Raw genomic sequence first — 331780 nt, 5'->3', positions numbered from 1 at the left:
GTCCACGTTCGATGACGCTGGTCGGATGACCAAGCGGGCGTCACCGAACTACCAAGGCTAACATCAGATCCCATCTGTACGGCGGACCGCAGGGGTGGAATCCTCATCTCTTGCGGATGTATTCGTACTCCCTCTGGGGTACATAACCCCTTTGGATCGGAACCATCCAGGCTGGCGGAGTGCACCACGCACGCCGCCTCCTTCTTCGTATATAATCACAATCGCTGATTACTACTTAAGGCCTACGAACCAGAGGTCCAAAGATAGGTAGTAACACACAACGACAGGACAGTATTGTCATCTCAATTGTAGCGATTGCAAGCCTACCCCTGTTGGACGCTACTGAAGGAATATTCGTCCGACTCTATCTTTTCGTAGATTTATTGCTAACAGCGTTACGTCCCCCTATAGTTTGTCCAATTCCGTCGTTCTAAACTGGAGATGGGTAGAGAAACAGACGATCGGATGACTAATTTCTCGGCCAATAGTCATCAAATATCATAGTCGCGAAGCCAATAAGGTCATGGGCCCTGACGGATTCGAACCATCGACCACTCGGTTATGAGCCGAGCGCTCTAACCAGACTGAGCTAAGGGCCCGTCAATCGGGAAAAATCGTGCGTGCTAATTAACGTTTGCTGTCCGGTCCGCTCGAGAAAACGGACGGACGACGCCTATGCAGTCAGCGCCTCACGCTCCTCCTCACTCAGTTCGGCTTCGAGTTCGGCCTCGCTGTGAGATTTGAGGACATCCTCGCGCTCCTCGGCCTCGAGGTCGGAGACGGATTCGAAGTGGTGGCACATAGCGTTCGGAATAACGCGCTCGCGTTCAATGAAGGCTGGCACAGGCGATCTGACTGGTCGCATTACTGTCTCGAAGCGCTCGATGTGCGGACCTGAGATCGGCTCGTATCGATGCTTACTCCTCCTGATACTCCGCGAGCGTCTGATCTGTCGTTCCGGTCCGGTGACGCGTCGCCAGTCCCGCGAGGTGTGGCGTCTCGGGGACGATCAGCTCCTCGCAGGCGGTTTGGCAGGCGCTTTTGCTCCCGGGCAGGCAGAAAACGGGCGTATCGACGGCGATTCCTGCCGTCGCGCGCGAGGCCATCGCTCGCGTTCCGACTTCGTCCCAAGAGAGCGAGCGGAACAACTCGCCGAAGCCCGGCAGCTCCCGCTCGAACAGGGATGATGTTGCCTCGGGGGAGACGTCGTCGACGGTGACACCGGTACCGCCGGTGGTACAGACGACGTCGATATCCTGACGCGCGACGAGACCCCTGACGGCGGTCCGGATGGCCGAATAGTCATCCCGGACCAGTGATCGCTCCCGAACCTCGTGGCCCGCGGCCTCGAAACAGTTCTGAATGGTATCCCCGCCCGGATCGTCCGGGTCGTCTTCGCCCGCGCGCGAGCTCGAGACGGTGACGATCCCGACGTAGAGCGGATCGATGATGTCGTGACCGTGATCGTCGGTACTCCGTCGATCGTCGCTATCGCTGGTCATGCATTCACGTCACTGGCGGAGCACGATAATCCCTCCCCCGACTGGCCGAGAGAGACGCGGCGATTCCGCCCGGCCGTCGTCAATCGCGGACCGAAGGTAACTATGACTGCAGGCTGCCCTCGGGTCGTCTACATATTCGGGCTGCAAAGGATACTACGAGTAGTATATTACTTCTGGTACCGTAAATCAGGAAGAAGCGCCGAAGCCAGGACTCGAACCTGGGACAACCTCGTTAACAGCGAGGTGCTCTACCATCTGAGCTACTTCGGCTCATCCTCTGGTAGTCGGGTGTATTTAATAGGACTTTCGTTTTGCCTGCATCGGGTTCGATACTCTTTCACGCACTGCTCGAGTACGCACACCCAATGAGCGAGGAGGAGGGCGACGGCGTTGACCGCAGTTCCACGAGCAGTCAGCGCAGGTCCCGCGCTGACGAGGGTGACGAGTTCGACGAGCGAGACGGTGATCGCGACTTCGAGCGGGTTGTCACCGAGATTCGCGATCGCGTCGATCCGGACGAAGACGAACGGACGCGGCTCCGCGAGGTCGCCGAGCGGCTCATGGACCGGGCCGAAACGGTGGCGAGGGAGCTGTGTTCCGACGCCGACGTCTTGCAGGTCGGCTCGACCGCCCGCGACACGTGGATCAGCGGCGACCGTGATATCGACATCTTCGTTCGCTTTCCGCCGGCGCTCGACCGCGAAACGTTAGAGGAGTACGGCCTCGAGGTCGGTCACGCGACGCTGCCCGAGGGCCACGAGGAGTACGCCGAACATCCCTACGTCAAAGGCGAAATCGAGGGGTTCGACATCGACATCGTGCCCTGTTTTCGGCTCGAGTCGGCCACCGAGATTCGATCGGCAGTCGATCGCACGCCGTTTCACACCCAGTACCTCAAACAACGACTCGACGACGACCTCACCGAAGAGGTTCGCGTCACCAAGCAGTTCCTCAAGGGAATCGGCGTCTACGGCAGCGACCTCCGGACGCGAGGGTTCAGCGGCTATCTGACCGAACTGCTCGTCTGCGAGTACGGCGGCTTCCGGCCGCTGCTCGAGGCCGCGGCCGACTGGCGGCCACCGGTCGAAATCGATCCCGAGGATCACGCGCATGGACACAAATCGGCAGAAGCGTCTCGAGACACAGCGGTCGGCGACGCCGACCTCCCGTTCGACGATCCGCTGATCGTCATCGACCCGACAGACCCTGAGCGAAACGTCGCCGCCGTCTGTTCGCGGGCGAACGTCGCCCGCTTCCAGCACTACGCTCGGGAACTCCTCGAGTCACCCCGGGTCGATCCCTTCGAACCGGACGAGCCGGAACCGCTGACCGAATCGGAGCTCCGTGCGCACCTCGAGCGCCGGGCCACTACCCCCGTGGCCGTCCGGTTCGAGGCCCCCGATCTCGTCGAGGATCAGCTCTACCCGCAACTCCAGAAATCGCTCGAGGGAATCACCCAGGGGCTGGACGATCGCGGCTTCGATGTCTTTCGAGCGACGGCGATCGCCGGCGAGACCGCCGTCGTCTTCGCCGAGCTCGCTGTCAGCGAGCGCCCCGCAGTCGAGCGTCACGAGGGACCGCCGGTCCACGTCCGCGACCATGCGAACGGATTCTACGACGCGTACGCGGACGACCCCGACGCCTATGGTCCCTTCATCGAGGGCGACCGTTACGTCACCGAGCGCGACCGAGAATTCACCAGTGCACGCGAGTTCCTCGAGAGCGATCGGCTCTTCGACGTAGGGCTCGGTGCGCACGTCGAAACGACGCTCGAGGACGGCTACGAGGTGCTGGTCGATGACGAAGTCACTGTCCTGCTCGAGGAGTTCGGACGGGAACTCGGGGACTACTTCGCGCCGCGCCCCTGAGGCCGGTTCCGACGGCGTCTAGAAATCGTCCGGAGTGACGTCGAGGTCGTGTGCGTCGATAACGTCCTCGAGTGCCGACGCCGCTTCGTCGCCGGGTTCGTCGTCGGGTTCGATCGGTTCGCGGCCGTCGAAGGTCTCGTGAACGAGCGCGACGCTGTCGGCGAGAACGTCCAGCCCGTAGCCGCCCTCGAGAACGAACGCCAGTGCGGCGTCGGTGTCCGCGGCGAGCGATCGGACCCGATCGCTCATCAGGGCGTAGGCCTCCGTCGAGAGGCGGATCCGGGAAATCGGGTCGTGGCGGTGGGCGTCGAAGCCGGCGCTGATCAGCAGCAGATCCGGATCGAAATCGGTGAGCGCGGCGGTGATCGGTCCCTCGAGCGCGGCCAGATACTCGCGGTCGTCCGTTCCGGCCGGCATCGGGATGTTCATCGTCGTGCCTTCGCCCTCGCCCTCGCCGATTTCGTCGACGTCGCCGGTGCCGGGATAGAGTCCCTGTTCGTGAAGCGAGACGAAGAAGACGTCGCCCCTGTCGTAGAAGATGTCCTGCGTGCCGTTGCCGTGGTGGACGTCCCAGTCGAGGATCGCGACTCGATCGACGTCGAACGCGTCGTGGTCGAGCGCGTGCTGGGCCGCGACGGCCGCGTTATTGACGAAACAGAACCCCATCGCGTTGTCGTAGACGGCGTGGTGCCCCGGAGGGCGCCCGATCGAGAACGGCGTGTCGCGACCGGTCGCGCCCTCCAGAGCTTCCTCGGCGGCCCAGCAGGCGAGCCCGGCGCTCCGGCGGGCCGCCTCCCACGTTTCCTCGACGGCGGCCGTATCGGGGTCCCAGCTGCCGCCGCCGTCGGCACAGAACTCGCGGACCGACTCGAGGTACTCGCGCTCGTGGACGGCCGCCATCCGGTCGAGGTCGCAGGGATCGGCCTCGACGTACTCGACGCCGTGTTTCTTCTTCAGTCGCTTCCGGATCGCTCGTAGCCGGTCCGGCGACTCTGGATGGCGCGAACCGGGGTCGTGTGCGAGACAGAGCTCGCTGTAGCCGAACTGCATCTGCTCACTCGAACAACGAGAAGTACGTCTCGATGTCGTCCTCGGTGATCGTTCGCCGGTCGGCGTGGTGTGCGAGGATCGCGGCCGCCTGCGCGACGTTGTCCGCGTAGTCCTCGAGGATGTCGGCCAACGCGACGCGGGCGTCCATCGAAACGCGGTAGCGATCGTCGATCTCCAGCCTGGCGATGCGATCGACCGGGGCGACGGGCAACTCGAGGTCGTCCTTGTCGACGACCCTCTCGACGCCGAAATCCTGGGCCATGAGCGTCTTTCGGCCGTCTGCCGTGGCCTCTTCGGCGGCGTCGATCGCGAGTTCGCTCCCGTGTTCCTGAATCCGCGTTGCGAGTTCCTTCGACGCGTCGGCACTCACCCGAAGATCGCCCGCGTTTCGCCGGATGATCGTATCCACCGGGGCGAACGGGAGTTCGACGTTCATATCATGATAGGCGGAGCTAACTCCCTTAACGCTTTTCCTAGGCGGACGATGCGGTTGCTCGCGACCTCAGAATACGTCGTTTGCCTCGAGGCGGCCGTTACGGACGACCCCTCGGGCGGTTACCTCCTCGCCGAGACCGACGTCGACGTCGGTCGCGACGCTCATCGTCGTCTCGCCGTCGTCGAGAACGACCGGATCGCCCGCCTGAACGACGACGCCCGTGAACTCGACCTCCTCGCCGTCGGTGGGGTCGTCCGAGCCGGCGTCCGCGCTGGCAGCGTCGTCCGCCTCGGTCGCGGCCCCGCCAGTTCCGCCGGCCGAATTCGCAGAGCTGCTTCGACCGGTGCCGTCCGTCGCCGTCGCCTCATCCGCTCCGTCTCCGTCGTCGGCGAAGGCCGAAAGCCCGGCGTTCTCGTCGCTCGAGCCGTCCCCATCGTCCGCGCCAGCGCCGGACCCCGACGAGTCGGATTCCAAAACCGTGACCGTCGACTGCCAGCCCGCGGAGGCCTCGAGGTCGTCCTGCCAGCCGTCCTGGATCTCGACGTCACCCAGCGCGACCTCGTCGCCCGGCCCCACGTCGAGGTCGGCCTTGTCGCCCCAGAGGGCGACGCGGATGTCGTCGGTCGCGTCCTGAACGCGGATGTTGCGGACCTGTCCCTCCGAGCCGTCATCGCGGTCGAACGTCCGCTTGGGATCGGCCGAGCGGACGACGCCCGCGATGTCGACCACCTGGTCGATTTCGACGTCTTCGATCGGCGTGCTCTCGGGGACGTACTCGACCTCTTCGTCGACTTCCTCGACGGCACCGCGGTTGCCGACGTGGAGTTCGAGGCTGCCGTCGCGCTCCTTGACGTAGCCGTCGATCACCTCGACGGTCGTCCCGGCCTCGAGTTCCGTCGCGAGGTCCGCCTGCTCGTCCCAGAGCGTGACGCGAATGCGGCCGGTCGAATCGCCGAGGACGAGATTCGAGACCTTGCCCTCGGAGCCGTCGTCGCGGTCGAACGTGCGGACGCTGTCGGTATCCAGAAGCAGGCCGACGAGATTGACGTTCGAGAGGCCGAGCGAGAGATCCTCGACGGTATAGGTATCCGAGACTTGGACATCGATCTCGGTGTCCGGATCGGGTTCGACGTTATCGACGCTGATCTCGACGCCGGAAAAGCCCTCCTTGGGTCGGCCCTTGATCCGCAGGACTTGTCCCTCTTCGAGTTCCTCGATGGCGGCTTCGGCGTGGTCGTCCCAGAACGCCGCTCGCACCGATCCAGTCTCGTCCGCGACCTCGACGTTGACGACCTGTCCGTCCTCGTCTTCGTCGTCGCGCTCGAAGGTCCGTTTCTCGCCGATCGAGAGCACCTTGGCGACGAACTTGGCCTCTTCCATTCCGGGTTCGATGTCGGCGATGCCGCCGACCTCGCTCTCGCCGACTTCGTGAGCGACGAGCATCGCCGCCGTCTCCTCGTCCGCGAGTCCCCCCATCTGCTCGACTTTCGCCTCGACGGCCTCGCGAAACTCCTCGAGAGGAACGTCGGCCTCGAGGTCTTCATATACGCCCTCGATGTCGCTCATTCTATGCTCGTGCATGGTCAGCCCGCGCATAAGCGTTATCCATTCGGTGTCTCAGCATCCGGACGGGATCGGCTGAGAGCGGCCACGTCAACGTCGTATTGGGCCGGTTCAGCCCTGCGGAAACGAGCCGTCTCGACCGCGCTTCGCCGGGGCTCGAGCGGGAACTCATACGCCACGTTGGCCGCCCGATAGTATATAAACGTCAGGAGGGTACCGTGCGCCGTCGGGACCGGCGGTCACGAGGCGTAGCGGAATCGGAAAGCGGCGTCCGCAAACCTGTCGGACGGCTGCACCGAACCCCCGTGCCGGCGGGCGTCTTTCGAAAGGGCTTTAATGTTCACCGGGGTATGAAGAGATGAGTCCTGATAGGGTAGTGGACTATCCTCTTGGCTTGCGGAGCCAGGGACCGGAGTTCAAATCTCCGTCAGGACGCTTTTCCAAACGCAACGATGACGAGCCTCGCGTGTCACGTTCGCGCCACGGAATAGCGAACGACGAATCCGTGAGCGTAGCGAGTCGTCCGTGTCTGGAAAACGGGTCGGAGATTTGAGCAGACGAGTCACAGTCCGGGAGCGAACGCAGTGAGCGACCCGGAACGTCTCGGCGTGTTCGAATCTCCGTCAGGACACTCACTCCTTACGAGTGCTTCACGGTGTTCAGCACTCGCTGCATCGTTCGGTCCTGACGTGCCTTACACTCGGTAACACTCGCGTAAGACTCCGTCAGGACGCAGTTTCGATATGAGCTCTCTGAGAAACTCGAGCACCGTGAGGGATCTGATTGCGAGAGGATCCTCGAGTCGGGACGCAAACGCGGTCGAGACTCCGATCGGTTATCGGGCGGGCTCGATCGGGACATCGGTTTCCGAGATCGTCGAAAACAGCGGTTCGACGGCCTCGAGGTCTGTATCTTCGATCACGCCGCGGTCCGGATCGTAGTCGATCACGTTCGCGTCCGCGAGCATGGGAAGGTGGACGTGGAGCAAAGAGAGGTACACCCGTTTCACGTCCTCGGACGGGACGTCGGGGAGCGGCGCGGCGTATTCTCGAGCGACGACCTCGTTGCTGACGTCTCGCACCGTCATGGTCGTCTCGGTCGTTCCGAGCGCGGTGAGGGCAGATCGGCGATAGGAGTGGCTCAGAACGCGGCAGGCCAGATCGGTTGAACTGTGGGACACGAGTACTCTTTTTAGGCTCCTACAGCGGTTCACTCGAGTGTCTGTATATACACGGGTATAAGTACCCCATTCGAGTCAGCACGAGCGGATATATGCCGAAATGAAGTGGGAGAGTGCCCATGCGAGTCATCGACGCCGAGACGGGTCGATCGCTCGGGGCTCGGGTTCGCGAGCACCCGCGAACCGTCCGTGATCGGATGCCGGCGCGAGTCAGTCCTCGAGCGGCGGTTCCTCGGACGGTGGTGTGACGGCCAGCGCATGCTGGATGAGGCTGTCGTAGCCGCGCTGGAGGCGGCGAGACAGCGACTGCTGGCTGATCCCGAGGCTGTCCGCGACGTCCGTGAGCGAGACGTCGGACGACCCGTAGTAGCCCATCTCCCAGGCGGTCACGAGGGCATCGTGTTGCTTCTCCGTGAGTCCGTACTGGCCGCCCGCACGCGGGTGAGCGTGTTCGTACAGCTTGTTGAGGCGGAAGGGGATGTCGTGGTCGTTGCAGTACTCTCGGAACTGATCGAGTCGCTCCCGATTGTTGAACCGCATACTGAGTTCCCACTCCTTGTGTTGGGCGGAGGCTTCGAGAATGGTCGCCCCGACCGCCGTATAGGCGAACACGATGGACTCGACGTTCTCCGTCCACTCGGCACGGTAGAGGGCCGCGCGATCGACGTCGTCGATGTGACGGAGGTTCCGGACCGACGGGTCGTTCGCAGCGACGTCCTCGAAGCGCGCCCCGTCCTCGCCGGAGACCCAGAAGTACGGCGTGAGGATCTCGTCCGTCGCGACGACGCGCTCGGTTTCGATGACGAGGTCGGGGGCCGCCTCGAGCGTGTCGGCGAGCGCGAAGGCCTCGGCGGGAACGTGAAACTCTCCGAAGAGGGTCATCTACTCAACTCGTGGGTGCGCGTGAAACGGTCGGCGATCACAGTTAGTCCAGTAATTGCTGTCGCCCGGAACTGCGGTCGTGATCCGACTCGGACGGTGTGGCGTTCTCGACGGTAATCGCTTGCTCCTCCGCAGCGACGAGCGTGACTCGACAGCCGGCGTACGTGAACTCGATTCGCCCGCCCCGTTCGGTACCGGTCGTCGTCGGTGCGAACAGCGCCTCGAGGGCCTCCGGATCGACGGTTTCGTACAGTGGCTGCAGATCCAGCGGGTCGGCCCCTTTCCGGGCCGCGACTGCCTCGACGATCTGGGCGGTCACCGGCTGGGAACTGGCGACGTCATACTGAGTAGGCATACCCGGGGTACCCACTCAGTCGGTAAAAGCTTCACTCACAGTATAAAAACGCTGCATTTTTCGAACTCAGCAGTGGTGATAGAACGCCCCCGATAGCCCCGAGCCGTGACTCACTGGCCGTTCCTGTCCAGCCGAAACTCCTCGAACGGCTTGGAGGCGTGATCGCGAATGAGGTATTCGTCGTTGACCTCGAGACCGAGACCGTCGAGATCGTACGCGAGTTGCGTGATATCGTCCTTCTGGGACCCGGCACCGAGCACGTACACGTTTTTCGTGCCGGTCATGAGCGCCAACACCTCGACAACGGCGGGTAGCTGGCGAGCCTCGTCGACGAGGTGTTCCCGTTCGCTGACGCGGGCCGAACAGACGAAGACGTAGTAGTGTTGAACGCCGGCTCGATCGTAATCGATATCGACGTTGTAGCCCCTGATGACGCCGTCGTCTTCCATCGCCTGTATCCGGTTGCGCACCGTATTATCCGCCATGTTCACTGCGTCGGCGATGTCCGTAATCGGCTTCCGAGCGTTCCGTTGGAGGTGATACAGGATCGCTCGATCGACGGCGTCGAGGGCAGCATCTTCCATATTCGGTCCACGCCGTTGAGTTCCTTAATAACGGGGGCGGCGAGCGAACCCGAGAGGCCGAAGCGATCGCGGCGATCGTTCGTGGAAATGGATCGGGTGATCGAATGATGGCGTTGGGACTCGCGGACGAAAACTGGGTGAGAGGAGTAAGCCCCCTTCTGTTCGGCCCGGCATTCGGCTGAGCGTCCGCGCCGTCCGCGGCGGGGCCGCGGGACGTTCGGGCTACCACGGCGCGGACTTGCACCGGTGAGGGTTCGCCGTTCCATCGATCCTCGGCCGTCCATGTGCGGTCGGTCGTGACGGTGCGTTCGACGGCTCGCGCCGCCTCACAGCTCACGGCTCTCGTGCCAGAGGCACGCCGAACCGCGCACACGACCTGTGGTTTCGAACCACATATCTGCAACCGCCATCCTCTGCGGGTCAACTCCCCTTCCTCTCGGTCGGGTTCGCACGCATCATCGGTCTGGCCGAGACGTGTCGTTTCTGTTCCAGAGCCAGCGGTCTCCCGCTCCGGACTTGCGTCCGGTCACCCGCCCGAACGGGTGGGGGGACTTTCCTCGCGGGCGTTGCGCGACTCGAAGAGTCGGGCAACGTTGTGTGGTCCCACCGTCGCCGGCGGGACCATCGCGGCAGCCGGGCTCTCTCTCCCATTCGTTATAGGTGCGTGGGGCGAATAAGTCCCCCGATCAGGACTCAAAAAGAGCCGCGTGGCGAATAGAAGCGTTTTAGGACGACTATCCCCTTGTCCATCTGTATGTCCCAGCGACAGGGCGCTGACCTCTCCTACGAAGACGGGGCTCGCGCGGTCGAACTCGCGCGCGAATCCGTCGAATCTTACGTACAACACGGGCAACGAGAACAACCGGGCAGCATGCGCGAAGCCTTCTACGAGCGAACCGGGGCGTTCGTCCGCCTCGAGTCGACCCGCGGTCGGGGGAGCCTGCGGGGCTGTGCGGGCGGCTACCGCTCGGACGACCAGCTCGGCCACGTCATCGTGGACGCGGCGATCGAGGCCGCCAGCGAGGACTCCTGTGGCTCCGAAGTGAGTCCCTCAGAGCTGCCGAACCTCACGGTCTCAGTCTGTACCGTCAAGAACGTCCTGCTGACCGACGATCCGCTGGCCGACCTCGAGCTCGGCACCCACGGCGTCGCCATTGACGGCGGCGAGGGCGGGTGGCTCTATCCGACGGTGCCGGTCCAGAACGACTGGAGCGCACGGGAGTACCTCGATCGGACCTGCCGGAAAGCGAAACTCGCACCGGGGGCCTGGCAGGACGACGACGTCGTCGTCACCCTGTTCGAAGGGCAGGTCTTCCGCGAGCGCGACGCCGACGGGAGCATCGAGGAAGTGTAGACGGACGGCCACCAGTTTCTGGCGATCGATAGTTACGAACGGCGAGCGGCGCGGTTTCCACACCCAGCGGATCAGTCGTCCGATCGCGACGGTCGGTCGAGTTCGTCGAGTTTTACCTCGAGCAGGTCGTTCAGCGCAGCGAACACGTAGTGGACGGTCATCCAGAGGGCGATCAGATCGACGACGAGGACGAGCGGAAGCGATAGGGCGGAGGGCCACGGAAGCAGAAGCCACGTACAGAACCCGGCGACCGCGAAGATGAGGACGAGGCGGATCGCCAACTGGGTGGCGATTTCGGAGTGGGGATCAGGGAGCGGGACCGGTGTACTCATCGGTGAGACCGCTTCGTTCCGACGGCAAAAATGTTCAACGGTCCTAGGCGTTAGTCGGCTGAACCGACCGTCCCCTCCTCGAAGTCTTCCGCGATATTACGCCGTCGATCCGTCGAAACCGACCGCGTCGGCGTCCTCGAGACATCGTTCGGTCGCGTCCTGGAGATCGAACTCCCGAACGATCTCGCCGTCGCGGACGAGCGGCTCGAGCAGGGAGTCGCCCTCGGCGGGTCCCTCGCCGTCGGCGAGCGCGACGTGGTGGCCGCCCTCGGGCGTTCGGTAGGCGTCCTTGACTCCCGACAACTTGCCCCGCTTCGAGATCGGTTCGCCCTCTATTTCGACGATGTCGAGGCTGAAGTCCACCGAGTCAGCGCCGGTGATGTGACTGCCGACGCCAAAGCCGTCGGCGACGTCGCGCAGGTTCCGGATCGAGTCGGGCTCGAGCCCGCCGCTGCAGAAGATGTCGACGTCCTCGTGACCGCGGGCGTCGAGCTCCCAGCGGACCTCGCGGATGATGTGTCGGAAGTCCCCGCGGCGGGAACTCGTCGTGTCGATGCGGACGCCGTCGAGATCGTCACCGAGCGTCTCGGCGGCCAGCAGGCTCTCGCTCTTCTCGTCCCAGAAGGTATCGACGAGCGCGATTCGGGGCACGTCCGCGTCGACGGCCTCGTCGAACGCCGTCCAGGCGTCGGCCTGATTCCCCTCGCCGAAGCAGAACATGAGCGCGTGGGGCATCGTCCCGCCGGCCTCCCGGCCCAGGATCTTGCCCGCCGCGACGTGAGAGAAGCCGTCCAGCCCGGCGAGCAGCGCGGCGCGTTCGACCGTCGATGCGATCGAGGGGTGGACGTGACGCGCGCCGAAGGAGAGCACGAGCGAGTCGGGCGCAGCCAGTCGGGCCTCGAGCGCGGCCGTCGCGAAGCCGCTGGGCTGTGACAGAAAGCCCAGCAGCGAGGTCTCGAGTTCGGCGAATTCGAGGTACGAGCCCTCGATTCGGAGGACGGGCCCGCCGTCGAACAGGTGGCCGTCGGGGAGCGCGTCGACGTCGACGTCCCGTCCCTCGAACAGCGTCGCGACGTCTTCCACGCCGGTGAAGACGTCGAAGCCGCCGGTCGGGAACTGATCGGCCGTCACTTCGGCGACGACGTGGGGATTCTTGCCCGCGTGCTCGAGCGTGGCCCGCGTGCGCTCGAAGTAGGCGTCCGTGGCTTCCCCCTCGAGAATCGCTTCCGGGGGAACGGTTCCGAACGGATTTGACATATCGCCGGTTTCCCGTGGGAGGCAAAAAAACTACCCGTCTACCGACGAGCGCGGCGGTTGTGGGACGCGCTCGGCGCCGGTGGGGGCAGCAGTCGGTGCCGGCGACGCAGCGGTCGCTTCCGACTACGGAGCGACAGTCGCCGCCGGAGCGGCAGCGGGAGCCGGCTCGAGAGCGGCCGCAGTCTCGGGCGACGGCGTCGAACCGGGGTCTGCGGCGTGAATCGCTGCGAGGTCGTCGACGATCGGTGCGCCGACGATCTCGACCGTCGTTCCGGTACCCGAGACGCGATACGCGCCGGCGAAGGGGTCGCCGTCCGGAATCCGGTAGACGCCGCTGCCGGCCGAGCCGACCCGCTCGGCTCCGCGGGTCTCGAGGAGTCGGCGGTACGCGTCGGCGAACTCGTTCGCGTCCGCCCGGCTCTCCCACTCGAGCCGCCAGACGTGGCCGGTCCGGGTCGGCTCGTCCGCGCTCCGGTAGACCCGAATGCTGTCACCGGCCCAGCCCTCGGTCGCGGGGTGAGAGTAGTTGTACCGTGCATCGTCGGTCGCGCCCTCGGTGAGCGGGCGATCGATCGCGCCGTTGGTCCAGAGCGTCGCGAACAGCGTCGCCTCGCCGATCGTCTCCGTTCGGGGCTCCTCGTCGCCGGTTCCGTCGCTGTCCCCCTCGCCACTGCCCCCGTCCTCGCCGTCCGTGATGGGCCGCCAGTCGTCGCTCGAGCGGTCCGCGATAGCGACGTCGACCGGACGGGTGTCGGGATAGCGGTCGGGATGGATCAGCTGTGCAGTGCTCCGGGGCGGCTCGTCGTGGGCGCGGTCGACGGCGTCCCAGCCGCCGCGCTCGTGGAGGTCGGCGACGAACGGCGGCCCCTCGGCGTAGGGGACGTAGATCGAGAGGAAGAGCCCGACGTTGAACGGGCGCTCGGCGAGACCCTCGCCCGAAGACGCCGGCGGCCGGGAGTCGGAGAGACACTGCCACTCGGTCCCGCAGCGACGATCGTACCGCTGGGGAACGTAGCCCGCTTCGCCCTCGAGCAGCCCGTTTTCGGCGCGGAGACCGTCGATCGTCTCGCTCTCGCGTCCGATGCCGAAGTGCTGGTCCTGTAACGCGTGCGTGAGCTCGTGGACCAGGGTCCGACGATCGATCCGAACGTCGTCGACGTCGTCTGCGATGATAACGATCCGGTCGTTCGTATAGTAGCCCTGAACCGAATCGCCGTAGAGATCGTCGAACGCCTGCTCGACGTCCGTCTCGCCGTCGACGACGAACGCGCCCCGCCAGATCTCGTTCTCGAACGCCGACGCGTTTCCGGTCCCGCCCGCCCGCCGGTCGCGATACTCGGCTCGGCCCACGATCTCGAGGGAGACGTCGCGTTCGTACTTCAGCCCGCGGACGACCTCGATACGAGCCATCGAGCGGTACTTCACCGCCTCGAGTTGCGCCTCGGTGAGCCCGTCGCTCGCGTCGAACTCGAAGGTGTCGTCGTGGGCGTAGTCGCCGACGTGGCCGAGGTCGCGGTCGGTATCGAACCCGCTCTGGCTCCCGGGGAGTGCACAGCCCGAGAGAACGACCAGCGCGAGCACCGCGAACAGCCGGAGCCGGCTCATTAGCTCATTGTTCGCCGAGACGGTGAAATGGGCGTCGATCGGTCGCGTCGCTGCGGTCAGTCGCGATCGCGGCGGCCGACGACGAGCCGGGCCCCCGTTCCGAGCAGGGCGATCGCGATCGCGCTCACCGCGGCCGCCGGACCGAAGCCGGGAACGGTATCGCTCTCACTCAGGTCGACGATTTCGAGGGTGTCCTCGCCCTCGGGCGCGGCACCGGCCTCGACGTTCGACAGTTCGTCGACGGAGGGCGCGCGAACGATCGTCAGCGTCGCTCCGGAGCGATTGAGATAGTACGCGCCGGAATAGCCGCCGTCTTCGATCACGTAGGTATCCTGCCGACCGTCGACGGCGTCGGCACCGTGATTCTCGAGCAGTCGGAGATAGCCGTTGACGAACTGCTGGGTGTCAGTCCCGGACTGCCACTGGGTCCGCCAGACGTAGCCGGCGCGGCCAGCCGCCTCGGTCGGATCGTTCGCGGCGTCGGCCTCGTCGTTCGTGTAGACGACCAGCTCGTCGCCGGCCCAGCCGTTCGTATACGAGTGGTTGTAGTTGTAGCTCTCCGTCCCCTCGAAGAGGTCCGCGGTTTCGATCACCGAGGGTACGTCCTGGTCGAGCGCGTCGGCGGCGAACATTGCGACCATGCCCGCTTCGCCGACGGTATCGTTCGCGACCTCGCCGTCGGCCCGGAGCTGTCGCCAGTCTTCGCTCGAGCGATCGGGGACGGAGACGTTCGCGGGCTCGCGCTCCGAGCCGGGGTGGATCACCGCCGAGGTCGTCCGCGGCGGATCGTCGTAGGCCGCGTTGACCGCGGCCCAGCCCTCGCCCTGCTGGCGCAGGTAGTTGACGTAGGCGGGCCCGTCGCTGTAGGGCTGATAGACGCTGAAGTAGATGCCCCAGTTGATGTCGAGGGGCTGGTCTCGGTCGCCGTCGGCGGGCGCGAGGCAGTCCCACTCGCGACCACAGGTCCCCTCGTACTCGCGTTCGACGCGGCTCGCGTCGCCTTCGATCAGCCCATTCATGGCGGTCTCCTCGTCCTGGGTCGTCCCCTCGAATCGCGACAGGTTGAAGTGTTGATCCTGTAGCGCGTGGACGAGTTCGTGGCCGAGCGTGACCTCGTCTAACTCGGGGTTGTCGGGGTTCTCGGAGACGATGACGATCTCGTCGGTCTCGGGGTCGTAGTAGCCGCCGACGGCACCGCCGTAGACCGTCTCGGTCGCGTCGGCCGCCTCAGTCTCCCGGTCGACCATGAACAGCGCCTCGTAGCCGACGTTCGCCTCGAGGCGGTTCTCCGAGGTGATGTTCGCGAAGCGGTCGCCGTTGGTCTCCCGGTACTCCGCGCGGGAGATGACGTCGACTGCGACCTCGTCGTCGAACGTGAGGTTGCGGATCCGTTCGACGCGGGCCATCGATCGGTAGACGACGGGATCGAGTTCGTCCTCGTCGACGACCGCGTCGGACTGGTCGTCGACGGGCAACTCGTCGTCGTACCAGTAGCCCTCGACGTAGCCGATGGTATCCTCGGTCGAGGGATCTTCGGGGCGGGCGTCCTGGACGGACGCGGCCGCCGTGCTCGAGCTAATCGCACTCGAGGCAGTCATGCTCGAGGCCGTCGTCGATTCGAGGAGTGGTCCAGCAGTCGCGTTTGCGGTCTGAACGTCGGGACCGGTCTGGCCCGCGGCCGGGCTCGCTGCGAGCACCGGGCCGGCGAGCCCGCCGGTGACCAGTATCGCCGCGAGCACTACTGCGAGGAGGGCGACGGACGTGCGGGTGCGCATCGATCTCATCTGAATCGGATAACTATTCGTAAGGAGAGGGATGTAAAAAGGACGACGATTACATCGGTCGCCACCGTCACTCTGGCTTCGCCGAACGGCGATGAACCGTCGCCTACTCGGACTCGAGCCCAGCGCGAACGTTTTGACGATCGCCTTCGTACCACCGCATAGACATGCACCTCGAGCCAGACAGCACGGCAGTGGTGGTCGTCGACATGCAAAACGGGTTCTGTCACCCGGACGGCTCGCTGTACGCGCCGGGCAGCGAGGAGGTCATCGAACCGATCGCAGACCTCGTCGACCGCGCCCGCGAGGCGGGAGCGCGGCTGCTCTTCACCCGCGACGTCCACCCACCGGAACAGTTCGACGACGCCCACTACTACGACGAGTTCGAGCAGTGGGGCGAGCACGTCCTCGAGGGGTCCTGGGAGGCCGAAATCGTCGACGAGCTTCCCGTCGAGGCAGCAGACAACGTCGTCGAGAAACACACCTACGACGCCTTCTACAACACGGAACTCGAGGGCTGGTTGAACGCCCGTGGGATCGACGATCTGGTGATCTGTGGCACCCTCGCGAACGTCTGCGTGCTCCACACCGGCGGGAGCGCGGGGCTGCGTGACTTCCGACCGATCATGGTCGAGGACTGTATCGGCGCGATCGAGGACGACCACCGCGAGTACGCCCTCGATCACGCCGCGTGGCTGTTCGGCGAGGTCGAACCCAGCGACGACATCGAGTTCGCGTGAGCGGCCGGCGACGCGTCGGTACCTTCGCTTTTTCACGGCATCGGTCCAACGAGCGGGTATGACGACCGAGTCACGACTCGCAGAATCGGCGGAGAAGTCACGCCTCGAGCGCCCGAGCGACGGTGAGAGCGAATGAACAGACAGCAGTTGCGACCGGTCTATCTGGTGGGAATCGCGCTGAACGCGATCGCGTTCGCGTACGCGGTTACGAACGGGACGTGGCTGTACGCCGGCGCGTTCGCGTTCGTGGCGGTCTATCTCGTCGTGCGCCTTCGAATGCTGTCCGCCGACACCTAGGTCGCCGCCGAGGGTTGGACTCGAGGACGGCGGCCGGCGTGACGGCCGAGAGCGCGGCGCTCGCTCCGGTTGCCAGTGAGTAGCTTTTACTGTCGTCCAACCGACGGGCGGATATGAACGGGATTCGACCGGGGTGCGCGGTGTCGACGGGGAGACCGCGACTCGGCGCGGGGACGGGGGGAGCCGTCGAATGAACGAACGACGGTTGCGACCGGTGTATCTGATCGGAATCGCGGGCTGTGCGTACGCCTTCTGGTACTTCCTCTCGTTCGGTGCGGACCTGACCGCCGCCGCGTTCGGCGCCGCGACGGTGGTCCTCGTGGTTCGGCTCCGGACGGTGATCGGCGACTCTTGACGGTCACAGCCGTCGCCGCCTGACGGCGACCGCCGCGAGCGCGATGGGGCCGACGATCCAGGCGACGAGCGCGCCGACCAGCGCGCCCGTCGACAGCCCCGCCTCGGCGAGTACAGCGGCGAACCCGGCGTCGCCGCCCGCGCCGAGCGCCCCGAGGACGAGCCCCCGGAAGACGGCGGTCGGATTGGCGAGGACCATCGCCGAGACCGCGAGGTCCGGGAGCGAAAACGCCGCGATTACGCCGAGCGCGAGCAGGTCGTGGACGAGGACGAACCAGGCCCACGCGAGCAGCGCCAGCCCCAGCGCGTGCGTCTTCTCTCGAGCCAGCGTCGACAGGCAGACGCCGATCGCGAGGAAGACCAGCCCGAGGGCGACCGCCCCCAGCAGGAAGCCGACGTACGACTCGAAGCCGCCGAACCCGTACTCGAGCAGGAGGAGGAGTCCGGCGACCCCGAAGCCGATGACGGTCGCGCTCGCGAGGACGGTCGCGCGGCCCACCGCGGTCCCGAGGACGACCCGCGACCGCGAGACGGGCAGCGAGAACAGTGCCTGCAGCCAGCCGCTCTCCTCGCGGCCGACGACGGCATCGTAGCTGAACGCGAGCGCGACCAGCGGCACGAGGTAGACGACGAGCGCGGCCAGGCTCGCGACGATGCGTTCGAAGCCGGCGGGGCTCGTGTCCGAGCCGCTGAACGTCGCCATTCCGAGGCCGAAGACGGCGAAGATCGCGGTGAGCGCGACCGCCCAGCGGCTCCGCACCGCCAGCCGATACTCCGTCTCGGCGACGACGAACAGCTGCCCGAGGCGCGTGCCGGAGTCGCCGCTGTGAGCCATCGCCGCGGCCGTCTCGTACCCCCCGTCCGGTTTCGGTTCGGCGGCGTTCGAGTCACCCGTCGGTTCGGCGTCGGCCGCCGCTTTTGCGACCGACTCTCCGTCGCGACCGCCACGTCGACGATCGGCGGTCATGCCGACACCTCCGCGTCGTCGGTCTCTCCCTCGAGCGCGTCGTGGAACGCCGCCTCGAGGCCCGGTTCGCGCACTTCGAAGCCGTCGACGAGGTCCCGCTGCTCGCCGAGCGCGGCGACGAGGTCGAACGCGGCCTCCCGCTCGCAGTCGATCTCGATTTCCTCGCCGGTGTCGGTGACGTCGCCCCGGCCCTGGACGGCCTCGAGCAGCGCCGCGCGGTCGTCGGCGGGCCGACAGACGACGGTCACGCGGTCGCCGGCCGCCCGTCGCAGCTCGTCGATGGGGCCGTCGGCCCGCAGCCGACCGTCCTGGAGGACGGCCACCTCGTCACAGAGGCGTTCGATCTCGCCCAGGACGTGCGAGGAGATGACGACCGTGGCGTCGGTCTCGCGGTCGATCCGTTCGATGATCCGGTGAAACGCCGCGACGCCGCGCGGGTCCAGTCCCGCGGTCGGCTCGTCGAGGACGAGCACGGGCGGACGGGAGAGCAGGACGGATGCGAGGCCGAGCCGTCGGGCCATCCCGTTCGAGTAGCCCGAGACGGCCCGGTCGGCGGCGTCGGAGAGGCCGACGAGCTCGAGACACTCCGCGATCCGTTCGTGACGATCGGTGAGCCCGCGGATCCGGGCGTGGACGTCGAGGACCTCTCGACCGGTCATTGACGGCGGGAAGCCGCTGTGCTCGGGCAGGAAGCCGACGCGCTCGCGGACGCGATGGCCCGCCGCCTCGACGTCGAGACCGCCGACCTCGATGCGCCCCGCGTCAGGGCTGTCGTGCCCAACGAGGAGTTTGAACAGCGTCGTCTTTCCCGCTCCGTTCGTGCCGAGGACGCCGAATGTCGACCCCGACGGCACCTCGAAGGAGGGCCCGTCGAGGGCGACGACGTCGCCGTACCGTTTGTGAACGTCAGTTATCGTGATCTTCATAGTAGGTCCTCCAGTGGTCGTGGGGCGAGTCGGCGAGCGGTCGGTGGTCGACGATCCCCGGCGTCTCGAGGACGGGGAACGAACTCTCCGCCAGTTTGACGGCGTCGAAGGCCGGACTCTCGGCGAAGACGGCCGCCTGGGGCTTCTCGTGGACCAGTCGCTCGACGGTGCCGGCGGGCCGATGGCGGTTCTCGCTGATCCCGTCGCCGTCGAGGTCGGCGACGCGGGCGTCCGACCAGTAGTTGCCGCGGTCGGTCGCGTTCCAGTGGGCCTGCGAGTTGGTCTCCGCGAACGCCGCCTCGCCGTTCCGGACGAAGCTGTTGCCCGAGACGGTCTCACCGCTGCTTCCCCCGGTGATGTGGACGCCGATATCGTTCGCGAGCACGAGGTTCGACTCGAGGCGGTTGTCCTGAGAGTTGTGGACGTAGAGCCCGTTGCCGTTGCCGACGAGGTCGTTGCCGACGACCTCGCTGTCTTCGACGTCCTTGAGGAGGACGCCGTGGCCGCTCGTCCCGTCGTTGTTCGCCGCGGTGTTGTTCTGCAACGTCAGCCGCTTCGAGACCATCAGCGCGAAGCCGACGTCGTTGTCGAAGGCGACGTTGTCCTCGAGGTGGTTATCGTTCGAGTACATGTAGTGGACGCCGTAGCGCATGTCCCACATCGTGTTCCCCTCGGCGACGACTCCCTCCGCCCACTGGTAGTAGATGCCGTCGCGGACGGTCGTGACGGAGTTGTTCCGCACCTCGGCGTCGGTCGCCTCCCAGAGGTGGATGCCGTTCCCTCGTTCGGCCAGCGGCACGTCCTCGCGGCCGGCGACGATGGAGTCCGCGACGGTCACGTCGTCGACGCTGCCGATCCAGATCCCGAACTGGATCTCGGTCAGTCGGAGCGCTGACAGCGTCGCGTTCGAGCCGTTGACGACGACGCCGCTGTCAGTGTCCTGCCGGTCGAAGCCCGAGTTCCGGATCCAGACGTTCTCGAGGGTGACGTTTTCGGCCTCGATCACGACGACCTGTCCCTCGCCGCCGCCGTCGATCACCGCGCCGTCGCGTTCGGCGGCCGCGATCGTCACGTCCGGCGTGTCGACGAGGACGCGTTCGTCGAACCGACCCTCGAGGCGGACGGTGTCGCCCGGTTCGGCGGCATCGACCGCCCCCTGGACCGAATCGAACTCCTGATCGCCGATCGTCGCGACGCCGTCGGACTGGGGTTCCGCGACGTCGTGGACGTTCGGAACGTCGGCCCGCCAGCCGTCGACGCTCTCGTCGTCGGCCGACCCGCCCATCGCGGCGACGGCCGCTCCGGCCAGCGAACAGACGAGGATCACCGCGGCGGCGACGGCGAAGGTGCCCTCCCTCACGGCGGATCACCGTCAGTTCGGGGTCGCGGACGGTCGTTCGCGGCCGGTCTCTCGCCGGATTCGCCGGCCGGGTCGGTTCCTCGAGCGGTCCCCCCGTGAGCGGAGTCGTCGTCGGTTCCGCGACGGGAGATCCGGTCTCGAACGCGGGTTCCGCGATCCCGTAAGCGGTCCCATCCGGTGCGGACGAACCGGGGAACGTCGGTGACCGTCGCCGGCGAGTCCCGGAGGACGAACGCGACGGCCAGCAGCGCGACGGCGGCGGCCATCATGTAGCCGCCGGGGCCGAACCACGCGGTGCCGCTGATGTTCGCGACCTCGTAGGTGCCGGCCAGCGGCGGTGTAAAGCCCTCGACGCCGTTGAGCGGGGCGTCCGGATCCAGCGAGTGACCGGCCTGGTAGAGGCGGTACTGGATCAGGGCGCCCATCGTCCCGAAGATCACGACGGAGCCGGCGAACAGCGCGGTCAGCCCGCGCCGGAGCCTGTCGGTCGGCAGGGCCGCGACGACGACCGAGGCCGCGGCCATGCCGACGAACACGACCGGGCCGAGGATCCACTCGGGGACGTCGATCGCCTTCTCGTGGGGCTCGTAGTTGGGATCGACGTAGACCGGGTCCGGGTAGTAGAACCCGACGTACTTGTTGAGCCCGCGGACTTCCTGCCAGTCACCCCCGATCTTCGGGTGGGCGTAGAGCTCCACGACGAGCGGGTCGACGTACTGCGGCGCCGTCAGCGTGATCCGCCACACCGGAACGCGCAGGGCGAGCACGAACAACACGGCCGCGACGAGCGGGAGGACCCGTCTGAGTTCGAACAGCCGAGTGAGGCGGGATCGAGTCATCGTGAGGTCACTCCGCGGGTTCGACGATCAGTCGCGAGCGCATCTCGAGGTGCAGTGCGCTACAGAAGAACGCACAGTACATCCAGTAGACACCCGGTTCGTCGGCCGTGAAGGTCACTTCGCGCGTCTCCTGTGGCGCGAGCTTCATGTTGATGTCGTGTTCGGGGATGGCCAGCGAGTGGAGGATGTCGGGCGTCTGCTCGATGTTGGTGACGGTCATCGTCACCTCGTCGCCCTCCGTAACGGTGACCTCCTCGAACCCGAACTCGTTGCGCGTCGAGTACATCTGGACGTGGACGCGGCCGTCCTCGCGGGAGATATCGACGTCCTCGTGACCGACGAACTCCTCGTCGTAGTCCTCGGGGTCGTAGACCTTCGCGGGGTCGAGCTTCTCCGCGCTGACGATCGAGGCGTCGTGGGGCTCGGCGTAGGAGGGCGTGTCCTTGACGAGGGACATTCCCTCTTCGTCGTCGCCGATGTAGATCAGCTGGTCGTTCTCGGGGTGCATCGGCCCGACCGGGAGGAACCGATCCTTCGAGAGCTTGTTCAGCGAGATCAGCCAGTCGCCCTGTGGATCGGCCGTGTACGACTCCGCGGCGATCAGGTGACCCGGGTTGTAGTGGACGTCGATCTTCTCGACCACCGGGTCCGTCGACTCTTCGCTGGCCTCGACGGCGGCATCGATGTCCCACTTGACGACCTGCGAGTCGATGAACAGGGTCGTGTAGGCGTGGCCGCGGCCGTCGTAGGCAGTGTGCAGCGGCCCCATGCCGAGTCGCGGGCGACCCACGATCGACTCGTTGGGGTCGTCGGTCTCGGCGAGCGTCTCGATATCGATAACCGTCGCCGTCGGATCGAGTTTCCCGCTGGCGATCGCGTACTGCCCGTCGGGCGTGACGCTGACGCCGTGGGGGCTCTTCGAGACGTCGACGTAGCGGACGATGGGGCGATCGCCCTCGTTCAGCGAACTGTCGCGGGTGCCGTCGACGACCGGAACGCCGCCGATCTCCTCGTACTCGCCGGCCTCGACGGCCTCCTCGATGGCGGGCACGTCGAAGGCCTTCACCCAGTCGGTGTCCGTCGAGGACATCTCGCTCTCGGTGGTGGCGTGTTCGCTGTTGTAGCCGGTCGCGAAGAACCAGCGGCCCTCCTTGCCGCCGTCGCCGTTGTCCATGTTCCCGTCGACCAACACTTCCCACTCGACGTTCATCGTCTCCGGGTTGATGGCGGCGATCGTGGAGGTGTAGTTCTCCGGATCGGTGAGATCCTGCCCCTCGTTTGGCATCGGCACGCGGAACTCACCGACGCCGAAGACGTACTTCGTATCCGGCAGCAGACAGCAGGCGCCGTGAGTCCCCTGCTGGTTCGGGATGTCGACGATGGCGTCCGTCTCGAAGTACTTCAGGTTGATCCGGGCCATCCGACCGTTCGCCTTGTCGTTGACGAACGCCCAGCGGCCGTCGTAGTCGTTGTCCGTCTGGCTCACGCGGGGGTGGTGTGCATCACCCCAGGTGTAGCCGCCCGCGTCCTCGAGCATCTCGCTCGTGCGGTCGTCGTAGCCGTAGCCGCGCGCGCTCTCGGGCTGGAACACCGGGATCCGCATCAGCTGTCGCATCGACGGCAGTCCGTAAACGCGAATCTCGCCCGTGTGTCCGCCCGAGAGGAACGCGTAATAGTCGTCGTGTTCGCCGGGATTGACGTCGGTCTTGACGTCCTCGAGGGATACCGAGTCGTCGCTGCCGAGCAGGCCCGTACAGCCGGCCAGTGAACTCATCGCACCCGCTGCAGCCCCCGCCTTCATGAAATCCCGTCTGGGAATGCGGTCGAACAGCGGGTCGCGCTCCGAATTGCGCTCGGTCTCGATCGCTGGTTCGGTCGAGCGGCTCGTGTCAGTGGATTCGTCGTCGGAATCGTGGGTTTGGGTCATTGTCCTTCAGGGTGCGGCTCGAGGCCGCGGTGATACTCGCGTCCGCGTACCGGGCGTGACGCGGTGGTACGCGGGTGGCCGGAACCGGTCCGCCACCCCGCTCGTCACAGTTCACCCTCGGGAGTCCACCCTAATAGGCGAACGACGAATTCCTACGGAGTGGAAAATAGACGGAACCTGTTCGGGTCGATCTAGTCGTTCGCTACTCGCCCGACATAATCGTGCGTTCGAAAATATCGAAAGCTTCGTTGCGCCCCGCTGCTCGAGCGGCCGTCGACCGCGAGCGCGGCGAGGCACTGCGGACCGCGAGAACGGAGCGAGGGCCGAACCCCCACCGGACGGCTAATCGGATCGGAACACGCGGTACGCGCCCTGTCCGATCGCGACGGGTTTAGTCTCCCCGTCGTGGGTCGTGCTCTCGACGGTGATCTCGCTGACGCCGACGCTGCCGCCGACTCGGATCACGTCCGCGGTCGCGACGAGGTCGCTCGTCGCCGGGCGGAGGTAGTTGACGTTCAAGTTGATCGTCGCGATCCGCGTTCCGAAGGGGTCGTCCATGGCCGTCCGCAGCGAGAGGCCACCGACGGTGTCGATGAGCGTGGCCGCGACGCCGCCGTGGAGATCGCCCCGCTCGTCGGGTGCGGCGTTCGGCCGCGTGTTCGTCAGTTTGTCGTCGTAAGGGATCGACATCGTCATCGTCCCGTCGCCGACGTCGTCGACGGTCGTCCCGAGCCACGAGAGGAACTCCTGGTTCTCGTCGAGGAAGTACTGGAGCATCCCCTCGAGGTCCTCGAACTCGTCGAGCGCGTCCATCGTCGGCGTCTCCTCGGTCATGGCCACCCGTCCGCCCGCGACGGTCTTGACAGCTACGTTTCCCGACGTGCCCGTTGTCAAGGGTTGATTTGCCTCGCCGCCGTACCGCGCACGTGACCGACGACGCCGACCCCGACGACGGTCCCGAGTACGATATCGATTTCCGCGCCGATCCCGACGCGTACGAGATCGGTCGCGGCGAGGAAGGGGTGTTCAAAGTCGAACCCTACAAGAGTGAGCTGCTCCCGCTGTGGTCGTACAGGGACGAAGCGGCCGCCGAGGAAGCCGCCGAAGCGATCTACGAGCGGTACGAACGCTATCGGACGAACGACGAGTTTCCGGGGATGGACATGGCTCGCAAGTACCTACAGATGGGGTACACCCGGGCGATGCGATACGCGAAGTATCCGGGCGGTCGGAAGTACGACGACGACGGAACCGAGCGCGAGCCCCAGGAGTGGGCCGACCCTGACAAACGAGCGGCCGCGCTCGTCTTCGCGGAGTACTGGGAACGGGTTCGCGAGGACGCTGCCTACCAGCGGGCGAAGGCGCGCCACCGCGAGCGAACCGACTGATGCCGGCGAAACCCCGACGAGTCAGCCGACGCGGCCGTCTCGCCGGTCGTCGCTCGAGCGAACGCGCACCCGAACGCGCTCGCCGCTCCGGAACTCGCGATCCGGACAGATCAGCTTCGCACCGAAGTCGCCGTCTCGAGCGCAGAACAGCGAGAGCCCGGTGATCGCCTCGCCGTCGGCCGTGACGGTCACGTCGTCCCACGCGATCGTGCGACCGTCGGCGACGCCGAGGCGGTCGCCGTTCAGCGAGACGACGGGGTTGCGGTCGCGGTCCACGTCGAGCGATCCGCGGGGCTCGAGCAGTCCGCCGCCGTCGTAATGGGGAATCCCGCCGTCGAGGACGCCGCCGCCGTCGGCTCGTACGCCGACGAACTCCGCGCCCGGATCGGGGTGGGTCGGCGCGTCGAGGACCGCGTAGGTGTCGCCGGTCGAGACGACCCGGCCGGTACCGTCCCACTCGAGCGGGCGCACCGGAACATCGAGTTCGATCGGGAGCGAGCCCGACGCCCGGTACGGGTTCTGATCCGGGCCGCGAAACCCGACGTGGAGGTGGTTGTCGACCCAGGGCGCGAAAAAGCCCGCGCGGACGAGTCGACCCAGCGAGTCGCCCCGGTCGACGCGGTCGCCGGCCGCGACCGACGGCTCGACGTGGAGGACGCGGACCGTCAGCCCGGCGAACGGGCCGGAGTCCGCCGGCTCGAGCAGGATCAGGTGGTCGTGGTCGGGCGCGTAGGGTTTCGGCGGCGCGCGGACGGTCCGGGTCTCGCGGACCGTGCCGGCGACCGGACTCGGCGCGACGGTCGTCCGCCCGTCGACCAGGGTCCCGGGATAGCAATCGATCGCGCAGCCGCCGTCGTGGGCGGGGTACGGCGAGTTGTACAGCGAGAAGCGCTCGTAGCGCGCCAGCACGGCCTCGGGGAGCGTGACGGCCATCGTCGTCCCACTCTGGGCGGCGTGAACGTTTAGATGCACCGGGTGGAACGGCCGGTATGCGCGTGTTTCGCGGACGAGCGGACTCCATCGCGGCCGATCGAGACGCGAGTCAACGACTGCTCTCGGCGGCCGCCGACGGCGAGCCGGCCGTCCGCGTCTGGACGCCCCACCGACAGGTCGCCTTCGGCCGCCGGGACGCCCGCCTCGAGGGGTACGACCGCGCCCGCGAGGCGGCCGCGGAGCGCGGATATCCGCCGGTCGAGCGCGACGTCGGCGGGCGGGCCGTCGCCTACGACGGCGAGACGACGCTGGCCTTCGCGCGCGCCGAACCCGTCGCCGACCTCCGCGCCGGCACGACAGAGCGATACGACCGCGCCACGGCCGCCCTCGAGCGGGCGCTGCGGACGCTCGACCTCGAGCCGATGCGGGGCGAGCCCGACGACTCGTTCTGCCCCGGGACGCACTCGCTGTCGGTCGCGGACGCGAGCGCCGACGGCCGCCGGCGGAAGCTCGTCGGCATCGCCCAGCGCGTTCGGAGCGACGCCGCCCTCGTCGCGGGCATCGTACTCGTGACCGGACGCGCGGCGCTCGCGGGCGTGCTCGAGGCGGTCTACGAGGCGCTCGGGGTCCCGTTCGATCCGGCGTCGGTCGGGACCGTCGCGGACGCGGGCGGACCGTCGGATCCCGATGCCGTTCGAACGGCGCTCGAGGAGGCCCTGATCGGCGAGGCGAGCGACGTGTCGATCGAACGCATCGGCGGCGGACGGTAACGGTCGTCCGGTCTGCAACGAGACAGAGACCTCGCACTGACGCCGCCCTCGACGTAACCGAGAGGGTTTTCGACGCGCGGGCCGGTGGTGTAGCATGGGAGAGAGATACGACAGGGAACGGGAACTCGCCGCGTTCGCCGAGTTCGTCGCGGACGCCGACCGAGAGCCGGTGGTCGTCGTCGCGGGCTGTGGCGCGGGTGCGACCGTCGAGGCGCTGCGCGAGTACGATGTGGCGGCCTACGGCTTCGATGCGTCACGGTCGATACTGGAGACGGCACCACCCTCGACGCGAGAGCGGCTGCTCGAGGCGGATATTCGTGACGAGGGGCTCGTCGCCTCGCTACGCGAGGCGTTCGAAATCGACGAGATCGACGTCTTCGTCACCGAATGCATGCTCTCGTTCCTGACCGTCGACGAGGCGACGGCCGCGCTGGGCCGGCTCCGAGAGACGACCGGTGTCGGGGCCGTGCTCCACCTGATTCGGATAGACCCGCCGGTAGCGGCCCAGGAGGGGGATATCGACGCGACGATCCTGCTACCGGCGGAGTGGCGGGCGGCGTGTGACCCCGACGGCGCGGATATCTGGCGTGACGCGATGGAACGGCTCGACCTGCCGCCGTCGGAACCGGGAGACGACGGCGGGACGTAGACGACACCGTTCGCGAGCGAGCGTGTCTCTCGAGGGCAGTAGGCGTCGAGACCGAGATCCCGATCCCGACCGTCTCGAGCCGAGAGTGAGGTAACGTTTTTTCGTTCCGCGTCCTCGGCCTCGAGTATGACGACGCGAACGCGACCGGAGGGGCCCGATGACGGGTGACGAGTCGGAGGCGGCGGACGAGACAGAGCCGGCAGACGAATCAGGGGCAAACGAGCCGGAGACGGCAAACGAATCGGCGACACCTGACGGCGCCGAGTTGACGGGGCCGCTGTGGGAGGAACTCCTCGCGGACGCGAGCGACATCGCCGCGGAGTACCGCGATGAGGGCTGGGACGCCGTCGTCCTCGAGCCGGCCGACGTCTCGCCGGTCGATCGGGACGAACGGGTCGGATTCGACGTGACGGTCAGCGACGAGGAGTACGAGATCGTCGAAGAGCTCGTCGAGGAGGGGGCGGTCGCGATCACCGCGGCCGACGTCTACTACCGGCCGCACGCGGACGAGGGGAGCGACCGACGAGTCGCGCTGACGGTCGAACGGGACGAAGCGAGCGAGACGGCGATCTTCGTCCCGCTCGCGTACGATATCTCCGCCTCTCGGGACGTCTTCGAAACGGCGCTCGTGGCGGAGGAACTCCTGACCCACGTGACGGCCGCGTCGACGGACCGATGGGTTAGCTTCTCCCACGACGACCCGTCGCTCTTTCTCGAGGAATCCGACGTTCGGGCGTGGAGCCCGGACGGCGGGTGAGGACGGTCACTCCCCGGTCCGGAAGGACAGATCCAGCGACGGTGCCGAGTGGGTGAGTGATCCCATCGAGATCACGTCGACGCCGGTCGCGGCGTAGTCGGGAACGTCCGCGACGGTGATTCCGCCGCTGGCTTCGGCCAGGACGCCCGCGTAGTCGGCGAGTTCCGCGACGGCCGCCCGCGTCTCCTCGGGCGTCATGTTGTCGAGCAGGACGACGTCCGCACCGGCCTCGGCCGCCCGCGGTGCGTCGTCGACGGTCTCGACTTCCACGTCGATCTTGGTCGCGAACGACGTCTGTTCCTGAAAGTGTGCGATAGCGTCCTCGAGCCCCATCTCCGCGATGTGGTTGTCCTTGACCATGACCATGTGCGAGAGGTCGAGCCGGTGGGTGTCGCCGCCGCCCGCGACGACCGCGCGCTTCTCGAGGCCACGCAGGCCGGGCGTCGTCTTGCGGGTCGCGGCGACGCGGACGTTCTCGCTCTCAGCGCGGGCGGCGTCGACGGCGCGGCGCGTCCGCGTGGCGATCCCCGAGGCGTGGCCCGCGAGATTGACCGCGACGCGCTCGCCCCGGAGGACCTCGCGTGCGGGTCCCTCGACGCGGAGGACATCGTCGCCGGGTTCGACGGCGGTGCCGTCCGCGAGCGCCTCGCGGACCGCGACGTCGAGGTAGTCGAAGACGGCCGTCGCGGCCTCGAGGCCGGCGGCGACGCCCGACTCCTTCGCGACGAGACGGCCCGTCGTCTCGCCGGGAACCCGATTCGTCACGTCGTGATGGCCGACGTCCTCGCGGAGCCAGCGTTCGACCTGTGCGTTCGTGATCATCTCAGTCGTCCGCCGGCGGTTCGGCCGTCGGGTCGTCGGCCGCGGTCGCGACGTAGTGACAGCCGACCGATTCGGTGTTCTCGCCCGCCGCCCGCGCGATCAACAGCGCGACGACGCTGGCGTTTCGCAGTTCGTAGAGGTCCCGCGCCGTCCGCGTCCGGATGTAGGCGTCGACCTCGCCCTTGAGCCGCCGCAGGACGCTGCTCGCGCGAGCGATCTCGTCGGGATCGCGCTCGAGGCCGAGGTACTCGTCCATCGTCTGCGTCAGTCGAGTGAACTTCTCGGCGGCGAAGCGCTCGGGGAGGGCGGGGTCCCGATTCAGGAGTTCGGGAGCCTCGACGGCTTCGGGGTCGCGCTCCGCGGTTTCACCGCTTCGCATCGAGGTGCGTCGCACCTCGCCCGCCGCGTCTTCGCCCGCTCGGAGTCCCCAGACGAGTCCCTCGAGCAGGCTCGTACTGGCCAGCCGGTTCGCGCCGTGGACGCCGGTGCGGGCGCACTCGCCGACGGCGTAGAGCCGATCGAGCGAGGTCCGTCCGTTCTCGTCGACGTCGATCCCGCCACAGAGGAAGTGCTCGCAGGGCGCGACGGGGATCTCGTCGCCATCGATGCCCCGCTCGCGGCACTTCTCGGCGATGGCGGGGTACTCCGCCTCGAACTCGAGGGGGCTCACGTCCAGGACGACCCCGCCGGTCTCTTCGCGTTCGGTGGCGACCGCGCGGGCGACGACGTCGCGGGGCGCGAGATCACCCTGCGAGTGGTAGTCCTCCATAAACCGCTCGCCATCGCCGTTACGGAGAACGGCGCCCTCGCCGCGCAGGGCTTCGGAGAGCAGGAACGGGTCCTCGCCGGCGTAGGCCGTGGGGTGGAACTGGACGTACTCCATGTCCTCGACGTCCGCGCCCGCGAGCGCGGCCATGGCGATGCCGTCGCCGGTCGCGTCGTCCGGATTGGTCGACCGGCCGTAGAGCGCGCCGACCCCGCCGGTCGCGAGGATCGTCGCGCCGGCGTAGATCGGGTGCCCGTCCGGTTCTTCGTCGCTCACCACGCCGTGGACGCGCCCCTCGGCGGTGACCAGCTCGAGCGCGGCGGTGTCCTGTCGGACTTCGATCCGCTCGTGGTCGTCGACGTAGCGCAGGAACGGCCGCAGGATGTGCGTCCCCGTTGCGGCGTCGACGTGGAGGATGCGGTGTTCCGAGTGGGCCGCCTCGCGCGTGTAGTCGAACGCGCCGTCGTCGCCCTCGTCGAAGTCGACCTCGAGGGTGTCGACGAGCACGTCCTCGACGGCGTCGTCGGCGTTCTCGACGAGCGCGTCGACGGCGTCGGGATCGGCGGTGCCGTCGCTGGCCTCGATGATGTCCGTCTTGAGCGACTCGGGGTCGTCCCGCGTCGTCGAGATGCCGCCCTGCGCCCAGTCCGTGCTGGCGTCGTCGGGTTTCGTCGCCTTCGTCAGGAGAAGCACGTCCGCGCCCTCTCTGGCCGCCGCGAGTGCGGCCGCACAGCCCGCGATACCGCTGCCGACGACGAGCACGTCCGTCGTTTCACCGTCGGTCGTCGTTTCCGTCCCGGTGTCTGTTTCGGTCATGATCAGATCTCGAGCATGCGATCGAGCGCGACTTCCGCGAGTTCCTTCTCCTCGGGCGCGACCTCGATCACGTTGTGTTCGCGGCCCTCGGCGAGTTCCTCGAGCACCCAGGCCAGATAGTTGGGGTCGATCTGGCGCATGGCGTTGCAGTCCATGCAGGCGTCGCCACAGAGCGGGACGACGTTCACGTCGGGATGCCAACGCTGGAGGTGGTTCGTGAGGTGGATCTCGGTACCGATGGCCCAGGTGTCGCCGGAATCGGCGTTCGCGACGGTCTCGCAGATCGTACTGGTCGACCCGGCCACGTCGGCGGCCTCGACGACCTCGCGCCGACATTCGGGGTGGACGATCACGTTGGCGTCCGGATTCTCCGTCCGAATCTGTTCGATGTGGTCCTCGCGGAACCGCTCGTGGACCTGACAGTAGCCGTCCCAGAGGATGATGTCGCTCTCCGCGACTTCGTCGGCGTCCTTACCCTCGGGATCCCAGGGGTCCCACTCGGCGATCTCGTCTTCCATGCCGAGCCGGTGAGCGGTGTTCTCCCCGAGGTGTTTGTCGGGGAGGAAGAGGACCTTGTCTCCCTTATCGAAGGCGTACTCGAACGCTTTGTGGGCGTTCGACGAGGTACAGACGAGTCCCCCCTGGCTCGCACAGAAGGCCTTCAGATCCGCGTAGGAGTTCATGTAGGTAATCGGAACGATATTGGCGTCGGGGGCAGCAGCCGTGATCTCGGCCCACGCGCTGTCGACCTGCAGGGCCTCGGCCATCCCCGCCATCGGACACGACGCCTCCATACTCGGCAGGATCACCGACTGGTCGTCGTCCGTGATGATGTCCGCGCTCTCGGCCATGAACGTCACGCCGCCGAAGATCACGTACTCCGCGTCCGCGTTGGCGGCCTCCTTCGAGAGCTGGTAGGAGTCGCCGATGAAGTCGGCGTGTTCGACGATCTCCCGCCGCTGATAGTTGTGCCCCAGAATCACGACGTCGTCGCCGAGTTCCTCGAGCGCCGCCTCGATGCGTTCGGTCCGTTCTCCCTCCTCGAGCTCCCGGTATCGCGGTGGGAGTTGCTCGAGATTATCGTATTTGAACAGACTCAAATCGGTTTCCAGCTCTGCCGTTTCCATTTTGACCATCTTACGTCACCAGTGGCTGTTTGCATATCAGTGGCGGCTATTGAATAACTTTTTCCTTCGAAATCTGATTCCGGGGGAATACCACCGACGTATGTTGTGTTCGAAAACCCATTATCGGTTTTTCGTCGAGGGAGACAGATTTCGAGCGCTGACAGTCAGGGCTCCATTCAGTGTGACCCTTTTCGTTGCGGGCCGTAGAACGAGTATGGCGCTCGAGGACGCGTTCGCGAACTTCACGCGGCGGGACTGGGAGCGCGAATCGGTCGCGGGAACGGTCCGACTCGCGGTCATCGGTATCGGCGGCTTCGCACGTCAGCGCGCGTTGCCCGCGATCGACGAAGGAACGTACTGCGAGACGACGGTCCTGGTCACGAGTTCGCCGGACCAAGCGGCGGACGTCGCCGAGACGTACGACGTCCCGCACGTCATCGACTACGACGAATTCCTCGCGGGGGAGCGCACGGAGGCATACGACGGGATCTACGTCGCGGCACCGAACGCCTTCCACGGCGAATACGCGACCGCGGCGGCAGCGTTCGGGAAGCACGTCCTCTGTGAGAAACCCCTCGAGATCACCGCCGAGCGCGCTCGGGAGATCGTCGACGCCTGCGCCGATGCCGGCGTGACGCTGATGACGGCCTATCGGCTCCAGACTGAACCGACGGTTCGTCGCACACGGGAACTCGTCCGCGAGGGCGTGATCGGCAACGTCGTCCAGGTCCACGGCGGTTTCTCGAATCCGCTGCTCGAACACGCGAGTTCCGATACGTGGCGGCTCGACCCCGATCTCGCCGGCGGCGGCGCACTGGTCGATCTCGGGGTCTATCCGCTCAACACGATCCGATTCCTCCTCGACTGCGAACCGACGGAGGTGTACGCGACCACCCGCTCGAGCGGCGAGGCGTTCGACGCAGTCGAGGAACAGATCGCGTTTCAACTCGAGTTCGAGACCGGCGCGACGGCCTCGTGTACGGCGAGTCTCGACGCTCACGCCCGGAGCGCGCTCGAGTTGGTCGGCACCGAGGGTATGATCGACATCGAGTCGCCCTTCGGCGGCGTCGTCCCCCAGGAGATGGTCGTCGAGAGCGGCGACGTTCGCATGGAGTACACCGGCCCACCGGTCGACGAGGTCCGCGAGGAGTTCGACTACTTCAGCTACTGCGTGCTGACGGGTACCGATCCCGAACCCGACGGCGAGGACGGCCTCGCGGACCTGCAGGCCATCGAGGCCGCCTACGAGTCGGCCGAGACGGGCTGTCGGATCGAGTTCGAGTGAGCGCGACTGTCGTCGAGAGAACGAGTCTCGGTCGGGCGCGAACGATCCCGATCGGCGGATCGCCGTCCGGTCAGTGACGATCCGTCTCCCCGTCGACGACTCGATTCCGTTCGCGGGCGGCACGCGCTTCGTCGATCGAATCGGCCGCGACGAGCCGGTCGACCTTCCGTTCGAACTCCGCCTCGGTGAGCTCGCCCGCGACGTACCGCTGTTTCAGATCGGCGAGCGCCTCCTCGGCTCGTTCGTCCGCCGACGGCTCCGGCGGCGACAGGAACTCGGAGAGCCCGAGGAGCCGAAGCGGCGCGTACTCGCGCTCGAGCCGCTCGGCGAGCGTCGCCACCCGCTCGCTCCGCGGCAGCGACGCGTTCTGGACGAGCACCCACAGGACGCCGACGGTCGAGACCGCGAGGAGGCCGACCAGGAGCGCGACGGTCACGAGAACGGGCACCGCGATCTCGAGCAGTCGCGTCACGATCGGCGTCCCGCTGACGAGCCCCGAATAGACGAGTACGCCGAGGTAGCCGACGACGGCGAGGAGCAGTCCGCCGGAGACGAGGACGCCCAGAGCGGACAGCCATAGCCACTTGTTCCTGAGAAGTCCCATCGTCGACCACTAGGGAGAGCGACGTCATATATCCAACGCGACTCGAGCCGCCGAGAGACCGGCGGGTGACCCACGGTGAGGAGATGACAACGATAATAAATTAATGGCCGAAAGCAGTGCGTATGTCGCACCGCTCTCGCGGGGATCGCACTCAGTCCGGACGTGTCGGCCGACCGCCACCCTCGCAGCCGTCCGGTGACCCGAATGGGTGAGTGCGAGGTAAGCCGCGTTCTCCGGGCACCGGTCTCGGACGTGAAGTCGCTCCTGACGCCCGACGTGATCGTCAGGGGGGGGAGGGATCGCACATCCCTCGAGAGATCGTCGAGGGACCTGACCGGACCGTCGTGACGGCGTGGCCGAACGGTCGTCCCTTCGAACCGAAGTACGTCTTCGAGACCAACGACGACCACATCAGATACCGACGAGACGGGGCCATACCGCCGCTCGTGGCCATCGAGACGACGCTCGAGTGGACGGGATGCGGCGAGGAAACCGAACTCCGGCTGCGATCAGTGGTCGAACCGACTCCGCTGGTCCCGTTTCTCGGCCGGTACGTCGCCTGGCGTCGGCGGCGGACGCTCGAGCGACTCGCCGATCGGCTCGCGACCGAACTCGGGCCGGCGGACCGACGACGTGTGGGTAGAACCGGTCGTTCGAGGGTGTTGCTGCTCGGATTTGGACCCGTGCCCCCATCGTACGCGGGATAGCGGCCGTGAGTTCGTGTTCGTTGCGCGCTCGAGTCCATTGAAACGGAGTTCCCCCTCTCGAGGCTCGTATTTCGTTTCGAGCGCCGCATCCGATGACATCGGTGTAACCTGGTTAGGCGAGCGTTCGCTGAACTATAGTACGATCTCCTTCTATGACCGACTGTGATGATGTGACCGCAATTGCGGGAGCTCATCTCGGAATCGTGTGACAGCTATCAGCGAACCCAACTACAGAATGAACGTACTGCTACTCGGTGCGAGCGGACGAATCGGACGGCGAACAGCCACTGAACTCCTCGACCGCGGCCACGCCGTCACCGGCGTCTCCCGGCACGGAACGGTCGACGGGATCGACGACGACAAATTCGTCGCCGTCGCCGGAGACGCGACCGACTCCGATGACATTACGAAGCTCGCGACCGGTCACGACGCCGTGGTGTCGGCGCTCGGCCCGAGCGACGACGAGTCGCCTGAGGTTCTCACGGAGATGATGGACGCCGTGATCGACGGGCTGCGCCGCGCAGACGTCGACCGGCTCGTCTGGACCGGCGGCGCTGGCGGGCTCGAGGTCGGTCCGGAGACGATGTTGATCGAAACGGAGGACTTCCCCGAAGAGTGGGAGCCGGTCGCCCGCGCGGCCATCGACGCGTACGATATCCTCAGCGAGGCCGACGACCTGGCGTGGACGTACCTCGCGCCCGCTGCGCTGATCGAACCCGGCGAGCGAACCGGCGAGTACCGGACCGCCGACCGCAAACTCGTGACCGACGACGAGGGAGACAGCTACATTTCGATGGAGGACTTCGCCATCGCCCTCGTCGACGAACTCGAGGCCGAAAACGCCGTCCACACCTATCTCGGAACCGGGCACTGACCGCGGTCGGGTTTCGAATTTCTCACCGGTTTCGGTACGGTCGCGACGGTCGTACTTGTTGTCCTTGCCTACTATACTGACTGTCTGTCCATCTCTGCTGCATCGAGGGCGGACCTGAGAGAACGCTATCGCTCGAAAGACGAACCGAAAACCTGACGCGGAGAACGGAAACCGGAAAGAGCCTAGGCCGGGATTTGAACCCGGGCTCTCGTCCTTACCAAGGACGCGCTTTACCGCTAAGCTACCCAGGCGCGTACTTCTTCGTTGACCGGAGATGTCTTTATGGGTTTCGATTCGATCGGGCCGTGCGCCGGATTGTCGCGGTCCCGTCCCGCGGTCGCCGGCGACATCACGGATCCGTCGCAGACGTGGCTCGATCGGTCGGGTGGTCCTCGAGGGACTGCTCGCGAGCCGAGGGCTCGAGGTCGCCGAGGGACTCCTCGACCGGCGGGAACGAGGCTCCGGCGGCGTCGGCGAGCGTCTCGACGATGGCCAGCAGACGCGGCGACGGCGTCTCGCCGACGGCAACGGCCCCGGTGAGGGCGGCGAGTTCGAGCACGTCCCGCTCGAGGTTGGTGTCGAGGTCGGACGGCGTCGGATCGAGGTCGCCGGCGTCGGCCGCGAGGTCTGTACGGCGGGTCTGGTCGCGACCGAACGATTGGACGGTCCGGACCGCTTTGGTGGCGGCGTCGGTGCGAGCCAGCAGGTAGAAGCCGCGGGCGACGAGGATGTCGGCCGCGAGGATCGCGAGATCGCCGTCGCTCGCGTCGGCCTCGGTCGCCGTCCAGGGCTCGTCGTGGGCGAGCGATCTGGTCAGGCGCAGTCCCTCGTAGATGAGCTGGACGCCGGCCGCGTGGGTGACGACGCCGTCGGTGTCGTCCGCCCGGTCGCGTCCTCCCTCGGCGGCGAGGGACTGGTCGTACTCGTCTCCGACGGCGTGTCCCTCGGACGCCATCATCGCGGCGCTCTCGAGGGTGAGCGTTCCGGGCACCATCGACGCACGCTCGAGGGTCGCTTCGATGAAGTCGTGTAGCTGTGGTGGTTCGACGTCCGCGACGGCCTCGGCGGCGGCACGCCGACAGCTGTCGGCCTTCTCCATTAGCGGGGGGTTACGACGGGGGAGGCAAAGACCTTTGGAAACGCCCGATCGACTGCTGCCATGATCGATGTTGAAACGAACGGGTCGATACGAACCATCACGATCGACCGCCCCGAGGCGCGCAACGCGCTCACGGTCGACGGACTCGAAGCGCTGGAAACGGCGGTCGACGACGCCGACGAGCCGGTGATTTTTCTCCGCGGGCGCGGCCCGGCCTTCTCCGCGGGAGCCGACCTGAACGAGGTCGCGGCGCTCGAGGGGGACCGCGATCGCGCGGCCGAGTTCGCGCGCTTGGGCCAGCGCGTCGCGCGGACGATCGAGGACTCGCCCGCGGTCGTCGTGGCGGGCGTCGACGGCCCCGCACGCGGGGGCGGACTCGAGTTGGCGCTGGCCTGTGACGTGCGAGTCGGCACGCCCGAGTCGACCTACGGCGAACCGGGGGTCAGCTTCGGCCTGTTCGGTGCCTGGGGCGGAACCGTTCGGCTGCCCCGCGTCATGGGCGAGGGCGACGCCCTCGAGTTCGCGCTCTCGGGCCGGTCGGTCGACGCCGAGGAGGCGCTACGAATGGGATTGATCTCGCGCATCGAGGACGACCCCCGCTCGGTCGCCGCTGAAATCGCGGCCAACGCCGACGACGCGCTCGCCGCGCTGAAGCGCCGGATTCGGGACGACGGCGAGCGCGCTACGCAGGAGCGACGCGAAGCCGAGGCGTTCGCCGACCTCGTCGCCGCCCACGCCGACGACATCGACGCCCTGCTTGAGTAGCGGACTCGAGCGACCGGCCCGAACGCGGTCCGGGGAAAATAATTTAATCGATTACATGTACCGCGTGAGTATGCCCGGCCCGGTGTTTCTGGACGGCGAGTGCGTGACGCTGCGACCGATCGAAGCGGACGATCTCGAGTTTCTGCAGACCCAGGTCAACGATCCGCGAATCCGGCGGCCGATCGGTCGATCCAGACCCGTCAACCGCGAGCAGGAGCGCGAGTTTTTCGAGAACGACGTCTGTAGCGACGACACCGTGGTCCTCCTGATCGTCACCGACGCGACGCCGGTCGGCATCGTCGGCCTCCACGAGTTCGACTGGGAGGCCCGGAGCGCCGAACTCGGCTACTGGGTCGCACCTGACCACCACGAGCGGGGGTACGGCACCGAGGCGGCGTCGCTCCTCGTCGGACACGGCTTCGACCAGCTCGGCCTCCACCGGATCGCCGCCCGCGTCTTCGAGTGCAACGAGCCGTCGGCCCGGCTCCTCGAGTCGCTCGGGTTCGCGCGGGAGGGCGTCCATCGCGACGCCGAATTCGTCGACGGCGAGTGGCGGGACGTCTACTGGTACGGCCTGCTGGAGGACGAGTGGCGGTCGGACTGAGGTCCCGGCGGAGTCCGCCTCAGGCGGGCAGCGTGAACGAGAACGTCGCGCCCTCGCCGGGGTCGGAGTCGACCCAGATGTCACCGCCGTGGCGTTCGACGATGCGCTCACAGAGCGCGAGCCCGATGCCCGTCCCATCGTACTCCGTCCGACTGTGAAGCCGGTCGAAGATCGAGAAGACGCGCTCTTGATCGGCCGGATCGATCCCGATCCCCTCGTCGCGGACCGAGATCACCCACTCTCCGTCCCGTCGCCGGGCACCGACGTGAACGCGCGGCGGCTCGTCCCCCGAGTACGTGATCGCGTTGTTCACCAGGTTCTGGAGGACCTGCCGCAACTGGCTGGCGTCGCCCTCGACGCGGGGGAGTTCCGTCGTCGTGATCTCCGCGTCGGTCTCGTCGATACGAAGTTGGAGGTCCTCGAGTACCTCCTCGAGAAGCGCGTTCAGGTCCGTCGGCTCGAACGGGTTCCCGCGCGCTTCGACCCGAGAGTACTCGAGGAGGCCGTCGATCATCGCGCGCATCCGCTCGGCGCCGTCGACGGCGTACGCGAGGAACTCTTCCCCGTCCTCGTCGAAGGCGTCGCCGTATCGCTTCTCGATGAGCTGGAGATAGCTCGTGACCATCCGCAGCGGTTCCTGCAGGTCGTGTGAGGCCGCGTAAGCGAACTGTTCGAGGCGTTCGTTCGATTCCTCGAGCCGTCGCCGATACTCCCGCCGTTCCGTGATGTCCTGTACGACGACCATTCCGGCGAATATCTCGTCGGCGGCGTTCCTGACCGGGAGCGTGTGAGCGTACAGGTGGCGGCCGTAGAATTCGATCTCGAAGGCGTTCGTCTCGCCCTCGAGCGCCGCGTGAAAGTACGGTTCGACCTCCTCGACCACCCGCTCCGGATAGATATCGGAGACGCTGTTTCCGACGCGATCGGCCGTGGCGATGCCGACCTCGTCGTGGAGTTGGCCGCCAACGGCCGTGTACTCCAGATTCTCGTCGAACAGTCCGACTGCGCCCTCGGGGAAGTTCTCCACGAGGGTGCGGTAGCGGCGCTCGGACTCCTCGAGCCGACGCTCGTACTCGCGGCGCTCGGTGATGTCCTGGGACATTCCCAGCGCGGCGAACACCTCGCCGTCGCCGTCGCGGACCGGAACGACGTGGAAGTCATAGACGCGTCCGTCGAACGTCGTCTCGAACGCGCTGGACTCCCCCTCCATTGCGGTCTCGTAGCGCGGAACGAGTTCGTCTGCCAGTTCCGACGGCAGGGCCTCCTCGACCGGGACCCCCTGGATTTCGTCGGCTGTGACGTCGGCCACGTCGTCGGGGCTGCCCCCGACGGTCTGGTAGCGCAGGTCCTCGTCCACGAGAGCAACGGCACCGTTCGGGAACTGTTCGACCAGCGTCCGGTAGCGGCGTTCGCTCTCCTCGAGTTCGGATTCCAGGCGCTTGCGGTCGGTGATGTCGGCGATGATCCCTTCGATATCGACGAGCGCGCCGTCGTCGTCGAAGACGCCGCGGCCGTAATCTCTGACCCACCGCCGGTCGCCGTCGGCGGTCTCGATGCGGTAGGTCTCCGAGAACGTCGCTCCCTCGCCGGCCTCCCGCTGGACCGTTTCCCAGAGCATCTCGCGGTCTTCCTGAACCATGACGTCCGCACCCCATTCGATATCGCCGTTTTCGAGGGCCTCGGGGTCGTAGCCGGTCAGCTCCTCGCAGGCGTCGCTGACGAACTCCATCGGCCACCCGCGTTCGTTCCGACACCGGTAGACCATCCCCGGCACGTTGTCCATGAGCGTCGCGAGTTGGCGCTCGCGTTCCTTGCGCTCGGTGACGTCGCGATCCGAGACGATGACCGACACGACGTCGCCCGCGTCGTTCGTCACGGGTCTGAAGGCGCCCTCGAGCGTGTACCGCTCGCCGTCCGGTCGGGTGAGATCCGCTTCGAACTCGACGTACTCCCCGTCAGCGGCTCGGTCGACCCACCGCTCGACGTCGGCCCGCACCTCGTCGCCCTCGCCCCACCACGGAGTCTTCCAGAACGGCTCGCCGGTCACCGCTTCGAGGTCGGCGTCGACGTACTCCATCGCCGTCCCGTTGATGTCCAGGACCGTCCCGTCGGGCTCGAGCAGGCCGACGAGGATGTTCGGGTCCTCGAAGATCGCTTCGAAGCGACGCTCCGTCCGCTCGAGGGCTCGCTCGCGTTCTTTTCGGTCGGCGATGTCCCGAACGACGCCGACGCGCCGCGTCTCTTCGTCGTCGTTCGACAGCATCGCAAACGTCGCCTCCGCCGGGACCCGATCGCCGTCCGCCGTCTCCAGTTCCGCCTCGACCGGGGACACGTTCGCATCTCCGTCCCGCATCGCGGTCTCCGCCCGTCGCGCCCGGTCTCTCACGTCCTCGTCGACGACCAGCGAGACGGGCTCGCCGACCAGTTCCTCGCGGTCGTAGCCGACCATCGCCGCGTACGCGTCGTTGACCATCGCGAACCGCCCGTCGTCGACCACGTAGACGCCGTCGTTGACGGCCTCGACGATGGTCTCGTACTGCCTGAGTTCCCGCTCGCGCTCCCTGCGCTCGGTGATATCGACCAGATATCCCAGGTAGTGTGTGATGTCGCCGCTTTCGTCGCGGACGATTTTCGTGGTGTCTTTCACCCACCGGACGTCGCCGTCGCTGGTCTCGACGCGGTACGGCTCGTGGCTGAACCGTTCCGTCGTCTCGTCGCTGTTCTCGTCGACCTCGCGAGCGATTCGCTCGATCTCCTCCTCGAGGAGCAGGTCGGTGTACGGCACGTCCCCGGACTCGAGCGCCGCCGGCGCGTAGCCGAGCACGTCTTCGACGTTCTCGGAGACGTACTCGACCGGCCAGCCGTCTTCGGCCCGCCATCTGAAGACGATCGCGGGTCCCTCGGCGAACATATCGCGCTCGTCCGCGAGTCGCTGTTGGGCCCGTTTGCGCTCGGTGATATCCGAGACGATTCCCTCGACCCGGACGAGGTCGCCCGCCTCGTCGAAGACGCCGCGGCCGTAATCTCTGACCCACCGCCGGTCGCCGTCGGCGGTCTCGATGCGGTAGGTCTCCGAGAACGTCGCTCCCTCGCCGGCCTCCCGCTGGATCGTCTCCCAGAGGGTCTCGCGATCCGCGTCGACCATAACGTCCGTTCCCCAGCCGACCGCCCCGCTCTCGAGGGCCTCGGGGTCGTAGCCGGTCAGCTCCTCGCAGGAATCGCTGACGAACTCCATCGGCCAGCCGCGCTCGTTCCGGCAGCGATACACCATCCCCGGGACGTTATCGATCAGCGTCGAGAGCCGGCGCTCCCGTTCCTCGAGTCGGCGCTCGCGTTCCCCGCACTCGGTCGCCGCTCGACGGTCGTCGATCGCCGATCCGAGGACGGACGCGACGCGCTGAACGAAACCGACAGCGGGCTCCGCGAACGCTCGCTGGTCGCTCGTGTACAGCTCCAGTACCCCCCACGGATCGTCGCTCGAGCCGACCACGACGCCGATTCCGCTGCGAACGTCGTCCGTGCCGCATCCCTCGAGGGCGGAGAATCGATCGTCGGTTCGCAGGTCCTCGACGATGACCGGTTCGGAGGTCCGGAGCGCGGTCCCCGCCAGCGAGTCTCGAGGGATCGCTACCGTCGCCGATCCGACGGCACCCGCTTCCCGGCCGACACCGTGTCGTAGAATCCCCGCGTTCTCGTCCGGCAGCAGTTCGAGCACGTGACAGCGCTCTGCGTTCATCGTCTCGCTGACGGCCGCTACTGCGTCGCGAAGGAGGCGGTCGATATCGTCCGTCTCCAGGGCCTGCTGGCTGAGGTCGCTGATAACCTCCTGTCGCCGGACCCGAGTCCGAAGGTCCGCATCCGTGGGCGAAGACGCTCCCATTCTATCCGAGTACAGAAGCACGGAGGGTAAAATAGCTCGGTCCGGTCCGAATCGAAATCGACGACACCGGGGGCCGATCCGGGCTCGGTCGTGTTATCCGGCTTCAGAACCGCTCGAGACGGCTCACTCGAGCGGCTCCGGTGCCGGCGGTGCCGTTCGCTTGTGCTCACTGCGTTCGTACAGTCCGCGGACGCGCTCGACCGTTTCCTCGTCGACCTCGAGCAGTCGGGCGGTCGCGGCGACCGACAGCGGGCCGTCGATATGCGTCGCCAGAACGGAGTCGAGGACGTCGTAGCTGATCCCCAGTTCGTCCTCGTCGGTCTGGTCGGCCCACAGCTCCGCGGTCGCGGTCTTAGCCGCCAGTTCCTCGGGGACGCCGACGTGGCGAGCGAGCTGGCGGACCTGCCCCTTGTAGAGGTTCCCGATCGGATGGCAGTCGACGGCTCCGTCGCCGTACTTGGTGAAGTAGCCGACCGCGGCCTCGCTGCGGTTGCCGGTCCCGAGGACCAGCCGGCTCTCGTGGTTGGCGACGAGGTAGTTCAGCACCGCTCGAGCGCGAGCGCGCGCGTTCCCGACCGCCTCGCGGTCGCCCTCGGCCTCCGGATAGGCCGCCAGCAGCGAGTCGACGATCGGTTCGACCTCGATCACGTCGTAGGTGATCTCTAAGTCCTGAGCGACCCACTCCGCGTCGCTCATGTTCTCCTCGCTGCTGACCGTCGCCGGGAGGACGAGCCCGTGGACGTTCTCGGCCCCGAGCGCCTCGACGGCGAGCGTCCCCGTCAGCGTGCTATCGATCCCGCCCGAGAGCCCGAGCACTGCACCGTCTGCCCCCGCGGCGTCGACCCGGTCGCGAATGAACTCCGTGATGTGTTCGCGTCGCTGCTCGAGTTCCGCCTCCGAAAAGCGAAGGTCGATCATGTGGCCGGATACGGACGGCATGACCTAATAGCCTCCCCTCCCCGGAAAAAACTGACCGGGCGTCCGATTTCGGCGGTCGATCGCGGTCCGGCGTGCCGATCGGCTGTCGTGTGTCCATCGCGAAAACGGGGACCGAAGGTCCGGGTGCGAGAATCGAACTGCGCGTCTCAGCCTCCACGGGCTGAAGGATTACCACTACCCCAACCCGGACACACTGCGTCTTGCCGCGATTATCGCTACCACGCTCGATACGTAATAAGTACGGATAGTACTCAGAAACTGCAACTCGAGGCCGGCTTCTTGATCGCCGACGGCCGTTGGTTCCGCTCGAGAGCGCTACGTTGAAGTGGAACCGGTGGGTAGACTCGAGTGTCGACGTGAGTGAGCGCCGGTGGTGAGCAAATCCAACGGATTTGCGATCCTCGGCGCACAAGCGAACGAAGTGAGTGTCGTGCGCCGGTGGTCCAGTGGTAGGACATGAGCTTCCCAAGCTCATAGCCCGGGTTCGACTCCCGGTCGGCGCACTTCTGGGTCCGCCATAAATTCCTTATCAGTGAGTATTAAAACCGCCGACAGTCGTCAGGGCGGACGGGCGACAGTCAACTCGCCCTGAAGTCAGGGACAGTGATGCCGAATCGGGGATTCGTCACCTCCGACTAACGTCGGCAACGTTCACTGACAAGCCCATAATCGTCGCATGGGCAGTTGATTTCCCGGTCGGCGTGAAAATGGCGACCGAAACCGTCCTATTCGTGAATCCCCATCGCTTCGATCTGCTCCTGATACCGGTTCCGGATGGTTACCTCGGTCACCTGCGCGACGTCCGACACTTCGCGCTGGGTCTTCTTCTCGTTACAGAGCAGCGATGCAGCGTAGATCGCGGCCGCGGCGTAACCGGTCGGCGACTTGCCCGAGAGAAGCCCCTTCTCGGTCGTGACATCGATGATCTCGTTCGCCTTCACTTGGACCTCCTCGGAGAGCTCGAGCTCCGAGCAGAACCGGGGCACGTACTTCTTGGGGTTGACCGGCTCCATCTCGAGGTTGAGTTCCTGGGCGACGTAGCGATAGGTACGGCCGATCTCCTTGCGCTCGACGCGGGAGACGGCGGCGACCTCCTCGAGCGAGCGGGGGATGCCTTCCATGCGGCAGGCGGCGTAGAGCGTACTGGTCGCGACGCCCTCGATCGAGCGCCCGCGGATGAGGTCTTCGTCGAGCGCGCGCCGGTAGATGACGCAGGCGACCTCGCGGACCGAGCGGGGGATGGCCAGCGAAGAGGCCATCCGGTCGGTCTCGGAGAGGGCGAACTGGAGGTTCCGTTCGCCGGCGTCCTTGGTGCGGATCCGTTCCTGCCACTTTCGCAGGCGACGCATCTGGTTGCGTTTGTCCGAGGAGATTGAACGGCCGTAGGCGTCCTGATTCTTCCAGTCGATGGAGGTCGTCAGGCCCTTGTCGTGCATCGTCTGGGTCGTCGGCGCGCCGACGCGGGACTTGTTCTGCCGTTCCGAGTGGTTGAACGCGCGCCATTCGGGCCCGTGGTCGATGTTGGTTCCTTCGACGATGAGTCCGCATTGATCGCAGACGAGTTCGCCCTGATCCTCGCTCTTGACGAGCGTTCCACCGTCGCACTCGTCACACACCCGCTCGCGCTCCGGTTCCTGCGTTTTTTCTGTCGTTTCAGGATCGCGTTCGCGCTGACGGGTGGGGCTTGCCATTTCATGTTGATAACGATGTTGCAAGGACTTAAGGGCTCGCCACCGAACTATCACGGTTCGACTGTCATATCGACCCCATCCCCGACGGAAAAACAGCGCTCCGAACCGTCTCAGAGGTAGCCGAAGAGCGTTCCGACCAGTACGAGCAGCCACATCGTGGTACCGATCAGCAGCATGTCGTTGAACTTCGAGCTCCGGGACGCCCGTTTGGCCGCGCCGCCGGCGATCAGACCGAGCGCGACGACGACGAGCATCCGCTGAACGACGACGTCGACGGGTAGCGAGGAGACGCCAAGCAGACTGTAGTCGAGCCAGACCGCGACCGCGAGCGAGCCTGCGGCGACGACGGCGGCGTCGAGCCGCCGCGTGAGTCCGCGCGCGAGCAGGTAGGTCGCGACGGGGATCCCGACCCCGATCACCGGATAGAGGAGTCCGGCGATCTGGTGGGGTGTGAGGAACGCGGCCTGCCGTTCGAGCGCGAGGCCGCCCATCCGAACGCCCAGATACAGCGCCAGGATGGTGAAGACGAGGAGGACGTGGCCCGCCTCGAGGCGGGCGTAGGCGGCGGCGAGCCGCTGGCGGTCGACGTCGGTCAGGCGGTCGTCGATCGCGTCGGGCGTCCGCTCGGCGATGTGCTCGCCGGTGGACGTAGACCGTTCGGTGCCGCTCGATGCGCTTATACCGCGTCTCCCGGCTCGAACGCCGACGAGCGTCGGAACGACGAGCAGTCCAGCGAGTTCGACGAGAGTCGCCCAGCCGTCGGCATCGGCGGAGTTCCTGTTGTCGAGATAGATTCGGGTCACGTCCTCCTGGACGTCGACTCGCGGGTGTTTCATGAAGTCGGCCTCTACTTTCGTCTGGGCGTCCTGGGAGCCGTGAACCCGGTGTCGAAGGGTGAACCAGTCGAAGTGTTCCGAGTGGGTCTGCATGGCGACCCAGTTGTCGTCCTCGTTGGGACTCTCGTAGAGGCGAATGTGGTATCGCTGTCCGAAGTAATCGCCGTCCTCGAGTTGCCGCGTTTCGGTCGTCCAGTAGCCGCTCTCGTTCGGGCCGGGATCGACGTAGGCGTACCGGGTGCCGCCGTCGGCTTGTCCCCAGTTGAGGTTGGGAATGGGACCCTGGGACTCCTCCGCCGCGTCCTCGTCGGTCGCGTTCGTCGACGAGTTATTCGCCGTCGTTGCGTCGTCGACCTCGGCGTCCGGTTGCGTTCCGTTGGCGGTCGCGTTGGCCGGTTGCGTTTCGTTGTCGGAGGCGTTCCCGCCGGTGAGCGAGTACGTCTCTGGGAGCGCTTCCTCCTCGGATTCGTTGATCTCCGACCAGTCACCGCTGTCGGCGTCGGTCAATACCCGCTCGATATCGTCGATATCACCACGGACGACCACGTTGATCGGGCTTCGCTTCTGGAATCGCTTGGTGGGACTGAGATACTCCCAGAAACTGCTCTCGGAGTCGTCGAACGAGACGAGTTCCGGCGTCCGCTGCTCCGTTTGCTCCGTCTGGGCCGGTGCTTCTGACGCCGTCTGACTGGTCGATAGCGACAGCAACAGCGACGGCCCGCCGATGAGGGCGACGGCGAGAACGAGCAGAACGGCTGAGATCACGATCGAACGGCGCATCTCTGCATCACTAGTGACGGCGTGCACATCAAACCGTGTGTAACCGATCCGAGATATCCCGTTCGCGTACGGTGATAGTGGACGAGCGGATCGCGGTCGCAGCAGTATCTCCGGTCACGCGGTCGTCTAACATTTCGCCTGCTCGAGCGAATCGATCGCCTCGTTCGGCGGACGAGCAGCTATCGCCGTGCGGATTCGATCCCGCTCACACGTCGGGACCGACGGTGGTGACGGGGACGGGGGCTTCGCGGACGACGCGCTGGGAGACGCTGCCGACGACGTTGCGTTCGTACTCGTCGCCGCTGGTACCCATGACGATCAGGTCGACGTCGGCGGTCGCGGCGTAATCGACGATACACTCTGCGGGGTTGCCGGTGTCGACCGCCGTCGTCGTCTCGATCCCGTGATCGGCGGCGCGAGTGGCCGCGTCGTCGACCGCCTCCCGGGCGGTCGCCTCGAGGTCGTCGCGGACGTCCTCGATGCGGTCGTCGTCGAGCACGAGGAACGCGCGGTCGTCGACGACCGAGAGGACGTGGAGGGCCGCGTCTCGCGTGGTCGCGACGTCGATGGCGTGGTCCGCGACGGTCGCCGCGTGGTCGCTGCCGTCCGTCGGAAGCAGGATCGTCTCGTACATTGCTGTCTACGCGAACCACTCGCGCGGACGAAAAAAGGGGTTTCCTTCCGTCTTCGACGGTGGGAACGACGGGAGCGGCGCTAGATGCCGGGGATCCCGAGCGCGTCGGGGGTTACGAACCCGACTACGGCGAGCGCGTAGAGGATTCCGACCGCGACGATCCAGGCGACGAACCCGATCGCGGCCGCGGAGCCCCAGCCGCCGGGATACCGCCAGTTGATGACGCCGACCCAGATGATTAGCATCAACAAGACCCCCAGAATGGGGACCCAGCCGACGAAGAAGCTCGTGATCCCCCACGCGGCCGCGCCGATGAGGGCGGTCACCGCTGCGTTCACGAAGCTCGCGTCCCTGTCCAACACCAGCCGCGCGCCTGCGAGGATCCCGACCGTTCCGACCAGCAGGCTCAGGACGAAGATCAGGATGGAGTCCGCGGCGGCCATGTTAGGGTTTCCAGCTCAGTTCGATCTCGACTGTTTCACGGTTCCCGCGGAGCATCGAGGAGCGCTCGACGGTCTCGACCGAGACGTCGATGTTGTGGGGCGGGTTGAGCGATACGTTCTTGTTCCCGACCCTGATCGAGACCTCCTCGCTCTCGCCCTCGAACTCGGTCGCGAGCTCTTGGAGGTACTCGGCGAGTTCCTCTCGCGGCAGTGTTTCGTCGGCTGTCGTCCGTTGCGCCATGTGAGAATAATCGGGCTCCTGTCCGCAAAAGTATGGGCCCTGAACACGTCGATAAGTAGTCTCTTACTGGATCAGACCCCGCTGTAACGGTCGGCTAGGCGGAACCGAGACGGCAGACGGTCAGAACAGGTTCGCCTGTTGATAGACGGAAATACCCTCGCTCGTGATCTCGTAGGGCTTTTTCTCTCGAGAGTGGTTCGCATCGCGGATCTTCCGGATCTCGACCGCCAGCCGGGTCTCGCGGACGTCCGCTGGCCCGACGTACTGCAGGACGAAGACGGCGTCCGTGAGAGACTCGACGATGCCGTACCGCGAGGCGTAGGCGTCTCCTGCGAGGCCTCGCTGGTCGACAGCGCGGTACCGCCCGCCTCCGTCAGGCTTCGGGAGAAATCGTATATTTCGTTGCGACGTTTCGCCCGGTCCTGATACATCATCTCGAGCGGATCGGCGTCGACGACGGCGAGTCGCCGTCCGGAGTCGTTCCATCCGGACGAAGCGCGTCGCCGGCGGCCGGACAAGCGTGGCTTTTTGACGACGGGGCGGGTAGCCGCCGTCGATGGACGTCGCCGTCGGAATCGTCGCCCAACGTGACAACGAGCGTGCACAGGCACTCGCCGCGAGCCTCGTCGACGCCCTCGAGCGCGAGGGAGCCGACGTCGTCGTCGACGACGCGACCGGCGGGGCGGTCAGGGCGAGCGCCGTCCCGGTCGCCGCGATGGCGGGCCGCGACCTCGTCGTGAGCATCGGCGGCGACGGGACGCTGCTGTTCGTCGCCCGCGAGGTCAGGTCGACGCCGATCCTGGGAGTCAACCTCGGCGAAGTCGGCTTTCTCAACGCCGTCGCGCCCGACGACGCCGTCGGCGTCGTCACCGAACTCGTCTCGGAACTCGCGGAAACGGGGACCGTAGAGGAACGCGAACTCGCGCGACTGCGAGCGACCGGCGTCGAGGAGGACTGGACGCTCGAGCCCGCGCTCAACGAGGTCGTCGTCCACGGGCCGCGACGGGGCAACGGCGGCGGCGCGACGATCGATATCGACGTCGACGGCCAGCGGTACGCCGAGAGCCACGCGGACGGCGTCCTCGTGGCCACGCCGACGGGCTCGACCGCGTATAATTTGAGCGAGGGCGGACCGCTGGTCCATCCGTCCGCCGAGACGCTCGTCGTCACGCAGATGGCCGCGACCGAGTCGATGCCCCCGCTGGTCGTCGAACCGGAGACCGAGATCACGCTCTCCGTCTCCGGGACCGGGACCGCCTACGCGATCAGCGACGGCCGGAACCGACAGCGCCTCGAGCCCCCCGCCGCGGTTTCGGTCTCGCTCGCGACCGAGTCCGTCAGGCTGGTCGGCCCGCAGGCGAACTTCTTCGACGGCCTCGACAAGCTCGAGTGACTACCGATCGCCCTCGACGAGTCGTTCCAAGTGCTCCGGCGGGACCGAGCCTCGGGCGGCGTGGCCGTCGGAGACGAACGTCGGCACGCCGGTGATCCCCTTCTGCTGGGCCTCGGCAAATCGGTCCTCGAGCTCCGCACGGATGCCCTCGTCGTCGACCGCGTCGCGGATCTCGTCGGTCGGGAGGTCGACGTCCGACGCGAGATCGGCCAGTACGTCGACGTCGCCGATGTCGCGGCCGTTCTGCCAGAGCGCGGTGTAGATCGCCTCGTCGAACGCAGCCCACTGCTCGGGATACTCCTGTTTGACGTACCACGAGGCGACCTGTGCGTTCAACGAGTCGACGTCGGTCGCGATCTCCTGTGCCATCTCGACGCCGTACTCCTCCTGCAGCCGGCGGACGTTCTGTCTCGCCTGCTCGTAGTACTCGTCGCCCTTGCCGTCGTCGACGTCGTGATCGATCGAGCCGTCCGCGTTCCGCTTCCCGCTCCGCAGGTCGAAGGGGTGCCACTCGACCTCGAGCGGCTCGTCGCGGCCCTCGCGGTACTGTGCAAGCGAGCGCGTCCCCAGATAACAGAACGGGCAGACGTAGTCGGCGTAGATTTCGATTCGGTCGGTCGTTTCCGGTGTCGATCCGGTGTCAGCGTCAGCCATAGTGCCGATAGGAGCCTAATACGGAAAAGTCGCCGGTCACCGGCAGTCGAACCGAGACGCGGTGCGGGCCCGGTCCAGAATTCGGGCGGCGGCCGCGTCGTTAGCTTTCGGTCCCGGTGGCCGCGTCCGCAGCCTCGGTCTCCGACTCCGTCACGTCCGGTAGGTTCGGGTCCCGATAGGGGTTGCGCCCGTAGGCCGGCAGTTCGTCTTCGAGTTGGGACTTGAGGACGCGACGGAGCCGGTTCAGGCTCGTCGTATCCAGCCCGTACTCGGCCGCGAGTCGCTCGAACGTCTCCTCGTCGGTGATGTCGTGTGCGCGATACCGACCGAACAGTTCCTCCATCCGGTCGGCGGAGAGCTCCTGTGCATCGATATCGTCCAGCCCGAAGTACTGCTGGCGGTCGACGTCGACGACGTGGCGGATCGCGACCAGCGCCACCTTCTCGATCGCGCGCTGACTGCCGAACTCGGTGAGGTCGATCTCGTCCATGACGCCCAATGCGAGGTCCCGTTGCCACGGCGTCACCTCGAGGACGTTACAGAGCGCCTGCGTGGTTCGCAGCCGATCGAGACGGTGGGCGCGTTCGCTGTAGCCCGGCGTCGCCGCGTGCTGTTCGTCGTGGAGGCGACGGACGTTCTCGGAGAGGTCCGCGTCGGGCGAGTCCGCGCGGCCGATGACCGTCGCGCTCGGCGTGACGACGCCCCACCGACGGACCGTCGAATCGCGTTGCACGTCGGCCCGCGAGAGCGATCCGGACCCGGGGCGGGTCTCGAGGCGGCGCTCGCTGTCGGGGTCGGGCTCGACGCCGTCCGCGACGGCTGGGGCTCGCTCGGGATCTGGACCAGGGTCGGCACCGTCGTCTTGCATCGTCTGTCGCTCGGAGAGGGAGAGTGAAAAAGGCTCGCTCCGTTCAGTACACCAGTTCGACGGACAGACAGGCTTTCTAACAGGAACCCGCGATCCACGCGTCTCTCGAGCGATAGCGGGCACCAGCACTCGCTGTTCGAGACGATCGGTCCGCGAAAAGCCCTTCGTAGCTTCACCTTGTGACCAGAGGCACTTAAAGAGAATCGGCGGCGAGACGGTTCCGATGCGTGCTACTGAACCGCATCGATCATCTCGTCGATGAACTCGTCGAGTCGGCCGGTATCGGGCCCATCCCGGGCGTGAATTTCGGGATCGATCGCTTTCGGCGGGTGGGCGAACTCGCGACCCACGGCGTCGCCGATTACGGCCTCGCCCTCGCCCGCCCGTTTCCGCTCGAGCAACTCGCGAGCGCGGTCGATCCGGTCGGCGTCGAAGACTGCGGGTGCCTGCTCGCGAAGGAAGGTCTCGAACTCGAGGGCCGGCAGGTCGTGTTCGCTGCACTCACCGGTCGCTTTGAGGTAGTAGGCGGACATGGCCGCGCGGCAGATCAGCAGGTTTCGCTTGACCGTGGGCCTCGTCTGCGTCTCGCTGAACTGCTCGTCGTCGACCGAGACCGTCATCGTCCCGTCGTCGGTTTCGACGGTGTACTCCTCGCTTCCGGCATCGACGATCGGGAAGGTCTCGTCGTCGCTCCGGACCAGGTGCCGCGAGAGGTACTTGCGGTAGTTGCTCGTCGCGATCCCGCGCCACGTGTGATAGATGTCGATCGGATTGTACGTCCGCTTGATGTACGCGGTGAGGGCAGCGGGATCGTACGCGAGCCGATAGCGAATCGGACTCCGCAGCAGGTCGATCGCGCCCTCGTTCGAATCGGCGAGCAGGCGCGCGAACGTCCGCACGTCCCAGCCCTGATACTCGAACTCGCCGCGGTCCACGACGACGGTTTCGGGAGCGCCCTCGAGGTGGGCGTAGCGCCGCAAATCGGTCGGCGCGAAGACGAAGCCGACATCGTAGTCGCTGTCGGGACTCGCCGCCCCCCAGGCGTGGCTGCCGCGGGCGACCGCCAGGACGACCGCGACGTCGTGTGCGCGCTCGATCGCCGCCAGCTGGTCGTCGACGGTCTCGCGGACGTGCGTCGGAACGGTGGCCATGGCCGGGACTCGAGTCTGGAAGACCGAAAAACGAGCGAATCGACGTCTCGCCGAACCGATTTCGCACGAAAACAGCCGGCCGCACAGAGCGGCGAGATAGAGCGCACTATCCGCTGATACCGCTCTGGAAGCCGCGCCGGACCGTCATGGCGTGCGCGTAATCGGCTTTCGAGAGCACGCCGACGGGATCCCCGTTCTCCTCGACCAGCACGTTCCCGCTCCCGGACTGGTTCAGCAGGGCCAGCGTGTCGAAGGCGTCGGCGGTCGACTCGGTCCGGGAAATCTCCCGCATGACCGCGTCGACGCGGGTCGTGCCGCGGTCGTCGCCGCGAGCCGTCCGGAGGTCGCCGAGCGTGATCACGCCGAGGACCGCCCCGCTCCCGTCCGTGACGAGGTGGATCGGCTGACGGTCGCGGAGCATCCGGTCACCGAACTCCTCGAGCGTCGTGTCGGCCGAGACCGTCGCGGGATCCCGGGTCATGATGTCGCCGACCGTGATGCCCTCGAGCAGTTCGTCGAGGAGGACGCTCTGCGATTCCGTCGTCGCGGCGCCGTAGATGAAGAAGGCGAGGAGAATGAGCATGAGCTGGAACGTGAGGACGCCGACGATAGCGAACAGGAGCGCGAAGATGACACCCACCCGCGCCGCGATCCGCGTCGCGGTGCCGTACGGGCGGGAGCGAGCCAGGAGGGCGCGGAAGATGCGCCCGCCGTCCATCGGGAACGCGGGGAGGAGGTTGAATCCCGCTAAGAACAGGTTCGTGATAGCTAGATAGCCGACGATGAACCGGGACGCCTGAAGCGAATTCGGCGCGACGAGAACGCCCGCATAACAGACGGCGGCGACGAGGACGCTCGTGAGGGGGCCGGCGATGGCGATCCAGAACTCGCGGTTCCACTCCTTCGGCAGCGACGTCAGCGACGCCATGCCGCCGAGGATCCACAGGGTGATCGACTCGATCTCGATGCCGTACCGCAACGCTGCCCACGAGTGGCCGAGTTCGTGCAGCGTGACGCTCGCGAACAGGCCGACCGCCGCCGTGATACCGATGAGCCACGGCGTCGTCCCGGCGCGGAGCCGAGCGAGGTCGAACCCGGTTCCGGTGAATCGCTCGATGAAGCCGGCGTACAGTTCGATCTGCTGGCCGCTCCCGATGAGCCACGCGAGGATCGGGAGGAAGATCAGTAAGGAGGTGTTGATTCGAATGGGGATGCCCCAGATTTCCGTGATCGTGTAACTTCGCACACTCTCCGCTGTCGCTCCGGGGTCTTAGTTGACGTGAAAGCGATTTTCCGGTGTTCCGTACCGTCCGTTCGGCGTGGGACTCTACAGGGGTGTTACTGCCGGGTCGTTTCACTCGGCTCTCGAGAGACAGAGCGTCGCGACTACCGAATTGGCACGTCAGAGAACGGCGGTCTTCCCGTCATAGCTCTACCTTGTGACCAGAGACACTTAAAGAAACGACGGGTGCTCGAGATGGAGCCGGCCGACCGACCGTCGAGCCAGTTACTACTGGTTCCGAAAGGTTGAATCGCCCGCTGCCCTGAATGCGGGCAATGAGTCATCAGTTGCCGGACGTGCAGGCGACGTCGCCCGACGTGACCGTCGGCCTGAGTCAGGTCGGCGTCACCGGCGTCGACAAGCTCGTCAAGATCGCCCGCGAGGACAAGCGCCCGATCGTCCTCACCGCCGAGTTCGAGGTCTTCGTCGACCTCCCGGGCTGGCGCAAGGGTGCTGACATGAGCCGCAACATGGAGGTCATCGACGAGATCTTAGAGGACGCCACCCGCGAGGAGGCCTACGGCGTCGAAGAGGTCTGCGGCGAGGCCGCCGAACGGCTGCTCGAGCGCCACGATTACACGTCGAAGGCGGAGGTCTCGATGGAGGCCGAGTTCATGCGGCGCGAACAGACGCCCGCGAGCGACCGCGAGACCCAACACACGGTCGATATCGTGGCCGCGGCGACGGCGACCGACGAGGGCACCCGCGAGGAGATCGGTGCGCGAGTCACTGGCATGACGGTCTGTCCCTGCTCGCAGGGGATGTCGACCGCACGCGCGAAGCAGACGCTCGAGGACCTGGGCGTCGAGGCGGAGACGATCACGGAGTTCCTGGACGAAGTGCCCCAACCGGGGCACTCCCAGCGGGGCCACGCGACGCTGACCGTCGAGGCCAACGGCGATCCGTCGGTCGATCTGAACGACATCATCGACATCGCGCGGGACTCGATGAGCGCCCGGATCTACAACCTCGCGAAGCGGCCCGACGAGGATCACATGACCTACGAGGCCCACGCCGACGCGAAGTTCGTCGAGGACTGCGTCCGCGCGCTGGCCGAGGGGGTCGTCGACGAGTTCGATCACCTGGCCGACGACGCGGTGATCACGATGAGCCAGTCCAACGACGAGTCGATCCACCAGCACAACGCCCACGCCGAGCGCATCGTCGAGATGGGAACGCTGCGCGACGAGATCGAGAGCTAGAACTCGAGCGGCTCCGCTTCTTCCCAGCGCGGGACGAACTCCTCGTGGACGTTCGCGGCGAACTCGGGATCCTTGAGATCGATCATGCCGAAGGCCTCGCCCGAGGACAGCGGGTTCGGCACCTGAATGCAGATCTCGATGCCGTCGATGATGTTGAACGAGCCCGTGACGTCGTCGTTCGTCCGGACCGCGAAGTCGTCTCGCTGCTGGAGCGTCTCCCGGTAGCGCCGCCCCACCTCTTCCGACATGGAGGCGACCATCTCGCGAGTCATCAACAGATCGATCGAGACGCCCCGGTCGAGTGCGTCCTCGAGCTGAGCGTTGATCTCCTCGCTCGCGGCCTGAATGTCCCACTGCGGGGACGGATGGGACGAGACCATCACGATGTCGCGGTCGGCGGCCGCCAGCCGCTCCAAGAGCAGGTCCATCGTCTCCTCGGGACCGACCGCGGCGGTCCAGAACTGCTCTTCGACCGGCTCGGCCGCGTGGAGTTCGTCGGCCAGATCATCGACGATCGACTCGTACTGGTCGGCCTTCTCCTCGAGTTCCCGTTTCTTGTCCTCGAGGAGCCGATCGAGCGCCGTCGACGGCTCGACGGCGACGTACTTCTTCGGTCGGCTCGCGGTCTGACTCCGGACCAGATTGTACTGCTCGATACTGTTCAACACGTCGTAGATCCGCCCCATCGGGACGTCACTCGCCCGTGACAACTCCTTCGCCGTTGTGGGGCCGGTGTTGAGCAACGATCGGTAGGCTCGAGCTTCGTACTCGGAGAGCCCGAGATCCCTGAGACTGGCCATGTCTGGAACCATCCGACCGAAGAAATATAAACACTGTGGTAGTTTGCCTCGAGACCGGTCTCGGCCGGTAGGGGCCGAATGTCAGTCGAGAAGGGACTGAACGCGCTCGCTCAACTCGTCCGGAGTTTCGGCACGCTCTGACATGCGGTCGCCGCGTTCGACCCGCGCCGTCCCCGCCTCGCAGTCGGCGTCGGGGACGACGACCTTCTCGTGGTCGGCCATCCGGAGCGCCGCTCGGTGGAGGTCGGAGCCGGGTTCGGCGGCCACCCGGATCACCAGCGGCCCCTCGAGCAGCCGGGAGACGGCCGTCGCGTAGCGGGCGACCTGGACGGTGAACCGGTCGCTCGCCCCCGCGAAGGCCTCGAGGGTCTCGCGGGCGAACTCGCGGTAGCGGTCCTCGCCGGTGAGGGCTGCCAGATCGATCAGCGCGTCCGCGAACGCGACGTTCGAGTCGAGCGGCCGTAACGGCCGATCGCACAGGCCAACGCCCTCGGCGGGACCGTCGAGGAACGAGTCCTCGTCGTGGAGCCGGTCGATCGTCGCCTCCGCGACGGCCGTCGCGTCTTCGAGCACGTCCGTCTCGAGGGTGCTGGCGGCCGTCGTCAGCGCCGCCAGCGCGCGGGCCTGATTCGCGAGAAGCGGGAGCGCATCGCCGTCGGCGTCGCGCTCGACGGCGTCGTCGTCACGTGCGTGGGCGACGACCCCCTCCTCGAGCAGGTCCTCGCGGAGGGTCGCGAGCGCGCGTTCGGCGTACCGGCGGGCCCGATCGTCGTCGGTGTAGGCGTAGTACGTGAGCAGTCCCTCGATCGCCAGCGAGTTCGGACCGGCGAGGACGCCGTCGTCGACCGGCGGCTCGTCGGCGGCCGCTCGATCGGTCGCGTCGAGGCTGTGGGCGTCGTCCTCGCCGGGGGCCTGACTGTTCGCGAAGGCGTCGGCGTCGGCGTTCCACAGCGTCGTCGTCAGGAACTCGATCGTGCGATCGGCGGGGTCGCGGTACTCGTCTTTCCCGGTGTGAAGGTAGGCGTTGGCGAACGCGCGCACGAGCGCACCGTTGGAATCCAAGAGCTTCTCGCGTTGGAGTCCCGACCAGTCGCGGTCGGTCGCGAACCGGTAGAAGCCGCCGTCGTACTCGTCTAACAGGTTCGCACCGACCGCGTCGTACGACCGCAGCGCCATGTCTCGGTCGCGTTTGAGCGCGAACTCGAGGGCGTCGGGCAGCGGGAACTTCGGACTGTCGCCCCAGCCGCCGGCGGTCTCGTCGTAGCTCTCCGAGAGCTGGCCGAGCATGGCCGACTCGACGTCGGCCGTCAGCTCGCCGGCCGGCGGGTTGTCCTCCCGGAGCGGCCGCGGGACGCGCGCCGCACCGCTGCCTTTCGTGTCCCACATGGTCCGGACGCTGTCGAGGACCTGTCGCATCCCGTCGGGACCGAGATAGCCCGCACCGGTCAGGACCTTGCCGTCGGGTGCGAGAAAGACCGTCGACGGGAACCCGCCCATATTGTACCGGTCGCGAACGCGCGGGTAGCGGTCCACGTCCACCCGAACGGGAACGAAACTGTCGTTGACGTTGGCCGCGATTCGGGGCTCGGCGTAGGTCTCCGCGTCCATCTCGTGGCAGTGATCGCACCACGTCGCAGTCAGCGAGAGCAAGACGGGAACGTCGGACTCCGCCGCCTCGTCGAAGGCGTCCTGTCCCCACTCGCGCCACTCGACGCGGGTCGTATCGTCCATACCGGACCGAGGTGAGTCCGCGGCGTAAGCCCTTCGTTCGCTCACGGCCCGTCGACTGGGACTCGAGCGGCGGGAATTCCGCTTCTGGAACGAGAGTAAAGGATTTTCACCCTTCGGTGGCTATATCGAGGTATGCTCCGGTGGATCTTCGCGCTGTTGCTCATCCCGTTTCTCGACGCCGTGTTGCTCGCGGTGATCGTTACCCAGTTCGGGTTCGTCAGCTGGGTCGGGATGATCTTACTCGTCGTCCTGACTGGACTGGTCGGGATGCTCCTCGTCCGCGCGGAAGGGCGACGGACGATCCGGAAGATGCAACGGACGATGGCCGCGGGGAAGCCGCCGACCAACGAACTGCTCGACGGGGGCCTGCTGATCGCCGCCGGGGCGTTCCTGCTGACTCCCGGGCTGGTGACCGACGTCATCGGCTTCCTGCTGGCCGTTCCGCTGACGCGGATCCCGATCCGCGCGGCCCTCAAGCGGTTCGTGATCGTCCCCTACGCGGACAAGAAGACGGGCGGGTTCGCCAGCGGCAACGTCTGGACGTTCGGCTTCCCGAACGACGAGACGGCGGACGGATCCACCGAGTCGACCGACGGCGGGACGTACGACCTCGGTGATGACGACTACACCGTCGACGGAAACGGCGACGACTCGTACACGATCGACTTCGGCGACGAGCGGACGGACGACACGGACGACGAGCGAGACGACGACCCCCTCGCTCGGTAGCGGTTCGCACGGGTCCCAAAGAAAGAAACGCTTAAACGTCCCACCGAGCAACTACCGAGTGCGAAGAAGACGGCAACGCGGGCCAATAGCTCAATTAGGTTGAGCGCCACTCTGATAAGGTGGAGGCTCTCGGTTCAAATCCGAGTTGGCCCACTTCTCGCGACGAACTCCTTCGTGAGCCGCGGCTGTGTACTGCGACGAGGCACGAGACCGGATAGTCGACCGACCGATCGTGATGCGGGCCTGTTCTCGAGAATCCTCTCGAGGCGGACCGAACCACCGTTGTCCGGTTCGATGTCAGGTCGAACGTTTTTCCACGGGATCGTCGTGCTGAGACCATGCGCCTCGTGGAGATGCTGATCCCGAAGCAGAAGCGGGACGTCGTCGAGGAGGTACTCGATGAGGAAGGCATCGAATACACGCTCATCGAGGAAGGAAGCCGCGAGGAGCCCTCGGTCGTCATCACGTTCCCGCTGCCGACGCCCGCGGTCGAATCCGTCCTCGACAGCCTCCGCGAGACCGGGATCGACGAGGACTCCTACACCGTGATCGTCGATGCGGAGACCGTCGTCTCGGACCGGTACGACGACCTCGAGCAGCGGTTCGCCCAGAATACCCCGCGCATCTCTCGCGAGGAAATGCAGGCTCGAGCGAAGGATCTCACCCCCCGATTCAGCACGTATCTCGTCATGACGGTCATGAGCGTGATCGTCGCGACCGCCGGCCTGTTGCTCGATTCACCGGCGGTCGTCGTCGGGTCGATGGTGATCGCACCGTTGATCGGCCCCGCGCTCGGTGCGAGCGTGGGCACGGTCATCAACGATCGTGTGCTGTTTCGGCGGGGGATCAAACTCCAGGCGATCGGACTCGGAATCGGCGTCGTCACCGCTGCCGTCTTCGCGTTCGCCATCCGGACGACCGGACTCGTCTCACCGATGATCGATCTCTTCTCGATTTCGGAGATTCAGGGCCGGTTGACACCCGATCTGCTCTCGCTCGTCATCGCGATCGGTGCCGGCGTGGCGGGCGCGTGGACGCTCACTGCGGGGACGTCGGCCGCCCTCGTCGGCGTCATGATCGCCGCCGCGCTCGTTCCGCCACTGGGCGTCATCGGCATCGGTATCGCGTGGGGCCTCCCGCAGGTCGCCCTCGCCGCGAGCGTCCTCGTCCTCGTCAACATCCTGACGATCAATATCACCAGCCTCGCTGTCCTCTGGTATAAAGGCTATCGGCCGGAGAGCTGGTTTCAGCAGGACGAAGCGCGCGTCTCGACGGAGAAGCGCGTCGTCGCACTCGCCGTCACGATAGTCGTCCTCTCGACGTTTCTCGGCGTCGTGACCTACGATACCTATCGAACTGGGATGTACGAAGAGGCGGTCAACGAGGACGTGGCCACCGTTCTCGCGTCGTCCGAGTACGCCGAGCTCTCGCTCATCGATGTCACGATCGACTACGGCGATCCGGTCCCGCCCCGTCAACCGGAGCGCGTCGTCGTTACGGTCGGCTATCCGATCGGAACGGACCCGCCACCGGTCAGTGACGCGATCGAATCCAGAGAGAGCGTCCGCGCGGAGTCGGCGATCCACCTGCCGACCGGACCGCTCGTCGAGTCCGAGCGTCCGGAGGTGGTGGTTCAGTACACCCAGACGGACCAGTAACGAGGTCACGGACTCACTCTCGAGCCCGACTCAGGAGAACGGCTGGTACTCGAGGGCGTCCGGACGAACGCAGGGCGAACCGTCGCGTCCGAGAACTGGGAGAAGCGTCTCGCCGCAGTATTTCACAGAACGCCTCCCGACCGGGGCTGTGACTCTGAGAGACGATGTGATCGAAGCCGGCCGCTTCGGCGAGTTCGATCTGGCGGAGACACGCCGCGGGCGAGAGTTCCCTGAGAGCGGCGAATCATCCGAATCGGATAACGCATTTGAACACAGTACGGCCACTTCTCTACCCACCTACTGGAATGGAAGTAATCCTCATCCGGTAGGCCGTCGCGTAGCACGATGGCAATACGATTACAAACTACCAGATGTACAGTATACTTTGGATACGTACTTGAAATCAGCCCATCATATAGAGACAGAGAGCGATAGTCGACGGTCAGCGGAGTGAAAGTTACGCAGATATTGTTGCAGAATTCGCTTGAAAAGCCATTTGAGGCGGTTTTATCGATATCACCATCGGTCGAGACTGTGCGAATATCACCGCCGACCGACCCACGAACTGCGATCCGATTTCAAAATCGCTATTCACACCTTATTACGACAAGACGCCCTATACTTCCGGAAATAGGCATTTGAGGAATATAGTTGGAGGTGAGAATAGTCAGTACAGTTCTACAGCGCTAATATACCAGTATTCAAATATAAAAGATATATCGTCTATAGTTCGATCATATATTATTGGAATAATATCCCTCCTCGAGTGTTCGCTGATAACGCTGTCACGGATGGAAGACTCGACGGTATGCGACGAATCCGGACCGAATACTGACTCGATCAGCGGTGTAACGACCGTCTCCGGACCCAAGAGATTACATACATATGTTTGTAATCCAATTCCGTCGGATCAATCGAGACGATCACGGTGGCCCCTCGCTGCGAACGGATTCACGGTTCCGGCAGTTCGATGCCGGTCACGCGAATGATTTCGGCCTCGACGTCCTCGAACAGCGCGCCCCACGCACCGATCGAGACGAGTCCGTCGTCGGTCTCGAGGAAGAGCGTTACCTGTCCCGCGAGGTCCGTATACGTGGGATTTCGCGGCGGCTCGAGTTGCCCACCCCACGTCGCCCGGACGAGATCGCCGCGAATCTCGACCGGGTCGCCGGTTTCGATCCGGCGGCCGATCACCTGTAGCGTCATCGACGCCCCGTCGCGGAGCAACGACGCGGCGTCGTAGACGAACCCCTCGATGCTCACGTAGGTGGGGGGCTGGTCCCGATCGAGCTGGAGTCGTTCGTTGTGCGCCCACAGACACGTCCGGAAGTACCAGTGCATGATAAAGGAGAGGATCTCGTCACCGATCGTGATCCCGTAGGAGCGGTCGCTGTGGACGTTCGGGGCGAAGAACGCGTACCGACGATCGACGATCGCCAGGAACGGCCCGGGGATCGGACACCGTCGCATCTCGAGGACGCCCTCGATGTCGGGGACCTCGGTTCCGCCGCCGTCGTAGACCGCGATGTGGACCAAGACGCCGTTAGCCGCGGCGGTCTCGAGCCGGGGTCGTAACGCCTCGAGTTGCTCAGGCGTGGCCGCCAGCGCGACGGAAACGGTCGCCTCGTCGATCGCGTCCCCGGTACTCTTGAGGACCGTTTCGGTCCGTTTGAGGACGCTGATTCGCGATTCCTTCGGGTCCGGTCGCTCCCAGCGGTCCTCGATCTCGGCGGCGGCGTCCGCGAGGGTCTCGCTCTTCTGGCGCAGTCGATTGAGGACGTCGACTGGCTCGCGCGGCCGAGCGTGCAACCGGTCGCGCTCGAGGGTCTCCACGAACCCTTCCTCCGCTAACGAGCGGACGACGTCGTAGATCCGCGAGGATGAGACCGACGACTGTTGGGCGATTTCGGTCACGGGGGCGGTTCCCGATTCGAGGAGCGTCAGGTAGGCCTCCGCCTGTTGACCGGTCAGCCCGGCGTCCTCGAGCGCCCGTCGGAGTGTCTCCGTATCCATACTTGTCCATAGTTAATGGTCGTACAAAAACGTATGTCTGCGGTGTTTGATAATATATTATACACAATTTCGAAATATGTTCTTGTTCCGACTGCTACGTGATAGAACCGGCTGGAGTCCGACGGTTTCGAGTGAGTGATTCGTTATTCACTAGCCAACACACAAATCTGCTGTCAGTATCGGTTCGATCTGGAGGGCGAGAATGGGCGATGCAGCTGCTGTGTCGCACGTTCTCGAGATCTACGGACAGCGCTCACGCTGGAGGGGGAAACGGTGCGGAAACGGGGGGAGGCCGATGCCGATTCGAACGGCGGCCGTCAGTGACTGCGCTCGTCGGAGCGCTCGACCGTGACCGTCGTCGAGCGTCCGTCACAGGAAAGCGTGAACGAGCCCGGTTCGACCGTCGTTCGACCGCGGGAGTCGGTCACGGCGAGCGCGTCGTTCGGAATCGTCATTTCGGCGGTCGTCGACTCGCCGGGCTCGAGGCTGACCCGCGCGAAGCCGACGTGCTCGCGGACGGGCCGAACCCGCGAGCTCACGTCGTCTCGCAGGAAGCAGTCCACCGCCCGATCGCCCGGCCGGTCGCCGACGTTCTCGACGGTGACCGACGCGGTGATCGATTCGGCGGAACCGATCCGCGAGTCCGCGACCGACAGGTCCGAACACGCGAACTCGGTGTAGCTCTCGCCGTCGCCGAACGCGTAGAGCGGATCGTACGTGTCGGGGTGTTCGTCGGCCCCGATCGGCGTCGGATGGGCGACGTGGTTGAACGCCGACGGGAGATCGCCCGCCGAGCGCGGGACGCTGATCGGCAGCCGACCCGCCGGATCGACATCGCCGAACAGGACGTCCGCGATGGCCTCCCCGCCCTCGCTCCCCGGATAGTACGAGTACAGCAGCGCGTCGGCGTTGTCGGCGGTCCAGGAGAGCGCCAGCGGCCGACCCGCGATCGCGACGACCGCGAGCGGCGTCCCGGTCTCGTGGACCGCCTCGAGCAGGTCGCGCTGGGCGGCCGGGAGTTCGAGTCGCGACCGGGTGGGGAACTCCCCGGTCGAGCCGACGAGCCCCTTCGGACCGAACTCGTGGTAGTACCAGCCCTCGCCGACGGCGACGACCGCCACGTCCGCGTCCGCCGCCGCGTCCGCGACCGCCTCGAGGTCCGCTCGCTCGCCGACCGTCGCTCCCCGCTCGTATCGGACCGTCGTCTCGTCGCCGGCGCGGTCCGCGATCCCCTCGAGCACCGTCGTCCCCGAGTCCGGATCGGGATCCTGCACGCTCCAGCCGCCGTACTGGTTGCGCAGGGAGTCGGCGTTCGGCCCCGCGACGAGGATCGAGTCGAGGTCGTCGGCCAGCGGGAGCACCCCGTCGTTCTCGAGGAGGGTCTGTGACTCGCGGGCCGCCTGAAGTGCGGCCCGCCGATGGGCCGACGCGCCGACCGTCGTCCGGACCCGTTCGATGTCGACGTAGGGGTCCTCGAAGAGGCCGAGCGACGCCTTCAGCTCGAGGATTCGGGCGACCGCGTCGTCGATGCGCGCTTCGGAGAGATCGCCGGACTCGACGAGGTCCCGAATGTGGGCTGTGTACTCGTCACGCCCGATCGAGATCAGGTCGAGCCCCGCGTCGACGGCAGTTCGCGCCGAATCCCGCTGCGACGCCGTCACGCGGTGATCCTCGTGGAGGTGGTCGATCCCGCCCCAGTCCGAGGCGACGGCACCGTCAAATCCGAGCCGCTCGCGCAGGAGTTCAGTGAGGTACCGCCGGGAGCCGTGAGCCGGTTCGCCGTCGATCGAGTTGTAACACGGCATCACGACCGACGCGCCGGCGTCGATGGCCCGGGCGAACGGTGGGAGGAACAGCCGGTGGAGCGTGCTCGCGGAGCGATCCACCGCCGCGGCGTCCTCGCCGCCCGCGGGGTCGCCGTAGGCGGGGAAGTGTTTCGCCGTCGCGGCGACCCGCGGCCCGTCCGCCTCGGACTCGAGCCCGCGAACGGTCGCGCCGGCGAACGCGCCACAGAGCAGCGGGCTCTCGCCGAAGGTCTCGAAGGTGCGGCCCCAGCGCGGATCGCGGGCCACGTCGCAGGTCGGGCCGTAGTTCAGATTCGCGCCCGTCGCGCGCATCTCCGCGGCCGTGATCTCGCCGGCCAGACGCGCGTTCGCCGGGTTTCGGGTCGCTGCGACGCCTAGACCGTGGGGGAACACCGTGGCCCCGTCGACGTACGCGTGGCCGTGGACGGCGTCGACGGGGAGCAACAGCGGGATTCCGTGGCGCGTCTCCTCTATGGCGACCCGCTGCAGTCGATTGGCGATCTCGGCGACCCGCAGGGGGTCGCGGTGCGGGGAGATACCGATCCCGAACGCGGCGATCGTTCCGACGCCCTCGTCGCGGACGAGCGCCGCCGCGTCGTCGACGCTCAGTTCGGTATCGCCCATCGATCCGACGTAGGCACCGACGAGCTGCCCGACCTTTTCGGACAGCGTCAAGCGCTCGAGGTCGGGTACCGGACAGTCATCGCTCTCGGAAGGTCGTTCTCGACCAGTCATTCCTTCGTTTAATCGGACCGACACCTCTTAAAATTGGGTGCTCCAGAAGAGAACCGGCTCGAATCGGATCGAACGGCGACGGAGAGCGGTCAGTCCGTGGACTGCGGGGGAGACTGGGATCCGCCGTCGCTCGAGTCGCCCTCGTCGGTCAGCGGCGGCGACGACCAGTACTCGTGGTCGGGGACCTCACGGAAGCACGCCACCTCGTGGTCGTCTCCGAGACTGACGGCGTCCGGATCGGTGCGCCGGCACGCCTCGCGCGCTTCGGGACACCGCGTGTGGAACCGGCAGCCGCTCGGCGGGTCCGTCGGATCGGGGACGTCGATCGTCCGAACGGGCGGCTCCGCGGCGTCGGTTCCGGCGTGGAGGTCCGGCGTCGCCCACCGGAGCACCTTCGTGTAGGGATGTTTGGGATCGTTGATCACCCGTTCGGCGGGCCCGATCTCGACCAGCCGGCCGAGATACATCACGCCGATCCGACCGTCGGCGTGGGACGCCAGGTACCGCGCGTTCGAGAGGTCGTGCGAGACGAAGACGAACGACGTGTCGAACTGGCCCTGCAACTCGAGTAGCAGGTCCATCATCTCGACGCGCAGGGAGACGTCCAGCGCCGAGATGGCCTCGTCGGCCAGGATCAGGTCGGGATCCATCAGCAGCGCGCGGACGAGCGCGACGCGCTGTTGTTCGCCGCCCGAGAGCTGGTGGGGGTAGCGGCCGGCGTAGTCGCTCGGCGGCGTCATCCCGACGCGCTCGAGCATCGAGAGCACCTCTCGACGGCGGTCGCCGGCGCTCATGTCGGCCTGCCAGCGCTCGAGCGGGGCCTCGAGGATCTTCAGCACCCGACGGTTCGGGTTGAGCGCGCTCCCGGGGTCCTGATGGATGATCTGGAGCGAGCGGCGGATCTCGTCGTAGGGGATCGTCACGTCGCCGCGGCCGTCCTTCGCGTCCCAGACGTCCTGCCCGCGATACCGGACGCTCCCGCCGGTCGGGCGCTGGAGCCCGATCGCCGTCTTCCCGAGCGTGGTCTTCCCGCAGCCCGACTCCCCGACGAGGGCGACGACGTCGTTTTCCCCGATATCCAGCGAGACGCCGTCGACGGCTCTGACGGTCTCCGGATCGCCGAACTCGAACAGCCCCTGACTCTCCTCGAAGTGGACCTCGCACTCCTCGAGCGAGACGAGCGGCTCCCCGGTCATCGCTGTTCCTCCGTGATCGACGCCTGCGGATTCCCGCGTGCCGCGTCGACGGTGAACGGGACCTCGTCGGCCGCGTCCCGCCAGTGAAAGCACGTGACTTCGTGGTCCTCGCTGACCTGCTGAAAGGCCGGATCGTCGGCAACGCAGGTCTCGTCGGCGAGGGGACAGCGCGGATGATACGAACAGCCCGCGGGGACGTCGACCGGGTCCGGGGCCGAGCCCTCGATCGGTCGCATCTCGGAGAGCGGCGCGTCGAGGTTCGGCGTCGCGTTCAGCAGCGCCCGCGTGTAGGGGTGTGCGGCGCGATGTAAGATCTCCTCGGTCGGGCCGAGTTCGATCAGTTCGAAGGCGTACAGCACGGCGATCCGGTCGGCCAGTTCGGCGACCAGCGGCAGGTCGTGCGTGATGAACACCATCGTCAGATCGTACTTCTCCTGGAGGTCCTCGAGCAGGGAGAGGATCGAGCGCTGCATCAGCAGGTCCAGCGCGGCCGTCGGCTCGTCCATCACGAGCACCGCCGGCTCGAGGATCAGCGAGAGCGCGATCAGCGCCCGCTGTTGCATGCCGCCGCTGAGTTCGTGCGGGTAGGAACCGAGGACGCGCTCGGGCTCGAGATAGAGGTCGGAGAGGAGTTCGCGGGCGCGATCCATTCCGGCCTCGACGTCGTACTCGTGGGCCTCGAGCGTCTCCTCGAAGTGCTCGCGGACCCCCATGGTCGGGTTGAACGAACTCATCGCGCCCTGGAACACCATGGAGATCTCCTCCCAGCGCAGTCCCTTCAGCGCTCGATCGCTGAGGCCGAGGACGTCGACGGGGTCGCCGTCCTCGGGATAGTAGGTGATTTCGCCCGACAGGACGCCGGGGTCGACTACCGCGTCCAGCATCGACGAGGCGAGCATCGACTTGCCGCTGCCGCTCTCGCCGACGACGCCGAGGATCTCGCCGCGCCGAACGTCGAGGTCGACGTCGTCCAGCACGCGAGAGACGCCGCGGTCCATCTCGAAGGCGACCTCGGCGTCCCGTATCTCGATGATTCGGTCGGTCGCGCCGTCCGCATCGCGCGTTCGATCGGTCGTACTGTCTGTACCGCGCGTCGCCGTCTGTGTGGGTTGGGTGTCTCGTTCAGTCATTGCTCATACCGGTGGGTTGACCTCGCGGTCGGTGTCGTCTTCCCAGACCGTTTCGCCCTCGTGACGGGTGCGGACCCGCGGGTTGAACAGGCGGTCCGTCCCCTGCGAGAGGAGGATCAGCGCCATCGACAGCACGACGATCGGGAGCATCGGGAAGAGGATCATGTACGATTTGCCCGAGACGGTCAGGGCGTTGTTGACGTTGTACGCCCAGTCGAGCATCACGCCCCAGTTCTCGGCCGTACTGCCGCCGAGTAGCCCCAGATAGTACAGCGCGATGCTGTCGTAGACGACGCGGCGGGCCGCGTAGACGAAGTTGACCGTCACGTACGGCATCAGGTTCGGCAGGATGTCCTTTCGGATGATCTGTGGGGACGAGATCCCCATCGTGCGTGACGCCTCGACGTAGGACTTCTCGCGCAGGGACAGCACCTGCGAGTGGATCGTCCGCGCGAGCCCCGCCCAGACGTTGACCGTGATGAGGATCCCGATCACGTACGGCGAGGAGGGCTGAATGATCGCGACGAGCACGACGACCAGCGGCAGGCCGGGAATCGACATCGCGACGTCGACGATCGTGTTCAGCACCGACTCGACGGTCCCGCCCTTGTATCCCGACACCGTCCCGACGACGGTCGCCATGGCCGTCGAGAAGACCCCGCCGGCGAGGATCATCTGCAGCATGCCGGGCGTCGCCCAGAGCAGCCCCGAGAGGATCCCGACGCCGTTGTCGAAGGTCCCCAGCGGGTAGCGCCAGTCCCGAAACGGTCTGACGCCGACCTGGTCTTGCCCCAGTGAGACCGGGCTCTGGGGCGACTCGAGCTGCCAGGGCGAGCCGAAGAGTCGGAGCGCGTCGTTCAACACGGTATACCCCAGCTGGTGGAGCCAGACGAGGACCGCCGTCGCGACGAAGGTCGCGAGGAGGACCAGCGCGACCTTCGTCCGCCAGTCGGACCACGCCACTTTGAACGGGGCGACGACCGACTCCTCGAGCAACTCGCGCAGCCGTTGACGGCGGGTGATCTCCGTGAATTCCGACTCACCGAACATGCCGGTGGTCCCGCCGTCAGTGCGCGGATCGTCGCCCGTCCGGTGATCGCTGCGTGTCTCGTCAGCGCGGTGGCCGTCGTCCGTGCGAGCGTCGCCGTCGGTGCGTGTCTCGTCCTCAGTACGCTTCACCGTCATCACCCGATTTGATCCGCGGATCTAACATGCTGTACGTGACGTCTGCGACGAACGTCGCGATCACGACGCAGATCGTGATCACGATGAACGTCCCCATCATCAGCGGGACGTCGTTGTCGTTGATCGCCTCGAACATCCAGTAGCCGACGCCGTGATACTGGAAGATCTGTTCCAGCACGACCGACGACCCCAGCATGAACCCGATCGAGAGCAGCAGGCTGGTGTAGAGCGGCAACACGGCGTTGCGCCCGACGTAGCGGAGCGCGATCCGCCGCGAGGGCAGGCCGCGGAGTTCGGCGACTCGAACGTAGTCCTCGCCGAGCGTTTGGATGCTGTTGCCCCGCATCGAGAGCGCGAGCAGCCCGTAGCCGGTGATGACATACGACAGAGCCGGCAGCGTCGCGTGTCTGAGCGCCCCCGTGACGAACTCGAGGGTGAGGCCAGGATCGACCCGCGGCGGTTGCCGCCCGCGCGGCGGGAACAGGTCGAGGATCGGTGCGTCGCTGTGGCCGACCCAGAGGATCAACAGGAACGCGGCGACGAAGTAGGGAATCGAGGTCGTGATGATACCGACGATCGTGTTCGCGAGATCGAACCGCGATCCCTCCCGGTAGGCCATGATCGCGCCGAGCGCCAGGGAGACCGAGAACATGCCGAGCGTCGCGAGCGACATCACGAGCAGCGTCCACGGGACGGCCTCGGCGAGCGTCGTGCTGACGTCCTGGCCGGCCACGAACGAGTAGCCCAGATTGCCGTCGAGCAGTTCCGACATGTACGTCACGTACGCCTCGGTCACCGACGCGTCCGGGTCGAACATGAGGCGGCTCTCGATCGATTGGCGCACGACTTCCGGGTCGATGTTGCTGTTCTGGACGATCCGATCGACCATGTGATCGACGAGCGACCCTGGAACGCTCCAGGCCAGCCCGAACGCGATCGTGACGACCGCCCAGAGCGTGAACAGTGCTTGTCCGGTCCGCTTGATGTACCAGTTCATAGCGAAAACGATGTGCGATCCGGTCAGTCGTCGAACTTCAGCAGCCCGGGCGAATCGTATCCCTCGAGGCTCTCGTCGACCTTGGGAAGCCACCACATCGGCCAGTAAGAGGAGAAGTGGGGACTATCGTCGTCGGGGATCTCGAATCGGGCACCGTTGATGAACGACTGCTCGTACTTCTCCATGACGTAGACGCAGGGAACGTCCTCGTTGACGACCCGGGCCAGCCGCTCGACGATGGCTTCCTGTTCGGCCTCGTCGGTGGTCGTCGCGAGCGCCTGCAGCTCCGACTCGACGTCGATCGTCTCTCCGTCTATCTCGACCTCGGTCGGGTAGTTGGCGAAGTGGCTCTCGGTGTCTCGCAGCCGGTTCCGGAGGATGTAGTCGAGCGAGAAGTACGGATGGTTCATGCGCGGTGCGCCGCCCTCCGTGTGCTGGTCGACGAAGACCTCGGGACCGGAGCCCGCGTAGCTCCCGGGACCCTCGGAGCGAGGGTCACCGGACGCGTCCCAGCCGGCCTGATTGAGGTGATCGACGACGGTCTGGGCGGCGTTCGCCCAGTCGGACCAGGTCTGGGGATAGGTCAGCTCGACGCCGATCTCGCCCATCTCGTAGCCGGCCTCGTTGAGCAGTTCTTCGGCCCGCTCCGGGTCGTGATCGTAGACGGTGAAGCCCTCGGGTTCGGTGGAGCCGAGCCAGTTATCCACGCTCGCCCACGTGAGCCCGGTCGGCGCGGGATGGTGGCTGATCTTCGTGCTCTCGCCGACGCTCCTAATGACCGACTCGCGGTCGATCGAGTGATAAAACGCCTGTCTGACCGCCCGCTGATCCCAGGGTTCGACGTCGTGATCGAACCAGATCGCCATGCCGAAACCGCCCGGGACTTGGAACTCGCGGACGTCGTCGGGGAACTCCTCGAGGACGTCCGGCGGGGTGAACAGGCTGTGTTGCCCGTCGGTCTCGTTGTTGATCAGTGACTCGTGGGCGGCGTTGTTGCCGTCGCGGAACTCGACCCGGTAGCCGGCCCAGTTGTAGCGATCCGCTAAGTGGTGGTCGGCGTAGTCCTCGAGGCCGTCTCGAGGTTCGGTCTGGGAGTAGGTGTCGTTGTGTGCCGTCAGCGCGAGCGGCCCCGACGGATCGGGGGTTTCGATATCGACGCCGGCAGGATCGTCCTCCCAGTTCTCGCCCTCGAAGTCGTCCGGCGAGTAGGCAGCCAGTTCACCCAGCAGCGCGTACTCGACGAGATCCGTGTTCGTCCCTTCAGGATAGGAGACCGTCAACTCGTAGTCGCCGGTCGCCTCGGCGTCGTCGATGAACTGCCAGATCGGCTGGTCCGCCGCCTCGAAGACCTCGAGCTGGAAGACGAGATCCTCGGCGGTCAGCTCGTCGCCGCTGCCCCAGGTAAACTCCTCGGAGAGGGTGAGCGTCATTTCGCCGCCGTCGTGTTCCCACTCCTGAACGAGATGTGGATGGAACTCGTCGTCCTCGATCAGGTACTGGGTCCACTGGGCGAACAGACCGAACTGATCGTGCGGAATCTCCCAGCCGACGAGGAGGTTCCAGTGGTAGTTGCTGGCGGGAAAGTCCGTCTGGGTGGCGAGGAACCAGTCGCCGTCGTCGGTGCCGCCACCGAGACAGCCGGCGACCGCAGCCGCACCCGTTACACCAGCGAGCGATACGAATTCGCGTCGGGACACTATATCGCTATAGTCCCCACTTGTTGGACCCGCGACCATACTCCCCTAGTCAATGTCGCACATACATAAGTGTGGGGATGTATTTTATGTGAGCTAGCTATCTACGTAAATACACCGAATATAGATAGGAATCTATCCCGGTCGAGTGTGTCGACGGTCCGCGAGTCGGACGACGAGAGCACTGAGCGACGGGGAACACGATTTCACTCGGCCGGTCGGTCGATCCCAGCGAGCCAGTCGGCGGTCTCGCCGGCCAGGTCGTGGAACGCATCATCGCCCTCGTCGGCCAGCTCTCGAAGCGGTCGAACCGCGTCGGTCGCCTCGGCGAACCCCAACGCGCGGATCGCGTGTGCGCGGACGAACTCGGCGTCGTCCGCGAGCCGGTCGATCAACGCGTCGACCGTCGGCGTCGCGGCCGCGGGGTCGTCCGCGGCGACGTTCGCGACGACGTCGATGGTCGCCGCGCGAGCGAGCGGCGGGTCGTTCGAGAGGGCGGGCGGCAGCTCGTCGAGTCGGTCGGCGATCGCATCGGGCGCGGTCGCCGTGACCTCGACGAGCGCGTGCGCCGCGAACTCCCGTATCTCTTTCACGCGCGCCCTGTCTTTCGCGATCTCGTCCCGCCGGGACGCCAAGAGGTTCGTGACCGCCTCTCGCTGGTCGCTGGGACGGTCGCGCAGTTCCGCCGACTCCGGTGCCCAGACCGCCGGCGGATCGACCACTACGTCGAGCAGGGCGTCCGCCGCCGGGACAAACTCGCTCGGATCGGCCTCGAGCAGCGGTGTCAGCGCTCGGACCGCCCTGTGACCGGTCTGGGGCGGGTGTTCGTCGAGCTTGTCGACCAGCAGCGGGAGCGCCGGGCGGACCGCGTCAGGCCGCTCGTCCGCAACGGACGCGAGGACGGCGGTCGCGGTACTTCCCGCGACGGGAAACTCGTCGTCGAGTCGCTCGATGACGTCGTCGCTGACCGCGGCGACGCGAGCCGGATCGTCGGTAGCGACGACGCGCAAGCACTGCAGCGCGGTGGCGCGAACCTGCCCCTGGTCGGCGTCGAGCAGGGCGACGACTGTGTCGACATCGACGGTCTCGGGATCGTTCCGTGCGGTCTCGAGGAGCGCCTGCTCGTCCGGAGCCTGCGTGGACATGACTAGCAGCCATCACCGACAGGCAAAAGAATCTACCGATCAGCCGGTCGACTCGAGTCGGCGCAGTGAGCGGTGGCGCGGCAGATCGCGGAGCAGTCGCGGTAGATGGTCGCACAGCGGATCGATGCGCCGGAGACGGCGATGTGGGAGACGTGAGGGAGGGGATCGGGGAGACGCTACGGTGACCGTCGGTTGCACTGCCAGAGGACGACGGCGAGGCCGCCGCCCGTGAGCCCGAGGATTCCGAAGACCAGCAACGAGACGACGAACGCGCCCTCGGACTGCTCGCCGAGCGCCATCGCCGCCCCGTTCAGGACGCCCATCACGGTGACGACGACGAGCATGAGATAGAAGTACGAGTCGTAGGCACAGAGAATGTCCCAGAACTCCTCGGACGCGTTCATCGTCTCACCCGCGGCGGCGGACCGGTGTGGCGATACATACCTATCTCTGTCGACCGGTTAGTATTAAAACATACCGCCGCGAGGTGATCGTGACGGGCCCGGTCGAGGAAGTACTCGAGGCGCTCCGAGAGCCGTTCGGCGGTGATATCCGGAGCCAGTGCCGGGATCGGAATCTGCGTCTCGAGGCAGACCGTTAGCATCGAACGTCGAGGTCAGCGAGCCCCGCGGGCCGGGACGCTCGCGTCGATTCGAGGTCAGCGAATACCGGCCATCCGGTCGTCGCAGACGACCGGGACGCCGAGTCGGCTGAGGTTTCGCGGGACGGAACCGCTCTGTCTCCTCGTCGCGGCCGGGTTCACCCAGTCGCGTCGTATCCGTCAGTGAGATTCTCCTCGACGACGGCCGCGTCGATTCCCGCATCGGCGAAGCGTCCCGTCTCACGCAACGAGATGCGGACGACGGCGCTGATGATGCCGGCCTGCTTCGCGAGGTCTTACCGCTCGTCGGACTCGGGCAGGAACCAAAGTGAGAGTGCCATTTGAATCGCCCCTTGCATCTTCATGTGGGGGTTTGAACCTTTCCCGAAACGGTCAGATCGATTCACTCTACTGCAGCGCGGATCCTCATCGCGGCGGGCCGATTATACACGCCGGTCGCGACATCGATTCGACGAGCCAGTCGGCTCGAGCGTCCCCGTTCCTGGTTCGGTCCGTAGCACTCGCTGCGATCAGCGTCCGGAGTGGACGGTCAGAAACGACGGCGGCTACCCGTTCGCTTCGGTTTTCCCCTCGAGCGGGCGGATCGGCACGGAAACTCCGTCTCGATTACGGCACGATCGGGGCCAGTAGCGGCTCGCGAGACACCAGGAGAACGACGTTGTTGCTCGCGAAGAGGGCGTACAGGACCACGACGGTCAGAACGAAGCCGACGTCGAACGGTCTCGAGAGGACGTGGCCGATCGCGAGCACGAACCCGGCGTAGATGAGCGCAGCGAGAACGACACCGGCGACCCCGAAGAGGTCGTGCAGGAAGACCGTCACGGGATTCAGTTCGTACGCGTACGGAACGGTGAAGAACAGGATCGTCGCGACGAGATCGACGAACCAGACGCTGAAGAACGCGGCGCGGAGGCCAGTGGTACCCGGCTGATCTAACCTGGTCCCGAACGAGGACGTTCCCATCATTGTATCCGGATCTACGCGATTCCGAGCATTACGCGTTGTACTTGCTGATTCCGGCCGGTGCGATGGGTTCACAACCGGCAACAGCGGGACGGGACGCTACCGGTCGTGAACGGGCTCGAGAGATCGTCCGCCATCCTGCGGTAGACCGTAGTTCACACGACGACCGTCTCACTCATCGGACGAGAGGCGTTCGAAATCGGGGTCGGGACACCCGTTCGGTTTCGAGGGGACGCGTCGGTGCGCGTGCAACTCGCCGTCCGCGGCGGCGGTCAACAGGATGTCGTCCGGCTCGATATCGTCGAACCGGTCGACCGACAGCACGAGCTGGTCGACGACCGCGTCGCCGTCCTCGAGCAGGAGGACGACGTGTTCTCCGTCGACGATCCGATCGACGACGCCGATGTACAGATCGGTACCGTCGAGGACGTCGCCGATCGCGCTATCGTCCGAAGACGAACTGCGAGATGGCGGCCGCGCACGCCCCGTGCCCGATGCGTGATCGGGTCGGTTGGACGACCCCCCGGTACTCGCACCGGCGGTCGTCACTGCGGCGAGCGCTCCCGTGCCGAGCGCGCCCACTGTTCGGAGGACTGTTCGTCGTGATCGTCGGGAGTGATCCGACATACCCCCTTTGGCCGCGGATTGACTGATAAACCCTCGGCGGATCCGATCGCTTTCGTACGCCCAGTCGATCGAACCCGTCTCTCGAGCGTCGTCACTCCTAAAGATATAGTCAATACAACCATTTCATAGAACCATTGTATATACAATATATTTGCCTCCGCACTGCATCGATGCGAGTCCATAACCCGAAATGCGGTCGTTGCGGTATCACGAGCCGATATGCACTGTTTCGAAAACGGATCGAAATTCCGGTAATCCGTCTCAGAGTGTTCAGTTATAACCGGACACGAGCGGCTTTCGCCGCGTTTCGGGACAGCTCGTCTCGTCTCCGTGTGACCAGTAACTCCATCGTCGGCCCACACATATGTCAATAGAAAAGTTATTGTGGAGACCAGATATCGAGACTGAAGCAGACAGTGACAGAGAGAAAGAGACCAGCGGCCCATCCAGAACCCATAACACTGGTATGACTGTCACGCTTTCTGACCGAGCGCTCGGTCGGCGGTGAGCGACTACGGATCGCGACAGTCGCAGGCACCGCCTCGAGCAGCGTAGCGTCGTCGATCCTCGCCCACTCGAGTCGGCGGCTGGCGGCGGTCTGCTCGCTGCGAGTGCCGACCGAACCTTCGAGGAGGGCGTACAGCCGGTCGACGTCGTCGGTGAGCGGTTCGACGTCGCCGACGCCCTCGAGGTCGTACCGTCGGATGAGGCGCAGGACTTTCTGATCCGGTTCGGGAGCCGCGTGCTGCTCTGTCGGTAGCCGTGACATGTGATGAGCCGAAGAAAGCTGTTTCGATGAGAAACAGCGTTCGTTTCGCTCGCCGAAACAGGTCGTTCGCTCGCCGATCTGGTCGGTTCGAACAAGGACATAGTCGGCGTATATGGCTCGTGAATCGAACGAAGCGGTCAGTTCTCGCGGCGAGCGTTTCGATCAACGAAACGCTCGCCGCGAGCGCGGCCGATAGCGGACGGCGTGCGAACGATATCGGTGGCTCCGTTAGCCGTAGGCGAGCGTCACTCTGATCTCACCGGCCTTGTCTCGGAGTCGGGCCGAGAGGTCGTCGTGAACGTACTCGTCGGAGAATCGACTGGTCGGTCCGAAGATGCCCAACGACCCGAGAAAGTCGTCCTCGGGCGTATACACGGGAACGGCGACCCCGCGGAGCCCGTCCATGTGTTCCTGATCGTTCACCCCGTACCCCCGATCGCGGATCCGTTCGAGGTCCTCGAACAGCGCGTCGGGATCGGTGATCGTGTTCGGCGTGAGCGCCTCGAGACCGACGTCGTCGATGTAGTCGGAAACCGCGTCGTCGTCCCGCTCTGCGAGAATGACCTTGCCCGACGCCATCGAGTGGAGCGGCCGGCGGTGCCCGATCAGCGTGTTCGAGAGGCTGCCGTATCGGTGGACGTAGACGGCCTCGTCGTCCTCTTCGACCATGAAGACCGCTCGTTCGTCGGTCTCCTGGCCGAGTTCGAACACCGCTCGCTTGGCGGCCGTGTATCCCACTCTCCGGGAGCGAGCCTGTTCGCCGAGTTCGACGAACCGGAAGCCTACGTAGTACTCCCCGTCGCGCTCGACCACGTAGCCCAGATCGGTCAGCGTCGTGAGGTGGCGATAGACGGTGCTCTTGGAGAGGTCCGTTCGCTCGGTAAGGTCCGCGATCGTGACTCCCTCCTCCGTTTTGAGTGCCTCGAGGATTGCGAACGTTTTCCGCGTCGTCGAGACGCCCGTCCCGTCGGCCTCGTCTCCGTTTCCCGCCGTGTCCATATCCGATGCTGTTCGCACATCGCAATCAATGTTCCGGACGCCGGGACGCGAGTGTCGGAGAGCGGAACGAGCGGGTCGAACGGGACTCGAGCGTGTGCGGCGAGGAGTCGATTCGGGCGATGAGTCCGGAAGACGAACGCAGACGAGAAGGGATAAAAAAGGGTTCGAACGGTCGGTTCCGGTCGCTACTGGTAGGCGGGGATGCCGGTGAACTCCTCGCCGAGGACGAGCGTGTGGATGTCGTGAGTGCCCTCGTAGGTGTAGACCGTCTCCATGTTGGCCATGTGACGCATCGGCGAATAGTCCGTCGTGATGCCGTTACCGCCGAGCATCTCGCGGGCGATCCGCGCCTGATCGCGGGCCGTTCGGACGTTGTTCCGCTTCGACATCGAGACGTGCTGCGGTCGCATCTCGCCGCGCTCTTTGAGTTCGGCGAGTCGGTGGGCCAGCAGTTGCGCCAGCGTGATCTGGGTGCCCATCTCCGCGAGCTTGCGCTGTTGGAGCTGGAACCGACCGATCGGGCCGCCGAACTGGTCGCGGTCCTTCGCGTACTGGCGGGCCTCCTCGAAGCAGTCTCGCGCCGCGCCGACGGCGCCCCAGGCGATGCCGTAGCGGGCCTGCGTGAGACAGGACAGCGGCCCCTTCATGCCGGTGACGCCGGGGAGGACGTTCTCCTCGGGCACGTGGACGCCGTTCAGCCCGATCTCGCCCGTGATCGAGGCTCGCAGCGAGAGTTTGTCGTCGATCTTGTTCGTCGTGACGCCGTCGCGGTCGGTCTCGACGAGGAACCCGCGAACGGGGTCGTCCTCGGCCGATTTGTCGCGCGCCCAGACGATGGCGACGTCGGCGATCGGCGAGTTCGTGATCCACGTCTTCGAGCCGTTGAGGACGTAGCCGTCGCCGTCGCGCTCGGCGCGGGTCTCCATCGCCGACGGATTCGAGCCGTGTTCGGGTTCGGTGAGGCCGAAACAGCCGATCGCCTCGCCTCGCCCCATGTCCGGCAGCCACTCCTCTTTCTGCTCCTCGCTCCCGTAGGCGTGAATCGGGTACATGACGAGCGCTCCCTGGACCGACGCCATCGAGCGCAGCCCCGAGTCGCCCGCCTCGAGTTCCTGCATCAGGAGCCCGTAGGCCGTCTCCGAGACGTTCGGCGAGCCGTAGCCCTCGAGATTGGGAGCGTAGAAGCCGAGTTCGCCCATCTTCGGAATGAGTTCCTTCGGGAACGTTCCCTGCTCGAAGTGCTCACCGATGTCGGGCTTGACGTGTTCTTCGACGAATTCCCGGGCCGTGTCCCGGATCATCCGCTCTTCTTGGCCGAGGTCTTCCTCGAGCTGAACGAAATCCAGCATACGTGGACCTAGGTAAATGGCACAATAGGTATTGCGATACCGGTTGTCACATGCGTCGTCGTCGTGACGGGTTCGAGCGATCGGTTACGGACGGTCGGCGGCCGCCACTCGCCCGTCGTCGGAACGCTCGAGCGCGATCAGATCGGAACGATCATATTAGCGTCCTGTTACGTAGGTTTTCGACAGATAACGGAAGGACTATAATTGGGAGGTATGTATCGGATTGGCATGGCGCACGAACGAAAGTACAGCGACAGCAGTACGACTCGGCGATCACTTCTCGCGGCAACTGGCGTCGGAGCGGCAACGGCACTGGCCGGCTGTTCGGGAAGCGACAGCAGTCAGACGACCGTCCGAATGCGGACGTCGACCTCGAGCACGACGGCCTACGGTGCGAACCAGGGGCTCGCGAGCGCGGTTAACGACCAGACGGACGACCTCTTCGTCGAAGCCAAGACGAGCCAGGGCACGGAAGCGAACATCGGCGCGCTCCAGAGCGAAGACGCCGAGATGGTGTACATCCAGAACTGGTCGGCCTACGACGTCCAACAGGGCAACGACCCCTTCGGTGAGCTCGACTTCGAGATGACGCAGATCTTCCACTACTACGACCTGCCGTGGTTCTTCATCACCAACGATGCGGACCTCGAAACGCTGTCGGATATCGGCCCCGACACGGCAGTGTCGCCGACACCGAGCGGCTCCGGGACTGCACCCGCCCTCGAGAGGGCGCTCGGATATGCGACCGACGACTACGAGCGCGTCAGCGTCGGTTACGGTGGCCAGGGCAACGCGATGAACGAGAACCAGCTCGACGTCGGCGTCGGGACGCTGATGAACTTCGTGGCGAACCCGGCCTGGCTCCAAGAGATCGCCAGCACGGTCGATTTGAAAGTTCTCGACGTCGAGGACTCGACCGCCCAAGCGTGGGCAGACGACGAGCGGCTGCTCTCCCAGTCCGTCGACACCGGCCAGATCGACGGCGCGGACACACCGGGCGAGATCCCCGCTCCGACGTTCGCATACAACTTCGTCTCGCGCGGTGACCTCGACTACGACACCGTCTACGACTTCCTCGAGGCGATGCACGAACAGAAGGACGAACTCGCGGACTACCACGCCCTGCTGGGGACCTTCGCGGAGGATTCGTTCTGGGTCAAGAACATGTACGACGGCGTTCCGTTCCATCCGGCCGCGGCCGACTTCTACGAGGAACTGGGCGTCTGGAGCGAGGACTTCGAGCGCGCCGACGAGTAGTACGACCGATGTCTGCACTCAATCGACGTTCCGAACGGGGCCTCCCGCTACGGGCCCTCGACGCCGTTGTCTACGCGGTCGGCCTCGGGCTGACCCTCTTTACCGTCGTGTACGCCGCGACGCTCGTGTTCGGCTGGCCGTCGGTCCTCGAGGGACTCGTCGGGCAACCCGGCTGGGTGACTCGAGTCGAACAGTACATGATCGTCTTCTTCGGGACCGGCGTGGCGCTGTACTATCTCGATTACGTCACGAACCGGTTCGACGGCACGACCGGGTACGCCGGAGCCGTCGACGATGCAGGAGCCGAGCCTTCGTCGCCGTCGCCGGACGTGGAGTCGGCTAGCGGACTCGAACGGCTCCGCCGTGCGTACGCGAGGATCGACCCGTTCATCGCCGTCGCGTTAGCCGTGACGGCGATCGCGGCGTCGGTCTACGTCTACCTCAATTTCACCCGACTACAGGGAGACGCGTTCGTCCTCGGCTACAACACCACTGACCACGTCGTCGGCGGGATCCTGATCGCGCTCGCGATCGACGTGACCCGCAGGGCGTTCGGCACGGTCATCGCGGTCGTCGCCGTGCTCTCGGTCCTGTATGCTCACTCGATGGTCGGCAGCCAGCTGTTCGGCGTGTTCCGTCACTCGGGAATGAGTTGGGCGCAGATCGCCGAGAACGGTGCGATCGGTATCAGCGGCGTTTACGACGATACTCTCATGCGGATCGGTTCGACGTGGGTCGCGATCTTCATCATGTTCGCGGGGATCGCCAAGGCCTACGGCCTGATGGATTTCGTCCGCGAGATTGGCCAGGAACTCGGAACGAGTCTCCGGACCGGTGTCGTCCAGATCGCCGTCATCTCGAGCATGATCATGGGATCGATCACTGGCAGTGCGGCGGCCAACACCGCGACGACCGGGAGCTTCACGATCCCGATGATCAAAGACCAGGGCGTCAGCGACGAAATCGCCGCATCGATCGAGGCGGTCGCCTCCGCTGGCGGCCAGATGCTGCCGCCCGTCATGGGCGTCGCGGCGTTCCTGATGGCGGACATCATCGGCGTTCCGTATCTGGACATCGTCAAGGCCGGGATGATTCCGGCGGCGCTGTTCTACTTCAGCGTCTGTCTCGCGGTCCACTTCACGATCCTCAAGTTCGGCTGGATCTCGAGCGATCTGTCGTCGTTCGACTGGCGACTGCTCCTGGGCGGCGTCCACTTCGCGGTCCCGATGGCCGTGCTCCTGACGACGCTCGTCTATCTGCAGTTCTCGCCCTTCGCGGCGGGGATGTACACGATCTTCTCGATCGTCCTCGTGATGTACGTCCGTAATTTCCTCGTCGACGTGGTGCACGTGGGCACCGACGCGCCAGCGGCTGCCGACGACGGGGGGGTCTCGGCCGACGACATCGTCCGGAACCTGCTCGGAACGACCAAGCAAACGCTGGACGGCTTCAAGCAGGGCGGCGTCGAGATGGCTCCGCTCGTCGGCGTACTCGCGGCGATGGGCGTGATCGTCAAACTGCTCGAGGGATCCGGGCTGACCGCGCGAGTCGCGACGAGTATCATCGGGATGAGCGATGTGAGCCTCCTCGGCTTCGGCGGGGGACTCTTCGTCGTGTTGTTCCTCGCGATGATCGCCAGTATCCTGTTCGGGCTGGGAATGCCGACGCCCGCAGCGTACATTCTGGTGGCCATCCTGGTCGCCAGACCGGTGACCGAACTCGGGACGCCCGTCATCACGACGCACATGTTCGTGTTCTACTTCGCGATGCTGTCGGCGATCACGCCGCCGGTCGCGATCTCGGTCGCGATCGGGTCGCGAATCGCGAACGCGAGCTTCATGCGATCGTGCGTGCAGTCGCTCCGGCTCGGTGCGCCCGGGTTCGTCATCCCGTACGCCTTCGTCGCGAACGACAGCCTCATCGAGTGGTCGCGGGAGACGCTCATCGCGTTCCCCGTCGTCCTGGCGGGGACCGTCGGGCTGATCGTCGCGACGGTCGGCTTCGACGGCGCTCGAGACCTCTCGTCACCGGCCCGAGGGCTCTACGTCGCCGCCGCGCTCTGTGCCATGTTCGGGTCGCTCGTCCACGTCGCCGTGCAACTCGTCGCCGCGGCCGCTATCGTCGGCGCGCTACTCCACGCCCGGTTCGTCGTGGGCTACGAGATGTCGGCCGAGACCGACGCCGGCGTCGAGGCGTCGACCCTCGACTGACCGCGGACCCGGTCGCGGCCACGCGGCCGTTCGGTCCCCGTTTTCGGAAACAACCGAAGTAAATTGGATTACCGAGTAACAACCCTTTTGTGGCCCTCAGACGACCCTACACAAGGTATGACAAATCTCGTGACGGACGTCGGCGAGACCGTGGAAGCGAACCCGGATTCGGCCGCGATCGCGTATCGTGGAACCGAACTGACCTACGAGGAGTTCTGGGAGCGAGCCGGACGATTCGCGCAGGCGCTCGAGGATCGCGGCATCGGCGAGGGCGACCGCGTCGGCATCTACCTCCCGAACCTGCCGCAGTTCGTCACGGCCTTCTACGGCACGTTGCGCGCCGGCGGGATCATCGTCCCGATGAACCCGCAGTACAAGGCCCGCGAGATCAGCCACATGCTCGGCGACAGCGGGGCGAAGGCGGTCGTCTCGCTGGCCGACCTCGTCCCCACGGTCCTCGAGGTCCAGGACGATACGGACGTCGAACAGGTGATCAGCGTCGGCGGAGCGGCCGACGGTGCCACCGCGTTCGACGACTTTCTCGCAGACGACACTAAAGGGATCGTCGACCGCGCCGACGACGATGTCGCGGTCCAGCCCTACACGTCGGGGACGACCGGCACGCCGAAGGGCGTCCTGTTGACCCACCACAATCTGGCCTTTACGACGCGAGCCAACGCGAGCGTCCCGCCAGGGGGCTTCCAGGCCTCCGATCGACTCATCGGCACGCTCCCGCTGTTCCACATCTACGGCATGTCCGTCGTCATGAACGGCGCGATGTACAGCGGCGGCACCTACTACCCCGTCCCCGAGTGGGACGCGCCGACGGTCATGGACCAGCTCGAGGACGACGAGATCACGATCATGTTCGCCGTCCCCGCGATGTTCAACGACATGATCAACCAGCCCGACGCCGACGAGTACGAGTTCGAGGCGCTGCGCTTCGCTAACTCCGGGGGCTCGAGCCTGCCGCTCGAGGTCCTGGACCGATTCGAGGAGCTGTGGGGCGTCCAGCTCAACGAGGGCTACGGGCTGACGGAGACGAGTCCGGTCACCCACGCTAACACGAACGAGAACCGCCGGAAGGGGAGCATCGGGCAACCACTCGAGGGCGTCGAGGCCAAGATCGTCGATGATGAGTTCGACGAAGTTCCACGCGTGGAAGAAGGTCCGATCGACGAAGAGGAGGCCGACCTTCACGATATCACGGGCGAACTCGTCATCCACGGCCCGAACGTGATGACGGAGTACTACGGGCTGCCGGAGGCCAACGAGGAGGCGTTTACGTATGAGGACGGCAAGCGCTGGTTCCACACCGGCGACATCGGCTACTGGGACGAAGATAACTTCTTCTACGTCGTGGACCGGGAGAAACACATGATCGTCACCGGCGGCTACAACGTCTACCCGCGCGAAGTCGAGGAGCTCCTCTTCGAGCACCCCGACGTCGCCGACGCCGCCGTCGTCGGAGTTCCGGACGAGCGTCGGGGCGAGACGGTCAAGGCCTTCGTCGTGACGACGCCCGACGCCGAGGCGACGCCCGAAGACATCAAACAGTACTGTCTGACGAACCTCGCGGAGTACAAACACCCACGAGAGGTCGAGTTCGTGCAAGAACTCCCCCGGACGACGACCGGCAAGGTCCAGAAGTTCGAACTCCGCGACGAGAGCGACGACTGATCGCCGCTTGGTCGCGGTCTTCCACTGACCGAGGCATTCCCACCTGTCAGAACCGACCCGCCCCGCCCGTTTCCACTCTCGCGGTTCGTCCGCCGATGTATTAACAAAAACAAATTTCGAGCATATCCGAAGCTACTTTGTAAGACGACACCAAGCAAACCATATGGCATTCCAGCTGTCAGCCGAGCACGAAGCGATCCGCGATGCCGTCCGCGAATTCGGTGAAAACGAGATGGTGCCGGTCGCCGAGGAGCACGACCGAGAACACAAGTATCCGGAAGATCTCCGCGAGAAGGCCGCCGAATACGACTTCGTCGCGCCGAACATCCCGCTCGAGTACGACGGTGCCGGGATGGACAAGATCTCCTCGACGATCGTCACCGAGGAGCTCTGGCGCGCCGACCCCGGTATCGGGAGCGCCGTCGGCTCCGCCGGCTTCGGGACGGACATGATCATCGAGTTCGGCGACGAGTGGATGAAAGAGGAGTGGCTGCCCAAGATCGCCAACGGGGAGACCGCCTCCTGTTCGATGATCTCCGAGCCGGCACACGGCTCGAACGTCGCCGGCATCGAGACGGTCGCCGAGAAGGACGGCGACGAGTACGTCCTCAACGGGAACAAGATGTGGATCACCAACGGGACCGTCGCCGACGTCGGCGTCCTGATGGCCAAGACCAGCCCCGACGAGGGTCACCGCGGCATCACCGCGTTCCTCGTCGAGATGGACCGCGACGGCATCAAGACCGAGAAGATCACCAACAAGCTGGGCATTCGCGCGTCGGACCTCGCAGAGGTCGTCATCGACGACGTCCGCATCCCCGAGGAGAACGTCATCGGCGAGATCGACAAGGGCTTCTACCAGCTGATGGAGTTCTTCGCCTCCGGCCGTACCAGCGTCGCCGCACAGGCCGTCGGTGCCGCCCAGGGCGCACTCGACGCCGCCATCGAGTACGCCAACCAGCGCGAGCAGTTCGACCAGAAGATCTCGGAGTTCCAGGCCATCCAGCACAAGATCGCTGAGATGGCCACCAAGGTCGAGGCCGCCCGCTCGCTGACCTACCGCGCCGCGACCCAGGTCGAGCAGAACAACCAGGACGTCGCCGCGCAGTACTCGAGCATGGCGAAGCTGTTCGCCTCCGAGATCTCGGTCGAAGTCGCCGACGAGGGCATCCAGGTCCACGGCGGCTCGGGCTACGTCACGGACTACCCCGCCGAGCGCTACTACCGCGACGCCCGCATCACGAAGATCTACGAGGGCACCAGCGAGATCCAGAAGAACATCATCGCCGACCAGATCCTGTAACCGAGGCGCTGCGATCGCGGCGTCGGCCGCGAACCGGCTCGGAATTTTTGCGGTCGTTTTCGACCGGCGAGACGACGGGCCTCGAGGACGAGACTGACAGTTGGAAACGAACTCGAATCCCGGTTTTATCGCTCGCAGCCGGTCGAACGGCTCCGGTACCGGCTCGAGACGGCCGCGACGAACGCGGCTCGACGGCAGTCACAATCCGGGACGAACGCGGTCGGAGTCGTTACTGCTCGGGCACGCGGAACTCGACGGCCGCGCCCTGGCCGTAGCCGACGCACATCGTCGAGAGCCCCAGCCCGCCGCCCCGGCGCTGCAGTTCGTGGATCAGCGTGACGGGAAGTCGTGCGCCCGAGGCACCCAACGGATGACCGATGGCGATCGCGCCGCCGTTGACGTTGAAGCGCTCGTCGTCGAAGCCGAGTTCGTCCCGGCAGTAGATCGTCTGGCTGGCGAAGGCCTCGTTGAGTTCCACGAGATCGTAGTCGTCGGCGTCGCGACCGTTTCGCTCCCAGATTCCGCGGACCGCCGGAACGGGGCCGATCCCCATCACCGTCGGATCGACGCCGGCGACGTTGTGATCCTCGATTTCGGCCATGATCTCGAGGCCCCGTTCCTCAGCGAACTCGCGGCTCGTGATGAGGACCCCGGCGGCGCCGTCGGAGACCTGCGAGGCATTGGCGGCGGTGACGGTGCCGTCCTCACGGAACGCGGGCGGCAGGCCGGCGATCTTTTCTTTGGTCGTGCCGGGACGGAGTCCTTCGTCCTCGGTGACGGTCCCGTCGGCCGTCTCGATGGGGACGATTTCCTCGTCGAATGTTCCCGCCTCGGTCGCTTCCACCGCGCGCTGCTGGCTGCGAGCGCCGTACTCGTCCTGCTCGTCGCGGCCGATATCGAACTCCTCGGCGACCGTCTCGGCGGTCTGGCCCATCGCGAGCCCGGCCGCGTCGTACTGCTCGGCGATCCCGGCGTAGGAGTCGATCCCCTTCCGGCGCTCGTTGCGGGACATGTTCTCGACGCCGCCGGCGACGATGACGTCGCGCTGGCCCGCCCGAATCGCGTCGCTGGCGCTCATGATCGCCTCCGCCGAGGAGGCACAGAGTCGGTCGATGGTCGTGCCGGGAACCTCCTCGCCGAGGTCCGAGAGGAGCGCGATCACGCGGGCGATATTGTTGCTCTGCTCGTTGACCTGCTTGGCACAGCCCCACCTGATGTCGTCGACGGCCGCGCCCGAGAGCCCCGTCCGCTCGAGCATCTCGTTTACGAGCGGCACCGAGAGTTCCTCGCTCCCCGTGTCGGCGTAGACGCCACCGTGTTTCCCCTGCGGAGTCCTGACTGCCTGTACGATAACCGGCTGGCGGTCGCTCATTGGTAGTGAGTGGCTCGCGCTCCGGAACTAAAGTAGCTCCGTTCTCCGGTATCCGGTCGGGGATTTTCGGCTTCGGTTCGGTGCGAAGGACGTCCCACGTGCGGTGGCGCGCGCTGGGCCGCAGCGAAATCGTGTGAGCCGCGGTCCGAAGCCGTGCGAGGGATGAGGACCGGAGCGACCAGCGGGAGCGAGGACCGCAGTCGGTTGGGGAGGAAGAGGCGCTGTGTGGGATGGGACTGAAAGGGGCGAGGGGCCCGGAGTCCCCAGCCGTTACGTCGATCGACCTTCGCTGTCGATCGTCCCGAGCGACAGCGCGCGCCACTGGACTGGAGCGGCTGATGCGCAGTGGATTCTGGAGCGGTTGATGCGCAGTGGATTTCGGACTGGTACCGCGTTCGTACGGTTCGAGCGGTTCGTTCGAAAGGGAACGCTTTTGATCGTTTCCGCTGTGGCCTCGCACATGCAAGTCACCGTACTGGGAGCCGGCAGTATGGGCCACGGAATCGCACAGGTCTCCGCCATGGCGGGCCACGACGTGATCCTCCGGGACATTGAGGAGGAGTTCGTTGATAACGGCCTCGAGGGGATCCGCGAGAACCTGCAGGGCGGCGTCGATCGGGACAAACTCAGCGAGGAAGAGATGGAGGAAACCCTCGAGCGAATCGAGGGGACGACCGACCTCGCGGACGCGGTCGCGGACGCCGACCTGGTCGTCGAAGCGGTACCGGAGGACATGGACCTCAAACAGGAGGTCTTCGCGGACGTCGAGGACGCCGCAGACGAGGAGACGGTGATCGCCTCGAACACCTCCTCGCTGTCGGTGACCGAGATGGCCAGCGCGCTCGAGCACCCCGAGCGCGCCGTCGGCCTCCACTTCTTCAACCCGCCCCACATCATGGACCTCGTCGAGATCGTCATCGCCGAGCAGACCGACGACCGCACCGAGGCGTTCGCCGTCGATTACGTGCAGGGCCTCGAGAAGGAGGACGTCGTCGTCCGGGACACGGCCGGCTTCGCCACGTCGCGACTCGGGCTGGCGCTGGGCCTCGAGGCGATCCGGATGGTCGAGCAGGGCGTCGCCAGCCCGGCCGACATCGACGAAGGGATGGAGATTGGCTACGGGCATCCGATGGGGCCGCTCGAGCTGACCGACCACGTCGGGCTGGACGTGCGCCTGCACATCGCGGAATACCTCCGCGAAGAACTCGGCGAGCGGTTCAAACCGCCGCAGTCCCTGCGCCGGAAGGTCCGCGCGGGCAACCTCGGCAAGAAGACCGGCGAGGGCTACTACGTCTGGGAAGACGGCGAGCGCGTCGGCATGAGCGGCGAGTGGGGCGACGACGCGTAACGCGACCGTCGCGATGGTCCCGCCGCGCGTCGAACCGGACTCGAGCCGAACACCCCATATCCGATCAGCCCCTGCTCTGCCCCAACTAGTTAGGCAGAGCGTTTGTTTCGCCGCCGCTGGTAGAGAGAGTACCGCCCGGCGACTCGGGCGGCGGCCCCGGGGGCGCACGTGGAAAAACGACGGGGCCACTTTCGGATTCGGTCACCACTCCCAGTATCGGAACGTCCGCGTGCCGGCCGGGCGGCGGCTCTCGAACCGCCTGGCCGGCCTCGTCCCATCCCCCCTCGATAGATGCTCGGATCCGGCCACCGAATGGGACGGAATCGGCAGCAGGGCCGGGTGTCGACTGATTGTCGGAATGCGGGTATTTTTAGCCGCCCCTGAGCAAGGGTGACGTATGTCCCTGGAGCCGAGCGCTGACCCGGCCGCCGACCGGCGAGCGAACTACGACTATCGGAGCGACGACGTCGATCGCCCGGCCCTGGTCGCGGACCTCGAGGGGATCGTCGACTGCGAGGTCCGCGCCGACTCCTACTCCCGCGAACTGTACGCGACCGACGCGAGCGCCTACGAGATGACGCCGATCGCCGTCGCCTTCCCGACGTCGACGGCCGACGTGGCGGGGATCCTCGAGTACTGTGCGGAGCGGGAGATCCCGGTCCTCCCGCGGGGCGGCGGGACGAGCCTCGCCGGCCAGACGGTCAATCGGGCCGTCGTGCTCGACTTCACGCGGTACATGAACGAGATCCTCGAGATCGATCCGGACGGCCACACGGCGACGGTCCAGCCCGGGACGATCCTCGGGACGCTGGACGAGGCTCTCGACCCGTACGACCTCAAGTTCGCCCCCGACCCAGCCTGGGGCGACAAGAGCGCCATCGGTGGCGCGATCGGGAACAACTCGACCGGCGCACACTCCCTGAAGTACGGCAAGACCGACGCCTATCTCGAGGAGTGCGAGGCCGTCCTCGCCGACGGCACCGTCACTCGCTTCGGCGAGGTCAGCCTCGAGGAGATTTCTGAGCGGGCTGAGCCCGATGGCGACCTCGAGGGACGGATCTACGCCGAAGTCGAGCGCGTCATCGCGGAGGACGCGGACCGCATCGAGGAAACGTATCCCGATCTCAAACGGAACGTCTCCGGATACAACCTCGACCGGCTCGTCGCCGAGGCCCGCGGCGAGGACTTGCCAGGTGGTGAAGAGACCGGTGAGCCCGGAACGGTCAATCTCGCGCGGCTGCTGGCCGGCAGCGAGGGCACCCTCGCGATCGTCACCGAGGCCACCGTCTCGCTCGAGCCGGTGCCCGAGACGAAGGCCGTCTCCCTGCTCTGCTATCCCGATCTCCACGAGGCGATGCGGGACGTCGAGCCGATCCTCGCACACGACCCCGCCGCCGTCGAGGTGTTAGACGACGTACTGATCGATCTGGCCCGCGACACCGCGGAGTTCGGCCCGGTCACCGAGCTGCTCCCCGACGGGACGAACGCCGTCCTGCTCGTCGAGTTCTACGCCGAGGACGACGACCACGGCAGGGAGCAGGTCGCCGGCCTGCTCGCCGACCGCGTGCCGTCGGCGACGCCCGCAGGGGAGCCGGCCGAAGACGCCCCGAACAGTGACGCCGAGACCCTCGCGCTCGAGGCCCTGGAGGCCTACGACGACGCCGAGCGTGCGAAGCTCTGGAAGCTCCGCAAGTCCGGCCTGCCGATCTTGCTCTCGCGGACGACCGACGAGAAGCATATCTCCTTCATCGAGGACACCGCGATCCCGCCCGCGAAGCTCCCCGAGTTCGTCGAGGCGTTCGAAGAGATCCTCGAGAAACACGACACTTACGCCAGTTTCTACGCGCACGCCGGGCCCGGGGTCCTCCACGTCCGGCCGCTCGTGAACACGAAGACCGAAGTGGGCCTCGAGCAACTCCACGGGATCGCGGACGACGTGACGGACCTCGTGGTCGAATTAGGGGGCTCCGTCTCGGGCGAGCACGGCGACGGCCGCGCCCGCACCCAGTGGAATCACAAACGCTACGGCGACGAACTCTGGGAGACGTTTCAGGACCTCAAAACGGCGTTCGATCCCGACTGGCTCCTGAACCCGGGACAGGTCGTCTTCCGCGAGGATGATCCCACTGATCTGCGGGAGCACCTGCGGTTCGATCCCGACTACGAGTTCGACGCGGGCTTCGAGCCCGCGCTCGAGTGGGAGAACGACAACGGCATGCAGGGCATGGTCGAGCTCTGTCACGGCTGTGGGGGCTGTCGCGGCGAACAGGAGACCACGGGCGGCGTGATGTGTCCGACCTACCGCGCGAGTCGGGAGGAGATCACGGCGACTCGAGGTCGGGCGAACGCGCTCCGACAGGCCATGAGCGGCGACTTGGATCCCGACGAGGCCGTCTCCGACGAGTTCGTCGAGGAGGTGATGGGGCTGTGTATCGGCTGTAAGGGCTGTGCCATCGACTGTCCGAGCGAGGTCGACATGGCGAAGCTCAAGGCCGAGGTCACCCACGAGTACCACCAGCGCAACGGCGCGACGCTCCGGGATCGGCTCTTCGCCAACGTCGCGACTCTCTCGAAGTGGGGGAGCCAGCTCGCCCCGCTGTCGAACGCCCTGCCGAAGCTGCCGGGCGCGCGCAAGGCGCTCGAAGTGACCCTCGGGATCGATTCCGATCGACCGCTGCCGACGTTCCATGCGAAGACCTTCCGTGATTGGTTCCACGAGCGCGGCGGCGCGCGCGTCAGAGAGGCCGACGCCATCCGAAAGGTCGTCCTCTACCCCGACACCTACACCAACTACAGCCACCCCGACGCCGGGAAGGCGGCCGTCCGCGTGCTCGAGGCCGCCGGCGTCCACGTCGCCGTCCCCGACGATCTCGGCGATACGGGTCGACCGGCGTTCTCGAAGGGCTTTCTGGAGAAGGCGGGAGACGCGGCCCGCGAAAACGTCAACGCGCTCGCGCCGCGGGTCGCCGACGGTTGGGACGTGGTCGTCATCGAGCCCTCCGACGCGGTCATGTTCCAGGGCGATTACCTCGATCTGCTCTCGACCGAGGCCGCCGAGACGCTCGCCGATGCCACCTACGGCGTCTGCGAGTACGTCGACACCTTCCGACTGGACGAGGAGATCGCGTTCGACGAGCGCGCGGCGACCGACGACCTGGTCTATCACGGCCACTGCCACCAGAAGTCGGTCGCGAAGGACCACCACGCCGTCGGCGTGCTCCGACGGGCCGGCTACGCCGTCGATCCGCTCGATTCAGGCTGCTGTGGGATGGCCGGCAGTTTCGGCTACGAGTCCGAACACGCCTCGATGAGCGACGCCATCGCCTCGATCCTCTACGAGCAGGTCGACGACAGCGAGGGCGACCGCGTCGTCGCCCCCGGCGCCTCCTGTCGCACCCAACTCGAGAACAGACCCGACGCCCCAGCGGAGCCGCCGACGCCGATCGAAGTCGTGGCCGAGGCGCTCGAGTAATCGGGACTCGCAGGAGTTACAGTGGTCTCGTGGGAGTTACAGTGGTAGAGAAGATCGTTTATGACGCCGGTTGACTATCTGTCTAAAAGAATATGTTACACCCACACCCCAGGTGTCGAGTGTAGATGGTCGAAAGGCTATGAGAGAGCGTCTATCTGGACTGTTCAGGAAATAATCGGATATCGACTGCCAAATTGTAGTCAAGTAACTATAACTATAGTGGGAAAGATTTATATCCGATAGCTAGAAACGACACCCGTACTCCACTGAAACGGAATCGAGGGAGACGGATCGCGAATTGCTGGACGCTCGTTTTAGCGTTTTTACGACGCCTTTTCGGCACTCTACACTCGACACCTGGGGTGTGGGAGTTTGTTTCACCGCCCTTCCACGAAACCATCTCGTTTGACGACTGGATTTCCACAGAACTCCTCGGCCACGTCATCCTCCGATTTCACTCGACATGAGGGGCCACGTCTGTAGACCAGATTGGGAACACAAGCCATAGTTACGCTGATTTGTGCACTCTACACCCGACGACTGGTCGCTCCCAATCACTAGCCTATATATGATCCCCATCGGTACGGGACGGGTATGGAAAACGGCACCGGGACCGAAGACGGGTCCCTCGAGGACTTCTGGGCGACGGAGGACCCGATATTCAGCCGCAAGGAGCTCCTCGACATCGACCTCGTTCCGAACGAGGATCGAATTATCGGCAGAGACAGCGAGATCAAGAACGTCGCCTCGAGCATTCATCCCGCGGTGAAAGGCCAGTCGCCTCGAAACACGCTCATTTACGGGAAAACGGGGACCGGTAAATCGCTCGTCGCGAAACACGTCACCAGAAGCGCCCAACAGTATTCGGTCGAGAACGGGACGGAGCTGGGGAGAGCGTACGTCGACTGTACGCAGACGAAGACCGAAACGCGCGTCGTGATCAATCTGGCTCAAACGCTGAACGATCCGGAAGAGACGGGCATCAGTATCCCCGTCACCGGATTATCGACCGACGTCTACTACGAACGCTTTTGGTCGATTCTCGATCAGCGCTACGACGTCGCGATCATCATTTTGGACGAGATCGACAAACTCCAGGACAGCGAGATCCTCATGCAACTGTCTCGGGCGGGAGAAGCCGGGAAACTGGACTCCTGTAACGTGGGGATCATCGCGATCAGCAACAAAATCTCGTTCAAGGAATCGCTCGACGAGCGGATTCTCAGTAGTCTGCAGGACCGCGAGTTCGTGTTCCCACCGTACGACGCGAACCAACTCCGCGAGATCATGTCGAATCGAGAGGATGCGTTCAGAGACGGCGTCCTTTTGGACGACGTCATCCCACTGAGCGCCGCGTTCGCTGCCCAAGAACACGGCGATGCGAGGAAAGCGTTAGATATCCTCCGGAACGCCGGCGAACTGGCGAAGGACGGAGACGCCGAGGAAGTGACCGAGGAGCACGTACGGAACGCTCGAGAGAGAGCCGATATCGACCGATTTTCCCAGCTTCTCGAGGGGCAACCGACGCAGATCAAGGCGTCCGTCTACGCGCTGTCGATACTCGCGGAGCAACACAGCGACCGAGAAGAGTTCGCCACCCGCGAGATCTACGAGATGTACCAAACGATCACGTCGGATAGCGCTCTCGGGATCGAAACGCTCTCTCAGCGCCGAATGAGCGACAAACTCGACGAACAGGTGTTTCTCGATATTCTCGGGCGGACCGAACGAGTCGGACGCGGGTACAGTAGCGGCGTCACGAATTACTACTACCTATTGGAGGATCCATCCGTCGTACAGGCCGTTATTCGCAACGATACTCGTTTCTCGGAACTCAACCGAACGTAACTCGGCGGATTTCATTCGACAGCCGGGGTAGCTGCGTAGAGCGTAGCCATTTTCGACAGGAGATCATTTTCAGTAGGTGATTTCACTCGACACCTGGGGTGGAAGACGATTCTGACGTCATCCGCCAAGACGATTCAGCCATCACTCGCCAAAACGGTTCAGACTTCATCCGATGTGCGTCTCGAGGGTCGTGTCTCGCTATCACATTTCACTCGACAGTCGGGGTGTTTCTATTCGGAACGGTACTTCTCGGGCGTCTATTACCTAATTTACCACACTTACATTCGACACCTGGGGTGGTAGTCCGCTGACGAGTTCACTCGACACGTGGGGTCTCGAGGCCGTCCCCGCTCGAGACGCCGCTCCGAGACGATCCATTCGACGGCCGGTCCGGCTCCACGGGTTCGTCTGCTATCGCATTTCATTCGACAGCCGGGGTGACACGGTCCGGAGCGGAAGCGAGAAACGCGTTCCTCCGCGAAATTTCCCGATCTCACTCGACGCGTGGACGAGAAATCGCATAGTGGCCGGAATTCCCAGCCGATCCCTCGGTACTCGGCAGGAAGTCCCCGATGAGACGAACCCGGTCGGGCACGACGGCGTCACGAACCGAAACCGACCGCACAACGGACTCGTGGCGGCGAGGCGGCGACTCAGCGGCCGACCAGATCGTCGTAGCGCGCACCCGTCTGTTTCAGCGTCTCCGTCGAGTAGAGCCGCTCGTGGTCGACGGGGAGGTAGTCGGCGGCGAGTTCGTCGATCTTCGCGTCGACGGCCTCCGGATCGCGGCCGTGGATCATCGTAAACAGGTTATACGGCCACTCCTGTTCGGGTCGGCGGGGCCGATTGTAACAGAGCGTAACGTAGGGCAGCCCGCCCGCCCGCTCGCCCCACTCGTCGAGGGACTCGTCGGGCACGTCCCAGACGACCATGCAGTTGGCGTCAAAGCCAGTCACGACGTGGTTGATCACGCAGCCGATGCGCTTGAGACAGCCACTCTCGAGCAATCGCTCGACGGCCGCGAGCACGTCTTCGACGGCGTAGCCGACTGACTCCGCGATATCGCGGTACGGCGTCGCCGATAGCGGGAACCCGTCCTGAATCTCGAGCAAGAGTTCGGCCTCGAGCGCGGAGAGATCGCCCGCCGCTTCCTCGCTGATCCGGGTCGCGGAGGAGTCCAGTCGCTCCTCGAGGGACTCGCGCGCGAAGCGATCGCCGTTGACGACGGGAAACTCGAGATCGATGTAGTAGTCGGTCAGCATCGGCAAGTTCAGGACGTCACAGCCGGTGCGGCGCTCGATGTCGGCCAGAATGTCGTCGCGAGCGGCCCGGGAGCCGGCGGTGACAACGAACCACATGTTCCACTCGTGGTCGCGGGCGTAGTTGTGGTTGACCTGCCGGTAGTCGTTGACGATCGCGGCGACCTCCTCGAAGCGGTCCGCGGGCGCTTGCACCGCGGCGAGCGTCGACGAGCCGATCACGGGCGGGTTGAGGACGGCACCGAACCGGCGGACGATACCGGCCTCCCGCAGGGCGCGGACGCGCTCGATCGCCGCCGACTCGTTGATTCCGAGATCGGCACCGACGCGGCGGAACGGACGCTCTTCGACCGGGAACCCGCTCTGATAGCCGTCGATCAGCGCCGCGTCCACGTCGTCGATGGCCTCGCGCCAGTTCCCCGACAGGGTACTCATTAGTTGTCCTAGGGAGAAGGGGGCCGTATCGTTTTCGGGTCTGCTCGAGTTGACTCGGATCCCACGCTGAGCGTGCTCGGACTCCACGGCGAGACTGAGCGGTCGCACAGCGAAGTGCGGCGCTCGCCTCGCGCTCGGCAGTCCGTCGGTCGCGCCGACGAGCGATGACGCCGCACTGGCAAACTCGAGCGGCCGACCGAGATATGCTAAATACCAGATTAGTATAGTAATACACTTTCGTATGTGTATCAAAAGATAGATCACATATCGACACAGAACGAGCGAGAGCACTGCCTGCTATTGGGAGAGAACGGAGTCCACCCCCGTTCGGCCCGAGACCGCGCTTCCACCGGTCGAGTGGCACCAATGGACGTGCTTTGCCGAGGAATCAACGCGAGAGCCGCGGGAATCGCGTCCCGACCGCGAGGGCCTCCAATAGGATCGAACGATACGGGATTCGACGGGCACAGTAGCGCGTCCGTCGTTCCGCCCGTTCTCGAGAGAGAGAGACGTCTCCGAACCGGTTCGTCGGTTGGGCGGGTGACGGGGCCGACAACACTCTCGGTGTCGGTCTCTACCCGGATGCGAACCGAGCGGCGATCGGCTCTGAAATAGTATATCTAGATTTTACTTTGTGCCACCTACCAGATTTCATAGTATTTGAGCAGCGCTATCGGTCGCTCGTCGAACGTGCCTATCGCGGACGGTGATCGTCGCCGACTGCTAACTGGGAGGAAACCGGTACCGATTCCCCCTCCGTCCCTCTCGTTTTCGACCCCCGCAGCGGTCGCGGAGTCGGTCCGAACGAGTCCCACGGGGACGGCGGCCCCTCCTCGAGAAGCTACCTCCGGAGGCGGCGACTGGTCGACGCAGCACGCCGGGATGCCCCATCCCAGAACCGCGAGCGATGACGAACGATAACGGACCGCGAACGATAACGAATTCGTCGAGAAGGACTTCAGGAACGACTGACTACAGTATACATTACAGCCGTATGTCTGTAATACGTCTGTCGACCGAACGGTCCGATCGACAGTTCGTCATTAGTGGACAGTAATGGAAGGTTCTGAAAATACCGCTTTAAACAAAGTCTAGCGTTACCTAGTTATTATCTATGAATAATGTACAAAAACACCGGACAAGACGTGCTCTCGCGGAAAATCACACCGACTGCGGCCAGCTACTATTAGAAATAGCCGATACCTATCTCCAATTATCCTCCGCATAGTTAGATACAGCGACGGCGAAGGACCGCTAGATGGCGACTCCGCGCCGGATGCGGTTCGTCCGCGGACAGCTCGCGTGGATGGTAGCGACGGTACTCCTCCTGGCGCTGTTCGGCTCGCTCTCCGCCGAACTGTTCTTCGTGTGTTCGTTGATCGGCCTGCTCGTCGTCACGGAACTCACCGCGCCGGTTAACGTGACGCCGACGTGGCGATCTCGGCTGAAATGGCTCACGCTGCTCGGCCTCGTCGGGTTCGCCGCGCTCGTCGCCCACCGGCTTCTCGAGGTACTCCCGCCAGAAGTGCTTCCGCCGGAGGTGCTCCCGTGAACTGGCACGCCGGTACCGTCGACGAGGAGGGAATCGTCTGGCCGCGCGCCCTGTTGGTCACGCTCGCGCTGGCGACCGTCGGCACGCTGGGGATCCTCGCGGCGACGTCTACGGCGGCGTTTAGCCCGCACAATCCCACCTGGGACGGCGCGACCGACCTCCGCGACGAGATCGAAGCCGACCCCGACATCGAGAGCGAACTCATCCGCGATTCGATCGAATACGAGGCGTTTTCCGACGAGTCCGCCGCTAACGGGACGGTCGCGTTCGTCGTCGCGCCGGACGAGCCCTACACCGACGCGGAGGCCGCGCGGATCAGGACGTTCGTCGAGAACGGCGGCACGCTCGTCGTCCTCGAGAACGTCGGCGAGAACGGTAATGCGCTGCTGGCCGACGTCGGTGCTTCGGCCCGCGCGGACGGACGCCTGCTCCGCGACGAGTACGAGAACGACGGGGGGCCGGCGATGCCGGTCGCGACCGGCGTCGAGAACCACTCGCTGACCGACGGGGTCGACCGGTTGACGCTCAATTACGCGACGGCGGTCGATCCGGGATCGGAGAATACGACGGTGCTCGTCACGACGAGCGATCTCGCCTACCTCACCGCGGACGACGACCGGCTCGGGCCGGACGACGAACTCGGAACGTATCCGGTCGCGACCGTAGAGAGCGTCGAGCGCGGACGGGTCGTCACGGTCGGCGATCCGAGCCTCGTGATCAACGTGATGATCGGCCGACCGGACAACGGTCGGTTCGTCCGGGAGCTGTACGGCGACGCCGACCGCGTCCTGCTGGACGTCTCGCACACCGCCGACGTCCCGCCGCTGACCGCCGCGGTCCTGACGATACGCGCTGTTCGACCGCTGCAGTTGCTGCTCGGAGTCGGCGGCGTCGTCGCGATCGCAGCGGCGTCCGGACGACGCGCCCGCTCGGTGGCGGTGCGCGCCCGGCGACTGCTGCCCGGCGACCGCTCCCGACGCGCCGACCCGCGCGACGGCTCGGCATCGTCAGCGCGGTCGTCCTCGGTGTCCGTCCTGTCCGACGCGGAGCGGGAAGCGATCGTTCGACGACGGCATCCCGAGTGGGACGACGATCGGATCCAGCGCGTGATAGCAGACGGTACCCGTATCCGACGGGACCGTGATGACCACGATACCGTCGACTGAACGGGCCCGGTCCATGCGGCGGACCGGAGGCGCGACGAACGAACCCGTCCGAAGCGACCCGACGGACCAGACACGAGACTACGAATGAGCGAGAACGATCCGAGAACCGACGGCAGTCGTACAGACACGGGCGATCCGGAAGCGATCTACGACGCGTTACGCGCGGAGATCGGCCGCGTCCTCGTCGGCAACGACGACGCGGTCGAACTGCTCACGATCACGCTGCTAACTCGCGGCCACCTCCTGCTCGAGGGGGTCCCCGGCGTGGCGAAGACGACGCTCGCGACCCTCTTCGCCCGCGCGAGCGGCCTCGAGTACAACCGCGTCCAGATGACGCCGGACATCCTCCCGGCGGACATCACGGGGACGGAGATTTACCGGGAGAGCACGGGCACGTTCGAGCTTCAGCGGGGCCCGGTCTTCGCGAACGTGGTCGTCGCCGACGAGATCAACCGCGCGACGCCGAAGACCCAGAGCGCCCTGCTCGAGGCCATGCAAGAGCGCCACGTCACCATCGGCGGGGAGACCCTCGAGCTGCCGCGGCCGTTCGTGGTCATTGCGACGCAGAACCCGATCGAGATGGAGGGCGTCTTCGAGCTGCCGGAGGCCCAGCGCGATCGCTTCCAGTTCAAACACCGGATCGAGCTCCCCGACGAAGACGCCGAACTGGAGCTCGTCGACCGCTTCGACGACGAGCCGATGCTCGGCCCAACTGCGGTCGAGCAGGTCGTCGACCGCGAGGAGATACTCGCGGCGCGGGAGCGCGCCGACGACGTTCACGTCGCCCGCCCAGTCAAGGAGTACCTCGTCGATCTCGTCGGAGCGACGCGAGCCCACCCCGACGTCGCTCACGGAGCGTCGCCGCGGGCGACGCTCGCGTATCTCGACGGCGTCAAGGTACGGGCCGCGATTCGCGGTCGCGAGTACGTCATTCCGGACGACGCGAAGGCGCTGGCCGAGCCGATTTTAGCGCATCGGCTCGTGTTGACGACCGACGCTGGGCTGAGCGACGTCGCCGCGGACGAAGTCGTCGCGGACGTCCTCGAGTCCGTCGACGTCCCGGGGACCGAGGCGGGGCTCGAGCAGGAGGCAGTGAGCGACGGCGGCGACGCGGCCTCGACGGAGTGACGTCGGACCGAGAGAACACCGGTCCGGGCAGTCGGACGCGAGGCGAGTTACGCCGGCTCCCAGCGACACGTGATCAGCCACTCGGTTCGCTCCGCGCCGGAATCGACCTCGAGTTCGACCGGCCGATCGAGGGCGTCGGCCAACCCGGCCGCGAGAAACGAGGCGACGGGGTGATCGAACCGGTCGACGTCGCCGAAGGCGGACGATTCGACGGCGATGGTCGCGCGCCCGTCGTCGGCATCGACTGCCGGGTCGGCACTGGTCGCGAGCTCGAACTGTTCGACGAGGCCGTCGGCGAGCCGCGTCGCCGCGGCCGTCGGCTCGGCCGAAAGCGACTCGTCGAGCGTCCGCTCGAACTCCGCGAGGAGTCTACTACCGGTCGGCTCGAGGACGAGACCTCGGTCCGCCGATCCGGTACTGACGGGGCTCAATCGGTCGTCGGGGAGCTCGTACTCGGCCCGCTGTGGGACGAACAGCCGGACCGACGACGCGCCGGTTCCGGGGAGATAGAGGCGGTCATCCCGGAGGGCGAGTTCGTCGGCCAGGGCCTGCGCGTTCGTCGCGGCGGCGGCGTAGACGCAGTCGCCGACGTCGGCGGCGACGAACCGGCCGGGAGTGAGGTAGTAGGTGAGGATCGCGCCGAACAGGCCGGTCGCGCCGAGGGCGAACAGGACGTTTCGGCCGTCGGGAAACAGGCCGCCGCCGAGGACGGCGACTGCGCCGACGACGGCGAGCCATCGCGCGGTTCGGCGGTACATCCCCCGCATCGAGCGTGCGTACTCCGCCCGGAGGCGGGCGTTCTCTTCGGCCAGCAGTTCCGCCCTGGCGGCCGCCTCGGCCCGGTCCGGAGTCGATTCCGCAGCGGCATCGTCGCGCTGCGGCGGTCGTGAGTCGGTCCGATCTGGGTCGTCAGTGCTCTGAGTCATCGGTAGCTATCAGCGTCGGCTGTCGAGTCCGCGTCCGGCGGCGACGAACCGACGCGCTCCGTCGCCGCGGTCGCCGGTTCGGCGATCGACTCGCGCTGTCGTCGCCGCGGCTCGGTGCGGTCGCGTTCCCTGCGGTCGAGAACGAAGACGAGTCCGTATCGGTGGAGGCCGTACACGCCCCCGGCCAGGGCGGCGAGCGACGCGACGGCGGCCGCCCACAGCGGTCGCCCCGCCGGACCCAGCACGGCCCAGGCGATCCCCGCGAGCCCCCCGACGCTCGCGAGCACGGCCACGGTGTGGCCGATCCGAGCGCGCCTCGCCGTTCGCGGGGCCGACGCGAGCACGAGCGCGACGAACCCGGCCTCGACGATCGCGAACGGGACCGGGTCGATCCCGGCCGGAAAGAGCCCGACGAGCGCGACGTGGCCGATCGCCACCGCGGACGGCGTCTCGAGCACGTACCAGACGGCGACGGTCGCGACGCCGGCGACCACACCCGGCCAGCCGGCGGCGTAGGAGAACACCGCGACGAGCGCCGCGAGCACCAGGACCGTCGGCACGTCGAGATCCGTCGACCGGCCGCTCATCGTCGCCCACCCCGTTCGCGCCCGGCCTCGAGGACGGCCGCGAGTCGATCGCTGGGCCCGACTTCGAACGCGCGAACGCGGTCGAGTCGCGCGAGGTCGCGGCGCAACGCCTCGAACTCGAGGTAGCGGTCGTACGCCCGTTCGACGTCGTCGATACCGCCGGGTTCGTAGAGCACCGTCGGTGCGAGGAAGACCGTGACGGCGGCGCCGTTCGCGCGGGCCATCGACACCGTCTCGCGAAGCTCGGACGGGTCGGTGTCGTCGGTGAAGAGGACCGTCCACGTCGCAGACGCGTTCGACGTCAGCGCCGTCTCCACGGCGTCGAAGAGCGGGCGTTCCCGTGCGAGCCGGTAGTACCGCCCGGAATCGGCGTAGAACGGACGGAGCGTCTCCGCGAAGGGATCGCCGTCGCCCTCGAGATCCCGGACCGAGCGGCGAGCCGTCGCCCGCGTCGGCCGCTCGTGAATCGACGGATCGGGGTCGGCGGTCGCCCCAGCCGACCGTCCTCGCGCGGCGCACCCGCCGTCGCTCGCTCGCGTCGGCGCTCGAGCGGCCGGCTCGGCGGCGTGCCGGGCAGTCGACTCAGCAGCGCGTCGGGCGGTCGGTTCAGACGGCGTCGGCTCGACGTCGAGGAGTTCGCGGCGGACCGTCGCGTACGTCTCGGTCGTCGCGGTCGGCTCGAGACGAGTCGTCACGCCGCGGTCGTCGACGGCGACGAGTCCGAGCGGGTCGTCGAGTTCGCGGGCGCTCTCGGCCGTCGCGAGCATCACTTCTCGGAGGTAGTCGAGTTTCGTCACCGCCGGCGGGCCGGTCGAGAGGGACCGACGGTGATCGACCACGAGGAGGGTCCGACGCGTCGTCTCGGTCTCGTACTCGCGGACGTGGGGCGTCGCGAGCCGCGCGGTCGCCTTCCAATCGATCCGTTTGGCCGCGTCCCCGGGAACGTGTTCCCGTATTTCGGCCGGCTCGAGCCCGCGACCCGACCGACGCAGCGTGTGGGCACCGTACAGGCTCGCGAGCCGGTCGCCGCCCTCCCCGACGTGAATCCGCCGAGGGCCTCGCGACTCGACCGAGACCGTCGGTCGCTCGCCCGTCGCGAACGTCTCGACGAACCGGCCGTCGGTCGCGGTCACTCGAGCCGCGTCGAACCGGTGGCTCCCGACGACCGGCCACGTGACGGAGACGGTCTCCGTCGCGGTCGTCGCGTCCGGCTCGAGCGTCAGGACCGCCGCGTCGCGGTCCGACGTCGCCGCGGTCGGCAGCCCGACAGCTATCTCGAGGGCGAACGGCGCCGGGTCCGCGAGCGTCGCACTGATCGGGATCGGCGTCGACTCGTCGGCTCGAACGGGCGCGGACGGGAGCGATCGCGTCACCGAGAGTCGGCGTCTCGTCCGGTCGAGCGCGGCGAGAAACGAGTACTGCGACGCGAGGATCGATGCGCCGATCAGCACCGTTCCCGCCAGGGGGAGCGGCCGACCGATGACGACCGCGAACGCGGCCAGAAACCCCGCCAGGGAGAGACGGCCCCAGAGGTCACGCGTCAGTCGCATACCGTGTATCACGTCCTATCGGAGCGGTGTTGAAACTACTGGTCATCACCGATCGCTGCGACACCGCGCTAGGGAACGGTCGACCCGGACGACTCACTCCTCGTCACGGTTCTCGCTGAGGTGTCTCCAAATTTCGACGCAGCCCACGCCGTCCTCGATGTCGTCCATCAGTTCGTCATCGAGCAGTTCGCCGCATCGGTCACACGTCTCTGACGGCTCGTCGGAATCGCCTGTCTCAGCCATACGAACCGTTTTGCGACGTCACCGGCAATAAATTTGATTCACTAGATCCTTATACTATTTCGCCAAGTGAACGAAGATAGCTAAGATGTTCAGTAAATAATGGCGCTAGCATTATCATTGGATCTTTCCAATGGATACATTTTTTGCTATCGTTCGGATCACTATCTGGTAGCATCATGTCAATGCTGCTCACCGGTGGAGACGGATATATCGGCTGGCCCACAGCGGTTCGCATCGCATCCCGAACCGACGATCAAATCGTCCTCGTCGACAACTTCGGGCGACGAGACTGGGTCGAGACGGTCGGATCGACGAGTGCGACGCCCGTCGCCTCGATGACGGATCGGCTCGAGACGGTCGGCGAGGTCCACGGCGTTCGGAACCTCTCGTTCGTCGAGGGCGACCTCACCGACGGCGAGTTCGTCGACCGGCTGATCCGGATCCACGAACCCGAGACGATCGTCCACACGGCGGCCCAACCGTCGGCACCGTACTCCCAGATCAGCCGCGACCGGGCGAATTTCACTCAGCACAACAACCTCCAGGCGACGCGGAACCTCCTGTGGTCGCTGCGGGAACACGGCCTCGAGGACACGCACTTCATCGAGACCACGACGACCGGGGTGTACGGCGCGCCCGAGTTCCCCATCCCCGAAGGCGAGGCGACGATGGAACACGGCGGCGAGCGCGACGACGTCCCGTTTCCGGCGATGGCCGGGAGCTGGTATCACCTGACGAAGTCCCACGACGCGGCGAACATGCGGCTGGCACACGACCAGTTCGACGTTCCGGTATCGGACGTCCGGACGGCGATCACTCACGGCATCGAGACCGCCGAGACGGCGGCCGACCCCAGGCTCGGGACGCGGTTCGATTTCGACTACTACTTCGGCGTCGTCGCACACCGCTTCTGCGCGCAGGCCGTCGCCGGCTATCCGATGACCGTCTACGGACGCGGCGAACAGCGCAAGCCCTTCATCGCGCTCGAGGACGCCGTCGAGGGACTGGCGCGACTCGCGCTCGGAGATCCGGACGAGCGCCCCGACGACCACACCGTCTACAATCAGGTGACGCGGGCGATCAGCATCGTCGAGATCGCCGAGACCGTCGCCGACGTGGCGAACGAGTTCGGGCTCGGCGTCGAGGTCGAACACTTCGAGAACCCGCGGTCGGAGGACGAGACCCATGCGATGGAGATCGAAAACGATCGCTACGAAGCGTTGATCGACGGTCGCACGACGTCGTTCGAAGCGAGCGTTCGCTCGATCCTCGAGACGCTTCTCAGGTACGAGGACGTCATCGTCGCGCACGAGGACCGATTCCTCCCCGACGTTCTGAGTGAGGGCTGACCCGTGCGGATACTGGTCACCGGCGGCTGTGGCTACATCGGGAGCGCGCTCGTTCCTCGCCTCCGCGAGAACGAGGCGGTCTCGGAGGTCGTGGTCCTCGACTCGCTCGCGGCCGGCTCACCGCGGGCGCTGTTGGGAGCGATCGGTGACGACCTCGAGTTTCGGCGAGGTGACGTCAGAGACTACGAGGCCGTCGAGAGCGCGATGGGCGGCGTCGACCGCGTGATCCACCTCGCGTCGATCACCGGCGCCGAGAGCACGCACGACCGCCGCGAGGAGACGCGCGCCGTCATCGTCGGCGGCACCGAAAACGTCGTGACCGCGGCGAGCGAGGCCGGCGTCGAATCGGTCGTGTACGCCTCCTCGTGCAACAGTTACGGCTACGCCGCGGACACGAACATCGACGAGACGACGACGACGGCACCCTGCAATCCGTACGGCGAGGCGAAAGTCGAGGCCGAGCGGGCGGTCCGTGACGCGGCGGACGCCAGCGACTTCTCGGCAACGTCGCTCCGAATGAGCACGAATTACGGCTACGCGCCGGGGATTCGGTTCAACCTCGTCGTCAATCACTTCGTCTTCCGGGGACTGACCGGCCGGCCGCTGACGGTGTACGGCGACGGCGAGAACTGGCGGCCGTTCATTCACGTCCGGGACGCCGCTCGAGCGTACGAACACGCGGCGGTCTCGCCCGAGCAGTGGCCGCGAGACGTGTACAACGTCGGGAGCACCGACCAGAACTACCGCATCGAGGACGTCGCTCGCGTCGTCAGCGAGGAACTCGGCCGAGACCTCGAGATCGCCTATCTCGAGGACGAACGGCCGGGCCCGTCCTACCACGTCGAGTTCGACCGCCTCTCGGAGACGGGGTTCGAACCGTCGTGGACGCTGCGATCGGGGGTTCGAGAGCTCGCCGATCGGTTCGCGCAGTCGCGGGACACCGCCGGTACACTGGACGCGTCGCGACCGAACTCGCCGTCGCAGGAGGTGAACGTCGATGGCCACCGATGAGGGCGGCTCCGGCGTCGCATCGACGGGCGACGAGTCCCGGCAGGTACGCGTCGCGGTCACCGGGGCGGCTGGCTATATCGGGAGTCGCGTCGTCTCGCTCCTCCAGTCCGAACGTCCGGCGTGGTCGATCACGGCGATCGACGACTTCTATCGCGGCTCGCTGCGACGGATCGGCGACGTCACCGTCGAGCACGTCGACGTTCGCAACCGCGACCGCCTGTGGGACGCCCTCGAGGGGGCCGACGTCGTGATGCACCTCGCCGCGATCAGCGGCGTCGAGGACTGCGAGGCGAACCCGGAGCTCGCCTACGAGAGCAACGTGACCGGGACGAGCCACGTCGCGCGGTTCTGCCGGCGACGCGGCGCGGCCCTGATCTTCCCCGCGAGCATGGCGGTCGTCGGCGATCCCCAGGAGTTCCCGATCACGGCCGATCAGCCGCGAGAACCCCTGAACTGGTATGGACGGACCAAGCTCGCTGGCGAGCGGCTCGTCGACGCCCTCGCCGAGGACTCGTTCCCGGCGCACCTGTTCCTCAAGTCGAACCTGTACGGCGATCACACGATCGACGGCCAGGTCATCACGAAGGGAGCGGTGCTCAACTTCTTCGTCGAACGGGCGCTCGCGGCCGAACCGCTGCCCGTCTACGAACCCGGGACCCAATCGCGGAACTTCGTCCACGTCAAGGACGTCGCTCGGGCCTATCTCCGCAGCGCCGACGTGCTCGTCGACCGGCTGGACGAGGGAGCGACGGGCACCGAAGCGTTCACGATCGCCAGCGACGAGGACCCCAGTGTGATGGCCCTCGCCGAGGTCGTCAGCGACTGCGTCGACGACGTGTTGGGCATCGACGTCCCGACCGAACTCGTCGAAAACCCCCGCGGCGACGAGACGCTCGTCGACGCCTTCCCGGTCGAGACGACGCGGACGCACGACCGCCTCGGCTGGGACCCGACGCACACGGTCGAAGACACGATCCGACGACTCGTCGAACGGAACGCATGAGTCCGATTCCGCCAGACCCGCTCGACGTCGCGTTGCTCGCGCTCACGGTCGCCATCCTCTACTGGGGATTCGACCGCTACCGGCGACGGTTCGATCGACGCGACCTCGCCATCGCGCTCGCGCTCGCGAGCGGCGTGGCATCGCTCGTGTTCGTCCCGGAGGCGTTCGACCTCGTCGGGACCGCGCTCGAGATCGAACGGCGCTACGTCGTCGTGTCGCTGCTCGCGACGCTCGTCCTGCTCGGCGTCGTCCTGTACGCGCTGAGCGTCGCCAGGGCGGCCCGCGACGAGGTCGCGGCGCTGACCCGATCGCTCTCCGTCGAGCAGGCCCCGCGGACGGACGGCGGCGCGGAGACGGTGTTCGTCGTGATTCCCGCGTACAACGAGAGCGATACCGTCGGCGCCGTCGTCTCGTCGCTGCCGGAGTCGGTCCGCGGATACGACGTCCAGCCGCTGGTCGTATCGGACGGGTCCGCCGACGAGACCGCCGCGCGGGCCGCCTCGAGCGGCGCGATGGTCGTCGAGCACCCGATCAATCAGGGCCAGGGCGGTGCCCTGAAGACCGGGTTCGAGATCGCACTCGAGAACGACGCGGTGATCGTCGTCACGGCGGACGGCGACGGCCAGCACCCCTCGTCGGAACTGGACCGGCTCGTCGCACCGATCGTCGAGAACGAGGCCGATTACGTGATGGGTTCGCGGTACCTCGGCGTCGATCGCTCCGGCAACGGCGTCGTTCGACGGACCGGCATCCGGTTCTTCACCGGCCTGATCAACGTCCTGATGAACACCGACATCACCGACTGTACGAACGGCTACCGGGCGATCCGGGGATCGATGCTCGAGCGGCTCACGCTCACCGAGGAGCGCTTCAACGCCCCCGAGTTGATCATCGAGGCCCGGAAGAACGGCCTCCGACTCGAGGAGATCCCGATCAGGATCGAGGATCGAAAGGACGGCGACAGCAAGAAGCCGAAACTGGGATTCGCGGTCGGTCTGACGCGGATCATCGTGGTCGCGTGGCTGCGATGACGCCGCGTTCGACCGCATGCGGCCGGCGACCGACGGCGACGCGACTGCGGAACGCACGGACCTGATTCCAATGAGAGCGAACGAAACGCGGAAACGAAACGTCGAAACGACGTTCGAACGCTGTATCGAGCCCCACGTCAGAGACGAGACCGTCCTCGATGTCGGGTGCGTCGCGCACGACTCCGCCAAGCGACACGACGAGGCGTGGCTCCACGAACTCGTCGTCCGGGCGGCCGACGACGCGCTCGGCATCGACGTCCTCGAGGACGAACTCGCCGCGCTCGCTGAGGCGGGATACGACGTCACCACCGGCGACGCACAGGATCTCGCGCTCGAGGAGACGTTCGACGTGATCGTCGTGGGCGAACTGATCGAACACCTCGTCGACTTCGACGGGCTACTGGCGTCGGTCGACGAGCACCTGGCCGACGGCGGCAAACTCGTCGTCACGACGCCGAACGCGATGGCGGTCCACTGGACCGCGCTCCGCCTCCTGGACCAGGAGTTCGTCAACACCGGCCACACGTGCTGGTTCGACGCCACGACCCTGACCCAGCTCCTCGAGCGGTACGGGTTCGAACCGATCGAGATCGCGTACGTCGGCGACTGTCGGCTCACGCTCGCCGATCCGCTCCAGATCGGCGGCTGGCTGTGCGAGCGCGTCCTGCCGGACCGGGTCGGCAAGAGCACGCTCGCCGTCGTCGCCGCCCGCAGCGGCGAGTAGTCGATCGCGTTCGGAGACGCGGCCGGCGGCCGCTCGTCGATCCCGACTGTTTTCGACCGCTGGTCGGTCCTGACTGCTTTCGACCACTCGTCAATTCCGACTCGTTTGACCGGTCGATCGTCTATCGGCCGCGCTCGCCGACCGGCGGCGGCTCGCCGGCCGCACCGCTGCGAGCGATGCGCCGGACCATTCGACGAGGAGAGAAAGGGAAGCGAGCGAGTGACGACTACCGACGGAGGCCGGCGGCCGCCGCGAGCCGACCGAGCCGGGCGCGGAGCCCGGAGCCGGCGGCCCTCCGCTCTCGAGCGACTCCCGAGAGGAGGTCGCCGACCCTGTCGCCCAGTTCGTTCCAGCGGTGTTCCCGGTCGACGAACTCGATTCCGCGCCGCCCCATCGCTCGCCGCCGCTCTGGGTCAGTGGCGAGTTCCCGGAGCGCCGTCGCGACGGCGTCCGGCTCGTTCTCGACGGCGAGTCCGGCCCCGGCGTCCGCGGTGACGGCCTCGATCTCCGCGACGGCGCTGGCGACGTAGGGCGTGCCCAGCGCCATCGTCTCGAGGAACTTCGTCGGCCGCGCGTACTCGAGGGTGCGATCCGTCTCGAGGGGCACCAGGCTGATCGCCGACGACGCCACCAACCCCGGGATCTCCTCGCGGGGGACCGGCCCGTTGATCCGAACGCTCTCGTCGATGCCGAGGTCGGAAGCCAGCGCCTCGAGTTCGGCCCGGCGCTCGCCGAAGCCGTAGATGACGAGGTCGTGGTCGATATCGGCACGTCGGAAGCCGCGCAGGAACGGCTCGAACGCCTGCCCCTCGCCGAGCTTGCCCGTGTAGACGATTCGGGGCCGGTCCTCGCTCGCGACCGAGGGATCGAAGAGGTCGTCGTCGACGCCGAACGGGACCGTCTCGATCTTCCCGTCGTCGAGGTCGTACGTCTCGCGGTAGTGGGCCGCCATCGTCGGCGTGAGCGTGACGAGCCGGTCGCAGCGCTCGAGGGCGACCCGTTCCGCCCACCGCAGCAGCCGGTAGGCGAACGACCGTTCGTCGGTGAACCCGAAGTCGACCGCGTTGTCGAGCCAGCGATCGTAGACGTCGACGACGAGGCCGCGTCCGGTCGCCAGCGCCGCGAGTCCGGGTAGGAGCGTCGTGTGCGGACCGATCTGGACGACGACGCAGTCGTACTTGCGGCCGTGAACGAGCACGTAGATCGTCGCGAGAATCGCGAAGACCCCGTGGTTCAGGATCCGCTCGAGGTCAGTCCGTTCCTCGACGGGCTGGTAGGTGAACAGTCGCGTGACGGGAACGCCGCCGACTCGCTCGCTCGACCACGGACTGTATCGCCGCTCGAACTCTCCGACGGGAACGGACGGCTGCGGGCAGACGACGCGCGAATCGAGGCGATCGGGCGCGTTCCGGAGGAGTTTCTCCCACCGGTGTGCGCCGGCCATCGACTCCGGCGGAAACAGTTGCGAGACGACCAGGACGGACGGGTCGTCGCCCCGTTCCGTCCGCTCGCCGGTTGAACGCCGGTCCGACGACGGTGACCGCGTCGGCGTGGCGTCCCCGGTCACGGTTCGATCGGGTTCTCGACGCCGAACTGGAGCAGTTCGATGCCCGCGTCGTCGAGCCGCACTCGGTGCTCCGCGAGGGCCGCCACCGTCTCCTCGTGGGGAACTAACTGGACGACGACGTCCGGCGACTCGCGCTCGAGGACCGACCACAGCTCGTCGTAGGATAACTCGTCGACGTGGCGGTCGTAGTGGCGGACGCGGTAGCCGTCGGCGCGCAGGTCGGCGACGATCCGCTCCGCGGGGCTGTTCCGGCGGTCGTCGACGTTCGGTTTGTACGCGGCCCCGAACGCGACGACCGTCGGGTCCGCGAGCGGGGCCAGCGCCCGGCGGACCTTCCGCGCGGCGACGGCTGGCATCTTGTCGTTGATCCGGCGCGCGGTCGTGATCAGGTTCGTGTGCTCCGGATCGACCTCGTTCAGGAACCACGGGTCGATCGGCAGGCAGTGACCGCCGACACCGATCCCCGGCTGCAGGACGTCGACGCGCGGGTGATAGTTCGCGAGGTCGATCACCTCGCTCGCGTCGACGTCGAGCTCCTCGCCGATCAGCGCGATCTCGTTCGCCAGCGCGACGTTGACGTCCCGGTAGGTGTTCTCGACGAGCTTGCAGAGCTCGGCCGACAGCAGGTCGGTGTAGTAGACGCTCCCCTCGAGGAAGGGCTCGTAGAGCATGGCGGCGCGGCGGCGGCTCCGCTCGTCGATCCCGCCGATGATGCGGTCGTTGGTGACGAGTTCCTCGAACACGTCGCCGGGGAGGATCCGCTCGGGCGAGTGGGCGAGCTGGATCTCCGCGCCCGGGTCGAGCCCGGCCGCCTCGAGGGCGGGGACGACCGTCTCCGCGCAGGTCAGCGGCGGCACCGTCGACTCCACGTTCACGAGGTCGCCCGGCTCGAGGTACGGCCGGATCGATTCGAGGGCGGCCTCGAGCGCGGAGAGGTCCGGACTCTTGTTCGGCTCGGTCAGCGGCGTCGGAACCGAGACGACGAACGCGTCGCCGTCGGTCGGCTCTGTCCGCGCCTCGAGGTTTCGCTCGACGGCGTCGGACTCCAACAGCGCCTGCAGTTCGGCCTCGTCGACGTTCAGGGTCCCGTCGTTGATCGCCCGGACGAGGTTGCTGTCGATGTCGACGCCAACGACTCGCTTGCCGCGGTCGGCGAGCAACAGCGCCAGCGGCAGGCCGACGAAGCCGGTGCCGACGACGACCACCTCCTCGATCGGCTCGAGAGCCGGTCCCTCGGGGTCGCTGGGAGCGGGGCCGTCGCGGGTCCCGCCCGAGTCGAACTCGTCGTCACCGGACCGTGCCGGTTCCACTGCGCCGTCGCGTCGCGGATCACTCGATGTCATAGTGCTCGCGCATCCAGTCGATCGTTCGCGGGATCCCCTCCTCGAGGGAGACGCGCTGTTCGTGGCCGAGGTCGCGCACGGCCTTCTCGACGCTGGCCTTCTTGTTGAGCGTGTTGTGTTCCTCGGTCCCTCGGTACTCGACCTGTTCGTCGTCCTTGCCCAGGTAGCCGAGCACCATGTTCGAGAGCTCCTCGATGTCGTAGTACTCCTCGCCGGCGATGTTGTACACCTCCCCGGGATGGAAGGAGTCGACGACGTTCGCGAGCGTGCGAACGGTGTCGTCGATGTACGTGAACGAGCGGTGATGGTCCTCGTAGACGTGGTACGGCAGGTCGTGTAACGCGCGGTAGCAGAACTTACAGACGACGCTCCGGTACTCGCTGTAGCGCTCGCCCGGCCCGTACGTGTTGAAAAAGCGGACCCGCACGGACTCGGTGCCGTGCCGGTCGGCCGCGTTCATGATCTGCTGTTCGTTGACCCACTTCGAGATCGCGTAGTCGTTCAGCTGCCGCGGCCCCTCCTCGAGGGGTACGGACTCCTCCATCACGTCGTCGTAATCGCCGTACACCTCGCTGCTCGAGGAGAAGATCAGTCGGAAGTCGTGCTCGGCCTGCAGTCGGCACACGTTCTTCGTGCCGACGGCGTTGGACTGCCACATCGTCTCGTAGAAGTCCTCGCCGTTCCGGCGGCCGAACTCCGCGCCGAGGTGGTAGACGTAGTCGAACTCGCGGTCCGCGAAGACCCGCTCGAGCTGTCGGTACTCGCTGACGTCACAGCGGTAGTACCGCTCGCGTTCGTTCCACGGGCGGTCGGCGACCCAGACGTCGTGGCCGCGTCGTTCGAGCTCTTCGGTCAGGGGCGCACCGATCGCTCCCAGTCCACCGGTTACCAGCACTGATGCCATGACTCGACGCTCCACGGACAGTGGTAATTATCTTATGACAGTTGTCCGCCGAAAGGTACAGATACCCTACAGTAAGGCGTCCAAAATCCGGTCGGCGGCGTCGCCGTCGCCGAACGGATTCGACCACGTACTGGGCCGATCGACCATCGCCTCGGCCCCCTCGACGACGGCCGCCGGGTCGGTCCCGACGAGTCGGTTCGCACCGATATCGACCGTCTCCGGTCGTTCGGTGCTGTCTCGAACCGTGACGCACGGCGTCCCGAGGATGCACGCTTCCTCCTGGACCCCGCCCGAATCAGTGATCGCGAGGCTCGCGTGGTCCTCGAGGGTCAGGAAGTCGAGGAAGTCGAGCGGGTCGACGAGCCGAATCGGCTCCGGGACCGACAGCTCGAACGCCGCGAGCGTCTCTCGCGCCCGCGGATGGATCGGATAGACGACCTCGCGGTCGGTCCGCGTCGCGAACGCGCCGACGCCCTCGAGGATCCCCGCGAAGCGCTCGGGGTCGTCGACGTTCTCCGCTCGGTGGGCCGTCAGGAGAGAGAACGACCCGGGCTCGAGGTCGTATTCCGCGAGCACGTCGCTCTTCTCCGTCGCCAGCTCGCGGTGCTGCAAGACGGCGTCGACGATCGTGTTACCGGTGACGCGGACGCGATTGCCGTCGATCCCCTCCGCCGCGAGCAGCCGCGCCGACTCGTCGGTCGGCGCGAAGCAGTGATCGGCGACGTGATCGACCAGTACGCGGTTGATCTCCTCGGGCATCTCGCGGTCGAAGCTCCGCAGTCCGGCCTCGACGTGCGCCAGCGAGGCCTCGCGTTTGCTCGCCGTGATCGCCCCGGCGAGCGCGGAGTTCGTGTCGCCCTGGACGACGACGTGGTCGGGTCGCTCCGTCTCGAGAACGCCCTCGAGCCCGCGGATCATCGCGGCCGTCTGCTCGCCGTGGTCGCCGGAACCGACCGCGAGGTCGTGGGCCGGCGTCGGCAACTCGAGTTGCTCGAAGAAGACCGTATCGAGCGACTCGGAGTAGTGCTGTCCGGTGTGGACGACGACGTGCGGGATCGCCCGCTCGAGACACGCCCGAACGAGCGGCGAGAGCTTGATGATCTCCGGTCGAGTGCCGAGCACGAACGCTATTCGGGGGGTCGACATGTGTGTCTTCCCCAATACGTCTGGGGTGAAAAATACGCAGCCCGTAACGACCGGCTTCGCGAGGCAAGCCGACCGTTCGCCGCCCCTATCGGGCGCGTACCGACTCGATCGGCCGCGACGTCGCCGACCGGGACAGGGCCGCCTCGTACAGGTCGTGATGGCGTTCGACGCATCGCTCCGTCGAGAAACGGGCGATCGCCCGGCGTCGCGCCGCCGCGCCCCGTCGACGCCGTTCCGCGGGGGCCGCGAGCGCCTCCCGGATCGCGGTCGCGAGCGTGTCCGGGTCGGCCGGGGGCACGAGCCAGCCGTGGGTACCGTCCGCGAGCTGTTCGGGCACGCCGCCGACCCGCGTGGCGACGATCGCCGACTCCATCGCCATGGCCTCCAAGACGGCTATCGGGCACGCTTCCGTCACGGAGGGCAGGACGAACACGTCGAACGACGAGAGGAGTCGCGGCACGTCCGAGCGATGGCCGAGGAACCGAACGGTCCCCTCGAGCCCGAGGCGCGCGCGAAGGCGGCGGAGTCGGTCCGCGTACTCCCGGCGAGACTCGAGCAGTTTGCCGGCGATCGGAACGGCGATCGGTCCGACCCGGTCGCGGACGCGAGCGATCGCCCGCAGCAGGTACTCGTGACCCTTGACCGGGTTGACGTTGCCGACGGTCCCGACGATCGGGACGTCGTCGGCGACGCCCAACTCCTCGCGGACGGTCCCGCCGTCGGCCACCGTCGACGGATCGAACGCGTCGACGTCGACCGGCGGGTACACCGTCCGCGTCGGAACCGCGTCGTCGAAGAAGTGGTCGCCGACCGCGTCCGCGGCGAGGGCGATCTCGTCCGCCGTCGCTCGAGCGAGCCGGGCCGCGATCCGGTCGAGCGGCCACGGCGTGCCGGTGTCGTTGAAGAACCACGCCAGCGGCGTGTCCGTCCGCCGGGCGGCGATCGCGGCCGGAACGGCGAGGGTCATGCTCGCGTGGACGACGTCGATCTCCCGGCGCTCGATCGTCGCCGCGAGCCGGGAGACGGACGGGAGAAAGCGAGCGGCGAAGCGCGCGTTCGCGAGGACGTTCGGCGGCGGTCGCATCTGTGACGGCCCCGGACGAACGACCTCGAATCCCTCGTCCGTCGCCGTGCGCTCGAACGCGTCGTCGCCGTCGGGCAGGTGAAACACCGTCTCGATACCGCGGTCGCGAAGCCCCGTCGCGACGGCGAGCGCGCGCAACTGGGGACCGCCCACTCGAGGGTCGGCGAGGCTATTGAGGACCCGCATTCGTGCCCGAAGCGTTCGACGCGGTTCGGTATAAAACGTACCGGTGAGCGGCGGGAAAACTCGCCGTTTACTCGCGGCCGACGCCGCGCGAAACGATCGTAGGTCGGCGCTACGCCGGACGGGGGTCGCGCTACGTGTACCCCAGATCCCGAAGTCGTTGCTCCGCGTCCGCCGAGAGATCGACCCGCTCGCCGGTGACCGAATCCGCCGTCAGTCGCTCGAGCAGTTGCGTCGCCTCGCGCTCGGAAAACGCCGGCTCGCCGTACTCGCTCGCGCCGCCGCTGACGTACGCGCCGAGCGCGTGCGGGAGGTGTCGGCGAACGTATCCGCGCTTCGCGCTCGCGACCGCCTTTCCGGCGAGGACGAGCAGCCGTTCCGGCAGCGGCGTCCGGGCGAACGCGTAGCCCCCGCCAGCGTCCCAGACCCCCTCGTAGTGGAGCGAGCCGGACCCGAGCGGGAGCGACGACGGTAGCACCCGATTCTCGTACGCACAGGGTCGGGGCTCGTCCGCGAGTGCTCGCGCCGCCGACCGGCCGTCGAACGACGTCGACCGGTCCACCGGCGGCTCGACGCCGAGCGCGTCGAGGATCGTCGGGAGCAGATCGGCGTGGTGGAATGCGACGTCGTCGATCGTCATTGCCGGGAGCTCCGGATGGAAGAACGCCGTCGGCACGTAGACGAGTTCGGGCCGCATCGGCGAACTGTGCCCGAGTTCGCCGCCCTCGCCGAGCAGTTCACCGTGATCCGAGGTGTAAATGACGAGCGTCTCCTCGGCGAGCCCTGCCTCCTCGAGGCGCGTCAGCCGCTCGAAGAAGCGGTCGGTGTCCAGTTCGACGCTCCGCCGATACTCGTCGCGGAGTCGCTCCGCGTCCGCACCGCCCCGCCGCCGGAAGTACTCCGATGCGGTCCCGGCGAAGTCGCCGTACGGCGCGTGTCCGCCGGGCCCCCGTTCCATCGCGACGAACGGCGGCTCGAGGCCGTCGAACGGGTCGTCGACGGCCGGCGGCTCGACGTCGAGGACGGAGTGGATCGGATCGACGGCGTTTCCGTGCTCCCGCTCGGCGTACGCGAAGATCGAGTTGAGAAAGCGCGTCTCGCGGTCCGGCACGTCGAACAGCCGGAACGCGTCGGACGGCAGTCGGCGATCGAACGTGACGACGCCGTGGTTCGTCGCGTAGCGACCGGTCGCCAGCGAGGCGAACGAACTGGGACTGTGCGTCGAGGCGCTCACCGTTCGCACCGTCGCCGCCCGATCGGATATTCGATCCGACGTCGCGTCCCAACGGACGGCGTCGCCGACGTAGACGAACACGTTTTCCACCTCGAGCGCCTCGAGCGCCGCGACGAGCTGACGGCTAGCTGTCATCGGCCCAACTGATCACCCGCACTGTAAGGAAAGTTTCGGTGAATCCCCCGTCTTCGCGCGCAGTGGAACGAGTACGGGGCCATTACGAACGGTAATGGAGATCCGTAATGGCTCTCGGATCGCGTGCGAACGGTGCGGTGGGTCCGACGAACGGACCGCGCGTGGTCGCGTCTCGATGCCCCGCCGGCCGCGGTCTCGGGGATCATGGCCGACGGTATCGATCACGAGTATCGCGTCAAGAATTAAGGTGCGGTCGGTGGAAGACCGGGTCGGATGCCCTCGAGTTCGATAGCGCTCGTCGTGTTCGCAGCGGAGTTGGATCGCGAACACGCGGCCTACGGGGCAGTACAGAACTTCGTCGACGTCTACGAGTCCGACGTCGACCGAATCGCCGTCGTCGGCCCGGAGCACATCGATATCGATCGGTCGGTCGTCGATCCGGTCCCGGTACAGCGCCCGGAATCGAGCGTCCCGCCGGCGGCGGTCACCGGATACGTCGGCTATCAGTTACGGATCGCAGCGGCGCTCTGGCGGGACCGCGACCGGCTCGACGCCGCGTTCTTTCACATCGGCGGGACCATGCTCCTCCTCCCCCTGCTCGCGTGCAAACTCGCAGGCGTTCGAACGCTGCTGTTCGTGACCGGAACCGTTACCGAGGGCGTCTACGCCCGCCGCGGGACGGGACCGCTCGTCCGGGGACTCGCCAGCATCGTGGACCTCGTCGAACGCGTCACGTGTACGCTCGCCGACGACGTAATCCTCCTCTCGAGCGGGATGGACCATCCGGCGCTCGAGTGGCCGACGTCGCCGACGGTCCGGGCCGTCAACGTCAACTACGTCGACTGCGAGGCGTTCGCGAAGCGAACGCCGATCGAAGAGCGACCGGTCGACGTCGCCTTCGTCGGGCGGTTCGCGGCCGTCAAAGGGATCGACGACATCCTGGGAGCGCTCCCCCTGCTCGTCGAGTCGAATCCGGATATCCGGATCGCGTTGATCGGCGACGGCGAACTCTCGGCGGAGGTCGCGGCGTTCGTCGACCGCCACGACCTCTCGGAGAACGTGACCTGCACCGGCTGGGTCGACCACGACGAGCTCCCGGCACATCTCGACGACGCGCGAACGCTGCTCCTGCCCTCGAGGTCGGAGGGCGTTCCGAAAGCCGTTCTCGAGGCGATGGCCTGCGGGACGGTCCCGGTCGCCGCCGCGGTCGGGGGCATTCCCGACCTCGTCGACGACGGATCGAACGGGTTCCTGCTCGGAGACACGGACCCGGCCTCGATCGAGCGGACGGTGACTGCCGTCCTCGAGCGCGACGATCTGGACGCGGTGAGCGACGCCGCTCGCGACTACATCGAGCGCAACTACGCCTATTCGACGATCAGGGAGCGGTATCGCCGCATCCTCCTGGAGGGCGAGACGGAACGAGCGACTGCTGAATCGGGTCGAGACGCCGAATCGGGTCGGGAAAGCGTATGACGACCGACGGGCGAACGCGGAGGCGGCGATGAGTCGAAGCATCGTCCGACGGTTCAGCGCCGTCTTCGGCTCCAAGGTCGGCGTGTTAGCGCTGACGCTCGTCACGACGCCGATCCTGGTTCGCCTCCTCGGGAGCGGCGGCTACGGCGATTACTCGTTCCTGCTCTCGACGCTGCAGTGGGTGCTGGTGTTCGTCTACGCCGGGGCGTTCAAGGGGACCCGGAAGTTCATCGCCGAAGACCGATCCGACGACTGGACGGACCACGTGTTCGCGTTCTACTTCCGGCTCGTGGTCGTCCTCGCGGCCGTCGTGGTGACCGCCGTCGTCCTCCTCTCCCGATCGTCGCACGTGGTCTCGTTCCTCGGTCCGGAGTTCTCCCGGTACTTCGCCGTTCTCGCGCTCATCATCCCCGTTCGAGCCGTCTTCCGAATCGGACGGAGCACCCTCATGGGGCTCGGCCTCGAGTCGTACTCGGAGCCGCTCCAGATACTCGACCGCATCCTCTTCGCGGCGATGATCGTCACCGTGAGCGTCGTCGGCGGGGGCGTCGCGGCCGCCCTGACGAGTCGGGTCGTCTCGACCGGGATCGCGGCCCTCCTCGCGCTCGCGCTCGTCTCGCGTCGGATCGATCTCTCGAAGCTGGCGAGCCGTTCGGCGGGGCCGGTGCCGGCGAAGCGCCTCGCGATCTACAGCGGATCGACGATGGCGCTGTCGTTCCTGTTGCTCTCGCTGTACCACGTCGACGTCATCCTCCTCAGACTGCTCGTCGGGAACACGGCGACCGGCTACTACCGCGCGGCCCTCGTCATCGCCGAGTTCCTCTGGTTTGTGCCCACCGCCATTCAGATCACCCTCCTGCACTCAACGTCGCAACTCTGGGTCGAGGAACGATACGATCGGCTCACGGAGATCAGTACGCGAGCGGTCCGGTACACCGTCCTCTGTACGGCGCTGCTGGCCCTCGGTGTCGCCGGGCTCGCCGAACCGGTTCTCACGCTCTACTTCGGACCGGCGTTCGACGCGGCCGTCGTCCCGCTACTGTTGTTGCTGCCCGGCGCGATCGGGTTCGCGATCGCCCGCCCCGTCTTCGCGATCAGCCAGGGACAGGAGCGGCTGCGTCTCCTGCTCGGCGTCACGGGCGTCGCGGCGCTGCTGAACGCCGCGTTGAACCTCGTGCTCGTCCCTCGATTCGGGCCGAGCGGGGCCGCGATCGCGACGAGTCTCGGCTACGGATCGATGTTCGGACTCCACGTCTGGAACGCCCGCGGGCTCGGGTTCGATCCCCTCGCCGACGTCCGCGCCCTCCCGGTCGCGGGAACCGTGCTGGCTGCCGCGGTGCCGATCCTCGGTCTCCCCCGCCTCCTCGAGTCGGACCTGCTCTCGCTGATCGTCGTGCCGCCGGTCGGTGCCGCGGCGTTCGCCGCGCTCGCGCTCGCGACCGGTGCGGTACGCCCGGGAGAGATTCGACGCGTCGCGTCGGCCAGTCCCGTTCCGACGACCCGACTGGCGGTGCTCTGTCCCGATCGGGTCGTCGACGCAGTCGGATCGAGGGATCGCGACGGGTAGATCGGTCGCGAGGGATCCGAACCGCCACGGGTGGATCGACGCAGCGTGGATGCGGCGCTCAGCCGACCGGTCAGAGGTAGCCGAGGTCCTCGAGATGCTCTCGAGGGGCATCGATCGTCGCGTTCGTCCGTTCGGATCGGTCCGCGTCGATCCGCTCCTCGAGCCACTCGCGAACCGACAGCACGTCCGTCGGCAACGGGCCGGGTTCCGTCGTCGAGACGAGCGCGTGATCGGAGTGAACGCCGGGCTCGGGATCGTCAGTCGCGGTCGTCTGCATCCCGTGATCGGAGAGGACGACGAGTCGGTCCACGCGAGACCGGAGCCAGCCGAGCAGCGAATCGACCCGCTCGTAGATCCGGCGAAGCGCCGTCGGCCGTCGCGCGTACATATGGCCCGTGTGGTCGAGGATGTGAGCGTGAACGCCGACGATCGGAACGGACGACAGCGATTGCCCGGCGAGCCACCCGAAACAGGAGCCGGTCGTGCCGAAGTAACGACGAACGAACTCGTCGGTCGACAGGTCGCCGTCGGTCACTCGCTCGAACCACTCGCCCTCGCGCTCCCAGACGTGACAGGGCGTCACGCCGGGCCAATTGCGGACGGTCCCGTCGTCGAAGACGGTCGTCTCGTCGGTGCGCGGGTAGCCGCCGTCCGAAAACTGTGCTTTGAGATCGGCGAGGCGCTCGTGCATGGGATCGGGGAGCAGTCGTACCGCGCGGACGACGGCGCTCAGGCCGGTCGCATTGTCCCAGCCGACGGTATCGAGCGTGACGCCGTGATCCGTCGGCAACAGTCCGGTCGCGATCGTCGGCCACACCTCGAGCGTCGCCGGGACATCCAACGAGTGCGTGATCGACTCGAGTTCGCCGTGGTTCTCGAGGAGCATGTTCTCACACCCCCACCGATTCGCGAGGCGGTAGTCGGCGGCGTCGAGACCGAGTACACAGAGCGTGTCTGACATGTCCCGCTCGTCACTGTAAAAACGCTTAAACCTAGTTGTCGAACGGAGTGCCAAACGTATCAACGACCGGAGTAAATTAGTTCATACCGTATAGTTTCGCAAATAATGGTGCGTCATCCGGATCGGCGTTCCCGACGAAAATCGATAGCGAAGTCAAACGTCGGGATGAAATACACGAGATCGTACCGATTGGGGTAACCTTTTGGTCGTCACGGTAGTCGACGGTGATAGCGACGACAAATGAACCACCGGTGGCGACTCGTCTCGGCAGTCACTGCGCTGGCTGCGATCGGCTTCGTCGGGAGCGTCCTGACGACGCCGCCGGCCACGGGATACGAATCGTCGATCCACGACGCTTACCCGCCGCAAGCGTGGGTCGGATTCGGGCTGGCACTCGTCGGCGGCCTCACGCTGGTGTTTCGCTCAGCGATCACCGATCGTCCGGGATGGCACCACGGTGTCGTCACGCTCGGCAGCGTGTACGCCGTCTTCTTCGCACTGCCGCTCTTTCGCGGCTACTACGTTTACGGCACGCCGATGTCCGACGCCTTCTACCACTTCGGAATCGTCCGAGACGTTCTCGAAACCGGCACGATCCCCGAAACCGGGTATCCGGCCACTCACTTGCTGTACACGACGCTGACGACCGTCACCGGCGTCCCTGTACGCGTGTTACAACCGATCGTCACGTTCTGCTTTTTCCTGTTGTTCGTCGGCTCGTGTTTCCTCCTCGGGCTGTCGTTTTTCGGCCGGCGCGGCGGCCTCGCGACGCTCGGGGCCGCGATGCCGCTCGTCTTCGTCTCGCATCACCTGACGACGCTCCCCTGGCTGTTCGCGCTCCCGTCTCTCCCGCTCTCGCTGTCCCTCGCTCACCGCTGGGCGAGACGGCGCTCGAGTCGGACGGGCATCTTCGGCGCGGCACTCGTCTGTGGTCTCGCGCTCGTGTTCTACCACCCGGTGACGGCGCTCGTGACCGTGCTCGCGCTCGTACTGTACGCGGGCGTCGTCGCCGCGCCGTCGCTCCGCCGTGTTCGCCGCGACGAAACGGAATCCGGACGGGTGTACGCAGTCCCCTACTGGTATCCGATCGTCCTCGCGATCGCTGGCGTCCTGTGGTATCTCTCGATCAGCCGCGTTACCCACTTCCTCGAGCGGGTGGTCACCAGCGATATCGACGGCGGTGCCGCCGGCTACGCGAGCACCGCCCAGCAGACCAGTTACTCGACGTGGGAACTGGTCTGGGAGTTTCTCGTCTTGGAATGGGGAACGGTACTCGTCTACGCCGGCGTCGGGGCGGTCGTCGCCGCCGTGATCCTCGGTCGCCTCCTCAGGAGACACAGCAGCCGTCTCGAGACACTCTGTGTCGCCCAGTACGGCGCGGGGATCGGCGTCGCGGTCCTCTTCATCGGTGCGCGGGTGCTCTCCCGCAACGTCGTCCGGATCAACAACTACACCGTGATCGGAGCGATTCTACTGATCGGACTGGCGATCACCGGCCTCGCATCGTTCCGCGACACCGTCGACGACCGGTGGAAACGACGAGGGGCGACGGTCGCCCTCTGCGGCCTCTGCGTGACCGTTATCGTCGTCGCGTTGCTGGCGGGCGCGGTCGCGTACGAGGACGAGCGCCACGTGACTCACGCGACGATGGCCGGTGCGGAGTGGCATCACGAAAATCACGAGTCCGGAATCGACACGCGGGCGTTCCGAATGTCCGAACAACTTCAACGGTACTTCGACGGGACGACCGGTGCGGACCCCGACGACCGTCAGTTCCACCGATCGCTCGAGGGATATCAGCTCCCGACGAGGGTAGGCTACGACGATCACGGGTCGGTCGGCGATGTCTACGAGAACGAGACGTACCTCGTCACGAAAACGGCCGACGTCGAGTGGGCGGCGAACCGACCGCCGGATCGCCGAGCGGAGATCGATCATTACACCGCCGGCGACCTCGCCCGCCTGCGAGCCGACCCGACGGCCCACCGCGTCTACAGCAACGGCGATTTCAGCGTCTGGCTCGTCGACCCCGACGAATAGACGAATCGGGCGTCCGCAGTTCGGCTCGATCCCGCTCACTCCGTCGACGCGTTGACCCACCGATGCGCCGAGTAGTCGGCGTTCTCGAGGGAGGGCGTCGCGGGAACGTCCCCGCCCGCGTAGACGAGCCAGGCGACGCGAACCGCGTCGCCAGTCAGCGTCGGCTCGACGTCGTGTGCGTGCGACCACGTCTCGCCGTGTGCGAGCCGCGGCTCGAACCGTCGCAGTTCGTTCTGCTCGAGGACGGTCGCGTTATCGGGGTCGCCGTCGGACGCGATCCGCTGTTCCACGGCGACGACGGCGTAGCTGACCGTCCGACGTTCGTTGTTCTCGAGCGTGACGATGACGCTCTCGGAACCGTTGCCATCGGACGACGGAGAGACGTCGGCGGTGCGTTCGCCGTCGCCGGCATCGGTCAGCACGGACACCTCGGTGAACGTCTCGCCGTGTTGGGGAGCGGTAACGGCGTAGCCGACGCCGCCGACGGCGAGGACGAGCGTCGTCGCCGCCAGAACCGTCAGTGCCGTCTCGGCCCGCGAATCCGCGTCGAACAGCGCGGTTCGAGCCGAAGCGACCCACCGTCGGTACGGCGTTCGAAAGCGCGATTCCAGCGGGACCGATCGCCGTCTGACCGTCGCGACGACCGCCAGCGCGACCGTCACCGCGCTCAGGACGACCGCGATCGATTGCAGTCGGATCGCTACCGGGGAGAAGTGTATCGCGAGACCGAGCAACGGGACGATCGCGACGCTCGAGGCGACCGAGAGAACGACGCGTCCGGCGTCGGTGATCGGGTCAGCCAGCACGCGGCGTCGAAACGGGTCGGTCTCGAACTCGCCGCCATCGTTCGTCCCGTCAGCACCGGCGACGGACCGAGTCCCGCGTTCGGGAAACAGCGCCGCGACGAACGCGTATCCGGGAACGAACAGCACGAACGCGAGTCCGAGCGGAACTCGCAGCCGCGTGTCCCTCACTACCGGCGCGAACACGGCCAGGTTCGTCGCGACGACCACACCGACGACTGCGACGAGGTCCGCCGGCACTTCGCGAACCGATCTCGGGAGGAGCCGCCACAGTGAACTGAATACGGCCATCGGTTCCAGTACCGACGGTCGAGACTGAAAGTTAGCCGTGCCGATTCGCGATAGCCGCGACCGTAAAGACGAGACTACCCGCCGTTATCGATCGTCCGTTTCCGACCGAGTCCCACCGTCGCCGTCCGCGTATCGATCGCACAACTGCGCTCCACCGTCGAGGACGCGCTCGGCCTCTGCAGCCGAGACGTCCGCGACGTCGAACGTCGCTCGTTCGTAGCGTTCGGTCACGGTTCGGAGGAGCGCGCGATCGGACCGGCCGTCGTCGTCGGGCTCGTCGTCACGGCGATCGACCCAGCGCCGGTAGAACTCCCAGTGCGTCAGGGCCGCACTCGAGGCGCTCGCGTCGATGCGATCCGATAGGGCGTGGCGGACGGCCGCGTACGCCAGTTCGACCGCCCGCTCGGGACGGCCGCGCGAGAGGGAGTCGCGACCCTGCTCGAGGACCGATTCGGCGATCTCGGTACCGGATCGCTCGGCGATCCGGCCCGTCGCCGCGTCGGTCGTCGCCTCTCCCGCAGACGCCGACGGACTCGCGCGAGAGGATCCGAGACGCGACCATCGCCTGATCGCGGCGGCCCCGAGGAGGACGATCAGCCCGCCCCCGACCCCGAGCCACGCCCACGCGGGGAGCCCCACCCACGAGCGCCCGTCGCTCGAGAACGTCACGGTCGACGTCGCGGTGTCAGAGGCGAGATTCGATCCGGATCCGTCGTGTACAGCGACGATCTCTCCGTCGCCGCGAGCGGCCTCGTCGGGGATCTCGACCGTGGCAGCGAACGACCCGTCGTCGTCAGTCGTCACCGTCTCGAGGGTGGTTCCGTCCGCGTCCAGTCGGACCGACCGTCCGGCGATCGTCGCCCCGTCGGCCGTCTCGAGCGTACCGTCGACCGCGACCGTTCGCCCGGTGTCACCGACGCGACTCGCGGAAACGGTGACGTCGACCCCGGTTTCGCGGACCGTCACGTCGTTCGTCGCCGCCGTCCCGGCGAGCGCCCGGTCCTCGTAGTCGAGCCGGACGCCGAGTTCGCGCTCGCCGTCGGCGACCGACGCGGGCACCTCGACGGCAGTCTCGAACGAGCCGTCCGCGGTCTCGGTCCGCCCGATCCGCTCGTCGCCGAGCGTCACCGCGAGCGGGACGCCGTCGACGGGGGTCCCGTCGACGCGGAGCTCCCCGCCGACGGTCGCGGTTTCGCCGTAGGCGGTCTCGGTCGGCGTCTCGAGGGCCGAGACGGTGGGTTCGACCTGCTCGATCGAGACGTCGACGGCCGTCTCGCTGCCGAGATAGATCGACTCGTTGGCTGGAACGTACTCGATCGAGAGCCGCTCCGTCGATAGCGGTTCGGCCGTCGACCGGTACTCGAACGCGAACGAGCCGTCGGCGGCCGTCTCGGTCCGGACGGAGCCGTTCCCGACCTCGAGCCGGATCGTCTCGGATCCGACCGGCCGACCGGTCGCCGTTCGCAGCCGCCCGGTGGCGGTCAGCGGCTCGCGAAACGAGATCGACTCGCGGTCGGCGTCGACGGTGAGGTCGGTCGCCACGAACTCCGTCTCGCGGACCGTCGCCTGTTCGGCCTGAATCTCCTCGTTGACCGCCTCGATCGCCGCGTCGGACTCGGAGAGGTTCGCGTCGGTCTCCGCCTCGAGGTCGTCGTAGTTCGCGCGGAGCTCGTGACTCGACTCGTTGACCGACGTCGCGATCGTCTCGAGTTCGCGGGCGAGCGACCGCGCGCGTCCCTCGTCGCCGGCCGCCCGCGCTCGCTCGTACTCGGCGCTGGTCTCGTTGTACCGCCGGGCCGCCTCGACGATCCGCTCCTGATTCTCGCCCGCGAGCTCGAATAGCTCGTCGTAGTTTTCGCCGCCCGTGTCGTCCGCGATCTCCGCGTACCGACCGAGCGAGTCGTAATACGACTCGTCGACGGATCGAGCCGCGCGCTCGTACTCCCCGTCCTCGAGACTGACGGCGCCCGCCTCGAGGTCGTCGATCATTCGAGTCATCAGTCGGCTCTCCAGCGCCTCGAGGTCGCCGTCCTCGTCGTACTCGCGAGGGTCCCTGTGCCGACGGGTGACGTTGTCGTCGGGATCGTCGTCCGCCTGGAAGAGGAGGCGGGACTGGGACGTCTCGACCGCCGGCTCAGCGGCGACCGCCGCGGGCGACGCGGTCGCGGTGCCCGCGACGACGCCGACACCGCCGCTCGCGAGCACGAGGAGGACGGCGACGAAGACGACGCTACTCGCGTGCGAATCACTCACGGCCTCGCGTTCGAGTCGGGGACACATAGCTATGCGTTCTGTTCGCGCTCGCGGCGCGTCTCCGGACGGTCTCAATATCATCTTACAGCGCTCGTCTCGAGGAACGGAACGGACCCATATCGGCGGCGCAGGGCGGTCGAGAGCGGAGCCGACTGCGCCGCGGATCGGCCTCGCTGGCGGCCGGATAGTTTCCATCCGTTATTTCCAGTAGCGTGCGCCTAAATACACGATAGGTAATCGGATGTCGTCGTCGTCTCCCATATCGAATCGGAAAGGGAACGGAAAGGAGACTCGGAGACGGCGAGCAGACGAGGGGAACGAAACGAACGCTAAACGGTGGGCATCTCGCATCTCGGCGAATTCGATCCGATAATCATTTCACTCGTGAAATATTTCTCTGAACACACCAGTACACGTACTATTGTAGCGCGCCGGTCGGTGGGCCGTCGAGCGGCGCGTCGAGGCGGCCGGGCCGTTGGCACCGACTCCGCGAACGAGACGCCGCGGTGAAACCGAGGCCGGAGGTCCGTTTTCGGTCCCGTCCGTCGGCGATCGAACTCCCGTATTCGACGGCGAGGAGGGACCGGAAACGGGGGGTTTTTGCGCCGGCCGACCCAACGGCGACACATGGCGCAGGCAACGCAGGAATTCGGCGAATGGCCGTTGAAACGCCTGATGACGGAGGTCGTCGGCTCGGGTCCCAAATCGGCCGACGACATGAACCGCGAGCAGGCCCGCGAGGCCTTCCAGCGGATTCTGGCGGGCGAACCGGACGCGACCACGCTCGGCGCGTTCTGGCTGGCCAACCGCTGGAAGCGCAACAACCCCGAGGAGCTGGCGGCCTACACCGACGTCATGCGCGAGGAGTCGGTCGTGACTGCCGAGCCGGACTGCGATCCGGTCGACTGCGGCGCGAACTACGACGGCAAGCACAGTTCGGCCGTCCTCGGCGTCGGTGCCGGCATCGTCGCCGCCGCCGCGGGGACCCCCGTCGTCGCCCACTCCGGCGACCGCGTTCCGACGCAGAAGGCCACGGCGTACAAGCACGTCCTCGACGAACTCGGCGTCCGGACGGAACTCGAGCCCGACGAGAGCGCGGACATGGTCGACGACACCGGCTTCGGCTTCTACTACCAGCCGAAGTTCAACCCCGGCGTCGACGACCTCTATGACCGACGTGACGAGATGGGCGTGCGGACGTTCGTCAACACGGTCGAAACCGTCGCCAACCCCGCGAACGCCGACGTCCACCTGGGCTCGTTCTACCACCTCACCTTCGCAAAGAAGATGACCGATCTCATGGACGAGAGCGCGCAGCTCGACTACTCCCGCGCCATCTTCTTCCAGGGGATGGAGGGCTACGACGACATCCGTCCCGGCTATACGAAGGTGGCCGAGTGGGACGAGGGCGAGGAGTTAGCGGACTACGAGATCGAGACCGCCGAGTACGGCATGGACATGGAAAACGAGGACCTCGAGGTCGACGACGTCACCGCCGATTCGGCGACGATCACCGAGGAGGTGCTCGCCGGCGACCGCGAGGACCACTTCGCCGACGCCATCGCCCTCAACGGCGCGTTCCGGATGTACGCCCGCCAAGACGTCGACAGCTTAGACGACGGGCTCGAGCGGGCCCGCGAGGTCATTTCGGACGGCAGCGCGCAGGCCGTCCTCGAGGACCTCCGAGCGTTCTGATCGATCGGCGACGTCGGAACGGGCGTTCGCCTCGTCGAAATTCGGTTCCCGGACGGGCGGTGGCACGAATAGAGTCGTCTTTTCGCCGGTGCTCGTTCGATGGGCGATCGATGGGGACCCTCTCTGGGCCGACTTCTGGCGATACGAGCGTCCCACCGGTCGTCGCGTCGCCGTCCTTCCGTGCTCCATCGGATTCGTCGCCCGGTGCGACTCCGCTAACGAGATCGGGTGAGCGAACGGGCTCGCTTATCAACATGATTGAATTCAACCATTGAAACATAACTGATGGTTCCGGCCGAGAGAGAGACACCCACAGGGAAATCGTCCCGGAACTCGTCGACCGAACTCGATCGCGGACGGCAGCGACCGAATTCGCGCGCGAGCGGTCGATTCGCACCGCTCGAGACGAAACCGAACGGTATACCTTTTTGATCGATGGCCGTGACCATCGTCCATGGACGACGAACTCGAAACGGTCCTGGTAGCGTACGATGACGAGCGCGGCGTCGGCACGCTCACGATGAACCGTCCGGACGCGTTGAACGCGCTGAACGGGCAGTTGAGAGACGACATTGTCGCGGGGCTCGAACTGCTCGAGGAGCGAAACGAGGAACGCGACGGGGTCGCGCTGCGAGCCGTCGTGCTCGAGGGGGCCGGCGAGAAGGCGTTCTGTGCGGGCGCGGACATCGGCGGTTTCTCCGAGGAGTCGGCCGGCGGCTCCTCGGCCCGCTCGCACTACGATTTCATCCGGGACTTCCCCGCGCCCGTCATCGCGAAGATCGACGGCTACTGTCTCGGCGGCGGCTTGGAGACCGCGCTGGCCTGTGACTTCCGGCTGGCCAGCGAGGGCTCGACGTTCGGCTTCCCCGAAGTGAACCTTGGCATCCTCCCCGGTGCCGGCGGCGTCCAGTACGTCACGAAGCTGGCCGGCCCCGCGGTCGCAAAGGAGCTGGCGATGACCGGCGAGCACATCTCCGCTGAGCGCGCGGGCGAGGAAGGCATCGTCAACCACGTCTACGCCGACGACGAGTTCGAAGACGAGGTCGACGCGTTCGTCACCGATCTGGCCGGCCAGGCACCGCTGGCCGTCCAGGCGATTAAGAAATCCGCCGACATGGCCGTTCATAGCGGGCTCGTGGAGGGGCTGGAGTACGACCGCCAGCTCTTCGAGGGCCTCCTCGAGACCGAGGACCACGCCGAAGGCGCGGCGGCGTTCTCCGAGGACCGCGAGCCCGAGTTCGAAGGGAAGTAACGGCGCGAGACTGGCGAACGCCGTCTCACTCTCGACCGATGTTCGACCTGCGGTGGCGCGCGCTGTCGGTCGTCCGAACGATAGTGAGGGCGGCCGATGACAGTGCGCGAGGGATGAGCGAGTGTAGCGAGCGAATCGGCTGGGGAGGGCGTGGAATCCCTAGTTGCCACGATAGCAGCGAACTCTATCTTGGTCGACGATACTCGTTGAGCGGTGTGTAGAACCGACGAGTAAGCGCATCCTGCTATCGTGGCAACTAGGGATTCCACGTCCTCCCCAACCGATTCGCTCAGTCACTCCGTTCCTTCGCTCATCCCTCGCGCAGTATCGAACCGCAGTTCGCTCGTCGCTCACTGCGGTTCAGCGCGCGCCGCCGCATATTGGTTCGTCGGTCCGAATAGAACCGAGTCCGTACGGGAGCAAACCGAGACGTCAGTCCCATTCCTCGCCGATGCCGGCCAGCGAGAACGGGCCGACGGGAAGGTTGTAGCCGTCCTCGAGCGCCTTGTCGACCTGTTCCTCCGTGGCGATCCCCTCGTCGACGATCTTCTTGGCCTCTTCGCGCATCGCCGCGTGACAGCGGTTCGCGAGGAAGCCGTAGGAGCCGGGGTCGTCGTCGATGGTGACGCGCGTCTTCCCGAGTTCGTCGACGAGTTCCTCGGCGCGCTCGACGACGGCCTCGTCGGTCTCGGGCGCTTGCACGATCTCGACCATGTCCATGACCGCGACCGGGTTGAAGAAGTGCGTCACCGCGACCCGCGAGGGGTCGTCGACGGCGTTGGCGATCGATGTGACGGCGAACCCGCTCGTGTTCGAGTACAGCGGCTGATCGTCGGTCACCTCGTCGAGATCACGGAAGACCTGCCCCTTGATCGCCAGGTCCTCCGTGACCGCCTCGATTGTGAAGTCGGTGCCGTCGGTCGCCGCGTCGAGGTCCGTCGTGAACGTCATCCGATCGAGGACCTCGTCTTTCTCCTCCTCCGAGAGATAGCCGCCCTCGACGGCGTCCTCGAGGCCGTAGTTGCCCGAGATCACGCGCTCGCGGGCCTCGTCGGCCAGCTCCTCGTTGATCTCGCGGACGGCCACCTCGTAGCCGTTCCGTGCGAGTACCTGCGCGATACCGGCGCCCATGATGCCGCCACCGACGACGGCAGCACTCTGTTGTGCCATGGCACCATCCTTCACGAGAATCGACTTAGTTCTTGTCAACCCGGAGCGAACGTCGGGGGTGCCGGCGGACGTCTCAACGCCTGCACATTTAATAGTCACCCCGTATACCGTGTGGTATGGGAACTGAGTACACGCCGACCGAGATGATGGATCGGGAGTCCAGGTCGAACCGTTACTATCGCAATGCGGTCGAACGCCACTGGGATCCCGGCGAGATCGACCTCGAGCGGGACGTCGAAAACCTGCTGTCCCATATCGAGGCCTCGGACGAGTACGACCGAGAATCGTGGTACGGCACGCTCAACGGCATCGCGAAGTTCGGGGCGGGCGAGGACGCCGTCACCGAGGACCTCGCACCGCTCGGAGCGGTTCTCGACGACATCGACGATCAGCTGTTCCTGACGACGCAGCTGTACGAGGAGGCGAAACACGCGGACTTCTTCGACCGCTACTGGCGGGAAGTCGTTTGGACGGTCGAGGACGAACTGGGCTGGGAGCGATCGGACCCCCGCCACGACCGGTGGTTCAACGACCCGTACATCGAGCTGTTCGACCGCAATCGGAAGGCGCAGTTCCGGCTGCTCGAGGAGGACACCCCCGAAAATCGGGCGAAAGCGTACTGCCACTATCACCTCACGGTCGAGGGCATCCTCGCGCAGACGGGCTACTACGGGATGCAGACCTCCTACGGCGGCGACTTCGAGGACCTCCCGCATCTGCCGGGGCTCGTCCAGGGCTTCACGAAGATCCGCAGCGACGAGGGCCGCCACGTCGGCTTCGGGATGAACCAGCTCAAGAAGCTCATCGCCGAGGGCGTCGATCCCGAACTCGTCCGGGAGACGGTCGAGGACCTCGTCCCGCTCGTACAGGGGATCACCGAGGACGAGCGGTTCCAGCCCGACGACCCCGAGGAGCGTGTCGGCTTAGAAGACGGGAAGCTCGCCGAGTACGCGGTCGAGAAACACACCGACCGGATGCGACAGATCACGGACGCCGCGGCGGACGTTCCGGACGTCGACGAACTGGTGGCGCTCGAGGGCGACGACTGAGGACCCGACGCGATCGCGCGGTGTGCGGATGACTGGGGACAGTACACTTTTGAGAGGCGACCGGGACGTGGTACCATGCAGCTCGATTCGGTTCGAATACTCGATCTCTCGCGCCTGCTACCGGGCCCGTACGCGACGCAACTGCTCGCCGACGCGGGTGCCGACGTCGTCAAGGTAGAGGACACCGAGGCGGGCGACTACGCCCGACACACGCCGCCGATGACTGAACGAGACGTCGGCGCGCTGTTCGACAGCGTCAATCGCGGCAAGCGGAGCATCGCGCTCGACCTGAAATCGGGGGCGGGGCGGGCCGCCTTCTACCGACTCGTCGAGGAGGCGGACGTCGTCTTCGAGCAGTTCCGGCCCGGCGTCGCCGAGCGTCTCGAGATCGACTACGAGACGCTCGCGGAACACAACGAGGACCTCGTCTACTGCTCGCTGTCGGGCTACGGACAGACTGGCCCGTACGCCGAGCGCGCGGGCCACGACCTCAACTACGTCGGCGTCGCGGGCCTGCTCGACATGACTCGAGAGGACGAGGCGATGGCCCCCCAGATACCGGGCTACCAGATCGGCGATCTCGGCGGCGGCCTGTTCGCCGCCTTCTCGATCGTCGGCGGCCTCCTGTCTCGCGAACTGGGCAACGGCGGCGAGTACGTCGACGTGGCCATGACTGACGTGGTCGCCTCCTTCTCGCAGGCGATCGCCCACGGGGCGCTGACCGGCGACGACCCGCGGCCGGGCGAGACCGCGCTCACCGGGGAGTTCCCCTGGTACGACGTCTACGAGACCGCCGACGGGCGATACGTCACTCTCGCCGCGCTCGAGCCGAAGTTCTGGACCGCCTTCTGCGAGGAGGTCGACCGCGAGGAACTGATCGACGCCCACGGGACCGACGACCCGGCCGAGCTGGCGGCCGTCCGCGAGGAACTCGAGGCGCTGTTCGCGAGCCGGTCGCGGGACGCCTGGCTCGCGGACCTGAGCGACGAGACGATGACCGGGCCGGTGTGTACGCCGGCCGAAGCCGTCGAACACCCGCAGCTCGAGGCCCGCGGGCTGATCGAGCGGCCGGACGACGCGCCGCCGCGGGTGGGCTTCCCCGCGACGGGGACGAACGTCCCGGAGCACCGCGACGAGTCGGTGCCGGCCCACGGGGAGCATACCGACGAACTGCTCGCGGAGGTCGGGTACGACGAGAGCGAGCGGGCCGACCTCCGCGAGACGGGGGCCGTCCGCTAGAGAGCCGTTCGGTCGAGAGGGCGGCGTACGCACCCTAAATCCTAAGGTACTGGACGGAATCAGTGGAGACGACCATGATGGGAGTCGAGTTAACGCTTGACAAGATACTCGATCGGGCGGTCGACCTGTTCCCCGACCGGGAACTGGTGACGAAACTGCCCGACGGGAGCACGCACCGGTACACGTACGCCGACGCGTACGAACGAATCAACCAACTCGCGGGCGCGCTCGACGACCTCGGGCTCGACGACGGCGACCGGGTCGGCGTCGTCGCGACGAACCACTACCGACACTTCGAACTCTACTTCGGCCCGGCGTGTTCGGGGCGGTCGATCCACATGTGCAACATGCGGCTGCCCGACCACCACTTCGTCCACACGATCGACGACGCCGAGGACCGGGTGATCTTCGTCGATCCGGAACTCATCGAGAAGGTCGAGGCCAACGCCGACGATCTCGAGACGGTCGAGCAGTACGTCGTCCTCGACGACGAGGTGCCCGAGACGAGCCTCGAGCCGGTGACCGACTACGAGTCGCTGCTCTCCGGCCAGTCGACGGAGTACGAGTGGCCGGACATCGACGAGGACGCGGAGTACGGCATGTGTCACACCTCGGGGACCACGGGACTGCCGAAGGGCGTCCCCTACTCCCACCGGGCGATGTACCTCCACAGCATCATGTGCGGCCATACGGACGCCAACGGGATCGGCGAGGACGACGTCGTCCTGCCGGTGGTCCCGATGTTCCACGCCAACGGCTGGGGGACGCCCTACGCCGCGACGTTCGTCGGCGCGAAGCAGGTCTTCCCCTCGGTCCACACCGATCCCGAGGCGATCGCCCGCCTGATCGACGAGGAAGGCGTCACGTTCTCCGCGGCGGTGCCGACCATCTGGCTCGAGATGGCCGAGTTCTTGGACGAGAATCCCGAGGTCGACATCTCGAACATCGATCGGCTGACGGTCGGGGGCTCCGCGCCGCCGGAGTCGCTCATTCGGAAGTACGACGAGGAGTACGACGCGCCGATCATCCAGGGCTGGGGGATGACCGAGACCTCGCCGCTGGGTACCCTCAGTACGCTCCGCAAGGAGGCCGCCGACCTCCCGAAAGACGAGCAGTACGAGTACCGCGCGAAGGCTGGCCTTCCGGTTCCGGGGATGAAGACGCGGATCGTCGACGAGGACGGCGAGGAGGTCCCCGCAGACGGGGAGACGATGGGCGAGTTGCAGGTCCGGAGCCCGTGGGTGACCGACGGCTATCACAACCGGCCCGAGGAGAACGAGCAGGCGTTCACCGACGATGGCTATCTCCGGACCGGCGACATCGCCACCCGCGACGAACTGGGCTACGTCGACGTCGTCGACCGCGACAAGGACGTGATCAAGTCCGGCGGCGAGTGGATCTCCTCGGTGCAACTCGAGAACGAACTGATCGGCCACGAGGCCGTCACCGAGGCGACCGTCATCGCGGTCGAGCACGAGCGCTGGCAGGAGCGACCCATGGCGATCGTGGTTCCGCGGGGCGGGGCCGACCTCACCGCGGACGACCTCGAGGCCCACCTCGGCGAGACGTTCCCCTCGTGGTGGCTGCCCGATGTCTACGAGTTCATCGACGAGATTCCGAAGACCTCGACCGGAAAGTTCGACAAGAAGACGCTCCGGGACCAGTTCGACGTGGTCCTCGAGACCGAAGACGACGAACTCGAGGCCGAGGACGACGAGCAGGCACCTCAGCAGTAACCGTTCCGACGAACTATTTCAGTATGATATCACCCACCACGAGCAGTATGCGTTTCGACAGCGGGGAGACCGAGTCGATCCACGACGGTCCGGACGAGTCGCGTTCATCGAGCGCAACGAGCTGATACGATATGGTCGCACACCCCACAGACATGACCGCTGCCGGCCTCGCGAGGGCGATTCGGGACGGCGAGTGCTCGCCGACCGAAGTCGTGGAGTCCGTCCTCGAGCGGATCCGCGAGCGGAACGATCGCACGAACGCCTTCGTCACCGTCACGGACGACCTGGCCCGCGAGATGGCCGAAGAGGCCGACCGCGCGATCGCCGAGGGCGAGCCGCTCGGACCGTTACACGGCGTCCCCGTCGCGATCAAAGACCTCGACGACGTCGCGGGCGTCCGGACGACGTCGGGCTCCCTGCTCTTCGAGGACCGCGTCGCTGAGTCGGACTCGCCGTTCGTCACCCGGCTGAAGGAGGCAGGCGCGATCGTCGTCGGGAAGACCAACACGCCGGAGTTCGGACTCGGGACGACGACCGACAACCGCGTCACCGGGCCGACGGGGACGCCGTTCGATCCCGACCGCGTCTCGGGGGGGTCCTCCGGCGGGGCCGGCGCGGCGCTGGCCGACCGACTCGTCCCGCTCGCGCCGGGCTCGGACGCCGGCGGCTCGGTCCGAATTCCGGCGAGCTTCTGCGGCGTGTACGGACTCAAGCCCACGCAGGGCGTGATCCCGAACGTCACGCGGCCGAACGCGTTCGCGAGCCACACACCCTTCGCCACGAAGGGGCCACTGGCCCGAACCGTCGAGGACGCGGCGCTCTCGCTGGACGTGATGGCGGGATCCCACCCGCGGGACCCCTTCTCGGTCCCGAAGGGGGGCGAGTACCGCGCCGCCGTCGACCGTCCGATCGACGGGATGACGATCGCCTACAGTCCGGACATGGGTACCTATCCCGTCGAGCCCGCCGTGCGCGAGGTGCTCGAGGACGCCCTCTCGGCGCTCGAGCGCGCCGGCGCGACCGTCGACGCGGTCGATCCCGAACTGGGACACGACAACGAGGAGATCCTAAACGCCTACTACACCATGGCGACCGTCCGGTGGCAGTCGCTGCTCGATAATTTGGAGGACGAAGGATTCGACCCGCGAGGCGAGGACCGCGACCGCCTGCGGCCGTATCTCGTAGACCTCATCATGGACGCCGACGAGCCGACGACGCGGGAGTACAAGCGCGCTGACGTGGTTCGGACGCGGGTTCTGGACGGGTTTGCGGACCTGTTCGCGGAGTACGACCTCCTCGTGACGGCGACGGCGGGAACGACGCCGTTTCCCTACGGCGAGGAGCCCGAGGAAATCGACGGCGTCGAAATCGAACCGTACCGCGGCTGGGTGCTCACGCAGCCGTACAACCTCACCGGCCATCCGGCGGCCTCGGTCCCGGCCGGGTTCGTCGACGGGCTCCCGGTCGGAATGCAGATCGCGGGCCGGCGACACGGCGACAACGACGTCATCGCGGCCAGCGCCGCCGTCGAACGGCAGCGGCCGTGGCGCGACGCGTATCCCGGGCGATGAGAGACGGAGCCCGAGCGCCACTGCGGGACAGCGATTAGAAGCTGAACAGATCGATCCCGCCGGTCACCCCGATCACCTGCCCGGTGACGTACGAGGCCTGGTCCGAACAGAGGTAGGTCACCATGTTGGCGACGTCCTCCTCCGTGCCGAGGTGGCGCATCGGTGTCGCCTCGGCGATGCGGGCGTAGTACTCGTCGACGTTCTCCCGGAGTTCGTCGGGATCCATGTCCGCCCAGTCGCCGACGACGATGTTTGGCGCGATGACGTTCGAGGTGACCCCGGACTGGGCCCCCTCGAGCGCCATCGTTCGGCCGACGCCGATCATGGCGGCCTTCGTCGCGGAGTAGGAGAACTGGCCGAAGCCGCCGTACCAGCCGGCCATCGAGGACATGTTGACGATCCGGCCCCAGCCGCGCTCGCACATCCGCGGGAATAGTTCCTTGCTGATGTTGTAGGTGCCGGTCAGGTTGATCTCGACGTCGCGGTCCCAGACGTCGTCGTCGTAGTCGCCGATCCGCGAGCGCGCGTCGACCATCGCCGCGTTGTTGACGAGGATGTCCACGCCGCCGAAGGCGTCGCGGACCTCGGCCATCGAGTCGGCGACGTCCTCGCGGTCGGTGAGGTCGCACTCCAGCGCCATCGCCTCGCCGCTATCGGCCGTCTCGTTGATTTCGTCGGCAGTTTCAGCCGCGCCGTCCGCGTCGACGTCGAGGACGACGACGTTCGCCCCTTCGTTCGCGAGCAGTCGGCAGTCGGCGCTTCCGATCCGTCCGGCCCCGCCGGTGACCACGGCGGTCCGGTCACTGATTCCGAGATCCATCTCCCGATCGACTACTTCGTTATCTGACTTAACGATTGTGGCGAGGTAGCAGACAACATTGCTGACGGCGACTCGAATCGGTCCGGAAAGAGTCCAGAACAGACGAACACGAATTTATGCACAACTTCTATGACGAATCGTGGAATACTCAGGGGTACGTCATGAACTCCGCAGTCATCGTCGACGCCGTCCGGACGCCCTTCGGAAAACGCGACGGCTCGTTCAGAGACACGCATCCCCAAGACCTGGCCGCCGAACCGCTCGAGGCGCTGCGCGAACGCAACGGGTTCGAACCGGAGACGATCGAGGACGTCATCTACGGCTGTGTGACGCCGGTCGACGAGCAGGGACTGAACATCGCCCGGCTCGCGCCGATGGTCGCCGGCTGGGGCGATATCGTTCCCGGGGTCCAGCTCAACCGGATGTGCGGCTCGGGCCAGCAGGCGGCCAACTTCGCCGCCGCGAACGTCATGGCGGGTCAGCACGACGTGCTGATCGCCGGCGGCGTCGAGCACATGACTTGCGTCCCGATGGGGTCGGACGGCGACGAACTGACGGACACGTACTTCGAGCACTTCGACGAGCTGACCACCCAGGGCGAGGGCGCAGAGCGCATCGCCGAGGAGTACGACCTGACTCGGACGGAACTTGACGAGATCGCCGCCGACTCCCAGCGCCGCTGGAAGGAGGCCTGGGACGAGGGTCGTTACGACGACCAGATCACGCCGGTCGAAACCGAGCTCGATGGGGAAGATGTGGTCGTTGAGCAGGACGAACATCCCCGACCGGGGACTGACGTCGAGACGCTCTCCGAACTGCCGCTGTCGTTCCGCGAGGAGGGCAACGGATTCCATCACCCGGGCAACTCGTCGGGGATCGTCGACGGCTCCGCTGCACTCCTCATTACGAGCGAGGAAGCCGCCGAAGAACACGGCTGGGAACCGATGGCCCGCATCCGCCAGACCGAAGTCGTCGGTGTCGATCCCGTGACGATGTTGAAGGGGCCGATCCCGGCGACCGAGAACGTCCTCGAGAAGGCCGACATGTCGATCAGCGACGTCGACCTCTTCGAGGTGAACGAGGCCTTCGCGTCGGTCGTCGCGGCCTGGCTCGAGGAGACGGGCGCGTCCTGGGAGGACGTCAACGTCAACGGCGGCGCGATCGCTCACGGCCACCCGCTGGGCGCGACCGGCGCGATGTTGCTGACCAAGCTGGCCCACGAACTCGAGCGGACCGGTCAGGACACCGCGCTCTCGGCGATGTGTATCGGCTTCGGCCAGGGCGTCGCGACGATCCTCGAGCGAGTCTGACCCGGACGCAGTCGTCGGGGCTCGCGTCGAGCGACCGACCGCGCCGACTCGGGCGTCTCGGGGGCGAAGAGCCGACCGTTTCTCCACCGGTTGCCAATTTATGTGATCGCGTACCTATAGCTTTACAATGCTGTATACGATCATGGGTGATATGGAGTACCACGACTCCGAGAAAGCGAAAGAGGTTGCGGGCCGCGTAGCAGACTTCATGGACGAGGTCGTCATCCCGCGCGAGCGAGAGGCGCTCGCCACGGACGAAGAGATCACGATGGACGAGATCGAGGACATGTGGGAGATGGCCAAGGAACGGGACCTGTTCGCACCGCAGGTCCCCGAGGAGTACGGCGGCCAGGGGCTGGACTTCAGCGACATGCTGCCATCGTTCGAACAGGTCGGCCGCTCGCTGATCGGCGCGATCTCGATCCGGGCCAACGCGCCCCAGGAGGGGAACATGCACACCCTCGAGTTCGCCGGCACCGAAGAGCAGAAAGAAGAGTACCTGCGCCCGCTCGTGCAGGGCGAGATCTCCTCGGCGTTCGCGATGACCGAGCCCAAGGTCGGTGCCGGATCGGACCCCAAGATGCTCCAGAGCACCGCCGTCAAGGACGGCGACGAGTGGGTCATCAACGCCCACAAGTGGTGGACCTCGGACGGGCTGGACGCCGACTTCTATCTGCTGATGGCCCGGACCGATCTGGACGCCCACCCCTACGAGGGGACCTCGATCATCCTCGTGCCGCGGGACGCCGACGGCGTCGAAGTCCAGCGGAACATCCCCCACCTGGGCGGTCACGGGATCACCGAGCGCGAGGGCGGCCACGCCGAAGTGAAGTTCGACAACGTCCGCGTCCCCGTCGAGAACACGATCGGGGAGGAAGGAGAGGGGTTCCGCATCGCCCAGAAGCGACTCGGCGGCGGCCGACTGACCCACTGCATGCGCTACTCCGGGATGGCCGAGCGCTCGCTCGACATCGCCAAGGCCTACCTGCAGGAGCGCGAGGCCTTCGGCTCGAAACTCGAGGAGAAGCAGGCGCTGCGCCACCGCATCGCCGACGCCGAGACGCGCCTGCACGCCACTCGCTGTATGGTTCGCCACGCCGCGCGCGAACTCGACCGCAGCGACGCCCGCATCGAGGTCGCGATGTCGAAGATGTTCGCCGCGAACGTCACGAACGAGACGATCGACCTCGCCCTGCAGTGCTGTGGCGGCAACGGGATCGGTAAGGACCTCCCGATCGCCCACTTCTACGAGAACGTCCGCGCGTTCCGCATCGTCGACGGGGCCGACGAGGTCCACCGCCGCTCGATCGCCCGCTGGGCCTTCGAGGACGTCGACGAGGCCGAGATCGAAAACACCCTGCAGTTCGACGAGGAGCTGCGGATCGACGAACTCGACGAGTAACCCGAGATCGAACTCGAGCGGTCGATTTCGGACTCCGCGTGCTGATCCGGCGCGCGGGTCGTCGGTCGACGGTCGATGCGGCGTCGCTGTCGGAGTTCGACGCCGATAGTCGCCGCGTCGGTGCCCGAGAATCGAGATCGGGCGACGCGTGAGATCGGCCGACCGCGACGCGGCGGTCAGACGTCGACAGCATCCTCTCCCTCCCCTCTCGAGTGCGTGTCATACTCACCCACAGCTATTTACGTCCGGACCGGGATACCCGGTATATATGAGCGGAGATACGAATCGGACCTCGGAAGGCGGCGGTCTGGAAAACATCCGCGAGGCGTCGGACGCGGTGGAGAAGTCCACGGCAGCGGTGACTATGGAGAAGATCTGGGAGCGGCAGCGAACGGTCGGCTCCATCGTCGTGCTGGCGGTCACGAGCGTTCTGCTGTACCGCGTGGACGGCTACCTCTCGCTCGACTCGCAGGTGTTCGCCGGGATCACCGCCCTCCTGTTGCTCTACTTCCTCGTGACGCTCCGGACGGACGTCCAGATGGAGTGAGCGTCGCTGACGCCGACCCGCAGTCGGGGGAGAGGGCAGGTATTTTGTGCGCCCTGATGAATGACTCCGCCATGAACGGCGAGGCGGTGGCACCGTGATCGACTGGAAGCTGGACGGGTTCCTGCCGACCCGACGGCAACCGGCACCGGTACCGGAGACCGCGGGCGACCGCGACGTGGTGCTCGCCCGCGGCGGTGCGGCGGCGATCGACCTGTTCGTCTGTTACGTCCTGATCGAATTCCCGGCGATCTACGTGCTGGGGACGGTGTTCAGCGAACCCTACGAGGCGCTCGGCGGATACGTCGTCCCCCTCTCGCTGCTCGTCCTCCTCCCGATTTACGCCACCTACTCGTTCGTCTTCGAGTGGCGCTACGGCCGGACGCCGGGGAAAGTCAATCGCGACCTGCTGGTCGTCATGGCCGACGGCAGCCCGTGTACCTACCGCGCCAGCGCCGTGCGAAACCTCCTGCTGTACGTCGACCTGCTCGGCGTCCCGCCGCTCGTCCTCGGCCTCGTCGCAGCGCTCGCGACCGACGGCCGTCGACTGGGTGACCGCGCCGGCGGCACGATCGTCGTCCGCTCGACGGCCCCGACCGATCGCGATGCGGCTGTCTCGGCCGACGCGGACACGAGCGCGGCCGCTCGAGCGGATCGGAACGGAAATAACTGATTCTCCGATCAATGACTCACGCGATTCGAACGCCTGAGTCCGCGTCGAACAGCTGGATGTACTCGTCCCGGAAGACGAGCCCGTACTGCTCGCCGCCGCCCTCGAAGTCCGGGTCGGTGACGACGACGATCTCGCCGAACTCCGTGTCGAAGAAGCTGTGCGTCGCGTCCCCCAGGGGCTCGTCCAGCAGGTGCGTCGCCGGGATGCCGACCTCAGGGTCGTCGCTGACCTGAATGTACTGTGGCCGGAGGCCGACGCGGACGTCGTCGCCGGCCCACCCCTCGAGCCCATCGCGGGCGAGGTCGTACTCGTAGCCGCTGACGACCAGCTCGGCGGTCCCGTTGACGGCCCTGACGTTCCCGTCGAAGAACTGGGTCGACGGCTGGCCGATGAACTGGCTGACGAACTGCGAGTTCGGCTCGTCGTACACCTCCTTCGGCGGGGCGACCTGTGCCAGTTCGCCGTCGTTGATGACCGCGACGCGGTCGGACATCGTCATCGCCTCCTCCTGATCGTGGGTCACGTACAGCGTCGGACAGCCGATCTCGTCGGTCACCTTCTCGATGACCGGCCGCAGTTCCGCCTTGAGCTTGGCGTCTAAGTCCGACATCGGCTCGTCGAACAGGAAGATCTCCGGATCGCGCACGAGCGACCGGCCGAGCGCGACGCGCTGTTGTTGGCCGCCGGAGAGGTCCGCGGGCATCTTCTCGAGCTGGTCGGTGATCTGGAGCAGCTCCGCGGCCTCCTGGACGCGGGCGATGCGCTCCTCTCGAGAGAAGCCGGCGATCTTGAGGCCGTAGGCCATGTTCTCCTGAACGCTCATGTGCGGGTACAGCGCGATGTCCTGGAAGAGCAACGCGATGTTGCGCTCCTGGACCGGCTTGTCCGTCACGTCGCGGTCGCCGAACGTGATCGTCCCGCTGGTCGGCTTGTTCAGCCCCGCGACACAGCGTAGCGTCGTGGTCTTGCCACAGCCCGAGGGGCCGACGAGCGTCACGAACTCGCCATCCTCGATGGTCAGGTCGATGTCGTCCACGGCGACGATTCTATTGCCCGATTCCTCGTACACTTTCGTCAGATCTCGGATCTTAATGTCTGGCATATGTTAGTGTATCTCGTGGTAGTAGTTGTAAGTGTGGTGCACGATCTCAGAGGGCCCTGACCTGGAACCCCTTCAGCAGGTAGCTCTGCATGAAGTAGGCGAACAGCAGCGGTGGCAGCGTCATGGCCAGCGAGATCGCCATCAGGTAGGCGTCCGGCAGGAACTGGGCCTGCCCCATCGCCCGGAGGATCCCGGGAGCGAACGTCGTGGTGTCGGTCTGGGGCAGGAGGATCTGTGCGAACGTGAAGTCGTTCCAGGCGAGTGCGAAGGCGAACAGGGCCGCGGCGATGATCGCCGGACGGCACTGCGGCACGACGACGTCGCGGAAGCCCCGCCAGCGCGAGGCCCCGTCGACCCACGCCGCCTCCTCGTGGGCCTCCGGGATCGTCATGATGTACTTCCACATCAGCCACACCGCGAAGGGCATCGAGACCGCCGACAGCGCGATGATGAGCCCGATACGGGTGCCGAGCAGCCCGATGCTCCGCCAGATCTGGTAGAGCGGGATGCCGATGACGATGGGGCTGAAGAGGTAACCGAGCAGGAGGATCCGCGCGAAGTTCTCCTTCTGTGGGAAGTCCAGTCGTGCGAGGCCGTAGCCGGCGACCAACGAGACGATGACGACCGTGACGATGGTGCCGATGGCCACCACGACCGTGTTGAACATATAGGTGTACATCTCCGGGTCCGTCAGGACCGTGAAATTACCGACCGTGAAGATCTCGGGTGTGGGGAAGACGGTGACGGCTCCCTCGACGGTCTCGTACTCGGTGAACGCGAGCTGGGTCATCCAGTAGATCGGCCAGGCGCCGACGAGGACGATGATCGCGGTGCTAACGATCTTCAGTGCTTCGAAGACCCGAGTCTCGCCGTCGTATGAGAGGCCCAGCAGGCCTCCCGGTGGTTCGCTCTGACTCATGTTGTCGTCTCCACCTCCTCGCTGGGATTGAAGAGTTTGAAGTAGATGATCGCCGCTGCAAAGAGGAACAAGAACATGACGACGGAGATCGCGTTGGCGAGACCGTAGGCCTGGTCGGTGTAGACGGTCTTGTAGGCCAGCACGGGGAGCGTCGTCGTGGCGTTACCGGGGCCGCCCTGCGTGAGCTGCCAGATGATGTCGAACTTGTTGAACATGAAGATCGACCGGAGCAAGACGACGACCAGGACGATCCCCATGAGACGCGGCAGCGTGATGTCGCGGAACATCTGCCAGCGGTTCGCGCCGCAGACCTTCGCCGCCTCGTAGAACCGGTCAGGAATCGCGCGCAACTGCGCGAGCGTGAAGATGGTGACGAAGACGGCGAACTTCCAGCTCCCGATGAGGATCAGCAGCCGCATGGCCCAATCGCGCGAGCCCAACGGGGCCGTCTGGCTGTCCCACAGGCCGAACCACTCGGCACCCATCATCTGGAACACGCCGCCGAGCGGGTCGAACACCCGCAGCGCCACCAGCGAGACGATGATCGTCGGAATCAGGTAGGCCGTGAAGACCACCGCGGTGAGCAGCTTCTGGCCGCGAGTGATGCGGTTGAGGACGAGCGCCATCCAGAGCCCGACGGCGAGCTGGAGAAGGGTGCTGCCGACCATATACACGATCCCGCGCCACAGCGACCCCCAGAACGTCGAAATGTTCAGGACCTCGACGTAGTTCGCGAGGCCGACCCACTCCCACTGGGGGTTGAGCGTGTGAATGTTGTGGAGCGATGCCCAGAACGCGAAGGCGATCGGGAACACCGCGATGAGTAGGTACAGTACGACGACTGGAAGAACCGTCCCGATCCCAGCGACGGTCTCCCGCTCTACGGGCAACTCATCCCACGGGATATACGTCCCGCGAGGTCGAATCGATTCTCCGGTTTCACTGGCCATATTTACGTTGCTTCTGCATCCATGTATGTTAATCTCACGGTCGTTCGTGAATGATCCGCTCCGCACCGAACGCGGCCGAAGGAGTGTCGACAGGTCGCGGGTCGACTATCCGAACTGCTCCTGAGCGTCCGCGAAGGCGTCCTCGAGCTGCCCGTATCCCCACTCGTAGGCCTCCTGGACGGACATCGAGTCGGTGACGACGCGATTGACCATCTCGCCGTAGAACCACTGGCGTTGCATGTACAGCGACTCGGGCGAGGAGATGTCGGCCTCGTCGACGCTGCCGTAGTGGTTGGCCCAGATCTCGTTCTGACAGTACTCGAGCTTCTCGAGCAGGTGGGGGTGGGCCTGGAAGAGGTCCTGGTTCTGGAACGCGTCCGACCCGAGTACGTCGGCGTAGGTCGGCAGGAACCGGCCCGGATCCGCCTCGTAGAACTGCACGGTCCGCTCCATGCTGTCGGCGTAGAGCCACTCGAACCACTCCTTGGCGCCGTCCGGGTTCGTGCCGTTCGCGAAGACGTGGTAGCCGTCCGGCGCCGGGGCGGACAGCCAGTTCTCGTCTTTGTCGATCTCGCCCCAGGTCGGGTACGCCCTGACCTGAGTGGCCTCGGCCAGTCCGCGCAGGGCGTCGCTGTCCTGGGCCTCGGCCTGGGCCGCGGCGAGACCGACCGGCCAGGCGTTGAGGTGGTAGCACTGGGCGTACTGGCCCTGAAGCCACTGGCTGAGTGACTCCGCCCAGCCGATGCTTGTCGGGTCAGGCGAGTACTGGGAGAGGTCCTTCATGTACTGCAGGACCGTCGTCACCTCCTCCTCGGGGAAGTGAATCTCGAGCTCTTCGCGGGCGTCCGGGTCGCTCCAGCGGAGACCGATGCCGGGGACACCGGCGCTCGCCAGGAGGACGAGGAACTCGTCTTGACTCTTGCCGGTCGGCATCCCGGCCAGCCCGTACCCACGGGCGTCCACCTCGTCCGCCTCGTCGATGGCCTGGGCGTTGTCGAGGACGTCCTGGAAGGTCTGCGGTTCCTCCAGACCCAGTTGTTCGTAGATGTCCGCCCGGTACTGGAAGTTCGACACGTACAGCCCGTGTGGGATCTGATAGAGGTCGTCGCCCTCGCCGAGGAACGCGTCGGTGTTTATCTCTCCGTTCACCTCTTCGATCGACGAAACGACGTCGTTGACGGTGTCGAGCTGTCCGGTCTCCCAGATGTCGGCCACCTGATCGAACGTGGACGTGTTCGCGTCCGGCGGATTGCCCGACTGGATCAACTGGGCGAGACGACCCTCCTGGGTCCCGGACATCCCGCCCTCCTCGATGTTCATGGGGATGTCGGTTTCGTCCTCGAACTCCGACTCGAGGTCGCCCCAGAGGGCCTCCCAGGAGTCGTTGTAGTAGTCCGTGATGAAGTGAACCTCGTCGTCACCACCGCCGCCGCCACCCAGACAACCCGCTATTGCACCGGTCAGTCCCGCACCGGCACCCGCGAGCACCCGACGTCTGTTGAACTCATTCCTTGTCATGTGTAATCAAGCCACGCCTGCACAGTGCTAACAGATTCGGGCAACCACATAAAACTTCACCATCTTTTCAGATGATTTACGGCCCGATTACTTCCAGTTATCATACGGCGGTCAGTGAGACGGACTGCGTCGAATCGAGCGAACCGCTCTCCGCACGGACGGCGGCGTCGCGCTTACTGCGGCCGGACGGTCTCCGTGACCCATCCGGTAGCGCCGTCGGGTTTCGGGCCGTCCTGCTCGGGAATCTGGAGGTTGCCGTCGCCGTCGCGAGCCCGGACGATCACGTCGTGTCTCCCGCCCGCCCCGTACTCGTGACGCCACTGCCGCCAGACATCGTCTCCCGGCAGGGGCTCGGACAGTTCGGCGGCGACCCAGGTGTCGCCGCCATCGGTCGAGACCTCGACGCCCTCGATACCCCTGGTGCCCGCGTAAGCGTGCCCGGCCACCTCGTAGCGGCCGCCTCCGAGGCGGTTGACCTGCCAGAGTTTGGCGACCGTCTCGACCGGACCGGTGCCGTGCCAGCCGCGGTGCTCCCAGTAGCCCATGGTCTCCTCGTCGCGAACCTCGATCTCGGTCAGCCACTTCACGTTGATCTCGCCCCAGTGACCCGGGACGAGGGCGCGCACCGGCGCACCGTGGGCCCGCGGCAACGGCCGGCCGTTCATTCGGTAGGCCAACAGTCCCGGCCACAGCGCGTCGATCGGGAACTCGTTGTAGTAGTCGTCGGCCCCGCGCAGGACGACGCGGTCGCCCTGGGGGTTCGCCGCCTCGAGCAGCCGCTCGACGGGCACACCGCTCCAGAGGGCGGTGTCCATCTGCCGGCCGTTGAGTTGGTCGCCGACGCAGCGCAGCGTGACGAACCGGTCCTCAATGTCCATGGCCTCGACATCCGCGACGTCGTACGACACCTCCTCCTCGACGGCCCCCGTGATCGAGAGCGTCCACGCCTCGCGGTCGACGGCGGGGTTGACGTTCGCGATGTCGACCTCGTAGAAGTCCGTGCTGACCAGCGGCTCGAGCCCCTCGACGTCGAGAGAGCGGTCTCTCGCCCGCGCAAGTGACTCCCGAACCTCGGGTCGGGCGTCCTCGGGGATCTCGAGGCCCGACGGGACGGTCTCCTCGCCGGTGCCGCGGACGAAGAGTCCGAGCGCGCTCACGCCGATCGCCGAGCCGACGGCACCGAGGACGCGCCGCCGGCCGAGCGAACCGAGGGCGACGTCCTCGGTGCCGACGAGGAGGGTCGTCCCGGCCGTGACGAGGAAGACGAGTCCGGCCCCGGCGGCGGTGCCGGCGCTCGATATCGGCGACCGCGTCAGTCCGAACGCGACTGCGCCCGGCAGGACCGTTCCGGCGGCGACGCCGACGAGCGCGCCGCCTCGGACGCCCGACGCGCCGGAGACGGACCCGCGACCCTGGAGGAGCACCGCGCCGGGCAGGGCCGCCAGCCCCAAGAGCACGGCCGTCAGTGCGATGGCTGTCAGAAAGGCCACCCGGTGGCCGAGCGTCCCCAACTGGGTGATCGCGAACGTCACGAGCGCGTCGGGGCTGGCCGCGATGACGAGCCGGTCGATCGGCGTCGCGACGAAGGCCGGCCGTCGACCGACGGACAGGTACGACCCCCCAACGGCGGCGAGTCCCGCAGCGAGCGCCACGGCGAACGCCGGGAGCCACGGGCGCACGCGAGCGGCCGCCCCCCATATGCGTGACTTTACCATGATGCTGTGTGTCAATGGGGGTCGGGCGAACATGAAAGCTTCGCGCACGTCAGTAGGGTTCGGAGGGGGCGGATCGCGCGGAGGCCGTCGTGGCCGCGTTCGCCGCCGCACGAAATAGCGTCCGAAACGCTCAGTCCGCTTTGACGCCCGTCCTCGAGACGTCGGGATTCCGCAACAGCGGGAGCGAGACGATCGTCAGGCAGCTCAAGACGAGCGCGGCACAGAGCACGTACGTCAATCGGTAGCCGAACCAGAGATCGACGGCGGGGATGGCTACGAGCGGGCCGAGACTGAGCCCGACGTCGCCCATCACCTGATAGACGCCGCCCATCCGGCCGAGTTCGTCGCCGGGAGTCAGATCGCCCATGATCGCCAGCATCGCGGGCGCGGCCGCACCCATCCCACCGCCGACGAGGACGATGGCCCCGAGCAGGGCCTCGATCGTCGGCACGTAAGCGATCACCAGAAAGCCCGCACCCATCGAGAGAAACGCGGGGACCGTCAGCAGCGTGCGGTCGCTGACCATGTCCGATACCCAGCCGGTGACGATCGTCATCGACCCCGAGGTGAGCACGCCCAGTCCCATCACGATCCCGCTGATGCCCGCCGCGCCGAGCGCCGAGAGCTCGAGGCCGTACTCGCTGGCGTAGCGGGCGAGCGTCGAGAGGATGATCCCGCCCCAGAGGAGCCGCACGGTGAAGTTCCCGTAGCCGATCAGGACGACGGTCGGATTCGCGGCGAGCAGCGCGGGGACCTCCCGGAGTTTCGCGGCGCGGCTCTCGTCCGCGCCGCCGTGGACGTCCGGCAGGACCAGCGTCGCGAGGGTGCCGGCGATCAGCGCGAGGACGCCCGCGGCGAGAAAGGCCGTCTGCATGCTGGCGAGATCGGTCAGCACGCCGCCGACGACGAGGCCGGTCGGAAAGCCCAGTGACTGTCCGCCCCGCATGTAGCCGACCCACCGGCCGCGGTTGTCGGACGTCGTCACATACGTGATCGTCGCGAACGCGCCGATAAAGACGAACGCGCTGCCGACGCCCCAGAACAGCCGCGCCAGGATGAAGACGACTCCCGGCAGCGACACCTCGCCGAGCAACGGCACCGTTCCGAGTTCGGTCGGCGGCGTGTGGAGGCCGACGATGTAGCCGAACGGAGCCAGCGCCTGCGTGAACAGCCCGAAGATCATCGGTTTCCGCGCGCCGACCCGGTCGATGATCGTCCCCGCCGGCGTGTTCATGAACAGTCGCGCGATCCGATTGGCCGAGAGGATCACGCTCAGCATGACCGCGCTGATCACGAGTTTCTCGTCGAGCAGCGGGAGCGTCGGAAAGGCGACGCCCGTCGCGACGCCGCCGAAGAAGACGCCGGCGATAACGGCGAGCGCGATCGTTCGTATCTCGGCCGTCGAATAGGAGGACTGTTCAGACATTCGGGCAGTACTCACTGATTCGAGCGCTCGCGTACAAGTGGCTCACGATTCGATTTCGTTCTCGTCGAGGAATTCGTCGCGCAGGACCGTCTTTCGGATCTTTCCGCTGCCCGTCTTGGGGAGGTCGCGCCGGATCTCGACGATCCGCGGGTGTTTGTAGGGAGCGAGTTCGTCGAGGACGTACGCCTCGACGTCCGCGGCGGTCAGTTCTGCGCCCTCTTTCGGAGCGATCGCGGCGGCGACGGTCTCGCCGCGCCGGTCGTCCGGAACGCCGAAGACCGCCGCCTCGTGGATCTCCGGGTGCTCGTAGAGCAAATCTTCGATTTCGCGGGGATAGACGTTGTATCCCGCGGTCAGGATCATCTCCTTCTCGCGGCCCTTGATGTAGTAGTAGTTGTCCGCGTCGCGGGTGCCGATGTCGCCGGTCCGGAAGTAGCCGTCCTCGGTGAAGACTTCCTCGTTGGCCTCGGGATTCTTGTAGTAGCCCTTCATCACCTGCGAGCCGGCGATGAGGATCTCGCCTTCTTCGCCGGGGTCGACCTCCTCGCCGTCCTCGTCGACGACCTTCGAGCGGGTGTGGCCGACCGGCTGGCCGACGCTCCCAGGCCGGTTGCCCAGCGACGACCACCGGATCGTGTGGCTCGTCGCGGTCGTCTCCGTCAGGCCGTACCCCTCCGTGAGCGGGACGTCGAACGCCTCCTCGAACTGCTCCTGGGTCGGTTTCGGGAGCTTGTCCCCGCCCTGCCCTGCCTTGATCAGCGTCGACAGGTCGTACTCGTCGGGATCGTGGGCCTCGAGCAGATCGACGAACATCGCGGCGACGCCGACGAAGGACGGGATGTCGTGTTCGTCGAGTTTCCGGAGGACGAGCTCGGGATCCCACTGGTCCGGCCGGAGCAGGTGCAGCGTCCGGCCGGCACAGAGCGACGCCATCATCCCGATCATCCCCGTGATGTGGTACATCGGCAGGACGATGATCCCGTCACCCTCGATCGGCCCGGCGCTGTAGCTCGAGACGCTCTGTGCGATCTGGACCCGGAAGTTGCGGTGGGTCAGCAGGACGCCCTTCGGTTTCCCGGTCGTCCCAGAGGTGTAGGGCTGGAGGAGCACGTCGTCGTCCTCGCGATCGACAACGGCCGCCTCGGCGTCGGTTCCCAGTTCAGGCAGCGAGGGGTGGTCACTGCCAGCCGTCGCGCTGACGATCTCGGTCTCGAGGTCGGCGACGGCCTCGCGGACGTACTCGTCGGCACTCCCCTCAACCAGCACGGTCTCGGCATCGGCGTGCTCGAGCTGGTATTCGATCTCGCGGCGGCGGTACTCGGGGTTCAGTGGACTCGCGATGATCCCGGCGCGACAGCAGGCCCAGATAACGGTACAGAAGGGGATTCCGTTCGGCATGTAGACGCCGACTCGGTCGCCCGCCTCGAGGCCGAGTTCCCGGAGAGCGGTCGCGAACCGAGCGACGCGGTCGCCCAAGTCGCGATACGTGATGGTCTCGCCGGCGTGTTCGACGGCGACCGCGTCGGGATGTTCTGCGACCGCTCGCTCGAGCAAGCGAGCGACGTTCCCGTCGTAGGGCGGCTCCAAGAGGGTCTCTGCGGAGACGATATCGAGCTCCATGTTGCCCGTGGTTTGTCGTTCCGGCTGAAAAATATACGGGTACTGGTAACAGGGTCCACGTTTCGGGGGAATCGGGATCGCTCCGTGCTCGGGCGCGATCCGGCCGCACGAGACGTGATCCCCGCCGTCACTCCTCGAGGCGCGGGATTCCCTTGATCGTGACCGTTTCGCCCACCATGTAGGAGGCGGCCGGGCTGGCGAGGAACTGCGCGAGGTCGGCGACCTCTTCGGGTTTGCCGATCGTGCGGTCCGGCGTCGTGCGGGCGATCTCCTCGGCGTCGTCCTCGACGCCCATCTGGGTCCGGACGCCCTCGGTCGCGACGAGGCCGGGGGCGATGCAGTTGACCCAGATACCGTCTTCCGCCCAGTCGGCCGCGGCGGAGGTGGTGAAGTTGACGACGCCGGCCTTGGCCGCGCCGTAGTGGCTCATCGATTTCGAGCCCCGGGTTCCCGCGACGCTAGCGAAGTTGACGATCCGCCCGCCGCCGTGCTCGCGCATGTGCTCGACGGCGATCTGCGAGCAGTGGAACGTGCCGTGGAGATTGATGTCGACGATCGTCTTCCAGCCGTTCTCGCTGATCTCCGAGAGCGGAGCCTGAAAGCTCGCCCCCGCGTTGTTGATCAGGATGTCGAGGCCGCCGAACGTCTCGACAGTCTCGTCGACGAGGCGCTCGACGGCCGCCCGATCCGTCACGTCGCACTCGATCGCGATGGCCTCGCCCGGCCGGTCGCTCTCGTTGATCGCGTCGGCGACCGGCTCGACGTTCTCTAGCTCTCGAGAGGTGACGACGACGTTCGCGCCGTCGTCCGCGAACCGCTCGACGATCGTTTTCCCGATCCCGCTCGAGGAGCCGGTGACGATCGCGGTCTGACCCGCGACGCTGAACTGGTCGGTCGTCATCGACGCCCCTCCGCGACGCGACTCCGTTCGATTGACCGTTCTCTCGAGCCGAGTGTGATAGTCACTGGCATGATCGTGTCCGAATTCATCGACCGCCGGTATAAGCTATTCGCCCACCCGGCTGCGGTGGCACGCGCTGGACCGCGGTGAGCCGCGTGAGCGGTGACCGTCGGGAACCCGAACCGACGGCGAACCGCGGGCCGACGATGCGCGAGGGTGAGTGAGTGAACGGAGTGAACGAACGAATCGGCTGGGGAGGGCGTGGCGATCCCCCGTTGCCGAGATAGCAGGACACTCGTCTCCGTTGTGACGAGAGGAAATCGACTGGCGAATCCATATCGAACGAGAGCACCGACGAAGAGCGTCCGAGAGGGGTACTGTTATGGCAATCCTGGCCAAACCGTGGTGGCAATGAAACGCGGACAGCACGGACCCGCGGACCGCACCGCGACGACCGACCGGCAGACGACGACCGACCGACCGACGGCGTTCGCTCGAGCCACGGAGGGCCACGATGCCGACTAGGCCGCTCGCGGACCTCGAGGCGATGGTCGGCGATTCCCGAGTCACGGTCGAGGAGTTCCGCATCGAGCCCGGCAAGGTCGAGGAGTTCGCGCGGGCGATCACGGCCGAGGATCCGGTCTTCCGGAACGAGGCCGCAGCGGTGGACCGAGGCTACGACCGCGTCCCCGCGCCGCTGACCTACACGCAGGTCGGCCGGTTCCCGCGGTACACGCCCGCCGACGTCGACGGGAAGGGGTTCGACCTCGGGTTCCGGCCGGAGTACGTCCTCCACGGTGAGCAGGCCCACGAGTACGAACGCCCCATCTACGTCGGCGACGTCCTCGAGGGGACGACCACCCTTGCGGACGTCTTCCAGCGCGAGGGCGGCCGCGCGGGGACGATGACCTTCGCCGTCCTCGAGACCGAGTACCGGACCCGGGACGGCGACCTCGTCCTGACCGACCGCTCGACTGCAATCGAAACGGAGGGCGCGGTCGACGACGGGGGCGACGGAAGCGGAGCGGACGACGGCGACGCTGCCAGCACCGCGAGCGACGGCGCGACGGAACCCGACGGCGGCACTGCGGAGACCGAGCCGGCGACCCCCTCGCCGACCGTCGACGAGTTCGAGCGGGTCCGCACGACCGACTCCCTCGAGCCCGGCGACGCCGGCCCCACCGTCGTCGCGGAAGACCTCGAGCGAAAGCAGTTCGTCAAGTACGCCGGGGCCAGCGGCGATTTCAACCCGATCCACTACGACGAGCCCTACGCGACGGCGGCGGGCAACGAGAGCGTCTTCGGGCAGGGGATGTTCACCGCCGGGATCACCTCCCGCGTCGTCGCCAACTGGTTCGACCTGCGGGACGTCTCGTCGTTCGGCGTCCGGTTCCAGTCGCGGGTCTTCCCCGGCGACACCGTCGTAGCGAGCGGCGAAGTCGCCGAGGTCGATCGGAACGCGGGCACGGTCGAAACGGAACTCGAGGCGCGGACGACCGACGGCGAGACGCTGCTGACCGGGACGGCGACGGCCGATCTCGAGTAGAAAGAGACGCGCGCCGATTGCTTCACTCCGGCACGAACACCGGAATCGCGGCCGCCTCGGAGACCCGCCAGAAGGTGACCGCGACGCGAGCGCCGATCTCGAGGGACTCGGGCTCGGCGTCGATCAGGGCGAGCAGGCGCGGCCCCTCGGCGAGGTCGATCGCGCCGACGACGTAGGGCGTACGATCGCCGAAGCCGGGTTCGCCGGGGACGTGGCAGACGGTGTAGGTGTAGATCGTGCCGACGCCATCGCTCGCCGCGAAGGGTGGGTCCTCGGACCCGCAGGCGGTACAGACCGCCCGCGGGTACAGTTGGCGGTGGCCACAGTCGCACTCCTGATAGCGCAGTTCGCCCTCGAGCGCGCCCGCCCAGAACGGGACCGTCGCGCCGGTGGGGACGGGGACCGGCCCCTCCCACTCCTCGCGGCGGTCCTCGACCGGTGCGCTCATGATTCCCTCCGTAAGACGACGGTGCTACTCGAGGACAGTAAGCCGCCGGTACCGTGGGCGACCGCGACCTCGGCGTCGTCGACCTGTCGGTCGCCCTCGTAGTCGCCGCGAAGCTGACGGGCGGCCTCGATGAGGACGAAGACGCCGAAGTGGCCGGGATGGCAGTACGAGAGCCCGCCGCCCTGCGTGTTCATCGGGAGGTCGCCGCCGGGAGCGGTGGTGCCGCCCGAGACGAACTCGCCGCCCTCGCCCTTCTCGCAGAAGCCCAGATCCTCGAGGGTGACCAGGGCGGTGTAGGTAAACGAGTCGTAAATTTCGGCGACATCGACGTCGTCGTGGGTAATCCCGGCTTGTTCGAAGGCTTTCGGTCCCGTTACCGCCGCGCCGGTGGTCGTCATATCGGGCATCTCGCTGATGTCCTGGCGATGGGTGCTCGTCGAAGCGACCCCTGCGACGGCGATCTCCGGAACGCCGAGTTCTGCGGCCTTCTCCTCGCTCACGAGCACGACCGCGCCGCCGCCGTCCGAGACGAGACAACAGTCGAGCAGGTTGAACGGCTCCGCGATTTTCCGCGACTCGAGGACGTCATCGACCGTGATCGGCTCTCGATGGGCGGCCTCGGGGTTCATCGCGGCCCACTCGCGGGTCGCAACGGCGATTTCGGCGAGTTGCTCCTCCGTGGTGCCGTACTCGTGCATATGCCGACGCGCGGCCATCGCGTACGCGCCGGGCGGTCGAAAGAGCCCCGTCGGCCGAACGAAGCCGTCGATCGGGTGGGTCTCCTCGAGCGACCGTTCGTCGGTTGGCCCCGTCTTTCGGGTGGAACCGTAGGCGACGACCACCACGTCGGCCTCGTCGCGAGCCATCGCGCTGCGAACGTGGCCACAGAAGTGCTCGAACGACGAGCCGCCGATTTCGGTCCCCTCGAGGAACGAAGGCTCGTCGAGATCGAGGTACTCCGAGAGCACCAGCGCCGGCATGTAGTCGTCGCCGCCGGCGACCGCGACGCCGTCGACGTCGTCGAGGGAACAGCCGGCGTCCTCGAGGGCGCGGACGGTCGCGATCGCCGCGTTGTCCAGCCAGTTTCGGTCGGGCGTCTCGCCGAGGTCGCTCTCGGCGACGCCCGCGAGGATGGGTTCAGCCACGGGCGTCCCTCCGCGTGTCGGATCCTACCATGGTCTGCCGATATCCCGACCGAACGCAAATAGCTTGTGGTAGATAGTACCACGATAGCCATCACTCGAGTACCACTGTTTCGTAACGAGGCGTCGTTCGCTACCAGCGTAACGAAATCCGGCGCCGTCACCTGCCAAACATGGATACTATTTTATAGCAATCCGTGATACCATGGGCCATGGATTTGGTAGACGTTACCGAGAGTGCGAGGGAAGGGAACGTGGCCCGACTCCACGACGAGACCGCCCGCCACCACGGCGACGCACGGGCGATCGAGTACCACGGGCGGACGCTGACCCACGACGAACTCGCGGCCGAGAGCGCCCGCTTCGCCGGCGGGCTGGCCGATCTGGGGATCGAACCGGGCGATATCATGCTCCAGTACCTGCCGAACTGTCCGCCGTACCTGATCGGCGCGCTCGGCGCGTTCAAGGCCGGCGTCGTCGTCTCGCCGGTCAACCCCCAGTACCGCAAGCGCGAGTTGACCTACCAGCTCGAGGACACCGAGGCGACCGCCGTGCTCACCCACGAGGCGCTGGAGCCCCACCTCGAGGAGGCCCTCGCCGAAATCGACTGGGACCCAGTCGTGATTTCGGTCGGGACCGACGCCGACGGCGTCCGCGCCTTCGAGGACGTCCGCGGCGAGGAGACGTTCGTCGAGCGGGCTGACGACGACGTGGCGCTGCTGCCCTACACCTCGGGGACAACGGGGAAACCGAAGGGCGTCCAGCTGACCCACCGCAACTTCCGGGCCCAGACGTTCTCGGTCCTCTCTCAGGACCAGGCGCTCGACGACGAGGACGTCAAGAGCCTCGTCTGGCTGCCGCTCTATCACATCACCGGCTTCACGCACACCGCCTGGCAGCCCCTCGTCCGCGGCGGCAGCGTCTATCTGCGAAGCGCCGCCAACTGGGACGGCGACGCCGCGATGGAACTGATCGAGGGGGAGGGGATCACCCACTACGTCGGCGTCACCGCGATGTACGTCGACATGATAAACAGCGAGCGCTTCGGCGAGTACGACCTCACCAGCCTCGAGTCGGCCGGCGAGGGCGGCGCGAAGCTGTCCGTCGCGGTCCAGGAGGAGTTCGAGGAGACCGCCGGCGTCGACATGACCGAGGGGTACGGCCTGACCGAGACCAACGGCGCGACCCACTCCCAGAGCGGCTCGACGTTCGGCCTGCGCCACGGTACGATCGGCCAGCCGACCCGGATGACCGAGGCCAAGATCGTCGACGGCAGCGGCGAAACGGTCGCCGTCGGCGAGGAGGGTGAACTCCTCGTCCGCGGGCCGCAGGTGATGAAGGGGTATCACGGCATGCCCGAGGCGACCGAGCGGGCCTTTACGGAAGACAACTGGTTCCGAACCGGCGACATCGCCCGCCGGGACGCGGACAACTACTACGAGATCGTCGACCGGAAGAAGCACATGATCAACACGGCCGGCTACAACGTCTACCCCAGCGAGCTCGAGGAGCTACTGGCCGAACACGAGGCCGTCGCGGAGGGCGCGGTGGTCGGCGTCCCCGACGAGCGGCGCAACGAGGTCCCGAAGGCGTACGTCGTCACCGCACCGGGCGTCGAACCCGGCGAGGACGTCACGAGCGAGGAGATCAGGGAGTTCTTCCTCGACAACGTCGCCTCCTACAAGCACCCCCGCGAGGTCGAGTTCATCGACGAACTCCCGCGGACGACCAGCGGCAAGATCCAGAAGTACAAGCTCGAGGACCGAGAGCGAGACGAGGATCGCGAGGAGGGGGAGGCCTGACTCGTGCGCGTCGTCGTCACACCCCACGTCCTCGGGGGCGGCGGGCCGCTCATCGCCGAGGAGATCCGCGAGCGCCGTCCGGGAATCGACCTCGAGCACGTCGACGACGAGGACGAGTTGCTCGAGACCGTCGGCGACGCGGAGATCCTCGTCACCCACCGGCTTCCCGACGACGTCCTCGAGGCCGCCGACGCCCTCGAGTGGGTGCAGGCGCTGAGCGCCGGCACCGACGTCTACGACTACGACGCGCTGACCGACCGCGACGTCGCCCTGACGAACGTCTCGGGCATCCACGCGAAACCGATCGGTCAGCAGGTGCTGGGCTACCTGCTGTACTTCGAGCGGCGCTTCGATCGAGCGGTCGCCCAGCAGCACCGCCGGGAGTGGGACCGCTACACGGGCGGCGAACTCGGCGATCGAACCGTCGGCATCGTCGGCGTCGGCGCGATCGGCTCGCAGGTCGCCGACTACTGCCGGCCGTTCGACGCCCGCGTGATCGGCATCAAACGCGATCCGACCGACGCGCCCGCGGCCGTCGACGAGATCCACGGCCCGGACGGTCTCGAGACGGTGCTTTCCGAGAGTGACTACCTGGTCATCGCCTGCCCGCTGACCGACGAGACGCGAGGGCTGATCGACGCCGAGGCGCTGGCGACGCTGAGCGACGAGGCGGTGCTGGTGAACATCGCCCGCGGCGAGATCGTCGACGAACCGGCGCTCGTCGACGCGCTCGAGGGCGACGAACTCGGCGGCGCTGCGCTCGACGTCTTCGAGACGGAGCCCCTCCCCGAGGAGTCGCCGCTGTGGGACCGCGAGGACGTGCTCGTGACGCCGCACATGGCCGGGAGCACGCCCCACTACTGGGAGCGCTGTGCCGACGTCTTCGTGCGCAACTACGAGCGGTTTCGCGAGGGCGACGCGCTCGAGAACCGCGTCGTCTGAACGACCGCGTCCGTCGGGTTCGAACGCCGTTTCTCGCCGAGGACGTCTACGGCGGGATCGCCGACCGCGTCGTCCTCCCCCTCGATCACGGCGAGGCCTTCTTAAACGAGTAGTAGCGGACGCCGTCGCGGTCCTCGTACTCGACTCTGCCCCGCCCCTCGAGCGTGCCCAGCGCCCCGAGCGTATCGAGCAACTGGGCCGGATGGCGGACCTCGCCGGTGCGATTCCGGGTGATCTCCCGCGGCGTCGCGGGTCCGACGGCGGTGACCGCCTCGAGGGTCTCGGCCGTGAGCGACTCCAGAGCCGAGCGCGTGCTCTCGATGGCCCCCTCGTAGTCGGTGAAAACCGGGCCGTGGCCGGGGAAGACGCGGTCGAATGCGCGCCCCTCGAGGCGGTCCATCGAGCGGTGGAACGCGTCAACGGCGTCGTAGGCCCCGTAATCGAGCCCGACATGGATCGCGCCGGGCCGGAACGACTCGATGAGCACGTCCCCCGAGAAGAGGACGCGCTCGCCGTTTACGTCCGTCGCCAGGCTGGCGTGGTGGATCTGATGGCCGGGCGTATGGATGGCCTCGAACTCCCGGCCCGCGACCGTAAACGGCTCGTCGAACTCGAACGGAACGGCTTCCTCGGGCGCGAGCAGACGGCGATTGCGCTCGAGGGATGACTTCGCGCGTTCGATCTCGCGCTCGATCGCCTCGCCGTGGTACTCCGCCGAGCGACCGATCTCGCGGACCCCCGCCGCGAGGTCGGCCTCGTCGCGCTCGAGTTGCTCGAGCACGGGCCGGGGGGCGTACACCGTCGCCCCGGTCTCGCGCAACAGCGGGACCTGCCCGATGTGGTCGCTGTGGGGATGCGTGACGACGACCGCTTCGACGTCCTCGAGGTCGTACCCCCTCGCGGCCAACCCCTCGCGGATCGTCGCTTCGGCGCGTTCCTCCGGATCGCCGGTGTCGATCAGGATCGGAGCCGGCTCCTCGATGAGGTAGGCCGCGGCGTGTTTCGGCGGCCACTCGATGTCGAAGTCGATCCGCGAGACGACCGTCTCCCCCGAGACTCCCCGCTCCGACTGTTCCTCCATCGTCGATCAGATGAGTTCGCGGGCGATCGTTCGTTTCATGATCTCGTCTGTCCCCTCGAAGATCCGGAACACGCGAGCCGATCGATAGTTGCGTTCGATCGGGAGGTCCTTCATGAAACCGGCTCCGCCGTGGACCTGCATCGCGATGTCGGCCGCGTCGTTGGCCAGTTTCGCGCCGCGGAGCTTCGCCATCGACTCCTCCTTGCGGGCTCGCTCGCCTTCGTCCATCTTCCAGGCGGCGTAGCGGTAGAGCTGGCGGACCTGCTCGATGTCCGTCGCGAGTTCGGCCAGCTGGAACGAGATCCCCTGTCGGTGACCGATCGGTTTGTCGAACGTCTTCCGCTCGCGGGCGTACTCGACCGACATATCGAGCAGGAACTGCGCCGTTCCGACGGAGCCGGCGGCGATGTTGATCCGACCGCCGCCGATCCAGTCCATCGCGGACTGGAAGCCCTTATCGACTTCGCCCAGCACCTGTTCTTCGCCGACGCGGCAGTCGTTGAAGTACAGTTCGGAGTGCGTCCCGGGGGTCATCCCCATCGCGCGGTGGATCTTTCCAACCTCGAAGCCGGGGTTGTCCTTGTCGACGAGGAAGCAGGTGATCCCACCCAGATCACCGTCCTCCCCGCTCGTCCGGGCGAACACCATCGCGAAGTCGGCGTACGGGCCGTTCGTGATGTAACACTTCTGCCCGCTGATCACCCACTCGTCGCCGTCTTTCTCCGCCCGAGTATCCATGTAGTGGGCGTCGCTGCCGTGGCCCGGCTCGGTCAGCGCGAAGCAGGTCGTGATCTCGCCGTCCATCAGCGGCTCGAGGTACTCCTCGCGCTGGCGCTCGTCACAGGCCAGCAGGATCGGCGTCGGTCCGCCGGCACCGCCGAAGATAGCACTGTGAAAGCCCGGCGGTCGGTTCGACATGTGCTCGCCGACGATCGCCCGCGTGAGGATGTCGACGTCACCGCCGCCGACCTCTTCGGGCATCGTCATGCCGTAAAAGCCCGCCTCGACCGACTTCTGACGGATCTGCTCGACGATGTTGCGGTACTCGGGAACCTGGCGGTGCTCGTCGTCAACGATCTCCTTCTCGTAGTCGGCGCCGAGGAACTGATCGTACTCGTTCTCGAGGGGCGCGACCTCCTGCTCGATGAAGTCGTCGAGGGCCTTCTTGATCTGCACGGCTTCGGACGGTTCGCTGAAGTCCATAACCTATGTCACATAACGTATCACTTAAGCGTTACCGTGTTACTAGCTTTCAACCATCATAGACGGCAGACACTGTATGCATCGGCCGAATTGGACGGAGAGAACGGCCGAACTCGATTTGAGTCGATTCTTTCGGCGAGAGTCAGCGTTCAGCAGAGCGGAACACCTTTGGTTCGATGCGGTGTTATATGACTCATGGCAACATCGAACACGGACGAGGGGAAGCGGATCGATGCGGTGGTCAAGACGTTAGACATCCTCGAGGCGCTGTGGCAGGCCGAGGGGGCCGGCGTCACGGCGCTCACCGAACGGACGGGGCTCGCGAAGAGCACGGTCCACGCCCACCTGACGACGCTGCGGTCGAAGGGGTACGTGGTTCAGGAGGGAGACGAATACCGGCTGAGCCTCCGATTCCTCTCGTTCGGCGAGCACGTCAAACACGCCGAGCCGCTGTACGCGGCGTCCGACGGTCCCATCGACGACCTGGCGGAGCAAGTGGGGGAACGGGTGCTCTGTTCGACACACCAGAACGGGCTCGGAACGATCATCAACGTCAGCGAGGGCACTCGCTCGTTTACCAGCGACATCGATGTCGGAACACACACCTATCTTCACAGTTCGGCGGGCGGGAAAGCCATGCTCGCGCACTTCTCGGACGAGCGAGTCAACGAAATCATCGACGAGTGGGGGCTCCCGACGTTCACCGACGAGACGATCACCGACCCAGACGTCCTCTTCGACGAACTCGCCGCGATTCGCGAGGAGGGCGTCGCGTACCACCGCGGGGAGTACATCCAGGGGATCGGTGCGATCGCCGCCCCGATACTCGACACCGACGGGACCGTCTACGGCGCGGTCACCGTCGCCGGGCCGGAACACCGACTCACGAACGAGTGGGAGGAAAACGACCTCCGCACACAGTTGCTGTCCACGGCGAACACGATCGAAGTGAACATGATGTTCTCGTAGCCGTTCAGTAGGAGTGAACGCGTCCCCTCGTGTCATCTCTCGCCTCGAGACCTGAAATCGTGGTCTCGAAACTGACTCGGGTTTTCGTTCGTCGTCAGCGCCCGATTTACATCCATATGAGGGTAAATCGACGAGAGTGGTTTCGTCGTGACGTGTATCGAACCATACCTCGAGGGAGTGAAGACGGATCGACCAAAACCGAGAACAGATCGAATCAGTTGAGCCAATAGTACCAATTTCACTTGACTATATTATTTTTGGTATAAGCTTAACGAGATCGCTCCCTATCCGAACGTCGCTGTACCCGACTTCAGGAGAAGAAACCAGTGGAATCGGGCAGTAATCGGTTCCGCCCGCTTCTCATTGAGCGCTACCTGAGGGGATTGCTCGAGTGTACGATAAATCGTGCAGAAGCCATCGGAGCGATCGTTTCCGCTATCGATCGCCCGCTCAACAGAGTTTCGAGAACGAATCGCGAGATCACATCTATATTGTGATCGAAGACAGGAGCTACCAGCTATAGTAACTATATACAGGACGTGGTTCGTCCCGCCGACCATTAGCACTATCTCAGACAGACTGACCAATTCGTGTTCGCACAGTTATCAGCGGAACCAGTGACCGGCCGACTGAACCCGCGACGGCCCGATACCAGATCCGGTTTCGAACTACGCCGAGACGGGGGCGAGTCGATTCGAGCGGGCGATAGCTTCCACTGTTCGCTCTCGGCGGCAGTTTCGTGAACAGCATCCGTATTTGGACGATAAATTATGAACGAATTTATGTAGTAGCTGCCCGATACCGGTCCTATGCGACTCGACAACGAAACGGTAGTCATCACGGGCGCGGCGTCGGGAATCGGACAGGCGACGGCCGAGCGCTGCGCCGAGGAAGGCGCACACGTCATCGTCACCGACGTCGATACCGACAGCGGGGCTGCGGTCGCACGGGCGATCGAGGAAGACGGCGGCGAAGCCGAGTTCCACGAACTCGACGTCACCGACAGCGACCAGTTCCACGCGGTCGTGGACGCGGTCGCCGACGACTACGGCCTCGACGTGATGATCAACAACGCCGGGACCGGCCATCCGGCCGGGAACCTCGAGGAACTCGGGGACGATATCCGGGACTTCGTCACCGATATCAACGTCAACGGGGTCTGGAACGGCTGTCACGCGGCGCTCCCGCATCTGAAGGAGCAGGGCCACGGTTCGATCGTCAACGTCGGATCGCTGGCGAGCATCCTCGGACTCCCGAAGCAGGCCGCCTACTCGATGAGTAAGGGCGCGGTGCTGAACATGACGAAGGCGGTCGCCGCCGAGGCCGGTCCCTACGGCGTCCGCGCGAACACGGTCTGTCCCGGGTTCACCGAGACCTCCCTGCTCGACCAGTACCTCGAGGAGCAGGAAAACCCCGAAAAAGCTCGCGAGCGGATGATCGAGCAGTACCCGCTCAAGCGCCTCGCCGAGCCCGAGGAGATCGCGGACGCGATCCTGTTCCTGGCCAGCGACGAGTCCTCGTTCGTCAACGGCCACGGTCTGGTCGTCGACGGCGGCTTCTCGGCCTGAACCGCCGTCGACGGTCGCGCCGTCGTCTCACTCCCCGCGGACCAGCGCCACGCTCGCGAGCTGGTCGCCCGCGGTCACCGTCGCCTCGCGAGTGAGCGCGTAGAGCACCCCGTCGCGGTCCGCGCTGGCGTCGTGGAGCGGCTCGTACGTCGCCGGATGATAGACCGTCCCGATGGCCGTTCCCTCGGCGATCGACTCGCCAACCTCGAGCGACGGGTTCGGCCGGAAGAGCCCGGAGTCGTCGGCGATGACCTGTCCGAGATGGTTCCGGGCGACGATCTGATCGCGCTCGGGGACGTCGCCGGGGAGCAGCTCGAGGTACCGGCAGACGTCGAGCAGACCCTCGACGCCCTCCTCGACGACGTCCTCGAGGATCTGTTTGTTGTGGGCGAGTTCGGGCGTGATCGACGGGACGTTCTCCTCGGCGGCGGCGACGCGGAGCTTTCCGGCGAAGCCGCGGCGGTGCCACTCGTCGGGCGCGTCCTCGTCGGCCTGTTCGGACAGCAGGAGGTCGGTCCCGAACGCTTCGGCGAGGCGGCGAGAGCGCTCGTCGTCCTCGCGGTAGACGACGTGGGGGTGCATGTCCGGGCTCCCGGTGTGGAGGTCGACGAGGGCGTCGGCCGCTGCGACGTACTCCCAGAGGCGCGCGGCCATGCGCTGATGGATGCTCCCGTCGCTATCGCCCGGCCAGATCCGGTTCATGTTGGGGTTGACGCTGTCGAGTTGCTCCGGCGTCGTGTAGGAGACGCGATCGAAGGTCAGCGGGTTCGCAACGGGGACGGCGATCACCGTCCCGGACAGCGACTCGAGGGGGAGTCGCTCGTGAAATCGCCGCAGTACCTCCGTTCCGTTGATTTCGCGGCCGTGCTGGGCCGCCTGCACGTACAGCGTCGGTCCCGGTTCGTCGCCGCGGTAGGTGTGGACCGTCGTCGTCAGTTCCACGCCCGATGGCAGCCGGGCGAGCGGTATCTGCTCGGCCGTGTGCGCGCCGTCGCTCATGAACGGTCGTACCACGTCCCGTTGTATGTACCTGCGGCCGGCCGTCGGTGTTCGATACCGTCATCCCTCGCGAGGGATCGTCGGTCGCGGGTCGGCGGCCCGCGCCTCGAGACCACTAGCGTTTTCACTCGTCCCGCCGTCCCGGAACCTATGGGAGACGTTACTGCCACGCTGCACACCAACAAGGGCGATATCGATGTCGAACTCTACGACGAGCGCGCACCGCGGACCGTCGACAACTTCGTCGGCCTCGCGACCGGCGGCGAGACCTGGGAGGACCCCGAAACGGGCGAGGAGATCGAGGGCGAGCCGCTGTACGACGACGTCGCCTTCCACCGCGTCATCGAGGACTTCATGATCCAGGGCGGCGACCCGACTGAGACCGGTCGCGGCGGCCCCGGCTACGAGTTCGACGACGAGTTCCACGACGAACTGCGCCACGACGACGAGGGCATCCTGAGCATGGCCAACTCCGGGCCCGATACCAACGGCTCGCAGTTCTTCATCACGCTCGCTCCGCAACCGCACCTCGACGACCGCCACTCGGTCTTCGGAAAAGTCACTGACGGCATGGACGTCGTCCACGAGATCGGCGACGTCGACACGAACGCGAACGATCAGCCGAAAGAAGACGTCGTCCTCGAGTCCGTCTCCGTCGACTACGAGTAATCGCTGCCGCGCTCACCCCGTTTTCGGCAGTCGTTCGCCGAGAGAATCCGATATCCTTACTTCGACGCCGGACCCACCAGCGGTATCACTCACCATCGACGAACGCTACTAGCCGGCACCGCCTCGAGTCTCGCGCTGCCCCTCGCCGGCTGTGCGAGCGACGGCTCGGACGACGCGTCGCAATCGGAACCCGACGCGAACAGTTCGACCGCGAACGCGGCCGCGAGCGGGGGGACGACGGCGACGATACGCACGAGCGAGGGCGATATCGACGTCGAACTCTACGACGAGCGCGCGCCCCGGACCGTCGCGAATTTCGTCGGGCTCGCGACGGGTGAGCGCGCGTGGATCGATCCCGAAACGGGCGAGACGGTCGAGGGCGAACCGCTGTACGACGACCTCCGCTTTCACCGCGTCATCGAGGACTTCATGATCCAGACCGGCGATCCGACCGGCACCGGTCGCGGCGGTCCCGGCTACACGTTCGACGACGAGTTCCACGAGGAGCTGCGCCACGACGAGGCCGGCGTCCTGAGCATGGCTAACTCCGGGCCCGATACCAACGGCTCGCAGTTCTTCATCACGCTCGCTCCCCAGCCCCACCTCGACGATCGCCACGCCGTCTTCGGCGCGGTCACCACCGGCATGGACGTCGTCCGCGAGATCGGCAGCGTCGAGACCGACGACGCCGACCGACCGAAAGAAGCGGTCGTCCTCGAGTCGATCGCCGTCGATTCCGCGTGAATCGTCCGCACATACTCAATTCAGGGCGATGGCTTCTGCCCCGAAAACCGTGTCAACGGTCGACAGGACATTCATTTAGGCTGTCAACGCCTAGAGAACAGATATGAGTTGGACAGCCGACAAGATCCCCGATCAGAGCGGATGCACGGTCGTTATCACGGGCGCGAACAGCGGCATTGGTCGCGAGGCGACCCGCGAACTCGCGCGCAACGGCGCGACGGTGATCATGGCCTGCCGGAGCGTCGAGCGCGGCGAGGACGCGGCCGGCGACGTCCGCGAGGACGTCCCCGACGCTGACCTCCGCGTCGAGGAGTGCGATCTGGGCGACCTCGAATCGGTCCGCGCCTTCGCGGAGCGCCTCGCGGACGAGACGATCGACGTGCTGATCAACAACGCGGGGGTCATGGCGATTCCGCGCTCGGAGACCGAGGACGGCTTCGAGACCCAGTTCGGCGTCAACCACCTCGGTCACTTCGCGCTGACCGGGCTCCTCCTCGAGAACCTGGCGACCGACGAGGGCGAGCCGGCGCGGGTCGTCACCGTCTCGAGCGGCGTTCACGAGCGCGGCGAGATCGACTTCGACGACCTCCAGGGCGAGGAGTCCTACGACGAGTGGGACGCCTACGCCCAGTCGAAACTGGCGAACGTGCTCTTCGCGTACGAACTCGAGCGGCGGTTCCTCACCGCGGGGACGAACGCCGAGAGCATGGCCGTGCATCCGGGCTACGCGAACACGCAACTCCAGTTCCGCGGCCCCGAACAGAGCGGGAGTCGGCTCCGAATGGCGGCGATGAAACTGATGAACACGGTCGTCGCGCAGTCGGCCGAGATGGGCGCGCTGCCGACGCTGTACGCTGCGACCGCGCCAGAGGCCGAGGGCGGCGCGTACTACGGCCCCGGCGGGTTCAAGAACATGCGCGGCACGCCCGAGCGACAGGCTTCCTCGGATCGCTCCTACGACGAGGAGACGGCTCGTCGGTTGTGGGCCGTCTCGGAAGACCTGACCGGCGTCGAGTACGATCTCCCGGAACCGAAGGTCGAAGTACCCGCGTAGGTCGGAAGTCCCGCGTCCTCCACGTCCGCGGCAACCGTAACGCGAAAGACCGCTCGCTCGAACGAGTACACATGAGCGACGACGGCATTCAGCGCGCCAGCGACGTCGGGTCGAGCGACGCGCCGCCGGTCGAGGAGAAGCCCTATAAGATAATCTTCGAGGCGAACAAGTGCTTCGGCGCGGGCAAGTGCGCCGAAGTCAGCGACAACTGGGAGATGTCCATCGCGTCGGGTATGGCCCAGCCGAACGAGTACTTCATCGACGAGGACGACCTCGAGCACAACGTCCGCGCGGCGGAGATCTGCCCGGCGAAGAAAGACGACGGCTGCATCCACGTCGTCGACCGCCGGACCGACGAGGAGATCGCGCCCGACCCCCACGGCGACGGTACGCTGAGCGTCGACTGGTAGCCCTCGAGGCGGGAGACCCACGGGCACACACCGAAACGCACATCCCCGACCCGGGACAACGCTCGAGTGCACTTCTGTGCGAGGGTAGCCAAGCAGGCCAACGGCGGTGGGCTTAAGACCCGCTCCCGTAGGGGTCCTTGGGTTCGAATCCCAACCCTCGCATACCGACTCGAACGACGGTGAGAGTCGTGTATGCGAGACGCGGGGTTTGAATCAGACCGAGGTTCTGCGAGCGAAGCGAGCAGGTTCTCGGGCGTGGTTCGAATCCCGACCCTCGCCATTCGTCACGAACCGGCCACGAGCAACAGCGATCGAATTTCAGAAAGAGGAATATACTCCGGACTCGGTCTCGTTCGACTCTGGCCGACCGGAACGCGCAGGTACAACCGTTTCCTCGAGCGGAGCGGTACGTCGAAACGAGCGATGAGCGACCGAGAGGCCGGGGATCGAGACGGCGGGGGATCGCGAATCGCGACCAACCGAGCGGCGGTCGCCATCGCCATCGGCTCGTTGCTGATCGCGGTGGTGATCGGCGTCCTGGCTCGGCGCGGGCTGCTCGGGTCCGTCGGGGTTCGCGGGATCGCCGTCGACGCGTTGCCGTTCTATCTCCTCTTTCTCCTGCTCGCGGTCTGGCTCGTCGTCTGGAGTTGGAGACGGCTGGTATCGCTGCTCCAGTGAGCGGTTTTCCCGTCGAGTACGAGGGGAGAGAACAGGCAATCGGACTCCCCATCGAGCGGAGAAAAGGAACGGACACGCAAGCGCAACGGGGCGAATCGACGGATCGAGCGGGCGTCCGTCGCCGTCGTCTCACGAGAGTCGGTGCGGAAGCAACACCGCGAGCGAGACGTAGATCACCGCCGCGATGACGGGGACGACGAGCGCGCTGAGGAGACTCGTCCCGGGGACGAGCCGCCACGTGAAGAGCAGGACGCCGGCCGGCGGGAGCGCGAGCCCGGCAGCGGTCCGGTGGAACTGCCGGAGCCGATCGCCGACGGCCACCGGTGTGGCCGTCGCGTCCCGTTGGCCCTCGTCCGCCGTGAACGCGGGCGCGGAGAGGAATATCCCGAGACCGATTAGGAGTCCGGCGAACGCGCCGAACGCCGGATCGCCGAACGACTCGAGGCCGAGGTACGCGAACACCGGAACGGTGAGGACACCGACCGCGCCGCCGATCAGGTCCGGCGACAGTCGCCCGTCCTCCGTCGACTCCGGCTCCGTACTGCGTGACCCGCTCATGCGTACGTCGACCGACTCACTGCAGCCACATTACGGTGCTGTCACGCGGTCGGTTCCGCGGTTCGGTGAGCCGCGTCTCGTCGCTTCATCGTCACTCCCCTCGGACCGAGAGATACTCGGGCGGGACGCGATCGGTCGTGTACGTCTCTCGGCCCCGTTTCGTGATCCGGCGGCCGTCCGCGAGCATCGCCGCGGCGTCGACGACGAGCACCACCGGCTCGTCAGCGTGGCGCCGGCCGACGCGGCGGGCCGTCGCCGGGCGCTCCGAGAGGTGGACCTGTCGGCGGTTCATCGGCCGGAGCCCCTCCTCGCGAATCGACTCGAGAGCGTCCGGCGCGGTCCCGTGGTAGAGGTCGTCCGGAACCGGCGCGTCCGTCGGCTCGAGGTCGACGGCGACGGAGTGGCCGTAGGACGCGCGAACGCGGCCGCCGATATCGTCGTCGGCCGCCGCCGTCTCGGTGGCGGTTCGCTCGAACCGCCCCTTCGGATCGGTGGCGATCACGGCCGCGACGTGGGCCGATCGCGCCCAGTCGTACGTCCGTTCGACCGCGGCGACCAGTTCGTTGTAATCGGCCCAGCCGCGCTCATCGAGTTCGAGGCCGACGTCGTCAGGAAAGTGCCGGAGGGCACCGCTCATGAACTTCGAGAGGCGACGACGTCGAGGCCCCGAGAGCGACTGGACTCCGCACGCGTTACAGGCGGGACAGCCCTCTCGTTCGGCCGAAAACGCGCCGTGGTCCTCGCAGACTCGAACGGGGTCGGTCACGGGCGACACTGGCCGCTCGAGCGGAAAAACTCGCTCGGCGGCGAGGGCGCGGCGCTAGTCCTCGCTCTCGGCGATGTCCTCCGCGCGGAGCTCCTCGCTGGCCTCGCGGACCTCCCGCATGACGCTCGAGATGCGCTCCTCGGCCTCGAGTTCGTCCTCGACGGAGAGGTCGACGCCCTCGACCTCGAGGAGGAACTTGGCGACCTCGGTGGCCTCGTACATCACGTCGTCGAGCTCCTCGGCGGTGAAGAAGTCGCACATCGCGCCGTAGAGGAAGGTCGCGCCGGCAGTTCGGACCTTGTCCTCGAACGACGAGCGGGCCTGATTGACCGCCTGCGGCGAGTAGGTGTCGGTCATGAAGGGGACCAGATCCGGCAGGTTCTCGCCGATTTTCGTCATCTCGACGCCGGTCTCGGTCCGGAAGTCAGAACAGAGGCGTGCGATGGCCCACTCGCGGGCGGTGATGTAGGTCCGATCCCGGAGGAACTCGTTAACGCGGTCGTACTGCGCGCCGTCCATCTTCGTGAAGCGAGCGTACTTCTGTACGTCCTCGGGGACGTCGTCTTCCTGGGGCTCGGGGTCCGGCACGCCCGGCATCGACGCGTCGCCGCCGCTCGCGGCCGACGCCCGCTCGTCGCCGTCGGCCGGAGCCTCGTCGCCGTCACTCGAGATCCCGGCTCCGTTCGTCGCGGGAGTCGCGTCCGTCGCGTCGTCATCGTCAGCGCTCGAGTCGTCGTCCGTGCCGGCGGGCCCGTCGGATCGCTCCGGGCGCTCGGACTCGGACCGATCGACCGTCTCGTTACCGTCCATGGCGAGCAATTACCAAACGGCGGACAAAAGGATTCCCCTCCCCCTTCGACGGATCGGTCGATGACCGAGACGCGATCGGAATCGACCCGGGGCTACAGGTCGAGTCGCGTCTCTTCCTCCCAAGAGGTCTCGTCGAGGACGACCGCTTCGTCCTCGCCGAAGACGTAGAGGTGATCGCCGACGTACATCGCGCGGGTGCCGCGACCGCCGAGATCGACGCGGGCGACTTCCTCGAGATCGCCGCCCTCGTAGTCGAACACGTAGCTGCTCTCGCTGCCGGGCATGAAGAACACGCCGTGGGCCTCGTCCTGCAGGAACGCGGTGTGCGTTCGGCTGACGTCACTGTAGCGCTCCGCGGAGAGGATCGCCGAGTCCAGTTCGACGGGGTCCTCGGGATCACTCACATCGAAGAGCGTCGCCTTGGGCCGGCGGTCCTCCTGGCCGACGCCGAGGACGAGGTCGTCCTCGAGCGGATGCAGGTACTCCGAGAAGCCCGGCAGTTTGAGTTCGCCGTCGACGGTCGGATCCGTCGGCTCCGAGAGATCGAGCGTGTAGAACGGGTCAATCTCGCGGTAGGTGACGACGTAGCCCTCGTCACCCTCGAAGCGGACCGAGTAGATGCGCTCGTCGACGCCCAGTCCCGTCACCGAGCCGACCGTCTCGAGGTCTGCATCGAGGACGTAGACGTCGTTCACGGAGTCGACGCCGTGCGTTCGAGGAATCGTCGTCGCGATGCGGAGGTGGTCCTCGTGTTCGTCCATCGAGAACTGGTTGAGCGGCGTGCCGGGCACCTCGCCGCTGGCCTCGGCGGACAGCTCGCCGTCGATGTCGACCCTGACGATTCCGGTCGACGTCAGTTCGCGCTGGTGGGCTTCGGCGTAGTCGCGGAGACCCTGCTCGAACGCTCGACGAGTCTCCCGGCGCTCGTCCTCGTCCATCCGATCGTACCGGTCCGCGAGGATCTCGCGCAGTTCGACGGCCTTGGCGCGCTGCGAGATCTCGAGGTCGTCCAGCGCCGCCACGCGCTCGCGGGCTTGGGCATCGAGCATCGCGGACCCGTTCTCGCTGCCGAGGTACGCGCGGCGCAGGTCGTACTCGTCGGTCGAGCGGGTGTAGGAGAGGTAGATCCCGTTCTCGGAGACGTAGGTCGCCGACAGCGAGCGCGAGCCGACGACACTCGCCTCGCTCTCGAGGGAGCCCGTCTCGGGGTCGACGCGGGCGGCGGTGTAGACGGCGTCGGCGTCCGCGTCCGTGCTCGGACGAACGACGTCGGTACACTCGATCGCCTGATCGCCGTAGGGTTCGATCGGACACGGATCGTCCCCCGGCCGGTCGACGAGGACGAGGTAGAGGTCGCCCTCGTACAGGCGGGCCGTCTCGATCCGCGCCTCGAGGTCTTTGCGCCACTGTTCGGTCGGGTTTTCGGGATCGCTCACGTCGTAGCCGGCGGCCTCCTCGTCGCCGAGGACGACGAGGGTATCACCCGCGAGCAGCAGGTCGCCCGAGCGGGGAATCGATCCGACCGCTTCGGGGGCGTCGGGATCGCTCACGTCGACGATCGACGTCTCGTCCCAGCCGGACGCGTAGCGATGATCGGCGTAGTAGACCGATTCGCCGTCCGTTTTCAGCACGTCGGGTTCGTCGAGGGCCGCCTCCTGGACGTTCGTCTCGGAGTAGCGCTGTTCGCCGCTACCCCCCGTCGCGGGTGCCGACCTCGACGCGGAAGTCCCCGCGTCGGACGCGCCGTCCTCGGCCGATGCGGCGTCATCCTCCTCGACCATGTCGGCACCGCCCGTCCGTGCCGTCACGGGCGGCCGACTGAAAGCGGCGGTCCGCGACCGATCGTCGGCGACGTACTCGACGAACGCCTTCTCTGACGCAAACGTCGTCAGTTCGGGTTCGCTCGCACCGGCGAGCGCGCTATTCTCCCCTTCAAGGTCGGTACTCGCAGGGCGCTCCGTCTCGAACACGCCCGCGAGGCCGGCACCGACGACCGAGCCCACGAGCAGCGCCGCGAGGGCGACCGCGATCAGTCTCGTTCGACCGTTCATAGTGCCTTCATTCGGACCTCGTAATAAGGGCTCTCGGCTAGGTGAAACGCCACTTTCAGTCAGGAGATCGCGCCGATACGACCCGTCCTGGCCGCCGAAAAACCCGCCATTCGACGCTGCTGCGTCGCGTAAACGATTTTCCCGTCCTCGAGAGTTCGACCGGATTTAAGGACGTGAAGGGCGTTCGGTAGTATATGTCACAGACGCCAGTCGTGGTCAAGGCAGTACGGACGCCGCAAGGGAAAGAGGACGGCGTGTACGCCGACGTGCGCAGCGAGGATCTCTCGGTACCGCTGATCGACGAGATTCTGGCCGAGACCGCGCTCTCGGGCGACGAGATCGACGATCTGATGTGGGGCTGTGCCCAGCAGCGCGGCGAGCAGGACAACAACGTCGCCCGCGTCATCGCCCTCCTCTCGGAGCTCGGCGAGAACGTGCCGGCGACGACGATCAACCGCTGGTGTGCCTCCTCGATGCAGGCGGTCATCTCCGCCTCCGACGCCATCGCGGCCGGCAACCGGGACGCCGTCATCGCCGGCGGCGTCGAGAGCATGAGCCGCGTCCCGATGGGCGAGGGGTACGGACACATCCACCCGCGACTGGCCGAGATGTACGACCTCGGCGATCTCCAGATGGGGATGACCGCCGAGAAGGTCGCCGAGGAGTACGGCGTCAGCCGCGAAGAGCAGGACGAGTACGCCGCCCGCAGCCAGCAAAACGCCACCGAAGCGACCGAATCGGGCCGCTTCGACGACGAGATCGTCCCGATCGAGACCGAGGACGGCACCGTCGAGGAAGACGAGGGCATCCGCCCGGGAACGACCAAAGAGAAGCTCGCCGAACTCCCGACCGTCTTCAAGGACGACGGCACCGTCACGCCCGGCAACGCCTCCCAGATCTCCGACGGCGCCTCCGCCCTGCTCGTCACGAGCGAGGCGTTCGCCGAGGAGCACGACCTCGAGATCATGGCCGAGGTCGGCCAGAACAACGTCGCCGGCGTCGATCCGACCGTCATGGGGATCGGCCCGGTCCCGGCGACGAAGGGGCTGCTCGAGCGCAACGGCCGAGACATCGACGAGTACGACCTCGTGGAACTCAACGAGGCCTTCGCGAGTCAGTCGATCTACTCGCGCGATGAGCTCGGCATCGACCCCGAGATCTTCAACGTCAACGGCGGGGCGATCGCGCTCGGCCATCCGCTGGGTGCCTCGGGCGCTCGCCTGCCGGTGACGCTGATCAACGAACTTCAGAAGCGCGGCGGCGGCCTCGGGTTGGCGACGCTCTGCGTCGGCTTCGGTCAGGGTGCGGCGATCGAGTTCGACGTCAACTGAAGCGCGGTTCGGAGGCCAGCGGCCGAGAACCGCGGAATTGCGAGCGGGGAACGAATTCGAGGCCCGAGCGTAGAGAGGGTCTCGAGAAGCGAACGGCGTAAGCCGTGAGCAGTGACCCGCGAGCAGACGGTTCGTCCGAGCCTTTTGATCTCTTCGCAAACCGAGTGAGCGAAGGGCAGTCGGAGCGTCGTCTCGCCGGACAGGTTTCACGGGTCGCGGTTCGAACGGAGTGTGAACCGCGGTGTACGCGACGGAAACGGGACGAGAATCCGAGTCGGTCGCAGGGTTGAACGAGCGAGACGACTAACGGGGCGGATCGCGGCTCGATCCCGAAGGGGTCGAAAACGGAGCGCGAACGGGCGGCTTAGAACAGCCCGCTGACCCACTCCGGAGCGCCAGCGAACGGATCGTCCGGGACCGTCACGGGTTCGTCGGGCATCTCCGGCGACTCCACCGGCTCCGTCGGCGATTCAACTTCGTCGGGCGATTCTATGGGCACGTCCTCAGGCGGCTCGATCTGGGGGCCCTCCTCGGCGTCCTGCTCCGTTCCCTCGAACGATTCCTGTTCGACCTCGTTGATCGATTCGTTCTCGACGGTGCTGGCGTTTTCAGTGATTGTCTGGTCTTCGACGGTCGACTGCGATTGGACGGCCGCGACCGCTCCCGCCCCGACGACGGTTGCGAGCAGGCCGACCGCGATCGCGACGACGAGTACCGTTCCGAACCGATTTCTCCTCCGAGTCATTGTTGTACTGCCCGTCGTGGGCAGCCCGAGCGGAGGACAGTGGTGACAATAAATGGACAGCGCCGTTCGCCGCTCGAACGTCTGATTTCGCCGCTGAAATCGCGTTCGGGACACCGTACAGGTAGTCGACACGGACGGGAGAGCGACGGTGAGCCCGCCGGCGCACCGAACACGGCGACGACTCGAGACGAATAGCCCGAGGCTAACGGCAGCAGCGGACGGAAAATCGGCGGTTGTCTGCCGGGCACTCCCCCTCGAGATCGCGCTCGAAAAGTCGATCGTTTCGGTCCGGTGGTCGGACCCGAAGGGCCGTCTGTAGAGAAAGCAGCGGACAGCGTGGGGTGTTCGGTCGCCGTCTCGCGCCCCGCCGAACGGCTCCGTCAGGCACCGTATAACTCGATGAGGGGCCCTTGCACAGGTTGGCCGGCCGTTTTATACTCTCGAATACTACGCCCACGTATGAGCACGGGCCTCCTCGCGATACTCGTCGGCATCCCGCTGGCCTGGCATCTCGGGCTGACCGCAGTGGCCTACTACGACGCCGGGCAGGTGGGCCTCGAGCCGCCGAAGAAGTGGGCGGCGATCACCTTCTGCATCCCGCTGATCGGCTTCTTCATCTACCTGTTCGAGCGCAGCGAGCTGTCGTACGATCCGGAGAGCGACCCCTATCGGGACAACAACTTCAACATCCATCCCTCGCGGGCCGACGACAGCCCGCTCCCGTCACGCGGTGACGACCGGCTGTCGCCGGAGGACGACCGGGACGACGACGGGAACCCGACTCGGTCGCAGTGACCGAGGCCGATGAATCGTCGGCGGCCGCTCACCGGAGAAGTGAATTATCTATTATTTATTTCTGGCAGATCGCGGGCGGCAGACGGCGGCGCGGAACGGAGACGATACGAACGAACGTTACCGGAACACTGATAGTTTTTGTGCGACCCCGCGGAACTCGATCATGGACCGGGCCCGCACGTGGACGATCGCGATCTTGGTGTTCGTGTTCGGCGACGCAGTGGCGATGCAGGCGCGAGGGCCGATCCTCTCGGAGCTCGAGGCGGGATTCGGCGTCTCCGAGGGCGCGCTGGGACTGATCGCGCCGGCCGGGACCGCCGGCTTCGTGGTCGTCGTGGTCGCGACGGGGCTGCTCGCGGGACGGCTCCCCGTGCGACAGACGCTGCTCGCGGGGGTCGTCGGCGTCGTCGGTGCGCTCGTCGCGATGGCGGCCGCGCCCCTGTACGTCGTCTTCCTGGTCGCGTTGCTCGTACAGGGGGCCGCCGCCGGTGCGTTTCGCGGCGTCGATCGCGTCGTCCTGAGCCACCTCCACGCCGCCCGGCGCGGGCGGGTGTACACCGTCTACGCGCTCGTCTGGGCCGTCGGCGCGGTCGTCGGCCCCCAGCTCGTCAGCGCCGTGCTGTCGGTCGCCGACTGGCGGGCGGTCTTCGTCGTCATCGCGCTCTGTTTTGTCCCGACGGCGGTCGTCGCCGGTCGCCTCGACGCGCCGTCGACGTCCGCCGAGCGATCGATCTCGCGGGACGCGCTTGCGGCCCTGCTCCGGCGACCGCCGGTCGTCGGCGCGTGCGTCGGCATGCTGCTGGTCGGCGGCGTCGAGGGGATCATGTTCACCTGGCTCGCGTACTACGCGGGCGAGTTCTACGCCGCGACGACGGCGAACCTGCTGCTCTCGACGTATCTGCTCGCGTATATTCCCGCCCGGCTCGGGTACACGCTCGCCGTCGACCGAATCCCGTATCTCGCGCTGTTGCTCGTCGCCGTCCTGCCCGCGGTTCCGGCGCTGGCGATCGCGTTCTCCGGACAGGCCGGCCCCGTTCTGTTCCTCGCCGTCTTCGTCGCCGGTGCCGGTCTCTCGAGCGGATTCCCGATACTGGCCGCCTACGCCGTCGAGGCCGCACCGGGGTACACCGGGCCGCTCAACGCGGTGACGACCGGCGCGACCTACGCGGGCATCGCGACCGCACCGGCCGCCGTCGGCGTTCTCGCGGAGCTGTACGGCATCAGACACGCGCTGTGGCTCGCAGTCGCCATCGCCGGTGGGCTCTTCGTCACCGTCGCGGTGACGTGGCTGTGGACCGGAACGGCGACCGCGCCGACGGTTGCGACGGCATCGGACTGAGCGCTGAGCCGTCGCGATCGGCGTCGAAAAACGAGCGTCCGCGAGCCTCGTCCGGGAATCCGCCGCGGGCAGTGGTCAGTCGTCGGCCGGCGTCGCGGCGCTGCCGCCCTCGAACTGCGCGTCGGGGACCGTCCCGTCGTCGTTCCAGCCGCGTTCTGCGTAGTACTCGTCGAGGCCCTGATCGAAGCCAGGGACCTCGTAGGGAAGGGTGTCGTCGCCCCGGTCGAAGCCGCGCTGATTGTTGAAGTGGCGTTCCATCGCGACGACCTCACCGCCGAGTTCTAGGAGTTCGTCGTACTCGGCGTCGAGCAGCGTCTCGACGCGCTCTTCGGTCATGAAGTCCCGCGAGAACTTACAGAGGACGCCGCTGTCCTTGATCGCGTTGATGTTCTCGAGTTCGACGACCTTGGGCGGCTTGCCCTCGAGCCCCTCCTTGTCGAAGGCGTCGTCGGCGTCGACCAGCGGGTACTCGTAGGGGTAGAACTCGGCGTACATGTGGTCAGCGCCGCGGTTCGAGGTGGCGAACGCGAGCCCCTGCCCGTTTAACGTGCGGCCGTCGTGGGCGGAGAACTCCATTCCCTTGACCGACCAGTTCTCGACGCCGAGCTCGTCGTGGACGCGGTCGACGCCCTCCGCGAGCGTGTCGCCGACGCCCTCGCGGTAGGCGATCTTCTCGACGAGGTCGTGAATGAGGTCGGCGTTGCCGAACTCGTCCTCGCTCGCGAGGTAGGCCGCGACGGTGTCGCCCGCCGAGATGGTGTCGAGCCCGTACTCGTCGCACAGCTTGTTCGACTTCATCAGGTCGACGATGTCGTCGATGCCCGAGTTCGAGCCGAAGGCCATCAGCGTCTCGTACTCGGGGCCCTCGGTCTCGAGGCCCGACTCCTCGTCTCGAGTCGGCAGTTTGCAGGCGAAGGCACACGACGAGCAGGTCCCCTTCTTGTACTTCTTCGCCTCGACGCGGTCGCCGCTGATCCCGTCGATACCCTCGAAGGACAGCTCCGAGAAGTAGCGGGTCGGCAGCGCCTCGACCATGTTCGCGTACTCAGCGACGGAGGTCGTGCCCTGATCTCGCATCGGACTGTCGGACTGGGCGGCCTCGCCGTGGATCTCCATCTGGAGCGCCGGGAACTCGATCTCGTTGGTCGAGTCGCCGTCGAAGGTGATCGCCTTGACGTTCTTCGCGCCGAGGACGGCACCGAGTCCGCCGCGGCCGAAGGCCCGCTCCTTGGAGGTCATGATCGAGGCGAACCGGACCCGATTCTCACCGGCCGGGCCGATGACCGTAGTGTGCTCCGAGCCGAGGCCGTGTTCGTCCTCGATGTACTCGCAAGTCTCTGGGACGGTCGCCTCGGCGAGTTCCGGGACTTCCTCGAACTCGACGCCCTCGTCGGTGACGTGGAGGATCACGAGTTCGTCGCTCGCACCGGTGATCTCGACGGCGCTGTACCCCGTGCCGGTGAAGTTCCGCGAGAGGAAGCCGCCGGCGTTCGAGGACAGCAGGCCGTCGGTCAGCGGCGAGACGCCCGTCGCCGACATTCGGCCGGTAAAGCTCATCGTCGAGTGCTGGAGCGGCCCCGTCGCGAAGTACAGGCGGTTGTCCGCCCCAAGCGGGTCGACGTCGAACGGGATCCGTTCGTGAGCGAGCTTCGTTCCGAGCGCCCGTCCGCCGATATACGACTCGAGGAGGTCGTCGATGTCCTCGGTCTCGGCGGTTCGCTCACCGACGTCGATCGAACACAGCGGTCCCCGTACGTGTTTCATAGTACCACAGTGATGGACACGGCCGCAAAACGGTATCGGTTTTTCAGGCGCGTTCGCCCGGTGTAATAGCCGGTCGGCGGTCCGCAGTCGGTGGATCGCCCGCGGTATGGCGGGACGGAGCCGTCTTTATCTACCCGTGGCGTCTGGGTCCGGGCATGCCCAGGCCGGAGGACCCGCGCGAAGAGACGACCATCGACGACGTCTACGAGCAACTCGAGGCGCTCGAGGAGACGGTCGATACGTCCCACGAGCGGACGGAGGTACACCGGACGATGCGGCTGGTCAGCCGACTCTCGCATAACGCGACGGTCGGGAAGGTGATCACCGGGTTCACCCGCAAGGACAAGGCGGAGGCGTTCGTGGGCAGCGTCGTCATCGGCCTCCCGATGGTGGTCGAAGACGGCGTGTTCGGTATCGGGTCGTTCCTAGCGACTCACCCCGTCTTGCTGCTAGTGAACCTCGTGTTTACGGTCGGACTGGTCATCGGTATCCTCTACGTCGCCGATTTCCGGGAGGTCCAGATCCACAATCCCTACTTCGGTCTGATTCCGCGCCGCCCCGTCTGGGTGTTGCTGATCGCGTTCGCGACCGCCGCGGGGTTGATGACGCTGTGGGGCCGGATCGCGTGGGACGAGCCGTGGGTCAACCTCTGTCAGGTCTCGGTGGTCTTCACCGCGATGGCGCTCGGCGGCTCGCTGGGCGACATCCTCCCCGGCGAAGCCGAGCATCGGCCGGTCGACGACGGTCGCCGTGACGGCGGTCTCGAGGACGCGTAGCGGACGGACAGTCCGCGCGAACGGAACGTTTATCCGACCGACGGCGAAGCCGGCCCCATGGTCAGTACGGCGATCCTGTTCGCACTCGGCGCGTTGCTTCTGTACGGCGGTTGGGCGGTGACCGGCGGCGTCGCGACGCGGTCGCTCTCGCCCGTGAACGCGGTGTTTCTCTCCTACGTCGCGAGTCTCGTAATCGTCGGCGGGTACGTGCTCTCGCTGCGCCGTCCCATCGCCGGAACCCGGGTCGACATCGCGTTCGCGCTCGTCTCCGGCGCGTTTCTCGCAGCGGCCTCCATCAGCTTCTACGCCGGCCTCGCCCGCGGGAACATGGCGATCGTCTCCGCGATCGCCGCGCTGTACTTCGTCATCCCGGCGATCGTCGGCGTCTTCTACTTCGACGCACAGCTCAGCGCGACGAACGTGGCCGGGCTGGCGCTCGCGGTCGTCGCCGTCGGGCTCGTCGCGACCTGATTTCGGGGCCGACTGCGAGTCCTCGATCGACAGTTCGGTTCCGATCAGTCAGCCCGGAACGCGTCGACCGGAACGCGAACGATCCGGTCGTCGTTCGCTCGTTCCTCACCGCGGCCGTCGGTGTTACTGGTCGTGAGGTAGAGGTACTCGCGGTCCGGCCCGAGCGTCACCGCCCGTATCCGGCCGAAGTCGCCGGCGAAGTGTGCGACGAAGGCGGTCACTCCTCCACCGGTCGTTTGCGCCTCGTACAGGCGCTCCCCGCGGAGCCCGGCGAAGAAGACGCTCCCGTCGTGGGCCGCCGCGCCGGCCGGCGCCCACGTCTCGTACTGCGTGGAGTGGAACGCGGGGGATTCCATCTCGGGCTGCGTCTCCGGGCCGGTGATGGTAGGCCACCCGTAGTTGCGGCCAGATTCGATCACGTTGAGTTCGTCCCGCGCACTCGAGCCGTGCTCCGTCGCCCAGAGCCGTCCCTCGTCGTCCCAGGTGAGTCCCTGCGGATTCCGATGGCCGTACGAGTACACCTCTGTCCCGAACGGGTTGTCGTCAGGGATCGACCCGTCGTCCTCGAGCCGGAGGATCTTGCCCGCCAGCGAGTCCCGGTCCTGTGCTAGTTCGGACTCGGACGCGTCCCCGGTGGTCACGTACAGGCGGTCGTCAGGGCCGAAGGCGATACGACCGCCGTTGTGGATGCGATCGCTCGGTATCCCGTCGATGATCGTCGTCTCGTTTTCCAGTTCGCGGTCCTCGAAATCGACCTCGAAGCGGCGGACCGTGTTCTCGACGGACTCCCGGTCGACCGTCTGATAGACGTACACGTACCGGTTTTCCGCGAAGTCGGGATGGGCCGCGATACCGAGCAATCCTCCCTCTCCCAGCAGCGGCTCGTCCAGTTCGTCGAAGCGCTCGAGGACGTGTCGCTCGCCGTCCTCGATCAGCAGGAGGTCACCGGTCCGCTCGGTCACGAGGTACCGGTCGTCCTCGAGGACGCGTACCTCCCACGGGACGTCCAGGTCCTCGGCGACGACCTCCGATTCGACGTCGTCGTCAGCGAGTCCGGCTACCGCCCCGGTTTCAGTCGGAGTGAAAAGTAAGTGGAGCGGGAGCCCGAAGACCGCCACGAGGGAGACGAGCAGGACCGCGGTGGCGCCGACGGCGATCGCGATCGTGCGCCGATTCATTTTCTCGACGGTCGGGAGCGCCCCTCCTCGCTATCGCCCGCCCCCTCTCGCAAGTGATCGACACCGGCCGGCGGTCCGCGAACCAGCAGGGTCTCACCGGCCGCACACGCACGGTCGGGTTCCGGGTCGAACGTCCAGCCGTCGCCGCCGTGGATCGCGAGGACGACCACGCCCGCCCCCGCCTCGAGTTCGAGGTCGGCGACGGTCGCCCCGTCGAAGTCGCTTCCAGCGCCGACGACAACGGCGCCGATGGCCTCCTCGCTGTCCTCGAGAGCGGCGCCGAAGACCGGCGGCAGTTCGACCTCGCGCAGGACGACCTCGGCGATGTCGACCGCGGCGTCACAGATCACCTCGGAGGCCGCCGCGAGATGGAGCAGGCCGCGGCGCTGGGCGGCGCTCCCGACCTCGTCGTCGGCCTCGATGACCCACGTCTCGAGGCGCGTCTTGTGCTCGTCGGACTCGTCCTCGAGCGCGAGCACTTCCCGGGCGAGGTCGTCGCTGTCGAGTCGGGCGGCCCCGTATGCCAGCCCGACCGCGAGTTCGGCCATGTCCTTGAGGTCGATGACGGTCTCGGCGGCTCGCGCGATCTCCTCGCTCTCGGTCCCCGCCGACGGCGCCGCGGGAGCCGGGAGGGGCTCGCCGGTCGCCCGTCGGTAGACGACTTCGATACCCTCGCGCGGACCGCGGCCGACGATCACGTCTCCGTCAGCGAGTCGGTCGTCGCCCACGGGCGCGAACGACCACTCGCCCTCGCGGCGGATCGCGATGAGCCGCACGCCCGTCTCGAGATCGAGCTCGAGGTCTCGCAGGCGGGCTCCCGCGAGGTCGGAGTCGGCCGCGACGGTCGCCCGGACGAGCCGCTCGTCGGCGTCGGGAAAGGCGTGCTCGAAGGCGTCGGGGACGCCGCCGTCGTCGCGGACGATCCGCGCGATATCGGCCGCGGCCTCGGTGATGCGGACGGCGCTCGCGGCGACCTGGAAGAGCCCGACCAGTTGCTCGGCTTCCTCGGCCCGCTTGGCGGCGAGCATCAGCGCGATCCGGACGTGATACTGCAGGTAGTTGGCGCGGGACTCGAGTTCGAGCACCTCGTCGGCGAGGGAGGCGTCACCGTCGCGGACGGCGGAGTACGCGAGATCGACCGCGAGTTCGGACGAGTCCTTGAGTTCGACGAGAACGTCCCGGACGTTCCGGGGCTCGTAGGAGATTTCGCGCATACCCGCCCGTCGGCCGGCGAACTAATCAAGATTTGGACGCTGAGCGGGGTGTAACGAGACCAACGCTTAATGGGGCAGCGACTCACGTTGGGATAGATGTTTGGCCACGATTCCGCCCTCGACGTCTATCGGCAGGCACTGCCGGTGATCCTCGTCAGCCTCGTCGCGGGCCTGTTCGCCGGCACGCTGCTCGGCACCGAGACGATGCGCGAGGGAATCGAGAGCGTCCCCGGAATTCTCCTCCTCTTGCCCGCGTTTCTGGCCACTCGCGGCGGCGTCTACGGCTCGCTGGGCGCGCGGCTCTCGAGCGGGCTCCACCAGGGCGTGATCGAGCCCCGATTCGAGTGGTCCGGCCGGCTCCGGAGCGCGATCATCGCCTCCTTCCTGAACGGCCTGATCGTCTCCGTCTTCATCGCCGTCCTCGCCTGGGGCGTCATGCTCGCGCTCGGTCGGCCGGCGAACCTGCTCGAGTTGCTCATCGTCCTGTTCGTCGCCGCCGTGTTGAGCGCGGTCGCAATGCTGGGCGTGTTGCTCACCGTGATTTTCAAGGGCTATCGGCGAGGGCTCGACCCGGACAACGTCATCGGGCCGGTCGTGACCACCGTCGGCGACGTCTTCGGCGTCGTCTTCCTGCTGACCGGCATCGCCGTCGCGGGGGCAGTCCTGTGAGCGTCGGCGGCGACCTCCTGGCCGGCGAGGACCTCGAGGAGGACCTGCTCGGCGATTGGGCCGTCCGGCGCATCGTCGCGACGCTCGTGCCGCTGCTGGCCGTCCTCTCGGTCCTACAGATGGTCTCTGGTACCGTCCTCGAGAGCTTCGAGGAGCAGTTGCTCGCGAATCCGTCGCTGCTCGTCCTCGTGCCGGTGATGATCGGGACGGCGGGAAACCTCGGCTCGATCATGTGCGCCCGCCTGTCGACGCAGTTGCATCTGGGCACGCTCGAGTTCTCGCCATCCAACCCGAACATTCGGGCTAACGTCGGTGCCGTCATGGGGCTGGCGGCGACGGTGTTCGTCCTGCTGGGAATCGCCTCGTGGGGGATCGGCCGCGCGCTCGGCGGCACGCTCGGACTCGGACGGCTCATGGTGATCACGATCGTCAGCGGCATGCTGCTGGCGGTCTGGGTCGTCCTCGTCAGCTCCGTCGCCGTCTACGCCTCCTACCGGCTCGGCTACGATCCGGACGATACGACGATCCCGGTCGTCACGAACGTCTGTGACATCACCGGCGTGCTCATCCTCTTCGCCGTCGTCGGACTCGTGCTCTGAGCCGTCCCCGTCACTCGAGTCCGTCCGTGCGCTGCCTCCGCGCCACTGAATTTCCTGACACGGATCGATGTCCTCGAGACCGATGTGCTCGGGACCGACGCCCTCGAGACCGATGGCTCGAGCGATGAGCGCATCCGCGACGAACTGGACCGCGAACTCGAGGACGATGAAACGGAGAGTGGAGACGCCTACACCGGTTTGCCGCACTGCTCGATGGCCTCGCGAACCGCCTCGGTGCGGCCGATGAGCGTGATGTGATCGCCGTACTGGAGTTCGACGTCGGGGGTCGGCACTTCGCTCGTCCCGTTCCGGCTCACGAGCGCGACGAGGACGCCGTTCGGGAGGTCGCCGCCGAGATCGACGATTCGCTTCCCGACGAGGTCCTCGTTGGTGATCTCGATCTCTTGGACGTCGCCGGACCGACCGAGTTCGGACATCCAGTTCGAGAGCGCGGGCCGTTCGATCTGGTTGTCGATCGCCCACGCGGTCGACTCGGCCGCCGAGATGGTCTGGACGCCGAGATCCTCGAACGCCGACGCGTTCGACGGATTGTTCGCCCGGGCGATCACGTTCTCGACGTCGAAGTTCGACTTCGCGAGCTGGGCCACGAGGAGGTTCGCGTCGTCGTCGCCGGTCGCCGCAACGACGGTCTTGGCGTTCTCAGCACCCGCCTCGCGTAACACCTCGACGTCGGTCCCGTCGCCCTGACGAGCGGTGAACCCGTCGTTGCGAAGCTGCTCGAGGGTCGTCCGATCCTCCTCGATCAGCACTACGTTTTCACCGCGCGCTTCGAGCCGTTCTGCCAGCGAGCGACCGACGCGGCCGCCGCCGATGATGAGTACACGCATTGGAATCACGTCGAGTTTCTCCGCGATCTGTCTGGCGAACCCGCCCTCGAGGACGACCGTCACGAGAATGACGAGAAAGACCGTTCCGACGAGCAGCTCCGCACCGGCCGGATTCGTCGGCGGCGTCTCGGTCTGGAGCCGGATCGCGAACAGGGTCGCGACCGACGCCGGAATGATCCCCCGCGGGCCGACGGCGCTCATGAAGATCGTCTCCCTGAACGTGAACCGGCCGCCGCGCGCCGAGAGGAAGACTAGTAGCGGCCGCAACACGAGCATGATGATCGCGACGACGGCCACGCCGCCCAGTCCGAGCGCGAACAGCTGATCGAACTCGAGCAGCGCCGCGAGCGTGATGAAGACGAACGAGAGCACGAGCAGCGTTATGTCGCCCTTGAACGCCTCGATCTCCTCCTCGTAGGGCAGATTGGCGTTGCCCAGAATCAGTCCGGCCGTCGCCGCGGCCGCGACGCCGGCTTCGGCGAAGACGAAATCGGCCGCGCCGAAGGCGACGATCGCCCCAGCCAGCGTCAGCAGCCGCGCGTTACGCGGCGCGTCGTCGGGCGAGATGTCGACGTACTGAAGCACCGACCAGACGACCGCGGCGACGACGACGCCGACGAGCAGTCCCGTTCCGAGCCGCTCGGCGAACAGTTGCAGGTAGACGTCCGCGTGAATCTCCTGGATGGTCATCGCCTTGAACAGCACGACCGCGAGGATCGCCGCCGTCACGTCGTTGACGATCCCCTCCGTCTCGAGGGTCGCCGCGACCCGGTCGCGGACGGGGACGACCTTCAGGATGGGCGTGATGACCGTCGGACCCGTTGCGATCAGGAGCGCGCCGATCAACAGCGCGATGTCCCAGTCGGCCTCGAGGAAGAAGCGGACCGCGCCGGCGGTCCCGAGAAACGCGATCGCTGCCCCAATCGTCGTCAATCGCAACACGGCCGTCGGTGCCTCTTTGATCTTGTCGATCTTGAGGTGGAACGCGCCCTCGAAGACGATAACGGCGACGGAGAGGCCGACGATCGTCGAGAGGCCGCTCTCGCCGAAGGAGTCGATGGTCAACACGCCGAGCCCTTCCGGCCCGATCGCGACCCCGGAGATGATGAGAAAGAGGACGCTCGGAACGCGGAACCGGGCCGAGAGGAGCTGTGAGAGGACGCCGAGACCGACGATCGAGGCGACCAGGAGGAGCAAATCGGCACCGCCTTCTGCTCCAGTCATAGCCGTCGCTGCCGCCCCGTGATCGGTCGGCATACCGACGCTGCTGGTCCGTCCATTCGTCTCGAGAGAGTCAGTCCACCCGGTTAACTCCTGTGAGAAACGGCCGTAATTTGGCCGGGACGAGCCCCCGGTCGTCGACCCCGATCGGTCCGGCGAGGGGACGACCGGCCGTCATCGCGGCGAGAACGATCAGTCGTCCGCGTAGATCCGATCGACGCGATCCTCGAACCGCTCGAGGATGACTCGTCGCTTCTTCTTCATCGTCGGAGTGAGCATGTCGTTTTGCTCGGTGAACTCCTCGGGCACGAGTTCGAACCGCTTGATCGTCTCGTGTTTCTCGAAGTTCTCGTTGACGCGGTCGACCTCCGCCTGAATGTGCTCGCGGACGCGGTCGTCGTCGCACATCGCTTCGGGGTCGTCGGGGAGATCGATCCCCTCCTCCGCGGCCCACTCGCGGACGTGGTCCGTGTTGGGGACGAGCAGGGCACCGATGAACTTCTCGCCGTCGCCGACGACCATCGCCTGCTCGACGATTTCGCTCGCGGCGAAGGCGTCCTCGATCGGCCCGGGCGCGACGTTCTTCCCCGTCGAGAGGACGATGATCTGCTTGAGGCGGTCGCGGAACTCGAGGTAGTCGTCGGGCCGGAGGTGAACGATGTCGCCGGTTCGGAACCACCGGTCGCCGTCCTCATCCTCCGTGAACGCGCCCTCGGTCGCGCCGGGCTTGTTCCAGTAGCCCTGCGTGACGTTCGGTCCCTTGACGAGGAGTTCCCCGACCTCGCCGGGGTCGTCGGCGAAGGCCTCCTGGTCGGCGACGGTCTCGTCGACCGTCACGTCGACGTTGAACAGCGGCGGGCCGATCGTACCGATCTTCGCCGCTTCGGGCGGATTCGTCGAGACGATGGGTGCGGTCTCGGTCAGTCCGTACCCCTCGAAGATGGGCAGCCCCATGGCGTGATAGAGCCGACAGAGCTCCGGCGAGAGGCTGCCACCGCCGCTGATCAGTATCTCGATGTTGCCGCCCAGCGCCTCCCGGACCGTCGAGAAGACGAGTTTGTCCGCGAGCGCCTGTTTGGCCGACAGGATCGGGCCCGGCGACTCGGCCCGCTGGTACGCGACGCCGACGTCCGTGGCCCATTCGAAGATCCGCTGTTTGGCCGACGACTGGCTCGCTTGCTCCCGGATACCGTCGTAAATCTTCTCGTAGACCCGGGGGACGCTCGTGGCCGTCGTCGGCTCGACGAGACTGAAGTCCTCCTGGAGCGTGTCCGGACTCTCCGCGTAGGCGATGCAGGCACCGCTCGCGAACAGGGCGAAATGTCCCGCCGTTCGCTCGAAGACGTGGGCGAGGGGCAGGTACGAGATCGCCACCGACTCCTCATCTAACACCGGCACGTCGTCGTCCTTGTCCGGCCGCGGGCCGAAGCGTTTCCGGGAGGCGTTGACGTTCGACCGGAAGTTCCCGTGGGTCAGCTGGACCCCCTTCGGCTGCCCGGTCGTCCCGCTCGTGTAGATCAGGCTCGCCAGATCGTCCGGCTCCGTCTCCTCGATCCGGGCCTCGTAGGCCTCGAGATCGAAGGTCTCCTCGCCGCGGGCGTAGAGGTCTCCCAGCGTGAGGATGTCGTCGCGGTCGTCGTAGCCGTCGATCTCGTCCATCGAGACGATGAACTCGAGGTCGAGGGCGTCCTCGACCGCGAGAACGTTCTCGAGCAGGTCCTCGTTCTCGACGACGACGCCGTCGGCGTCGGGGTCGTCGAGCAGGTACTCGACTTGGTCCGGCGAGGAACTCGTGTAGACGGTGGTGACGACTGCGCCGGCTCCGAGGAGGGCGAAGTCCGACTGTGCCCACTCCATTCGGGTATTGGAGAAGAGACCGATCCGATCACCCGACTCGACTCCCAGATCGCGGAAGCCGGCCGAGAGGGTGCGAACGATATCGCGCATCTCGGCGTAGGAAATCGTCCGGAACTCGCCGGGCGTCGCGGCGGGAATAACCGAATCGGTCAGCGATCGGTCGTAGATACCGCCCTTGTACTGCTGTGCTGGCCGGTTCGAATTTCGCTCGGCCGAATCCTCGAACAGCCGTGCAAGGGTCGTCTCGCCGGTGACCTCGTCCTCGTACTCTCGTTCGGCGTCCCGCCAATTCATATACCTATGCGAGTACCTCCCGTGCGATAAAACGTGTTGAAACGGCCGTCATCCGTGAGTGGGTTTATCACCTCTCAGAGAACCGCCGAAACGCACCGCGATGGGTCGAAACCATCTCGAAACGGAACGGACTCGAGTGGTCGTCGCCCGAGATTGCGCTCGAACGGGTCGCGGCTCGATTAGCCTGCCCGCGACTGCGCTCGGATGGATCGCGGCTGGAAGAGTCCGCCCGACTGGTCTGGCACGATCACTCCCGATGGTCGAGATAGCCCAGCACGCCTCGCGTGTTCAGCTTCGCCTCCTCGCTCGCTTTCTCGTCGCCCCAGACGTCGGTCATCTCGGACGCGTCCGCGAAGTACTCGATCACCGCGTCGTCGTCCTCGAGTTCGCGGCGTTTCGCCGCGACCGCGTCGACCCACTCCTTGAGGACCGTCGCGTACTCCTCGAGCGCCCGCTCGACGTCGTCGCCGACGTAGCGGGGCCCGAAGTGGGGATAGCAGAAGACGTCGGGATCGATCTCTTTCAGCGTCTCGATGTCGTCGAGACACTGCTCGAGGTCGAAGTTCGACGGCGGCGAGGTCTCCCTGATCTCCTCGATCTCGGGGACCCAGATCCCGGCGGCGTCGGCGACGAAGACCGCGTCGTTGACCGGATCTTCGAAGACCACCTGATGAGGTGCGTGGCCCGGTGCGCCGTGAACGCGCAGTTCGTGAGTGCCGAGGTCGATGACGTCGCCGTCGTCGATCGCGACGATTCGATCCTCCGGGACGGGCTCCGGTTCCACGTAATACTCCCACTGATCGCCGACCGCCTGCTTCGTTCCCGCGACCAGTCGCGAGGGATCGGCCAGGTGATCCGCTCCGAGACTGGGAACGTAGACGTCGGCGTTCGGACAGTCAGCGGCGAGAAAGCCCGCACCGCCGGCGTGATCGAGGTGGACGTGAGTCACCGCGATGACCTCGAGGTCGTCCTCGTCGATACCGACCTCGACGAGGGCCTCGCGGAGCAGGTCGTAGTTCGTGCCGATACCGGTGTCGACGACGGCGGGCCGCTCGTCGTCGATAATGTAGACGGCCCCGTACTCGTTCGTGTCGTACATCCCCGTGTCGAGGTAGTAGAGATCCGAACAGTCGCCGGTAGTGACTTCGCGGACGTCTCCGACTTCCATATCGGAAGCCCGTCAGCGGACGGGATAAAAGCTCGCGTCGCGGCGACCCGCCCGGAGATGAGGGCCGTTACAGACTTCACACCTCATCCTCTTGCACACGGTAGATGACTCGAATCGTCTTCGAACTACTCTTCGCTCTCGGATCGATATGAGCCGCGACACATCGGACCGCACCCGGCCCGCGCTCCCACGACCGCGGCTCCGGCGGGAGTACGTCCCCCAGATCGTCGGCGCGTTCGGCGGACTCTCAGCGCTCTCTCTCGTCGTCTGGACGGTCGCGTTCGCCGCGGTGATCGACCTCCCGGGCCTCCTCCTTAGCACTGCCTTCATCGGCGGCCCGGCCGTAGGGCTGGTCTGGGGCAGCTACCGACTCGAACGGAGCGGTATCGAGCCGAGCCGGTACGGCCGGATTCTCCAGTGGTGTGTCGGTGGTGCGGTCGGATTTCTGGCCGTCAACCTCCTGACGATGATCTTCTTTCCCTGGTACAATCTGGCGGGAAATATCTCCTGGGCGCACTTCTCCCTCAATTCGGGTGCGATCGGCGGCTTCGCGGTCGGCTACGTCGAAGCGCGGGCGATCCAACGCGAGGTCGAGGCAACGGCCGCTACCGTCCGCGCCGACCAACTCGCCGACGAGCGCGAACTGCTCATGTACCTGAACGATCTCCTCCGACACGAGGTGTTGAACTCTTCGCAGATCATCGGCGGCCACGCATCGCTACTGCACGCGACGTGTGACGACGACGGCGTTCGCGACCGCCTCGAGACGATCGAACGCGAGAGCGAGGAGCTCGTCGACGTCATCGATGACGTCCGAGCGATGCTGGATGCGAACCGGGAACCGGACGCGCGCTCGACCGTCGACCTCACCGCCTTACTGACGGAACAGGTGGCCGAATGCCGCGCCCGCTTCGACGAGGCCGTCATCGACGCCGACCTCCCCGAGGCGACGCGGGTCAGCGGCAACGAGGGGCTCAAATGGATCTTCTCGAACCTCCTCGAGAACGCGATCGAACACAACGATACCGAGACGCCGCACGTCCGCGTGACCGTCGACGAGCGACCCGAGACCGTTACCGTCATCGTCGCCGATGACGGTCCCGGCATCCCCGAGGAAGACAGAGCGACGCTGTTCGAACGCAAATCGACCAACCACGGCCTCGGCCTCTACCTCTCCCGCATCCTCGCGAACCGGTACGGCGGCACCGTCGACCTCGCCGACACCGGACCCGACGGGAGCGTCTTCGTCGTCGCGCTGCCTCACGCGTCGACCGCTGCGGGCGACGAGACGACGGGCGACGAACCGCTACCGACGACCGATTAGCGACGCTCGAACTCGTCGGACGACTCCTTCCACTCGCCGATTCCCGACGGGTCGAGGTGGACGTGCGCGTCGCCGACGTCCTCGAGCCCCCGGAGGCGATCGACCAGTTCCGACTCGATATCGTGGGCCTCCCGGAACGGCATGTCGCCGTCGACTTCGACGTGGACTTCGACCTCGAGGACGGTGCCGTCGTAGAAGACGGTCAGGTCGTGGACGCCCGCGACGGCCGGATGGCCACGGAGGGCGGTCGTGATCTCCCCTCGCTTCTCGGGGCCGGGCGCGGCACCGATGAGGTAATCGACGTTCTCCCTGCCGATCTCGACGCCCTGATAGACGACCAGCAGACTGACGAGGCTGCCGGCGACGGGATCGAGGATCGGATAGCCGACGAAGACGCCGAGAACGCCGACGATGGCGGCGACCGAGGTGTAGATGTCGTTCAGACAGTCCTTCGCGAGCGCCGCCAACGCGGTCGACTGCAGGCGCTCGTTGATCACCACGGTGTAGCGATAGACCAGATACATGTCGGCGATCGAGAACGCGAGCGCCGCGAGGAGCAACACGCTGAACTCGATATCGGTTCCGTACGCGAGCCCCTCAGCGGATCGGTAGAGCAAGTTGAGCCCCAGGAGCGCGATGACGGCGCCGACGAACAGCGCCGTCAACGGCTCGATCCGGTCGTGGCCGTGGGGATGCGTGTCGTCGGGTTCGTCGAACGCGCTCCGGCCCCAGACGAGGACGACGACGCTGGCGACGAGATCGGCCAGCGAGTGGGCCGCGTCGGCGAGCAGGGCGACACTGCCGAACGCGAGCCCCGCACCGCCCTCGACGACGATCTTGGCGACGTTACCGAGGACGTTCGCCCACGACGCCCGCGCGAACCCGCGTCGCCCGCCGTCCGCGCCAGCCTCTTCGGACATGGATCGGTTTAGAGGCAGTCTAACCTTGGCTCTTTTCCTTCCCTCGTTCGGGCGCTCGCGGACGGTCGAGTCGAGTCGACCCGACCATCGAAATCCTCAATGGGGCCCGCGAGAGAGGGCAGACGACTGGGCGATGGGGCCCGCCTAACCCAACCGCCGGACGAGACGGTCGACCGCGTCTGGATCGAGCGCAGACGCATCGTGCGTCGTCCGGCTGACGGTCCCTGCGTGACCACCCAGCCATGGCAGACACACATCCGCTCGTTCGCCTCGAGACGCTCGCACTGATCGCCGTCGGCGGTTTCGCCGGGTCGAACCTCCGTTTCTTCGCGATGGGAGTGCTTCCGGACGTGCCGTCGATCGTTCTGGTCAACGCCGTCGGGAGCGCGGTCCTCGCCTTCCTCGTCTACGAAGCCGACTACGCGGGCCACCTGGCCTCGCGGGCCCGGCTCGTCTTCACGACGGGGTTTCTCTCCTCGTTGACGACCTACAGCACGTTCGCGCTCCAGACCGCACTCGCCGCGAGTCCGCTCGCGCTGGGCGGCATCGTCGCCGCGAACTACGGACTCGGCCTCGTCGGCGTGCTCGCCGGACGAGCGCTCGCGCGTCGGGTCGGTGCTCCGCGGCCGTCCGGTGGTGAGACCGCGTGAGTACGCTCCTCCTCGCGGGCAGCGGTATCGGCCGGCTGCTCGCTCGAGCGGCCGTCACCGTCGATCCCGACCCGGCCCACGTCGTCGGCACCGGCGGGGCGATCGGTGCAATCCTCCGATACTGGGTCTCCCAGCGGGTTTCCGAACGGGTCTCGAGCGAGCGGTTCCCGCTGGCGACGTTCGCGGTCAACGTCGTCGGCAGTTTCGTTTTCGGCCTCGCGGTCTTCGCGGGTGCGGGCGAGTCGACGATCCGACTCGTCGGGACGGGCATCTGTGGCTCCTTCACGACGTTTTCCTCGTTTTCGGTCGAGACGCTCCGGCTGTACGAGCGCGGCGACCGGACGCTCGCGGTCGGCAACGCCGTCGCTAACCTCGCGTGCTCGCTCGCTGCGATCGGCCTCGCGTGGGGGCTCGTCGCCGCCGCCCTCTGAGCGTCGCGTTCGTCATCGGGCCCGGACCGAGATCCGTTAGCAGCTCGTCACTAGTGGTACCGATCACCACGGCCTCGAGCGATCGAGTCGCTTTCGACCCGCGGTAGGTTTATGTCCGGATTCCGTGAGGCGACAGTATGGAGGCTCGCCAAGACGCGTGGCGAATCTACCGCGAGTCACTGCCGATCCTCGTCGTCAGCCTCGCCGGCGGGATTTTCGCCGGCTCGGTCCTCGGATCGGAGGGGATGACCGAGGGATTCGAGCGATTTCCCGGACTGTTGCTCCTGCTCCCCGCCTTTCTGGCGACTCGAGGGAACGTCTACGGCGCGATGGGCGCGCGCATCTCGAGCGGACTCCACCAGGGGATGATCGACCCCGAGTTCTCGTGGGATCGGCGGCTGGTCAACGCTGTCGCCGCCTCGTTCATCAACGGCATCGGGATTTCGATCGTCATCGCGGTCCTCTCGTGGGGCATTCTGCACGCTCTCGGTCGGGAATCGGCCAGGCTCGTCGAACTCGTCGGTATCATGCTGGTCTCCGGCGTCCTCACGTCCGTCACCTTGATTTTCGGACTGCTGGCGCTGGTGTTCGCGAGCTACGAGTACGGGCTCGACCCCGACAACCTGATCGGCCCGATCGTCACCACGCTCGGCGATATCTTCGGCGTCGTCTTCCTCTTCGTTGCGATCACCGTCGTGGGAGGGATCTTCTGATGGCGTCCGCGGGCTCGGACGAGACGATCGACACCTGGTCGATCCGCAGCATCGTCGCCACGATGTTTCCCATCCTCCTCGTCCTCTCGATGCTCGAGATGGGATCAGGCTACGTCCTCGAGGAACTCGAGGAGACCTACCTCTCCAACCCGACGCTGCTGGTGCTCGTTCCCGTGATGATCGGGATGGGCGGCAACCTCGGCGCGATCCTCTCCTCGCGGCTCTCGACGCGACTCCACCTGGGCTTGCTCGAGTTCGATCCTCGAGACGAGGTGCTGTGGACGAACGTATTGGCGATCATGGGACTGGCGGCGACGATCTTCTCGGCGCTGGGCGTCGCCGCCTGGATCGTCGGGCAGATCATCGCCGAACCGATGGCACTGGTCGATCTCATGCTCATCTCGGTCGTCAGCGGCATGCTCCTGGCCGTGATCGCGATCGTGCTCAGTATCGCCGCGACCTACGTCTCCTACACGCAGGGGCTGGACCCCGACGACACGACGATTCCGGTCGTCACGAACGTCTGTGACATCCTCGGCGTGATCGTCCTCTCGGGGGTCGCGATCGTCGTCCTGAACTGAGATACGCTGGGACGATTCGAACGAAGAGACGCGCGGCTCGGCAATAGTAGTCGACTCGAGACAGAACCGTTCTCCCGTCGTAGCTTCACCTTGTGACCAGAAGTACTTAAAGGACGAGCGGCCGGGTCGAAACCGAACCGCGTGCGGACTGCGACGACTACCGGTGTGACTAACGGATATGTGAACTCGAGAACGGACGACCTCCCGTCATAGCTCTACCTTGTGGCCAGAAGCACTTAAAGAACGAGCGGGCGCGGCGGTTCGCGGCGATGGACCGCGTCGCGCTACGCGGACGCGAGATCGCGGAACGCCGCCGCGGCCGTCCGAGTTCCCTTCGAGATGAGCACGTCGCCGCCGCGCAGTTCGGCGTCGGCGTCCGCGACCAGCAGCCACCCCTCGTCGGGGCGGCGGATGGCGATCACGGACATCGTCGACTCGACGTCGGGAACGCCGGCGGTCACCGCGGTCCCGTCGAGGTCGCTCCCCGTTTCGACCTCGACGCGCGTGATGATCTCGTCGCTCTCCTGGACGGCCACCTGCACGACCGGGTGGACGTCGATATCCCGGAGGACGCCCTCGCTGATCTCGATCGCGGCGTCGCTGATCCGCTCCGTACAGTTGCCGAGCTGGATCAACCCCCGGAGGACGACCGGATCCGTCGCGTCCGCGGCCGCCCGGAGCGTCCACGCCTCGAAGCGCGACTGCATCGCGTCGACCTCGACCTCGAGGTTGCGGACCTCCTCGGCGAGCTCCTCGCTGTCGAACAGCACGCTGCTGTAGGCCAGATCGACCGCCAGTTCGGAGAAGTCCTTCATGTGGATGATCGTGTCCACGGCGCGCTCCAAGTCGTCGATGTCCGGCGTCTCGGCGGTGGGCGCCTCGTAGACCTCGCCGGTCAGCTCTTCGCAGACGTCGCCGATCGCCGACTCGGGGCCCCGGAGGAGCGCGACGTCGTCGGCCTCGACCCGGGTCGTCGGCCCCGGATTGAGCAGCCAGTCGTCGTCTCCGGCTCCGCCGGAGCCGGATGGCTCGTCAGACGTCGTCTGACGCTTGCCCCGCCGGAGCGCGATCACGCGCACGCCCGTCTCGGACTCGAGGTCGATGTCCTGGAGCGTCCGCCCGGCGTAGGACGAGTCCGCCGCGACGACGCCCCGGAGGAGCGCCTCCGCGGCGTCGGGCAGCGCCGCCCGCATCGCCTCGGGGAGACCCATGTCCTCGAGGACGATCTTCGCGATGTCGCCGGCGGCGTCGCTGATCCCGTCCGCGGCCCCGACGATACCCAGAACGGGAGCGAGCTGTTCCGCGTCGGCCGGCTTCCGGGCGGCCATCAGGAGACTCATTCGCGCCCGCATCTCCAGGACGTCCATCCGCTCTTCCAGGCGAAGGACCTCCGTCGCGAGCTGGTCGCTCTGGTGGAGCACGGCCGAGTACGAGAGGTCGATTAACAGCTCGGCGGTGTCTTTCATCTCTACCAGCACGTCCTTGACGCTGACGGGCTCGTACTCGATCGGCGCCGACGACGTCTCGCCCTCGAGCGGGTCCATACCTCGAGAGTAGGTGCCCCGCGGAAAAAGCGTTTCCCGCCGGGGGTGGGCGTCGACCGGCCGGTCGGACGACGCGGCCTTCCGACACGGTTTTGCCCGGGCGCAGAGAACGCACGACCAATACCAATGCTCGACCGGACCTATCTGCGCGAGAACCCAGACGAGGTACGCGAGGCCCTCGACGACCGCGGGGCCGACGTCGACATCGACGAGTTCCTCGAACTCGACGAGCGCTGGCGGGAGCTGAAGGCCCGCGGTGACGACCTGCGCCACGACCGCAACAAGATCACCAAGAAGATCGGCGAACTCGTCGCCGACGGGAAAGACGAGGAACGGGAGGAAGCCATCGAACGCTCGCGCGAGCTCAAAGCCGAGATCGAGGACGTCGAAGCCGAGGCCGTCGAGCTCCAGGAGAAACTCCGGGAGCGGATACTCGAGATCCCACAGGTCCCTCACGAGAGCGTCCCGCTCGGCGTCGACGAACGTCACAACGTCGAGGACCGGCGCTGGGGCTTCGACGACGCCCACGAACTGCCCGACGAGGTCACGCCACACTACGAACTCGGCGAGGAACTGGACATCATCGACGAGGAGCGCGCCGCCAAGACGACCGGCTCGGGCTTTTACTTCCTCAAGGGCGAGGGCGCACAGCTCGAGCACGCCCTGATCCAGTTCATGATGGATCTCCACCGTGAACAGGGCTACGTCGACCTGTTCCCGCCGATTCCGGTCAAGAGCGCCTCGATGCGCGGCACCGGCCAGCTCCCGAAGTTCGCCGACGACGCCTACCGGCTGGGCGGCAGCAACGAGGAGGAGTACGAGGACGACGACCTCTGGCTCTGTCCCACCGCGGAGGTGCCGGTCACCAACATGTACGCGAACGAGATCCTCCTGCAGGACGATCTCCCGCTCAAACATCAGGCCTACACGCCGAACTTCCGACGCGAGGCCGGCGAGCACGGCACTGAAACGCGGGGCATCGTCCGCGTCCACCAGTTCAACAAAGTCGAACTCGTCAACTTCGTCGAACCCGAGGAGAGCTACGACCGCCTCGAGAACCTCCTCGCAGAGGCCGAAGACGTCCTCAAACGGCTCGGACTCCCCTACCGCATCCTCGAGCTCTGTACCGGCGATCTGACCTTCGCCAGCGCCAAGACCTACGACATCGAGGTCTGGGCCCCCGGTGATGACATGGACGAGGGCCCCGAAAACGGCGGCCGCTGGCTCGAGGTCTCGAGCGCGTCGAACTTCGAGGACTTCCAGGCCCGACGAGCCGGCCTGCGCTACCGACCCGAGCGCCACGAGTCGGCCGACTACCTCCACACGCTCAACGCCTCCGGGCTCGCGATTCCGCGCGTGATGGTGGCGATCCTCGAGTACTACCAGAACGAGGACGGCACGGTGACGATTCCCGAACCGTTGCAGTCGTACATGGGCGGGAAGGAGGTCATCGAGGGCCACGAGAAGGTCGGCGAATCGGCGCTGGGTGCGGGCGAGCGAGAGTGAGCGCCGGTCGGTCGCCCGGCACTGACGCGTAACGCGATGTCACGTCGAGTGCGGACCCGGCTTGAGCGCCGCGATCGACGGTCGCCGTTCTGACAGCGGAAAAATTATACTCCGGAGACATCGCTGATACGTATGCACGTCGATATCCATCAGAAACTAATCGCGTCCGTCGTCGGCATACTGATCATCCTCGGGATGTCCCTGTTCTCGTGGTTGCTCGCGTTTCTGGCTGCACTGGTGATGGTCCCTTTCTACGTGAAGGTCCTGACAGCGTAATTACGCGGTGTATCGTCGTTTCGGGACGATCAGCGACCGGTGATAGGATACGGCACCACTCGGAGCGGCACCACTCGGAGCGGGAACGATCGAGAGTTGCGGCCCTCGAGAGCCCGATTCGAACGAACAGAGAAGAATCGAAACGCGAGTCGACGGCGAGTTAGATGTAGTCGATACTCGGCGGCAGCTCGAGCTTCATGCCCTTGCGCTCGCGGATCTCCATGATCTTGTCGCGCTGGAGGGAGTCGGACATGACCTCGAAGCCGGCGTTCTCGGTGTTCCAGGAGGCCCGACCCTCGGTCGCGGAGCGGATGTCGCTCGCGAAGCCGATCATCTCGCCGACGGGCGCGATGCCCTCGACGACCATGAGGTCGCCTTCCTGGTACATGTCGTCGACGCGGCCACGACGGCCCTGAATCTCGCCCGAGGCCGCGCCCATGTGATCGTTGGGCACGTCGATGCGGACGTCCTGCATCGGCTCGAGCATCTTGATCTTGCCGTCGATCAGCGCCTTGTGGACGGCCTCGCGGGTCGCCGGGATGACCTGTGCCGGGCCGCGGTGGATGGTGTCCTCGTGGAGGCGCGCGTCGTGCAGGCGGATCAGCGAGCCCTGCACCGGCTCGTTCGCCAGCGGACCGTTGTCGAGGGCGTCCTCGAGACCCTCGATGACGAGTTCCATCGTCTCGTTCAGGTGCTGGATCCCCTTCGTGTCGTCGATGAGGATGTTCGTCCCGTGCATGTGCTCGACGTTCTGGGACGTGTCCTTGTCCATGCCGGCGTCCTGCAGGGCTTCACGGCGATCCTGCTCGGGCATGTCCATCGAGGCCTCGCCTCGCTGGATCGTCTCCACGAGCTCGTCGTTCATCGGCTCGATGGAGATGTAGAAGCGGTTGTGACGGTTCGGCGAGATACCTTCGACCTGGTCGCTCGGCCGCTGGGGCTGCTCGCGGTAGACGACGATCGGTTCACCGGTGTTGACCGGAATGCCCTGGTTCTTCTCGATACGCTGGGTGATGACCTCGAGGTGGAGCTCACCCTGCCCGGAGATCAGGTGCTCGCCGGTGTCCTCGTTAATCGTAATCTGGATCGTCGGGTCCTCCTTGGAGACCTGTCGCAGCGTCTCGATCAGCTTGGGCAGGTCGTCCATGTTCTGGGCCTCGACGGACTTCGTAATGACCGGCTCGGAGATGTGCTCGATCGTCTCGAACGGCGTCATCTCGACGCTGGAGACGGTCGAACCGGCGATCGCGTCTTTGAGACCGGTGACGGCGGCGATGTTCCCGGCGGGAACTTCGTCCACTTCCTCGCGCTCGCCGCCCATGTAGACGCCGACGGACTGGATGCGGTTCTTGCCCGCGGTCCCGGAGACGTAGAGCTCCTGTCCCTTCTCGAGGGTCCCGGAGAAGACGCGGCCGGAGGCGACTTCACCGGCGTGGGGGTCCATCGCGATGTCGGTGACCATCAGGACGACCTCGCCGTCCTCGTCGACGAGGCGCATCGAGTCAGCGAGGTCCGACTCGGCGTCGCCACGCCAGATACGCGGAATACGACGGGGCTGTGCGTTGACCGGGTTCGGGAAGTGCTCACAGACCATGTCGAGCACGACGTCCGACAGCGGCGTCCGCTCGTGGAGCTCCTGGCGCTTGTCGGCGCGCTCGAGTTCCATGATCTCGGCGAAGTCCATGCCGGTACGCTGCATCGACGGCATGGAGACGCCCCACTTGTACAGCGCGGAGCCGAAGCCGACGGTGCCCTCTTCGACCGAAACGGTCCAGTCGTCGATGTCGTCCATCTCCTCGGTCATCCCGCGGATGAGTTCGTTCACGTCGCGGATGACCGAGAGGAGTCGCTCCTGCATCTCCTCGGGCCCCTCCTGGAGCTCGGAGATGAGGCGGTCGACCTTGTTGATGAACAGGGTCGGCTTGACGCCCTCTCGCAGTGCCTGTCGCAGCACCGTCTCGGTCTGGGGCATCGCCCCTTCGACGGCGTCGACGACGACGAGCGCACCGTCGACGGCGCGCATCGCTCGGGTAACGTCGCCACCGAAGTCGACGTGGCCCGGGGTGTCGATGAGGTTGATGAGGTGGTTCTGGTCCTCGTACTCGTGGGTCATCGAAACGTTCGCCGCGTCGATGGTGATCCCGCGTTCCTGCTCGTCTTCCTCGGTGTCCATCGCGAGCTGCTCGCCGGCAGTCTCGTCGGAGATCATGCCGGCACCAGCCAGCAGATTGTCTGTAAGGGTCGTTTTCCCGTGGTCAACGTGAGCGGCGATGGCGATGTTCCGGATGTTCTCCGGGTCGTCCATCAGCCGTTCACACTCTTGGACGATCTTCTTGCGTCGGCCCATATACCCCCCAATACCGCCAGCGGGGTCAAAAGGGTAGTGTTTCGTCGCCGCCGGAATTCGTCGTCTTTCCCCGTCCGAACGCTGGAATATCCAATTTGAGTGAGTGAACGACTCTCATAATTCCGCTGGGCGGCGGCGCGAGGGCCGCGTCCGGGCTCGCGACCGCTCCGAGGGACGATCCGACGTCTCGAGCGCGCGATTCGCCCGCGTGAAAGCGCACAAAAGAGTCAAATCCCGTCGGCCTCTTGCTAGGAGCACACATGGATATTCGCGTCCAGGGACCGGGCCCGACCTCTCCATTCCTCAGCGCCCGCGACCTCTTCGAAACCGAACAGGACCTCTCGCTGCCGGTCCACGTCCAGCTCCGGGACGACCCCGACGAACGGACCTGGGCTGCCCACTACGACGATCGCCACGTCCTGAACATCTCGAGACAGGCCGCCTCGTCGGCCATGGCCCGCGAGCTCGCGCTCCACGAGTTCGCTCACATGGCTCGCCACGAGCAGCGACACCCCTCTCACACCCAGTCCACCGAAGAAGTCCTCTACCTCGCGCTGGCCGGCAAGAGCGTCGAGCGACGCAAGCTCTCCCACTGCTACCAGATCGCGAACCACATGAAGGACATCTACGCCGACGACATCACCCTCTCGGTCGGCCCCGGCGAGAAGCTGCTCTCCTTTCTCGAGTCCAGCCTCGCGGCGGCCGTGGCCGATCGGCCCGAGACGCCGTCCCGTCCGGGGTTCGAGCGACTCTCCGCGAGCGCCGATCCCGAGATTACGGCGGTGAACGCGGCCTTCGCGCTCGCGCTCGCAGAGAGACACGACCTCGTCGACGAGGATCACCGGCTGTACGATCTCGCACACGCGGCTGCGATGGACGCTCCCGAGATCGACTTCGAGGGGTTCAAACGCCGGTTCCGGGAGCTCGCGCGGGAACCCGACACGAGCACCTATCGGCAGGTTCTCGTCGACGCAACGCGCTCGTACGTCGGTGGTGAGAGCCGCGCCGCGGACTGAGTCGGTGACCACCGGATCGCTCTCCCCGCAGGTAGTTCGGAGACGAGGGCGACGACCGTCCGCCCTATCCAGAGCGCAGGGCCGTCATCGGACCGACTCGAGGCGACAGACGATACTATTCGTCCCGAATCTTATTGTTTGATAGGAGTAGATGGTGGAACATACAGTGCGGACTCGAGCTACCGGGATGCCTCGAGGAAGCTGAGACGCGATCGGTGAGAGAACGAACGAGAAACGGGACAGAACGAACACAGCCCGAGAAACGTCGAACTATAGTAGCCACTGAAACGATTTACATGCTGATCGCAACGCTGTCGTGCGATCAGATATGCAATGACTTTCAGTGGCTACTATAGAAGGACCGAGAGAACGGCCGAAAACCGAATCGGCGAATCGCGTTAGCGGGCGGCTGCCGCGACGCGCTCTTTCTCCTCTTTCTGGCTGACCGCGTAGGTCTGGACGTCGTAGTTGGCCGCGCCGATGAGCTGGTTGGCGATAGCCTCTTCCACGTCCGTCGTCGTCTTGAACGAGCCGTTGTAGACGCCTTCCGCGAGGAACTTCAGCGACTGGTCGACGCGGCGCTGCGGGGCGACGTCGACGGCCTTCGGCACCGAGATGCCACCGTACTTCAGGCGGACGGTCTCCTCTCGCGGGGCCGCGTTCTCGACGGCCGTGACGAGCACCTGAATCGGGTTCTCCTCGGTCCGCTCGTGGATGATGTCGAAGGCGTCACGGACGTAGTTGAGCGTCTTCTGTTTCTTACCCGTGTTCTCTTCGGTCTGCATCAGTCGGTTGATGAACCGCTCGACGATAGAGATCTGGGACTTCTTGAACTGCTTGCCGGCGTGGCGACCCGCGGTGTGGGCGACGGGGGTCACCGTGATGTAGCGCTCGGTCGAGGGGTCGGCATACTCGAGTTCGCCGAGTTCCCACGTGCCGAAGAGCTTCGCCGAAACGTCTGCGCCACCGGCCGGGGCGTCCGGGTCCGGTTGATCTTCTGCCGCCATGATTATCGCACCGGTTTTTCCGCGTTCCCGCGAACGAGTTCCTTCAGGGCGACGCCGTTGACCTTGTCGACCTTGTAGTTAACACCGGAGAGGTCACCCATCGCACGACCCTTGGCCCCACCGATCCCGGCGATGGTGACTTCGTCGTGTTCGTCGATGAACGAGATAGCGCCGTCACCGGGACAGAACGCGGTGACTTGCTTGCCGTTCTTGATCAGCTGCACTCGGACGCACTTCCGGATCGCCGAGTTGGGCTGTTTGGCTTCGATGCCGACCTTTTCGAGTACGATACCGCGGGCCTGGGGCGCACCCTCGAGGGGGTCGGACTTCTCGCGAAGTCCGCGGGCGCGGCGCGCGTAGTCCGAGTCGGACCACCGCTGATTCTGGCGGTCCTTCTTGAGCTTGCGCGCGGCGTATTTGCCGTTTGCCATGGGCGTCGCTATCCGACGAAGGCACTTAAGCGACCCGTTTCGACTCGGCGTTACGGCTCGAGAGCGCTCGATGAGGGTCGACGAAGGAATCTGAGTGGGTTTCGTCTCCGAACGGCCGCTCTCCGACGCTGCGACGCAGCCGTCGACGATCCGAGTCACGCTATGAGTCACCGTACTGGCGTCGCGAACTCGCTTGAGCGCCGGTGAAGCGATCCCCTGCGATCTGATCCGACAGCAGACTGTTCAGGTAAGCAGAAATATACGTGTCGGAGAGTATCGATACGGCAATGAGACGACGAACCGTCATGGCCGGCGTCGTCGGAACGCTGCCGCTGCTCTCGGGCTGTTCCGATCCGGGAACGACGCTGTCGCTCGCTCCAGCGGGGCCGCGAGCGGTCCGCACCGACGACGAGAGCGAGCCATCGTGGTCCATCGCGTTCGACCTCGCCTACGAACTGAACGGACTCGACGAGGGCGACGGGCTGTACGGCGTCGCCTCGCACCTGATCGCCGCCGACGGCGATCGGCTCGAGCGGATCGGTCACGACGACCTGTCGTGGCGGGACCTGCCGAGCGACCGCCGGGAGACCGGGGAGTACGAGGACGGCGGCGAGTACTACCGCGGCACGGTCCGCGAACGGGTGTCGGCGACGACCGATCGATGTCCCCGGTGGATCGCGTTCACCGTCGACCGGGTAGCGGGATCGGGCGTGTGGACGGACGCATCGATCGAGGGCGTGACCGCTGCCGATCCGTTCGAGCAGGCCGGAGACGCCGTCCGGGACCGGGGCGGCGCAAACGCGACCGAGAACCGACCCGATTCGGCTGCAAACCGTTCGAACGCCACGGAGTCGCCCGCCGAGACCGACCGCAGTGAACTCGAGGTCGACGGCGCCGACTGGGAGCGAATCGATCTGAACGACTACCGGACGTACCCGCCGAGCGACGAGATTCCGGCGCCGACGGACGGCACGGAAAACGAGACGACGAATGAGACGTAACGGACGCGACATCGGCATCTGAGGGCACCGTTTGGGCGGACTCGATGCGAGAAGCGAGACCGACGCCCCGATTCTGATAGCAGACCGTGAACGTAACTAGAAGTTATTAGTCAGGAGGGTCACATTCTGTACCCGTTATGGCTACAATCGCTACGGTGTTGGGGACGACGTCCTGGTTCAAGCGACTCCTCGGGGGTTCCGACGACGAGTCACAGGACAGCGAGCAGTTGCCGACGGTAGACGATCGCATCGGATTCGACGGGGCGCTCGAGGACGCAGAAGTGATCGGTCGGAGCCCCCTCTCGTATATCGCCGCGGGGGAGTCGGTCTCGTCGTTCGTCGGGAAACAGATCACCAGTAAACTCGCCGAATACGGGCTCGAGGACATCGAGTCCGACGAGTGGTATCCGCTCGAAATTCCGCTCGCCATGTTGTACGATATGCGCGACGAGTACGGTGCCGTCAGAATGCAGAACATGGGGCAGAACGTCCCCCAACACGTCGAATTTCCGCCGGAGCTGACCGAGGTCGATAACGCGTTACGGGCGATCGATACGGCGTATCACCAGAATCACCGCGGCAGCGAAATCGGATTCTACGAGTTCCAGACGGAGGGATCGAGCGAGGGAGTGATGACCTGTGAGAATCCCTACCCGTGTGAATTCGATAAGGGACTCATCAGGGGCGTCGCGAAGAAGTTCGCTAACAACCCCGTCGAGGTCGAGGAAGTCGGCGACCAGTGTCGGTCGGACGGCGACCAGTGCTGTGAGTACCGTATCAAGTGGATCTGATCGCGGCCACGCCGTGACCGACGTCAGAGATGTCGAATCGCTCCCCTATTCCACGGAGTAGGGGGCTGTCCCGGATCAGTACGGATACTCGCGGGGTTCGCGCTGAATCGAGATCCACTTCAGCGTCGTCAACGTGTCCATGATCCACTCGTCGTTGTACCGGCCCATTCCCGACGCGCCGACGCCGCCGAACGCGACGTGCGGTTCGTCGTTCAGCGGCTGGTCGTTGATATGAACCATGCCCGTCTCCATCGCGTCGGCCACGTCGCGCGCCCGCCCCACGTCCGCCGAATGGACCGAGCCCGACAGTCCGTACTCGGTGTCGTTGGCGATCCGAATCGCCTCCTCGTCGGTCTCGAAGGGGATGACCGGCGCGACCGGCCCGAAGTGCTCGTTGCAGGCGACCGGCATGTCACTGGAGACGTCCGATAGCACCGTGGGTTCGACAAACAGGCCCTCGTGGCCGCCACCGGCCTCGACCGTCGCACCGCGCTCGACCGACTCCTCGACGAACCCGACGATCTTGTCACGCTGACTCTCGTTGATGACCGGGCCGACCAGCGTCCCCTCCTCGAGCGGATTTCCGATGGGGAGCTGCTCGGCGCGGTCGGCCAGCCCTGCCACGTACTCGTCGTACAGCGATTCGTGAACCAGGTGGCGGTTGATCGAGATGCACTCCTGTCCCTGATGGGTGAACGACCCGAACGCGCCGGCATCGATCGCCCGCTCTAAGTCGGCGTCCGATAGCACGACGTGAGCGTTGTTCCCGCCCAGCTCGAGTGCGGGTTCCGTGTATGCGCCGACGGCACGCTGGCCGACGCCCCGTCCGACTTCCGAGGAACCGGTAAACGACATCACCGACGGGACCGAGTGTCCCGAGAAGTGGTCGCCGATCTCGTGGCCGTAGCCGGGGACGACGTTCAGGACGCCGTCCGGAAGGCCGGCCTCCTCGAAGACCTTCGCAAGCACGAGCCCGCCCGTCAGCGGGGTGTGCTCGTCGGGCTTTAACACCACGCTGTTGCCAAGCGCGATAGCGGGCGCGACGACTCGGCTGGAGAGGTACAGCGGGAAGTTCCACGGCGTGATGACGCCGACGACCCCGGCCGGTTCGCGCACGAGGAGGTTCTCCTTGCCGGGCGTGACCGAGTCCGTGCGACGGCCGCCGTCGCGCATCGCCAGTCCGGCGCCGACATCCATCGTGCCCTGTGCGAGCTGGGTCTCGAAATCAGCCTTCAGCCCGACACCGCCGCACTCGACAGCGAACAGCGTCTCGAGATCGTCGGCGTACTCGCCCAGTAACTCACAGGCCTCGGAGACGATCGCGGCGCGCTCCTGTGGCGGTCGCTCTCCCCACTCCGCTTGGGCCGCCTCCGCGGTCGCATACGCCTCGTCGACATCGTCCTCGGTCCCCGAGGGAACCGTCGTCAGCGTCGTCCGCGTCGCGGGGTTTTCGACGTCGATCAGGTCCCGATCGTCGGCAGGGACCCACTCTCCGTCGATATACATGGCGTTCCACCCGCTTTCCGGCGCGATGTCGAGTTCGTCCACGTCTTCCTCTCCGGCAGATAACTCGCTTGTCTCCGTCATACGACTCCCTCTCTCGGTGGAATCTGCTTATTGGTTTGGATAATACATTCACGAGTGATAACAACTGGCTGCTATCACTACGGTCCGCATGAGGTGCGAGCGTGCCGTTCTTTGCCCTCTAGATTCCTACCGTACATTACTACGGTATGAACGATCTGCAATAATTCAAACGCACCTACATGAATCAGAGACGAAGAGATCTGTCCTTTCAACTGGAGACTACGGAACAGTTTCCCTCTTCGAGAGTCCGCGATCCGATCACTGGACGCGAACTGTTCGACTGACAGCGAGTCCGATGGAAAGACCGGTACAGGCCAAAAGAGCGATTAAATGAGCTGGACGTCGTCGATGCCGAAGTGACGATCTACGAGCCGTCGAGCGGCGTCGATCGTCCGTCCGTTCGTCCCGATCGCGATACCGTGGTCGTCTTCGGCGACTTCGACGTACGCGACGGTGTCGTTGTTCTCGCTAATCGTAACGTTGTAGACGACTGCCGGTGCGAGCACGTTCGCGACGAACACCTCGGGATCGTCCGCGTCCTCGACGAGTCGAACCTGAGCGTCGGCGCGTTCTTCGAATCGCTTTACCGTTCGACCGCCGGGACCGATCGCTTCGCCCATCCCGCCACTGGCGACGAGGATCAGGAGCCGGTCACCGCCCTCGGTGACGAGACAATCTCGGCCGTCAACGCCTGTCACGTCCTCGAACACGGCGAGATACTGTCGGGCGTCGTCATCGAGGGTAACGCCCATCGATCAGTCTGCCTGACTGCTGCCGGAGGTCGTCGACCCCATCCTGAGATCGACGTCGCCGGTGCCGAGCTTGATCGGCTTCCCGACGATGACGTTCTCCGTTACGCCGTCGAGATCGTCGATCTCACCGTGGATCGCGGCGTTGAGCAGGTGATTAACCGTCACCTCGAACGCCGCGCGGGCCAGCACCGATTCCTTCGATCCCGAAATTCCGTGCCGACCGATCGACTCGATCTCGCCGCGGTTCGTCATCATGTCCGCAACGAGCATCAGGTGCCGGACGTTCACGTCGTCCAGTCCCTGTTCGGCGAGCGTGTTGTTCGTCTCCTCGATGATCGCCTCGCGAGCGGCCTCGATACCGAGATTGCGGTGGATCTCGTGGATGTTGTTACACGTCGTTCGCGAGGCGTCGACGCCCTCGATCTCCAAGGCGTCACCGAAGGCCGAACCCTCGGTGTAGAGGACGAACTCCTCGTTGCCGTTGTCGAGTTCTTCCCGACGGATGACGACCCGAGAGACCTCCTCGATTCCCTTGAACGTAATGTCGCGGAGCTCCTCGACGAGCTGAAGGAGATCGCGGTAGGACGGCTCTTCGGGGCCGAACTCGATTTGGGACCCCTGCTGGATCGTCTTCACACCGAGCGAGTCCTCGATGATCCCGGCGACCTCCTCGGCCGTGATCATCCGTTCCTGGAGCGTGTCCTCGTTGAGCGAGATCTGAACGCGCATGTCCGCGACGTTCGTCGAGACGTCGCCCAGCGCGAGGATCTGTGTCGCCTCGATGTTCCAGACGACCTCGTGGGCCTTCTCGCGTTCGGTCGCGTACTCGTCCTCGAGGTAGACGGTCATCATCGGCGTGTCTGGCGTCTTTCGAGCGTCGACCAGCTCGATCAGCCGGGGCAGCCCCTGGGTCACGTCGATCTCGGCGACGCCGGCGTAGTGGAACGTGTTCATCGTCAGCTGCGTCCCGGGTTCGCCGATCGACTGCGCCGAGACCGTCCCGACGGGGTCGAGCGGGTCGACGCGGGTGTCGAGGTAGCGGGTCTCGACGGCCTTCGCGAGTTCGTCCGCCTCCTCGACCGTCGCGCCCTCGCGGGCCTCGAGCGTCTCGTAGACCTCGTCTTTGAGCCGCCGCGGAAGGTCGGTGTCTTCGACGACTGCGATCGTGTCGTCGTCGACGGCGTACTCGACGTTAGTCATCGGAGGTCACCTCCGTGCCCTCAGTCAGTCGATCGTCGGCATGTTCGGAGAGGTTCGTCGGCCGCGGCTTGGACCCGAGGAACTCCTGGCGGTCCTCTTCGGAGTCGAACTCGGAGTCGAGCACGCGGTCGGCGATGTGCTCGACGTCGATGTCGTTGTCCTCGTCGGAGGAGACCTTGACCGGCGAGGTCCCGTCCTCACCGAACTCGAACTGAACGATCGTGTCCGAGGTGTCCCGGACCGTGCCGTCGTACTGCGTCTCGAGTTCCGAGAGGGCGTTGATCAGGCGACGCTGCAGATACCCGGACTTCGATGTCCGGACTGCCGTGTCGACCAGGCCCTCGCGGCCGCCCATCGCGTGGAAGAAGAACTCCCGCGGGGTCAGGCCGCTCGTGTAGGAGTTCTCAACGAAGCCGTGTGCCTCCGCCGAGAGGTCGTTCGGCTCGTAATGGGAGAGCGTTCGGTCCTCGTAACCGCGGTTGATCCGCTCGCCGCGGACCGCCTGCTGGCCGACCGCGCCGGCCATCTGGGTCAGGTTGAGCATCGACCCACGGGCACCGGAGTTGGCCATAACGACGGCGGGGTTGTCGTCCTGGAAGTGCTCGTCGGCGATGTTACCCGCGTTGTCACGCGCACGCGAGAGCGTCTGCATAATCTTCATCTCGAGGGTCTCGTCGATGGTTCGACCCGGGAGACTCTCGAGTTCGCCGCGGTCGTAGGCCTCGATGAGCTCTTCGACGCGGTCGTTGGCGTCGTCGATCGTCTCGTCGATGCGGGCCTGCGCTTCCTCGGGGATGGTCTCGTCGTCGATCCCGATCGAGAACCCGAAGTGCATGATGGCACGCATCGCCAGCGTCGAGACCTCGTTGACGAAGATCCGGGCGCGGGTGTTGCCGTAGACCTTCGTGATCGTGTCGACGATCTCGCCGCCGAACTCGCCGACCTCGTCTTCGGCGATGGTTCCCTGCAGCAACTGGCCGTCCTCGATGATGACCTCGTCGCCGATGGTCCCCGTGAACTCGAGGTCGAGATCGTCGGGCAGCAGTTCGGAGAAGACGTCGTACCCGGTCCAGAACGGCGTGCCCTCGTCGTCGATGCCGCTCGGTTCGGGGAGTTCGTCGATCCGGGTGGCACGGAGCAGGTCGAGCGCCTGCGTCTCGTTGAATCGGGGGTTGTCGTGGGTCAGGAGGTACATCCCGGAGATGTGGTCCTGAATGGCCCCGATGATGTTCTCACCGAATCGCGGCGAGAGCATCTGTTCTTGGACGCGCATGAGGACGCGCGCTTCGGCGCGGGCCTCCTCGTTTTGCAGCGCGTGCATGTTCATCTCGTCGCCGTCGAAGTCGGCGTTGTACGGCGGACAGACGACGGTGTTCAGCCGGAACGTCTTGTACGGCATGACCACGACCTCGTGGGCCATGATCGACATCCGGTGGAGCGACGGCTGGCGGTTGAAGATGACGATGTCGCCGTCGATGAGGTGGCGGTTGACCTCCCAGCCGGCCTCGACCTTCTCGGCGAGCTGTTCGCAGTTCTTCTCGGTCACCTTCAGCCGACGGCCGTCCGGCCGCCGGACGTAGTTCGCGCCGGGATGGCCCTCGGGGCCGTTCGAGACGAACCGCCGGGCGTCCTGGAGGTTGCGCTCGGTGACGTTCATCGTCTGGGTCATCTCCTTTGCGACGCGGTCCGGCACGCCGACCTCGTTCAGCGAGAGGGTCGGGTCCGGCGAGATGACGGTCCGGGCAGAGAAGTTCACGCGCTTCCCGGACAGCGAGCCGCGGAAGCGACCCTCCTTACCCTTGAGTCGCTGGGAGAGGGTCTTGAGCGGCCGCCCGGATCGGTGTCGCGCCGGGGGCGTGCCCGAGATCTCGTTGTCCATGAACGTCGTGACGTGGTACTGCAGGAGTTCCCAGAGGTCCTCGATGATCAGCTGTGGTGCACCGGCCTCGCGGTTCTCCATGAACCGCTGGTTGATCCGGATGATGTCAACCAGCTTGTGCGTGAGGTCGTCCTCGGAGCGCTGGCCGTTGTCCAGCGTGATCGACGGCCGCGCGGTGACCGGCGGCACGGGAAGGACGGTGAGGATCATCCACTCGGGACGGGACCGCTCGGGGTTGATTCCGAGCACTTCGATGTCCTCGTCCGGGATGTTCTCGAACCAGTCCCGAATGTCGCTGGGCATCAGCTTGTTCGTGTCCTCCTCGGTCAGGTCGATGTCGAGAGCTTTCTCGATCGCCTTGCGCTGGCTCTCCCGCGGACGGAACGAACCCGACAGGATCTCGTTGACTCGAGTGAGTTCGATCTCCGTCTTCTCGGCGAGTTCGTCCGGCGTCGTCCGCTCGATGCCTTCCTCTTCGTCGCCCTGCATCGCGCCGGCGATGCGCTGGGAGTACTCACTGGTGAGGACCTGCTGGACCTCGTAATAGGTGGTCGGCTTCTCGTGGTCGATATCGTACTGGATCTCGCCACAGAACGGACACTTGTCCTTCTTTCGGGCCTGTCGGATCGCGGCCTTGGTCACGTCGTTGAGATCGCGGCTCAGCTTCCGGGATTCGTCGAGCTGATCGCGGAACTCGTCGCGTTCGTCCTCGGTCAGGAGGAGCCGCGAACACTCCCGACAGGTCCCTCGCAGGAGCCGTCGGATGAGCTTCGTGAAGCCGACATGGATGACCGGTGCGGCCAGTTCGATGTGACCGAAGTGACCGTTACAGGAACCCGAGTGCTTGCCGCAGGTCTTACACTCGAGGCCGGGGTCGATCACGCCGAGACGCGGGTCCATCAGGCCCATGTCGATGGGGAACCCGTCGTCGTCGTAGGTGTCGGCCGTGATGATCTTCGTCGCGCTCATCTCCCGGTACTCCTCGGGCTCCATGAGCCCGAAGGAGAGCGAACCGATGTCTTTGGGTGTCGTGTCTTGCATGGGTTATACGGCGTCCTCCAGTTCGAGTCGCGGTGCGATACCCAGCGCCTTCATCTCGTCTAAGAGGAGCTTGAACGCGTAGCTCATCTCGATCTCGTGGATATCGGTCTCTTCGTCGCAGTTCGGACAGTAGACACGCCGCTGTTCGACGTTTTCGACCGCACTCATCCCACAGTTCGCACAGATGTGGATGAACTCACGGTCGGACTCGTCTAAGAGTCGTTCCTTCAGCGTCATGGCCGCACCGTGGCCGATGAACACGTCGCGTTCCATCTCTCCGATACGCAGCCCGCCCTCGCGGGCACGTCCTTCCGTTGGCTGACGGGTCAGCACCTGCACCGGCCCGCGAGAGCGGGCGTGCAGCTTGTTCGAGACCATGTGGTAGAGCTTCTGGTAGAAGATCACGCCGACGAAGATCTCGGCCTCGATCTTCTCGCCGGAGATGCCGGAGTACATGGTCTCCTTGCCGGCCGAGTCGAAGCCGGCGTCCTCGAGTCCCTGTCGGAGTTCGTCCTCGTCCTCGCCGAGGAACGGCGTCCCGTCGACGCGGCGTCCCTCCATCGAACCGAGTTTGCCGCCAATCATCTCGAGAATGTGGCCGACGGTCATCCGCGACGGCAGCGCGTGCGGATTGAGCACGAGGTCGGGGACGACCCCCTCCTCGGTGAAGGGCATGTCCTCCTGTGGCGCGAGGTGGCCGACGACACCCTTCTGGCCGTGTCGCGACGCGAACTTGTCCCCGAGTTCGGGGATCCGTTCGTCGCGCACCGAGACCTTCGAGAGCTTCGAACCGTCTTCGCCCTCCATGAGGGTGACGGTGTCGACGATCCCCGACTCGCCCGAGCGCATGGTGACGGACGTCTCCCGGCGCTTCTGCGGTGAGAGACCGCCCATGTCGTCGGGCTCCTCCAAGAACCGCGGCGGGCTCGTCTTTCCGAGCAGAACTGAGTTCTCGTCGACCGTCGTCTCGGGGTTGACGAGGCCGTCCTCGTCCAAGTGGGTGTACGCTTCCTCGCCGCGGGCACCGCGGACGTCCTGACTCGGAATCTCGAAGCGGTCCTCCTGTCCGCCGGGGTAGCGACGTTCCTCGCCCTCGTAGGTCCGGAAGAAGTGCGAGCGCGCGAGCGCGCGTTCGACGCTGGCCTTGTTCATGACCAGCGCGTCCTCGATGTTGAAGCCCTCGTAGCTCATCACGGCGACGACGAAGTTCTGCGCGGCGGGGCGCTCGTCGTAGCCGATCTGCTCGGTCGTCTGGGTCTTCACCATCGACAGCTGCGGATAGTGCAGGAGGTGCTGGCGCGTGTCCGGTCGGATCCGGTAGTTCGCGCTCGGCAGCCCCAGCGACTGCTTGATCATCCCTGCCCCCATCGTAATGCGGGGCGAGGCGTTGTGCTCGGGATAGGGGATCATCCCCGCACCGATCGAGAAGATCAGCGACGGGTCGATCTCGAGGTGCGTGTGTTTCTCGGTCAGATCGTCTTCGTCGACGCCGACGAGGATGTCCTCTTCTTCCTCGGCGTCGATGAACTCGATGTAGCCGTGATCGACGAGATCCTCGAACTCGAGGTCACCGTCGTTCATCGCCTCGATCTCCTGCTGGGAGATGCGCGGTTCGCCGTCCTCGACGACCAGCAGCGGTCGCCGTGCGCGGCCCGCGTCGGCGTTGACGATCACTTCGCGGGTGCGATCTTTGACGGAGACGTTGACCATCTCGCTCACGTCGCCGATGCGTCGCGCTTCGCGGATCTGTTCGGCCAGTTCGTGCGGATCGGGATGCGTCCCCACCAGCGATCCGTTGACGTATACTTTCGCCTCTCGTTGTTGACTGCTCATGATTTAGTCGTCCCCTGACGCCGCCGTTCGTTCGATCCCTTCGAGGCCGGGAATGCCCTCGACCCCCATGGATGCCAGTTCGCGTTTGAGTTCCTGTTCGTCCTCGACGTTCTGGGAGAGCTCCATCGACTGCGCGAAGTTCTTCACCAGCCCACAGTTCGGCCCCTCCGGCGTCTCGGAGGGACCGATGCGACCCCACTGGGTCGCGTGCAGGTCCCGCGCTTCGAAGTGCGGCTGCGAGCGCGAGAGCGGGCTGCGAAGCCGGCGCAGGTGCGAAAGAACGCCCATGAAGTCAGTTCGGTCGACCAGCTGACTCACGCCGGAGCGGCCGCCGACCCAGTTGCCCGTCGCGATCGGGTGCTCGAGTCGCTCGGTCAGGACGTCCGAGCGGACGACCGTGTTGACCGAGAGCTGTCGGTTGCGCATGTTGGCGCGCTCGAGCTGGTACTTGACGTCCCGGGCCAGCTTGTTCAGCGCGGTCCGGAACAGGTCCTTCATCAGGTCACCGCTGACCTTCAGTCGCTTGTTCGCGTAGTGGTCCTTGTCGTCGGACTCGCGCCGTCCGAGCGCGAGTTCGAAACAGGCCTCGGCCATCCGACAGAGGTAGTGAGCCTTGTTGATCCGGACGTCCTCCTCCTCGACGCCCTCCTCGTGGAGGTGCGGTAGGAGGTAGCGGTCGATGACGTAGTTAGCCCGCTTGAGCTGGTAATTCTTGCCCTGGCCAGAGGCGACGCGTTTGCCCAGTTCCTCGATGGCCTCCTCCTCGGTCTGGACCTCCGCTTCCTCCAAGTTCTCGAGCATGTACTTGACGACCTCTGGGTCGTTCGAGACCTTGTGGACGATCTCCTCGTCCGATTCGAGGCCCAGTGCACGCACGAGCGTGACGAAGTTAATCGATCCCGACACCGAGGGGAAGGATACCTCGAGCAGTCCCTCACGGTTTCGCTCACACAACACGAGTGCGCGGTAGCCACGGCGCTGCGAGAAGGTCTTGGCGACCTGAATCTCGTCGCCGTACTTGCTGTCGTATTCGGCGAGAATCTTGTTCGGCGCGAGGTCCTCGCTGGTCATCAGCACCCGCTCGGAGCCGTTGACGATGAAGTAACCGCCGGGGTCGGCGGGGTCCTCGCCGATCTCGATCAGCTCCTCGTCGGAGAAGCCGGCGATGTTACACTTGTCGGAGCCGACCATGATCGGCATCCGTCCAATCTTCGTCTCGGTCGAGTCGACGACTCGCTCGTCGCCTTCCTCGCCCTTGACGATGGACATTTCCATAAAGACCGGCGCGGAGTAGGTGATGTTCCGAAGCCGAGCCTCCTGCGGGTAGAGGAGTTCTTCGGAGCCGTCCGCCTCACGGACACGCGGCGTGACGACGCGGACGTCGCCGAGTTCAACGTGGACCGGCTCCTCGCCTTCCTTGTCGCCGATGTCCGTATCGATCGTCGCCTTCTCGTCGACGACCTCCTGCATCCCCCGGTTGAGGAAGGCGTTGAACGAGCGGTAGTGGTGTTCGGCGATCCGTTCCTTCGAGAAATATTCGCGCGAAATCTCTCGCCGTTTGTCGCGGTTGAGTTCTATTGACATTTATTCTACCACGAGTCGGTATACGATCGACTGATCGGTCGTCCGCGAGTCGCGAACGATCTTGATGACGTCACCGATCTCCGCCTCGTCGGGGAGAGCGGGATCCTTGCGCTGTATTTTCGGTAAATCTGTACGGTCGATGTTGTATTCCTCGAGCACTTCCTCGAGGGCCTCCTCCTCGAGAACGGTGTGCTCCGGAACGAGTTCGTGTTGGCTTACGTCTACCATGTATTGGGTTGGATGTGCGTGTCGGCTATCGGGAGAGAAGCGGCTGTCACGAGATACTACAGGCAGGTACCGGCGGGAGGCATTTAACGGTTACTAACTCGACGCACAAGCAGGGCTACCCGGCCGGGCGAACCTGACCGGAGCCGTCGATCACACTCGAGAGTATCCGGTTATCAGTTATATTCCTTGTGGGTCGTGCGGTTCGCTATCACGATTCGGTGTGTAGTTCGGGCTCGAGGGCGGAATATCGTGGCGCGGCTGACCGTACCATACGGTAGGTAATTGAAAAGCCTTAATACCATAACCGGGAAATGGAGAGTTGCAGGGAGCCCGGGTGGTGTAGTGGCCCATCATACAACCCTGTCACGGTTGTGACGCGGGTTCAAATCCCGCCTCGGGCGCTTTCTGTTGACGCTGATTCGTGAGCGATGAGTATACGGTAACCGAACAGATCGGCCGAGCCGTTCCGATTCGGATTGCGCCTAAAGCGCGTTCCAATCACATCTCAAATACAAGTGGACTATCGGGGTAATTGGCTGATGTTGGCACGTCGGTCGTTTCACGAGCAGACTATCTGTCACCGATACGGACAAACGGTCGCAGAGCAAAACCCTTAATACCATCACCGGGAAATGAAGAGTTGCAGGGAGCCCGGGTGGTGTAGTGGCCCATCATACAACCCTGTCACGGTTGTGACGCGGGTTCAAATCCCGCCTCGGGCGCTTTCTATTGACGCTGATTCGTGAGCGATGAGTATCGCAGTGGGATCTACTGACCACCACCGATCCGTCCGATCGTTTTTCTACCAGCGGGCGGCGCAGTACGCTATGCGTAACTCGAAAGCGGTCGGCGATGAAACCGAAGCGAGAGCGATTTCCAAACTGGTCGCCTGCAACTACAGCGTCTCGGTTCCGTTCGGCGACAACGACAAATACGATCTCGTCATCGACGACGGGACCGACCTCTATCGACTTCAGTGTAAAACCGGCTGGTCGAATAAAGCGGAGACGCTCCGATTCAATACGCACTCGCAAACGACGAAAAACGGCGCCTATCACGAGGATACGTATCACGACTCGATCGACGCGTTTCTCGTCTATTACCCCGAAAACGGACAGTTTTACTGGATCAATACGGACGACGCGACCGAACAGAAGATGGAGCTCCGCTTCGAGTCCGAGATCAATCATCCGTCGATCAACTGGGCGGCCGAATACGAATTCGACGGGCGGATTCCGTGATCGCGATTTCGAGCGGACAGAGATACTAGGTGATTCGGTGTCGAGTAATTCGAATGCTAATTGTTTAGTATCTCTTCTCCGATGTATCGGAAAACGGGATTACAGGGAGCGGAACGAATGACCAACCAAATCACCGTACTCATCGTCGATAACGAGCCCGGCTTCGCCGACCTCGCCGGAGAGATGCTCGAGCGCGAGCGCGAGTCGATCGTCGCCGAAGCGGCGACGAGCGGCGCGGAGGCGCTCAGCGTGATCGAGCGTCGCGACGTCGATTGTATCGTCAGCGATTACGAGATGCCGGAGGTGACCGGACTCGAGTTGTTAGAGCGCGTTCGCGAGGACGATCCCAGTCTCCCGTTCATTCTCTTTACGGGGCGTGGATCGGAGGAGATCGCCAGCGAGGCGATCGCCGCGGGCGTGACGCAGTATCTGCAAAAGGAGTCGGGCAAGAAGCAGTACGCGCTGTTGGCGAATCAGATCACGAACGCCGTCGCTCAGTACCGCACGGAGACGGAGCTTCGGGAGAGCGAGCGGCGCTACGAGCGGACGCTGACGACGTTACACGAGACGACGCGGGACCTGATGCGGGCCGAAACCAAAGACGAGATCTACCGGTCAGCGGTCGAGACGGCGAGCGAGATCCTCGACGTGACGATCGCCGCGGCCTACGCGTTCGAGCCGACGGCCGGCGGTCTCGAGCACGCGGCGTCGACGCGAGGATCGCCCGAGTTGGGTGATCCGGAGACGACGTTCGAGCGGGGCGAGGGATTGGTCTGGGACGTCTTTTCGGAGGGGGAAAGCGCCTACTACGAGGACGTGACGCGGGAGGATGGTGTCGAGACCGGAGAGGCGTTGAGCCGGAGCGAACTGATCGTTCCGCTCGGTACTCACGGTGTACTGGTCGCCGGGTGCGATCGCGTCGACGGGTTCGACGAGACGATGGTGGAACTGCTACACATTCTGGCAGCCAACACTGAGGCCGCGCTGGATCGGGCCGAGCGCGAGCAGTTGCTTCGGGACCACGACCGGACACTGACACGACAAAACGAGGAGCTGACGCGGCTCAATCACACGAACGAGATCGTCCGGGAGATCAACCACGCGGTCGCGCAGGCCTCGACGCGCGCGGAAATCGAGGAAACGGTGTGCGACCGCCTCGCCGAGACGGACCGGTATCGCTTCGCCTGGATCGGCGCGAACGACGACGAACCGCCCGCGCCGACCGCGTGGTCCGGAATCGATGCGGCCTACATCGACACGATCCGCGACGACGGTGAGCGAGCACCCGAACTCACGCTAGTCCGGGATACCCTCGAGGCCGGGCAGGTGCAACTGGTACACGACGTCCTCGAGGACGAAACGTGGAAATCGCGACGGAAGGAGGCGCTGACATACGGCTATCAGACGGTGCTCGGCGTACCGCTGGTCGCCGACGAGCGTCGGTACGGCGTGTTAGTTGTCCACGTCGCGGGGGCCGATTCGGTCGGCGAGAGCGAACGGGAAGTGCTGGCCGAACTCGGGGAAACGATCGGGCACGCGATTCGGTCGGTCGAGCGGACTCGGGCGATGGTGACCGATAGCCGGCTCGAACTCGAACTCGCCATTGGGGACTCGCGGCTGCTGCTCAATCGGCTCTCGGCACAGGTCAGGGACGGGGGATCGATAACACTGGAGGGTGTCATCGATCGCGGCGAAGACGGAATCGTCCTGTTCGTCAGCGCGCCGGCGACGGCGTCGCTCACCGATCTCGAGGCGGAGTGGGCATCGATCGAGACGCTCTCGGTGGTGTCCGAGGGCGACGAGGAGAGGCTGTTCGAACTGACGGTGGCGTCGACGCCGTTTCTCGACGTGCTGCGGACCTTCGACGTACAGGTGCGGATGGCAACGGCCGAGGACGGGACCTCGACGCTCGTCCTCGAGGTGCCACAGAGCGTCGAGACGCGGTCGCTGGTCGAGGCGATCGGAGAGAAGTATCCCGAGACGGAACTGGTGGCCAAGCGGGAGACGACGCACACACGGTCGGCGCGACAGCTCGATACTTACCTCGCGGAGCGACTCACCGACAAGCAGTTCGAGGCGTTACAGGCGGCACACTACAGCGGCTTCTTCGAATGGCCCCGCGAGAGCACGGGCGAGGACCTCGCGGACGCGCTCGGCGTGTCGCCGCCGACGTATCACTATCACCTCCGGGCGGCCGAACGGAAACTCGTCACGGTAGCATTCGACGGCTATTCTAGTTAATTAGTGTTATTATAGGATACAATACAACAGATTAGAAAGTATACTTACTTAGTACCGGTCCGTATCGAGAGATGGCGATCCGAGACCGACTGTCGCCACCCCCAATCCCCCCACCCCTTTCCGCGAACCATCCCGCTAGCGACAGCGTTTCGCCGTTCTATTCGACGAGTACTCCAGAGACGAAGCGATAGGAGGGCCGCGTCTGCCGATGATACTCACTCGAAGAACCGTCTCGATATCTCTCGAGACCGGATTACGTAGGTCCCGACCAATCGACCGAAACGTATCGTCTATCGATCTCACTACCATCACGAATAGCAGACCGATGTTTACAGAGCGAATTCGATCAAACAGCACTAATTGATTAGTACCTTCAGTTTAGACATACTTACTGATTAGAAGTCATATTTAACCCCCGGCAGTGTGTACCCGTAAGTGGCGATCTAAGACAGACTGTCGCCACCCCCACCCCCCATTTCCCAACCCCTTTCGTATCACTATCGCCGAGAGGCATCTCCTCGTTTCGAGAGCCAGGAGCCACAACAGTCGGACACTGAGAACGCGCCAGTCGATCAGTAGCCGTCCGCTCGGAGACGCTACCGCGATCGGGTCCGTCGAGACTGCTGGTCGATCGTCTCCTCCCACTCGATCCAGTCCTGCTCCCAGCCGCGCCGGGATTCGGCGCGTCGCTGCGCTCGCTCGCGGTCCTCGCGGGTCGTTCGGTTTCGCTCGACGGCCCCCGACTGTTCGCCCTCGACCAGTAACGGATCGAACGCGACGGGGTCGAGCCGATCGACGTCGCCGTCGGCCGAGACGGCCTCGAGTCGCTGTTCGTGCGTGCCGCGCGGGAAGACCAGTCGTCCCTCGGCGGTCAACTGCTCGAGTAACGCGCGAGGCGGATCGACGGCCGCGGCCTCGAGCAGGATGCGATCGAAGGGGGCGTACTCGGGGAGGCCGTTCGCACCGTCGCGGCGGTCGACGAGGACGCCGTCGTAGCCCGCGTCGGCGAGGTTCTCTCGGGCTTCGACGACCAGCGGTCGAGAGATGTCGATTGCGTGGACGTTCGTCTCGCCGACCAGTTCGGCCGCGACGGCCGCCGTGTAGCCGACGCCGACGCCGACGATCAGCACGGTCTCGTCGTCTTCGAGGGCCAGCGCCTGGAGCAAGCGAGCGACGGTGCTCGGTGCGAGGACGCGGGTGCCGAGCGCCTCGTGTTCGCGGTCGGCGTAGGCCGTCCGCTCGTCGCCGACGAACGCGTGGCGAGGAACGTCGCGCATCGCGACGGCGACGTCCTCGTCCGCGAGAACGTCCCTTGGCGGGGTCTCGAGGCCGTCGACCATATCCTCACGCAGTACCGCGGGTTCCATACGCCAGCTATCGCGGCGGTCGTAATCAATGGCGCGCTTGCGCGGTCCGCTCGGCTACCCCCGCATCCGGACGAATCGAACGCCGCCGCGTTCGGTCCGCTCGAGCGAGCCGTCCGGCCGTTTCGTCGCATCGACGAGCGTCTGGCGGCCGGTACCGATCGGTGCGAGCAACTGGCCGCCGGTCCGGACCTGTTCGACGACGGGGTCGGGAAACGAGGACGCCGCGCAAGTGAAGTATGCGGCGTCATACGGCGCGTGCTCGGCCCATCCCTCGCGGCCGTCGCCGACGCGGACCGAAACGTCGTCGTAGCCCAGTGCCGCGAGTCGATCGCGCGCCCGGTCGGCCAGCTCCTCGCTGTACTCGACGGTGTAAACGCCCTCGTCACCGACCAGTTCGGCCGTGACGGCGGCGTGGTAGCCACAGCCGGTCCCGATCTCGAGGACGTCGTCGCCGGGGCCGACCGCGAGCAGATCGGCCATGACCGCGACCATGTGCGGCGCGCTGATCGTCTGTCCGTCGCCGATCGGCAGGGGTCGGTCGGCGTAGGCGCTGTCCCGGCGATCCGGCGGGACGAACTCGTGGCGCGGGACCGCCTCGAGGGCCTCGAGGACGCGGTCGTCGTCGACGCGCGGCGCGACCGTCTCGACCATGCGTTGGCGCGAAGCCTCGTAGCTATCGGACATGGCTTGGGGAGGAATACGCGCTCGAGAACAGTAGGGGGTCGGGTGGCGAGTACCGGGGTTCGGGAGTTCGCATCGACGCCCGGGCTCGCGGACCGATTACCAGGCCGACCAGGCGCTGCTCTGCTCGTCGTAGGCGTAGACTCGTTTGATGTCCTTCGCGAAGGCAGTATCGCCCCCTTCCTCGAAGCGATCGCGCCGATAGCCGTCGGCGTCCTTGCGGACGACGAAGGCGTCGATCTCGAACTCGTCGTCGCCGAAGGATTCGACCGCGCCGACCTCGAACTCGTAGTCGCCGGGAACGTGAACCGTGATACTCCGGCTGTCGTCTCTCGAGCCGTCCTGCGGGTGGACGGTGACGTTGACGCCGACGTTATCGACCTCGCGGGTCCAGACGGTCTCGATCTCGTCGGCGGTGGACTCATCGACCCGCTTCTGGCCGTCGAGTTCGACGCTCGTCACGCGGACCGTCGAGAGCACTTCCTCGGTCTCGAGGATGAACTCGTCACCGACTTCGACGGTCTCGTCTTCGGCCGTGGTGACGTTCGCCGTGAAGGATTCGCCGCCCTGAGAGACGACCACGTCGAGCGTGACCTCTGGCTTGCTTTCGGGTTGGACCTTGTGGACGTGACTACACTCGCTACACCGAACGGTGAGGGTACCGCCGCCTTCCGTCAGTACTTCGTGGACCGTCTCGAGGTCCGGCGAGCACGACGGACAGACCGTCGGAACGCGCTCCGGGATATCGCTCATAGCCCACTATAGCGGCTACGCACCTAAAAGCCGATTGAACCCGTCGTCGGTGTTCGCACTCCGTCCGACTAGTTGCCCTGGATCGCGTCGATGACCATCGCCGCGGCGACGATGGGCTCTTTCGGGACGTTGCTGGCGTCGTCGATCGTGATCTCGTAGCGATCGCGCAGCGAGAACTGCCCGTCGATAGAGCCGACGTGAGCGCCCTCCTGATCAGTGATCTCGTACTTGTGCGGGATCCAGCCGCCGAACGGGATAACGTTCCGGGCCAGCGTCACCATCGCACCGCGGGAGTTGATCTCGGCCAACTTCGCTTCGGTCGTCGCGTCGCGGATCTTCCACGTGTCCTGTAGCAGGGAGTAGTCGTTGTCCAGAATGATGATGTCCTCTCCGGTCTGGGCGTCCGAGAGCACGTAGTTCCCTGCGACGTCGATGATCCCGCCGGCCTTCACGGTGAACACCTCGTTGTCGTCGTCGTCGACGAAGGGGAACTCCTCTTTCATCTTCAGCATCTTCTGTTTCCCCCGCAGAACGACGTTCCCATCGGCGTCGAGCGCCTTGTACTTGTTCCGAATGAATCCCTGTTCGACCGTGTAGCGGTCGTCAGTGAGCTCTATCCCCCGAATGTCGTATCCCCGAGTATCGCTCATCGGTCGGAACTCACGCTAGTAGCACTTCAAACCACTAGGTTCTCACATGACTGCCGAAGATTTAACTCGAGACTGACGATCGAATTTCGCTCGAGCGGTGGTCGAGCGGTCGGAACGCCCGCCGAGCGATCACGCGTCGTCCGCCGTCGGAAGCTCGATGGGATCGCCGTCGGCGAAGACCGTCGGCTCACGAAGGATGCCGTCGAGGTGGATCGGTGCTTCCGTCTCGCCGCCGATGCCCGCGTTGTCGCCGATCGCGATATGGACGGTTCCCCCTGCCTTCTCGTCGAGGAGGACCGAGCCGACGAGTTCGGTGACGGCCACGTTCGTGCCGATTCCGAGCTCCGCGAGGTTGTACGCGGCGTCGCCGACGTCTTCGGCCGCGTCCTCAACCGTCGCGCGGATCTCGTCGTCAGAGATCTGCGTGACGAGGCCGTCCTCGACCTCGAACGTCAGCCGGTGGCCATCTGCGAGCAGCCCGTGGGGGCGCATCGTCCCGTCGACGACGAAGGTGCCGTCGGCGGTTTCGGGGCTGATGAAGACCTCACCGGCCGGCAGGTTCGACATCTGGCCGGGTTCGTGGACGATGCCGGTATCGGAGAGCCACTCGCGGTCGCCGACGCCGAACGCGATGTCGGTCCCGGCGTCGGTCGTCACGCGGATCTCGTCGGCCCCGTCGACCTGCTCGCGGACGGCCTCACAGTGGGCCGCGATCGACTCGTAGTCGGCCGCCAGCCCGGTCGTGAAGACGTCCTCGGTGATCCCCGGGAGCGTCGCGACTCGCGCGCCGGCCTCGTTGGCCTCGGTTCGGGCCCGCGTGTGGCTCAGACTCTTGGTCGTCGGCGCGAGCACCACGTCGGCCCCGGCCATCGCCGCCGCGACCGGTGCCGGCGGCTCGCTGCCGTGGGTCTCGCCCGGCGGATACCGGACGATCACGGCGTCATCGGTGACCTCGCTCGCTACCTCGTAGATCGCCTCCCCGATCGGTTCGCGCTCGTCGTCGGTGACGACCGCACACGACTCCCCCGACTCGAGACCCAGACACTGGCGGACCGCCGTCTCCGCCGCGGCTCGAAGTGCTGTCATACGTGCGTGTGCGGCGAGCGGGCCGATATGTCTTCCCCTCGGTCCCGGTCGGGTTCTCGGCCGGTTTCGGTCCCGAGAGCGATCGAGAACTCTGAACCGAGTAAACGTCGGCTGAGAGGGCTCGAAACGATTATCCCGCTCGGTGGTCCACTCCCGAGCATATGCAACAGGTCGCTATCAACGGCTACGGCACGATCGGCAAGCGCGTCGCGGACGCGGTCCGGCAACAGCCCGACATGGAAGTACTGGGTGTCGCCAAGACGCGGCCGAACTTCGAGGCCGAGACGGCTATCGACAAGGGATTCCCGCTCTACGCCGCCGTCGAGGAGCGCGAGGAGCTGTTCGCCGAGGCAGGCCTCGAGATCGCGGGACCGGTCGAGGATCTCGTGGCCGAGGCCGACGTCGTCGTCGACGCCACGCCGTCGGGCATCGGGGCTCAGAACAAGGAACTCTACGAGGAGTACGACACGCCGGCGCTCTACCAGGGCGGGGAAGACGCCGACCTCGTCGACACGAGCTTCAACGCGCGCTCGAACTTCGAGGAGGCCGTCGACGCCGACCACGTGCGCGTCGTCTCCTGTAACACGACCGGGCTCTCTCGAGTGATCGCGCCGCTCCGAGAGGCCTACGGCGTCGAGAAGGTCCGCGCGACGCTCGTTCGCCGCGGCGGCGACCCCGGACAAGCCGACCGCGGGCCGATCAACGACATCCTCCCGAACCCGGTGACGATTCCGTCCCACCACGGCCCCGACGTGGAGACCATCTTCCCCGATCTGGACATCGACACGCTCGGGATGAAGGTGCCCGCGACGCTGATGCACATGCACAGCCTGAACGTCACCTTGGAGGAGGAGGTCGACGCCGCCGAGGTCCGCGACCTGTTCGCCGACGAGTCGCGCCTGTTCCTGATCCCCGAGCGGATGGACATCGACGGCAGCGGGAAACTCAAGGAGTACGCGCTGGACGCCGGTCGACCGCGCGGCGACATCTGGGAGAACTGCATCTGGGAGGAATCCATCTCGACCGAGGGACGGGACTTCTACTGCTTCCAGGGCATCCACCAGGAGAGCGACGTCGTGCCGGAAAACGTCGACGCCATCCGCGCCGTGACCGGCGCTGCCGACGCCGCGGAGAGCATCGCGACGACCGACGAGACGCTCGGTATCGGGCTCTAGGACCGGAGTCGCTCGATCCGCGAAGCGTTCGTTTTCACGACGCTCGAGGACCCCTATCCGCGATAGTACGATTCCGACGCGAGTCGAGGACGTGTCCCGGATCGTATAGCAACGACAGAAAGTTTTTGCCACGGGATACCCTAGACACCCCCATGCGCCGAGACGACCGCGACGAACCCTTCGACGACCTGTTCCGCGAGATTGAACGAATGATGAACGAGATGATGAACGGTGCGGACGGGAACGTGAACTTCGACTCTTCGAGCAACGTCGACAACGGATTCGGCATGGACACCCACGTCGATATCCACGAGACCGACGCGGAGGTCCGCGTCGTCGCCGACCTCCCCGGCGTCGAGAAGGACAACATCGAACTCGAGTGCGACGGCAAGACGCTGACGATCTCCGCCGAAAGCGAGCACCGTCAATACGACGAGCGCGTCTCCCTGCCGAGCCGCGTCAACGAACACACCGCGTCCGCGACCTACAACAACGGCGTCCTCGAAGTCGTCTTCGACCGCGCCGAACAGTCCTCGGACATCAGTCTCGAGTAATCGGGCAGTCGCGGTCGGCCCTCGTTTTCAGATGAGCGTAGCGGTATGCGATTCACGCTGAGTCGCGAAAGACGATGATATTGGTACCAAAAGACACTTGCTACCATTAGCACTTGCGGACGGTAATGGAACGACGCCGTTTTCTCATAGGATCGAGTCCGATAAGTGGTGTACTCGCAGGATGTATGCGTGAGAACGGTGAGGAGAGCAGTGCGGGTCCGGAAAATAGTGAAGGGACCGGGAACAGCGATGCTGAAGTAACTTATGAGCAGTGTGGACATACGTATATTTCTGTCCCTGCGGATTTACCCACAGCCGCTGAAGAGGAGGTACTGACGGCTATTGAGGAGGGATCGTACGAAACCTCAAACAGGTTGATTCTCCCTCAGGCGTTTGATCTCGAGGATCTATACCTTATTCAACGAGATTCACGGGATAAGACGTACTATACTGCGGAGACGGAAGAGGGCGGTGCCATCAATCGTCTCCGAGTCACCGAAACGTTTCCCGAGACGGGCCCCGTGATGTTACGGAACGATACAGAGAGGGACCTGACGTTTGATGTTCGTATCGAGTACGCGGCTACTGTCGATCACGAGGTTGATATCGAAACCGATGGGGAGGTGTTTTTTGAGGAAACAGTATCAGTTGAAGCTGGCCAATCCACCGAACTCATTGGTGATGCAACATACCGATACGGAAACTATCTGGCAGCGATAAATATAGCGGAACTACAGTTAAAAGAGACTGTGAGTTGGGTCATGTGGGAAGAATGGGACTCACAGGGCGTGATCCGGCTCACGACCGAGGAGGAATTAGACCATGTTTCACGGGCTCATTCGGAAATCGGGCTTGCACCGGACTGCGAATGGAACGAGAACGGTGATCTCGTCAGAGGTATCAGTTCGAATTAGTGAAGAGGAGTGGGGAAGAAAATCCGCTACTTACTGGCCGACGTGGACGGTCGGTACTCGAATTGTCTGGGTTTGTAGTTTCAGCCACCGATCAGACTGACACCTCGAGCGACGACACTCACTCCGCAGCCCCGCGGATCGCGGCCGCGAGCCGATCGTAGAAGTCGGGTTCGTACTTTGTCGCCTCGTCGATCGTCGGCCGCGCGTTCGTCTCGTTGACGACCAGTCGGTCGTCCGTCTCGAGCAGGTCGACGCCGAGGAACGGGATCTCGAGTTCGGCGGCGACCGACTCGGCGAGATCGCGCCACTCCGCCGGGAGGTCCGCGCCCGTCGCCTCCGCGCCGCGGTGGACGTTGTGCTTCCACTGCCCCTCGCTGACCGCCTCGTCGGGCAGTCTGCGCTCGACCGCGCCGACGTACTCCCCCTCGAGGACCATCACCCGGTAGTCGGTCGCGTTCGGGAGGTACTCCTGAACGAGAAAGGACTGATCGCCGGTCGCCCGGTAGTCGTGGACCAGCGAGAGGTAGTCACAGATGCCCAGAAAGGAATCGAGATCGTGGGCCTTCGCGACGCCGACGCCCCGCGTCGTCGAGTTGGGCTTGACCACGACCGGCGGCTCGAACCGCTCGAAGACGTCGACCAGGTCGCCCTCGCCGACGTCGTTCGAGACGTAGACCGAGTCCGGAACCGGCAGCTCGGCCCGTCCGAGCCGCGCGAGCACCTCGGCCTTGTTTCGCGAGGTCAACACCGTTTCGTGATCGTTGAGCCACGGGATCTCGAGCAGTGCGTCGGCGACGCCGCCCTCCATCAGCCGGCCGGGGTAGACGAAGCCCACGTCGTACTCGTCGGGCTCCCACGGAGGATCACCGAGCGCGACCGTTCGCTCGCGCACGGGCACGTGATGAACTCGTATTCCTCGCTCGGCCAGCGGCTCCCGCATCCGCTCGAACGTCTGTTTCGCGTTCGCCACCGCGAGATCGATCATAGTCGGGACTCGGGAGTAGAGGCGTAAAAAGGTGCTCGAGACAGCAATCTGAAATCGAGACGGAACGGCCGGGAGCGGGCACCGAGCGCTGTGAGGTGCCCGCGACCCGGGGAAGGGCAGGCGGTTACCCGGCTATAGACCGCGAGCGAAGCCGAAGGCTGAGCGAGCGGGCCGACGACTGATGTAAACGAGCGGTCGAGCGGCGCTTCGCGCCGCTCAGGAGCGAGTGAACGGAGGGAGGAGTGTTTTTAATCGAATTTTTGCCGAGGGTGCGCCGTAGGCGCACCCACAGCGCAAAACTTCGTTTTATGCGATCAGCTGTTCCTCGCCACGCTCGATGACGACGCGACACGGTGGCGAGATCTTGTTGTAGGAGCGCCGAAGGGCGTCCTTGGCGAACTCGGCGTCGTCGACGTCACACCAGATGGTGAAGATGCGCTCGCCGGCGTCGATGCGAGCGGCGGTGCCGACGATCTTCCCGAAGGCCTGGCGCATCCCGTCGGAGACACGGTCCGCACCCGCGCCCGTCGCCTGCTTGTTCTCCCGGATGACGTGGTGGGGGAATTTGCGCAGGACCATTTTGTAGTTGTTCTCGCCGGCGTTTTTCAGCATGTGACGGTTCGCCGAGAGGCGCGAGGCCTCGAGGCTCCCGTGTCGGAGCTGGACCTCCTCTTCCGTGATGAGGCTGATCTGAACGGGGTAGTCCTCGGCGTTCGCCTGGGCGTCGCCCATCTTGTGCTGTGCGATCTTCGATCCGGGGATGCCAGTAATGTATTCGCGGCGCGTGTAGGCCGGCTTACTGATCTCCCGGTACATGGAGGCAGGTTTGTCGGACATGGTGGTTACTTACGAAAACGGAAGCCCACCGCGCGGATAAAGGCTTCGAAGCGCCGCGTGGAATCGGTGGCAGGGCCGACGACCCGTCGCTCGAGGCGAGGCGATCAGTTCGCGGAGACGTACTCGGAGCCGGTTCGCTCGATCAGTCCCTCGCTCTCGAGCGAGGAGAGCACGCTCAGGATCGAGAGCTTCTGCATGTCCAGGAGGCCGCTCAGGTCCCCGACCGTCGCACCGTCGGTCGCCTCGAGGGTGAGGTAGACGAGTTTACTCTGTGCGGAGTCGAGTTCGGTCGGGAGGGGGTCGATTCGATGAGTCGTCTGCGCGTCTCGCATCATCATACTAACAGCGTCCACGAACTGCTGTATAAGTCTATGGTGCAGTAGGTATATAGACGCTAGTAGATATTATTGTGTATAAATATCACACCAATCCGATCGGGAGTATCAACGCAACCGATACTGATCTCCGGTCGGGACGGAGGCCACCGAGAACGGAATCGGAACCGTCGGCACGCGGTGGCGACGCCCGGACGGTCGGCCGCTCGGTTTTCCCGGCGGCGTATTTAAGGTTCCGCCGCCGAAACCAGTGTCCATGAGGAGTTTCCGGATCGGCTCCCTGTTCGGGATTCCGATCAAACTCGACCTGACGTTCCTGTTGGTGCTCCCCCTGTTCGCGTACCTCATCGGGACGCGTATCGAGGCCGTCTCCGAGATCCTCAACGGGGCGCTCGACGCGGGGATCGACGTGAGCGTCGTCACCGCCGGTTCGATGCCGTGGCTACTCGGACTGGCCGCAGCGATCGGCCTGTTCGTCGGCGTCGTGCTCCACGAATTGGGCCACTCACTGACCGCCCAGCGGTACGGCTTTCCGATCGACTCGATCACGCTCTGGCTGTTCGGCGGCATCGCCGCCTTCTCCGAGATGCCCGAAGATTGGCGACAGGAACTCAACATCGCCGTCGCCGGCCCGATCGTCAGCGTCCTGGTCGGCATCGGTACCTACGCACTCTTCGTCGCGACCCCCGAGAGTTTCAGCGGCGTGCGGTTCGTCCTCGGCTATCTCGCCGTCCTGAACGTCGCACTCGCCTTCTTCAACATGATTCCCGCGTTCCCGATGGACGGCGGACGGGTGTTGCGCGCGCTGTTAGCTCGCGGGCAGCCGTACGCACAGGCGACCCAGCAGGCCGCCAGCGTCGGCAAGGTGTTCGCCGTCGGCATGGGACTGTTCGGCCTCCTCGCGTTCAACATCATCCTCATCGGCGTCGCCTTCTTCGTCTATATCGCCGCCTCGAGCGAGGCCCAGCAGGTGACCATGAAGGCCGCGTTTCAGGACGTCACCGTCGGCGACATCATGACGCCGGCGAGCGACCTCCACACCGTCGAACCCGACACGACCGTCGCAGAGTTGATTCAGCGGATGTTCACTGAGCGCCACACCGGCTATCCGGTCGTCGACACCCAGGCGTTCGAGGGCGAGCGGCTCATCGGCCTCGTGACGTTGACCGACGCCCGCGATGTCGACCCGGTCGAGCGCGATGCCTACACCGTCGAAGACGTGATGACGACCGACCTGCAGACGATCTCGCCCGACTCCGACGCGATGACTGCCATCGAACGGATGCGGGAACACGATATCGGCCGCCTGCTCGTGGTCGATGACGACGACCTCGTGGGACTGATCTCGCGGACCGACGTGATGACCGCGTTCGACATCGTCCAACAGAGCGGTGCGATCGCTCCCGCCGGCCGACCGCGAACCGCGGACTGAGAGCCATTCACGAGCGCGCTTTGGGGCGGAGAGTGCTGCGAACAAACGGTTTAACCGTAGTCGGGGCCGACACTGCATCGATGCCACCGGCCATCGAGACCGTCGATCTCGTGAAGGAGTACGGCGATCTACGCGCGCTGCAGGAGCTATCGCTGACCGTCGAGGAAGGCGAATTCTTCGGCCTGCTCGGCCCCAACGGTGCGGGGAAGACGACCTTTATCAACACGCTGGTCGGCCTGGTCCGCAAGTCCGGCGGCGAGGCGCGGGTCTTCGGCCACGACGTTGAGGACAACTACCGGCAGGCCCGCGACGCGATCGGACTCGCACCCCAGGAGTTCAACGTCGATCGCTTCTTCCCCATCAAGGAAGTCCTGACGCACAAGGCCGGCTACCACGGAATCCCCGAGGACGAGGCCGCCGAACGCGCCGACGAGGTCCTCAAGCGCGTCGGGATCTACGACAAGCGCGACGAGCGCTTCGACTGGCTCTCTGGCGGGATGAAACGCCGCCTGCTGCTCGCTCGAGCCCTCGTCACCCAACCCGATCTGCTCATCCTCGACGAGCCGACCGCCGGCGTCGACGTCCAGTTGCGTCACGACCTGTGGGAGTTGGTCACCGAACTCAACGAAGAGGGGACGACGATCCTGCTGACGACCCACTACATCGAGGAGGCCGAACGCCTCTGTGACCGCGTCGCAATCATGAACGAGGGGCGGAAAGTGACCGTCGCGACGCCGGACGAACTGAAACAGCGCGGCACCGACACGATCGCCGTGCGCCTCGAGTCCGCGCCGACCAGCGCACCCGCTCTCGGGCCCTACGCACACGAAACGACGGTGTCCGGCGACCGGATCGAGGTCCGCGTCGACGACGGCGGCTCGACCGCACCGCAGTTACTGAACGACCTCGAGGCGAGGGGCCACGAAATCGCCGACCTCGAGATCACCAGGACGTCGCTCGAGGAGATCTTCGTCGATCTGACTCGCAGCGACGACCGGACGGTGACGCGGTCGTCAGCGGAAAGTGCGGGTGACGGCAAGAGTGCGGGCGACGACGAGGGCGCGACCGACGGCCGCGAAACCGAGCGCGAACGGGAGGGGGTCGCCTGATGCTGTCGGTCGGCTTCCGCGCGCTCTTCCGGCGCGAGATACTGCGGTTCGTCCGCCGCCCGAAGAACACGTTCATGCCGCCGGCAATCACGAACGTGCTCTACTTCGCCGTCTTCGGGCTGATTCTCGGCGGCCGGATCGACCAGATCGCCGGCTTCGATTACATTCTCTTCATCGTTCCCGGACTGATCGTCCTCGGTGCGATCTCGAACGCCTTCGAAAACGCGTCGTTCTCGATCTTCCACGGCAGATGGAACGAGTACATCCACGAGACGCTGACCTCGCCGTTGTCCTACGTCGAGATGGTCGTCGCCTACGTCGCGGCCAGCGCGGTGCGGGGACTCATCGTCGGCGTCATCATCGCCGTCGTGGGCCGGCTGTTCGTGTCGATCAGCATCAAACACGGCCTGTTCCTCGTGGCCACGATGGTGGTCATCACGGCGCTGTTCGCCGGCTTCGGTATCATCGGCGGGCTCGTCGCCAGGGATTTCGACGATCTGACCGTGATGAACCAATTTATCCTCCGACCGCTGGTCTTCTTCGGGGCCGTCTTCTACTCCCTCGAGACGTTCGAGCAGACCTGGCAGGTGACCCTTTCGCTGGTGAATCCGATGGTCTACATGGTCGACAGCGTCCGGTACGGGCTGTTGGGCCACTCGGATCTGATCGCGGTCGGCATTCTCCCGGGGCCCTACGCCGACTTCGCACCGCTGCTCGCGCTCGGCGTGCTCACGACGGCCACCGTCCTCGTGCTGGCGATCGACGTCTACCTGTTCAAGATCGGCTACGGACTGACCGACTGAGGTAACCAGCACTTCAGTCGTCGCCGGCGGCGACTCTGGCCGCCGGTTCCGCGGTCGTCCCGGGCCCGTATCGGACCCAGCAAGCCAGCAGGCTCGGCAGCACGACGACGCTCGCGACGAAGGCGTAGCCGATGCCGATCGCGAGACTGATCCCGAACTGGCGAAGCGCCGGGAGCAGGGCGAATCCCAGGACGCCGAATCCCGCCGCGGTCGTGACGGCGCTGCTCAGGAGCGCACCGCCAGTGCAGACGACCGTCCGGTGGAGCGCCGTCGCCGTATCGACGCCCGCCTCGAGTTCGTCGCCGAACCGTTCGGTGACGTGAATCGCGTAGTCGGAACCGAGTCCGAGCGCGATGCTGCCGACGAGCGCAGTGGTCATGCTGATCGGAATCCCAAGCAGGGCCAGCGTTCCGAGCAACCAACTCACGGCGAAGTCGACCGGAACGGGCGTAATAACGCCCAGCGATGCGCGACCCCTCGCCGCCCGGAAGACGACGGTGAGCAGGCCCAGAATCGCGACGAGCGTCACCGCGAGGCTCTCGATGACCGTAGCGATGAGCTGATCGGTAGCCTCTGCGGCGACCAGCGACCGTCCCGTCGCGGTCGCTCGAACGTCGTCGGTCTCGAGCGTCGCCGCGACGCCGTCCAGCTGATCGCTGACGGTCGAGACGTCGGCGGAGCCGTCGACGCCCGCGCTGAGCCTGAGCGCCGCGTATCTCCGCCCGTGAATCGACCTCGAGCGCGTCAGCGGCCGCGTTCCATCGAGTCGATCACTCGGCCAGACCGATGACGTCGTCGCGGACCGAACACAGCGTTCCCAGGTGGTCGTCGTTGATCTCGCAGAGGGTGACGACCGGGTGGTCCTCGTAGGCGGTTCGGACCGGACCGATCGGGGCGTTTTCGTCGTCGACCCCGTGCCAAACCGTCACGTCGCCGTCGGGCAGCGGCGGCGACCGGTCGGTCGCGAGCGCGCGACTCTCGCGGACCGCACCGGACGGCCCGGCCGACAGTCCGGCGCGGAAGTCGCGACCGACGATGCGGGCGGTCTCGTCGTCGACGGTGCGGTCGGTCAACTGGTCGACGACGAATCGGTCGCCCCGGAGCCGTGCGACGACCGCGCCGAATCGGAACGCGACTCCCAGGAGGCGCGGGAACCGAACGAGCGGGGCGAACGGCCCGCCGTCGTGTGCCGGCACCGGTGCGCCGACTACGCCGACGTCGGAGACTCGATCGGCGTGGTGTGCGGCGGCGGCCAACGCGTAGGGACCGCCGCCGGAGAATCCGGCGACTGCGACCGACTCGAGTCCCAGAGCGTCGACGAGCGCTCGACAGTCCTCGGCCCAAGTTTCGAACGACCCGTCCGGATCCGGATCGGAACGACCGTACCCGGGGCGACTCGGCGCGATCACGCGAACGCCTCGAGTGCGAGCGGGGGCCGAGAGCAACGCCCCGAGGTGGGACGATCCGGGCGTTCCGTGGTGGAAGACCAGCGGCGCGCCGTCCGGATCGCCGTACGTCGCAAACGCCAGCGTCCGACCATCGGGGAGCGAGATCGACTCCGGTTCGGAAACGACCATGCGGAACGCTCTCCCTCGGAAACATATCCGCGTTACGACATCCGAGACAGCGACCCGATACGCCGACGCTCGTCTGCGACGGTGACTACTCGCGTGGCTATCGTCACCCTCGAGCCGGCGATCGATGCGCCTACTCGTCTCGCTCGGCGACTTTCACCAACTGCTTCCCGATGTTCTCGCCCTCGAACAGCCCGAGGAACGCGTCCGGTGCGTTCTCGAAGCCTTCGACGACGTTTTCGCGGTACTGCACGTCCCCGTTCTGGATGAACGTCGAGAGTCGCTCGAGCGCCTCGCCCCACCGTGGCTGGTAGTCGCTGACGAGGAGTCCTTCGACCGTCGCGCGGGTCTCGATGAGTTTGGCGAGTTTCCGCGGCCCGGTCGGGACGTCGGTCTCGTTGTACAGCGCGATCTGGCCGCAGACGGCGACGCGGGCGTCGACGTTCAGTCGGGGCCAGACGGCGTCCGTGATCGGGCCGCCGACGTTGTCGAAGTAGACATCGACGCCGTCGGGACAGGCGTCGTCGACCGCGGCCGAGAGGTCGTCGGTCTCCTTGTAGTTGATCGCGGCGTCGAAGCCGAGCTCGTCGGTGAGCCACTCGATCTTCGCCTCGCTGCCGGCGGTCCCGACCACGCGAGCGCCCGAGAGTCGGGCGAGCTGGCCGACGACGGAGCCGACCGCGCCCGCCGCGGCGGAGACGACGACGGTGTCGCCGGGTTTCGGGTCACCGACATCGTTCAGCCCCCAGTAGGCCGTCACGCCGGGCATCCCGAGCACACCCAGCGCCGTCGAGATCGGGCCGCGGTCGGGATCTACCGGCTGGAGTTCGTTCGCGTCCGCGACGGCGTGTTCCGCCCACAGGAGGTCGCCGGTCACGATATCTCCCGCCGAGAACTGGCCGGCGTTGGACTCGAGGACTTCGCCGACGACGTTCGCTCGCATCGGGTCGCCGACGTCCCACGGCTCGGCGTACGACTCCGCGTCGCGCATGCGACCGCGCATGTACGGGTCGACGGACTGGTACAGCGTCTCGACGAGCACCTCGCCGTTGTCCGGTTCGGGACGGTCGACGGTGACGAGTTCGAAGTCATCGCGGGTCGGTTCGCCGACCGGGCGACTGGCGAGTCGCCACTGTCTGGTTTCTGCCATATGCTCTCATGGGCACGCCGATAGGTGAAGATTGGGCTCCCGGAAGTCCGGGGAGGGTCGGCGAGTCGGGGCGACCGTCCCAGTCCCGTCGCGACGCCCGCCGTATCGAACTTTTTTGGTCACCGTTCGTGTACGTCGAGTATGGGAACCGATCGCGAGATACTCGAGCGGTTGCTCGCCGGCAACGAGCGCCACGTCGAGGCGTTGCCGGACGGTTACTTCGCGGACGTTCAGACGGCCCAGCACCCGACCGTCGTCGCGATCTGTTGTTCGGACTCGCGAGTCTCTCACGAGGGGATGTGGGGTATCGAGCGACCGGGGGCAGTCTTCACGCCGAGCAACATCGGCAACCAGATCTGGGACGAGGACGACGGCGAGCGGATCGTCGACGGTGGGATCCTCTACCCGATCCACCACACTGGCACCGACGTCGTCGCAGTCGTGGGCCACACCGGTTGCGGGGCCGTCACCGCGGCCTACCGCGTCGCGACCGGCGAGGAGTCGCCGGGTCCGCAGGGCGTCGACAAGTGGGTCGACCAGCTCGTTCCCGTCATCGAGGAGGCCATAGAGAGCGGCCTGATCGACACCGACGCGGACGAGGAGCAGGTGATCAACCAGCTCGTCGAGTACAACGTCGGCTATCAGGCGCGCTCGCTCCGTGACGCCGCGGACGTTCCGGACGACATCGACGTCTACGGCTTCGTCTACGACTTTCAGGGCGTCTACGGCGACGAACCCGGCCGCACGTACCTCGTCACGGTCGACGGCGAGACCGATCCCCGCGCGCTCGCCGACCTCGTGCCGGAAGGGTACGAGGCGACGGCTCGGAGTCTACTCTATCAGTAGTCGGTGGTACGCTTTCGATATCCGGAACGGGAGAGAGAACTGAACACTCGCTTCGATAACTTCGTGTGCCAACATTTTGCTCTGCGCTCCCTCGCTTCGCTCGGTCGCTCGGCAAAATGTTGATTAAAAGCACTCCTCCCTCCCCTACGGGTCAGTCGTCGGCCCGCTCGCTCCCTTCGGTCGCTCGCGGTGAGTGCACACTGCTCCGCCTGTACTTACCGCGATCTTCACATCTCAGTTCGGAAAAAAGCGTGCTACTAGCTACTGCGACGACAGTGCCGAGTCGTGAAGACGGCGAACCTGATTGCTCCTCGAGCCTCGAGCCGTCAGTCGTCGGCCGCCGACGTCGGGGTCGGTGTCGCGGTCTCCGCCGCGGGCACCGTCTCGGCGTCGGCCGCCCACTCGAGGTCGCCCGCGTAGCGGAAGGTCGCGTTCTCCTGCTCGGGGTCGATGACCGTCAGATCGCCGATCCAACCGTTGTCGAGCAACTGCGTGACGTCCTCGTGCTCGCGGAGGATCTCGGTCACGCGCTCGAGCGGCGCGTGAATCACGGCGGTCAGCCGCAGCGGCTGATGGAACGGTCGCTCGTCGTCGAGCTTGAGCGATTGCAACGGCAGCCCGGTCAGCAGGTCCCCGCCGTTGCCTTGCACGACGCCGACGTTTCCCACCGGATTCTGGGTGACCTTCGAGCCGCTGCCGTAGACCGCGTTGTCCACGGTCGCGAAGTAGTACTGGTTGTTGATCCACTGGGTGACCACGAGCGGACCCGTCAGGATCGCCTCGAGCGCGTCGCCGTCCGGATCGACGGACCAGTCGTAGGAGTGGAGGAACGCGCGGCCGTCGAGATTCCGGTCGGCGGTCAGTTCGCGCGGCCCGATGACGAACGAGGCGTTGCCGGCCAGCCCCCACTCGGGGCGGGTCTCGGCCCAGTCGGCCGCCTTGCGCTCGACCTCGTCGACTGCCGTCTCGCCGTCGGCCGACGCGGTGCGCTCGGCCGCGGCCCCGGCGCGGGCGCGGGAGAGGTCCGCACGGAGGGACTCGAGGTCCTCGGCGTGGCTCTCGGGCACGTCGTGGTCGAACAGCGTGATCTCGTCGGTCGTCGTGTTGTGTTCGCCCGCGAGGAAGACGGTGTCCTCGGGAATGTCGATCCCGCGCTCGCGGAGCGTCGCCCTGACGTCCGGATCGTTACAGATCGCCGCGAGGACGCGAGCGTTGGGGCCGCCGGGGCTGCCGGCGCAGGCCCCGCAGTCGAGGCTCGAGCCGAAGGGGTTGTTCGTCGTCTCGCTGGCGTGGCCCGCGAAGACGACCAGCCGGGCGAACTCCGTCCAGCCCATGAGTTCGAAGGCCGTCTGTGCGTACTCGACTTTCTCCTCGTGGCTCAGCCCCTGCGGGAGGTCGTGGTCGGCGTGGTCGTGATCGTCGTACGAATCGTAGTCGACGGCGGGCGCGGCGGCCTCGTGGCGGCTCGGGACGTGCTCCGCGATAGCGGACTCGAGCGCGGCGACCGTCGACGGCGACAGCGTCCGTGCGGCCATCGCCGAGCCGTAGGCGCTGCCGGCCCCCTCGACGAAGGTGAACGCGGCGACGAGGTTCGACTTGAGCGTTTTGAAGTGTTTGCGGGCCGCCGTGGCGAGACCGGTCCACTGCTCGCGGGCAGCGGCCGCCTCGGTGTCGGTGGGCCGATCGACGATCCGGTGTTCGGGCTCGACGATCGGCGGGCAGGCGTCGGTGTCGGCCGCGGCCTCGTAGCCGCGGTGGCGCATCGGTACGCCGAAAAAACCCGCGTAGCCGTGGGTCTCGTAGGGGCCTTGGGCCTCGATGTGACGGCGGATCACCTCCGAGCGAGTGTCGATACAGAACACGAGCTGGGCGGCCGGTCGGTCGCCGTCGCTGGCGTCCGCGGGATCGGTCACGTCGTCGATCCCGTCGAGGAGCCGCTCGCGGTAGCTCTTCTCCCAGGCGGTCAGCCAGATCTCGGGCAGGGGAACGTCGCCGCCGTCCGCGTCCGGTTCGCCGGTGCTAGTCCCGTCGGCGAGGTCGATCGGCGCGTCCAGCAGGTCGGCGAGCGTCAGCCGCACCGCGAGGTACTGCGTCAGCGTGATCGGGTACGCCCCCTGCCACGGGTCGGCGTCGTCGTCGATCCGCTGCGTGACGAACCCGCTCCAGCCCGGGAGGGCGGCGAGGTTCGCTTCGAGGATCTCGACCCAGCGCCCTTCGGGGTACTCGCCCAGCACCGCCTCGAGCGCCTCGGTCGCCGTTTCGGGCAGGTCGTCGGCGTCGGCGGGGCCGGGGACGGCGCCGTCGTGGGGAGCCACCGCGCGCCAGGCCCGATAGAACCCGTCCTCGCGGTTGGGCATCGGCCACTTGGCCTGCCCCTCGTCGAGGAAGGCCGCGAGCCACTTCGAGAGGACCCGGTCGACGGCGTCGGTCGCGTCGTCTGGCTCGGCGGCGGCGCGTTCCGATTCGGCCGCGGCCATCTCCTCGAGGAGCGTCTCGGGATCACGGTCGATGCCGTGGGCCTCGAGTTCCGTCCGGAGCGTTTCGGGGTCGATTCGACCCGACTCCCAGGCGCGGCGGAAGACCGACGGGTGGGGGTAGCCTCGGCCGCCGAACAGCTCCTCGGCCTCCGCGACGGCCCGGTTGAACGGCTCGTCCTCGAACCCCGAGAGGGGGTTGGCCGTGACGAACGAGTGCAGCGGCCAGACCGAGCCGATGCGCTCGGCCGCGCGGTCGATGCTCTCTGCGATGCGACGGGCGTCGTCGGATTCCTTACGCGTCATTGTATTCCTCCGTGTTGGTGAGGACGGTCGACGGATCGGGTTGAGAGACGTTCAGCAGGGCGACGTAGAGGCGCTCGCTCGAGCGATACCAGCCCAGTTCCGTCACGAGATACGTCCCGACGAAGAGGGCGACGACGAGGTAGTGGACGACGGTCATCTCGGTCGAAACGTGGGTCATCGGGACGCCGGACAGCATCGACGAGACGGCGTTGAACATCACGGCGTAGCCGCCGATGGCGGTCAGGACGATGAGCGGGACGCTGACGAACCTGACCGTCGTCGGCAGGGTCGAGCGCCGGAGGATATCGCGAGCCGCGGTCAGCGTCGTCAGGACCACGACCAGCGTCAGAATCGTCCCGCTGTTCAGCGTCAGGCTCGTCGCCTTCCCGGTGAGGACGCCGAAGAGGACGCCGCCGCCGACGGCCGTCACGAGGCTGACGGCGATCCCCGGGAAGCCCAGTTCGGTGTGGCCCGCGTCTTTGGGAGCCGCACGCTCGACGCCGGCTCCCGACGAGAGGAAGAGATACGCCTTGTAGAAGCCGTGGAGGATGAGGTGAGCGATCGCCGCGGCGAAAAAGCCCAGCCCGCACTGCAGTATCATAAAGCCCATCTGAGCGATCGTCGAACTGCCGAGCTTGCGCTTGACGTCCGTCTGGACGAGGATCATCGCCTGGCCGAGCAGGGCGCTGACCGCGCCGACGAGGACGATCGCCGACATGACGACGATCTCGGCGGCGACCACCGGGGCGAACCGGGTCAGCAGGACCCCGCCCGCGTTGACGAACCCGGCGTGCATCAGGGCCGACGCCGGCGTCGGCGCGGTCATCGACGACAGCAGCCAGCCGTGGAAGGGAACGAGCGCCGATTGGATGATCGCCGCGAGGACGATTCCTCCGGCGGCGACGAGGACGGTCGTCCGAGAGACGGTCTCGAGCCCCGCGAGGACGCCGGTGAGCGTCGTCGCGCCGGTCGCCCAGACGAGCAGCGCCACGGAGCCGGCAAGCAGGGCGCTGCTGGCGAGGAAGTAGCGGCGGGCGACCCGGCCGGCGGCCCGGGCCTGTGGCCAGTCGCGAACGTGGCCGATGAGTCCGGCCAGCAGCAGTCCCATCGCCAGCCACGCGGCCACGAACAGCGCGACGTGATTCGCCGCGGTCATCGTCATGACGGCGAGGGTAAAGCCGAACACGCGGCCGAAGAACCGCTCGATGTCGCGGTCGCCGGCCATGTAGCGCCGCGAGTAGCTGTGGACGATCCCGCTGAAGAACGTGACCACGACCCACATGACCGCGGTCAGCCCGTCGATCCGTAGGAGCGTCGAGAGTTCCCAGGCGGTCCCCCCTCGAACCGCCAGCGCGAGAACGCCGAGACTGGCCAGAAAGAGCGCCCAGACCGTCCAGGTCGACGCTCGCGGTACGGCCGAACGCGGCGGCGTCGGTTCGGGGCGCTGTGCGACGTCGTCGTCGATCGTTGCTGTGTCCTCGGTCATGTGTCGGTAACGTCGACCAGCGCGGGACCAGGTCCCGTCGCGACGTGTCGTTTGCGGTAACACTTGCTCAACTGGTCGTATCTACCCCATATATGAACAGAACGGTTATTATAGCCTTCGGTTCGAACAAATCGTTCGTCAGCCAGTAACACAGAAGATCATTATAAATGGGGAACGGACGCGAGAACGCCGAGCGGACGGCTTTCGATCGGAATCGTACGGCCGGATCGGAACTGTACGGCCCCGAACTCCGGCCGTCGGTGCGAGGACCGCGAGCTCGCCCCGCCGACGCTTCGTCGGGAGCCGGCTCTCGTCGCTCGCCGCGTTAGGAAGAGAACTCGTCGAACGACGTCGACTGGTGGCTGCGAACGAGGACTTCGTCGGTGATCGCCAGTCCCATGTCCGCGATCTCCTGTGCGATCGGAGTGACGTCCCTGTCGTTCTCGCCGACGATAGTCACCAGAAGGTTCTGCTCGCCGGTCACCAGTTCCTGCACCGAGACGACCCCCGAGATCGCGAGTAGATCGTCGATGTATGCTCCCCGTTCGGGGATCGGCGCCGTACAGAAGAGCAGCATCCGGATCGGATAGCCAGACTTCGTGTAATCGATGTTCGCGCTGTAGCCCTTGATGACGCCCTCCGACTCCAGTCGCTGAATGCGCTTGCGGACTGTACTCGAGGAGGCGTCGGTCCGGTCGGCGATCTCGCTCGAGGAGAGGTTTCGCGCCTCCTCCTGTAACGCGTAGAGGATCTCTCGGTCGACCGCGTCGAGCTCGTACTCCGTCATACGGTCCCGTTGGCCGTGACGACTATAAGGAACTTCGGCTGACAAAACTCCGAATACTTATACTCGGAGCCGAAAGGGACTCGCATGCGAGAGCGCCTCGAGTCGGATCTCGGCTTCTACTACGCCGTCGGAGTCTTCATTATCGCGGTCTTCGTCGTCGGTCTGGCGGCCTTCGCCGTCCTCAACCCCGGCGGCATCGGGACCGTCGAACTCGTCGGTCTCTCCGGCGGGTTCTTCCTGTTCATGGTCGTCTACTTCATCGCGATTTCAGTCCAGCGATTGGAAGACGGCGACAGCATTTGAACCGTCAGAACGGCCGATAACGCCTCGATCGAGCCGGAACCGGACAGCCGGCCTGAGGATTTACAAGTCGCAGTCTTTATACGTACCGACCGCTTCCCTTTAGAAGCAATGGCGAAAGGAACCGTTGATTTCTTCAACGACACTGGCGGCTACGGATTCATCGAGACTGAGGACGCGGACGACGACGTGTTCTTCCACATGGAAGACATCGGCGGCCCGGACCTGGAAGAAGGACAGGACCTCGAGTTCGACATCGAGCAGGCCCCGAAGGGTCCGCGCGCGACGAACGTCGAGCGCCTGTAAGGCGGAATTCGTAACGGTATCGGCACTTGACTGCAGTATTTTACACCGGTGAGCGACTGCGCTCGCGGTACTGACACTGACTTTTAGTAGCGGCGGCGCTCACTCTCCGGTATGACCGAGCCGCTGCTCCGACGGAGCGACGAAATCGAGTACGAGACGGTCGACGCCGCCGACGGCCTCGAGAAGGGCGTCCTGATCGCCGATGACCACGGCGCGCCGACCTTCGCGATTCGGCGGTTCGTCCTCGAGCCCGGTGCCGAAGTGCCGAAACACACTAACGAAGTCGAACACGAACAGTACGTCCTCGAGGGCGAGTACACGGTCGGAATCGATGGTGAGGAGCACACCGTCGAGTCGGGCGACTCGCTGTTGATCCCGGCCGGGACGGTTCACTGGTACCGCAACGAGGGCGACGAGCCGGGCGCGTTCATCTGTGCGGTTCCCAACGGGGACGACGAGATCGACCTGCTCGAGTGACTCGGTAGCACACCGTCTCGCAACCGCAACTTCTATAGGTATTTTAGGCAAACCTAAACGCCAATGGGAGAAGCGCAGTCGGTCGGCGAGCGCGCGTCCGCTCGTGAGCGGGAGGGATGGGTAACGGGGGCGCTCGTCCTCTTCTGTCTAGCGAGTACGGTCGTTACCGTCGTCGCCGGGCTCATACAGGTGAGTTTCGGGGAGTATTCAATGACGTTGATCGAGGCCTGGAGGGCAGTCTTCAACCCCGCAGTGATCTTCAATCTCGACGCCTGGTCGGCGTTCCTCTTCGGGACCGAGCGGCCGGAGATGAGCACCGGGAGCATCGTCGTCTGGAACCTCCGGCTACCGCGGGTGTTCGTCGGGATCATCACCGGTGCGACGCTCGCGGTCTCTGGCGCGATTTTCCAGGCCGTGACGCGAAACGAACTGGCGAGCCCGTTCATTCTCGGGGTCAGTTCCGGCGCTGGATTCGCCGTTCTGGCGACGCTCGTCGTCTTCAGTGGCCTCGCACCGTTCCTGCCAGTGATCGCCGCTCTGGGCGGGACGATCGCGTTCGGGATCGTCTACGCGATCGCTTGGAAGGGCGGAACGAGCCCCATTCGACTCGTGCTCGCGGGCGTGATCGTCAACATGGTCTTCCAGTCGCTCCAGCAGGGGCTGTTCTTCTTCGCGGACGATCTGGGCGTCGTCCAGACGGCGATCGCCTGGATTACGGGCTCGCTGACGGGGACCGGCTGGGAGGAGGTCCGGATCGCTCTCCTGCCGGCGATCATCTCGATCGTAATCGCACTCGCCGGTGCGCGGCAACTGAACGTCCTGATGCTGGGCGAAAACACCGCCCGGTCGCTCGGGATGCGCGTCGAACGGGTCCGATTTTTCCTCTCGGGCGTCGCTATTCTGGCCGCCAGCGTCGCAATCGCCGTCGCCGGCGTCGTCAGCTTCTTCGGCCTCGTCGTCCCCCACATCGTCCGGAACACGGTCGGCGGCGACTACCGCCGACTGATGGTCGGCTGCGTCTTCGCCGGGCCAGCGCTGATGGTCACGGCCGACGTCGGCGCGCGGCTCGCGCTGGGAGGACCACAGATACCGGTCGGCGTCGTCACCGGACTGATCGGCGGCCCGTACTTCCTCTATCTGATGCGCAAACAACAGTCGATGGGTGAGATATAATGGCACGTACACAGCGAGACACCGACCGAGAACAGACCCGGATCACCGACGACAACGGAGACGAAGTCGAGAGCGCACTGGTCGGCGACGGTCTCGAGCTCAGTTATCCCTCGAGCGAGGAGACTATCGTCGACTGTGAGCGCCTCGATATCCCCGAAGGGGCGGTCACCGCCCTCGTCGGCCCGAACGGAAGCGGGAAGAGTACCCTCCTCAAAGCGCTCTCGAATCACCTCCAGCCGGACGTCGGCACGGTTCGGATCCACGACGAGGATCTCGACTCGTTCAGCCAGACGGAACTGGCCCGCGAAATGGGCGTCCTCTCCCAAGAGAACGATTCGCTGGGCTCGATCGCGGTCGAAGACCTCGTCTATCACGGTCGCTATCCACATCGAGGATTCTTCGATAGCGTCAGCGAGGAAGACCACCGGGCGGTCGAACGCGCGATCGACCTCGCCGGGATCGAACACATCCGACACACCGAGCTGGGGCAGCTGAGCGGCGGACAGAAACAGCTGGCCTGGATCGCCATGGTCCTCGCACAGGACACGGACGTGCTGTTGCTCGACGAACCGACGACGTTTCTCGACGTTCACCACCAGTTCCGTGTCCTCGAGACGATCCGCCAGTTGAACGAGGAGAAAGGAGTTACCGTGGCCGTCATCCTCCACGACATCTCGCAGGCGGCCCGCTTTGCGGACTATCTGGTTGCGATGTGTGACGGCGAACTGTACGACTGGGGGCCGCCCGAAGAGGTGGTGACCGAACAGTTGCTCGCGGACGTCTTCGGTGTCGAGGCCACCGTCGAGTACGAACCCGAGTTGCAGGTCCTGCCGAAGCGAGCGCTCCCCGAGCGGTGACATCCGGACGAGAGTGTAGCGGATTTTACCGGACAGTCGATCGGTGGATCGTAGCGGCTATCGCCACGGGAGGCTCGTCGCCTCGCGAGTGCAGCGTCGACGGGCCGCTCGCATGGCCGAGCCACCGATCCCATCGGTTCGGAACATTTTTGTTGGTTTAGGGCTGCCTAAATACTGATGAGTGATGAACTTCGCGTGACGAGACGGACCGTTCTTCGAACCGGTGGCGCCGTCGCCGGCGGTAGCGTACTGGCCGGCTGTACGGGTGGCGGCAACGGAGACGGCGGGAACGGGAACGGAAATGGGAACGGAAACGGCGGCGACGCCGGTGGCCCGTACTCGGTCTCGATGCAGCCGGTCGGCGAGATCGAGTTCGAGTCGGTCCCCCAGACGTGGGCCGCCGGCACCGCGGATTGGGCCGACATGGGGATCGCACTGGGTCAGGAGCCGCCGGCGGCCCTCTATCTCACGCGGCGGCTCCATACGGGGTACTACGAAGACATTCCCGACGTGAGCGTCGATCCGGACGAGATCGATTCGCTCTGGGACGACGAGCTGACGCGCGAAGAGTTCCTGAGCCTTGCCGAAGACGTAGATCTCTTCGTCATGGATCCGAAATTCCTCAAGGGACGAGCCGGCTGGAGCGACGACGACATCGAACAGATCGAAACGACGGGGACGCCGTTCTTCGGGAACAGTATCACCTCTCGGGACTACTCGTGGCATCAGAACTACGACTACCTCACGATGTACGAGGCCTTCGAGAAACTCGCCGAAGTCTTTCAGGAACAGGAGCGCTACGACGAGTTCGAGACGCTGCATGACGACTTCCAGTCGGAACTCGAGAACGTCGTTCCCTCGAGCGACCGACCTGAGGCTGCAGTCCTGTACCCGCAGATAGAGGACGACTCGTTCCTCCCCTACGTCATCGACGAGTCGACGAGTTACAAACACCTGCGGGACCTCGGAGTCGAGGACGCGCTCGCGAACTCCGACGTCGAGGACTTCCACGCCACTCGCGGCGGGATCGACTACGAGACGCTCCTCGAGGTCGATCCGGAGTACATCCTGCTTCGCACCGAGCAATACCTCACCGAGGAGGAGTTCCAGCAGAACTTCGTCGAACCGATGGAAAACCACAACGTCGGCCAGGAACTGACGGCCGTCCAGAACGGCAACATCTCCAAGACGCTCCCGTTCTATCAGGGCCCGATCATTAACCTCGTCGCCACTCAGCGGCTGGCCCAGCAGCTCTACGGCGTCGAGGATGCCCTGTTCGACCCGCAGCAAGTCAGCGACATCGTCAACGGCGACTTCTGACCGGCCGTTCCCTGGATTACTGCGGTTTCTGCCAGTCGAATTCGCCGTCAGCGGACGGTTCGTCCGGGCTCTCGGTCGCCGCCGAATCGACCTCGTAATCGTCGGCCGCGGGCAGTTCGTGCTGGGACTCACCCAGCGTACCGATCGCCACGGCCTCGGTCGGCTCGGAGGCGACCTCGAACGACGAGAGCGCGTCGGAGAGGTCCCGCGCGCGGTCGGAGAGCGACGTCGCGGTGTGGGAGACCTCGACGAGCGACGAGGTCTGTTCTTCGGCGGCCGCCGCGACCGTCTCCGCCTCGGCGCTGGTCTCCTCGCTGATCGCCGTCACGTCGTCGGTCATCGTCACTACCTCCTGAGTCGCGCCGGCCTGCTGTTGGGTCGCCGCCGAGATCTCCTGTACCCCGTCGTTCGTCTCCTCGGCGTACGCCGAAATCTCCTCGAGGGCCGCGACCGACGACTCGACCGCACTCCGGTGGTCGGCGATCCGCTCGTTCGTTCCGCGGACCACGGTCGCGACCGCCGCCGTCTGCTCGCTGACCTGCTCGAGGCGACGCTCGATGTCGGTGGCGGCCTCCTGGGTCTCCGTGGCGAGGGACTTGACCTGATCGGCGACCGCCGTGAACTCCGCGTCCTCCGAACTCGAGCGCGCGGCCTCGATACTCGCGTTGAGCGCGAGCATGTTCGTCTCCTTGGTCACGTCGCCGATGAACTCGAGGAGGTCGTCGATCGCGGCGATTTCCTCCTCGAGTCGGGCCACCTCCGCGACGGCGTTGTCGGCCTCTCGCTCGATGGCGTTCATGCCGTCGATCGCACGGCGGGCGGATTGGCGGGCGTCCGCGCTCGTGGTGGCAGTCTGCTCCGCGAGGGTCGCGACCTGCGACGACGTCGCGGCGATCTGTTCGGTCGTCGTCGAGAGTTCGTTGATTTCGTCACTGATCGCAGCGAGCTGGTCGCTCTGGCGCTCGGCCCCGTCGGCGATCTGTTGAACGGACGTCGTCACCTGTTCGGACGCGGATCGGACTTCGACGACCCCGTCGGCCGTCGATTCGGCCGCGTCGTCGACCGCGTCGGCGAACGCTCGCGCCGCGGCCACCGTCGCTTCGATGTCGTCCATCATCGCGTTGAACGCCGCGGCCACCGTTTCCATGGCCTCGCTGTCGGCGTCCGCCTCGAGCCGCCGCGTGAGATCGCCGTCGGCGCAGGCGCGCATCGTCTCGCCGTACTCGTCGGCCGTCCGCTCGAGTCGCCGGGAGAACCGCTCGGACTCGGAGCGGGCCCGCTCGGCCTCGGCGCGGGCCGTCTCCGCCTCCTGAAGGCGGTCGCGAAGCGAGCGCCGCATCCGGTCGATCGATCGGTGGAGGTCGCCGAGCTCGTCGTGCCGGTCCGATTCGACCGGTTCGTCGAGTTTGCCGTCTTCGATCGCCGCAGCGCGCTCGGAGAGCGACCGCAACTCGCCGGCAGTGTTCCGGCCGACGGTCAGCCCGAGTACGACCATCCCCCCGAAGGTGACGGCGAGCATCGCGAGGATCCAGTTCGAAATCGTCGACTGGAGCGAGTAGGCCTGCGACGCGGGCACGCGGGTCGTCAGCGTCCAGTCCTCGTTGCCGACCGCCGCGTAGCCGACGACGGTCTCGTCGCCGTCTCCCTCGATCGACGTCGTCCCCGTTTCGTTCGAGACGGCCGCGGGCTCGAGGACGTCGTCTCGGAGGAGCAGCGAGCGATCCTCGGCGAGGACGACCGTGCCGGCCCCGTCGGTGACGATCACCTCGTCGGTCTCGTCGGTGCCGATCATGTACCGGGACAGCGACTCGAGATCGACCAGTCCGACGACGACGTGATCCGACTCCCCGGGGACCTGACTGACGGCGAGCATCGCGGGGCGGCCGTCCGCGGTTTCGAACGCCTCGGAGAAGACGACCTGTGAGTCGTCCGCGACCACCGTCGAGAGACGATCGTTGACCACCTCACTCAGACGGCCATCGTCGGTGAGGACCGCGTTCGTGCCGGCGTTGGCCTGGACATCGCCCGTCTCGGAGTCGACGTAGTACGCGCCCTCGAACGCGGTCCGGTCGTTCATCCGGTGCAAGGAGTCGGTGATCGCGATCCGATCGTCGCTGCGAAAGGCGACCGAACGGGGCAGCGATCCGAGATACCGTTCGGTCGACCGAAACCAGATATCGAGGCGGTCCGCGTCCTGCTGTGCATCGGTGACGAGTTGCGATTCGACATCGGACTGGAGTTCGGAACCGGTCTGTGCATATATACTGCCGCCGAACAGCCCCACGATGAGGACGATGACGACGAGCGCAGCGAGAAACCGCAACGCGTAGCTGCGACGAACGACCGGAATACCCTCCCACGGATTCGGATCCATCGGGTGGGACACTCGTCGGCCCCTCTATGTAAGTCGCTAAGAGTGGTATATATTCCTATAGATCACAATTACCTGACCGAACGTCTCAATTGTCGCTGTCGGCGAGACGACCGCGAGCGGTCGGGCGGAATCGGTCCAGTCCGAACCGCTGAAATACCGTCCCGCCCTAGTGGGGATCGTGTCGAAGCAGGTCCAGCAGGTCGAAACGATATTTTGTCACGAAACGGGTGACGACTATCTCGTCGTCGTCGAACGTGACGGCAAACGGCTGTTCCGCGCGAAACTCGGACTCTCGGAGACCTCGGCCGGCCCCCGCCCCGCGAAGTTCCGGCTCAAAGAGGGCTCGAGCGAAGAGCCGCGCCAGCCCGACGAGTTCGTCGAACTCGCCCGCCGAGCGAAGCGGCTCCGCATCTCCGAACAGACCTCCGCCGAAAGCCGTCGCGCCCTCCGAGAGATGTTCTCGGGCTACCAGCTCGAGGACAAGGTCAAGACCGTCCGGACCTGCCGGTACTGTGCCGGCGCGGGCCGGTACTCGCCGATTACGACCGAAACCGCGGTCAAGGACGACAATGACTGGATCTGCCGGGACTGCGCTCGACAGGAACTCGAGCGCCAGCTCTCCTTTTCGGGCGGGGGCGAGGTGTCGGGTGCCGCGAAGGACCGCTTAGAGGACCTCATGATGGAGGTCCAGGACTTGGAACGGATCGTCAACCTGCTCAAGGGCCAGCTCGATCCCGATCTGACGAAGTTCGATACCATCTCGGCGACGACCGACGAGGTCGACCCCGTCCGGACCGACTCGCTCTCCCTCCACCCCGGCCTGCAGAACCTGCTCGAGGACCGGTTCGATACCCTGCTGCCGGTCCAGAGCCTCTCCGTCGAGCACGGACTGTTCGACGGCGACGACCAGTTGGTCGTCTCCGCGACGGCGACCGGGAAGACCCTCGTCGGCGAACTGGCCGGGATCAATCGCGTGTTGAACAACAAGGGGACGATGCTCTTTCTCGTCCCCCTGGTCGCGCTGGCCAACCAGAAGTACGAGGACTTTCAGGACGAGTACGGCCACCTCGTCGACGTCTCCATTCGCGTGGGCGCGAGCCGCGTCGCCGACGAAGGCGAGCGGTTCGACCCCAACGCCGACGTCATCGTCGGCACCTACGAGGGAATCGACCACGCCCTGCGAACCGGCAAGGACATGGGCGACATCGGGACCGTCGTCATCGACGAAGTCCACACGTTAAAGGAGGAAGACCGCGGGCACCGTCTCGACGGCCTCATCTCGCGGCTCAAGTACACCTGCGAGCAGCGGGCGAAGCGCCGCGACGATTACGGCGGCGCGCAGTGGATCTACCTCTCCGCGACCGTCGGCAACCCCGAACAGCTCACCGAAGCGCTCGAGGCGACGCTCATCGAGTTCGAGGAGCGCCCGGTACCGATCGAGCGCCACGTCACCTTCGCGGACGGGCAGGAGAAAGTGAGGGTCGAAAACAAGCTCGTCAGACGCGAGTTCGACAGCGAGTCCTCGAAGGGGTATCGCGGTCAGACGATCATCTTCACCAACTCCCGGCGGCGCTGTCACGAGATTTCCCGAAAGCTCGACTACTCGGCCGCGCCCTACCACGCCGGCCTCGACTACAAGCGCCGCAAGGAGGTCGAGCGCAAGTTCGGCGATCAGGAACTCTCCGCGGTCGTCACGACCGCCGCGCTCGCAGCGGGGGTCGACTTCCCCGCCTCGCAGGTCATCTTCGACTCGCTGGCCATGGGGATCGAGTGGCTCTCCGTCCAAGAGTTCCACCAGATGCTCGGCCGCGCGGGCCGGCCGGACTACCACGACAAGGGGACGGTGTACGTCCTCGTCGAACCCGATACGGTCTATCACAACTCAATGGAGATGACCGAGGACGAAGTCGCCTTCAAGTTACTGAAGGGGGAGATGGAGTCGGTGATGACCCACTACGACGAGGCCGCCGCCGTCGAGGAGACGCTCGCGAACATCACCGTCGGCGGCAAGGCCGCCAAGGCGCTCAACGACCGCATGCTCGGCGAGGTCCCCACGAAACACGCCATCGGGAAACTCCTCGAGTACGACTTCATCGACGGCTTCGAACCGACGCCGCTCGGTCAGGTCGTCACCGAACACTTCTTAGAGCCCGAGCAGGCGTTCATGCTCATCGACGGCATTCGGAAGGACGCCCACCCCTACGAGCTGGTCGCGGACCTCGAGCTTCGCGACACCGAACTGTAGCGGTTCGGAGACTCGTCTCGGCGTCGTCCGCGAACTGTCAGTCGCGAGGTCCGACCGTTTTCGGAGAGCTATCACCGGCCAGAACGGTAAAGGATGAGAGGGAACAATCGGGTGCCAACGACGGGGAGACCGCCCCGACACTGTCACTATGGAACCGAGTACGCCAGCCGCGATCGATCCGCCAGCGAACGTCCTGCTCGTCCACTCGAGGCGCGAGGCGTCCGCCGCCTGCGAGGAGCTGTGTCGCGACGGCGGCGGCACGGCGCATCTGACGGTGACGTTCGCGGACGAGGAACCCGACCCGCCCGACGCGGAGACGGTCGACGGGAAACACGGGCTGCTCACCGTCGGTAGTGGTCCGACTGACGACACCGAGTCTGTACCGGACTTCACCGACCCGGTCGCCACCGACTCGGTGGCCGACCCGACCGACCTCTCGGAGATCGGCGTCGCCATCAGCCGGTTCTGCAAACAGTGGGCCGAAGCGGGCGACGACATCACGGTCTGTTTCGACTCGCTCGACGCGCTACTCCGACACGCCTCGCCGGACGACGTCTTCCAGTTCGCACACGTCCTCACGAACCGGCTCTCGAGCGTCGGCGCCCACACCCACTGTCACTTCGATCCGACGCGCCACGAGGATCGGGTCGTCTCCACGTTCGGGTCGATCTTCGACGCGGTCGTCGCCGATCCCGACGACGATGACGCCGACGACGGTGACGCTGACGACGATGATACAGACGATTCGAACGGGGAAGCGACCGACGAAGACGTCGCATCGCTGCTGGCCGAGTGGGACGAGGAGCCGACGACGGAACTCGCGTCCGATCCGGAGCCGGTCTCCGAAGCGACCGACGAGGAGATCGCACGGACGCTCGGGAAGTGAGCCGAGCCTCGAATCACGTTCTCAGGGCACGAAGGCGACACCGAACAGCGAGAGTGCGATGACGAGCACCGAGCCCGGGACGCCGCCGAGTGCGACGATCGCGATGACGATCGGCGTCACTGCGATCCCGAGGCCGAAGACGACCTGTGCGACGTACAACACCACCAGCCCGACCACCGCATTGACGATGAACGGGCTGGCAACCCGTACGATCCGCGCCGCGGCGAGGACGAGCACGAGCACGAGGATTAAAATCAGGATCTCGAGACCAGTCATAGCCGGCGTTACCATAGCGGTGGGGAAAACCGTTCGGACCGTTCCTATCGGCTGTGAATCCGAGGGGATCGGCGGGCGACGCGGCGGATTTCGCGGCCGGTTACGGCCGGCGGCATAACGAAACCCTTTATGACGTGCGACCGGTAGGGGGTAGTACGGGATCGTGGGTTAGCTTGGTATACTTCGGGCCTTGGGTGCCCGTGACCCCGGTTCAAATCCGGGCGATCCCATATATTACTGCTGGGAGCAAATCCGCGAGCAGCGGCGCTCTGATAGCGCCCGGATTCGGGGCAGACCGAGGACGATCGCGAGTGAGGCACTCGAGAAATGGTCGAAGTCGGGGGCACGATCCGACGGTCCTCTGCGGGGCGAGTTGACTTGGAAGACCTCGGCTCCCGCCTGAAAGGGACCACGAGGGTGAGAAAAACTATCCGTCGAGCCGGCGAACGAGGGGACATGTTCGGCGACCGAACACCGGCAGCAACGCCTCGAGACGAACCCGAGAGCGATCGACGCGGACGCGCGGTTCCCCTGGCGCTCGTCGCGCTCGCGATCGGTCTCGTCGCGGTAGTTCTCGGCCGTCGACGCCGTGAGCCGACGCTGGAACCCCCCTTCTGAGGAGGTCACTGTCGAATCATCGGCCGCCGGTCCGGAGAGCGGTCGGTCGACGCCACGGGACCGTCGGAACCGACCGTCGACTGCCGTCGCGGACCGACGCGGGGACCCGACCGCTCAGTAGCGATTCAGGCCGTGCCTTTTCCTACCGCGCTGTGGGACTGGTGGCCGATGGACGAATCGAGGGATTCGACTAGCGGCGATGCCGTCGTTCGCGTCGCCGGCGGATCGCGGAGCAGACGGCGGAAGCAACGCGCACTCGACGAGGTTCGTTCGGCGGCGACCGACGCTCGCGTCCTCGAGACGGGGCCGACGGGCGTTCGACGGCACGAACCGCTCGTCCTGCTGACCCGCGACGAGCGGACGGCGTTCGTCCCGGCGTCGATCGTGGGACGGCTCGAGTCGGTCGTGGAGACGTTCGAGCGGGGCGAACTCCCGACCGACGACGCCGTGGCGGTCGTCGAACACGATCCGGAGCCGGCGTCGCTCCCGACGCCGGCGGACGGCCCGCTCGCGGTGGGCCGGCGACGGGCCCTCGGCCGCTGTGGCTGGATCGAGCCCGCGTCGGTTCCCGACGAGTCGGCGGCCGAACTGGCGAGCGACCGGCCGGACGAGGCGCGGTCGCGCGTCCGTGATATCGGCCTGCTGGGCCGCGGCCGGGGGGACTGGAGCGCCGACGAACCCGTCGCCGAGGAGTGGGACCTCGCCCGCGACGCGGTCGACGAGGACGGCGCTCGAGAGCCGGTCGTCGTCGTCAACGCCAACGACAGCGACGACCGCAACGGGACCGACCGGACGCTGCTCGAGGCCGCGCCGGGCGAGGTGCTCGACGGGGCCGTGGCCGTCGCTGAACTGGTCGGTGCCGACGACGTCGTCGTCTACTGCAACGAGGCCGACGATCAGGGGCGCGAGCGCGTCCACGAGGCCGCGCGAACCGTCGCGGAGACGCTGGGCGACCGACTCGACCGGGAGCGACGCCCGGAGGTCGTCGTCGGCCCGAACCAGTACATCGCCGGCGAGCCGACGATGGCGCTCGAGGCGATGGAGGGGAACGACCGCCTCGAGGCGCGCCTCAGCCCGCCGTCGCCGGCCGAACACGGGCTCTACGGACGGCCGACAGTGCTTCACACGCCGCGAACGATGGCGCAGGTCCGGCGTGTGGTGCTCGCCCCCGAGGAGTTCGACGCCGACGACGCCGATCCGGGCACTCGCCTCGTCACCGTGACGGGCGACGTCGACGCGGCGGCGACCGTGGAGTTGCCGACCGGCGGAACTCTCGCGGACGTGCGCCAGGCGGTCGATCTCGAGGGACGGTTCAAGATGGCCTGTGTCGGCGGCCAGTTCGGCGGACTCACGCGGTCGCTCTCCCACTCCCCGTCGGCACCCGCTCTCGTGGGCGCTGGGCTCGGGACGGAGGGCGTGATCGAACTACTGAACGAGGAGCACTGCGTCCTCGCGACGGCCGGCCGACGGGCCCGCTTCGCGAAAGAAGAGAACTGCGGTCGCTGCGTCACTGGCCGCCAGGGAACGATCCAGCTCACTGAAATGCTTCGAGACATCTACGACGGGGAGTACGAGGACGCGACGATCCGCGAACTGACTCGCGTGATGGGCGAGACGTGCATGTGCGGCTTCGGTCGCTCTGCGGTCCGCCCGACCGTCACGGGGATGCGCGAGTTCGAACGGGAAGTGACCGCCCACGCCGAGGGTCGCTGTCCCAGCGGCGAGTGCGAAGTCGGAGGGCGAGGATGAGCGGTGAGGATCCCGCGAGTCACGTCGACGACGCGGAGACCGAGCGCCGGCCGACGCCGGTCGAGCGGGTCCCGTCGGTCCCCGACGTGACCGATCCGCGGCCGAGCACGCCGCTGACCGAACAGTTCGAGACCGGGACTGCCAACGACCCCGACGTCGGCACGGACGGCGACCGGATGACCCACCTCACGATCGACGGCACGCCCGTCGCGGTGCCGCCGGGCTCGACGATCATCGACGCGATCGAGTCGACGGAGCCGGCCGACGAGCTCGCGGCGCTCTGTTACTACGACCGAGACACGGAGCAGGCCGACGACATCGGTCCCCGAGGCGAGTGTCGGACCTGTACCGTCCACACGGACGAGCACGGGCTCGTGACGGCCTGCTCGTTCCCGGCCGAGGACGGCCTCACGGTCCGAACCGACGAGGACGCCGCGGCCGAGGCGCGGGACGTGAACCTCGATCTCCAGCTGTCGGGCCACAACCTCCGCTGTACGACGTGCGGACAGAACGGCCGCTGCGAGCTGCAGGACGCATCCATCGAACAGGAGGTCGAGGAGCCGCGGTGGGGAACCTTCGGGGACCGCGACGAGTACTACCCGCTCGACGACACCTCGCCGGCCATCCAGATCGACCGCAACAAGTGTATCCTCTGTAACCGCTGCGTCGAGGCCTGCAACGACGTGCAGGTCGAGGGCGTCCTCCGCATGGAGGGCAACGGCGACGATACGGAGATCGCTTTCCAGAACGGCGAGGATACGTTCGACGAGTCCACCTGCGTCTCCTGCGGTCACTGCGTCACCGTCTGTCCGACCGGCTCGCTGGTCGAGCAGGGGCTGGTCGACGCCTCGACGATGCCCCTGCCCGGATTCACCCAGGAGAACTCCATCGGGAAGGTCCTCGAGAGCCCGAAGGCGGAGACGGCCGACCAGACGGAGGCACCGAACCGCAACGTTCCCCGCGGCCGTCGCGAGACGGAGGTAGAAGAACTCTCGGGCGTCGCCCGCTACATGGCGAAGGCGAAAGAGCGGGCCGGAGACGCGAAGCGCCGCGCGAGGGATCGAGCGAAGCGGGTAGGCGATCGGACGATGAAGGAGGCCGAACACGCCGCCGAAGGGGTCGCTCTCAATACGATGTCGGCCGGCCAGTTGTTCGACGTCGCGACGACCGTCGGCGACGCGCGCCTCTCGCGGGTCACCAAGGCCGAAACCACCTGCAACTACTGTGCCGTCGGCTGCCGGTTCGAACTCTACGGCAAGGACAACGAGATCCTCGGCGTCCGGCCCGCCGACCCCGAGGCGACGCCGGCGAACGACTTCTCTACCTGCGTGAAGGGGAAGTTCGGCTACGACTACGTCGACGCCGACGACCGCCTCGAGAAGCCGCTGATCCGGAGGGAAGACGCCGGCGACGGGCCGGTCGGCCGCGACGGGTTCCGCGAGGCGACGTGGAAAGAGGCGCTCGACCGCGTCCACGAGGGGCTCTCGGACGTTCGAGACGAGCACGGGAGCGAGTCCCTCTCGGTTATCTCGTCGTCGAAGACGACGAACGAGGAGAACTTCCTCTGCCAGAAGTTCGCCCGGCAGGTGCTCGAGACACCCCACGTCGACAACTGCGCGCGGCTCTGTCACTCCTCGACGGTCGCGGCGCTCCAGCAGACGGTCGGCTACGGCGCGATGACCAACCGCATCAACGAGGACATCGGGGAGACGGACTGCTACCTCATCACCGGCTCCAACACGACCGAGTCGCATCCGGTGTTGGCCACGCGAATCAAGCAAAACGTCCGCGACGGCGCGGAACTCATCGTCATCGATCCGCGGGAGGTCGGGTTGGCCGAGCACGCCGACCAGTACATTCGGACGACCCCCGGCGAGGACGTGGCCTGGATGAACGGGATGATGCGGTACATCATCGAGAACGACCTCCACGACGAGGAGTTCATCGAGGAGCGGACGAAACACTTCGACGAGTTGAAGAAGAAGGTCGAGCCGTTCACGCCCGAGCAGGTCGAGGAGCTGACGGCCGTCCCCGCCGAGAAACTGAAGGAGGCTGCAGAGACCATCGCAACCGCAGACACCTGCATCTTCGGCTGGGCGATGGGGCTGACCCAGCACAACACCGGCACGCGGAACGTGCTGTCGATCGCCAATCTCGCGCTTCTGACGGGAAACGTCGGCAAGCCCCGGGCCGGCCTCTCGGCGTTCCGCGGGCAGAACAACGTCCAGGGCGGCGGGGGCGACATGGGACCGGCCCCGCACACGCTCCCGGGATACCAGGACCTCGGCGACGAGGAGGTACTGGACAAGTTCGCCGACGCGTGGGGAGAGCGCCCGCCCAACGAGATCGGGCTTCGGCTTCCGGAGATGTTCCACGCGATCAACGACGAGGAACTCCACGGTGTGTTCATCATGGGCGAGAATCCGGTCCTCTCGGAACCGGAGGTCGACAACGCCGAGCAGGGGTTGGAGACGCTCGACTTCCTCGCCGTCCAAGACATCTTCCTGACCGAGTCGGCCGAATACGCCGACGTCGTCCTCCCGGCCGCGTCCGCCGCCGAGAAGTCGGGGACGTTCACGAACACGGAGCGGCGCATCCAACGGGTCCGCCCCGCGGTCGAGCCGCCGGGGAAGGCGAAGCCGGACCTCGAGATCCTCCGCCAGCTCGCGAAGCGGTTCGGCTACGAGTGGGAGTACGAGACGGTGGCCGACGTGATGGACGAGATCAACGACCTCGTCCCGATCTACGGCGGGGTCACCTACGAGCGCTTGGAGGAGGAGACGAAGGGCATCCAGTGGCCCTGCTTCGACGAGGACGATCCGGGGACGCCGTACCTCTACGAGGACGAGTTCAACTTCGAGGACGGGAAGGCGCGGTTCGTCCCCGCCGACTACGCCCAGCCGCCGGACATGCCCGACGAGGAGTACCCGATCACGCTCTCGACCGGCCGGGTGCTCTACCACTGGCACACGGGCACGATGACTCGGCGGGTCGGCACCCTGATGAACCACGTTCCTGAGAGCTTCGTCACCATCCACCCCGAGATGGCCGAACAGTTAGACGTCGAAGACCAGGAGTACGTCCGCGTCGAGTCGCGCCGGGGGGAGATCATCGTGAAGGCGAACGTCGAGGACACCTCCGACCCCGGCGTCGTCTTCATCCCGATGCACTTCCCGCAGGGAGCGGTCAACACGCTCACCGAGCACGAACTCGACGCGACGTCGTACATCCCGCAGTACAAGGTGACGAGCGTCCGCATCTCGCCGCTCGAGATCGATCCCGAAGAAGCGACCGCGGACGTTCATCCGACGCCGGGCCAGCTCGAGGGACAGGACGGCGATCCCGAGGCGGTCGGCGGTCGAAGCAGCGACGACTGACGCGGCGGGAGACGGGGATCTTACACTTCACCTCGTGTCCGCGGAACGCTGTGACCGATCCCGGCTCGGACGAGCCGGTCACGGTGTGGAGAGCCCGATCTGCGACGGACGCGAGGAACCGGCGACGAACGCAGGTGAGACCGGATCCTCAAGCAATTCGAGGGAGATCACACCGTCGACGGGCGGCGATGAATCGAGAGATGCAGCGGGGTCGGTCAGGGGAGCGACGCGGCGGACTGCTCGAGGCGAGTGAAGGCGCCGTCACCGCAGACGCAGTCTTCGCTCGTGCCGAGCGGACGGACGGAGCCGTCCCGATCGATCTCGGCGACGAGGATCGCCTCGCAGTTCTCGCATCGGACCGCGGCTCGCGTCCGTTCGGATTGAGTCGACATGGATCTCAACGAAGAGTCCACACGGTCATCACTATCGCTCCAAAGTGTGAAGGTGGGATGATACGGAATGTTTCACTGAATCGGTCCGTACCAGCGTCGTTCCCCCTCGAGCGGCGGCGGTCCCGGTCCGTCGATCGATCGGGCCGATCGGCCGACTGCGCGGGGACGGTCGCGTCTCGCCGCGATCACTCGGAAATCGATTATATACGCGAATAGAGACGTCGGTGCTGGACACACTCATCTATCGACAGGTCCCGCCCATTCCGCCCGCAAGCCCAACGGTTTCGGAGTCAGCCCGATTGGTAGGACGCATGGGAGGTCTCGGCTCGAGAGTACAGCGGTGGCTCATCAACGGGGTCGTGATTACGATTCCGCTGGTCGCGACGCTGCTCGTCGTCCTCGTCGTGCTCGATTTCATTCTCGGCGTGCTCTCACCGGTGATCACCGGCGTGACGTACGTCTGGAGCGACGAGCCGCCGGTGCCAGTGATTCAGATCGCGACGCTCCTGTCCGTGATCGGGTTCTTCCTGCTAGTCGGGATCGTCGCGGAGCATACGCCCGGGAAGTACCTCTCCAAGCGGGTCCACGCGACGATGGAAACGATCCCCGGCGTCAGTACCGTCTACGAGAGCGTCCGACGGGCGAGCAAACTCCTGTTGGACGACGAGACGGACCAGTTTCAGGACGTAAAACTCGTCGAATTCCCCCACGAGGGGGCGTACATGCTCGGCTTCCTCACCGCAGAGACGCCGCCCGTGGTCGAAGCCAGTGCCGGCGAGGACGAGATGGTGACGATCATGGTCCCGCTCGCACCGAACCCCGCCACGAACGGGTACGTGATGCACATGCCCACGGAGAAGGTCCACGAAGTCGACCTGACCGTCGAGGAAGCGTTCCGGTCGATCGCGACGCTCGGCGTCGCCGCCGATAGCCTCGGCGATACGGCAACCGGTGACGAGTGAGTCCGAGACGACGCTCCGGTTCCGGTCGGTCACTGACTCCCAAAAGACGTTGGCCGTGGCTACATTATCACCGAGCGGAAAGTCATCCCGTGGCCACACGGCCCCGCGACAGGGAGACGAGACACGGCGTGTCGGACCCCACCGCGACCCGCTAGAATACAGGGACGGGTCGACGAGGTCCGAAATCGGCCGCACGACTTCTCGAGTCCCGACGCACGGGACAACGCTTCGAGTGGGTTCGATGCCGCGAGTGACTCGAGGCGAACCAGTGGCCGTCACCCGCGGATGTCGATCGCCGGGTGTCGACCGATCAGTTTCACCCCGGTATACGACCATTTATACCGGATGGCGGCCCTAGCAGTGTGCAATGGCGCAAGCGGGAAATTCCGAACTCGTCGACTCTTTCGAGCAGTTCTTTCGCAACTACTACGACAGCGAGATCAAGCAGCTTGCGCAGCGGTATCCGAACGAACAGCGGTCGCTCCATATCGACTGGCAGGACCTCTACCGGTTCGATCCGGACCTCGCAGACGACTTCATCAACCAGCCCGAACAGCTCCAGCGCTACGCCGAGGAGGCGCTGCGGTTGTACGACCTCCCGATCGACGTGAGCCTCGGGCAAGCACACGTCCGGGTCCGGAACCTCCCCGAGACGGAGTCCCCCGAGATCCGTGAAATCCGCGCCCGGGACATGAACTCCCTCGTTCAGGTCCACGGGATCGTCCGCAAGGCCACCGACGTCCGCCCGAAAATCGAGGAGGCCGCCTTCGAGTGCCAGCTCTGTGGTACCCTCACTCGCGTCCCCCAGTCCAGCGGCGACTTTCAGGAGCCCCACGAGTGTCAGGGCTGTGAACGACAGGGCCCCTTCCGCGTCAACTTCGACCAGTCCGAGTTCGTGGACTCGCAGAAGATTCGAGTACAGGAGAGCCCCGAAGGACTCCGCGGCGGCGAGACTCCACAGGCCCTCGACATCAACATCGAGGACGACATCACCGGCGAGGTCACCCCCGGCGACCACGTCTCCGCGATCGGTGTCCTCAGACTCGAGCAACAGGGCGACCAACAGGAGAAGTCCCCCGTCTTCGACTTCTACATGGAGGGGATGTCCGTCGAAATCGACGAAGAGCAGTTCGAGGACATGGACATCACCGGCGAGGACAAAGAGGAGATCGTCCGCCTCTCGAGTTCCGAGGACATCTACGAGCAGATGGTCGCCTCCATCGCGCCCTCGATCTACGGCTACGATCAGGAGAAGCTCTCGATGATCCTCCAACTGTTCTCGGGCGTGACGAAACAGTTGCCCGACGGCTCGCGGATTCGGGGCGACTTACATATGCTCCTGATCGGGGACCCCGGTACCGGTAAATGCGTTCGCGGTGAGACGGAAGTCACGCTCGCAGATGGCCGAGACGTACCGATTCGCGAACTCGTCGAATCGAACCTCGACGATCCGAAACCGATCGACGACGGGTGGTACGACGAGATCGATATCGACGTTCCTTCTTTACAGGAAAACGGAGAAATCGCCCCACAGCGTGCGACGAAAGTCTGGAAACGAGAGGCACCCAATCGGATGTATCGGCTTCGGACCGCTGGTGGACGGGAGCTCGAGGTGACGCCGTCGCATCCGCTGTTCATCAATGTCGATGGTGACTTTCAGCCAGTCCGCGCCGAAGAGCTATCGGTTGGCGACCACGTCACTGTAGCCGAGACGGGAACGGAGCCGATCAGCCAACCGACCACGGAAAACACAGTGGCTGACGGGGGAGCCCTACGTTCGAAGGACGCCGTCGAATCCAGTCGAATCATCTCGATCAAAACGGTCGAACCCGATTACGACTGGGTATACGACCTCGAGATCGAAGGAACTCATAACTACATCTCGAACGGCGTCGTTTCGCACAACTCCCAAATGCTCGCGTACATCGAGAACATCGCGCCGCGAGCCGTCTACACCTCCGGAAAGGGCAGCAGCTCGGCGGGGCTCACCGCCGCGGCCGTTCGCGACGACTTCGGCGACGGCCAACAGTGGAGTCTCGAGGCCGGCGCGCTCGTCCTCGCCGATCAGGGGATCGCGGCGATCGACGAACTCGACAAAATGCGACCGGAAGACAGGAGCGCCATGCACGAGGCCTTAGAGCAACAGAAAATCTCGGTCTCGAAGGCGGGGATCAACGCCACGCTCAAGTCTCGCTGTTCGCTGCTGGGCGCGGCGAACCCCAAGTACGGCCGCTTCGACCAGTACGAACCCATCAGCGAGCAGATCGACCTCGAGCCGGCGCTGATCTCGCGGTTCGACCTGATCTTTACGGTGACGGACACGCCCGACGAGGAGAAAGACCGCAATCTCGCCGAACACATCATCACGACCAACTACGCGGGCGAGTTGACCACCCAGCGCGAGGAGATGTCCTCGCTTGACGTCAGCACCGACGAGATCGCCGAGATGACCGATCAGGTCGATCCGGAGATCGACGCCGAACTTCTACGGAAGTACATCGCCTACGCCAAGCAGAACTGCCATCCGCGGATGACCGAGGAGGCCCGCGACGCGATTCGGGATTTCTACGTCGACCTCCGATCGAAGGGCACTGACGAGGACGCGGCGGTGCCCGTCACGGCCCGCAAGCTCGAGGCGCTGGTGCGGCTGTCGGAGGCCAGCGCCCGCGTTCGGCTGTCGGATACGGTCGAACAGAGCGACGCCGAGCGGGTCATCGAGATCGTCCGCTCGTGTCTCCAGGACGTCGGCGTCGACCCCGAGACCGGCGAGTTCGACGCGGACATCGTCGAGGCCGGGACCTCCAAGTCCCAGCGCGACCGGATCAAGAACCTCAAACAGCTCATTAGCGATATCGAGGAGGAGTACGACGACGGCGCGCCGGTCGACATCGTCATGGAGCGGGCCGACGAGATCGGGATGGACCAGTCCAAGGCCGAACACGAGATCGACAAGCTCAAACAGAAAGGCGAGGTCTACGAGCCGAGTACGGACACGCTCCGGACGACGTAACGTCGAAGGGGGCGAGTCCGACGTCGCCGTCGCGAGAACCGAGCCGTCAGAGTTCGTCGATGTTCGTGACCGTCGAACGAATCGTCACCGCCGCGACGTCGGCGACCTCCGCCGCCGCGGCCTGCGTCAGTGACGGCCACTCCTCGCGTTCGCCGGCGGCCTTGTAGAGACAGCCCGCGGCGACCCCGCTCGGATTGCGCCCACCGATCAATCCCGCCTCGAGCAGGGCGTCGACGTACTCGCGGGCACGGCGCTCGACGGCCGATCCGAGGTCGAGTTTCGAGGCGTACCGCGGCAGGTACGTCGTGGGGTCGATCGGGCCCGTCGGAAGCCCGAGTTCGCGGTTCAGCGCGTCGTATGCGACCTCGAGTTCGTCGCCGTCGGCGCGTGCGATGTCGGCGATTTCGTCGATCGTTCGGGGGACCGAGCGCGTCCGACAGGTCGCATAGATCGCGGCGGCGGCGAACCCCTCGAGCGAGCGGCCCTGAAAGAGCCCTTCGGACTGCGCGGACTCGAAGAGGGCACAGGCCTGTTCTCTCGTGGAGTCCGGCAGGGAGAGCAGAGCAGTGATTCGCCTGATTTCGGCGAACCCGTAGACCTGGTTTCGTTCCGCCTTCGACGAGATCCGTGCGCGATTGTGCTCGCGGCGTAGTCGCGCGATCTGTCGACGTTTGCGGCCGGTGAGTCGAGAACTGTATCCCGAGTTCGAGCCGGACCCGTATCCGATCTCCGTCGAGAGCCCCCGGTCGTGTCTCGAGCGAGTGAGCGGTGCGCCGGTCCGGCGCCGGTCGGTATCGTCGTCCTCGAACGACCGCCATTCGGGTCCGCGGTCGATCGCGTCCTCGGCGGAGATCAGTCCGCACTCCTCACAGACGATTTCGGTACCCCTCCTCCGTAATCTGCCGTCACACTCGGGACAGATCGCAGCCGAATCGGTGTCCGCCATTGGTTATTACTGTATATATTCAATTCTTTCCCCTTTGTATTTAAATTGTCGGAAGCGATGAATGATGGGTGGAGACACGGAAACGGAGCAGACCGGACGGCGACTAGCGACCGACGAGCCGCGAGAGCAGAGATCGAGACTGTGAGTCCGACGGCGTAACCGACGACTCCGACGGCTCGTCTCGCTCGGTCAACAGGCGTTCGTACTGATCGATAACGGCCTGTCGACGGGTTTCGCTCGTTTCCAGCGCGTCCTCGAGTGCGGCGATCCGAACGTGGAGTCGCGTTCGTTCGATCTCGTAGGAGAGTGGCGGTTCCTGGGGGTCCGAGTCGAGGGAGGGCCATCGCGACGAGCCGTCGTCGCCTCGATCCGGCCCGATGATCGAATTCGAGCGATCGATTCGCGTCCGGTGGTCAGCGGGGAGCGTGAAATCGGGGCCTCGTTGTTCGGCGGACATGGGACACTTTCGGGTTCAGTACCGATCCGGAAAAAGCTCAGTCAGTCGGGTGTCAGACGCGTCTGACGCGGGTCGTGCGTCCGAACGACGTTACTCCGCGAGATGCTCGAGTACTCCCTGCGTGTCGGCCGGCACGGGTTCGGGTTCGCTGCCGGCGGCGGCCGCGGCATCGGGATCCTTGAGCAGGTGGCCGGTGGTGAGACAGGCGACGCGTTCGTCGTCCTCGACGATCCCTTCGGCGCGGAGCTTTCGCAAGCCGGCGATCGAGGCGGCGGAGGCGGGTTCGACGCCGATCCCCTCGCCGGCGATATCGCGCTGGGCCTCGGTGATCTCCTCGTCGGAGACCGCGACGGCGGTGCCGCCGGTCTCGCGGATGCCGGGCAGGGCCTTCGGCGCGTTGACCGGGTTCCCGATCCGGATCGCGGTCGCGCGGGTCTCGACGTCCTCCCAGCGACGGACCTCGTCGGCCCCGTTCTCGATCGCCTCGACCATCGGTGCAGCGCCCTCGGCCTGAACGCCGGTCAGTTTCGGCACGTCGTCTTCCGCGAGTTCGCCCGCCTGGACGAGTTCGCGGAAGGCCTTGTACAGCGCCGACGTGTTGCCCGCGTTGCCGACGGGCAGCACGATACGGTCCGGAACGGCGTCGTAGTCCGCGAGGAAGCCCTCGAGGATCTCGAGGCCGATCGTCTTCTGGCCCTCGAGCCGGAACGGGTTCAGCGAGTTCAGCAGATAGGCCTCGCCCTGACCCGCGAGTTCCTGGACGATGTCGAGACAGGCGTCGAAGTTGCCGTCGACCTCCAAGATGCGCGCGCCGTGGAGGCTGGCTTGTGCGATCTTCCCGGCGGCGACCTTGCCGGCGGGGAGGAGCACGAGCGTCTGCATGCCGCCGCGGGAGCCGTAGGCGGCCAGCGCGGCGCTGGTGTTGCCCGTCGAGGCACAGGCCAACCGACCGACGTCGAGTTCCTTCGCGACTCGCACGCCGACGGTCATCCCGCGGTCCTTAAACGACCCCGTCGGATTCATCCCCTCGTGTTTGATTCGCAGGGCCTCGACGCCGACCTCCTCCTCGAGACGGGGCACCTCGTACAGCGGCGTCGCGCCCTCCTGAATCGAGACGCCGGATTCGAATGGCAGCGCGTCGGCGTAGCGCCAGACGCCCTCGCCCTCGAAGTCGTCGAACGTCGGCAGGTCGGCGTAGCGGACCTCGAGCAGCCCGTTACAGTCGTCGCAGGTGTATCGGACGTCGTCGAAGGGGGCGAACGTCTCGCCGCACTCGATGCACTCGAGCCAGACGCCGTCGTCGGCGTCGTCGGGTCGTTCCGGCCGGTCGGCCGAGAGACTGAGACTCATTGTCGGTCAGAGGGAGGCGACGTGCAAAAAGCAAGTGGATTCGGCAGTGGGACCGATCACTGACGTCCGTCGAATTCGTCGATCACGTCGTGAACCGTCGCCGTCCAGGCGTCCAGCGCTTCGTGGAGCAGTTCCTTGGCCTCGGGCAGCGCGATAGCGGTGTACTGATAGACGTAGCCGCCGCCGTCGAGTAGCCGCCGATCCCGGCGAACGAGCCCGCGCTCGCGGAGCGTCGAGAGGGAGCGGTTGACGGTACTCCGGTCGCGCTCGAGGGCCGCGGCCAACTCCTCGATCGTACTGCCGGGTCGGTCACACAGCGCGAGATACGTCCGCGTCTCGTGGTCTTCGATACCGAAGACGCAACTCATCACCTCTTCGAACGGCGGGTCCGATTCCTCCATCAGTTCCCCGAGACGATGCTGGGGGGCGTCGGCCATACCGATCCGTACGGCCCAGCGCGTAAAAATACTCGCCGGGGCGGACGTCGCGACCTCGCCGAGGCCGACATCGCGACCGCTGGCATCACGCGTCCTCGGGCGGTGTCCCGTAGCCCATCTTCCGAAGACAGGTCCGCATCTCGGATTCGCTCTCGTGACGGTGGAGTTGCGTCGGCGTATCGCAGTAGTAGACCGAGCCGTCGTAGCGCAACGTCACCTCGTAGTCGTCCTCGAGCATCGTCGTTCGCACGACGACTCGTCGACCGTCCCGAATCGCGTCGATGATCTCGTCAGTCGTGCGTTCACCGGCGTCGATCCGGAGCGAGTCGGACATCACCGCTCAGTAGACGGACGACGCTAAAAGGGGTTGTCCTCGCCGGTGAACGGTCGGATCGGCGACCGGGAGCGCCCCGATCCCCGCAGTCGGTCGTCGATACCTCACCCCCTCATCGCCGTTACAGCACGATCATCGCGATCAGGGCCGCCGGAACCAGCAACATGAGAACCGTCGCGAGTACCAGTCTGAACAACATGGTTCAGTCGAGCCATCGATCAACGCCCGTATAACGGCGACAGATAGTTCAACTATCCGAACAGATTCTGGATCGTATCAACAGCGAATTGACTAGAGAAAGTGGGAATTTCTTCGCGAGGACGAAGAGTACCGGTCGAGTAGGGACCGACAACTGCGACTGCGACGGTCGCTCCCGACGCGCTACTCGAGCAGCCAGCTCAACAGCGCCTTCTGGGCGTGAAGGCGGTTCTACAACCCACCTTTTTTCATTCGGGTTCGTTCCACTCACCGCTCACGAAAAAATCTGGACCAAAAAGCCGCCCGCTCGTTTCACTCGCGGTCGGTGCTACTCGAGCAGCCAGCTCAACAGCGCCTTCTGGGCGTGAAGGCGGTTTTCGGCCTGATCGAAGACGATCGATCGATCGCCCTCGATGACGTCGTCCGTGATCTCCTCGCCGCGGTGGGCCGGAAGGCAGTGCATAACCGACGCCTCGGGGGCGTGCTCGAGTAAGTCCGAGCAGACCTGGAACCCCTCGAAGTCGTTCATTCGGACGTCGCGTTCGTCCTCCTGTCCCATACTGATCCAGACGTCCGTGTAGATGACGTCCGCGTCGGTGACCGCCTCGACGGGATCGGTCGTGACGGTCGGGTCACCGCCGAGTTCGCGGGCGCGCTCGAGGACGTCGTCATCGATCTCGTAGCCCTCGGGCGTCGCGACCGTCAGATCGATGTCCGTCAGCGCAGCGCCGAGCGCGAACGACTGGGCGACGTTGTTGCCGTCGCCGATCCAGACCGCCGAGACGTCGTCGAACCCGCCCTTGTGTTCGCGGATGGTCAGCAGGTCCGCGAGCGTCTGGCAGGGGTGGGCGTCGTCGGTGAGGCCGTTGACGATCGGCACCGAGGAGTACTCCGCGAGCACCTCGACGTTCTCGTGTTTGAAGACACGGGCCATCACGGCGTCGACGTACCGCGAGAGCGCACGCGAGGTGTCTTTCAGCGGTTCGCCCCGGCCGAGTTGGATGTCGTCTTCCCCGAGGAAGATCGCGTGCCCGCCGAGTTGGGTCATGCCCGTCTCGAAGGAGACCCGGGTACGGGTACTCGCCTTCTGGAAGAGCATCCCGAGGGTCTGTCCGGACAAGTCGGCGTGATCCTCGCCGGCTTCGACGGCGCGTTTGTACTCGTCGGCCCTGTCGAGAACTGCGAACAGTTCCGCCTCGGAGAGGTCGTCGACATCGAGGAAGTGTCTCGGCTGCGTATCGTTCGTCACTGTTGTCATGGTCTGATAGCTCGTCTGAAAATACTATTGCTCACTGAGTGTGCGCGCGACGCGCTCGAGGACCGATACCGACTGGTCGAACTCCGACAGCGGCAGTCGTTCGTCGGGCGCGTGATCGAGGTCCGAGTTGCCCGGCCCGTAGGTGACCATCGGGCAGTCCCAGGCCCCGGCGTAGATGTTCATGTCGCTCGTTCCGGTCTTTCGCACCAAGCGAGGATCGCCGCCTTCCTTGCGGATGGCGACGCGAAATGCCCGTGCGACCTCGGTTCGCGAGCTCATCATCACCGGCGGGACCTTGTCCTTCCAGGTCACGGTCCCGACCTCGAGTTCGGCTTCCGCGGCTTCGCGGACGGTTCCGACGTCGAGAGCCGGCGGCACGCGCAACTGGACGTCCATCGTCGCCTCGACGGAGAGGCCGTCCTCGCTGACGCCGCCTTCGATGTCGACCGGCTTGGTCGTCACCTGCTCGAAGACCGGTTCGTACTCGTCGCCCTCGAAGTACTCCTCGACGGCCGACCACCAGCGGACGGCGTGTTGGATCGCGTTCGGGTCCGGACGGGAGGTGTGGCCGGACTCGCTGGTCGCGACGTAGGTGCCGGCGATCAGACCGCGATAGCCGAGCGTGATCCCGTCGGCGCCGGACGGCTCGCCGTTGACGACGGCGTCCGGCGGCTCCTCTCGGTCGTCGACCAGGTAGCGCGACCCCTTCGAGTCGATTTCCTCGCCGACGACGCCGACGAAGGAGACGCCGGTGCGGACGGCGGCGGCCGCCATCGCGGCGAGGGGCCCCGTCGCGTCGACGCTACCGCGACCCCAAAGGATCTCGTCGTCGCCGGTCTCTTCGACCTCGACAGGGATGTCCCCCGGCACGGTGTCGATGTGCGAGGTCAGCAACACGGCGTCGTCCGCCGGTGCGCGGACGTTCCCGACCGCGTCGATCCAGACCTCCCGGTCGTGGGCCTCGAAGAAGTCAACGAGGCGTTCGGCCGCCTCGCGTTCCTCGCGGGTCGGCGAGGGGATCGAAACGAGATCGATCAGCAGTTCTCGGGCGTCCGCCGCCGTCACGTTCATCGGTTCGCTCGAGCTTGCGTTCATGATTATGAGTCGGTGTCGGGTGCGACGACCGCGGTCAGCGCCTCTACGAGCTGGTCCGCCTCCGCCTCGTCGATCACGAGCGGCGGTAGCAGTCGCAGCACGGTCCGGCCCGCGGGCAGCGCGAGCACCTGCTGGTTCATCGCCAGATCGCGGGCGACGCGGTTCGCGCCTCGTTTCAACTCGAGGCCGACGAGCAGGCCGTCACCGCGGACCTCGCGCACCTCGTCGCCCAGCGCCGCCTCGAGTTCGGTGACGAGATAGTCGCCGATTTCGGCGGCGTGGGTGGGCCACTCCTCCTCGACCAGCGTCGAGACAGTCGCGTGAACCGACGCGGCGACGACGGGGCCGCCGCTGAACGTGGCGTTGTGCGAGGCCGCGCCGTCGGCGATCCAGTCCCGCACCGCGACCGCACCGACGGGCAGGCCGTTGCCCAGGCCCTTTGCCGTCGTCAGCACGTCGGGCGTGACGCCCGCGTTCTGGCAGGCCCACATCTCGCCCGTGCGGCCCATACCGGTCTGGACCTCGTCCAAGACGAGCGCCGCGCCGGCCTCGTCGGTCAGTTCGCGTGCGGTCTCGAGGTAGCCCGCCGGCGGAACGTTGATCCCGCCCTCGCCCTGAATCGGCTCTAAGATGACGGCTGCCGTCTCGTCGTCGACGGCGGCCGCGAGCTCCTCGCCGTCGCCGTAGGGGACGAACTCCACGTCGCCGGCCAGCGGCTCGTAGGGCTCCTTGTACTTGTCCTTCCAGGTCGCCGCGAGCGCCCCCATCGTCCGCCCGTGGAACGAGCGGGTGGCGGCGACGATCTTCGACTCTCCCGTGGCGGACCGGGCGAACTTCAGCGCGGCCTCGTTGGCCTCGGTCCCGGAGTTACAGAACCAGGCGGACTCGAGTCCGTCCGGAGCCGCCGCGACGAACGCGGCGTAGGCGTCCTCGCGCGACTGGACGGGGTAGGATGAGTCGACGAACGTCAGATCGCCGACCTGTTCCTGCACCGCGTCGACGACCGCGGGATAACTGTGACCCAGCGGCGTACAGGCGAAACTCGCGCCCGCATCGAGGTACTCCGTGCCGTCTGCGGTGTAGAGGAACGGCCCCTCGCCGCGCTCGATGCCGATCGGCTTGCTACCGGAGACGAAATCCAGGTCGCTCATTCTGCTGCCTCCGTTTCCGCGTCGGTTTCGTCCGTGAGCACGCCGGGCTCGAGGGTCGTCCCCTCGCCCGCGAGCGCGCTCGTGATCGGTTCGTCGGCGTTGGCGGTCGCGACGGTGACCGACGCCGCACCGCCCTCGAGGGCCTCCTCGGCAGCCATCACTTTCTTCGTCATGAAGCCTTCAGCGGCCTCTTTGACGGCCTCGAACTCGGTGGGCGTGGACGCCGACTCGATGCGCGTCGACTCGTCGTCGGGGTCCTCGTAGATCCCCGAGACGTCGGTCAGCACGACCAGATCGGCCTCGAGCGCGCCCGCGATCGCGGCCGCGGCGCGGTCGGCGTCGGCGTTGACAGCCGTGTAGCCGCCCGATTTCTCCTTCCCGAGCATGGGAACGGAGACGACCGGCGTGTAGCCGCCCGCGAGGGTCGTCTCGAGCAGGTCCGCGTTGACGGACTCGATCTTGCCCGAGTGGTCGCCGCGCTTGATCTTCTTCTTGCCGTCCTCTTTCACGCGGACGGCGGACTTGCGCTTGCCGCAGAGTAGTTTGCCGTCCGTGCCCGAGAGGCCGACTGCGTTCACCCCTTCATTATGCAGGCTCTCCACCAGATCGGTGTTGAGCTTGCCGGGCATGACCATCTTGAAGACGTCCATGGTACGCTCGTCGGTGAAGCGCCCGACGACGCCGCCGGGCGTTTCGACGTAGGTGGGCTCCTCGCCGAGTTCCTCTAAGGTCTCGTCGACGGCGGTCGAACCGCCGTGGGTGAGGACGACGTCTTCGCCGTCCTCGACGAGCGAGGCCACGTCGGCGAGTGCGCCTTCGGGATCGACGGCGCGTGCGCCGCCGATCTTGACGACAACCGTCATTTACGGCGCCCCCACGGGGTGGAGCCCCGTAAACTCGAGTCCGGCCGTCTCCTCGAGGCCCAGCGCGACGTTGGCGGCGTGGACCGCCTGCCCCGCGGAGCCCTTCATCATGTTGTCGATCGCCGAGAAGACGACGATTCGCTTGTTCGACGGGTCGAGTTCGAAGCCGACCTCGGCCAGATTCGTCCCGGCGACCGCCTTCGGTTCGGGGTAGCGGTAGACGCCGGAACCGCCGGCGGCCATTCGGACGAACGGCTCGTCCTCGTAGCAGCCGCGGTAGGCCTGCCAGAGGTCGCCCTTCGAGACCGGGCCAGACGGGAAGACGTGGTTCGTCGCGCTCGCACCGCGGATCATGTCCACGGCGTGGCAGGTGAAGGCCACAGAGGTGTCGAGGAACTGCTCGATCTCGGCCTCGTGACGGTGCCCGGTCGGCGCGTAGGGGCGCACGACGCCCGAGCGCTCGGGGTGGCTCGAGGCCTCGCCGCCGCCGGCGCCGCCCTCCGACGACCCCACTTTCACGTCGACGACGATCTGCTCGCCGCCCTCCAGGATGTCGTGTTCGAACAGCGGGTAGAGTCCGAGGATCGTCGCGGTGGCGTTACAGCCGCCACCGGCGATGAGGTCGGCACCCTCGAGGTTTTCGCGATTGATCTCGGGAAGGGCGTATTCGGCCTTCTCTAAGTACTCCGGCGCGTCGTGGCCGTCGTACCACTCGTCGTACTGATCCTCGCTCTCGAGGCGGAAGTCCGCCGAGAGGTCGACGACGGTGTCGGCAATGTCGAAAAAGTCGTCGATCTGGCCCATGGAGACGCCGTGTGGCGTCGCCGCGAACAGGACGTCGACCGACTCGAGGTCCTCGGGTTCGGTAAAGCGCAGGTCCGACCCGCGCAGCGGCGGGTGGACGGAGCCGACGCTCTTGCCGGCCTTCGACCGACTCGTGACCTCCGTGATATCGAAGTTGGGATGGCCGGCGAGCAGTCGCAGGAGTTCGCCGCCGGTGAAGCCGCTCCCGCCGATGACGCTCGCGGTGATCGTCTCGGCGTTTTCGTCCGCGCCGGTCTCGGTCCCGACCGCCATCAGGCGGTCACCTCGAGTTCCGGATCCGCGGCCGCGGCTTTCGTCTCGAGCCAGTCGACGACGGTGCCGGCGACGTCGGTCTCGACGGCCTCGTCGAGCGCCTTGAACTCGACGGTGTGGTTGACCTCGTGAACGGTGTACGAGTCACCGGTCTCCATCAGGTCGACACCGAGCAAGCCGCCGCCGACGGCGTCGCTGGCTTTCCGGACGAGTTCCAGCGCCTCGTCGTCGAGGTCGAAGACGTCCGTCTCCGCACCCTTGGCGGCGTTGGTGATCCAGTGGTCCGACGAGCGGACCATCCCGGCGATCGGCTCGCCGTCGACCGCGAGCACGCGAATGTCCCGGCCGGGCTTCTCGACGAACTCCTGGACGTAGAACACCTTGTGCTCGTAGTGGCCCAGCGTCGCCTTGTGCTCCAAGATGGCCTCGGCGGCCGACTCGGAGTCGATCTTGGCCATCAGACGACCCCACGACCCCACGACGGGTTTGAGGACGCACGGATAGCCGAACTCCTCGATGGCCTCCATGGCCGTCTCCTTCGTGAACGCGACCTTCGTCGCGGGCGTGGGAACCCCCGCCTTCTCGAGCGCGAGGCTGTTTTTCACCTTGTCCGCGCAGATGTCCGCGGTCTCGTGGCTGTTGACCACGGGGATGCCGTAGGCCTCGAAGAACTGCGTGGCGTACAGGCTCCGGCTCGTAGCGAGACAGCGGTCGACGACGATGTCGAGGCCCTCGAACGCCGCGGGCGCTTCCGAGATGTCGAAGGTCTGCTTGCGAACGTCGATCTTCGTGACCTCGTGATCGCGCTCGCGAAGCTCGTTCAACAGGAGCTTCTCGTCCTTGCGAATCCGTGAGTAGAGTATGCCGACGTTCACGCGAGCCACCTCTGTGTAGGGGTCGCGGAGCTACGCGCCCCGCGAACGTGTTTCGAAGGGTGCGGCGATATCGCGGCCGTCTGCAAGGTCACTCACCCCAGTCCTCTTCGAGCTCGGGGGCCCGCTCGAGGACTGGCGGCTCCGTGTCGACGACTTCCAGCTCGGCTCCACAGGTCGTACAGTCAACGATCTCTCCCACTTCCAGATCGTCGTGCAGGGACACCTCAGCCCCACACTCGACGCATTCGGTCATTGTACTCGCACGTGGGAGCCGGGATCCCTTAAAGCCTTCGAACTTAACAGCAAAATTATACTATCTGCACTCCCCTCTAACGGTCCGCTGGGGCTACTTCACCGCAGGTCTACTTTGACATATCATGGAGTAGGTAATTCGTCCCCTCGCGGGGATCGCCGCCGACCCGGCCGAACGACGGCGCGCGATTCCGTCCGCTGACTCGTCCGCGTCACCGGAGGGACGACCTCAGACATAGCCGTTCACCTCCGCCCGGAGCGCCTCGTGTGCGGCCTCGAGCGCGTCGGCCAGCTCACCCAGCGTCTCCTCCTCGGTCGCGACGGCCTCACGGCCCGACTCGATCTGAGGGGCGACAGCGTTGGGTGCGGGGCCGCCCTGCGAGTCGCGACTCGCGACGCTCTCGACGGGATCGAGCGCGTCTCGGACGGCCGCGGGATCGACGTGGGCCTCGAGCGATTCGCCGAGTACTTCCTGCGCGGCGGACTCGAGGGCGTCGTAATCGGCACCGTTGTCAGCGGCGATCGCCACGAGTTCGTGCGCCGTCCGGAACGGCAGCCCGTTGGCCGCCAGCAGGTCCGCAACGCCGGTCGCCGTCGAGAACCCCTCGCCGGCCTCCGCGGCCAGCGTCGCCTCGTTCCAGTCGGCCGTCGCGACCGCACCTGCGGCGACCTCACTAGCTTCCGTCACGGCGTCGACGGTCTCCCAGGCGTGAGTGGTCGCCCGCTGGAGGTCGCGGTTGTACGCGCGGGGCAATCCCTTGAGCGTCGTCGTCAGCCCCTGAACGCCGCCGGCCGCATCGCCCGCGACCGCGCGGACCAGTTCCAGCGTGTCCGGGTTCTTCTTCTGGGGCATGATCGACGACGTCGAGGAGTAGTCGTCCGCCAGATCGACGAAGCCGCGGTTCGCGAAGATGATCACGTCCTCCGCCAGCCCCGACAGCGTCGTCGCGTGTGTCGACAACGCCTGCGTCGTCTCGAGCAGGAAGTCCCGGCTCGAGGCGGCGTCCATCGAATTTTCGACGACGCTATCGAAGCCGAGCAGGTCAGCCGTGCGCTCGCGGTCGATATCGAACGTCGTGCCCGCGAACGCGGCGCCGCCGAGCGGCGATTCGTTGATCCGCGAATAGGCCTCGAGCAAGCGTTCGGTGTCCCGGCGGACGGCCCCTTCGTAGGCCAGCGCCCAGTGCGCCACGGTGGTCGGCTGGGCGGGCTGGAGGTGCGTGTAGCCGGGCATGATCGTCTCGGTGTGCGCTTCGGCGATATCGGTCAGCGACTCGCGGAGCGCGAGCGTCGTCTCGATCGTCTCGAGGACGTCCTCGCGCAGGCGATACCGGATGCAGGCCGCGACCTCGTCGTTGCGCGACCGGGCGGTGTGCATCTTGCCGCCGTCCGCGCCGATGCGCTCGATCACGGCCGTCTCGATGGCCTCGTGGACGTCCTCGCCGTCGGGCAGCGAGCCGTGGCCGTCGACCTCGATCGCGTCGAGGGCGGTCAGGATCTGCCCGGCCACGTCGTCGTCGATGATTTCCTGCTCGGCGAGCATGACCGTGTGCGCGCGGTCGACCTCGAGATCGGCCTCGAAGATGCGTTCGTCCGCTGCGAGCGAGGAGAGGAAGCTCCGGGCGGGGCCGCCGCTGAAGCGGTCCCGACGGACGACCCCCTCGTCGTCGGAACCGCCGTCGGTAGCGACGTCCGGCTCGAGTTCGGACCCGTCGTGAGCGCTCTCCTCGGTCATCGTTATTCCTCGTCCTCGCTACTACCGCTCCCGTCGGTCGCGAGTTCGACTTCCTCGTCTTCAGCGTTCGCGGCGATCGCCTCGTTCGCGAGGCGGCGCTGGAAGCCGTGGTACTTCGCGACGCCGGTCGCGTCTTCCTGCTTGATCTTTCCGACCGTCTCGGTGTCGAAGGAGGCGTGTTCGGCGGAGTAGGCCGCGAACTTGCTGTCGCGTGCGACCGGACGCGCCTGGCCGCCTTCGAAGCGGATCGTAACGGTCCCGGTGACGCGCTTCTGGGTCTCGTCGATGAAGCTCTCGAGCGCGCTCACGAGCGGCGCGTCGATCAGGCCCTCGTAGCCCTTCTGAGACCACTGCTGGTCGATCTGTTGCTTGAACTGACGCTCCTCCTGGGTCAGGACGAGTCCCTCGAGGGCCTCGTGGGCGTTCAGCAGCGTCGTCGCACCGGGGTGCTCGTAGTTCTCGCGCACCTTCAGCCCGAGCATGCGGTCTTCCATCATGTCGGTGCGGCCGACGCCGTACCCGCCGGCGAGTTCGTTGAGATGTTCGATGAGTTCGACCGGCTCGTACTCCTGACCGTCGACGGCGACGGGGTAGCCGTTCTCGAAAGTGATCTCGATCTCCTCGGTCTCGTCCGAGGGATCGTCGGTCCACTCGTAGATCTCCGTCGGCGGGACGTAGTTCGGATCCTCGAGCTTATCGCCCTCGACCGAGCGACTCCAGATGTTGGTGTCGATCGACCAGTCGCCGCCGCTGCCGCCCTGGACGGGCAGGTCCTTTTCGGCGGCGTACTCTTTCTCCCACTCGCGGGTGAGTCCGAGTTCGCGCACGGGGGCGATGACCTCGAGGTCCGAGCTGCGCCAGACGGCCTCGAATCGGAGCTGGTCGTTGCCCTTGCCCGTACAGCCGTGGGCGATGCCGGTACAGTCCTGTTCCTTCGCGACTTCCAGGATCGCTTCCGCGATCACCGGACGGGCGAGCGCCGTTCCCAGCGGGTAGCCCTGATAGGTCGCGTTCGCGCGAACGCTCTCGAGACAGAGTTGAGCGAATTCCTCTCGCGCGTCGACGACGTAGTGTTCGAGGCCGAGCGCCTCGGCGGTTTCTTCGGCTTCGTCGAACTCTTCGGCCGGCTGGCCGACGTCGACGGTGACGCCGATCACGTCGTCGTATCCGTATTCTTCCTCGAGCAGCGGGACACAGACAGTCGTGTCCAGGCCGCCCGAAAACGCAAGTGCCACGCGGGTCATATCGTACTCGAGTAAACCCACAGGACGGACTTAAGCTCGTTGGTTTCGTTTTAGAAAATAAACGGTAGAGAAGCTGCTAACCGAAAATTCTGCAGTTTCGGGAATGGTGTAACAATCCGGAGACGTGGGGTGAAGTAAAGAGTGGGCTCAAAGGCCCCGTCGCGGTCGCCGCCGAGCGAGGGTCCCGTCGGTACCGGGAACGGCGAGCATCGTGCCGACGGAGTAGCTCATTGGTAGAACACTGCGGATCCACAGCCTTAAATCCTACTACATCGCGCTCCCGCCGGTCAGGACCGCGAGACGCGGCCGATCTCGGAGAGAGTGAGCGCGTAGTAGAAACAATGGATGGCGCGCTCGCGATGCCAACGACTGGAATCAGTATCGAAGTGAGACGGGACTCGCCTCGAGAGAGCGAGACCGCGATAGACGGGCCGGATACCGACGCTATTCGTCCTCGGGTAACGCCAGCACGTTCTCCCGACCGATTCGGAACACCTCGATCTCGTCGCTCTCGCGCAGGTCGCCGACGACCTGACTCGTCTTGGCCTCGGTCCAGTCCAGTTCCGAGACGACTTCCTGTTGTTTGACCCGGCCGCCGCGTTCCTCGAGCAGTCGCAAGACCCGTTCCTCGTTGCTCAGCAGTTCCGGCGGGGGGCCGTCGGGGACGGTTCGCTCTGAGACGGCCGCACCGTCGGCTCGTTGGACGGTCTCGTCCCCGTCGGCGGTCGCCTCGCCGCTCGAACGGTTGCGGCCGATCAACCAGCCGGCGACGCCGACCGTCGCGAGCAACGCGAGCGCGAGCGTGACGATCGCCCACGGCATCGACGGCTCCTCGCCGGACTGGGGCTCTTCCGTGCCCGTATCGCTGTTCTGTATCAGCACGATTCTGGGCTCGTCGTCGGGGAAGTTCTGTTCGCCGTCCCAACTGACCGATCCGTCCGGTGGGTCCTCCGGCGACGGTTCCACCGCCAGTTCGCCCTCGCTCTCGTAGACGGCGTACTCGTCGGGCCAGCGGAACTGTAACGTCGTGCCGTCGGTGAGCGTGAACCCGGAGAGGGCAGTGCCCGCTTCGATCCTGTTGACCTGGACGCGCGCGAAGTGCGACCACACGAAGGAGACTCTCGCGTGGCCGATCTCCTCCGGTCTGGACGTCGTCTCCGTGGTAATCGAGACGTTCGAGAGCGACATCTCTCGGTCGGTCGCGTTCTCACCCTTGGAGAGCGTCTCGTTCCAACTCCGGCGTTCCTCGGCGACGTACCAGTCCGTATTGTTCGAGATGTTCGCCCGTAAGGACTCCCACTCCGCGGACCGGTTCTCGTCGGAGAGATAGAACTGGTAGTCGACCGTCACCCGTGCCGAACCGTTCTCGGTGATGTACACGTCGATATAGGTCTGATCGGCCTCCCCCAGTCGCGGCGTTTCGTTCGTCTCGCCTTGGCCGTCGGGCGCTTCCTGTAGCGCCGCTCGCTGCGTCCCGACGTCTGCCGCGACACCGGCCGAGGCCGAGACGAACGCGATCGAACACGCAACCACCACGAGCACACACAACAGGGCCCGTAGCCCCCTCACCTCCATTGCTATGATATGCCGGATCCGTCTAAATAGGTCTTTCCGACCGTGATAACGATGTGTTTTTCAAACAGTCACCACAAGGTGAACATATGTTCGATACGCGCGGCGAGATCGGGGTCGAAAGCCTGCTGAAACTCATACTCGGGTTGATCGCCGTCTTGCTCGTGCTCGAGGTCGTCGGAGCGGTGATCGGCAGTCTCACGAGTCTGCTCGGTCCGTTCACCCTCGTTATCCAGCTCGCGATCGCCGTGATGATCATCCTCTGGTTGCTCGATCGGTTCTAATCCGGCCGTCGAGCGGCGTCGGTCGCGAGCGACCAGCAGACTGATAGCCGTCTCGGTCCAATATCGATCGAAGTGTACAGCGTCAACGTTCCGGTCCCCGGTCGCGTTCGGCAGCTCGCGAACCGGCTCCACCCCGACCTGATCGGGTTCGAGACCGTTCGCGAGGACCACTCGTGCCTGCTCAAGCGACTCGGCGAGGCCGACCACGTCGCACAGCTCCAACACCGCGCCCACCGAGCCCTCGAGGGCGCTCCCGCCGTCGAGGCCGCGATCACGGGCATCGACTACTTCGAAGACCCGCCGCTGGGCTCGGCGCCGGTCGTCTATTTAGCCGTCGACAGTCCCGGACTCGAGGGGATCCACGCCGACCTCACCGAGGCCTTCGAGACCGTCGACGGACTCGAGGGCGGTGACTACGTCCCGCACGTGACGCTCGCGCGCGGCGGCGACCTCGCGACCGCGGAACGGCTGGCCGACCGCGAGATCGAGCCGGTCCGGTGGACGGTCAGTGAACTCGAGTTTTGGGACGGGACGTACAAGCTCCCGGTGAGTCGGGTCTCGCTACCGTCGTAGCTCTCCTCTCGCCGCCGTAGCCTGCTCGGATAAGGAATAACAAAATTCATATATTAATCCGCGCTCCGACTTCGGCGGCTACAAGTACCGCTGTTCTCCAGAACGGATAATGGTCGAGGAATTCGCCCCCGAGACGGTCCGCGAACGCATCGAACGTGACGACGAGTTCGACCTCATCGACATCCGCGGCGACGAGGACTACGCCGAGGGCCACCTCCCCGGGGCCGAACACGTCACCGTCGCGGAACTCGAGGAGACCGTCGTCGACCGGGACTGGGCGGACGACGTGGTCGTCTACTGTTACATCGGACAGACGTCAATTCAGGCCGCCCGCCTCATCGAGGAGTACGGCGACGCCGAGCGGGTCGCGAGCATGGCCGGCGGCTACGACGCGTGGGACCCCCTCGAGCCGTCGACCGCCGACTGATCGCGCGCCGAGAGACCGACAGTCCGGTCGTCCGAGAATCGATAGCCGAGAGTCTCACGGTGCCGGCGGCTCGCCGTCGTAGGCGTCGTGACCGCCGTAGAAGTTGAGCATCGAGAACTTGAGTTTCTCCGGCGCGATGTCGATCAGTTCCTCGCGCTCTTCGTGCGGAAAGGTGCCGTTGACGCTGTACTTACCCAAGTCCGACTTCGCGTCTCTCGAGTAGCGCCGATCGAGCAGGGCGCGGACGCCGACGTCCTCCGGTGATCGGATGACGCGCCCGAGCGCCTGTCTGGTCTTGCGGACCGTGGGGATCTCGACGGCGTATCGCCAGCCCGTGTCGGTGCCGTCGAAGGCCACGTCGTAGGCCTCTTGAACCGCCTCGGCACGGTCGTCGAGGTGCGGATAGGGGACGCCGACGACCAACACCGTGTGAGCGTCGTCGCCGTCGAAGCTCACGCCCTCCGCGAGGGTGCCCCACAGCGACGTACAGAGCACCGCGTCGTCGTCGGCGATGAACTGTTTCCGGAGTTCCTCGACGGACTCGCCGGGTTCGTCCAGGTAGACGGTGCGGTCGCCGCGGGTCTCGAGCCGGTCGGCGTACCGACCCGCCTCGCCGTAGTTGGGGAAGAAGGCGAGCGTGTTGCCGGGCGTCATCCGGACGGCGTCGCGGATCGTCTCCGTCACCTCCTCCTGGACGGCGGGGTCGTCGCGGTCCGAGGAGAACAGCGGCGGGCTCTCGACGGCGTACGTTCGGCGATTCTCCGCGGGGAACTGTAGTCCGTAGGCCATCGTCACCGCGTCCTCGAGGCCGAGCACGTTCTCGGTGACGTCGAACGGCTGCAGCGTCGCGCTCATCAGGACGGTCGCGTAGATCTCGTCGAACAGCCGGCCGGTCACCTGCCGCGGGAGACAGGAGTACAGCTCCGCGCGGCCGTAGATCTCGTCGGTACCTGCGTCGCGGGTGACGGAAACGACCGGGTAGAGCCCCTCCGCGGAGCCCTCGGCCATCCACGCGCTGACGAAGGCCGCGGCCTGCAGGGTCTGACACTCCGTTCGCGTGGCCGTCTCGCCCTCGCGGTAGGCCTCCTCGTACTGCTCGTCTAACTCCTGGCCGAGTTTCATCGCGGCCTCCAAGTCGTCCTCGATCCCCCGACCGGAGTAGCGCTGCAGGAACTCGAGGGTGAGGTCGTCTTTCCGGTCGTCGTTGGCGATGGGGACGTCCTCCCAGCCGTCGCCGATCCGTTCGCGCTCGCCGAAGCCGAAGGAGTCCTCGTAGGTCTCGACGAGCGCGCGGTGAAAGGCCGAGAGGACGTTCGCGGCGTCGTCCGAGCGCGGATCGTCCGCGTCGGCGAGTTCGTCCAGCGCGGAGTCGAACGTCCGCTCGGAGCAGGTCCGGGTCGCGTGCTCGCGGGCGGCGTCCTCGACGTTGTGCGCCTCGTCGAAGACGGCGATGATATCGTCGGGATCGCGGCCCAGCCAGCGGAAGAACTGCTCGCGAATGGTCGAATCGAGCAGATGGTGGTAGTTACAGACGACCAGATCGACGCCTTCGAGCCCCTCTTTCAGCAGTTCATAGCCGCAGAACTGCTGTTGTTCGGCGTAGTCGTAGATCTCGTCGGGCGTGCGGACGTCCTCGAAGAGCCAGCCGAAGAAGTCGTCCGTGTCTCCCGTGAGATTATTGCGGTAGTAGTCACAGACGTTCTGCTCTGCTAAGTCCTCGAGGCGATCCTCGATGTCCTCGAGTTCGTCCATGACGGCACTGCGGGCGTCTGCCGCCGACCCGTCGCCGTCCTGGCTCTCGGCGAGCAGTTCGCGCTGTCGCCGCTCGAGTTGGTCGCGGTCGCGTTCGGCGTCGACGACGGCGCGGGTGTTGTCCCGCAGGGCCTGACACTCCTCGTAGTCCACGTCGATGTGGCACATCGAGGACTTTCCCTTGAAGACGACCGCACGGATGGACTCCTCACGGGTGATCGCGCGGGCCTCGGCGACGAACTGGCGCATCTGCTGGTGGACGTTGGTCGTGATGACGACCGTCTTGTCCTGCTCGCGAGCGATCTCGAGGGCGGGGACCAGCGACGAGAGGGTCTTGCCGGTCCCGCAGGCTCCCTCGAAGAGGACGTCCTGTCCCCGATGGAGGGAGTTGTGGATGCGGTCCATCGCCTCGCGCTGGTTCTCGTACGGCTGGTCGTACGGGAAAAAGCGCATGTACCCGGCAGTCTCGGACACACGATACGATAGGTTCGCGCTGCGATAAAAGGATTCGTCTCGATTCGCCCGGTCCCTTTAAGACCGCCCGACGACGGCGAGCACCACCGGCCGGCGAACGCGCGGTACAGGGCCATGTGTCTCGAGTGCCTGTCCCCGGTATGGCTATTCCCGGCTACGATGCCAGTAACGTCGCCGAGTACACCCTCGAGCAGGTGGGAGCCCGCGTCGAACTCGTCGCGGGCGTCGTCCCCGACGGGTTCGACCTCGCGAAGAGCGGGCGCGAACCGCCGGTCGACGCCCTCGCCGACCCCGTGGATCTCGTAGACCTCGAGGAGCTGAAGGCGGTCGAGGCCGTCCGGATCGCGCTCGTCTACGATCCCTCGAAACTGCCGCCCGGCGCGAGTCCGACCGACGTGGCGGTCGCCGTCGAGATCGAGGACGGGTGGGAGCCCCTCGAGTCGACGGTCGATCTCGAGGAGACGACGGTGACGGCGGTACTGAACGATCGGCCGCCGGGATCGACGGTGGTCGCAGGGTACGACGATACGGACGAGGAACGCGAAGAATAGAGCGTTCGGCGTGGGGCGAAACGGCTACGTCTCGGGTTCGATGTAGACCTTCTGGATCTGATCGTCGTGCTCCATCAGCGCGAGTTCGATCTGCGTGATGCGTTCGTTGATCGTCTCGGCGTCGAGACCGGGTTCGAACGCCACGTCGGCCGTGAGGAGCAGTTCCTCGGCTCCGAAGTAGACGGTTCGGAGGTCGACGAGTTCGGTGACGCCGTCCCAGTCGGTGACGATCCGCCGGAGTTCGTCCTCGTCGTCTTTCGCGAGGCTCTCCCCGAGAATGAGTCGCTTGTTCTGCCAGCCGAGCGCGAGGGCGAAGCCCATGAGCATGATCCCGATGATGAGGGCCGAACCGGCGTCGTACATCGGGTTTCCGGTGGTCCGGGTGAGATACACCCCGAAGAGGGCGATTCCCGCACCGGCGAGCGCGATGGAGTCCTCGGTGAGCGCGGTCAGCGTCGTCACGTCGCTGGTCTTTTTGAACGCCTCGCGGAGGGTCGTCCAGTCGTGCTCGTCCATCTGGCGACTGATCCCCTGGTAGGCCTTCCAGAGCGCATAGGACTCGAAGAGGATCGCGCCGAGCAACACGGCGTAGTTGACGAAGATGGGGTCGAACTGTGCGCCGAGCAGCGTGACGTCCTCGCTGGCCCGATGGACGCCGCCCTCCTGCAGCGCGCTGTAGCCGTGTCTGGCGCTCGCCCAGCCGGCGATGCCAAAGAGCATGATGCTCACGAGCAGGCTGTAGAAGAACTGCGCCTTGCCGTGGCCGAACGGGTGGCTCCGCGTGGCCTCCTGTGCACCGTACTTGATCCCGACCAACAGGAAGACCTGATTCCCCGTGTCCGAGATCGAGTGGTACGTCTCCGACAGCATGGCGGGACTCCCGGTGAGTGTGAACCCGACGAATTTGAGAATCGCGATCGCGCCGTTCGCGAACAGTGCGGCGAGCACGACGGAAGTGCTACTGGCCATCGCCGGCGACTACGGAGGGTGGACCTAAAAGTGTAAGCCGTTCTAGAGCCGGTCCGTCATCGGCCGGACCCGGACGAACCGCTTCCCGACCCCGATCTACTCGGCACCGCCGACCGCATCCGAAAGGAACCTGTCAGTGACGGGCGAAGGATGACCATGATCGCGATCTTCTCGGACACGCACAGTAGCGGCGGTCACGAACTCGAGGGCGACGCGCTGACTGCGGCCCGCGAGGCCGAGACCGTCGTCCACGCGGGCGATTTCACGAGCGAGACGGCGCTCGAGGGGTTCCGGAAAGAGAGCGACCGCCTGTTCGCGGTCCACGGCAACGCCGACAGCGCGGCGGTACGCGACCGCCTGCCAACGGCTCGCGTCGTCGAGGCGGGCGGCGTCCGGTTCGCCGTCACTCACCGACGCGACGGCGGTGAGACGGGACTCGCGATGTTCGGTCGCTCGCGTGGGGCCGACGTCGTCGTCTTCGGGCACAGCCACCGGCCGACGGTCGTCGAGACCGAGGACGTTCAGTTGCTCAACCCCGGCAGCCACGCCGATCCGCGCGGGAATCGACCTGGCTTCGTCGTGCTCGAGGAGTCCGAGGACGGCGGCCTCGCCGGCGAGATTCGCGAACCGGACGGGACGGTCATCGAAACGGTCCGGATTCCGGGGAGCAACGGGGACGTCGACGCAGGACGGTGACACGGAAACGGGGCCAGTACGGAGGACTGGTGGAAGAACCGGTGAGCCGGCGAGCGGGACGGCAGGGGACACAGCGTCAGCGGGGCGGATCGGACGCGGGACCGAGAGCAGGGGAAGTCGACCCGCCCGCCGCGACGGCCGTCAGACGGGAGCGGAGCCGCGGGCGGGCCGACGCGATCGGAGGGACGGACAGTGGCCTCGATCTCGAGAACGGCCCTCGGAACGGAGTCGGGAGGGGAGAGCCGACGATCGAGGCACACCTCGACCGACGGCCCGGCCGACGTTATAGGCAGCGCAAACTGAAAGACCGGTTTTAGTTAGCGAACCGGTCGCACGGGCGCGAGCGAGGTCGAAACGGTTAACCACGCTGACAGTGTAGCCGCCGCGTATGCTGGATTCCATCATCGGCTTCCTCCCCGACGACCCAGTCATCATCGCGGTCGTCCTGATCCTGCTCGGATTGGTCTTCTTCGCGTATCTCCTCCTCCGACGGACGGTCCTCGAGTTCCGCGACGGGATGCGCGGCGAACGGTAACCCGCCCCCGTCAGGCGAACGCGGCGTCGAGCCGTTCGAGCGCCCGATCCACGGCCTCGCGATCGATGTCGCGGTGCGTACAGAACCGGACCGTCGTCGGGCCGAAGGGCGTCGCCAACACGTCCCGTTCCGCGAGTCGCTCGACGACGGTCGAGGGCTCGAGCCCCGTTCCCGACACGTCTGCGAGGACGATGTTCGTCTCCGGATCTCGCACGTCGAACCCGTCGACGGCGGCCATCCCCGCAGCGAGCAGGCGCGCGTTCTCGTGATCCGTTTCGAGGTCGTCGACGTTCGAAAGGGCCTCGAGCGCCGGCCCCGCGATGATTCCGGCCTGGCGCATGCCGCCGCCGAACAGCTTTCGCGTGCGACGGGCGCGCTCGATGAACGCCTCGCTCCCGGCGAGCACCGAGCCGACGGGCGCGCCGAGCCCTTTCGAGAGGGAGACCATGACGGAGTCGACGGGCTCGGTGAGGTCGGTGACCGGGACGTCGAGCGCTATCGCGGCGTTGAACAGCCTCGCGCCGTCGAGATGCACCGGGACGTCGCGTTCGCGGGCCGCCGCGGCCGCCGCCGCGATCGCGTCGGGGTCGATCGCGAGCCCGCCGCGAGCGTTGTGCGTGTTCTCGAGACAGAGCAGGCCGGTCTCGGGACGATGCAGGTCCTCCTCGACCGTCGCTGCTGCAATCCGCTCCGGCGAGGGAACCCCGCGGTCGGCGTCGAGCATCCGTACCTGTAGCCCCGCGTGCTGGGCCATCCCGCCGAGTTCGTACTTCACGACGTGGCTCTGTCGGTCGGCGATCACCTCCTGCCCGCGCTCGGTGTGGACACGGGCAGCGGTCTGGTTCGCCATCGTCCCCGTCGGGAAGTACAGTGCCGCCTCGGTTCCCAACCGGTCGGCGACGCGGGCCTCGAGTTCGGCTACGGTCGGGTCCTCGCCGTAGACGTCGTCGCCGACGTCGGCGGTCGCAGCGGCCTCGCGCATCACCTCGTCGGGCGTCGTGACGGTATCGGAGCGCAGATCGATCATAGGTATCGATACCGGAACGAGGGAGAAATATGTCGCCCCCGTTTCTCGAGGGGGTTCGGACTCCCCGCCTCACCTCAGAGGTCTGCATCGCCGTCCTCGAGCGCGACGTTCGCGTCGAGGGAAAGGTTCACTGATCCGTCACGAGTACGGCGACGTATGGTTCCCGCTCCGCACACCGGACCGCCCTCGGACGACGGCCCGTCGACGCCCGCCGACGATCCGGACGACGGGCGTTCGGGTTCGTTTCGACAGCACGCGGCTCGAGTCGCCGGTCGGTTCGACGAGTTCTGGGCGTTCGCGCTCGTTCCCCTGTTCACCGCGTTGCTCGAGTTCGAGAAGGTGCAACGCGCGCTCGCTCACACCGGTCGTGGGTTCGCCGTCAACTTCGAGTTCCTCCTGCCGACGCCGCTCGTGGACCTGTGGCGGTTCGCGGACCCGCCGGATCCACCCGCGACGACGCGGACCACGAGCGGGGACCCGCACGCCCCCTCGATCGGCGACGCGCCCGGCGACCCCGCTCCGACCGGCGAACCGACGACCCCCGTCGGATCGACCGGATCCGGCGGGCCGGACGTGACGATCGAGACCCCCGTCGAAACCGTCGCGGTCCCGCTCGAGGCGATCAGCGCCGAGACGATGGCGTGGCTCGGCCTCGCGCTCGCCGCGTACGCGGTGATATCTGGGATTCTGATGGCGGCGTACGTCGGCGGACTCGATCGGCGACTCCGCGGTGAGCCGCTCGCCGTCGGCTCGTGTGTGGTCGCCTACGCGCCGCGGTTCGTCCTGTACAATCTCGTCGCATTCGGCACGTTCCTGCTGGTACTCCCGGTTTTCGTTCTCGTACGGCCGCTCGTCTGGCTCGCGTTTCCGGCGATCATCGTCCTCGGCTACGTGTTCTACCCCGTCCCGTTCCTGTTCGTCGTCGACGACGCTCCGTTTCTCGAGGCGTTTCGCCAGTCGATTCGGTTGACGACCGCGGGCGGACCGGTGCTCAGCTTCGCGTTCTGGCACGCGATCGCCGCGGTCGTCGTGTCCGCGGTCCTGTCGGTATCGGTGAGCAGTGGCAGTGCGGGGCTCCTGCTCGCACTGCTCGTTTCGGCCCCCGTCGGCGTCCTCCTGACGGCTGCGACGGTCTCGTTCTTCCGAGCGCATCTCGAGGGGGCCGATCCGGGCGCGACCGGCGGCTCCTCGAGCGACGCACCCGGCAGGGGCGAGACCGACGAGTACGGGTTCGCGACCGACTGAGCGGCGGGAGCGCGCCGCAGTCGCGTGGGACCGGCGGGTTCCTCATTACGAACCATTTTTTCCTCCTCCCACAAATGCGGGGGCATGGACCCGCGAATCCGCGAACACGCCGAGATCATCGCTGACCACTCGGTCGACCTGGAGGAAGGCGACAACGTCGTCGTCGATGCCCATCCCGTCGCCGAGGACTTGGTCGTCGCCCTCCACGAAGTGATCGGCGATCGGGGCGCGAACCCGATCACGACGAGCCAGCGAACCGGGAAACGACAGCAGCGGGCGTATCTGCGCTCATCTGATGGCGAGTTCGACACGCCGGAACACGAACTCGCGCTCATCCAGAACACGGACGTCTACATCGCCATCCGCGCGACGGACAACGTCACTCAGACCAGCGACGTCGACCCCGAGGTCAGCGCGGCCCACCAGCAGGCGCACCGCCCCATTCTCGAGGAGCGCCTCTCCAAGCGCTGGTGTCTCACGCAGTACCCCGCGCCGGCCAACGCCCAGCTCGCCGAGATGAGCACGGAGGGCTACGAGAACTTCGTCTGGGACGCCGTCAACAAGGACTGGGACGAACAGCGCGAGCACCAGGCGAACATGGTCGAGATCATGGACCCGGCCGAGGAGATCCGGATCAAGAGCGGCGACACGACCGACGTGACGATGTCCATCGAAGACAACCCGACGCTGAACGACCACGGCGAGCATAACCTCCCCGGCGGCGAGGTCTTCACCGCGCCCCAGCCCGACAGCGTCGAGGGCGAGGTCCTGTTCGACATGCCGCTGTACCATCAGGGTCGGGAGATCACCGACGTCTACCTCGAGTTCGAGGGCGGCGAAGTGGTTCAGCACTCGGCGGCGAAAAACGAGGACGTCCTCACGGAGGTCCTCAACACGGACGAGGGCGCGCGCCGACTCGGCGAACTGGGCATCGGGATGAACCGCGACATCGACCAGTTCACCTACAACATGCTGTTCGACGAGAAGATGGGCGATACGGTCCACATGGCCGTCGGCCGCGCCTACGACGACACCGTCGGCGAGGGCAACGAGGCCAACGACTCCGCCGTGCACGTCGACATGATCGTCGATATGAGTGAAGATTCGTTCATCGAAGTCGACGGCGAAGTGGTGCAGCGAGACGGGACGTTCCGATTCGAGGACGGGTTCGAAGAGTAATCGCCGCGAGCGACCAACGGACGGCACGATATTCGCGGCCGCTAGTGAGTGTGGCCGAGCGCGTCCCTGATCCGCTCGTTCAGCTTCGTCAGCTTTCCGCGAACGGCTTCGGGTTTGTCGGAGGGAGGATCGGCGAGCGCGGGCTGTTCGTGCGGGTCGGGCCGGCCGACGATGACGCTGCCGATCATCCCGGACGTTTCGTGGGGAGTGCAGAAGTAGTGGTAGACGCCCTCGGTCTCGAACGTGTGATCGAACGCGGCTCCCTGTTCCGAGAGGACGCCGCTGTCCCACTCGGCTGCCCCCTCGGGGACGAGTCCCGGTTCGTCGTTCGCCGTGTGATAGGCGGTGGTGGAATGACTGCCGCTCTCGTTGGTCCAACTGACGCTGCCGCCGGACTCTACCCAGACGACGTGCGGATCGAAGTGATCGCCATCGTCCGTCGTGATCATCGACACGGTTGCGGAGTCGGACGGGTCACCGATGTCTGCATCGTGTTCGTGCCCACCACCCTCGTGGCCGTCATCGCCGTGATCGTGTCCATCGTCGGGATGTTCGTCGTCACCGTTCGACCTGGTTCCGGAGCAGCCGGCGAGACCCACGATCGTCGTTCCGCCGGTCAGTTGGAGCACGCGACGCCGTGAAAACGATCTGGTAGTCATATGAAGGGATCGAGTACGCCGGTATATTTCGAAGAGAAATATCAATTTGTCCCTCGATAGCGGGTGAATAGTGCGGACGTTCGCGCGGCTTCCGCCTCGCTACACTCGACCACCAGCGTCCGGTATATACTCCCGAAAGTGGTAGTGAACGTATGGCGATACTCGTGGCCTACGACGGCTCGGAACCCGCACAGGAGGCGGTCGAACACGCGTTTACCACGTATCCCGACGAGGAGATCGTCCTGCTGCGCGTCATCGAAGCGGCGGACGGCTCCACGGAGGCCGGTCTCAAGATCGTCCAGGAGATGCTTCGAGAACAAGAGGAGGAGGTCTCCGAGGAGTTTCCCGAAGAGATCGCGGAGATCGTCAGCGATCCCGACCGCGAGTTTCGGACCGAAACCGCCGTCGGGAAGCCCGCGCGCGAGGTCGTCTCGTTCGCAGCGGACCACGACGAGATCGAGCACATCGTCATCGGGAGCCACGGCCGCTCCGGACTCTCCCGCGTCCTGCTCGGGAGCGTCGCCGAAACGATCGTCCGTCGCGCCCCCGTCCCGGTGACCGTTATTCGCTGATTCGAACCTCGAGTACGGCCGCGTGCAGCCGGATCAAGCGTCGACCAGAGCCGCGACCATCTCGGAGACGAACTCCATCTCGTCCTCGTTGATGCCGTGGCCCATCCCCTCGTAGAGCCGCTTCGTCACGTCGGCGTTCATGTCTTCGAAGACGGCGGCCGTGTCGTGGACCCGCTCTTCGGGAATGTGCGGGTCGACGTCGCTACAGCCGAGGAAGACCGGCGTCCCCTCGAGGTCACCCGGATACTCGTCGTCCAGTTCCTCACCGATGAGTCCACCGCTCAGAGCGGCGAGGCCGCCGTAGCGCCGCGGGTTGCGGGCGAGGTACTCGCTCGCGAGACAGGCCCCCTGCGAGAAGCCGATCAGCATGATCCGCTCGGTCGGGATGCCGGCGTCGTCGGCCTCGCCGATCGCGTCACTGATGGCCTGCAGGCCCGATGATCGACCGGGCTCGTTGCGCTCGACGGGCTCGAGAAACGAGTTCGGGTACCAGGTCCGGCGGGCCGCCTGCGGAGCGAGGAAGGCGACGCCCTCCCGATGGACCTCGTTCGCCATCTGGATCATCCCGCGAGCGGCCGCGCCGCGACCGTGGGTGAGCACGAGCGCCGCCTCGGCCTCCGCGAGGTCGGTCCCGCCGGTGACGAGCTGCTGGTCCTGATGGGGACCGTCGACGCGGTCGTCCGCGCTCATTGGACACCACCGACGCCGGTGTCGGCGTCAGGGAGATCGTGTTCGATCAGTTCGAGGCCGAGCGCCTCGATCGCACCGCGGAGGTGCTCGTCCTTGGCGTACTCGGCGCCGTCTTCCTCGCGGAGCTCCTGTGCCTTGGCGAGCACTTCGCCGCGGCGGTCGTCCGGGACCTCGTACTTGTCCGTCGAAAGTTCGATGACGAGGCCGTTGTTGTCCGTGGTGTAGATCGAGTGGAAGATGCCCCGGTCGAAGACGTTGTACTGGTGGCCCGCCTCCTCGAGGGCCCGCATCGTGTCCTCGTAGTCGTCGGGGTCGACGCTGAAACAGAGGTGGTGGACGGCACCCGTCCCGCCGCGCTGGCCGCGCCGGTTCGACGGGCGGTCGTCGCTGACGAAGAAGGTGAGGATGCGACCGTCGCCCGTGTCGAAGAACAGGTGCGTCTGCGAGGGATCGTCGAGGTTCGGCTGACGGAGCACGAGCGGCATGCCGAGCAGGTCCTGGTAGAACTCGATCGTGTCGGCCTCGTTGCTTCCCCAGATGGTGATGTGATCGGTGCCCGTCGTGTGGACGGGGCTGTCGGGTAGCTCCGGCGTGACTGGGTTCTGTGATTCGTTAGACATCGTACTGAATTCGGTGAGTCGGTTGAGTCGGCTGGCTCCGCGGGTTCGATAGTGGGATTACTCCGCGATCAGTTCGCCGAAGACGCGCTCGGCGTCCGCGGGAACGTCGAAGTCGTGGTAGTGTTCTCCACGTACTTTCGACAGGATGTTAAGTCCCGCGGCGGCACCGTCGCCGACGGCGATCGCGGCCTGCCACTCCTCGGGTCGGACCATCGCGCCGGTCGCGTAGGCACCCTCGACGCTGGTTTCCATCTCGACGCCGACGTCGACGGTCTCCTCCTCGGTGAACGCGACGCCGAGGTCCTCCGCGAGGTCGCGGTTCGCGCCCGTCGCGAGGACGACGAAGTCGGCCTCGTAGCTCCCCTCCTCGGTCTCGACCGCGAAGCCGTCGCCGGCCTCGCTGACCGCGGTCACTTCCTCGCCCTGGCGGCGATCGACGCCGAAGTCGTCGACCTGCTGGCGGGCCGTCGCCATGAACTCGCTGCCGCCGACCGAGCCGATGCCGAGGTAGTTGAACAGGTGGGCCTTGTGCATCCAGGTTCCGTCGGTGTCGAACACCGTCGTCTCGAGGCCGTTCTTCGCGGTAAAGAGGGCCGCACTCAGTCCGGCGGGGCCGCCGCCGACAACGATCACTGACGCGTCGTCCGCAGTCGCTTCGTCGCTCATGTAGTTCTATCATGTTACCGAAGGGATATCAATCCAGCAGATACGTTGATACAACCTCGTAACACTGGTGTTACCGGTATCACGCTCGCCGATCGAGGGAGTCGGTACCTGATAGCACGACCTGCCCTCGCAGGCTCAACGCCTTCGCGTGGATCGTGCCTACCAGCGAATCCAACGGGAGACCGATCGGCCGACGGCTCGGATGACGCGAAGGGCCCGCCCGTCCGCACGGACGTGGCCCCTTCACCGAGCGCCGTCCGCCGGATGGCCCAGTGACGGCTTGCTCGAGGGCCACTCACCGCGCTCCCAGACACATCCATGAACACAAGCCTCGAGGTGGAGTACTGGGTCGTCGACGGCGACGGCGATCTGGTCGCACCCGATACACTGCTCGACGTCTCGGATCAGGTCGATCCGGAGTTCGTCGAGCCGATGCTCGAGATCAAGACAACCCCGTGCGGATCGATGGCCGAACTCCGCGAGGAGCTGCTCGGTCGGATCGAACGCGTCGTGGACGCGGCGCGCGATCAGGACAAGCGACTCGTCCCGCTGGCGACGCCGCTGTACGCCTCGCCCGACGAGATTCCCTACCGTGACAAGGAGAGCACCGACCTCCAGCGCCGGATCGTCGGGCCCGCCTTCGACGACGCCCGCGTCTGTGCCGGCACCCACATTCACTTCGAACAGTCAAACGTCGTCGACCAACTCAACGCCCTGACGGCGCTTGACCCGGCCTTCGCGCTCGTCAACAGTTCGGCCCACTACCGCGGCGAACGCATCCTCGAGTGCGCCCGACCGTACCTCTACCGGCGCTCGTGTTACGAGACCTGCCCCGAACAGGGCCAGCTCCGGCCCTACGTCGACAGCGTCGCCGAGTGGGACCGGCGACTTGAGGACGCCTACGACGGGTTTCGCGAGCGCGCGCTCGAGCGCGGCGTCGACCCCGACGCGTTCGACGACGAGTTCGACCCCTACGAGGCGGCCTGGAACCCCGTCCGACTGCGAAGAGCGATGCCGACCGTCGAGTGGCGCTCGCCCGACGCGGCCCTGCCGAGTCAGGTGCTCCGACTCGCGGACGAGGTGCGATCGATCGTCGGCCGCGCGGACGCCCACGGAACGGTGGTCGACGGCTCGGGACGGCCGACGGAGTCCGACGCGATCATCGATTCGAACGCGCCTTCCGACGAGCCGCTCCGCCTCCCCGCGTTCGACACCGTCGAGTCGATCGCCGACGGGGCAATCCGCGACGGACTCGAGAATCGGGCCGTCCGACGCTACCTGCGCGGACTCGGATTCACCCCGTCGGCGTACGACCCGCTCGCCGACCGCGTGACCGACTCGCAGCTTCCCAAACGACGCGCGAAACGAGTGCGACTCCGCGCCGCCGACCGGCTCGAGGCCGACCTCGAGCGGCGCCGCGTTCGCGCCTGAATCGGGTTACCGGCCGGGCGCGTTTCCGCTATTGCCCGGCCCGCCGCGATGCCCCGGCGCGTTGCCACTGTTACCCGGCGAGCCACCGCCGTGACCAGGGGCGTTACCGCTATTTCCGGGACCGGTTCCGCGGTGGCCCCGCGCGTGGTCGCTGTTTCCGGGTGCCTCATCGGCTTCGTCCGCCTCGTCGTCCTCGTCCGTACGGTCCGACGGGTCGTAGGCATCGAACAGCGGGAATGAGTCGTCGAACGCCGTCGTCTCGAGGACCGCGGGATCGTCCGCGAGGTTCCGTTCCGCGTCGATGATCCGATCCTCGTTGAACCGGAGATCCGTATCGAGCCGGGCGGCAAGCCGATTCAGATTCCGCGTGTGATCGGCGTCGGCCGCCGCGCTGCCGAGCAGGACGACCGCGCCGCCCCGGTTCCGATACTCGCGCAACGCGAGGAGTTCTCCGAACTCGAGTTCTCGGGCGGGCGCGGAGAGCAAGACGGCACGCGGCGGCTCCGACTCGTCGGGCAGCGTCCGTTCCAGATCGTTTATCTGGCGGAGCCGCGCGTCGACCCCCTCGAGATAGCGGAGATAGTACTTGCAGTCCTCGAGGGAGAGCGAGCCTGCGGCATTGAACTGGCCCTGGCCGCCGGCGACTATCACGTCGCCGTCGGGCTCCGAGAGGTGGTCGATCAGGTTCGTCAGGAACGGGAAGTTACCGTAGCCGCTCGTGTCCGCGCCGAAGCCCTCGCCCTCCTCGTAGCGCTCGTCGATCAGCGGCCCGCCGACGAGCGCGACCCGGCGGCGCTCGTCGATCCCGACCAGCGGAATATCGCCGTCGTACGCGACGCCGTCGCCCTCGAGGCGCTGCTCGGCGCTCGGGGCCGCCGACACGGCCACTCGATCGTCCCGGACGGGACCGCCGTTCCGGCCTCGAGCGCTGCGAATGCTCCGGGCCGACGGGACGAACAGGTCCTCGACGGGCTCGTTGCGAATTTCGGTGAGCGCATCAATGTCGGACGCCGACCAGACGCCCCGACCCGCCGCGAGGGCGTCCTCCTCGAGCGCGGCGAACTCGTCGTGGGCCGCGAAGCCCGACGAGTAGACGCGGGCGTACCCGTCCGCGACGATCCGGCGGTTGTAGTTCACCGAGAACGAGTCGGCGTCGAAGTCGGCCGCGAAGTCGTCCGGATCGTAGTGGAGGTAACCGAGCAGTCGCCCGTAGTTCCCGCGTACCGGCTCCGCCTCGTCGAAGGTGATCTTGACGTGGCGGCCCTCGAGGTCGGCCTCGTCGACCGTCGCGCCGTCGGGTGCCAGCCGCTCGAGGACGAACTCCGACGCGCGGTCGCCCCAGTCGTGGAGGTGATCGGTCGCGTCGTCGGGGACGCCGAACCACTCCCTGGGGCTGGTCTCCGTCGGCGGCGTCTCTGCGGTGTCGACGCCGACGTTGCGGACGGTCTCGCGGTAGCCGTACTCGGTGTCGAACTCGACCTCGACGGTGTCGCCGTCGAACACGCGAGTGACCCGGCCGTAGTACTCACCGTCGCGGTCGAACTCGATCCCGATCCCGTCTCGGCCGTCGAAGTAGTCGAACGCGGGCGAGAACTCCGTCGCGACCGGCTCGTAGACGGGGCCGGCGTTCCGGACCTCGTCTTCGACCTGCCCGCCGTTAAAGCGGAAGGCGAGATCGAGTCGGTCGGCGATGTCGTTCAGGGCCCCCGTTCGATCGTTCCCGCCGAAGTCCGACTGATCGAACAGGAAGACTGCGCCGCCGTCCGCGACGAACGACTCGAGGGCTGTGAGCTCCGAGTCGTCGAACGCCCACTGGGGCGTCGTGATCACGAGTCCGTCGGCGTCCGCCAGCCCGACCGAACCCGACTCCTCCGGGAGATACGCCTCGTCGAAGGCCGTCGTCGTGAACACGTGGCTGTCCCAGCCCGACGCGTCGTCATCGACCTGATCCGCGTTGAATCGGAACCCGAGATCGAGCCGCTCGGCGACCTCGTCGAGGGCCTCCGTCTCGTCGTGGCCGCCGTAATCGGCCTGATCGTGGAGCAACACGGCCCCACCGTCTGCGACGAACGACTCGAGGGCCGCGAGTTCGTCGTCGGTGAACGCCGCTGCGGGCGTCGTGATCACGACCGCATCGGCGTCGGTCTCGGTGCTCTCGTCCGCACCGTCGCTCGCGCCCTCGAGAACTGCCAGCAGGTCGTCAGCGGCGGTGACGGTGTATCCGTCGCTCTCGGCGTCGGCGATGAACGTCTCGAACCGGCCGGTATCGTAGTACTGGTCGTGGCTCTCGTCCCAGTAGACGGTCTCGCCGTCGATCACCGCGTCCCAGACGCCCCGGACGAAGGCTCGGTTCTCGTCGTGATCGCTGTCGTCCTCGACGAACGGCGCACCGAACCCGACAACGCGATCGTCGCGGGTGATCAGCGGAATCGGCTCGTCGTCGCCGTACTCGACGGCGTCGGACCCGGTCTGATCGCCGTTCGTCGCCGTCGATTCCGCCCACGCGAGGACCTCGAGATCGTCGTCTGCGGCTAACTGCTCCTCGGTGAGCGCGTCGCCGTCGGGCGACACCTGGCTCGCCGTCGAATAGAACTGGAGGGTCGTCCCGTCGGTCGCGAACTCCGCGAGCGCTCGCAGCTCGTAGCCGTTGTCCTCGGCGTAGCGCCGGAAGGTCTCGTGACTCGAGAGGTCCCAGTACTGCTCGTGGCTCTCGTCCCACAGCACCGTCCCGTCCGGCCCCAGCAGTTCGTCCCAGACGTTCAGCACGAACTCCTCGTTGCCGGCGTCGAACCCGCCGCGCTCGTCGCTGAGAAAGCCGGCGCTGCCGATCCCCATCACGGATCCGTCCTGCGTGATCAGCGGAATCCGCTCGTCCTCGTAGGAGACGACGTCGGCTTCGTCGGTTCCGTCGCTCGTGCTCGTCACGTACGCGTCCGCAGAGGCCCACGCGACGACGTGTTCCTCGTCGGTGAGCGGCGCGTATTCGGTGCTCACCTGTGACGCCGTCGAGTAAAACGAGAGGGACTCGAGCCCATCGCTGGACGCCGAGTCTGCAGTCGTGACCGCGTCGGACGATCGGGACAGCGCAAGCGCACCCGTCGTCGTACCGAGCAACGAGACGAACGATCGACGATCGATTCCGCTCTCACCGGTGGCTCGAAACGAGACCATGCGCACTGTGACGTTCTTTGTTACGTGAATCTTCGTAATAGCAATACGTCGATCTATGTGATCTATATTCGCGACCAAGGTTCGTCGACGGACGACGGACGCGGGCCCGAAGCCGACCGTCGGAACTCGCCGCCCGGACGAGACGGACACCGTCGAGTCGAGAGCGCAGCGGACGGGCGGACCCGACCGCATCGAACGGAACGGCTCGACGCGGACCGACGCCGACGCAGCGAGACGGGATCGCGTTCAGGAGGCCGTCGATCCGTCGCAGGCCACGTGGAGGCGCTCGAGCCATCGGCCCCCCGTCCGAAGGTCCATCGCGAGTTCGTCGCCGAACGAACACCGCATCGGCTCGGTCTCACAGGGGTTACCCATCGCGATCTCGACCGTCGGCGACCCGCCCTCGAACACCGCCGCGCTCGCGGTCGTCAACTGGCCGAACGCGTACTCGTCCGTCTCCGGCTCCGGATGTCGACAGATCGACTCGTCGCCCGGCCCGTGTTCGTGATCAGCAGCGATCCGCCAGAGATACTCCCGGTCGATATCGTCGCCGCCCGACTCGAGCAGGTCGGTCGCTCGCTCCCGACGGCGTCGCGAACTCTCGGTATCGTCGGAACGCGACAGTACGAAGTGGTTCGTTCGGGCGACCGCTCCGTCATCGTCGACCGCGATGCGCTCCTCGAGCGGGTTCACCTCGAGCAGGACGGCGTCGGTCCCGTCGGCCAGGAAGAGCGTCTGGGCCATCAACTGCCGCGTCGGGATCGACGCGAGCAGGTCGCGGGCGTCCGTGACGGTCGCGCACTCCTCGAGCACGCGCCGGACGACGGTGCCGTTCCGGAACTGCGCCTCGGGCTCGATATCGTCCCGGTTGGCGTCGATGTAGGTGTTCGCCGCGACCAACCCCTGATCGTTGACCCCCTTGTAGAGCATCACTGTGCCGCAGGTGTCGACGGTCAGAAAGCCGTGATAGTCGTCGATTTGGGGCTGTTCGACGACCGACTTGGGGCGGGCACCCCGCCCCGCGATATCGCGGTTCTTGAGCACGAGCGGGCCGTCTGCGGTAGTTCGCGGCTGCGACACGAGCGCGTTCGTACACCCGCGCGAGGGATCGGCGGCCGGCTCGTCGGCCAGTTCGTCACAGAGGTCGCTGTACGCGAAGGCGTAGGCCTCGTAGACGGCCGGATCGACGTCGAGGGTCTCGGCCATCGCCTCGTAGGCCCGCACGTACCGGTCGGGCATGCTCTCCCGACTGCGGCGCGCGTACTCGAGCAGCGGCTCGAGGTCGACGCCGGCCGCGGCGATCAGCGACTCGAGTTCGGTGACGGCCCACTCGACGGCCTCGCGTTCGGTTTCGGCGCGCCGGCGCGCCTGCTCGGCGAACGTGTCCGGTTCGGTCGTCGCGTCCGGGCCCGCGAACGCGATCGGCTTGGTGTCCGTCTCGTCCATACCGGCGAAAGGTGATCGAACGGGTTGTATCGTCGGCCTGAATGGATCGCCCGATTCCGGAGCGGTGACGACCGCGGTTTCCGCAAGCGATCGAACGGGGCGCTCGAGAGGGAGCGCGGCCGCTACCGGGCAGGAACTGGTATCAGAAGGGTAGACACGCGTCGGCAGCAGGGAGTGATCGTCGCGCGGCGATGATCAGTGCATTCCCCGTATCCCCCGTGCTGCCTCGGCCGGCTCTCCCGACATCCTATTTACCGGCAGTGATCGACATTAGTGTAGCGGTACTGTTCACAATAATAAGGTGTTCCGGAACGGGTAGACGCCCGTGCGACCCAATTCCCGGTAGCGCTCGAGCGAGCGGTGGCGACGGACGAGACAGTCGAACGCTCGAGGATGGGGCAGACGGTCATCTCTCACGGACCGAGGGAGAACTGGCGTGCAATGGGCCTCAGGAACTGGATTCGATCGATTCGGTCTCGAAGGACGCGCCGCTGATACCCACGAACGCGAGCAGCAGGAGCACGGCGAGTACGGCGAACCCGAGCGACAGTCTGCGTCGGGCCGTCCTCGAGAGATCGAACCGGTCACCGGCCCAGTCGGTCGCGACCAGTCCCGAGAGCACCAGTGAGAGCCCGATCGCGGCGATCCAGCGCCGCCGAGGAGCGACGTCGGAACGAGCAAGAGGCCGTAGCCGAATATCGCCGCTCCGACGAGTATCGCCAGTACGGCGACGATACCGAATACCCCGCCGAACGTGGCAGATTCATTGGTAGTCATGCCGAAATGAATGGCTGCAGCGGATATAACCGTTGCGTAGCCGGTGGGCACTCGCGGGGCGTGCGGGATAGTGATCGCTCGGGAGAAGATGGTCCGCTCGAGTGAAATTCCGCTGCCGGCTGGCACAACGGTGGCGATCACCGCGGGTCCGAGCAAAGGAAGATCGCGATCGACTCGGGATTCAGAGGCTAATTAGACATAAGCTAAATGAGATCTTGTGGGTGCTTCGCGCCATGCTCTCGCAACTCAGCGTCGAAAGAGACGAGAGTTGCATCGATTGCATTAGCAGCTGCGAGTACGAGGGCGTCCATCGGATAGAGGAGCGTGTCATCCTGCAGTTGATTTGCCGCGACCATATCGGAGGCATCTGGGAATGTAACGGTGGTTCGGGAGCTGATGCGCTGTTCGATCTGTTCGACGCGATCCCGTTCGAATGCCTTCTTTTTGGTCAAAACAGTTCGAAGCTCCATGAGATTCAGTACGGAGGTATACGTCTCATCGAACTCATTGAGTGCCTGAACGGCGATTTCGGATCGGTTAGTATCCTTGGTGACCGCGGCGACTATAATATTTGTATCGAGAAAGAGCTTCATATCTGCTCGCGGACGTCACGGACCGCCTCGACAGCGTCACCCTCAACGTCGACGGCCAGCTCGTTGAGCGCATCACCCAGCGGAACCGTTTCCTCGTCCTCCGGGTCGCCGGCCATGAATTCGGCGAAGTCGTCGGTAGTCAGGCTCATAGTCTACGGTTACGGTCCTCTCTGCAAAAATCTGCTGGTGACTCGAGCGATCACCCGGTCTCGATATCGCCCTCGACGTTTACCCCCGGTCGACAGCATCTCGGCGATCACCCGGCGCTGCTCGAGCGTGCGGTCGTCGCAGAATCACGGACGCGATGGGATTATGAACAACGACGAGACGTGCTCGCTACGCTGTGCGCGACTCGTCTCGTTCAAATGCCATCTCGTTGTACTGCTGTCGCTCACGAATTGTTCGCGACAGCGAGCGGGCGCGATGGGATTTGAACCACGGTCGGAGCAAAGCTCCTCCCTGATTCGAATCCCACGTGCCGGTTCGCTCACTTCGTTCGCTGTACGGGCGCGATGGGATTTGAACCCACGACCGTCGGATTAGAAGTCCGACGCTCTTTCCGGACTGAGCTACGCGCCCTCGAGTCCGAATCCACGATGGAGCGGTATAAGCGGTTGGGATTTCCGATCGCAGTCGTTCGCTCTCTTCGGTATCGAACGGTCGAACGAAAAAACAGCATCCGACGCTATCCGGTGAGGCGTCGGAAAAGGGAGAAGCATCCCTGAAACAACATGACCGTCGACGACACTACTGCCCGACGTTAGAACTCGACCTCCGAATCGTCGCCGCTCTCGTTTTCGGTGTCCGATTCGTTAGGGTCGCTCGTTTCGGTATCGGATTCGGTACCAGACTCGTTGCTGTCGGACTCGTTGCCCAGTCCGTCGTCCGCGGACTCGTTATCGAGTTCGCCGTCCTCGGACTCGTTGTCCGCGTTCTCATCGGATTCGAGGTCGTCGGATCCGTCGCTCGTTCCGTCGGAGCCATCGGAGCCGTCACTCGTTCCGTCGCCGCTCACGGTCTCGTCACTGGATTCGCCGCTGTCCATACAACCCGCGACTGCAGCGACCAGTCCAGCGCCGACTCCGGCAGCGAATCGACGCCTGTCGACGATTGTGTCTGTCATGGTACGGCATCTGTCCCCGCGACGGACTGCCACATAATGCCCAATCTCCGTTTTACCGATCAGTCAGAGTTTATCTGAATTGCCGAGAATTCGGACGGTTGAGTGAGGTAATACCGTCGAACGCGTCGTTTCGCTGCGAGAGAACAGACCGATACCGGACGCATAAACCGCCCCGACTCGAGCGGGGCCGAATCGCGCCGACCGGGTCTCGAGGGGCCCCTCGAGCCGAACTGCAACGCGGGGAATACCGGTCCTAAAACCGTTGCAGGGAAACAACGGGGAGGGTCGACCGTCGAAGGGATCCACTAGTATAGTGCAGACCGCGTTGCGAACACAGCGTTTATGCCCGTCTCGCCGGTACGTGTGCTCGATGCACGTCATCGGAACGGTGGGACTCCCCGGGAGCGGCAAGGGCGAGGCCGCCACCGTCGCACGCGAGGACGGGATCCCGGTGGTGACGATGGGCGACGTCGTCCGCCAGGAGACAGCCGACCGCGGGCTCGACCCCGCGAAGGATCACGGGACGGTCGCGCAGGCGCTGCGCGAGGAGAACGGCCCGACGGCGATCGCCGAGCGGTCGCTGCCGATGATCGAGGATCGCCTCGAGACCCACGAGACGGTGCTGGTCGACGGCATCCGATCCGGCGTCGAGGTCGACGTCTTCGAGGAGGAGTTCGGCGACGCGTTCACGCTGGTCAGTATCGAGGCCCCCTTCGCGGTCCGGGCCGAGCGGATCGACGAGCGCGGTCGGGACGCGAGCGAGGCCGACGGCGGCGAGGGGCTCGCGGCGCGCGACGAGCGCGAACGCGGCTTCGGGATGGACGATGCCATGGACCGAGCGGACGTCGTCGTCGAGAACACCGACTCGCTCGAGGCGTTCCACGAGGAGATCCGGTCGATCATCCGGGACGGAACCGACGGACGGAAACGCGCGGAAGCGGAATCCGAACCATGAGCGAGATCTACCGCGTCGACGTCGAGATCACGGCACCGGTCTACGACACCGAGGTCACGAGTCGCGTGCTCGACGCCGTGGCCAACATCTTTCCCAACGCGGACATCGAGGAGGAGTTCGGCGAGATCAGGGCCGAGGCCCACGCGCTCGATCACTTCTCGGAGTTGCTCCACCGCCAAGAGATCCTCGACACCGCCCGCGGCGAGTTCTTCGCCAATCGCGAGGGCGACACCTTCTCGTTCGCGCTCAAAAAACAGGCGGCCTTCGAGGACTACGTCAACTTCTCGGTGGGCAAACCGGACGAACTCGGCGAGATCAGCGTCCGCGTCCGCGTCGAGGAACCGAGCCTCGAGGAGTACGTCGATCACATCGCGCCGCCGACCGAAGACGGCCGACCGGTCGACGCCTGAACCCGAGCGAGTTCGACGCCGAATCGATTCTTCTCTCCGTTCGGCCGATGGTCTCGAGTCGCCGCTCTCGCGTCGACGGAATACGACTCGCCGTCGCTATTCCCGATACTCGCTCACGCAGAACCCGGTACCCTCGGGATCTTCCAGCACCGTCCAGGTCGCCGTGTGCGTCTCGTAGGTTTCGGTCTTCGTCTCGCGGACGGACGCCCCGAGCTCGCGGAGCCGGTCGACGGTCGCCTCCCGGTCCGCCGTCGACAGGTCGAGGTGAATCGGAAGGTCCCGTTTCGGTCCCGACGGCTGGTTCTTGAACAAGAGGTCCGGGCCCTCGCCGGGTCGATCGACGATTTCCGCCTCGAGCGGTTCCGGAAGCGATCGCCGCTCGCCGTCGAGCGCTCCCTCCCAGAACGACGCCACCCGGTCGGGGTTCGTACAAGCGAAGGTAATAAATTCTAACTCAGTCATGCATTGAATGCATGAGGCGGCGCGGATAAATCGCTAGTGATGGCAGAAATTGTTACATACCCAACCCGAACTGAGTCCGATCGAATCGGACCCGGTCCGGTTTCCCGCATTTTCCCTCGGGGAGCGGTCCGCCGACCACTGATAGGGATCGGCAACGAACGGCAATCAGATGCACGACACGATACCCGTCGCCGAGATCATGATCGAAGACGTTGTCACCGTCTCGCCCGACGCGACCGCGACCGAGGCGGCGACACTGCTGCGCGACGAGCGCGTCAGTTCGGTGGTCGTCGTCCGGGACGGCGAACCGGTCGGTATCGTCACCGAGGGTGACTTCGTCGCACACCTCTGTGACCGGACGGACCTCGGCCGTCTCGAGGTGCGCGAGCTCATGTCGACACCGCTGACGACGATCGAATCGACCGCCTCGATCGTCGACGCCGTCGAACTCTGTCGTTCCGCGGACGTCGAACACCTGCCGGTCGTCTCGAGTGATGATACTGACGACACCGCCGACCTCTCGGGCATCGTCACGACGATCGAACTCTCTTACTACGTGCCCCAACTCGCTCACCGCGCCGCGGAGTCGCGCGAACGGCCGCCTCGCAGGCAGGTGCGGACCGATACCCTCTACGAGCGCGACGACTGGGAGTTCGAGTATCGCGGCGAGGACGAGACGACCGTCTCGGTGGGCGACGTCGCCCGATTCGCGAAGACGATCTCCGAAGACGACGTCGAGGCCTTCGCCGAAGTGACGGGCGACACCAACCGCGTCCACCTCGACGCGGCCTACGCCGCCGAGACCCGCTTCGGCGAGCGAATCGTCCACGGCGTCCTCGCGAACGGGCTGATCAGCGCGGCCCTCGCTCGGCTACCAGGGCTGACGATCTACCTCTCACAGGAGAGTAGCTTCCGCGCACCGCTCTCGATCGGCGAGCACGCGACCGCCGTCTGCGAGATCGCCGAGGACCTCGGTCGCGCGAAGTACCGGATCGAGACGACCGTGACCGACGGTGACGGGACCGTCGTGCTCGAGGGCGACGCGGTGGTGCTCGTCGACGACCTCCCGCCGATGGCGGCCCGCGAGGGCGACGCGACGCCGGCCCGGTAGGGTCAGTCCGAACAGTCTCCGACACGGTCGAGGGCGGCTTCGGCATCGCTCCGGTGTTCGGTCGCAGACGGGTCCCGCTCCGCCGCGGCCGTCGCCGCGTCGGCGAACGCCGCCGCCGCGTCCGTCAGATGTCGGGTCTGGCACTCGGCCGTCTCGAAGTACCCGACGAGTCCGTCGGGCGCGGTCGCCGTCCCGTCCGCGAGCCGTCGGTGAGCCGCCGAGAACGTCGATTCGGCGGTCTCGAACTCGTCCCGTGCGGCCTCGTACTCCCCCTCGTCTAAGTGGCTCCGGCCGCGGTCGAGCGCGTCGTATCCCTCGTCGCCCAGCGTCGCGTCGTACGCCCCGGCCAGTGTCTCGAAGGCGGTGACGACCTCGCCGAGGGCGGTCGATCCCTCCTCGAGATCGGACCGCGGCACGTCGGCCAACTCGTCGAGCCTGTCGGCGTCGATGCCCCGAATCGTCTCGTCCGTCTCGTCCCACCGCTCGTGGGCGTCGGCGATCTCGGCGTGTCGGTCGCTGACCGTCGCGCTCGCGTCCTCGATCCCGCTCTCCGTCTCGAGCGCCGCGCTCACGTCGTCGACGTCCTCGGTGAGCCCCTCATCGGTGACGGTCGCGGTCACGTCGATCAGTCCTTCGAGGGCGTCGGCGTACGACCGCAGCGTGTCGACGTCGGCCGCCCGATCGTCGCCCAGTTCGGCCTCGGCCGTCTCGAGGTGGTCTCGAGCGTCGACGAGTCGATCCCGCGGCTCCGACGGATCGAAATCGACCGTTCCGGGATCCTCGAGGCCGTCGAGTTCGTCCAGTACCAGCGCGGCCTTGTTCAGATCGCCGGCGGTGCGATCGAGCGCGCGGACGCCGGCCCGACTGCCGGCATCCCCCTCGTCGTCGGTCGTGTCGTCGGACCCGCTCAGGTCGTCGAGACAGCCTGCGAGTCCCGTGAGAGATCCGACACTAGCGCCGGCCGCGCCCGCTCGAGCGAGATACTGTCGACGGTTCATCCTACTCGAGGGTACGTCTAGAGGTGTATTAACGTAGTGGCACGGAGAATGTGTTCCGTACTGGTAGTTCGAGCGGAACGAGCGATGAAACCGAGGACAGTGCGCCGAGCTGTCGGTCAGCGGGTCGCAATCCGTGGTCGGTAATTGTCGGTCGACGGCCGGCAGCCGCGGCGATCCGCGGCGTTATCCGAACGGCCCCATGCCGCCCATTCCGCCGCCACCGCCACCGCCGCCCTGTTGCATCTGCTTCATCATGCGCTGCATCTCCTGTTCGGAGCCCATGCCCTGGAACTGCTTCATCGTACGCTCCATCATCTTATACTGCTGGAGCAGTTCCCGGACCTGTTCCTCGTCGGTCCCCGACCCGCGGGCGATGCGCTCGATCTGGCTCGCGCCGATGGCTTTGGGGTACTCCTTTTCCTTCTCGGTCATCGAGTCCATGATGACCGTGAAGGTCCGCATCCGCTCCTGGGTGACGTCCATCGCGTCCTCGGGGAGCTGATCCTTGATCCCGCCGCCGAGCCCGGGGATCATGTCCATCACCTGATCGAGCGGCCCCATGTTGTTCATCGCCTCCATCTGCTTTTGCATGTCGTTCAGGGTGAACTGGCCCTGCAGCATGTCCTCGGGATCCCAGTCGTCCTCCTCAACGTCGGTCTGTTGCATCGCCCGCTCGACGCGCTCGGCGAGTTGGCTGAGATCGCCCATGCCGAGCAGCCGCGAGATGAAGCCGTCGGGCTCGAAGCGCTCGATGTCCTGGACCTCCTCACCGGTCCCGAGGAAGGCGATCGAGGAGTCGGTCTGGTCGACCGCGGTCAGCGCACCGCCACCCTTCGCCGTCCCGTCGAGTTTCGTGATGACGACGCCGTCGATCCCGATCGACTCGTCGAACTGCTGGGCCTGCTCCTTCGCGCCCTGCCCGATCGCAGCGTCGAGAACGAGCAACGACGTGTCGGGATCCGCGACATCCTCGATCTGCTCGATCTCGTCGATCAGGTCGTCCTCTAAGGCGTGGCGACCCGCCGTGTCCACGATGTGAACGTCGGCGTCGCTGGTCTCCTCGAGGCCCTCGCGGGCGATTTCGACGGGATCCTCGCTGTCGGGATCACCGTAGAAGTCGACCTCCGCGCGCTCGGCCATCTCCTCGGCCTGGTCGTACGCGCCCGGCCGGAAGGTGTCCGTCTGGATGACGGCCGGTCGGAGCCCCTTCGTGGAGAACCACCAGGCCATCTTCGCGGCGGACGTGGTCTTCCCCGACCCTTGCAGTCCCGCGAGCAGGATCGTCTGCTCCTCGAGGGGGAGTTCGGTCGAGTCGCCGATGAGATCGACCAGCTCCTCGTAGACGATCCGGAGGACGAAGTCCCGCGCGGGCGTGCCGGCGGGCGGTTCCTCCTCCAGAGCGCGCTCCTCGATGTTGTCCGACAGCTCCATCACGAGCGAGACGTCGACGTCGGCGGAGAGCAGCGATCGCTGGATCTCCTTGACGATCTCCTCGATGTCTTCCTCGCTGAGTCGCGACTTCCCGCGGAGTTTGTCCAAGGTCCCCCGCAGAGACGTCCCGAGATCGTCGAGTACCATTTGCTGGGACTACGGGACGACGGCGTTAAAGGTTTTATCTAGTTGCCGGTCGCGGCGAAACGGTCCTCCCGCGCGGACGCCGCGCAGCGTGCGGGCGAGCGGTGACGGAGAAGCCGATCGGACTCGAGTCGCATCGAGGGAACGGATCGAGAGCAATGCCGAACGTCGATCCGAGGTCACACGACCCGTCCTAGCCGAGAATCCGTTTCCGCTCCTCGGGCGAGAGTTCGACGGAGCCGATCGCGACGGGCGTGCAGTGTTCACACTCGAAGGCCCCGTCGCCGCTGTCGTAGGTGCGGATCGGTTTCCCGAACAGGAAGAAGGCGTCGCGCTGCTTGCGCGTGATGACGGCGTCAGCGCTCTCGCCGCAGTTGGGACACCACTCTTTCCCCGACGCCGGCTCCTGGTAGGTCACCTTGTGACGGCCGAAGAACGCTCCTTGGTAAGCTTCGGCCTCGGTCTGTTCGACGAGCGCTTCCGGCGGGAGGGGATCGGACTCGAGGTCGTTGTCGTAGCCGCTCTCGGCCCCCGTAGTCGCCGTGACGTACGGGCCGACGCTGACGCGGTTGTCGCGGCCGACGAAGTAGACTGTCACGTCGATCGCCTGTCCCTCGATGCGGATCTCGTTTCCCCACCCCGCGACGTAGAGGGTGAGATCGTGGCGCGCGTCGGTCGCGGTCAGTTCGTTCTTCGCACCCCTGACTGAGACGCCGCCGCGGGGATCGCGGACGTCTCGCGTCTGTCGCCAGCCGGAGACCGAGACCTCGTAGTCCTCCGGCGATCGAGTGGGCGCGGCCGCGTCGTCGTGGAAGACCTGCTCGGCACCGATCGTCGAGAGCGTCTCGGCCGCCCCGTGCTCGACGAAGACGTCTTCGGCCCCGGTGACGTGAACGTCGCCGTCGACGCCGTCGACGTAGCCGTCGTCGAGATCGCCGGTCAACACCGTCCGAGCGTCGGCCGAATCGGCCGGCTCGGCACCGGTCGGAACGTCCGTGAAGACGTACTCCGGATCGTGGACCGTGAGCCGCCCCGAGACGCTCTCGGCGCTCACGTAGACGTCTTCGGCACCGCGGAGTTCGACGGGCGCGGTCTCGCCCCCACCGATGCGAACGTCGCCCGAGACCTCCCGTCGCACCGCGTTCTCGTTCCCGGTCATATCACGCTCGAGGTACTCAGGCAGTTCACTTCAACGGTTCGAATAGTGGATGAAGAGAGTATCGATAAAACCTAAAACACTTTGTGATGGAACGTTCACAGGAGGGTATGAATCGACGGCGGTTCCTTCGCATCGGTGGAGGAGGATTCGCGATCTCGACCGGGGGGTTAGCCGGTTGCCTCGGGAGCGACGGGAGCGACGGGAGCGACGAGCCACCGCCACGAAAGGCCGAGGTGTTCGAGGACGTCTCGATCGCGGACGGAACGATGGAGATCGCCCTCGACTCGGAACCGGAAGTCGAATCGACCATCGACAACGTCGACGGGTCCGCGATCGTCGGCTCGCTGCTCCCGATCGGCACTGCGCGTGCCGGCTCGCGGTCCTCGGGGTCGGGATCCGGGAGAGGCGGTGCGACCGGGCGCGGCAGCGGCGGCCACTCGTCGGCTCCCACGGGCCGACACGGCTGGGCCATCTACGGCGGACATTCGCACAGTACCTGGCGCGACGATCACGGGGACGAGGCCCAGATGTACACCGCGGCCATCGCCGCCCTCGGCGTCGCCTACATGGGCTCGAACGGTCAGTACCAGACGGAGTCGCCGGGGCCGGAGCCGGTCGACTGGGACCGGGAGTGGAGCGATCCCGACCCGGGGACGACCCTCGAGGTCGACCTCGCGACCCTCACGTCGAATTCGGCTCCCGCTGCCGAATCGGAGGGCACTGCCGGGAACGAGACAGCGACCGAATCCCCCGCCGAGAACGAGACCGCAGCCGACTCTCCCGCCGGAAACGAGACCGACACCGACGACAGCGCCGCTGCTACCGCGACCGCCGACGAGGGCTGGTACCGCGTCGGCACCCGCCTCGAGTCGCCCGACGGCGACATCGACTTCGACTGGCAGGCGGCCGACTTCAAACTCGAACGAGCGTCGACCGGCGGACTCACCGTCGACGAGGCCTGGCACGTTCGACCGCGACTGTAGCCGTCGATCCGTCCGATGACGGTCCCCGGCGCTCGAGTCGATCCGGATCGAGCAGTCGAGGCCGTCGCCGAACGATTCGAGTCCGAGAATTCAGTTCACATGTCCGACGAGACATCGACCGATAGCGCCGACGGGGGCCGACTCGACACGACCGAGGGGACGGAGACCGGCGGGTCCGGTTCGGTCCTCACCGATCGACGGGTCGCGCTGGCGGCGACGTTCGTCGTCGCGTTCTGTTCGATCGCGTACGAACTCGTCTACTCGGAGCTTCTCACGGTGTTTTTCGGCGGAACCGTCCTCCGGTACTCGATCACGATCGGACTCTATATGTTCTCGCTCGGGATCGGCTCGGTGCTCTCCGCACAGCTCGGCGAGACGGAGTCGAACTTCCTCCGGACCGAGATCTATCTCGCGATCGCGGGCCCCGCGGGAGCGATGGCCATCGTCGCGATCAACTCCCTCCCGGAACTCACATTCGCCGGGAAGGAGCCGCTGGTCCTCGCGCTCTCACACGTCCCGATCCTCGTCGTCGGCGTGCTGTCCGGGTTCGAAGTCCCGCTCCTGACCGATCTCGTCGAGGACCGCGAGGACACGATCTTCGCGTCGCTGGGTCGGCTGTATCCGCGACGGATCGTCCGCGGCGTCCTCGGCCTCTTCTTCGCCGTCGGCGAGCCCGACGAGCGGTCCTTCTCCGAGGTGCTCGGCGTCGATTACCTCGGGAGTCTGGCGGGGACGGTCGTCTACGCGCTCCTGTTGTACCCCCGGTTCGGACTCGTCGTGTCCGTGTTCGCGCTGGGGCTGTTGAACGCCCTCGCCGCGCTGGCCTTCGCCGCCTGGACGTTCTCGGGCGCCGCTCGAGTGCTCTCGCGGCCGACCGCGGGGCGATGGCGCGCCGTCCTCGTCGTCGGCCTCCTCCTGACCGGCACCTACGCTGGCCTCGTCGGCCAGCCCGCCGCCGTCGACCGCGCGGTGACGACGACCTACCTCGAGCGAAACATCGAGGGCGAGTACCGCGAGGGAGCGGCCGACGTCGAGGCGCTCAGCTACGAGACGACGCCCTATCAGACGGTGCTCACCTACGAGCGCGACCTCGAGGGCCACGCCCGGACGGAGCAGTGTCTCCACCTCGATCGGGCGATACAGTTCTGTGATACCTGGGTGGATTCCTATCACAGCGGGCTCGTCGACGTCCCGATGACGACGTTCGACGATCCGTCCTCGCTGAACGTCCTGCTCGTCGGCGGCGGCGATTACATCGCCGTCGACCACCTCCGCCAGTACAACGCCTCGGTCGATCAGGTCGATATCGATGGCGAGTTCCTCGAGATGGCCCGGGAGCGAAAGTTCTTCCGGCAGCACAACAACGACGCCTACGAGTACGACCGGCTGAATACGACGAATGAGGACGCCGTCACCTACCTGCGAGAGACCGACGAGACGTACGACCTCGTCCTGCTCGACGTCCCCGGTGCGCGAAGCGACGAGACGCTGTCGCTGTACTCGACGGAGTTCTACGGCCAGGTCCGCGACCACCTGGCCGACGACGGCCTCGTCGTCTCCTGGGTCTATACGAGGAGCGGCCACCCGGCGCACAACAAGGCCTACACCACCACCGTCAGAGACGCCGGGTTCGACCGCTACCTTCCCTACTACGTGTACGACGACCTCGACGGCGACGGGGGACTCGAGCCCGGCGAGCGCTTCTACGTGCTCTCGGACGGCCCGACGCCGACCCCTGACCTCGAGCGCGCCGAGAGCGATTATGTCCGCGACCACGCCGAAACGTTCGACGAGTGGCGTTGGCGGTCGCTTCCCGTCTACGAGGACGTCGAGCCGAACAGCATCCTGCGGCCGAACTACGACATCATCGTCGACTGACCATGTCCCGAGAGACCCTCCAATTCGTTCACACCGACCGCCCGCCGGCGACCGACGGCGTCCGCGTGTTCGACTCGCTCACGCGGCCGTTCCTGGGGACCGAGTTCACGTTTCGAATCATCGGCAGCTCACACTACGTCAGCGCGCCCGAGTACGGGTTTCACGAGCTCTCGACCTGTGATCCCGCCCCGGTAGCGAGTCGCGAGGGGACGGCGATTCCGCTCGAGACGGGTCGCCCGTCCCGCCGACTCGCCTTCGAAACCGACGCCCTCCGGTGCGTGACGCGGATCGAACATCGACCCCTCTCGGCGTTCCCCCGCGACCGGTACCTGTCTCGACCGGGATCGTTCGATCTCGCGTACGCGTTCGACGGGGACCCCGACGCCGTCACGACGATCGAAATCGACGCGGACGGCTACGAGACCTATCACACCTATCCCGAGTTCGATCTCGCCCTGTACACGCGGACCGTCTTCGCGACCCATCGCGACGCCTCGAGTGCCGACGCGTCGGATGCTCGCGCGGCGGAGACGCCCGCACCGTCGGACACGATTTGACTCCGAGCAGTATTCTAAACTTATATGATGCGCGTTTACATAATGCTCTCCAATGGAAGATAAATCAGGGGACGAGGTCGGGAACGGTGACGGGGCCGACGCCGACGAGGGTGCCGGCTCCGACGTCGACGGCGGGACGGTCGAGGAGTCGGACGGCCGTCTCCCAGCGGAAGCCGGCGCATCCGTCGACTCCTCGGTACTGCACCTCTCGCCCGCCGAGCGGGAGGCGCGGGGGATCACCGACGAGGAAGTCTGCGAAACGTTTCGTGCGGTGCTCGTTCGCGGGACCGCGGCCCAGAAGGACCTCAGCGGCGTCACGCTGCCCGAACTATCATTGGATCGGACCGCCCTCGAGAGCGTCGATCGCCACCCGGTCGATCTCAGCGGGGCGACCATCGAGGGGCTCTCGCTGACGCACGCGCGGGTGACGCTGCCGTTTGTGCTCGACGGTGCCACCATCGGGTCGCTCCGGTTGACGGAGGCCCACGTCGAAGCATCGATTTCGTGTTCGAACGTGATCATTACCGGCGAAACGGATCTCTTCGAGGCGCGGTTCGACGACGACGTCACGTTCGACGGGACGACCTTCGAGGGACCGGTCGACTGCGACGAGGCGACCTTCCGCGACGACGTTCGCTTCGACGGGACGACGTTCGACGACGAGGTGACGTTTCGGGCGGCGGAGTGTCACGGCGATTCGAACTACCTCGAGGACAACACGACGTTTTCGGGGGCGACCTTTCGCGCCGGCGTGACCTTCCGCGAGACGGAGTTCGGGTTCTCGACGTTCGACGGGATCACCTGCGACGAGCCGGCGGTCTTCCAGGCGGCGACGTTCACCGGCGACGCGGAGTTTCGCGGCGCCGAGTTCGGTGCGGACGCGGACTTCGACGAGGTCCGGTTCGAGGGGGACGTCGCGTTCGACGACGTCGCGTTTCGGGGCCGAGCGGACTTCCGCGGCGCGTCGTTCGCCGGTGGTGCGCGGACGCTGGTCGACGATGCGAGTTTCGCCGGAACGACGTTCCACGGGGACGTCACGTTCCATCACGCCTCGTTTCGCTACGTGACGTTCGCCGCCGTCGAGTTCCGCGGCGAAGCACACTTCGAGTCGGCGACCTTCGACGGCGACGCCGACTTTCCCGACGTCACGTTCGCGCGGGAAGTCGACTTCGACGAGACGCGGTTTCGCGAGGACGCCGACTTCTCGGGCGTCGCGTTCGACGGCCGGTGCGTGTTTCGCGGCTGCGAGTTCGTCGGCGGCGCGAACCACCTCAAGGACGACGTCTCCTTCGAAGGGGCCCGGTTCGCCGACGACGTCGACTTCCACGACGCCGAAATTTCGTCGGCGAACTTCCGGGAGACGGCGTTCGGCGGCACGGTCGATTTCAGCCGATGTGTCGTCTCCGAACGGATCGACCTCGAGGCGCGGGGGATCGACGACGACGCGTTCGTCGATTTCACCCGCGGGAAGATCCGTAGCGGCCGGATCGTCCAGCCCGCCGAGGGGTGGGTGCGGTACGACCTGACGCTCGCGAGCGTCGGCGACGTCGACCTCGCGGCCGAGCGGACGCGCGATCACCGCCAGCTCCTCGATTACTTTCGGTTCTGTCGGACGGAGTTCGACGAGTTCGACGGCCACACCTTCGATTTCAGCGGCCACCGCGAGTACCTCGACCGGAACGACTGGACGGTCCACGCCTTCGACGAGCCGTCGACGGACGCGTTCGACCCCGACTACGCCCTCGAGATGACGCCGGAGGTCGTCGAGACGACGTATCTGAAGGCCAAACAGAGCGCGAGCGAGATCGGCGACATGAAGACCGCCGGCGAGTTCCGCGTCAAGCGCCAGCGGTACAGCCGGCACAAGAGCCTCGAGGCCGTCCGCGATCCGGACGCAGGCGTCGTGACGCGGGCGAAGAACCTCGGTCGCGCCGCGGAGAACTTCTTCCTCGGAATCACCTGCGGCCACGGCATGCGACCGATGCGGATCGGCATCGCGTTCGCCATCGCACCGGTGTTCTTCGCGATCCCGTACGCGTTCGGCGGGCCGCTGTTCGAAACGGATGCGACGGGCTTCTACAACAACCTCTACTTCAGCTACATCAGTTACACGACGATCGGCTACGGCAATATCGCCCCCGTGGGACCGCTCGCCCGCTTTCTCGCCGGCTCCGAGGCGTACCTCAGTACGATCCTCGCCGCCCTGCTCGTCTACGCGCTGGTCAAACGCTCCGAGCTGTGAGCCGGTCGGCGGCGGCGTCGATGCGTATTTCACTCGAGCGGGCCAATCCACGCCCATGAGTTCCGACGCAGACGTCGATCCCTCGGAGTACGAGGGACTCGAGGACGCGGACGTGACCATGCGAGTCAACGACCACGGCCTCCACATCGCCGACGACGAGGAAACGGGCGTCTCGAGTCAGGGACAGACGCCGGAAGAGGCCCTCGCGAACCTCGCGGAGGCGGTCGAGACCTACCGGGAAGCCACGTCGGAGGAGGCGGCCGACGACTGGCTCTAGGGCCGGCGCGATCGGCGCGGCGGGCGGCGCGTTCACATAGCAGGCGCTCGTTTTACGCGGCCGTCCGTGGTCGCTTCCGGTATGGAGGAGTACGATATCGTCGTGCTCGGCGGCGGCTCGGGTAGCCAGGTCGCGACCGCGGCGGCAGAACAGGGCCTCAAGGCGGCGGTCGTCGAACCCGGACCCCTCGGCGGCGCGTGTATCACTCGCGGCTGCGTCCCCTCGAAGGCGCTCATCCACCGAGCGGACGTCACGGGAGAGGTGCGCGGGGCCGAGGCGTTCGGCGTCGGCGCGGAGTTGAAAGACATCGAGTACGGCGAGATCACGGCCTCGATTCACGACACCGTCTACGAGAAGGCCGACAATCAGGAGTCCGGCCTGCGGGACAGCGAGAAAGTCGCCCTCTACCGCGGCGAGGGTCGGTTCGTCGACGATCGGACGATCGCGATCGAGCCGACGGATGATTCGGAGGAGGAGGAAACGCAGGAGATCAGCGGCGAGACCGTCGTCATCGCCGTCGGGGGTCGACCGATGGTCCCGCCGATCGACGGCATCGAAGACGTCGACTTCCTCACGAGCGACGACGCGCTCTTCCTCGCGGAGCGGCCCGACGAACTCGTGATCGTCGGGGGCGGCTACATCGGGGCCGAACTGGGCTACTTCTTCGGCGCGCTGGGAACCGAGGTGTCGATCGTCGGCCGTAGCGATCGGCTCGTTCCGCGGGAGGACGACGACGTGAGCGCGACGGTGACCGAGTCGCTCGAGGCCTACTGCGACGTCTACACCGGCCACGAGGCTGCCGCGGTCGAGCCAGCGGCGGACGGAGGAGGCGAAGAAGGGGTCGTCGTGACCGCGGAACCGAGCGACGACAGCGACGACGAGGCGGTCGAGCTCACCGCCGACGAACTCCTGCTCGCGACCGGCCGGCGGCCCAACACGGACGCGCTCGAACTCGAGGAGACGGGTATCGAGACCGACGAGAAGGGGTACGTCGAGACCGACGAGACCCTCGAGACGACCGTCGACGGCGTCTGGGCGCTGGGCGACGTCCTCGGCGAGCAGCCGTTCAAGCACGCGGCCGACGCCGAGGCGCGGGTCGTGACCCGGAACGTCCTGGACGACGCCGGCGAGACGATCGACTACGAGGCGATGCCTCACGCGATTTTCACCGAACCGCGGGTCGCCAGCGTCGGCCGGACGGAGGGCGACCTCGCGGACGCGGACCGCGAGTACGAGGCCGTCACCGTCCCCTACGGCGCCGCGCCGATGGGGATGATCCTCGAGGCCGACGACGGGTTCGTGAAGGCGATCGCCGGGCCGGACGGCAAGATCCTGGGCTGTCACATCGTCGGCCCGCAGGCCGCGACGCTGCTCCACGAGGTCGTCGTCGCGATGGACGGCGGCGGCACCGTCGCGGACGTCGCCGACCCGGTCCACGTCCATCCCGCGCTGAACGAGGTGGTCTACGCGGCGTTCGACGAGCTCTCGGGGGCGGCGTACTCGACGGCACCGGACTGGCGAGACGTCTCGTGACTCCCGACGGGAGTCCGAGGGCGGCCGCCGACGTATTCGTCGCCCAGTGAGTCGCCGCGGGTCACCAGTTCCACGGTCCGTGATCGGGATCGATCACGCGATGCCGACGGTCGATCGAGTCGATCAGTTCGACGTCGTCGGCGTCGAGTTCGAGTTCCCGCGCCGCCACGTTCTGCTCGAGGTGCTCGCGGCTGCTGGCCTTGGGAATCGCGGCGACGTTGTCGTGATCGAGGAGCCACGCGAGAGACACCTGCGCCGGCGTCGCGTCGTGTTTCTCGGCGACCCGCCGGATTTCGGGCACGTCGAGGATCTCGCCGTTCGCCAGCGGCGAGTAGGCGACGAACCGGTAGTCGTGGTCCTGTGCGTGGGCGACCAGCTCCTCCTGTGGAAGCAGGGGGTGCATCTCGGCCTGATGGGCGAACAGCGGCGCGTCGAGGACCTCGAGGGCCTCGTCGAGCAGGTCCGGCGTGAAGTTCGAGAGGCCGACGTTGCGAGTCTTCCCCGCTCGGTAGGCCTCGTCGTAGGCGGGCAGGATCGTCTCGTGGTCGTAGACGCCGGAGGGCCAGTGAACGTACAGGAGATCGACGGTCTCGACGCCGAGGCGCTCGAGGCGGCCGTCGATCGCGTCGGGAACGGCCGCGGGGTCGGCCGGGACGTCGTGGTGGACCGTCTTCGTCGAGAGGAAGACGTCCTCGCGATCGACCGACGCGGATCGGAGCGCCTCGCCGACGTATTGCTCGTTTTCGTACACCTGCGCCGTATCGACGTGGCGGTAGCCGACGTCTAACGCCGTCTCGACGGTGTCGCGCCACTGCTCGCGGTCGTCTTCGGAGTACGTGCCGAGGCCGATGCCCGGCAACGAATCGCGGGCCATCGGTGCGGCGTACTCGATAGCGGTGGATGGGTCTTCCGATCACCCGCACGGATTCCCGCTATCGAATCAGACGCGCTCGACGGGGCCGATGGGGTCAGTAGCGTCGCCCGTCGGGGCGGGGCTCACTCGGACGCGACCGGACCGCTCTCTATCTCGCCGTCGTTGGCGAGCCACTCCGTGAGACTCCCCTCGTAAAAGTAGACGTCCTCGTAGCCCAGCGCCGTGAGCACGACGTAGGTGTGGCTGATCCGCCGCGCGGTGTTGCAGTAGAGGACGATTTCGCGGTCCGGCGTGATGCCGTGATCGGCGAGCAACGCCTCGAGTTCGGCCTCGGGCTTCAGCCGCCGCGTCTCGTCGTCGACGACCTCGCGCCAGTCGAAGCGGACGGCGCCCGGCAAGCGCGCCTCCTCGAACTCCTCGAGTTCGCGCGTGTCGACGAAGACGGCGTCGCGCTCGAGGGCATCCGCGACGGCGTCGTAGCCGACCAGCGGGCTCTCGTCGGGCGCGAGCGGGTCGGGGTCGTAGTCGGTCGACTCGAACGCGGCCGTCTCGCTCGTGGTCTCGTACTCCCGATTCCACGCGCTGTAGTCGCCGTCTAACAGGCGCACGTCGTCGTGCCCGTACTCCAGTGCGGTGAGCACGAACCGGGCCGCGAAGACGCCGTGGGTGTCGTCGTAGGCGACGATCGTGTCCGCGGGGCTGATCCCCGCGTCGCCGAGCAGTTCGGCGAAGGCTTCGGCACCGGGCAGGGTCCCGCGATCGACGTCGCTCTCGTCGCGGTAGCTGTCGAACGGGACGTTCACCGCGCCGGGGATGTGACCGATCCCGTCGAACTCCCAGGCGTCCCTGACGTCGACGATGCGCACGGCGGAATCGTCCAGACGCGATGCGAGCCAGTCGGGGGAAACGACGACGGAGTCGTCCATTAGTCCGCCGTTCGAAACGGAGACTCGAGTACGCACCGATTTCGGGTGGATTGTCGGATACCGAGACAGTGGCAACGCTTGCTTGTTTTTGACGGGGGTGGTGATCTATCCCCATTGCTATATATCGAATACCCCTCGAAACCGGCGAAAGCAGCGCTCGTACGGACGGGAACGAGAATCAGCGCCACAAGTATCGGCAAGTATTTCCGCCAGGGTCGATCGGTGTCCGAATTGACCGGTTAAGAAGTCCCTTTGTGTGTCGCCATTGTAGGACCGCGTATGGCAAACGACTACGCCAACGACGTACTCGTCACGGCCGACTGGGTCGCTGACCGACTCGACGACTTCCAGGACGACGACTCCGACCTCCGACTGGTCGAGGTCGACGTCGACACGGAAGCTTACGAAGACGAACACGCGCCCGGCGCGATCGGGTTCAACTGGGAGACGCAGCTCCAGGACCAGACCCAGCGAGACATCCTCGACAAGGAAGACTTCGAGGACCTCCTCGGGAGCCACGGCATCAGCGAGGACGACACGGTCGTCCTCTACGGTGACAACTCCAACTGGTTCGCCGCCTACACCTACTGGCAGTTCAAGTACTACGGTCACGACGAGGTCTACCTGCTCGACGGTGGCCGCGAGTACTGGCTCGAGAACGACTACCCGACCACGGACGAGGAGCCGGACTTCTCGGAAACCGAGTACGACGCCGCCGGTCCGCGCGAGAGCATCCGCGCGTACCGAGAGGACGTCGAGAACGCAATCGATCGCGGCGTTCCGCTCGTCGACGTTCGCTCGCCCGAGGAGTTCTCCGGCGAGATCCTCGCGCCCTCGGGCCTGCAGGAGACCGCCCAGCGCGGCGGTCACATCCCCGGCGCGAAGAACATCTCGTGGGCCGCCGTGACCAACGACGACGGCACCTTCAAGGACTACGACGAGCTCGAGGAGCTCTACGCCGAGGAGGACATCGACGGCGACGAGACGACCGTCGCCTACTGCCGCATCGGCGAGCGCTCCTCCGTCGCCTGGTTCGCGCTCCACGAACTGCTCGGCTACGAGGACACCGTCAACTACGACGGCTCCTGGACCGAGTGGGGTAACCTCGTCAACGCGCCGATCGAAACCGGCAGCGGCGAGTAAGCGTAGTCGCTCGAGAGGGCCTCGCTCTCTCGTGACCGACGCACCGTCCGAACGACGTCGATTTTTCCGCGCGGATCACCGTCCCAGCGAGTGCTGTCGCTTGCGGCCGTCGTTTCCCAAAAATACCGGCAGTCGACCCCGATGAACCCCCCATTCGAGCGGACTACTCCTCGTGGACGTGATTCGACGCGATATCATCCGGGCCGACGACCTCGACCTCGCCGGCCGACTCGAGGTCGGCGAGGTGTGAGATCGTCTCCTCGAACGCCCGCCGCGACCCACCGGTGAGATCGGGGTAGGAGAGCGTCGTGATCGTCCGGAACCGGGCCGTTCGATCGAGGATCCGTTGGGCCTCGTCGGCGTCCGGACTGACGGCCCGCGGCGCGAGGGCGGGGTTCGACAGGTCACCGTGACCGGCGTAGCCGCCGACGAATCCGATGTCGTGGTTCTCCGCGACGACGTTCATCGCCCCGTCGTCGTAGCGGTTGAGCGGATACGAGAAGTAGTTCGCGCCGTCCTCGAACCCGTTGTCCTCGAGCCACTCGATCGCTCCCTCGACCTGCTCGCGCTGGGCCGACTCGGTCGCGCCGGCGAGCTCGTCGGCGGTCGTCCCCTGGCTACCGATCGTCCAGCCGTCGCTCCGGAGGGTCTCGAGTTGGCTTTCGCTGAGATAGCCGCTGCCGCCCACGTAGTCGGTGGGGACGAACGCCGTCGCGGGGAAGTCGTGGTCCGACAGCGTCGAACGCGCCCGCGTGTAGACGGACTCGTCGCCGCCGAACTGGAGGAGGACTTTGCCCGTCTCCGGTCGGGAGACGAAGTGGAGATCGTCGACCCACACCGTCACCGACCGGTCGTCGCCAGCCCACGCGGAGATCTTGACGTGCTTGATCGCGCTCAGGTCCGGATCGCCGTCCGTGTCCGTAACCGCGAGATCGTGACGCGCGAGCGGAAGCCCCGGCTCGAGGGCACACTGGAGGAGCAGCCGGTTCCCGTCGGTGTCGGTGAGCTGGACCATCGGATCGACGTCTTCCTCGGTCGCGAGCGCCAGCGCGGGGAACTCGGTCGAGAGGTCTCGCGGTGAGTCGAACCGACGTTTGATCATCACTCGCTGCTGGGATTCGTCGGCCGTCATGCGGCCGGACTGATCGCCGACGTACGCTCGCTGCGCGTCGAGCTCCAGCGAGCCCTCCATCACCTCCCACATCGAGAGGTCGTCGAACTGGTCGAACGAGCCGGGATCCTCGTCGATCGTGTCCGACGGATCGGACGAGTCGTCACCACCGGTACCGTCGGTTTCGGTCGGCTCGTCGGAGGTTTCGGAATCGCTCAGGGCGGAACAGCCACCGAGCGTCGCCGCGGCGGCCGTCACCAGATACGCTCGTCGTTTCATTCCGCTCGAGAAGAGTTCGGATGCGGTAATTGTTATGGTGCCGTTGGAGTTCAGCGTTCGAACAGTAACCGGGACATATCGCCCGCAATCGCGGGGATAGTACGGGGTCCCAACGGCGGCGTCACGTTAAACCTAACTCGGGGCCCCCCGAAGGGACCTGCATGACCGATCCCGAGACGTTCGTCGACACTGTCAGCGAGGAAAACCAGACCGCGCTCTCGCGACTCGGCTCCTCGAAGTCGCTGTACGCCGAGACCGAAGGCGAGATCGAAACCGAACCCGTCCTCGAGGCGACCGCCGACGCCGAGTACGCCGCCTGGCAGACCTTCCTCGAGTGGGCCGACGACGAGGCGGACGACGACGCGCGGGAAGCGTTCGAAACGACGGCCGCGGAGGAGCAGGACCACTACGAGACCGTCGACGACAAGCTCGCGGACGACGAGTACGAGCCGGAGGACGTTCCCGCGCTCCACGAGTACCTGCGCGATCAGGAGGACACCGTCTCCCGCGTCGGCGCGCTCGTCGGACGCATCCTCGCGAGCCAGCGCTCGAAGGATCAGGTCGTCGGCTACTTCGTCGGCGACGCCGACCCCCAGACCGCCAGCCTGTTCCGCGGCTTCGGCGAGGACCTGGACGACCAACTCGAGCGCGCGAAAGCGCTCCTCGAGACGGTCTGTGAGAGCGACGAGGACTGGGACCGCGCCGAGGAGGCCGCCACCGGCGCGATCCAGGCCGCCTACGACGAGTACGTCGAGACGCTCGAGGGGATGGGCGCGAATCCGAAGCCCGTCTGCTGAGCGTCGCTAACGACTATCGAGGTGACGGGTCCCTCCCGCATACTCGCGGCTGTCGCTGACGTTCTCGAGCCGCGGAAAAACGACCGTCCTCGAAGCCCCTCAGACGCCCTCGAGCGTCGAGCGGAACTCGGTGATCGCCTCGAGCGCATCGTCGATGTGGTCCGCGACCTCGCCGCCCTCGTCGCCCGCGATGTCCTTCAGGATGTGCTCGTGGCGCGCGAGCTGGCCGTGATCGGGGCCGTGCTCGGCCGTGGCGTAGTCCTCGAACTTTGCCGCCTGGTTCTGCAGCCGTTCCGCCGCCTCGTCGTCGGACGCGGCCGTCGACGCCGCCTCGATCGACTCGGCCGCACTCTGGAGTTCGTTGCGAGCCATAGGTGACAGTTCTCCCGGGGGTATTAAAACGGTTTCAGTACGTTCCGAATCGCTGGAAATACCGTTCGGACGACTCGAATCGGAGCCCGCGTCTCAGAGTTCCTGTTCGATCCGATCCGCGAGCGCGAGGTCGTCGACGACGTCGCCGGTGACGCCGTAGACGGCGTCGCGGAAGTTCGTTCGGTAGCTTCCCGGTCCGGCGTACTCCGTCTCGGCCGCGCGCTCGCCCGCGATGCCGAACGCGAGCGTGCCGTGGACGGCGGCCTCGCTGGCGTCCTCGAGCGCGCCACCGAAGGTCCCGATGGTCGCGGCGAGCATACAGCCGGTGCCGACGACCTCGCCGAGCATCTCGTGGCCGGCGGTGAGCCGAACCGCGCCGTCGGCGTCGGCGACGACGTCCTCGACGCCCGATGCGACGACGATCGAGCCGGTCGACTCGGCGACGGATCGGGCGGTCTCCTCGATCTCCTCGTAGTCGCCGATAGACTCGACGCCTTTCACGTCGGCCTCGACGCCGGCGAGCGCGCTGATCTCGCCGTAGTTGCCCTTGATCGCGGCGAAGTCGACCTCCGAGAGGAGGCTCTCGGCGACCGCGTCGCGCGAGGGCGTCGAGCCCACGCCGACGGGGTCGAGGACGACCGGGATCCCGCGCTCGTTCGCCTTTCGGCCGGCCTCGTGCATGGCTTCGACGCGGCCGTCGGGCACCTGGCCGATGTTGATCACGACCGCGCGCGCGGCCTCGGCCATCTCGCCGGCGTCCCCGAAGGAGTCGGCCATCACCGGCAGCCCGCCCCAGTGGAGGGTCAGGTTCGCCACGTCGTTGATCGTCACCGTGTTGGTCAAGTGCTGGACGAGCGGCTCCGTCTCCCGGACCGTTCGGACCGAATCCGCGAGGTCGTCGGCGGCGATGTCAGTAACGCTCATTCGCTGGGTCCTCCGTGGCCGACTCCCTTCGGCGTTTCGACGGCGGCAGCAAGCGTTTCGGTCGCCGCCCGCGGATCCGAGGCCGCGGTAATCGCGCTGATAACGGCCACGCCGGCCGCTCCCGCCTCAACGACGGGTCCGGCGTTGTCGGCCGTGATACCGCCGATACCGACGATCGGAATCGAGACCGCCTCGGCGATGTCGGTGATCCGTTCCGGGCCGATCCCGTCGTTCTCCGTCTCGACGTCCTTCGAGGAGGTCCCGTAGACCGCCCCGACGCCGAGATAGTCCGCGCCCTCGGCTTCCGCCTCGCGGGCCTCGGCGACTGTCGACGTCGAGCAGCCGACGATCGCGTCCGGCCCGAGCAGGTCGCGGGCGACGCCGACCGGCAGGTCTGACTGGCCGACGTGGACGCCGTCGGCATCGATCGCTCGCGCGATGTCGATCCGGTCGTTGACGATCAGATCGACGCCCGCCTCGGCCGTCAGGTCGCGTAACTCGAGGCCGAGTTCGTACCGCGAGCGAGCGCTCGCGTCCTTTTCGCGCAGTTGCACGGCGTCGACGCCGCCGTCGATAGCCGCGCGGACGATCTCGGGCGTCGACCGGTCGGCCGACAGCGACGCCTGCGTGACGAGGTAGGTCCGCCAGTTCGAGGGATTCACGGGTGTTACCAATCGGTAGTCGCACTAAGCGGCTTCGATCGGCAGGGCGTTAGAGGTAGATCTCACCGTCTCGGCGGTGAAGAGAACGGGCGAGATTCTTGGTCCGCCGCGCGAGAACGCAGGTATGGCGTTCGATCCCGACCGCGTCACGACGGTCACGTTCGACTCCTACAGCACGCTCGTCGACGTCGATGCGACCGTAGCTGCACTGGCGGACCACGCGGATATCGAGGACCCGGACCCCATCTCCCGGACCTGGCGCGAGCGGTCGATGCAGTACACGCTCGTCGCGAACCACCTCGAGTCCTACGAGACGTTCTACGAGATCAACCGCGACGCGCTCGCCTACGCACTGGCGGCTCACGGAATCGACCTCCCCGCCGACGAACGCGAGGCGATCCTCGAGGTCTATCACGAACTCGAGGTCTTCGACGACGTCCGGGAGAGCATCGAGCGGTTGCACGAGGCCGGCTACGACACGTACGTCCTCTCGAACGGGAACCCGGACATGCTCGATTCGATGGTCGACCACGCCGGTATCGGCGACCTCCTCGTCGATACCATCAGCGCGGACGAACTCGGGACGTTCAAGCCCGATCCGGATCTCTACCGCCACGCCGCCGGGCGGACGGGGACGCCGCTCGACGAACTCGTCCACGTCTCGGCGCTGTGGTTCGACGTGCAGGGCGCGATCCACGCCGGGATGCAGGGCGTCTGGCTCGACCGGAAGGGGACCCCGTGGGAGCCCTTCGGCGACGAACCGGATCTGATCACCGAGGGGATCGCGGCGGTCGCGGATCGACTGGAGCGGTGATCGGCCGCGGCTCGAGTCAGGACAGTTCGAGCGAGTCCTCGCCCGTCCGGACGAGCGACTCCCAGTCGTCGTCCTCCCGAACCGCCGGGAACGGGCGCGGACGCTCGGGCGTGTCCGATTTCTCGGCGAGCGGTCGCCGCCACCAGGCCACGTCCTGCCACTCGTCCTGCGTGTAGCCGATCGCCGGAAAGTCGACCAGTCGCTCGAACCCCATCCGCTCGTGGAACCGCTCGGTCTCGGGGTTCGGGACCGTCGTCACGGCGTAGGCGTCGCGGATCCCCTGGCGCTCGAGGACGGCGAACAGCGACTCGTAGAGCGCCTGTCCCACTCCCGTCCGTCGAGCCGAGTTGGCGACGTAGACCGAGAGTTCGACGACCCACTCGTAGGCCCGGCGTTTGCGGAGCGGCCCCGCGTAGGCGTAGCCGACGACCTCAGTATCGACCTCGCAGACGAGCCACGGATGGCACTCGAGGGTCGACTCGATCCGGTCGGCGAGTTCGGCCTCTGCGGGCGCGGTCTCCTCGAACGTGACCGCCGTCGACTCGCAGAAGGGGGCGTAGATGTCGCGAACGGCGGCCGCGTCCGCCGGAGTCGCGACCCGAATTCGAGCGTCTGCTGTCATCGGTCGTGGTTACCGTGCGCCCGAAATAAGTCCGCTGAAGGCGCTCGAGCGAGCCGTCGTGGACGCGTCTTCGACCAGCGCCGCGGTTCGACCGCCGGTCGCGACGCTCGAATCGATACGATGGCTGATCGAGCCGATACCAAGGCTGGCCGATCCGATACTACAGCTTGGCGAACCGATACCGGAGTTAGAGAGCGAGACTGCCTCGAGAAGGGACCGTTCTCCCGTCGTATCTTCACCTTGTGACCAGAAGTACTTAAAGATCGAACGAGGTTCGGGGACGATCAGAGCCGACGGTCACCCAGAGCGAGCACTGGCGCTATCAGGTTCGGAGACGCAAGGAGGACAGCTCCACCTTGTGAGCAGAAGCACTTAAAGGGTGAACGCGACCGGCGGTCGCAGCCCGACGAACGTGAAGCGTCGCGACTATCGAATATGGCTGCCGGAGAACGACCGTCTTCCCGTCATAGCTCTACCTTGTGACCAGAAGTACTTAAACGACGGTCGGCGCTCGCCTCGAGCGGGAGACGCGAACCAAGTCAGTGACTCCCTCATCGACGGCCGCGCACCGGATCCGTCGAGTCGAGAACACGATCAGCGAGCGCCGCTGGCGACCGCGGCCGCCGCGGACGACCGGCATAAACGATTTAGGCGAGTGAGACGATAGCATTCGACACGGGAGAGCGATGTCACTCGAGAACGAAACCTCCCCGGAGACCCCCACGTGTTCGCGGTGTGGCATCGAGATGGAGCGTCGGGGTACGGGCGTCGAGAAGACCGTCCCGCTCATCGGCAGCGAGATCGAGTACCAGCAGTTCGGCTGTCCGGAGTGCGGCCAGGGCGCTCGGTTCGAACGGCGCGAACAGGACGAGGAGTGGTCGCGCGCCGGCCTCTGAACGGAACGGGAACTGCGCGGCCGCCGAGCACTCTACCGTATTCCTCCGGTCCCGTCTCGACGACGACAGTCCCGATGCCGTAAGGTGTGTCCAGCGGTACGGTGAGCGGGTCGAACGGCTGCTGAACGGCGGGGTCGTTCTCGATGCATTCGCCGCGGTTTCCGGACGCGGTCCGATCCGATCGCAAGTCCCATATCAGGTGTAGGGAGTATCTCGCTGCGAATGCAGCACGCGATCGTCATCCGTCGACGAGGGAGTTCGAGTCGACCGTCACACCGCGAGGGCGAGCGCTGACCGATGGCCGATCTGCTCGGTATCTTCGGCTCCGCTATCGGCCCGATCGTCGCTATCGCGGGCGTGGGCTACGTCCTTGCGACCGTCAAGGAGATCGATCCGGAGCCGCTGAACACGGCCGTCGTCTACGTGTTGGCTCCGGCGCTGGTCTTTCACAGCCTCGCCGTCACGGAACTCGAGGCAGCGACGCTCGCGCGAGTGACGATCGGTATCGTCGCCTTCACCGCGACGATGTGGGGGGTCGCCGAACTCGCCGGCCGCGCCGTCGGCGAGCGCGAACCCGCCCTGAGCGGACTGGTGCTCGTCGCGATCTTCTGTAACTCAGGGAACCTCGGCATCCCCGTCTCCGATTTCGCGTTCGGCGAGGTCGGCCGGCAGACGGCCGTCCTCTTCCTCTCGGTCCAGTCCGTGCTGATGTACACGGTCGGCGTCTACGTCGCCTCCCGGAGCAGCGGGTCGGCCGGCCTCGAGGGCGTCCGCCGCGTGTTCTACATCCCGTTGGCCTACGCCGTCATCGCGGCGCTGGGTGCGCGGGCGCTGGATCTCGTCCCGCCCGAGGACACGGCGGCGATGGAGACGCTCCAACTCGTCGGCGACGCCTCGATTCCGCTCATGTTGCTCATTCTGGGCATCCAGCTCGCGCGCACCGACACTGCCTCCGCCGTCTCTCGCGCCTGGCCCGCGACGGCGCTCAAGATGGGCATCGCCCCCGTCGTCGGCCTCGGCGTCGCCCTCCTCGTCGGCTTCGAGAACCCGACCGTCGCGCGCGTGTTCGTCCTCGAGACGGCGATGCCCGCCGCCGTCACGCCGCTGATCCTCGTCATCGAGTTCGCCGGCAGCGCCCGGACGGAGGGCGTCCTCGTCTCGGAGTACGTCTCGACCTGCGTGTTCCTGACGACGCTGCTCGCGATTCCGGTGTTGACCGTCCTGATCGCGGTCTTGCAGTCCGGCGTCGTGATCTGAGCGGTGGCTGCCGGCCCTCGTCTCCGACGCGAGCGGGAAAACGTCCACCTGTTCGCAGGGATGGTACCGCGGCGCACGTCGACCGAGACGTCAAAAATTGGGGGGTGAGAGTCCACTCGCGGGATCACCGCACACCGAGTGTCGAATGTGACGGGGATTCTGGGAGCTCATTCACACAGACGGTCCCGCGAGTGTGGTCGTTGTTACCACATACCAATATAAATAACTGTCCTGAAACATAATCGAACGGACCGTTCGAGAATCGTGATGCGAGCTCCGCCAGTCTGCGACTGTGTGAAAGTATCGGAGAACGAACGCGGCGTCGAGAGTGAACCCGATCAGTGCCCCTGATCGTGGGGGTTCAGCGCCGTGCCGTAGTTCTCGGCGTGGTCGGTGTACTCGATGAACCGCGGCGCGTCGGGGTCGAAGGGACGCTCGAGGCTCTCGAAAGCCTTCTTCTTGTCCCAGCCCTGAAGCTTGCCGACCGCGGACTTGTCTTCTAAGTCGTGGTAGTCGAGTTTCGGCTCGGTCATCTCCCAGGCCTTCATCCCCTGGTCGGTCCGGATGATGACGCTCGAGTAGTCGTCGCTCGAGCCGACGGAGCCGACGGTGATGTCCGAACAGAAGCCGGTGAAGTCGGCACACTCGTCACAGCCCTTGAGCGCGGCGTCGTGGAAGTTCTCGATGTCCTCCTCGACGATCATCTCGCCGTCGTGGTCGTAGACCATCATCTTGCCGTTGAGGACGTCCATCTTGCCGATCTCCGACGGCGAGATACCCCGTTGCTCCTCTAGCTGCTCGCCCATGAGGCTGTGATAGTTGAAGTTCTTCGTACACATCAGCGCGATCGTGTAGTCGACCGCGCGGATGCCCTCGTTCTGGGCCTGATAGTCCCACTCGAAGTCCTGCAGGGCGCGGATGCCCTCGATCTCACAGGGCGTGCCGACGATCGCGATGCTGAGTTCGTCCCACGACTTGTCGGGGAGCTTGTGCTCCCACTGGCCGAGGTCGAGGTTGCCAAGCGCCATCGTCTGATTGTAGACGGTGCCGGCGTTCTCGATGAGTTCCTCGGTCGTCGTCGCGAGGTAGCTCTCGGCCTTCCACTCTTCTTCCTCGCTCTCGGTCGCGACGAGCGCCCCGTCGATCTCGCCCTCCTCGAGCAGGGTCGCGAGGACGCCGGTGACGACACCGCCGTCCTGAGCCTGATCGGTCCAGTCGTCCTCGACCTTCGCAGAGAACTCCGTGATCGGGTCGCCCGCGCCCTTGACGTTGTCGTCGCCGCCGGTGATCTTCCACTGGCGCTCGTAGCGCAGGCCGCCGCGGGGACAGAAGTCCCAACAGAGCGAACAGCCGGTACACATCTTGACCAGTTCCGGCAGGCCGTCGTCGCCGATCCCGATCGAGTCCGACGGGCAGGCGGCGACACAGGTCCCACACTGGATACAGCGGCCTTCGTCGACGACGGCCTCGTCCAGTTCCATGAACCAGGTCTTCTCGTCCGGCGTCTCGATATCGTTCATCCGCGACCGGATCGAGTACTCCGGCGTCTCGAGGTCGACGCCCTCGGGAATCCCGACGCGCGTGTCGGGGGAGTCGTCGTAGACGTCCTGACTGACGTCCTCGGCGGGCTCGGTGAACTCGAGGTCACCGAGTTCGCCCATCTCGTCGACGTTGGCGACGCCGGCACCGTCGGTCGCGACGGGCTGGGTCTCGGACTCGGCGTCGGTGGCTGTCTTTTCGCCGCAGGTACAGGTATCGGGCGAGCAGCTGTCGCCCTCAGAGCCGCCATCGGTAGCGATGGCACCCTCCCGTGCGTGGTCCGTGTTCTCTCGAGAGCGAGACGCACCGCCGTCGGCGTCGGGGACGATGACGGCGTCGTCATCGTCGTCCGATTCCGGGACGTGTGGGAAACGACGCTCGTTGTCCTCGCGGTTAGTCCCCATGGGCAACACCCCGTGCGACCGGCGCGTCGGCCCCTTGCATGATCGTCCGGAGCTCGCCGTTGTCGACACCGCGACACCACTCGTAGAACTTCTCGCCCTCGTCGCGATCCGCGGAGTACGCCTCGAACAGCTGTTCGAGGGCCGGGATCACGGAGTCGGCGGGCACGGCGCTCTCGACCCAATCGAGGAACTCGTTGTCCGCACCGAGCGAACCACCGAGGCCGAAGTCCATTCCTTCGACGATGTTGTCGCCCTCGGCGTTGGTGCTGTTCTCGTCCTCGAGTTTGACCGTCTCGCCGCGGAAGCCGATGTCGGCGATCTGGGGCTGGGCACACGACGCGGAACAGCCGGACATGTGCATCCGGATGGCCCCGATGTCGTCGGGCACGTCGATGCGCTCGTCGAGCTGGCGGGCCCAGCGCTTGGTACGTTTCTTCGTCTCGATGATGGCGTAGTTACAGAACTCGTTGCCCGTACAGCCGACCGCACCGCGGGAGAACGGCCCCGGATCGGGGCTGTACTCCTGAGCGAACGGCTCCGCGAGGAGGTCGTCGACGTTCTCGTCGGGGATGTGGGTGATCAGGAAGTTCTGATCGGTCGCCAGACGCACGGAGGCATCCTCGGTGCCATACTTCTCTGCGGCGCGGGCGGCCGCGGCGAACTCGTCGCCGCCCATGCGGCCCGCGATGACGTTGAAGCCGACGTAGTTGAGCCCGTCCTGTTTCTGCTCGTGGACGCCGACGTGGTCGCCCTGGTAGCCGACGGTCAGGTTCTCGCCGCCGGTCGGCAGGTCGATGGTACAGCGGTCGCGAACGGCCTCCTCGAACTTCTCGGGGCCCATCTGCTCGACGAGATACCGCATGCGGCAGACGCCGCGGTTGTTGCGGTCGCCCAGTTCCTTGAACGTCTGGGCGACGGCGCGGCAGAACTCGACGGCGTCTTCGGGTTCGATGAAGACGTCGAGCTCCGAACCCATCCGCGGGCCGTCAGAGAGGCCGCCGCCGACGCGGGCGTGGAAACCGTAGAGGTGCTCGCCGTCGATCTCCTTCTTCGCGGGGACGAGACCGACGTCGTTGATCTGGGACTGCGCGCAGTCGTGGGCGCAGCCGGTGATCGTGATCTTGAACTTCCGCGGGAGGTTAGCGTACTCGCGGTTCTCGGTGAAGAAGTCCGAGACGGCCTCGATGACCGGCTGTGCGTTGAAACACTCGTGGTCGTCGAGTCCAGCCGCGGGACAGCCCAGGACGTTCCGGGCGGAGTCACCGCACCCCTGGACCGTCGTCAGGCCGACTTCGTCGTAGCGCTCCCACATCTCGGGGACGTCCTCGACGCGGATCCAGTGTTTCTGGATGTCCTGTCGGGTCGTGATGTCGAGATACGCGTCACCCCAGAGTTCGTTCTGTTCCTCGCCGCCGTACTCCTCGGGGGCGACCGCGAGGTCGTCGGTGACCTCGCCGATGACCTCGGCCTGCTCGGGCGTGAGCTTCCCGCCCGGCACCTTGGTCCGGATCATGAAGTAGCCCTCCTGCTTCTGGGCGTACATGCCGGCCCACTTCAGGCGCTCCCACTCGCCGCCGCCGGCGCGCTCCTCGATCTCCTCGAAGGAGAGCTCGTCGTCGGCGTAGTCGTAGACGTCGTCGATAACGTCGAGCGGATGCTTGTTCTGTTTGTATTGTTCCGTCGTATTCACGCGAACCACCTCGTCGTTCGTGCGAAGGCAGAAGTACCTACGCTTTCGGTATCTCGAGTAGTAGTTTGAAAGCCCATTGTTTAGCGGGTAATACCACCCCACACCTATACACCCCCGTAACTCGGCGAATCATGACGTGGATCGTTTTCACCGGCAAATACTGCCCCATCGATCGGCCACTGACAACGGTACCGGCCCGAAACCGGCGACAGCACGACGAAGCGCGTCACCCGAGGTCGATACCTGCGGCGATCGCGTCGGTGATAGCGGCAATCGTCCCCGGTACCGTGTAACCGCCCGCGTCACCGCCCTATCCGATCAGCGGGGAATCAACGGGGACGTGTCCTCCTCGAGCGCATCTCGCCGGTGATCGGGTTGCGAACGGTCAGCCGAAGCAGGCGACGAGCGTCCCCTGCGTTCGCGGATCGGGATCGAACGTCACCGTCTCTGCGACGCCGTCGTACTGCGCTCGGAGCAGGAACTGCTCGTCGAGATAGTAGACGACGCGGACGTCCCACTCGGTACGGTGGTTCGTAGTCGACTGGCGCGTCCCCCTCGTCACGTTGTAGCGGATCGCCACCAGGACGGCATCTCTGTCTGCAGTCGAGTCGATCGGTGCCGTCCGATACGCCGTCCGGTGAAGGTCGAAGACCCGTGCCATGGATTCGTACTGGACGAGAAACGCGTTCCGTCGATACGCCCGCTCGAATTCGGTGACGTACTTGGTCACACCGTACACCGCCGGCGACCGTGAGCCATCCGCCGAACTGCGATCCTCGCCGGCGTTTGCCGCCGACGGCAGTGTCGGGTACTCCAGCGGCTCGAGCGCCGCCTCGTCGTCCGACTGCTCGGGCTCAGGACGGTCGACGTCGCTGCAGTCGTACCGATCCGCGGGAACGGTCTCAGACTCGAGCGACTGTCCGGCTGCGCGACTCGAGTCGTGCTCGAACCCGCCCGTCGCGACCGCCGCGGTCGTCGCTATCGACGCGAGAAACGTTCGTCGAGAGCGGGGACGGTTCATACGGCGACATCTCAGACGAACAATAAGTGTCTTCTGAAATAGCGGACCGGTGACGTGACGACGGTCCCGCGACGGCGCACTCAGTCGTCTTCGGCCAGTAGCCGGTCGACCATCTCGTCGGGATCGAACCGCTCCAAGTCGTCGTACCCCTGTCCGACGCCGAGGAACAGGATCGGCTTCCCGGTGACGTGAGCGACCGAGATGGCCGCACCGCCGTTGGAGTCGGCGTCGGCTTTGGTCAGAATCGCGCCGTCGATCTCCGCGGCCTCGTTGAACTCGCGGGCGCGATTGACCGCGTCCTGGCCGGCGACGGCCTCGTCGACGAACAGCGTCATATCGGGATCGACGACGCGACCGATCTTCTCGAGTTGGTCCATCAGCCCCTCGTCGGTGTGGAGTCGACCCGCCGTATCGCCCAGTACGACGTCGATATCGTTGGCCTCGGCGTACTCGACGGCGTCGTACAGCACCGCCGCGGGATCGCCGCCCTGCTCGTGGCTGATACACTTCGTGTTCAGCGCGTTGGCGTGTTCCTGAATCTGCTCGTTGGCCCCGGCGCGGTAGGTGTCGCCGTTGGCCATCACCGTCGAGTAGCCTCGTTCCTCGAAGTAGCGGCTCATCTTGGCGATCGAGGTGGTCTTCCCGACGCCGTTGACGCCGGTGAAGATGATGGTGACCGGTTTATCCTCGACGGCGATGCGCTCGTCGAAGTCGAACTGGCCGACGCTGATCACGTCGTAGATCGCGTTGTGCAGCGCCTCCTCGACGACCTCGCCGGTCGAGGTCGTGAAGGTACGTGTCTCGCCGACCAGTTCGTCGCGGATATTGTCGAGAATCTCCTCGGCGACGCCCATCTCGACGTCGCTCGAGAGCAGGGCCATCTCGAGTTCGTGGAGCGGGCCCTCGAGGTCCTCCTCCTCGATGACGAACTTCCCCTTGACGAGGGACTTGGCCTTGGCACCGAAGCCGGTTCCGCCGTTATCGGCGGCGTCCTCGTCGTCAGCGGCTTCGTCGGTCTCGTCGACAGCCGGTTCTTCGCCGCCGACCGCGGCATCGGCCGGTTCTTCGTCGCCGACCGCTGTATCGGCCGATTCGTCGCCGATAGCCGCCGTCTCCGTCTCGGTCGACCCCTCGTCGACTGATGCCGTCTCGGCGATCTCGGCGGATTCCGCGGTCGGAGCCGTTGCGTCGGACGGTTCCTCGACGGGAGCCGCCTCGTCCGATTCCGGTTCGGAATCGTCGGACGACCCCGTAAAGAGGGACCTAGCCCTGGCACCGAGCCCGGTCCGCCCGCCGTCATCGGCGTCGTCTTCCTCCTCGTCCGTGACTTCCGTGGCTTCTTCGTCCTCGTCGTCCGTGGCTTCCTCGTCCGCGGCTTCCTCGTCGACGACCGCCGTCTCGGCCGGCTCCTCGTCGGGAACCGGTTCGTCCGAGACCGACTCGGGGTCGTCGGACTCGAGGGAATCGACGTCGGAACCGGTCGCCGGTTCCTGACCCGCGGACTCGGCCGCGTCCGCAGTGGCGGACTCGGTCGTCGCCCCCGACTCCGATTCTGGCGCGACCTCCGCGTCCGGGTCCACCGCAGCGGACGCTGGGGCCGCCGTCTCGGCGTCCGTCGTTTCGGGGGTGGTATCGGTGGCTTCCGCGTCCGTCGCCTCCGCCGGCGCTGCGTCCGGGTCGGCCGCCTCGAGGTCCTCGTCCTCGAGATCGTCTTCGTCAACCTCCTCGACGTTCTCTTCGGCGGCCTCTTCGGCGTCTTTCCGGAAGCTACCGAGCTTGTCCTTCAGGTTGTCAAACATGGGTATCGGTAAGAGTCCCTACGCCGCGTTATTCGTCGGGCTGACCCTGGCCCATTCCCTGACCCTGCATCTGCTGTTGCATCGCCTGCTGCTGGAGCTGCTGGGCCTGCTGTTCGAGTTCCTCGCTCTCGGTCTCGAGTTCGGCGATCTCCTCGTTGAGCTCGTCGATCTGGTCGTCGAGGTGCTCTTTCTTGTTCTCGAGGGCGTCGACGGCGTCGCCCTCCTCGAACTCCGCGGCGTAGTCGGCACCGAGGTCGACGATGACTTCGTCGATGTCCTCGATGGTCGTTCGAAGGTACGCACCGCCGCCGAGGGGCATCTGCACGGTCGAGCCCGTCTCGAGCGTGTCGAGCGCCTCGATTGCCTCGTCGACCTCGGTCTTCTCCTGCTGGACGGCCTCGACGTTCGTTCGAAGGGCCTCGATCTGTTCTTCGATCTCCTGCAGTTCCTGGGAAAGCTGCTGTAGTTGCTGTTGGCTCATTATTGGGATACCTCCTCGAGTTCGATTTCGCTACGTTTCAGCCCGTGCTGGCTTCCGAGCTGGGTGTAGGTGTGTTCGCGGGCGACGTTCTCGTTCTCGGCGTCGATGGTCGTCTCGAACTCCGCGAAGCCGTCGCGGCTCTTGAACCGACCACTGACCGTAAATTCACTCATACCCATTCCTCCGGCAGGCAGTCGGAAGAATCTTCCCTTCCCATTCGAGCGGCCACATCTGCCACGAGAGGGCGAGAGGCGCGTCTCGGCCGTCGATCTCCCGATGTGCGGAGGGTCAACGGTTTTACCGTGCGGGACCGAATCCGCGACCATGAGCGAACGTGATCCCGGCGAGCTACTGCCCAGTGAGCGAATGCAGACCCAGGCCCTCGAGGGCGAGGTCACCCAGATCCACCGCGGCCATCAGTACGCCGATGAAGGGGACACGTTCACGATCGACGGGACGACCTTCGAAGTGACCGCCGTCCGCGAGCGGACGCTCGGGGAGCTGACCGACGAGGACGCGCGGGCCGAAGGAATGGACGACCTCGAGGGGTATCGACGCATGCTCGAGCGCGCCCACGAGAATTTCGAGTGGGACGACGACAGCGATGTGGTATTACATCGGTTCGAGCGTCAGTGAGGCCCGATCGAACCGTCAGTCCTCGAGGGTCGGGAGTCGCTGCTGCCCGTCACGGGCGACCGAGGCGGCCGAAGTGGACGAGCGAGAACGCGAGGCCGCGATCGCCCGCGGCGAGCGGTACGCCGCGAGCAAGTACCACATGAGTCCGGTCGCGAGGAGACCGATCGCAGCGAGAGACATCCCCATCGTCGCGAACGTGACCGCGTAGACGGCCCCGAGCGCCATTTTGGGAACGCTCGTCGCGAGGGGGATTCGCGCGTTCACGTCCCGGAGTGCGGGCGCGAGAAAGACGACCGAGAGCAAACTGCCGGCCATGAAGACCAGATCCTGCCAGACCATGTATAGAGTACTCGATATCGAGTAAATATAGATACCGGTCTGAGAGGGGACTCACGGAACGAATTTTTCTGGACTCAGAGTCGAGCGAACGACAGCAATCGCGGTCGCTCGAGGAGAAGACGGGGTGCGCAGAGAACCGAAATCGGGCCTCGGAGCAGCCGCGTCAGTCGAGATAGCCGAGCGCGTCCTCGATCCGGCCCAGTTCGGGTCCGGTCGTCTCCGAGCCGACGACGTAGCCGGCCTCGTTGGCGATCAGGCCGGAGCCGACCAGCGGCGCGCCGTAGTTGACCGTGCCGACGTCGGCACGGACGTCCAGGGCGTCCTCGAGGATGTCGAGTTCCTCGTCGGTCGCCTTGGGGTGACAGAGCACGCCTGTGTTGGTCGCCACCGCAGCGGTGCCGACGGTTCGGACGCCCGCGAGGTCGCCGCGTTCGACGGGGACCTCGAGCGTGTCTTTGACGATCTGGATCGCCTCGCGGGGCAGGTCCGGATGGACGTAGGCCCCGTAATCGTTCGCCAGCACGACGTTGCCGGCGGCGTTGATGCTGCCCGGCAGTTCGGCGACGGGCACGTCGACCTCCTCCTCGAGGAGCTCGCGTTCGTACTCGAGGACGCGAGCGCTGACGAGCAGGCCGTTTTCGTTACCGGTCGCTAGCGCACCGACCGTCGAGGAGCCGCCGACGGTCGTCTGGATGACGGGCACCTCGAGTTCGTCTGTCAGGTCGGCGGCAACGTCGTCGTCGACGTCGTGGCGAACGAGAACGCACGAGTCGGTCGCACGGGCGAAGACGCCGACGTAGGCCGACCCGGCGAAGGCGAGGCGTTGCAAGTTTAGTCGGCGACCTCGGCTTCGACGACGGCTTCACCCTCTTCGTCGAAGCGGGCTGCGCGAACGCGCAGCTTTCGCGGCGGGTTGGAGCGGCCGTTCGACCAGACTTTCTCGTTGATCGAGGGATCGAGTCGGATGGCCTCCTCGTCGACTGCGAAGTGTTTCGCGAGGTGTTCGCGGACCAGTCGCATCGCGTAGTCGGCGGCCTCGTGGTTGGCTCCCTTCTTGACGTCGCGCAGCGGAACGGTGACGACGCGTTCCTCGAAATCACTTGCGCTCATCGTTACTCGTCAGTGTCGTTACGCCGCCAGTTGCGTCGCTTGGGGTTGCGCTGGACTTCCATGTCAGTCTTCATCATGACCCAGGCCGGCACGCGGCTGTTCTGGTTCTCGAGTTTGGCAAGTCGCTTCTTCTTGCCCTTCGATTTTTTACCCATAGTAGCCGGACGTAGCCCACGCTGGCTTAAAATCTTGTCCATCTCGCAGGGCAGCCGTCGAGACCGACGACGACAGCGCGTCGCGACGGAGCCGGTCTCGATAGAACCGCAGTCCTCGAGCCGTCAGTCCTCGAATCGTCGCTCGAGGAACCTGGTCACGGCCTCGCAGGTGGCCTCGCTGAGTTCGGTCGTGTACGTCCAGTTCTCGATACCGTCGGTGCCGTCGTGGCGGGAGAACCGGTCCCGGTCACAGCAGCCGGTACCGGGGAAGCGGGTCCCGCCGCCGATCCGGTCGTGACCGGCGTACGCGGTCGCGATCGGGGAAATCTCCAGCGTGTCCTCGGCCGTCCGCACGGCGGTTCCGAGTTCGTGGTCGCAGTACGCCGCTCCGATCGCGTCGACGATCTCGTGCGGGAGAAACGTGTGCATCGTCTCGTGGATCGCCATGTTCCGCGTCACCGCCCGCGAGTCCCAGACTTCGGTCGCGCCGACGTTCGCGACCGTCTGTGCGTCACCGCTGTCACCGTCGGCCGCCGACGAGCCGGTGATCGAGTTCGGGGCCAGCGTCCCGCCGTAGCCGACCCGGTAATTCAGTGGCGACCAGTCGAGGAGGACGTGACAGGCCCGGCCGGTGAGCGCGTCCCGTCTCCGCAACCGCTCGCGAAAGCGCTCGAGGAGGGCCTCGAGCGACGGGAGCACCGCGTCGGTCGAGAGCGGCGTCGTCGAGGGCGGAAACCGGATCGGAGCGCCGCGTTCGACGCGGACCTCGAGAGACTCGAGACGGGAGCGCTCGCGGGCGTAGGCGAGCACCTGCTCGAACGCGTCCTCGATAGCCGCCAGCGCGTCGCGGAGGGGCGTCGGCCAGTCGCGGCGTAGGTCGCTGAGTCCGTACCGAAGCCGCGCCTGAAACGGAACGTCGCCGGGGTAGACGCGAATGCGAACGGGCTCGTCGGGACCGCGGTCGGCCACCATCGCAGTCGTCGATGGGCCGGTCGAGGAGGCGAGGGCCGCGCCGCCGAGCGCGACGAGCGCCTCGCGGCGCGTGACGCGCCACCGACCGGTCGTGCGGTCGGCCGGCGGATCGTCGAGCCCGGATGCCATCGTCTCGCGTTCGCTACGGGAGAACTACCCTTGATACCCAGTTCTGTATTTCCTGACTATCGCCTGAATGGACGGTCTACTCGTCCCGCTCGAGGGGCGATCGCTTCGGACGTACTCGAGTCGACGGGCGTCACTCGAGCGGGAACGATTCGACCGTCGAGTAGACCGGTCCCGCGTCCGTGAGGGTGCTTTCGGTCAGCCGAACCTCCTCGACGCGGGTTTCGCCGATGGTCGGGTCGCGCTCCCGAACGAGGTCCTGAACCAGGTCCTTCCCGCCGGCGTGTTCCATTCGCGCGAGCGTGACGTGGGGCGTGAAGTCGTGCTCCTCGGCGTCGAACCCCATCGCGGTCGTCCGCTCCTCGATGGCCTCGTGGAGTCGGGTGAGTTCCTCGCCGCCCGCCTCGACGCCCAGCCAGACGACGCTGATGTAGTCGAGATTCGGGAAGACGCCCAGACCGCCGTACCGGACGATGAAGGGATCGACGTCGGCGTCGTCGACCGCGGCGGCCAGTTCCCGCTCGAGGGCGGGCAGCCGGTCCTCGTCGATATCACCGAGAAACTTCATCGTGATATGGGCCTGGTCCGGATCCGTGAAGTTGAGTCCGCTGGCTTCAGCGAACTCTTCTTGCAGGTCGGCGACCGGTTCGGCGAGGTCGTCGGGGAGGTCGACGCTGACGAACAGTCGCATACTCGAATCCTCGCGGGCGGCGTACTCAATACTGACGGGGACGAGGGCAGTTCCGGCACCGACCGGCACCCGCGGGGTTGCGTAACGGTTCGTGGTTAGGGATTCCCGTTATCAGGATCGGATTCCCAGGAACGCTAATGACCGACGTAGCCGTACTCGGTGGCGGAATCGGCGGCCTCACCGCGGCACACGAACTCGCCGAGCGCGGGGTCGACGTGACCGTCTTCGAGGCGAACGACCGGTTCGGCGGGAAAGCGCGCTCGATGCCGATCGCGGACGATCCGACGGCGTTGCACGGCGAACACGGCTTTCGGTTCTTCCCCGCGTTCTACCGCCACGTCGTCGACACGATGACGCGGATCCCGGACGGCGGCGGGACCGTCGCGGACAACCTCGTCGAGACCGAGGCGACGCTCATCGCGAGCACGACGGAGCCGGAAAAGATCGCCGAGACGAGCACGCCCGACTCGCTGCGCGGCTGGCTCGAGGCACTGCGGCCGGCCTTCGCCGAGGACCTGCCCGCCGAGGACGTTCGCTTCCTGCTCGAGCGGCTGCTGTACCTCTTGACCGCCTGCGAGCGGCGACGCGAGGAGGAGCTCGACGACGTCTCCTGGTGGGAGTTCATCGACGCCGAGAACCGCTCGCAGGAGTTTCGCGACCGCCTCGCGTACGCGACCCAGGCGCTGGTCGCGCTCCGGCCGCAGGTCGGGAGCGCCCGGACGGTCGGAACTATCTACCTGCAGTTGCTGTTCGGCCAGCTCGATCCGACCGAGCCGACCGAGCGAATCCTGAACGCGCCGACGAACGAGGCCTGGATCGACCCGTGGGTTCGCCACCTCGAGACGCTGGGCGTCGAGTTCCGGCCGAACACCCCCGCGAGCCGCCTCGCATTCGACGGGCAACGCGTCACCGGCGTCGAACTGGCCGACGACCAGACGATCGGGGCTGACGAGTTCGTGCTGGCCGTTCCGGTGGAGGTCGCCCCCGAGTTCGTCACGCCGGAATTGCGCCGAGCCGCGCCCGAGTTGGGCCGGATCGAGCGCCTCGAGACGGCCTGGATGAACGGCATTCAGTTCTATCTGACCGAGGACGTCGAACTGACGCGGGGCCATCAGGTCTACGCCGACGCCCCGTGGGCGCTGACCTCGATATCGCAGCGGCAGTTCTGGACCGACTACGACCTCGAGGGGCGCGGCCCCGACGCGGTCGAGGGCGTCCTGTCGGTGATCGCCTCCGACTGGGACACGCCGGGAATCCTGCACGAGAAACCGGCCAGGGCGTGTACGCGCGAGGAGATCGCGGCGGAGATCTGGGCGCAGTTGAAGGGCCACCTGAACGGGACCGACGAGCGAGTGCGGGACGAGATGCTCGTCGACTGGTTCCTCGATCCGTCGATCGTCGAAACGGACGAGGGCGTCGAGAACCGCTCGCCGCTGTTGATCAACACCGTCGGCTCGCTGCGGAACCGGCCGCCGGCCGACGTCGGCGTCCGGAACCTCACGCTCGCGAGCGATTACGTGCGAACGAATTCGGACCTGGCCTCGATGGAGTCTGCCAACGAGGCCGGTCGCCGCGCGGCCAACGCCGTCCTCGAGCGACGCGGCCGACGGGACCGGGCGCGGATCTGGGAGCTCAGAGAGCCCGCCGTGTTCGAGCCGTTCAAACGACAGGACCGGGTCCGGTACCGACTCGGACTACCGCACCCGGCGGCGGTGACGCAGTCGCTTCGAGGGGTCACCAGACGCCTCGGCGAGCGCGTCTGAGAGCCGCGTTCCGACCGGCGCTCGGCGTCAGCGAAACGCCGCCGATACCCGGGTCGCAGCCCTTAACAGTCGTCACCGCGACATTCAACTAATGACTGACCGAGACGACGATCGCGACCATCGCTTCTCCGAGGGAGAGGGATTCGGCGATCCGTACGAGGAGTTCGACCTGGACCCGCCGGAGCTCGGCGTCGACCCGTCGAAGGTCGACCCCGTCGACTCCCGCGTCGTCACCGACACGCTCGACCAGCACAACATCGATCAGGACGCGGTCGACGCCAGCGAACTGCTCGACGTCGGCCTGAACTACATGCAGATCAACCGTTACGAGCAGGCCACCGATGCCTTCGAGCGGACCGCCCGCTACGCCGAGGACGAGAAGCTCGCACAGGAGGCGTGGGTGAACAAGGGCGTCGCCCACGGCGAACTCGAGGAGTGGGACGAGGCGATCGGTGCCCACCGCGAGGCCCTGCGAATCGACGAGGAGAGCGAGCACGCCGCGACCGCCGAGACGAACCTCGCCTACGCCCTCTGGGAGTTCGGCCAGACGAGCGAGGCCTTAGAACACGCCGAGCGCGCCATCGAGATCGACGAGCGCTTCGCCGCGGGCTGGTTCAACCGCGCCTTCTTCCTCTCGGAGCGCGGGCTGTCCGAGGAGGCGCTGAACTGCGTCGACAACGCGATCCGGCTGGGCCTGCGCAACGCCAAGGTACTGGAGACGAAGGCCGAGATCCTCGAGGAACTCGGCGAGTTCGATCAGGCCGAGGAGATCGCAGACGAAGCGAACCAGATGCGCGAGGAAGCCGAACAGGAAATGATGGACGACCGCGAGGAGATGTACGGTCAGGGTGCGGGTGGCGGCGGTGCTGGCGCTGGCGGCGGTCCGGGAGCCGGCCGCGGTGGTGCCGGGGCTGGCCGCGGCGGTGCCGGTGCCGGACTCGGCGGTCGCGGCGCGAACCGCCAGTCGCCACCCCAGCGACAGGGAGACATCGGACTGGACGACCTCGGTGTCGCCGATCTCGGCGTCGAAGACGACGAGGACGAAGACGAGCGCGAGTGGGAACTCGAGTGATCGGATGATCGTCAACGAGCGGGAGACCCAGGAAGGGCTGCTGGTCGCCGTCTGCGACGAGGACGTCCTCGGCGAGACGTTCGAGGAGGGCGAACTCTCTCTGACCGTCACCGAGGAGTTCTACGGCAGCGATGCGGTCGACGAGAGCGCGGCGCTCGAGAGCCTCGCCCAGGCGGACGTCGCCAACATCGTCGGCACCCGCGCCGTCGAACTCGCCGTCGAGGAGGGGTTCGTCGACGAGGCGAACGTCCTCGAGGTGGGGGCGACGCTGCACGCGCAGTTGCTGCAGATGCAGTGAGGCGGTCGGAGCCGAGCGCCGGCGGGGACTGATCGAGCGCCAGTAGGGAGGGCTCGAGCGTCAGCGGGGACCGCTCGAGCGTCAGCGGGGACCGATTTTCTGCGAGGGATACGGGACCGTGATAGAGCGAGCGACTCACGGCCCTAGAGATCCGCTCGATCGAACCGATAGTAGCCGATCGCGACGGGCACGACCAGCCAGACCAGCATGACGACGACGCCGAACCAGTCCTGTAAGTAGAACGGCGCGTCGCCCGGATAGCGCTCGGCCGGCGTCATCTGGTAGGCCTCCATCGACTGGAGGCCGTACTGGAACTGGAAGGGGAAGATCGTGTCCTCGACGATGTTGCTGGCCAGGTTCGTGTACGCGAAGATCGGATTGAACTGCTCGACCAGGAGGTACCACGTCTCGGCTTCGACCGGCGGCCCCTCGTCGTAGATGAGGTAGTATGGACCGGCTGTGAGCAGCTCCCACAGCGCGACGAACACCATGTAGAGTCCGACGACGAGAGCCATCGACTTCCCCCGCGTGGAGACGGCTGCGGAGACGCCGACGGCGAGGCCGACGAAGGTGACTCCGAACAGCAGTGACACGGCCGCGAAGCCGAGCCAGTCGACGAACGGCACCGAGCCGAAGAAGACGGCCCCGAGGACGAGCGAGACGAGGAAGGCCAGCCCGACGGCCAACCCGACGACCCCCATCCGTCCGAGGAGCTTGCCGAAGACGACATCGGTCCGGTTCGGCGGCAGTCCCAACAGGAGCTTGATGCTGCCCGAGCGGCGCTCGCCGACGACGGCCATGTAGCCGGCGATCAGCGCCGCGACCGGGATGATCACCTGCAGCGGGAGGCCGAGGAAGCTGAGGACCTCCGCCGCGGTGACGTCGTCGACCGTGTACCAGATCGCGACGTAGCCGATCACGACGAGGCCCACGAGCAGCCCGATCAGCGACCACAGGAGCTTCGATCGGCCCGCGTCGTCGAACTCCTTGCGGGCGACGGTGGGAATGTGCGACGTCATCGCGCCACCCCCGTTTCCGTTTCTGTCTCCGTCTCGAGATGAGTCCCGTCGACCGTCCCCGACCGGGCGTCGGCCCCGTCCTCCGCCTCCTCACCGTTCGTCAACGCGGTGAACAGCGACTCGAGGGAGACCTCGTCGATCCGCAGGTCCCGAATCGTCGCGCCCGCGTCGGTGAGTTCGGTCACCACGGTCGCCTTGGCCGTCGGATCGGTGATCGTACACTCGAGCGTGCGCCCCGACGCCGTGACGTCGACGACCCCCTCGAGCGAGGTGACGTGCTCGCGGGCCCACTCGGCGGGGTCCGCGAGCGAGACGGTCATCGTCGCACCGCCGCCGAGTTCCTCGCGCAGCCCTTCGATCGTATCGACGGCGACGAGTTCGCCCTCGTTCAACACGCCGACGCGGTCACAGACCGCTTCGACGTGCTCTAGGATGTGACTCGAGAAGAAGACGGTCGTCCCGCGCTCGGCCTCGCTGCGGACGAGGTCCTGCATCTCGCGGATGCCGTGGGGATCGAGTCCCGTCGATGGCTCGTCCATGATGAGCAGGTCGGGGTCGCCGACCAGCGCCATGCCGGTCGCGAGCCGCTGGCGCATTCCCTTCGAGTAGTCGCCGGCCGGTCGGTCGGCGTCCTCGGCGGAGAGTCCGACGCGCGACAGGATCTCGGCCGGATCGTCGTCGGTGTCTTTCGTCTTACTGGCGAACTCGATGTGGCGGCGACCCGACAGGCGCGGATAGATGTCGAACCCTTCCGGAAGCACCCCGACTCGCGGGCTGATCGAGTCGGCCTCGGTTTGGGCGTCGTAACCCAGCACCGTCGCCGACCCTGCGGTCGGTCGCGTGAAGTCCAACAGCATGTTAATCGTCGTCGACTTCCCCGCACCGTTCGGACCGAGAAAGCCGAACACCTCGCCGTCGTCGACCGTGAGATCGAGGTCGTCGACGGCGGTGAGATCGCCGTACTCCTTCGTTAAGCCGGATATTTCTATAGCCGTCATCTCGATTACAGCTATATCGGCCGTCCGTATAATCGGTCGACCACGATTTCACGGACGGAAACTGTGGGGTCTTTTATATCATCCTGTCATACGAACGACCGAATGACCGACGATGAGGACCGGGAAGTGCTCGCCCTCCTCGACGACGAGTACGCGCGCCGCATCCTCATCGCGGCCAGCGAGGAACCGATGTCCGTCGACCGACTCACCGAACGCTGTGACGCCTCCCCGCCGACGATCTACCGGCGGATCGAGCGGCTCGCGGACCAGGGGTTCCTCGACGAATACCAGGAGCTCGATCCCGATGGACACCACTACAAGACATACAGCACGCGACTCGAGCGCGTGGCGATCGAAATCGCCGAGGGCTCGATGGAGATGGACGTGTACCGACGCGACGAGGACCCGGCCGACCGATTCACCCGGCTGTTCGAGGACCTGTGATCGCCATGCTCGAATTTCCCCTGCAGACGGTCGAGAGCGAGGGCGGCGCGACGACGGTCGCGATCGCCGTCTTCGTCGGACAACTCGTCGCGTTCGCGATCGCGTGCTGGATCGCGAAACGCACCTACGACGGGTACAGGGAGTCGCGCCGACGCCCGTTGCTCTGGCTCGCGATCGGGATCGCGCTACTCGCCGCAGTGCCGACGATCCTCCGCTTCCTGCTCCCGACGGTCGTCGGGGCCTCGTCGGTGACGACGACCGTCCTCGCGAGCCTCAGCGAGGTCGCCGGCCTCACGGCGATCCTCTATACCGTCTACGGCCGACCGTGAGACGGACCGATACCGCACGGTCCGTCCGCCGGAGGTGGCCCCGATGACCGGCGGCGTCGGCGCGCTCGATGCCGGTTCTGTTCCCGCGTCAGTCCTCGAGACGACAGTGTTCGGCCTCGACGAGACGACGACGATCTTCTTCGCCGGGATGGCGAGCGCCGCGCTCGGAACGGTCGTCACGTGGACAGCCTATCGGGGCTACGCCCGCAACGCCAGTCGGCCGATGCTGTTCCTGGCCGTCGGCGTCGCCTTTCTCACGATCGTCCCGTTCGCGCTTTCACACGCGATCGACTGGGCGACCGACGCGACCGACGCGACGGTGTTGCTCGTCGTCACCGTCTGTCACCTGCTCGGACTGCTCGCGATCGTTCGCTCGTTCAGGAGGCCCGATTCCCGATGAGATCCACACCGATGTCTTCGCCACGCACCACAGTCGAAACCGCGTTCGACCGCCTTCGAGCCTGGAGCCGCTGGTTTTTCGGCGTCGGCGTCCGCAAACGGACGTACTACAACCTGCTCTATCTCGTGCTCGCGTTCCCGCTCGGCATCGGCTACTTCACCGTCCTCGTGACCGGGTTCGCGATCCCGATCGGACTCGCGTTCGCGTTCGTCGAACTGGCCACGTCCGAGCCCGTCGCGCTCCTGTTCGCCGGGATTCCGCTCGCACTGGTCCTGTTGTGTATCGGGGTCCCGACCGCACTGGTCGTCCTGTTCGCGTCGATCGAGCTGACCGCCTTCGAGCGACTCCTCGCCGATCGATTACTCGACGTTGAGATTCCGACCGCTCGAGCGGCCCAAAGCATCCGCGAGCGGGTGCGACGGCTCGTCCTCGACGGCGGAACGTGGAAGGGAGCCGTCTACCTGTTCAGCAAATTCGTGTTCGGGACTGGCTCGTTTATCGCCCTCATCCTCGGCTTCACGTTCACGTACGCGCTGGTCGCCGCCCCACTCCATTACCGGAATCAACTGGTCGGCATCCATCTCGGCAACCCGGTCGAGATCGTCCCGGAACTCACCTACCAGCACGACGGGTGGATGATCGATATCGCACCGGTCACGCTCTCGATCGCCGACGGCGAACTGATCTCGCTGTACGTCGACTCGCTCGAGGCGGCGCTGGCCGTCTCGGCGATCGGCGTGCTCATCGGCCTCGTCATGTTGCACCTGTTCAACGCCCTCGCCTGGCTGTACGCGCGGTACACGGAACTGCTGTTGCAGTACACCCAGCCGTCGATCTTCAGTGAGCCGCCGCGGTGAGAGCGAGTCGGTCGTCCGCACTGATTGCCGCGGTTCGAGACGGGCGGTCAGCAGTTCCGTCTCTCCCGCTCGACCGGATACCAAAGCTATTTGGAGATACCGGTATCCCTGAGGCCCTCCAAGCACGTATTGCGGCAGGGCGCCCACCAGGGTACCCCCACCACACCCCTGCCGTTCCCCCTTCCGAACCCCGTCTCCCCCCCCCCACCTCCCCTCCCCACTCCACCTTCCCCCCTTCCGTCCCCACCGTCGAGCAGCGCGTCGCGACTCGATCCGTCACCGCGCCGGCGTCGGATTTTCCCCTCCAGAGGCAACACGGGCCGCTTTAACCCGATCCCGGCACGATCGGCCAGTTTCGGACCGAAGGAGTGTTTTGTGTGCGGTCCATCCTAGACACCAATGAGTCAACGGAACCTCGAGACGCTCGACGTCGGCGCGATCCGGGAGGAGTTCCCGATCCTCCAGCGGGAGTTCAACGGCGAGCAGCTCGTCTACCTCGACAACGCGGCGACGACGCAGACGCCCGATTCGGTCATCGACGCGATGAGCGACTACTACCGCGAGTACAACGCCAACGTCCACCGCGGGATCCACCACCTGAGCCAGGAGGCCTCGATCGCTTACGAGGAGGCCCACGACCGCGTCGCCGAGTTCATCGGCGCGAGCGGCGGCCGCGAGGAGATCGTCTTCACCAAGAACACGACCGAAGCCGAGAACCTCGTCGCCTACGCGTGGGGCCTGAACGAACTCGGTCCCGGTGACGAGGTCGTCCTCACCGAGATGGAACACCACGCCTCGCTGGTCACGTGGCAACAGATCGGCAAGCGCACGGGTGCCGACGTGAAGTACATCCGGATCGACGAGGACGGTCGCCTCGACATGGACCACGCCCGCGAACTCATCACGGACGACACCGCGATGCTCTCGGCGGTCCACGTCTCGAACACGCTCGGCACCGTCAACCCCGTTTCCGAACTCGTCGACATCGCCCACGACCACGACGCGCTGGCCTTCATCGACGGCGCACAGGCCGTCCCCAATCGGCCCGTCGACGTCGAGGCCATCGACGCCGACTTCTACGCCTTCTCCGGCCACAAGATGGCCGGCCCCACCGGGATCGGTGCCCTCTACGGCAAGAAGGAGATTCTCGAGGCGATGCAGCCCTACCTCTACGGCGGCGGCATGATCCGCAAGGTCACCTTCGAGGACTCGACCTGGGACGACCTCCCCTGGAAGTTCGAACCCGGCACGCCACAGATCGCCGAGGCCGTCGGCCTCGTCGCCGCGATCGACTGGCTCGAGGAGATCGGCATGGACCGCATCGAGGCCCACGAGGAAGAACTGGCCCGCTACGCCTACGAGCAGCTCACGGCCGAACCGGGCGTGGAGGTCTACGGCCCCGAGCCCGGTCCGGACCGCGGCGGCCTCGTCGGCTTTAACCTCGAGAGCGTCCACGCTCACGACCTGGCCTCGATCATGAACGACCACGCGGTCGCGATCCGCGCCGGCGACCACTGTACCCAGCCGCTCCACGACAAACTGGGCGTGGCGGCGTCGGCTCGAGCCTCCTTCTACGTCTACAACACGAAAGAGGAGGTCGACAAGTTGGTCGATGCGATCGACGATGCACGACAGTTGTTCGCGTAAGCGAACAACGGAGTGCGAGGAGATGTCGACGACGTCTTCGCGAACGAAGTGAGCGAAGGCCAGCGAGAGCCGTGCTCTCGCCAAGCGCGTC

303 protein-coding genes, 11 tRNA genes, 1 other RNA gene and 1 pseudogene are annotated in these 331780 nt (G+C 66.0%); 135 read left to right on the top strand and 181 right to left on the bottom strand.

The window, feature by feature from the left end; translation table 11 throughout:
- Positions 1 to 524 precede the first annotated feature (524 nt).
- The 4 genes from LDH66_RS18855 to LDH66_RS18840 form a co-directional block, all read right to left on the bottom strand.
- Positions 525 to 599, bottom strand: a tRNA-Ile gene (locus LDH66_RS18855).
- Between the two features lie 74 nt (positions 600 to 673).
- Positions 674 to 844 (bottom strand): hypothetical protein, encoded by a 171-nt coding sequence (locus LDH66_RS18850; RefSeq protein ID WP_226482617.1) that lies wholly within the window; start codon positions 842 to 844, stop codon positions 674 to 676.
- 73 nt (positions 845 to 917) lie between these two features.
- Positions 918 to 1502 carry a MogA/MoaB family molybdenum cofactor biosynthesis protein gene (locus LDH66_RS18845; RefSeq protein WP_226482616.1) on the bottom strand — a complete coding sequence of 195 codons (585 nt, stop codon included), beginning with the start codon at positions 1500 to 1502 and terminating at the stop codon, positions 918 to 920.
- A 197-nt stretch (positions 1503 to 1699) separates the two neighbouring features.
- Positions 1700 to 1772 (bottom strand) — tRNA-Asn (locus LDH66_RS18840).
- Between the two features lie 95 nt (positions 1773 to 1867).
- Between LDH66_RS18840 and cca the strand changes: the two genes are divergently transcribed.
- Positions 1868 to 3370, top strand: coding sequence for a CCA tRNA nucleotidyltransferase (gene cca, locus LDH66_RS18835; RefSeq protein WP_226482615.1), 1503 nt, complete (start codon positions 1868 to 1870; stop codon positions 3368 to 3370).
- 18 nt (positions 3371 to 3388) lie between these two features.
- Here the strand turns inward: cca and LDH66_RS18830 are convergent, their stop codons facing one another.
- From LDH66_RS18830 to LDH66_RS18820, 3 genes are all read right to left on the bottom strand, one after another.
- Entirely contained in the window at positions 3389 to 4420 is a 1032-nt protein-coding gene (locus tag LDH66_RS18830; RefSeq protein ID WP_226482614.1) for a histone deacetylase family protein, read from the bottom strand.
- A 4-nt stretch (positions 4421 to 4424) separates the two neighbouring features.
- Positions 4425 to 4856 (bottom strand): histone, encoded by a 432-nt coding sequence (locus tag LDH66_RS18825; protein ID WP_226482613.1) that lies wholly within the window; start codon positions 4854 to 4856, stop codon positions 4425 to 4427.
- A 66-nt stretch (positions 4857 to 4922) separates the two neighbouring features.
- Positions 4923 to 6422, bottom strand: a complete 1500-nt coding sequence (locus LDH66_RS18820) for a single-stranded DNA binding protein (RefSeq protein WP_226482612.1) — start codon at positions 6420 to 6422, stop codon at positions 4923 to 4925.
- 359 nt (positions 6423 to 6781) lie between these two features.
- Between LDH66_RS18820 and LDH66_RS18815 the strand changes: the two genes are divergently transcribed.
- Positions 6782 to 6854: transfer RNA gene (locus tag LDH66_RS18815), tRNA-Arg, on the top strand.
- A 400-nt stretch (positions 6855 to 7254) separates the two neighbouring features.
- On the opposite strand, the gene LDH66_RS18810 is transcribed toward LDH66_RS18815, so the two are convergent.
- The 5 genes from LDH66_RS18810 to rnpB all read right to left on the bottom strand — a co-directional run bounded on the left by LDH66_RS18810 (position 7255) and on the right by rnpB (position 10069).
- A complete protein-coding gene (locus LDH66_RS18810; RefSeq protein ID WP_425492967.1) occupies positions 7255 to 7599 on the bottom strand; it encodes a DUF7344 domain-containing protein in 345 nt (114 codons plus the stop codon).
- A 210-nt stretch (positions 7600 to 7809) separates the two neighbouring features.
- A complete protein-coding gene (locus tag LDH66_RS18805; protein ID WP_226482610.1) occupies positions 7810 to 8481 on the bottom strand; it encodes a helix-turn-helix domain-containing protein in 672 nt (223 codons plus the stop codon).
- 43 nt (positions 8482 to 8524) lie between these two features.
- Positions 8525 to 8836, bottom strand: coding sequence for a DdfA family disk-determining factor (gene ddfA / locus LDH66_RS18800; RefSeq protein ID WP_226482609.1), 312 nt, complete (start codon positions 8834 to 8836; stop codon positions 8525 to 8527).
- Between the two features lie 110 nt (positions 8837 to 8946).
- The gene (locus tag LDH66_RS18795; RefSeq protein WP_226482608.1) at positions 8947 to 9420 is read right to left on the bottom strand and encodes an Lrp/AsnC family transcriptional regulator; all 474 of its coding nucleotides are present in this window, start codon (positions 9418 to 9420) and stop codon (positions 8947 to 8949) included.
- 135 nt (positions 9421 to 9555) lie between these two features.
- Positions 9556 to 10069, bottom strand: an RNA gene (gene rnpB / locus LDH66_RS18790) — RNase P RNA component.
- 105 nt (positions 10070 to 10174) lie between these two features.
- Between rnpB and LDH66_RS18785 the strand changes: the two genes are divergently transcribed.
- A complete protein-coding gene (locus LDH66_RS18785; protein ID WP_008456827.1) occupies positions 10175 to 10774 on the top strand; it encodes a TIGR00296 family protein in 600 nt (199 codons plus the stop codon).
- 71 nt (positions 10775 to 10845) lie between these two features.
- Here LDH66_RS18785 and LDH66_RS18780 read toward each other — a convergent pair whose 3' ends face one another.
- The 4 genes from LDH66_RS18780 to LDH66_RS18765 all read right to left on the bottom strand — a co-directional run bounded on the left by LDH66_RS18780 (position 10846) and on the right by LDH66_RS18765 (position 15752).
- A complete protein-coding gene (locus LDH66_RS18780; protein ID WP_226482607.1) occupies positions 10846 to 11106 on the bottom strand; it encodes a hypothetical protein in 261 nt (86 codons plus the stop codon).
- Positions 11107 to 11202: 96 nt separating this feature from the next.
- Entirely contained in the window at positions 11203 to 12363 is a 1161-nt protein-coding gene (locus LDH66_RS18775) for a nicotinate phosphoribosyltransferase (protein ID WP_226482606.1), read from the bottom strand.
- Positions 12364 to 12486: 123 nt separating this feature from the next.
- On the bottom strand, positions 12487 to 13968 hold the full coding sequence (locus LDH66_RS18770) for an Hvo_1808 family surface protein (protein ID WP_226482605.1): 1482 nt from the start codon (positions 13966 to 13968) through the stop codon (positions 12487 to 12489).
- 56 nt (positions 13969 to 14024) lie between these two features.
- Positions 14025 to 15752 carry an Hvo_1808 family surface protein gene (locus LDH66_RS18765; RefSeq protein ID WP_226482604.1) on the bottom strand — a complete coding sequence of 576 codons (1728 nt, stop codon included), beginning with the start codon at positions 15750 to 15752 and terminating at the stop codon, positions 14025 to 14027.
- Between the two features lie 164 nt (positions 15753 to 15916).
- Between LDH66_RS18765 and LDH66_RS18760 the strand changes: the two genes are divergently transcribed.
- The 3 genes from LDH66_RS18760 (at position 15917) to LDH66_RS18750 (ending at position 17141) form a co-directional block, all read left to right on the top strand.
- Positions 15917 to 16489 (top strand): cysteine hydrolase family protein, encoded by a 573-nt coding sequence (locus tag LDH66_RS18760; RefSeq protein ID WP_226482603.1) that lies wholly within the window; start codon positions 15917 to 15919, stop codon positions 16487 to 16489.
- Positions 16490 to 16621: 132 nt separating this feature from the next.
- On the top strand, positions 16622 to 16786 hold the full coding sequence (locus LDH66_RS18755; protein ID WP_226482602.1) for a hypothetical protein: 165 nt from the start codon (positions 16622 to 16624) through the stop codon (positions 16784 to 16786).
- A gap of 190 nt (positions 16787 to 16976) precedes the next feature.
- The gene (locus LDH66_RS18750) at positions 16977 to 17141 is read left to right on the top strand and encodes a hypothetical protein (RefSeq protein WP_226482601.1); all 165 of its coding nucleotides are present in this window, start codon (positions 16977 to 16979) and stop codon (positions 17139 to 17141) included.
- 3 nt (positions 17142 to 17144) lie between these two features.
- On the opposite strand, the gene LDH66_RS18745 is transcribed toward LDH66_RS18750, so the two are convergent.
- The 6 genes from LDH66_RS18745 to LDH66_RS18720 all read right to left on the bottom strand — a co-directional run bounded on the left by LDH66_RS18745 (position 17145) and on the right by LDH66_RS18720 (position 23993).
- A complete protein-coding gene (locus LDH66_RS18745; RefSeq protein WP_226482600.1) occupies positions 17145 to 18107 on the bottom strand; it encodes an ABC transporter permease in 963 nt (320 codons plus the stop codon).
- Positions 18104 to 19033, bottom strand: a complete 930-nt coding sequence (locus LDH66_RS18740) for an ABC transporter ATP-binding protein (protein WP_226482599.1) — start codon at positions 19031 to 19033, stop codon at positions 18104 to 18106. Before LDH66_RS18740 ends, LDH66_RS18745 begins: the two co-directional genes overlap by 4 nt.
- A complete protein-coding gene (gene nosD, locus LDH66_RS18735) occupies positions 19014 to 20393 on the bottom strand; it encodes a nitrous oxide reductase family maturation protein NosD (protein WP_226482598.1) in 1380 nt (459 codons plus the stop codon). Before nosD ends, LDH66_RS18740 begins: the two co-directional genes overlap by 20 nt.
- On the bottom strand, positions 20390 to 21232 hold the full coding sequence (locus tag LDH66_RS18730; RefSeq protein WP_226482597.1) for a hypothetical protein: 843 nt from the start codon (positions 21230 to 21232) through the stop codon (positions 20390 to 20392). Before LDH66_RS18730 ends, nosD begins: the two co-directional genes overlap by 4 nt.
- Before the next feature lie 7 nt (positions 21233 to 21239).
- Positions 21240 to 23159 (bottom strand): TAT-dependent nitrous-oxide reductase, encoded by a 1920-nt coding sequence (gene nosZ, locus LDH66_RS18725; RefSeq protein ID WP_226482596.1) that lies wholly within the window; start codon positions 23157 to 23159, stop codon positions 21240 to 21242.
- A 342-nt stretch (positions 23160 to 23501) separates the two neighbouring features.
- Complete coding sequence (locus tag LDH66_RS18720; RefSeq protein WP_226482595.1) at positions 23502 to 23993, bottom strand: PaaI family thioesterase; 492 nt, start codon at positions 23991 to 23993, stop codon at positions 23502 to 23504.
- 92 nt (positions 23994 to 24085) lie between these two features.
- On the opposite strand from LDH66_RS18720, the gene LDH66_RS18715 reads away from it, so the two are divergent.
- Positions 24086 to 24547 carry a DUF4385 domain-containing protein gene (locus tag LDH66_RS18715; protein WP_226482594.1) on the top strand — a complete coding sequence of 154 codons (462 nt, stop codon included), beginning with the start codon at positions 24086 to 24088 and terminating at the stop codon, positions 24545 to 24547.
- A 21-nt stretch (positions 24548 to 24568) separates the two neighbouring features.
- Here LDH66_RS18715 and LDH66_RS18710 read toward each other — a convergent pair whose 3' ends face one another.
- The gene (locus LDH66_RS18710; protein WP_226482593.1) at positions 24569 to 25480 is read right to left on the bottom strand and encodes a DUF8155 domain-containing protein; all 912 of its coding nucleotides are present in this window, start codon (positions 25478 to 25480) and stop codon (positions 24569 to 24571) included.
- A 56-nt stretch (positions 25481 to 25536) separates the two neighbouring features.
- Here LDH66_RS18710 and LDH66_RS18705 point away from each other — a divergent pair, with 56 nt between their 5' ends.
- From LDH66_RS18705 to LDH66_RS18695, 3 genes are all read left to right on the top strand, one after another.
- Positions 25537 to 26250, top strand: coding sequence for a lipoate--protein ligase family protein (locus LDH66_RS18705; RefSeq protein WP_226482592.1), 714 nt, complete (start codon positions 25537 to 25539; stop codon positions 26248 to 26250).
- Positions 26251 to 26344: 94 nt separating this feature from the next.
- Positions 26345 to 26899 (top strand): class I SAM-dependent methyltransferase, encoded by a 555-nt coding sequence (locus LDH66_RS18700; protein ID WP_226482591.1) that lies wholly within the window; start codon positions 26345 to 26347, stop codon positions 26897 to 26899.
- A 157-nt stretch (positions 26900 to 27056) separates the two neighbouring features.
- On the top strand, positions 27057 to 27656 hold the full coding sequence (locus LDH66_RS18695) for a DUF7529 family protein (protein ID WP_226482590.1): 600 nt from the start codon (positions 27057 to 27059) through the stop codon (positions 27654 to 27656).
- Between the two features lie 6 nt (positions 27657 to 27662).
- On the opposite strand, the gene nadC is transcribed toward LDH66_RS18695, so the two are convergent.
- From nadC to nadA, 3 genes are read right to left on the bottom strand one after another with little or no spacing between them, the layout of a single operon-like run.
- Positions 27663 to 28478: a carboxylating nicotinate-nucleotide diphosphorylase gene (nadC, locus tag LDH66_RS18690; RefSeq protein ID WP_226482589.1), complete on the bottom strand. Its 816-nt coding sequence runs from the start codon at positions 28476 to 28478 to the stop codon at positions 27663 to 27665.
- A gap of 1 nt (position 28479) precedes the next feature.
- Positions 28480 to 30060, bottom strand: coding sequence for an L-aspartate oxidase (locus LDH66_RS18685; RefSeq protein WP_226482588.1), 1581 nt, complete (start codon positions 30058 to 30060; stop codon positions 28480 to 28482).
- 2 nt (positions 30061 to 30062) lie between these two features.
- The gene (gene nadA, locus LDH66_RS18680) at positions 30063 to 31196 is read right to left on the bottom strand and encodes a quinolinate synthase NadA (RefSeq protein ID WP_226482587.1); all 1134 of its coding nucleotides are present in this window, start codon (positions 31194 to 31196) and stop codon (positions 30063 to 30065) included.
- A 205-nt stretch (positions 31197 to 31401) separates the two neighbouring features.
- Here nadA and gfo6 point away from each other — a divergent pair, with 205 nt between their 5' ends.
- Positions 31402 to 32472 (top strand): D-xylose 1-dehydrogenase Gfo6, encoded by a 1071-nt coding sequence (gene gfo6, locus LDH66_RS18675; RefSeq protein WP_226482586.1) that lies wholly within the window; start codon positions 31402 to 31404, stop codon positions 32470 to 32472.
- 70 nt (positions 32473 to 32542) lie between these two features.
- Here gfo6 and LDH66_RS18670 read toward each other — a convergent pair whose 3' ends face one another.
- Positions 32543 to 33076 (bottom strand): SHOCT domain-containing protein, encoded by a 534-nt coding sequence (locus LDH66_RS18670; protein ID WP_226482585.1) that lies wholly within the window; start codon positions 33074 to 33076, stop codon positions 32543 to 32545.
- A 344-nt stretch (positions 33077 to 33420) separates the two neighbouring features.
- On the opposite strand from LDH66_RS18670, the gene LDH66_RS18665 reads away from it, so the two are divergent.
- Both LDH66_RS18665 and LDH66_RS18660 read left to right on the top strand, forming a co-directional pair.
- Complete coding sequence (locus LDH66_RS18665) at positions 33421 to 33783, top strand: hypothetical protein (RefSeq protein WP_226482584.1); 363 nt, start codon at positions 33421 to 33423, stop codon at positions 33781 to 33783.
- A 235-nt stretch (positions 33784 to 34018) separates the two neighbouring features.
- Positions 34019 to 34657, top strand: a complete 639-nt coding sequence (locus LDH66_RS18660) for an NAD(P)-dependent oxidoreductase (protein ID WP_226482583.1) — start codon at positions 34019 to 34021, stop codon at positions 34655 to 34657.
- Positions 34658 to 34836: 179 nt separating this feature from the next.
- Here the strand turns inward: LDH66_RS18660 and LDH66_RS18655 are convergent.
- A tRNA-Thr gene (locus LDH66_RS18655) sits at positions 34837 to 34908 on the bottom strand.
- A 98-nt stretch (positions 34909 to 35006) separates the two neighbouring features.
- Positions 35007 to 35756: a DUF7114 family protein gene (locus tag LDH66_RS18650; RefSeq protein ID WP_226482582.1), complete on the bottom strand. Its 750-nt coding sequence runs from the start codon at positions 35754 to 35756 to the stop codon at positions 35007 to 35009.
- Positions 35757 to 35816: 60 nt separating this feature from the next.
- Here LDH66_RS18650 and LDH66_RS18645 point away from each other — a divergent pair, with 60 nt between their 5' ends.
- Positions 35817 to 36521, top strand: coding sequence for an enoyl-CoA hydratase/isomerase family protein (locus LDH66_RS18645; protein ID WP_226482581.1), 705 nt, complete (start codon positions 35817 to 35819; stop codon positions 36519 to 36521).
- A gap of 70 nt (positions 36522 to 36591) precedes the next feature.
- Positions 36592 to 37125, top strand: a complete 534-nt coding sequence (locus LDH66_RS18640) for a GNAT family N-acetyltransferase (RefSeq protein ID WP_226482580.1) — start codon at positions 36592 to 36594, stop codon at positions 37123 to 37125.
- 19 nt (positions 37126 to 37144) lie between these two features.
- Here LDH66_RS18640 and LDH66_RS18635 read toward each other — a convergent pair whose 3' ends face one another.
- Complete coding sequence (locus LDH66_RS18635; protein WP_226482579.1) at positions 37145 to 41005, bottom strand: PAS domain S-box protein; 3861 nt, start codon at positions 41003 to 41005, stop codon at positions 37145 to 37147.
- Between the two features lie 123 nt (positions 41006 to 41128).
- Positions 41129 to 41923, bottom strand: a complete 795-nt coding sequence (locus LDH66_RS18630; protein ID WP_226482633.1) for an NAD+ synthase — start codon at positions 41921 to 41923, stop codon at positions 41129 to 41131.
- A 453-nt stretch (positions 41924 to 42376) separates the two neighbouring features.
- On the opposite strand from LDH66_RS18630, the gene LDH66_RS18625 reads away from it, so the two are divergent.
- A tRNA-Gly gene (locus tag LDH66_RS18625) sits at positions 42377 to 42447 on the top strand.
- 222 nt (positions 42448 to 42669) lie between these two features.
- Here the strand turns inward: LDH66_RS18625 and LDH66_RS18620 are convergent.
- The 6 genes and pseudogenes from LDH66_RS18620 to LDH66_RS18595 all read right to left on the bottom strand — a co-directional run.
- Positions 42670 to 43635: a transcription initiation factor IIB gene (locus tag LDH66_RS18620; protein WP_226482578.1), complete on the bottom strand. Its 966-nt coding sequence runs from the start codon at positions 43633 to 43635 to the stop codon at positions 42670 to 42672.
- 110 nt (positions 43636 to 43745) lie between these two features.
- Positions 43746 to 45251, bottom strand: a complete 1506-nt coding sequence (locus LDH66_RS18615; RefSeq protein ID WP_226482632.1) for a hypothetical protein — start codon at positions 45249 to 45251, stop codon at positions 43746 to 43748.
- 205 nt (positions 45252 to 45456) lie between these two features.
- Positions 45457 to 45885 carry a universal stress protein gene (locus tag LDH66_RS18610; protein WP_226482577.1) on the bottom strand — a complete coding sequence of 143 codons (429 nt, stop codon included), beginning with the start codon at positions 45883 to 45885 and terminating at the stop codon, positions 45457 to 45459.
- Between the two features lie 80 nt (positions 45886 to 45965).
- A complete protein-coding gene (locus LDH66_RS18605) occupies positions 45966 to 46328 on the bottom strand; it encodes a hypothetical protein (RefSeq protein WP_226482576.1) in 363 nt (120 codons plus the stop codon).
- Position 46329: 1 nt separating this feature from the next.
- Positions 46330 to 46569, bottom strand: coding sequence for an amphi-Trp domain-containing protein (locus tag LDH66_RS18600; protein ID WP_226482575.1), 240 nt, complete (start codon positions 46567 to 46569; stop codon positions 46330 to 46332).
- A gap of 120 nt (positions 46570 to 46689) precedes the next feature.
- Positions 46690 to 47012 (bottom strand): annotated as a pseudogene (locus LDH66_RS18595) (ATPase domain-containing protein); the annotation flags it as partial.
- Between the two features lie 113 nt (positions 47013 to 47125).
- Here LDH66_RS18595 and LDH66_RS18590 point away from each other — a divergent pair.
- Complete coding sequence (locus LDH66_RS18590; RefSeq protein WP_226482574.1) at positions 47126 to 47962, top strand: NAD(+)/NADH kinase; 837 nt, start codon at positions 47126 to 47128, stop codon at positions 47960 to 47962.
- Here the strand turns inward: LDH66_RS18590 and LDH66_RS18585 are convergent, their stop codons facing one another.
- The 4 genes from LDH66_RS18585 to LDH66_RS18570 form a co-directional block, all read right to left on the bottom strand.
- Positions 47963 to 48616: a DsbA family oxidoreductase gene (locus tag LDH66_RS18585; protein ID WP_226482573.1), complete on the bottom strand. Its 654-nt coding sequence runs from the start codon at positions 48614 to 48616 to the stop codon at positions 47963 to 47965.
- Between the two features lie 100 nt (positions 48617 to 48716).
- Positions 48717 to 49484: a DNA-directed RNA polymerase subunit epsilon gene (locus tag LDH66_RS18580; RefSeq protein ID WP_226482572.1), complete on the bottom strand. Its 768-nt coding sequence runs from the start codon at positions 49482 to 49484 to the stop codon at positions 48717 to 48719.
- A gap of 230 nt (positions 49485 to 49714) precedes the next feature.
- A complete protein-coding gene (locus LDH66_RS18575; protein WP_226482571.1) occupies positions 49715 to 50635 on the bottom strand; it encodes a nucleotidyltransferase domain-containing protein in 921 nt (306 codons plus the stop codon).
- 106 nt (positions 50636 to 50741) lie between these two features.
- Complete coding sequence (locus LDH66_RS18570) at positions 50742 to 51881, bottom strand: site-2 protease family protein (protein WP_226482570.1); 1140 nt, start codon at positions 51879 to 51881, stop codon at positions 50742 to 50744.
- A 311-nt stretch (positions 51882 to 52192) separates the two neighbouring features.
- Between LDH66_RS18570 and mptA the strand changes: the two genes are divergently transcribed.
- On the top strand, positions 52193 to 53119 hold the full coding sequence (mptA, locus tag LDH66_RS18565; RefSeq protein WP_226482569.1) for a GTP cyclohydrolase MptA: 927 nt from the start codon (positions 52193 to 52195) through the stop codon (positions 53117 to 53119).
- Here mptA and LDH66_RS18560 read toward each other — a convergent pair.
- Together LDH66_RS18560 and LDH66_RS18555 are read right to left on the bottom strand one after the other, a co-directional pair.
- Positions 53116 to 53919, bottom strand: a complete 804-nt coding sequence (locus LDH66_RS18560; protein ID WP_226482568.1) for a TrmB family transcriptional regulator — start codon at positions 53917 to 53919, stop codon at positions 53116 to 53118. The two genes, mptA and LDH66_RS18560, sit on opposite strands and share 4 nt — an antisense overlap.
- 81 nt (positions 53920 to 54000) lie before the next feature.
- Positions 54001 to 55650, bottom strand: coding sequence for a DUF255 domain-containing protein (locus tag LDH66_RS18555; RefSeq protein WP_484549488.1), 1650 nt, complete (start codon positions 55648 to 55650; stop codon positions 54001 to 54003).
- Between the two features lie 132 nt (positions 55651 to 55782).
- On the opposite strand from LDH66_RS18555, the gene LDH66_RS18550 reads away from it, so the two are divergent.
- From LDH66_RS18550 to LDH66_RS18540, 3 genes are all read left to right on the top strand, one after another.
- The gene (locus LDH66_RS18550) at positions 55783 to 56379 is read left to right on the top strand and encodes an FxsA family protein (protein WP_226482566.1); all 597 of its coding nucleotides are present in this window, start codon (positions 55783 to 55785) and stop codon (positions 56377 to 56379) included.
- Positions 56380 to 56458: 79 nt separating this feature from the next.
- Positions 56459 to 56532, top strand: a tRNA-Ile gene (locus LDH66_RS18545).
- Positions 56533 to 56717: 185 nt separating this feature from the next.
- On the top strand, positions 56718 to 58037 hold the full coding sequence (locus LDH66_RS18540) for a TIGR00341 family protein (protein WP_226482565.1): 1320 nt from the start codon (positions 56718 to 56720) through the stop codon (positions 58035 to 58037).
- A gap of 951 nt (positions 58038 to 58988) precedes the next feature.
- Here the strand turns inward: LDH66_RS18540 and LDH66_RS18535 are convergent.
- The 14 genes from LDH66_RS18535 to LDH66_RS18470 all read right to left on the bottom strand — a co-directional run bounded on the left by LDH66_RS18535 (position 58989) and on the right by LDH66_RS18470 (position 75266).
- Positions 58989 to 60050, bottom strand: coding sequence for a TrmB family transcriptional regulator (locus LDH66_RS18535; protein WP_226482564.1), 1062 nt, complete (start codon positions 60048 to 60050; stop codon positions 58989 to 58991).
- A 317-nt stretch (positions 60051 to 60367) separates the two neighbouring features.
- The gene (locus tag LDH66_RS18530; protein WP_226482563.1) at positions 60368 to 62590 is read right to left on the bottom strand and encodes a glycoside hydrolase family 3 N-terminal domain-containing protein; all 2223 of its coding nucleotides are present in this window, start codon (positions 62588 to 62590) and stop codon (positions 60368 to 60370) included.
- Positions 62591 to 62679: 89 nt separating this feature from the next.
- Positions 62680 to 63786, bottom strand: coding sequence for an ABC transporter ATP-binding protein (locus LDH66_RS18525; RefSeq protein WP_226482562.1), 1107 nt, complete (start codon positions 63784 to 63786; stop codon positions 62680 to 62682).
- Positions 63783 to 64916, bottom strand: coding sequence for an ABC transporter ATP-binding protein (locus LDH66_RS18520; RefSeq protein ID WP_226482561.1), 1134 nt, complete (start codon positions 64914 to 64916; stop codon positions 63783 to 63785). Before LDH66_RS18520 ends, LDH66_RS18525 begins: the two co-directional genes overlap by 4 nt.
- A 3-nt stretch (positions 64917 to 64919) precedes the next feature.
- On the bottom strand, positions 64920 to 66095 hold the full coding sequence (locus tag LDH66_RS18515; protein ID WP_226482560.1) for an ABC transporter permease: 1176 nt from the start codon (positions 66093 to 66095) through the stop codon (positions 64920 to 64922).
- A complete protein-coding gene (locus LDH66_RS18510; RefSeq protein WP_226482559.1) occupies positions 66082 to 67098 on the bottom strand; it encodes an ABC transporter permease in 1017 nt (338 codons plus the stop codon). Before LDH66_RS18510 ends, LDH66_RS18515 begins: the two co-directional genes overlap by 14 nt.
- Before the next feature lie 23 nt (positions 67099 to 67121).
- Positions 67122 to 68795, bottom strand: a complete 1674-nt coding sequence (locus LDH66_RS18505) for an ABC transporter substrate-binding protein (RefSeq protein WP_226482558.1) — start codon at positions 68793 to 68795, stop codon at positions 67122 to 67124.
- A gap of 203 nt (positions 68796 to 68998) precedes the next feature.
- Positions 68999 to 69937 carry a hypothetical protein gene (locus LDH66_RS18500; protein ID WP_226482557.1) on the bottom strand — a complete coding sequence of 313 codons (939 nt, stop codon included), beginning with the start codon at positions 69935 to 69937 and terminating at the stop codon, positions 68999 to 69001.
- 176 nt (positions 69938 to 70113) lie between these two features.
- On the bottom strand, positions 70114 to 70341 hold the full coding sequence (locus LDH66_RS18495; protein WP_226482556.1) for a hypothetical protein: 228 nt from the start codon (positions 70339 to 70341) through the stop codon (positions 70114 to 70116).
- An 824-nt stretch (positions 70342 to 71165) separates the two neighbouring features.
- Positions 71166 to 71525, bottom strand: coding sequence for a hypothetical protein (locus tag LDH66_RS18490; protein WP_226482555.1), 360 nt, complete (start codon positions 71523 to 71525; stop codon positions 71166 to 71168).
- Positions 71526 to 71693: 168 nt separating this feature from the next.
- Entirely contained in the window at positions 71694 to 72149 is a 456-nt protein-coding gene (locus LDH66_RS18485; RefSeq protein ID WP_226482554.1) for a hypothetical protein, read from the bottom strand.
- A 379-nt stretch (positions 72150 to 72528) separates the two neighbouring features.
- Positions 72529 to 72918 carry a hypothetical protein gene (locus LDH66_RS18480; protein WP_226482553.1) on the bottom strand — a complete coding sequence of 130 codons (390 nt, stop codon included), beginning with the start codon at positions 72916 to 72918 and terminating at the stop codon, positions 72529 to 72531.
- Between the two features lie 228 nt (positions 72919 to 73146).
- Positions 73147 to 73917: an IclR family transcriptional regulator gene (locus LDH66_RS18475; protein WP_226482552.1), complete on the bottom strand. Its 771-nt coding sequence runs from the start codon at positions 73915 to 73917 to the stop codon at positions 73147 to 73149.
- Between the two features lie 185 nt (positions 73918 to 74102).
- Positions 74103 to 75266, bottom strand: coding sequence for an acyl-CoA dehydrogenase family protein (locus LDH66_RS18470; RefSeq protein ID WP_226482551.1), 1164 nt, complete (start codon positions 75264 to 75266; stop codon positions 74103 to 74105).
- Between the two features lie 228 nt (positions 75267 to 75494).
- Between LDH66_RS18470 and LDH66_RS18465 the strand changes: the two genes are divergently transcribed.
- From LDH66_RS18465 to LDH66_RS18450, 4 genes are all read left to right on the top strand, one after another.
- A complete protein-coding gene (locus LDH66_RS18465) occupies positions 75495 to 76523 on the top strand; it encodes a TAXI family TRAP transporter solute-binding subunit (RefSeq protein ID WP_226482550.1) in 1029 nt (342 codons plus the stop codon).
- An 8-nt stretch (positions 76524 to 76531) separates the two neighbouring features.
- The gene (locus LDH66_RS18460; RefSeq protein WP_226482549.1) at positions 76532 to 78733 is read left to right on the top strand and encodes a TRAP transporter permease; all 2202 of its coding nucleotides are present in this window, start codon (positions 76532 to 76534) and stop codon (positions 78731 to 78733) included.
- A gap of 117 nt (positions 78734 to 78850) precedes the next feature.
- Positions 78851 to 80413, top strand: coding sequence for a long-chain-fatty-acid--CoA ligase (locus LDH66_RS18455; protein ID WP_226482548.1), 1563 nt, complete (start codon positions 78851 to 78853; stop codon positions 80411 to 80413).
- A gap of 163 nt (positions 80414 to 80576) precedes the next feature.
- Complete coding sequence (locus LDH66_RS18450) at positions 80577 to 81716, top strand: acyl-CoA dehydrogenase family protein (RefSeq protein WP_226482547.1); 1140 nt, start codon at positions 80577 to 80579, stop codon at positions 81714 to 81716.
- 229 nt (positions 81717 to 81945) lie between these two features.
- On the opposite strand, the gene LDH66_RS18445 is transcribed toward LDH66_RS18450, so the two are convergent.
- Positions 81946 to 83088: a thiolase family protein gene (locus LDH66_RS18445; RefSeq protein ID WP_226482546.1), complete on the bottom strand. Its 1143-nt coding sequence runs from the start codon at positions 83086 to 83088 to the stop codon at positions 81946 to 81948.
- Between the two features lie 460 nt (positions 83089 to 83548).
- Between LDH66_RS18445 and LDH66_RS18440 the strand changes: the two genes are divergently transcribed.
- The 3 genes from LDH66_RS18440 (at position 83549) to LDH66_RS18430 (ending at position 89756) form a co-directional block, all read left to right on the top strand.
- A complete protein-coding gene (locus LDH66_RS18440; protein ID WP_226482545.1) occupies positions 83549 to 84436 on the top strand; it encodes a 3-hydroxyacyl-CoA dehydrogenase family protein in 888 nt (295 codons plus the stop codon).
- Positions 84437 to 84833: 397 nt separating this feature from the next.
- Positions 84834 to 87908 carry an FAD-binding and (Fe-S)-binding domain-containing protein gene (locus LDH66_RS18435; RefSeq protein ID WP_226482544.1) on the top strand — a complete coding sequence of 1025 codons (3075 nt, stop codon included), beginning with the start codon at positions 84834 to 84836 and terminating at the stop codon, positions 87906 to 87908.
- A 594-nt stretch (positions 87909 to 88502) separates the two neighbouring features.
- Positions 88503 to 89756: a Cdc6/Cdc18 family protein gene (locus LDH66_RS18430; protein ID WP_226482543.1), complete on the top strand. Its 1254-nt coding sequence runs from the start codon at positions 88503 to 88505 to the stop codon at positions 89754 to 89756.
- Between the two features lie 653 nt (positions 89757 to 90409).
- On the opposite strand, the gene ahbB is transcribed toward LDH66_RS18430, so the two are convergent.
- Entirely contained in the window at positions 90410 to 91450 is a 1041-nt protein-coding gene (ahbB, locus tag LDH66_RS18425; RefSeq protein ID WP_226482542.1) for a siroheme decarboxylase subunit beta, read from the bottom strand.
- 1258 nt (positions 91451 to 92708) lie between these two features.
- Between ahbB and LDH66_RS18420 the strand changes: the two genes are divergently transcribed.
- The 3 genes from LDH66_RS18420 to LDH66_RS18410 all read left to right on the top strand — a co-directional run bounded on the left by LDH66_RS18420 (position 92709) and on the right by LDH66_RS18410 (position 95296).
- Positions 92709 to 93002 carry a DUF8044 family membrane protein gene (locus LDH66_RS18420; protein ID WP_226482541.1) on the top strand — a complete coding sequence of 98 codons (294 nt, stop codon included), beginning with the start codon at positions 92709 to 92711 and terminating at the stop codon, positions 93000 to 93002.
- Positions 92999 to 94168, top strand: coding sequence for a DUF4350 domain-containing protein (locus LDH66_RS18415; RefSeq protein WP_226482540.1), 1170 nt, complete (start codon positions 92999 to 93001; stop codon positions 94166 to 94168). Before LDH66_RS18420 ends, LDH66_RS18415 begins: the two co-directional genes overlap by 4 nt.
- Positions 94169 to 94252: 84 nt before the next feature.
- Positions 94253 to 95296, top strand: coding sequence for an AAA family ATPase (locus LDH66_RS18410; protein WP_226482539.1), 1044 nt, complete (start codon positions 94253 to 94255; stop codon positions 95294 to 95296).
- 47 nt (positions 95297 to 95343) lie between these two features.
- Here LDH66_RS18410 and LDH66_RS18405 read toward each other — a convergent pair whose 3' ends face one another.
- The 4 genes from LDH66_RS18405 to LDH66_RS18390 form a co-directional block, all read right to left on the bottom strand.
- Positions 95344 to 96222, bottom strand: a complete 879-nt coding sequence (locus tag LDH66_RS18405; RefSeq protein WP_226482538.1) for a DUF7982 domain-containing protein — start codon at positions 96220 to 96222, stop codon at positions 95344 to 95346.
- Positions 96219 to 96809: a DUF8163 family membrane protein gene (locus tag LDH66_RS18400; protein ID WP_226482537.1), complete on the bottom strand. Its 591-nt coding sequence runs from the start codon at positions 96807 to 96809 to the stop codon at positions 96219 to 96221. Before LDH66_RS18400 ends, LDH66_RS18405 begins: the two co-directional genes overlap by 4 nt.
- Positions 96806 to 98359: a DUF58 domain-containing protein gene (locus LDH66_RS18395; RefSeq protein WP_226482536.1), complete on the bottom strand. Its 1554-nt coding sequence runs from the start codon at positions 98357 to 98359 to the stop codon at positions 96806 to 96808. The genes LDH66_RS18400 and LDH66_RS18395 overlap by 4 nt, the downstream gene beginning before the upstream one ends.
- 93 nt (positions 98360 to 98452) lie before the next feature.
- On the bottom strand, positions 98453 to 98602 hold the full coding sequence (locus LDH66_RS18390; protein WP_226482535.1) for a hypothetical protein: 150 nt from the start codon (positions 98600 to 98602) through the stop codon (positions 98453 to 98455).
- Positions 98603 to 98778: 176 nt separating this feature from the next.
- On the opposite strand from LDH66_RS18390, the gene LDH66_RS18385 reads away from it, so the two are divergent.
- The 5 genes from LDH66_RS18385 to LDH66_RS18365 all read left to right on the top strand — a co-directional run bounded on the left by LDH66_RS18385 (position 98779) and on the right by LDH66_RS18365 (position 103720).
- Positions 98779 to 99951, top strand: coding sequence for an NAD-dependent epimerase/dehydratase family protein (locus tag LDH66_RS18385; RefSeq protein WP_226482534.1), 1173 nt, complete (start codon positions 98779 to 98781; stop codon positions 99949 to 99951).
- 3 nt (positions 99952 to 99954) lie between these two features.
- Positions 99955 to 100962: an NAD-dependent epimerase/dehydratase family protein gene (locus LDH66_RS18380; RefSeq protein ID WP_226482533.1), complete on the top strand. Its 1008-nt coding sequence runs from the start codon at positions 99955 to 99957 to the stop codon at positions 100960 to 100962.
- Entirely contained in the window at positions 100949 to 101965 is a 1017-nt protein-coding gene (locus tag LDH66_RS18375) for an NAD-dependent epimerase/dehydratase family protein (protein ID WP_226482532.1), read from the top strand. Before LDH66_RS18380 ends, LDH66_RS18375 begins: the two co-directional genes overlap by 14 nt.
- The gene (locus LDH66_RS18370; protein ID WP_226482531.1) at positions 101962 to 102996 is read left to right on the top strand and encodes a glycosyltransferase family 2 protein; all 1035 of its coding nucleotides are present in this window, start codon (positions 101962 to 101964) and stop codon (positions 102994 to 102996) included. Before LDH66_RS18375 ends, LDH66_RS18370 begins: the two co-directional genes overlap by 4 nt.
- Positions 102997 to 103066: 70 nt before the next feature.
- Positions 103067 to 103720 carry a class I SAM-dependent methyltransferase gene (locus tag LDH66_RS18365; RefSeq protein WP_226482530.1) on the top strand — a complete coding sequence of 218 codons (654 nt, stop codon included), beginning with the start codon at positions 103067 to 103069 and terminating at the stop codon, positions 103718 to 103720.
- Positions 103721 to 103946: 226 nt separating this feature from the next.
- Here the strand turns inward: LDH66_RS18365 and LDH66_RS18360 are convergent, their stop codons facing one another.
- The 6 genes from LDH66_RS18360 to LDH66_RS18335 form a co-directional block, all read right to left on the bottom strand.
- A complete protein-coding gene (locus tag LDH66_RS18360; RefSeq protein ID WP_226482529.1) occupies positions 103947 to 105287 on the bottom strand; it encodes a glycosyltransferase family 4 protein in 1341 nt (446 codons plus the stop codon).
- Complete coding sequence (locus tag LDH66_RS18355; RefSeq protein WP_226482528.1) at positions 105284 to 106630, bottom strand: nucleotide sugar dehydrogenase; 1347 nt, start codon at positions 106628 to 106630, stop codon at positions 105284 to 105286. Before LDH66_RS18355 ends, LDH66_RS18360 begins: the two co-directional genes overlap by 4 nt.
- Positions 106617 to 107534 carry an NAD-dependent epimerase/dehydratase family protein gene (locus LDH66_RS18350; protein ID WP_226482527.1) on the bottom strand — a complete coding sequence of 306 codons (918 nt, stop codon included), beginning with the start codon at positions 107532 to 107534 and terminating at the stop codon, positions 106617 to 106619. The genes LDH66_RS18355 and LDH66_RS18350 overlap by 14 nt, the downstream gene beginning before the upstream one ends.
- Positions 107535 to 107600: 66 nt before the next feature.
- Positions 107601 to 108680, bottom strand: a complete 1080-nt coding sequence (gene wecB, locus LDH66_RS18345) for a non-hydrolyzing UDP-N-acetylglucosamine 2-epimerase (RefSeq protein ID WP_226482526.1) — start codon at positions 108678 to 108680, stop codon at positions 107601 to 107603.
- A gap of 85 nt (positions 108681 to 108765) precedes the next feature.
- Positions 108766 to 109950, bottom strand: a complete 1185-nt coding sequence (locus LDH66_RS18340; RefSeq protein ID WP_226482525.1) for a glycosyltransferase family 4 protein — start codon at positions 109948 to 109950, stop codon at positions 108766 to 108768.
- A gap of 130 nt (positions 109951 to 110080) precedes the next feature.
- Entirely contained in the window at positions 110081 to 111316 is a 1236-nt protein-coding gene (locus LDH66_RS18335; protein WP_226482524.1) for a sulfatase-like hydrolase/transferase, read from the bottom strand.
- A 273-nt stretch (positions 111317 to 111589) separates the two neighbouring features.
- Here LDH66_RS18335 and LDH66_RS18330 point away from each other — a divergent pair, with 273 nt between their 5' ends.
- Together LDH66_RS18330 and LDH66_RS18325 are read left to right on the top strand one after the other, a co-directional pair.
- Complete coding sequence (locus LDH66_RS18330) at positions 111590 to 112792, top strand: glycosyltransferase (protein WP_226482523.1); 1203 nt, start codon at positions 111590 to 111592, stop codon at positions 112790 to 112792.
- A gap of 28 nt (positions 112793 to 112820) precedes the next feature.
- Positions 112821 to 114359 carry a lipopolysaccharide biosynthesis protein gene (locus LDH66_RS18325; protein ID WP_226482522.1) on the top strand — a complete coding sequence of 513 codons (1539 nt, stop codon included), beginning with the start codon at positions 112821 to 112823 and terminating at the stop codon, positions 114357 to 114359.
- Positions 114360 to 114429: 70 nt separating this feature from the next.
- Here the strand turns inward: LDH66_RS18325 and LDH66_RS18320 are convergent, their stop codons facing one another.
- Entirely contained in the window at positions 114430 to 115320 is an 891-nt protein-coding gene (locus tag LDH66_RS18320) for an alkaline phosphatase family protein (protein WP_226482521.1), read from the bottom strand.
- A gap of 240 nt (positions 115321 to 115560) precedes the next feature.
- On the opposite strand from LDH66_RS18320, the gene LDH66_RS18315 reads away from it, so the two are divergent.
- Positions 115561 to 117360: a hypothetical protein gene (locus LDH66_RS18315; protein ID WP_226482520.1), complete on the top strand. Its 1800-nt coding sequence runs from the start codon at positions 115561 to 115563 to the stop codon at positions 117358 to 117360.
- Between the two features lie 35 nt (positions 117361 to 117395).
- On the opposite strand, the gene LDH66_RS18310 is transcribed toward LDH66_RS18315, so the two are convergent.
- Together LDH66_RS18310 and LDH66_RS18305 are read right to left on the bottom strand one after the other, a co-directional pair.
- On the bottom strand, positions 117396 to 118454 hold the full coding sequence (locus LDH66_RS18310) for a DUF1616 domain-containing protein (RefSeq protein WP_226482519.1): 1059 nt from the start codon (positions 118452 to 118454) through the stop codon (positions 117396 to 117398).
- A gap of 84 nt (positions 118455 to 118538) precedes the next feature.
- Complete coding sequence (locus LDH66_RS18305) at positions 118539 to 120707, bottom strand: COG1361 family protein (protein WP_226482518.1); 2169 nt, start codon at positions 120705 to 120707, stop codon at positions 118539 to 118541.
- A gap of 627 nt (positions 120708 to 121334) precedes the next feature.
- Here LDH66_RS18305 and LDH66_RS18300 point away from each other — a divergent pair.
- A complete protein-coding gene (locus LDH66_RS18300; RefSeq protein ID WP_226482517.1) occupies positions 121335 to 122402 on the top strand; it encodes an anthranilate phosphoribosyltransferase in 1068 nt (355 codons plus the stop codon).
- 454 nt (positions 122403 to 122856) lie between these two features.
- Positions 122857 to 123654, top strand: a complete 798-nt coding sequence (locus LDH66_RS18295; RefSeq protein ID WP_226482516.1) for an enoyl-CoA hydratase/isomerase family protein — start codon at positions 122857 to 122859, stop codon at positions 123652 to 123654.
- Positions 123655 to 124086: 432 nt separating this feature from the next.
- Here LDH66_RS18295 and LDH66_RS18290 read toward each other — a convergent pair whose 3' ends face one another.
- Positions 124087 to 124824, bottom strand: a complete 738-nt coding sequence (locus tag LDH66_RS18290) for a 3-hydroxyacyl-CoA dehydrogenase family protein (RefSeq protein ID WP_226482515.1) — start codon at positions 124822 to 124824, stop codon at positions 124087 to 124089.
- A gap of 116 nt (positions 124825 to 124940) precedes the next feature.
- Here LDH66_RS18290 and LDH66_RS18285 point away from each other — a divergent pair, with 116 nt between their 5' ends.
- The 4 genes from LDH66_RS18285 to LDH66_RS18270 all read left to right on the top strand — a co-directional run bounded on the left by LDH66_RS18285 (position 124941) and on the right by LDH66_RS18270 (position 130419).
- Complete coding sequence (locus LDH66_RS18285) at positions 124941 to 125873, top strand: ferritin family protein (protein ID WP_226482514.1); 933 nt, start codon at positions 124941 to 124943, stop codon at positions 125871 to 125873.
- 75 nt (positions 125874 to 125948) lie between these two features.
- Positions 125949 to 127112 carry a CaiB/BaiF CoA transferase family protein gene (locus tag LDH66_RS18280; protein ID WP_226482513.1) on the top strand — a complete coding sequence of 388 codons (1164 nt, stop codon included), beginning with the start codon at positions 125949 to 125951 and terminating at the stop codon, positions 127110 to 127112.
- A 77-nt stretch (positions 127113 to 127189) separates the two neighbouring features.
- Positions 127190 to 128848, top strand: coding sequence for a long-chain fatty acid--CoA ligase (locus tag LDH66_RS18275; RefSeq protein WP_226482512.1), 1659 nt, complete (start codon positions 127190 to 127192; stop codon positions 128846 to 128848).
- 131 nt (positions 128849 to 128979) lie between these two features.
- A complete protein-coding gene (locus LDH66_RS18270) occupies positions 128980 to 130419 on the top strand; it encodes an amidase (RefSeq protein WP_226482511.1) in 1440 nt (479 codons plus the stop codon).
- A gap of 34 nt (positions 130420 to 130453) precedes the next feature.
- On the opposite strand, the gene LDH66_RS18265 is transcribed toward LDH66_RS18270, so the two are convergent.
- Complete coding sequence (locus LDH66_RS18265; protein WP_226482510.1) at positions 130454 to 131239, bottom strand: SDR family NAD(P)-dependent oxidoreductase; 786 nt, start codon at positions 131237 to 131239, stop codon at positions 130454 to 130456.
- 161 nt (positions 131240 to 131400) lie between these two features.
- On the opposite strand from LDH66_RS18265, the gene LDH66_RS18260 reads away from it, so the two are divergent.
- The 4 genes from LDH66_RS18260 (at position 131401) to LDH66_RS18245 (ending at position 135168) form a co-directional block, all read left to right on the top strand.
- Entirely contained in the window at positions 131401 to 132549 is a 1149-nt protein-coding gene (locus LDH66_RS18260; RefSeq protein WP_226482509.1) for a thiolase family protein, read from the top strand.
- A gap of 151 nt (positions 132550 to 132700) precedes the next feature.
- Positions 132701 to 133951, top strand: a complete 1251-nt coding sequence (locus tag LDH66_RS18255; RefSeq protein ID WP_226482631.1) for an acyl-CoA dehydrogenase family protein — start codon at positions 132701 to 132703, stop codon at positions 133949 to 133951.
- 268 nt (positions 133952 to 134219) lie between these two features.
- The gene (locus tag LDH66_RS18250; protein WP_226482508.1) at positions 134220 to 134498 is read left to right on the top strand and encodes a hypothetical protein; all 279 of its coding nucleotides are present in this window, start codon (positions 134220 to 134222) and stop codon (positions 134496 to 134498) included.
- 94 nt (positions 134499 to 134592) lie between these two features.
- Positions 134593 to 135168 (top strand): RDD family protein, encoded by a 576-nt coding sequence (locus tag LDH66_RS18245; RefSeq protein ID WP_226482507.1) that lies wholly within the window; start codon positions 134593 to 134595, stop codon positions 135166 to 135168.
- 16 nt (positions 135169 to 135184) lie between these two features.
- On the opposite strand, the gene LDH66_RS18240 is transcribed toward LDH66_RS18245, so the two are convergent.
- From LDH66_RS18240 to LDH66_RS18205, 8 genes are all read right to left on the bottom strand, one after another.
- Positions 135185 to 136270: an ABC transporter ATP-binding protein gene (locus LDH66_RS18240; protein WP_226482506.1), complete on the bottom strand. Its 1086-nt coding sequence runs from the start codon at positions 136268 to 136270 to the stop codon at positions 135185 to 135187.
- A 46-nt stretch (positions 136271 to 136316) separates the two neighbouring features.
- Positions 136317 to 137189: a carbohydrate ABC transporter permease gene (locus LDH66_RS18235; RefSeq protein ID WP_226482505.1), complete on the bottom strand. Its 873-nt coding sequence runs from the start codon at positions 137187 to 137189 to the stop codon at positions 136317 to 136319.
- Positions 137186 to 138139 carry a carbohydrate ABC transporter permease gene (locus tag LDH66_RS18230; protein WP_226482504.1) on the bottom strand — a complete coding sequence of 318 codons (954 nt, stop codon included), beginning with the start codon at positions 138137 to 138139 and terminating at the stop codon, positions 137186 to 137188. Before LDH66_RS18230 ends, LDH66_RS18235 begins: the two co-directional genes overlap by 4 nt.
- A gap of 105 nt (positions 138140 to 138244) precedes the next feature.
- Positions 138245 to 139657 carry an ABC transporter substrate-binding protein gene (locus LDH66_RS18225; RefSeq protein ID WP_226482503.1) on the bottom strand — a complete coding sequence of 471 codons (1413 nt, stop codon included), beginning with the start codon at positions 139655 to 139657 and terminating at the stop codon, positions 138245 to 138247.
- 173 nt (positions 139658 to 139830) lie between these two features.
- The gene (locus LDH66_RS18220; protein ID WP_226482502.1) at positions 139831 to 141372 is read right to left on the bottom strand and encodes a molybdopterin-dependent oxidoreductase; all 1542 of its coding nucleotides are present in this window, start codon (positions 141370 to 141372) and stop codon (positions 139831 to 139833) included.
- A 130-nt stretch (positions 141373 to 141502) separates the two neighbouring features.
- Complete coding sequence (locus tag LDH66_RS18215) at positions 141503 to 142798, bottom strand: MFS transporter (RefSeq protein ID WP_226482501.1); 1296 nt, start codon at positions 142796 to 142798, stop codon at positions 141503 to 141505.
- A 42-nt stretch (positions 142799 to 142840) separates the two neighbouring features.
- Positions 142841 to 144418: a class I adenylate-forming enzyme family protein gene (locus LDH66_RS18210; RefSeq protein WP_226482500.1), complete on the bottom strand. Its 1578-nt coding sequence runs from the start codon at positions 144416 to 144418 to the stop codon at positions 142841 to 142843.
- Between the two features lie 127 nt (positions 144419 to 144545).
- Entirely contained in the window at positions 144546 to 145319 is a 774-nt protein-coding gene (locus LDH66_RS18205; protein ID WP_226482499.1) for an SDR family NAD(P)-dependent oxidoreductase, read from the bottom strand.
- A 514-nt stretch (positions 145320 to 145833) separates the two neighbouring features.
- On the opposite strand from LDH66_RS18205, the gene LDH66_RS18200 reads away from it, so the two are divergent.
- Positions 145834 to 146865 carry an FAS1-like dehydratase domain-containing protein gene (locus tag LDH66_RS18200; protein WP_226482498.1) on the top strand — a complete coding sequence of 344 codons (1032 nt, stop codon included), beginning with the start codon at positions 145834 to 145836 and terminating at the stop codon, positions 146863 to 146865.
- A gap of 22 nt (positions 146866 to 146887) precedes the next feature.
- Here LDH66_RS18200 and LDH66_RS18195 read toward each other — a convergent pair whose 3' ends face one another.
- Both LDH66_RS18195 and LDH66_RS18190 read right to left on the bottom strand, forming a co-directional pair.
- On the bottom strand, positions 146888 to 147313 hold the full coding sequence (locus tag LDH66_RS18195; protein ID WP_226482497.1) for a Zn-ribbon domain-containing OB-fold protein: 426 nt from the start codon (positions 147311 to 147313) through the stop codon (positions 146888 to 146890).
- Positions 147310 to 148458, bottom strand: a complete 1149-nt coding sequence (locus LDH66_RS18190) for an acetyl-CoA acetyltransferase (protein WP_226482496.1) — start codon at positions 148456 to 148458, stop codon at positions 147310 to 147312. Before LDH66_RS18190 ends, LDH66_RS18195 begins: the two co-directional genes overlap by 4 nt.
- Positions 148459 to 148667: 209 nt before the next feature.
- On the opposite strand from LDH66_RS18190, the gene LDH66_RS18185 reads away from it, so the two are divergent.
- Complete coding sequence (locus LDH66_RS18185) at positions 148668 to 150257, top strand: class I adenylate-forming enzyme family protein (protein WP_226482495.1); 1590 nt, start codon at positions 148668 to 148670, stop codon at positions 150255 to 150257.
- A gap of 3 nt (positions 150258 to 150260) precedes the next feature.
- The gene (locus tag LDH66_RS18180; protein ID WP_226482494.1) at positions 150261 to 151199 is read left to right on the top strand and encodes a D-2-hydroxyacid dehydrogenase; all 939 of its coding nucleotides are present in this window, start codon (positions 150261 to 150263) and stop codon (positions 151197 to 151199) included.
- Between the two features lie 85 nt (positions 151200 to 151284).
- On the opposite strand, the gene LDH66_RS18175 is transcribed toward LDH66_RS18180, so the two are convergent.
- Both LDH66_RS18175 and LDH66_RS18170 read right to left on the bottom strand, forming a co-directional pair.
- Positions 151285 to 152280 (bottom strand): MBL fold metallo-hydrolase, encoded by a 996-nt coding sequence (locus LDH66_RS18175; RefSeq protein ID WP_226482493.1) that lies wholly within the window; start codon positions 152278 to 152280, stop codon positions 151285 to 151287.
- A gap of 6 nt (positions 152281 to 152286) precedes the next feature.
- Positions 152287 to 153483: an acyl-CoA dehydrogenase family protein gene (locus LDH66_RS18170; protein WP_226482492.1), complete on the bottom strand. Its 1197-nt coding sequence runs from the start codon at positions 153481 to 153483 to the stop codon at positions 152287 to 152289.
- Between the two features lie 195 nt (positions 153484 to 153678).
- Between LDH66_RS18170 and LDH66_RS18165 the strand changes: the two genes are divergently transcribed.
- Positions 153679 to 154452, top strand: coding sequence for an IclR family transcriptional regulator (locus LDH66_RS18165; RefSeq protein ID WP_226482491.1), 774 nt, complete (start codon positions 153679 to 153681; stop codon positions 154450 to 154452).
- A gap of 809 nt (positions 154453 to 155261) precedes the next feature.
- Positions 155262 to 156020 (top strand): SDR family NAD(P)-dependent oxidoreductase, encoded by a 759-nt coding sequence (locus LDH66_RS18160; protein WP_226482490.1) that lies wholly within the window; start codon positions 155262 to 155264, stop codon positions 156018 to 156020.
- 27 nt (positions 156021 to 156047) lie between these two features.
- Here LDH66_RS18160 and LDH66_RS18155 read toward each other — a convergent pair whose 3' ends face one another.
- Complete coding sequence (locus tag LDH66_RS18155) at positions 156048 to 157019, bottom strand: succinylglutamate desuccinylase/aspartoacylase family protein (protein ID WP_226482489.1); 972 nt, start codon at positions 157017 to 157019, stop codon at positions 156048 to 156050.
- A gap of 150 nt (positions 157020 to 157169) precedes the next feature.
- Here LDH66_RS18155 and LDH66_RS18150 point away from each other — a divergent pair, with 150 nt between their 5' ends.
- The 6 genes from LDH66_RS18150 to LDH66_RS18125 all read left to right on the top strand — a co-directional run bounded on the left by LDH66_RS18150 (position 157170) and on the right by LDH66_RS18125 (position 160574).
- Positions 157170 to 157688: a peptidylprolyl isomerase gene (locus LDH66_RS18150; protein WP_226482488.1), complete on the top strand. Its 519-nt coding sequence runs from the start codon at positions 157170 to 157172 to the stop codon at positions 157686 to 157688.
- A gap of 246 nt (positions 157689 to 157934) precedes the next feature.
- Positions 157935 to 158432: a peptidylprolyl isomerase gene (locus tag LDH66_RS18145; RefSeq protein ID WP_226482630.1), complete on the top strand. Its 498-nt coding sequence runs from the start codon at positions 157935 to 157937 to the stop codon at positions 158430 to 158432.
- 103 nt (positions 158433 to 158535) lie between these two features.
- Positions 158536 to 159486, top strand: a complete 951-nt coding sequence (locus LDH66_RS18140) for an oxidoreductase (RefSeq protein ID WP_226482487.1) — start codon at positions 158536 to 158538, stop codon at positions 159484 to 159486.
- A gap of 71 nt (positions 159487 to 159557) precedes the next feature.
- Positions 159558 to 159896: a ferredoxin gene (locus tag LDH66_RS18135; protein WP_226482486.1), complete on the top strand. Its 339-nt coding sequence runs from the start codon at positions 159558 to 159560 to the stop codon at positions 159894 to 159896.
- 78 nt (positions 159897 to 159974) lie between these two features.
- Positions 159975 to 160058: transfer RNA gene (locus LDH66_RS18130), tRNA-Leu, on the top strand.
- Between the two features lie 261 nt (positions 160059 to 160319).
- The gene (locus tag LDH66_RS18125) at positions 160320 to 160574 is read left to right on the top strand and encodes a hypothetical protein (RefSeq protein ID WP_226482485.1); all 255 of its coding nucleotides are present in this window, start codon (positions 160320 to 160322) and stop codon (positions 160572 to 160574) included.
- A gap of 129 nt (positions 160575 to 160703) precedes the next feature.
- Here the strand turns inward: LDH66_RS18125 and LDH66_RS18120 are convergent, their stop codons facing one another.
- The 4 genes from LDH66_RS18120 to LDH66_RS18105 form a co-directional block, all read right to left on the bottom strand.
- Positions 160704 to 161132, bottom strand: a complete 429-nt coding sequence (locus tag LDH66_RS18120; protein ID WP_226482484.1) for a hypothetical protein — start codon at positions 161130 to 161132, stop codon at positions 160704 to 160706.
- A 91-nt stretch (positions 161133 to 161223) separates the two neighbouring features.
- Positions 161224 to 161898: an RNA 2'-phosphotransferase gene (locus LDH66_RS18115; RefSeq protein ID WP_226482483.1), complete on the bottom strand. Its 675-nt coding sequence runs from the start codon at positions 161896 to 161898 to the stop codon at positions 161224 to 161226.
- A gap of 54 nt (positions 161899 to 161952) precedes the next feature.
- Complete coding sequence (locus LDH66_RS18110) at positions 161953 to 162708, bottom strand: DUF5806 family protein (RefSeq protein ID WP_226482482.1); 756 nt, start codon at positions 162706 to 162708, stop codon at positions 161953 to 161955.
- A 92-nt stretch (positions 162709 to 162800) separates the two neighbouring features.
- Entirely contained in the window at positions 162801 to 164759 is a 1959-nt protein-coding gene (locus tag LDH66_RS18105) for a beta-propeller domain-containing protein (RefSeq protein WP_226482481.1), read from the bottom strand.
- Between the two features lie 194 nt (positions 164760 to 164953).
- Here LDH66_RS18105 and LDH66_RS18100 point away from each other — a divergent pair, with 194 nt between their 5' ends.
- Positions 164954 to 166090 carry a thiolase family protein gene (locus LDH66_RS18100; protein ID WP_226482480.1) on the top strand — a complete coding sequence of 379 codons (1137 nt, stop codon included), beginning with the start codon at positions 164954 to 164956 and terminating at the stop codon, positions 166088 to 166090.
- 364 nt (positions 166091 to 166454) lie between these two features.
- On the opposite strand, the gene LDH66_RS18095 is transcribed toward LDH66_RS18100, so the two are convergent.
- Positions 166455 to 166835 carry a hypothetical protein gene (locus LDH66_RS18095; protein ID WP_226482479.1) on the bottom strand — a complete coding sequence of 127 codons (381 nt, stop codon included), beginning with the start codon at positions 166833 to 166835 and terminating at the stop codon, positions 166455 to 166457.
- Positions 166836 to 167294: 459 nt separating this feature from the next.
- Between LDH66_RS18095 and LDH66_RS18090 the strand changes: the two genes are divergently transcribed.
- Entirely contained in the window at positions 167295 to 167630 is a 336-nt protein-coding gene (locus LDH66_RS18090) for a hypothetical protein (RefSeq protein WP_226482478.1), read from the top strand.
- A gap of 163 nt (positions 167631 to 167793) precedes the next feature.
- Positions 167794 to 168969: an MFS transporter gene (locus tag LDH66_RS18085; protein ID WP_226482477.1), complete on the top strand. Its 1176-nt coding sequence runs from the start codon at positions 167794 to 167796 to the stop codon at positions 168967 to 168969.
- 75 nt (positions 168970 to 169044) lie between these two features.
- Here the strand turns inward: LDH66_RS18085 and LDH66_RS18080 are convergent, their stop codons facing one another.
- Positions 169045 to 170733 (bottom strand): aldehyde ferredoxin oxidoreductase family protein, encoded by a 1689-nt coding sequence (locus LDH66_RS18080; RefSeq protein ID WP_226482476.1) that lies wholly within the window; start codon positions 170731 to 170733, stop codon positions 169045 to 169047.
- 155 nt (positions 170734 to 170888) lie between these two features.
- On the opposite strand from LDH66_RS18080, the gene LDH66_RS18075 reads away from it, so the two are divergent.
- Positions 170889 to 171509, top strand: a complete 621-nt coding sequence (locus tag LDH66_RS18075) for a DUF2391 family protein (protein ID WP_226482475.1) — start codon at positions 170889 to 170891, stop codon at positions 171507 to 171509.
- A gap of 57 nt (positions 171510 to 171566) precedes the next feature.
- Positions 171567 to 171980, top strand: a complete 414-nt coding sequence (locus tag LDH66_RS18070) for an EamA family transporter (protein WP_226482474.1) — start codon at positions 171567 to 171569, stop codon at positions 171978 to 171980.
- A 44-nt stretch (positions 171981 to 172024) separates the two neighbouring features.
- Here LDH66_RS18070 and LDH66_RS18065 read toward each other — a convergent pair whose 3' ends face one another.
- Positions 172025 to 173158, bottom strand: coding sequence for a PQQ-dependent sugar dehydrogenase (locus LDH66_RS18065; RefSeq protein ID WP_226482473.1), 1134 nt, complete (start codon positions 173156 to 173158; stop codon positions 172025 to 172027).
- Positions 173155 to 174372 (bottom strand): potassium channel family protein, encoded by a 1218-nt coding sequence (locus LDH66_RS18060; RefSeq protein WP_226482472.1) that lies wholly within the window; start codon positions 174370 to 174372, stop codon positions 173155 to 173157. Before LDH66_RS18060 ends, LDH66_RS18065 begins: the two co-directional genes overlap by 4 nt.
- 96 nt (positions 174373 to 174468) lie before the next feature.
- On the opposite strand from LDH66_RS18060, the gene LDH66_RS18055 reads away from it, so the two are divergent.
- Together LDH66_RS18055 and LDH66_RS18050 are read left to right on the top strand one after the other, a co-directional pair.
- On the top strand, positions 174469 to 175041 hold the full coding sequence (locus LDH66_RS18055) for a magnesium transporter (RefSeq protein ID WP_226482471.1): 573 nt from the start codon (positions 174469 to 174471) through the stop codon (positions 175039 to 175041).
- Positions 175038 to 175640, top strand: coding sequence for a magnesium transporter (locus tag LDH66_RS18050; RefSeq protein ID WP_226482470.1), 603 nt, complete (start codon positions 175038 to 175040; stop codon positions 175638 to 175640). Before LDH66_RS18055 ends, LDH66_RS18050 begins: the two co-directional genes overlap by 4 nt.
- A 188-nt stretch (positions 175641 to 175828) precedes the next feature.
- On the opposite strand, the gene LDH66_RS18045 is transcribed toward LDH66_RS18050, so the two are convergent.
- From LDH66_RS18045 to LDH66_RS18035, 3 genes are all read right to left on the bottom strand, one after another.
- Positions 175829 to 177712, bottom strand: coding sequence for a cation:proton antiporter domain-containing protein (locus LDH66_RS18045; protein ID WP_226482469.1), 1884 nt, complete (start codon positions 177710 to 177712; stop codon positions 175829 to 175831).
- Positions 177713 to 177901: 189 nt separating this feature from the next.
- On the bottom strand, positions 177902 to 179860 hold the full coding sequence (locus LDH66_RS18040; RefSeq protein ID WP_226482468.1) for an AMP-dependent synthetase/ligase: 1959 nt from the start codon (positions 179858 to 179860) through the stop codon (positions 177902 to 177904).
- A gap of 247 nt (positions 179861 to 180107) precedes the next feature.
- Positions 180108 to 181028 (bottom strand): MBL fold metallo-hydrolase, encoded by a 921-nt coding sequence (locus LDH66_RS18035; RefSeq protein ID WP_226482467.1) that lies wholly within the window; start codon positions 181026 to 181028, stop codon positions 180108 to 180110.
- A gap of 148 nt (positions 181029 to 181176) precedes the next feature.
- Between LDH66_RS18035 and LDH66_RS18030 the strand changes: the two genes are divergently transcribed.
- Positions 181177 to 182352 carry a sensor histidine kinase gene (locus LDH66_RS18030; protein ID WP_226482466.1) on the top strand — a complete coding sequence of 392 codons (1176 nt, stop codon included), beginning with the start codon at positions 181177 to 181179 and terminating at the stop codon, positions 182350 to 182352.
- On the opposite strand, the gene LDH66_RS18025 is transcribed toward LDH66_RS18030, so the two are convergent.
- The gene (locus tag LDH66_RS18025; protein WP_226482465.1) at positions 182349 to 183272 is read right to left on the bottom strand and encodes a cation diffusion facilitator family transporter; all 924 of its coding nucleotides are present in this window, start codon (positions 183270 to 183272) and stop codon (positions 182349 to 182351) included. The genes LDH66_RS18030 and LDH66_RS18025 overlap by 4 nt on opposite strands.
- Positions 183273 to 183514: 242 nt before the next feature.
- Between LDH66_RS18025 and LDH66_RS18020 the strand changes: the two genes are divergently transcribed.
- The 4 genes from LDH66_RS18020 to LDH66_RS18005 all read left to right on the top strand — a co-directional run bounded on the left by LDH66_RS18020 (position 183515) and on the right by LDH66_RS18005 (position 185647).
- Entirely contained in the window at positions 183515 to 183922 is a 408-nt protein-coding gene (locus tag LDH66_RS18020; protein WP_226482464.1) for a fluoride efflux transporter FluC, read from the top strand.
- Positions 183919 to 184353 (top strand): fluoride efflux transporter CrcB, encoded by a 435-nt coding sequence (gene crcB, locus LDH66_RS18015; protein WP_226482463.1) that lies wholly within the window; start codon positions 183919 to 183921, stop codon positions 184351 to 184353. The genes LDH66_RS18020 and crcB overlap by 4 nt, the downstream gene beginning before the upstream one ends.
- A gap of 137 nt (positions 184354 to 184490) precedes the next feature.
- Positions 184491 to 185066 (top strand): magnesium transporter, encoded by a 576-nt coding sequence (locus tag LDH66_RS18010; RefSeq protein ID WP_226482462.1) that lies wholly within the window; start codon positions 184491 to 184493, stop codon positions 185064 to 185066.
- Positions 185066 to 185647, top strand: a complete 582-nt coding sequence (locus tag LDH66_RS18005; protein WP_226482461.1) for a magnesium transporter — start codon at positions 185066 to 185068, stop codon at positions 185645 to 185647. The genes LDH66_RS18010 and LDH66_RS18005 overlap by 1 nt, the downstream gene beginning before the upstream one ends.
- Before the next feature lie 284 nt (positions 185648 to 185931).
- Here LDH66_RS18005 and LDH66_RS18000 read toward each other — a convergent pair whose 3' ends face one another.
- A complete protein-coding gene (locus LDH66_RS18000; protein ID WP_226482460.1) occupies positions 185932 to 187191 on the bottom strand; it encodes a potassium channel family protein in 1260 nt (419 codons plus the stop codon).
- Between the two features lie 126 nt (positions 187192 to 187317).
- Here LDH66_RS18000 and serS point away from each other — a divergent pair, with 126 nt between their 5' ends.
- Together serS and LDH66_RS17990 are read left to right on the top strand one after the other, a co-directional pair.
- Positions 187318 to 188697, top strand: coding sequence for a serine--tRNA ligase (gene serS, locus LDH66_RS17995; RefSeq protein ID WP_226482459.1), 1380 nt, complete (start codon positions 187318 to 187320; stop codon positions 188695 to 188697).
- A 132-nt stretch (positions 188698 to 188829) separates the two neighbouring features.
- Positions 188830 to 188973 carry a hypothetical protein gene (locus tag LDH66_RS17990; protein WP_226482458.1) on the top strand — a complete coding sequence of 48 codons (144 nt, stop codon included), beginning with the start codon at positions 188830 to 188832 and terminating at the stop codon, positions 188971 to 188973.
- Between the two features lie 160 nt (positions 188974 to 189133).
- Here the strand turns inward: LDH66_RS17990 and LDH66_RS17985 are convergent, their stop codons facing one another.
- Entirely contained in the window at positions 189134 to 191320 is a 2187-nt protein-coding gene (locus LDH66_RS17985) for an elongation factor EF-2 (protein WP_226482457.1), read from the bottom strand.
- A gap of 260 nt (positions 191321 to 191580) precedes the next feature.
- On the opposite strand from LDH66_RS17985, the gene LDH66_RS17980 reads away from it, so the two are divergent.
- The gene (locus LDH66_RS17980; RefSeq protein ID WP_226482456.1) at positions 191581 to 192336 is read left to right on the top strand and encodes a DUF5781 family protein; all 756 of its coding nucleotides are present in this window, start codon (positions 191581 to 191583) and stop codon (positions 192334 to 192336) included.
- Positions 192337 to 192734: 398 nt separating this feature from the next.
- Here LDH66_RS17980 and LDH66_RS17975 read toward each other — a convergent pair whose 3' ends face one another.
- Both LDH66_RS17975 and LDH66_RS17970 read right to left on the bottom strand, forming a co-directional pair.
- Complete coding sequence (locus LDH66_RS17975; RefSeq protein ID WP_226482455.1) at positions 192735 to 193343, bottom strand: 30S ribosomal protein S7; 609 nt, start codon at positions 193341 to 193343, stop codon at positions 192735 to 192737.
- A gap of 2 nt (positions 193344 to 193345) precedes the next feature.
- Positions 193346 to 193774, bottom strand: coding sequence for a 30S ribosomal protein S12 (locus tag LDH66_RS17970; protein ID WP_004267302.1), 429 nt, complete (start codon positions 193772 to 193774; stop codon positions 193346 to 193348).
- A gap of 287 nt (positions 193775 to 194061) precedes the next feature.
- Here LDH66_RS17970 and LDH66_RS17965 point away from each other — a divergent pair, with 287 nt between their 5' ends.
- Positions 194062 to 194775 carry a hypothetical protein gene (locus tag LDH66_RS17965; RefSeq protein WP_226482454.1) on the top strand — a complete coding sequence of 238 codons (714 nt, stop codon included), beginning with the start codon at positions 194062 to 194064 and terminating at the stop codon, positions 194773 to 194775.
- A gap of 137 nt (positions 194776 to 194912) precedes the next feature.
- Positions 194913 to 195566 (top strand): 4-vinyl reductase, encoded by a 654-nt coding sequence (locus LDH66_RS17960; protein WP_226482453.1) that lies wholly within the window; start codon positions 194913 to 194915, stop codon positions 195564 to 195566.
- A 75-nt stretch (positions 195567 to 195641) separates the two neighbouring features.
- Here LDH66_RS17960 and LDH66_RS17955 read toward each other — a convergent pair whose 3' ends face one another.
- The 7 genes from LDH66_RS17955 to LDH66_RS17925 form a co-directional block, all read right to left on the bottom strand.
- Positions 195642 to 197153: an aldehyde dehydrogenase family protein gene (locus LDH66_RS17955; protein WP_226482452.1), complete on the bottom strand. Its 1512-nt coding sequence runs from the start codon at positions 197151 to 197153 to the stop codon at positions 195642 to 195644.
- Positions 197154 to 197479: 326 nt separating this feature from the next.
- Positions 197480 to 197905, bottom strand: a complete 426-nt coding sequence (locus tag LDH66_RS17950) for a NusA-like transcription termination signal-binding factor (protein WP_226482451.1) — start codon at positions 197903 to 197905, stop codon at positions 197480 to 197482.
- A 3-nt stretch (positions 197906 to 197908) separates the two neighbouring features.
- Positions 197909 to 199105: a DNA-directed RNA polymerase subunit A'' gene (gene rpoA2, locus LDH66_RS17945; RefSeq protein ID WP_226482450.1), complete on the bottom strand. Its 1197-nt coding sequence runs from the start codon at positions 199103 to 199105 to the stop codon at positions 197909 to 197911.
- Positions 199098 to 202025, bottom strand: coding sequence for a DNA-directed RNA polymerase subunit A' (locus LDH66_RS17940; RefSeq protein WP_226482449.1), 2928 nt, complete (start codon positions 202023 to 202025; stop codon positions 199098 to 199100). Before LDH66_RS17940 ends, rpoA2 begins: the two co-directional genes overlap by 8 nt.
- A gap of 3 nt (positions 202026 to 202028) precedes the next feature.
- A complete protein-coding gene (gene rpoB, locus LDH66_RS17935) occupies positions 202029 to 203858 on the bottom strand; it encodes a DNA-directed RNA polymerase subunit B (RefSeq protein WP_226482448.1) in 1830 nt (609 codons plus the stop codon).
- Positions 203859 to 203861: 3 nt separating this feature from the next.
- Positions 203862 to 205442 carry a DNA-directed RNA polymerase subunit B'' gene (locus LDH66_RS17930; RefSeq protein ID WP_226482447.1) on the bottom strand — a complete coding sequence of 527 codons (1581 nt, stop codon included), beginning with the start codon at positions 205440 to 205442 and terminating at the stop codon, positions 203862 to 203864.
- Complete coding sequence (locus tag LDH66_RS17925; RefSeq protein ID WP_226482446.1) at positions 205443 to 205670, bottom strand: DNA-directed RNA polymerase subunit H; 228 nt, start codon at positions 205668 to 205670, stop codon at positions 205443 to 205445.
- A 328-nt stretch (positions 205671 to 205998) separates the two neighbouring features.
- Here LDH66_RS17925 and LDH66_RS17920 point away from each other — a divergent pair.
- The 4 genes from LDH66_RS17920 to LDH66_RS17905 all read left to right on the top strand — a co-directional run bounded on the left by LDH66_RS17920 (position 205999) and on the right by LDH66_RS17905 (position 209152).
- A tRNA-Asp gene (locus tag LDH66_RS17920) sits at positions 205999 to 206071 on the top strand.
- A 248-nt stretch (positions 206072 to 206319) separates the two neighbouring features.
- Positions 206320 to 206392: transfer RNA gene (locus LDH66_RS17915), tRNA-Asp, on the top strand.
- 105 nt (positions 206393 to 206497) lie between these two features.
- On the top strand, positions 206498 to 206911 hold the full coding sequence (locus LDH66_RS17910; RefSeq protein WP_226482445.1) for a group I intron-associated PD-(D/E)XK endonuclease: 414 nt from the start codon (positions 206498 to 206500) through the stop codon (positions 206909 to 206911).
- A gap of 117 nt (positions 206912 to 207028) precedes the next feature.
- Complete coding sequence (locus LDH66_RS17905; protein WP_226482444.1) at positions 207029 to 209152, top strand: bacterio-opsin activator domain-containing protein; 2124 nt, start codon at positions 207029 to 207031, stop codon at positions 209150 to 209152.
- Between the two features lie 596 nt (positions 209153 to 209748).
- On the opposite strand, the gene LDH66_RS17900 is transcribed toward LDH66_RS17905, so the two are convergent.
- The 5 genes from LDH66_RS17900 to LDH66_RS17880 all read right to left on the bottom strand — a co-directional run bounded on the left by LDH66_RS17900 (position 209749) and on the right by LDH66_RS17880 (position 213689).
- Positions 209749 to 210519 carry a protein-L-isoaspartate O-methyltransferase family protein gene (locus tag LDH66_RS17900; RefSeq protein WP_226482443.1) on the bottom strand — a complete coding sequence of 257 codons (771 nt, stop codon included), beginning with the start codon at positions 210517 to 210519 and terminating at the stop codon, positions 209749 to 209751.
- A gap of 54 nt (positions 210520 to 210573) precedes the next feature.
- Positions 210574 to 211203 (bottom strand): protein-L-isoaspartate(D-aspartate) O-methyltransferase, encoded by a 630-nt coding sequence (locus tag LDH66_RS17895; RefSeq protein WP_226482442.1) that lies wholly within the window; start codon positions 211201 to 211203, stop codon positions 210574 to 210576.
- 96 nt (positions 211204 to 211299) lie between these two features.
- Positions 211300 to 211953: an HVO_0476 family zinc finger protein gene (locus tag LDH66_RS17890; RefSeq protein WP_226482441.1), complete on the bottom strand. Its 654-nt coding sequence runs from the start codon at positions 211951 to 211953 to the stop codon at positions 211300 to 211302.
- Between the two features lie 68 nt (positions 211954 to 212021).
- Complete coding sequence (locus LDH66_RS17885) at positions 212022 to 212603, bottom strand: LURP-one-related/scramblase family protein (protein WP_226482440.1); 582 nt, start codon at positions 212601 to 212603, stop codon at positions 212022 to 212024.
- A gap of 129 nt (positions 212604 to 212732) precedes the next feature.
- Positions 212733 to 213689: an aminopeptidase gene (locus LDH66_RS17880; RefSeq protein ID WP_226482439.1), complete on the bottom strand. Its 957-nt coding sequence runs from the start codon at positions 213687 to 213689 to the stop codon at positions 212733 to 212735.
- A gap of 161 nt (positions 213690 to 213850) precedes the next feature.
- Between LDH66_RS17880 and LDH66_RS17875 the strand changes: the two genes are divergently transcribed.
- From LDH66_RS17875 to LDH66_RS17865, 3 genes are all read left to right on the top strand, one after another.
- The gene (locus LDH66_RS17875) at positions 213851 to 214864 is read left to right on the top strand and encodes a type II glyceraldehyde-3-phosphate dehydrogenase (protein ID WP_226482438.1); all 1014 of its coding nucleotides are present in this window, start codon (positions 213851 to 213853) and stop codon (positions 214862 to 214864) included.
- 152 nt (positions 214865 to 215016) lie between these two features.
- Positions 215017 to 215418, top strand: coding sequence for an Hsp20/alpha crystallin family protein (locus LDH66_RS17870; protein ID WP_226482437.1), 402 nt, complete (start codon positions 215017 to 215019; stop codon positions 215416 to 215418).
- A 185-nt stretch (positions 215419 to 215603) separates the two neighbouring features.
- Entirely contained in the window at positions 215604 to 216332 is a 729-nt protein-coding gene (locus LDH66_RS17865; RefSeq protein WP_226482436.1) for a hypothetical protein, read from the top strand.
- A gap of 118 nt (positions 216333 to 216450) precedes the next feature.
- Here LDH66_RS17865 and LDH66_RS17860 read toward each other — a convergent pair whose 3' ends face one another.
- The 3 genes from LDH66_RS17860 to LDH66_RS17850 form a co-directional block, all read right to left on the bottom strand.
- Positions 216451 to 217317 carry an ATP-grasp domain-containing protein gene (locus LDH66_RS17860; protein WP_226482435.1) on the bottom strand — a complete coding sequence of 289 codons (867 nt, stop codon included), beginning with the start codon at positions 217315 to 217317 and terminating at the stop codon, positions 216451 to 216453.
- A 306-nt stretch (positions 217318 to 217623) separates the two neighbouring features.
- Complete coding sequence (locus tag LDH66_RS17855) at positions 217624 to 218154, bottom strand: 50S ribosomal protein L16 (protein ID WP_226482434.1); 531 nt, start codon at positions 218152 to 218154, stop codon at positions 217624 to 217626.
- Positions 218155 to 218258: 104 nt separating this feature from the next.
- The gene (locus LDH66_RS17850; protein ID WP_226482433.1) at positions 218259 to 218492 is read right to left on the bottom strand and encodes a MarR family transcriptional regulator; all 234 of its coding nucleotides are present in this window, start codon (positions 218490 to 218492) and stop codon (positions 218259 to 218261) included.
- A gap of 253 nt (positions 218493 to 218745) precedes the next feature.
- On the opposite strand from LDH66_RS17850, the gene LDH66_RS17845 reads away from it, so the two are divergent.
- The 3 genes from LDH66_RS17845 to LDH66_RS17835 all read left to right on the top strand — a co-directional run bounded on the left by LDH66_RS17845 (position 218746) and on the right by LDH66_RS17835 (position 221833).
- Positions 218746 to 219921 carry a CBS domain-containing protein gene (locus LDH66_RS17845; RefSeq protein ID WP_226482432.1) on the top strand — a complete coding sequence of 392 codons (1176 nt, stop codon included), beginning with the start codon at positions 218746 to 218748 and terminating at the stop codon, positions 219919 to 219921.
- Positions 219922 to 220001: 80 nt separating this feature from the next.
- A complete protein-coding gene (locus tag LDH66_RS17840; protein WP_226482431.1) occupies positions 220002 to 221030 on the top strand; it encodes an ABC transporter ATP-binding protein in 1029 nt (342 codons plus the stop codon).
- A complete protein-coding gene (locus LDH66_RS17835) occupies positions 221030 to 221833 on the top strand; it encodes an ABC transporter permease (RefSeq protein WP_226482430.1) in 804 nt (267 codons plus the stop codon). The genes LDH66_RS17840 and LDH66_RS17835 overlap by 1 nt, the downstream gene beginning before the upstream one ends.
- A gap of 13 nt (positions 221834 to 221846) precedes the next feature.
- Here the strand turns inward: LDH66_RS17835 and LDH66_RS17830 are convergent, their stop codons facing one another.
- From LDH66_RS17830 to LDH66_RS17820, 3 genes are all read right to left on the bottom strand, one after another.
- On the bottom strand, positions 221847 to 222563 hold the full coding sequence (locus LDH66_RS17830; protein ID WP_226482629.1) for an MMPL family transporter: 717 nt from the start codon (positions 222561 to 222563) through the stop codon (positions 221847 to 221849).
- A 40-nt stretch (positions 222564 to 222603) separates the two neighbouring features.
- Positions 222604 to 223410, bottom strand: a complete 807-nt coding sequence (locus tag LDH66_RS17825) for an alpha/beta fold hydrolase (RefSeq protein WP_226482429.1) — start codon at positions 223408 to 223410, stop codon at positions 222604 to 222606.
- Positions 223411 to 223540: 130 nt separating this feature from the next.
- A complete protein-coding gene (locus LDH66_RS17820; protein ID WP_226482428.1) occupies positions 223541 to 224557 on the bottom strand; it encodes an NADP-dependent oxidoreductase in 1017 nt (338 codons plus the stop codon).
- A gap of 141 nt (positions 224558 to 224698) precedes the next feature.
- On the opposite strand from LDH66_RS17820, the gene LDH66_RS17815 reads away from it, so the two are divergent.
- Positions 224699 to 225403, top strand: a complete 705-nt coding sequence (locus LDH66_RS17815; RefSeq protein WP_226482427.1) for a carbonic anhydrase — start codon at positions 224699 to 224701, stop codon at positions 225401 to 225403.
- A 326-nt stretch (positions 225404 to 225729) separates the two neighbouring features.
- Here the strand turns inward: LDH66_RS17815 and LDH66_RS17810 are convergent, their stop codons facing one another.
- From LDH66_RS17810 to LDH66_RS17800, 3 genes are all read right to left on the bottom strand, one after another.
- Complete coding sequence (locus LDH66_RS17810) at positions 225730 to 228183, bottom strand: DUF2309 domain-containing protein (protein ID WP_226482426.1); 2454 nt, start codon at positions 228181 to 228183, stop codon at positions 225730 to 225732.
- Positions 228173 to 229669, bottom strand: a complete 1497-nt coding sequence (locus LDH66_RS17805; protein ID WP_226482425.1) for a proton-conducting transporter transmembrane domain-containing protein — start codon at positions 229667 to 229669, stop codon at positions 228173 to 228175. Before LDH66_RS17805 ends, LDH66_RS17810 begins: the two co-directional genes overlap by 11 nt.
- A gap of 325 nt (positions 229670 to 229994) precedes the next feature.
- Positions 229995 to 230456, bottom strand: coding sequence for an Lrp/AsnC family transcriptional regulator (locus tag LDH66_RS17800; protein ID WP_226482424.1), 462 nt, complete (start codon positions 230454 to 230456; stop codon positions 229995 to 229997).
- A gap of 84 nt (positions 230457 to 230540) precedes the next feature.
- Here LDH66_RS17800 and LDH66_RS17795 point away from each other — a divergent pair, with 84 nt between their 5' ends.
- From LDH66_RS17795 to LDH66_RS17770, 6 genes are all read left to right on the top strand, one after another.
- Positions 230541 to 230759 carry a hypothetical protein gene (locus LDH66_RS17795; RefSeq protein WP_226482423.1) on the top strand — a complete coding sequence of 73 codons (219 nt, stop codon included), beginning with the start codon at positions 230541 to 230543 and terminating at the stop codon, positions 230757 to 230759.
- A 108-nt stretch (positions 230760 to 230867) separates the two neighbouring features.
- A complete protein-coding gene (locus LDH66_RS17790; RefSeq protein ID WP_049951623.1) occupies positions 230868 to 231062 on the top strand; it encodes a cold-shock protein in 195 nt (64 codons plus the stop codon).
- 111 nt (positions 231063 to 231173) lie between these two features.
- The gene (locus LDH66_RS17785) at positions 231174 to 231539 is read left to right on the top strand and encodes a cupin domain-containing protein (protein WP_226482422.1); all 366 of its coding nucleotides are present in this window, start codon (positions 231174 to 231176) and stop codon (positions 231537 to 231539) included.
- Positions 231540 to 231602: 63 nt separating this feature from the next.
- A complete protein-coding gene (locus tag LDH66_RS17780; RefSeq protein ID WP_226482421.1) occupies positions 231603 to 232712 on the top strand; it encodes a FecCD family ABC transporter permease in 1110 nt (369 codons plus the stop codon).
- A complete protein-coding gene (locus LDH66_RS17775) occupies positions 232712 to 233569 on the top strand; it encodes an ABC transporter ATP-binding protein (RefSeq protein ID WP_226482420.1) in 858 nt (285 codons plus the stop codon). The genes LDH66_RS17780 and LDH66_RS17775 overlap by 1 nt, the downstream gene beginning before the upstream one ends.
- A 177-nt stretch (positions 233570 to 233746) precedes the next feature.
- The gene (locus LDH66_RS17770; RefSeq protein WP_226482419.1) at positions 233747 to 234889 is read left to right on the top strand and encodes an ABC transporter substrate-binding protein; all 1143 of its coding nucleotides are present in this window, start codon (positions 233747 to 233749) and stop codon (positions 234887 to 234889) included.
- Positions 234890 to 234905: 16 nt separating this feature from the next.
- Here LDH66_RS17770 and LDH66_RS17765 read toward each other — a convergent pair whose 3' ends face one another.
- A complete protein-coding gene (locus tag LDH66_RS17765; protein ID WP_226482418.1) occupies positions 234906 to 237263 on the bottom strand; it encodes a methyl-accepting chemotaxis protein in 2358 nt (785 codons plus the stop codon).
- Positions 237264 to 237441: 178 nt separating this feature from the next.
- On the opposite strand from LDH66_RS17765, the gene LDH66_RS17760 reads away from it, so the two are divergent.
- Both LDH66_RS17760 and LDH66_RS17755 read left to right on the top strand, forming a co-directional pair.
- Positions 237442 to 239508 (top strand): DEAD/DEAH box helicase, encoded by a 2067-nt coding sequence (locus LDH66_RS17760; RefSeq protein WP_226482417.1) that lies wholly within the window; start codon positions 237442 to 237444, stop codon positions 239506 to 239508.
- Between the two features lie 148 nt (positions 239509 to 239656).
- Positions 239657 to 240394 carry a DUF7504 family protein gene (locus LDH66_RS17755; protein ID WP_226482416.1) on the top strand — a complete coding sequence of 246 codons (738 nt, stop codon included), beginning with the start codon at positions 239657 to 239659 and terminating at the stop codon, positions 240392 to 240394.
- A gap of 21 nt (positions 240395 to 240415) precedes the next feature.
- Here the strand turns inward: LDH66_RS17755 and LDH66_RS17750 are convergent, their stop codons facing one another.
- Positions 240416 to 240670: a pro-sigmaK processing inhibitor BofA family protein gene (locus LDH66_RS17750; protein WP_226482415.1), complete on the bottom strand. Its 255-nt coding sequence runs from the start codon at positions 240668 to 240670 to the stop codon at positions 240416 to 240418.
- A gap of 157 nt (positions 240671 to 240827) precedes the next feature.
- Between LDH66_RS17750 and LDH66_RS17745 the strand changes: the two genes are divergently transcribed.
- The 4 genes from LDH66_RS17745 to fdhF all read left to right on the top strand — a co-directional run bounded on the left by LDH66_RS17745 (position 240828) and on the right by fdhF (position 246414).
- A tRNA-Pro gene (locus tag LDH66_RS17745) sits at positions 240828 to 240900 on the top strand.
- Positions 240901 to 241126: 226 nt separating this feature from the next.
- Positions 241127 to 241288, top strand: a complete 162-nt coding sequence (locus tag LDH66_RS17740) for a hypothetical protein (RefSeq protein ID WP_226482414.1) — start codon at positions 241127 to 241129, stop codon at positions 241286 to 241288.
- A 168-nt stretch (positions 241289 to 241456) separates the two neighbouring features.
- Positions 241457 to 243037: an NADH-ubiquinone oxidoreductase-F iron-sulfur binding region domain-containing protein gene (locus LDH66_RS17735; protein WP_226482413.1), complete on the top strand. Its 1581-nt coding sequence runs from the start codon at positions 241457 to 241459 to the stop codon at positions 243035 to 243037.
- Positions 243034 to 246414 carry a formate dehydrogenase subunit alpha gene (fdhF, locus tag LDH66_RS17730; protein ID WP_226482412.1) on the top strand — a complete coding sequence of 1127 codons (3381 nt, stop codon included), beginning with the start codon at positions 243034 to 243036 and terminating at the stop codon, positions 246412 to 246414. The genes LDH66_RS17735 and fdhF overlap by 4 nt, the downstream gene beginning before the upstream one ends.
- Before the next feature lie 215 nt (positions 246415 to 246629).
- Here the strand turns inward: fdhF and LDH66_RS17725 are convergent, their stop codons facing one another.
- Entirely contained in the window at positions 246630 to 246806 is a 177-nt protein-coding gene (locus tag LDH66_RS17725; RefSeq protein ID WP_226482411.1) for a hypothetical protein, read from the bottom strand.
- 311 nt (positions 246807 to 247117) lie between these two features.
- Here LDH66_RS17725 and LDH66_RS17720 point away from each other — a divergent pair, with 311 nt between their 5' ends.
- Together LDH66_RS17720 and LDH66_RS17715 are read left to right on the top strand one after the other, a co-directional pair.
- Positions 247118 to 247768 (top strand): DUF502 domain-containing protein, encoded by a 651-nt coding sequence (locus LDH66_RS17720; protein ID WP_226482410.1) that lies wholly within the window; start codon positions 247118 to 247120, stop codon positions 247766 to 247768.
- 367 nt (positions 247769 to 248135) lie between these two features.
- Positions 248136 to 250778 (top strand): ATP-binding protein, encoded by a 2643-nt coding sequence (locus LDH66_RS17715; RefSeq protein WP_226482409.1) that lies wholly within the window; start codon positions 248136 to 248138, stop codon positions 250776 to 250778.
- 46 nt (positions 250779 to 250824) lie between these two features.
- On the opposite strand, the gene LDH66_RS17710 is transcribed toward LDH66_RS17715, so the two are convergent.
- The 15 genes from LDH66_RS17710 to LDH66_RS17640 all read right to left on the bottom strand — a co-directional run bounded on the left by LDH66_RS17710 (position 250825) and on the right by LDH66_RS17640 (position 265625).
- Positions 250825 to 251724 (bottom strand): transcription initiation factor IIB, encoded by a 900-nt coding sequence (locus LDH66_RS17710; protein ID WP_226482408.1) that lies wholly within the window; start codon positions 251722 to 251724, stop codon positions 250825 to 250827.
- A 103-nt stretch (positions 251725 to 251827) separates the two neighbouring features.
- On the bottom strand, positions 251828 to 252181 hold the full coding sequence (locus LDH66_RS17705) for a hypothetical protein (RefSeq protein WP_226482407.1): 354 nt from the start codon (positions 252179 to 252181) through the stop codon (positions 251828 to 251830).
- 90 nt (positions 252182 to 252271) lie between these two features.
- Positions 252272 to 253531 (bottom strand): threonine synthase, encoded by a 1260-nt coding sequence (gene thrC / locus LDH66_RS17700; protein ID WP_226482406.1) that lies wholly within the window; start codon positions 253529 to 253531, stop codon positions 252272 to 252274.
- Between the two features lie 56 nt (positions 253532 to 253587).
- The gene (locus LDH66_RS17695; RefSeq protein ID WP_226482405.1) at positions 253588 to 253968 is read right to left on the bottom strand and encodes a helix-turn-helix domain-containing protein; all 381 of its coding nucleotides are present in this window, start codon (positions 253966 to 253968) and stop codon (positions 253588 to 253590) included.
- Positions 253969 to 254053: 85 nt separating this feature from the next.
- The gene (locus LDH66_RS17690) at positions 254054 to 254302 is read right to left on the bottom strand and encodes a DUF8001 family protein (protein ID WP_226482404.1); all 249 of its coding nucleotides are present in this window, start codon (positions 254300 to 254302) and stop codon (positions 254054 to 254056) included.
- Positions 254303 to 254828: 526 nt separating this feature from the next.
- On the bottom strand, positions 254829 to 255758 hold the full coding sequence (argF, locus tag LDH66_RS17685) for an ornithine carbamoyltransferase (RefSeq protein WP_226482403.1): 930 nt from the start codon (positions 255756 to 255758) through the stop codon (positions 254829 to 254831).
- Positions 255759 to 255782: 24 nt separating this feature from the next.
- The gene (locus tag LDH66_RS17680) at positions 255783 to 256853 is read right to left on the bottom strand and encodes a [LysW]-lysine hydrolase (RefSeq protein ID WP_226482402.1); all 1071 of its coding nucleotides are present in this window, start codon (positions 256851 to 256853) and stop codon (positions 255783 to 255785) included.
- Positions 256854 to 256855: 2 nt separating this feature from the next.
- A complete protein-coding gene (locus LDH66_RS17675; RefSeq protein WP_226482401.1) occupies positions 256856 to 258004 on the bottom strand; it encodes an aspartate aminotransferase family protein in 1149 nt (382 codons plus the stop codon).
- Positions 258001 to 258867: an acetylglutamate/acetylaminoadipate kinase gene (locus LDH66_RS17670; protein WP_226482400.1), complete on the bottom strand. Its 867-nt coding sequence runs from the start codon at positions 258865 to 258867 to the stop codon at positions 258001 to 258003. The genes LDH66_RS17675 and LDH66_RS17670 overlap by 4 nt, the downstream gene beginning before the upstream one ends.
- Entirely contained in the window at positions 258868 to 259944 is a 1077-nt protein-coding gene (gene argC / locus LDH66_RS17665; RefSeq protein WP_226482399.1) for an N-acetyl-gamma-glutamyl-phosphate reductase, read from the bottom strand.
- On the bottom strand, positions 259944 to 260819 hold the full coding sequence (lysX, locus tag LDH66_RS17660) for a lysine biosynthesis protein LysX (RefSeq protein WP_226482398.1): 876 nt from the start codon (positions 260817 to 260819) through the stop codon (positions 259944 to 259946). Before lysX ends, argC begins: the two co-directional genes overlap by 1 nt.
- An 88-nt stretch (positions 260820 to 260907) precedes the next feature.
- Complete coding sequence (lysW, locus tag LDH66_RS17655; protein ID WP_005554620.1) at positions 260908 to 261072, bottom strand: lysine biosynthesis protein LysW; 165 nt, start codon at positions 261070 to 261072, stop codon at positions 260908 to 260910.
- Positions 261073 to 261300: 228 nt separating this feature from the next.
- A complete protein-coding gene (argH, locus tag LDH66_RS17650; RefSeq protein WP_226482397.1) occupies positions 261301 to 262806 on the bottom strand; it encodes an argininosuccinate lyase in 1506 nt (501 codons plus the stop codon).
- A gap of 2 nt (positions 262807 to 262808) precedes the next feature.
- Positions 262809 to 264050, bottom strand: a complete 1242-nt coding sequence (locus tag LDH66_RS17645) for an argininosuccinate synthase (RefSeq protein ID WP_226482396.1) — start codon at positions 264048 to 264050, stop codon at positions 262809 to 262811.
- A 444-nt stretch (positions 264051 to 264494) separates the two neighbouring features.
- The gene (locus LDH66_RS17640) at positions 264495 to 265625 is read right to left on the bottom strand and encodes a helix-turn-helix transcriptional regulator (RefSeq protein ID WP_226482395.1); all 1131 of its coding nucleotides are present in this window, start codon (positions 265623 to 265625) and stop codon (positions 264495 to 264497) included.
- Between the two features lie 86 nt (positions 265626 to 265711).
- Here LDH66_RS17640 and LDH66_RS17635 point away from each other — a divergent pair, with 86 nt between their 5' ends.
- The 3 genes from LDH66_RS17635 to LDH66_RS17625 all read left to right on the top strand — a co-directional run bounded on the left by LDH66_RS17635 (position 265712) and on the right by LDH66_RS17625 (position 266906).
- Entirely contained in the window at positions 265712 to 265906 is a 195-nt protein-coding gene (locus LDH66_RS17635; RefSeq protein WP_226482394.1) for a DUF7554 family protein, read from the top strand.
- 72 nt (positions 265907 to 265978) lie between these two features.
- A complete protein-coding gene (locus LDH66_RS17630) occupies positions 265979 to 266479 on the top strand; it encodes a 2'-5' RNA ligase family protein (protein WP_226482393.1) in 501 nt (166 codons plus the stop codon).
- A 109-nt stretch (positions 266480 to 266588) separates the two neighbouring features.
- Entirely contained in the window at positions 266589 to 266906 is a 318-nt protein-coding gene (locus LDH66_RS17625) for a rhodanese-like domain-containing protein (protein WP_226482392.1), read from the top strand.
- Between the two features lie 54 nt (positions 266907 to 266960).
- Here LDH66_RS17625 and LDH66_RS17620 read toward each other — a convergent pair whose 3' ends face one another.
- Positions 266961 to 269111, bottom strand: coding sequence for an ATP-dependent DNA helicase (locus LDH66_RS17620; RefSeq protein WP_226482628.1), 2151 nt, complete (start codon positions 269109 to 269111; stop codon positions 266961 to 266963).
- A gap of 161 nt (positions 269112 to 269272) precedes the next feature.
- Between LDH66_RS17620 and LDH66_RS17615 the strand changes: the two genes are divergently transcribed.
- The gene (locus tag LDH66_RS17615; protein WP_226482391.1) at positions 269273 to 269683 is read left to right on the top strand and encodes a hypothetical protein; all 411 of its coding nucleotides are present in this window, start codon (positions 269273 to 269275) and stop codon (positions 269681 to 269683) included.
- A gap of 24 nt (positions 269684 to 269707) precedes the next feature.
- Here the strand turns inward: LDH66_RS17615 and LDH66_RS17610 are convergent, their stop codons facing one another.
- On the bottom strand, positions 269708 to 270652 hold the full coding sequence (locus tag LDH66_RS17610) for a cation diffusion facilitator family transporter (RefSeq protein ID WP_226482390.1): 945 nt from the start codon (positions 270650 to 270652) through the stop codon (positions 269708 to 269710).
- Positions 270653 to 270808: 156 nt separating this feature from the next.
- Between LDH66_RS17610 and LDH66_RS17605 the strand changes: the two genes are divergently transcribed.
- Both LDH66_RS17605 and LDH66_RS17600 read left to right on the top strand, forming a co-directional pair.
- The gene (locus LDH66_RS17605; RefSeq protein WP_226482627.1) at positions 270809 to 271348 is read left to right on the top strand and encodes a metallophosphoesterase; all 540 of its coding nucleotides are present in this window, start codon (positions 270809 to 270811) and stop codon (positions 271346 to 271348) included.
- Between the two features lie 388 nt (positions 271349 to 271736).
- Positions 271737 to 271883 carry a DUF7859 family protein gene (locus LDH66_RS17600; protein ID WP_226482389.1) on the top strand — a complete coding sequence of 49 codons (147 nt, stop codon included), beginning with the start codon at positions 271737 to 271739 and terminating at the stop codon, positions 271881 to 271883.
- A gap of 10 nt (positions 271884 to 271893) precedes the next feature.
- Here the strand turns inward: LDH66_RS17600 and LDH66_RS17595 are convergent, their stop codons facing one another.
- On the bottom strand, positions 271894 to 272910 hold the full coding sequence (locus LDH66_RS17595; RefSeq protein WP_226482388.1) for a threonine aldolase family protein: 1017 nt from the start codon (positions 272908 to 272910) through the stop codon (positions 271894 to 271896).
- A 156-nt stretch (positions 272911 to 273066) separates the two neighbouring features.
- On the opposite strand from LDH66_RS17595, the gene LDH66_RS17590 reads away from it, so the two are divergent.
- Both LDH66_RS17590 and LDH66_RS17585 read left to right on the top strand, forming a co-directional pair.
- Positions 273067 to 274155 carry a hypothetical protein gene (locus tag LDH66_RS17590; protein WP_226482387.1) on the top strand — a complete coding sequence of 363 codons (1089 nt, stop codon included), beginning with the start codon at positions 273067 to 273069 and terminating at the stop codon, positions 274153 to 274155.
- A gap of 84 nt (positions 274156 to 274239) precedes the next feature.
- Positions 274240 to 275334 carry an aminopeptidase gene (locus tag LDH66_RS17585; protein ID WP_226482386.1) on the top strand — a complete coding sequence of 365 codons (1095 nt, stop codon included), beginning with the start codon at positions 274240 to 274242 and terminating at the stop codon, positions 275332 to 275334.
- 41 nt (positions 275335 to 275375) lie between these two features.
- Here LDH66_RS17585 and LDH66_RS17580 read toward each other — a convergent pair whose 3' ends face one another.
- Entirely contained in the window at positions 275376 to 275963 is a 588-nt protein-coding gene (locus LDH66_RS17580) for a cupredoxin domain-containing protein (RefSeq protein WP_226482385.1), read from the bottom strand.
- A gap of 182 nt (positions 275964 to 276145) precedes the next feature.
- Here LDH66_RS17580 and LDH66_RS17575 point away from each other — a divergent pair, with 182 nt between their 5' ends.
- The gene (locus LDH66_RS17575; RefSeq protein WP_226482384.1) at positions 276146 to 276565 is read left to right on the top strand and encodes a universal stress protein; all 420 of its coding nucleotides are present in this window, start codon (positions 276146 to 276148) and stop codon (positions 276563 to 276565) included.
- 33 nt (positions 276566 to 276598) lie between these two features.
- Here LDH66_RS17575 and LDH66_RS17570 read toward each other — a convergent pair whose 3' ends face one another.
- The 3 genes from LDH66_RS17570 to LDH66_RS17560 are packed head-to-tail and all read right to left on the bottom strand — an operon-like array spanning position 276599 to position 278541.
- Positions 276599 to 277255, bottom strand: a complete 657-nt coding sequence (locus LDH66_RS17570) for an alpha/beta hydrolase (RefSeq protein WP_226482383.1) — start codon at positions 277253 to 277255, stop codon at positions 276599 to 276601.
- The gene (locus tag LDH66_RS17565) at positions 277252 to 277875 is read right to left on the bottom strand and encodes a VOC family protein (protein WP_226482382.1); all 624 of its coding nucleotides are present in this window, start codon (positions 277873 to 277875) and stop codon (positions 277252 to 277254) included. The genes LDH66_RS17570 and LDH66_RS17565 overlap by 4 nt, the downstream gene beginning before the upstream one ends.
- Positions 277876 to 277932: 57 nt before the next feature.
- Entirely contained in the window at positions 277933 to 278541 is a 609-nt protein-coding gene (locus LDH66_RS17560; RefSeq protein WP_226482381.1) for an NAD(P)/FAD-dependent oxidoreductase, read from the bottom strand.
- A 318-nt stretch (positions 278542 to 278859) separates the two neighbouring features.
- Between LDH66_RS17560 and LDH66_RS17555 the strand changes: the two genes are divergently transcribed.
- Positions 278860 to 279972, top strand: coding sequence for a glutamate-cysteine ligase family protein (locus LDH66_RS17555; RefSeq protein ID WP_226482380.1), 1113 nt, complete (start codon positions 278860 to 278862; stop codon positions 279970 to 279972).
- A gap of 6 nt (positions 279973 to 279978) precedes the next feature.
- On the opposite strand, the gene LDH66_RS17550 is transcribed toward LDH66_RS17555, so the two are convergent.
- From LDH66_RS17550 to LDH66_RS17520, 7 genes are all read right to left on the bottom strand, one after another.
- A complete protein-coding gene (locus LDH66_RS17550; protein WP_226482379.1) occupies positions 279979 to 283143 on the bottom strand; it encodes a thermonuclease family protein in 3165 nt (1054 codons plus the stop codon).
- A 246-nt stretch (positions 283144 to 283389) separates the two neighbouring features.
- Positions 283390 to 284589 (bottom strand): C45 family autoproteolytic acyltransferase/hydrolase, encoded by a 1200-nt coding sequence (locus LDH66_RS17545; RefSeq protein ID WP_226482378.1) that lies wholly within the window; start codon positions 284587 to 284589, stop codon positions 283390 to 283392.
- 448 nt (positions 284590 to 285037) lie between these two features.
- Positions 285038 to 285211: a hypothetical protein gene (locus tag LDH66_RS17540; protein WP_226482377.1), complete on the bottom strand. Its 174-nt coding sequence runs from the start codon at positions 285209 to 285211 to the stop codon at positions 285038 to 285040.
- 358 nt (positions 285212 to 285569) lie between these two features.
- Complete coding sequence (locus LDH66_RS17535) at positions 285570 to 285959, bottom strand: type II toxin-antitoxin system VapC family toxin (RefSeq protein ID WP_226482376.1); 390 nt, start codon at positions 285957 to 285959, stop codon at positions 285570 to 285572.
- Complete coding sequence (locus tag LDH66_RS17530; protein WP_226482375.1) at positions 285956 to 286108, bottom strand: hypothetical protein; 153 nt, start codon at positions 286106 to 286108, stop codon at positions 285956 to 285958. Before LDH66_RS17530 ends, LDH66_RS17535 begins: the two co-directional genes overlap by 4 nt.
- Positions 286109 to 286463: 355 nt before the next feature.
- Positions 286464 to 286538 (bottom strand) — tRNA-Arg (locus LDH66_RS17525).
- Positions 286539 to 286719: 181 nt separating this feature from the next.
- Complete coding sequence (locus LDH66_RS17520; RefSeq protein ID WP_226482374.1) at positions 286720 to 287082, bottom strand: hypothetical protein; 363 nt, start codon at positions 287080 to 287082, stop codon at positions 286720 to 286722.
- 370 nt (positions 287083 to 287452) lie between these two features.
- Here LDH66_RS17520 and LDH66_RS17515 point away from each other — a divergent pair, with 370 nt between their 5' ends.
- Both LDH66_RS17515 and LDH66_RS17510 read left to right on the top strand, forming a co-directional pair.
- Positions 287453 to 288037, top strand: a complete 585-nt coding sequence (locus LDH66_RS17515) for an AAA family ATPase (RefSeq protein ID WP_226482373.1) — start codon at positions 287453 to 287455, stop codon at positions 288035 to 288037.
- Positions 288034 to 288447: an RNA-binding domain-containing protein gene (locus LDH66_RS17510; RefSeq protein WP_226482372.1), complete on the top strand. Its 414-nt coding sequence runs from the start codon at positions 288034 to 288036 to the stop codon at positions 288445 to 288447. Before LDH66_RS17515 ends, LDH66_RS17510 begins: the two co-directional genes overlap by 4 nt.
- 96 nt (positions 288448 to 288543) lie before the next feature.
- On the opposite strand, the gene LDH66_RS17505 is transcribed toward LDH66_RS17510, so the two are convergent.
- Positions 288544 to 288909 carry a VOC family protein gene (locus LDH66_RS17505; RefSeq protein ID WP_226482371.1) on the bottom strand — a complete coding sequence of 122 codons (366 nt, stop codon included), beginning with the start codon at positions 288907 to 288909 and terminating at the stop codon, positions 288544 to 288546.
- Between the two features lie 169 nt (positions 288910 to 289078).
- On the opposite strand from LDH66_RS17505, the gene LDH66_RS17500 reads away from it, so the two are divergent.
- On the top strand, positions 289079 to 290020 hold the full coding sequence (locus LDH66_RS17500; RefSeq protein WP_226482370.1) for a CBS domain-containing protein: 942 nt from the start codon (positions 289079 to 289081) through the stop codon (positions 290018 to 290020).
- A 2-nt stretch (positions 290021 to 290022) separates the two neighbouring features.
- On the opposite strand, the gene LDH66_RS17495 is transcribed toward LDH66_RS17500, so the two are convergent.
- From LDH66_RS17495 to LDH66_RS17485, 3 genes are all read right to left on the bottom strand, one after another.
- Positions 290023 to 291018, bottom strand: coding sequence for a hypothetical protein (locus LDH66_RS17495; RefSeq protein WP_226482369.1), 996 nt, complete (start codon positions 291016 to 291018; stop codon positions 290023 to 290025).
- 183 nt (positions 291019 to 291201) lie between these two features.
- Positions 291202 to 292596 (bottom strand): signal recognition particle protein Srp54, encoded by a 1395-nt coding sequence (locus LDH66_RS17490; protein WP_226482368.1) that lies wholly within the window; start codon positions 292594 to 292596, stop codon positions 291202 to 291204.
- 190 nt (positions 292597 to 292786) lie between these two features.
- The gene (locus LDH66_RS17485) at positions 292787 to 293752 is read right to left on the bottom strand and encodes a DUF8108 domain-containing protein (protein WP_226482367.1); all 966 of its coding nucleotides are present in this window, start codon (positions 293750 to 293752) and stop codon (positions 292787 to 292789) included.
- A gap of 107 nt (positions 293753 to 293859) precedes the next feature.
- On the opposite strand from LDH66_RS17485, the gene LDH66_RS17480 reads away from it, so the two are divergent.
- From LDH66_RS17480 to LDH66_RS17455, 6 genes are all read left to right on the top strand, one after another.
- Complete coding sequence (locus tag LDH66_RS17480) at positions 293860 to 294735, top strand: hypothetical protein (RefSeq protein ID WP_226482366.1); 876 nt, start codon at positions 293860 to 293862, stop codon at positions 294733 to 294735.
- A gap of 15 nt (positions 294736 to 294750) precedes the next feature.
- Positions 294751 to 296613, top strand: a complete 1863-nt coding sequence (locus LDH66_RS17475; protein ID WP_226482365.1) for a spermidine synthase — start codon at positions 294751 to 294753, stop codon at positions 296611 to 296613.
- Positions 296614 to 296615: 2 nt separating this feature from the next.
- Complete coding sequence (locus LDH66_RS17470) at positions 296616 to 297170, top strand: DUF2617 family protein (protein ID WP_226482364.1); 555 nt, start codon at positions 296616 to 296618, stop codon at positions 297168 to 297170.
- 52 nt (positions 297171 to 297222) lie between these two features.
- A complete protein-coding gene (locus tag LDH66_RS17465) occupies positions 297223 to 299412 on the top strand; it encodes a potassium channel family protein (RefSeq protein ID WP_226482363.1) in 2190 nt (729 codons plus the stop codon).
- Between the two features lie 55 nt (positions 299413 to 299467).
- Complete coding sequence (locus LDH66_RS17460) at positions 299468 to 299689, top strand: type II toxin-antitoxin system HicB family antitoxin (RefSeq protein ID WP_226482362.1); 222 nt, start codon at positions 299468 to 299470, stop codon at positions 299687 to 299689.
- Positions 299690 to 299770: 81 nt separating this feature from the next.
- Positions 299771 to 301222, top strand: coding sequence for a dihydrolipoyl dehydrogenase (locus LDH66_RS17455; protein WP_226482361.1), 1452 nt, complete (start codon positions 299771 to 299773; stop codon positions 301220 to 301222).
- Between the two features lie 61 nt (positions 301223 to 301283).
- On the opposite strand, the gene LDH66_RS17450 is transcribed toward LDH66_RS17455, so the two are convergent.
- Complete coding sequence (locus tag LDH66_RS17450; protein ID WP_226482360.1) at positions 301284 to 302096, bottom strand: aldo/keto reductase; 813 nt, start codon at positions 302094 to 302096, stop codon at positions 301284 to 301286.
- A gap of 122 nt (positions 302097 to 302218) precedes the next feature.
- Positions 302219 to 303022 (bottom strand): sulfurtransferase, encoded by an 804-nt coding sequence (locus LDH66_RS17445; protein WP_226482359.1) that lies wholly within the window; start codon positions 303020 to 303022, stop codon positions 302219 to 302221.
- Between the two features lie 279 nt (positions 303023 to 303301).
- On the opposite strand from LDH66_RS17445, the gene LDH66_RS17440 reads away from it, so the two are divergent.
- Positions 303302 to 304165 carry a sulfurtransferase gene (locus LDH66_RS17440; RefSeq protein WP_226482358.1) on the top strand — a complete coding sequence of 288 codons (864 nt, stop codon included), beginning with the start codon at positions 303302 to 303304 and terminating at the stop codon, positions 304163 to 304165.
- A 163-nt stretch (positions 304166 to 304328) separates the two neighbouring features.
- Here LDH66_RS17440 and LDH66_RS17435 read toward each other — a convergent pair whose 3' ends face one another.
- Positions 304329 to 305555: a polysaccharide deacetylase family protein gene (locus LDH66_RS17435; protein ID WP_226482357.1), complete on the bottom strand. Its 1227-nt coding sequence runs from the start codon at positions 305553 to 305555 to the stop codon at positions 304329 to 304331.
- 161 nt (positions 305556 to 305716) lie between these two features.
- Here LDH66_RS17435 and LDH66_RS17430 point away from each other — a divergent pair, with 161 nt between their 5' ends.
- A complete protein-coding gene (locus LDH66_RS17430) occupies positions 305717 to 306352 on the top strand; it encodes a rubrerythrin family protein (protein ID WP_226482356.1) in 636 nt (211 codons plus the stop codon).
- Between the two features lie 99 nt (positions 306353 to 306451).
- On the opposite strand, the gene LDH66_RS17425 is transcribed toward LDH66_RS17430, so the two are convergent.
- The 3 genes from LDH66_RS17425 to thiE all read right to left on the bottom strand — a co-directional run bounded on the left by LDH66_RS17425 (position 306452) and on the right by thiE (position 308310).
- Positions 306452 to 306724 carry a DUF7553 family protein gene (locus tag LDH66_RS17425; RefSeq protein ID WP_226482355.1) on the bottom strand — a complete coding sequence of 91 codons (273 nt, stop codon included), beginning with the start codon at positions 306722 to 306724 and terminating at the stop codon, positions 306452 to 306454.
- A 93-nt stretch (positions 306725 to 306817) separates the two neighbouring features.
- A complete protein-coding gene (gene thiM / locus LDH66_RS17420) occupies positions 306818 to 307648 on the bottom strand; it encodes a hydroxyethylthiazole kinase (protein ID WP_226482354.1) in 831 nt (276 codons plus the stop codon).
- Positions 307645 to 308310: a thiamine phosphate synthase gene (thiE, locus tag LDH66_RS17415; RefSeq protein ID WP_226482353.1), complete on the bottom strand. Its 666-nt coding sequence runs from the start codon at positions 308308 to 308310 to the stop codon at positions 307645 to 307647. The genes thiM and thiE overlap by 4 nt, the downstream gene beginning before the upstream one ends.
- Positions 308311 to 308434: 124 nt before the next feature.
- On the opposite strand from thiE, the gene LDH66_RS17410 reads away from it, so the two are divergent.
- Positions 308435 to 309124 (top strand): haloacid dehalogenase type II, encoded by a 690-nt coding sequence (locus LDH66_RS17410; protein ID WP_226482352.1) that lies wholly within the window; start codon positions 308435 to 308437, stop codon positions 309122 to 309124.
- A 16-nt stretch (positions 309125 to 309140) separates the two neighbouring features.
- Here LDH66_RS17410 and LDH66_RS17405 read toward each other — a convergent pair whose 3' ends face one another.
- Positions 309141 to 309746: a GNAT family N-acetyltransferase gene (locus LDH66_RS17405; protein ID WP_226482351.1), complete on the bottom strand. Its 606-nt coding sequence runs from the start codon at positions 309744 to 309746 to the stop codon at positions 309141 to 309143.
- Between the two features lie 686 nt (positions 309747 to 310432).
- Here LDH66_RS17405 and LDH66_RS17400 point away from each other — a divergent pair.
- Both LDH66_RS17400 and LDH66_RS17395 read left to right on the top strand, forming a co-directional pair.
- The gene (locus tag LDH66_RS17400) at positions 310433 to 310642 is read left to right on the top strand and encodes a hypothetical protein (RefSeq protein ID WP_226482350.1); all 210 of its coding nucleotides are present in this window, start codon (positions 310433 to 310435) and stop codon (positions 310640 to 310642) included.
- A 297-nt stretch (positions 310643 to 310939) separates the two neighbouring features.
- A complete protein-coding gene (locus LDH66_RS17395) occupies positions 310940 to 311899 on the top strand; it encodes an AEC family transporter (RefSeq protein WP_226482349.1) in 960 nt (319 codons plus the stop codon).
- A 338-nt stretch (positions 311900 to 312237) separates the two neighbouring features.
- Here LDH66_RS17395 and LDH66_RS17390 read toward each other — a convergent pair whose 3' ends face one another.
- The 6 genes from LDH66_RS17390 to rpl18a all read right to left on the bottom strand — a co-directional run bounded on the left by LDH66_RS17390 (position 312238) and on the right by rpl18a (position 319006).
- Positions 312238 to 313842, bottom strand: a complete 1605-nt coding sequence (locus LDH66_RS17390) for a Coenzyme F420 hydrogenase/dehydrogenase, beta subunit C-terminal domain (RefSeq protein WP_226482348.1) — start codon at positions 313840 to 313842, stop codon at positions 312238 to 312240.
- Complete coding sequence (locus LDH66_RS17385) at positions 313832 to 315532, bottom strand: nitrite/sulfite reductase (protein ID WP_226482347.1); 1701 nt, start codon at positions 315530 to 315532, stop codon at positions 313832 to 313834. The genes LDH66_RS17390 and LDH66_RS17385 overlap by 11 nt, the downstream gene beginning before the upstream one ends.
- Before the next feature lie 385 nt (positions 315533 to 315917).
- On the bottom strand, positions 315918 to 316553 hold the full coding sequence (locus tag LDH66_RS17380; protein WP_226482346.1) for a hypothetical protein: 636 nt from the start codon (positions 316551 to 316553) through the stop codon (positions 315918 to 315920).
- Positions 316554 to 316633: 80 nt separating this feature from the next.
- On the bottom strand, positions 316634 to 318352 hold the full coding sequence (gene ftsY / locus LDH66_RS17375; RefSeq protein WP_226482345.1) for a signal recognition particle-docking protein FtsY: 1719 nt from the start codon (positions 318350 to 318352) through the stop codon (positions 316634 to 316636).
- A gap of 28 nt (positions 318353 to 318380) precedes the next feature.
- Positions 318381 to 318833: a prefoldin subunit alpha gene (gene pfdA / locus LDH66_RS17370; protein ID WP_226482344.1), complete on the bottom strand. Its 453-nt coding sequence runs from the start codon at positions 318831 to 318833 to the stop codon at positions 318381 to 318383.
- Positions 318833 to 319006, bottom strand: coding sequence for a 50S ribosomal protein L18Ae (gene rpl18a, locus LDH66_RS17365; RefSeq protein WP_226482343.1), 174 nt, complete (start codon positions 319004 to 319006; stop codon positions 318833 to 318835). Before rpl18a ends, pfdA begins: the two co-directional genes overlap by 1 nt.
- A 151-nt stretch (positions 319007 to 319157) precedes the next feature.
- Between rpl18a and LDH66_RS17360 the strand changes: the two genes are divergently transcribed.
- Complete coding sequence (locus LDH66_RS17360; protein ID WP_226482342.1) at positions 319158 to 319469, top strand: ASCH domain-containing protein; 312 nt, start codon at positions 319158 to 319160, stop codon at positions 319467 to 319469.
- Positions 319470 to 319484: 15 nt separating this feature from the next.
- Here the strand turns inward: LDH66_RS17360 and LDH66_RS17355 are convergent, their stop codons facing one another.
- The 6 genes from LDH66_RS17355 to thpR form a co-directional block, all read right to left on the bottom strand.
- On the bottom strand, positions 319485 to 319808 hold the full coding sequence (locus LDH66_RS17355) for a hypothetical protein (protein ID WP_226482341.1): 324 nt from the start codon (positions 319806 to 319808) through the stop codon (positions 319485 to 319487).
- A gap of 163 nt (positions 319809 to 319971) precedes the next feature.
- Positions 319972 to 320637: a translation initiation factor IF-6 gene (locus tag LDH66_RS17350; RefSeq protein ID WP_226482340.1), complete on the bottom strand. Its 666-nt coding sequence runs from the start codon at positions 320635 to 320637 to the stop codon at positions 319972 to 319974.
- Between the two features lie 2 nt (positions 320638 to 320639).
- Positions 320640 to 320918 (bottom strand): 50S ribosomal protein L31e, encoded by a 279-nt coding sequence (locus LDH66_RS17345; RefSeq protein WP_226482339.1) that lies wholly within the window; start codon positions 320916 to 320918, stop codon positions 320640 to 320642.
- Between the two features lie 2 nt (positions 320919 to 320920).
- Positions 320921 to 321073, bottom strand: coding sequence for a 50S ribosomal protein L39e (locus tag LDH66_RS17340; protein ID WP_004267621.1), 153 nt, complete (start codon positions 321071 to 321073; stop codon positions 320921 to 320923).
- Between the two features lie 123 nt (positions 321074 to 321196).
- Positions 321197 to 322174, bottom strand: coding sequence for a hypothetical protein (locus LDH66_RS17335; RefSeq protein WP_226482338.1), 978 nt, complete (start codon positions 322172 to 322174; stop codon positions 321197 to 321199).
- A 130-nt stretch (positions 322175 to 322304) separates the two neighbouring features.
- A complete protein-coding gene (gene thpR, locus LDH66_RS17330; protein ID WP_226482337.1) occupies positions 322305 to 322862 on the bottom strand; it encodes an RNA 2',3'-cyclic phosphodiesterase in 558 nt (185 codons plus the stop codon).
- Positions 322863 to 322999: 137 nt separating this feature from the next.
- Here thpR and LDH66_RS17325 point away from each other — a divergent pair, with 137 nt between their 5' ends.
- The 3 genes from LDH66_RS17325 (at position 323000) to LDH66_RS17315 (ending at position 325995) form a co-directional block, all read left to right on the top strand.
- Positions 323000 to 324625: a hydroxysqualene dehydroxylase gene (locus tag LDH66_RS17325; RefSeq protein WP_226482336.1), complete on the top strand. Its 1626-nt coding sequence runs from the start codon at positions 323000 to 323002 to the stop codon at positions 324623 to 324625.
- A 91-nt stretch (positions 324626 to 324716) separates the two neighbouring features.
- The gene (locus LDH66_RS17320) at positions 324717 to 325697 is read left to right on the top strand and encodes a tetratricopeptide repeat protein (protein WP_226482335.1); all 981 of its coding nucleotides are present in this window, start codon (positions 324717 to 324719) and stop codon (positions 325695 to 325697) included.
- Positions 325698 to 325701: 4 nt separating this feature from the next.
- A complete protein-coding gene (locus LDH66_RS17315) occupies positions 325702 to 325995 on the top strand; it encodes a DUF424 domain-containing protein (RefSeq protein WP_226482334.1) in 294 nt (97 codons plus the stop codon).
- A gap of 143 nt (positions 325996 to 326138) precedes the next feature.
- On the opposite strand, the gene LDH66_RS17310 is transcribed toward LDH66_RS17315, so the two are convergent.
- Positions 326139 to 327014 carry an ABC transporter permease gene (locus LDH66_RS17310; protein ID WP_226482333.1) on the bottom strand — a complete coding sequence of 292 codons (876 nt, stop codon included), beginning with the start codon at positions 327012 to 327014 and terminating at the stop codon, positions 326139 to 326141.
- Positions 327011 to 328012: an ABC transporter ATP-binding protein gene (locus LDH66_RS17305; protein WP_226482332.1), complete on the bottom strand. Its 1002-nt coding sequence runs from the start codon at positions 328010 to 328012 to the stop codon at positions 327011 to 327013. Before LDH66_RS17305 ends, LDH66_RS17310 begins: the two co-directional genes overlap by 4 nt.
- A 102-nt stretch (positions 328013 to 328114) precedes the next feature.
- On the opposite strand from LDH66_RS17305, the gene LDH66_RS17300 reads away from it, so the two are divergent.
- From LDH66_RS17300 to LDH66_RS17280, 5 genes are all read left to right on the top strand, one after another.
- Positions 328115 to 328456, top strand: a complete 342-nt coding sequence (locus tag LDH66_RS17300) for an ArsR/SmtB family transcription factor (protein WP_226482331.1) — start codon at positions 328115 to 328117, stop codon at positions 328454 to 328456.
- Between the two features lie 5 nt (positions 328457 to 328461).
- A complete protein-coding gene (locus tag LDH66_RS17295; RefSeq protein WP_226482330.1) occupies positions 328462 to 328785 on the top strand; it encodes a hypothetical protein in 324 nt (107 codons plus the stop codon).
- Positions 328786 to 328828: 43 nt separating this feature from the next.
- On the top strand, positions 328829 to 329185 hold the full coding sequence (locus tag LDH66_RS17290) for a DUF7521 family protein (protein ID WP_226482329.1): 357 nt from the start codon (positions 328829 to 328831) through the stop codon (positions 329183 to 329185).
- Between the two features lie 11 nt (positions 329186 to 329196).
- Positions 329197 to 330042: a sensor domain-containing protein gene (locus LDH66_RS17285; protein WP_264182503.1), complete on the top strand. Its 846-nt coding sequence runs from the start codon at positions 329197 to 329199 to the stop codon at positions 330040 to 330042.
- Between the two features lie 399 nt (positions 330043 to 330441).
- Positions 330442 to 331689 (top strand): aminotransferase class V-fold PLP-dependent enzyme, encoded by a 1248-nt coding sequence (locus tag LDH66_RS17280; RefSeq protein ID WP_226482327.1) that lies wholly within the window; start codon positions 330442 to 330444, stop codon positions 331687 to 331689.
- Positions 331690 to 331780: the final 91 nt, after the last annotated feature.

The sequence above is a fragment of the Natrinema amylolyticum genome (assembly GCF_020515625.1).
GTDB classification, from domain to species: domain Archaea; phylum Halobacteriota; class Halobacteria; order Halobacteriales; family Natrialbaceae; genus Natrinema; species Natrinema amylolyticum.
The sequence above is the reverse complement of the archived record's forward strand: the minus strand, read 5'-3'. Positions and strand labels throughout refer to the sequence as shown.

Excerpts from the sequence above, each read along its gene's own strand:
- LDH66_RS17310 (WP_226482333.1), bottom strand. The coding sequence starts at position 327,014 with ATGACGTCGCACATTCCCACCGTCGCCCGCAAGGAGTTCGACGACGCG.
- LDH66_RS18120 (WP_226482484.1), bottom strand. The coding sequence starts at position 161,132 with ATGAGCGGGTCACGCAGTACGGAGCCGGAGTCGACGGAGGACGGGCGA.
- LDH66_RS18150 (WP_226482488.1), top strand. The coding sequence starts at position 157,170 with ATGGGAGACGTTACTGCCACGCTGCACACCAACAAGGGCGATATCGAT.
- LDH66_RS18195 (WP_226482497.1), bottom strand. The coding sequence starts at position 147,313 with ATGAGCGCACCGGTCGAGGACCGCCGCGAGGAGTGGGAGGGGCCGGTC.
- LDH66_RS18500 (WP_226482557.1), bottom strand. The coding sequence starts at position 69,937 with ATGTCCACGCAGGCTCCGGACGAGCAGGCGCTCCTCGAGACCGCACGG.
- LDH66_RS17470 (WP_226482364.1), top strand. The coding sequence starts at position 296,616 with ATGTCCCGAGAGACCCTCCAATTCGTTCACACCGACCGCCCGCCGGCG.
- LDH66_RS17400 (WP_226482350.1), top strand. The coding sequence starts at position 310,433 with ATGTCACTCGAGAACGAAACCTCCCCGGAGACCCCCACGTGTTCGCGG.
- LDH66_RS18040 (WP_226482468.1), bottom strand. The coding sequence starts at position 179,860 with ATGAATTGGCGGGACGCCGAACGAGAGTACGAGGACGAGGTCACCGGC.
- LDH66_RS17430 (WP_226482356.1), top strand. The coding sequence starts at position 305,717 with ATGACCGATCCCGAGACGTTCGTCGACACTGTCAGCGAGGAAAACCAG.
- LDH66_RS18385 (WP_226482534.1), top strand. The coding sequence starts at position 98,779 with ATGTCAATGCTGCTCACCGGTGGAGACGGATATATCGGCTGGCCCACA.
- LDH66_RS17610 (WP_226482390.1), bottom strand. The coding sequence starts at position 270,652 with ATGGCCAGTAGCACTTCCGTCGTGCTCGCCGCACTGTTCGCGAACGGC.
- LDH66_RS18100 (WP_226482480.1), top strand. The coding sequence starts at position 164,954 with ATGTCACAGACGCCAGTCGTGGTCAAGGCAGTACGGACGCCGCAAGGG.
- LDH66_RS17850 (WP_226482433.1), bottom strand. The coding sequence starts at position 218,492 with ATGATGATGCGAGACGCGCAGACGACTCATCGAATCGACCCCCTCCCG.
- LDH66_RS17545 (WP_226482378.1), bottom strand. The coding sequence starts at position 284,589 with ATGGACGAGACGGACACCAAGCCGATCGCGTTCGCGGGCCCGGACGCG.
- pfdA (WP_226482344.1), bottom strand. The coding sequence starts at position 318,833 with ATGAGCCAACAGCAACTACAGCAGCTTTCCCAGGAACTGCAGGAGATC.
- mptA (WP_226482569.1), top strand. The coding sequence starts at position 52,193 with ATGAGTCATCAGTTGCCGGACGTGCAGGCGACGTCGCCCGACGTGACC.
- LDH66_RS17795 (WP_226482423.1), top strand. The coding sequence starts at position 230,541 with ATGCGAGAGCGCCTCGAGTCGGATCTCGGCTTCTACTACGCCGTCGGA.
- LDH66_RS18165 (WP_226482491.1), top strand. The coding sequence starts at position 153,679 with ATGGCAACATCGAACACGGACGAGGGGAAGCGGATCGATGCGGTGGTC.
- LDH66_RS18265 (WP_226482510.1), bottom strand. The coding sequence starts at position 131,239 with ATGGATCTCGGAATCAGTGACCGGACCGCCGTGGTCACCGGCGGGGCC.
- LDH66_RS18495 (WP_226482556.1), bottom strand. The coding sequence starts at position 70,341 with ATGAACGCGTCCGAGGAGTTCTGGGACATTCTCTGTGCCTACGACTCG.
- LDH66_RS17605 (WP_226482627.1), top strand. The coding sequence starts at position 270,809 with ATGATCGCGATCTTCTCGGACACGCACAGTAGCGGCGGTCACGAACTC.
- LDH66_RS17725 (WP_226482411.1), bottom strand. The coding sequence starts at position 246,806 with ATGTCGACTCAATCCGAACGGACGCGAGCCGCGGTCCGATGCGAGAAC.
- LDH66_RS18390 (WP_226482535.1), bottom strand. The coding sequence starts at position 98,602 with ATGGCTGAGACAGGCGATTCCGACGAGCCGTCAGAGACGTGTGACCGA.
- rpoA2 (WP_226482450.1), bottom strand. The coding sequence starts at position 199,105 with ATGACTAACGTCGAGTACGCCGTCGACGACGACACGATCGCAGTCGTC.
- LDH66_RS18575 (WP_226482571.1), bottom strand. The coding sequence starts at position 50,635 with ATGGCCACCGTTCCGACGCACGTCCGCGAGACCGTCGACGACCAGCTG.
- LDH66_RS17810 (WP_226482426.1), bottom strand. The coding sequence starts at position 228,183 with ATGACGCGTAAGGAATCCGACGACGCCCGTCGCATCGCAGAGAGCATC.
- LDH66_RS18650 (WP_226482582.1), bottom strand. The coding sequence starts at position 35,756 with ATGGAGAAGGCCGACAGCTGTCGGCGTGCCGCCGCCGAGGCCGTCGCG.
- LDH66_RS17615 (WP_226482391.1), top strand. The coding sequence starts at position 269,273 with ATGGCTATTCCCGGCTACGATGCCAGTAACGTCGCCGAGTACACCCTC.
- LDH66_RS17790 (WP_049951623.1), top strand. The coding sequence starts at position 230,868 with ATGGCGAAAGGAACCGTTGATTTCTTCAACGACACTGGCGGCTACGGA.
- LDH66_RS18520 (WP_226482561.1), bottom strand. The coding sequence starts at position 64,916 with ATGACTGAACGAGACACCCAACCCACACAGACGGCGACGCGCGGTACA.
- LDH66_RS17750 (WP_226482415.1), bottom strand. The coding sequence starts at position 240,670 with ATGACTGGTCTCGAGATCCTGATTTTAATCCTCGTGCTCGTGCTCGTC.
- LDH66_RS17620 (WP_226482628.1), bottom strand. The coding sequence starts at position 269,111 with ATGCGCTTTTTCCCGTACGACCAGCCGTACGAGAACCAGCGCGAGGCG.
- LDH66_RS17285 (WP_264182503.1), top strand. The coding sequence starts at position 329,197 with ATGTCTTCGCCACGCACCACAGTCGAAACCGCGTTCGACCGCCTTCGA.
- LDH66_RS18460 (WP_226482549.1), top strand. The coding sequence starts at position 76,532 with ATGTCTGCACTCAATCGACGTTCCGAACGGGGCCTCCCGCTACGGGCC.
- LDH66_RS18525 (WP_226482562.1), bottom strand. The coding sequence starts at position 63,786 with ATGACCGGGGAGCCGCTCGTCTCGCTCGAGGAGTGCGAGGTCCACTTC.
- LDH66_RS18455 (WP_226482548.1), top strand. The coding sequence starts at position 78,851 with ATGACAAATCTCGTGACGGACGTCGGCGAGACCGTGGAAGCGAACCCG.
- LDH66_RS17910 (WP_226482445.1), top strand. The coding sequence starts at position 206,498 with ATGCGTAACTCGAAAGCGGTCGGCGATGAAACCGAAGCGAGAGCGATT.
- LDH66_RS17570 (WP_226482383.1), bottom strand. The coding sequence starts at position 277,255 with ATGAGCGCGGACGACCGCGTCGACGGTCCCCATCAGGACCAGCAGCTC.
- LDH66_RS17500 (WP_226482370.1), top strand. The coding sequence starts at position 289,079 with ATGCACGACACGATACCCGTCGCCGAGATCATGATCGAAGACGTTGTC.
- argC (WP_226482399.1), bottom strand. The coding sequence starts at position 259,944 with ATGGCGGTCGGGACCGAGACCGGCGCGGACGAAAACGCCGAGACGATC.
- LDH66_RS18240 (WP_226482506.1), bottom strand. The coding sequence starts at position 136,270 with ATGCCAGACATTAAGATCCGAGATCTGACGAAAGTGTACGAGGAATCG.
- LDH66_RS17325 (WP_226482336.1), top strand. The coding sequence starts at position 323,000 with ATGACCGACGTAGCCGTACTCGGTGGCGGAATCGGCGGCCTCACCGCG.
- LDH66_RS17340 (WP_004267621.1), bottom strand. The coding sequence starts at position 321,073 with ATGGGTAAAAAATCGAAGGGCAAGAAGAAGCGACTTGCCAAACTCGAG.
- LDH66_RS17855 (WP_226482434.1), bottom strand. The coding sequence starts at position 218,154 with ATGTCCGACAAACCTGCCTCCATGTACCGGGAGATCAGTAAGCCGGCC.
- LDH66_RS18250 (WP_226482508.1), top strand. The coding sequence starts at position 134,220 with ATGAGCGGAGATACGAATCGGACCTCGGAAGGCGGCGGTCTGGAAAAC.
- LDH66_RS18695 (WP_226482590.1), top strand. The coding sequence starts at position 27,057 with ATGACGGGTGACGAGTCGGAGGCGGCGGACGAGACAGAGCCGGCAGAC.
- LDH66_RS18510 (WP_226482559.1), bottom strand. The coding sequence starts at position 67,098 with ATGAACTGGTACATCAAGCGGACCGGACAAGCACTGTTCACGCTCTGG.
- LDH66_RS18430 (WP_226482543.1), top strand. The coding sequence starts at position 88,503 with ATGGAAAACGGCACCGGGACCGAAGACGGGTCCCTCGAGGACTTCTGG.
- LDH66_RS17410 (WP_226482352.1), top strand. The coding sequence starts at position 308,435 with ATGGCGTTCGATCCCGACCGCGTCACGACGGTCACGTTCGACTCCTAC.
- LDH66_RS17465 (WP_226482363.1), top strand. The coding sequence starts at position 297,223 with ATGGAAGATAAATCAGGGGACGAGGTCGGGAACGGTGACGGGGCCGAC.
- LDH66_RS18685 (WP_226482588.1), bottom strand. The coding sequence starts at position 30,060 with ATGACCGAAACAGACACCGGGACGGAAACGACGACCGACGGTGAAACG.
- LDH66_RS17460 (WP_226482362.1), top strand. The coding sequence starts at position 299,468 with ATGAGTTCCGACGCAGACGTCGATCCCTCGGAGTACGAGGGACTCGAG.
- LDH66_RS17950 (WP_226482451.1), bottom strand. The coding sequence starts at position 197,905 with ATGGGCGTTACCCTCGATGACGACGCCCGACAGTATCTCGCCGTGTTC.
- LDH66_RS18255 (WP_226482631.1), top strand. The coding sequence starts at position 132,701 with ATGGAGTACCACGACTCCGAGAAAGCGAAAGAGGTTGCGGGCCGCGTA.
- LDH66_RS18780 (WP_226482607.1), bottom strand. The coding sequence starts at position 11,106 with ATGAGTACACCGGTCCCGCTCCCTGATCCCCACTCCGAAATCGCCACC.
- LDH66_RS18770 (WP_226482605.1), bottom strand. The coding sequence starts at position 13,968 with ATGAGCCGGCTCCGGCTGTTCGCGGTGCTCGCGCTGGTCGTTCTCTCG.
- LDH66_RS18410 (WP_226482539.1), top strand. The coding sequence starts at position 94,253 with ATGAGCGAGAACGATCCGAGAACCGACGGCAGTCGTACAGACACGGGC.
- LDH66_RS18670 (WP_226482585.1), bottom strand. The coding sequence starts at position 33,076 with ATGGGACTTCTCAGGAACAAGTGGCTATGGCTGTCCGCTCTGGGCGTC.
- LDH66_RS17690 (WP_226482404.1), bottom strand. The coding sequence starts at position 254,302 with ATGTCCGACTCGCTCCGGATCGACGCCGGTGAACGCACGACTGACGAG.
- LDH66_RS17815 (WP_226482427.1), top strand. The coding sequence starts at position 224,699 with ATGGGAACCGATCGCGAGATACTCGAGCGGTTGCTCGCCGGCAACGAG.
- LDH66_RS17900 (WP_226482443.1), bottom strand. The coding sequence starts at position 210,519 with ATGGAACCCGCGGTACTGCGTGAGGATATGGTCGACGGCCTCGAGACC.
- nadA (WP_226482587.1), bottom strand. The coding sequence starts at position 31,196 with ATGGTCAAAATGGAAACGGCAGAGCTGGAAACCGATTTGAGTCTGTTC.
- LDH66_RS18560 (WP_226482568.1), bottom strand. The coding sequence starts at position 53,919 with ATGGCCAGTCTCAGGGATCTCGGGCTCTCCGAGTACGAAGCTCGAGCC.
- LDH66_RS17865 (WP_226482436.1), top strand. The coding sequence starts at position 215,604 with ATGCGTGAGAACGGTGAGGAGAGCAGTGCGGGTCCGGAAAATAGTGAA.
- LDH66_RS18085 (WP_226482477.1), top strand. The coding sequence starts at position 167,794 with ATGGACCGGGCCCGCACGTGGACGATCGCGATCTTGGTGTTCGTGTTC.
- LDH66_RS18295 (WP_226482516.1), top strand. The coding sequence starts at position 122,857 with ATGGACGACGAACTCGAAACGGTCCTGGTAGCGTACGATGACGAGCGC.
- LDH66_RS18225 (WP_226482503.1), bottom strand. The coding sequence starts at position 139,657 with ATGACAAGGAATGAGTTCAACAGACGTCGGGTGCTCGCGGGTGCCGGT.
- LDH66_RS17975 (WP_226482455.1), bottom strand. The coding sequence starts at position 193,343 with ATGGCGGCAGAAGATCAACCGGACCCGGACGCCCCGGCCGGTGGCGCA.
- LDH66_RS17450 (WP_226482360.1), bottom strand. The coding sequence starts at position 302,096 with ATGGCCCGCGATTCGTTGCCGGGCATCGGCCTCGGCACGTACTCCGAA.
- wecB (WP_226482526.1), bottom strand. The coding sequence starts at position 108,680 with ATGTCGACCCCCCGAATAGCGTTCGTGCTCGGCACTCGACCGGAGATC.
- LDH66_RS18645 (WP_226482581.1), top strand. The coding sequence starts at position 35,817 with ATGATCGATGTTGAAACGAACGGGTCGATACGAACCATCACGATCGAC.
- LDH66_RS17520 (WP_226482374.1), bottom strand. The coding sequence starts at position 287,082 with ATGACAGACACAATCGTCGACAGGCGTCGATTCGCTGCCGGAGTCGGC.
- LDH66_RS17965 (WP_226482454.1), top strand. The coding sequence starts at position 194,062 with ATGAGACGACGAACCGTCATGGCCGGCGTCGTCGGAACGCTGCCGCTG.
- LDH66_RS18230 (WP_226482504.1), bottom strand. The coding sequence starts at position 138,139 with ATGGCCAGTGAAACCGGAGAATCGATTCGACCTCGCGGGACGTATATC.
- LDH66_RS17290 (WP_226482329.1), top strand. The coding sequence starts at position 328,829 with ATGACCGGCGGCGTCGGCGCGCTCGATGCCGGTTCTGTTCCCGCGTCA.
- LDH66_RS18540 (WP_226482565.1), top strand. The coding sequence starts at position 56,718 with ATGCGCCTCGTGGAGATGCTGATCCCGAAGCAGAAGCGGGACGTCGTC.
- LDH66_RS17670 (WP_226482400.1), bottom strand. The coding sequence starts at position 258,867 with ATGACGGTTGTCGTCAAGATCGGCGGCGCACGCGCCGTCGATCCCGAA.
- LDH66_RS17590 (WP_226482387.1), top strand. The coding sequence starts at position 273,067 with ATGGTTCCCGCTCCGCACACCGGACCGCCCTCGGACGACGGCCCGTCG.
- LDH66_RS17565 (WP_226482382.1), bottom strand. The coding sequence starts at position 277,875 with ATGTCTAACGAATCACAGAACCCAGTCACGCCGGAGCTACCCGACAGC.
- LDH66_RS18080 (WP_226482476.1), bottom strand. The coding sequence starts at position 170,733 with ATGAAACACGTACGGGGACCGCTGTGTTCGATCGACGTCGGTGAGCGA.
- LDH66_RS18720 (WP_226482595.1), bottom strand. The coding sequence starts at position 23,993 with ATGACCGAGGAGACGCCGACGATGGACGCGCTCGACGAGTTCGAGGAC.
- LDH66_RS18660 (WP_226482583.1), top strand. The coding sequence starts at position 34,019 with ATGAACGTACTGCTACTCGGTGCGAGCGGACGAATCGGACGGCGAACA.
- LDH66_RS17640 (WP_226482395.1), bottom strand. The coding sequence starts at position 265,625 with ATGGAGGTGAGGGGGCTACGGGCCCTGTTGTGTGTGCTCGTGGTGGTT.
- LDH66_RS18370 (WP_226482531.1), top strand. The coding sequence starts at position 101,962 with ATGAGTCCGATTCCGCCAGACCCGCTCGACGTCGCGTTGCTCGCGCTC.
- LDH66_RS17735 (WP_226482413.1), top strand. The coding sequence starts at position 241,457 with ATGGACGAATCGAGGGATTCGACTAGCGGCGATGCCGTCGTTCGCGTC.
- LDH66_RS18205 (WP_226482499.1), bottom strand. The coding sequence starts at position 145,319 with ATGACGACCGACCAGTTCAGCGTCGCGGGTCAGACCGCGATCGTCACC.
- LDH66_RS17575 (WP_226482384.1), top strand. The coding sequence starts at position 276,146 with ATGGCGATACTCGTGGCCTACGACGGCTCGGAACCCGCACAGGAGGCG.
- LDH66_RS18765 (WP_226482604.1), bottom strand. The coding sequence starts at position 15,752 with ATGAGATCGATGCGCACCCGCACGTCCGTCGCCCTCCTCGCAGTAGTG.
- LDH66_RS17780 (WP_226482421.1), top strand. The coding sequence starts at position 231,603 with ATGGGAGAAGCGCAGTCGGTCGGCGAGCGCGCGTCCGCTCGTGAGCGG.
- LDH66_RS17985 (WP_226482457.1), bottom strand. The coding sequence starts at position 191,320 with ATGGGCCGACGCAAGAAGATCGTCCAAGAGTGTGAACGGCTGATGGAC.
- LDH66_RS18235 (WP_226482505.1), bottom strand. The coding sequence starts at position 137,189 with ATGAGTCAGAGCGAACCACCGGGAGGCCTGCTGGGCCTCTCATACGAC.
- LDH66_RS18795 (WP_226482608.1), bottom strand. The coding sequence starts at position 9,420 with ATGGAAGATGCTGCCCTCGACGCCGTCGATCGAGCGATCCTGTATCAC.
- LDH66_RS17560 (WP_226482381.1), bottom strand. The coding sequence starts at position 278,541 with ATGAGCGACGAAGCGACTGCGGACGACGCGTCAGTGATCGTTGTCGGC.
- LDH66_RS17435 (WP_226482357.1), bottom strand. The coding sequence starts at position 305,555 with ATGAAACGACGAGCGTATCTGGTGACGGCCGCCGCGGCGACGCTCGGT.
- LDH66_RS18405 (WP_226482538.1), bottom strand. The coding sequence starts at position 96,222 with ATGACTCAGAGCACTGACGACCCAGATCGGACCGACTCACGACCGCCG.
- LDH66_RS18215 (WP_226482501.1), bottom strand. The coding sequence starts at position 142,798 with ATGTCTGAACAGTCCTCCTATTCGACGGCCGAGATACGAACGATCGCG.
- LDH66_RS17635 (WP_226482394.1), top strand. The coding sequence starts at position 265,712 with ATGTTCGATACGCGCGGCGAGATCGGGGTCGAAAGCCTGCTGAAACTC.
- LDH66_RS17710 (WP_226482408.1), bottom strand. The coding sequence starts at position 251,724 with ATGGCGGACACCGATTCGGCTGCGATCTGTCCCGAGTGTGACGGCAGA.
- LDH66_RS18070 (WP_226482474.1), top strand. The coding sequence starts at position 171,567 with ATGGTCAGTACGGCGATCCTGTTCGCACTCGGCGCGTTGCTTCTGTAC.
- LDH66_RS18300 (WP_226482517.1), top strand. The coding sequence starts at position 121,335 with ATGGCGCAGGCAACGCAGGAATTCGGCGAATGGCCGTTGAAACGCCTG.
- LDH66_RS18705 (WP_226482592.1), top strand. The coding sequence starts at position 25,537 with ATGCGCGTGTTTCGCGGACGAGCGGACTCCATCGCGGCCGATCGAGAC.
- LDH66_RS17845 (WP_226482432.1), top strand. The coding sequence starts at position 218,746 with ATGAGGAGTTTCCGGATCGGCTCCCTGTTCGGGATTCCGATCAAACTC.
- LDH66_RS17550 (WP_226482379.1), bottom strand. The coding sequence starts at position 283,143 with ATGGTCTCGTTTCGAGCCACCGGTGAGAGCGGAATCGATCGTCGATCG.
- LDH66_RS18105 (WP_226482481.1), bottom strand. The coding sequence starts at position 164,759 with ATGAACGGTCGAACGAGACTGATCGCGGTCGCCCTCGCGGCGCTGCTC.
- LDH66_RS17720 (WP_226482410.1), top strand. The coding sequence starts at position 247,118 with ATGGGAGGTCTCGGCTCGAGAGTACAGCGGTGGCTCATCAACGGGGTC.
- LDH66_RS18590 (WP_226482574.1), top strand. The coding sequence starts at position 47,126 with ATGGACGTCGCCGTCGGAATCGTCGCCCAACGTGACAACGAGCGTGCA.
- LDH66_RS17505 (WP_226482371.1), bottom strand. The coding sequence starts at position 288,909 with ATGACTGAGTTAGAATTTATTACCTTCGCTTGTACGAACCCCGACCGG.
- LDH66_RS18170 (WP_226482492.1), bottom strand. The coding sequence starts at position 153,483 with ATGGACTTCAGCGAACCGTCCGAAGCCGTGCAGATCAAGAAGGCCCTC.
- LDH66_RS18185 (WP_226482495.1), top strand. The coding sequence starts at position 148,668 with ATGGATTTGGTAGACGTTACCGAGAGTGCGAGGGAAGGGAACGTGGCC.
- nosZ (WP_226482596.1), bottom strand. The coding sequence starts at position 23,159 with ATGACCCAAACCCACGATTCCGACGACGAATCCACTGACACGAGCCGC.
- LDH66_RS18635 (WP_226482579.1), bottom strand. The coding sequence starts at position 41,005 with ATGGGAGCGTCTTCGCCCACGGATGCGGACCTTCGGACTCGGGTCCGG.
- LDH66_RS17960 (WP_226482453.1), top strand. The coding sequence starts at position 194,913 with ATGGCTACAATCGCTACGGTGTTGGGGACGACGTCCTGGTTCAAGCGA.
- LDH66_RS18045 (WP_226482469.1), bottom strand. The coding sequence starts at position 177,712 with ATGACTGGAGCAGAAGGCGGTGCCGATTTGCTCCTCCTGGTCGCCTCG.
- LDH66_RS17765 (WP_226482418.1), bottom strand. The coding sequence starts at position 237,263 with ATGGATCCGAATCCGTGGGAGGGTATTCCGGTCGTTCGTCGCAGCTAC.
- serS (WP_226482459.1), top strand. The coding sequence starts at position 187,318 with ATGCTCGACCGGACCTATCTGCGCGAGAACCCAGACGAGGTACGCGAG.
- LDH66_RS17405 (WP_226482351.1), bottom strand. The coding sequence starts at position 309,746 with ATGACAGCAGACGCTCGAATTCGGGTCGCGACTCCGGCGGACGCGGCC.
- LDH66_RS18365 (WP_226482530.1), top strand. The coding sequence starts at position 103,067 with ATGAGAGCGAACGAAACGCGGAAACGAAACGTCGAAACGACGTTCGAA.
- LDH66_RS18820 (WP_226482612.1), bottom strand. The coding sequence starts at position 6,422 with ATGAGCGACATCGAGGGCGTATATGAAGACCTCGAGGCCGACGTTCCT.
- LDH66_RS18275 (WP_226482512.1), top strand. The coding sequence starts at position 127,190 with ATGGGAGTCGAGTTAACGCTTGACAAGATACTCGATCGGGCGGTCGAC.
- LDH66_RS18420 (WP_226482541.1), top strand. The coding sequence starts at position 92,709 with ATGGCGACTCCGCGCCGGATGCGGTTCGTCCGCGGACAGCTCGCGTGG.
- LDH66_RS18535 (WP_226482564.1), bottom strand. The coding sequence starts at position 60,050 with ATGGATACGGAGACACTCCGACGGGCGCTCGAGGACGCCGGGCTGACC.
- LDH66_RS18490 (WP_226482555.1), bottom strand. The coding sequence starts at position 71,525 with ATGATGGGAACGTCCTCGTTCGGGACCAGGTTAGATCAGCCGGGTACC.
- LDH66_RS18000 (WP_226482460.1), bottom strand. The coding sequence starts at position 187,191 with ATGGACCCGCTCGAGGGCGAGACGTCGTCGGCGCCGATCGAGTACGAG.
- LDH66_RS18785 (WP_008456827.1), top strand. The coding sequence starts at position 10,175 with ATGTCCCAGCGACAGGGCGCTGACCTCTCCTACGAAGACGGGGCTCGC.
- LDH66_RS17535 (WP_226482376.1), bottom strand. The coding sequence starts at position 285,959 with ATGAAGCTCTTTCTCGATACAAATATTATAGTCGCCGCGGTCACCAAG.
- LDH66_RS17425 (WP_226482355.1), bottom strand. The coding sequence starts at position 306,724 with ATGGCTCGCAACGAACTCCAGAGTGCGGCCGAGTCGATCGAGGCGGCG.
- LDH66_RS17445 (WP_226482359.1), bottom strand. The coding sequence starts at position 303,022 with ATGGACGACTCCGTCGTCGTTTCCCCCGACTGGCTCGCATCGCGTCTG.
- LDH66_RS18395 (WP_226482536.1), bottom strand. The coding sequence starts at position 98,359 with ATGCGACTGACGCGTGACCTCTGGGGCCGTCTCTCCCTGGCGGGGTTT.
- LDH66_RS18845 (WP_226482616.1), bottom strand. The coding sequence starts at position 1,502 with ATGACCAGCGATAGCGACGATCGACGGAGTACCGACGATCACGGTCAC.
- ftsY (WP_226482345.1), bottom strand. The coding sequence starts at position 318,352 with ATGTTTGACAACCTGAAGGACAAGCTCGGTAGCTTCCGGAAAGACGCC.
- LDH66_RS17825 (WP_226482429.1), bottom strand. The coding sequence starts at position 223,410 with ATGGTCGTTTCCGAACCGGAGTCGATCTCGCTCCCCGATGGTCGGACG.
- LDH66_RS17355 (WP_226482341.1), bottom strand. The coding sequence starts at position 319,808 with ATGGTCTGGCAGGATCTGGTCTTCATGGCCGGCAGTTTGCTCTCGGTC.
- LDH66_RS18005 (WP_226482461.1), top strand. The coding sequence starts at position 185,066 with ATGGCGTCCGCGGGCTCGGACGAGACGATCGACACCTGGTCGATCCGC.
- LDH66_RS17335 (WP_226482338.1), bottom strand. The coding sequence starts at position 322,174 with ATGGCATCCGGGCTCGACGATCCGCCGGCCGACCGCACGACCGGTCGG.
- LDH66_RS18530 (WP_226482563.1), bottom strand. The coding sequence starts at position 62,590 with ATGACTGGTCGAGAACGACCTTCCGAGAGCGATGACTGTCCGGTACCC.
- LDH66_RS17925 (WP_226482446.1), bottom strand. The coding sequence starts at position 205,670 with ATGGTAGACGTAAGCCAACACGAACTCGTTCCGGAGCACACCGTTCTC.
- LDH66_RS18750 (WP_226482601.1), top strand. The coding sequence starts at position 16,977 with ATGAACGAACGACGGTTGCGACCGGTGTATCTGATCGGAATCGCGGGC.
- LDH66_RS17485 (WP_226482367.1), bottom strand. The coding sequence starts at position 293,752 with ATGACCGGGAACGAGAACGCGGTGCGACGGGAGGTCTCGGGCGACGTT.
- LDH66_RS18125 (WP_226482485.1), top strand. The coding sequence starts at position 160,320 with ATGAGCGACCGAGAGGCCGGGGATCGAGACGGCGGGGGATCGCGAATC.
- lysW (WP_005554620.1), bottom strand. The coding sequence starts at position 261,072 with ATGACCGAATGCGTCGAGTGTGGGGCTGAGGTGTCCCTGCACGACGAT.
- LDH66_RS17990 (WP_226482458.1), top strand. The coding sequence starts at position 188,830 with ATGCACGTCGATATCCATCAGAAACTAATCGCGTCCGTCGTCGGCATA.
- LDH66_RS18335 (WP_226482524.1), bottom strand. The coding sequence starts at position 111,316 with ATGACAGCTAGCCGTCAGCTCGTCGCGGCGCTCGAGGCGCTCGAGGTG.
- LDH66_RS18605 (WP_226482576.1), bottom strand. The coding sequence starts at position 46,328 with ATGGCCGCCGCGGACTCCATCCTGATCTTCGTCCTGAGCCTGCTGGTC.
- LDH66_RS18270 (WP_226482511.1), top strand. The coding sequence starts at position 128,980 with ATGGTCGCACACCCCACAGACATGACCGCTGCCGGCCTCGCGAGGGCG.
- LDH66_RS18060 (WP_226482472.1), bottom strand. The coding sequence starts at position 174,372 with ATGCGCGAAATCTCCTACGAGCCCCGGAACGTCCGGGACGTTCTCGTC.
- LDH66_RS18280 (WP_226482513.1), top strand. The coding sequence starts at position 125,949 with ATGCAGCTCGATTCGGTTCGAATACTCGATCTCTCGCGCCTGCTACCG.
- fdhF (WP_226482412.1), top strand. The coding sequence starts at position 243,034 with ATGAGCGGTGAGGATCCCGCGAGTCACGTCGACGACGCGGAGACCGAG.
- LDH66_RS17625 (WP_226482392.1), top strand. The coding sequence starts at position 266,589 with ATGGTCGAGGAATTCGCCCCCGAGACGGTCCGCGAACGCATCGAACGT.
- LDH66_RS18640 (WP_226482580.1), top strand. The coding sequence starts at position 36,592 with ATGCCCGGCCCGGTGTTTCTGGACGGCGAGTGCGTGACGCTGCGACCG.
- LDH66_RS18010 (WP_226482462.1), top strand. The coding sequence starts at position 184,491 with ATGGAGGCTCGCCAAGACGCGTGGCGAATCTACCGCGAGTCACTGCCG.
- nadC (WP_226482589.1), bottom strand. The coding sequence starts at position 28,478 with ATGATCACGAACGCACAGGTCGAACGCTGGCTCCGCGAGGACGTCGGC.
- LDH66_RS17360 (WP_226482342.1), top strand. The coding sequence starts at position 319,158 with ATGAGCGAACGTGATCCCGGCGAGCTACTGCCCAGTGAGCGAATGCAG.
- LDH66_RS18030 (WP_226482466.1), top strand. The coding sequence starts at position 181,177 with ATGAGCCGCGACACATCGGACCGCACCCGGCCCGCGCTCCCACGACCG.
- LDH66_RS18155 (WP_226482489.1), bottom strand. The coding sequence starts at position 157,019 with ATGAGCGACGGCGCGCACACGGCCGAGCAGATACCGCTCGCCCGGCTG.
- LDH66_RS18745 (WP_226482600.1), bottom strand. The coding sequence starts at position 18,107 with ATGACCGCCGATCGTCGACGTGGCGGTCGCGACGGAGAGTCGGTCGCA.
- LDH66_RS17955 (WP_226482452.1), bottom strand. The coding sequence starts at position 197,153 with ATGACGGAGACAAGCGAGTTATCTGCCGGAGAGGAAGACGTGGACGAA.
- LDH66_RS17395 (WP_226482349.1), top strand. The coding sequence starts at position 310,940 with ATGGCCGATCTGCTCGGTATCTTCGGCTCCGCTATCGGCCCGATCGTC.
- LDH66_RS17645 (WP_226482396.1), bottom strand. The coding sequence starts at position 264,050 with ATGACCCGCGTGGCACTTGCGTTTTCGGGCGGCCTGGACACGACTGTC.
- LDH66_RS18285 (WP_226482514.1), top strand. The coding sequence starts at position 124,941 with ATGGGAACTGAGTACACGCCGACCGAGATGATGGATCGGGAGTCCAGG.
- LDH66_RS18090 (WP_226482478.1), top strand. The coding sequence starts at position 167,295 with ATGAGCACGGGCCTCCTCGCGATACTCGTCGGCATCCCGCTGGCCTGG.
- LDH66_RS18580 (WP_226482572.1), bottom strand. The coding sequence starts at position 49,484 with ATGCAAGACGACGGTGCCGACCCTGGTCCAGATCCCGAGCGAGCCCCA.
- LDH66_RS17930 (WP_226482447.1), bottom strand. The coding sequence starts at position 205,442 with ATGTCAATAGAACTCAACCGCGACAAACGGCGAGAGATTTCGCGCGAA.
- LDH66_RS18830 (WP_226482614.1), bottom strand. The coding sequence starts at position 4,420 with ATGCAGTTCGGCTACAGCGAGCTCTGTCTCGCACACGACCCCGGTTCG.
- cca (WP_226482615.1), top strand. The coding sequence starts at position 1,868 with ATGAGCGAGGAGGAGGGCGACGGCGTTGACCGCAGTTCCACGAGCAGT.
- LDH66_RS17820 (WP_226482428.1), bottom strand. The coding sequence starts at position 224,557 with ATGGCAGAAACCAGACAGTGGCGACTCGCCAGTCGCCCGGTCGGCGAA.
- LDH66_RS18400 (WP_226482537.1), bottom strand. The coding sequence starts at position 96,809 with ATGAGCGGCCGGTCGACGGATCTCGACGTGCCGACGGTCCTGGTGCTC.
- LDH66_RS17595 (WP_226482388.1), bottom strand. The coding sequence starts at position 272,910 with ATGATCGATCTGCGCTCCGATACCGTCACGACGCCCGACGAGGTGATG.
- LDH66_RS18095 (WP_226482479.1), bottom strand. The coding sequence starts at position 166,835 with ATGACTCGGAGGAGAAATCGGTTCGGAACGGTACTCGTCGTCGCGATC.
- LDH66_RS17305 (WP_226482332.1), bottom strand. The coding sequence starts at position 328,012 with ATGACGGCTATAGAAATATCCGGCTTAACGAAGGAGTACGGCGATCTC.
- LDH66_RS17860 (WP_226482435.1), bottom strand. The coding sequence starts at position 217,317 with ATGATCGATCTCGCGGTGGCGAACGCGAAACAGACGTTCGAGCGGATG.
- LDH66_RS17875 (WP_226482438.1), top strand. The coding sequence starts at position 213,851 with ATGCAACAGGTCGCTATCAACGGCTACGGCACGATCGGCAAGCGCGTC.
- LDH66_RS18700 (WP_226482591.1), top strand. The coding sequence starts at position 26,345 with ATGGGAGAGAGATACGACAGGGAACGGGAACTCGCCGCGTTCGCCGAG.
- LDH66_RS17695 (WP_226482405.1), bottom strand. The coding sequence starts at position 253,968 with ATGGCCGACGCCCCCCAGCATCGTCTCGGGGAACTGATGGAGGAATCG.
- gfo6 (WP_226482586.1), top strand. The coding sequence starts at position 31,402 with ATGGCGCTCGAGGACGCGTTCGCGAACTTCACGCGGCGGGACTGGGAG.
- LDH66_RS18340 (WP_226482525.1), bottom strand. The coding sequence starts at position 109,950 with ATGCGGGTCCTCAATAGCCTCGCCGACCCTCGAGTGGGCGGTCCCCAG.
- LDH66_RS17585 (WP_226482386.1), top strand. The coding sequence starts at position 274,240 with ATGGACCCGCGAATCCGCGAACACGCCGAGATCATCGCTGACCACTCG.
- argH (WP_226482397.1), bottom strand. The coding sequence starts at position 262,806 with ATGACCGAGGAGAGCGCTCACGACGGGTCCGAACTCGAGCCGGACGTC.
- LDH66_RS18445 (WP_226482546.1), bottom strand. The coding sequence starts at position 83,088 with ATGAGCGACCGCCAGCCGGTTATCGTACAGGCAGTCAGGACTCCGCAG.
- LDH66_RS17715 (WP_226482409.1), top strand. The coding sequence starts at position 248,136 with ATGGCGCAAGCGGGAAATTCCGAACTCGTCGACTCTTTCGAGCAGTTC.
- LDH66_RS17785 (WP_226482422.1), top strand. The coding sequence starts at position 231,174 with ATGACCGAGCCGCTGCTCCGACGGAGCGACGAAATCGAGTACGAGACG.
- LDH66_RS18760 (WP_226482603.1), top strand. The coding sequence starts at position 15,917 with ATGCACCTCGAGCCAGACAGCACGGCAGTGGTGGTCGTCGACATGCAA.
- LDH66_RS18110 (WP_226482482.1), bottom strand. The coding sequence starts at position 162,708 with ATGGACGGTAACGAGACGGTCGATCGGTCCGAGTCCGAGCGCCCGGAG.
- LDH66_RS18310 (WP_226482519.1), bottom strand. The coding sequence starts at position 118,454 with ATGGCCGTATTCAGTTCACTGTGGCGGCTCCTCCCGAGATCGGTTCGC.
- LDH66_RS18140 (WP_226482487.1), top strand. The coding sequence starts at position 158,536 with ATGAGTTGGACAGCCGACAAGATCCCCGATCAGAGCGGATGCACGGTC.
- LDH66_RS17490 (WP_226482368.1), bottom strand. The coding sequence starts at position 292,596 with ATGGTACTCGACGATCTCGGGACGTCTCTGCGGGGGACCTTGGACAAA.
- LDH66_RS17390 (WP_226482348.1), bottom strand. The coding sequence starts at position 313,842 with ATGGGGACTAACCGCGAGGACAACGAGCGTCGTTTCCCACACGTCCCG.
- LDH66_RS18585 (WP_226482573.1), bottom strand. The coding sequence starts at position 48,616 with ATGGCTGACGCTGACACCGGATCGACACCGGAAACGACCGACCGAATC.
- LDH66_RS17295 (WP_226482330.1), top strand. The coding sequence starts at position 328,462 with ATGCTCGAATTTCCCCTGCAGACGGTCGAGAGCGAGGGCGGCGCGACG.
- LDH66_RS17890 (WP_226482441.1), bottom strand. The coding sequence starts at position 211,953 with ATGAGCGATATCCCGGAGCGCGTTCCGACGGTCTGTCCGTCGTGCTCG.
- LDH66_RS17320 (WP_226482335.1), top strand. The coding sequence starts at position 324,717 with ATGACTGACCGAGACGACGATCGCGACCATCGCTTCTCCGAGGGAGAG.
- LDH66_RS18160 (WP_226482490.1), top strand. The coding sequence starts at position 155,262 with ATGCGACTCGACAACGAAACGGTAGTCATCACGGGCGCGGCGTCGGGA.
- LDH66_RS18440 (WP_226482545.1), top strand. The coding sequence starts at position 83,549 with ATGCAAGTCACCGTACTGGGAGCCGGCAGTATGGGCCACGGAATCGCA.
- LDH66_RS17475 (WP_226482365.1), top strand. The coding sequence starts at position 294,751 with ATGACGGTCCCCGGCGCTCGAGTCGATCCGGATCGAGCAGTCGAGGCC.
- LDH66_RS18450 (WP_226482547.1), top strand. The coding sequence starts at position 80,577 with ATGGCATTCCAGCTGTCAGCCGAGCACGAAGCGATCCGCGATGCCGTC.
- LDH66_RS17705 (WP_226482407.1), bottom strand. The coding sequence starts at position 252,181 with ATGTCCGCCGAACAACGAGGCCCCGATTTCACGCTCCCCGCTGACCAC.
- LDH66_RS18825 (WP_226482613.1), bottom strand. The coding sequence starts at position 4,856 with ATGAACGTCGAACTCCCGTTCGCCCCGGTGGATACGATCATCCGGCGA.
- LDH66_RS18220 (WP_226482502.1), bottom strand. The coding sequence starts at position 141,372 with ATGGTAAAGTCACGCATATGGGGGGCGGCCGCTCGCGTGCGCCCGTGG.
- LDH66_RS17775 (WP_226482420.1), top strand. The coding sequence starts at position 232,712 with ATGGCACGTACACAGCGAGACACCGACCGAGAACAGACCCGGATCACC.
- thiM (WP_226482354.1), bottom strand. The coding sequence starts at position 307,648 with ATGAGCGTTACTGACATCGCCGCCGACGACCTCGCGGATTCGGTCCGA.
- LDH66_RS18025 (WP_226482465.1), bottom strand. The coding sequence starts at position 183,272 with ATGTCCGAAGAGGCTGGCGCGGACGGCGGGCGACGCGGGTTCGCGCGG.
- LDH66_RS17880 (WP_226482439.1), bottom strand. The coding sequence starts at position 213,689 with ATGACAGCACTTCGAGCCGCGGCGGAGACGGCGGTCCGCCAGTGTCTG.
- LDH66_RS17770 (WP_226482419.1), top strand. The coding sequence starts at position 233,747 with ATGAGTGATGAACTTCGCGTGACGAGACGGACCGTTCTTCGAACCGGT.
- LDH66_RS17680 (WP_226482402.1), bottom strand. The coding sequence starts at position 256,853 with ATGAACGCAAGCTCGAGCGAACCGATGAACGTGACGGCGGCGGACGCC.
- LDH66_RS17805 (WP_226482425.1), bottom strand. The coding sequence starts at position 229,669 with ATGACCGAGGACACAGCAACGATCGACGACGACGTCGCACAGCGCCCC.
- LDH66_RS18315 (WP_226482520.1), top strand. The coding sequence starts at position 115,561 with ATGAACCACCGGTGGCGACTCGTCTCGGCAGTCACTGCGCTGGCTGCG.
- LDH66_RS18200 (WP_226482498.1), top strand. The coding sequence starts at position 145,834 with ATGCCGACTAGGCCGCTCGCGGACCTCGAGGCGATGGTCGGCGATTCC.
- LDH66_RS17555 (WP_226482380.1), top strand. The coding sequence starts at position 278,860 with ATGAACACAAGCCTCGAGGTGGAGTACTGGGTCGTCGACGGCGACGGC.
- LDH66_RS17480 (WP_226482366.1), top strand. The coding sequence starts at position 293,860 with ATGAATCGACGGCGGTTCCTTCGCATCGGTGGAGGAGGATTCGCGATC.
- thpR (WP_226482337.1), bottom strand. The coding sequence starts at position 322,862 with ATGCGACTGTTCGTCAGCGTCGACCTCCCCGACGACCTCGCCGAACCG.
- LDH66_RS17345 (WP_226482339.1), bottom strand. The coding sequence starts at position 320,918 with ATGAGCGCAAGTGATTTCGAGGAACGCGTCGTCACCGTTCCGCTGCGC.
- LDH66_RS17970 (WP_004267302.1), bottom strand. The coding sequence starts at position 193,774 with ATGGCAAACGGCAAATACGCCGCGCGCAAGCTCAAGAAGGACCGCCAG.
- LDH66_RS17530 (WP_226482375.1), bottom strand. The coding sequence starts at position 286,108 with ATGAGCCTGACTACCGACGACTTCGCCGAATTCATGGCCGGCGACCCG.
- LDH66_RS17940 (WP_226482449.1), bottom strand. The coding sequence starts at position 202,025 with ATGCAAGACACGACACCCAAAGACATCGGTTCGCTCTCCTTCGGGCTC.
- LDH66_RS18710 (WP_226482593.1), bottom strand. The coding sequence starts at position 25,480 with ATGGCCGTCACGCTCCCCGAGGCCGTGCTGGCGCGCTACGAGCGCTTC.
- LDH66_RS17885 (WP_226482440.1), bottom strand. The coding sequence starts at position 212,603 with ATGAGCGATACTCGGGGATACGACATTCGGGGGATAGAGCTCACTGAC.
- LDH66_RS18375 (WP_226482532.1), top strand. The coding sequence starts at position 100,949 with ATGGCCACCGATGAGGGCGGCTCCGGCGTCGCATCGACGGGCGACGAG.
- LDH66_RS17755 (WP_226482416.1), top strand. The coding sequence starts at position 239,657 with ATGGAACCGAGTACGCCAGCCGCGATCGATCCGCCAGCGAACGTCCTG.
- LDH66_RS18355 (WP_226482528.1), bottom strand. The coding sequence starts at position 106,630 with ATGACATCGAGTGATCCGCGACGCGACGGCGCAGTGGAACCGGCACGG.
- LDH66_RS18730 (WP_226482597.1), bottom strand. The coding sequence starts at position 21,232 with ATGACTCGATCCCGCCTCACTCGGCTGTTCGAACTCAGACGGGTCCTC.
- LDH66_RS17380 (WP_226482346.1), bottom strand. The coding sequence starts at position 316,553 with ATGAACCGTCCCCGCTCTCGACGAACGTTTCTCGCGTCGATAGCGACG.
- LDH66_RS17905 (WP_226482444.1), top strand. The coding sequence starts at position 207,029 with ATGACCAACCAAATCACCGTACTCATCGTCGATAACGAGCCCGGCTTC.
- LDH66_RS18175 (WP_226482493.1), bottom strand. The coding sequence starts at position 152,280 with ATGGAGGAACAGTCGGAGCGGGGAGTCTCGGGGGAGACGGTCGTCTCG.
- LDH66_RS18325 (WP_226482522.1), top strand. The coding sequence starts at position 112,821 with ATGAGTCGAAGCATCGTCCGACGGTTCAGCGCCGTCTTCGGCTCCAAG.
- LDH66_RS18475 (WP_226482552.1), bottom strand. The coding sequence starts at position 73,917 with ATGGACACGGCGGGAAACGGAGACGAGGCCGACGGGACGGGCGTCTCG.
- LDH66_RS18615 (WP_226482632.1), bottom strand. The coding sequence starts at position 45,251 with ATGCGCCGTTCGATCGTGATCTCAGCCGTTCTGCTCGTTCTCGCCGTC.
- LDH66_RS18470 (WP_226482551.1), bottom strand. The coding sequence starts at position 75,266 with ATGCTGGATTTCGTTCAGCTCGAGGAAGACCTCGGCCAAGAAGAGCGG.
- LDH66_RS17870 (WP_226482437.1), top strand. The coding sequence starts at position 215,017 with ATGCGCCGAGACGACCGCGACGAACCCTTCGACGACCTGTTCCGCGAG.
- LDH66_RS17315 (WP_226482334.1), top strand. The coding sequence starts at position 325,702 with ATGATCGTCAACGAGCGGGAGACCCAGGAAGGGCTGCTGGTCGCCGTC.
- LDH66_RS18135 (WP_226482486.1), top strand. The coding sequence starts at position 159,558 with ATGAGCGACGACGGCATTCAGCGCGCCAGCGACGTCGGGTCGAGCGAC.
- thrC (WP_226482406.1), bottom strand. The coding sequence starts at position 253,531 with ATGAGTCTCAGTCTCTCGGCCGACCGGCCGGAACGACCCGACGACGCC.
- LDH66_RS18210 (WP_226482500.1), bottom strand. The coding sequence starts at position 144,418 with ATGGAGCTCGATATCGTCTCCGCAGAGACCCTCTTGGAGCCGCCCTAC.
- LDH66_RS18480 (WP_226482553.1), bottom strand. The coding sequence starts at position 72,918 with ATGTCACGGCTACCGACAGAGCAGCACGCGGCTCCCGAACCGGATCAG.
- LDH66_RS18740 (WP_226482599.1), bottom strand. The coding sequence starts at position 19,033 with ATGAAGATCACGATAACTGACGTTCACAAACGGTACGGCGACGTCGTC.
- LDH66_RS18055 (WP_226482471.1), top strand. The coding sequence starts at position 174,469 with ATGTTTGGCCACGATTCCGCCCTCGACGTCTATCGGCAGGCACTGCCG.
- LDH66_RS17600 (WP_226482389.1), top strand. The coding sequence starts at position 271,737 with ATGCTGGATTCCATCATCGGCTTCCTCCCCGACGACCCAGTCATCATC.
- LDH66_RS18035 (WP_226482467.1), bottom strand. The coding sequence starts at position 181,028 with ATGGAAGTCGGAGACGTCCGCGAAGTCACTACCGGCGACTGTTCGGAT.
- LDH66_RS18555 (WP_484549488.1), bottom strand. The coding sequence starts at position 55,650 with ATGGACGATACGACCCGCGTCGAGTGGCGCGAGTGGGGACAGGACGCC.
- LDH66_RS18020 (WP_226482464.1), top strand. The coding sequence starts at position 183,515 with ATGGCAGACACACATCCGCTCGTTCGCCTCGAGACGCTCGCACTGATC.
- LDH66_RS17800 (WP_226482424.1), bottom strand. The coding sequence starts at position 230,456 with ATGACGGAGTACGAGCTCGACGCGGTCGACCGAGAGATCCTCTACGCG.
- rpoB (WP_226482448.1), bottom strand. The coding sequence starts at position 203,858 with ATGAGCAGTCAACAACGAGAGGCGAAAGTATACGTCAACGGATCGCTG.
- rpl18a (WP_226482343.1), bottom strand. The coding sequence starts at position 319,006 with ATGAGTGAATTTACGGTCAGTGGTCGGTTCAAGAGCCGCGACGGCTTC.
- LDH66_RS17740 (WP_226482414.1), top strand. The coding sequence starts at position 241,127 with ATGTTCGGCGACCGAACACCGGCAGCAACGCCTCGAGACGAACCCGAG.
- LDH66_RS17455 (WP_226482361.1), top strand. The coding sequence starts at position 299,771 with ATGGAGGAGTACGATATCGTCGTGCTCGGCGGCGGCTCGGGTAGCCAG.
- LDH66_RS18550 (WP_226482566.1), top strand. The coding sequence starts at position 55,783 with ATGCTCCGGTGGATCTTCGCGCTGTTGCTCATCCCGTTTCTCGACGCC.
- LDH66_RS18290 (WP_226482515.1), bottom strand. The coding sequence starts at position 124,824 with ATGGCACAACAGAGTGCTGCCGTCGTCGGTGGCGGCATCATGGGCGCC.
- LDH66_RS18075 (WP_226482475.1), top strand. The coding sequence starts at position 170,889 with ATGCCCAGGCCGGAGGACCCGCGCGAAGAGACGACCATCGACGACGTC.
- LDH66_RS18330 (WP_226482523.1), top strand. The coding sequence starts at position 111,590 with ATGCCCTCGAGTTCGATAGCGCTCGTCGTGTTCGCAGCGGAGTTGGAT.
- LDH66_RS17300 (WP_226482331.1), top strand. The coding sequence starts at position 328,115 with ATGACCGACGATGAGGACCGGGAAGTGCTCGCCCTCCTCGACGACGAG.
- LDH66_RS18435 (WP_226482544.1), top strand. The coding sequence starts at position 84,834 with ATGTCCCTGGAGCCGAGCGCTGACCCGGCCGCCGACCGGCGAGCGAAC.
- LDH66_RS18600 (WP_226482575.1), bottom strand. The coding sequence starts at position 46,569 with ATGGCGCAACGGACGACAGCCGACGAAACACTGCCGCGAGAGGAACTC.
- LDH66_RS17510 (WP_226482372.1), top strand. The coding sequence starts at position 288,034 with ATGAGCGAGATCTACCGCGTCGACGTCGAGATCACGGCACCGGTCTAC.
- LDH66_RS17835 (WP_226482430.1), top strand. The coding sequence starts at position 221,030 with ATGCTGTCGGTCGGCTTCCGCGCGCTCTTCCGGCGCGAGATACTGCGG.
- LDH66_RS17440 (WP_226482358.1), top strand. The coding sequence starts at position 303,302 with ATGGCAAACGACTACGCCAACGACGTACTCGTCACGGCCGACTGGGTC.
- LDH66_RS18755 (WP_226482602.1), top strand. The coding sequence starts at position 16,622 with ATGAACAGACAGCAGTTGCGACCGGTCTATCTGGTGGGAATCGCGCTG.
- LDH66_RS17840 (WP_226482431.1), top strand. The coding sequence starts at position 220,002 with ATGCCACCGGCCATCGAGACCGTCGATCTCGTGAAGGAGTACGGCGAT.
- LDH66_RS17980 (WP_226482456.1), top strand. The coding sequence starts at position 191,581 with ATGGATATTCGCGTCCAGGGACCGGGCCCGACCTCTCCATTCCTCAGC.
- LDH66_RS18805 (WP_226482610.1), bottom strand. The coding sequence starts at position 8,481 with ATGACCCTCTTCGGAGAGTTTCACGTTCCCGCCGAGGCCTTCGCGCTC.
- LDH66_RS17895 (WP_226482442.1), bottom strand. The coding sequence starts at position 211,203 with ATGTCCGATAGCTACGAGGCTTCGCGCCAACGCATGGTCGAGACGGTC.
- LDH66_RS18065 (WP_226482473.1), bottom strand. The coding sequence starts at position 173,158 with ATGAATCGGCGCACGATCGCGATCGCCGTCGGCGCCACCGCGGTCCTG.
- ahbB (WP_226482542.1), bottom strand. The coding sequence starts at position 91,450 with ATGAGTACCCTGTCGGGGAACTGGCGCGAGGCCATCGACGACGTGGAC.
- LDH66_RS18260 (WP_226482509.1), top strand. The coding sequence starts at position 131,401 with ATGAACTCCGCAGTCATCGTCGACGCCGTCCGGACGCCCTTCGGAAAA.
- LDH66_RS18775 (WP_226482606.1), bottom strand. The coding sequence starts at position 12,363 with ATGTCAAATCCGTTCGGAACCGTTCCCCCGGAAGCGATTCTCGAGGGG.
- LDH66_RS18350 (WP_226482527.1), bottom strand. The coding sequence starts at position 107,534 with ATGGCATCAGTGCTGGTAACCGGTGGACTGGGAGCGATCGGTGCGCCC.
- LDH66_RS18485 (WP_226482554.1), bottom strand. The coding sequence starts at position 72,149 with ATGTCGGATCACTCCCGACGATCACGACGAACAGTCCTCCGAACAGTG.
- LDH66_RS18630 (WP_226482633.1), bottom strand. The coding sequence starts at position 41,923 with ATGATCGACCTTCGCTTTTCGGAGGCGGAACTCGAGCAGCGACGCGAA.
- LDH66_RS17515 (WP_226482373.1), top strand. The coding sequence starts at position 287,453 with ATGCACGTCATCGGAACGGTGGGACTCCCCGGGAGCGGCAAGGGCGAG.
- argF (WP_226482403.1), bottom strand. The coding sequence starts at position 255,758 with ATGACAACAGTGACGAACGATACGCAGCCGAGACACTTCCTCGATGTC.
- LDH66_RS17495 (WP_226482369.1), bottom strand. The coding sequence starts at position 291,018 with ATGAACCGTCGACAGTATCTCGCTCGAGCGGGCGCGGCCGGCGCTAGT.
- LDH66_RS18320 (WP_226482521.1), bottom strand. The coding sequence starts at position 115,320 with ATGTCAGACACGCTCTGTGTACTCGGTCTCGACGCCGCCGACTACCGC.
- LDH66_RS18610 (WP_226482577.1), bottom strand. The coding sequence starts at position 45,885 with ATGTACGAGACGATCCTGCTTCCGACGGACGGCAGCGACCACGCGGCG.
- LDH66_RS18465 (WP_226482550.1), top strand. The coding sequence starts at position 75,495 with ATGGCGCACGAACGAAAGTACAGCGACAGCAGTACGACTCGGCGATCA.
- ddfA (WP_226482609.1), bottom strand. The coding sequence starts at position 8,836 with ATGCCTACTCAGTATGACGTCGCCAGTTCCCAGCCGGTGACCGCCCAG.
- LDH66_RS18620 (WP_226482578.1), bottom strand. The coding sequence starts at position 43,635 with ATGGCAAGCCCCACCCGTCAGCGCGAACGCGATCCTGAAACGACAGAA.
- LDH66_RS17675 (WP_226482401.1), bottom strand. The coding sequence starts at position 258,004 with ATGAGCGACCTGGATTTCGTCTCCGGTAGCAAGCCGATCGGCATCGAG.
- LDH66_RS17280 (WP_226482327.1), top strand. The coding sequence starts at position 330,442 with ATGAGTCAACGGAACCTCGAGACGCTCGACGTCGGCGCGATCCGGGAG.